Raw genomic sequence first — 461373 nt, 5'->3', positions numbered from 1 at the left:
AGGCGCAGAATCTCCACCCCCTGGTTCGCCAGGAACAACATGATGTCCAGCATCTCCGCAAAGACAGCCGGGTTGGCGTAGTTCAGGTCCCACTGGTAGCTGTTGAACGTGGTCCATACCCAGCGGTCGATCGCTTCTTCATAGGTGAAATTGCCGGGTTTGAAGTCAGGGAACACCTCTGGCAGCGTCCGTTCATACTGGTCAGGCAGCGTGCGATCAGGGAACATCAGGTAATAATCCTGATAGACAGGATCACCCGCCAACGCCTTTTGCGCCCATTCATGCTCCCGAGCAGTATGGTTGAGTACCAGGTCTGTACAGAGGCTGATGCTGTGCTGCCGCAGCTGCGCCGTCAACTGCCGCAAATCATCCATGCTGCCCAACTCGGGATTGACGGCGCGATAATCCATGACGGCGTAGCCGCCATCGTTGGGGCTGGGGCGGGGTTGCAGCAGGGGCATGAGGTGCAGATAGGTGATGCCCAGCTCTTTGAGGTAGGGGATGTGGTCGGCGACACGGGGGAGCGTGCCGGCAAAACGGTCCACGTACGCAATGTAACCAACCATCCCCGATTGCTGGAACCAGTCCGGCTCAGACACCCGGCGCAAATCCAGCAACCGCAGTTCTGGCGAACGGCTGACATACGCCTGCGCCGCAATCGTCAGGAACCGCGCCACCCAGGCGTCAAAATCCGCCCGTTGCCCATACAAACGGCGCAGCGGTTGCAGCGCATCGGGGAGATACTGGCGCAAGCGAAGCTGGAAAATCTCTTGCTCCAGCGGCTCCATCAAGCGCAGCGGGCCTGTTAAGAGTTTAGGCCAGTAGAATTCCATGACTCGTCAATCGTCGCCAGCTTTGCGGAAAACAGACATATCGCATATGACTCTACTGAAAAAAGGCCAAAAACCGGGTTTTTACACATGAATCACTCTGGTAATTTCCGCCGGACAATCGAAAAACCCGGTTTTTTCAGTGAGACGGCTACAATTTGAAACGCTTCTCCGGCCACGTCGCCAGAAGAAAAGGCCACTTGACCCCCGCCGCAGCCGCAATCCGTTCAAATACTTGAGCCGTCTGCACATCAACGGGCAAACAGTTTATAACCATCAATTCCGTTTCCGCTGTCGGCACCTCCGTCACCGTCATCACATATTTGAGCCGCCCATGCCTGGTGTTCACCGTGTGGCGCACGTGCACGGGCACAGCATAATCAGGGGTAAAAACCAGGACACGATACCAGAAATCCTTAAATTTCTTGTATTTGTTCAGATTCTTTAGCAAGTACACGTAATAATCAGTACCTCGATACGGCAAGGTGCTGTATCGAAAGAACAGGACAGCCTCAAGCAAAACATGTTCTACATTTGTTCCTATCAGGTCCAGAGCGCAGAACTCGGGATCAAACAGGGTGCGCATCCCGTTAAGCGCAATCGGATGTGTCGCCGCGTCTTCCAGGTCCACCGGAATGCCAAACACGTTGATCATAATGCTGTTGGCAGCAACAATATCATGATAGGCATCCACGATGTACGCTGGAAAGCGCACATCGGTCAACCTGGCAACAACGTCCTGCAATGTTTGCTGTGGTGAAACAGCAACCGTCCTCTTTTTGTCTATTTCCGCGGCAGCAGTGAAAAACTTATGTCGTTCCAACGTGGTCAACTGAAAGGTCTGCGCCAGCCTGTGCAAATCCTCTAACTGCAAATTCGCTTTACGACCTGTCTCGATATTGCGCACAACGGCCTCACTTAGTCCTGTGCTTTCGGCCAATTTCTGTTGCGTCAACTGGCGATCATTTTCATCCTTTTGCGATTCGCGCAGCACCTTAATTAACTTCCCGAATTCAGCTCGATTCATTCATGGCCCTCCGTTCGGACATCCAACGAGATCAGACTGCATTATAACAAACCGCTGATTATCCGCCTACGCGGTGGTATTTTTTCACCATTCAACACGCCAAATTTCATCAGTTGGCCTGCCCCTTCCAGGTGACCTGCATCTATTGGCGTCCAGGCGTCTGCACTATACTGCCAGAGAAAGACCTAAACGCGCCGCATTCATGCGTCGCATGAAACTGGTCCAAAATACTTTAGTTTAAGGAGTAAGCATATGTTTCGTAGGCAACGTAGTCATGTCTGGGTAATTGTGCTTCTGATCGCCATGCTGCTAATACCACTGGCAGCAGCGCGGGTAGCAGCCGATTCGTCTGTTCCAACGATGGAAAAGGATCCGATCGCTTTTGACGCCATGATCTATGCAGATCAATTCGGTATCAGCCAGGAGGAGGCTATGCGCCGCTTTGCCGTGCAAGAGTCCGCCGGGGTACTGGAGGAAACATTAAGCCGCAAGGCCACTGCAACATTCGCCGGACTCTGGCTTGAACATACGCCGGAGTTTCGCGTTGTGGTGCAATTCACCGACCCGACACAGCAGGATATTACAGTCTATACACGGGACGAAGCATTGGCTTCTCTGGTCGAAATCCGTACAGCCCAGGTGGCGCTCGTTGATCTTGAAAAGGCGCAGGCAGCGGCCATGGCCGCGGTTGCCCGCATCGGAATACCGGTTGAATCTGGCATTAATGTGCCGGCAAACCGGGTTGAACTGTACGTTATTGAGCGGGATCGCCTTGTGGAAGCGATTCAACAGGGAATCGTATCGCTGGCTCCAGAGGTAGACATCATCAGCGTGTCGGCGATGAGTACGCCTAACGCCGACATTTACGGCGGGCTATCCCTGTCTACGTGCACCAGTGGCTTCTCAGTCAAGAACTCCAGTGGAACCAAGGGGATCACCACCGCCGCTCACTGCTCAAATACACAGAGTTACAGCGGCACCAGTTTGACCTTCAAGAGTGAAAAATATACGGGTTCCTATGATATTCAGTGGCATACGGCCTCCGGCTACACCGTGGTGAATAAGATACGGTGGTGGAGCGATGGCAGTACCCGTACCATCACGGCGACCAAAAGCCGGAGCAGTCAGGTCATCGGTGGGTATGTCTGCAAATATGGCATGACCACGAACTACACCTGCGGCTACATCAGCGACAAGAATTATCAACCCAGCTACGTCCCCAGCGCCAGCGCCACGTTCATCAGGGTTGACAACACCGCCGGGTACGGCGATCTTTCTTCCGGCGGCGACAGCGGCGGGCCGTGGTTCCTGAACAATACGGCATATGGAACACACAGTGGCTCACCTGGCTCGGACCCGAACGACGCCATCTATATGGCTATCAACTACGTGTCAGGTATCAGCGTCAGCGTCATGACGGCCCCATAAAAGAGTCTACTCGTGAGGAAGATTGGTTCAATTATCTTGAAGATTGGTAACTGCTAAGGAACGAAATTTAAATAACTTGTAACTATTCACGTCTCCGAGAGATTGGACCAATTTTGTAGACATCAATAAGATTCAACCAGAGCAAATTGGTCCAATCTGGGCAGATGACCTGTATAGTCACAATAACTTATCCATTCAGATTGGTTCAATCTCCAAAGATTGAACCAATCTTGACCAACTTATTTAAGCGCCATTCCTAAGCCAGAAAATTGATCCAATCTCCAGAGTGCGTTAGTGTTACGATGATTGAACCAATCTTCGACTTTCATGAGGTCAAAAGAAAGATGATGAACGCTATTCGCTTCTCAACCAAAACAGTTTTCTGGTTTCTATTCCTGTTTCTGTTTTACACAATGACCACCACTTCCTGCCAGAGTAGCAAGACGGGCGACAGCCCAATCAACCCCTTTTTCCCGCAGCAGCAAGAGGCGCAGCCAGATTCCATGGATGCGCTCACAGTAGGGAAACTGGTGCTGGACGATAATTGTCTTCGCGTGCAGGATAGCGACAATAACAACTATCTGCTGGTCTGGCCGCAATCTTACTCTCTGAACGTCGCCGGAGAAAACGTTCAGGTGAAGGATGACACCGGAAAGATTGTGGTCCAGGTTGGTGACGTGGCTAACGTGAGTGGTGGGGAGGTCCCCGCCGACCAGATCGGGAACTACGTCGCTCAGGCGACAATGCCGGCAGATTGTCCTGGACCTTTCTGGCTCGTTGCTTCCGTAACTACGACCAGGTAATCAGGTCTCGAACAAGAGCCAATACCCTCGTTGTGGTCGCAGCTTGATGACAACGGGCAATTCCGTTACCAGCCATGTCTGCGTCGGGTTGAGCAAATCAACGCAGGTCCGTCCACTAAATTGCGGCAGATTCAAACTTATCGACTGCGCCTCTCTGCTGAGGTTGAACAGGCACAAAACTCGTTCATCGGGCGTGATACGCCAGTAGGCAAATACGGCGTTGTCGGGATGTTCGACCCATTTCAATGCGCCATTGCGCAAGGCGGGATGCGCCTGGCGCGTGTGTAACAGGTACCGCGTCGCCGCCAGGTAAGAAGCGTCGTCTTCTTCCTGTGCGGCTACGTTGACGTACCGGTAACCATATTCCGGATCGCCGTTTACGGGAAAATATGTCTGTTCGGCGGGGGAAAAGCCGCCGTTGGGGCTATCGTTCCACTGCATGGGCGTGCGGCAACCGTGACGATCTGGCAGCCAGACGTTATCCCCCATGCCGATTTCATCCCCATAATAAACGATGGGCGCGCCGGGCAGGGAAAGGAAAAGGGCGTGCAGCAGCAGCCACTGCTGTTTGTTGTTGTCCAGCAGGGGGGCCAGCCGCCGCCGGATGCCCATATTCAGGCGCATGCGCGGTTCCGGCGCGTACTGCTCCCACATCCATTGCCGTTCCTCCGGCGTGACCATTTCCAGCGTGAGTTCGTCGTGGTTGCGTAAAAACGTCATCCACTGCGCCCCTGGCGGAATGGGTGGCGTGCGGGCGAGGATGTCCAGGATAGGCTGCTTATTTTGCTGTTTCAGGGCCATGTAGAGGCGGGGCATGATGGGGAAGTGGAAGCAGACCTGAAACTCGTCGCCATCGCCGAAGTAGGGCAGCAAGTCTTCGGGCCATTGGTTGGCCTCGGCAATGAGGACGCACCCCGGATATTCTTCGTCAATGAGGCGACGCACTTTTTTCAGGAACTGATGCGTTTCCGGCAGATTTTCGCAGTTGGTTCCTTCCCGCTCATAGAGGTAGGGCACGGCGTCGGCGCGAAAGCCGTCTACGCCCATGTCCAGCCAGAAGCGAATCACGTTGAACATTTCCGCGTGGACGGCGGGGTTGTCGTAGTTGAGGTCGGGTTGGGTGCGGAAGAAACGATGCCAGAAGTATTTGCCGGCATTCTCGTCATACGTCCAGTTCGATGGCTCATAATCAATGAAAATAATGCGCGCATCGGCATACTCCGCGCCCGTTTTGCTCCAGACATAATAGTCGTGATACGGAGAGTCAGGGTCCTGGCGCGCCGCCTGGAACCAGGGATGCTGGTCGGAAGTGTGGTTCATCACCAGGTCAATGACCACCTTCAGCCCACGCTCGTGCGCCGCGTCCAGGAAAGCCCGAAAATCCGCCAGCGTGCCATAGTCGGGATGAATGTCGTAATAATCGGCCACGTCATAGCCATCATCCTTCAGCGGCGACGGGAACATGGGCAAGAGCCAGATGCAGTTTACGCCCAGCGATTGTAGATGGTCCAGCTTGGTGATGGCTCCGCGAAAATCTCCGTGACCATCGCCATTTCCGTCGCAAAAGGCGCGAATGTACAGTTCGTAGAATACGGCTTCTTGATACCAGTGGGTGTCTTGCGTCATGGTAGTAAAATTTGTGGGTGGTGATAGGTAGCCATCAGTTGCCGGGTCAGTCCATGAAGTTGGTCAAGATTGGTTCAATCTTCGGAGATTGAACCAATCTGAATGGATAGAGCGTTCAGAATTTAGTTCTCCCCAAGATTGGTTCATCCTTGGAGAATGAGCCAAGCTGAGGTATTGCCGGCATAAACACAGTCCACCGATTCCATTACTCCTCCATTTCCAGGCCATTGGCGGCGATGACATCACGATACCAGAAGGCGCTGTCTTTGGGGGTGCGCTGCTGCGTTTCATAATCGACATGGACGATGCCGAAGCGCTGGGTGTAGCCGCGCGCCCACTCGAAGTTGTCCATGAGGGACCATTGCAGGTAGCCGGCCAGGGGAACGCCGTTGCTGATGGCGCGATGGGCGGCGGCAATGTGGCCGCGCAGGTAGCGGATGCGCCGCTCGTCGGCGACGCGCCCGTCGGCGGCGGGGGCATCCAGGTAGCTGCATCCGTTTTCGGTGATGATGATTTGGGGGATGCGGTAGCCGAAGTGGAGCCAGTTCAGAAGGTGATAGAGGCCGGAGGGATAGACTTCCCAATCCATTTCCGTGCGCGCTTCCGGGGGGTCGGGGAAAATTTCCTGGGGCCGGTTGTCTGGCGCGTCGGCGGCGCGGGCAACGTGGCGGGTGTAGTAGTTGACGCCGAGGAAGTCGGTGGGGGCGGCGATCAGGTCGAGGTCGCCGGGGTGGAGGAAGTCGAGGCCGTGGGGGAGGTAGCCGATGGCGTGGTAGTGGGCGACCATGTCGGCGGGATAGTGGCGTCCGTAGAGGGGATCGAGGAACCAGCGGCTGAAGTAGCCGTCCCAGATGCGGGCGGCGTGATAGTCGGCGGGGCTGGAAGATGCCGGCACGGCCGGCTCAAAATTCAACGCAATCCCCACGTGCGCCCCTGGCACGTTTGCCCGCAACCGCCGCACCGCCAACCCATGCGAGAGCAGAACGTGGTGCGCCACTTGCAACGCCGCGCGGCCATCCTGCCAACCCGGCGCATGTTCCCCCAACTCGTGGCTCAACAAACTGGTACACCACGGCTCATTATGCGTAATCCAATGTTGCACACGGTCGCCCAGGCGCTGACTGACAACGTGCGCCAACTCCGCGAAAGCATCCGCCGTTTCCCGGTTGGTCCAGCCGCCCCTGTCTTGCAGCGTCATCGGCAGTTCCCAATGATACAGCGTGACAAACGGCAGGATATGCGCCGCCAGCAAACCATCCACCAGCCTATCGTAGAAATCCAGTCCCGCCTGATTCAGGCGACCACGCCCTGCCGGCAAAATGCGCGGCCAGGAGACGGAAAAGCGATACGCCTGAATGCCCAACTGCCGCATCAGGGCCACATCTTCGCGCCAGCGATGATAATGGTCGCAGGCCACGTCTCCGGTGGCGCCATCCTGCACGCGCCCGGGGGTGTGGACAAAGCGGTCCCAAATGGACTCGCCTCGCCCATCTTCGTCCCATGCACCTTCAATTTGGTAAGCGGAAGTCGCCACACCCCAAAGAAAGTCGGGGGGAAAAGTCAATTTTGTCATGTTCGATCAGATTAAAGATTGGACCAATCTCGGAGATTGGTCCAATCTTGCCAAACCTTACCCTTTAACAGAGCCGGCCAGCAGTCCACGCACGAAATAGCGCTGCAAGGAGATGAAGACGACCAGGGGCAGGATCATGGTGACGAATGCGCCGGCGGTGAGGAGATGCCAGTCGCTGCCGCGCGAGCCGACGATGTCGGCCAGGCGCTGGGTGACGACTTCGAATTCGGGGTTGCCGCCGAGGAAGACGAGGGCCACGAGGTAGTCGTTCCACACCCAGAGGAATTGGAAGATGGCGAATGAGGCTAATGCCGGCACGGACAACGGCAAAATCAGTCGCGTAAACACCGTAAAGTGGGAAGCGCCATCAATGAAAGCGGACTCCAACGTCTCCCGCGGCAGCGTGCTGATGTAGTTGTAAAGCAAGTACGTCGCCAACGCCAAACCAAAGCCCGTATGCGCCAGCCAGATAGCCAGGAACGTCCCATTCAGTCCCAGACTCTTGTAGTCCTTCAAGATAGGAACGAGCGCAATTTGCAGCGGCACCACCAGCATCGCCACCACCAGCACAAACATCAAACGCCGCCCCGGAAACCGCATCCAGGCAAAGGCATACGCGGCAAAAGCGGCGATCAAGATGGGAATCACCGTCGAGGGCACGGATACGGCCAGGCTGTTCAAGAAAGAAGCAGACATATCGTCGCCGGGAATGGTCTCAATCGTGCCATCCGCCCGCTGGAACTGGTAATCCTTCCCCGTTAACACCTGCTGATAGTTGGACAACGTGAAATCCCAGTTCACCGTCCAGTTCTTCTCTTGCACTTCAATCATACCCAGGCGGCGGTTGCCAATCCACAACAGGCGCGTCCCATCGGGTACGGTCACGCCGGCCCGCAATTCCTCGAACGTCGCCGTCACCCCTTGGACCTCCATGGGGCCATCCGCGTTGAACCCCTCCGCGCGCGGGTCGATCACTTGTGTCGTTTCCCAGGCGCGATGGGGCAAAACGGACCACCAACCAGAAGATTGAATGTCATTACGGGAACGGAAGGATGACACGAAAATACCCAGCGTGGGAACCGTCCAGATGAGACACAGGAGCAGCAGCCCACCGTTGACAAAAATGCTGCCGATTAGTTTTTGTCTGCGCGCACTACCCATTAGAATGCCTCCTGTTCTCTAAACTGCCGCAAGTTGTAGATCATGACGGGAATGACCGCAATCAGGAGGATAATGGCAATGGCGGAGCCAATACCCGTGTTGTTCGCTACGAAAGATTGGCGGATAAACTGGGTGGCGATCACCTCCGTGCCAAACTGCCCCCCCGTCATCACCCAAACCACGTCGAAAATCTTCAAGGTGAAAATGACGATCGTGGTCCAGACGGTAATGATTGTGCCCATGATATACGGAATCATGATGCGGAAAAAGATTTGAATTTCCGTGGCGCCATCCACACGCCCTGCTTCGAGAAGCTCATCGGGAATCCCTTTCAATGCCGCCGAAAACAAGACCATGGCAAAACCCGCTTGCAGCCAGATAACGATGACAATGAGGAACAGGTTGTTCCAGGGAGCAATGGCCGTCCAGGCGGTCCACGCTTTGGCCGTGCCGCCGAGGGACGTAATGATGGCGTTGAGCAAGCCGATTTGCACAGAGTCGCCGGGGCGAATGGAGTACATGAAATTCCAGATGACGCCCGCGCCGACGAAGGAGATGGCCATGGGGAGGAAGATGAGCGTTTTGGCGAAACGCTCGAAGCGGCTGCGATCCGCGAGGACGGCGACCAACAGGCCAAACGCGACCGTGAAGGTGCTGCCAAAGACGATCCACAGGACGTTGTTGCGAATGGCTTCCGTCAGTAACCGCTGCGAAAAGAGGCTGACGTAGTTGCTGAGACCAACGAAATTCGTTCCTGTACGGTCAAACAGGCTCAACCAACCGGTGCGCACAGCGGGGAGCGCCAGATACCAGATGAGAATAACCATGCCCGGTCCGACAAATACAAATGGCTGTAGCAGGGCTGTCCATTTTGCCGGCATTCGTTCCACCAACCCATTAAACACCGTATACAAAAGCGCTACCCCGCCCACGCCCCACACAATGGCTACCACAGCAACAATCCACTTGGGCGCGTCACTATCGCGCAAGAAGATGAAGCCGCCATATATCACCAAAAAAGCAACGGCGGGAATCACCAGCGCCACGAACAAACGCCCCAAGAACGAGAGTATCCTCGTCATCAAGGTTGCGCCGCCCCTCTCTGTCGCGCTTAAATTCGCCATAATCTCCTCCTTATATGGTAAGGCGTGGCGCACGTTGTAGACGCACCGCGCCGGCAATGGTGGCACGAAAATCCGCGAATAGAAGACTGCCAGTTCCGGGGAACTGGCAGTCTCAACGACGAACGAAGGATAGGATTACCGAGGCCAGGAGGCGTCGATGTCTTTGAGGACGGTGTCCAGATCAGCGGAACCGCTGACGTAGTCCACCATACCTGTCCAGAACGTGCCGGCGCCAACTTCGCCGGGCATCAAGTCGGAACCATCAAAGCGGAAGCTGGAGGCATTGGCGACCAGTTCAGCCAGTTTGGCTTCCAGTTCACGTCCGTACATGTCGGGCGTGGCCGTCTGCTGCGCGGCCAATGCGCCACCGTCAGAGAGCCAACCACCGGCGGATTGCGGCGTGGTGAAGTATTCCATCAGCGCGCGCACTTCGGGGCGGTCATTGAACATGCTCATCAGGTCGCCGGCAACGAGGAACGGCTTGCCGTACTGCTCGTCAACGGGCGGCAGATAGAAGACATCATAGTCTACGAACGGCTGCGTCCCTTCGGGGAAGAAAGCGGTGATGAAGTTGCCTTGCTTGTGCATCCAGCACTTCGGCGGATTCTCAAACATGGGCAGCGGCGCATCGCTAAACTCCGTGGTGACGATGGAGGCGCGACCACCATAGACATATTGGTCATTGAACCAGATGTTGCTCCAGGTTTCAATAGCCTTCTTCACTTCGGGGGAGTCGAAGGGAAGCGTACCGGCAACCCAGGCGTCGTAGTTGTCCAGAGAGGTGGTGCGCAGCATCATCTCTTCCGTCCAGTCGGTGGCCGGCCAGCCGGTGGCGGCGCCGGAGCCGATGCCGATGCACCAGGGGGTGTCGCCATCAGCAACGATCTGGTCCATCAGGGCCTGCATTTCGTCCCAGGTGGTGGGGATAGGATAGCCGGCGGCGTCCCAGTCATCTTTGGGATACCAGACAAGGCTCTTACCGTTGAAGCGGTGCCAGACGCCGGCGGTTTTGCCATCGATCTGGCCCATGTCCAGCCAGGACTGGTTGTACTGTTGTGCCAGCCAATCTTGGGGGATGAAGGTGCTCACGTCCACGAGTTTGTCGATGAAGTTGGCGGCTTTGCCGGGTTGGGGGAAGTCGGCGATGTCGGGGGCGTCGCCCGCTTCGACGCGCACGCTGATGGTGGCTTCAAAGTCCTTGCCGCCAATGTACTGCACGTCGATGCCGGTGGCATCTTCAAACGCCTTCATGGATTGGTCAAAACGAACGACGTCGTCGTCGGCGAAGGGGCCGTCAACAGTGACGGTTGTGCCCGTGAACTCGCCGTTGATGGCGCGTTCCAGGAACCCACCGGAGCGGTAGGCGAAATCAACGGCGGGCATTTCCTCCATGGGCGCTTCGGTCGGCGCTTCCATGGGTCCTTCGGTGGCGGCGGGGGCTTCGGTGGGGCTTTCGGTTCCGCCAGAGGAACAAGCCGCGACACCGAGAGCCAGGATCACGGTCAGAGCCACGATGATCCAGAAGTTCTTTTTCAACATATCTCTCAATCTCCTTACTTTTTTATCATGGTTTGAAAGTAACTTCTCCATATTTCGGGGAAACCACGGCGGGAGCTTGTCGAAGGTCGTTGGTTTCGACAGGCTCAACCAACTTTGCCCCACTTTATTGAGAAGATACTGGTTTGAAAACAATCAAGATTGGTCCAGTCTCCAAACGGCGTTAGTAGTTACCGATTGACAAGCTATTTGCGAACACATCACCTCCTTTAGAGCCGTTGTCAGTTGATTGTTGAGAGTAGCGCGCGTTTCGTTGCTCAGGCACGGTGGCGTGGAGCAGCCGTTGTCGCGCGGACGATGAGTTCGGTAGAGAGTTGCAGGTGGGTGGGTTTTGCCGGCATTTGCGCGATCACCGACAGGAGTAATTCGACGCTTTCAATCCCGGTCATGAATAGCGGTTGGCGAATGGTCGTCAGGCTGAGGTACTCGGCTATCTCAATATCATCATAGCCAATGATGGAAAGGTCTTGGGGAACGCGCAACCCCATGCTCTCCGCCGCCTGCATGACGCCAATGGCCTGGGTGTCGCTGGCGGCAAATATGGCGGTCGGGGGAATGGGCAGGGCCAGGAGTTGTTCGGCCATCTGTTGCGCTTGCCGACGACCATGCGCACCTTGCTGGTGATATTCGGGGCGGTGGGAAATGCCGGCATCCGCCAAAGCGCGACGATACCCCTCATAACGACGTCGGCTGGCCGTGAAGACAAACGGATTGTCCATCGTATCACTGATGTAGCCAATACGCTCGTGCCCCAGCTCAATCAGATGCCGGGTCGCCGCATAACCACCATTCACATCATCAATCGTCACTGAATGCAGGCGCTCGTGGTAGGCATCCACCAGTACCGTTGTCACGCCCGAAGCAATAAACCGCTCCACATCCTCGTCTTGTGGCGACAAAGCCATGATCAGCAAGCCATCCACACGCTCCCGGCGGGGCATCTCGCGGAAATAGGCGTCTCGCCTCTCCACGGTTTCCACGTTGTAAAGAACCAGATCATATTCGCTGTTCACCAGCGCATACTCAATGCCGCGCAGGCGTTCTACAAAGGCTGGTCGGGTAAAAAAAGGAACTATGACACCAATGGTCATTGTTTTGCCCAGGGAGAGGCGGCGGGCAAAGGGGTTCGGGGCGAAGTTTAGCTCTTCGATGGCGACGAGTACTTTGCGGCGGGTGATCTCGCTCACGGAAGGGCTGTCATTCAAGACTCTGGAGACTGTTCCAACCCCGACACCGGCCTGTTTTGCAACGTCACGAATGGTAGTGGCGGCCATATTGATTTCTCAAGGGGTCCGCAAGAGACCGGAGCTGTTTGCAAAACCGCTCCGGTCTGGGAAGACTTTCCGCGCGATTGCCGCTCCGGGTTTGGGGAGGCGCGCAATCTTCTGGTAAATGCCGGCATCTCACCACAGTGAACTGGCAAAAGGATGTGTAGTTGCCGGCATTAGGACAAAGCAACCGGATGGAACCGGTTCCAATTATGCATACTATACAAGAAGGTATGTCCATCTGTCAAGAGGCACGTCATCATCTTCCCGTTCATGCGTGAAAATGCCGGCAGCGCCTCCGTTCCCGGCAGTCCGCCTGCCCCCGCAAAAAAAAGCCCCCCTTCTCTCGCGGAGGAGGGGGGCATAGGCATTTCCCATGCGTGGAATGCGCCAGCATGGAAGACAGAGTCACCAATCCTGGCCGGAAAAAAGATTACAAAAGTCTTCAAACCAGCTTTGACATCAATACGCCCGGCCAAGACGTTTGCAGTCTTTCATCGCCCTTGTTGCCCTCGATAGGCTCAGGCAACGGGCTAAATACGACCAACCTTTCTAAGTAGCCGCCCAAAAACAACTTCACGTTTTCATCAGATGGCTACTGACAAGCTGTCCGCACAATTCCGCTAACTTAATTGCGGACAGCCACTAAGGAGCGGAAATTAAATGAGACAACGACGTTGTTTCCTTACCACTCCTTCAAACTGGCGATGCCGTTTCGTATCTTATTTCGTCGCCAGTCCTCAGTGACCGTCTAAAAACAGCTTTCCCGCTTCAGAATGGTTCCTTCTTGAAGAATGAACCACTCTTGGGGAGAACTAAATTCTGGACACTCACTAAATCCAGGTTGGCTCATGGTACACGCCAAAGACCTGGCGCAGCACGTTGGTGATCTCGCCCAAGGTGGCATAGGCGCGCACAGCGTCCAGGAGATAGGGCATCGTGTTTTCCGTGCCGCCGGCGGCCTGGCGCAGCGCGGAAAGGGTAGCCGCGACCTTTTCGTTGTCCCGCTCCAGGCGCAGTTGTTGCAGCCGGGAGACCTGTCGCTCGTAGCCCTCCGGGTCCATTTGCAATAGCGGAATCCGCGGCGTTTCGTCCGGGTCTGCAAAGCCATTCACGCCAACAATGGTACGCTGATTGTCGTCAATCTCGCGCTGATATTGGTAAGCGGCATTGGCAATTTCCGTCTGGTAGAACCCTTTGTCAATTGCCGGCAACACGCCCCCCAACGCCGCCACCCGATCCCAATACGCATACACCTGCCGCTCAATTTTATTCGTCTCATGCTCCACAAAGAACGAACCCGCCAGCGGGTCAATCGTATTCGAGACACCGCTCTCCTCGGCAATAATCTGCTGCGTGCGCATGGCCACCGTCACCGCGTGTTCGCTGGGCAGCGCCAGCGCCTCATCCATGCTGTTCGTGTGCAGGCTCTGCGTGCCGCCAATCACCGCCGCCAGCGCCTGAATCGCCACGCGCACGATGTTGTTTTCCGGCTGCTGCGCCGTCAGCGAAACGCCCGCCGTTTGCGTGTGGAAGCGGCACAGCCAGGAGCGCGGATTTTTGGCCCCAAACGTCTCCCGCATCTCCCGCGCCCAAATACGACGGGCGGCGCGGAACTTGGCGATCTCCTCGAAAAAGTCATTGTGGCAGTTGAAAAACAGGCTCAGACGCGGGGCAAAATCATCAATATCCATCCCCCGCGCCAGACACCAGCGCACATATTCCAGACCATTCCCCAGCGTGAAGGCCAGCTCCTGCGCGGCGGTCGATCCCGCTTCGCGGATGTGATAACCGCTGATGGAAACGGTGTTCCACTGCGGCAGCCGCCGGGAGCCAAACTCAATGGTGTCCACCACCAATCGCATGGACGGCTCAGGCGGGAAGATGTACTCTTTCTGGGCGATATACTCCTTCAGGATGTCGTTTTGCAGCGTGCCGCGCAGGTTTTCCATGGGCACGCCCTGTTTTTCCGCCGTGGCGATGTACATGGCCCAGATGATGGCCGCGGGGCTGTTGATGGTCATGCTGGTGCTCACTTTGTCCAGAGGAATGCCATCCAGCAACACTTCCATATCTTTCAAGCTGCTCACGGCCACGCCGCAGGTGCCAAATTCGCCCAGCGCTTCCGCATCATCCGTGTCGTAGCCCATCAGGGTGGGCAGGTCGAAGGCGATGGAGAGGCCCATATTGCCATGTTCCAGCAGGTATTTGAAGCGGGCGTTGGTTTCCTCCGCCGTGCCGAATCCGGCGAACATACGCATCGTCCATAGTCTGCCCCGGTGCATGGTGGCGTGTACGCCGCGTGTAAACGGGTATTCACCGGGGAGGTTAAGGTCGCGTTGATAGTCGAGGTCGGGCACGTCCAGTGGGGTATAGAGCCGCCGGATGGGTTCGCTGGAGGTGGTGCTGAAGGCCTCTTTGCGTTCGGGCAGGCGCGCCAGGGTGCGCTGCAAAGAGGTTTCTTCCCACTTGTCCATCTCTTGGGCCAGTTCGGCGAGTTTTTGCTTGTCGTACATCAGGAAGGTTTCCTCCAAGGGCAGTTCTCGGTTGGTGGTTGGTAGTTGCCGGCATTTGCGACGACACGCCACGGGCAAAGCGGACCAGGGCGTGGTGACAGCGCGGTCGCAGGTTGGGATATGGGCGGATTATACAGCAGGTTGGGGAAATGGTAAGGGGGCGTAGGGGGTTCGTAGTTGCGGGGGTCTCTGGCTGACGTTAGAATGCGCTTCTGGCAATGGCGACGCGGGTTTCTTGCGTCATGCTGCCGGCATTTGACGCACCAGGAACGTGACGATTGTTTGAACCAACGGAAGCAAACCAGGCCATAGAAACAGGCGAGACGCTGATTCCAGAAATGGAAGCCGCGCCCTCCTCAATCAGTCGCAATCGGGGCGTTATCCGCGCTGCCGGCATTTTAGCCATCGGCAACGTCGCCAGCCGCGTCCTGGGACTGGCGCGGGAAATGGTCAAAGCCAACCTGTTCGGCGCGTCCGGCCTCCTCAGCGCCTACGAAACCGCTGCCCTCGTCCCCAACAGCCTCTTTGAATTGATGATCGGCGGCATGGTCAACTCCGCCCTCGTGCCCGTCTTCAGCGACTACGCTACCGGCAGCAAAGAGCGCCAGGCGGAGTTGTGGGGTCTGGTCAGCAGCGTTCTCAGCGTCGCCAGCGTCGTCATGCTGCTGATCATCGGCCTCGTGGAGTTGTTCACGCCGCAGGTCGCCTGGGTCATCGGAGCCGTCAACTTCACGGACATCACCCTCACGGACGTGAGCATCCACTTGATGCGCCTGGCTACGCCTGCCGTCTTTTTCCTCAGCCTCTCCAGCGTTTTCACGGGGGTCTTGTTTGCCCTGAAGCGGTTTACGCTGCCGGCATTTGCCGGAGCCATCTTCAACGGAACCATCGTGGTCGTCGCCCTGCTGCGCCCGCAAGAAATCTCCAGCCTCGTCTGGGGGATGCTGTTGGGCGCGGTGTTGCAAGCGGCGCTGCAACTGCCCGCGCTGCGCGACGCGCGTCTGCGCTGGCAGTTTAACTGGCAGCACCCGGCCATCCGTCGCATTCTCTGGCTGTACGCGCCGATTGTTGCCGGCATCGCCATCAACCAGCTCGTCGTCGCCCTCAGCTACAACCTGGCCACGCGCACCGGCGACGAAAGCCTCACCTACATGCGCTACGCCACCACCCTCTACCAGTTCCCCCTTGGCCTCGTCGTCACCGCGCTCTCCATCGCCACGCTGCCCACGCTGTCACAGCAAGCCGGCCAGCAGTTGGACCAGTTCAAACGCACGCTGGCGGATGGGATTCGACTGGTGATTGCTTTGATAATGCCGGCAGCCGCCGGACTCTTCGCCCTCGCCACCCCCATCATCACCCTCCTCTTCCAACACGGCCAATTCCAACCCGCCGACACCACCCGCACCGCCCTCGTGCTACAAGTCTACCTCTTTGGCCTCCCCTTCGCCGCCGTGGACCAGATGCTCGTCTTCGCCTCCTACGCCCGCAAAGACACCTGGCGGCCCGCCATCGTCGGCGTCATCAGCATCATCATCTACTCCCTCATCGCCCTGGCGCTGCTCCCCTTCCTCGGCCTCCTCAGCCTCATGGTCGCCGACGCCGTCAAACACATGGTCCACACCGCCCTCATGCTCTTCTGGTTGCAGCGGCGCATCGGCAGCCTGCGCCGCCTGGGCATCACCAACGCCCTCTGGCGCGCCGCCGCTGCCGCGCTCCTCACAGGCGCGCTGGCCTACGCCGCCGCCCATCTCCTCATGGACCACACCCCGGCCACCACCGCCGGCAAACTAATGGTCGTCATCATCGCCGGCGGCGTAGGTGTCGCCAGCTACGTCGCCCTCGCCCGCCTCTTCCGCCTGAGCGAAATCCAGGCACTCGCCCGCCTCTGGCCCGGCAAAAAGTAATACACCTTCCTGGACGCGGGGAGCTTCCAGGAAGGTTCAACACAGTAGTGGTCATCCGCCCTAAATTGGGTAAAATGCCGTAACCACTCATCCCCAGAGATGCGACACACCCCCAAACGGCATTCGCGTCGCACGATATACCGGAAACGCACGTCGCACCGGAGAGGAAAGCCACTATGAGCGATAAAACGTACGAACTCGTCGTCCAGACTGGCCCACAAGTCGGCGAGATTTACACCATCACGCAGGACACCGTCACGTTGGGCCGCGATCCCGTCTCCGACATTGTCGTCAATGACCCGGAGGTTTCCCGCCTGCACGCGCGCATCACCCGCGGCGAAACAGGCTGCGAAATACAGGACCTGGGCAGCACGAACGGCACGTTTCTGGACGGCAAGCGGCTGTCCGGGGATCCCGTGCCCTTGTCCGCCGGGCAAACTGTGTCGGTCGGCAGCAACGTCACCATGATGTTCATGGCCGCCGCCGAACCAGAAGCGGCGGACGAAGAGTTAGGGACCGTTTTGGATGTACTCATGGCAGACGACGAACCCGCGCTGCCTCCGCTCCCCTTCCCCGAGGAACCAATCCCCGATCCCCTGGGCACGGTCGCCTTACCGGAAACGGACAAGGAGATGGAAGCCGGCAAAGACGCGGGCGCAACTAAAGACGCGGGCGCGACTAAAGACGCGGGCGCGACTAAAGACGCGGGCGCGACTAAAGACGCGCTGGGCGATTCCACCATGAAGGATATGTTGGAAGCCCGCCCACTGCCCGATTTCCGCTTCGACGATGAGAAAGAGGAAACCTTGCCGCCGCCCCCACCTTTCCCATCGGTGAGTACCGCCACGCCGCCGGCCCCGGAGCCGGACGCTGAGGCCTTCCGCCCCGCGCCTCCACCACCACCGCGCCAGGCGGACCCATCCCCCACCGCGGACGACAAACGCCGCCGTAACATGACCATCGCCATCATCATCGTGGCCGTCATTTTGTGCTGCTGCTGCGGCTTTATCTTGATTATGTACTACTGGTTGGGGGACATCCTGCTGCAATGGGCAGGCTATACAGCGTTGCTCCCGCTCCCCACGCTGCTGCTTTAATCCGCTAAATCACAAACCCTAAAGGTCTTGGAGACCTTTAGGGTTTGACACTTACGCCCCGTATGCTTACGCCTCGTCGGAAAAATCCTCGGCGTCAATGATGATTGTCTTGCTAACGTCATCCTCCGCCATTTTCACGCCCTTCTCCCCCTGAAACTCCTGCCGCAGCCGTTCCCGATAGTGGGCCACAATGTGCTGCGGCGACAGATCCACAAACACCTTCGAAGCCACAAACAACGCCGTCAGGTCGTCCACCTGGCCCAACCCGACCATAAAGTCAGGCAAAAGGTCCAGGGGAACCAGCACGTAGGCGATGGCTGCCACGGGCAGCAGCTTCAAATAAATGGGAACCTGGGGGTCCTTCACCAGATAGCCAATCAAGCGAATCTGGTTCCACAACTCTTTCCAAAACCCCGGCTCCTTTGCCTGCTGAGCCAGTACATCGCGGCTGGGTAATTTCGTAGGTAAGTTCATGCGTTTGTCCTCTTCAGGTCGGTTGTCCCTCATGTCAAATGAAGGGCGCATCCGTTAAATAGAGGCTTCGCTCGGGAATTGACGGATGCGCTGAAAGGGTTCTTGCTTGTCGGATAGTCCAAAGTTAATTTTGCACGAACCTTAAAGCGCGAATTGGCGGGAAAAACCCGATACAGATGCACGTCATCCTTTACGTAAGCAAGGGAAATGGGTTGCGGGGGGTCAGCGCTGGCCGACGACGTAACTGGTGAGTTGGGGCAGGATGTCGTTGATGTCGTATTTCTGCCAGTGTCCAAAGCCACCGGCGGTGAAGACGGTGAAGCCGATCACATAGCCATCCTGGCGCACGCCGGCATCGTACCAGGCCAACTGGTTGATGAACGCCTGCGCCGCGTCGTCTCCCCATCCCTGCTGCGCCCAGTAGCCGCCAAAATCGCGCCAACCAAAGCCGGGAGGACCGGGGCGGTTGGAGATGATGCCGTCAATGCCCGCTTCGGTGATGGCCAGGGGGATGACCATGCCGGCAGGTTCCAGGATGTCACGGTAATACCAGCGGTAACGAAAGGTGAGCGCGCCGCGGTCCGGGTAGACATCCATGCCGGGCAGCGCGCCGCCGTAGAGGTAGGTCATGTCCGGCGCGCCGTATTCGTGCAGGGAGAGGATGCCTTGATGTTGGAGAGCCACGTCAATTGCCGGCAAAAACAACTGAAACTCGTCAAATTCCGGCACACCCGTGGCAAACCCGCCTATCGCCGCCTTCAAGCCATGTTCGGCCAGCAGCCGCACCCGCTCCTGCTCAAAGCGGGAGTACCAGATCATGTGGTCCATGTTCGGGTCTGGCTCATTCCACCCCTCCCAGTAATCCACGAATGGGTTCTGCAAATAGGTTGCCAATTGCGCGTTCACAAAATCCCGCGCGGCCTGTTCGGGCGTGCCGGCATAATCCTGGTGCGCCACATTCAAACGGCCAATCGTCAGCGTGCGCGGCGAAACCGCCTTCACCTCCTCCAGAAACCCCACATCGTCCACCGCCTTCATCACCGCCGGCTGCGCCGCGCGCACAAACGCCATAATGTTTGGGTCATTGTTGCGCACCACATGCAGCCCCAACTTGCTCGGCCCCAGTTCATCCGTCGGCGGCAAGCGCAAAAAACTAAACGCATACGGCGTGCCCGTGGGCGTGGCCGGCAGTGGGGTGGGCGTGCGCGTCGGCGTGGGCGGAATGGGCGTATTCGTGGGCAGCACCACCGTGGGGCGCGGCGTGCGCACGCTCACCGGCATGTTAGATGACGACGCCTGCCGCGCCACGCCAGGCGTAATCGTCGCCTCTGGATCAGGCGTCCAGGTTGGCGGCGGCAGGTAAAGCTGCCCATTGGCGGCGGCCACGGCCAGCGTGGGGACCAATGCGGCGGGTGTGGGCATCTCGGCAACGGCCACGCGGCAGCCAACCAACAGCGGCGTCAGGCCGGCGGCCAGCAGCCAGACAATGATTTTGGCGCAAAAATGGGGGCGAACGAGGCGCATGACGGCATCTTACCATCCGCGTCAGGGTGCGCCAACGCTTCCTTTACGCCCATTTGTACTAGTGTTACAATCCGCGCATGACCATTTTCTTGCTGATCCTCCGATTCGTCATCGTCGTTTTCTTCTTTATCATGTTTTTGCGCCGCCCCAATGTCGCCTGGGGCGTGGGGTTGCTGACCGTGACCACGGCCATTTTGCTGGACGCCTTCGTCACCATTTTTGGCGGCGCGGAAGCCATCAGTTCACCTGGCTTTTTCCGCTCCGTGCTGCAAGGGGCCTTGTTTGGCGGGGCGGCGGTGTGGTTGTGGGGCGTGCTGCGGCCTTTGACGGGTCCCGCCGGCACGTCCGCCATGCCGGCAAAGACAATAACCGCAACCACGCCAGCAACGGATGGGCAACCGCCACACGCGGCGGCGGCACGGCTCCGTTCGCAGCCGGATACAGCTTTTGACCGACAGCAGATGTATGAGCAAATTCGCTACCGTTTTGGACGCGAAGATGTGCTGGACCTGATTTTTGACCTGGGGCTGAATGAAAACGATCTGATTGGGCTGGAGGGGGACATGAATCAGACGATTGTGCGCCTGATTGACCGGGCGGAGGCGGATGGACTGACGGGGGCGCTGACGCTGGCGGTGGAGCGGATTTTGACGCCGCCGGCTCCGCAAAGCCTGCCGCGATTGGAGAAGCTGTCGGCGGATTCGCCTCCCACGATCTTGCGCCAGTATTTGTTGGCGCATTATGACCTGGCGCAGTTGGCGGAGATGGCGGGGGCGTTGGCGGTGGATTGGGAGATGTTAAATGCCGGCAGCAAACAAACCAAAGTCCGTACACTCCTGCTATACCTCTATCGCCGGAACCGCGTTAACGACCTGATCCAGCTTCTGCAAATGCCGGCAGCAGCTACCGCCACCACGGAAAGCTAGCCATCAGGCAGAGGGAGGAAAAACCATGTGGAAACGTCTGCTGTGGACCGCTTTATGCGTCACCGCCTGGGTGCTTGCGGGCGTACACACGGCTGCCGCCCAACAAGAAGAAGGATTGAAACTGCGCCTGAGCCGCGACTTTGGCTACGGCGGCTTCAACGGAGAGATTGAGGGCACATTTTCCTACCGCGTCACCGGACCGGACAACCTGGCACGGGTGGAATTTCTGCTAGACGGGGAAGTCATCGGGGAAGCCGGCGAATCGCCCTTTCGCTTTCAATTCCGCACGGGAACCTACACCCTGGGGCAGCACACCCTCAGCGCCGTCGGCTACACCAACGATGGACAAACGCTGCAAAGCGAAAGCATCACGCGCACCTTTGTGGAGCCGGGGGCGGCGGGCGACTTTCTGGCAAAATTCCTGACACCGCTGGTCATCATCGTGGTTCTCGCCGTGGTCATCCCCGTCGTCGTCAGCATCGTCAGCGAGCGCCGGCATCCCACGCCATTGGGCGCGCCGCGCAAATACGGCCTGGCGGGGGGCACAATTTGCCCGAACTGTGGCCGCCCCTACAGCCGCCATATCTGGGGGCTGAACGTAGGCGCGGGAAAATATGACCGCTGCCCTCACTGCGGTAAGTGGCGGCTGGTGCGCCGCCGCGGCCTGGAGGAACTGCGCGCCGCGGAAAAGGCGGAACTGGAGCAAGAGGAAGCCACCATCGCGCCGCTAAGTCCCGAGGAAAAACTGCGCCGCCAACTTGAAGATTCCCGCTTTGATGACGTGTGATCTAGAATAAGGATGAACAAACTAAAGCGACGGCAAACTCTAATTGCTCTTACAATTGCGTTTTTATTAATTGCAGTTCTAGCTGCAATCCTGTTTGTTATCACATTACAAGTACAAATATTTCCGGGGTTTACTCCTACCGCCAGAGCTATTCTTAGTATTCTTGGTGCTGCAATAATTGGTGCCGCTGGCTTCTTCTCTGGACTTAAAGATACTTTCGATTTTGTTCTTAATATTCTGGATGGAATCCTATCTAAAGATCCACGAAAAGAACCCCTCGAAGATCATAAGACCGTATCTGATTTCGAACACCTTTCAGAAGATGAAAATGTTCCATCTCAAGGAAATATCGTTGGCTCCAGGTACATACATGACTTGGAGAAGGAATGGTCAGGCATTTCTACCAACCTACATAGCCAATTACGCAATGCCCTATTAGATTGCGGTCCATTTGCCACAGATCGCGAACTGCAGGCTGTTTTTGTAGATAAACGGGTTAGCCCATGGCGAACTCGGCTACCTCAAGCCGATAATATGGTGGCACGAGTAGAAAATGTTATCGATTTTTTGCATAATCAGCATAACGATTTAGGAGAAAATGCCCTTGTATTGTTTCTTTATGTACTGAGCGAGAGACTTGACCCTAATGATGCTTGTCGTCAGCGGCTAGCAAATATAGCCAAAGAACTCGAGCGCGAGACTGCAAGTCCCAATGAAAGTAACTTAGGGGAGCGCAAACAAATATATCCCCCGAATCCCATTTCAAGCGTAGCCCATCCTACCTCTATAGGTGGAAACGTCAATATACAAGCCCATAATATTGCTGGTCGCGATATTAACATTTTCAATATTGCTCCTCCAATAGATTCCCAAACAACTTTCTCTGTCTTATCGAACCGGATTAACAAACTCGGCGAAAATTTATCAGCACAGGCTCAACACCAACTTGTTACATTGAGGAATGCCTGGCGTGAAGGGAGAAATCAAGAAACACTATATGCACTACAAAAACTAAGACAGGACAGTGATCATTGGGCTGCCTTATCAAATGAGGTAAAGGCAGAGTATTTATGCTTCGAGGGTAGCCTTGAATTACATTTGGGTAATGTCCGTGTCGCAAAAGAGTTTGCCGATGAAGCCAATACTTTAGCCTCCATTAGCAATGAAGCCAGATTACGTGCATTAATTGCGCTCAAGGAAGGTAACGTAGATGAGGCTATCAGAATATTGACGGGTTGGGACGATTTGGACAGTCTTCTCCTAAAGGCCACTCTTTACTTGGAGTTACAAAAACCTGTTCAGTGTCGGCAAATTTTAGAACCAGTTCTTGTCTCTTCCAATTCATCTGCTGAAACTTTCAGACTCCTTGCACTTTCGTATCTTGTAACAAAAGAAATAAATCAGGCACAACTTGAAATTCAAAAAGCGCTTGAGCTTAACCCTTTGTGGGAGAGCGTTAGATTCTCCGCAATGCTGATTGATTTTTACAGTGCATTATCACTTGCAGCATTTGACGATCCTATTGTTATTTCACCAGAGCCGATCAGTTGGACGTTAATTAAACGCGATGACGAAAGTTTGTCAAAACTCAGTCAGGCAGCAAGCCGTCTTCAAGAATTGATGAAGTCAAAAGAGCGAACACAGGAAGAAGTCAACTGGCATCATGTCTGGTATCTGGCCTGTCTTGCAAATCATCCCGAAAGACAAAGTGAAGCTGCCCAGCATTGTCAATCTTTATTGAAAAGAAACCCTGCTTTTACGCCTGCAATTAGATGGGCATTAGCGCGAACCTATGAATTCGATTTGGATGCCAGCGTGACTGCCTTGGAAGAATATGTGGTCAATAATGTAGCTTCAATTTACCACATATTGACTCTTATTGACTGTTATATCGCAGGCCAAAGGCTGGATGAAGCTATTGAATTACTCGAACAGAAAGAAAGTGAATTTCAAGAACAAGGTGCAATTGAGACCTGGCTTGATGCCTTTGCACAAGCACAAGTTTCAAATGGTTCTCCCGAAGTGGCATTGCTGAAAATAAATAGTTATGAGCAGAATCCTAAAGCATATCACGCTCGAATGCTAGTACTACATTCTTTTGCACAAGAAACAAATGATTGGCAAGCATTGTACGACTTTCTAAACGAAATCTATGCTGAAACGCACGATCCCAATGTGTTGTTACATCTGTGTGAAGTCAGAGCAACGCAACAGGATTGGTTATATATTGCAGAAAATTCAAGAACCCTGTTTGGCTATTTTGAGACGGCTGAAGTTCTCAGACTGGCAGCCATTGCTGCATTTAACACGGGAGATTTTCAACTATGCCTCCGCTTATTAAATGACAACCTCCATCTCTTTCCAAAATCAAAACTCCCTCCCCAATTGCGACGAATGCACATATCGTGCCAGCGTGAAATGGGGATTTTGTCTCAAGCAATTCTTGACGCAGAGGATTTAGCTTCTGAAATACCTGCTTTAGAAAACTTTATCCCCCTTATCAATCTATGTGTGATGAAAGGGGATTTCAAAAGATTAGTCCTTACTGCGCATCAGTTAGAAAGTCTTCCAAATCTACCCCCTGAGATTTTCTTGTGGGTGTCTAGACTTTTGATTTGGGAAGACAGAGAGCTTGCTCTTTCTTTATGGCGCAAAGCCACAAAAGAAGAACTACCAGATGAATTGGTCGGGGAAGCATTTTTTTTAGGCAACCAACTCGGCTTAAAGACAGAACTAAAACATCTCTCTCTTAAGCTTCAGCAGTTAGGGCAAGAAGGACGTGGTGGTATTCTTTCTGGCCCAGCTCATGAGTTGCTTGAAATAGTTGGGAAAAGCCGTGAGCATGGGACAAAGGTTGAGGAGGCTTATAGGGCTGGCAGGGTTCCTATTCATTTTGTGTCCCAAGAATTCAATGTACGGCTTGCAATGCTTTACCACTCTCGTTTAATAGAAAACGAGAATGCATCAGACCTTTCTAAGAAACCTCTGCTGTTGGCACGGCATGGAGGGCGAATACCTACAGAGGGATTCCCTACCCATGTTTCTAATTTGAACGTTTATTTGGATATTACTTCTGTATTGCTTGCAGAGCACTTGGGAATTCTTTCAGCGGTTGAACAAGCCTTTGCTCCTTTGCATATCTCAGCAGAATTGGTACCTGCCCTTATTCAACTACGCGAGCAAGTTACTCCTCATCAACCAACACGATTCGAGGAACACAAACAAATCGTCGAACTTGTAGATAATGGTGCAATTGTTATCTTAGATGAGGAATTATCATCGGAGTTCGATAATTCCCCCTTACTAGCTGAAATGGGTAGGGAGTGGGTAATACTTGTCGAAACTGCCAAAAAGACTAACGGATTTCTTGTTGACTTTCTTCCCCTCACAAAGAAAGATTTAAGCGGCCTCTCCCCATCATCGGTACCTGAGGATATTGACAAATTAGTTGTCAATTGTCGCGCCCTTGCTGAATCCTTGTTTCGAGAAGGGCCTTTGTCTAAGGAAGACTACCATAAAACATTGGAGAAGTTGGGTTTTCAGGGACAAGTCGAGCCAAGTAAAACGATTCCACCGGAAGGTTCAATTTTATATTGTGATGGTGCTATCCCTGAAACTCTTGCTGGAGCGGATCTATTAACCATCTTATGTCAGCGTTTTCGAGTACATATTAGCAATCAAATATATGAAAGGATTAAAGCCAACTATGAGGGCTATCTATACATGCCGTCCTTGGCAGATTGGGTTGACAATCTGATTTCCCGCTTAAATAGAGGATTAGAGAGACGACTATATAGAATTACTCCTATTTCACCTGACAAGACAAAACAGATTGACGCCATTCGTTCGGAGCATCCACTAGATGGTGTTCTTGCTTTTCTTTTAGGATTTGATCGACAAGACCGGGATGTCATTTGGACCGATGATCGCTGGCTAAATTCTCACCGTCACCGTGATGGAATTCCAATTGCAGATGTTTATGATATTTTGAAATTCTTGGTGAGTGCCAATCAGATGACTGAGTCGCAATATTATCAATTGCTGCACAGGCTCCGATCCGGGAATGTAATCTTTATACCGATTCAACGCGATGAAATTGTCTACCACTTACGCCAAGCACAGATCCACCCGACTATGGCTACCGTTATCGAAACGCTGCAGTTGAGGGTATTGCGACAATATGCTGCTTCATGCCTTCTACAAAAGACAATAATACAGACGCCTCCAATGCCCCCTGATTCTTCCAATGAGTACGGAGAAATCGCTTTCTTCATAAATTTTGCGCGTTCCGTAAGTTGGGCTTTATTGGACATTTGGCAAGACAGCAGTATTGACGAACAAAGCCGTGAGATTCTCTGCGAATGGGTCATCAACAATCTGTATCTTGATTATCTTATTCTATTTCGCGCAGCCTCATTACCCGTTGAAGAAGATGCTCAAATTCATCACGCTGCCTTAGGACTTTTCACATTATTGGTGGCCCCTTTTTCTAAGCCTATTGGCTTCTCAGATACTGAAATCGCATCCCGGAAGACTTATTTTTCATGGCTATATAATCGGCTCCTGCAGAGGAGATTGTCTGCCAACCCCCAATTGTTAACAAGTATCATAGAGATGCTAAAGGATACTTTTAATCGGGTAAGAGAAGATGCTCGGCAAAGCGAAATTGATTTGAACGCTATACATTCGATCCTGCGACATTACTTCGATCTTTTACCGAAACCAATCGAAGAGGAATTATACGATGACACCAAATTCATGTCAGCCCTTGGCTTAACGTTCATTCCTGTTGTTTCAATCAATAATTTTGATTTTGAACCAAGAGAATTTTTCAGCGCTGCACATAGGGCTATCAATGGACAAGAAGCCACGCTCCATCCAGTGCAGAGAAATATGGAAATCACGTTTGAACCTATCGAAAACGAGCTTGCTCTTAAAATTGTTGATCCAAACACTGGCGAGAAAACAAGAGTCTTGGACGAACGCTTTCTTTTGCTTCTAGAATCAACAATAGAGTGTGAAGAACGGCTGTATCAATGCAGAAGTTGGTTTGATTGTTCAAATATTCAAATGCAACAAGCAATTGCATCAATTCTAACGACTGAGAACATACTACGAAGAATCGAGATAGCAGAGCATTGGCGAGAAAACAGCACACAACTTTACTATAAACACCTATTCGAGGGGATACGAAAGCAAGGACAAATAAGGTTTCCCGATCTGATTCCGCCAAGTGTAGAAAGACTAATTAGCCATTATCGTTTGCCATTGACAATGGGTGAAGAAGCCTTTCTGGAAGAATTCCTGGTTGCGAGCAAGACACTACTAAACGAAGAAGGTTTAGGAACAACGATCCATCGTTTGGTTGGTTTTCCAATTGCTCTGCCCAAATCGGTATTGGATGAGATCAGTTCATTATCTGATCCCGATTTGTTTGCTTTGGTCAGGAATTTACTAAGATCTGCAGGATCCCCTGTATCAAAAATCCACTTGATCAAAATATTAGTTCAAGTCGCCGAAAGAAAGAAATCCTTATATCGTTTGGCTCGGTGGATCATAAAGAGTCTTTTTACCGAAAAGTCAATTAGTGAATTCATTGCTTTCTCAAGATTACTTAGATGGGTTTATCAAGGATTCGGCTATTGGAATGAAGCGAATGAGTGGCAGCCGCACATGCGTTTGGCTATGGTGTGGGCACATTCACATCAACTATTCAGCATTTTTATGGTTTCCGGTATTTCATCGGGATGGATCGCTGAGACTTTTGAGCAATTTAATAGACGTATACCGATTGAACTACTTGACCCGAATATTTCTGAATGGCTTGACGTCGCTCATCCACGTAAGCTCGATTTTTCGGTATTTGTTCTTATGGGGGTAGCTGATAGCATTGGACAAAGCAGGAATATGGTCATTGACCCAGTACTGCAAGCACATTTCATGCAAATGAGCTATCAGCAGATAGACGACTTCATCCTACCAACACGGCCATTCTGGACAGATAATAGGCATGCAACGAACAGTCTAGGAGCCTTTTTAGGGGGAGGTTATCATGAGAAATTTATCAATTTATTCGGAGAAAATATCCTAAATATTTTTGACGACGAAGATTATGAGTTAATTGCACATCAAGCTATCATCTCTCTTGCGGAAGATCCCAACGATATATCTTCTTGGGTTCCGTTACGGATGACAGTTGGGGATCTTCCACCTTATAGCTCTTCTCGTGAAGAACTGACACAGCTTCTCGCTCAGACTGATTTCGCGCGTCTTTTTGATAAAGACTTGGAAAGTGGATTAGATACTATGCTGTTTGCTACCTGGCAATTAAGACATCTAGCAAGTGTAAAACTGAAGGAACACTTGAAAATTCAATATAGCAAGGCTCTTAGCTGTTTAGCAAGTCAGATGAATTTGAATTCAAACCCTAATGGATTAAACATAGATATCGTAACACTGCGTCTAGTTGAAGTCAGCCTAAACATAGCCCATTGCCAAAACACAATGAGCGGAACAATACTAGAGATCAAAGGTCTACTACTGGAAACTGTAAGCTTGATGCCTGAGACAGTGCCTTTCATCAGAAACATGGTCCAAGCCATGTGTGAAGAACTGCCATTAGAACATGGTCAGCACTTCGGCGAACTACTATTGCTTCTACGTACAAAATGACAATCTCAACCCATACAAGGGAGACTTCATGAATCGTCGCGCACGCTACCTGGTTGTCCTGTCACTGGTTCTGGTTCTGTTGCTGCAATGGGTGGCTGCTGTGCCGGCATTTGCCGGCACCTTCCTCACCGAAAATTACAACGGACGCATCTACAAAGTCTATATCCCCGACAACTACGTTCCGGGCACTCCTGTGCCCCTCGTCGTCATGCTGCATGGCTGCTCGCAAAACGCGGACAGCTTCGCCAACGCCACCAAAATGAACATCTACGCCGACGCGCGCACCTTCATTGCCGTCTATCCGCAGCAAGCCAGCGCCGACAACACGCTCAAATGCTGGAACTGGTTCGCCCCGCAGCACCAGGCACGCGGCAGTGGCGAACCCGCGGAAATTGCCGGCATCGTGGACACCGTAAAGAGCCAGTACAGCATTGACAACACCCACGTCTACGTGATGGGCTTCTCGGCGGGCGCGGCCATGTCCGTGATTATGGGCGCGACGTATCCTGACGTTTTTGCCGGCATTGGCGTCCACTCCGGCCTCGAATACAAAGCCGCCACCAGCCAGATCGGCGGCTTCCTGGCCATGACCAGCGGCGGCCCCGACCCGGATAATCAGGGGATCGTCGCCTACAACGCCATGGGCGCGAACGCCACCCGCATTCCCGTCATCGTCTTCCATGGCAGCGCCGACTTCACCGTCAACGCCGTCAACGGGGAGCAGGTCATCTCCCAGTGGGCGCAAACAAACGACCTGGCCGACGACGGGATGGATGACAACAACGTGGACGACCTGCCGGAACAAACCATCCCTGGCGTAATTCCCGGCGGACGCAGCTACACACAGTTGGTGTACGAAGACGGCACGGGCCAGGTAGTGATGGAGAAATACGAAGTCAGCGGCATGGGGCACAACTGGTCCGGCGGGCTGGCGGGCGGCTCTTTCACCGATCCGCAAGGGCCAGACGCCAGCAGCATCATGCTGGATTTCCTCATGGGCGCGGGCGGCGAGGACACCACGCCGCCAACCACGACGGCGGACCCGCCCGGCGGCACGTACAACGGCCCCCTCACGGTGACGTTAACCCCCAATGAGCCGGCAACGACGTATTACAAGGTGGGCAGCCAGGGAAGCGTACTGCCCTACACGGCTCCCATCCCCATCATGGAGACAACGACGCTCTATTTCCGCAGTGTGGATGATGCCGGCAATATCGAACCCCTGCGCCAGCAATCCTACATCATCAACGACCTGCCGCCAGGAACCGCCATCTTCCCCTCCATCGCCACCGAAGACGGCTACGTCAGCCTCATCCTCACCGACGGCAAAAGCGAGACTATCCACAAACTGGGCGACAAAGGCTTGTTCAACAGCGACAGCTTCCGCGTCATTCTCTCGTTTGACACCGGCAGCCTGCCCCCAGGGGCCACAATCACCGGGGCCACGCTGCGATTCTACCGCCAGGCGCAAACGGGAACCGTGAACAGCGTCACCGTGGACGTGCGGCAGGGCGCGTTTGGCGACGCGGCCCTGGAGTTTGGCGATTATTACGCGGCGGCCACCGTCAGCAACATGGCAACTGTCAACCCACCATCACAGGACAATGGGTTTGTGGACGTAGCAATCCCCCCCACCGCGCTCTCCGCCATCAGTCCGGACGGTCGCACCCAGTTCCGCCTCAAAGCCGCCACCCCCCTCAATTTCGCCAGCGACGTTCTCTCACTGTACGGCGGTGAGTCCGCCACCTTCGCCCCCACCCTCACCGTCACCTACACCCCATAGGGGCCATATGATGGTCAGGGCAAAGGCTAACCCGCTCGTGGGCTGAGCTTGTCGAAGCCCATATTGTCTTTGACCGGCGCAGGCAACGGACTTGAGGAGGCAACGGGCCGGTAGTTATCGGTCAGGCAGGATAAGATGCAAAGCAGTTCCGGATCAAACATGACGCCTGAAGTACGGCAGCGGGTGCGCAAATGGATTATCCAGGCGGCTGTGGGTTGGATAGGGTACGCCGTCGTGGTATTTTTGCCGGCAGGTCGCCTCGACTGGGTTTGGGGATGGGCGCTGCTGCTCGTCCTCGCCGCTACCCTGGCGGCGCACCCCCTGCTCCTGCTGCGCATCAACCCTGAACTGCTCGCGGAACGGCAGAAAGGAATGTGGGATGCCGGCGTCAAAACCTGGGATAAATGGCTTACCACGCTCGCCGGCAGCCTCATGCTGGCCCCCTGGATCATTGCCGGGCTGGACCTACGTTGGGGCTGGTCCACGCCGCTGCCCCTGGCCATTCACCTCATCGGCCTGCTCGTTCACATCCTCGGCTACGCCCTGTTCATGTGGGCCATGACGACCAACGCCTTCTTCGCCGAAGGCGTGCGTATCCAAACGGAACGCGGTCACACCGTGGCCACCGGCGGCCCCTACCGCCTGGTGCGCCATCCCGGCTACCTGGGAGCCATCACCGCCCAACTCGCCACCCCCTTCTTGCTCGGCTCCCTCTGGGCCATCATCCCCGCAATGGGGATGGCTGTCATTTTCATCATTCGCACCTACCTGGAAGACAAAACCCTGCAAGCCGAACTCCCCGGCTACCTCGCCTTCACGCAACAGACTCGCTACCGCCTCCTCCCCTATATCTGGTAACCCGGAAGCCGCCAACTCTCTTCTCCCTTTTTGGCAAATAGCCGCCCCGATGCCATAATTGGCCCCTGTGCTGCCCCGGCAGCCTCTTTTCAGGTTGGTTCATTCTTGAAGAATGAATCAATCTTGGGAGAATTGCCGGGCAATTGTTTTGCCGTTTTCTGAATTTTAGACGAGGAGATGATAGAGATGAAAAGAAGATTTTTGCTCATTCTTGCCACGCTAACCTGGCTGCTGGTTCTGGCTGCGTGCACCGCCGAACAATCAGGAACCGAGGAAGTGGCGCAGCCCACCAGCGCGCCCGCCACCGGCAATGACAGCGACGCCACGGATGAGAGCATGGAAACCGGTCTGCCTGACCTCGGCGGGCGGGAAGTAACCATCGCCGTGGAAAACGCCTATTTGCCCTTCAATTACATTTCCCTATCCACGGGCGAGCCGGGCGGCTGGGACTATGACGCCTGGAACAACATCTGCCAGCGACTCAACTGCACGCCCGTCTACGTGGAAGCGGCGTGGGAAGGCATGATCCAGGCCGTCGCCAACGGGCAGTATGACGCCGCCGCCGACGGCATCACCATCACCCCCGACCGTCAGGAGATCGTGGACTTCTCTGATGGCTACATCGCCATCGAGCAACGCATCCTGGTGCGCATTGACGAGGAGCGCTTTAGCTCTGCCGCGGAACTGGCGGCGGACGCCAGCCTCTCCGTCGGCTCCCAACCGGGCACGACCAACTACGAAACCGCCGTAAAGCTGGTGGGCGAGGACCGCGTGCAGGCGTTTGAGCAGTTCCCCTTCGCCGTGCAGGCGCTCATTGCCGGCGACATCGACGCCGTGATCATGGACGAGACGGCGGGCCAGGGCTACGTCGGCGTGAATGCGGACAAGTTGAAACTGGTGGGTGAATCCCTCTCCAGCGACCAGCTTGGCTTCATCTTCCCCAAAGGCTCCGACCTGGTGGAGCCGGTGAATATGGCGCTGACCGCCATGGGCGAGGATGGCACGCTGGCGACGCTGGCGGACCAGTACTTCTCCGACAAGTTCACGCTCACCTATGATGACGTTGGTGAAGGCGTTTATGCCTCCGAAGGCGACACGGGCGCGGCGGACCTGCCCGACCTGGAAGGACGGGAAGTGACCGTTGCCGTGGAAAACGCCTACCTGCCTTTCAATTACATTTCCCTGGCCACGGGCGAGCCGGGCGGCTGGGACTATGACGCCTGGAACGCAATTTGCGATCTGCTGAACTGCACGCCCGTCTACGTGGAAGCCGCGTGGGAAGGCATGATCCAGGCCGTCGCCAACGGGCAGTATGACGCCGCCGCCGACGGCATCACCATCACGCCCGACCGCCAGGAGATCGTAGACTTCTCCGATGGCTACATCAGCATTGAGCAACGCATCCTGGTGCGCATCGACGAAGACCGCTTTAGCTCTGCCGCGGAGCTGGCCGCGGACACCAGCCTCACCGTCGGCTCCCAACCGGGCACGACCAACTACGAAACCGCCGTAAAGCTCGTGGGCGAGGACCGCGTGCAGGCGTTTGAGCAGTTCCCCTTCGCCGTGCAGGCGCTCATTGCCGGCGACATCGATGCCGTGATCATGGACGAGACGGCGGGTCTGGGCTATGTCGGCGTGAATGCGGACAAGTTGAAACTGGTGGGTGAATCCCTCTCCAGCGACCAACTTGGCTTCATCTTCCCCAAAGGCTCCGACCTGGTGGAGCCGGTGAATATGGCGCTGCAAGCGATGCGGGACAACGGCACGCTGGACGCGCTGGCGGACCAGTATTTCTCCGGCAAATTCACGCTCACGTATGACGATATTCAGTAATCGGCGCAAGTGCGCGTGGTTCCTCTAATAGAAATGCGTCGGGCGCCGGTGCGCCCGACGCATTTTTGTTTACTGGCGAACATCCAACCTCATGATATGATAGTGGTGCGTTTTTCCGTGCCTCCCCGATCTTGACGCCTATTGCCATTCACCGTGTTTTCGAGTTTTTTGGTAACGACTAACGCTCTCTGGAGATTGGACCCGTTTTCATGCGGGCTTAGGCAACTTTGGACTATCCATCAAGCAAGAACCCTTCCGGCGTATCCGTCAATTCCCGAGCGAAGCCTTTATTAGCGGATGCGCCCTTTGCAGTTACGTTTTTTGGATGCCGGCATTCATTCCCGACACACCCCATCCAACAAGCAAATATCTGGCAGCAGCCCCCTCAAGTGGGAGGACAAATATGGTAACGCTGCTGACACGACCCACTGCCAACCGTCAACTTTTTTCAGGCGAGTTGGGAACTCGCCCGACAAGGTGTCTTCGAAGGAGGTCACATGACAACCATTGAGCAGCAAGCCCGCGGTAAGAGTGGGCGCGATCTCGACTGGCGCGCGTTTCCCTGGTGGCTGACATTCATCATCGGGTTTCTCATCCTGATGGGCTACCTGCTGATCACCGGGGAGGAGTACAATCGCGCCTTTGAGTTTATCAAAGGGGGACTGGGTGGGTTTGAGATGCTGCGGCAGGGGGACCTGGTAAAGTTCATTGGCAGCGGTATCTCCGTGACCATTTACACCACGTTGACGGCATTCCTGGTAGCCATGGTATTAGGGCTGCTGGCCGGGCTGGGGCGCATCAGCCAAAACACGCTCGTGCGTAATCTGGCGATCACGTATGTGGAGTTTGTGCGCGGCGTGCCTACACTGGTGTTGATCTTCACGCTGGCGTTTGTGATTGTGCCTGAGGGCGCGGACCTGATTGGGTTGGAAGGGGGCACGATCTCCACCAATTCGCGGGCGATTGCGGCGCTGGCGATTATTTATGGCGCGTTTCTGGCGGAGGTGTTCCGGGCGGGGATTGAGTCGGTGGCGTATGGGCAAATGGAGGCGGCGCGCTCGCTGGGGATGACGGCGGGGCAGGCGATGCGGCATATTATTCTACCGCAAGCAATTCGGAATATTTTGCCGGCACTCGGCAACGACTTCATTGCCATGCTCAAGGACTCCTCCCTTGTCTCCGTCCTGGCGGTGCGCGATATTACGCAAATGGGCCGGTTGTATGCCGGCACTTCCTTTCGCTTTCGGGAGTCCTACCTCGTATTAACTTTTCTCTACCTCTCCATGACCCTGATCCTCAGCTTGCTACTGCGTTGGTACGAAAGGCGGTTACGACAAGATGGAAAATAAAAGCCTGGGCAGCAACATCATCGTCATCAACAACCTGCACAAATACTTCGGCAATGTGCAGGCCGTCAAATCCGTGAATCTGACCATACGGCGCGGCGAAGTCGTCGTCGTCGTCGGCCCCAGCGGGTCCGGCAAAAGCACCGTGCTGCGCTGCATCAACCACCTGGAAGTGCCCACGCTGGGCGAAGTGTGGATAGACGGCATACACCTGGAAGCCAAAGGCACGAATATCAACCACGTGCGCGCCGAAGTGGGTATGGTCTTCCAACAATTCAACCTGTTCGCCCACCTCACCGCCCTGGAAAACATCACCATCGCCCAGCGGCTGGTGCGCAAGCGGGACAAGGCGGAGGCGACGCGCATCGCCATGCAGCAATTGGAGCGCGTGGGCATTCCCGACAAGGCCAGCGCCTATCCGCGCCAGTTGTCCGGCGGGCAGCAGCAGCGCGTCGCCATTGCCCGCTCCCTGGCGATGAATCCCAAGATCATGCTGTTCGACGAGCCGACCAGCGCCCTGGATCCGGAAATGATCAAGGAGGTGCTGGACGTGATGCTCGATCTGGCGCGGGAAGGGATGACGATGGTCGTGGTCACGCATGAGATGGGCTTTGCCCGGGCCGCGGCGGACCGCGTGGTCTTTATGGATGACGGACAGGTGATTGAGGTGGCTTCGCCCGATAACCTGTATACGAATCCACAGCATGATCGTACCAGGCTGTTCTTGAGTAAAATTTTAACGCATTAAGACTGGCAAGGAAACGGGGCGTAAGAATGAAGGCGGAAGAGGCGCGGTTTTTGCCGCTGGTGTTTACGGAGTATGCGCCGGATGAGATGCGGGCGCGGGCGGCGGCGTTTTATGAGCTGATGCGCCGGCGGCGCACGGTGCGCGATTTTTCGGATCGGCCGGTGGCGCGGGAGATTATTGAGGATTGTGTGCGAAATGCCGGCACAGCCCCCAACGGCGCCAATATGCAACCCTGGCACTTCGTCATCGTCAGCGACCCGGCCATCAAGCGACAAATCCGCCTCGCCGCCGAAGCGGAAGAGCAGGAATTCTACCAGAACCGCGCCCCCGCCGAATGGCTCGCCGCCCTCGCCCCGCTGGGCACGGACGCCCACAAACCCTTCCTGGAAACCGCCCCCTACCTCATCACCATCTTTGCCCAATCCTACGGCCTCCTCCCCGATGGGCGCAAAGTCAAGCACTACTACGCGCAAGAGTCCGTGGGCATCGCCACCGGTTTCCTCATTGCCGCCCTGCATTATGCCGGCCTCGCCACCCTCACGCACACCCCCAGCCCCATGAACTTCCTCAACGACATCCTCGGCCGCCCGGCCAACGAACGCCCCTTCCTGCTCCTCGTCGTCGGCTACCCCGCCGCCAATGCCCAGGTCCCCGACATCCGCAAAAAGCCCCTCGCGGAAATCGCCACTTTTTTGTAATCTGCCGCCCAACGGCTTGCGTCTCCTGCGCTGGAGCGGGGACGGCGAAACCGTCCAGCCAGAAAATGACAAGACTAGAAAAATGCCTGAAAACGGCGCGGAATCCCCAGCGTCAGGCGCACGCTTTGTTAGCCTACTTTTGGATTTACAGCAATTCTTTTCTAAGTAGCCGTCGGAAAACAACTTCACACTTTATCGGACGGGCTGTTGTCTTATTTTATTTCCGTTCCTTGGGGTTCTTTGGGATGGATGCCGGCATCTAAACGACTGGCTCCCCTTAATTGGCTAACTATGTCCGTAAATTTAGCGGAAAGCAGAGGTCTTTTATAGTGCGGTTCAGTCTTGTTGCTCTTTTCCCATGTCCTGAAAACAGAACAAAGCCTTTATGTTTGGGCACACGGGCCAACAACCGTTTCACGTCCCTTGACAGAACGCGCAACTTCGATAGAATTCTAAATAGATTTCCGTCTAATTAGAATTTCTTTGAATTTGCGAGGTGGATGATGATGAGTCAAGACAGTTTCGAGACGCTGCTCAACTTTTTCAAGGTATTGGGCAACGAGACGCGGCTGAAGCTGCTGGGTTTATTAGCCAACGAAACGCGTAGCGTGGGGGAGTTGGCGGCCATGCTGGACCTGCGCGAGCCAACCATTTCCCACCATCTACACATGATGCGCGAGTTTGGTCTCGTGGACGTAGAGGCGGCGGGCAACGTGCGCATCTATCGTCTGAACACCAAATTTCTGGAAAGCATGAGCGCGGACCTGCTCAGCCAGGAGAGGCTGGCAAACCTGGCGCAGGATGTCGTTGGTGACGAGTGGGAGCGCAAGGTGCTGAAAACTTTCCTCGATGGTGAGCGCATCACGGCCATCCCGGCGCAGTACAAAAAGCAGCTTGTGGTCATTAAATGGCTGGTGGACAAGTTTGAGATGGACCGGCGGTATACGGAACGCGAGGTGAATGAGATCATCAAGCAGCACCACCAGGATTCCGCCTGGTTCCGCCGTTCGTTCATTGACCACGGCCTGATGCAGCGGGAAAACAGCGTCTATTGGCGCGTATCCGCCGCGCCAACGGCATCATAAGATGGGTTCAATCTGGCTACAGATTGAACCCATCTTTACGCCGATTGATGTGGTATAATTCGCGCCAGCGGGCCGTGAAAGCCGCTGGAGAATCGCCGTATGACCATTCCCTCCCTGGACACCATCATCGCCTATGCCACGCTCATCGCCGCCGTTTTGGGGGCGCTCCTGGCCGCTGTCTGGCTCAGCCTGGTCATCTGGACCTTCCGCGACATGCGCTTGCGCTCCCGCGATCCCTTCGCCCAGATTTTCGCCGCGCTCGTGGTTGCCGCGCTGCCTGTGGTGGGCATTGTCATCTACCTGATTTTGCGCCCACCGGAAACGTTGGCCGCTGTTTATGAGCGGGCACTGGAAGAAGAAGCGCTGCTGCAAGAAATCGAGGAGCGTCCCCACTGCCCCGGCTGCTCACGCACGGTGGAGCCGCGCTGGCTGCTCTGCCCGCACTGCCATACACGGGTACGCAAACGCTGTCCGGACTGTGAGGAGTTGATGGAGTTGCAATGGAATTTGTGCCCGTACTGTGGCAGTCAGCACATTGACCCCTATGTGGCGGGTCAAGCCCCTGGCTTTGACTATTCGCAGGAGCCTGTCGTGGCCGGCGCGTTCAGCAATAGCGAAGGGAATGGCACGGCCACCACGGAAGAATCGGAATTTAACTGACGTATCAGCACAAGACAGATCGACTGCCAACTCAGCAAAACAGAACGAGATCAGGTCCTGTAATTACTGGTTTTCTGGTAACTGCCAAGCCAGGTAGCACCACAGTAAATCGTGGTTGAACGCTAAAAACGGTGGTGAGTAGTCATCATTTTTCTTTCCTTTTTCTTGTTCCGCGTATCAGATTCCCCTATAATAACGTGGTCTAGCAAGCGAAGTACACAAATCCATAAATTCTTGTGACTATACAGGTCATCTGCCCAGATTGGACCAATTTGCTCTGGTTGAATCTTATTGATGTCTACAAAATTGGTCCAATCTCTCGGAGACGTGAATAGTTACAATTTCTTTATCTATATTGGCGCGACGCTGCACGCACCATCTCAGGGTACTCCGCCGCCAAAACGGCACTCACAAGAGTCGGACCTGTTCTTAATGCAAACTGTTATATCGTCCCTGTAGGTCGCTGCCAGCCGCTACTTCGCGCATCCATTTCGACACGAGGAAACTACTTATGGACGAGACTCTTCAGACCCTCATCACGTTGACAGGCCTATCGGATGATGATTATAGATTCCTGAAGGAAAGCGCCGACATTACCCAAGAATGGGTTGATGACGTTATAACAGAATTCTACGACACGTTATTTGGCTATGAACCAACAACCAGAGTCTTCAAACCAGGCGAGCGACCAGACCGAGAAGAAACCTTGCGCCATTGGTACATGGAAGTAACGAGTGGTCAAATCACACCTGAATTCTGGCAACGTCAATGGCATGTTGGGCTGGTGCACATCCAGCGTCGGGTGAGCAATGCCTTTATGTTGGGAATAATGGGTCGTATCCAACGGTTATTCCTACAAAAGTGCATGGCAACCTTCGATCCTGAGCAAGCGGAGGCGATATTCTGTGCTTTCCAGCGCGTCACAGACGTCGTCGCCGGATTGATCGCCGAAGGGCATTATAAAAACTACGTTGAAACGATGGAGCTGGTTTGCGGTATACGAATCTCGCTTTTCCAGCGCATGATTGATATGGAGATTAGCAAAAAACTCAATGGCCTGCGCAACCATTAGGTCGCGCGGTGAGACAACGGGGACGTTTTCTATTCCAGGTCATCATCCACTTTCCAACGGCCGATATTACGTCACGACGACGCCTGCCAGATCATCCGCCGGCGCGGGAAACCGCGGGTTCATCCCTCGCAGTGTCCCCACAATCACGCGAGCAATCGCCAGATTACGATACCACTTCTGGTCCGCCGGAATGACATGCCAGGGCGCGGCAACCGTCGTACAGCGCGTGAGCATCTCGCCATACGCCGCCATGTAATCCTCCCAGAATCGCCGCTTTTCCACATCCTCCAGAGAAAACTTCCACTGCTTCTGTGGATCATCCAGCCGCTCCTGAAAGCGTTGCCGCTGCTCCTCTTTGGAGATGTGCAAATAGAACTTGAGAACCGTCGTGCCCGTGTCCACCAGCAATCGCTCAAACTGGTTGATCTGCTCGTAGCGGGGACGCCAGTCGCTTTCGGGCACAATGTTGTGCACGCGCACGACCAGCACATCCTCATAATGGGAGCGGTTGAAGACGCCGATCATGCCGCTGCCCGGAACCCGCTGATGCACGCGCCAGAGAAAATCATGCGCCAGTTCCGCCGCCGTGGGAACCTTGAAGGACGTGACCTGCACACCCTGCGGATTCACGCCCTGGAAAACGCGCCGAATGGTGCCGTCCTTGCCCCCGGCATCCATCGCTTGCAGCACAATCAACAGCTTTTGCCGCCCTTCCGCATAGAGCCGCACCTGCCAGGCGACCAACTCATCCCGCAGCGCCTTAAACTCCGCCTCCGCCGCCGCGCGATCCTGGTGAAACGGCTTTGCTTTCGTGGGACACCGCGCCAGGTCTACTTCTACTCCCGGTGGCATCTGGTGACTATCACTTACCTGCAAATCAGACATCTGAACCTCCATTCTGGCACGTTTTCAGGCCCACGGAAACGATGACTGCCGCAGCCGTTTCCGTCAGGGTCCGGCAACGACGACGCGACACAAGAGCGTATTGTTCGTTTCCAAATCGGGTCCCCAGATCAGGTTTGCCGCCTGATTCCACCGTATTTGCTCGTATCCATCCTTGGGACCAACCTGCGCCGCCGTGTAGACAGTGGCCCCGGCCCAGGCGGAGGCGTCAAAGTCGGCGCGCTTCCAGTTAGCCGGTTCATCCATTGCCATAAAGTCACAGGGAGCCTGGCCGGCAACGGGGTTTGCCTCCCGCTCACAAGATTTATCCAGCGGCGCTTCTTGAATGACAAGGCAGGACCAGGCGGCATCCGTGGCGGCGATCAGTTCTCCCGTAATCGCATCGGTAAACTGGGCAATAAAGCCGCCATCTCCCATTTGCTGCCGGTTTGTGCCAATGTACTCCAGGCCGGTGTCGTTTTCCTTATAATCTTTGACGATAAAGTTGAGGACAAGTGGATAAGAAGCGTCAAAGGTGAAGGTTTCCGCGTTAAAGGAGCGCTCCGTGGTGATGGGGACCGAATCCTCCTGGATCAGTTGCTCTCCCGCATAAAAAGCAAACCAGTTGTCCGCCCAAACTTCCCCTTTGATGGTTGTTGTGCCCCCGGTGGCGTTGGATGGTTGCGCCGGCGCGGCATTCTGAACAGGCGCATCCGCTTCTTTGTTGGGAGATGCCGGCATTTCATCACCCCCACACCCCGCCAGCAGCAGCACACTTATCCATAATAATACAAGCAGCATGGTATTTCTTGTCATAATGTTCCTCCTTCAAAAACAGTGAACAGTTGGCAGTGGTCAGTAGTCAGTTGACGGTTGACAGTTGGTAGAAGCGCGGGTCGCCAGGCATGATCAATCGGTTTAGGGGCCGGTGAGGACTTCGGGGGAGAAGACGCCGATGCGCCCGCCGGTGTCCAGTGCCGCGAGGGAGACGGCGTAGGTGACGGAGGGATTGAGGTCGGGGATGAGGAGATTGCCGGCATTTTCCACCCCCACATAATGAAACATCGCCTCGTCATACGTCATCGTATTCAGCGGGCGGAACACCACCGCATACCCCGCCGCGTTCGCGTCCACATCCCACACCACGCGGTAACTGCCCGGCGCATCCCCCGGCGAGACGGCGGGCGCGTCCGGTTGCCCCGGCGCGGCGGCCATGTTCGCCAGCGAGGCCAGATTAAGCTGCGCCATCTTGCGCAAATAGTCAAAATCAACCAGCGTCCAGGTGTCCGCCGTCGAATTCTGGATGGAAAGATCTTCCGCGGACTCAATGAGGCGCACGCCGGCCACGCCCGCGCGCACAAATTCGCGGTGGTCGCCCCAGCGGCCATCCCGATCCAGGGCATCCATCATAACCACGGGAAATTCGGGCAAATAAACGGAGTCAATCAGGTGGATGTATCGCCCCAGTTGGCGCGAAATGGAGGTATCCGGGCCAGGAGAGTAAAGGCGGAGGGATTGGGGAATGCCGGCACGTCCCCCCACCATATCATTGTTAATTGCCGCATCAATCCGCACCCCATTCGCCAGCGCCGTCTGCACAAAATTGCGCGCCCCATACGTCCCCTGCTCCTCCGCCGTCGTCGCCACGAAAATCACCGTCTGCGACCACTCCCGCGCACTCATCACCCGCGCCACTTCCAGCAGCGCCGCCACCCCGCTGGCATTATCATCGGCGCCCGGAGCCAGACTCTCCCCATCCAGCCAATCCTCCGCCCGCGTATCATAATTCGCCACCATCACCACAACGCCCGCGTGCCACCCCGTCCCCGGCAACACCCCCACCACATTCCGCTGCGTATTGGACACCCCCTCAAACGCCATCGGGTAATCCTGGAAACTCACTTGCAGCCGCCCGCCCCCCACGCGCGTCATCTCAGACAAAATCCAATCCCGCGCCGCGCCAATACCAAAATCGGGCTGATCAATCGCACTAAACGTGTTGCGCGTGCCAAAACTCTCCAACTGACGCACATAGGCAATCAAATTCTGGCGCGACACCTCTTCCAGCATCGCCACAATCTCCGGGTTCAGCGCCAGACCGACCGGCGCGTCCCCCCCGAAATTAACCGGCCTTGCTGCCTGTGCCCGCAAATCATCCAGCGTCAACACGCGCACCGCCGAGGGCACAATCGTAGGCAGCGCCTGGCTTGATGACGCCCCCATTGTGGCGCAGCCCACCGTCAAGAACAACACTATTAAGGCTAATAACAGCCATCTACCAGACGAAATCTTTTTCACGCCAGAAAACCCACTTCCTCAAAATCACGCGCCAACGCGCTGATACCGCGCCACAACCGCGCCCGAATCTCCGCAATCCGCCACGGGTCAGGCGCAACAATCGGCGTATCTCCATCCTGCGCGCCCACGTACAGCGCGCGGCTAATTTCCATCATGATCCACGGCTGCCACCGCCCACCGTGCAGACGCAGGTCCGCGCCACCATAAAACGGATGGTTCAACGCCACCACCGCGCCACTCTCCACCAGCAGCGGAAAATCCGTGAACAGAGGTTCCATCGTTTCCGCCCACTGCCGCATCAAGGACGCGGGCGCGGTGGGCGAGGCAAACCCGGGGCGCTGTTCGCCGTTCGCGTCTCCCCAATTGCCCAACATGAGCCGCGGGCGCGCCTGCGCGGGGTCATCGTATTGAGAAGGCCCCATGGCCGCCATCGTGTGCGCGTCAATGACCAGCCGCACCTGCTCATCGGCGGCCACCGCCGCCAGTTGTTGATGCCACGGCTGCCAATAGCGGGCTACCAAAGCCTGCTCCAACGCCGCATCCGGTTCTTGTCCGGGAAGATAGACCGGCGCGCCATACGATGTGCGCCGCTTGACGATGCCGTCTCCCTGGCGATTGGCGGCCACATCCGGCAGGCGATTCACGTCAATCACCGCTCGCGCATAGGGGAAACAGAGCCAATGCCGCACCCGGTCGCGGAAATCAAACAACTGGTCCGCGTAGGCGTCCGCTTCGTTGAAAACCTGCGCTTCCGTGAGCGCCACGCGCCCCGATAATTCGGGCGGAATCCGGTAACCCGCGTGCGGGAGGATAATAGCAATAGGGAGTGGGTCCGTCATGTTTTCCTGCGATAACCCAGGTCAACCTTTACCCGGCGCTCATGAAAAATAATCGTGGCAACTATTCAGGCATGCCGTTTTCGCCCTCACTCCAACCCTCTTCCTCAAGGGAGCGGGGTGGGGAGGGGGTAGGATGACCTGTATGGTTGCAGATACTTTTGACCGGCGACTGAGCTTCCGGGAAGGTTTGCGGATTGCTCAGCCCGTTTTCTCCAAAACGAGCAGATGAGAAATGCCTAACGCTTGCAGCGGCGTCTTTTCCGCCGTGTATAGGGCAGATTTCAGCCAGCGTCCCAGGCGAGGATGCCGCCGCTCAATGTTATCGTAGCCGCCAAAAATGCGGCTATGGTGCAGGACGCGCACGGGCAGCGGACGGACGAGGCGGCGCAGCGCGCGCGCGGTGTAGGCGCGGACGTGCGGGGCGAGGCGGTTACGCAGCGGGTCGGGCAGGTAGTTGACGAGCGGGATGTTGCCAAAGTGGTATTCGCCGCGCCAGTAGATGCCGTGCTGCTCCACCGGATACCAGCGATTCGGGCAAAAAAGGAGGATGCGCCCACCCGGACGGCAAACGCGCACCATTTCCGCCAGGTAACGGGCGTCGTCCTGGACGTGTTCGATCACCTCATTGCTGAGGATGAAATCGAACGTCTCGTCAGGGAAGGGCAGCCATTCTCCGACGCCCTGCACGACGCCGTTGGCGTGCGCCGCCGCTATCGTCGCCCGCTCATGTTCGACTTCCAGGCCAAAACGGTGCCGGCAATACGGAGCAAATGCGCGCAAATATGTCCCCATGCCACAGCCATTGTCCAGCACACGCCCGCGCAAATCCGTCCATTGGCGGATCATGGCGAGGCGGCGATCCTGCCCGGAGCGCCAGACGTATCCCGGTTCGCCGCGCAGGGCGGCTTTGTCAGAGTGGCGGTCAGTCATGGGAACATCAACAGTGACTCTACTGAAAAAAGGCCAAAAACCGGGTTTTTACACAGAACAATCGAAAAACCCGGTTTTTTCAGTGATGGCTCGGCCACGGATCATGCTTGGCCCATAAGCTCGTCGTATTTGCGGCGCGCTTCTTGCAGGTCGCCCCAGGTGAGGGCTTTCGGTTGTCCCGGTTGGCGCGAGGGGTTGCGTAGCAGGTAGGCGGGATGAAAAATGGGCATGGTCCAGCGGTTGTCCCAGGGAAACCACTGCCCACGTAATCGGGTAATGCCCGTTATGCCCAGCAGCGATTCAGTCGCCACGTTTCCCGTGAGCAGCATGAGCACGGGGTCTACCAGGCGGATTATTTCCAGCAAGAAAGGCTTGTAGAACTGGATTTCGTCGGAGGTGGGTTTGCGCAGGGGCTTGCCACCGTCTCCGGGGGGGAGGCGAAAGACGGCGTTGGTGATGAATACGTCCTGTTCCGGGTCGAGGTGGATGGCGTGCAGCATCTGGTCGAGAAGCTGCCCGGAGCGTCCGACAAAGGGTTTGCCCTGGCGGTCTTCTTCCGTGCCCGGCGCTTCGCCGATGATCATGAAGCGGGCCTGGGGATTGCCGCGATAGATGACCATGTTTGTGCCGGCAGGAAACAAAGGGTCATCCTCCATTTTCATCATCCGCTCCACCAGCGCCGCCAACGTCCCGTAACTGGGTTCCTCCGGCGGCGGCGCATCAAACAAACTGTACTGAACAGGCATACACGTCTCCTTGCAAGAAGTGGTCGGTTGGCGGCAGTCGCGGCTTTGCTGATGGATGCCGGCACTACGCCACATCATCCACCGTTTATATCCTAGACCACGCGCCGCCGCCACGCCCGGCCCCAAAATGCCGTGTCTGGAACCAGTCGCTCATTCGCCGCCGCGCACTTCCAGGCCACTGAGCAAATAATGGTCATCCACGGGCACGCCCCCGGCATCCAGCACCGGCAGCCGCTGCAACGTCGCCAGCAAATAGAACCCCACCTGAAGGCGATACGGCCCCGGTCGCAGGTCCGGCGCCAGCGAGACCACATAAGGGTCCGCAACCGTCTGACCGGGCTGCCATTGGCCGGTCGGAAACGTTCCTTGCAGCGGCCAGGCATCCACCTGCCCCACAATGCGGTCCTCCGCATCCAAAACCTGCACAAAAACGGTGTAATTCTCGCTCATGGGAGCCAGTGCCTGCCACGTCAGGTCCACGCCTAGTTGGCCGCCGGGCGTGAGCGTCATGCTGGAGACGTCAGCCTGGAGCAAAGCGATCTTGTCCCCAAAATTGGTGGCCCCCGGAGGCAACGGCGCGCCGCTGATGGTCACTTCCCCCACGACGCAGCCGGCGCGGGATGGGCGCAGCCAGCCACAGCGCGCGCCACTGTCCGGCGCGCGCGCCACGATCTGGTAGGTTCCGGGCGGCAGGTCCGTATCCAGCGTCGCGGACCAGGCAAAGGGGCGCGGCGCAAACGCGGGCGGCGGCGCAAACGCCCGCGGCGAGAATTCGGGCGCGGCAGACAGTGACCATTCCAACCGCGCCAGACTGGCCGGATCGGGCGCGAATCCCGTGAGGGTGAGGGGCAGCGGCGTTTGTGGGCGTATTTGCGCGGGCGCATCCAATCCGGTGAGGGCGACGGGGCCAATCAGCGCCCGCCGTGGTTGCGTGGTCAGTTGTTGCGGGTCCGTTGCCGGCATCGTCACCGTCGTGACCACCTGCCAGGAGAGCGCATCAGGATGGGTGAAGGGCGGGGCCAGGGCGACCTGTAGCTGAAAGGGGGCGTCCTGGGGCAAGATGGGGCGGGGCAAGTCGTGGAAATCGGCCACGATTTCGCCCGGCTCCCAGGCGGCGGTGGGGTAGTCGTTGTTGGCCGGATGCCGGCCCGTGGGCGGGAGGGGGGCGGTGGTGATGCTGCCGTTGGTCCAACGAATGTAGACGTATTGGTTCTCGTTGACGGGGGCATCGGCGCGCCAGTAGAGCGTAAGGGCGGCGTGGGCGGGGTCATAGGGGGATTGGGGCTGCAACTGGTATCCGGACAGGTGGATGTTTTGCGGGAAGGAGAGTGCGGTGGGGGTGGTAGATGCCGGCATTTCCCGCACCCCCTTCTCCCGCACCGCCAACAACGGCCCCAGCGAACCCAGATGATAAACTCCCTCCAGCCCCGGCAAAAAACGCGCCAGATAAACCGCCTGCCCTTGCGCCAGCCGCGCATCCAGTTCCGCGCGATACGTCGCCTCATCCGGCAGCACCAAAATATCCAGGTCGGGGCGCACGCCCTCCGCCTGCTGCAGGTAGTAAAGCGGGGCGATTTTCTCGCTGTCCGCCAGAATCGCCGCACCCGTCTCCAGCGGCAGCGCCAGCACCGCCCGCCCCCAGGTCGTCAGGCCATCGTCCCCGGAACGGTCCAGCGCCGACCATTGCGCCGCCGCCAGCAGGATCGGCGCGATCAACGCGGCCAGAGCGATGGCCGGGACAACGGCGGGGCGGCGGCCCAGCCAGAGCGCCACCGCTCCCCAACCGATGGCGATGACCAGTTGTGCCGGCAATAAGAAAACGGAAAGGTCCGGCACATAATAATTGAGCGCGTAAAACGTGTAGCCCAACCACGCCAGCAGCAACACCGTTACCGCGCGCGGCTGACGGCGCAGCAGCAGCAACCACCCCGCCGCTGCCCACGCCAGACCAAACCAGCCCCATTCCGCCAGAAACAGCCGCCCCACAACGGCATAGCGCGCCGGGTCACGCCACCAGGCCAGCCATTGCAACGCCCCCTGGAAACGCCCGCCAACGACCCAATCCCAAAAGCGGGACCATCCCATCGGCTCCCCATTGACGGCGGCCCAGCGCAGCGGCAGGTAGGCGTAAAGCAGCAGTGGCAGCAAAAAGGCGAGCAGCATTCCCGCCCAAAAAGAAAGGCGACGGGGCCAGGCGCGGCGCAGGTAGAACAGGGTGAGGAGCGCGGGCGGCAGGAGGAAAACGGTAGTCAGATGATTGGTCAGGCCGAGGCCTAACAGGAACGGCAGCAGCAGCCAGCCGCGCGCGCCGGACGGCGGCCCCTGGCGCAGCCAGCGCACGAGCAAGAACAGGATGGCGGCCACGAAAAGCAGGTGCAGCGTATAGACCTCGGCCTCGATGGCCTGGCTCCAGAAGGTGGGCGTGAGGGCCAGGGCGGCGGCCCCGGCCAGGGCGGGCGCGTCGCGGCCATGCAGCGCCCGCCCCAGTAAGTAGACGAAGACGAGGGCGGCAAGGCCATAAACGGCGGATGCCAGATTGAGCCGCCAGGCAGGGCTGCCCACGGGGATGATCAGGGTAAAGAGTTTGCCCAGGAGGAGGTAGAGCGGGTAGCCGGTGGGGTGGACAATGCCCAGGCGCGGGGCGACGACCTGAAACTCGAACGTGTCGGCGCGGCCTACGGTGTGGGGCATGGTGGGCAGGTAGAGCGCGGCTGCGCCGATGAGCAGGGCGACGAGGAGTGTCCAGGGACGACGCGCGTCGGCGATGGCGGCGGCGCAGGACAGCCAGAGGGCGGCGGCGAAAAGGAAGCGGGCGCGCGCCAGGTCGGGCGCGGGATCAAGCAGGGTGAGGAGATTGAGATAGAAGGGGAGGAAGGGGAGCGTGGCCGCGAGCCAGTTGTGGCGGCGGCGGAAAAGGGATTGCCAGACAAGCGCGCCCGCCACGGCGAAGAGGAGGGCGACACTGGCGACAGGCAAGGGTTGCCCCAGCCAGGGCAGGGGAAAAAGCAGGTCGTAGAGGAGGCGGGTGAGCGCCAGCCCCAGGACCAGCGCGGGCACAGCGCCCAGGAGCGCCAGGGGGTTAGGCCATCGGGATTGCATCAGGCGGCGAATGTAGCACGAGCAGGCGAAAAGGCAAACAGATGAGTGACTATTCAGCCTCACAAGCAAGACCGGTCAGGTTTTGCTCGTTTACGGGCGTAGCCCGATTTTCCAAATCGGGCGGGCGATTTGGAAAATCGCCCACCATTTACGAAGGAGACCCGGCAGGTCTACGTGAATAGAGTCGCGCAGTTTCCAAAACTGCTCCACTCTTTCCACTCTTTCAGGGCGTTACGGTGAGCGCATCCTGGTAATAGGGGGGGATGATCTGGAACCAGGTGTTGCCGATTTGCAGCGGCAGGGGCGCGCCGGAAGCGTCGTAGAAGGTGAGCATGTCGGGGCGGTTTTCGCGCTTCCAGGTGGCCGCGTATTGCCGGCCATCGCGGAAGATGATGGCCGGACCGTCGCCCCAAATCTGGATTTCGGTGGAGTAGACCTGGCAGGAGTTGCCGACCTGGTATTCGCAAATGGTCACGTCTTGCTGATGCAGGGCGTAGATGACGACGACGTTGGCGGCGGACAGTTGCGCGCCGGTGTTGGCGTCGGTGTGGACTTCGCCATCAGCCCAACGAAGGTAACGGTTGATGCCGGCATCATACACCCACTCCACCAGCTCCCAATCATCATAATTGATGGTCATGTCCGTTGCCGGCTGCCCCCCGTCGGGGGGCGTGCTGCTGAAAGCCATATTCGTGCTGAATTCCGGGGGACGGTTTTGGTCCATCTCCGTCAGCGAATCCCAAAAGACGGCGGGATGACCATAAAGGGTGTGTTCCCACGGCTTGTCCTCACCCGTGCGAAAGTAGCCGGGATCATTGGAATGGAGCACGCGGCGGGCGAAATCGCTGTGATTGATTTTGCTGGCGACGCCGATGCTGGAGCCAGAATAGGCCAGGGCGGCATCGTACATGGCGGGCAGTTCGATGTCAATGAGGCGGGCGCTGCGAATCGGCCCGACCTGTGGCGGCGTCTGGCCGTAGAAGATGGCCGTAAAACGGGTGATGGGGCCTTCCGTTACGTGTTCAAAGACCAGGTCGGCCTGGCTGAGGCCAGCCTGCGGGCGGGTGTAGGAAGCAGGCGAGTTGCTGATCTTGACGGCCAGGGGGCGACGCTGCAAATTGGCGGGATCGGCAACGATTTCCCCGGTGAGCGGGTCGCGGTCCGCGCCGAAGTCGGCCAGGGTGATGAGGGTGACGGGGGCAGCGGTGGGCGTGGCGGTGGGGTCTGGCGCGGTTGTGGGGCCGGCGATGGCGGTGGGCTGGAGAATGGCGGTGACGGTGGGAGGCGCTTGGGGGAATGTGGGCGTGGGCAGGGGGGCGGCGGTGGGGATGGGGGTGGGTGGCAGGGACGTGGGGGAGATGGGGGGTGGTGGTGTGGCGGGAGAATGCCGGCATCCCCCCACCCCCAACAGCAATATCATCATGAAGCAAAACTTCTTGAACATCTTCGCGCAATCCTTTCAAACAGGTATGATACAATCCAATTTATGGCCGAAAAACAAACCATCACCATGGCCATCCAGGCCGGCGGACGCTCCAGCCGCATGGGGCAGGACAAAGGACTCGTCCCCCTGGCGGGTCGACCCATGATCGAACACGTGCTGGCGCGCGTGGCCGGATTGGGGGACGAAATCCTGATTACCACCAACAACCCGGCAGGCTATGCCTACCTCGGCGTGCGATTGGTCAGCGACGCCGCGCCAGGAGCGGGGGCGCTGCCCGGATTGCACACCGCGCTCACGGCGGCGCGTGGCGACGTGGTGGTGGTGCTGGCGTGTGACATGCCCTTTGCCAACCGGGGTTTGCTCGCCTATATGCTCACGCTGGCCCCCGCCGCGGACGTCATTGTGCCTATTTGGCAGGATAATTACCAGCCGATGCAGGCCGTTTATGCCCGCGAACGCGCGCTGGCGGCCGTGGCGGTGGCGCTGGCACGGGGGCAGAAGCGGATGATCAGCTTCTACGACCAGGTGCGCGTCCGCGCGGTGATGGCGGCGGAGATTATGCCGTTTGACGCAGATGGCCTGACCTTTTTTAATGTGAACACGCCGGCGGAATTGGCGCAGGCGGAGGCCAGCCTGGCGGCGATAAAATCCGCGCCGCATTCGTCTAATAAGTAACCGTCCCCAAATAACTTCACACTTTTTACGGACGGTTGCTGCCAAGCTATCCATGATAGCCGCTGTCCATGATAGCCGCTGTCCATGATAGCCGCTGTCCATGATAGCCGCTGTCCATGATAGCCGCTGTCCGCGCATTTCCGCTTTAACTGCGGACAGCCACGAAGGGATGGAAATTAAACAAGGCACCGAAGCTGTTTCCTTACCGTTCCTTCAAACTGACGATGCCATTCCGACCGTTGTTTCATCGTCAGTCCTAAATAGCGAATCGTATCCGATTCGCCACCCGTGGGGAATGGTCCCGCGCCGCCGTTCCGCATACTAAACCGCTACGATTGGCGGTGCCATTGGTTTGGACATCATCCTATGAAACGACTTCTTCTGGTTCTTATGCTGCTGTTGCTATTTGGGGCGGGCTGCACGACGCAACCCACGCCGGATAATTTGCCGCTGGAGGTGCTGGCGACGCCTGTGCCGCAGAGTGATTTGCCGACGATTGCCCAGATTTTGCAGGATGATAGTGAGTTTTTGTTTCTGATTGGGGTTTTGAAGAATGCCGGCATATTCACCCAATTCGACACCCCCGGTTCCTACACCTTCTTCGCCGCCACCAACACCGCCTTCTCCAAATTGGGCATCCCGCCGACAGAAATTGACTCCGTCGCCATGAGCGCCATCCTGCGCCACCACACCCTGGACGGCGTCTATGCCAGCGCCGACCTGGAAGCCAGAGGCACGGTTACCTCTGAAGCCGACGCCCCCATCATCATCACCCGCGAAGGGGACCACCTGTTCGCCGACTTTGTTCCCATTATCACGGCGAACCTGAAGGCATCCAACGGAATCGTCCACGTCGTTGATGGCTTCATTTTGCCCCCGGAAACCGGGCCGGACGTCAGTTTATGGCAGTTGGTGCGCACGGACGAGCGGCTGACCCGCTTCCGCACCCTGGTGGAGTCGGTGGACCTGGTTTATGCGCTGCGCTTCCAATATGTGGATGCGGTGCTGGCTCCCGATGACCAGGCTTTTAGCCGCGCCAGTAGTGAAGCGCAAATGGTTTTGAATGACCCGGAGCAGGCGGAGAATCTGGTAAATTATTGGCTGCTGAACCAGAATGGCTGGCCGCAGGGCACGCCCATTCTGCTGGCGGACCTGGAGACGCTGCCGACAGTGGGCAGCCGGCTTAATTTCCGTTTTGGCACTCGGAATGTGGAAAGTATCAGAATTGCCGGCACAGGATCCAACCTCACCCTCGATGGCGCGCACGTTGTGGCGGGCGACCTCCTCGCCACCAACGGGGTACTGCACATCATCGACGCCGCCATCCTCCCCCGCCCCGTTTCGAACACGCCATAATACAAGAATGAACCAATCTGATTTAGACAGTCCCTCAATTGCGGCGGAAGCGGGCAAACCAGTTGCTAATGCTCTTGCGTAGCAGCAGCGGACGCAACACCTTCCACTCCTGGCGCGGATTGAAATCGGGGTCTCCCTCACGGCTCGGGCTGAACGTCTTCGTCACAAATTGCTGCGTTAGGTTGCGAATGGGGGCGCGCCCTTCGGGAACCTGCGCTGTCAGCAGGTTCGCCCGCTCGTAGGGCGTGTGCGCAGGGCGAATTTGCACGCCCAGGAATCGCCCCCAGTCCCCCAGCCGACCATAACTCTTGTTGACGTCGGACTCCACGCGCGCATTCATCTGGCCGGCCAAAAAGACCAGCCCCCCCGCAACCATCAACAACGCCGCCCCAATAGCCAGACGGAGCAATGCGCTACGGCTGAGTCCCAGCACCCCGGTGGGCGGCGGTGGCGGCGCATCCAACGGCGAATTGGTGCGCTCCGGGTTACTCGCATCCTCATCCGGGAGCAGACTCTCGCGGTCCAGGCTGGTATCCGCAAGAGAGGGAGAGGCAAAATTATCCCCGCCTTCCCCCGCCGGCGTCTCCGGGCGCTCCACCACGGGAATGGAGGCAGTCGGCTCAAACTGTATCCAGCCATAACCGGGGAAGTACACTTCGACCCATGTGTGCGCGTTACTGGCGCGCACGCGGTAGGAAGAAGTGGCATCGTCCCATTCCCCCTGCGCGTATCCGGCGGCCACGCGCGCGGGAATGCCCTCCAACCGCAGCATGACGGCCATTGCCGTGGCGTAATAGGTGCAGTACCCCTCCTTGCTCACAAAAAGCGTGTGGTGGATGGGATCCACGCCGTCCGGCGGCGCGGGAATCTGGTCGTTGTAGGTGATGTTGGCGCGCAGATAGTCACGCACGGCGATGGCTTTGTCAAACGGGTTGTCACGGGGCGCGGTGAGGCTGTCCGCCAGGGCGCGCGTCTCCGGCGTGATGCTGTCAGGGTAGGAGAGGTAATTATCGGTGATGGAGGCGGGGTAATTGGTGGTCGCCTGGCGCAGGCTGGTGGCGTCGGCCAGGCTGTATTGGGAATCGATGTGGTAGGTGTCGCCCTGGCGCAAAACGTAGCGAGATTTGATGCCGTTGATGACCTCGTGGCCTGTTTCGTCGAACTGGCGCGTGACCACCATCTGTTTGTCGGATGCGATGATGTCCGGCGCGCCGTATAGCACGCCGGAACTGGCGCGATAATTGATGACGGTCTGGGTAATGACCTTGCGTTCCAAGACAACGGGCAGGTCGAGGTATCCATCTTCGGGGTAGTGGATGACCTGCTCGCCCTGGGCCATTTCCCAGCCGCGCGGTCCGTAAACGTCGTAGACGGTGGACTGCCAGTAGACATAGGGGAGCTTTTTGGACACGTAGATGTCCATGACGAGGTTGTTGCCGACGGTGCGCGGGCCGCCGAGGACAAGGGAGTCGGTGTAGGGGTCGTTGGTGGGGCTGCCGTAGGAGCGGAGGGAGGAGAAGAGGCGGGTCCAGTTGTCCTGGAAGCTGCGCCACGGTTGGTTGACGTTGCTGATGGCATCACTGACGGAGGTACTGGCGCCAAGTGCCGGCAAATACCACGCCACCAACAAGGTAAACATCCCCACAATCAGGCTGGCACGCAAGAACGAGAGATTAATTCCTCGTTCAAAACGAACCGCCGCCATGCGCCACTCCTTCACATGGGAGACCAAATGCGTCTGCGACACATACAACAGGGCCAGGAGCAAATAAAAACCCAGGTAAAGGGCCAGCGGTTTGGGGCCGAGATAGAAGTAAACCACGCTGAGCAGCACGACCCCCGTGGGCAACACCACGCGCCACACACGTGGGTAGCGAAACGTAAACCAGGACGCCGTGTAGCCCAACAGCCAGAAAACGGCGGAAGTGTGCATAACAAAGATAATGCCATCACGGCTGCTGCCCTCGCCAAACGCCTTCCGCAACCAGATGATCTGGCGGCTGCCCATCTCCAGCACGCGGTCGCGCCACGGCAAGGAACCGGGCAAAACCAACCCAATGAAGTACGCCACAACGAAGAGGCCATAAATGAGGGAAAAAAGGTGCGCCGTACGGTCGCTGAAGCGGCTTTTAGCCAACAGCAGGCCCGCCATTAGCGCGACGGAACCGACCACGGGGATGATCTCTAACCCGTTGATCAGCTCGGTCTGCACCACGGCCAAACCCGCCGTGAAAATCATGGCCCAGACGAGAAAAAGCGTGAACCAACCTTCTTCAATTCTTATGCGACGGAGCATGTGTACCACCTTTGCCGGGGATGAGGGCGCGCTGCGTGCTCAATAAATGGTTACTCGTGACTATACAGGTCATCTGCCCAGATTGGACCAATTTGCTCTGGTTGAATCTTATTGATGTCTACAAAATTGGTCCAATCTCTCGGAGACGTGAATAGTTACGGTTACTCTTTGATTAGACGCGGAACCGGGCGATTTCTGGATAGTTATTGTGGTGGACGGTGATATGAAGATTATAACGTCACCGAATTGTCAGGGAAAGCACCCCATGAGGCCCCACGTCGCTTTCTGAGGAAACGTTCAGGGAAATAGTCAGGATTTTGCGAATGGCGCAGACGCCTGTTTTATCCACGCGCCGGCAGCGCTTCCAACACGGCCAACTCCATCTTCCTGGAAGCTGTTCTTGAGACGACTCTGGCCTGAGAGCGAGCTTCCCGGAAGGTTTGTCATCGCCTTAATCTTCCTGGGAGCTATTCTTGAGATGACTCTGGAACGATGCATCGAAGACCAGTTGTAGGACCGCGTCGGGGTTTTGGTCGAGAAGCTGATAGGCCAGGGGCGCGTCGCACCAGGAAAAGCGGTGCGTGATGAGGCTGGCGGCGGGGCGCAGTTCAGACAAGAATTCCCAGGCCACGGCCAGGCGGCGTTCCTTGCTCCAACGCGCCAGCCAGCGCGGGGCGAGGTGGCTCACCTGGCTGCTGATCAGGCGCAGGTGACGGCGGTGAAACGCGCCACCCAACGCCAGCGAGACGGGTTTTTGCCCATACCAGGAGCCGACCACGAGCCGCGCGCCAAAGCCGACGGCGGTGATGGCCTGGTTGAGGGCGGCAGGGCTACCGGATAGTTCGTAGCCGAGGTCGGCCCCGTCGGGGCCAAGCGCCGCGGCTAGATCAACGGCGGCATCGGGGGAGAAGGCGGCGTGCGCGCCCAGGGCCAGCGCGCGCGCCCGCCGCAAGGGGAGTGGGTCAATGGCGACGAGGGCTGCCAGGGGGAAGCGTGACAATATGGCGGTGGTGAGCAAGCCGATGACGCCCTGTCCCCAGACGGCAACCCGCTCGCCGATGACGGGCTGACCGTCCATGACGAGGCTGACGGCGGTCTCCACAAAAGGCAGGAAGGCGGCATCATGCGGGGAAAGGTCGGCGGGGACGGCTACGAGTTCGCGCGGCGCGGCGACGAAGTGGCTCTGATGGGGCACGAAGGCAAAGACCCGCCGCCCTGACCAATCGGCGTCCACCCCCGCGCCGACGGCGATCACTTCCCCGACCGCCGCGTAGCCATAGGGGGTGGGATAGTGGAAGGGTTGGGACATGCCGGCAATTGTCTCATCCAACGGCACATTAACCGGCATTTCCCCACGGTAGGCGAGCATTTCCGTGCCGGCACTGACAGCGGAAACCAACGTGCGCACCAACACTTGCCCCGCGCCCGGCGGCGGCAACGGCTCCGTGCGCACAACCACCTCACGCGGAGCCGTGAAATACACCACCTGGCGCGAGGTCGTCATGGGGCGGCAAAGGGCGCAAAGATCGGATTGCCGTCTTGCGTCAGGGGCTTATCGCCGCCATCGGGATAATTGAACTCCCCCGCCGGATCATCGTCCCGAATCAAAGCGGCATACAGCGTGGGCGTGACGGCGGCGGCATCCACGGAAACGGCCACATCCCAGGCCATGCCCGCAGGCAGGCGCACACGCCCAATCACCGCGCCGGGCCGACCGTCGACGTCCGCCTGGATCACCAGCCACGTATCCACATTGGCGGCCACCAGCGGCACAATCGCCGTATCCGTGACCACCTGGTCGCGGGTGAGGAGAAAATTGCCCTGATCGATGCGGAACGAAAAGAGCGGCAACCGTCCGTCGGCGTCCGTCAGCGGCGGGTCGGCGGCGGGGAAATCGAACGCGCCCACTTCGCCCGTGTCCGCGTGCAGGCGCACATGCAGAATCGCCGTCACCGCGCCGGCGGCGACGGGCACGACCACACGCTCATTGACGCCATCGGCCAGCGACGCGTAGCCAATGATGTTACCCGGCTGCCCGTCGTCGTTGAAATAGACGACGACCCACCCCGGCCCCTCGCTGACCACGCGCTCAATCACAATCTGGTCGTTTATCACGGGCTGATCAAAGACGTACACGTCCAGCGGCAGAACGGTGTGGAAAGAGGCGGCGACGGGCCGACCATCGACCAGCACGGGCGGATCGTCCGCTTCAAAGCGGGTGGCCGTTCCCTGGTCCTGGTACAACGTCACCAGCAGGTCGGGGGTGGCCTGCCGCCAGTTGATGCGCACGGGCACATCGGTGTGCGTGCCGCGGCCGACGGGAAAGAATCCCAGAAGTTGCCCGGCGGCATTGGAGACGGCCACAAAGCCCGGTGCGGCGGCAATGACCTGGTCAATGTGCAACAGGCCATCGGCGGCCACCGTCTGGTTGCTGACGATGATGCCGGGCAAGGCCACGGTCACGGTTACGGGAAAGAGATTGGCGACGATTTCGCCCTGGTAGGTGAGGGGCAGATCGGTTTGCGAATCGAAGGAGCCGAGGGGAGCGGCGTCGGCGTGGAGGACGGCGGAGATCTGGTTGCTGACGGCCAGGGGGTCAATGGTGAGGGTGATGGCGTTGCTGCTGCCGGCATTTACCAACGTGCGCGCCAAAACAGGACCATCCGTATCGCCATCGTGCAAAACCAGCCACCCCCCATCTGGCGCGAAGACGGAAGCGATGACCACAAGGCCATCGTCTCCCACCTCCTGCGCGCCGGCGCGGATGAGGGGCTGCGGCACGAGGGTGGCCGTGGGCGTGGGGGAAGGCAGCGGCGTGGGAGGCGTCGTCGGCGCGGGCGTGGCGGCGGCGATGGCGGTGGTGGGCGTGGGTGTTGGCGTGGGCGGCGATTGCCGGCATCCCACGATCACCCATACAAGCAAAAGTAAACTGACGAAACGATAAATACGCAAGGGAAATCCTTTGGGAGTTGGTAGAGGGGAGTTGGCGGCGAGCAAACAGTACCTGTCAACTGTCAACTATCAACTATCAACTTCCGTCACTTCCAGGCCTGCCACCACATGGCCGCGCCGTCGCTGATGAGTTCGATGCTGCCCAGTTGATCGGTGCGCAGGATGGGGGCGCCAATGCCGGCAATCCGCGTCAACACATCCTGCTGCGGATCGCCAAAACGATTGTCGCCCGCCACGGAAATGACGGCAACCTGGGGATGCACGGCGCGCAAGAAGCCCGTGGACGTGGCATTTTTGCCCCCCTGCCGCCCGATGAGCTGCACCAGTGATTGCATGGGACGGTCGGCTTCTACCATCGCCTGCTCGGCAATCGTCCCCGCCGCGCCCGCCAGCATCACAGTCAGGTTGTCATAAACCAGCCGCAGCGACACCGTTTCATCCCCGTCCGTGTTGGGGGACGGCCCCAACACTTCCAGGCGCACCCCATCCCCCACGGAGATCATTTCACCGGCGGCGGCCAGATGCAGCGGCACTTCCTGCCCCTGCGCCACGTCCAGCAGCGTGGCGTAGGCGGCCAGCGTGGACGGCAACTCGCTGCCGTCGGCGGCGCTGCCCGTAACCAACTGATCCACCTGGTACCGTTCCAGCACACCGGGCAGCCCCGTGGCGTAGCTGCCGGCCATGTTCGTGCTGATGACCATGTCCAGTTGGCGATCCCAGAAGGGCATCATGCGCCCCAGGGCGGTGTTCAACAGCGTGGGCGAGGGACCGCCATCAACGAGGATTTGCCGCCCGCTGGGGGTCTGGATGAAGGTGGCGCTGCCCTGCCCCACGTCGAAGAAGACGACGTGCAGGTGGCCATCGGGCTGGGTGCGGCCCCAGGCAAACACGAGAATGGCGACGAGCAAGGCAAAGCCAATGACGATCTGCTGGTTGACGTAGGGGCGTGCTTTGTTCAACATATTTTCGCGGCGGGGGCGCGGCTGGAAGGCGATCCAGGTGACGCCGCCGATGAGGAGGTAGAGGAGAACGACGACGGTGAGGCTGATTTGCACGGGCAGGGCGGCAAAGGGGATGCGCGCCAGCAGCCGCACGAGGAAGATGGCGTAGGAGAGGAAGAGCCAGGCGAGCCAGGCGATGGGTTGGGCGAGGAGGGGGGAAAGGAGACCGACGATCACGGCCAATCCACCGGAGAGCATGAGGCCGGGGAGTGCCGGCAAAATCAAAGGATTGGCGACCAGGTTGACAATGGCGATCTGGTTAAAATAGAACATCGCCAGGGGCAGCGTTGCCACCTGCGCCGCCACCGTGACCATCACCAGGTCCGTCACCGGTCCCACGTACCCGTTGACGACGCGCGCGGACAGGCGTCGCAGCAGCAGCCGCCGCGCCCAACGGCTAAACCGGTCCGCGTAGAGCATCAGGCCCAGCGTGGCGGAGAAGCTGAACTGGAAGGCCACGTCCCACAAAATGGCGGGTCGCCACAGTGTCATGATGACGCCGGCGGCAAACAGGGAGCCAAACGCGAAACGAGGCCGCCCCAAAACCTTTGTGCCGATGAGGTACATGCTGCTCATGATGGCCGCGCGCACGACGGACGCGCCCGCGCCGACCATGATGGTGTAGAAGATGATGCCCAGGAGGACGAACCAGGGGGAGCGTTTTTCGCCGACGAGGGGCGTGAAGAGGCCGACTAACATGCCGGCAAGAATGGAAAGGTGGAAGCCGGATATGGCGATGACGTGGGCCATGCCGGTGCGGCGGAAGTCGGCGCGCACGGCGTCGTCGAGGCCGGCGCGGTTGCCGAGGAGGATGCTGTTCAGGAGGGCGGCTTGCGGGTCGGTGATGAGGCGGTTGACGATGGATTGGGCACGGGTTTTGAAGGCGAGAATGCCGGCATACACCGGATTGCCCACATTCTCCTCCACCACCTCAATTTCCGGCAGGAGCATGACGCTGTGGAACCCCTGCCGCGCCAGATACTCGCGGTAATCGAACGTATCAAAGACGGGCGGCTCGTCCAGACGGCCAATGACGAGGATGCGTGCCCCATAGGGGATGAGGGGAAAGCGTGCGGCATTGACGAGGACGCGCCCGGAGACGGGGCGCGTGGCGCCGCCGGCGATGGTCAGCGATTCGACGCGCAGGTCGAGGCGCAGGGTGGTGTCGCGCAGTTCTGGCTCGTCGTTGACCACGCCGGTGAGGACGACGTCCGTGCCATTGTAAAAGGCGACGTGACCGGTATCAATGGCGGGAATGGAGAGGATGTAGCGCGCGCCGCCCAACCCCATCGCGGCCAGGACGAGGAAGGGCAGGCGGATAGATGGGCGGCGGAGGGAAAGGAGAATGCCGGCAACAGCCAACCCCACCGCGCCCAACCAGACAGGCAAGGGAAAGGGAAAGAGACTGGCCATGACCAGCCCAACAAACCAGGCAAGAGCGGCGTAGACAACGATCATTTTGTCTATCGGTCAAAGAAATGGTTGATCGGTGAATTCGTGAACATTGGTGACTGCTAACCCAGATTGGACCGATTTTCTCTGATGAAATGGGGCATTGCCGGCATCACGGATAACCATCCAACCATGCAACAGTTCAACCATCAATTATTCCCTACGGATACATCCACTTCAGCGTGCGCGGGTAGGGGCTGGTTTCGCGCACGTGATGAATGCCGCAAATCCAGGCCACAGTGCGCTCCAGGCCGAGACCAAAACCACTGTGCGGCACACTACCAAAGCGGCGCAATTCCACATACCACTGATACGGCTCCATCGGCAGTTGATGCCGCTCAATTGCCGCCGTCAGCAGGTCGGGATCGCTCATGCGCTCGCTACCGCCGACGATTTCGCCGTACCCTTCGGGAGCCAACAAGTCCACGCTCTTGCACACTTCGGGCCGCCCCGGCCACGGCTCCATGTAAAACGCCTTCACCGCGGAGGGATAGCCGTAGACAAACACGGGGCGGTCAAACTGCTTCGTCAGTTCCGTTTCGTGCGGCGAGCCAAAATCATCCCCCCATTCCAGCGCCAACTGCGCCTTCAATTCCTCATCTTCCGTGGCCGCGCGGATAGCCTGGATGCGCGCCACGGCCTCATCGTAGCTGATGCGCGGGAAGGGCGCCTGCACGCGGCGCAGCGCGTCCAGGTCGCGTTCCAGCAGCGTCAACTCCGGTTCGCACTTTTGCAGCACCGTCTGCACGATGGCGCTGACAAATTGCTCCTCCAGGTCCATCAGGCCATCCAGATCGCAGAAGGCGATTTCCGGCTCCACCATCCAGAACTCCGCCAGATGGCGGCGCGTCTTCGACTTTTCCGCGCGGAAGGTGGGGCCAAAGCAGTAGACGCGGCTGAAGGCCATGATGTTGGCCTCGTTGTAGAGCTGGCCCGTTTGCGCCAGGTAAGCGTCTTCTTCAAAATAATCCACCGTGAAGAGGGTGCTGGTTCCTTCGGCGGCGGAGGGGGTGATGATGGGGGTGTCGATGTTGAGGAAGCCGTGGCTGTCGAGGAAGTCGATGATGGCGCGTTTGACGACGGCGCGCACGCGCAGGATGGCCCACTGCTGGCTGGAGCGAATCCACAGGTGGCGGTTTTGCATCAGGAATTCAACACCGTGGTCTTTGGGGGTGATGGGGTAGCCGCTAACGTTTTGCAGCACTTCCACGTCGCTGATGCTCAGCTCATAGCCGCCGGGAACGCCGGGGGCGCGCTCGTCCTGGCGCACTTTTCCGGTGACGATGAGGGAGGATTCCTGCCCCAGTTCCTTGATGAGGTTGAATTTTTCTTCCCCCAGTTCAGGGCGAAAGGCGACGGCCTGGACGATGCCGCTACCGTCGCGCAGGCGCAAGAATTGCAGTTTGCCTTTGCCGGTTTTGGCGTAGAGCCATCCTTTGAGGCGCACGGTCTGGTCTACATAGTGAGCGATGTCTTGAATGTTGATGTCTATGGGCATGAGGTTCCTGAATGGTAGCTGCTGGGCCAGATTGGACCAGTTTTCTCTGGTGAAATTGGTCCAATCTCCAGAGAGCGTTATAGTTACCCTGAATGAAAGGGGTCGGTGGTTGGCGGTTAGGAGTGACGATGAGATAAAGCAAGGAATTGCATCGTCAGTTTGAAGGAACGGTAAGAAAACAACTTCGTCGTCTTGTTTTGTTTCCGTTCCTTGATTGTTCGACCGTTATTCTAGCCGTTGCTGGCGGTAGGGCAAATGCCGGCAAACTCCTTCAAGTGGGACGGCGCAGACCAAAGAGCTGCCAGCGCAGGTCGGGGCGGCGCAGGTAGGCGATGTTGTGGCGCAGGGCGTGGGGATGGAAGCCGAAATGAAAGCGCACGGCATCGAGGTCGGTGATGTCGGGGGTGGTGAAGCGGTCCATCCAGAAGCGGCTGACGGGTGGGTGTCGCCACCAGCTAAAGAGGAGGCTGACCAGGGGGCGCACGAGGAGAGGATGGGGGCGGAAGGGGATGCCGGCAATGCCGGCACTTTCCAAAGCCACCCGCACAATTTCCGCGTAACGAAGCTGCTCTCCCCCGCCCACGGAAATCGTCTCCCCCACCAGATTGTCGCGGGACAGCGTCAGCAGCAGACAGCGCACCAGGTCCTCCACCCACAGCGGCTGCATCGCCACCTGGCCGCCGCCGGGCAGCCAGATCAGGGGCCAACTCCACTGCGCCAGCCCCACGATGTTGTTGAGAAAGCGGTCGTGGCGGCCAAAAAGGGTGGCGGAGCGAATGATGGTGTAGGGCAGGTTGCCGCGACGAACGATTTCCTCCTGCTCTCCTTTGGCGCGCAGCAACGGGTGCATGGCGTGGGCGTCGGCGTGCAGGCGGCTGAGGATGAGGAGGCGGCGGATGGGGACGTGCCGGCATTCTTCCAACAACCGCGCCGTCCCCTCCACATCAACATGCTGCAAGGCGCGCGCGCGACCACGGCTCTCCGCGCCGGCCAGGTGAATGACGGTGTCCACGTTGCTGAGTTCGACGCGCAAGGCATAGGGATCGTTGATGCGGCCGGTGTACGGTTTTGCCGGCATTTCTCGCTCCGCCAGCGCCCGCATCACCGACCTGCCCACAAATCCACCAGCCCCCGTCACCAAAATCATTCAACCGTCCTTCTACCTTCTGCCTTCTGCCTTCTGCCTTCTACCTTCATTATACTGTCAAACCAGATTATAATCCCCCCATGCGTTTGGCAATTATCGGTCCCACTTACCCTTATCGCGGCGGGATTGCCCATTACACGACGCTGCTGGCGCGAGAATGCCGGCAGCGGCACACCGTCCGCCTCATCTCCTTCTCCCGCCAGTATCCCCGCTGGCTCTTCCCCGGCCAGAGCGACCGCGATCCCAGCCAGCACCCCCTGCAAACGGACGCCGAATACTGGCTAGACGGCCTCAACCCGCTCACCTGGCGGCAAACCGCGCGGCGGCTGCGCGCCTGGCAGCCAGAGGCCGTCATCATCTCCTGGTGGGTTCCCTACTGGGCGCCCGCCTGGGCCGCGCTGACCTGGCTACTGCGGCGCGCCCCCCATCCCCCCCGCCTCCTCTTCATCTGCCACAACGTCCTGCCGCATGAATCCGGTCCCCTAGACCGGGCCGCCGCGCGCCTGGCCCTGGGGCGCGCCGATGGCTTCCTGGCGCATTCGCAGGCGGACGCCGCCCTGCTGCGGCAGATGTTCCCCCATGCCCGCGTCATCGCCACCGCGCTGCCCACCTACGCCGACCTGGGGCAGACCGCCGCGCCCGCCACCCTCCCCATCGAATTGCCATCGGATCGCCCCCTGCTCCTCTTCTTTGGCTTCGTCCGCCCCTACAAAGGGCTGGACGTGCTGCTGCGGGCGCTGCCCGCCGTGCTGGCGCAACAGCCCGTTCACCTGCTGGTGGTGGGCGAGTTCTGGCAGGGCGAGGCGGCGTATCAGGCATTGATTGAGCGGATGGGTGTGGCGGAAGCAGTGACGCTGTGGAACCAGTACGTGCCCGATGAGCAGCTTGTGGCCTGCGTGCGGCGGGCGGATGCCGCCGTGCTGCCGTATCGCAGCGCCACGCAGAGCGCGGTGGCGCAGGTCGCCTTTGGGCAGGGCACGCCCGTGATCACCACCAATGTGGGCGGGCTGGCGGAAGCGGTGCAGGATGGGCGCACGGGGCTGGTTGTGCCCCCGGACGATCCGGCGGCGCTGGCGGCGGCCATCAATCGCTTCCTGGGCGAAAAACTGGGGCCAACCATGCGCGCCCACATCGCCGCCGACCAGGATCGCTTCTCCTGGGGCAATTTGGTGCGCGCGCTAGAAGATTTGTGCGCCTGAGAGACGGAACACTCCGCAGGGTGAGTCGCTAAGAGTTGATGGTTGGCAGTTAGTGGTGTTTGCGGCTCCGCCAGTACGTGGATACACACAATAATCTGCGTAATCTGCGTAATCTGCGTAATCTGTGATTGCCCTTATCCCATGAAAAACCCTTCACCGCGGATTCTAGCGTTACTGAATTTGCGTCACATAAATTTGCAATGCCGCCGGCCAGGGGCGCAGCCAACCGGTGGTGTGATGGCTGGCGGCAGCCTCCATATCCGGGCGCGGGGCCAGGTGAGGGAAATGCGCGGAGGACACGGGCAGCAAATCAGTGGACACATCCGCCAGGCGCAGAATCTCGGCGGCGAGGTGGAAACGACTCACGGGCGGGCCGCTGTTGACCAGATGCCGCACGCCGTCGTCCCCGCGCAGCAGCAGCCGCTCCAGTCCCACCGCCAGGTCGTCGGTGAACGTAGGCGAGCCAATCTTGTCGTCTACGACCGTCAGACGTTGTCGCTGTCGCGCCAGCTCGATGATCTTGCCCACGAATTTTTTATCCGCCGCGCCGCCGCCAAACAGCCAGCCGCTGCGCACGATGAGGTGGCGCGGCAAGGTGGCGACGAGGCGTTCCGCTCGCCATTTGCTGTCTCCGTAGACGTTGACGGGCGCGGGCGGGTCGTCTTCCAGGTAGGGGGTGGGCTTGTGCCCATCGAAGACGGCGATGCTGCTCATGAACAGCAGCGGCAGGTTGAGGTCCCGGCAGATGGCGACGAGGTTGGCGGTGGCGGCGGTGTTGACCTGGTAGGCGAGGTCGGGCTGCCGCTGGCAAAGGTCTACGTCGGTGAGGGCGGCCAGGTGTAGCACCCGGTCGGGTTGGGCCTGAGCGATCTGGCGGCGCACGGCGTGGTGGTCGCGGATGTCGAGCGCGGCGCGGGCAGGGGTGATCAGTTGGTGGGCGGCGGGAAAATGCCGGCATACACTCCGCCCCAACATCCCCTCGCCACCGGTCACAAAAATCTTCATCCGCCAATCTCACCTGTTACCAAACATCCAGGACACCGCCCCACCCCGGTTGTTTGCTATAATACCGACAGAATGCCACCTTAAAAGAGGCCGTTCATGATTATAATGCCCCCCAGAATTACTTACTACACACGAATTCTGTTCACATTTTCAGGAGGACTTAAATGGGAGAAGGAAAAGCAAACCCTAAACTATGGGCTATAGTGACATTGGGAGCTGCAGTGGTGCTTTGTTTAGGTACTATTCTTGGGGCAATTATGAATGGCCCAATAGCCGAACGTTTACTCAATGATTTTGAGCCGACGAAAACGAATACGCCTATGATTCTTGTAGTTACTGCAACAGTAATACCAAAAACAGACACCAATAATAGGCCAGGGGATCCGGTAGAAACTGTTCCCTATGTGAGTACTCAATCTCCTTTGCCTATTCCGGGAAATACCCTTGTAGGCACATATTACTTCTTGGGCTACGATCAAAATGATCTTGCATATAAGGCAACTGTAGCCGATTGCTCTGATTGTAACGTGGTATTTTTAACAAATGCGTATGATTTACCGGATGATTGGAGGCAATATACGGCTAATGTCGCATCGGCAAGCGCAAATCTATCAGACGGGTGTAGAACTAAAGAAGAGTTAATCAATCTAAGCGTTCTTTACATGACAGCAAATAACTGGACGCCTTGCCCCTGACGACGGTCAACGGGAGCAGAAATTCACAAGTAGGTCACTAAGACTGTCGCCGTTTGGGAAACTGCGCCAGTCTGGAAACAGTCATGATAACCATTATCATCCCCAGCCTCAACTCCCCCCTGATTGACCGCGTGCTGGCGGCTATCTGGCAGCAGCCAGAAGCCGACCGGGAAGTGGCGGAAGTGTTGGTGGTGGGCAAGGATGAGGCGGGCTTGCTGCCCGCGCACCCACGCGCGCGGCTGCTGGATACGGGGCGACCCGTGCCGCCGGGGACGGCGCGCAACCTGGGCATTGCCGCCGCGCAATCTGATTGGCTCCTGTTTTTGGACAGTGACTGCCTGCCGCAACCGGGTTGGCTGGCGGGGCATCTGGCGGCGCACGCGGCGGGGCACGCCGTGGTGGGGGGTGGGGTGCTGCCCACGGGCAACGGCTACTGGCATCTGACCTACAATCTCACTCTGTTCCACGAGTTCTTCAGCACCAGCCCGCCTGGGCCGCGCCCCTACCTGCCAACGCTTAATTTGTCGGTGGCGCGGGAGGTCATAGAATATGCCGGCATGTTGGACGACAATCTGCGGCGCGGGCAAGACGTAGAATGGACCACGCGCATGAGGCAGGCGGGATTTTCGCCGTACTTTTGGCCGGCTGCCGCCGTGCGCCACGAGCATAACCGCCAAACGTTCGCCGCGGTGTGGCGGGATTGCGCCCGTTCTGGCTTTTTTATGCGCCAGGTGCGGTTGCAGCACCCGGATTGGCTGGCCGCGCCGGGGCTGTTGCGCCATCGCCGGCTGGTGCTGCTGCTGTCGCCGGCGATTGCCTTGTGGGCATCGCTGGGCATCTGGCGACGACAGCCGTTGACGTGGCGGAAATATGGGCGGACAATGCCGGCACTCTACCTCACAAAAATCGCCTGGTGCTATGGCGCCAGCCGGGCTACCGAACCATGACGACCGTCCTGGCCATCGTCGTCAACTGGCGGCAACCAGACCTGACCATCGCCTGCGTCCAGGCGTTGCGCCAGATGGACCACCCCGACCTGCACATCCTGGTTATTGACAACGGGTCAGGGGACGGGTCGGCGCGGCGATTGGCGGATGCCTTGCCGGAAGAGCGGCATCTGGCTTTGCCTCATAATCTGGGGTTTGCGGGGGGGTATAATGCCGGCATCCGCCACGCCCTGAGCGAACAATTCGACTACGCCCTCATGCTCAACAACGACGCCTTCGCCGCCCCCGACATGCTGCGCCACCTCCTGGCCGAAACTGCACCCGACATCGGCCTCCTCTCCCCCAAAATCCTCTACGATAGCCAGCAGGACCGCCTCTGGTTTGGCGGCGCACGCCGGCACAAGCACCTGCTGGAAATCCGCGACCGGCATCAGGGCGCACCCGATGGTCCCGCGTGGGCGCGCTCCCGCGACGTCGATTACTTGCTGGGAACCTGCTTGCTCGTTAATATGGACGCCGCGCGCCGGGTCGGCCTGCTGGATGAAGCCTTCTTCATGTACTACGAAGACCTGGACTGGTCCATCCGTATGCGCCAGGCGGGGTATCGGCTGCGTTTTGTCGCACCCGCCCGCCTTTACCACCGCGTGGCCGTCAGCAGCGGCGGCAGCGACGCGCCACAGTATCGCTACTACCTGGCGCGCGGCAGCGTCATTTTCTTCCGCCGCTATGCCCACCTGGGGCAGCCGGGGGCCATTTTCCTCTACCGCCTGGGCAGCGCCATCAAACTATTAACCCACCTCGCCCTCACCCGCCAGTGGTCCGCCGCCCGCGCTTACCTGCGCGGCCTGCGGGATGGGTGGATGGAGAAGGCAAAAAAAGAGTATGGATAGACGAGAGCAGTTGGCGGCCATGCCGTCGTGGTTGCGCAAACGAATCGAGGTCAATCGGTATGAGTCGCTGCGGTTGCTGGAGCAGGCACAGGCGCAAATTCCCGCGGGCGCGCGCGTCCTGGACGCCGGTTCAGGCGAAGGTCGCTACAAGGATTACTTCACGCACACATGCTACACGGGGTTGGACCTGGCCGTGGGGGACACCGCCTGGGATTATACCGGGCTGGACGTGGTGGGGGATTTGCGCCGGCTGCCGTTTGCCGACCACACCTTCGACGCCGCCGTTTGCATCCAGACCATGGAACACGTCAATGAGCCAATGCGCGTGATCAACGAGATTGGCCGCGTCCTCAAACCGGGCGGGCGCTTCTACCTCTCCGCACCCATGTCCTGGCATCAGCACCAGAAACCGCACGATTATTTCCGCTACACCTCCTTCGGCTTCACCTATTTGTTGGCACAAAGCGGCATGCGCGTAGTGGAAATGCGCCCCATGGGGGGGTATTTCTGGTTCCTCTCCTTCAATTTACAGATGCTCCATTACTGGCTCTTCCCCCGCCCACGGTCTCGCTGGCTGCGCTGGCTGCAAGCGCCCTTCAAACTGGCGACGCAGTTTGTATTCTTCTTGCTGCTGCCCCTCCTTCTTTATTATCTCGACCGGCTAGACAAAGTGAAGGACCACACGCTGGGGTGGGTGTGCATTGGCGAAAAGATAGACAACGCGCCTCCGATGTAGCGTCCCTCGTATGAACAATCTGCAACGATTGGCAAGCAATACCACGCTGGCCTTCATCAGCAACATCGTCGTCAAGGCCAGCAGCGCGCTGCTTTTTATCCTGGTGGGGCGCACGTTGGGGGCGGCGGAGGCGGGCATCTTCAATCTGGGCGTGACCTACTTCACGATTGTGTTGGCGTTGTCCGCCTGGGGGCTACATGAGTTGATTGTGCGGGAGGTGGCCCCGCGCCGGGGAGAGAGTCGGCAGTATCTGCTGCATTACCTGGGGCTGCGGCTACTGCTGGCGCTGGGGGCATATGGGCTGCTCCTGCTGTTGCTGCGCCTGAATCTACCCTACACGCCGCACGCGAAGCAAGTGATTCAGGTCTTCGCCCTGGCGATGTTTCCCGAGGCGATTTTTGTGCTGCTGCAAGGGGTTTTCGCCGCCCACGAACGGCTGCTGGTTCCTACGATTGCCGCCGCCGTCAATGGGGGGTTGAAACTGGGCATTGGTTTGTGGGTATTGGGGCACAATGGGGATGCCGTGGGGTTGGCGTGGGCGATGGTTGTGGGTAGTGGGGTGAGTTTGGTGGTTTTTATGCCGGCACTTCTCCACCTCTTCCGCCACATTCCCCAACAGCCCGCCCGCCTCAGCAGCCGATTCGCCCTCAGTCAACTCCGCCTCACGCCCGGCTTCATCGTCATCGGCTTCTTCACCACCATTGATTACCAACTGGATGCCTTTCTCATTTCGCTTTTCCTCAGCGAAGCGGAATTGGGCTGGTACGGCGCGGCGCAAACAGTGATGTTGGCCTTTTGGATGATGCCCACGGCGCTGCGCACGGCGCTCTACCCGCTGATGGCGCGATATTATCACGAGTCGCCGGAGCGGCTGCCCGCGCTTTATCGTCGTGCCAATCGGTATATTTTGGTGGGGGCGCTGCCGATTTGTGCCGGCATTTCCCTCATCGCCCCCAGCATCATCCCCCTCATCTTCGACAGCGGCTTTCAACCCGCCATCCCCGCCTTACAAATCATCATCTGGGCCGTCCTCCCCTCCTTCCTCATGGTCCCCAGCGCCCGCCTCCTCCTCGTCTACAACCGCCAGAGCGAAGCCGGCTGGTTCACCGCCCTCAGCATGGCCGCCAACCTCCTCCTCAACCTCTGGCTCATCCCCCGCTGGGGCATCACCGGCGCGGCCATTGCCCGCGTCCTGGCAACCAGCTTCTTTTTTGTTGCCCTCTACCTGTACGTGCAGCGCCGTCTGCTGCGCGACAGCCTGCTGCCCTTGCTGCTCCGCCCCATCCTGGCCACGCTGCTCATGTGCGCCGCCGTCTGGCCGTTGCGTCATTTATTTATCGTCTGGCCGATAAGTGCCGGCATCCTCGTCTACCCCCTCGCCCTCCTCCTCCTCCGCGCCATCCCCCCCGAAGACCAACGCCTCCTCTACCAATTCCTCAAACGCTCCCCCAACTGACAAAACGTGCGGCAAAATTCCTTGTCCGACAAAGGCAAGCCGGTACTGTCCAAGACAAACACAAACCGGGCAATTGCGCTACAATACACGGCAGTATGAATGAAGAATCCAACACCAAACCACGCAAATTGCTCGTCATTGGCCTGGACGGCGCGCCGTATCCGTTGATAAAGGCGTGGGCCGCCGATGGCACGTTGCCCAACCTGGCGCGCCTGATCGCCAACGGCAGCTTTGGCGTCCTGCGCTCCACCATCCCCGTCCACTCCCCCACCGCCTGGGCCTCCTTCATCACCGGGCTTAATCCGGGCAAGCATGGCGTATTCGATTTTGTGCGACGCGACACGGACAGTTACCAGCTTCGCTACCAACGCGCCGACCAGATCGCCGGGGCCTCCGTGTGGCATCTCCTCGGCCAACATGGTCGCCAGGTAGGCGTCATGAACGTGCCCATGACCTACCCCCCCGAACAAGTTAACGGCTTCCTCATCACCGGCCTGGGCACGCCCAGCTACGTCACCTACACTTATCCCCCCGAACTGACGGAGACGCTCAACCAGCAAGGGTATCGCGTCAATAAGGACGCCTTCTATCAGCCCGGCCAGGAAGATGCGTGGCTGGCGGACATCTACGACACCAGCGAACGCCGCGCGCGCATGACCATCCAACTTATGCGCGAAGAAGCGTGGGACTTCTTCATGATGGTGTTTCGCAACACGGACGAAATCTGCCATTTCTTCTGGCGCTTCATGGACGAAACCCACCCGGAGCATGACCCCGACGCCCCCGGACGTTTCCAGACCGCCATCCGCGACTACTATCAACGTATTGACGGCTGGGTTGGCGACATCCTGGCACAGGCGGGTGCGGATACCAACGTGATCGTCATGTCCGACCACGGCGCCGGTCCGCTGTACAAAGACGTTTTCCTCAACGAATGGCTGTGGCAACAAGGATGGCTGCACTTCCGGGAGACCGGCAAGACCGAACAAGCCCGGCACAGCCTGGCACGCCGCCTCGGCCTGACGCGCAAAAACATTTCCGATACACTGACACGGCTGCATTTGCACCGCCTGGAAGTGCTGATCAAGCAAGCCCTGGGGGATCGCATTCAGGTGCTGCCGCGAGACGAACGCCCGGAGTTCACGACGGCCATTGACTGGCAGCGCACCCAGGCGTACAGCTTCGGCTACTACGGCCAGATTTTCATCAACTTGCAGGGGCGGGAGCCGGAGGGCATCGTTTCGCCCGGCCCGGCCTATGAAACGTTGCGCCAGGAAATCGCGCGGCGACTGCGGGAACTGGTCGATCCCGCCGATGGGCTGCCCGTTGTGGACGACATCTTCTTCAAGGAAGATTTGTACCACGGACCACACCTGGCGGAAGCGCCGGACATCCTCTGCCTGATGCGCGGTCTAACCTATATCACCCGTAAGGGTTATGAATTCGCCGCCGAGCGAGGCGTCCTCTTCCGCGCGCCATATACGCATGAATCGGGCAGCCATCGCCTGGAGGGCATCCTCATTGCCGCCGGCCCGGACATCGCGCCCCGGCAAGATTTGCCCGAACACCCCATCCACGACCTGACGCCGACGATATTGCACCTGATGGACTGCCCCGTACCCACGATCATGGATGGGCAGGTGGTCACGGAGATGCTCACCCCCGCTTTCCAGACGGCGCATCCGGTTCGCTTTAGCGAGGAAATGGGACAGCGGCAAGCGGCGGAGGCCGCGGCCTGGGACGAGGCGGCGGAAGCGGAGATCACGGAGCGGTTGAAGAGCCTCGGTTATCTCAATTGACGACGGGCCATTGCATAATCCGAGCGAGATGAAAAGCCCTATTCACCACCACTTTCCCAGCATACGAGATGCTTTTGGCCTGAAGTTGAGCTTCCGCTAAGCCCCTTTTTCGCCGGACGGTTCGGGAGCAACGCTTCTAACCACTATTTTCGGGATAATAACCCTGGAAATACTCCAAAAGGATTATTGACGCTATCATTGGCGGACGATATGCTTGAGCAAAATTCGACACTATCTTTGTCTTGGAGGTTACTACTATGCGTAAGTTTTCAGCTTTTATGATTCTCATCCTGTTGTTCGTGGGGGCCACGATGGTCGCCGCGGACACAAACGCGCTGCCTGGCAGCGGCTGGACGTCGGGGCAACAGGTGCAGAATATCGGTGACAGTGATGCCACCGTTGTCTTGACTGCCTACAACCAAAACGGCGATTCCTATGACTGTGGTTCGCAATCACTGGCTCCGGGCGGTTCTTACACGTATCTACCGGACAATGACTGCCTGACAATGCCGGCAGGCTTCCTCGGGTCAGCAGTCGTGAGCGCGGATGGTCCCATTGCCGCCGTCGTCAACGTCAACAACAAACCCGCCAACGGCGCGGCCTCCGGCCAATACACAGGCACGAGCGGCAATGACGTGACCACCACCCTCAACTTCCCCCTGGCCAAGAGCGACCACTCCGGCCGTACCACCACGTTCTACATCCAGAACGCCAGCAACAACAGCAACGACATCACTGCCGAGTTCGTCATCAACGGCACCACCTACATCAAAGAGTTCGACAGCGTGCCGCCGAACGCCATGGTCGTCTTGACCCCCTCTGACGCGGGCGTCCCCACGGGCACGGGCAACTTCGGTGGCCTCACCGTCACCGGCACGCAGCCGCTGGCCGGCAGCTCCCTGGAATATCCCACCAGCGACGCCCTGCCGCCAAACCTGCAAGCCTCCCGCGGCTTCACCCCCGGCGACTATGACACTGATCTCTACTGCCCACTTGTGCGTAACGCCTACGGCGGCAAGAAAGTGACCTCCGGTCTGCAAGTACAAAACGTGGGCAGCACCACGGAAACGATCCAGGTCACCTACGCCGTCGTCTCCGGCCCCAGTGGCGCCGGCACGGTCATCGGCCCCATTTCCGTTAGCAACGTTGCTCCCGGCGCTTCCGCCAACTTCCTGCAATCAAACGACCTGCAAGCGGGCGACCTCGCTTCCGCTACCGTCACGACCGCCAGCGGCAATGGTCTCCTGGCCGCCGTGGTCAATGAAAAAGCAACCGCTTCCGATCCGCAGCGTCTGACCACCTACGCCTGCTTCTCTGGCTCGCTGGCCACTTCCACCATCAGCCTGCCGCTGGTGAAAGAAGACTTCGGCGGCTCGGTCGTGAATACGACCGGCGTCCAGGTACAGAACGTGGGCACCACGGCCACCACCGTGACCCTCACTTACTCCTGGTCTGATGCCACGGGCAGCAATAGCGGCGTCGTCTCCTTCACGCACACCGACACCATCGCCCCGGGCGCCAGCAAGACCTTCTACCGCGTCGCCAACGGCGGTACATCCAGTCTGCAGGTTATCACAGGCAGCCTGTCCACCCTGAACAAAACCAACAGCGGCGTGGTCGTCACCAGCAACAATGGACAGCCCGTTGTCGCCATTGGTAACGAATCCTCGCTCACGGGCAACTTGCAAGACACCAAGAATTACGAAGGATTTAACCTCGCCGGCAACTAATCTTTTCGCCTGATTCTACAAGGTTTGAGAGAAGCCACCTCTTTGGGGTGGCTTCTCTTTGTATCCGGTACAAGTACCGACACATCGCCCATCTCGCCCGCGGAGCCACGAGCAACAGCCTTATCCGCATAACCATTGTGAGCAACCACCATGAATTTCCATGATCTGATAAACAATTGGCGACCGCATCTCCTCCGCCTGGTTTCTTTCCTGGTGTTCGTTGGGGCGCTGGCCGCCTGCGGTCCCACCGACCAGACACCAACGCCCGCGCCAACCAATGATTCCCGCCCGGCGGTTTCCACGCTCCCCTCCGACGGCAGTGATGCGTATCCGGCGCCACTTGCCAGCCCTACCACAGGCCCCTATCCACCACCGGCAACCGCCGCGCCCCCTACGGCAAATCCCTATCCGGGACCGGAGAGCACGCCTGTTGCGCTGGATGCGCCACGCTTTGCCTTCGATTCGGCGCTTTATGCGGGAGACACCGTTGTAACCGGGCAAGCGCCGCCAAATCTGTCGCTGGCCATCTCTGACGTGACATTTGGCAGCGTGCCACTAGGTGTGGGACGAAGTGACGCACAAGGGCGCTTCTCCATACCAGTTTCACCGCTACCGGAGGGACACCGCATTGGACTCACTTTTGCCGACCTGGAACCGGGCAAGAGTTTTGAAGATATGGTGCAAGAACTGGACAAATATCGTGGGGAAGCGTTCATGAGCGTGCCAAACATCGGCGTCTTCTTTACGACAACGTTAGTACAACCCGCAAAGTAAGCGGCCACCTTCCCGGAAGCGGTTTGGGCTTCCGGGGAGGTTTCTTGGTGCAAGAGGATTCGGCGCCGTTCCATCCCTATGCCGAATCATTCCAAATCAAGCATGGCGGAATCCCGCTCCATTCAGTTGCCGGGAATGTGAAATAAAGTACAATGAAGGCCAGCATTGCTCCTCGCAATGCTCTTTTTGTGTGACCGCGTCGGCGGGCCTGACACACCTTCACAGCGTACCATCGCTCTAGCGTCGCAGTTATACGAATGTACGGTATCCGCGGGTGGGCTGAGCGCCGGCCTGAGGAAACAGATGGCAAGTAGGTAGGAAGGCAACTATCAGCCCCTTGAGCAAGACATGTCAGATTTCATCTACGCCCATGACTGGCTCCTGAATAATCGTGACAGGTTGGTCTGAAAGATTGCGAAAGAAGTAGTAAGGAAGAAATGATGATTCAAACAAAAAACAAGCTCATAACACCTTATGGCGGCGAACTCGTCAATCTGCTTGTGCCCGCCGCGGAGGCGGCGAAACTGGCGGATTATGCCAAGCGGCTGCCGTCCGTGCGTTTGTCGGAGAGAGCCGCCTGCGATCTGGAACTGTTGGCGGTAGGGGCTTTTTCTCCCCTGGATCGCTTTATGGGGCAGGCCGACCACCAGCGCGTACTGGACGAGATGCGTCTCGCTGATGGCACGCTCTTCCCCATGCCCATTACGCTCCCCGTTGGTCCCGAACTCAACTTCAAGGTGGGCGACGATGTGGCTTTGCGAGACATTCGTAATGAATTGCTGGCAGTGATGACGGTGGAAGAAATTTATAAGTGGGATCGCGAGGAAGTGTCCCTGAAGGCGTTTGGTTCGCTCGATCTGCGCCACCCCATTGTCGCGGAGATGCACAACTGGGGGCCGTACAACATCTCGGGACCCATGAAGGTACTGCAACTGCCGGCAAATTATGATTTCAAATCGCTGCGTCTGACACCGGCGCAAACCCGGGCCAAACTGGAAACATTTGGTCACGAGAATGTGGTCGCCTTCCAGACACGCAACCCCCTGCATCGCGTTCATGAAGAATTGACCAAACGCGCCACGCAAGAGGTGGATGGCGTACTGCTGTTGCACCCCGTCGTGGGCATGACCAAGCCTGGCGACGTGGATCATTACACCCGCGTTCGTACGTACAAGGCGCTGGCCAGCCGTTACTACGATCCGGACCGCATCTTGTTGTCACTGCTGCCTCTGGCTATGCGCATGGGCGGCCCACGCGAGGCATTGTGGCACGCGATCATTCGCCGTAACTATGGGGCCAACCATTTGATTGTGGGACGCGATCATGCGGGACCGGGCAAGGATTCCGACGGTCAACCGTTTTATGGCCCGTATGACGCGCAGACGCTGGTGGAGCAATACGGTGACGAGATTGGCGTGAAGGTGATTCCTTTCCGCATGTTGGTTTACCTGCCAGATGAAGAGCGTTATGAGGAAGTGACGAAAGTGCCGGCATCTAGCCGCACCGCCTCCATCTCTGGCACACAAGTCCGCGAAGATTACCTGCAAAATGGCCGCCAGCTCCCCGACTGGTTCACCCGCCCCGAAGTCGCCGAAATCCTGGCCGAAGCGTATCCCCCTCGTCACCGCCAGGGCGCCTGCATCTGGCTTACCGGATTGGCCGGCTCCGGCAAATCCACCAACGCTTACGTTCTCACCTCCCGCCTGCAAGAGTATGGCCGCCAGGTGACCCTGCTGGACGGTGACGTCGTCCGCACCCACTTCTCGCAAGAACTGGGCTTCTCCAAAGAAGACCGCGACATGAACGTGCGCCGCATGGGATTCGTGGCGGCGGAAATTGTGCGCCACGGCGGCATCGCCGTTTGCGCCGCCGTCAGCCCTTACCGCGCCACGCGCAACTTCATCCGCAGCATGGTTGGCGACAACTACGTGGAAGTCTTCGTGGACACACCCATCAAGGTGTGCGAGCAACGGGATGCCAAAGGGCTTTATGCGCGCGCCCGTCGTGGTGAAATCACCGGGTTCACGGGCGTGGACGCGCCCTATGAAGCGCCGCAGCACCCAGAACTCGTATTGGACACCGTCGACCACACCGCTGAGGAAAATGCCCACCGCATTATTGATTTTCTGTTCGAGCGCGGCTTCTTGCGCGATGAACAGCCGTATGACGTTGAAAACTAGTAGTGAGGATTATTGATCTATGACGCAACAAGGTTTCGTCCTGTGGATGACAGGACTGTCCGGCGCGGGTAAAACCACTATCGCCCTGATTTTGGAAAAAGAACTGCGCCAGCGCGGTGTGAAGATTGAACGGCTGGATGGGGACGTCGTCCGCGAAAGCCTGACCCGCGACCTCGGTTTCACGGCGGAGGACCGCAAGAAAAACATCGAACGAGTGACGTTTGTCGCCAAGCTGCTCTCGCGTAATGGTGTCGGCTGCGTTTGCTCTTTCATCTCCCCTTATCAGTCCGTGCGCGACCATGTGCGCGAGCAGACAACGAACTTCCTGGAAGTGTTCATTGACGCGCCGCTGGAGGTAGTGATTCAGCGAGACGTCAAGGGGTTGTATGAAAAGGCCATTGCGGGAGAAATTCCGAACTTCACGGGGATCTCCGATCCGTTTGAAGCGCCGGCCGCCCCAGACATCCACATTCGCACAGACCAGGAAACGCCGGAAGAAAGTGCCGGCAAAATCATCTCCTACCTGGAAAACGCCAGTCTCATTTAACCTGACGCCTGCCGCGGGTGGTGGGCGGCGTCCGTCCACCACCCCTTATCCCCCCTTCCCATGATAGACATCCAATCCACGTTGGCTGACGCCCAGGTCGCCCTCTCGCACTCCGCGACCCCGGTCATTGACGCCCGCCTGCTCCTCAGCCACGTGTTGGGCGTCCCACACAGCTACCTCCTCGCCCACGGCGAACAACCCCTCACACCGGCGCAACAAGCTCACTTCCAGGACTTGCTGGCGCGGGCCTCTCGGCAGATACCCATCCCGTACCTCCTGGAGCAGGCTCCGTTTTTCGATCTGACTTTCTATGTGACCCCCGCCGTCCTCATCCCTCGCCCGGAGACCGAGGAATTGGTGCAGTTCGCCCTCACCTGGTTACAAAGGCGCGAAAGCGTGCGAATCGTGGACGTGGGCACGGGCAGCGGCTGCATCGCCGTCACCCTGGCGCGCCATCTCCCGGCCGGCCATGCTATCGCCGCCGTGGACATTTCCGCGGATGCCCTGGAAGTGGCCCGCGAAAATGCACGAAGACACGGCGTATCCGAGCGCATTCAATTTCTGCAAGGAAATCTGCTTGCGCCTCTCCCCTGGTCCCCCGACTTGATCATCGCCAATCTGCCCTACGTCACGGATACCGAGTGGACGATGCTTTCCGATGGGGTAAAATTATACGAGCCGCCGCTGGCGTTAATAGGCGGGGTAGATGGGCTGGACATTGTCCGTAATCTGCTGCGACAAGCCAGCAGCAGAATCGCTGATGGCGGCGCGATTTTGCTGGAGATTGGGTGGCGGCAAGGCGAGGCTGCACGTCAGGCTGCGCTGTCCACATTTCCGCGAGGGGACGTGAGCCTGCGGTCCGACCTGGCCGGACATGATCGGTTCCTCTTCATCCAGTAATCCGCCGCCAGATACTTTTCATCTTGTGGAGAACACCATTTTGACCAGCCTTTTGGCGCAGGAAGAAATCATCACCCGATGCCTGCCGGCGGACGATGCCGGGGCGGTTGCGCTGGCGGCCGCGGCGTTGAATGCCGGCAATCTGGTTGTTTTCCCCACGGATACGGTCTACGGCGTGGGGGCCGATCCTTTCTCGGAAGCGGCTATTGCCCGTCTCTACATGGCAAAACAGCGCCCGGCGGATAAAGGGATTCCCGTTTTGATTGCTGATCTGGCTGATTTGGCGCGGGTGGTGGCGGAAATGCCGGCATTCATCCCCCCCCTCATCGCCCAATTCTGGCCCGGACCGCTCACCCTCGTGCTGCCCAAAAAACCAGGACTCCCCCCTAACCTCTCCCCCACCGACACCATCGCCGTGCGTATGCCCGACCACCCCGCTGCTCGCGCCTTTATCCGCGCCGCCGGCGGAGCCATCGCCGCCAGCAGCGCCAATCGCTCTACGCATCCCCCGGCGCGCTCCGCCGCCGCCGCCCTGGCCGCCTTCAACCACCTCGCCGCCATCATCCTGGATGGCGGCCCCTCCCCGCAAGAAATCGCCTCCACCATCATTGACTGCACCACCGTTCCGCCGCGATTGTTGCGTCAGGGACCCATCTCCACGGAAACAATCATGCCCTTCCTCTCCGATGCGCCCGCCTCATGACCGACCTGATCCTGCCCCTCCTCCTCACCTTTATCGGTCTGATTGTGGCCCTGAGCGCCTTTAGCGGCATTCGCCGCGGCGGCGCGCGCTTCTACACCCTGGAACGGGAGGCGTTGCTGCGACGGGCAGGCTTTACGCTGCTCGCCAGTGTTTTCTTCTTTCTCGGCGCCATTGGCCTGCTGATCTACAACCGGCAACAGCTTATCGTAGAACAGGCCATTCAAGCGGGCGAAGTGCGCGAAAACGCGCCCACTATCACGCCCACCGTGGCGATTTTCCCCCCGACGGCGCAACCAACCGCAACCATCGATCTTTCTATCCCGACCATCACGCCAACACCTATTTTACGCCGGGGCGTGATTGAGGGAACAGGCGGCAGCGGTGCCTATTTGCGCGAAACGCCCGGAGGTGTGGAACTGGAGATTTTGCCCGATGGCGACATCGTCACCCTGCTGGACGAACCGCCACAGCAAGCCAATGGGTTCACCTGGCTGAAGGTGCGGACGGTCGTGGGCACGGAAGGATGGGTGGCCGAAGATTTCTTGATCGCCCGCGACCGCTGATGGCGGCGGTATGGGGCCATACGTGTTGTGATGATCATTGGCATTGACGCCAGCCGCGCTACTCCGACACAACGCACCGGCACGGAAGCGTACGCCCGCTTTCTGCTCCAGGCCGTCATTCCCCTGGCGCTGACCGCCGGACACGAAATCCGGTTGTATTTCAATCAGTCTCCTCCACCCGGATTATTCCCGGCACAAACCGGTGTGGTTCCGGTTCATATTCCGCTGCGCCGCCTGTGGACGCATCTGCGCCTGGGGCGCGAATTACGCCATCATCCCCCAGACGTGTTCTTCACGCCCGCGCACGTTATTCCGCTGGCGTACCGAGGCCCCAGCGTGGCGACGGTCCACGATCTGGGCTATCACTATTTTCCGCGGGCGCATCCGCGGTGGCAGCTTGCCTATTTGCGCTGGAGTACGCGGCACAATGCCCACCGCGGCCGGTTGGTCATCGCCGATTCGGAAGCAACAAAGACCGACCTCGTGCGTTTTTATGGCGTCGATGCCAGTAAAGTGCGCGTCGTCTATCCGGGGCGCGATCCGGGATTGGCACGGGTGACTGACACGACGACGCTGGCGACGGTGCAGGCGCGCTACGGGATTACGCCCCCTTATTTGCTTTATCTGGGCACGCTGCAACCGCGCAAGAATCTGGCGCGGCTGGTGCAGGCGTTCGCGCAGTTGCCGGCACAAACGCACCAACTCGTTCTCGCCGGAAAGCCGGGGTGGTTGACGCAGCCGATTTTGACACAGATCGCGGCGATGCCGGCAGAAATAACCGGGCGTATTCTATTGACAGGCTACATCCCTGACGCGGACAAGGCCGCCTTGATTTCCGGAGCCACCGCCCTCCTCTACCCATCACTATACGAAGGGTTCGGCTTCCCCGTGCTGGAAGGGCAGGTATGCGGCGTGCCCGTGCTCACCGCCGCCAACAGCTCCATGCCGGAAGTGGCCGGAGCGGGCGCGTTGCAGGTTCGCGCCGAGCGAGCAGGCGAAATCGCCGACGGTATCATGCGCCTGATCATAGACGAGGATTTGCGCCGACGGTTGATCGCCGCCGGAGAGGCCAATGCCGCCCACTTCACCTGGGAACGAGCCGCCACCCAGGTTTTGGAAACGCTGCAACAGGCGGCGATAGGGAGTAAGGCAGCGTGATGGGGGAACAATGCCGGCATTAACCACCACACGCATTCTGGACATCCCCATTCACCACCTGACCGTGGCGGAAACCCTGGCGCGCGTGGAAGCCTTCATGGCCGAGCCGCGACTGCACCAACTGGCAACGGCCAATCCTGAATTTGTGATGACGGCGCAGCGGGATGACGCTTTTCGCGCCGTTTTGCAACAAGCAGATCTGTGCGTGGCGGATGGGATTGGCCTGGTGTGGGCTTCTCGCTGGTACGGCCGGCCGCTACCACAGCGGGTGGCCGGGTCGGAATTGGTGTATCATCTGGCGGCTGCGTGCGCGACGCATGGTTGGCGACTATTCCTATTGGGGGCGGCTCCGGGCGTGGCGGCGGAGGCGGGCGAGATTCTGCGGAAACGGTATGCGGGATTGGAAATTGCCGGCACTTTCCCCGGCAGCCCCCATCTCCACGAAAACGAAGCCATCGTCCGCCGCATCAACGATAGCCAGGCCGACGTCCTCTTCGTCGCCTACGGCGCGCCTAACCAGGACAAATGGATCGCCCGCAACCGGGATACATTGGCAACCGTACGCCTGGCGCTAGGCGTGGGCGGGGCGCTGGATTTCATCACCGGGCGAGCCGTACGCGCTCCCCATTGGATACAACAACTGGGGCTAGAGTGGCTGCACCGCCTGCTGCGCGAGCCGTGGCGCTGGCGACGCATGTTGGCCCTGCCGCGCTTCGCCTGGGCCGCCTGGCGCGAAAGCCGACGCTTGCAGCCAAATGGACGCCCTCGTCAACCGTAGATTCCACGCCGTGCGCCAGGGGAATTCGCGCTGTTTCACCCGTGTATCATATTGATTCCAAATTGAGAATTGCCGCGGAAAATTCTTGTATTTTGTCCGGTTTCATTTATACTGCCATTTGTCACGTTCTAGCATATAGTCCTACTATGTGGCATTGTGCCTTCTATTTCGAGTAGTCGCGGTTTTTGGGTATCTCGCGGGGTTAAAACCCTTTCATGCGGAACAAAGTGGAGCGTCCTGCTGGTATCAGGAATCTTCGCGCCGTTGAGAATAACAGCACTTCGCCAGAAGCCGAAGATCGTGGACAGTACCAGATTGGACCAATTTCACCAGAGAAAACGGGGCCAATCTGGCTTAGCCGTTACTGTGGACAATCCATTCTCATCTTTTCGGGGGTTCGGTCAGGGGGAACTTCCTCCTCAATCGAACAAGATCGCTGATTATTCAACAAGCGTATTTGCTTCGGACCGCGGCCTTTTCCGGCTCTATGGTATCTCAAGGGGTTCACGATTTGTCCTACTGAACGACGTGACGCATCCGGGAAATAGGGATTCTTCGCGCCGCTGAGAGTGACAACGCCCCACCACATCCTAAAGCCTTCATTTTCTTGACGAAATTGGCCGGTTGCGGTTTCCAAGCAGCCGTAGATTTTTTATTATGCCGCGTGCGAGGAGTATCACATGGCTTCGTTTTCGCTTCTCTCCTGGCGCTGGCGTCTGGCGACGCTGGCGTGTCTCACCTTTTTTGGTTTGTTAATCGGGCTTTCTCGTTCCGCGACGTTTGCCCAACAACCGGTTTCCGTCAGCATCGCGCCGGCCCGCGGCGGTGATGTGGCTATCGAAACGGACGTGTTGGTGGTTACCAATTTGACCGGTTTTGATGGCAACGTGGCCAATTATACGTATCAATGGTATCGCAGCGCCGACCAGGCGGCGGGGAATTATCAACCATCGCAGGACAACGATGCCGGCACGGGGCCTGACCGCTACAACCTCAACCTCAACGGCGCCAACGACGTCGGCCACCGCTTCTACCTGCAAGTCACCGATGGCAGCGGCAACACGGCCGGCTCCAACGTCTTTGCCGTCGGTCCTAGCCGTTTGCCCCAACTGCTGCATCCCCGGGCTAATGAAGAGATCCGCGTCAACCAGGTCTACTTCAATGTCCAGAATGTACAACACGATGGGCACACCCCCCCCAACCCGGACGGCAGCTACACCTACGAAATACAGGTCGCCACGGACAACACTTTCAACAACATCGTGGCAACCAACAACAACGTGGCCGAGCGCACGGGCAACAACAACGTCACTTACTGGCAATCCGCGGCCATCAATGGAACCCTGTTCTGGCGCGCGCGGGCCAAAATGGCAGACGCCCCAGGCAACTGGAGCAATCCCGTCCCATTCACGATTGCCAACGTCTGGTCCGCCGACGGCAACGCCTGGCACTGGCCGCTCGACAACGCGGCCGTGCGCGTTTCCGGCACGTTCGCCGAAGGCTATTACCACAGCGGCTATTTGGGAACGCGCCTGCACGGCGGCATTGACCTCAGCGGCGCAGATGGCTGTGGCGATGACGTACGCGCAACCCGCAGCGGTGTCATTTCCGCGCCCGTAGGCAGCGGCAGCGCCATCACCCTGGACCACCAAGACTTAAAAAGCAGCTATTTGCACATGAACAACCGTACGACACTGCCGCGCGGCACGTACGTTAACCAGGGTTCGGTCATTGGCAGCATGGACACAGTCGGTACGTCGCAGTGCCATTTGCATTTCGACGTTCTCGCCCGTGACAACGCCACCTATTACAATCCCCTGGCTTATGTGTCCTGGAATGACGCGGCCACCCCCGTCGTGCCCCACTCTTACCTGCGCTCCGATCGTTTGTTGAGCGCAAATGCCACGGGCATTGCCGGCACAACCTACATCATTGCCGAAACCCGTGACCAGGAAGGCGGCAACCGCCTCGCCCCCTACCGCGTGCAGTTCTCCGTCAACGGCACCGAAATCCGCAACATCCAGTTCAACTCCTTTACAAACGCCGACAACGAGACGGATTTCTACGGCTACCAGACAGCCGCGCGCGGGGCAAATCCACCCTACTTGCTGTTTGCCGAATGGAATACGGGCGCGCTGGCCGATAATGCCGGCCCGCAAACCATCCGCATGGTCTCCCACGACTACAACGGCCACAACGACAATCGGGAAATGGTCATCGGCCCGGATATGACCGCCTCCCCCACCTCCGTGACCATTGACCGCTGCCGCCCACAGCAAAAGACCGTCACCCTGACGATCAACAACCGCAATAACAACATCGAAGGGCAAAACAACGACACTTATCAGCTTACATTGCAGCCCGGCGGCGTCTCCGCCAGCCTCAGCCAGAACAGCATCACCGTCAACAACGGGGCCAGCGGCACGGTCACGCTGCGCATTTCCGGCACGACTGGCGGAACCGTCAAAGTGATCGCCGCGTCCGGCATCGTCACGGACGTGAAAGATTCCGTCAGCGTCAGCGTAAACGTCATTGACGGCCCTGGCTGCGACCATTCCGACGACAACCTTTCCGCCGCCAGCCCGCAAAACCTGGCCCCCGTGCCCCTGGACGAAGAGCCAACCCGCGTGGCCGTCCTCTTCAATGGGTTTGCCCCCGATGCGTCCGGTTTCATCAACGCCCTGCGGGAGCCGAATACGCTGGTGGACACCGATTTCTCCCCGGACATCGTCGCCGATTACCCCGTGCTGGTAATCCCCTCCGGTGGCCTCTATGGTCTGGAGAATTCCGCGTTTTTCCGCGCCCGGTTGGAAGAATACGCCAACCGTGGCGGCACGATCATCGTGTTTGACCAGCAGCGGGGCGACGAGTACTCGGTGCTGCCCGGCGGCGGCCTGAATGGGTATGGCTGGTCGCAGGACAACTCCTGTAATCTTTCCTCGCTGTACATTCGCAACTACGATCAGGTGCTTTCCGGCTTCAGCGACGCCATTCTGGATTCAAATGTAGACGGGTACTTCACCGATTTGCCGGCAGACACGGACATCCTCCTCTGGCGCGCCAAAAACGGGCAGCCGGCCATGGTGCGCTACGACTATGGCGCGGGCAAAGTGATTGCCACCACCGCCTACGATGACTGGGGCCTGACCAACTGGCAAACCACCTCCGACGCCTACATCCTCAACCGCGACCTGCTGGCGTGGGCCGTTGATCCCGCCCTGTTGCCGGAGTACGATCCCAACGATCCCATTTCCCTACCTGTCGTGGTCAGCAACGCCGGCACGGTGGATGCGGCGGCGGTGCGCCTGACGCTGCTGGCGCCGGGCAAGGACGTGATCGGCGAAACCACGCAGGCGGTCAGCATTGCCGCAAACACCAGCGCCACGCTCACCTACACGGGCACGGCGACCACACCACTGGGCATCTGGCGCGTGGATTATACGCTGCTGGATGACCAGGGGGCGGTGATTCAGGCACGGCAACCGGGAGAGCGGTTTGTGGTGAAGAATCCCAGCCCGCTGTCGCAACCGTTGAAAGAGGTAGCTTTTAGTGTCAATGCGCCGACGGAACGGTTTATTGCCGGCACAAACGGCGAGTTCACCTTCACGCTCTACAACAACAGCGACATCACCCGCACCCTACAAGTGCGCTACGGCCTGCCCCACCACACCTGGGAAACAGGCGACCGCGCCACTTACGGCAACTTCAGCGACCTCTCGCGCACCGTGGACGTGGGGCCAAATAGCCAGAGCCAGTTTGTACACGTCTTCCCCATGCGCACCAACGACCGTCTTTTCGCCTACCTGTATGAGAACGGCGCGCAGAAGGACCAGACCTGGTTCCAGACGCGCAAAGCGACGGCCGTCGCCAGCGCCACCGTGACCACGGATCAGGCACAGTATGCCCGCGGCCAAAACGTGACCATCACCGGCAGCGTCACCAATCTGGCCGATCTGGCCGTCAACTTTGAGCTGCGCCTGCGCGTGACCGCCCCGGACAACAGCTTGCTCTACAGCGCGGAAACGCCGCTTTCCCTGGCCGCGGGCATCACCCAGGATGAGGTTCTCAGCTTCACGGTCCCGCTCTCCGCCACCAACGGCACGTACCGCGTGCAGGCGGATGTGTACCAGGAGGATTTGCTTGTCAGCGGCGCGGTGGGCGCATTGACGCTGCCACAGAGTCCGGCCGTGTTTGGCGTGACGCTGCCCGCGGCGCTCCCGCCCACCGCCGCCGATCCCCTGCGTGTCACGGTTGCCAATCCCCATGCCTACCTGCCGTTGGCCGGTGTGCTGAATGGAGTGGTGACGGATCCTGCCGGCATTACCACCACCCTCCCCGCGCAAACCTACAACCTGGCTGCCGGCGACAACGTGACCATTGACTACGACTTGACCGGCCTGCCCGCACAATACGGCAGCTACCGCTTCGACTTCACCGCCGCCGACCAATACAGCGAACGCGCCTGGACCGAAACGCGCCAGGTTGCCATCGCCACCAATCTCGCCTTTGACCAGGCCAGCTACAAAGTACGCCAGACCCTCGGACTTACCGTCACCCTGGGCAACAGCGACTTCGACCTCACGCCATTGCTCACCCTCTCCATTCCCGATTTGGGTTACACCCATGTCCAGACACTCCCCCTCGCCACCGGACAGACGGCAGCACTGACCTTCGCCCTGCCGCTGACGCCCACGCTCGGCCCCGGCTATCATGCCGCGGACCTCTCCGTGGCCCTCGCGGACGTCGTCACGGATACCAACCGCTTCCTCGTGCCACCTTCGCGGGTGACCGCTTTCGTGCCACAAACAGATTTCCCGGCGGGCGCGGCCATCCCCATCGAATTCCGCAACCTGGGCGGCGTAGACGCGCCGGTGACGGCAACGATGAACCTCGTGGACCAGTACGACATCTCCGTTGTTACGGACACGGTCACGGTCACGGTACTCGCCGGTCAGATCAGTACCGTCACCCTGCCCATTCCGGCGGGTGCGGCCTCGGGCACCTATTACCTGAACGTTAACGGGCAGAACGGGGCCACGGGCGCAGCGGTGCAGCAGCAAGCCGGCATTCATGTGGATGGCGTCTCCGCTTCCCTCTTTGTGCAAACAGAGCAGCCCGCCTACTTCAGCACCGATGCCATCACCACCATGGCCCAGATTCTCATGAATTCGGGCGCGCTCACGGGCGAAGACCTCAGCCTGCGCATTTGCTCCGACAACAGCAGCAACGGCACGGCAGACACCTCGCTACCGGAGCCTTCCTACGAGAGCCAGGTCGTGCCCATTGACTGGATTGACATTGCCGCCGGCGGCGCAGTCGTGGCCCCGTCCAACGACACCTACACGCTGGTGGACATTGGCTTCCCGTTCACATTCTATGACAACACCTACACGCAAATGTACGTCAGCTCCAACGGCTTCATCAGCTTTGGCGCGGGCTACACCAACTACGCCAACGGCCCCATCCCCAGCCTGGCAACGCCAAACAACGCCATTTACGCCCTTTGGGATGACCTCTACCCCATTGGCGGCGATTACGGCAGCGTGTTTGTGCAGCAAATCGACGCCACGCGCACGGTGGTGCAGTGGCAAGAGGTGAGCCACTGCTGCAACACCAGTTCCCCGGAAACCTTCCAGATCATCCTGGACGGCAGCGATAACAGCATCACCTTGCAGTATCTGGACGTGACCCTCACGAACAGCGCCACGGTAGGCGTAGAAGACATCACCGGCTCCCTCGGCGTGCAGATCGCTTACAACGAAGCGGGCGTGATTGACGACAATGTGGCCTTTAAGCTGAATCCGGGGCAGACAGTTGTCGATCAAATCATGTACGACGCCACGAATGTGCCCCTCAACTGGGTGGACATAGCCGGGGACGGCATGGTCGTCTCCGTCTCCAACAACACATCCACGCTGGTAAACATCGGTTTCCCCTTCACGTTCTATGGCAACACCTATTCGCAGATGTACGTGAACTCCGATGGGTACATCATGTTTGGCTCCTCCTATAACACAGGCAGCAACGGGCCAATCCCCAGCGTGAGCAATCCGAACAATGCCATTTATGCCCTCTGGGATGACCTCTACCCCATCGGCGGCGACTACGGCAACGTATACGTGCAGCAGATCAGCCCCACGCTCACCGTCGTGCAGTGGGAACGAGTGATGCACTGCTGCAACACCGGCTCGCCGGAAACGTTCCAGGTGCTGCTGGACGGCTCGGACAACAGCATCACGCTGCAATATCTGGATGTATCCTACACGGGCAGCGCCACCGTCGGCGTGGAAAATGCCAACGGCTACTACGGCATCCAGGTTGTTTATAACCAGGACGGCGTGATCACCGATGGCACGGCCATTCACTTCGCGCCACAGCAAGAGTCCATCCCCGACGTCAACTACAACAACACCGCGGTCCCCCTGAACTGGGTGGACATCGCCGCGGAAGGCACGGTTGTGTCCGTCGCTAATGACACATCCACGTTGGTGGACATCGGCTTCCCCTTTGAATTCTACGGCAATAGCTACACACAGATGTACGTCAATTCCAACGGGTACATCACGTTTGGCTCTTCCTACAATTACAGTAGCAATGGTCCCATCCCCAGCGTGAGTTATCCGAATAACGCCATCTATGCCCTCTGGGATGATCTCTACCCCATTGGCGGCGATTATGGCGTCGTCTACGTGCAACAGATCAGCCCCACGCTGACGATTGTGCAATGGGAGCGGGTCGCGCACTGTTGCGACCCCAGTTTCCCGGAGACGTTCCAGGTGCTGCTGGATGGCAGTGACCACAGCATCACGCTGCAATACCTGGATGTGTCCTACACGAGCAGTGCCACCGTGGGTGTGGAGAATGCCACCGGTTACTATGGCATTCAGGTGGCATACAACCAGGATGGGATCATCACGGATGGCACGGCCATTCACTTCGCGCCACAGGAGCAGGTGATTGAAGACGCCGTCTACGACAGCACGCCGGTAGCCATGGATTGGGTGGATATTGCCGCGGGCGGTACGGTGGTGGCCGCGGACAATGATACGTATAGCCTGGTGGACATCGGCTTCCCGTTCGAGTTTTTTGGCAACACGTACACGGAGATGTACGTGGACAGCAATGGGTACATTACGTTTGACCCGCCGTACTACTCGAATCCGTACAATGAGCCGCTGCCAAACCCGAATTTCCCCAACAACGCGATTTATGCGTTGTGGGATGACTTGTATCCGGTGGGCGGAGATGCCGGCACAATCTTCACGCAACAAATCAGCCCCACCCGCATGATCGTCCAATGGGAAGGCGTCACACACTGCTGTAATGCCGGCACGCCCGAAACCTTCCAGATCATCCTCGACGGCAGCGACAACACCGTCACCCTGCAATACCTGGAAGTCACCGCCCCTGATTTCGCCGTCGTAGGCGTGGAAAACAACACCGGCAGCCTGGCCATCCAACACAACATCACGCAAACGGGCGTCATCACCAACGGCCTCGCCCTACAGTTCCAGCCCGTGCCCCAGCTTGTGGAGCAGTTCAACTACGACAGCGCCGACGTTACCATGAACTGGCAGGACATCTCCGCCACCGGGGCCATCGTCGCCGAAGGAGACGACACCTACACCCTGTTCAACATCGGTTTCCCCTTCGAGTTTTACGGCAACACCTACACCGACCTCTACGTCGGCTCCAATGGCTACGTCAGCTTCGGCAACGGCTACTACGAGTATTACAACGAACCCATCCCCTCCCCCTACGAGCCGAACAATGCCATCTACGGTCTGTGGACCGACCTCTACCCCGTCGGCGGCGACTACGGCAACGTCTACGCGGAGCAAGTAGACGCCACGCACACCATCATCCAATGGCAGGAGTCGGCGCACTGCTGTGGCCTGGGAGAGCCGGAGACCTTCCAGATCATCCTCGATGGCTCCGACAACTCCATCACCCTGCAATATCTCCAGCTTACCCTGCCCCAGTACGCCACCGTCGGCGTGGAAAACGCCAGCGGAACCGTCGCCACGCAATTGGCGGACGGCGGCTTTGGCGGCGGCGGCGGCGCAGCGGCCCCGCTGATGCTCACCGCCGTGATCACGGATGGCGCGGCCTACAAACTGATGCCCGTCACCCAAACCGTCACCGTCACCTCTTACCTGCTCTCCAGCGTACCCATCAGTTGGACAGACGTCGCCCCGCCCGATGGCACACACGTAGTGGCCATGGGGTACAACAACACCACACCGGTGGACCTGGGCTTCCCCTTCAAATTCTATGGCAACACCTACGACCAGATGTACGTGGCCTCTAACGGCTTCGTCAGCTTTGGCGCGGGCTACACCAACAGCGGCAACGGCACTATCCCCTACACGGGCACGCCAAACAATGCGATTTACGGCCTCTGGGATTATCTCTATCCCATTGGGGGAACCTATGGCGCGATCTACACGCGCCAGATCAGTCCCACGGTCTACGTGGTGCAGTACGATGGCGTCGTCCACTGCTGCAACGACAGCCAACCGGAGACGTTCCAGATCGTCCTCGACGGCTCCGATGACTCCATCACACTGCAATACCAGGATGTGACCTATGTCAACAGCGCCACCGTCGGCGTGGAGAATGACACGGGTACGAAAGCAACGCAGTTGTCCTACAACCAGAGCGGCATCATCGTTGATGGCGCGGCGTTCAAACTGGCTCCCGTCACCCAATACATCACCATTCCCTCCTACATCCAGAGCAGCCCGCCTCTGGCCTGGACGGAAATCGCCCCGCCCGACGACACCAACGTGGTGTCCGTAGGCACAAACACCTACACGCAGGTAGACCTGGGCTTCCCGTTTGACTTCTATGGCAACAGCTACGACCAGATGTACGTGGCCTCCAACGGCTTCGTCAGCTTTGGCGCGGGCTACACCAACAGCGGCAACGGCGCTATCCCCTCTACGGGCACGCCAAACAACGCCATCTACGGCCTCTGGGACTACCTCTACCCCATCGGCGGCGCTTACGGCGTCATTTACACACGCCAGATCAGTCCCACGATGTACGTGGTGCAGTACGATGGCGTCACCCACTGTTGCAGCAGCACCCAGCCGGAAACGTTCCAGATTGTGTTGGACGGCACGGACAACTCCATCTTGCTGCAATACCAGGACGTGACCTACGTCAACAGCGCCACCGTCGGCGTGGAAAACAACACGGGCACAAAAGCAACGCAGTTGTCCTACAACCAGAGCGGCATCATCGTCGATGGTGCGGCGTTCAAACTGGCCCCCGTCACCCAGTACATCACCATTCCTTCCTACATCCAAAGCAGCATGCCTATCACCTGGCAGGAGATCGCCCCCTCGGACGATACACAGGTGGTGGCCGTGAGCAATGACACCTATTCGCAGGTGAATCTGGGCTTCCCGTTTGACTTCTATGGCAACACCTACAACCAGATGTACGTCGGCTCAAACGGGTTCGTCAGCTTTGGCACGGGCTACACCAACTATGCCAATGGAGTTATCCCCAACCTGAGTACGCCCAACAACGCCATTTACGGCCTCTGGGACGATCTCTACCCCATTGGCGGACTGTACGGGGCAGTGTATACGCGCCAAATCAGCCCCACGCTGTACGTGGTGCAGTGGGAGAAGGTAACGCACTGCTGTAGCACCTCGTCGCCAGAAACGTTCCAGATACTCCTGGATGGCGCGGACAACTCCATTACGCTGCAATATGAGGACGTGACGGCCACCAGCAGCGCCACGGTGGGGGTGGAGAATGAAATTGGCAACTACGGCACGCAGCTTGTCTACAACCAGGCAGGCGTGATCGTGGATGGGCTGGCGTACAGGCTAACGCCGTTTACGCAGGCGATTACCGTACCCACGTACCTGACGGCAACCGTTCCGATTACGTGGCAGGATGTGGCCCCGCCTGCCGGCACAAACGTGGTCGCCCTGGCCGATAACACCTTCACGCAGGTAGACCTGGGCTTCCCCTTCGAGCTGTATGGCACGCCTTACACACAGATGTACGTCGGCTCCAACGGCTTCGTCAGCTTCGGCAACGGCTTCACGCACAACGCCAACGGCGCGCTGCCCAACCCGAACACCCCGAACAACGCCATCTACGGCCTGTGGGACGACCTGTATCCGATTGGCGGCAACTATGGCCAGATTTACACGCGCCAGATTAGCCCCACGCTGTACGTCGTGCAGTGGGAGAAGGTGACGCACTGCTGCAGCACCGCCTCGCCGGAAACGTTCCAGATTCTCCTGGATGGCGCGGATAACACCTTCACCTTGCAATACGAGGATGTGACAGCCACCAACAGCGCCACCGTCGGCGTGGAAAACATCAACGGCACGAAAGCGACACAGACCGTGTACAACCAGGCAGGCGTGATTGTGGATGGCCTGGCCCTGCACTACACGCCCATCATCGAAGAGCCGCCGCCACCGCAAATCTGCGACCCACAGCAGGTACAGCCGCTGAATGTGATGCTGGTGATTGACCGGTCCGGTTCCATGGGCGGCCAACCGATCATTGACGCCAAAGCCGCAGCCATCACCTTTGTCGACCTGATGAACCTGGATATTGACCAGGTGGGACTGGCTTCCTTTGCCACCACTGCCTCGCTCAACTATCCACTCACCCAGGATGGCGATGCCGTGAAAGCGGCGATTAACGCTCTGGTTGCCAGTGGCTCCACGGCCATCGGTGATGGCCTGGCCGTGGGACAGGCAGAGTTGGCAGCCAACGCAGACCCGTCCGTCGCTCCCGTGATGATCTTGCTCTCCGACGGTTATAACAACGCGGGGCAGGATCCGATCAACGCCGCCAACAACGCCAAGGCCGCGGGCACGCACATCGTCACCATCGGCCTGGGATCGGGGGTGGACACCGCCTTGATGCAGGCGATTGCTTCTTCGCCGCAAGACTTCTACTACGCGCCCAGTTCCGCGGACTTGCCGGAAATCTTCGCCTCCATTGCGGGCGGATTCTGCCGGCAACCGCTGCCCTACGCGGATGGTTGTGGTTTCGTCCTCTGGGAAGAGACCGTCCCCGTCACCACCACCAACACTCTGGACGTCACTCGCCTGGCGGGACCGCTGAACGTCAGTGGTCGCCTGAAGCTGGATGGGCGCGTCTTCGCGGAAACGGGGCAGCTTCTGGACCAGGACCAGTACCCGTTCTATCTCTACGATGCCACCACCGCCCTCACCCTGGACACGGACCAGGACATCTACCGTCCGGGCGACACGATCCAGATGAGCGGCAACGTCACCAACACCAGCGCCCTGGTAGAAGACATGGTGCTGCGCCTGTACCATGATAGCGACTTGCTGTTGTCGCAGGCGCTTTCTCTCTCGCCGGGCCAGGGGTATGCGTATCAAGTGGTCCTGACGGCGACAGCGCCGCTTAGTTCCACCAACTTCAATCTGGCGGCCACGGCCAATGGACGGGCAGTGTTCAAGACGGTGACAGTGGCGGAGCCGCAGGTGGTGGCGCAGTTGGCCGCGCCCGCGGTGGCCGGACGCGCGCCGTTCTCGGCGACGCTGACGCTGACGAATACGGGCGTCGTGCCGGCATACGTCACAGCCGCCATCGCCAACGTCACCAACAGCAGCACCTTCGCCCTCACCCCCGGGCAGGTCGCCCGCCTGGAAGGCAGCCTCAGCATCACCCAGGACACCCTCATCAGCGCCCCGCTCACCGGCGACCGCAACGACACCCTGACGACAACCGTCCTCTTCGGCGAAGCGGCCACGATTGCCGTCACGCCGCAATCCGTCTACCCCGTGGGCCAGGTGAACGTTCCCTACCAACTCACCAACACAGGCATCCTGCCCACCGCTTTCGACGCCACGTTCACGCTGCAAAACAGCGACGGCGCGGACGTCGCCATCCTCGTCATTCCCACGGACCTGCCCGTGGGCGAGAGCCAGGCAGGGCTGTTGCCCTTCGGCTACCTGCCCGCGGACACCTACACCATCCAGTTTGCGATGCCCTTTGACAACGGCGTGGTGGATTTCCTCGTCGTCACGCAGCGGGAAGCGCACCTGGATGCCGTGGCCGGGCTTGCCGCCGCGGCCACCGTGCCCGTCACGGCCACCGTGAGCAACACGGGTCTGGAAACGTTCGACGGCCAGGTGACCTTGCAGACGGACTTCTTCGCCGCCAGCGCCCCGGTGGTCGGCCTGGCTTCTGGCGGCAGCGTGGACCTGCCGCTGCCCGTGGACGTCAGCGCCGCCCAGGCGGGCGATTACCCGGCGCACCTGCGCCTGCTGGATCAGGCGGGGAACGAGGTGGACCAGGCGGACGTCACCCTCACGGTGACGGGGCCTGACCTCGTACTCACCAGCCTGCCTACTAATCTGACGCTGCCCGTCAGCACGACGGTGACGATGACGTTTGGCGTCGCCAACCAGGGAGCCGCCGCCGGCCAGGGGACCATGAGTTTCGTCTTCAGCGATTATGTGGACGAAGTCCAGCAGTTCTGGCTGGCCGGCGACCAGGAGGGCACGGTCAACTTCACCTTCTTCGTGCCCCCAGACATCGAAGCCAAGGTGTATCCCGCCCCGTACACATTCAACGACGAGCCGGGTGTCCTTCTGTTGACGGTGGAGGGGATTGACATTGGTGTGACGCCTTCGCTGGATAAAGTAGGCTACTATGAGGGAGAGACGGCGCAGTTGACGCTGCACGTGAGCGAACTGGCGGACCGGGCTACGATACCGCTGTACGCGCTGGTGCGGTTCAATGATTACAGTGAGCGGCAGTCGTTTGCGTTGCCGGCATTGGGCAGCACCAATCTCACCTTCAGCGTCCCGGTCTCTTTCCTCGGCGACGAGAAAGTGTTCTACGGCATCTACGCCGAAGCCTCCGACGCCAGCATCCATCTGAACACCATCTACCTGCCCCAGTTGTACCCTGACGTGTCCATCTTCACGGATAAGCAGGTGTATGAACCGGGCGAGACCGTGATGGCGACGGTGGTGACCACGGCCACGGGGCAATTGGATGTGACGGCTCCTGGATTTGCCGGCATCATCCCCCTCCCCGGCCACGACACCACGTTCACCTTCACCCTGCCGCTGGAGATCGTACGCGGCACGTACAGCATTGACAGCATCCCACAAGACTGCAACTGCCTGCATGAGAACGAAACGCTGCGCACCCCGTTCGACGTAGCCGCCGCCGAAGTGCGTGTGGTCGATGCCAGCCTGGACACGCCCACCTGCGAGGATGGCGCGGCCAACCGGCTCCACCTGACCATTGCCTCCGACGAAGCAGTCACGGGGCTGCTGCGCGTCTGGTTGGAGCAGCCGGACGGCACAAAATCGCAACTGGCGGAAGAGACGATCAGCCTGGAGGCCCAGCCCGCCAATATGATCACAGTTCCCTTCACGCCCGTCAGCGACCAGAGCGGCGTTCATCGCATCAGCTACGAGCTGCTACACCTGGCGGCGGATGACCTGTACTACGCGGTGGGCGCGGAAGCGTGCGACGCGGGGCAGGCCATTCTCGTGGGCGTCGTTACCGATAAGGCCGTCTACGACGCAGGCGAATCGGTGCTGGCAACGGTGACGTTGTACGCCTTGCAGCCAGGCGCGGGCGAGTTAACCCTGTCTGTTGACGGGGCGTTTGCGGCAGCGCAAACGGTTGACCTCGCCGGCGGCTTCCAGACAGTCACGTTCGACCTGGGCAGTGGCTTTGCCGCGGGCGACCATGACGTGCAGGCGTTGCTGGCACAGGCCGGGCTGCGCAGCGCGGCGACGACCGACTTCGTCTATGGTGTCAACCTGCCTGACCTGGTCATGTCGCCGCCGTTTGTGTTGAGCAGCGGCACGCTGGAGCGTACGGCGGAGTTGTTTGTGGTGAATGCCGGCATTTCCGCCGCCCCCGCCACCACCATTGACCTCTACCTGGGCGACCCGGACAACGGCGGGCAGTTGGTGGGAACGGCGACTGTGCCAACCCTGGCCGCGGGCCAGAGCCATACCGCCCGCCTCACCTACTCCGTCGCCGGCGTCACCGATCCCACTTACACCCTCTACGACCGCGTCGATCCCACCAACGCCATCCCCGAACGGCGCGAGGACAACAACCAGGCACAAACGGAAAGCCGGATGCCACCGACGGTGGAAGCCGGTCCGGATCAGACCATCCATGAAAGCGAGACCGTCAGCCTCAGCGGCGCGTTCTACACGGGTCCCGACCCACTGGACAGCTACAGCGCCACCCTCTTCTGGGAGTACCAGGATGAGGTGATCACGCCCACCATGCCCACGGTGGTCATCAGCGGCACACAAGCCCTGATGTACGGCTCATACACCTACGCCAGCGACAACCCGTACCCCGTGGTGGTCGCGGTCTGTGATCCGACAGGGGTGTGCGCGCAGGATAGCTTCCTGGTGACGGTGCTGAATCTGCCGCCTGTGGTAGAGGCTGGCCCGAACCAGACGGCGGACGCGGGCGACAATGTGGGATTGGCTCCGGCGACGTTCACGGATGCCGGCATCTACGACGTCCACGCCGCAACAATTGATTGGGGTGATGGCACCGTTGAGGCCGGTGAGGTCAACGATCTCGACGGCGTGGGCAGCGGCAGCGTTGGCGGCACGCACATCTACATCAGCGGGGCCACCTACACCGTCACCGTGAGCGTCTGCGACGAAAGCGGCGACTGCGGCAGCGACTTCTTCCTCGTGGCCATCACGGGCAACATCGGCAACAGCGACCCCGTAGCCGTGGATGACACAGCCACAACCACGGAAAGCGTCCCCGTCAATGTAGCTGTGCTGGACAACGACAGCGACGAAGACGGCGATGAGCTGATGGTCATTGACGTGACCACCCCCGCCCACGGCATCGCCACCATCAACCCGGATAAGACTATCCGGTACACGCCGGACGCGGACTTTGTCGGCAGCGATAGCTTTGACTACACCATCAGCGACGGTCAGGGTGGTTTCGCCACGGCCACGGTGACGGTAACGGTCACCAACGTGCCGCCGACGGTGGACGTGGGACCGGATGTGATAATCTTTGAAGGGCAATGGCTGCAAGTGACCGGCTCCTTCACCGATCCGGGGCAGAATCAGTGGACGGCCACGGTTGATTATGGCCTGGGCGATGGGGAGGAACCGCTGCCACTTGATGAGGACAAGCACTTCGATCTGGCACGCCAATACTTAAGCCTGGGCACGTACACGGTGACGGTGACGGTGGCCGATAATCACGGCGGCGTAGGCAGCGATTCGTTGCAGGTGACGGTGCTACATGGGTTCGCGCAGTTCTGCGTGTATGCCGGCATCGAACACGGCGTTCACGTCTACGAAGACACAGTGATTGACTGCAACGTGGGCAGCGCGGAGAAGGTGGAAATCAAACAGCGCGCCGTCATCAACGGCTACATCTTCAGCTTCAACGACAAAGTGGACCTGGCCCAGGACACGGAAGTGAATGGAGACATCACCGCCGCTGGCAAGGTCACTCTGCACGACCGCGGCGTGGTCAACGGCAGTGTACGCTCCGGCGACGACATTGATCTGAAGAAGGATAGTCTGATTACCGGCGACGCGACGGCCAGCGAGGAAGTGAAGCTGGCCAACGGGGCCGCGGTCCATGGCGTCATCACGGAAGATGCGCCGCCGCCCGTTATGCCGCCGTTAACGCTGGTGCAAGTGGTGGTAAATGCCGGCACAACCGACATCACCATCCCCAAGAACGCCACCCAAACCCTGCCCCCCGGCGCATACCACAAACTCAAGGTAGAAGAAGGGGCCACCCTCATCTTCCTCGATGGCCAATACGCCTTCGAAACCATCGAAGTCGCCAAGCACGTCACTCTGCACTTCGACCTCTCTGGCGGCAGCCACACAATCGTCGTGGACGTAGAGAAGGACATTGACCTGCAAGAGTACACCGAGATGACGACCAGCGGGCAGGCCAGCGACATTCTCTTCCGCATCCCAGAAGGGCATGTACACCTGCACCAAAACAGCGTCTATCTAGGCACGTTCCTGGCTCTCGACGGACATATCGAACTGCACGAAGACTCGCTGCTCACAGGGGCACTGTTTGGTGACGAAGTAGACATCAAGCAGCGCACCCATGTCATTGGCGCGCCGGCTCTGGATCTGCTGATCGAGTGGTTCCTGCCATAACATCACATTCGCGGGTGGAAAGGGGCGATGCACGCCGTAGACCGTGCCTCGCCCCATATCGCCCGCCGGATCAAAGCCGCTTGATAAACGGCTTGTCGAAATGCCATTGAGTTATTACTCTGTTGAGTGGTAGAATTCATCGGGCTGTTCACAAACCCTGTGTTTCAATCATTAGGCGGTTTGTACCAGTTACAAGCCGCCTTTTGTGTTGCGATTTTTCGGTATCTTGTGCGGTTCAAAACCCGTTTTCTGAGCGAAGGGTGCTACCGCAAAACAAAGGATGGATCATGCGCATATTGATTACCGGCTCCAGCGGCCAGATCGGCACAAACCTGGGTCTGCATTTGCAGCGACAGGGACACACTGTTTTCGGCGTGGACAAGCGCCCCAATACCTGGACCAACGAGATTGAAACGCTGCTGCAAGACCTGAGCGTGCCCTATCGCCATTTTGAGCAGGGAATCGGGGCGGCGGAGTACCCCCCAGGCCTGGACGCCGTGGTCCATCTGGCGGCGCACGCCAAAGTCCACCAACTGGTGCGGCAACCGGACCGGGCGCTGGAGAATATCACGATGGTGTATAATGTGCTGGAGTTTTGCCGGCACAACAACCTCCCCCTCATCTTCAGCAGCTCCCGCGAAGTCTACGGCGACATCTACCGCTACATCACCGACGAAACCCACGCCGACTTCGCCTTCACCGAAAGCCCCTACTCCGCCAGCAAAATCGCCGGCGAGGCCCTCGTCTACTCCTACGCCCAATGCTACGGGCTGCGCTACCTCGTCTTCCGCTTCAGCAACGTCTATGGCCGCTATGACAACGACCTGGAGCGCATGGAGCGGGTGATCCCCCTCTTCATTCGCAAGATCAAAAACGGCGAGCCTATCGTGGTCTACGGCGAGGACAAGGTGCTGGATTTTACGTATGTGGATGATTGCGTTGCCGGCATTTCCAGCGGTCTGGAACGCCTCGTCTCCGCGCAAATCAGCAACCACACCATCAACCTCGCCTACGGGCAGGGCAACTCCCTCGTCAACATGGCCCGCTACATCGCCGCCGAACTCGGCGTCACCCCCAACATGACCGTCGCCCCCGCCCGCGTCGGCGAAGTCACCCACTACGTCGCCGACATCACCAAAGCCGGCCAACTCCTCGACTACCATCCCACCACCCCCCTGCGCGAAGGCATCCACAAAGCCGTCGCCTGGTCGCTGGACTGGTGGGCCAGCCATTCATGATCTACATTGACATCTCCGCCGCCGTCCACAGCCGCGCCGGGCTAGGGCGCTACAGCCAAAAACTCGCCCGCGCCCTGCTGTCCCACGACCCGGATCGCTACGCCCTCTTCTACAACCAGGGCAAAGAGGGGCGCGTCCCCCCCGAATTCCGCCACACCCCCCGGCGGCGCGTCCCATGGGGCTACAAACCGTGGCGCATGGCCGTGCTGTTGGGCCAAATAGGGCGCGTCCCCTTTAACCGCCTCGTGCCCGGCGCGGACCTCTTCCACAGCACCGAACACCTCCTCCTCCCCCTGCGCGGCGTCCCCACCGTCCTCACCGTCCACGACCTCATCTACAAGCTCTTCCCCGCCTACCACAAAAAACTCAACTACTGGTATCTCAACCTGGCCATGCCCCTCTACTGCCGCCGCGCCACGGCCATCATCGCCGTTTCAGAGGCCAGCAAGCGGGATGTCGTCGCCGCCTACGGCCTCGATCCGGCTAAAATTCATGTCGTCTATGAGGCCGCCGCCGACCATTTTCGCCCCCCATCCGCCGCCAAACTGGACCAGGTGCAGCGCGATTACGGTCTGCCCGACCATTTCCTATTGCACCTGTCCACCATTGAGCCGCGCAAGAACCTGAACCGGCTGCTGGACGCATTCAAACTGCTGCGGCGCGACTTTCCCCACTTACATTTGCTCCTGGCCGGCAGCAAAGGCTGGCTCTACGACGCCTTCTTCGCCCAAATCGCCGCCGATGGCCTGGGCGACGTGGTCAAACCCCTGGGCTGGGTTCCCGACGAAGACCTGCCCGCGATCATCGCCGCCGCCAGCCTGGCCGTGCAGCCCAGCCTCTACGAAGGCTTTGGCCTGCCCATTTTGGAGCATATGGCCTGCGGGCAGGTGGTGGCCGCCAGCCGGAGCAGCAGCCACCCGGAAGTGGGGGGCGAGGCCGCCGCCTACTTTGACCCCGTCAACGTGGCCGAGATGGCCGACGTCATCCATCGCCTCCTCACCGACCGCGGCGAATACGAGCATCGCCGCCAGGCAGGGTTGCTCCAGGCCCGGCAGTTCAGTTGGCGCCAGGCAGCAAAAGAAACGTCCGCCATCTACGAGCAACTCCTATCGCATAACACGAGCAAAGGAAATTCGTGAAAAGTCGCGCCATTCGTGTCAAGGAATCTTTATCCCTGGTTTCCCCCCTGCTGCTCCTCCTCCTGCTCCTGCCGCTGCTCTATCTGCTCACGCTGGCGCGCGGGCTGGTGCTGGGCGACCCCACTGAGTATACTTTCGTCGCCAATCTGCTGGGCATCGCCCATCCCCCCGGTTATGCCTTTATCACCCTTGCCGGCAAATTGTTCCAAAGCCTGATCCCACTGGGCGACATCCCCTGGCGCATGCACCTGCTCTCGGCCACAGCAGCCACGGTCGCCGCCGCCGGCGTCTACGGAACGGTCACGGCTATTGCCGGCAAATACCTCCCCCAACCCACGCACATTTCCCGCTACTGGCCGCCCGCCGCCGCGCTCCTGGCCGCCCTCAGCGTGGGCGTAGGCGCGGACTTCTGGCAGCACGCCATTCACGCCAATCCCCACATCATCACCGCCGCCTTCCTGGCCGTCAATCTACTCTTGCTCACGCGCTGGTGGGCGGGCGGCGGGGATCGTTACCTGGTGGCGTTTGCGTTAAATGCCGGCATGGGCGTCACCCACCACCCCTTAACCGTCTTCGCCTTCCCCGCCTACGCCCTCTTCATCCTCTACACCCACCCGCGCATCTGGCGCGAATGGCGCACCCTACTGGCAATGGTCGGCGCGGCACTGCTGGGCCTGAGCATCTGGCTCTACTTCCCCATCCGTAGCCCCATGCAACCCATTTTCGGACCCCACGACCTGAACACGCTTGACGGCTTCCTCAACGTCGTCCTGGCGCGTGGCCTGCGCGTCAACCTGTTTCACTTCGGCCTGGCGGACCAACCCGATCGGGCGCTGGTGTTCTGGAGCCTGCTGCGGCTGCAATACGGGCTGCCCATGATCACCCTGGTCGCGTTGGGCGTGGCCTGGCTGGCGCGGCGGCGGGCGCGTTGGCCGCTGCTGCTGCTCTACGGTCTGGCCTTCGTCGCCGATTACCTGTTCGTCATCAACACCGTGCAGGACGTGATGGCCTACCTGTTGGGGCCATTCCTCATCGTGGGGCTGTGCGGCGGCATTGGCCTGCTGGCCTTACTGCGCCTCATTCAGGCCCGCGTCCACTTCCCGCAGGCCCGCCCGCTGCTGCTACTGGCCGGCGCACTGCTGCTGCTGGGACCGGCGCTACAAATCGCGCGCAATTTCTCCCGTATTTCGCTGGCGAATTACAACGACGGGGACGCCTACGTACAGGCGGTGTTTGACCAGTTCGCGGGCACGGGGGCGCGCGCCGTCCTGCTCAACGATTGGGAACACATGACGCCGCTGTGGTACAGCCAGTTTGTGGCCCATAGATGGCCCGATCCCGCCGACGTGCGCCCGGAATTCGTCTCCACGGCGCGCCCCTGGTTGGAAAGCGTGTTTGACTATTTGTCGGGAGGTCCCGTGTACCTCAGCGGCTACCGCCGCGAGATCGTGGACGCGGGCTTTCGGCTACGCCCCGTGGGACCGTTCTATCAGGTGGTGGAGCCGGGGGCGCGGGATGTCCCCGCGAACTTGACGCCGCTGCCGGACAATGAGGACGTGGCGGCGGTCGTGGGCTACGATCTGCCACAGCGAAACGTGACGGCGGGCGATTACGTGCCGCTGACGCTGGCGCTGCGCGCGCCCATCACCCCCACGGATTATTTCGTGCCCGTGCTGCGCGTGGGCCACCTGACGTACACCTTCACCACGGACAGCCACCTGATTTCGCCGCTGTGGCAGGCGGGAGAAGTGGTTGTGGAGCGGTTCGATTTCGCGCTGCCCCATGATCTGGCGGCGGGCGACTATGCGGTGTCCGTGGCGCTGCGCAACCTGAGCGCCAACCGCAGCGGACCGGCGGCGGCGTTGGGGCAGCTCTCGGTGGCGGCCCAATCGCCCCCCGTAAGCACGGCGGGGTTGTTGGCGAATTTCCGGCAGCGGGTGGGGCTGGTTTCGGCCAGGGCGCGGCGTGGGCTGGCGGGACGGGGGGCGGTGTGGACGGAGCCGCTGACGGCGCGGCCCGGCGACGTGGTGCATCTGACGTTAGAGTGGGCGTGCCTGGCCCCGGCGGAGGAGAGTTACACGGTTTTTGTGCATCTGATTGATGGGGCGGATCGTCCGCTGGCGACGTTAGATTATACGCCGCTGGGGGGGGCGGCTCCGACTTATTTGTGGATTCCCAAATGGCTGCCGGGGCAGCGGCTGCTTGACCCTTATCGGCTGCGAATTCCGGCGGAAATGCCGGCAGGCACTTACTACATCGAAGTGGGTCTGTACGAGATGACCAGTGGACGACGACTGCATATGGCGGATAATGCCGGCAACCTCATCGGCGACCGCCTCATCCTCGGCAGCATCCTCGTCCAACCCTGAAACAAGAGCTGTACGGGCCTTGCAGGTCTACCAGAAGTTCCCCCAAAGTGCGGCAAACAAAAAGTAGTCCGAACATCTTGTTCGGACAATCGAACAGGATGCTCGCCCCACCTTTTTTCACAAGCTTTCCCCACCATGAATGAAAATGATAGGCCGTCGTAGCCCGATTTTCCAAATCGGGCGGGCGATTTAGAAAATCGCCCTACATTTTCACAGGCGTTCCCCATGAGCGAGGCGCACTACGATGGATGAAAATAATCGTCTGGACTCTGGCGTTTATGGAATGGCGGCTTCAATCGGTCCACATATGGGGGTTGACCCGGCTGAAGCCTCGACTCCGATCACCATATGTGTAATTCCCCCAACTCCAGTCATCATGATGTCATGGATGACGCAGATCCATCTTGATGATAGTTGAAATGTGCTTCTGACCACTGCCCACTATCCACTGACCACTATTCTCAAAGAAGTTTTGCACGTCATCTGGCTCGTTGAAGTTCCTACGACAACGCACCCCGCCGCAGCGCATAAATTTGTTCCACGGATCGCCGCCCCTTCACCTGCACCGGCGGCAGCGCCTCCACCGCCGCCCACGCACGCACCAGCGCATACACCTGGCTAGAAATCAGCACCTGCCCCGGCTGCGCCAGCTCTTGCAGCCGCTTTGCCAGGTTCACCGCGTCCCCAATCGCCGTGTAATCCTGGCGGAAATCGCCCCCTACATTCCCCACCACCGCCTCGCCGGTGTGAATGCCAATACCAAAATGCAGCCGATGCGCCTCAGGAATACGCGCATGATAGGCCGTCAGCGCCTCCTGCATAGCCAGCGCCGCCCGGACCGCCCTTTCCGCGTGGTTGGCCTGCGGATTCAGCGGTGTGTTAAATAAAACCATCACGGCATCGCCCAAAAACTTGTCAATCACGCCCTCGTATGCGTGCAGCGCACGCGCCGCCACCGTAAAATAGCCGTTGATGATCTCCACCAACTGCTCCGGCGGCAGCCACTCGCCAAACGCGCTGAACCCGCGCACGTCGGCAAACATAATACTCAACGTTTGCCGTTGTGGGCGCTGCGCCGCCGTCAGGTCATGTACGCGATCCACCAGACCGGGGGGCAGATAGCGGCGCACACCCTCCAGTCGCTTCTTCTCCGTGACGTCGTCCAGCACAATCACCACCCCCAATGTCTCCTGCCGCGCATCCCGCAGGGGTGAGCAGTTCAGCACCAGCGAAGTTTTGCCCCCGCCATGAGAGGATGCCTTCTCTATTTCCGCGTAGCGCGTGCCGCCGTGCCGCTTGACCTGGTCCACCATCACCGCCACGACATGCCCGATGCTCGCCAGGGCCTCGTGGTAGGGGTGGTTCAGGACTTGATGCGGGGAGATGCCCAGCATTCGTTCGGCGGCATGGTTGAAAAGCGAGATCCGGTCCGCCATGTCAATAGTGATCACCCCGCTGGCAATGGAGGCAAATACGTCATCCATGAGAAACTTCATCGCCGTGATGTCGGCGAGTTGATCACTTATCTGGCGAAAAAGGCGCGCGTTTTCAATCACACTGGCAGCCTGGTTGGCGAAAGCAGCCAGCAGATTGCGGTCCGCCTCCACGAAAACATTGGTGATGGCGCGACTGTCGGCGTAGATCACACCAAACGTCACCTCTTTGATGCGCAGGGGCACGCAAAGGATGGAGCGCAAACTAAAGTTGATGATGCTCTCTTGCAGCGAAAAGCGGGGGTCGGAACTGGCATTGGTCGTGACGACGGACACGCCGGTGTCAAAAACGGCGTTGACAATGCTGCGGCTGATGTCGAAAGTGGCCTGTTCTATCGTTTCCCGATTGATGTTGCGGGCTACCTGCACTTCCAGCCGGCCGGTCTCATCGTCACGGAGCATGAGCAAGGCGCGTTCGGCGTTGAGCAGGCTGACAATGCTGTCCATCACCAGGTTGAGGACTTCGGCAATGTCCAGCGATGAGTTGATGACGCTGCTGATCTCTTGCAGGCGACGAAGCTGGTTCACCTCCTCCTGGCGCAGTTGCCGCTCCTCATCCAGCGCCACGACAACCTGGCGCAGACGCGCATAAAGACGAATGAGAGCGGTGTTGCCGGGTATCCAGGCCAGCGCGCGGTGCGTTTTGAGCAACTGGCGCTGCTGCTCCAGGGCCGCGCCCAGCTCATCCAGCAGGCCGGGCCATGTTTCCGCGGCGGGCGTGGACGATTCGGGGGAGAGATCAGGCAAATTGGCCTCCATGCGCCACAACAAAGTCCCGTTCTTCTGGGGTTTCCGCGTTCATGGGTAGACGACCGGGGCGAAATAGACGCACGCATCCGCCGTGACTACGGCTACTTGAGCAAGACCTGCCAGGTTTTGTTGACAGGGCTGCCTCTTAAGCAAATCTGACAGGTGTAGGTAAACGTTATCTGCCGCTTTTTAATGCTTGCGCGGTCCCGCGGCGGATTCTTTGTTAACAAAGTAGATGTAGCCGAAGCCCAGCATGAGGGAAAAGGTGAACCATTGCAGGGCATAGCTGAGGTGAGGACCATCCGAGAGATCAATCTCCGGGGCAATGCGATATGGAAGGTCCTCGATGACCAGATTATTGTTGGTTTCGGGGGCTTGTAGGATGTAGAAGGGGAGCAAGGCGTAGGGAACCTGGGCCTGGATGGCCTCAACATCCACGCGGAACCACTCTTTTTGCGGATTATCGGGGGAAGGTAAAGAAGCGTCTCGTTGTCCAGAAAGGGTTTCGGTTGGCTGGATGAATCCTTTGATGACAACTTCGCCAGAAACGGGGAAATCAGGCCATTCGGGACTGTTGTCGTCGCCGCCGGGAATCCAACCGCGATCAATGAGGACGGCCTGGTTTGTGCCGGCAATTTGCAGAGGCGCGATCAAATGTTGACCGAGACGTTCGTTATAACGCTGCTGCACCAGAAACACCTGCCGCGAAATGTCCAACGTCCCCGTCACAACCACTTCGCGGTAGCGCGCGCCATGTTCCGCTTCCGTGGGTGGCGTGGTGTTCAGGTCCAACGGCGGCGCGCTCAGTTGCGCCTCAATCAGCACGTTGTCGGCGCGGCGTTGCTCCAGGCGGTCAAGCTGCCAGAAACCCAACCACGCCAGCAGGATTATGCCGGCAATGACCAATAATGTCGTCCACCACCAGCGACGACTCAACAGAGGCGATAGCGAAAAAAGAGCACGTTTCATGACCTCACCGAGTCATGCGTAGCCGGTCAGCTATGTCCCGCCTGACCAGGACGCCGGGGCGCGGAACGGGTTCGACCGCCCGCACGGGCGCGGCTTTGCGCCAGCCAGGCAGCCAGCGCCAAAACCACGGCAACTGCCGCGAAAACAGGCCAGCCGACATTCGCGGCGGGCAGCACGTCCGCGGCAAAGGTAGCCATGCCACTACCTGCCGGGCCTTCCACCTCAAAACGAAACTGCCAGACACCTGCCGCGGGCAGATCAAAATCCGTTTCATAGTACAGTTTGTTCAGCGAGACGCCTGTTGTCGCTTCACTTGCGATGGCCGGTCCACCAGATGCCGGCATTGCCACCACCCGCACCGACGCATCCAACACCGGCTCCCCAGCCTGCGTGGGGTCGTCAGCGGCGGGCTGGGAAACCGCCACCGTCACGTGCAAACGCCCAACGCGCAGCACATCCGTCTGCGTCCAGACAGAGACGAGGTAGGGACCGGCGGGGGCGTTGGAAAGTTGCAGCGCGCCACCGCCATGCGCGTGGGCTATTTTGCTGCCCAACAGGATGAGCAGCAAAGCCAGGAAGCGGGTCGGGCGTTTCATGATTTTCCCTTGAGGCCCGGCGCAGCGAGCGCGGAAGGCGGCTGCCACCGCGGGGGATGGGAGCTGCGCTCTTCTTGTTGCAGCAAGCGGAAGACAAGGACGAGCGCGGCGATGACGTACATCATGCTGCCGGGAACCCACATGAGCTGGCCGCCAAGCTGTTGGTCGTAGAGGGGAGAGAGGCCAAACAAGCGGGGGACGGAAAGGTAATGGGTGTAGATGATGGATTCGGAAAAGGCGATGAAAATGCCGGCAATCATGTTCGGCGGCACGGCGGCAATAGCAAGAATGACGCGGGCCAGGGTGGAGAGGCGACGGCCCAAGATGGGAGCCGCGCCGGTCAATCGCCACCAATAGAGCATGGACGCGCCAAAGAAGCTGAGATGTTCCAGGTCATGGACCCAGTTTAGCCGCAGTGCGGCGTCGTAGGCGTGGGGATCATGCCAGCCCCAGAGGACGGCGACGTACAGTATCCAGACGATCCCCGGAGAGGCGAGTTGTTGCAGGAGGGCGCGGAAGCGGGAATTTTTGTTGAATGCGCGGATGATGAGGGGGCGGGTGAATGCCGGCATTCCCCAAACCCCCACCGGAAACGGCTCCCCCAACCACAACAGCGGCGGCGCGACCATCATCAACAGCAAATGCTGCAGCATGTGGAACAAAAACAACTGCTCGCCCAGCACATCGATTGGCGACATCAAGGCCACGCCAACCACAACCAGGCCCAGCAGATAGGACGCCAGCCGCCATCCATTTGCCAGAAAATGTCGCTTTTGCCTTAGCTGCCACCACCCCCGTGTATAAAACAATCCGGCCAGCAAAAGGACCAGAAGGACGTCAGCACGCCACCCCCAGGAGCGGAGCAGCGCGCTGCCAATAGGACTCATATTACTCAACATTGGCAACAACCCAATGGGCTTGCCGCAAACAGAACAGCTCTAAAAGTGAATGGCGCGGCCTATCAGGTAGAGCGCCGGGTAGAAAAACACCCAGACAACATCAACGTAGTGCCAGTACACGGCGCAGGCTTCCACACCCCAATGCTGTTCCGCATTGAAATGCCCACGACGACCATTATTCCAAACGATCAGGATCAGAATGATACCACTGAGGACGTGAATCGCGTGTATGCCCGTCATACCATAGAAAATCGCCCCAAACGCCCCGTCCGTGACCTTCAAATGCCCAAACAACTCCAGGCCGAACAGATTCGCTTCCAGGCCAAACACGTTCCATTCCATCACGACAACGCCAACGAAAAAGATCAGCCCCAGAACCACCGTCATCATCAGACTACGCAAAAAAGTGGGGCGATCATCGTGGCTGATGGCGGTTTCGGCGCGCGCCATAAAGAAACTGCTGAGCAGCAGCACCGACGTGGTGATAAAGCCTAACCCTTGCGACAGCGCGGGGCGTGTATTGCCCCAGAGAGCAAACCGCGCCGCCAGCAGCGCGCCAAACAGGAACAGTTCCGAAAAACAGAAGAGCCACAGCCCCAGGCGATTGGCCCGCAGCGCCACGGCATAAGGGACCTCGTGATGGTCGTGGGCGGCATGTTCGTGTGAGACGGCAACGTTCATTAGTGACTCTCCTCACGCCACAGGCGATATATGTGCATGAAATAGTTCACGATCAGGCCCGTCTTGAGCAGGGCAATAATGAACAGCAAGGAAGCAGAACCATCCGTGGCACTGCTAACGACAAATTCCAGAATCGTCAAGGCAGCCAACGCAATGAGTACGTATATTCCCTGGCGATATGCGACCTTTTTTAGTTCCACAATCATGTCCTCAAGAAAAAGTAGGTTGGTAGCTGGCGAACGATCTGCGGAGATGGCGCGCCAGCCACGCGATTCGGCGAATACGCTCAGCGGATCGGACCTAATCTCCGGCGGCGGGAACCGTACTGGTTTTGACGTAAACGGAACCGGGCAAGCCGTAGTCATAGGGTTCGCCGACGACCTCAATGGGGGTGTCGTAGTTCAGTTCGGGAATGGGCGTGGGCGTCTGCCACTCGGGGGAGCGGGAACCCCACGGATTTGGCGCGGCGACTTCCTGGCGGCGGGCGCTGACGACGAGGTTATACACCATGATCAAGACTGACCAGGCGATAATCAGAGCGGAAAAGGTGACGAGCGTTTGCGTGAATGTAATGCCCAATGCGGGATCGTAATCAGCGATACGGCGGCGCATACCCATCAAGCCCATGCGCATCTGGCCCAGACTCATCAACCAGAACCCTGGCGTCATCAAATAGAAGTGTAGTTTGCCCAATTTCTCATTGTACATGCGCCCCGTTATCTTTGGATACCAATAGTAGAGGGCGGCGAAGAAGGGGAAAACGAACCCGCCAAACATGGTGGCGTGGAAGTGCCCCACGACCCAGTAGCTGTCGTGCAGGTGCATGTCGGTGGGGACGGTCGCCAAAATAGGGCCGGTGAGGCCGCCGATGAGGAAGACGGAGATCGCGCCGAGGACGAAGAGCATGGGGGTGGGGAAGATCATTTTCCCTCCCCAGACCGTTCCGATCCAACTGAAGAACTTGACGCCGGTGGGGACGGCGACGAACATGGTGGAGACCATGAAGACGCGCTGCAAGGAGTCGCTCATGCCGGAGACGAACATGTGGTGCGCCCACACGAGGAAGCCGACGAAGGCGATGCCCAGGCTGGCGAGGGCGATGGCTTTGTAGCCAAAGAGCGGCTTGCGCGTGAAGACGGGCAGTAGTTCGCTGATGACGCCGAGGCCGGGCAGGACGAACAGGTAGACGACGGGGTGGGAGTAGAACCAGAAAAGGTGCTGGTAGAGGAGGGGGTTGCCGCCGGGAATGCCGGCAGGCGCCGCCGGATCGAAGAAGCCTAACCCCATGAGGCGCTGGGTGATTACCATGAGGAGGGCCAGGCCAACGGTTTGGGTCACGGAGAATTGAATGAGCGCGGCGGAAATGGCCCCCCAGACAAAGATGGGCATTTTGAACAGACTCATCCCCGGCGCGCGCATGGTGGCGACGGTGACGAGGACGTTGATGGCTCCGGCGATGGAAGAGAAGCCGTTGATCCAGAAGCCAAGCAAGAAGAGGGAGACGCCGATGTTGGGGGTGGTGGTGCTGTGCGGGGGGTAGGCGACCCAACCTGTGTCCCAGCCGCCAATGAAAATGCCGGCAATCAGCAACAAAGCTGCCGGCACGCCCACCCAGTAGCTAAAGGCATTCAGACGCGGGAAAGCCATGTCCGACGCGCCGATCATCAAGGGAACCAGGTAGTTGACCATCGCCCCGACGCCCAGCAAAATACTGGCGATCATGATGATGCCGTGCGCACTGAACAGGGTGTTGTAGGTATCCAATTGCAAGAACTGCATCCCCGGATAGGAAAGCTCCAGGCGGAAGATAATCGCCAACAAGCCGCCCACAAGCAACACAATAACGCCCGTGACCCCATATTGAATGCCAATGACTTTGTGATTGTAATCAACGCTAAAATAGCGGGTCCAGACGGGCGCGTGTTCGGGGGGACCATGACGCATGGGGGTTTTGCGCCCCATGATCCAACGGATCCAGTCGTTGAGAACGCCACAGGCCAGCAAAAAGGTGAGGACGCCAATGATGGCTCCAATGACGAGCGCGGCCTCAAAATCTGCCGGCATCCCCGCGGCGCTGCGAATGCCGGCAACCAGAGCCATGCCTAGCAGCGTACCTACAACCTGCCCCGCGATTCCGCGAATCAGTCCCAATCTAAGCACATTTCTCATACCCTACTCTCCTTCACGACGAGTCATGGACGCAGTGCGCCACGCGGGAGAACAACCTGCGCGCGGCCATTAACTGCTGAACGCTTTATGGCGGCGTCAATGTCTTAATAAACTCGATGATGTTGGCAACGTCCTGATCAGACAGGGTGCTCTGATAATTCTGCGGCATCAGGTTGGGTTGGAACCCGGCCACAATCTGTGAATTTGGATCGTAAATCGATTGTTTAATGTAGGCATCATCCACCGTCACCGTCGTACCATCGGCAAGTTCAACCGGTTCGCCATAGATGCCTTGCCAGGTCGGACCGACCACGGTGCTACCATCCACGCTGTGGCACGAGGCGCAGTTGTTTTCCCACAAGCGCTGTCCTTGCTCCGCCGGTGGCAGGCTGGCAACCGCCAATATATCGCTCCGCCAACTGGCATAATCCTCCGCCGAGAGGACGCGCACATCCGCCAGCATATAGGCGTGGCGCTGACCACAAATCTCGGCGCAGCGCACCTTGTAGGTTCCGGCCACGGTGGGCGTGATGCGCAGGACGGTTTTGCGCCCCGGCATCAAGTCCTTCTTTACGCGAAATTCAGGAACCCAGAAGGAATGCAACACATCGCGCGACTCCATTTCCAGGCGGATGGGTGTATTGACGGGAACCACCAGGTCGGGAGTATTGGCGTATTCGCCCAGTTCGGGATAGTGGAACTGCCACTGCCACTTCTGCCCATATACCTCCACGACGATTTCGTTCGGGTGTTGGGCTGTCACTTCGTCAAGCACATTCCAACCCCAGACGCCAAATCCGACCACCAGGAAGAGGGGGATAACCGTCCAGGCTACTTCCAGGGAGTTGCTGCCGTGGATGTATTCGCCATCCGTGTCGTCGCCGGGACGGCGGCGGAACACCACCAGGCTGTATCCCATAAAGACTACGACGAGCGCAAAGAGGAAGGAAATAAGGATGAAATGGCCGCGGAATAACTGGTCAATGACAACCGCCTGGGCGCTGTCCTCCGGGGGGAGTTGGTAAATAGCACTCAAAACAAAGTAGGTGAGCACACTAACGACAGGGACTAGAAAAGAGGCTATAGCAAGATGTTTCTTGTGGTTCATAGATTTGTCCTGGCTGTTTACCGACTTTCACAACAAACAGCGGGCATTATACCCGATGTGGTTGCTGTTTGAGAAATGGTTGGGGACATTGGGTGGCACTGACATAAGACATATGTCAGTTGCCGATGTGCAGTTTTTTGCCTATCAGGCACCACGGTCGGAAGGCAATGCGACGGTAACGCAATGTGCATTTTATCACAAGCGCAGTGCGCGGCAAATGGGCAAACAAAAACGTGAACCGGCGCGGATGGGTGTCTCCGCCCTGGTTCACGCCAACTAATGGGGTGTTGCCGGCATCTTCCAGAGTCGATGCCGGCATTTTTCAGCTACGCCGCGCTATAAAGAAGAAGGGACCGGGGCGGTGCGACGGGCCAGCAAGCGCCACAGCAACACCACGCCGGTGAGAGAGAGCAGTGAACCAACGGCAGCGCCCACCATGACCAAGCGGTTCGTGGTCGGCGCGGCAGCAGGATCGGCAGGAGGGTATTGCAGCAGTTCCTGCTTGAGCTGCTGTATGAATAGGGTGCGCGGCTCCACGGGAACAAGCGTCTTCTTCAAAAGACGGCTGAGTTGCAGCAATGCCGGCAAATCAGGAAATGACGCCGCATATCGCAAAACCAGATGCTCCGTCGTGTCCACGCCCCGGTTCAAATCATCCACATGTGCAGCCAGGAGTTCTTCCAATTCCCGCACCATCTTACCCCCTGTCGCCGCGCGACTCTATGGTTGCATGTCACCGCCAACGCGCCATCCGTCCGACGCGCGCCAAAAACACCTATTCAGGAATAGCCACCAATCCCAACGTGCCCGGTCCCAGGTTAATCGCCACCGCCACGCACAGGTCCACCGTCAACTCTTCCGTAGAATTGAAAGCGGGACCGGCCAGCGCCTGCAACGCCGCCGCGCCCTCCGCCGTGTTCGCATGAATGTAGGCGAGTTTCACGGGCTGGTCGCCAACCTGGCTCTTCACGAAGTCAATCATGAACTGCATCGCCTTCTTGTGCGTGCGCACTTTCCCCGCCTCCACAATCTCGCCCTGCTTCAACTGCATCACGGGCTTGATGTTCAGCAGCGAGGCCATGGTGGAGCGCAGCGCGCTGACGCGGCCCCCCTTCACGGCAAATTCCAGGCTGTGAATAAGAAAAGCAATCGCCTGCTTTTCGCGCATGTATTCCAGCCGTTTGAGGATGTCCGCGTAGCTGGCCCCCGCCTCGCTCATGCGCGCCGCTTCCAGCGCCATGAAGCCCTGCCCAATGGAGCCGGACATGGAGTCGAAGACGTGAACGGTGGCCTCGTCGCCGAGTTCATTGGCGGCGGCGATGGCCGAAGCGTAGGTTTTGCTTAGTTTCTCGCTGACGGTGATGACGAGGATTTCGTTGTCACCTTCGGCCAGGATCGCGCGGTACGCTTCGCTAAATTGATACGGGTTGGGTTGGGAGGTTTTGGGGAAGTTGGCGCTGCTGACGGTTTCCACTTTGCGGTAGAATGCCGGCAAATCCATCTCCACCCCCGACAAAAATTCCTCCGTGCCAAAATGAATATTCACGGGAACTACAACAATCTTGTGCTTTGCGACCAGTTCCGCCGGAATGTCGCCAGCGTCATCCATTACGATTCTCATGTGCCTTCCTCTCACTAGCTATACACAACCATCATCTTCAGATCAAAGGATTCACACACAGTGAACTTTCGATTTTTCCACCGCATCCGTCATCACCAAACACATCGTAACCACTAACGCTCTGTGGAGATTGGACCATCTTCGCCAGAAAAAACAGGCGTCTTTTCTTTACGCCACAGACGATCAGCCAGGGAATACCACTTCGTGCTCGCCTCAGCGCCTTGCGGCTGCTGCTGTAGATCATCTCGTAGGGCCAGCAGCGTGCGATGATAGAGGGACTTGATGGCCCCCTCGCTGCGCCCCATGATCTCGCCAATTTCCGCGTTAGGAAGCTGTTCCAGAAATTTCAACAACAGTAATTCCTGTCGTTCTGCCGGCAAACGGCGCACCGCCGCCAACAGCACTTCCCGCTCCGCCACCCGTTCCGCCTTGAATTCCGGCCCGTCCTCATTCGCCTGCCACTGCGCAAAATCCTCCAGCGAGAAAATCTGGCGACGACTGCGGTCACGGTGCCAGTTCGCAACCATGTTGTGGGCAATTCGATAAAGCCAGGCGGAAAAGGGCACACCCTTATCCTGGTAATTACCAATATGCTGCATCGCTCGCTCAAAAACGCGCGCCGTCAGGTCTTCGGCGTCGGCCACGCTCCCCGTGCGATAGTAGACATAATTGTAGATGCGGTCTACGTAGATTTCGTAGAGTTGACCGAATGCCTCTCTGTCAACTTTCGCACGGGCTATCAAGGCTGATTCATCCATGCCAATATCCATTGCAGTTGGTGTGAAGAGATCAGAGACAACGAGGCCGGCAAGAAGCCGCTGGCTATCTCCACTGCCTTCAGACCAGATGTGGCGTGGACGTGTTACAGTAAAAAACACGTCACGCTGTCATTCGTTGCGAATTAAGGCCGCTTTCCCACAGCCACCCACAAACCAGCGCGGTTTTGTCACCGCGGGCGATTGGGCAACAATGATGACTGGCGCGCGCCAACCGGGTATAGGGTTCCTGTTCAGATTTCGGGAATCGCCCGCCTTCATGAAAATGCGCCACAAGAAAGCCCAACCCGTACGGACGGGTTGGTCGCGGCAGCAGTGAGGGAGTATGCAGCACCGGCGAGCGTGTGATTGATTGCTATCCAAAATTAATCCGGCGCGGCAAAGACAACCTGTCTTTATTGCGCCAGACGACAATTGAGTATATCAGAGGTAGATAAGGATGCCACTAGCAAACTTGACCACGTTCATGGCCTCAGTTATTCTCCATCAAAAGCACCGCGATAGGGCGCGTTTCTCACGCGCCCGAAAGAAGTTGGCGGTTGGTAGTAAACAGTTGATAGTCAGCGGTTGGCGGAAGCACCGCAATCCGCGTCTTCCGCGCACTCTGTGACTGTCTTCATCCCTCGCAGTTTCGGCGCGAGCTCCGCCGAACGGCGCGTCTCGCGCACCCGGCGCAAGCTCTGGATTTACGTTTATGACACGGACGCGCTCCTCCCGTTTACCGCAACAATCAAGCCCGGATGCCATCGGCTGCGTGGGCACCATTCTTTTGCTTGGCTGCGTCATTATCTTGCTCACGGCCATGTTTGGCAAAGACAAGGGCCACCTTGTTTCCGTGGAGGCGCAAGATACGAGTGGGCCAACAACGGCTTCCCTGGCAGTTGTCTCCGACACGCCGCGCCCCACGCGCACGCTGCCGCCGCTGCCCACGGCCACCAGCACGGGAACGGCGACGCCCACAGCTACCTGGACGCCCACGGCAACCTGGCTCCCCACGAACACGTGGACGCCTACCGCCGCGCCGCCGACGGAAGAGCCACCGACAGTAGACCTGACGGCCCTGCTACCCACGGCCACGTACACGCCCAGGCCACTGCCCACGCCCGTGGGCACGATAAGTTGGACGCTGCGCGCGCCTATCCTCATGTACCATTACATTAGCTCGCCACCGGAAGACGCGGATGAGTATCGCCTGGATCTGTCGGTGGAGCCGGAGGCGTTCCGGGCACAAATGGCTTACCTGGCGGAAAACGGCTATACGACGGTCGATCTATACGACCTGTCGCTGGCAATTGTGGACAAGAAGCCGCTGCCGGAGAAGGCGGTGATCATCACGGTGGATGATGGTTACGTGGATATTTACGAGAATGCGTTTCCGGTGCTGCAAGCGTATGGACTGAAGGCGACGTTTTTCATTATTACAGATTATGTGGACCGGGGGGCGGCTCCGTATGCGACGTGGGCGATGTTGGAAGAGATGGCAAATGCCGGCATGCGCCTCGAACCCCACACCAAAACCCACCCCGACCTGCGCGACCGCGACCAGAACTTCCTCGTTTGGGAAATCCTCGGCTCGCAAGAAACCCTTGCCGCCCACATCGGCTACACCCCCCGTTACTTCGCCTACCCTGCTGGTCGCTACGATGACCTCGTCCTGCAAATCGTGGAACAACTTGACTTTTGGGGCGCGGTGACGACGGCCGGCGGATGGTGGCAAGGGTTCGATAACCGATACGAGTGGAAGCGGCTGCGTGTGCGTCACACCACCACCATGCCGGAATTCATTGACCTGTTGGAAGGTGGACAGTAGCGGTAGCGACCAGATGGACAAGATTCTCGTCTCCGACCTGTGCGTGCGCGGCCTGATTGGCATTGAGCCAGCAGAACGCGAGCAGCCACAGAACATCATCATCAACATCACCGCCTATGCCAGCACGCGCCCCGCCGCGCTCTCCGACGACATCACCGCGGCGGTGAACTACGCGGAAATGGCGGAGCAGGTGCGTCGCCATGTAGAAGCAGGCCACCCGCGGTTGGTTGAGCGTCTGGCGGAAGAGATTGCCGGCATTCTCCTCACCCAATTTCCCGTGAACAAAGTGCGCGTGCGCGTCGAAAAACCGGACGCCCTGCCACATGCGCGCGCCGTCGGCGTGGAGATCGTCCGTCGCCGCAAAAAGGGGGGATCATTCTTGACATCGTCGCCGCAAATGTGATATAGTTGACAAGTCAACAATTGCTTGCGCAACAAAATTCTTCGTGTGTATCTTTCCCTTTTTCACACCACAACCAACCGCACTTTTCCACCTAGAAGGTCAGCGCGCACAACAGCGATTACTTGTCACCACGGAGGGGGGGCGCAGACTTCACCAATTTGAAGAGTCATCACGATTTACTTGTTAATCGCTGCCGGCAATTGCATAATAGTCACCAACATTGTCGTCTGCCAACCCCGGCCTCTACGCGCCCATTAGGAGACGACAAATGTCTGACCGAATAGGGGCGAGATCTCCGAATGAACGAGACCCCAAAGTAGCACCCGTCCCCTGCACCCATCGCCCACCTGCCCCTCGTGGCATCCTGGCACTGGTTAGCTGGAGACCGCACCGCCCCTGGCCGTTTTAACCGCCTTGCTTGAGGCATGGCAGGTCGTCAGGCAGAATGCCACGCCGGGCAAACGACGTGCAATTCTGTTGACGAGGAGGTAGCGTATTAGCGAGAAAATCTCACACGCGACACCTTTTTGGGCAGTTAATGCCGGCATCTCAATGTTGTTGTATCTCATTACCCAAACCAACGGTAACTACTCAACCAGTTGCCCGAACCTGTCGATAGCAAGACAGGCTTCAATAGGCAGCCCTGAGAGGAACAGTAGTTACAACCAAATTTCAAATTGAGGAGAAATGATGAACAAGAAGTTACTCACCCTATTGGCCGCGCTGCTGCTGGTTGGCATCCTTGCGCTGACCGCCTGCGGTGGCGGCACAGCCGAACCCACCGAAGCGCCCCAACCCACCGAAGCCGTGGTCGAACCCACCGAAGCGCCGATGGAAGAGCCGACCGAAGCGCCGATGGAAGAGCCGACCGAAGCGCCAATGGAAGAACCGACCGAAGCGCCGATGGAAGAACCCACCGAAGCGCCGGCAGTGGAACCGGAAGTCTCCATCCGCGTTTGGGCGGACGACACCCGCGCTCCCATCCTGGTTGAATTGGGCGACGCCTTCGCCGCCGAGTATGGCGTTGGCCTGATTGTGGAACAGGTCGCCGACATCCGTGATCAGTTCGTGATCGCCGCCCCTGCCGGCGAAGGCCCGGACATCATCATCGGCGCGCACGACTGGATCGGCCAGCTCGTCGCCAGCGGTTTGCTCGCTCCCATGGACCTGGGAACCAAGAACGACCAGTTCTTGCCCGCGTCCCTGAGCGCCTTCACCTACGACGGCGTTCTCTACGGGATGCCCTACGCCATTGAAAACCTGGCCTTCTTCCGCAACAGTGACCTGGTCCCCGATGCACCGGCGACCTGGGACGACGTCGTCACCATTGGCACGCAACTGCAAGCGGATGGTAAGACCACCTACGGCTTCGCACTGACAGGCACCACCTACGATGCTTTCCCGCTGCAAACCGCTTTTGGCGGCTACATCTTTGGCCGCGACGACAACGGCAACTATAACCCCAACGATCTCGGTGTTGACAGCCCCGGTATGGTGGCCGCCGCGGACTGGATCGCCCAGAACGTGGCCGATGGTTTCATGCCGGATAGCACCGATTGGGACACCGCGCATGTGCTGTTCGAGACCGGCGAAGTGCCGTTCTTGATGGCTGGCCCCTGGGCTTTGGACCGCATCCGCGAATCTGGCATTCCTTATGCTATCAGCGACTTCCCGGACAACGGGCAACCCTTCCTGGGCGTCCAGGGCTTCATGGTGAACGCCCTCAGCGACAATGTGCTGCTGGCGCAGGCGTTCCTCACGGAATTTGTGGCGACCCCCGAGGTCATGCAAGCATTGGAAGATGCCGGCAATCGTCCCTCCGCTTACCTCCCCGTATTTGATGCCATTACCGATCCTGACCTGCTCGCGTTTGGTGAAGCGGGAACAAATGCCATCCCGATGCCGGCAATCCCCGAAATGGGCACCGTTTGGGGTTCCTGGGGCGACGCCTTCACCCTGATCATCAACGGCGACGACACCCCCGATAACGCCCTGGCCACCGCCGCCGCCCAGATTCGCAGCCTCATCGGCGGCGCCATGGCCGGCATGGTCAACGTCCCCGGTTCCTGGCAGGCCGCCGCCGGCTGCCCCGGTGACTGGCAGCCCGACTGCGAACTCACCGCCCTCACCGACAACGGTGACGGAACTTACTCCGGCACCTTCACCGTCCCCGCCGGCGACTACGAAGCCAAAGTGGCGCTCGATGGCAGTTGGGCGCTCAACTACGGCGTCGACGGCAAGCAAGACGGCGACAACTACACCTTCTCCGTCAGCGCCGACGGCCCCGTGACCTTCACGTACGACTCCAGCACCAACATCCTCACCATCGAAGCTCCGTAATTCCACGGTCAGCAAAAGAGGACAGGGGCGTGCCCCTGTCCTCTTTTTTTACAAGATTCCCCGCACGGGGCACACCCCATCACCCCGAAGCCACGAGGAATGAAGAGAGTCAGGATTTCGCACATGACGCAGATTTTGTTTATCCGCGTTGGCCGCGTCCATCCGTATGCCCAGATTGGACCAATTTGCACTGGTTAAACCCTATCAATGTCTACAAAATTGGTCTAATCTCTCGGAGACGTAAATAGTTACACCTGTTTCTCAAGAGAGGCGAGTCGAAAACGCGCGCTACAAAGTGTTTTCGCGGAGGAATGACAACCAATCCGCCTCCATTGTGTTATAAAAACCAGCAAGCGTTTCTTGCGCCATCAGGGGGATGGGGTCCACAATCAAAATTGCCTCCCAGGCAATATCAGGCAAATGTAGGCATCCCGACTTCCGCGGCGACGCCTACATCCGCATTGGAACGAGGAGGGATTATGAGTGTCTTTGATGTCGCCAAGACCAAAAATCGAGCATCCTCTGAGCGCCCATCTACCACCAGCACTCTCATTCGCATTCTGATTACGCTGGCCGTAGACGTAGGGGCCGGCTGGCTGGCTCTCAATTTCTGGTCCAATGGCGTTCCCTACCTGGCCGCCGTCATAGCTGCCATCGCCGTCCTCTGGACATGGGTATTACTGCGAAAAGAAGCATACCCTATCCGCTGGATGGTGATCGGCCTGACGATGATGATCCTATTCGCCATCTACCCCATTTTCTTCACCATTTACGTAGCCTTCACGAACTTCGGCGATGGTCATTTGCTCGCCAAAGACCAGGCAATCGTCCAAATAGAAAAGGAAACCTACCTTCCCGAAGGGAAAGCGGCCTTCACCTGGACCGCCTTCCGCGCCGCCGATGGCAGCTTTGCGCTCTGGCTACAACAAGACAGCAACCCAGGAATGTTGGCAAAGCCAGACGAACCCATCACGACCCCCAATCCAGGTGACCAGGGAGTGGGAGAATTCGACGAAAACGGCATTCCGGTCAGCATCGAGGGGTATGATCGTCTGAATAAGCTCACCGTGTTGCGGTACATGAACGATCTGGGCAATTTACGCTTTGGCGTAGATGAACAGATTGTACAGATCACGTCCACGGAAGCCGCCAGTGAACGGGAGCCGCTGTACCGGTACGACGCGGAGCAGGATCGGCTGGTGAATCAGGAAACGGGTGAGATTTTTGTGCCCATTGAAGGCACGTTCACCGGGCAAACCAGCGGCAAAGAACTGATTCCGGGCTTCCAGACTACGGTCGGCTTTGGCAACTTCCAGCGATTCTTCACCAGCCCCGCGTTGCGTGGTCCTTTGCTGCGCATCATTCTGTGGAACTTTGCTTTCGCTTTTCTCAGCGTGGTGATGACGTTTGCATTGGGGCTGGCTATTGCCTACCTGTTCAACGATCCGGAATTTCCGGGCAAGAAGATCATCCAGTCCTTGTTGCTCATTCCCTACACAATTCCCAGTCTAATCACGATCCTGATCTGGCGCGGCTTGATGAACCCGGACGTAGGTATAATCAACCGTACGCTGAGCGGTTTGATCGGCTTCTCCCCGCCCTGGTTCACGGATCAGTGGTGGGCCAAGATGGCTATCCTCATTGTAAACTTGTGGCTGGGCTATCCCTACTTCATGCTCATTTGCAGCGGCGCGCTGCAGGCCATTCCGCAGGATATTTATGCCGCGGCGGAAGTAGATGGGGCAAATGGCTGGCAACGGTTCCGCCTGATCACGCTGCCGCTGCTGTTGGTCGCGGTTGGCCCGTTGATGGTAGCTTCCTTCACGTTCAACTTTAACAACTTCAATCTGATTTATCTCTTTATCAGTGGGGGTCCGCCAATTGCCGGCACTATCAGCCGCGCCGGCCACACAGACATCCTCATCAGCTACGTCTACAACCTGGCCTTTGCCGGCGGGCGAGGCGCGGACTACGGCCTTGCCTCCGCCATCACCATCGTCATCTTCGTCATTGTTGCCGCCATCACCCTGGCGCAGTTCCGTTGGACCCGCATGTGGGAGGAGGTAAGTGAAAATGTCTAGCACCGTCGTTCGTGGCTCCAACATGACCATGAAGCAGCGCAAGCAAACAGGCATCATCATCCGCTGGATAGTGGCCCTGATCCTCATCTTCTTCGCCGTCTTCCCCGTCATCTTCACCCTGTCCGCCTCCTTCAACCCTTCCGACTCCCTGGCAACGCAAACGCTCCTCCCGCGCAACGCCTCCCTGGACAACTACCGCGAGTTGTTGACCAACCCCGTCTTCCCCTACTGGCGCTGGTACTTCAACTCCTTGAAGATTGCCCTCATCTCCACCATCCTCTCCGTCTCCATCACCACCCTGGCCGCCTACGCCTTCTCGCGCCTTCGCTTCACGGGGCGCGTCAACCTGCTGAAGATGATCCTCCTCATCCAGGTCTTTCCGGGCATCCTGGCCATCGTCGCCATCTTCCTCCTCGTCTCCCAAATTGGTGATGTCATTTCCACGCTGGGATTGAACACCCACGCCGGCCTGATCCTCGTCTACATGGGTGGGGCCATGGGCGTAAACATCTGGCTCATGAAAGGGTTTTTCGACTCTATCCCCCGCGACATTGACGAATCCGCCATGGTGGACGGAGCCACGCACTGGCAGACGTTCACCATGCTGCTGCTGCCTCTGCTGCGCCCCATCCTCATCGTCGTCGCCATCCTCACCTTCATCGGCACGTATGGAGACTTCCTCCTCGCCCGCGTCCTCTTGAAAAGCACCGAGCAGTACACGATCATGGTCGGTCTGCAAATCTTCACCTCCGGCCAGTTCTCGCAAAAGTGGGGCCAGTTCACGGCAGGCGCCCTGCTAGCCGCCCTGCCCATCATGCTCATCTACCTCGTCCTGCAAGACCGCATCGTCGGTGGCCTGACACAGGGCGCGGTTAAGGGCTAAACGCTCGATCTTTGTTTCCCGTCTACGCCAACGCCTGATGCAGCCGCAACCGGTGCATCAGGCGTTGTTATTACCGGTTTCCAATATGCGACGATTTGCTCTCCTCTTCCTGGCTGTGCTGTTTCTCGTGGCGTGCAACAATGCCCCGCCGCCTTCCCCCACCGTGACCAGCGCCCCCATCGGCCCACCCGCGACGTTCACATCCCCGCCACCAACACCCCCGCCCCCACCTCTGCCTACGGCCATCCCCAGCCTCCTCGTCCAGGGAACCGACGGACTCCCCTGGTGGAACGATACCGTCTTCTACGAAGTTTTCGTCCGCAGTTTCTACGATTCCAATGGCGACGGCATCGGCGACCTCAACGGCCTGATAGAAAAACTCGACTACCTCAACGATGGCGATCCCACCACCACCACCGACCTGGGCATCACGGGCATCTGGCTCATGCCCATCATGAAGGCCACCAGTTACCACGGCTACGACGTCGAAGACTACTACCAGGTGTCGCCAGAATACGGCAGTAACGACGATTTCCGCCGCCTTATGGAAGAAGCGCACGCTCGCGGTATTCGCGTCATCGTCGATCTCGTCCTCAATCACACGTCCGTGGAAAATCCCTGGTTCATTGCCGCCAAAGACCCCAACTCAGACAAACGCGACTGGTACATCTGGTCGGACACCGATCCCGGCTATCGCGGCCCGGATGGGCAGATTGTCTGGCACAGGTCGGCCTCCGGTTACTATTACGGCGTTTTCTGGTCGGGCATGCCTGACCTGAACTATGAAAATCTGGACGTGACGGCGCAAATGGAGGACGCAACCCGCTTCTGGCTGGAAGATATGCGGGTGGATGGCTTCCGCCTGGATGCGATCAAGCATATGGTGGAACAGGGGAAAGCGCAAGAAAACACGCCCGCCACCCATGATTGGTTACAGGCATACCACAGCTTCTACAAAAGCATCCGCGCCGATGCCTTCACCGTGGGCGAGGCGTGGACATCCACGCAGCAGGTGCTGAAGTACACCGGGGATGAAGTGGACATCGCCTTTCAGTTCGATCTGGCGCTGGCGGCGCTGAACAGCGCGGACAGTGGGTTTGGCATCCAGGTGGGCAAAGAACAGCAGGCGGTTGTTTCCTCATTCCCGCCCGGCCAATACGCCATTTTCCTGGCGAACCACGACCAGAATCGCCTTCTCACGCAATTGGATGGGGACGAGAACAAGGGGCGCGTGGCCGCGTCGTGGCTGCTCACGTCGCCTGGTGTGCCTTTTCTCTATTATGGCGAGGAGATTGGGATGCAGGGGAAGAAGCCGGACGAGGATATTCGCCGCCCTATGCAGTGGGATGGGAGCAGCTACCGGGCAGGATTCACGACGGGGAGGCCCTGGCGCGTGCCGGCAAATGACTACCCCGAACGCAATGTCGCCCAACAAAACGACAACCCCGGCTCCCTGCTCAACCACTACCGCCGCCTGATCCAGCTTCGCCACGAACACCCCGCGCTGCGTGTCGGCGACTGGCAGCCCGTGGACACCAACTCCCCGCGCGTCTATGCCTTTGTACGCCAGTCGGCGGCGGAAGCGGTACTCGTGATCATCAACTTCGGCGACGACGCGGACGAGAAGTACCGCCTCACACTGGAATCAGGGACACTCCCGCCCACCGCCAGCCTCACCCTCCTCATGGGCGAACCGGACCCCGCCCCTCTGACCATCCATGCGCAGGGAGGATTCGACGAATACCAGCCCTACGCCAGTTTGCCATCCTTCAGCACCACCATCATCCAGCTCACACCCTGAGGCCATCATGCAAGAATTCATCTTTGGCCCCCTCTCCAATGACATTCAGCGCCAGGCACACGAGCGCACCCAACGACTGGGCGTGCGCCACGATCAGCCCACGCCACCGCCGCCTGACGTAACCTTGCCCATCACCGTCACCGTTGCTTTGCCGCGGGCTGTGGAAAAGGTTCTCTGCCATCTGGCGCAGCCCGACGAGGCCATCATCCCCTTGCAATGGACGCGCACCGAATGGGACCTGGCAAACTGGCAGTATCGGCAGGTGTGGGAAGGGGTGATGCCGGCATTCCCCCACAACACCATCGTCCGCTACACCATTCACGCCTACCCCGCCGACGGCAGCGCCCCCATTCCCGCCAACGAGGGTGAACGCTACTCCTACCAGGTGGGTCAACCGCAGCCGCCAGAATGGAGCCGCGCCGCCATTATCTACCAGGTCTTTCCCGACCGCTTTTCCCCCGGAGAGGGGCGCGATTGGAACCCCACGCAAAACCTCGGCGACATCTACGGCGGCACACTGCGCGGCATCATCGAAAAGCTGGACTACATCGCCGATCTCGGCTGCAATTGCATCTGGCTCAACCCCTTCTTCCCGGACACAACCCACCACGGCTACCACGCCACCGACTACTTTCAAGTCAACCCGCGCCTGGGCACCATGGCCGACATTCGGGAACTGGTGGATGGGGCACACCAACGCGGCATGCGCGTGCTGCTCGATTTTGTCGCCAACCACTGGGGCAGCGGGCACGACACATTCCAACAAGCGCAAACAGACCCCGACAGCCCCTACATCAACTGGTACCACTGGCACGAATGGCCCCACGACTACAAAACCTTTTTCGGCGTGAAGGATTTGCCCCAGGTCAACGTAAACGATCCGGGCGCGCGCGACTATTTGTTGGATGCCGCCCGCTTCTGGCTGACAGACGTTCATTTTGATGGGTATCGCCTGGACTACGCCTGCGGCCCCTCGCACGATTTCTGGGTTGACTTTCGCGCCACGGTGAAGGCCGCCAATCCCGACGCCTGGATATTTGGAGAGGTCATCGAATCCCCCATGCTGCTGCTCTCCTATGGCGGTCGGCTGGACGGCTGCCTCGATTTCCTACTGTTGCAGGCGCTGCGGGACACCTTTGCCTTCCAATCCATGAGTCTGGCGCAGTTTGATGGCTTTTTACGGCAGCATGAGGCGTTCTTCCCCGATTCCTACAGCCGCCCCAGCTTCCTGGACAACCACGACATGAACCGGTTCCTCTGGCTGGCGCGGGGCGACACGCGCAAGTTGAAGCTGGCCGCGCTGTGCCAGTTCACGCTCTCCGGTGCGCCAATTGTCTATTACGGCACGGAAACCGGGCTATCGCAAAACGAGGACCTGCTAAAACCAGATGGGCGGGTCATTATGGAAGAATGTCGCCTGCCCATGGTCTGGGGAGAGGCGCAAGATGCCGACCTGCTCGCTTATTATCGCTGGCTGATTCATTTCCGCCGCCGCCATCCCGCCTTGTGGCAGGGGGTGCGGCAAACGGTCTACCTGGATGAGGGCGTGTATGCCTACACGCGCAGCGATGAGCAGGAGACAATCCTGGTTACGCTTAATCGGAGTGAGGCGGCGCGTGAGGTGACAATTGCCGGCATTTCTCTCACCCTGGAGCCATGGACAGGCGATGTCCGCGTCATGCGCTGATCGAATCCCAAATATGCGCGAATATATTGCCATATTTGGGTAGTCGGCTTATGATCAGGGACTAATTTTGTGCCAAATGTCGGTCCTTATCAGCTTCAGGCCGTAGTTCGAGTTGTTGTACAACAAACATACACAAATTGTTCATGCACAGAGTGCGACACGTAAAAGGCAAACGATCACGGATGGCGTGATTAAGGTCGCTTGTTCGCGTCCGTTTGCTCTCGTTTGCGTCCTGTCCGCGGAACAAATCGTAGCGCGTGCCCTGCACCATAGCGTATCCCCTTCGCCTGGGGCTTATGTTCCTGCGCGAACCCGGCAGCGTTTTTCCCATCAGCCACATCATCCCAGATGGGGGACGCCCCCTGGCGCACGGCGCGGACCAACAACCACCTACGCCCGGCAAGCATATTGACGGACCGCATTGGCACGTCTTTGACTTTTGTTGTCATTGGTTTCAAAAAAAATAGGAGGCATTTTGTGAAAGCTAAGCATTTACGTCTGTTCCTGCTGCTCGGGCTTCTCTTTGGACTCGCGCGCACCACTTCCGCCGCTTCCCCGGCAAACGCCATCATCTCCGCTCCTCCCTATACCGAAGTCCACACCCCCACCGGCACAAACGTCTGCGGAACCATCATCCATCACACCTTTTGGACTATTGATCAAAGTCCTTACATCATCACCTGCGACGTCGTCGTCATCAACGACGTGATCCTCACCATCGATCCCGGCGTCGTCGTCAAGGCAGACAGCGCCGACGACGACCTGCACATCTACGGCTCCCTCGTTGCCGATGGCGCGCCCGGTCAGCCTGTGGTTTTCACCTCCTACAAAGACGACAGCTTTGGCGGCGACAGCAATGGCGACGGCAATGCAACCTCCCCCGCGCCGGGCGACTGGGGCGGCATTTACATGCACTCGGGCACATACGGCAACACCATCGACAACGGCATCTTCCGTTTCGGCGGCAGCAATGCAGCCCAGGGCGCGGCTGCGCTGTTCCGCGTGGACAATGACGACCTGGTTATCAGCAGCAGCACGTTCCAGTTCTCCGCGGCCTACGGGGTATACGCCCTGGCAACCACGGCGCCGATCAACGTGAGTCTGAATGGCAATACGTTCAACAACAACAACGGCAACGGCTACTATGGCCTCACGTCCGCCATGAGCAGCAGCACGACGTTGACGAACAATAACTTCCAGAACAATGCCGGCAGCGGCGCGAAACTCTTCCTCAACGACGCCAACGGCAGCCTCACCCTTGCCGGCAACAGCGGCACAGGCAACACCCTCAACGGCGTCGAACTGAACGGCGGCATCAACGGCCCCTTCACCCTCAACGGCTCCGCGCAAACCAGCTTTGTGGCCGCGCTCGCCAGCGACTTCACCATCAAAGCGGGCGCAACCCTCACCGTCGCCGCCAACACCGCCATCAAATCCAGCGGTGGGGCCACGGACCTGCACGTCTACGGCACACTGGTCTCCGAGGGCACACCCGGCTCCCCCGTCACCTTCACGTCCATCAATGACAACGCCGTCGCCGGCATCACCGGCGACGCCAACATCAACGCCGCGCCTGGCGACTGGGGCGGTATCTACTTCCATGTCGGCAGCAGTGGCAACGTCCTCAGCAACCTGGACGTGGCCTACGGCGGCAGCAACGCAGCGCAAGGCGCCAACGCCAACCTGCGCAGCGACAACGTGGACCTGGCTATCAGCGCCAGCACCTTCCGCAACAGCGCCCTGGACGGCATCTACTTCGTCAGCAACAGCGGCAGCCGCACGCTGGATATTTCCGGCAGCACGTTTGCCAACAATGCCGGCAAAGGCCTCAACATGCTGGACACCAACGCCAGCCTCACCGCCAATCTCACCGGCAACACGTTCGACAGCAACAACACGGCGGCGAAACTGCTCCTCAGCAGCGGCAACGGCACGCTCACGCTGGACAGCAACGTCGTCAGCAACAACGGCCTGAACGGCACGGATTTGTCCGGTAATCTTGCCGGCACGCTCACCCTGGACAACACCAACCAGACCGATTTCCCCTTCGTCCTCAGCAGCGACATCAGCGTGCCCCTGGGCAGCACCCTCGCCCTCTCCGCCAACACCATCATCAAAGCCGGCAGCGCCAGCTCCGACCTGCAAGTGTTTGGAACCCTCACCGCCGCCGGACAACCCGGTCAGATAATCGCCTTCACGTCACTCAAAGACGACTCCGTGGGTGGCGACACGAACAACGACGGCGCGGCCACCACGCCCGCCCCCGGCGACTGGGGCGGCATTTACTTCCACGATGGCAGTACGGGCAGCGCCCTCAGCCGCTGCGTCATCGCCTATGGGGGCAGCAACGCCGCGCAAGGAACCAACGCCAACCTGCGCAGCGACAACGCCAGCCTCACCGTCTCCGTCTGCTCCTCCCGCGCCTCCGCCACGGACGGCGCATACCTGATCAGCAACGGCGGCGGACGCACCTTCACGCTGAACAACAACACGTTCCAGAGCAACGGCGACAGTGGCCTGGAAATGCTCTCCTCCGACGCCGACCTCACCGCCGCGCTCACCGGCAACGCCTTCCTGGCAAACCAAAGCGCGGGCGCGCGTCTGGTCCTGAACAATGGTCGGGGCACAGTTACGCTAAATGGAAACACGGCGGCGGGCAATGCGGTCAATGGTCTCTCCCTCTCCGGTTCGGTGGTGGGGACGTTGACGCTGGATAATAGCGCGCAAACGAATTTCGCCACGGTTTTATCGAGCGATGTCGTGGTAAATGCCGGCAGCACCCTGGCACTCTCTCCCGGAACCGTCGTCAAAGGAAAGGACGCCACCACTGACTTGCATTTGTACGGTACGCTTTCCGCCAATGGCTCGCAGACATCCCCCATCACCTTCACCTCTTTCCGCGACGACACCAGTGGCGGGGACAGCAACAATGATGGCGGCGCCACAACCCCGGCGGCTGGCGACTGGGGCGGACTCTACTTCCACCAGGGCAGTGCCGGCAACACCCTCAACCGCTGCTTCATTGCCTACGGCGGCAGCAGCGCCGCGCAAGGGGCCAACGCTAACCTGCGCAGCGACAACGCCACGCTCACCGTGAACAATTGCGTCCTCCGGGCCTCCGCCTCGGATGGTATGTACGCCGTCTTCGCCGCTGCTAACGGTGGCCTCACCCTGCAAAACAGCGCCTTCCGCAACAATGTGGGCGCCGGCGTGAACAGCCTCGTCTCCAGCCGTACGGCCAACGTCTACCTGAAAACCAACGCTTTCGAGAACAACACAGGCCCAGCCGCAAAACTACGCCTGATCAACGGCAGCGGTCAGCTCATTCTCGATGGCAACACGACCACCAACAACAGCCTCAACGGTGTTGACATCTCCGGCGGCGTCTCCGGCAACTTCACCGTTTCCAGCGCCAACCAGAGCAACTTCCCCCTGGTGATGACGGATGATCTCGTCGTCGTCAGTGGTGGAACGCTGACGCTCTCGCCCAATACCATTGTCAAGGCACAATCTCCGGCGATCGACCTGCACGTCTTCGGCGAACTGATCGCCGACGGCACGCCCACCCAGCCCATCATCTTCACGGCGCTGGAAGACGATGGTCCCGGCGGCGACACGAACAACGATGGCGGCGCCACCACCGGCACGCCCGGCGATTGGGGCGGCATCTACCTGCACGACAACGCCCCAGGCGGAACGTTGGATAACTGCGTCATCCGCTACGGCGGCAGCGTCTCGCAAGATGGCGCCAACGCCAACCTGCGCAGCAAGGCGGACACCCTCTCCGTCACCCGCTGCAGCATCACCAACAGCCTCCAGGATGGCATTTACCTGAATCATGCCGATTCCGGACCGGTTATCTTCCTCAATAACATCAGCGGCAACGGCATCTATGGCCTCTTCAACGGCGGCGCGGTAGCTATCTCCGCCCGCAACAACTGGTGGGGCGATGCAACCGGCCCATACCATCCCACGTTCAACCCCACGGGGCTGGGTGACGAAGTCAGCAACAACGTGGGCTACCAGCCGTGGCTGCCTTCCTACCTGATCTCCTCCGTCATTGACTACAACTATCAGTGGAACACCGGAACGACCGGCTCCAGCACCTGGGTGCTGTTCACGTCTGGCAGCTTCGTTGACGCGGCAGGCAATGGCGGCTCCTGGGTCTACCAGCAGGGCAACAACCAGATCTTCTTCAGCTACTCCGGCGCGCCCTGTAACGCCCTGTTCGTCGGCAGTTACACGGGTCCGGGCATCCTCGCGGGGCAGATGTTCTGCCGCGGCGGGGCCAGCAACTACGGGGTCTGGTCTGGCGTGGTCGCTACGTTCCTGACTTCGCCCGGCGCGGGTGGCAGCATCAAGTATTAGTTCTGTGGGCGATTGGGGCAGTCGTCAAGATTGACCAATCTTGCCAGTCCGTTCTCAAGCCCTTCCCCGTTGGGGAAGGGCTTTTTTGTAATTTGTGTCTCTCGTGGGCCGGCGGAAACCTCCAGCCAAAATACCCCGTCATTTGTGAGCAAGAACGGGATGGGGCGATGATTGCCGGCAAAACACATCTCCTTTTGGGGGCATTGACCATTGCGCCCTCATCTTTGTCGTAACAAAAAAGCCGGACTTCGGCTGAAGTCCGGCTTTTTGCTGCGCTGCCGCCGGGGACGGCGCGTTTACAGAAAGGTGAGGTTACTTGATTTGCACGTTGAGGTCGGCAAAAATGCCGGCAGCAATCGTAGACGTCCACACCCCTTTCACACCGGAACCATCACGGCAAGCGCGGTAACCATTCACAATGTTGCCACCGGGGAACATGCCAATGGAAAGCGCGTTGCACTGTGAATTCTGGTGCAGCATGTACAGGCGGTGCGGGTTGGGCTGTTCAACCCAAACGCCGCCGCCGCCCGCGCTGTCGGTAAACGTACCACCCTGATAGAGGTAATACGTACCGCTGCCCGTCTGGCCGTTGTTCATGGAGTACTGATAGTTGAGGATCAAGTATGCCTGGCTATCCGTCACGTTCATGGATACGGCCACGTCGCCAAAGGGACGCGCGGGGTCGTTGCTCTGGATGCGCACAGTGCCGGTGTACAGCCCGTTCTGGGAGATAGGCGGCTGGGCGCTGAAGGTGAGGGTGACGTCGGTATGACCACCACCGGGGATGGTGCCGCTGGTCACGTTCGCGGAGAGCCAGGGGATTTCCGGCGGAGCCAGGTAGTCGAGGATGGCTTCCAGGGATTGCTGACCGTTGCCGGCATTTGCATTCTGAATACCCTCCCACATAAACGGGAAGAAGACGGCGGTGTCGGAGTAAATGCCGGCATTGTTCCCATTATTCCCCAGGAAACTCACCTGCGCATTCGCGTTCGGCGTCACCGGGTCGGAATAATCCGTCCCCGGATAGCTCAACGTATACGGCCCCAAACCCGCAAAATCATTCTGGCCCGTCACACTCGTGTAATTACCGTTGTCATTCGACATACTGCCGACGCCCAGGTAATTCTGCATGAACGACGTCAGACCACGATCATAGTAATAATCCTGGCTGCTCAAGAACAGACGCCCACCCCCATTCAGGTAAGTCGCCAATTCCACTTCATCCGTTGCCGTGGGGCCAGCTTCCGCGGGCGTACCAAACTGGTCGCCGGAGAACCATACGACCACATCGTACGCGCTCATCGCCGCCGCCGTCGGACCGTTGCCGGACCCGCCGCCCACGTCAAACACATTATAGCTGATGCCCAGCGCCGTCAACGCCGCCTCATAGTAAGGACGAACGTTCGGGGAGTTATCATCATCGTCCACCAACAGCACCGACACGATCTGCGTAGCCGGTGGCTCATAGCCACCGTTGATCTCCTTCAACTGCCACGTCAACGGCAGATTGCCCAGGTTATCAATGCGAAGCGTCTGCTGCGACGTTTCCCCCAAAGCTAATTGGGCAGTAACCGCGGGGGGTAATCCCAACCCCGACGTAGGGTCGAGTTGGATGTCCAGCGGCGTCACATTGCCATCCGTTACGGTCACATCAGTCACCGTCGCGTCCAGATGGTAATCCGCGCTAGCCTGGATGATCCAGGTTCCCTGCGGCAATGAGAGCGAATAGAAACCCGTGACCGGGTCACTGGTCGTGGAGATACCCAGGTTGGGTTCCATCACCGTTCCGGCCAAAGGCTCTCCCGTGAGCGAATCGGTGAGATAGCCGTCCACGGAACCTTCGTTGCCACCCAACACGTGCAGGAAGACAGCGCTCATCGGTCCCCAATTGTTGGCCGCGTCGCGCCCACGCACGTAGATAAGGTGCTGCCCACCGGCGAGACCAGACGTATCCACGCTGGCGATAATGCCCTCGTTGGGGCTGTTGAAGTTGCCATCGGATGGCTGCATAGCGATGGGCGTACCGCCATTCCACGGCGGCGTGTCCACATAATACTCCGCCGCGGCGATGTTCTGCGTCGGTTCCGTGCCATTGGCGCTGCTGAAGCGCGTGTCGTTTGCCACGCCCGTGAGCGTGACGGGGTCGCCCGGATTGATCAAACCGTCGGACACGGCCACGTTCAATGTTTCCGGACCGGCGGGGGTCATATAGGGCGTACGCGGAACCTTCATGGCATAAAGGAGCGCGCTCATATTTGCCGGCAAAATCTGGTTCTCAAACGTCGAGCAGCTCTGGAAGAAAGAGGTGCCGATCTCAAACGTGTAAGCAGACACGCCCAGATCGCCATAGAAGAAGTCATCCGTCGTGCCATCTGTCGGATAGAGACCGATGGACTGCTCAGGATAGTGACCGTTGTAATAGGCGAACTTGCGCCCCAACGTTTGCAGCGCGGTTCCATTGCCCGTCGGCGTGGCCGTAAAGCCCCAGGGCCAGAGAACCAATTCGCCATAGCTGTGTACGTCAATGTAGAGGCCGGTCGCGTCCGTAGGCGCGGGTTCGGGCAGGGGGTCGCCACGCTGATCGGGGAAGATGCTGCGAGCGTAGGTTTGCACGGCCTGTACTTCCGGCTCGGAGGCAGGCGACGCGCCGCGGTAGGTTTCGCTGCACTGGCTGCCACTGGAACCGCCGCAGCAGCCCCACTGGAACTCGAAGTTACGGTTGAGGTCCGCGCCGCGCGAATTGGTGTTGGCGCAGTAGTTATTGTTCGTGTTCTTGCGCCAGGAGAGGCCCGTCTCCGCCATCTTGCGCCCATCCGGGTTGGTTTGCAGCATGAGGTGAACCTCATGGTTGTCCAATACCCAGGTCACATCGGGATCAACGTTGTAGTTAGCAATGAGGTACTCGGCAAAGCGGGTCATCAATTCGGCGGTGGCGTATTCACGGGCATGAATGGCAGACGTGATAAACATGACGGGCTTGGGACCGGGAATGGCATTGTTCGTCAGTTTCAAGACCATCATATCGTAGCCGGCATTACCGCCGGGCGTCACCTTTTCCCAACTATCGCCTACATCAATCCAGGTTGCCAGGTTAGGATAATTGGCCGCCAGTTGGGCTGCCGTTGCATAGGTTTCTTCCACCGTGCGGTAGCATGGATAACCGGGAATGGTGTTAATGTCCTGTCCGGGAAGCGGGACATTGGGACGGCTGAATTGCGCCGTGAGGTCCGCGTCCAGTTCCACGTCAAAACCGGTGACAATCAGGTACTCATACTGGCTGCGCGTCACGCCCAGGACAACGTAACCACGGTCGTAGTTTACTTCCCATGGTTCGGTCCAGGTGGAGAGATCGGCAACCATTTGCGGGTCGCTGAAATAAGCGCGTACCACGAGCAGACGGGATTCCGTCGCTTCGCGGAAGTCGCCCGCCGGCGCTGAGCGGGTGGTGCTGGCCAGCAGCGCACCCAATCCCAGCATAAAGATCAACAAAAGCAAGGGGGTTTTTCTCATTGGTTTTCTCCTACTACTACAATGTGGGAACATGAAAGTATGCCGCAAGAATAGTACCTCATTTGTGTTGAGTGACAAACGTTTGCGCCGGACGCCAGCTCTCATGTTATGGCGCGATCTGGATGGGAACCTGGTAGGGATTGTGGAAATTGCCATCCCATCCCACCAGAACCAGGCGGATGACGTAGTCGCCTGCCGGCATTTCTCCCGCGTACAACACCTCCAACACCCCATCACTAACCGGCTGTGTATGCGTAGACCCAAACGTCACCCAGGCTGTCGGGTTCGCGCCCCGGCCGATCTCCAACTTGTAATACTGCACCTGCGCCGAATTGAACATGGCGCTGCCCCAGATCGAAACCGGCCCACGCACCTGCTGGCCCGGCAGCGGCGACGTAATCACATAGCTGGCGCTGTCGGACGTGCCGCCGCCGTGGTCAACACGGCTGCTATCGCTTCCACCACTGCCACCGGAGACATTGGCGCGGGCCACACCCACAGGGCAGGCCGTGGCCGGCGCCATCTGGTAGCCGCTGCCCCGCGCCCACAACCGTGCCCGCACTTCGTCAGGATAAAATGGCGGCACCGGCAGCAGCAACCGGGCCGCCGCGCTCCCCGCGCTCCGGCTGCCCGTGACCACGCAAGTGGACGGCAGCGGCGGGCGCGCACCATCAGTCAACGCCGGCTGCGACTGCCAGACGGACTGCGCCCCCGCCGCGTCCATTCCCGCCGTCACCAACGTCCACGCCCCCGGATTACTGGTCACGTCCGGGGCGTACCCCAGGCGAGCCACGGCATGGACGGCCTCGCCGATCAGGAAAAGGTCGGGGCGCGAGGCAGCGCAAACGCTGCCCCCCGTGCCCGCGGGCAGGCAAACGGCGCGCTCTTCGATGCCGTTGGGACGGGGGAACTCGGTGGGCGGCATTTGCCCGTTCACCGCGAGTTGCCGCCGCATTTGTTCATCGGCGTAAACACCCTGCATGATGCGGTTCCAGATGGGGGCCGCGCCAGACAGCCCGGACGTATCGCGCATGGGGTGGTTGTCGGTGTTGCCGGACCAGACGCCCACGACCAGGCCGGGGGTGTAGCCCATCGTCCAGTTGTCGCGGTAGTCGTTGGTGGTTCCCGTTTTCACGGCGGCGGGGAAGGGGAGGCGCAGCGGGCTGTTCGCGCCCATGGCGGGCGTGCGGGCGCGGTTGTCGCTGAGGATGTCGGTGAGGATGTAGGCAATGCGGGGGTCCAGGGCGTTAGATGCCGGCACACGATCCCGCTGCTGATCGTAAATCACATTGCCAAAACTATCCACAATACGCAACACACTCACCAGTCGCGGGCGTCGGCCCTGGTTCGCCAGCGTCGCATACGCCTGCGTCAACTCCAACAGCGGCACCTCCCCACCCCCCAACGTCAGCGCCAGCCCATAGTAGCCCGGCGGCTGCCGCAGCGATGCCACGCCCAACGTCTGCGCCATGCCGATAACGGCGGGGAGACCTACATCGCGGGCCAACTGAATCGGCGGAATGTTGTAGCTATTCGCCAGCGCATCCCGCAGCAGCAGCGGACCATGATACCGCCCATCATAGTTGCGCGGTTGCATTGTCTGGCCACCGCCGAGGTCCAACACAATAGGCACATCCCACAGCACATCCCCCGTGGTCCACCCCCGCTGCATGGCCGCCGCATACGTAATCGGCTTAAAACTGCTCCCCGGCTGGCGCGCTTGCAGCGTCATATTAAACTGCCCGTCAATCGCCTCGTCAAAATAATCCAGGCTGCCCACCATGCTCAGGATTTCTCCGGTAGCCGGTTTGAGAACGACCACCGCCGCATTACGGACGTCATGCGCCGCCGCCCGCGCCGCCACGACTTCCCGCGCCGCCGTTTCCGCCAGGCGCTGTATGTTCAAGTCGAGGCTGGTGGTCACCTGCCAGCCGTTGCGCGTGAAAGCGTCGGGACCATAGCGCCGCTCCAATTCCTGCTGCACATACAGCACAAAATGGGGCGTATCCAGATGCGTGGCGGCGGCGCGCTGCGCCACGGGAATGAGCGGGGCCAGAGATAAGGAACGCGCTTTTTCCGCCTCCGCCGTCGGCGCATCAATGAACCTCTCCTCCACCATCAGGTCGAGAATGTTCTCCTGACGCGCCTTGGCCCCGTCGAAATTGGTGTATGGGTCCCAATCGAGGGGAGCCTGCGGCAGTCCGGCCAGGAAAGTCGCCTCCGCCAGCGTCAGGTCGGCGGCAGACTTGCCGAAGTAGGTCTGCGCCGCCGCCGCCGCGCCATACGCCAGGTTGCCGTAGTAAATCTCGTTCAGGTACATCGTGAGGATGTCCTGCTTGCTGCGCTGCTGCGTGAGAATAAAGGCGTAGAAGATTTCCAGCGCCTTGCGCTGGTAGCTGGGCGTGACCCGTTCCTCGTAGGAAAAGGCGATGTGGCGCACCAACTGCTGCGTGATGGTGCTGGCTCCCACGGGGCGGCCTTCCTGATGGCGCAGATTGCTGATGATGGCGGCGACGATGGCCGGCGGATCAAAGCCCGGATTGCGCCAGAACGTATCGTCTTCGACGGCAATGGTGGCGTTTTTCAGGGCATCCGGTAACTGTTCATAGGTCAGCCAACTCCGTTTTTCCACGGGGGGCTGTTCATAGAGCAGTGTGCCGTTACGGTCGAAGATGCGCGGCGTGCCACCGACGCCGCTGCCCTGGTAGTTGACGATTTGCTGGATCGTCCCCGCCAACTGGCGGCTGAAGTAGATGTAGCTGCCAAAAAACAACAGCCCGGCCAAAATGATGCCCACTAATCCCCACTGGAACAGGAAAAGCAGCAGGCGCAGGCAGCCGGGAAGCCGGCGCGCGGGTTTTTCAGGAGGGGGTGGCGGCTGGTACGGCCGCAAATACTTGAATTCGTAATTGCCCATGCCGCAATGGTAGCATAGAGTCCGCGGGGACCGAAGACGCACCCATGAGAAAAAAGGCGGAGGGCGCGTATTTTCTTCTCGTCTACGCGATTGCCACCGCTGGCAATGACGAGAATGCCTGGCCTGACTGTTTGCCGCGGAAAACGAGGGATTTGGCGATCTGGGCTACGGTGCAGCCAATGGCATTGACCGCTTCCTGGGTGGTGCGGGTGGAGTCGGGCAGTTCGATGACCTGGCAGGCGAAGCCATGTTCAGCGAGGATGTCTTGGACTTTTTGGGCGCTGTGGCGAAGGGGCATGGGGTTTGAGATAGTTGGCGCTTGATAGTTGGCAGTGGATAGTTGGTTGATGGCTGTCAATGGGTGATTTTTCGGTTATTATACGCAGGATGGCGTGACGCACATACGCGGAGATTGCACGCTTTGTGATTGTTCAGAGACAGGTTGGCGATTTGCCCATGAGTTTTTTCGCGGATAACGCCCACATTTTCACCCGACTGGTTGAGATCATCCTCTTTTTCTTCCTGGCCTGGGTGCTGCATCGTCTCTCCGGGCGATTGGCGCGGCGCGTGGTGCGGTTGGGTCGGCTGGCAGGGCCGGAATCGGGGATGCGGCGGCAGCGGCAGCATACGTTGCAAAGCCTGATTGCCAGCGGGATCACGTTGTTGGGGTTTATCAGTGCCGGCATTCTCTCTCTCGGGCTATTCATACAGGCGGACACCCTCATCTGGATCATCGGCCTGTTCAGCGCCGCCTTTGGCCTCGGCGCGCGCCCGTTGATCAGCGACTTCCTCACCGGCCTCAGCTTTATCTTTGAAGACACCTTCGACGTGGGGGAAAAAGTGGAGATATTAGGCGTGGAAGGCGTCGTAGAAGAAGTTAACCTGCGCACGACGAAGCTGCGCGCTCCGGGTGGCGAAGTATTCATTATGCCCAATGGCGAAGTGCGCGTGGTGCGCAATTTTAGCCGCGGGCGCTTCTCTTTGGTGAAAGTGCAATTGAAGTTGGATGCGGCGGAGTTGGGGGTGGCTTTGCCGGCATTAGAAGCCATGCGTGAAGAGGCCATGACCGCCCTGCCCAACCTATTAGAACCATGGCGCATCATCAGCGAAACCGGCACACTGGGAGAACACGCCGAACTCACCCTCGTCGCCAAAGCTCGCTTTGGTAAAGCCGCCGATATGCGCCCCCGCCTGCTCGCCTTCCTACAAGAACAACTGGCCGACATAGACATCTCCCCGGTTGACTAAGTCCTATCCGCAAAGGGTCTCCCATCTTTAGATTAGTTCATTCTTGGAGAATGCACCAATCTTCAAACGTTGCCCACCTGAGTTTGTGCCCAAACCGGCAAACTCGCTATAATCCCACCAATGAGTTTTCCGAACTGGACTTTATGGGGCATGGGCCTGTCCGCCGTGGGCGCGCTCATCGCCATCACCCTCTCCTTGGTGGCGCAATCCCCGCGCCTGGCCCGCCGTTTTAATCTGTACGACGCGCGCCTGGGTGAGCGCGTACGCGCGCTCACGGGATACGCTCTGGCGCTCCTTTTGCTGACGTTTGGTTTTTTCCTGGCGGGCGTTCCTTTGGATTCGCGAAATGCCGGCAATGCCGGCACACCCATCGTCATCGTCGTCACCGCCACCCCCGCCCAAAGCGTGGCAAACGCCACCTTCACCCTCACCGTCCCCTTGCCCACGAATACGCCGGGCACACCCGTGAGCGGCGCGTTTGACGCCCCCCTGCCACGCCCGGCCACCGTCACCCCCACGTTTGACGCCACCCAGTCGGCCAGCGCCACCAACCGCCCCCCCTCTGTCACCCCCACGCCGCTGCCGTCCGCCACTGCCAATGCGTTGGGTACGCCCGCACCCTCGGCCACAAGCACCCCCACACCCACAGCCACGCACACGGCCACCGCCACCGCATCCCCTACGCCTACAACCAGCCCCACGCCCACCATCACCCCCACCCCCTCGCTAACGCCCACGCCCATAAGCGGGCAAACGGCGACCGTGGAGACGCGCGGCAGCACGCTGTGGCTGCGCCGCACGCCGGGCGGTACGCCGCTGGTCATTTTGCAGGATCAAGACACGGTGCTGGTGCTGCCCGGCCACGCGAACCAGACGGGCGCCCTCTGGCAGGAGATCAGCACGTTGGACGGAACCACCGGTTGGGTGCGGTTGGCGTATCTGGTTATCACACCGTGAGGCGTTTCTATTTTTCCATGAGGTAGGCTTCGAGGGCATCGGTATTTGCCGGCATCGCCCGCGGTAACGAAGCTTGAGCCAACGCCGTGTCCGGGTCCTTCAACCCATGCCCCGTGAGCACGCACACCGCCGTCTTGCCCGTCGGATCAATCTCTCCCCTGGCAATTTGCTGCTTCAATGCCGCCACCCCCGTGGCCGAAGCAGGCTCCACGAACACCCCTTCCAGACGCGCCAACAACCGCCAGCTTTCCAGTATGTCCGCGTCGCTGACAGCCGTGATCTGACCATCGGATTCGTCCAGCGCCGCCAATGCCTGCTGCCAGCGTGCGGGATTGCCAATGCGAATGGCCGTCGCAATCGTCTCCGGATTAGCGACGACGTGCCCGCGCACAATGGGCGCAGCCCCTTCTGCCTGTCCCCCCAGAAGGCGTGGCCAGCCCCGGTCATACTGTTTGTAACCCATCCAGTAGGCGGAGATGTTGCCGGCATTCCCCACCGGCAAACAGTGCCAATCCGGCGCCCGCCCCCCCAACTGATCGCAAATCTCAAACGCGCCCGTCTTCTGCCCCTCCAACCGCCACGGATTGATGGAATTCACCAACGCAATCGGCTGCCGCTCCGCAATCTCCCGCACCATCGTCAAGCCATCATCAAAAGACCCGGCGATGCTGACTACCTCCGCCCCATAAGCCAGACACGCCGCCAGCTTCCCCAGGGCAATCTTCCCCTCAGGAACCAACACCACACAGCGCAAACCGGCACGCGCCGCATACGCCGCGGCGCTGGCCGCCGTGTTCCCCGTGCTGGCGCAAATAACCGCCCGCGCGCCCTCATGCACAGCCTGCGTAATCGCCGCCGTCATCCCTCGATCCTTGAAGGATCCCGTAGGATTGACCCCCTCATACTTCAAAAACAGCCGCATCCCCGCCCCTGGAGCCAGCGTCCGCGCCAGGTTCCGCGCCTCAATAAGTGGCGTGTTCCCCTCATGCAGCGTCACGATACGCACATCGTCGGCAAACGGCAGCAATGGTCGGTACGCTTCTAATACACCTTGCCAGACCATACACACCTCTGAGTAATGGCTTTCCGCGTCGGAAAGCCATTACCGGACAGTTTCAAACCTTCCCGGAAGCGTGCAGCTTCCGGGAAGATAAATGACATTAGTTCCCACCTGGAATCACCAGTTCCTGCCCTGGATAAATCACGTAAGGAGCCGTAATGTTGTTCTTCTCCGCAATCGTCGTCCACACGACGCCATAACGCAGTGAGATCAAAAACAGCGTTTCGCCCGGCTCCACTTTGTGCACAAACTCAGGGGCAATGCCGGGAGCGTTGGCGGGGATTTTCAGAACCTGCCCCACCACGATCTGGTTCGGATTCACAATTCCGTTGGCTTCGGCAATCTGCACCCAGCTAATGCCGTATGCCAGCCCTATGCGGAAAAGGTTGTCACCCGCCTGAACCGTGTACGTGGTCTCTTCCAGAGTCGGCGCGGCCGGCTCATTAAGCGGCGGGATGCGCAGCACCTGACCCGCTTCAATACGATTGGCATTAGGCAAGTTGTTGTACTGCGCCAAAACCACCCAGGACAATCCATATTTCAGCCCGATCTGGTAAAGACTCTCACCCTGAGCCACGGTATGCGTCTCGGGGCGGGCAGTTGGAGCGGCAACGGCTTCACCCTCGGCGGGCGCGGCTTCACCCTCGGCGGGCGCGGCTTCACCCTCGGCGGGCGCGGCTTCGCCTTCGGCGGGCGCGGCTTCACCCTCGGCGGGCGCGGCTTCACCCTCGGCGGGCGCGGCTTCGCCTTCGGCGGGCGCGGCTTCGCCCTCGGCGGGCGCGGCTTCGCCCTCGGCGGGCGCGGCTTCACCCTCGGCGGGCGCGGCTTCGCCTTCGGCGGGCGCGGCTTCGTCGCCAGGACGCGGAGATTCACCGGCAGCTTCCCCTTCGGCGGGCGCGGCCTCACCCTCGGCGGGCGCGACTTCCCCTTCAGCCGGAGCAACTTCGCCTGCCGCTTCTTCTCCGGCGGCAGGCGCGGCTACTTCTTCGCCTGCCTGCTCACCGGTCGTTTCGCTCGTGGGCGCAACATCCGTCGGGGTGCTGGGCTGCTGCAACGGACGCTCACACGCCACCAGCACCAACATGAGGATAACAAACAGTGCAAACAGCTTCTTCAAAAAAGGATGTGACATCTCTACCTCGCCTCCTACGTTCAAGGATAACTCGACGGTTCAGGAACATAGTTCCTTCATGGCAATCCACACGTCTGCTGTGTCATCACGGTTGGTCCAATTTACCGGAAAATAACCGGGTATTCCGTAAATGGCTGCTTCATCTTCAACACCCGATCAGATTCTAAAAATGCCCATCTGTTATTGGATCAACGACATAAAATTGCTCACCCTGCTCAAGAGTTGACCATAATATAGCACGGATTGATTTTTACGTAAAGCAGGACATTTTGGCAGGGTGCACGGCATTCTTGTTAAGGACTGACGAAAAATAAAGCAGGGAATTGCGTCGTCAGTTAGAAGGAACGGTAAGGAAACAACTTCGCCGTCTTCTTTCGTTTCCGTTCCTAACGGCGTGCCATGCTGTATTTCCGCGCCTGGCAAGGAATTCCAACCATGTGTACAGAAAATCGTCGTCGGGCTTCCTCCAATGGGTCACTTTCACGACCACCTTCCCGGAAGTTGTTTTGATGCTAGATGATTGGGAGATTGGACCAATTTCACGCGCTCAATGTCTCAAAGAAGAATTTTTCCGATATTGTCCGCGGCGCGGGCTACAGCCAGAAGCGTCAGGCCAACCTTCGCATCCTTGTTTAGGAGGGCGGACAACGCGGCGGTGCCGTTGATCGGGTAAACCACGATGGCGCCTAGCTCGCCTTCAACCAGGAGCCGCTCAACGGCTCCGCGTCCCAGCCGCGCCAGCGTTGTCTCCCCCAGGGCAATGAGCGTGGCCGCCAGGGCGGCAATCTGTGGCATATTGGTGGCACCGCTCTCGTCGCCAAGTTCATAGGGATAAGCCGCCACGACGAACCCTTCGGAGCTGACAATGACGGCTCCCTGCAAACCAGGGACGTTTTCGATCAGCTCTTGCAGTCGTTCTTCAAGGATATTGACCCGATAGTAGGTACTCATAATTGGGCGAACGTGGTCAATTGCTGGTAGTTAATGGTCAATTGGTGGTTAGTCGTGGCTGGTTGGGATTGATTTAAGGTACGACCTCGCGTCTGGCGAAATCCATATAGGGTGAGCGGAATCGAGGCTTTAGCCGGGTCAAACCCCATATATGGGCCGGCTGAAGCCTCCACTCCAAGAACGCCAGAGTCCAGTACGACGTACGGGGAAAGTGCGTCACACCTGCTAATGGAGCATGGGAATTTTGACGCCGCGTTCGCGGGCGACTTCGATGGCTCTTTCGTAGCCGGCATCAACGTGGCGGGCGACCCCCATGCCGGGATCAACGGTGAGAACGCGCTGGAGGCGGGCGGCAGCGGCGGGTGTGCCATCCGCAACGATGACCTGGCCGGCGTGCAGGCTGTAGCCAATGCCGACGCCGCCGCCGTGGTGGAAGCTAACCCAGGTAGCCCCGCTGACGGCATTGACCAGGGCGTTGAGGATGGGCCAGTCGGCAATGGCGTCGGAGCCGTCGCGCATGCGTTCCGTTTCGCGGTTGGGGCTGGCGACGGAACCGGCGTCGAGGTGGTCGCGGCCAATGACGATGGGGGCTTTGACGACGCCGCTGGCAACCAGTTCGTTGAACTTCAGTCCGGCACGCGCGCGTTCACCGTATCCCAGCCAGCAAATTCGTGCCGGCAATCCCTGAAAATGCACCTGCTCTTGCGCCATCTTGATCCAGCGATGCAGCGGTTCATCGTCCGGGAAGAGTTCCAGAATAGCGCGGTCCGTGGCATAAATATCCTCCGGGTCGCCGCTGAGGGCTACCCAACGGAATGGCCCCTTGCCTTCGCAAAAGAGCGGACGAATGTAAGCGGGAATAAAGCCGGGGTAGCTAAATGCGTCGGCGACGCCATGATCAAACGCCCGCTGGCGCAGGTTATTGCCATAGTCAAACACAATCGCTCCGCGCCGCTGCATTTCCACCATTGCCGCGCACTGCTGCGCCATCGATTCCATGGAAAGCGCCTGAAAAGCGGCGGGATCGCGGTCACGCAATTCGCGCCCATCGGCAAAGGAAAGGTGGTGCGGGAAATAAGCGAGCGGATCGTGCGCCGAGGTCTGGTCGGTGACGATATCGGGAATGAGGTTGCGCCGCGCTAATTCGGGAAAGATCGTGGCGGCGTTGCCAATGAGGCCAATGGAGCGGGGCTGCCGGCATTCCACGTAATACTGCACCCGTTTCAGCGCCTCATCCAGGTCTTCGGCCACTTCGTCGATGTAGCGATGTTCCAGGCGGCGGTTGGCACGCCAATCGTCTACTTCCACAATCAGCCCCACGCCTTCGTTCATGGTCACGGCCAGGGGCTGCGCGCCGCCCATTTCCCCCAGTCCGGCAGTAAGAACCCATTTGCCGCGCAAGGAGGGCCAGCCCGCTTGCCGCGCCGCGGCGGCAAATGTTTCATATGTGCCTTGCAAAATACCCTGCGTGCCAATGTAAATCCAGCTTCCCGCCGTCATTTGCCCATACATGATCAGCCCTTCAGCTTCCCATTTATCGAAATTTTCCTGGGTAGCCCAGTGAGGCACAATGTTGGAGTTGGCAATGAGGACGCGAGGGGCATCGGCATGGGTGCGGAAAACGGCAACAGGCTTGCCGCTTTGCACGAGCAGCGTTTCATCATTCTCAAGTTGGCGCAGCGATTCAAGAATGGCGTCAAATGCATCCCAATTGCGGGCGGCGCGCCCCCGTCCGCCGTAGACGATGAGGTGTTCGGGGTCGCCGGCGACTTCGGGGTCGAGGTTGTTTTGCAACATGCGGTAGGCGGCCTCCTGCAACCATCCTTTGCAGTGCAGTTCGGTGCCAACCGGAGCGCGGACAATGCGTTTCATGTGATATTACTCCTTCGAAAATGTAGGGCGATTTTCCAAATCGCCCGCCCGATTTGGAAAATCGGGCTACGATGGCGCACCATTTTCATTCATGGTGGTCGGCGGCAGCCGGTGAAGTCTCCTGGAAGATTAGAAAGGCCGAATGACGAGGGACGAAAAACATCTTCATAATTCGTAACTCATGCTACATGTCAAGTATAGTATGGGCAGGGGACGTGTCAAGAAGGGGCGGTATGCTATAATTCGGCCGGCAGGGCACATTCGCGGCCCGTGATCTTTTATTTTTGCACGCCCCAGTAGACGGATGAGCAATGAGTTGATTTTGGTGATAGACGACAGCCGTGAGATCGTCAAACACCTGACGGAGCATTTGTTGCCGGCATTTGGCTACCGCTCCCTGGCTGCATTTGATGGACGCGCCGGGGTGGCGATGATCCAGCGCCATCAGCCTGATCTGGTGCTGCTCGACCTCAATCTGCCGGAAATGACCGGGCTGGACGTGTTGCAACGGCTGGCGCAGCTCTCCATTCGCGTGCCCGTGGTCTTGATGACAGGGTACGGGTCGGAAAAAAGCGCCATTACCGCATTCCGCCTGGGCGCGCGCGACTACCTGATCAAGCCATTTACGACAGACGAGGTGCGGGAAACGTTGCAACGGGTGTTGAGCCAGGCGCAGCCCGGCGCAGGCGAGGCGCAATTGACGCAACTGCGGCAGGCAAACGCGGAGATGAGCCAACGGCTGCAAGAGATGAAGCAGCTTCTGCGCATTGGGCAGGCGCTGGCGGGGCCGTTAGAGATGCAAGAGGTGATTCGGCGAGGATTGGCGGCGGCGGTGCATCTGACACAGGCGGAAGAGGGGGTGATGTGGCTGGTGGTGGGGAATGAAATGCCGGCATTCACCTACACAAACAGCCAGTTCACGGAAATGCCGGCACTCATCCAACCCACGCACGCCCCAAACCTGGCCGACGTGCTACAAGGAAAAACGTGGCGACAATCCGCCTTCTCCGGGACAGGCATCCTGCTCACCGAAGCTTACGCCGCGCGCGCCATCCTGGCCGTCCCCCTGGGAGAGACACCCGTCCTGGGCATTCTCGCCGTCGTCAACCGCACCACCCCACGCAGCTTCAGCGAACAACAACAATCCCTGCTGAAAATGCTGTCCGGATTCATCGTTGGCGCAATGCAGCAGACGCGCGCCAGAGCAGACCAGTCCACCCAACCGAGTACGGACCAGACGGAAGCCCGCACCCTGGCGGAATTAACCCGCGGCATCACCTCCTCGCTCGACCTGAAACAAGTGCTCCGGCAGGCCATCCACCGCGTCCATGCCTTGTGGGACATCGAAGCCTCCTCCATCTGGCTGCTAAACGAATCGCGCCGCTCGCTGCGGGTACTGGCCAGCGTCGGTGTGACCACGGGCCTCATGAGCAAGATCGAAGTCCCCCTCAACAAAGGACTCGTGGGCTACACGGTGCGCACGGGAAAGTGGATTTATACAAACGATGCCCGTAACCATCCGCTGCACCACCCCGCTATTGATGACATCACGGGGTTTTCTACCCGCTCCCTGCTCTGCGTTCCCCTGGTATTTCGGCAGCGGATCATTGGCGCTTTGGAACTCGTGAATAAGCGCTCTGCGCCTTTCCATACCCAAGATGTCGAACGGGCCATCTTCATCGCCACGGCGTTGGCCGTGGCCGTAGCCAATGCCCTGCTCTATAAACAGGCGCACTCGCGGCAGCGCCAATTAGCGGCTACCCTGGAATACAGCACCAGCCCGATCATGATCATTGACACCCGGCAGCGTGTTCTGCTGCTCAATCGAGAAGCGCGGGCGCGTCTGGACCTGACTTCCCAGGTAGTGGGGCAGCCGGTAGAACAAGTGGTGCATTTTGCGGAACTGGCCCAATTTATCGTACAGCCACTAACAGATGCCGGCAGTTGCCAGCTACAAATCGAAATGCCCGATGAAACCGTCTGGCTGTGCATGTTAGGCCCCATTCCCGGTTACGGGCGGGTACTCATCATGCAAGACATCACCACCCTGCACCACATTGCCACCATCAAATCAGACCTCTTCACCACCATTTCCCACGACATGCGCGCTCCCCTGGCATCGATCATTGAGTTTGCCAGCCTGTTGCGCGATTCCGGCCACCTTCCCGACGTTCAGCGACGATACGCGACCTACATTGGCAACGCATCCACCCACATGTTGACTATGCTCAATGACCTGCTCGACCTGGCGCGGATCAACGCACGCATCAACCAGGCGCGACAGTTGTGCCAGGTACACGACACATTGCGCGATGTGCTGGCGGATTTGCAAGGAAATGCTATCCTCAAGAACATCACGCTGCGCCTGAAGGCAGCGGAGATTATTCCACCCATTTCTGCCGATCCCATGCAATTGCGCCAGGCCATTGGCAACCTGGTGGACAACGCCATCAAATACTCTCCCGCCAATTCCGAAGTCATCATCCACGCCTATTCGGCCAATGGTGCGGTGTTGGTACAGGTGCAGGACAAGGGGATCGGCATTCCTCACTCTGATATGCCTTTCATTTTCGACCGCTTCTATCGCGTCCAAACGTCACATTCCGTAGAAGGCAACGGCCTGGGGCTGGCCATCGTGCGTTCGATTGCCGAAGCGCATGGGGGCCAGGTGTGGGTGGAAAGCGAGTTGGGCGCAGGATCGACTTTTACGTTGCAATTGCCGGCATCAACCCTCCCCCCCGCTCCCGACACGCAAACCGCTGTCCCAAGATGACGTCCACAACAAGGAACCCCCATTTGGAAGACATCACCACCCAAGCTCATGACCTGTTCGACCAACTAGACGACGACACACGCGCCATCGCCTTGTCCGTACTGCGCACGCTCAGCCAACCGCGCCAGGTCGTTACCGGCTCCTTTACCCAGGTCCTCGGCCTCGCCTACACCGCTATTGGCGACGGTCGTTGCAGTGCCACGCTGGAAGTCCAGCCCCATCTGCTCAACCCCCTGGGCATCGCGCACGGCGGCGTGGCTTTCGCGCTGGCGGACTCCACCTGCGGCGGTGCGGCGCTCTCCGCATTGGGCGAACGCCGCCTGGTTACGCAGGACATGCAAATAAGGTATCACGCTCCCGCCCGTGCCGGCACGCTCGTCGCCCACGCCGAAACCGTCCACAAAGGCAGCCGCACCATCACCACCCAATGCCGCATCACCCAAAACGACGTCCTCATCGCCAGCGTCACGGGAACCTTCGCCATCCTCTCCCCTGACGAAATAACCTCCATCAAGGAATCCCTCGCCAACTCATGAAAATCGAACAAGTTGACCTCTACCACATCAGCCAGGAACTCGTCTCCCCCTTTGTCACCAGCTTTGGCCGACAGCAGCAGCGCGACTGCCTCATCCTGCGCCTGCGCACCGGTGGCCTCACCGCCTGGGGCGAATGCGTCGCCACCAACGATCCCGGCTACTCCTACGAAACCGTCGTCACCGCCTGGCACGTCCTCAGCGATTTCCTCATCCCCGCTTTCCTACAAATGGACATCAATGAACCGGAGGAAGTCGCCCCCCGTCTCGAATTCGTGCGCGGCCATCCGCTGGCGAAGGCCGCCCTGGACCAGGCCGCATGGGACTTGCTGGCGCAACGGGATGGCCTCTCGCTGGCGCAAAAGCTGGCCCAACCGACCGGCGCACCACCCCGCTCCCGCGTCCGTGTCGGCGTGAGCGTCGGCATTCAGGCGGATGTACCCCACACCCTGGAAACTATCGCCGCTTATCTGGAGCAGGGCTATCGTCGGATTAAGCTCAAAATCAAGCCAGGGCACGACATCGCGCTTGCCGTCGCCGCCCGCCGCGCTTTCCCGGACCTGGCAATTATGTTGGATGCGAACTCGGCTTATCGGTTGGAAGATGCCGGCATCTTCCAGGCAATGGACGACCTGCATCTACTCATGCTAGAACAACCCCTCGACCACGACGACATCTACAACCACAGCCGCCTCCGCCCCCAAATCAAAACCCCCCTCTGCCTCGACGAAAGCATCACCACACCCGACCATGCCCGCGCCGCCCTCGCCCTCGGCGCGTGCGACATCATCAACATCAAACCCTCCCGCGTCGCCGGCTGGACCCGCGCCCGCGAAATCCACGACATCTGCCGCGCCGCCAATGTCCCCGTCTGGGTCGGCGGCATGCTGGAAACAGGCGTCGGGCGCGCCGCCCAGCTCGCACTCGCCTCCCTGCCCGGCTTCACCCTCCCCGGCGACATCTCCGCCACCAGCCGCTACTACGCCGCCGACATCGCCACCTCTTTCTTCCTCAACCAGGAAGACAGCACCATCACCGTCCCGGATGGACCCGGGCTGGGCATCGAAGTAGACGAAGGCCGCCTGCAAGCCGTCACCCGGCGGCAGGCCACCTTCACGCCCGCCTAAACGGAGCACCCCCTATGTTCAAAGACAAAACGATAGCCTTTATCGGCAGCGGCACGATGGCCGAAGCCATGATCCGCGGCCTGCTCAACCAAAACGTCGTCACGCCCGATCAGATCATCGCCTCCGGTCCCCGCCCGGAACGGGGCGAACAACTGCGCCAAAAACACGGCATCCGCATCACCACCAGCAACATGAACGCCGCGGAAGAAGGTCAGGTAGTCGTCCTCTCCATCAAGCCACAAATGATGGACCGCGTCATGCTCGAAGTCCGCGGCCATCTGCGTCGCCAGGACCTGCTCCTCTCCATCATCGCCGGCGCACCCATCAAAAAGCTGGCGGATGGCCTGGCGCACGCCTCCGTGGTGCGCGCCATGCCCAATACACCGGCGCAGATCGGGCAGGGCATCACCGTCTGGACGGCTACGGCGGAAGTAACGGAGGTGCAAAAGCAGCAGGCGCAAGCGGTGCTGGCCTCGTTTGGGCAGGAGATTTTCGTGGACGACGAAGAGTACCTGGACATGGCCACCGCCCTGAGCGGCTCTGGCCCCGGCTACGTCTTCATGGTCATGGAAGCCATGATTGACGCCGGCGTCCACCTGGGGTTCTCCCGCCGCGTGGCCACACAACTGGTCTTCCAGACCATGCGCGGCTCCGTTGAATACGCCGCCCGCTCCGACAAGCACGTAGCCGAACTACGCAACCAGGTCACCTCCCCTGGCGGCACAACGGCGGAGGCACTCTATCACATGGAAAAAGGAGGCCTGCGCACAGTCATCTCGCGGGGTATCTGGGCTGCCTATCAGCGATCCATTGCCCTGGGCCAGGGGCGCAAGCGCAGCGACGATCTGAAGCCATAAACGTACGCCACATCCCAGGCAAGGTAAGAACCAACTGATCGTCGCCGCCCAAACGCGGTCCGCGGCTGGAAGTTTCCCTAAAAACCACTATACTTTGCTACTCAGACCTGGCCGACACGTCACCCATTATCAACCGACGTGAAATTCATCACCACCTGGTTTTCCATGTTCATCCGCGTCCTATTTTTGACGGAGGTGAGTTAGAAACTCGCCCTACAAAGTGTTTTCAAAGGAGTATGAGTTGAAAGAGAATCGCATCATGTACAAACTGCTTTTGCTGTTGCTGCTGGCGGCAGGCCTGATGGTTGTGGCTTGTGGTCCGGCTCCTGAACCCGAATCCGGCACGACAGCCCAGACTGGCGAAAGCATCACGACCGATACCACGGATATGGCCGCGGGCGAAGCGACCCGCGCCCCCGTGGGCGAAATGATCACCACGGCCAGCGGCCTGCAATACGAGATCACCCAGGCGGGTGACGGGCCGGCGCTGCAAAAAGGGCAGCTCGCAGCTATTCACTACGTGGGCACGCTTGATGATGGAACCGTTTTTGACAGTTCCCGCGAGCGCAACGAGCCATTTTTGTTCCCCGTAGGCACAGGGCAGACAATCCCTGGCTGGGAAGAAGGCATCAGCCTGCTGCACGTTGGCGATCAAGCTCGCCTGATCATCCCGCCGGAACTGGCGTATGGCGAGACAGGCGCGGGCGGCGTGATCCCCCCGAATGCCACGCTCACGTTTGACGTAGAGGTGCTTTCCGTGCGCGATGGCGCGCCCGCGGCCCCCACCAAAGTCAATGACGCCGATTACACGACGACGGACAGCGGCTTGAAGTACTACGACTTTGTTGTCGGGGATGGGGCGCAGCCGGAGGTAGGCCAGACCGTGGTGGTGCATTACACGGGCTGGCTGGAAAATGGAACCATGTTTGACAGTTCGCTCAACCGTGGGCAAGCATTCCAGTTCGTTCTGGGTCAGGGGCAGGTCATCAGCGGTTGGGATGAAGGGTTGGCAAGCATGCACGTCGGCGGCAAGCGACAGTTGGTGCTGCCGCCGGAGTTGGGTTATGGCGAAACGGGCACGGGCCAGATTCCGCCCAACGCCACGCTGATTTTTGAGGTTGAGCTATTAGATGTGAAGTAGGCGGCTGTCGCCTGATCGGATGCGCCGCACCCTGCGTGCGGCGCATCTTTCTTCCTTGCCGCGAGTCTCCTTGATTCGTTACAACCCCGTTATGTCATCTTATCTTATTCCCGCCACGGAAACGCGCGTCGAGATACGGGTGTTGAATTCGCGTTTTATTGCCACGATTGTGCCGGCATTTTCGGTGGAAGAGGCCAGGCAGTTTGTGGCGCGGGTGCGGGAGGAGATGGGGGATGCGTCGCATCATGTGCCGGCATTTCTCATCGGACACGGCGCCACCGTCACAGCCCATTGCAGCGATGATGGCGAGCCATCGGGCACGGCGGGTCGCCCGGCCCTGGCCGTGCTGCAAGGCAGCGGGCTGGGGGATGTAGCCGTCGTCGTCACGCGCTACTTTGGCGGCACAAAACTGGGAACCGGCGGGCTGGTGCGCGCCTATGGGGATGCCGTGCGCGCCGTGTTGGACGCCGTGCCCCGCGCCGCCCGCGTGCCCACGCACACCGTCATGCTGGCCGTGCCCTACGCCTTCCTGGAGCGGGCGCGGCTGTTGATCGCCGCCCACAACGGGCGGACCGACGACGAAGATTTCGCCGCCGACGTCACCATCACCGCCCGCTTCGCCGTCCCCGATTTCCCCCCCTTCCAGGAAGCCCTCCAGGAAGCCTCCCACGGCTCCCTCGCCGCCGAAATTATCGAAACCGCCGACGTGATTATGGCGCAAAACGCCCCTTAAATGCCGTAACCTTACTATGGCTAAATAACGACGCCAATCTTAAACAGAACTCAAGCAGGCGTTGGCCACAGCCCCTGTTCCAAAGGCAACTGGTCCCAGGTGCGCCCCTCCAGTAATCGTCCCGTTTTTTTCTTGTTGTAACCACCCCATTGCTTGAAGAAAAACGGCGTTTGCGCACGGAGGCATTGATCACGGATGTCCGTCACCCAGTCAGACGCAATCGGGCGCGCGCCCGGTCCGGACTCGCCCCCCACAATCACCCAATCAATGTCCCGCAAATCGAGTTCGGGCAAGGGGCCTAATAAGGGTTCGAGGGATAAGAACTTGATGCCGGCATTCGTCCCCACAAGATAATCAATACGATATTGATACTTCTGGCTTTCAATACTCACGCCCATCCAAACATTGGGAGGCCAGGTAAGCTGGGGACTCAATTCGGCCAGGCGTTCCGCGCGTTTGGTGAGAATCTGGAATTTGTGCCAATGCGCGCGTTCCATCACCGCAAAAACACGCTGGATAAACGTCAGCGGGACCGCTTCATGAAAAAGGTCGCTCATGGAATTCACAAAGACAAGTTGCGGCTTGTGCCATGAAAGCGGGCGTTCCAGCATATGTTCGTGCAGCGTTACCTGAAATCCATGGGCATAATTTCGATTCCCCATGGCCTGTAGTCTCCTGGACATCCTCTCCGCATAACAATGCTTGCAACCCGGACTAATCTTGTCGCATCCGGTAACGGGATTCCAGGTCGCTTGTGTCCACTCAATACGTGACTGAGCCATCATCCACCTCCCAGGTTTGGGACAACACGAATTGAACAAGCGTACCACATAGAGAACGAATGTGCTAACGGTCCTATTTTTGCGGGCTGATGAGGGCGTCGCGCAGGATTTCGGCGGGATGGTAGGCGCGGCGGCCGGTGGCATGGGCGATTTGATGCCGGCAACTCGTCCCCGCCGCCGCCACAATCACATCCTCGCCCGCCTCGCGTACTGCCGGCATCAACCGCCTCTCCCCCATCGCCAACGACCAATCCAAATGCTCCGCCTCGTAGCCAAACGAACCCGCCATCCCGCAGCAGCCGGAATCCACCTCGCGCACTTCGTAATATGCCGGCAGACCCAACGCCAGACGACTCGGTTCCGTGCCCACCAGCGCCTTCTGGTGACAATGCCCATGCAGCAGCACCCGGCGCGCCGCCGTCGTAAACGTCAGATTGAGCGCGCCGGCCTCCGCCAGTCTCGCCACAAACTCCTCCAACAGCAGCGCCCGGTCCGCCACCTGCCGCGCCCGCGGGTCATCCGGCAGCAGCGTCAAGTACTCATCCCGCAGCGTCAGCAGACAACTTGGCTCCAACCCCACGATGGGAATGCCCTGGGCGGCAAAGGGCGCCAACCGCGCCACCGTCTCCCGCGCGGCGGCGCGCGCCGCATCCACCAGACCATGCGAAATCAGGGGGCGGCCACAGCATTTGTGACCGGGCAGCACCACGTTGTAGCCCGCCGCTTCCAACAGTTCCACGGCGGCGATAGCCACGTGCGGGTCGTTGTACGTGTTGAAGGTGTCGTTGAAAAGGACAACCTGGGGGCGAGAAGCGGGGCCGGGTTGACGATGTCGCCGGAACCAGTCCGTAAATGGATGGCGGGCAAACGGGGGCATCTCCCGCGCCTGGCTGATGCCCAATGAGTGCGCCAACGCGCGCCGCAGCGGCCCAAAACGGAGCGCACCATTGGCCAGAGGCGCGCGCCAACCGCTGCTGAGACGGCTAATGGCGGCGATGTGGGCGAAAAGGCGGCTGCGCAGGGGCGTGCCGTGGGCGTCGTGATATTGCGCCAAAAATTCAACCTTGATTTTCGCCATGTCCACGGAGGAGGGGCATTCCGCCCGGCACGCCTTGCAGCCGACGCACAATTCCATCACCTCGACCATGCGCTCGCCGGTGAATTCTGATGCCGGCAAACGGCCCGACAACGCCGCCCGCAAAGCATTCGCCCGCCCGCGCGTGCTGTGTTCCTCCTCCCGCGTCACCTGGAAGCTGGGGCACATCGTGTCCGCCGTGCGCTTGCGACAAACACCGGCCCCGTTGCACATTTCCACAGCGCGGTGGAAGCCGCCATCGCCGCTAAAGTCCATGTGCGCCCGCACGGGGATGACGTTGTAAGCAGGACCGTAGCGCAGGTTCTCTGTCATGGCGGGTGCGTCCACGATGTTACCCGGATTGAAGATGCCCTGGGGGTCGAAGGCGTGCTTTACCTGGCGGAAAAGGGCGTAGAGGTCTTTGCCATAAAATGCCTCGTTGAGCCAACTGCGGGCGCGACCATCCCCGTGTTCGCTGGAGAATGCGCCGCCATATTCGCCCAGCAACGCCACGGAAAAGCGCGTGATTCGCGGTAGTTTGTCCACTTCGCCGGCGACTTTGGCGTTAATCAGGGGGCGCACGTGCAGGCAACCGGCGCTGGCGTGGGCGTAGTAGGCGACGTTGGTTCCCAGGTCGTTGCAAAAGCGTTCGATGCGGGTGATGTAGTCGGCGAGGTGTTCGACGGGCACGGCGGCGTCTTCAATGAAGGGGATCGGTTTGTGGTCGCCTTTGATGCTCATGAGGAGGCCGAGGCCGACTTTGCGTACTTTCCAGACGTTGGCCTGGAGTTGGGGGGTGAATGCCGGCATTATCTCCCCACACGCCACCCCCTGACCCCGCAAATGCCGGCCCAATCCCGCCACCTTGCTCTGCAACGCCGCCTCACTCTCCCCATAAAACTCCGTAATCAAAACGCAGTTCGGCTCGCCCCGCAAAAACGTCGCCAACAAACGCGCATATGCCGGCACCTCGCGGCACAGCGTCAACCCCAAATTGTCGATCAACTCCACCGCCGACGGCTCCACTTCCAATATCACCGGAACCGCCTCCAACGCCTGCCGCAGGTTATCAAACGGCACAATCGCCAGCGCCGTCAGCGTGGGGCGGGGCACCAGATTCAACTTGATCTCCGTCATCACCGCCAGCGTCCCCTCCGCGCCGCACACCAGTTTCGCCAGATTAAAGCGCGAATCCCGCGGCCAGAGGAAGTTGGCCCCTGCTACGAAGCGGTCCAGATTATAGCCGCCGCAGCGCCGCCAATGGTGCGGCGTCCCCGCCAGAATTACGTCCGCCTGCTCCCGCCGCAGCGCCCCCACCTGGCGATAAACCGCCCCTTCCCGTCCGGGCCGAAGTTGGTAGTCCGCCAGCGATTCCTCCGCCACCGGACCAAACGTGGTCATCGAACCGTCGCTCAAAATAACGTTCGTCTCCAGCACATGGTCCGCCGTCATGCCATAGCGGATGGAGTGGCTACCCGTGGAGTTGTTGCTGACGATGCCGCCGAGGCAGGCGCGGTTGCTGCTGGCGGGGTCAGGACCAAACTGCAAGCCATACGGCTGCAAGTCCAGGTTCAGTTGATCCAGCACGATCCCCGGCTGCACGCGCACCCACTGCTCTTCCCGGTTCACTTCCAACACCTGGTCCAGGTAGCGGCTCATGTCAATCACCAGGGCTTCGTTGACGGCCTGCCCCGCCAGGCTGCTGCCGCCCGTGCGCGGCAAAATGGGCACGCCATACGCCGCGGCCAGTTCCACTGCCGCGTGGACGTCCGCCACGGTGCGCGGGATGAGGACGCCATAGGGCAGCACCTGGTAGATGCTGGCGTCGGTGCTGTAAAGGGTGCGGCTGTAGATGTCCGTGCGTAGGTCGCCGCTGACGCGCTTTTGCAGGGCGGCCATGAAGTCGGGAACGGCGGAATGGGAAAGGGGGGTGGATGGGGTCATGATGGCCTCACGGGGGTCTCAAGGAGTTGGTCCAGGTGAAAATCGCGGAAGTCGGGGATGACGCGGGTGGCGCCGGCGGCGAGCAGCGCCTGGGGATGTTGCCGGCCGACGCCGATGGGGAGAATGCCGGCATTCACCGCCGCCCGCACCCCCGCCACAGAATCCTCAAACACCAGGCAGCACCCCGGCGCAACGCCCAGATCACCCACCACCCGCAAATAAATGTCCGGCGCCGGCTTGCCCGCCGCCACCATATCCGCCGACACCACCGTGCGAAACAGCGGCAGCAAACCCAACCCCGCCAGCCCCTGCCGCACCTCCGCCGCAATCGCGCTCGTGCCCACCCCCAGCGGCACGCCCGCCGCCGCCAGCCGTCGCACAAACGCTCCCGCGCCCGGAATCTCCGCCATTTGCCCACCGGACAGATATTCAAAGAACCAGCGCTGCTTCAGCGCCACCCAGGCCGGCGCATCCGCCGCCCGCCCTTGCCGCGCCGCCAGCGCGCCAATAATCGCCTCGTCCGTCTGCCCCAGGAACTCGGCCGTATACTGCGCCGCCGTCAGCGTGAAGCCAAATCGAGCCGCCAACTGTTGATAGAGGCGCAGGTGCGTCGCCTCGCTGTCCACGAGCGTGCCATCGAAATCAAAAATCACGGCGGCAAAAGGTATGGCCATCACCTGATCTCCCATAAAAAACAGGAATGGCGTTCCTTTTAGGAACGCCATTCCTATTACAGCACGCGCGCCAGGGCGCTGAGCAGCAGCGTCACGTTTTCGGCGCGGCTGTTGAAGCCCATCAAGCCAATGCGCCACACCTGGCCCGCCAGTTCGCCCAGGCCGGCGGCGATTTCGATGTTGTACTCATCCAGCAGCCGCCGCGCCACCGCTTTGCCATCCACGCCATCGGGGATGCACACGGTGGTCAGGCTGGGCAGGCGGATGTCGTGCGCCACGTGGCAGGACAGGCCCATCGCTTCCAGCCCATCCCAGAGCAGTTCCGCGTTTGCCTGATGCCGCGCCCACCGCGCTGCCAACCCTTCTTCGGCCACCAGCCGCAGCGCCTCCCGCAACCCGTAGTTCATGTTGATGGGTGCGGTATGGTGGTAGGTGCGGGTGGGCCCCCAGTAGCGACTCACCAGGGACATATCCAGATACCAGTTGGCGACCTGGGAGTGGCGGGCGTTCAGCTTCGCCACCGCGCGCGGCCCCAACGTCAGCGGAGCGATGCCAGGGGGGCAACTCAGGCATTTCTGGCTGCCGCTGTAGGCCACGTCTACGCCCCAGTCGTCGAGAAACAAGGGGACGCCGCCCAGGCTGGTGACGGTATCCAGGAGGAGGAGGCAGTTAAACTCACGGCACAAATCCCCCACCCCCTCTAACGGTTGGCGCGCGCCCGTGGACGTTTCCGCATGTACCAGCGCCAACACGGCGGGACGATGCGTTTCCAGCCCCGCGCGCAGGTCGTCCAGGCTGAACGCCTCGCCCCACGGCCGGCGCAACTGGCGCACATCGCCGCCATACCGCCCGGCCATGTCCACGAGGCGGTGGCCGAAGTAGCCGTTGACGCCGACGAGGACCACGTCGCCCGGCTCAACGACATTCGCCAGCGACGCTTCCATGGCCGCGCTGCCCGTGCCGCTGACGGGAATGGTGAGGGCGTTGTCGGTCTGCCAGGCGTAGCGCAGCAGTTCTTGCACTTCGTTCATCAACTCGACGAAGCGGGGGTCAAGATGGCCGACCTGACGCATACCGAGGGCTTGTAGCACGCGCGGGTGGGCGTTCGACGGGCCTGGTCCGAGGAGCAGGCGCGGGGGCATATCCAGTTGGGGTGCATGGATACGGTGGGTGTCGTTGATGATGAATGTGGTCATGGAAGGAACTCCTTATATCGCAAAAGAGGGAAGCAACAGTTAATTGCTGAATTGTTGCACGGGGAATGGTTAATGGGGGGCGGGTGGTTCGGGAAACGATCTTGTGAACCGTTCACGAATTCACTTATTTGCCAATTAACTATTCTTCTGCTCTGATGATACGTCCGCCGCCGGGAAAACACAACCCGCCCGCGGCAGCGGATCAGCCAACGAAAATCTGCACGTGGGTTCCTGATTCGTCGTGGCTGTCCAGGAGGAGCGGCGCCTGGTTGGTGGATTGGCGCATGTCGGTGAGGAGAGTGCCGGCATTTTCCCACCGTACGCGCGCTGGCGGTACCACCAAAGACCCAAAGATTACACGTTGCCAGGTAAATACCATAAAGCAGGCAGTGACCAACATAGGCCATTCCGTTATACTAATTGGAGAAGTATGTGCGGAAACAATATGAAGCAAAAAATGAAAGGAGAACCTGTCAATGACATCCACGGCGATTATTACTTTAACTAAAATGATGGAAACTCTCCCTGAATTTGCACAGGAGCAAGCAGTAGAACATCTACGGGATTATATTGCGGAAATGCAAGATGAAATCCAATGGGATGCTTTGTTCAAGCAAACGCAAAAGCAATTAGTCGCTGCTGCCCGTACAGCTAGAGAGGAGATTGCGGCAGGGCGGGCAAAACCAATGGACTATGATCAGCTATGAAATCCGCCACCCTACCGTCCTTTTGGAGGGCATATGCGTCTCTTGACAAAACCATCAGGCCTAGAGCCAGAAACGCCTACCGCCTATGGGCGCAGAATCCCTTTCACCCATCTCTTCACTTCAAGTGTATCAATAGCGAAGAAAACATCTGGTCAGTGAGAGTTACGTTGGGGTATCGTGCCGTTGGCATTCTTGATGAAGATACGGTTACATGGTTCTGGATTGGGAATCATGATGAATATGAGCGTTTTTTCTCGTGAAACTTAAACGGGGTGCAGTGGCCTGCTGTTCCTAGACAGCGTGCTAAAAGCGCTAGACGTCAGGCAAAGTCAAGATTTGGGACTCAGGCAGAACGTAACTTGTATGTTTATCATGATGATAATCATAGCGGTTTCCCCAAGTCAACCGCAGAAGCATTCGTAATCTGTGTTGCCCGGTGCATGAAATCAGCCGACGTATATCTGCACGTGGACGCCGCTCTCATCATGGCTGTCCAGGAGGAGCGGCGCCTGGTTGGTGGATTGGCGCATGTCGGTGAGGAGAGTGCCGGCATTTTCCCACCGTACGCGCGCTGGCGGCACCACCAATCGCACCAACGTCACCACGCGCCCCACCATCCCTACGGGCACAGGCAGGCTCACCCGCAGCCGTCTGCCGTCTGGTTGCTCCACCCGCAGTTGCAGCCACTGCGCATGCCGGCTCCACACCGCCAGCAGCGCCAGCACGCCCGCGCCCACAAAGGCGGGCCAGGTAAACACCAGCGCCAGCGTCACCTGTCCCGCCGCATCCCGCGTCATGGTCACCAGCAGCGCGCCCAACACGACCACTCCCATGAGGCCAATGGCAAAAGGTATCCGCCACCACCGCCGGAACCGGTCGAAATCGGGAGGCTGCACGGTCAGGGGGTTGGGCAATTCCCGCAGACGAATGGCCGCCTCCAGGTCTTCCGCGGACGCCGCCTGCGCAGGCTGATCGGTCACGCCAGGGGAGGTGCTGCCGCCGTTTGTCACTGTCTGCAGCAGTTCCTGCGCCTGGCTGACGGTGATCTCGCCCGCGTGCAGCCGATCGAGAATTCGCATCCGCTCAGATTCCATCGTTACCTGTGAGAATCGTTGGTGGTTGACGGTTGTTAGTTGACGGCATCTGGCATTTGCCAGGCGCGCAGAGGCCGATGTTCTGCCCCTTGAAGTTGAGGCGAAACGGGTAGACGGTGTGGCCCTGGCTGACCGCATACGCTGCCAGGCTTTCCAGCCAGTGCGTGCCCGCGGGGGGGTAAAACGGCTCGTCAATGACGCAGCAAGGCAGCAGCACAAAACCGCTGCCATACGCTGCTGCCGCGTCAATGACGGCCACGTTGCAGCCATGGGCGTGCATGCCCACCAGCAGGTCATAATGCTGCGCCATCGGTCCGGCAAAACCGGCGTTGATGCGCGGCACGGTGGCATCCGGGGAAAGGCGGACGCGGCTGCCGCTGCCGATGTCTTTGTATTTGGGAGGCAGTGCCTGCGACACGGGATCGATGACGACCGCCTGCCAGCCGCTCTGCTGGAGCAGATAGGCGAGCAGACCCTTCCCGCCGGCGATGTCCGCGACGCGGCAGGGCGAAAAATGCGCCGTCAGCCAGCGGTGCAGAAGTTGGAAGCGAAACTGCTTCATCTTGCGCAATTCCCCCGCGGGCGCGACGGCGCTGACCGCAAATGTCGCCTGGTCAGGCGGGGGTGTGGTTATCTGGCACACGCGCTGGAAGAGCGCCTGGCTGAATTCTCGATCCTTGTGTTTCGCCATTTTCTTTCCCGTGGCCGCGAGAACATCCTTTCGCGCCCTATCAAGGAGTATTATACCCGGACGGACAGCCCGCTGTGTAGGTGTCACTGCCTCTGGGGGCGCAGGGTGCGCTGTTTGACTTTCAATTGCCCCATCAGGTAGAATCCGCTTGAGGTCGTGCGCCTTTTTTTACGCCTGATCAGGAAAAGTGAGTGTTCTATGCGAATCGTTGTTGATGCGATGGGAAGTGATGACTACCCACAGCCAGACGTGGCCGGGGCCGTTTTGGCCGCGCGCGAGTTTGGCGACGAGATAATTTTGGTCGGAGATGAGAGCCGCGTGCGGGCAGAGTTGGCGCGGCATGACGTGGCCGGGCTGCGTATTGCGGTGCATCATGCCGGCGAAGTAATTGAGATGACGGATAAGCCGTCGGCGGCTTCGCGGAGCAAGAAGGATTCCTCCATGCATGTGGGGCTGAATCTGGTGAAGGAGGGGTCGGCGGATGCGTTTGTGAGTGCCGGCAATACCGGGGCGATTCTGGCGGTGGCGATGCTGCAAACATTAAGGCGAATTGCCGGCATCAAACGCCCGGCCCTCGGCGTCACCTTCCCCACTCCCACCCGCCCCCTGCTCATCGACAACGGGGCCAACGCCGACTGCCAGCCCGACTACCTGCTGCAATTCGCCCTCATGGGCAGCCTGTTCGTGGAGCGCGTGCAAGGCATCCCCCGCCCGCGCGTCGCCCTCATCTCCAACGGCGAAGAGGAGGGCAAAGGCAACACCCTGATCAAAGAGACGCTGCCCTTGCTGGAAGCCAGCGGCCTCAACTTCATCGGCAACATCGAACCGAAAGAGTTCATGCAAGGCGCCACCGACGTAGCCGTCACCGATGGCTTCACCGGCAACATCATGATCAAAACTGCCGAAGCCGTGGCCGCGCATCTGCTGGGATTGGTGCGCACGGAGTTGATGTCCAGCACCCGGACGAAAATTGGCGGCCTGCTGGCAAAACCCGCCTTTCGCCGCGTGGGGCAGGCGCTCGACCCGGACGAAGTGGGCGGCGCACCGCTGCTGGGCGTCAACGGCGTGGTCATCGTGGCCCATGGGCGGTCCAATGCCTATGCCATCAAGCAGGCGGTTGGGCAGGCGCGTTTGTCCGTGCAGAATGACGTAGTGGGCGCTATCCGCGCCGGACTACAGGCAAAAGAGTGAGAACATGGAACCTATGTTGGACAGCCAGGGGCGGCAGCGCATTGTCATTACGGGCATGGGAGCGATGACCCCGCTGGGGCATTCCGTGCGGGAAAGCTGGCACAGCGCGCTAGAAGGGCGGTCGGGGATTGGTCCTATCACGCAGTTCGACGCCAGCGCGCTCCCCTGCCGAATTGCCGGGGAGGTGAAGAATTTCGAAGCCAGGGAGTTCATGAACATCAAAGAAGCGCGGCGCATGGCGCGCGGCTCGCAGTTGGCGATAGCGGCGGCGGTGATGGCCCTGGAAGATGCGCATATCTCCCTACCGTTGGCGCAGCCGGAGCGGGCGGGTGTGGTCGTGGGCACGGGCATGGGAGGATTTGAGCGGGCGGATGAGAATTTGCAGGTTTATCGGGAGAAGGGCCTGAGCAGAACCAGCCCCTTTGCCCTGATCAGTTCGCTGCCGAATATGCCCAGCCATCATGTCAGCTTTTTGGCGGGGACGCAAGGTCCCATTAACACGGTGGTGGCGGCGTGCGCCACGGGGACGCAGGCTATTGGCGAGGCGGCGGATATGATCCGGCGCGGGCGGGCGGATCTGATGCTGGCAGGGGGCGTGGAGGGGCTGGTGCATCAGGCGGCGATGGCCGGTTTTGCGGCGATGCGCGCTTTGTCTACTAATTTCAATGGGGAACCGGAGCGCGCCTGCCGTCCGTTTGATCGAGACCGGGATGGGTTCATTCTCAGCGAGGGGGCGGCGGTGGTGGTGCTGGAGCGTCTGGAAGATGCGTTGGCCCGCGGCGCGCACATTTACGCGGAGTATCTGGGGTATGCGTCTTCTTCGGATGCGTATCATGTGGCCGCGCCGGATCCGTCGGGGGCGGGGGCGATTCGGGCGATGCGGTGGGCTTTGGAAAATGCCGGCATTCCTCCCCACGCCATCGAATACATCAACGCCCATGGCTCCTCCACCCCCGTCAACGACCTCATCGAAACCCAGGCCATCAAAAACGTCTTCGGCGACCAGGCCTACAGCATCCCCGTCAGCAGCACCAAATCCGTCAGCGGCCACCTCATGGGTGGCGCGGGCGCCATCGAAGCCGTCTTCTGCGCGATGGCCTTGCACGAAGGCATCCTCCCCCCCACCTGGAACTACGACAACCCTGACCCAGAGTGCGACCTGGACTACGTGCCCAACGCCCCCCGGCAGACCAATCCCTATTACGCCATGAGCAACTCCTTCGGCCTGGGCGGGCAAAACGCCTGCATTGTGCTGGGCAAATACACGGCCAATGGGCAAGACAACCTAAACCTATCGTAACTGTTCAGCCTCCAGGGTATATGCTCCAAGAGATCTTCCCGCAAGCTCAATTTCAAGCCCAATACGCCTCATCATTCAATTCATTTGGCGTCAAAACAGCTTCCAGGAAGGTGGTCGTGAATAGTTACAACCTGTCGGATAAGGCGAGAAACAACCATTGAGCAAAACCACGGTCTCCAAAACACGTTTGACCATCTTCCGCGATGAGCGGCGCATCCAACGACTACGCCGCATCGGCCTCTACGTCGGCTTCGGCGGCATGTTAATCCTGATTGCCGGCTTCCTGGTGGGCATCTTCTACCAGGCGCAGCAAATCCTCCTTTACCAGGGGCTGGCGATGCTGCTAGGCTTGCCTATGTCCCAGGGCGGGCTATATCTCATTAACCGGTATGCGCGCGATCCACGCCCGGACCAACTGTTGGACCAGGGGCTGGGCAAAACGATTCCCAACGGGCGCATCTACCACTACCTGCTGCCCGCGCCACACGTTTTGCTAACGGAGAATGGCCCCGTGGTGTTTGTACTCAAATACCAGGGGGGCAAAATCAGCGCCAGCGGCGATACGTGGCATCAAAAGATTTTCTTCATGCGCAAGTTGTTTGGGACGGAAAGCCTGGGAAATCCAACGCGGGACGCGGAGCGGGCTGTCGGCAGTCTGAACGCTTATTTGCGGAAGCATGTGCCGGCATTGACAGCAAAGGAACTACCCATTCATGCAGTGATTGTGTTTACGACCAACATCAATGACCTGGACGTGAAGGATTCCCGTATCCCCGCTTTGCACTACACGAAGCTGCGCGGCTTCATGAAGCAGTTCATGGGCACACATGCGCTGATAGCCAAAGAGGATTACGCGGCGGTGCAGGTAGCTTTGGATATGGCGGCGGCAAAATTGCCGGCATCCTCCGCGGAAAACAACGCCGATTGACAGGCGCAAACAAAAAATAAATGTAACTGCCAGGCCAGATTGGACCAAATTTCTCTGATGAAATTGGTCCAATCTCCCGAAAGTGTTCGCAGTTTCAAATAGACCTTCAGTCGCCGCATCAATCTCTTGGAGTCAATATCATGGAAGTATTTCCCAATGTTCATTGGCTGGACCTGGGAGCCAGCAACGTCTATCTGCTTACCGGCCCGGATGGATTGACCCTGGTAGACACGGGCATGCCACGCCAGACCGGTAAAATTTTGGCCTACGCGGAGCAATTGGGGCACGCGCCCACCGATTTGCGCCGCATCCTGATCACCCACGCGGACATCGATCATGCCGGCAGCATGGCGGCGCTGGTGCAGGCGACGGGAGCCGAGGTGTACGCCAGCCGCGCCACTGCCGATCTGCTGCGCCAGGGTCGCAGCCCGGAGCATATGCCGCGCCTGATGCAGTTCCTCACCAACCATTTCTTCCGCTACAAGCCGGTGGCGCGGGTAACTGTGCTGGAAGATGGCGACGAACTCTCCTGCCTGGGCGGCACGCGCATCATCTACACGCCTGGGCACACGCTAGAGCATCACTCCTTCTACAGCCCTTCTACCGGCGTTCTCCTCGTAGGCGACGCCCTCAGCACGCGCGACGACCAGTTGAATCTCTCCCCCACCCGCGTGACGGCGGACATCGCACTGGCGCAGCAAACGGCACAGCATCTCCTCAGCCTGGCACCAAACCTCTTTGCCTGCGGGCATGGCAAACCGATGCGCGCGCCCTCGTCGGCGGAATTGGCGCGTTTCCAGCGCACATTGTCTTCGTAGCATCCTATATCTGAATACACACCGGGCGCGGGAGGCTGCCCATGAATTGGCGCTGCCGGCATTTCCCCGCCCCACCCGGAGGTAATATGCCCATTCACAACCGTTCGATCCTGGATTCCGAATTCAAGGAACTGCACGAGAACTTGTTACGCCTGAGCAACATGGTTGATGAAGCCATTAACCTCGGCGTTATCGCCTTCATGACGTGTGACACGGCATTGGCGCAGCGTGTCATTGACCACGATCGCCAGATCAATCTGCTGCGCTACGAGATCGAACAAAAGTGTTTGCAAATCCTGGCGACACAACAGCCGATGGCGAGTGATCTGCGACATGTTCTTGCCGGCATTTACATCACGATTGAACTGGAGCGGGTGGGGGACCATGCTGCCGGCATTGCCACACTGACCCAACGCCTGCAAAGCCGCGAAGAACTGCTCTCCGTCCACCAACTACCCAAGATGGCCGCCCGCGCCCGCAAAATGCTCAACGACAGCATCGACGCCTTCATGCACCGCGACGCGGCGGCGGCGGCGGCGATCATCAAATACGACGACAAACTCGACAAGAACTACACCAAGTTATTTCGCCACGCCATCCAGGACATGCAAAACGACGCCTACATCCGCTCCGCCACCTATCTCCTCTGGGCGGGACACGCCCTGGAGCGCATAGGCGACCGGGCCACCAACATCGCCGAGCGCGTCATCTTCATGGTCACCGGCAAATACGCCGAACTGGAAGCGTTCTATGCCTATGACCTGGAAGATACGACGGACGACGAGACGGATAACCAGGACATACCGTAGCTCCCCCCCCAAACGTTGAACCACCGGGCAGGCAAAGCCAGATCGCCTGCCCGGAGCCACCCCCCCACCGCCAGCCCCCACCTGTTACCCAGACAAGGTCAAATGTCCTACAAAAACCATGACATCCGTCATGGTCATCTTGCCGCATGGACAGTATAGTTACGCGCGAATTTTGGTAATTTTGTAGATATTTGCTAACTTTTAGGCAGATTTTTGCAACCTATCCACCGCCGACCCGCGGCACAGGAGCGGATGGACGGATGGACCTCAAGAGGAGACGCCATGCTACCAACAAGTTATCCGCCGCCCCGCCTCATTTTCTGGGAGACCACGGCGGGCTGCAATCTGGCCTGCATTCACTGCCGCCGTATCACCGTCGCCGACAAACTGCTGCCCCAAGACCTGACGACGGAAGAGGCGCGCGCCATGATTGACGAGATTGCCAGCTTCAGCCGACCCATTTTTGTGCTATCTGGCGGCGAACCGCTGTTCCGGCCCGATATTTTTGAGATTGCGCGTTATGCCAGCGACCGGGGGCTGATTGTCGCCCTGGCGACGAACGGCACGCTCATTGACGCGGATGTGGCCCACCACATCCGGCAGGCGGGCATTCGCCGCGTCAGCATCAGTTTTGACGGCGCGGACGCGGCCACGCACGACATTTTCCGCGGCGCGGGCGCGTTTGACCGCGCGCTGGCCGGCATGGCGCATTTGCAGGCGGTGGGCGTTCCCTACCAGATCAACACAACGGTAGCGCGGCACAATGTCGGACAAATGCCGGCAACCCTCGCCCTCGCCCGCCAGTTGAAAGCAGCCGCCCTGCACCTCTTTCTGCTGGTTCCGGTCGGCTGCGGCGTGGAGATCGCCGACGACCAACAAATCACGCCAACGGAGTACGAAGAGGTCCTTCACTGGATGTACGACGCGGAAATGGAGGGCGGCATCGAACTGAAAGCAACATGCGCCCCCCATTACTTCCGTATCGTACGCCAGCGGCAAGCGGAGGAAAGACGGCGCGGCATCTTCCGTGAGCGCCCACAAAGCCTGCACCGCCAGCGGCACGCAGGTCAGAATGGTCACGCGCAAGGGCATCCACCGGCAATGAATGCCATGACGAAGGGCTGCCTGGCGGGGACGGGTGTCTCTTTCATCAGCCACCGGGGTGAGGTGTTTCCGTGCGGGTATTTGCCGTTGAATGCCGGCAACATCCGCCAACAACCGTTCCGCGCCATCTGGGAAGACGCCCCCCTCTTTGCCAACCTGCGCCAACCCGACCTCCTGGGCGGCAAATGCGGCCTTTGCGAATTCAAGAAAGTGTGCAGCGGCTGCCGCGCCCGCGCCTACGGCATGACCCAGGATTACCTGGCAGAAGAACCCTTCTGCACCTACGAGCCACAGGCGCACATCCGCGAGCAGGAGGTCACCATCCAATGAGGCAACCCACGCACGTTGATGTCGCCATTATCGGCGGGGGGATCGCCGGGTTGAGTCTGGCCTGGTATTTGCAGCAACAAGCCCGGCCCATCAGCTATGCCCTACTGGAACAGACCGGTCGCTGGGGCGGCAAAATCCGCACCGAGACCGTCCACGGCTACGGCAACGCGCCCTTTGTCATCGAAGCCGGCCCCGATTCCTTCATCACGCAAAAACCATGGGGGCTACAACTCGCCCGCGCCCTGGGCTTGCATGATTCCCTGCTGCCGACCAATGACGACCAACGGCAAACCTTCGTTCTCCGCAAAGGTCGCCCCATCCCCCTCCCCGATGGCGTGATGCTGCTTGTCCCCACCAAATTCAAGCCCTTTGCCCTCTCCCCCCTTATCTCCCCTTGGGGCAAGCTGCGCATGGGGTTGGATTGGCTTATTCCCGCCAAACGGGATGATGAAGATGAAACACTGGCCGATTTTGTGCGCCGCCGCCTGGGGAACGAAGCCCTGGATAAGCTGGCCGAACCACTCCTTGCCGGCATCTACAACGCCGAAGCGGAAAAACAAAGCCTGATGGCTACTTTTCCCCGCTTTCGTCAGGTCGAACAGAAACACGGGAGCCTGATCAAGGGAATGATAGCCGCGCGTAACGCGGCGCATCGGCCATCCCCCTCACCCAACGGACACAAACCGCCATCCGTGTTCACCTCCTTGCGGCCAGGAATGCAACTTCTGGTGCAAACGCTATCCGACCAACTGACGGGGGATTGTCGCCTCGGCGCAGGGGTGACCTCCCTGCAAGCCCACAGCGACGGACGCTATCATCTGGCTTTGTCTGATGGGGGGCACATCATCGCTGCCACCGTCGTTTTCGCCGTACCCGCTTACGTCGCCGCGCAACTGCTGCGCCCGCTGGCCCCCGCGGCGGCCAATGACCTGGAAAGCATTCGCTACGTCAGCACCGGCACCATCTCCCTGGCCTACCGCCGCGCGGACATTCAACATCCGCTAAATGGCTTTGGGCTGGTCATCCCTCGCAGCGAAGACCGGGACATCAACGCCATCACCTGGACCTCGACGAAATTCTCCCGGCGCGCCCCGCAAGGGCACGCCCTGCTGCGCGTTTTCTTTGGCGGGTCACGCACCCCGCACATGATGGAACGGGTCGATGCGGAGCTGGTTGCCACGGTACGTCAGGAACTGCAAGCCCTGATGGGTATCACGGCGGAACCCATCTTCCACCGTACTTACCGCTGGTTCCGCGCGAACCCCCAATACGATGTCGGCCATCCGCAACGCGTCGCGCAGATTGAGGCAGCGCTGCCGCCGGGCCTGTTTGTTACCGGCAGCCCCTATCGTGGCGTGGGCATTCCTGATTGTGTACACCAGTCGCAGCAAACCGCCGCGGCGCTGACCAGCTACCTGGCGGGCATTACGCAGGTCTCCAATGCGCCGTGGCGCTAACCTCAAAGTCACCCATTACTTTTGCCGGATTGACGACGACTTTTCCGGTAAGTAGAATCTCACGAATGAGTATATTTGTGCAGATTTAGGCATTTTTATACATTTTACTGGCCAAGATTGGTCCAATCTTGAAGATTGGACCAATCTCAGCTCGTCAGGGCCGGCAAATCTGGTGGGTTTGCCGGCATCACGCTGTCGCAGAGGTTTTCATGACAATTGCCCCCGTGTTTTGCCTGGGTCTCAACCATCGTACGGCATCCGTTGCCTTGCGCGAAAAGCTGGCCTGTACACTGGATGAGATCTCCGCCAACCTCTCCCCATTTGCCACGATTGTCGAACTGGCGCTTGTGTCCACCTGCAATCGCCTGGAGCTGTACGCAACCGTGGATGATGACGCGGCGTCCGCGCGGCAGACGTTGGTAGCATTGCTGGCAACCATGCGTGGGATCGACGTGGCCGCGCTGAGGCCTCACCTCTATGTGCATGAAGGGATGGCGGTGGCAAATCACCTGTGCCGCGTGGCTGCCGGATTGGATTCATTGGTTCTGGGCGAACCGCAGATTTTAGGGCAGGTCACGGATGCTTATCAGGCGGCAGTGGACCGGGGCGCGCTGGGGCCGGTGTTGGACCAGATGTTTCGCGCGGCGATTTATGCCGGCAAGCGCAGCCGCAACGAAACCGCCATCAGTAACAACCCCGCCAGCATCAGCTCCATCGCCATCGCCCTGGCCCAGGAAAAACTCCCCGACATGGCCCGGCGCAGCTTCCTCATCATCGGCCTCGGCGAAATGGGCAAACTCACGCTAAAAGCCTTGCAAGCGCGCGGCATCCAACGGATCAGCCTGCTCAACCGCAACCACCAGCGCGCGCGGAGCATCGCCCAGGCCACCGGCTGCACCGCTTTCGCCTTGCACGAACTGCCGCGGGCGCTGGCACAAGCAGACATCGTCATCAGCGCCACGGCCGCCCCCCACTTCATTATCCACCGCGACCACCTCGCGGCCATCGCGCGGCAACTGCCCTCCCGCCCGCGCGTCCTGATTGACCTGGCCATCCCCCGCGACATTGACCCCGCCACGGCGGATCTCCCCGGCATCCACCTGTACGACCTGGACGCGCTGCGCGCCAACCTGGACACCGCCCTGGCCGCCCGCGGCCGCGAAATCCCCCTGGTGGAAGCAATTATCGACCAGGAACTGGCGATCCTGGAAGCAGCGTGGCACCAACTGGCGATTCGCCCCGTGATTAGCGACCTGCGACAAAAAGCGGAAGCCATTCGCCAGCAGGAACTCTCGCGCACCCTGCGCCACTTGCGAGAGGTAGACCCGCATACATTGTCCCAGATTCAGCATCTTTCCCGCGCGCTGGTCAACAAAATCCTGCACGAGCCGACCATTCGGCTGAAGCAGTGCGCGGCCAATGGGCAGGCCGACGATTATGCCGCCACAGTGCGCGAGCTTTTCGGGCTGGCCGTGCCACACATCGAATGAACATGACGCTTACCATGACGCTTACCATCGGAACCCGCACGTCGCAGTTGGCGCTATGGCAAACCAACTACGTGGCGGAACGATTACAGACAACCTGGCCTGACTTGAAATGCCGGCATCAACCCTTCATCACGCGCGGCGACAAAACGTTACACACGCCCCTGCCCCAGATTGGCGGCAAAGGTCTGTTCACGGCGGAGCTGGAGCAAGCCCTGCTCGACGGCCAGATTGACCTGGCGGTTCATTCCTTGAAAGATCTGCCCGTAGACAATCCCCCCGGCCTGATCATCGGCGCCATCCCCCAACGCGCCGCCGTCCAGGATGCCCTCGTCTCCGCCGCCGGTTGGACCCTGGAAACACTGCCACAAGGCGCAGTCGTCGGCACAAGCAGCATCCGCCGTCAGGCGCAGCTACTGGCCGTCCGCCCCGATCTGGAGATTCGCTCTATTCGCGGCAACGTGGACACGCGCATACGCAAAGCGCATACCGGCGAGTACGACGCCGTTGTCCTCGCCGCCGCCGGGCTGGCCCGATTAGGATTGGAGCAGGCCATCAGCCAACTGCTGCCTCTGAACGTGATGCTGCCGGCCCCCGGCCAGGGGGCGCTGGCCGTGCAATGCCGCGCCGATGATCAAGCCACGCGATGGCGACTGGCGGCCATCCACGAACCGGACGCTTTCGCGGCGGTGACGGCGGAGCGCGCCTTCCTGGCGGCATTGGGCGGCGGTTGCGCGGCTCCGGTGGCCGCCTACGCCACAATCATGAATGGTCGAATCCATTTGCGGGGCATGGTGGGCGCGGTGGATGGCGGACGTATCATCCGGGTGGCGGCGCAGGGGGAAGAGGCCGCGGTGCTGGGGCAGGTTTTGGCGCGGCAAGCCCTGGCGGCGGGGGCGAAGGAGATTCTGGCGAATGTCGGCTAGAGCGTTGCAAGGGCGACGCATTGTGGTGACGCGCAGCGTGGCGCAAGCTGCCTCGCTGTGCCGGCATTTATCAGCGTTGGGCGCGGAACCGATAGCGATTCCCACGATTGATTTTGTGCCCATGCCGACGGAACCACTCATAGCGACGCTGCGGCAAATCGACACGTATCGCTGGCTCATCTTCACCAGCGTCAACGCGGTAGAGTTCTTCTTCGCGGTCGTCGCCGCCCAACCGGAGTCGGTGGCGCTGCCCCCCGTGGCGGCAATTGGCTCCGCCACGACGCGCAGGCTGGCGGAGCAGGGCGTCACGCCTGATTTTGTGCCGGAGGTGTTTACGGGAGAGGCGTTGGCGACGGGTCTAGGCGACTTGCGCGGGCAGCGGGTGCTGCTGCCGCGCGCCCGTATTGGTCGCCCCCAAATCGTGACACAACTGGCAGCGCGGGGGGCGGTGGTGGACGATATTCCGCTTTATGACACAGTGCCGGCGGCGGTGGATGCCGGCATTCTCGCCCACCTCCAACACCCTATTGACGCCATCACCTTCACCAGCCCCTCCAGCGTGCGCAACTTCCTCAAAATCCTGGACGACGCCCACCTTGACGATGTCCGGCAACGCCTCCACCAGACACGTATCGCCTGCATTGGCCCCACCACCGCCGCCGAAGCAGACCGTTTCGGGCTGCCCGTTCACGCCATCCCCGAAGAATACACCATCGACGGACTGGCAGCCGCCCTGGTACACCTTTTCCAACCCCCGCCATCCTCCCCACAACAAACAACGAAGGAAAACGAGCAAGTATGACGATGAAAGAACCGTATGCGGCCCGGCCAACCTGGCAGCGCGCCGAACTGCCCTCCGCCCGCCCACGACGCCTGCGCATCTCTCCGCAAATGCGGGCGATGGTGCGAGAGACACACCTGCGCCCGGAAGATTTCGTTTACCCCCTGTTCGTCACGCATGGCCGTAGCGTGCGCCAGCCGGTCCATTCCATGCCGGGCGTTTATCAGTTGTCGGTAGACCAACTGGCGCAGGCGGCGGAAACCGTTGCCCAATTGGGTATTCCGGGCGTGATTTTGTTTGGATTGCCGGCATCCAAAGACCCCATCGGCCAGGAAAACTTCAACGCGGACGGCATCGTGCAACAAGCGGCGCGCGCCATCAAGCAAGCCGCGCCGGAACTGCTCATCATCACGGACGTCTGTCTCTGCGAATACACCGACCACGGCCACTGCGGCCTCCTCAACACGCCCCAGGCGCAGCACCACAACCCACGGCTCCCCGCGGGCTACGTCCTCAACGACCCCACGCTGGAGGTCCTGGCGCGCACCGCCATCTCCCACGCCGAGGCCGGCGCGGACATCGTCGCCCCCAGCGGGATGATAGACGGCATGGTCGCCGCCATTCGCCGCGGACTGGACACCGCCGACTTCCAGCACGTGCCCATCATGTCCTACGCGGTGAAATATGCCTCCGCCTTCTATGGCCCTTTCCGTGACGCCGCCAATGGTGCGCCCAAATCCGGCGACCGCAAGACACACCAAATGGATCCGGCCAACGTCCGCGAGGCGCTGCGCGAAGCCGCACAGGATGTATCCGAAGGCGCGGATTTCCTCATGGTCAAACCCGCCCTGCCCTATCTCGACGTGATCCGCCGCGTGCGCGACGCTTTCCCCGAACGGCCACTGGCGGCCTACAACGTGAGCGGCGAATACGCCATGCTCAAGGCCGCCGCCGCCAATGGCTGGCTCAACGAAAAGCAGGCGGTGCTGGAAACCCTGCTGGGGATCAAACGCGCGGGCGCGGACATCATCATCACCTATCATGCCCTCGACGCCGCCCGCTGGCTGGCAGCGTAACGAGGCTCTCCTTGAAAACGGATGGTTTTATGACTGACAACAATTCGCAACTCGTGGACATTAGCGAAAAAGGACGCCGGGCCAATGGACAGACCATCTCCAGCGACCGCCGCCTGTTCATGCAGTTCCTGGCCTTTGGCGACTGCACGCGGGTCGAGCCGCTGACCACGGCGCTGGAGAGCGAGAACATCCCCGGTGTCCTGTACGCGGACATCAACGATCCGCGCGGCATTGCGCTGCTCACCTTCAGCGAAAACCCCGACTATTTCCTGACAACGGTGCGCGCGTTCCTCAACCGCCCCCCTTTCAACGATTTGACGCCGAAACCGGAACATACCATGCTGGGACGCACCTATGCGCTGGGGTATGAGCCGGACCTGGAGGAGTCGTTGATTCGCCGCCCGCGCCAGCGCGTCACTTCTCCCATATGGCCCTGGGCAATCTGGTATCCGCTACGCCGCGCCGGTTCCTTCGAGCGGCTTTCCACCGAGGAGCAGCGCATCATTCTCATGGAACACGGCGGCGTGGGACGCGCTTATGGGCGCGCGGGCCTGGGCACGGATATTCGCCTGGCCTGCCACGGTCTGGATAAAAATGACAATGATTTTGTGGTCGGCTTGATTGGCCCCGAACTGTACCCCTTGTCTTCCATTGTGCAGCGAATGCGGAAGACGAAGCAGACTTCCCTGTATCTGGAACGGTTGGGGCCGTTTTTTGCCGGCAAAGCCATCTGGCAAAAAGACTGCCCCTCCACATAGACGGCATTACCAACCGCCATTTCGCGAAGGAACCCTCCATGACGATCACTGCTCCCGTAACCGCCGACATCCCGGAAACCCCTGCCCCGGAACCCACCGCCCCTTTCCTGCGCGCCTGCCACCGCCTGTCCACTGTCCATACGCCCGTCTGGCTGATGCGGCAGGCAGGCCGCTACATGGCCGAGTATCGCGCCATTCGCGCCCAACACAGTATGCTGGACGTTATCCAGACGCCAGAACTGGCCGCCGCCGTCACCATGCAGCCCATTGATGCGTTCAACCTGGACGCGGCCATCATCTTCGCCGACATCCTGCCCCCGTTGATAGGCATGGGATTGCAGCTTGAGTTCGTCAAAGGAGAAGGTCCCGTCATCCACAATCCCATCACCCGCGCCTACGACATTGACCGACTGGCAACGCCGCCCGCCGCGGAAACCATGCCCGCCACCCTGGAAGCAATCAGACTCGTCGCCGCCGAACTCGGGCCGCGCGACATCCCGCTCATTGGCTTCGCCGGCGCGCCATTCACGCTGGCGAGCTATGCCATTGAAGGGGGCAGTTCCAAAACGTACACGAAAGTCAAGTCCTTGATGTACAACGAGCCTGCTGCCTGGAAACGGCTGATGACCCGGCTGGTGACCGTGCAGGCGGACTACTTGAGGCAGCAGGCACAGGCCGGGGCGGCCGCGCTGCAACTGTTTGACTCCTGGGCCGGCCTGGCGCTGGGGATGCAAGATTATGTGCGCTACGTGCAGCCCTATAACACCACCCTCTTCCAGATGCTGCGACAAACAGGCGTGCCGCTGATCAATTTCAGCACCGGAACCGCCCCCTATCTGGCTCAGGTCGCTGCCTGCGGCGGCGACGTCATCGGTGTCGATTGGCGCATGCCGTTGGATTGGGCCTGGGCGCAAATTGGCGCGGAGCAGGCGATTCAAGGCAACCTCGATCCGGTGGCCTTGTTGTCTCCCTGGCGGGAACTGCGGGCGCGCATTGACGACGTACTGGACCGGGCGGCGAACCGTCCGGGGCATATTTTTAACCTGGGGCACGGCATCTTCCCCAATACACCGGTGGAGAACGTGCGGCGGCTGGTTGATTACGTCCACGAACGAACGGCAAGGAGGCCACATGAGTAACATCCATTATCCTCTGGGCGTGCTGGTTATGGCCTACGGCGGCCCTGACTCACTCGACGAAATCCCCGGCTATCTGGCCGATATTCGCGGCGGGCGTCCGACCACCTCCGCCGTCCTGGCGGAAATCAGCCACAATTACCAGCTAATAGGGGGCAAATCGCCGCTGCCGGGCATCTCCCGCCAACAGGTGGCGGCTCTGGCGGCGCGGCTTGACCCCGCTTTGTTCCGCTGCTACCTGGGGATGCGCCATTGGTCTCCCTGGATTGAGGACGTGGTGGGGCAGATGGTCGACGACGGCATCACTCATGCCGTCAGCCTGGTGCTGGCCCCGCACTACAGTCAATTGAGCGTGGCGAAGTACCAGGCCAAGATTGCCGATGGTCTGGAGATGTATCGCGGGCAGATAACGTTTGCCCACGTGACCAGTTACCATGACGCGCCGCTGCTGATAGAGGCGCTGGCGAATCGCGTGCAGGCGGGTCTGCGGCGCTGGCCGGAAGAGGAGCGGGAATCGGTTCACGTCATCTTCAGCGCGCATAGTTTGCCGGCACGTATCATGAAAATGGGCGATCCTTACGACAGCCAACTACGAGAAACGGCCCGATTGACGGCAGCGCGCGCGGGTGTGCCGGCATCTCGCTGGTCCTGGAGCTATCAATCAGCCGGGCGCAGTCCCGAACCGTGGCTGGGGCCGCAACTGCCGGACCATCTGGCGGCGCTGGCCGGGCAAGGCATCCAGAACGTGGTCGCCATTCCCGTGGGCTTCGTGGCGGACCACGTCGAAATCCTGTATGACATTGACATCCAGGCGCGGGAAGTGGCCCGCCGCCACGGCATCCGGCTGGAACGTCCACCAGCCTTGAACACCGATCCCCTGTTTATCGCCGCCCTGCTGGACCAGGTGCGGCAACGCGCCGCGCCCTGGCTGCCGGCAGCCGCCGTCGCGTGAGCGCCCACCCTACCGGAATCCGAGAAACATCTGATGCTACCTATTACCAAATCCATCGCCCTGTTCGCCGCCGCCCAGGAATGCCTGCCGGGTGGCGTCAACTCGCCTGTGCGCGCCTTTCGCGCCGTGGGTGGACAGCCTTTGTTCATCGACCACGGCGCGGGGGCCTATCTATTCGACGTGGATGGCAATCGCTACATTGATTACGTACTGTCCTGGGGGCCGCTCATTGCCGGTCACGCGCACCCGACCGTGGTGGCGGCGCTGCAAGCAGCCGTAACCCGCGGCACCAGCTACGGCGCGCCCAATGCCCAGGAGGTGACGCTGGCGCGCCTGGTGACGACGATGATGCCGCACATTGAAATGGTGCGCTTTGTAAATTCAGGAACGGAGGCAACGATGAGCGCGTTGCGGTTGGCGCGCGCGTTCACGGGGCGGCACAAGATTCTCAAGTTTGCCGGCAATTACCACGGCCACGCGGATTTGTTGTTGGTGCAGGCGGGGTCCGGCGTGGCAACATTGGGCCTGCCGGACAGCCCCGGCGTGCCACCGGCGACAACGGCGGACACGTTGGTCGCGCCCTACAACGACCTGGCGACAACGGAGCGGCTGGTTGAGCAGTTTGGCGACCAGCTTGCGGCCATCATTGTGGAGCCGGTGAGCGGTAACATGGGGCTGGTTCCGCCGCTGCCCGGTTTTTTGGGGGGTCTGCGGCAGTTGGCAACACAGGCGGGTGCGCTGCTCATTTTTGACGAGGTGATGACGGGCTTTCGCGTTCATCCCGGCGGCGCGCAAACGTTATATGGCGTGCGGCCAGACCTGACGGCGCTGGGAAAGGTGATCGGCGGTGGGCTGCCGGTAGGCGCGTATGGGGGACGGCGGGAGATCATGGAGATGGTGGCACCGGTGGGGCCGATGTATCAGGCGGGGACGTTATCCGGCAATCCCCTGGCGATGACGGCGGGATTGGCGACGTTGGGGATTTTGCGGCAGCCGGGGGTGTGGGCTGTCTTGGAGGAGATGGGGGAGATGCTGGTGGATGGATTGCGGGAGAGGGCGGAAGATGCCGGCATTCCCGTACGGATCAGCCGCGTAGGAACAATGTTTGGCCTGTTCTTCCACGACCAACCCGTCGTGGACTGGGAAACAGCGCGTCGCGCCAACACGGATCGCTTCAAAGCCTATTTCCAGGCCATGCTGGCGCAGGGCATCTACCTGGCTCCATCCCAATTTGAAGCCGGCTTCATCTCCACCGCACACGGCCCCGCCGAGATCGGCGCGACCCTGGACGCCGCCGCACACGCCTTTGCCCAACTGCCATAGCCAGGGAATGGCGTTCCTCGAAGGCGCGTCAATCCCCCATTGAGGATGTTTCAGTCTCAAAAAAGCGTGGCGCGATGCTCCCTGCCCGCGCTAAAATAGGAGGTGTCAATCGTCATCACCATACGGGCAAGGATCAAGCAGGATGGACACCCCCTTATCGCCAGCGAACATTACCCAGGCTCTAACAACCCGGTGGTTGGGGCATACGTGCTATTACTTCCCCCAGATTGATTCCACAAACCTGTGGCTGCGACAAGAAGCGAGCCTGCGCGAGGATATGTCACATGGCGCGCTGGCAATTACGGATTTTCAGACACGGGGGCGGGGGCGACTGGAGCGGCGCTGGGAAGCGCCGGCCAACAGCAATCTGCTCTTTTCCCTGTTTTTCCGCCCCAACTGGTCGCCGGCGCGGGCAAACTGGCTGACGATGTTGGCCGGGCTGGCCGCCGTGGAAGGGATCGCCCACGTCACGGGGCTACAAGTGTGTCTGAAGTGGCCGAATGATGTGGTTGTGCCCACGCCGGATGGGGGGTGGCGCAAACTGGGCGGCATTTTGCTGGAGGGGGTGTGGCGCGATGGGCGGCTGGCGCAGGCGGTGTTGGGGATCGGGTTGAACGTGAACGCGCCGCGGGCTGATCTGCCGGCATTTGCCATCCCCGCAACGAGCATTCTGGTGGAAACGGGACAGCCGGGCGACCGCTTGCGGCTACTGGCGCAGTTATTGGCGCGTCTGGAGGCGCGTTATGAGGCAGCGGATGCCGGGCAATCTCCACAACCGGCCTGGGAAGCCCGCCTTATTTTGCGCCGGCAGGAGGTGCGGATTCAGGATGGCGGGGAGACGGTGCTGCGGGGGATTTTTGCCGGCACGGATGATTGGGGGAACTTGCTACTGCGGGACAATGCCGGCAAACTGCACACCATTTCCGCCGGAGATGTCAGCCTGCACCGGCCTTGAGCGCAACTACCATGTGCCGCAAGTACGGTTGACAACCTGCCCCATTCCGAGTAGCCTTTACCCCATGCCGCGCCCGGTGTGCGCACACCCAGGCAGGCAAACCAGGAATAAATTTACCCAGATGGAGAGGCGCCCCATGGCAGACGAATTTGATTTCCTCAAGGATGAAAATGCCGGCAACGAACCGCTGCCCGATTGGCTGGAAGAGGCCAGCGAGAGCGAAGACGGGGAGATGGAAGATGAGTTTGATCGCCTGCGGGAGCGCACGGCGCTGGCCAGCGAAATGTATGAGGAGATGGAGGAACCCGCCACTCCCCGTTCCGGCGGCTTCTTCAGCAACCTCACGCCCGGCCAACGCCTGATCATCTCCCTCCTCATCCTCCTCAACGTCATCATCATTATTGTCGGCTTCCTCGTCGTCACCGGTCGCCTCGTTTTTTGAAATCTCTCGCGCGAACAAGAAAGGCCATCGTGTCTTTCATCATGCAGTTTGTTGCACGCCAGACGACCCAATCTGGACATTGGTCGTAACCATTCACGACCACCTCCCCGGAAGCTATACAGACTGGACACTGGCGTTTTTGGCGTGGCGGCTTCAGCCGGCCCACGTAGGGCGTTTGATCCGGCTAAAGCCGCCACTCCGGTCACCATTTTTACGGACGGTTACTGACAAGCTGTCCGCACATTTCCGCTAATTTAATTGCGGACAGCCACTAAGGACCTGGTTGCAGGACCAGGTGGTCTTGCACGGCTTGCTGCACGGCTTCCTCGCTAAACCGCATCGGGTGGTACTGCCCGTTGAGCCACAACGCAATTTCGTCGTCATAATGCTTATTGTACGGGTGGCCGCTCTGCCCGGTGGGGATCACGGAGAGGCTGTCGTCCAGGTTGCTCAGGTCCACAATCATGCGCATGGAGGGGTGCCAGGTGACGTGCGCGGGGTCGCCGTAACTCCAGCCGGTGGCGTTGACCAGGCTGCTGCCGCCATCCGCGGGGAAAGGGCCGCGGTTGACCATGCTCTCCAGCAGACTGATGCCGCTTTGCCCCAGGGGATCGCTGACAAACGTGGCGTCGTGGATGCGCCCCCAGGTCCAGTCGTTCATGCTGCCGCCCAGATTGTCCTGGAACCAGTCGATGGTCTCGCCCATTGCCTGCAAAATCACGTCGTCGCGGCTTTCCTGGCTGCCGGTGTTCACGTTGTCCCACCAGGGAGAGTCTGGCTCCTGCGCCAGTTTGTGGAAGAAGACGAAGCTGATGGCCGCGTCCGTGCGCCCATCGGTGATGTCGCCGCCAATGTCGTCCGCGATGGTGTCCCGCGCCAGGTTCATGAAGAAAATTTCAAACAGGGCTGCCGGCACGCTGTCCCGTCGTTCCTGTAAATCCCAGCCGCGCAGCCGCTCCAAAGCTGCCTGCACATCCGCGTCGCTGCTGCTCAAGCCTGTCAGCAGAGGCACGTAGGATTCGGCCAGGAGGGATTTGCTGTCCATGTGAATGCGGCCAAAGTCCTCGGCATTGATGGGGCGCGTGGCGATGACTTCCGCGATCATGTCCGTGATGCGCTGGGCGCGGTCGCCGTTGGCCCACGTTTTTTCAATCAGGTAGGGGTAGTCGGGACCGACGACGGCGTTGTTGGCGGTGACGATGAAGCCGGAATCGGGGTTGTAAAGGGCGGGGAGCGCCTCGTAGGGAATCCAGCCATCCCATTCGTATTCGCCGGTCCAACCGGGGACGGGGACCGTGCCGTCGCCTGCTTTACGCAAAGGGACGCGCCCAGGCATCTGGTAGGCGATGTTGCCTTCCACGTCGGCGTAGACGGTGTTCTGCGCCGCCGTGTCCCAATACTGCATGGCGTCGCGGAATTCCTCGTAATCCTGCGCCTGGTTCAGCCCGAGGATAGCCAATAGCAGGCGGGAGGGTTCGGCGGTGGCCCATTGCAAGGCAAGGGGGTTGCTCAGTTCATCCACAACGTCGTTCATGAGGGGACCGTGGCGGGTGAGACGCACGTTTACGGTGACGTCGTCGCCGCCGTTGACGCGGATGACTTCGGGGATGATGGTCATGTCTTGCCATTCGCCCTCGAATTCGTACTGATCCGGGTTGTCCGGGTTGAGTTTTTCTATGAAGAGGTCTTGCACGTCGGGGCCGACGTTGGTGACGCCCCAGGCGATTTTGTTGTTATGGCCGATGATGACGCCGGGCGTGCCGGCAAAAGAGAAGCCCACCACATCCCAACCAGGCGCATGAAGCCCGACTTCGTACCAAATAGATGGCATCTGGATGCTCAGGTGCGGATCATCCGCCAGCAGGGGCATCCCCGTGGCTGTGTGTTCGCCACTGACGACCCAGTTGTTGCTGCCCACGAAAGGACCATTACCCAGGGCAAGGCCGTTTGCCGGCATTCCTGCCAAAACGCCCATATTCACCCGCGACCAATCGACCTGCTCCACCACTGCCGGCACGGGCAACCCGGCATTCCCTTTCGCATCCGGCGCAATTACGGGCCGATTTTCCGGGTAGAACGGGCGCAGTTCCGCCGTCTTCTCCGGTCCCAACTTCTGCAACAAATCGGCCCGCGCCAGTTCGCCCTGCCAGTTCCCGGACAAGTCCCAGGACATCACCGTGGCCCAACCAATCGTATCCAGCGGCGTCCACGGCTCAATCTCCCACGGCTCGCTTTGTAGCCCCAGCAGCGTCTGCGTCAGAGAAAAATCATCTTTGTGCTGCGCCAGGTACGCATTCACCCCCGCACTGTACGCTTCCAGGATGTGCAGCGCCTCGGGTTGATCCTGCTCATACATCGCCAGCGTGGCTTCGGAAATACGATTGAAGCCCACCGTGCGGATGAAGGTGTCCGTATCCAGCGTCGCGTCCCCCACCATTTCGGAGAGGCGGCCAAAGGCAATGTGCCGCCAGAACTCCATCTGCCAGAAGCGATCCTGCGCGTGTACGTACCCTTCGGCAAAGAAAAGGTCATCCGCATTTTGGGCGTAGATGTGTGGGATGCCGTACTCGTCGCGGTAGATGTTGACTTCCGCCTGCAACCCGGTTACAGTGATGTTACCATTAGTTTTGGGGAAGGGGCGGCGCACGGTATAGATGAGAATGCCGGCAACCACGACCACAACGGCCAGGAGCAGCGAAACCAAAATGAGTAAAACCCGTGCCAGACGATTCATACTTTCCTCCTGATGTAGGTGATGAGAAGCGAGGGGGTCACGAGTGCAAGCACTCGCCCTTGGGCGCTCATTTTAGCACGGGTTCATAGAATAATGGTAACTGCTAAGCCAGATAGGACCAATTTTCTCTGGTGAAAATGACCATTGCGTGCGTGAAATTGGTCCAATCTCCAGAGAGCGTTAGTAGTTACCATGGAGAAACTTCCGATGAAAAAGTCACTTCCCTTCTTCTTGTTTCTTTTCCTCCTCAGCGGTTACGCGGCGCTGGCGTCGGCGGACAACGCCGCCACGCACGCGCCCGCCGAACCACGCCCCTTGCAAGTCAGCGACGACGTTTCCGCCTGCACGGGCGAGAATCTCGGCCCCAATTTGCTGCAAAACCCTTCGTTTGAAGGGCCATACAGCGCCTATATTCCTCCCGACGGGCATCCTGACTGTCCTGCCGGCATTTGCACCACCGCACAAATGGCCGCCAACTGGACTCCCTGGTGGAAATCGGGCACGCCCCAAGACTACGACCGCAACCCGGAGTACAAACCAGCACAATTGTGGGACCAGGGCGCTACCGGACCGGGGGATCGGGTGCATTCTGGCGCGCAGGCGCAGCAGTATTTCTCCTTCTTCGGCACGCACATTGCCGGCATCTACCAACAAGTTCCCGTCATCCCCGGCTACACCTACCGCTTCTGCGTCTGGGGGCACTCCTGGTCCGCCGGTGAATGGGTAGACTACGAAAGCAATCCCCCCACCATCCCCGACACCGACTACGTCTCCGGTCCCCAATTCGGCGAAATGATGCAGCGCGTAGGCATCGACCCCTTCGGCGGGGACGAATGGCCCGTGGACGGCGTAGGGACCAACATCATCTGGGGACCCGCCCGCGAGCAGTACGACTACTGGGGCGAGTTCATCGTCGAAGCCGTGGCCCAAGCCGACACCCTCACCGTCTACACCTTCTCCGACCCCATGTGGGCCGTGCGCAACAACGACGTCTACTGGGACGACGCCCAACTCGTCCTGGTCACGGCGGAAATGAGTATCACCCCGCCTGGCGGCATAACCTTGCTCGCCAATTCAGGCAGTGCCGCCGCCACGCCGCGCAGCGTGCAAATCACTATCGTCCCCGACAATTACACCTGGTCCGCCGCCATCGCGCCGGGCGCAACCTTCACCCCCACGCTTTCAATGGCGCAAGGCAGCGCCGGAGATTTCCTCACCATCAATGCGGATACCGCCCTGCTTGCGCCAGGAACCTACACCGCCACACTCACAATCACCTCCGCCAACCCCGTCACCGACGGCAGCCCCGCCGACATCCCCCTCACGCTGCGCGTCCTGCCCGACATGCACCAGATTTTCCTCCCCTGGCTTGGTCGCAACGAATGACCCCCACTCAAATGGGTGAATGGTCAACATAGCGCCCCGTTTGTTATCCATTCACCCATTCAACAATTGTAACGACTAACACTCTTTGGAGATTGGACCAATTTCACGCGCGCAATGACCCTTTTCACCAGAGGAAATCGGTCCAATCTGGCTTGGCCGTTACTAATAATTAATTATTCCCCTCCCCCTGTCCTGGCGGCGTGTACAGATTCCGCAGCCGGTAGCTACGATACGCACTATACTCCCCTTGCAGCGTGTAGTCGATGCTCCCGTCCGGCAGCGCCTCGTCCGCAAAGCTGAAAAACAACGGCAATTGCGGTCGCAGCACAATGCCTGAACCAAAATGATAATTGCCGTTTAGCAGAACTTGCGCACTGCCCAGAGCCATCGAATACCGCCCCAGGTCAGCATTCGTCTCCAACGTGGCCGTCATCCCGTTTTCATCAAACGACCACACCTGGCCACGGCTGTTGCACGGCGACTGCGCCTCATGGCAGCGCGTGTTACCGTTGTCATACAACACAATTTGATTCTGCGCCGCGCCGATCAGATCGGCGTCATGTTGGTGCGAAAACCAGGGGGACGGATCGTCCGCCACCGGCACAAAATCCCCCTCCGCGCCCATGCGCCAGATGATGTCGCCGCTGCCGCCGCCATCAGCGTAGTCAATTTTCACCAACCAGTCCTGATGCCGCACGGAAAGCAGCAGATTCCCATCCACCGCCGAATAGCTGATAGCATTGGTGTGCATCCAATCGTTGGCAATGGGGGCCAATAGCACGGGGGGGCAGCCCGGCGCCTCGTTCAGGCAACGTTCGCCGAGCACCGCCATACGCGCCGTATCCATTTTCTCAAACGGGTCCCACACCCACTTCAACTGCCATTGCGGGTCCAACACGAGCACATAGTCGCCTAATACATCAACGGGTCCTTCTCCCTGCATATCCACCAGGATACGCTCCGTGCTGCCCAAAACCGCCGTGTCTCCGTTGGGCAGGCGAATCGCGTCGTGATGAAAACTGGTGGCGGGGAAGTACCCCAGGGCCACAAGCTGCTCACTGACGCGCCGCACCGTCGTTTCATGCACAATGCGACCCGCCAGGTCGCTCTCGCGCAGCACAAAGCCGCGCCGTTCGCCGTAGACGTCGTAGAGGCGATTGCCGCCGGGCAGCAGGCGCGTCAGGTTGGGTTGCAATTCGTAATCGGTGCTGTCGTACCAAATAACATCGCCCACGAGGTTGGTGGCGTACTGCAAACGCGGCACGGGCGCTTGCCCAAAGCTCGGCCCCGGTCCCACCAGCAACACGCCTTCCACCAGGCTGGTCTGGGCATCGGGCGGATTCTTGATCTGATGATTAGGAAAGGCGTAGGGCAGGCTGCCTGTCTGGAAAAAGCGCCACGGCCCGTACACGGTGTCCTGGTTGGGGCTGGTGATCTCGTGCATGATGACGTAGTTGGTGTTGGCCTTCATGCCGGCAACATAAAAATTCATCGAGTGCGTCCCCGTACACGGCTTTGCATTCGTGGCCATCACGGCCGCCCCACCCAAAGGCTTGAAGAACACACGCATCTCCCCGCCCACCACGCAGGCAGGCGCACTGTACAGAGCGATCAGTGGATGATCAATAGCCGTCACCACCGGCGTACTCGTCGCCCGCGGCAGCAGATCAAACGTCTGCGTCACCACCGTCACCTCGCCCGTGGCTAAATTGCGTACCGAGGCCTCCACCACATAAACCCCATCCTCCAGCGGCGCCCAGGGAAACACGTTCTTGTCGCTGTAATCCACCATCAACTGCATGGCCTCCCCTAATCGGCCAAAACGAAAGCAGTAATCCACCGGGTCGGCGATGTCATCCGTGACCGTCCAGGTGACCACCGTCCCCACCGGTTGCCCCGAAGGCAGATCCGCCGTCAAGGTGACAGTCTGGGGGGCGTTGACCTCCTGGCTTTGCGCATACGTCGCCGACGCAGCAAAAAACAACCCCAGCACGAGCAAAACAATCATCCACTTCTTCATGGTGATTCTCCTCAATTGTATGAGATTGGGCTGATGATTGGCCTACCCAACCCGCTCACTTGCCTGCGTCACAGTCGTCATGATACGGGCCGGCGCACCATTGCAGGGGAACAATGCCGCGCCGAGTTTGTTTATCCCCACCCAGTTGCCTACATCATAATATGTTCCGAGGCTAAATTCAACCACTTTTGCACGGCAGGGTGCGCGGGGTTTTTGTTGACACCGTCATTTTTGTGGGGCGAATACTGTTTCGCGCCCCGCGCGGAGAATTTTACGGGGCTTTTCCCTGGCGTCGCCAGGCGCGCAGCGCCGAGGTGACGCCCTCGACTCGGGCGGAAACAACTTGTGTACCCTCGTACTTCTGTGAGAGGCTACGGGCTTACGGGTTATCAACGAATGTTCCGCGCACCCTGCACGGCAGTAGAGGTGGATTTATGATGTTGGTTTGCCGGCATTCGCGCCAAGAGCCAGGTTGCCAACAAGAACGCCTGCGTTACAATCGGGCGCGAATCAGATGAACCCATTCACCAACCCGCCAAAACGCTTATGAAAGTCTTGCTCCACAGCATCGGCTGCCGCCTCAACCAGAGCGAAATCGAAACAATGGCCCGTCAACTGCTGGCGGCGGGGCATGAGATCGTCACCGACGCCACCGCGGCGGACAAAGTCGTCATCAACACCTGCGCCGTCACCGCCGAGGCCGCCCGCGACGCCCGCGGCCTCACGCGCCGCTTCCACCGCCAAAACGAAGCGGCGGAGATCATCCTCACCGGCTGCTACGCCACCCTTGCCCCGCGCGAACTGGCCCGCCTGCCCGGAACCGCCGCCATCGTCCCCAACCAGGACAAAAGCGACCTCGTGCCAATGTTGGCTCCCACAGCACGCATCGATTTACCCCTGTTTGAGCAGGAACCGGTGCTGCGCGAATTCCTGGCCGGAAGCAGCGGCAACACGCGCGCCTTCGTAAAAGTGCAGGATGGCTGCGACAACCACTGCACCTTCTGCGTCACCACCGTCGCCCGTGGCGTGGGGCAGAGCCGCCACCTGGGGGATGTGGTAGCCGAAATCCAGGCGTTGCGCGCGGCAGGCTACCAGGAAGCGGTGTTGACGGGCGTGCATCTGGGCAGCTATGGGCACGACCTGGGCGGTCCGGTTGGGCTGCGCGATCTGGTACAGGCCATTCTCACGCATACGGATATTCCTCGCCTGCGGCTTTCCTCGCTAGAGCCATGGGATATTGCGCCCGACTTCTTCGCATTGTGGCAAAATCCGCGCCTGATGCCCCACCTACATCTGCCCTTGCAGTCGGGCAGCGATGGCGTGCTGCGGCGCATGGCGCGGCGCACGCGGCGGGCCGGTTTCCGCGCGCTCACCGCCGCTGCACAGGCCGGCATTCCCCACCTCAATCTGACGACGGACATCATCGTGGGCTTCCCCGGCGAAACGGAAGCGGATTTTGCGCAAAGCCTGGATTTGGTGCGCGAAGTGGGCTTCTCCCGCCTGCATGTGTTCAGTTATAGCCGGCGTCCGGGGACGGCTGCTGCCGGCATGTCACACCAAATTCCCGCCGCCATCAAAAAAGAACGCAGCCGGCGCATGATCGCCCTCGGCCACGAACTAGGCCAGGCATTTCACCGCCAGTATGAGGGGGATGTGCGTCCCGTGTTGTGGGAAACGGTCGCGGGAGCGGATGACGATGGCCTGCGCTGGGTCGGCTACACAGACAATTACATTCGCGTGGTCGCCTATGGACCGGAAGACCTGGGCAATCGCGTCACGCCCACGCGCCTGCACAGCGCCCAGGCGGACGGGATGCAAGGCGCTACCAGCCTGGCAACGCAACCCGCGAAATGATTCAACGGCAATGAAGACAGGGCACAGAACGATGCAACATCGTCTGACTTGCCAGGCATGACCTACGGATTATGAGATTTTGCCGATCCGTGTTGACAGCATCCCGCACCTATGCCATAATCCCCGCTATCGTTAACATTGATTTGCAGGAAAACCTGTCCGCTATCCTAAAAAAAGAGGAGGTGGTGTGCATGTGTAGTCATTTAGCTAAACATGCCGTGGCACTATCTCCTCTGATGAGCAAATAGTGCCACGGCAAAAAGCAAAAACCGCCTGTGCGTCTTCTACGGAAGATTTCCACAGGCGGTTTTTGTTTTGGGGAGCAGCGCGGCTCATCAGGGTGTGAAATAGAGACGCGCGGCGCGGGTGTTGGAGAAGGAGAAGGGTGCGATTTTGCCGGCATTCTCCGTCCGTTGCATAATACCCCCCCGTGTGAGACCGTCACTCACCAGATTCAGATACGGAAGCATACACGTCTCCCCGTCTGTTCGCTTCCATTCGCACACAAGGACAAACAAAACGAATGAATGCTAAAGGTCTCAAAGTGGGGCTTATTGCCCTGATGGTCATCCTCCTCGCCATTCTCGGCCTCAGCGGCTGGATCCTGCTGCAAGACAACCGTGCCGGCAGCGAACCCACCGCCGCCCCAAACGACACCGCGCAACCCACCGCCATCGCCGCGCAGCCCACCACCGCCGCCACCCTGCCACCGCCCATCCTGGAGGTCCTGCCCACCAACACCCCCACGGAAACCCCCATCCCCACCGACACGCCGGAACCAACGGAAACGCCCCTCCCCACCGACACGCCGGAACCCACCCCCGCCCCCACCAACACCCCCGTCCCCGTCGTCGTTGTCCCGCCGCCCACCGCCGTGCCACCCACCGCCGTACCGCCCACCGCCGTACCGCCCACGCCCAAACCCGTGGACACCTTCGGCCTCACCGCCACCTACTTCGGCCTGCAAGATCGCTCCCAATTCTTCCCCGGCGGCGACGTCTGGTTTGAATTCCAAATAGCCAACACATTGGGCGCGCCCGTTTCCTTTGGCGCGCTGGGCGTCATGCCCAAAAAAGACGGCGTTGACCGTCCTGAATGGTATCAGCACAGTTGGGGCGGCAATAACGACGCCATCCCCGTCAACGGATTGGCGGCGGACGACCGCATCATCCTGAACGAGCGCGGCAATTACACCCTGCGGCTGGTCATCTGCTTCTCCGATTACAATAGCTGCCGCGCCGGCGGTCCCTGGATTTCGCTGTCCCCAGAAATTCCGATCACCATCAATTAACCTTACAGCGTAACGATGGACCCTCTCGCGGGCTGAGCTTGTCGAAGCCCTTGTTGCTTTCGACAGGCCCCGTCAACGGATTAAGTCGTTACCTTGCGGGAGTCAGATTGGAGCAGTCTTGTCACGCTTTTGGCGCGCGATGGCGACGAACGAACTGGAAGTTCGTTCTACAAACGAGGCAAACATGAAGGAAATTCCCGTTATTCTCTTTGGCGCGGGGGGCGTGGGGCAGGCGTTGCTGCGGCAAATTGTGGAGAGCCGCGCGCGTGTGGCGGCGCGCAACGGCTGCCGCTTCGACGTGGTAGCTGTTGTTGACAGCCGTGGTTGGCTCTGGCAGCCCGCCGGCCTCACCGAGGCGGAAATCGCCGCCGCGGTGGACGCGAAACGCGCCGCCAGCCGCCGTCCGGCCCCGGAAAAGGCCGGCGACACGCAAACGGCCCGGGAACATGCGCGCGCGCGCAAAGCCGTGGCAGGCGGCGAAATCGCGCCGCTGGGCGCGGAACGCCCCGACAACCTGGAGGTGCTGGCGGCAGCCGCGGCAGCGGGATTGGCAGGAGGGATTGTGGTGGATGTGACGGCGGCCGGGGGCATGGAACCCACCCTCACCGCCGCTCTGGAAATGGGATACGGCGTGGCCCTCGCCAACAAAAAGCCTCTCGCCGGTCCCTGGGAAACGGCGCGCCCTTTTTTCCATCACCCCCGCCTGCGCCATGAATCCACCGTCGGCGGCGGCCAGCCGGTGATCGCCACGCTGCGCTACTTACTGGACACGAATGACCCTATTCTGCGCATCGAAGGCCAGTTGAGCGGAACTTTGGGGTTCATTTGTCAGCGGATGGATGCCGGCATTTCCTTCTCCGCCGCCCTCGCCGCCGCCAAGGGGAAAGGGTACACCGAACCCGACCCCCGCGACGACCTCGGCGGGCGGGACGTGATGCGCAAGATCATGATCCTGGGGCGCATGGCCGGCTGGCCGCTGGAAGAGAAAGACATCGACGTGGAATCCCTCTACCCCTCCGCGCTGGCCCACCTGCCCGTCACCGAGTTCATGGCCGCCGCCGTAGCTATGGACGGCTCCATGCAGGATCGCGTCCACGCGGCGGCGGCGGCGGGCGAGGTGCTGCGCTACGTGGCCGAACTGGAAGACGGACGTGGCAGCGTGGGACTGAAGCCTGTGCCCGTGGAAAGCCCGCTGGCAAACCTGAAGTACATCAGCTTCCGCACGGGGCGTTATGATGATGAGCCGCTGTTGATTGCCGGCAAAGGCGCAGGACTGGAGATGACGGCGGCGGGCGTGTTAGGAGACATGATCGACCTGGCGCGGGAAATGGGCTGACCGGGTGCCGCATGTTCAAACTCCCGCCCATCCCCCGCGCCGATGGCGTCACGAATCGCCAGGTTTTTTTGGGGTTGGGCGCGCGCTTCTTCGACGAGCTGCTCAGTGGGCTGCCCGACGTCCTCATGCCTACGATGCGCGTCCTGCTCGGCCTCTCCTTCACCCAGATCAGCCTCCTGTCGCTGGTCCTCAACTACGTTGCCGCCATCGTTGAACCCATCAACGGCCTGCTGATTGACATGTGGCCGCGGCGCCGGCTGCTGGCCTGGGGAGCCTTTTTCATCGGCGTTTCCACCATGCTCGTGGGACTGGCCCCGACGTTCGCTCTCCTCGTCGTCGCTTATGGCGTCTATGGGTTGGGGTCGGGGCCGCTGGCGCACACGGGGGATGTGGTTCTGGTGGAAGCGCACCCCGCTGCGCCGGACCGCATTTTTGCCCGTGCCACGCTGCTGGACACGATGGGGGCGTTGTTGGGGCCGGCGCTGGTGACGTTCACCTTCTGGCTCCATTTTCCGTGGCGGTGGCTGCTGCTCAGTTTGGGCGCGTCCAGCCTCGTCTACGCTTTTTTTCTGCTGCGTACCCGGTTTCCCGTGGCTGCCGGCATTTCCCAGGAGACGGAGGATGGCCACGGCCACATGCTGGCGGGCATGCGCGCCAACCTGCGCACCGTACTCACCCATCCCGCCGCCCGCTACTGGCTACTCTTCTCCCTGGCCTTTGATTTGCTAGAAACCCCCTTCCACTTCCAGACCGTCTGGCTGGCGGAGGAAGTCGGCCTGTCGCAGGCGCTCGTAGGCGTGTTTCGCGTCCTGGAAATGGTTGTGGGCATGGTCAGCCTGCTGGCGCTGGACCGCTGGCGACAGCGGGCATCCGCGCGGCAAGTGCTGCGGCTGGCGGCGGCGGGCGTGGCGCTCCTGTTTCCCGCCTGGCTGTTCATCCCCGGCATCTGGCCCCGCTTCCTGCTGATGGTCCCCTTGATGTTCCTGCTCTCCATGTTCTGGCCCATTGTGCGCGCGCAGTCGCTGGCCTGCCTGCCCGGACGGGCGGGGGCCATGACGGCGGCGCTGTCGCTACTGGGGCTGCTCCCCTTGACGCTGCTGTTAGGGTTGCTGGCCGACCGCGCCAACTTGCCCACGGCCATGTTCACCGGCTTTGCCGTGGGCATGGCCAGTATTGTTCTGTTGCTGAGCCAGGGGGCAGGGAATCAGGCGGTATGGGCGGGGCAGGATGACGATAACGACGCGGGTTGATGGTGGCGGCGGGGCGGCAAATGCCGGCAAATGCCGGCACAACATCTCCCCCTCTTCCCTCATTCTTCACCAGAGCGCGCAAATCGCGCCCCTATTTTTGCGCCTCGAAGCGGTCCACCGACGGATTCGTGTACGCCCACTGGCACTGGCAGCCAATCAAGTTACACTCAATCGCCGCCGTACACTTGTGCGCCACCACCTGATACCCCAACGTATCCGGGACCATCTCCGCCGGAAAGCGGCGCAGTTCCTGAATCTCCGCCTCCCGCTGAATAATCTCGCAAAATTGCGAATCAATTGTTACCCATTTTTCAGCAGCCATTTTCATCTCCGCAATTGAAAACAAGACAGCACAAGGTTTATGACGACTGTAGTTTAGGCGTGGCGGATGTTTTCACCAAGTGCGCATTGTCACGCCATCGCCCGCGAAATGTCATCGGTGTGATGGAACATCCCATTAGGACTGGCGCTGAAATAAGGCTCGAATTGCCGCGCCAGTTTGAAGGAGCGGTAAGGAAACAACGCAGCCGCCGCTTTCCGCTAGAGGCGCAGTTCCAGGTGCTGCTGGTACAACTCGTCACGCATGGCCTGAATGTCGGGGTCGTTGACGTAATCTTCAAAGCGCATGGCGCGGTCGATTATGCCGGCAGGCGTGATTTCCACAATTCGGTTAGCGATAGTATCCACAAACTGGTAATCGTGGGAAGTGAAGAGAACCACGTCGGGGAACTTGATCAGGCCATCGTTGAGGGCCGTGATCGCCTCCAGGTCCAGATGATTGGTGGGTTCGTCCAGAATGAGGACGTTGGCCCCGCTGAGCATCATGCGCGACAACATGCAGCGCACCCGCTCGCCGCCGGAGAGGACGTTGGTTTTCTTCAAGGCTTCTTCGCCGGAGAAGAGCATTCGCCCCAGGAAGCCGCGCAGGAAGGATTCGCTGTCGTCGCTGGAGTATTGGCGCAGCCATTCGACAAGGGTGAGGCTGGTATCGAAGAAGCGTCCGTTTTCTTTGGGAAAGTAGGCGTAGGTGATGGTCACGCCCCAGTTGATTGTGCCGGCATCTGGTTCATCCTCCCCCGCCAGCAAATCAAACAACGTCGTCTTCACCAGGTCATTGGGACCAATGAAGGCGATCTTGTCCCCCGGATTCACCGTCAGGTTAAAATTGAACAACAGCGGCTCCCCATCAACCGTCTTGTACAGGTCCTCCACCTGCAAAACAGTGCGCCCGCAGGCGCGTTCCGGGCGGAAATCAACATAAGGGAAACGGCGCGAAGATGCCGGCAAATCATCCACCGTCAGCTTCTCAATCAACTTCTTGCGCGAGGTAGCCTGCCGCGACTTAGACGCATTCGCGCTAAAGCGGCGCACAAACTCCTGCAACTCCTTGATCTTATCCGTCCGTTTCCGCTGCAAATTCTTCTGCTGCTGCATCACCAACTGACTCGCGTGATACCAGAAATCATAGTTCCCCACGTACATCTGGATTTTGCCAAAATCAATATCCGCGATGTGCGTGCAAACGTTGTTCAGAAAATGGCGATCATGCGAAACCACAATGACCGTACTCTTGTAATCAATCAAGAAATCCTCCAGCCAGCGGATCGACTTCAAATCAAGCTGATTCGTCGGCTCGTCCAGCAGCAGAATGTCCGGGTTGCCAAACAACGCCTGCGCCAACAGCACGCGCACCTTCTGCGTCGCCTCCAACTCGTCCATTTGCCGGTCATGCAAATCCTCCGTGATGCCCAGACCACTGAGCAGCGCCGCCGCGTCCGCCTCCGCCTCGTAGCCGTTCATCTCCGCCACCTGCGCCTCCAGGTCCGCCGCGTGCAGGCCGTCTTCCTCCGAAAAATCCGGCTTCATGTAGATAGCGTCCCGCGCTTGCAAGACCTGGTGCAGCCGTCTGTGCCCCATGATCACCGTCTCCAGGACGGAATAGTCGTCAAAAGCGAACTGATCCTGCTGTAACATCGCCAGCCGTTCATTCGGGGCAATGATAATCTCGCCCGTGGATGGCTCAATTTCGCCGGCGATGATGCGCAGCAGCGTCGATTTGCCGGCCCCGTTGGCCCCAATCAAGCCATAACAGTTTCCGGGCAGAAACTTCAAATTGACGTCCTTAAACAAGGTCCGTTCGCCAAAAGAAAGAGAAATGTTGCTTAAAGTTAACACGTTTTATCCTGTTCCGCGCGCGGCGCGTTATGCCGGCACGCTACAATCTGTCCGCCGACTTCCTACTCGTTTGTCTCATTCGCGCCGTTGGTGAAAAATTGAAGCGATCTTCCCTGATTGTATGCGCTTGCAAGGATGACAGCAAGCACGCCCGTAAGTTTGCCCGACCGCGTGGCGTCAAAGTAAATGGAATTGTGCTATGATACTATCGTTGTCAGGCCCGGCGCCTGCTCATTCCCTGGAGGCACAACATGGCATCAGCCGACATAGGACTCATTGGACTGGCCGTCATGGGGCAAAACCTTGTCCTGAACATGAACGACCACGGCTTTACGGTCGCCGTCTACAACCGCACCACATCCGTCGTGGATGATTTTCTGGCGCAAGAAGCGCATGGCACAAACGTCATCGGCGCGCACAGCATCGAAGAACTCATCGGCCACCTCAAGCGCCCCCGCCGCGTCATGCTCATGATCAAAGCGGGCGCGCCCGTAGATGGCGTGATTGAGCAGCTTCTCCCTCACCTGGATGCGGGCGACATCGTCATCGACGGCGGCAACTCCAACTACCAGGACACCATGCGCCGCACCGCCTACCTGGAGGCGCGCGGCCTTTTGTTTATTGGCACGGGCATTTCCGGCGGCGAAGAGGGGGCGCGACATGGCCCCTCCATCATGCCCGGCGGGTCGCCCGCCGCCTGGCCGCACGTGCAGGCCATCTTGCAAAGCATTGCCGCCAAAGTAGCCGATGGGACACCTTGCTGCGACTGGGTGGGCGAAAATGGGGCCGGCCACTTCGTAAAAATGGTCCACAACGGCATCGAATACGGAGATATGCAGTTGATCAGCGAGGCGTATCACCTGCTCTCCACGGTTCTCAACCTCAGCCCGGAGGAGATGAGCCGGGTTTTTGCCCGCTGGAACGAGGGAAACCTGGACTCCTATCTGATTGAGATCACCGGCCACATTCTGGCCTTCACGGATGAAGACGGCGCGCCGTTGGTGAACAAAATCCTGGATACGGCAGGGCAAAAAGGGACGGGGAAATGGACGGCAAGCAATGCCCTGGAGTCCGGCATTCCCCTGACGCTGATCGCCGAGGCGGTGTTTGCCCGCTTTCTCTCCGCCCTCAAGGAGGAGCGCGTGGCCGCCGCAAAGCTGCTCGCGGGACCGCAAACGTCGTTCAGCGGGCAGCGGCAAGCGTTCATAGATGATCTGGGCGCGGCGCTGTATGCGGCGAAGATTGTCTCCTACACGCAAGGGTACATGCTCATGCGCGCGGCGGCGAAGGAGTACGGTTGGAATTTGAATTACGGGGGCGTGGCGCTGATGTGGCGCGAGGGGTGCATTATTCGTTCCGCCTTCCTGGGGAAGATTAAGGAGGCGTATGACCGGGACGCGGAATTGGTGAATTTGCTGCTAGACCCGTATTTTCGGGCGCAGGTGCAAGAGGCGCAGGCGGCCTGGCGGCGGGTGGTGGCGCAGGCGGTGGAAATGGGCGTGCCTGTGCCGGCATTATCCAGCGCCCTCGCCTTCTATGATGGGTATCGCCACGAACGATTGCCCGCCAATCTGCTACAAGCCCAACGCGACTACTTCGGCGCGCACACCTACGAGCGCGTAGACCGGCCCCGCGGCCAGTTCTTCCACACCGACTGGACCGGCCACGGCGGCGACGTCACCGCCGGCTCCTACACCGCCTGATTCCACCGGAAAAACATCATGAGCGAAAACAACCAACCCATCACCCTGATCATTTTTGGGGCCAGCGGCGACCTGACGCAACGGAAGTTGATCCCTTCCCTCTTCAGCCTCTATCGGCGTCAGCACCTCCCCCCCAACACGCGCATCGTTGGTTATGCCCGCCGCCCTTACGATGACGACAGCTTTCGCCAATTGTTGCGGGAGGGGGTGGCCGAATATGCCGGCAAACACTTCGACCCCGCCGCCTGGGAAACCTTCGCCCAAAGCATCTACTACAGCCGCGGCAACCTCAACGAAGACGAAGGCTACGATGCCCTCCAGACACGCCTCGCCGACCTGGAAAATGGTCCCGCCCACCGCATCTACTACCTGGCAACCGCCCCCGAATTCTTCCCCGTCGTCGTCACCTTCCTCGGCGAACGCAGCATGGGCGACGAAAGCGACGGATGGCGGCGGCTGATCGTGGAAAAACCATTCGGCGTCAATCTGGCATCCGCTCACGAGCTAAACCACGTACTCCAGGACGTATTCGCCGAGCGCCAAATCTACCGCATTGACCATTACCTGGGCAAAGAGACGGTGCAAAACATCCTCACCTTCCGCTTTGCCAACGCCATCTTCGAGCCGCTGTGGAATCGCACCTACGTGGACAACGTGCAAATCACCGCCTCGGAAACCGTCGGCGTGGAGCGGCGCGCCGGGTACTACGACCAGGCCGGCGTCGTGCGCGACATGTTCCAGAATCACTTACTGCAACTCGTCACCCTCACGGCGATGGAGCCGCCCGCCATATTCAACGCCAAAAGCCTGCGCGACGAAAAAGTCAAGGTGCTGCAATCCGTCTCCCCCATCCGCGTCAGTGATACGCTGCTGGGCCAATATCGGCGCTACCGGGATGAGCCGGGCGTGAAAGAGCGCTCTCGTACACCCACCTACCTGGCCATTAAACTCTTCGTGGATAACTGGCGTTGGCAGGGGGTCCCTTTCTACGTGCGCTCCGGCAAAGGGCTGGCCGCCAAGACCACGGAAATCACCCTCAGCTTCAAGAAGGTCCCACACCTGATGTTCCCCGGAAACGACGGACTCGTCTCCAACCGCCTCTCGCTTTGCATTCAACCGGACGAGGGGATTCATCTGCGCTTCGCCAGCAAAATCCCCGGCGGCGGCATGGCCAGTGAACCGGTGGATATGGCCTTCCATTTCAGCGACCGGTATGGTGACCTGGGTATTCCCGACGCCTACGAGCGGCTGCTGCTGGATGCCATCCAGGGAGATGCGTCCCTCTTTGCCCGTGGCGATGAAATTGAGCGCGCCTGGGAACTGGTGGACCCGGTGTTGCGGACGTGGGAGAATGCCGATGGCCCGGCCCTAGTTTTCTATGAAGAAGATACGTGGGGACCGGTGGAGGCGGATGATTTTCTGGCGCGGGATAGCCGCGTCTGGCAGTTGGGCTGCGGTCCACATTAGTAAGAAGATACGGGATGCGGGGGTGGCGAGCTAACAACGGGCAATCGTCAACAAAAGTAACTGCTAAGCCAGATTGGACCAATTTTCTCTGGTGAAAATGGCCATTAAACGTGTGAAATTGGTCCAATCTCCGGCGCGTGTTAGTAGTTACCAACAGAAAACTTTTACAGGAGCAAAACGATGAAGATAGGCATTTTAGGCGCAGGCAATGTGGGCGGCAGTTTGGGAAAAGCGTGGGCGCAGTGCGGACACGAGATCGTTTTCGGCGCGCGCGACCCACACGGTGAGCGGGCGCAGCAGGCAGTGGCCGGGGCAGGAAGCAACGCACGGGCGGATACGCTCGGCGCGGCGGTGGCAGCAACGGATGTGGTGGTGCTGGCGGTCCCCTGGGCGGCCGTGCCGGACGCATTGCGGGCGGCGGGCGACCTGAGCGGCAAGATTGTAATTGATACGACCAATGCGCTGCGTTGGGAGAATGGCCCTGTGAAGGGGGTGGATACGTCGGCGGCGGAGACGATCGCCGCCTGGCTGCCCGGTAGCCACGTGGTAAAGGCGTTTAATACGATTGGCGGGGAGCATATGGCTGATCCGCAATTTGGGGACGAGGCCGCCGACATGTTTATCTGCGGTGACGATGCGGCGGCGCGGGCGGTGGTGGCGGGGCTGGCAAACGAGATTGGTTTTGTGGCGCGAGATGCCGGCACGCTCCGCAACGCCCCTCTCCTGGAATCCCTGGCCATCCTCTGGATTCACATGGTCACCGTCGGCGGCCTGGGGCGCGACGTAGCTTTCAAGCTGTTGACCAAGAATTAGACCACTGCCGGTGGCCGGTCACAACAAAACAACACGCCCGCGTTGCGCGGGCGTGTTGTTGGTGATCAACTATTGAAATAATAGTGGAAGCCCCTAGTAGTGTGCTTCATTTTACCAAAAGTCGTGATCCTCTTGCGACAGCGTTACTATTTTAACGCCGCGCACAAGATTCGCGCTCAAAACAGTGCGACTGACCTGCATGAGATTCGCTGGCTGGTACTTCAGCCCTCGAAAATACCGACCAGTCCACCTGAATGTCAGGCGAACCGACTGTTCTGTGTTCCGCAAATTGGTTATCCAGATAAACCCTTATCTGCCCCTGATAACCAATAGTCTCGCGGGTTTCGTTTGGTAAAATAGCCGCTCATCTGCTTGGAGCTTCCAACCTCTTGAAAATAGTCCTTCATGGAAAGCTACTTTCTTGAGGTACGGTTATCGTACCAGAGAAGTCGGGCACTGTCATCTGACAAAAATCATGTCGAATGGTGACTTTTGTCAATTGTGCAACCGTCAGCCACCGACCATCCCCAATCTATCATGACCACGGATATGGACACGGATATGACCATTGTTGGAGCGGGAGCCGCCGGACTGATGGCCGCTATCTGGGCCGGACGCAGCGCGCCGGGGCGGCGCGTGGTGGTGTTGGACGGGGCACGCAAGCCAGGCGCGAAGATTTTGGTGGCGGGGGGCGGGCGCTGCAATGTCACGCATGAACGGGTTTCGGAACGGGATTATGCCGGCACTTCCCTCCCCACCATCCGCAATATCCTGCGCCGCTTCGACGTAGCCGCCACCATCGCCTTCTTCCACGAAATCGGCGTCGAGCTAAAACGCGAAGAAACCGGCAAACTCTTCCCCACCAGCGACAGCGCCCGCACCGTCCTCACCGCCCTGCTGCAAGCCACCCACGACGCCGGCGCGCGCATCCAGCACCCCCGCCGCGTGCAAACCATCACGCGCCAGCCCGACGGATTCCGCCTCGGCGGGGAATGGGGCCACCTGGATACCCACGCCCTGATCCTGGCCACCGGCGGACGCAGCCTGCCCAAAAGCGGCTCCGACGGCCACGGCTACACCCTGGCCCAATCGCTGGGGCACACCCTCACGCCGCGCATCTTTCCCGCACTGGTCCCGCTCACCCTGCCGCGCGACCATTTCCTGTGCGCCCTCAGCGGCATCAGCGCCCCCGCCACCCTGGAATTGTGGTCGGGCACGAACCGGCGACTGCACGCCATCACCGGGGACGTCCTCTGCGCCCATTTTGGCCTGTCCGGGCCGGCCGTGCTGGACATGAGCCGCCATTACATTGCCGCCACGCTGGACGATCCGCAAACCAGCCTGACCATCAACTGGCTGCCGCACACCACACCGGAAGCCTTCGCGCAAACGCTGCTGGCAGCGGGATCGACGAGTGCGCTGGCCTGTTTGCGCCCCTGGTTGCCAGAGCGGCTGGCGCGCGGCCTGTGCGCGGCGGCAGCGGTGGAGCCGACCACGCCCGCCGCGCAGCTCACGCGCGCCCAACGCAAAGGGCTAACGGCGCGAGTAACACGCCTGCGCCTGCCCATCACGGGCAATCGGGGATACAATTATGCGGAAGTGACGGCAGGCGGGGTTCCCTTGACGGAGTTGGACCCACGCCGAATGGCTTCGCGTGTGTGCCCCGACCTGTATTTGTGCGGCGAGATTTGCGACGTGGATGGGCGGATTGGCGGCTTCAACTTCCAGTGGGCGTGGTCGAGTGGGTACGTTGCCGGCATTTCCGCCGCCCAATCCCGACCTGCCACAACCCGGAAATCCCATGTCTCCAATACTGACTGAAATCCTCATCCTCTTTATCCTCATTCTGGCAAACGGGCTTTTCGCCATGTCCGAGATCGCCCTGATCTCCGCGCGCAAAGTGCGCCTACAACACGCCGCCTCCCTGGGCGACAAAGGGGCGCGAACAGCGCTGGAATTAGCCGAAGAGCCGGGGCGGTTTCTTTCCACCGTGCAAATTGGCATCACCCTGGTAGGCATCTTCACAGGAGCCTACAGCGGGGCCGTGCTGGCGGCGGAACTGGCCCAGGTGCTGCGCCGCATCCCCTGGCTGCAAGCCTACGGTGACAGCCTCAGCGTGGCGCTAACCGTCATCGCCGTCACCTATTTTTCCCTTGTGCTGGGCGAACTAGCGCCAAAGCGGTTGGGGTTAAGTCACGCAGAGCGAATTGCCGGCATCATGGCCCGCCCCATGAGTCTGCTGGCCCGTTTCGCCAACCCCATCGTACAATTCGTCAACCTGTCCACGGAGTTGGTGCTGCGACTGGTGGGCATCACGGCAGATGGCGAGCAATCCGTCACTGAAGAAGACGTGAAAATCTTGATCGGGCAAGGAACGCAGGTGGGCGTTTTTGAACCGATCGAGGAGCAGATGGTCGAGAAAGTTTTCCGCCTCAGTGACCGCACCGTCAGCGCCTTGATCACGCCACGACGCGAGGTGGTCTGGCTGGACGTGGAGGCTTCGCCGGAGGCGATCCGCGAAGCAGTTCTGGAAACGGCGTATTCGCGCTATCCTGTGGCCCACGGCAGCCTGGACGACGTCGTTGGCATTGTGTTGACGAAGGATTTGCTGGCGCAGAGCTTGCGCGGCGAAGCGTTGGATGTGCCGTCGGTGCTGCAACCGGTGATGTTTGTGCCGGAGGGATTGCCGGCATTTGACATGCTAGAACGATTTCGCGCCATGCGCGCGCAGATGGCGCTGGTAATTGACGAGTACGGCGTCCTGCAAGGGATTGTCACCATCAGCGACATCGTAGAAGCCATCGTTGGTGAACTGCCCGAAGCGGATGAGGCGTATGAACCGGAAGTAATGCAGCGGGAAGATGGCTCCTGGTTGGTGGACGGCATGTTGTCCGTGGAGGAGTTTCAGGAACTCTTCGACGTTAGGGAGATGCCCTCGGACACTGAAGGCTACTACCAAACCGTCGGCGGATTCGTCATGACCATGCTCGGGCGCGTCCCCAAAGAAGGCGACACCTTTTTCTGGCAACACCTGCGCCTGGAAGTCCTGGACATGGACGAACGGCGCGTCGATAAAATTCTCGTCCAGCGGGAAGCGCCGCCTGCCGCCGCCACATCAGATTAACCGACTGACCTCATGCTCTCAATCCTCCACATTCTTGCATTTCTCACCGGCCTGGCCCTCGTCCTGCTCACGCTGCTCTCCGCCGTGCGCACCTTTGTGTTGCCGCGCAGCGCCTCCGACAAGCTCACGGGGATTCTCTTCCTCACGATGGGCTTCTTCTTCAACCAGATTGCCCGCCGGCTGCCCACTTACGCGCAACAAGATCGGCTGCTGGCCTTTTACGCGCCCATCAGCCTTCTTTCGCTGCTCCCTTTCTGGCTGCTTCTCGTCGCCATCGGCTTCATGTTTATGTTTTGGGGCGCGGGCATATCCTCTCTCGCCGAAGCGTATGTGATGAGCGGCTCCTCTCTACTCACGCTCGGCTTCTCCCGCGGCAATAGCCTGGGGCATGCCACATTGGCCTTCGTTGAGGCCACTATCGGTCTGATTCTGGTCGCTCTCCTCATTGCTTACCTGCCCACCATGTACAGCGCCTTTTCCGAACGGGAGCGTTCCGTCTTGCTGCTGGAATCATATGCCGGCACGCCCCCTTCCGCCGTTGAGTTGGTGCTACGGATGCACCGCAACCGTCTACTGCAAGAACTGGGAGATTTCTGGACCAACTGGAGCAACTGGTTCGCGGCCATCTCCGAAAGCCATACCTCCCTGGCCGCACTGGTCTTCTTTCGCTCACCGCAACCAGACCATTCGTGGGTCAATGCCGCCGGCACGGTTCTGGACGCGGGCGCGCTTTATATGAGCGTATTGGACTTGCCCTGGGACGCGCGCGTCGCCCTCTGCCTGCGTTCCGGTTACCTGGCGCTGCGCGCCATCGCCAACTTCTTTCGCCTGCGATACAACCCCGATCCCCACTTTCCGGATGATGGCATTAGCATCTCGCGGGAGGAGTTTGACCAGGTATACGAGTTATTCGTCAGCGCGGGCGTGCCCGTAAAGGGGGACCGGGAACTGGCGTGGCTGGATTTTGCCGGCTGGCGCGTGAATTATGACACAGTGCTGCTTTCGTTGGCGGCGTTAACGCACGCTCCCCCTGCTCGTTGGTCCGGGAACCGCCCTCACCTCACGCGCACCGGCCGCCAACAAAATCGCATATCTCAAAACTAAGAATGGTTCATTCTTGGTTCACTGAAAAAACCGGGTTTTTTGATTGAGAGGGTTCATGTGTAAAAACTCGGTTTTTCTAAAAAAGTGGGCAACTGCCTACAGCGGCTTGCCATACAGCCACCAATACGTCGACTGTGGATAAGCGGATTGCCACGCATCGGGCCAGACAAACGGGCCTGGCTGGAAACGAGCGCGCAATTGTTTGTCCATCAGCGCGGTTTCGTCGGCGGCGTGCCGGTCGGGGCGGTACGGCGGCGTATCCAGGCGGGCCAGCAGCGCGGCGATCATGGCGCGAGTTTCCACGGCATTGCCATAATACGCAGCGGTTTTGGCCGACTCATCGCTACGGATGTCGCGCAGATATTCCGCCCATTGGCGCAGCCGCGCCTCCAGTTCCCGACCGATGCGCTGTTCCACGCGCACGGTCCATTCATTGGTAGCCGCCTCAAACGCATCCTCGGCTGCGTGTAATTTTTGTCGGTCTTCATCACTGAGCAAATGATGTAAGGCCAGCAGGCGGTGCTGTCGCATCAGGTATCCGCCCAGCGTCAGGCGGGGCAAGTCGCTGCGCCCCATGGGCCAAAACAGAACGTCGCTGCGAATGTAGCTGCTCATGTCGGCGGCCATCTCCTGCAAAACGTCCAGGTCGGTTAACAGTTTTTCATGATCTTCAGCCATCGTTGATCCTTTGGGGACTGTGTGTAGTGTATGTAAGACAATGGGTGTAGCAGACGCGCTGCGTGCGCGCAAGGATTAACGGTATAATAAGGGGGCTGATCTTTTCTGGCAAATAGCGCGCCACGAGAGACAAAAGCCGCGTTACAAATGGCCACCATAACGATTCACCACCATCTTCCCGGAAGTTACTCCCCAGGGCCATCATCTGTGACCAGGTGGCTGTCCGCCATTAAATTAGCGAAAATGTGCGGACAGCGGCTATCCAAGATAGCGGCTATCCAAGATAGCGGCTATCCACGATAGCGGCTATCCACGATAGCGGCTATCATGGATAACTTGGCAGTAACCATCCGTAAGCGTGTGCCGTTATTTTCGGACGGTTACTGAGTTTGCGGGAAGGTTTTTTTCAGAGGAGCATCACATGGATCCGATCAGACGCGCAATGATCCTGAAGCTGGGATCAACCGCATATGAAATGGGCCTGGACTCGTTCACCGGTGAACTACACCAGGATGAGGCGGGACGCTGGCATGTGGGGGGGCGAAGCCTGGAGGCGTGGCTGGAGGCGCACACGGGGCAGGAGGTGATGCTGGTGCTGGGGAGGCTGGCGGATGATCGCCCGGTGCAGACGCGCACCTGTCGCACCTGCGGGCGGGATTACACCGGCCTGGAGTGCCCGACGTGCCGCGCTAATCGGATTCGCCTGCGCGGGCGTCCGTGATGGAAAACGCAAGACGGGCGCGGTTTTGGGAATTGCGCCGGTCCCACTTGTAAAAGGAAGTTGACGTGAAACGATTGGGAATGATTCTTTTGCTATTTTGGCTGGCGGGGCTGGCAATGCCGGCACAAGCGCAGCAAGAGGCGACGACGATTGAGCAGTTGACGGTGGATTTGTGGCCGGACTTCGACCAACCTTCGGTATTGGTGCTGCTGACGGGAAAAATGCCGGCATCCACGCCCCTCCCCGCCACCGTCACCCTGCCCATACCCGCCGGGGCCACCCTGCACGCCGTGGCCCGCGTGTCCGGCGACGGAACCATGATCGACGACGTGCAGTACACGCTGGACACCACCACGCAAATGCTGCACATTACGCTACCCGACCTCGGTTTTCGCGTGGAGTATTACCAGCCCTACGAGCGAAACGACCTGGAACGGCATTTTACGTTTGCCTGGCAGATGCCGGCATCCGTACAACAACTACTGGTGAGCGTGCAACAGCCGGCGGCGGCCACCTCGTTGACAGTATCGCCGTCGCCCGTTTCCGTCACGCCGGGGAATAATGGGTTGCAGTATCACAATATGCCGGCAGCGACACTCTCCGCCGACCAACCCTACACCCTGGACGTGAACTACACCATGTCCAGCACCGCCCTCACCACCAGCCTGATCGACACATCCAACCCCATTGACGCGCCCGCCACCCTGCTGCCCACGTCCGGCGGCAATAGCAGCAGTGGCAGCGCCAACACCACGCTGCTGATCGGGGCCGGTTTCCTCGGTATACTGGTAATTGCCGGCATTATCTGGCTAATCACCAACCGAGACGCCCTCGCCGCGCCCGCGCCATCGCGTCGCCGCCGCGCGGCTCGTCCGGCAGCGCCCAGGCAACGCGCCACGCCCCCCCCGCGGACCACGGACGCCGGCCCCGCCGCGCCTCCTCCCGCGCGCGCCACCCGTTTTTGCCATGACTGCGGGCAACCCAGCACCCCGGACGACCGCTTCTGCCGCTATTGCGGCACAGAGCTTAAGCGCTAAGTGGCTGTCCGCAATTAAATTAGCGGAAATGTGCGGACAGCTTGTCAGTAACCGTCCGCAAAAAGTGCGAAGTTATTTTTGGGCGGTTACTAAGTGGCTGTCCGCAATTGAATTAGCGGAAATGTGCGGACAGCGGCCATCATGGATAGCTTGGCAGTAACCGTTCGTAAAAAGTGTGAAGTTGTATTCGGACGGTTTCTTGGGTAATCGCATCTGGAGACTCGTTCGCAGGCCAACTACCAAAAAGCCCAACCAGGTTCCTGGTTGGGCTTTTTGGTTATCCGTGACCGCCTCATGCGGCAGCGGGATCGTACGGGCTAGTTCCCCGTATGCTGCATAAGGTACGTAAGGAGGTCCGCCATATCTTGCGGCACTTCGCTCATGCGGTCGGCGAAGTTGTTGGGCATGGCGTTGGGGCAGTCGCCAGCCGGGCAGCCGGAGGCAATGAACGCGCCCGGGTTAAGGATGGACTCGTAGAGGTAGTCTTCCGCCGTGAAGTCAGGCTTGCGCGTGCCGGCATCCACGCCAATGCTACCCAGGTACGGCCCGACACTGTTGGAACCCGGTTGCCCCATCTGCCCGTGGCAGGCGGTGCAGCCGTAGGTCACTTCAAACAGCTCCTGGCCGCGTTCAGCATCGCCCGGATACGTCAACGGCAGGTTGATTACCAGGTCTTCTGGCACCGGGGTTTCCAGGTCTGCCGGCATTTCCGTCAACGCCAGCAATGCCTCCCAATTCTCCGGCCAGGGGAACACGAACGGCGGCACCGAGCACAACTCTTCCGATTCCCAATTAAGGACAAAATGGGCCACATCCTCTACCTCATTCGGTTGCAGTGGCCCACCAAAATCCTGGCTCCAGGTAGGCATACCCGCCCAGGGACGCCCCGCGGCAATCGTGCCTTGAATAAACGCCGTTTTTGAGCCTTGCCATTGCAAATCACTCATACGTTTGGATGGATCACCGCAAACCAGATTACGATTGTTCAATGGGCGACCCTGGCAACCAACTTGCTCACCGGTAGCCGCATCGTAACAAACTTCGGCCTTTCCATCGACGCCGTGACAGGTGGCGCAGTTGCCATCAAAGATGCGCGCTCCCGCTTCAATAGATCGTCCCAGCCCTGCATTTGTATAAGCCTGCATTCGCGCCGGTTCACGCAGAGCGGCAAAGCCGAGGAAGATCATGGTAAGCATAAAGGCGATGGTGCCAATAATGACTTTCACTTGCAACATCAGCAAATTTTCCTTTTGATATGCTGGTCAATGACCACGAGCGAAACGGTGGAAGTGCGTGCGCTAAGTGACCGTCTAAAACAACTTGCCATTTTGCAGGCTCAAAGGTCACTTCAAGCGCATCCAACAATTCCGCAATTCATCTTTGGATGCGCCCTAACAATCCTTATTCGCAAAGCGGCATTCTTCCTCATAGTTAGAATCCGCCTGGCGATATCCCGTATAATCGCTGCCGGAACCAATCAGCAGCACACCAGGATTTTCCGGATCGGTAACTTCGTAATGCAAGGTGACACGAATCAAGGATTCCTGAACCTGCTCAATCCGCATTTCCGCGTAAGGATCAGGCATGGCATTCTTGGCCAGCGACGTCGAATAGCGCACGCCCACCAATTCGCCCGTGTCAGGATTGACATTCCTCTCCACCCGGCATTCCCGTTCCCAGCGTCCGCTGTCGTTGATGTAGCAGCTATGCCACTGCATAGATGCCTCGAACTCTTCTAGCGCCGCCGTCAGGTACGGGTTGCCCTCAATCGTCTGTCCAGGCAAATACGTTCCCGGCGTCAGGTACTCATAGGGAACCGCCAACAACGTGCTGGCCCCTTCCACAGGCAAAACCTCCGAACTGACTTCCTGTTCGGGCGAGCTTTCCACGCGGTATTCGGGCGTGCCCATCCAGTTAGAAACGAGCATGATAGCGATGAACAGGCTGGCGACCGTCAACCCTACACGGCGGTCAGCATAGCGACGACTCTTCCCCACCTCAAAGTAAGGCATGACGATAAAGGCTACCAGCAACAGCGGAATAAAGCCGACGACGATAGTCTTATCGGCCAGCTTCAACCAACCCTGCGACCACGACAGATACCACGGCGCGACCACGTGCAGTGGCGTGACCAGGGGATTGGCGTGGTGCTCCAGCGGGGCATCCCAGAACCAAAGGGATCCCGCGGTGAGCAGCAAAACAACCAGTGCGCTCCACATCAACTCACTGGTGAGAATATCCGGCATAAAGTAGGTGCGTTCGTCTTTCGGCACCCGCTTGGCCGTGTCTTCCCCAATCTCCTCGCGGCCAGGGGGCAGCGACAGACCGTGCAGCACAACTTTGTAGTAGTGGACAAAGAAGAAAATGGCCGTGAGCAAGGGCAGCACCAGCACATGGAGCAAATACCAACGCAGCAAACCACCCGCGCCGAGGGAGGGCGCCCCCTGTAAAATGAGCATGATGTTTTCGTTGACAACGGCGGGGGCGGGAGCCGCCGCGCCGCCGCTGATAAACACCGTCAAAGCCCAGTAGGCCAACTGGTCCCAAGGGAGCAAATAGCCGCTAAAACTCAAGAAAAGGGTGAAAAGGAGAAGGATTATGCCCGTAGCCCAGGTAAACTGGCGCGGCTTTTTGTAACTGCCGGTGATAAACGTGCGCAGCATGTGCAGCGCCACAACAAGAACCATCACTTCCGCGCCGAGGCGGTGCATGTTGCGTACCAACTGCCCCAATGGAACATTGCCAAGAATATTCCACATGTCCCCATAGGCAATTCTAGGGGCGGGCGTGTAGAAGATCATCAAGAAGATACCCGTGAGCGTTTCCCACACAAACATAAAGGTGGACAACCAACCAAGACGGAAGGTGGGATAGATGTGGGTAACTTCTGTGTGATAGAAGCTGGGACGAATGTGGAACCAGAAGCCATCGGCATGAGGGCGCAAACGCGGATTGGGGCGACGCGGTTCGTCGCCACGAAGCATACCGCGAATGTCGTTGATGTTCATGCCCGCCGTCATGCGTTCCACGGCTTCGTCGGCCTTGGCGACAATGGTTTGCTTCAGTCCCATTTCGCGCATTTGGTCAAATATGGTTGCCATGTTTTCTACCTTCTCCTTAAAACAACCTCGTGGCCTGATGGGCTACCTGTGTGCATGGCGGCAAGCCGAATCAGGGGAGCAGCCAGACTGACGGCGGGAGATCCGTCAGCAAGGGTGAGTGCAAATTATGGGCAATTGCCGCGGAAACTGCACAGTAGCGGTTGAGAGGGACCTTGTTTACGCGCGCCTGTATCCACGCTGAGGGAAGCGGTGTTTGCCGGCAAAACCAGCGGGGTATAGAAGTTGTCTCCGCCAACATCCGCCGTTGCCAGGATATTGCCCGACTCATCAAGCGCGCTCAACTCAAACCGATCCAGCGAGCGAGGCGCGGGTGATTCAACGCGACGCCCATCCAGGCGATATTTGGAACCGTGGCAAGGACACTCAAAGCGGTCATTCGCCGTATTCCAGGCATAAATACAGCCCAAATGCGTACAAACCTTGTAAATGGCGGCTACACCGACGATAGGCTCGGTTTCATCCGGAGCCAGATACATTCGGCTGCTTCCTTCCGGATTGTTGGTATCCAGGTTGACAAGCCAAAAACGTCCGTCAGGAAAGTTGGCTGGCGGATCATTGGGTTTGGGCAAACTGTCAACCTTCACGGTGAATTTGCCGCCAAACTCGCCTTCGCGGAAGCGGGGAATGAGAAACCAGACCAGGAGACCCCCAAATTCCACGGTAAAAAGAGCCATGGAAGCGCCCCAGATGTAGAAAAGAAACTCACGCCTCGTCATGCCGCCAGCGTTCATCGTTGCTGTTGCCATAAAATCATTCTCCTGAATGGAAAATTGCGACTGTTCACCTAGACCTATCAGGTTTCTTCGAGAAACGATCTCTCATGAACAGGTGAAACCTGGCAGGTCTTGCGCAAAAACCGAACAGTCACGGAAAAATATTGTTGAAGTTTAATTTGCTGGGCCAACATTGCACGTTATGTTGGCATCTGGCCGCGTCTGTACTTTTTATCACAATCGCATTATAACAGAGTGAAAAAAGTCGGGCAAAAGCTGCGTCGATTTACAAACACGACCAGTTAGGGTCAGATCAAAGGCAAGAAATGGGGTGACTATACAGGTCATCTGCCCAGATTGGACCAATTTGCTCTGGTTGAATCTTATTGATGTCTACAAAATTGGTCCAATCTCTCGGAGACGTGAATAGTTACGAAATGGGTGTGTATGTGCGTCCTGCCCACGAATCAGACCAAGATTTGCGCAACAGGCACAAAAATTGACCAGCACACCAAGAAAATGTGCCGCGGGGGAGCCATCGTGAGCATCTATTTTCAGGAACCGACTTCATCGTGGCAACGGCGGCAATCTTGCGCCGTTGCCAGAAATGGATTGGAGATAGCCTGGCACGTACAGGTCAATTCTGTGGGCGCTGAGGGACTCGAACCCCCGACCCCTTCGGTGTAAACGAAGTGCTCTGACCAACTGAGCTAAGCGCCCGAGAGAACCGTGTCATTATATCTGCCACGCGGAAAAGTGCCAACGTGATATGATGGTCCTATTAGGCCTCTCCCCCTCGTAACTAACCACGTCGGTTCCGTGTTTTAGGGGTAGGCAGGTCACTTTTGCCATATCAACTGAGTTCTCTGGGCACGGCTGCCGGGGATCCCGGCTTCTGCCCGTCCATTTTTCCGTTGCCGGCACAGTCGGCGTCACTCACTTCGAGCATGCACTATGTCTGTATCCGTCATTTTGACTGTCAAAAACGAAGCCGCCACCCTTCCGCACCTGTTGGATTCCCTCATGCACCAGAGCCTGTGGCCGGATGAGATTGTGGTTTGTGATGGGGGATCCAGCGACGAGACGCTGGATATTCTCACCCTGTATCAGCAATGGCTGCCCATTAAGATTATTTCGGCTCCGGGAGCCAACATCAGCGAAGGGCGTAATCGGGCGATTGCGGCGGCGACTGGAGAGGTGATTGCCGGCACGGATGGCGGCGTCGTTCTTTCTCCAGATTGGCTGCGCGAATTGGTGCGCCCCATAGAGGAACGGAACGTTTCCGTCGTCAGCGGCTGGTTTGAAGCCGATCCCTACACGGATTTTGAAGTCGTCTTGGGCGCGACTGTGCTACCCGACCGCGACGACATCAACCCCACCGATTTTCTCCCGTCCAGCCGCTCCATTGCCTTCCAGAAAGCCGCCTGGGCCGCCGCGGGCGGCTACCCGGAATGGCTCGACTATTGCGAAGACCTGATTTTTGACCTGAATCTGCGCCAACTCTTTGGCAGTTTTGCCTTTGCCCCCAACGCTGTCGCCTATTACCGTCCTCGCCGCAGCCTGCGTGCATTTGCCCGGCAGTATTACCTGTACGCACGCGGCGATGGCAAGGCCAACCTGTGGGCCAAACGCCACCTGGTCCGCTACATGACTTATCTGCTGGCGCTGCCCTTCATTGGGCGGCTGCTCTGGCAGGGGCGGAAATGGGGTTGGCTGCTGCTCTGCGGCGGGGGAGCCGCCTACTGCCGCCGTCCCGCGGAGCGGCTGTGGCCGCTCACGGAAGGGTGGTCACCCGCGGCGCGCACACGCGCGTTCGCCCTCATCCCCATCGTGCGATTGGTAGGGGATGTCGCCAAAATGTTGGGCTATCCGGTGGGGCTGATCTGGCGTTGGCGGCAGCGCCAGGCTGCCCGCCACGACGCCAACCAGGATTCGTAGCCACGCGGGGCTGCTAGCGCAGCACAACGTACACCAGGGGACGGCGACCCGTCTCCGCGTACAGGTAGCGACCCAGTGCGTCTTCAATACGGGATGAGAGCCTGTCCTGACTGCTGCCGAACTGGCTGATAACGCGGGCTACCGTATCGACGGCCCCTTGCAGCAACTCCGGCGTTTCGTCCAGATTGGCGAATCCGCGTGAAATGAACTCCGGCTGGCCGATGAGCTTGTTTTCACGCCCCAGCGTGGCAACGGCCAGGAAGAAACCATTTTGCGCCAGTTGTTCCCGATCGCGCATCACGGAGCTTCCAATTTCGCCCACGCTGGCCCCGTCAACGAACACATAGCCGCCAGGGATGCGCGGTCCAACGGCGAGGGAGCGGTCGTCCAGTTCCAATACGGTTCCATTTTCTACCACGGCGATGTTTTCCGCGGGAATGCCCAGTTCCTGCGCCATTCTGGCGTGCTGGCGCAGGTGGCGCAGCTCGCCATGAATGGGCACGAAGAAGCGAGGGCGCACCAGGTTAATCATCAGCTTCATTTCTTCGCTGGCGGCATGCCCGGAGACATGCACCAGGGCGATGGCATCGTAGAGAACGTCCGCGCCGCGCTGCATCAGGCGATTGATGATCCGGTGGATCATCTCTTCGTTGCCCGGAATGGGATGGGCGGAAAGGACGACGGTATCCCCCTGCTGGACACGCAAAGTGCGATGGTCGCCCATGGCCAGCCGCCCCAGCACGGCGGTGGGTTCGCCCTGGGAGCCGGTAGCCATGATGGCGACCTGGTGCGCCGGGAGGCGGGCGGCGTCATTGATGTCGATAAGCAGGTCTTCGGGGATTTCCAGGTAGCCGAGACGGCGGGCCATTTTCGTGTTTTCGCGCATGGAGCGCCCCGTGATCGCCAGTTTGCGGCCATATTTTTGGGCCATGTCGGCGACGAGTTGGATACGTGAGATGAGGGAGGCAAAGGTGGCGATGATGATGCGCCCGCGAGCTTGTTGGAAGAGGCGGTCGAATGCCTCGGTGATCACGGTCTCGGAGGGAGTCCAGCCGGGACGTTCGGCGTTGGTGCTGTCGGCGAGGAGGCAGAGGACGCCGCGCATGGAGAACTCGGCCAGTTTGGCGAAGTCGGGCGGCCAGCCGTCGGAGGGGGTGTGGTCGAATTTGTAGTCGCCGGTGTGCACGACGATGCCCACGGGGGTGGTGATGCCAAAGCCCACGCAGTCGGGGATGCTGTGGGCAACATGGAAGGGTTCGATGAGGAAGGCGCCGATGGCGAAGGCGTCACCGGCTTGCATGGTGCGCAGGGTGACGTGGTGCAGCAGGTTGGCGCGGCGGAGTTTGACTTCGATGAGGCCGACGGTGAGGGGGGTGGCGTAGATGGGGGCGTCGATGTCGGCCATGAGGTGGCCAATGGCTCCGATGTGGTCTTCGTGCCCGTGGGTGATGAGGATGGCTTTGATTTTGTCGGCTTTGTCGAGGAGGTAGTTGTAGTCGGGGATGATGGCGTCAATGCCGAGCATGTCGTTTTCGGGAAACATGATGCCGGCATCTACCACCAAAATCTCGTCCTCATACTCCAAGACTGTCATGTTTTTGCCGATTTCGCCGCATCCTCCTAATGGGATTATGCGTAATTTTGAACTCATAAGGTGTACTCCTACATGGTTATAGGGGGCTGCCAACTATCAACAGTCAACTACAAACTGTCAACTGTCAAATGCCGGCACAAACCACAACAGACACAACCCAAATTCCCAAAAGCATGCGCTTTTCGGCTGGGTGTGCCACAAATTCAGGCGCAAAGCCTGATGTCAATTTTGCAGAAGAAGCCAGACAAGAAAGATGAGGACACTTTGCGCGAGGCACAGAAACGCGGTATACAACCAGAGAAAAGTCCGATTCGCGCCAGACTGCCCTTCATCCGCCGCCGGGTGCGTCTCGTCGGCGGGCGGCGCAACCAAAGGTTGCCGACGCATGGACTCCGGGCGAAACCGAATCACGGCGACGCTGATGTTATCTTCGCCGCCACGGTCATACGCCATGCGCAGCAGTTGCCGCGCGGCAGCGGCGGCATCTTGCGTCAGCGCCAACGTCGCCGCCATTTCCTCGTCCGCCACATGACGAATCAACCCATCGGAACAGAGCAGTAAAATATCTCCGTCTGCCAGAGGCACGGGAAACAGATCAATTCGCGGTTGGCGCTCGGAACCAAGGCTAAACAGAATAATGTTCTTGTGACGGTGGTTTTGCGCCTGTTCCGCCGTAATGGCCCCTTCTTCCACCAGACGAGCCACCAGGCTCTGATCTTTGGTAATCTGGCGGATCTCTCCCTGCCGCCAGAGGTAACCACGGCTGTCGCCCACGTTAGCGATGACGGCGTCGTGCTCGTGAATGAGCACGGCAACCATTGTTGTCGCCATGCCGCGGGCATTGCTGTTTTGGCTGGCCGCCATCGCCCGCAAATCCGTATTGGCGGCCTGCATCGCCTGGTAAAGTCGCTGTCCCCAGTCATTCTCATCTGCATGAGCCAGGAAATGGTGCAGGGTACGCTGCGAAGCATATTCGCTGGCGACTTCGCCCGCATCCGCGCCGCCGACGCCGTCGGCAACGATGTAGAGCCAACCGTTTGCTATTTCTTCCGTCGGGGTCGCGGGTTCTTGCGCGATGAAATAATCTTCGTTCAAGTCGCGCACCTGCCCTTTATCCGTCACCAGGAAGGCGTCAATCTGGCCCAGGTTGGTCATAATGGGGAGTGTAGTGTGTCCAGAGGTAAACGTCAAGAGAGTGGCACGGGGCGCGACCAACTACCGGGCACAGCCATCAACCATTCATTATCCCCAGAAATGTCTCGCAGGTGGCGGGGGAGAAGCCGGCGTAGTCGTTGTTGGCGAAAACGTAGACGGCGCGCATGTGTGGCAGGTGGGGCAGCATCTCCTGCCACCACCATTGCAGCCTGGGGGTGGTGTCTATCTGTTCGGCCACTTTGCGCGCATAGCTGCCATGCCGCCCCAGCAGGCGCAGGTAGACGAAATCCGCCGTGGCGTGGACCTGTCGCGGCATGTAGATGTAGTCGGTGGAGGTCCAGGCGACGCCGTACGTTTGCAGGAGTTCCGAGGTGCTGCGCTTGTACCAGGAGCGGTGACGAAATTCGACGGTGAAGCGCAGATCGGGGGGCAGGTAGGGCAAGAATCGGGCCAGGGCGTCCCCGTCTTCATGGGTAAAATCGGGAGGAAACTGCAGCAAAATGGGGCCGAGTTTTGCGCCAAAGAGGCGTACGGTTTGCAGGAAGATGTCCATCTGGGCGCGGGCCGCCTCATTCAGGCGCAGGTCGTGGGTGATGGTGCGCGGGGTTTTGGGGCAGAAGATGAAGTTGTCCGGGGTGAAGCTGGCCCAACGTTGGACGGAGGTGGCGCGGGGGATGCCGTAAAAGGTGTTGTCCATTTCCACGGCGTTGAAGCGTTGGCTGTAGTAGGCGAGGTAGTTTTGGCGGGGAATGCCGGCAGGATAGAACACCCCGTCGCGCCAATCTGGATAAGCGTACCCCATCGTGCCCACATAGTACACCGGGGTATTCATGCGCTCAATCTCCGCTCACGGTGCGCGCCACGCCGGCAGCCACAACAGGTTGGGGCGCGTCCGCGGCCAGCAGGGAGGCCGACGTGAGGACCAGCAGAATCCAGAGGGCGTCGGCCAGTAGCAGGTGCAGCATTTGCATCCAGACGGGAGCCAACAGGAGGACGTTAACGAACCCGGCGATGAGTTGGACGATAAAGGTGATCTGGACGGCACGAGTGAGCGCGCGCAGTTTGTTGCCCTGGAATTCGGCACGGAAAATGCCGGCAATCACCGCCAGATACAGCCCCACCACAATCGCCACCACCGGATGCCAGACACGCAGCCGCACCAGGAAATGCGCCGTTGCCGCAAAATCCTGTTGCAACCCTTCCGCCAGCGATCCGGCGGGGAAGAGCGTGTCCCCCAGCGCCGTAATCGCCCCGGACACCCCCAGGGCAAACATGCCCACCACGCCAATCACCAGTGTCCACAGCATCCCGCCGCGCCCACGCAGGCGCAACGGCTGACCGCCGGAAGCCCACCACGCCGTCAGGGCGAGGAAGGCGATTAAGATGAAGGTGTTGATCAGGTGAAGACTGACGGCATAGACGCGCGCCAGCGATTGATTGTGCGCCACCAGTTCAAAGAGAACCAGTCCCGCGCCCACCAATCCTTCGGTGAGGATGAAGATGGTGGAGAAGACGGCTCCACGGCGGACGACATGCCCCTTCTCATAGGCGCGGAAAGCCCAAACCAGCAGGATGAGAACAAAAACACCCGCCAGTGCGCTGCTCAAGCGATGGCTGTATTCCACCAGTGTCTCAATGCGCGCCGCGCGCGGCACGACGACGCCGTTGCACAGCGGCCAATGCTGCCCGCAGCCGGCACCCGATCCCGTGGCCCGCACGTACGCGCCCCACAAAACTACGGCCACGTTGAAGGCCAGAACAAACCAGGCGTATTTGGAGAAACGTGATTGTGTCATACGGATATTATAGGTTGTTCATTGACTCTTGCCAGTTTTTTGGAGGGCGGCGATTGGGCGCGGAAAAACAGACGCCCCGCGTCGTGAATGTCCGGTTCATCACTGTCGGCGAAAACCTGGACATCCGCAAACCCTTTCGCCGTCAAGGTCGCGGCTAAGTAGCCGTCCGAAAACAACTGCACACTTTTTACGGACGGTTAGTGCCAAGCTATCATAGATAGCCGCTGTCCGTACATTTCCGCTAACTTGATTTATGTGCCGGCATTTTCACGCTCCCCCCAATGCCAGAAAATCCTTCCCGTGCAATCGATCCTGAATACGGCCCCAGATAAGCTCCAGGTCCTGATCCCGCTGCACATAGTCCAGGTTATCCGTCTCCACCGTCAGCACCGGAGACAGCGTAAAACCCGTCACCCACTCCTCATACAACCGATTGAGTTGCGACAAATAAGCATCAGAAATGGATTGCTCATAACTGCGCCCGCGCTGCTGAATACGGCGGCGCAGCGTGGGTACGGACGCGCGCAGATAAACGACGAGATGGGGCGGCTGGAGCATCTGCGACAACGTCTGGTACAGTTCCAGGTAGTTTTGCCAGTCACGCCGGCTCATGTGCCCCTGCTCAAACAAGTTACGCGCGAATATCTCCGCATCTTCATAGACGCTGCGGTCTTGCAGCACGGAACCGCCCCGCTGCAACAGATGGTGGTGCTGCTGCAATCGGCGCGCCAGAAAGAAAATCTGCGAGTGGAAGCTCCAGCGGCTCATGTCTTCATAGAAATCCGCCAGGTAGGGATTTTCGGCAACGGCCTCAAACACGGGGTCCCAACCGAGCCGATCCGCCAGTCGTTGCGTGAGTGTGGATTTGCCGACGCCGACGTTGCCGGCAATCGTAATAAAGTATTTTCTCATCGTCCTAAATCGTGACTCTACTGAAAAAAGGCCAAAAACCGGGTTTTTACACATGAACCACTCTGGTTATTTCGGCCGGACACTCGAAAAACCCGGTTTTTTCAGTGAACTCAATCGTAATCGCAATAATCGCAGTCGGATGGCGCTCAAAACACCTTGCGCGGCTGCCATTCGCCGTCCGCGGCAGCCGCCAATCCCAAAAACGTCCCCACTTCGTCATAGACCCGCGCCAGCGGCGCTTCCGGCTGGCGCGGCAGGCGCGGCCAGCGACGGCCCTGGCGCAGGTGCGCCGCTTCCTCGGCGGAAAGCGTCATCTGGGGCAGGTGGCGCACGGCCACGTCGCCGGGCAGCAGGTAGTGGGGCAAGGTTTCCGGGTTGAGTGCGGCCAGGGGCGTGGCCTCGCCCACGGTGAACGGGCCAATGGCGGTGCGTCGCAGGGCAGTCACGTGCCCACCACAGCCCAGCGTTTGCCCCAGATCGTGCGCCAGACTACGAATGTATGTGCCGGCACTACACACCACCCGCAAGCGCACCTGAGGCAGTTCACAGGAGAGCAAATCCAATTCATAAATCGTCACCGGACGCGCGGGGCGGGCTACTTCGATGCCCCGGCGCGCCAGTTTGTACAGCGGCTGCCCATCCTTCTTCAAGGCGGAATACATCGGCGGAACCTGGGCTATGTCACCGCGAAAGGCGTGCAAAGCCGCGCTCACGTCCGCCGCGCTCACGGCAACAGGCCGTGTCGCCACGACAGTTCCGTCGGCGTCGTAGGTATCGGTTTCCAGACCCAGGTGAATGGTGGTTTCGTACGTTTTGCGCTGCTCCGCCACATATTCGATGAGGCGGGTGGCCCGACCCAGAAAAATGAGTAAAACACCGGTCGCCAGGGGGTCGAGCGTGCCGGCATGGCCCACCCGCCGCATATGGCCCACCCGCCGCACCTGGCTAACCACATCATGCGACGTCAGCCGTAACGGCTTGTCGATATTCAAGACACCCTCAAACGGGAGAGATGCGTCCGTCATGATTTCCACCGGGGCGTCGGCGGCCGCCGCGCCCACGTCATCCCGCGGCAGCCGCCCGCGCCACCTGCCGTTTAATCTCCGCCAGGCCGCGGGACACAATCAACTGCTCCGCCGCCGCCAACGGCCCCGAAATGGTACAGCCAGAGGCCAACGCATGACCGCCGCCGCCCAGGCTGGTCGCCAACTCTGACACGCTCCACGGCGGGCGACAGCGAAAACCCACGCTCACCCGCCCATCCGCCATCTCCATCAGCACCACGCCAAACGCCGCCTCGCTCGTGTTGCCCAACATGCTCACCAACCCAGCGCTGCTGGCCTGGTCATACCCCACCTCCTGCTGCTCCGCATAACTGACACACGTCCACAACAAGCCGTCGCGGAGCTGCATATTTGCCAGCCCTTTCTGATACATACGCAAAGTGGAAAGCGGTTTCAGGTTCAATGCCTGCATGGTGATCATCGTCAGGTCCGCGCCTGCTTCCATCAGGACGCTGGCGGCGCTGATGGTTTGCGCCGTCACGCCGGCAATGCGGAAGCCCAGCGTGTCCGTGACGATGCCCGTAAGCAGACTGCGGGCAATGTCCGGCGTGAGCGACACGCCCAAAACGGGGAGCAGATTGAAGAGGATTTCCGCCGTGGACGTGGTTGTGCCATCCACCAGGTTGGTGACGCCAAAGCAGGTGTTGGTGATGTGGTGGTCGATGTTCAGAATGGGCGGGCGTGGATTACCCAGCAGCGTCAGCGACTGCCCCATGCGCTCCTCATCACCACAATCCACCGCCACAATCAGGTCAAACGCCCCTTCGATTTGGGGCTGGCGCACGGCGTCCACGTCCGGCAAAAAACGCAGATGGTCGGGCACGGGATCGTCGCAAGCCAGTGTGACGTTTTTGCCCATCTGGCGCAGGATCAGGCCCATGCCCGTGAGGGAACCAATGGCGTCGCCATCAGGGGCGATGTGGGTAATGATCAGGATATTTTGGGCGGGGCGCAAAGTATCCAGAACGGCCGTGGTCGTTTCCGGGGGCACGCTTACTCCTCTTCGTCAGCGTCCAAGTCGCCGAGTTGGTCCAGTAGTTGGTGAATGTGTTCTGCCTGGAAAAGGGTGGGATCCCAGTGGAAATGCAGCATGGGCACGGTGCGCAAACGCAAGCTGTGGCCCAATTCGCGGCGCATGAAGCCGCTGGCGCTGTGCAGCCCGGCCATCACATCCTCTTCCCGCGCATCATCCCCCAGGGCGCCGACGTAGATGTCGGCGGACTGGAGTTCGCGGTCGATCTTCACTTCCGTGATGGTCACACCCTGGACGCGCGGGTCGCGCAGTTCGCGCAGGATCAGTTCGCTCAAGAGGGTGCGAATTTGCTCGGCGGTGCGCTGCTGTCGTATTTTACTCATAGCCGTATCCAAAGATGAACAGGACGGTCAGGCCGCGCGTTACACGATTTCTTTGCGTTGCGAGACGAAGAACTCAATGATGTCGCCCGGTTTGATGTCATTCCAGTTTGCCAGGGAAACGCCGAACTCAAAGCCGGCCCGCACTTCGCGCACGTTTTCTTGCAAATGTTTCAGACTGGAAACATTGCCGGCATGAAGCAGCGTGTTATTGCGAATGACGCGGGCGCTGGCGTTGCGGCGTGCCTCGCCGGTGCGCATGAAGCAGCCGGCCACCGTGCTGACGTTGCGAATGTGGAAGATCTGGCGCACCTCGGCGCGGCCAATGATGACCTCTTCGTATTGGGGCGCCAACATGCCGCGCATGGCTCGCTCAATATCTTCCAGCAAGTGATAGATGATACTATACAGCTTGATTTCCACCTCTTCGGTGCTGGCGGTAACGCGGGCTGCCGGGTCCACGGAAACGTTGAAGCCAAGAACAACGGCATCGGAGGCGGAAGCCAGCATGATGTCGTTTTCGGTGATGTCGCCGGTGGCAGCGCGCAAGATTTCCAGATTGACTTCATCCTGATTCAGTTTGTTCAGGGAAGTGACAATCGGTTCCAGGGAGCCTTGCACGTCGGCCTTGATGATCAGGTTCAGGGTTTTTGCTTCGCCCTCGAGCAGCCGGGCGAAGAAATCATCCAGGGTGGCGGCGCGTTTCTCCTTCACTTCCCGTCCGCGCTCCAGGGTCATTTCCGCCACGACCTTGCGCGCCGTTTTCTCGTTTTCCACGATGACGAACTGGTCGCCGGCCTGGGGAATACCGTTCAAGCCGGAGACAGACACGGGGGTGGAGGGGCCGGCTTTCTGCGTACGCTTGCCACGATAATCAAACATGGAGCGAATGCGGCCATAATGTTCGCCGATGAGCAGGGTGTCGCCAACTTTAAGCGTACCGTTTTGCACGAGCAAGGTCGTCATCGCGCCGCGCCCTTTTTCAATACGGGCTTCGAGGACGGTTCCGGTGGGGGAGGCGTTGGGGTTGGCCCGCGGACGCAAATCTTCGGCAATGAGCAAGATGGCTTCGATCAGGTCTTCGATGCCCCATTGTTCCCTGGCGGAGACTTCAATGACCATGGTGTCGCCGTCCCAATCATCGGGGACGAGGCCAATTTCGGCCAGTTGTTGTTTGACGCGGCTGGGGTTGGCAGCAGGGAGATCGATCTTGTTGAGGGCTACGATGATGGCGACGTGGGCGGCGCGGGCGTGGTCGGCAGCTTCGCGCGTCTGGGGCATGACGCCGTCGTCGGCGGCGACGACGAGGATGGCGATGTCGGTGGCCTGCGCGCCGCGGGCACGCATGGCGGTGAAGGCCTCGTGGCCGGGTGTGTCGAGGAAGGTGATAGTTTTGCCTTCGTGTTCGATCTGGTAAGCGCCAATGTGTTGGGTGATGCCGCCAACTTCACCGGCCTGGACGTTGGTGGAGCGAATAACGTCGAGGAGGGAGGTTTTGCCGTGGTCTACGTGCCCGAGCATGGTGATGACGGGGGGGCGCGGCACGAGGTTTTTCTCTTCCTCGTGCGCCAGGATTTGTCGCCATGCGGGACGGTCGGCTTCTTCCTCTTCTGCCGGCATTTCCTCCGCAAACGGCACCGCTTCAAACCCGAGTTCACCCGCGACGATAGCCGCCGTATCAAAATCAATCTGCTGATTGATATTTACCATGATACCGCTCGTCATCAACTCCTTGATGACGACAATTGGGCTAATATCCATCATCGTCGCCAGATCACGAACGGTTATGAAATCGGGCAGTTCAATTAATTTCTTTATTGGAGTCGTCATAGATTCTCCCTGCGCTGTAATACGGTCTACGCAAACCGGTTCTGTAAATGTTTTACTGTCAGCTTCGCGGTGTTTGACGGATTTGTGGCAACCGGGCCGTGTTGGACCGGGCGCGCAGGCGCGCAAAAAAAGATAGCCGACACCTTGTGAGGAAGGGTCAGGAACCTGTCCTCGCCAAAGCGCCGGCCACCTGGGTTGCTGCCGTGTTGAGCCAGTCGCACGCAGGGAAACTCAACGTGTCATTACATGATGTTCATCATTCCCTGTCTGTGACTGCTCACGGTCAACGGTGACCGGCTTATGTGCCGCGATTGACTGTTTTTCCGCGGTTGTCAACTCGCCGCCCAGTGCCCGATTCAGAATCGCGCTGCTGAGGGCTTTCTCCCAACAGGCGGGACGGTCGCACAAGTAGGCGCCGCGCCCGTTGCGTTTGCCGGTGGGGTCAACGACAACGCCCTCATCGGGCACGCGCACCAACCGGGTAAGGCGGCGCTTGTCGCTCTTTTGCCCACAGGCTATGCACGTACGTTGTGGTACGTGTTTGCGGCGTGGTTGCGTTTTTGCCGGCATTCTCGTCACGCTCATTCCGACACCAACGCAACAACGCCCGCGTCTTGGTCAGGTGCTGCTGGCCAGAACATGCTCAGGCTACCTGATGTCCATGATTAAAAATCTTCGAACTCGTCATAATCTTCCCAGCTTTCGCGGCGGCGACTGCCCTTCCGCTTCCGCTTCGTTACCACTTCGCCCGTCGATTCATTGTAGACCAGTTGCTTGCCCTTGTGTGGCTTTTTGGTGCCCGCGCGCGCGCCCGTCGTATCCGCAACCTGCTCCGTTTCTCCCGGCGCGGGTTCCGTAACCACGACAATCGTGGGCTTAGGCTTGGCCGGCTTCTTCGGCGCCACGGGTTCCACCAACGGTGCGGCCAGGTCGTCCAGCGGGGCCACGGGGGGCGCGACAACTTCCGCCTCCACCACCGGTTCCGGTTCCGCTTCCGCCTCGGCCACTTCTTCTTCTTCTTCTTCCTCTACTTCCGCCTCTTCCACGCTCACGGCGGCAGCCGCGACAACTTCCGGCGCGGCCTCTTCCTCTTCGGCTTCTTCCACCACCATGGTCGGGGCGGCTTCTATTTCCACTTCTTCGATGATAGCGGCGACCGGTTCTGCCGGCATTACCACACCGGCATAATACGCTTCAATCGCTTCCTGGAGTGTCTCCAGCGACTTTTCGCCAAACCCTTTCAAATCAAGCAGGGCTTCATCACCCAGTTCAATCTGGAAAAGCACATCGCCAACGCTGGCGAGTTCATTTTCCTTCAGGAGGTTCATGACACGTGCCGGCAAATCCAACACATCAATCGACACCTCCCACGCTTCCTTCGGCACCTGCTTCCGTGCCTCCAACCGCTTCTTACGGCTCTCCTCCAACCGGTTTGCACGCTCACGCAGCACCCGCCCCAACGTACTGGCGACAAAACGATTCAAGAGATTGTAATCTTCCGCCGTAATCGGGCGCGACGCCTCTTTCTTCGCCAGCACCAACTGCACCTGCTCCAAAAGCTCCTTGTTGCGCGCCACATTCCGTTCCACCGCCGGGCTATCCAGCAGTTGCAGCGACTCCGCCGCCGCTTCCGTCAAACTCTTGATGTCGATACGCCAGCTCGTCAGCTTCGCCGCCAGGCGCGCGTTCTGTCCCTCGCGCCCAATCGCCAGCGAAAGCTGGTCATCCGGCACAATCACCACGGCCGTCTTCCCTTCCTCCGGGTGGTCTTCCAGGAAAACTTGCGAGACGCGCGCCGGACTCAACGCTTTGGCAATAAAAGCAGGTTGGTCCGCATCCCACTCGATGACGTCGATTTTCTCGTCGTTCAACTCGCGCACAATGCTCTGAATACGCACACCGCGCATCCCCACGCACGCCCCTACCGGGTCAACCCCCGGCTGCAAGGCCATCACGGCCACTTTGGAGCGCGCTCCCGCTTCCCGGGCAATGCTCTTAATTTCCACCTGCCCGTTGTAGATCTCCGGCACTTCCAATTCCAGGAGGCGGCGCAGCAAATTGCGGTGGTTGCGGCTGACGATAATCTGCGGACCGCGGCTGGTACGGCGCACTTCCAACACATAGACACGAATCTTGTCATGGGGGCGATACCGTTCGCCGCCCACCTGTTGGCTGCGCGGCAGCAGCGCCTCCGTGCGTCCCAGGCCTATCGTGATGTTTTGCCCGCTGATGCTTTGCACGGTTCCGTTGACAATTTCGCCTTCGCGGGCAGAGAAATCCTCATACAACTGTTCTCGCTCCGCTTCGCGCACGCGCTGCAAGATCACCTGCTTCGCCGTCTGCGCGGCAATGCGGCCAAAATGGGGTGGCGTGCTGTCCATCAGCACCATGTCACCCATTTGCACGTCCGCGTAGCCCGCCGCCCGCGCGTCCACAATACGCACTTCAGTGCGATCATCAATGATCGAATCCACCACTTCTTTTTCGGCATAAATCGTCGGTTCGCCAGTGTGTCGGTCAATTTCGACCGTAACCTGTTGGTTGCTGCTGGCATTCACGTTGCGCCGATAAGCCGAAACCAGCGCCGTCTTTAGCGCTTCGATGACGACTTCTTGTGGCAGGCCACGCGCCTGGCATATTTCATTAAATGCGAGAAGAAATTCACTTTTCACGGAGCCAACCCTACAGAGAATTGAGTGTGCCGCTTCCCAAAATCCGTTTTCCGTTTCGGGAAGCGATGTTCTTACCCTATAATAAAGCAAAAAAGTGGGGGCTGCCCACTTTAGGTGATGACAATCTACGCCTAAGTACAAAGATTATAGCATAGTTGGTTTTTAGCGGCAATGCGCGCCGAACGGCAAATTCCCGTTGCTGCGCAAGAATGGTCCAGGACAACCACAACGCGCTATAATCATGAAGGATTGCGCTCATGCCAGCGGTCCATTTTGTTTCTGAAGGACTGTGAACATGGAAAGCCCCCTCCTAAAACCGCGACGTGGGCTGCGCTATCAACCGACAACGACCAACTGACGACTCCCCACTCAACCACTATGTTTGCCGAACAGAAGCTGTCTGACATCCCCCTTGTTGTGCTGGATACCGAAACCACTGGATTGCGCCCAGAATTGGGGCATCGCGTCGTGGAAGTGGCCGCGGTGCGGCTGGAAAACTGGCAGAAAGTAGAAGAAGTAAGTCAACTCATCAACCCGGAACGGCCCATGGATCCGGAGGCCAGCAAGGTGAATGGCATTCGTGACGAGGATTTGCTTGGGCAACCGGTGTTTGGCCTGCTACAGCCACGGCTGATGGAGATAATGGACGGGGCGCTGCTGGTCGCGCACAATGCGGCTTTTGATGCGGGTTTCCTGGGCATGGAGTTTTATATTGCCGGCATTCACGCCTCCCCCGCCACACTGCCCAACCCCTGGCTCTGCACCCTGCAACTTGCCCGCCGCCACTTCTTCTTCGGCCGCAATAACCTCGGACACATCGCCAGCAAACTGGGCGTGCGCGTCGGGCGCGCCCATCGTGCCCTCAGCGATGTCTACACCACCGCTGCCGTCCTCAAAGAGATGGCGCGACTGCTGGCGCAGCGCCGTCTGGACACCGTGGGCGACTTGCTACACGCGCAGGGCGGCCCCATCTTTGCGCCCCCTCCGCCGCGATTCTCTCTCCCTGCTTCAATCGAAACGGCAATGGTAGAATGCCGGCAACTCAACATCATCTACCTCGACCAATACCAACGCACCGAACGCACCATCACCCCCCTCTACCCCACCCAATATGAAGGCGTCACCTATCTCGTCGCCTTCTGCCATCTACGGCAGGCGCAACGCACCTTCCGCCTTGACCGCATCCAATCCGCCGAAATAAGGAACGGAAATTAAATTAGATGACGAAGTCATTTCCTAACCGCTCCTGCAAACGGACGATGCAATTCCATCTCTAATTTCATCATCAGTCCTGAACCAATCCGCGCCATCGCCTGTGCGGCCCGCCCATCTCCAAACACAATTCAACGCATCACGCTCTTTCGTCACCCGGAATCCACCATGCTCGCAGCCACCACCTCCATTACTGATCGTCGTTCAGGTCGTTTAAGCTTGTTCGGCCTGCTCTATTTTGTACAAGGCGCGCTCTTCGCCTACGTCCTCGTCTTCAACAACCTCTACCTGCGCGCCTTCAACGCCTCCGCGCAGCAGTTAGCCTGGCTCAACGGCCTGCTCGTTATTCCCTTCATCCTCAAGATCGGCATTGGCCTCCTCAGCGACAAAGTGAGTCTGTTTGGGCGCGGGCATCGCCTTCCCTACATGATCAGCGGATTATGCATCACGGCCGGCAGCCTCTGCCTCGCCGCCTTCATCCCTCCCGTCACCTACTTCCCCCTATTCCTCGCCGTCTCCTTGCTCATCGCCCTCGGCGTCGCCCTCTACGATACCGTCACCGACGGCCTCGCCGTCGATGTCACCCCTCCCGAAGAAATGGGCCTGGTCCAGGGCAGCATGGTCATCGGGCGGTCACTGGGGCTGGTGATGCTGGCCGCCGCCTATGGCCGCGTCATCACGGAATTCGGATGGGGCGTCGTTTTCGTCGCCGCCACCTTCTTCTCCCTCACGCCTTTGCTTCTATTATGGCGCGTGCGCGAACCAGAAGAACGTCCCCCCACACGCACGTTTGATTGGAATGCCTTGCGCGCCCTCTGGCAGCCGCGCGTCCGCCTCCTGATGGTCTTCGGCATTCTCTACTCCTTCGTGGCCTACGGAGCCAATGCCATTGTCGCCCTCTTCGCCAACGAAGGTCTGGGGGCCAGCCTGGTACAGGTCGGCGACGCGGCGGCGTTGGGCGGCCTGGGCATGCTCATTGGCGGCGGCATCGTCATGGCCCTGGATCGCAAATTCACCATCTGGACGCGGGGCGTGGGCGTCACCGTCCTGATCTCGCTCACGCTGTTGGGCATCGCTCTCTTCACATCGCTGGAAAACGTGCTGACCATGACGCTCGTCTGGGGCATGTGCCTGGCGGCCGTGGAGCTGATCTTCGTCACCCTGGCGATGCTCAATGCGGACCCGCGGCTAGGCGCGGCCACCTTCGCCATCTTCATGGCTATCGGCAACGTGGGGACGGGGTTGGGGCAGGCCACGACTACGGGCTTGATTGACACAATCGACTTTCGCTGGCTCTTCGCCCTGCTCGGCGTAATGAACCTGACGCTGCTCCCCCTGCTCTACCGCTTGCGCCGGCTGGAATCCGCCCCCACGCCCTCATGAGGATGGGCCACGCCCTGAATGACAAGACCCCATCAAATCCCAAAGAGCCTACTGCGGGGCTTTGTCCAGCGGTGGGGCCACCGCCAGAAAATCCCGCGCGAAGCGGTCACCGTATTCCTGCAACAGATACTCAATGCGCCCCGCATCGTGCGAAGCCACAATCAACCCCGCGTGTTGCTTCTTGTGCAGGCGATAGACAATCTCCGCATCCTGATAAGCGGATAAATCGGGGTGTTCCTGTCGCGCCAGGCAGATGAGAATGCCGGCATAATCGGCGCGCACGGGTGGGAGTTCATACCGCTGCCCACGTAACTGGCACATGGTCATCCGCGCCCATTCACGCCACAAGTTCAGCCCCGTAGCATATTCCACGGTTTCCGCAATGTTCGCGCCGCCGACGCGCGCCGCCGTCTCCAGAAAATAAAAGCGACCATCGGCGTGGGCGCGAATGAACTCCGTGTGTGACACGCCATTCCGCATCCCCAAGGCACGCATAAGCTGCGCGTTTAGAGCGCGCAGCGTCGTCGCTTCTTCCCCTTCGCGGGGCAAGGTGCGCGTGATAAAGACGCCTCCCTGGTGCGCCACCTGCATCGGTGGGCGACCATATTTGTGCGCCACGGCAAAAATGACCTCCCCATCTCGAATGAGAGAATCCACGTGGTAAACATCACCCGGAATGAACTGCTCCAACAGGAAAAAGGATTGCTCATCCCCCAACTTCTCCAACAAAGGCCACAATTCCGCCTGGGCGTTGATCTTCTTGATGCCCATAGCCCCCGCTTCCGTGCGGGGCTTCAACACCCATGGCCCAGGAACGTGGTCCATGTATTGCTGCAACTGTCCGTGATTGAAGACACCCGAGAATGGCGGGACCAGCAGCCCCCCAGCCTGCGCCCCCATGCGCATTGCCAGCTTATCGCGGAAATAGCGCGTGACCGTGGCTCCCATGCCCGGCAAACGCAAATGCTCACGCAGATCGGCGGCAGTGGGCACGTCGTAATCATCAAGCGGCATCACCTGGTCAACGATACGGTGTCGCGCCAGATAACTGACGGCGTAGGTAATGTCCGGTTGCCTGGATAGGTTAGGCATGAAAAAGGCTTCGTCAATGGCATCCCAGGGCCATGCTTCGTCTTTCAAATTCTCTTTCGTGATGAGGATCACACGCGCGCCTTCCTCCTTGCACAGGCGCATGAAAGCTTCCCCCTTGAAAAAACTGGCTAGACAAATGATCGTTTTGGGTTCGGACATGAGCGGTCTCCTAAAAGAGAAGCAGTCGTTGGTGAATGGCCGCCAGCAGGCCGCCACCAACCGGGACAGCGGTCGGGAAACAACATCTGGCGCCGATTGTATACGTCCAGACTGGGTGCGGCGATTTCCGCGCGTGGCAATTGATTGTAGCAATTACGCGCCAAAAGGGTAGATAAAATGCAACTACTAACGCTCTCTGGAGATTGGACCAATTTCACACGCCCAATGTCCATTTTCACCAGAGAAAATGGGGCCAATCTGGCTTAGCAGTTACGATAAAATGAGGAATGGGCGCGCCGGGCAGGCGAGGGTTATAGGGAAAGAAAGAGGAGGAGCATGACGACAAACAAGGTCAAGGCCAGCATGACGATGACGAAGAGCAGAAGTCGCTCGCGGCTGTTGTTGGCCTGAACGATTTCCGGCTGTAGTTCGGTGACAACGCTGCGCCGTGGCGCGGTTTGCGGCGGTGGCAGTTCTTCGGGGGATACGGGTGATGGGGGAAGAGAGGCGGCAGAGGCTTCGTGATCCGGCGGCGGTGTCTCCGCGGCGGGGGGCGGCGCGGCGGACTCCGGTTCTGGGGCAGGAGCCGGCTCGTCGGGGGCGAGCCTGGTCAGGATGTCCGCCGTCAGCTCTATGTCTTCCTTGCTATCCATTGCTTTGGAGAGAAAAGTGAGCATCTCCTGATCAATGCGCGGGGGAAGGGCTTCTGCGTTACTGAATGAAAGGGTGGGGATTGCGTGGGCGTACTCGTCAGATTCAACTTGAGACATACCCATCTCGGCGCGCACTTCCGGGGGAGCCATTTGCTTGACCCAATAGGGAAGCTCGGAAACGGTTAGCCGGGTTGCGTCCGCGCGTTTCTTGACGTCGGCGAGAATGGAACTCAATTCTGAACGCGCCGCCGGACGGGGAGATGCCGGCATATTTTCTACATCCCGCGCAATCAAAAAATAACTTGCCGTCGTCGGATCAAACATCAAATGCCCACCCGCCCGCGCCCGCGTGTTTTCCATCAACGCGATATTCGTCGTCGTCCGCGGCGAGAGGCGGCAGCGCAGACGATACCCCTTCTCTACCAGATCAAACGTTACAACGCCATCATCCCCATCCGCCTGCCGCAAATGCTCCACGCGGCCAACAACAAACACCAGGCCCAGGGGAAGCTCCATGGGAACCTGCACGGCCATGCGACTATTCAAGTGACGAACTGAAATATCCATGTTTCTCGTCGAAGAAGGCAACGGAGGCTGAAGAGTTACCGAAACGAATGATACCGCCCGCGATAATATACGGCCACATTCCGACCGACACGGCACGTTGTCCCCATGCGCGCGACAAAAATCCCGTTTGTAAGTGCGTCGCCCCTCTGGGGTTGAGTAGCTACTTCCTCTTTATTATACGCCATGCGGCAAATTCGGAAATGCGACAAAAGGGGGAGAGTACCCCACCATCGTCGCCGGATTCCCCTTGACGTTAGGAAGAGACGCCTACCTCGCCCTATGCCCGCCCCGCGATGAGTAGGGTAAAATTCGCGCACGAAAGGCACGCACAGCATATGAATCCATTTCCGCCCGGCCACTCCTCACAGTCACGCGCCTCCCTCCGTTGGTGGAGCCAGGCGCTGCTGGTGCTTCTGTGGCTGGCGTTTGTCATTGCCGGTTTCTTTTGGGCGCACAAGCCCTTCAACACCCGGATGCTGCTCGCGTCTGGGCGAACAGGCGCGGCAATTCTGGTGACGGGGGGCATGGTCGCGCTGGGCGCGGGGTTGGGGCGGCGGCTGACCGGGCGACTGCTGGACGCGGAAACAGGGGCGTTACGCCTGGCGCTGCAAAGCAGTCTGGGGCTGGGCGTATTGGCGTTGTTGGTGCTGGGGTTGGGGGCGCTGCGACTCTTTCACCCGCTGGGGGCCTGGCTGTTGGTGCTGATTGTTGCCGGCATTTGCCTCCCCCACGCCAAAAGTATTCTCACAGACGCGCGCCATCTCCGCCGGCCGCCGGCGCAAACACCCTGGGAACGCGGGCTGCGCCTCTTCTCGCTCAGCATGTTGCTGCTGGCGCTTGGTCTGGCACTGGCACCCGACATCAGTTGGGACGCACACGTTTACCACCTCACCGAACCGCGCCTCTACCTCACCTGGGGCGGCATAGCACACCGGATCGATCTCCCCTACCTCGGCTTCCCCCAAAACGCAGAAATGTTGTACACGCTCGGCTTGTTGCTGGGCAACGCCCAGGTTCCACCCTTGCTGCACTTCTCATTTGGCCTTATGGGGCTGGCCATCACGGCTGACCTGGCACGGCGGTATTTCAATCGCCAGGTGGCCTGGGCAGCCGTGGCTTTGCTGCTCTCCGGGGCGACCTGCGTGCTGCTGATGACGCGCGCGTATGCGGAAATGGCCTTGTTCTGCTATTTCACGGCGACCATGTATGCGCTGTTGCGCTGGCGCGATGGCTGTCATGCCGGGCAGGAACGGCGCGGGTGGCTCTGGTTGGCGAGCGCGAGTGTTGGGCTGGCGGGTGGCGTCAAGTACACGGCGGTGGTGATGCCGCTGGCAATGGCCGCGATAGTGGTATGGACGACGCGGCGCGCGGGGTGGCGCGCCTGGGTGGGGAGATTGGCGGGCATGGGCGGCATTGCCGGCATTTTCGTCCTCCCCTGGCTGCTGAAAAACTGGCTCCTCACCGGCAATCCCATCTACCCCTTCTTCCTGAACCACGCCCTCTATTGGGATGCCTGGCGCGGCGCCTTCTATGATCGTGCCGGCAGCGGACTCTGGCCCAACCAACCCATGCGCCTCCTGCTGGCCCCGTTGGAAGCCACCATCCTGGGGAGCGAAGGCAGCAGCAGCTACGACGCTACCATCGGCCCATTTTTGTTGACGCTGCCGCTGCTGCTGCCCCTCGTCTGGCGAGCATTGCGGCGAGAAGAGCGGCGCGTGGTCCTTCTCTTGCTCATCTTCCTGGTCGTCAACGCCGCTTTTTGGCTGTTCGGATTGGCCCGCTCTGCTTTGCTGCTGCAAACGCGGCTGCTGCTGCCCATCTTTGCGCCGTCGGCCATCATGGGGGGGCTGGTTTTGGATCGCCTGGACACGCTGGCGCGCCCGTGGTTGCGGCTCGATTGGCTGGCGCGCGCCCTGGTCAACTTCGCCCTGGCGCTGCTGCTGCTCACCGCCGCGCGCGACTTCCTGTCGATCAATCCGCTGCCCGTCGTCGTGGGGTTGGAATCCGTGGACGGCTATTATGCGCGCCGCCTGGGACCATACGCAGCCGCAATGCAGGCGGTGAACGCGCTGCCGGGGGAGTCGCGGGTGCAGTTTCTCTGGGAACCGCGCAGCTATCTCTGCCGCCCAGACTGCCGCCCGGATGGGATTCTGGATACGTTTTTGCATTTGGCTCGGGGAGAGGGGTTGGATGCTGCCGGCATTGCCGCCCAATGGCGCGGTCAGGGCATCACACACGTCCTCTTCCATCAAGCGGGCTACGCCTTCATCCTGGCGGAGCAGTTCGACCCCGTGGGTCCGCGCGAACAGGCGGTGCTGGCGGATTTACAGGCGCGCTATTTGCAGCCTATAGTCACGATTGGCGACCAGGATTATGTGCTGTACCAATGGCTAGATGACGATTAGGCAACTGCCCTCTCCGCGTCGTTTGTGGCCGGCAATTCCGCTGCTGGCGGCCGTGCTGCGCGTGGTGAACCTGGGCGGCAGGGCGTTGTGGTATGATGAGGCGTTCAGCGTGTTGTTTGCGCAGCGGTCGGTGGGGGAGATGATTGCCGGCACGCTTGGCCCCCAGGCCGCCGCCGCCGAAGAACACCCCCTCCTCTACTACTTTACCCTGCACGGCTGGATGCGCCTCTTCGGCGAGACGCCCGCCGCCGTGCGCCTGCTGTCCGTCCTCGCCGGCGTCGCCACCGTCGCCGTCCTCTATCTGTTGGGCAAGCACCTGTTCGACCGGCGCGTGGCCGCCACAGCCGCCCTCTTCGCCGCCGTGGCCCCCTTCCCGCTCTACTATGCCCAGGAAACGCGCATGTACGCGCTGCTGGCCCTCTGCACAACTGCCGCGCTCGCCTTTTTTGCGCGCGCCTGGCAGGATAACAAGGGGTTCGACTGGGCGGCATACGCGCTCTGCGGCGCGGCGGCCCTCTACACGCACAATCTCGCCGCGCTTTTCCTGCTGGCGCTGGGCGGCTGGATTCTCTGGCGTTGGCTGCGCGGACGGCGGGTGGTCCATTGGCGCGGCGTCGTTGGCGCGCATCTGGGCATGTTGGCGTTATTCGCACCCTGGCTGTGGGTGCTGCCGCGCCAGCTTCAGGCGATTGCCACCAATTACTGGACGCAGCGTCCGGGCGCGCTGGCGTTGGTCCAGACGCTGTATGTGTTTCATTTTGCCGCTGACAATGAGGGGCTGCCGCCCTGGCTGCTTCCGTTTGCGCTTTTGTTCAGTCTGCTCATTCTGGTTTTGGTGGTGATGGAATGCCGGCATCCACGCCACGCCCCCGCCGCCGATCCCTTCCCCGACGCCATCAGCCTGCTTACCTGGTTAGCCTTTGGTCCCATCCTCCTCGCCTTCCTCATCTCCCAGGTCCGCCCCATCTACGTCCTGCGCGCCCTCCTGCCCTCCGCCTTCGTCTACCTGCTCCTCGCCGCCCGCCTGCTCCCCTGGGGACACGCCCCCCGCGCCATCAAAGGGGGCGTCCTGGGCGGGGCGCTGCTCGTCGTCATCGCCTCGCTGCTGTACCACTACCAGTACGCCACCTTCCCCCGCCCGCCGTTTCCACAAGCCGTCGCCTATCTGCGGCAAGAAGTTGCGCCCGGCGACCTGATCATTCACAGCAACAAGCTCACCTTCCTACCCACCTATTATTACGACCCTGACCTGCCGCAAACGTTCATCGCCGACCCACCCGGCAGTCCATCGGACACGCTCGACCCGGCCACGCAAGCCGCCCTCGGCGTGCGGGAGAGCGGCGACCTGCCCACGGCGGCCCAGGGACACCCGCGCATCTGGCTGGTGATTTTCCGCGAAGCGGCGCAAGAGGGCGCAGCGTTGCACCCGCATCTGGCCTGGCTGCAAGCGCATTACACATTGGCCGGGACGCAGGCGTTCCATGACTTGCTCATTTATGAGTTTCGGTGAATGCCCAGCCGCCATCATCCGGCGTGCTGCCAGGGAAAGGACGAATGCAGTACAATAGGCGCACGCAACCATGAAATTTGGCAACCTCATCAACAGGCATTAGCGCAGGCAAACGTATGCGAACTCCAGGCGTTGAGGAGTGGGGAGTGTCGTTGTGGGTTTGAAGATGCCGGCATTATCCCCGCGCGAGTGGGGAACAGCGGCAGGCGTGGCCGTAGCGGGCGCGGCGCTGCTCCTGTTGCCCTATCTGCTCGGCCACTGGCTGTCGCCGGCGGGCAGCATCTACACCGGCCTGCTGCAAAACGTCGAGGACGGAACCTATCTCTCCGCCATCGCCCAGGGACACGCGGGCGCATGGGTCTACCGCGATCTATTCACCCTGGAGCCACACACCCCCGTTTTTATTGAAGGCTTCTACCTCTTCCTGGGGCACGTCGGGCGCTGGTTGGGGTTGTCCGTGGTGGGAGCCTGGCATCTGGGGTTATTCGTGGGGGACGTGGCCGTCTTCCTGGCGACCTTCCTCTTCGCGGCCACGTTTTTGCGGCAGCGGGGGGCGCGCTGGATGGCGTATTTGTTGGCGTTGGGGGGCAGCGGGTGGGATGTGGTCCGTTTGCCCCAGGCGTGGGAATGGACCCGCGCCGCCGAAGCCGTCCCCCTGGACCTGAAGATGCCGGAGTCGCACCTGTTTTTTAGCGCGCTCACGTATCCGCATTTTGTTGCCGGCATCACCTTCATCCTCCTCTTTTTCCTCCTTCTGCTGTACGCCTGGGGCCAACCGCCTGGCCGCCGCCGCCGGCTGTTTCTGCTGGGCGCGGGCGCGGCCAACCTGGCCCTGGCCGTCATCTACCCCTTCCTCATCCTGCTCCTGGCCGCCGTGATGGGCGGCACGCTCCTCCTGCTCATGTTCCGGGCGCGGCGCATCCTCTGGCGCCAGGGAATAGAACTGACCGCCACCCTGCTCATTCCTCTGCCGCTGTACCTGTATTACTTCCGCGCCATCCAAACCAGCAGCGTCTACCGCGCCTGGAACGCGCAGGCGGTGACGCTTTCCCCGCATCCGCTGCACTACCTGCTCACCTATGCGCCGCTGCTGTTGTTGGCGCTGGCGGGCTGGCGCGCCTGGCGACGCATGGAGCCACCAGCGCAACTGGCCTTTGCCTTCCTGTGGGTCTGGGTGGGAGCGGCAGCGCTGCTGCTCTACCTACCCGTGCCGCCGCAGCGCCGCTTTGTGGAGGGGCTGCAAATCCCCCTGGCAACATTGGCCGCCTACGGGCTAACGACCGCCGTGCTGCCCTGGCTGCTGCGCGCCCGCCCGATAAAGGCGCTGCTGCGCCGCCCCCGCTACCGCCCCGCTGGCGTGCGCCGCCTGTTCCTGCTGCTGATCCTGCTCGGCAACAGCGTCATGAGCCTTTATTTGTATACGGGGGCGCTGGCAACGCTGGCGCTGATCCAACCATATCCCCTGTTCCGCCCCCAGGAGGAGATAGCGGCCATGACCTGGCTGCGTGATGCCAGCGGTCCCGGCGACCGTGTGCTGGCCTCCTACTGGACCGGAAGCTATTTACCGGCGTCCACGGGGGACGCCGTGTTTGTGGGACATCTATACGAAACCCTGGATTTTGCTACGCGCAAAGCCGAAGCCGAACAATTCTTCGCCGCCACAACCAGCGACGCCTGGCGGCGACGATTATTGGCGGAAAACGGGATTGACTACATCTTCTACGGTCCCGCCGAACGAAACCTGGGCAACTTCGACCCCGCCCGCGCCCCCTACTTGCACCCCATCTGGCAAAACGAACTCGTCACGCTCTATGTCCCATCCGCCCCGTAGGACAATTTGCCAAAATTGTCCCCTACCACAAGCGGACAATTCGGCGAATTGTCCTACAGTGAGGCGGATGGCGACGACAATTACTGGTGCAAAGCGGGTAGGACAATTTGCCAAAATTGTCCCGCGCCGCAAGCGGACAATTCGGCGAATTGTCCTACAGTGAGGCGGATGGCGACGACAATTACTGGTGCAAAGCGGGTAAGACAATTTGCCAAAATTGTCCCCTACCACAAGCGGACAATTCGGCGAATTGTCCTACAGTGAGGCGGATGGCGACGGTAATTGCTGGCGCAAAACGGGATAGACTACGTCTTTTACGGCCCCGCCGAACGGGACCTGGGTGATTTCGACCCTGCCCAAGCTGCCTTTTTGCAGCCTGTGTGGCAAAATGGGGTGGTTGCGGTTTACGCGCCGCGATAAGCTGTGGAACGCGGACGCGGGCGGGTTAGCAACCCGCCCTACAAGATAGGAGGTTTCGTATGAGACGAGCATGGTTATTGACGCTTGGTTTGTGTGGTTTGTTGTGGCTGGGGGGCGCGGGGGGTGCGAGCAAGGTCGCCGCCGAACGTGGGCGCACAGATGGCCCGTTTACCCATTTGCAGGTGGGCGAAAGCGCGACGGTGGATGTGCGCGCGGAAACAGAGTGGAACTGGAGTGGCCTGCTGCTGCTGCAAGGGGAGAGTTACGCGCTATCGGTCGATCCACAGGATTGGTGGCTGGACTGGTTTGTGGTTACCAACGCCGATGGGTTCACGCGCGAGAATATGGTGCCGTTTGAACCGTTTCGGCGCATGCCGGATGAGCAATGGTTTGCCCTCATTGGCGCCATCGGGCAGTCGTTGGATGATGCCTTTCTCATTGGCACGGAGGCGACGTACACGGTGACGACATCAGGACTCTTTTACAGTTTTGCCAATGATATGCCGGCATTCTACTTCAACAACCACGGGCACGTGCAGCTAACAATCACGCGCCTGGACTGACCCGTGGAAAGAGTTAATGGGTGAATTCGTGAATGGGTGAATGGTTAATGGGAGCGGCGCTGTGGGGATAACTTGTAGGACAATTTGCCCAAATTGTCCCCTCGTGACGGGGGGACAATTCAACCAATTATCCTACGGCGGCGGCCAACAAAAATGAAACGCCCCCAAATCATTCGCGGGCGTTTTCCGCCAGGCTGGCGAAATACTCCAGCAGCGAGCGATGCACAAAAACCCACCCGCCGCAGCAAGATGCGCTCGTGCATGGCGTCCAGGAAGGCGACCAGGCGGCTGTCGCGGAAGGGATACGGCAGCACCCGCGCCAGCAGCCACCGCAGCACATAATGCTGGATAACTGCCTCACCCCCGTACTCAATCAGCCCGACAAACAGCCCGACAAACAGCCCGCCAATCAGCCCGACAAACAGCCCGCCAATCAGCCCGAAAATCAGCCCGCCAATCAGCCCGCTCAATAGCGGGTAATAGTGATGCAGGCGACTGTTTTGCAGCCAGGTGGGTTGCAGGCGTTCAATGTAAAAAACGGATTGTTCGTGCCGCGCCATCCCTTGCGCCAGGTTAACCAGCCAGCGGGTGGCTTGGGCCTGGGTGTAAGGACTGTTTGCTGGCAACGAGCGCCTGGCAAACATGCGATGGGCGTAGTGGTCAAAGAGGTGGCGACGGCGGGCGGCATGGTTCCCCAGCGGTTGCAGGTCGGCAAGGGTTAGTCCGCGGTAAGCGAGGGCCATCAGGTTGAGCATGAGGGGGGCGCGGGCCAGGTCGCGCAGATCGGGGTCGTGCGCCAGGGTGGCCCGCGCCGCCTGTAGTTCCAGTCCTTCCTGCGCCAGGTAGGCGTCAACCTGGGCATCGCTCAATGGCTGAATCTGAATCGCCGTCCCCATGTGCAGCCGCTCTTGTAAGGCTTCGTACTCGGCGACGCGGCTGCAGACGACCATCTCCGCGGGGTGCTTTTCTTTGAAGGCATTGATCGCTGTCAGGCAGTCCGCGCGGGCATTGGCGGCCACTTCGTCCAGCCCGTCCAGCAAGTAAAGAAACTGATTTTGGACAATGGCGGCGTGGGTCAGGTTGCGAGCCAGGCCAAATTGCACAAATAGCTCCTCTGCCATCCACTCCGGCAACGGTTTTTGCGCCTGCGCCCAGGAGGAAAGGTTAAGGATGATGGGGACGGGCGCGGCGTCGTCCTCGCGGGCTGCTACAATCAACACCTCCGCCAGTTGCAGCATGGTGATCGTCTTGCCGCTGCCCGGCTCGCCCAGGATGAGCAGATTGCGTCCGCTGGCGGTGAACAAGTCCAGCAAAGAGTGGTCGGGGGATACAGGCGCGTCTGGCTGCCCTGGCTGCTGCAGCACTAACTGCCACGGACGTGGTCCGACAGCGTCCGGGCGGTGGTGGAGGGCGAGTTTGAGGACTTCGTAGTGCAGCGACTGCTTCAGGAAACCGTCAATCCAGGCTGTCTGCATCTGGTTTAGCAGGTTTTCGCGGCTGCGCGGCGACAGCGAGAGGGCTGTCGCCGGCGGAGCAACCAGTTCCCCTTCTCGCCTGAGCCAGCGGCACGCGGTCCACAACGCAGCCAGAAGTACGCCGACTGCCACGTAAATCGCTTCAAAGCCGCCGCCCTTCCGGTACCACTGCCACAGGCTGGCAGCGGCCATGACCACGGTAACTACGACCAGTAATTCGACTATTCGCGTCAGGCGGCGGCGCCATTCAGGTGTCAGTTTCAGGTTCATGCTTCATCCCCTGGAGTAATAAGTATTGGCTCAAGAGGCGTTTCATTTTGCGCGTACAGCAAGAATACGTCCTTCTAAAACAAGTCTTTTGGGATCTGGTAGTCCGCTGCCGCCAACTGTCCCATCCGGACGGTAGTATTGATGCACAACGGCTACCAGGCTGTTCTCTTGCGAGTAATAGTAAACAATTTGACTGTGGGTACAGACCGGTTCCCCAGGCGGCGGTTGATCAGGGTGAGAGTTTCTTTTCAAGTAAGAGATAAGAGATCCTGACTTTGCTTTCTCATAGTATTGACCGGTGTTAAAGTAATGTCTTATAATGTCTGCCGTCACCCATTCTACTGTGAGTTGACTGTCTGGAGGGTTTTCCCGCATGTTATCGTCCAAATTGAGAAGAAAAATCGTTCAATTTATCGAGAATGCTATTACCATTGAAGAACTCGAAGATTGGTACGTTGCCAGATTGCCTTTGCTGCTCATTGATCCCCATTCGACTGATTCTGATCTGGTTTCAGCGATTGAGCTTGGTTTGGCGGAGTTGAATGCCGGCATTCGCGACGAAAATAACTTGCGCCATTTTTTAGAAGAGGCTTTACGCCAGGCAGCCGTATCGGAAGCGATTTCTTTTTCCGAAACGGAGAAATCTGAAAAGCGTGTGGCTTACTGACGGGAATTCTTGAAATTGTAAACCTGCCAGATTTTCTCTGCAAAAAACCTGGCAGGCTGATCTGTAGGGGGGTGCCAACCCGCTCTACCCGTTTATGCCAGGCGCCATCCCGTTAACCATTCACCCATTCACGAATTCACCCAATTAATTATTCCTCACTTGCCCTGCCATTCCGCCTTGCGCTTGTTAATAAAGGCGTCCATGCCTTCTTTCTGGTCGGCGGTGGCGAAGAGCATGTAGAAGAGGCGGCGTTCGTAGGCCAGGCCGGTTTGCAGGGTGGTCTCGAAAGCGGCGTTGACGGCTTCTTTGCCCAGGCGCAGGGCGACGGGGGCGCGGGCGGCGATTTGGGCGGCGAAGCGGATGGCTTCTTCCAGGTAGGATTCGGCGGGCACGACTTTGTTCGCCAGGCCAAAGCGCACCGCTTCTTCCGCGCTGAGGAAGCGGCCATTGAGGACGATTTCCATAGCCAGGGCCTTGCCCACGGCGCGCGCCATGCGTTGCGTGCCCCCCGCGCCGGGGATGACGCCCAGGTTGATTTCCGGCTGGCCGAATTGGGCTGTCTCGCTGGCGATGATCATGTCGCAGGCCATGGCCAGCTCGCAGCCGCCACCGAGGGCGAACCCGGAGACGGCGGCGACGACCGGCTTGCTGATGCGGCGCAGGCGGTCCCAGTAGTCAATAAAGGGGTTGTCCAGCATGGTCACGGGGGTGGCTACGGCCATTTCCTTGATGTCCGCGCCGGCGGCGAAGGCGCGCTGGTTGCCCGTGATGACAATGCAGCCAATGGCCGCGTCCGCGTCAAACGCTTCCGCCGCGTCCATCACTTCGGCCATCATCTCCCGATTGAGGGCATTCAATGCTTTGGGGCGGTTAAACTGGATCACGCCCACGCGGTCGTGAGTTTGGGTGAGAATGAGTTCGTAGGTCATGCGAGTCTCCATCAATCATTATGTGGTGAATGGGCGAATTGTTGCATGGTTAATGAGGGCCGTCAGCAGCGGCACGTTGGTGGGGGCGGCCAGGTGGGATTGGAGTTGGGCGACGAGTTGGGGGAGTTGGGGCAGGTTGAACTGGCGTTTGCTGCTGACGATGTACGCCTGGCTGTCGCCGGGGCCGGATGCCTGCGCGAGAAAGGCGGCGACAACGGCGTGCAGCAGGGCGGCTTGCTCCGCCGAGGCGAGGTCGGCCAGGGCGGGTTGGAGGAAGTGGGCGCAAAGATGGTAACACGTTTCCGCCAGCACCCAGTCCGCGCCCTCGCGGTAGGGCCAGGGGGCGGATTCGCCGACGGCTTTGGGCGGGGGGAGGATGAAGGTGAGGGCGGCGGGGGTTGGGGTGAGGATGGCTTGCAGCGCGGGGTAGGCGAGGTTGGGGGTGAGGTGAATGCCGGCATCAAGCGGATGTCCCACAAGTCGCGCAAGGAAGGCAGGCAGTGGGCTGTCGTGGTGGATGGCGCGCAAATCCCGTAATGCTTCTTCCCAGGGGGCGGCATGGTCGGCCCAGAAAAAGGCGGCGATGGCCGTGTCCACGTAGAAATCGGCCAGCGCCTCCGTCCATTCCGCGGCGGCGAAGGTTGCGGGCAAGGGACCAGTGGGGGTAAACGTGGGCCAGGCGGCGTTCAGGGCGGCGGCGAACAGGTCGGCCACGGGAACACGCGCATCCAGGGCGGCGTTGGCAAGTTGAATAGCGGGATGCCGCGCATGGGCGGCGACAAACTGGCGTGTCCGTTTCGCCTGCGGATGAACGGCGTGGACGGTTTGCGCCTGTTCCATTTGCGGCCAGTGGCTGCCGGCCAGCACCGCGCCCACGAGGCGAACGCGATTGTCCAGGGTAACGACAAGTTCAGACACGATAATCCTCCTTCCGTTTGGGCCACAGCCGCCAGATAAGGATGGCCAAGAGGAAGCTGCTAACCAGGTAGAACTGGCTGTAGTATTTGGGATCGGCGGGGAGGCGGGGGACGAGAATATGCCAGGTGGTGAAGCTTTGCAGGGCCTGGATGACGACGGTGCCCAGGAGGCTGCCGGTGCGCAGGCGGATGAGGCCATAAAGGAAGCCCCAAACGAGGAAGAAGAGGAGGGGGAGCGCGCCGGTGAGGACGGATTCACCAAAGAGGAGACTGCCACTGAGGCCGAAGACGACGCCGGCGGCAAGTGTGCCGGTGAGGGGGCCGCGCCAGTCGGCGACGCCGCAGAAGAGGATGCCGAAGGTCCAGAGTTGGGTGCAGAGGCTTTCGAAGACGAGGAGGTAGAAGAAGGTGCGGCCGGCGTCGGCGTTGGTGAGTTGGGCGCTGGGGATGAGGAGGAAGCGGGCGGCGAGGAGGATTAACCAGCCGAGGGTGGCGAAGCCGATGCCGGCATACAACGGCCTCCTCCCACGCAATCCAACCCCCGCCAGACCATACCAGAACAGCGCCAACAGCCAACTCGTCAGGCCGATGCCACCGAGAACAAGCACGCCACGCGCGCGCGGGTCCGCGCCCGTGCGCGGCAGGCCAGACAGACCCGCGAGGAACGCGGCGACCAACAGGGGCAGCAGCAACGAGAGCAAAGCGCGCACAGGGGCGGATAAGGGAGGCGGTTTTCGAGTATTCATGGGCAAATTTTAACACTGAACCAGGGCAAGCGTAAGGCTTTTTCCGATTGGTTCTTTCCTGGTTTCCTGGAGTCACTCATCTGGTATTCATGGATTTATCCGAGGATTTGACAGGGGGGGGATTCTTTTTATAATCAGCCGCTGTTTTGCCCATGACGCATGGGCGTCGTGGCTTGATGCGAAAAATGAGGCTGGCAGGGGCTGTTGGTGTTTGTAAATGCCGGCATCTATTCAACGACAATCACAATGATTACCTCAAGGAGGTTACCATGCTGCAAAAACGATTCTTCAAGACCAAGGACGAATGCGAAGTCACCTTCCAATTTACGCCGGAAGACGCGGACCAGGTCGTCCTCGTCTGCGAACAAAACGGCTGGAATCCCATCCCCATGACCCAGAACAAGGCCGGGGCGTTCCGCGCCAAAGTCCGTCTGCCCAAGGGCGGCGAATACCAGTTCCGCTACCTGGTTGATGGCGTTTCCTGGTACAACGACGAAGCCGCCGATGCCTACCGTCCTAACGAGCATGGCGGCGACAACGGCGTCGTCTTCACCTATAGTAACTAACGCGTAACTATTCACGTCTCCGAGAGATTGGACCAATTTTGTAGACATCAATAAGATTCAACCAGAGCAAATTGGTCCAATCTGGGCAGATGACCTGTATAGTCACACTAACGCATTCATTGCGTGAAACCTTCCCCTACGTGAAGAGCGGTTCAGGTCATACCTGAGCCGCTCTTTTTTGTTTGCACGCCGCCGAAGTCTGTTTTTGCCGGCATATGTTATAATAAGCTCATGCGTTCTGCCGGCATATGCCGGCAACAACAAGATGGAGACCGTACCACATGGCCGGGTCCAAACCCTCCGCCAACAAACCATCCACCACGCCCCCCACTTCCACCTGGGACGAGCGATTGATCACCATGCTGTTGCCGTGGCGCATTGAACTGGTCGGGCTGCTCTGCGCCCTGGCCGGGCTGCTCATTCTGCTCAGCCTGCTGCACCTCACCCGCTCCGCGCCACTAAACTGGATCAGCGGCCAGCTTCGCCTGCTGGCCGGATGGGGAGCCTACCCATTGGCCTTAACCCTCATAGCCCTGGGCGTGCATATTGCCCTGCGCCAGGTCTCCCGCCCCTATCGCGTACGGCCAACGCAGGTCATTGGCACGGAACTGGTGCTGCTTTCCGCGCTGGCCCTGACGCACCAACTCAGCGGCGCGGGATTGGCGGGCGCGTTTGGGGGCAAAGGGGGCGGATTGATTGGTTGGGCGCTTTCGGAGCCACTGCTGGCGTTTCTCGGCCCCATTCTCACCGATGGGTTACAGGTGACGCTGCTGCTGGTAGGCGTCGCCCTGGTCGCCAGAGTGACCTGGAACGATGGCGTGCGCTGGCTGACGCTGGCCTCCACGCGGCTGCATGAGTGGGCGCGACAGTTAGAAGCACAGGCAGCGGCGATGCGCGCGGCAAAACAGGTGACGACGCCACCATCGGCGCAACCCGCGGAAGCGCCGCCGCCGGTGGTCGTTCCGCCACCACCGCCGCCGCGCCCGGCCATGCTGCCGCCACTGTCGCTGCTGCAAGTGGGTAAGGAAACGGCCGTCAGTCCACAGGAGATTACGCAGAAATCGCGCACTATTGAACAGACGCTGATGGATTTTGGTTTGCCGGCCAAAGTGACAACCGTGCGGCAAGGTCCGGCGGTGACGCAGTTTGGGGTCACGCCGGGCTATATCGAGCGCAACGGCCCGGATGGGGAGCCGCATCAGCAAAAGGTGCGCGTGGGACAGATTGCGGCGCTGAACAAGGACCTGGCGTTGGCGCTGAAAGTGCCACGGCTGCGCATTGAAGCGCCCGTGCCCGGGCGCAGCGTGGTCGGCATCGAAGTGCCGAACATGGACATCAGCGCGGTACGGCTGCGGGCGGTGCTGGAGTCGGATGCGTTTCGTCGGCTGAAGAGTCCGCTGGCGGTGGCGTTGGGGCGAGATGTGTCGGGGACGGCGGTAGCCACGGACCTGGGACGACTGCCACATTTGTTGATTGCCGGCACAACCGGCTCCGGCAAATCCGTCTGTCTGGGCAGCTTGATCAGCACCCTGGTCTTCAACAACCCGCCCGACCGCTTGAAGATCGTCCTCATCGACCCTAAAAAAGTCGAACTCTCCCGCTACAACGGCCTCCCCCACCTGTTGGGCAACGTCGAAACGGACCACGAGCGCGTCATCGGCGTCTTGCGCTGGCTGACGGCGGAAATGGATCAACGTTACCAGATGTTCGCGGAACTGGGCGCGCGCAACATCACCGTCTACAACGAGCGGGTCAGCCGCCGCCCGGACGTGCAGCCGCTGCCATACATGGCCGTTTTTATTGACGAATTGGCCGACCTGATGGCCATGTATCCCAGCGACGTGGAGCGCACCCTCTGTCGCCTGGCGCAAATGGCCCGCGCCACGGGCATCCATCTCGTCGTCGCCACGCAGCGCCCCTCCACGGACGTGATCACAGGCCTGATCAAGGCCAACTTCCCCGCCCGCATCGCCTTTTCCGTGGCCTCCACCACGGACTCGCGCGTGGTCTTAGACAGTGTAGGAGCAGAGCATCTGCTGGGGCGCGGTGACATGCTGTTCCTTTCCCCTGATGCCAGCGCGCCTCAGCGCATTCAGGGATGCTACGTAGCCGACGATGAGATTGATGCCATCGTGGCGCATTGGCGGCGGGTTCTGCCAGATTATGATGCGGGGACCGCGCCGTGGGAGGCTGTGCTGGCGCGGATGCAGGTGATTGGACAGACGGATGACTTGCTAGAACAGGCCGTGGCTTTCGCCCAGGAACACGATACGGTTTCCGCCTCGCTGTTGCAGCGCAAGTTGCGCGTGGGCTACCCGCGCGCGGCGCGTCTCATGGAAGCGTTGTATGAGATGGGAATGGTGGAAGACCCGAAACAGGGGGGACGCACGCGGCGAAGTCTCGTCAACGAAGACGACGGAGACGCCCTGGAGCGTTATCTGGAGGAGCAGTCGGATTAAGGCCAACCCAGAAAAATATCGATCCGGAAAAGGCGCGATTCTCTGGATTGGCCTGCGGCTTTTGCGGTATGGAATAGGACCATTCAAATTCCGAAAAAGCCTAAGTAAGGAGCGGAGACGGGCAATTGATTTCCGTTTCTCTCCCCCCTACTCTTTCCACCGCTATAGGAGTATAATAATTCCATGTACTTCGGAAAGGGTCGATGGGCAGGGTGTTTTCGGAAAGCACCCCGGTAGCAGGAATTAATCCTTTCTGCTACCGCTACGGCGTTTGAAGAAGTGTTCTGTGGCGCAAGCACATTTAGGTTTTTTTGAAGAATTCGGCACACAGCCATTTTTCACGGGGAGTTTGTTGCGCCAAAGTATGCAGTATATCCGCCCCAGGCACATTCCTGGTTTGTGCGGGGCAAACACGCCGCCTGCGCCTCAAACGTTGCCGTTTGAGGTCTGAGGCAACCTTCCTGACGACAGAACCTTAACGCGAAAACTAAGTCTTTGTGGATAGACTTTTCGATTAGAGAGTCTATGTCTGTCAGGCAGCGTTCCTTATTTATTCAGGCGAAATACCTTCGCGGCTCCTTCCACCTGATTATCCCCCAAATTCTGGGTGATCCGTGGCGGCAATCGAGCAACCGCAATTTCCCACAGACATTTGTTGCCGGCTCGTTCGCCCCCAATCCCCCGGTGGGTGTATCAACGGCACAAATGTCTAGTGGTCCCTTTCATTTTGACAAGTATTTTAGATATAAGGTGATACGTCTGGCTGACGATGGCTTCGACGAGCGAGTGTCTCCACGCCGCCAAAACGTCAGCAATCAAGCGCAGCGTCATGGCAAGAGCTTGTGCGGCGGCTGTTTGAGTGTGGGCAGAAATGCCGGCATTCTGCCGTGCCTCAAGTCATGTTGTGGAGACTGGTAAATCGGCAAGGATCGCATTGCCGGTCTCAAGGAGTGAGGGCAATGATTTCAGGAAAAGGATTGTATGTCTGGCGGGCGCACGAAGTGCTGCGGCGGATGAATATGAATGCTACGGAAGCGGCACGGACGGCGAAAAATGCCGGCATCGAACACATCATCATCAAAATAGCGGACGGGGGCGACCCCTTCCCCATCCCCGATCAGGACCCCGGCGGCCACCGCGAACGCGCCACCCAAGACCTGATCAACGCCCTAAAAGCCGAAAACATCACCGTCTGGGGCTTCTCCTTTGTCTACGGACAACGTACCATGCCCGAAGACCAGGCCCGCGTTTTCGCCGACCGCGCCAAACAGTTCGGACTCAAAGGCCTTGTCCTCAACGCGGAAAACATCGGCAACAACAAATGGTCCACGACCGAAGGCGGAAAACGCGCCAGCGCCCTCACCCGCAGCCTGCGCCAGGAAATGGGTGACGACGTCCTGCTCGCGCTCAGCACCTACCGCTTCCCCAAATTCCAACCCGGCTTCCCCTTTGACGCCTTCATGGAAGAGTGCGATATCGCCATGCCCCAAATCTACTGGGCAATGCTCGGCGGCAAAGAAGGAGACGCCATCACCAACCTCACCGAATCCTACGAAGACTACAAAGACCGCTTCCCCCGTAAGCTCTTCATCCCCACAGGCGCAGCCTATGGCGAAACTCAGGCGGATAACACCTACTGGAGCGCCACCCCACGCCAGATCGAACGCTTCCTGACGCAAGCCAAGACCCTGGCCCTGCCCGCCGTCAACTTCTGGAGCTGGGAACATGCCTTCAACGATCCGGGCAACACCCGCGTCGGAGGGACGGCTCTGTGGGACGCCATCGCCAACTTCCGTTACGATCCCACCAATCCAAGCGACAGCGGCCTCCCCTTTATCGAACAGGAAGAAGAGCTAGTTATCAACGTTGGCGAACCTGGCTACTTCGACGGCCTGCACACCCAATTCCCCAAAGCCGGATTCACACCCTTCACGCGCCTGGGCCAGAGCATGAAATTCGCCCGGAGCGTCGGCAGCACGCCCAGCAGCGTTTGGGCCATCTGGATGCCCGACATTACCACGTCTGGCAAATACAACGTCAGCGCCTGGATCCCTGGCCTGCACGCCACCACTCGCCGCGCCCGCTACTACGTCCACGGCGTCGTCGGTGAGAACCAGCCGGTCCCTGTGGACGTCAACCAACAGCGTTTCTCCGATGTCTGGGTGTCGCTGGGTATTTTTGAGCTGGACGCCAACAACCCATCCAGTGGCCAGGTGAATCTCACCAATTTTACGGGTGAAGAAGGGCGCGAGGTGGGTTTTGCCGGCATTCGCTGGCACAAAGTCGTGGAAGGCACACCCGGCGTCCTCCTCGCAGACGGATTCGACGCGCCCATCGGCACGGATGCCGAACGCCACGGTGCCCAGGTATGGCCAGGCATGTGGGTGGACGTCAATCCTTACGGTTCGCTCTACACACTGCGCGGCAAATCCGTGCTGCACACAGGCGCGGACCTCAATCTGAATCTCCCCGGCCACTTCGACGCCGACGCCCACGCGCCCGTTTTCGCCGTTGCCAGCGGGGAAGTCACATTTGCCGGATTCCGCGAGGCCTGGGGCAACCTCGTCGTCATCCGTCACGATCCCTTAACACCGGGTGGCCCGCGCGTCTATTCCCGCTCCGCCCACCTGGAGCGGATGGACGTGCAGACGGGTGATCGGGTGCGCCGCGGCCACGTCATTGGCCGCATTGGGCAAGGCGATCCACAAAATCCGGTCCCCTTCCATTTGCACTTCGACATCAGTCCCACCGAAGCTCTGTTTGTCAACCCAGGTGATTGGCCCGGCCTGGATCAGGGCCGAATTGACCGCGACTATGTCGATCCGCGGGCGTTTATTCGCCAAAATCGACCGCAATAACTGGTAATCTGGTCCGGCGACGGCTGCGCTCATGATCGGCCGCCGCCGACCATCGTTCTCTTGAGGATTTAGAAACATCATGCAACTAGAAATACCCCAATACCCGTTACCACAGTTAGCCGTCTTTATTGACTTCGAAAACCTGGCTATTTGGGCAAACGACGAATCGTTATCTTTCTATGTCAGTGATCTGCTCCGCTATTTGTCTCGCCGTGGTCAAATCGCCATCAAGCAGGCGTATGCCAACTGGAAGAACTTTGATGAGTATCGGTACGACATGACGCTGAACGCCATTGACCTGGTTCAGGTCTATAGCGTGGGGCAGGGTAAAAATCGCGCCGACATTCGCCTGGCTCTCGATGCGTTGGAAGTGGCGCTGCTGCACCCGCATATCACGACTTTCGTGATTGTGTCGGGGGATAGTGACTTTGGTCCCCTGGCCAGCAAGCTACACAAGTACGGCAAAAGAGTGCTGGGCATCGGCCCGCACGGCGACCGCTCGCACCGCCTGTTTGTGCGCGCCTGTGATGAGTTTGTGTATCTGAATCAGGTGCTGAACCTGCGCCCGCGCCGTGCGGAAAGCTATCGCCCCTATTCCCCGCCCGGAAATGGCGCACATACGCGCGATGACCGTGAAGAAGACGTCGAAGAGGCGCGCACGTATCTATCGTCTTCCGATTACGATGATGAAGGCGGAGACGGGGAAATCATTACGGAGTTGGTGACGCTGCCTTTGAACGACGCGGAGGCGTTGCGACCCATTTGGGAAGACATCGTCAGGCAAGAACTCCCCCCGAATGTGCCCATTTCCCCTATGGGTGCGCAGAAACTGGCAACGGAAGCGATGGAAGCGCGCAAGATTCAGCGGTTCGGTCGCTCGGTACGAAAGTTCTTGCAGGCGACGCGCGTGATGTGGGAAGCGATCCACGAAGAACACACGGAATCGGAGTTGACGGAACTGCGCTGGCTGATGGCTTCCTATGCTTCGGTGAAGGCCGGGCAGATGCTGAACCGGAAGGATTTTGAAGGCGCGCGTGACTATTATCTGGCGTTCTTTGCCTTGTTGAAGGCGACGGGGAATGTGCAGAATCGCGTGGAAGGGCTGATCAATCCGATGCTGACGTATTACTGGGGCAGCGCGTTTCGGGAAATGGGTATGCGGATGCCAACAGGGTATCAGGGACGGATGTTGATGCCGGCAGAAATTGGCATCAAAGCCCTCGATCACGAAGACCAGGAACTGCGCCAGAAGTGGCAGCAACTATCGGACCACCTGGGCGAAGTCAATCCCGAGCTACTGGCGGACGTGACCAACGAAATAGAGGAGCTGCGCCCCGAACCGACCGATTAGGCGCGCATCGCGTATCATTCATCCACATAAGCACGGCGTACACACCGGCCGCCCGGCCTGGTCTGTACGCCGTGCTTTTTGCTTCCCACCCGTCATGCGCGCGTAGGCAGTGCGTAGGGAAGGCGACAGGAAACTCAGGGAACGGCAGCCCCCATAGCGGCGTTATACGCCTAGACCGGAGCAGTTTTGGGAATTGCCCCAGCCAACGGTTAACAGTCAACCATCGTAACCACTAACGCTCTCTAGAGTGGACCAATTTCACCAAAGAAAATTGGTCCACTCTGGCTTAGTAACCGTCCGAAAACAACTTCACACTTTTCACGGACGGTTACTGACAAGCTATCCCGTTATCCAAACCGCGAACGGCCAACGACCAACCGCCAACTTTCCCCAAAGGAGTTTCCATGTACTACGATGATCCGACCCAGCCTGTGCAATATGTACGCGAAACGCGGCAGCCGCGGCGGCGTGGCTGCCTGGGAGGGTGTTTTAGCCGGCTGCTGCTGGTGGGGTTATTGGGTGTGGGGCTGTTGGTTTTTGCCGGCATCCTCATCGGCGGAACCCTCGTCTACAACCAACTCAACCAGGACATCGAACAAGGCATCGCCGCCCTCGACGCCGCCCGCACCCGCGACACCTTCGAAACCACCCGCATCTTTGACCGCAACGGCCAACTCCTGTGGGAATTCTTTGGCGAAGGCAACCGCACCCAAATCCCCCTCAGCCAGATACCCCAAAACCTCATTGACGCCACCATCGCCATCGAAGATGACTCCTTCTACGAAAACAACGGCCTCGACGCCCCCTCCCTCGTCGCCGCCATCATCGCCAACCTGCGCCACCCCGAAGGTCGCCCCATCGGCGGCAGCACCATCACGCAGCAGCTTGTGCGCCACGTCGCCTTCGACTACGACGAACGCACCGCCGTCAGCTACAACCGCAAAACAAAAGAGATCATTCTCGCCTGGATCATGAACCGCAAATACAGCAAGGATGAAATTCTGGAACTGTATTTGAACGAAATATATTACGGCAACCTGGCCTACGGCATTGAAGCCGCCGCGCAAACCTACTTCGAGATACCCGCCCGCGACCTCGACCTGGCACAGGCCGCCCTCCTCGCCGGACTACCGCAAAGCCCCATCGAACTCGACCCCCTCACCAACCCGGACGCGGCCAAAGAACGGCAGTGGCTCGTCCTCAGCCAGATGGTGCGCGACGACAAAATCAGCCAGGAAGAGGCCAACGCCGCCTACCTGGAACCCCTCACCTTTGCGCCACAAGAGGTCAGCCTGGTCGCGCCCCATTTTGCCGTCTACGTGCGGCAGCAGTTGGAGGCGCAGTTCGGCGCGGACGTGGTGGCCAACGGCGGCCTACAAGTGACCACCACCCTTGACCTGGATTACCAGCGGCTGGCGGAACTGCTGGCGCGGCAGCATGTGGCCGCACTAGCAGCGGACCACCATCTCACCAACGCGGCCCTGGTCGCCCTCAAACCGGGCACGGGGGAAATTCTGGCGATGTTAGGCAGCGTGGATTACAAGGACGAAACGATTGACGGCAACGTCAACGTGGCCCTTTCGCCACAACAGCCCGGCAGCGCCATCAAGCCCATTACCTACGCCGCCGCCCTGTCTCCCGACCCGAACACGGGCACGCCCACCTGGACAGCCGCAGACCTGCTGTGGGATGTGCCCGTCTCCTATCCACAGTTCGACGGCAGCACCTATAGTCCCGTCAACTACGATGGCCGCTTCCACGGCCCGGTGCGGCTGCGGGAGGCGCTGGCGAACAGCTACAATGTGCCCGCTGTGCTGCTGCTGCAAGATATTGGCATTTCCCGCTTTCTGGAGCTGGCGCGGCAAATGGGCGTCAGCAGTTTCGACGCCGACCCTAGTCGGTATGGCCTGGCGCTCACGCTGGGTGGCGGGGAAGTGACGCCGCTGGAACTGACCGCCGCTTACGCTGTCTTTGCCAACGGTGGGTTCCGCATTCCCCCGGTGAGCATTTTGCGCGTGAGCAAGACGGATGGCACGGTGCTGTATGAGGTCCAATCTCCCGAACCGGAACAGGTGCTGGATCCGCGCGTGGCTTACTTGATCAGTAATATCCTGGACGATGACGCGGCGCGCGTGCCGGCAATGGGGCGTAACAATCCCCTCGCTCTCCCCTTCCCCGCCGCCGCCAAAACAGGCACCACCAACGATTTCCGCGACAACTGGACCGTCGGCTACACGCCGGGGCTGGCAGTTGGCGTGTGGACGGGGAACACGGACAACAGCGAAATGATCAACGTGAGCGGCCTCACGGGAGCCGCGCCGCTGTGGTCGGCGTATATGCAAGCGGTGTACGCGGACTTCGATCTGGTGGCGCGGCTGGCGGGCGGCGGGGCGCAGCCGCCGACGGCGTTTGTGCAGCCGGCGGGGTTGGCGCAGAAACCATTGTGCGCGCTGTCGTCGGTGACGCCGGGGGCAGGGGATTGTGTTTATGCCGGCAACGAATGGTTCTTGCAACCAGACGTCGATGCCCCCACGCCCACGCCGACCGCGACGCAAGATCCCGCGGACGAGCGGGTGGTATGGGAAATGTTAGAGCCGGGGGTGTGGCGAATGCCGGCAATCCCCCTCCCCCCCAACATCATCACCACGGCAACCACAGACGACCAGGACGCATTGCCACCGCAGCCATTTTGCCAGTTCGCGCCGGGCGTAGAAGTAGCCCTGCTGCCCCCCAACGCACTGCCGCAGGTATTCCTCACCGCCCCGCGCAACCCGGAAAGTCTGAAAGGCGCGTATGCGTGGGCAGAAGCAAATGGGGTGGTTGTTATGCCGGCAGCCCCCTGCACCGACGAATTACTCGCCCAGGCCCGCGATCCCAACGCCCCCGCCGTCTGGCGCATCACCAGCCCCAGGGCCGGCGATGAAGTCAGCGGCATCCTGCCCATCATGGGCACGGCGGACTTCGATCCGGGCGTGGTGCAGTTTTACAAAGTGGAGGTGCGCCTGGGCGACAACTGGATTACGCTGGGTGACACGCACAACACGCCGGTCGTCAACGGGGTTCTGGAGAGTTTGCACGCGGATGGATTGCCGGCAGGCCCAACCGAAATCCGCCTGATCGTCATCCTCTGGGACGGCAACTACGTCGGCGAACCCTACACCGTCCCCATCACCATCGTCCGCCCTTGATTCGAAGCCACGGGAATTGTCGATGTAAAACACGGATAACGGAAAGTCGAACAAATGAACTGGCCTATGGTATAATCCGCTTCGTAAAAATGCTGTCTGTGAACATATCGCACCTGGAAGAAAAAGCAGAGAACAGACTTCTAGCAAGGAGATAATGGCTTATGGCATTTCATTACGAGCAGCAGCCCCTCCCTTTACTGGAATGGTCGCCTGAAATAGGCAAACTCGTTAACGCTGACGCTATTACTAATCATGATAATGTACTACAAACAATTGATAAACCATTTCATGATTGGTATCGTTTTGTTCTCTCCTTCCCGCCACATCTTGTTCGGGATTATCTTCGTGATTTTGACCTACAAGCGGGAAGTATTGTCCTGGACCCGTTCTGTGGGACCGGGACAACCCTTGTAGAAGCGAAATTAAACCAGATTCCTTCAATTGGCATTGAGGCAAACCCCTTTGCCCATTTTGCGTCCTGCGTCAAGACCAACTGGAACATCAATCCCCAATATCTTGAATCATTTGTAGAGGAAATCGCAGCAGAGACCTATACCACGCTTTTGCAGGAAGGAATAGATGACAGGGAATTGACGTGTGATCCAGCCGCGACCCTCTCCACATTGAAACCTCAGGCGATGCGGGCCATTATCAAGAATTCGATAAGTCCCCTTCCGTTACATAAAACCTTGACGCTGCTAGACAAATTGAATACACATCGTCAATCACCCGCTTATCAATATGGATTACTGGCATTAGGCAATGCACTAACAACGACCATTGGCAATCTCAGGTTTGGTCCAGAAGTAGGCGTGGGCAAAATCAAGTCCGATATACCCGTGGTCGCTGTCTGGCAACATGAAATGCAAAAAATGCTGCGCGACTTGCGCCATATAGAGGGTGCGGATTTCCCTACAGCCCAAGTTCATCTTGGGGACGCTCGCCAGGTAAGCGATCTTATCCCTCCAAATTCCATTGACGCCGTTATTACGTCGCCACCTTATCCCAATGAAAAGGATTATACTCGTACCACACGCCTTGAATCCGTCTTGCTTGGGTTTTTCACGGACATGGCACAACTACGAACTCACAAGAAACGACTTCTCAGGTCAAATACGCGCGGTGTGTACAAGTATGATAATGATGATGAGTGGATAAAGAAGAATCGTAGGATTCAGGCTATTGCGGAAGAAATCGAAAATCGAAGAATTGAACTTGGTAAGACATCGGGTTTTGAGAGACTCTATGCGCGCGTTGCCAGATTGTACTTTGGTGGTATGGCAAAACATCTTTCGAAACTAACCAAAGTGCTTAAGCCCAATGCCAGATTAGCTTATGTCGTAGGAGACCAGGCATCTTATCTGAGAGTCATGATCAGAACCGGTGAACTCCTTGCAGAGATTGCGTGCGAAATTGGCTATGAAGTAGAACGAATAGATCTTTTCAGAACAAGATTTGCCACTGCTACGCAAACTGAATTGCGCGAGGAGGTTGTCGTTTTACATTGGACGGGAGAATCAAAACATAGTTGATCGGAATTTCATTATGAGCAAATACGAGCAAATCATTGAGTGGATTTTCTCAAGAAACTACACACCGCATCGTGTCCTCGTGCCCTTTAATCGAGACGAATTAGCCCGCGCTTCAACGGCATTGGGATTTGCCCGCATTAAAAACCTTGGTGATATTCCGTACGCATTCCGGTTTCGCCGCGACTTGCCAGAAACAATTCAATCCACAGCACCGGCTGGCGCGGAGTGGATAATCGTGGGGATGGGCGTGGGTGAATACGCTTTTCGCCTGGCAAGCCCAGGGAAAATTGAGCCTGGTGCGCACTACTATCCGATCAAGCTGCCTGACGCAACACCAGAAATCGTACGACAATATGCTCCGGGGACCGATGAACAAGCGTTGTTGACACGTGCCCGATACAACCGCCTGGTTGACCTTTTTACCGGATTAACGTGCTACTCTATTCAAAATCATCTACGCACAACGGTCTCCTACATCGGGCAGGTGGAAGTGGATGAAATCTATGTGGGTATGAACAAACGAGGAACCCATTTTGTGCTACCTTGTCAGGCAAAGTCGCCTGGCGACAGATTTGGTATTGCCCAAGTTATGCAAGACATGGCGCTGTGTAAGGAACGGTATCCCGCGGCAATTTGCCGACCCATTGCCCTGCAATTTATGGACGAGAATAATGTTGCTCTATTGGAGTTGACAATCCGTGAAGAAAACGACGTCCTGATGCCAAATACGGTTGATGAAAAGCATTATCAACTTGTAAACCGTTCCCGGATAGCTGACGAGGAACTGATGGGGCTTAAAGAACAAGAAGGCCGCTACCTTGTGGATGGATCAGTCTAACAAGGCAGACTACCCTTGAGCGTGGGCAATGTTGCGAACACCGAACAACCCGGTTACGGGGCTTTGCGTGTGCTTTCGTCCGGGAAGAAGAAACCGGGGTTACGGTTTGAGGAAATCGAAACAAAGCTGGCGCAAGAAAACACAGGGGAATTTGACCTGGTTGAGTATTCATTTCAAGTGGTTTTAGCCACCTGAGGGCACATCCGTCAACAAGATTTGAATTGACGGATGCGCTGAAAGGGTTTTTACTTACCGGATAACCCAAAGTTCATTTTGCGCGAACCCTGAGAAAATGCCTGAAAGATGAGGCCACGGGGCATGTTGCGGCAACGCATCCGGTCATTCCCCGACGCGCCGGAGCTTCCAGTCGTCGAGGAACCAGCCGTTGTTGGGCACGGCCCAGCGCCCGCGAATGGCCGCGCCGACGGTGACGGGGTGCGCTTCGGTGATGCTGAAACGGTAGGTGAAGGTGTTTTTCTGGCCGAAGAGGGGCAGCCGCCAGCCATCGGTCCGGCCATCCGCCAGGAGTTGTACTTCACCTGACAGGGGATCGGGTGCCCAGATTTTGCCGCCCGCGGGGGTGTAATCCACGATCAGGTCGGGGAAAACGTTGATCTCTAGTTCGTATTGGCCGGGAGCCAGGTCAACGGTGGTGAGCAGGCGAAAGCTGATGGCGCCGTGTTCCTTGAAGATTTTGACGGTTTGGTTGCCGTCCCAGATGAAGAGGGGGTGTTCAAATGCCGGCAAAAACGCGCGCGACAACACCCTTGATTCTGGACGCACATACGCATTCCACGGGTCCGGGTCCAGTGGATTGGCCCCCGCCTCCCATTCCAGTCGCCACTGGTCCGGTACTTGCAGCTCAGGAATGCCATTGTGATTGTACCAGCCTGCCTCAAAAGAGCCGTTCGGTAGCAAATTGGGCGCGGCGGCGATCACGGGCGGCGTCGGCGAGGGGGGCGCGGACGTCGGCGGCGGGGGAACCGGTGTTGGTTGCGACGGATTGGTGGCCGTGGGCGGTGGCGTCGGTGATGGCGTGATGGTACGCGTGGGCCACGGCGTGGCTGTCGCGCGTGGCGTGCGGCTGGGGAGCGGCCCTCCCGTAGGCGCGATTTCCAGATGCAGCGGGTCGGGCGTCCACGTCGCGGGAACCGTCTCCGTCGCCAACGGCACGGACGTTGCCGTGACCACGTCCACCAGAGCGGCGGGGGTGGGTAAATTGGTAGCAGGCGCGCGGCAGGCAGCCAACAACAACCAGAGTAGCATCCCGCCCCCGCCGCGCAACCATGCACGCCAACGCATACCCGTTTTCATCGTGCCAATCAGTGTGGGGAAATGCCGGCAACTACAACCACGATAATTCAGCAACAGTGCGTTCGTTCTGGATGCTGCCCGTGTTCAACGTCGTTTTCGGTTCCAGCAACAAGACGTGTACCTCCTCCTCCGCCACGGGCAAATGCTCCACGCCACGAGGCACAATGCAAAACTCTCCCGGCTCCAACCAGACTTCACTGTCGCGGAAGCGCAGCAGCAGTCGCCCTTTCAACACCAGGAACAACTCATCTTCCTGCTCATGCTGATGCCAGACAAACGGTCCCCACAATCGGGCGATTTTGACATAACTCTCGTTTAACTCTCCTACGATTCTGGGATGCCAATAATCATCAAAGAGCGTGAATTTTTGCGCCAGGTTGACTTTGTTCATGGCAATGGCCTTTGGATAGAGTAACAACTACCTGTATGGGCAGTTTAGGAACGAAGTTCCTCAGAGGAACTTCGTTCCTGGCATGACTTCAAAACGGTTCAGGCGACGACCAGGGGCGTAAAGGCGAATTGGGTTACATCCACCAGCCCCAGGTCTGAGATGCGCAGTTCGGGGATGACGACCAGCGCCAACAGGCTCAACTGCATGTAGGCGTTATGGACATCGCAGCCACAGTCCTGCATGGCGCGCACCATTCCCGCCGCCTTGTCCGCGACGATTTCCGCTCGTTCATCCGACATCAGCCCGGCAATGGGCAGCTCGACCAGGGCGATTTCCGCTCCCTCCCGGTAAACCACCACCCCGCCCCCCACCTCACCAAGGCGATTGGCGGCGCGGGCCATGTCCGCCTTATCCGTGCCCACGACGATCATATGGTGGCTGTCGTGGGCCACAGTGGTGGCGACGGCGCAGGGCACGTTGAAACGAAAACCGTGGACAAAGCCATTGGTGACGCCACCCGTGGCGCGGTGGCGCTCCACCAGGGCAATCTGGCACACATCCTGCGCGGCGTCCATCTGGATCAGGCCTGATGAAACGGGCAAGGTATGCTGCAAGGCGCGTGTGGGGGCCTGATTTTCGACCACGCCAATGGTGCGCACCATCACTGTCGCGGCATCCGCGGGCGCGGGCACGTCAAAATCGGCGGCGGTCAATGTCTTGCCCAACTTCACCGTCCCTTTGGCAAAGGCGGGATAGTTGTAGGGAGGCAGCTCGGCGGTCAGGCGGCCATTTTCGGCGATGACGACGCCGTTGCTGATGACGATTTCGATGGGCAGGGTGGCCAGGTCGCTGCTGATGACGATGTCCGCGTAGCGCCCCGGCGTGATACTGCCGATGTCCTTCTCCACGCCAAAATGGAGCGCAGTGTTGAGCGTCGCCATCTGGATGGCGGTGATGGGGCGCAATCCCTGGGCAATGGCGTGACGCACGACGCGGTTCATGTGCCCTTCGTGGACGAGTGTGCCCGAATGGCTGTCGTCGGTGCAGAGGATGAAGTTGCGACTGTCTAGCCCCATTTCGGTGATGGCTTTGACCTGGCTGGCGACGTCGTACCAGGCGGAGCCGAGCCGGAGCATGGCTTTCATGCCCTGGCGCACGCGGGCGATGCCATCTTCCAGGCGCGTACCTTCGTGGTCGTCGGCGGGGCCACCGGCGACGTAGCCATGGAAGGGAAGGCCGAGGTCGAGTGATGCATAGTGGCCGCCAATGACTTTGCCGGCATTCATCGTCGCCGCCATCTCCGCATGCATCTTCTCATCACTCAGAAAAACGCCGGGGAAATTCATCATCTCCCCCAGGCCAATAATCCCCGGCCAGGACATCGCTTCCGCCACCTCCGCCGGGCCAATGCTTGCCCCTGGTGTCTCCAGGCCAGGCGCACTGGGCACGCAACTGGGCATCTGCACATAAACGTTGATGGGCAAAGAGGCCGCTTCATCGTGCATCAGGCGTACGCCGGGAAGGCCAAGAACATTGGCGATCTCGTGCGGGTCAATAAACATGCTGGTCGTGCCGTGGGGGATAACGGCGCGGGCAAACTCCGTTACCGTCACCATGCCACTTTCCACGTGCATGTGCGCGTCGCACAGGCCGGGGACGAGATACCGCCCATGCGCGGCAATGACGCGCGTGTGCGGGCCGATGGCGTGATCGGCGGCAGGTCCGACGTAGGCGATACGCCCGCCGGAAATGGCGACATCCGTACCGGGGATAATTTCACCGCTGTGGACGTTCACCCAACGACCATTGCAGATGACCATGTCAGCAGGCTTGCGCCCCATAGCCACATCCACCAGATCGCGGGCGATATCTTGCCATTTTTTTCGATTCATGAAGCCTCCTAGATAGTGGTCAGTTGGTGGTTAATAGCCGGTAGTTAGTGGCTGTCCGCAATTAAGTTAGCGGAAATGCGCGGACAGCGGCTATCATGGGTAGCTTGTCAGTGACCATCCGTAAAACGGGCCTCGACAAGCTCAGCCCCCGAGAGGGTTAGCCGTTACTTCGGTTGACCGTTGACTGTTGGCTGTTGCTTGTTCTGCTGCCGCGCGGTGGTGGGCAACCAAACGGTAAACGTGGAGCCGGTGTCAACGTGGCTGTCTACCTCAATGTTGCCCTGGTGACGATCAACAATCTCTTTGGCAATAGCCAGCCCCAGGCCAGAACCGCGAATGTGGGATTGGCTGGCGCGCCGCCCACGGTAGAAGCGTTGAAACAGGTGGGGCATATCTTCGGGAGGGATGCCCATACCTGTGTCGGCGACCCGGATGAAGGCTTGCTGCCTGCCGGCATCATATCCGGCGTGGACATGTATTTCACCCTGGGGCGTGTAGGCGATGGCATTGTTGATCAGGTGGCCGAGCATTTCCGCCAGCAAATTGGCGCTACCCCAAACGTTGATCGGGGTGGCGTCGATTTTCACCCGCAATGGCGCGTCAACGACATTCTTCTCCTCGAATTGTCGCGCAACTCTATCAGCCATTTCGGGCAAATTGACCCAGTCGAACGCCATCTCTCTATCCCGATCCAGGCGGGAAATCTGCAACACATCTTCCACCAGTTGGCTGAGGCGGAGCACCTGTTTTTGCAGCACAGACACATAATGCGCCCGTTTTTCCGGCGCGCCTTCCGCCAACAAATGCAGGTACAGCCCCAGATTGGAAATGGGCGTACGCAGTTCGTGGGAGACATCGTGGATGAACCGGGATTTCATGTGGTCTAATTCTTGCAGCCGTTCGTTGGCCTGGGCCAGTTCCTGTGTACGCGCGCGTACCCGCTCTTCCAACGTATCCAAAACGGCAGCGCGATGAAGGGCGCTGCCGGCAATTTCGGCCATTGCCATCAGCGATCTTTCATCATCCACGGAGAAAGGTTGATCACTATACCGCGCAATTAACATCACGCCAACAATGTTTTGTTCAATACGCAGCGGCGCGCAGATCATAGCCCGCTCGTCATTACCCAACAACGCCACCGCATCCGCCTGAGCCAATGGGTCTTGCAATAAGAAACCGGTGCGATAGGGTTGACCGGTCCGAAAAACCAGACCACAAATGGAACGCTCCAGGTAGATGGGCATATCCTTGAGCAACTCGAATACCCCCTGCGCGGCGACAATAGACATTGTCTGGGTCCCTTCTTGGGGATAGAAGATGGCCGCATCCTGCGCCTGGAAGAAAGCAACTGATTCATTCAGCACAATACGGCGGGTTTCGGCCAAAGAATGGGTCAGGCGCAAGGCGCGAGAAAAGGCTTCCAGGGCAACCATCTGCCCGGCGCGGCCCATTGCATCTTCATATAAGCGCATTTTTGAGACCGCCAGAGCCATGATCTCCGCCACCTGGCGCAGCAGTGGTAGTTGCTCATCTCGCCAGCCGTAAAGCCTGTCCCAGCCAATGTTCAATGATCCCAATACGTGGTTCTCTACGGTGAGGGGCAGGTTGATGCGTGAGCGAATGCCGACGGCGAAAAGCCCTTCTTCCACGACAAAATCCGTTTCGCGCGCGAGATCGGGCGTGAGATGAATCCGACCATTGAGAATGTCATTCCCGGCCGCCGAATCCCGCGCCAGAATTCGCGCGCCAAGTGTTTGTGCGTGGCTCTGAGCGTGGGTGATGAAGGTGACGCCCTGTTCATCATCGATAAGGGCGAGCGAGCCTACGGTGCAGCCCAGAATGGCGCTCAAATGGTCAAATATCTGGGGGAAGACAGCTTGTACGTGGGAGGCGGCGTTGAGCAGGCGCAATATCCGGCTAAGAAGGTGCTGTTCCGCGGCGCTTTGTTCGTCTGCCTGGCTCTGTGTTGCGTTTTCAATCGTTGTCATACATTGCCTCGAACCGGGTAAAGGGAATGAGGGGCTATTCACGAGGATGGGGTCTTTGGCGAACGGCAAACTTTCGTTCAAAAATCGACTTTGGACCCGCTAATGAATGCGCCCTTATGCCGGCATTTTCCGCGTCTGCTGAAATGCCGGCAACACAACCTGAAACAGCGCCCCTCGCCCGGGTTCACTCTGTACCTCAACGTATCCCCCGTGTTGTTGTACCACTTCTCGCACGATCGTCAACCCCAGCCCGGAACCAGGCGTATTCGACTGGCTCGCCTGCTCCCCGCGATAAAACCCCTCGAACAAGTGTGGGCGATCATGCGGCGAAATGCCGACACCCTCATCCTGCACTTGCAGGCATACGTGGGACTCCCCCATGCAAAACGTCTTCACCTGAATTTGGCCCCGAGACGAGTAATTCACGGCATTTGCCACCAGATTCGTCACCACGCTAACCAACCGCTCCACATTCCCATTCACGCGCGGCAAATTGTCATCCGCCTCAAATCGCAACGTCAGGCCCTTGTTCCGCGATGCCGGCAAATAACGATCCACAACCTGCCACACAATAGGATTCAGATCGAGCGGAGCCAGGTCCAGGCTGTCACCATCCAGGTTCAGTTGCGAAAAATTGAGAATCGGATCGATAATCTTCGTCAATCGCCGCGCCTCTTCCTGCAAAACAGAAAGGTAGCGATCCCGTTTTTCCACTGCGCCACGCTCCAACAAATCAAGATAAAGCAGCAAATTGGCAATCGGCGTCCGCAGTTCGTGCGACACATCCGCCACGAATTTCGACTTCAAACGGTCCATTTCCTGCAGACGCTCATTCGCCTGCGCCAACTCCTGCGTGCGCAAAGCCACGTAATACTCCAGCGTCTCCATGACCACGGCACGATAGATCGCGCTGCCCGCAATTTCCGCAATGGCCGTAAGGATGCGCAGTTCTTCCTTCGTAAACGTGTGCTCCATCTCCAACCCCAGGTGCATTACGCCGATAATTTCCGCCTCGGCGCGCAATGGCAGGCTGATCATCGTTACCAGACTACTCAGCGCCTGCACCTCTCCCGCGGACACGCGCAACAAAGGATCGCGGTGCAAGTCTTGCGTAATATGCACCTTGCCCGTGCGGGCTACGTATCCCGTAATTCCCTGGTTAATAGATTGGCGCAGCGCCATCGGGGGGAGGGTTTGCGGATGGCGCGCCCGCAGCACCAATTGATGGGTCTCTGGCTCAATGAGATAAATAGAACTCTGCGAGCCATTGATCAGGCTAATGGAGCGCGACACAATCACGGGCAAAATTTCATCCACGGTGCGCGCGGCGCGCAAGGCGGTGGAGATTTGCGTCAGGGCTTCTAGTTCGTTGGCGCGTCGCTGGGTTTCTCTGAGCAGACGCGCTTTCTCGATAACAACGGCCAACTGATCGGCGACGGCCGTAAGCAGGGCCAGGTCGCTCTCGTCAAAAGAATTGGACTGTAAATCGTCAATTTGCAGCACGCCAATGACCTGGTCGCCCGACTTCAATGGCAGGATGATTTGCGCGCCGCCACCGTCCGGCGTAGGCGCGGGTTGATTGATGCGAACGGGATTGCCACTGTGAAAAACGCGGCTGAGATTGTCCGACAGGTCATCAAGTGGGGCAATGGGGTAGTGCAAGGAAAGGGGTTGCAGGTGGGGCGCGTGAATGCCGGCAATCCCGCGCAAACACAAATCCCCCCGTTCTTCATCGACCAGATAAACCGCCGCCATCAAATACCCAAACGCATACACCAGGCGACCCGTCACCAATGTCGCGATCTCATCAACCCCCATCAGGCTGCTCGTCTCATGTGCCAAACCGTTCAGAATCGCCAGTTGGCGCGCACGATGATTCGTCTCCTCAAACAACCGCGCATTTTGCAGCGCCATTGACACCTGGTTCGCCATCGACTCCACAAACCGCTGATCCGCCAGCGTAAAAGCGTTAGGGCGAAATGATTGCAACGAAAAAGCCCCTATCACCCAATCACGCACAACCAGCGGGACGCCCAGCCAGGAGCGCACGGGGCGCCGAATGCGGCGCGGTTCGCGTGGTAGCAATGCCGTTTCCATATCCGCAACCAGCAGCGGTCGCTTCTGCTGCATCATCCAACCCGTCAATCCCCCCGCCGCCAGCGGCAACCGCCAACCCTGCCACTCATCAATAGGCGTCCCCTCCTCAACAGCGACGATGATCTCCAACTCCTCGCTGTTTTCCAGGTAAACGACGGCCAGAAAAATATCCGGGCTGAGCAGATCTCTGGCCTGTTCATATAGCCGCAAAAACAGCGCCTCCTGGCTGAGGACACCCCCGGTCGCCAGCGCCGTCTCATACAGTCCCGTCAGTTCCCGCATTTGCCGCTGTGTTTCCCCATAAAGCCGGGCATTGCGCATGGCAGCGCCCACCTGGTCCGCCAAAATCTCCAGCAAGGACGCATCCCCAGGCGTGAGGCCGTAAGCCTGATTGCTACTGACCGTGAGCAGGCCAATGCTCTGCCCTTGTACACGCAGGGGCACGCCCAAAACGGCGCGAATGTGGGGCAGGCGATAATAAGGCTCAAAATCTGGCAGCGTGTCCACATCCTGAATCAGCAGCGTCTTCCCCTCTTGCAGCGCTTCATTGTAAATGCTCTGCGCAATCAATGGGTTATTGTCAGAAATGAAGCCACCATCATCCGTATAACCACCATAACCGGCGCGAAAACAGAGCGTGTCTCCCTCAACTAAAGCAATGGCGGCGTTGTAGTAGTTCATCCTTTCCGCAAGCAGGCGCGCAACTTCGTTCATCAATTCGCCTTGATCCAGAATTGCGCTGACCTGTTTGCCCACTTCGTAAATAATGGCTAACTGCTGCGTCTGGTACCTTTCGCTGCTTTCGCGGCGCAGCCGTTCGATGGCGATGGCGAACTGGCTGGCCAGGGTAGCCAGAAGACGTTCGTCAGCAGCGGTGAAAGCGCCCAGAGCGGCGCTTTCGGCATTGATCACGCCCAGCACCCGCTGCCCGATTTTCAACGGCACGCACACTTCCGAGCGCGTGCGTCTATCGCCGCAAAGGTAGCTGGGAAATTGCGCCACGTCATCCAGGCGCAGGGATTCTCCCGTGAGGGCCACGGTTCCCGTAACGCCCTGCCCGATGGCGACCGTTTTCAGTTCATATTCCTCGCTCAGGCGATAGGAGGAATGCGTCCGCAGCAAACTGGCGTTTTCGTCCAGAAGCATAAACCCGAAATTGTCGGGGTAGAAGTTGTCGCCTATGATTTGCGTTACCTGTTCAATCAGGACGTTTTCGTCGTTAGCCTGGGCGCAAACGGTGGCGATAGTGTGCAGCACCGTCAGTTCTTCCGACTGTCGCTGCCGCGTGATTTCCAGCAGGCTTTCAATTTGGGTCTGCGCCTGGCGCAGGGCGTGCGTCAAGGTTTCCTGCCGTGTCAGCAAATGCCAGCAGGCCACGAGGTGGGTAAGCAGTGGAGGCAGCGCGGCACGATACAGGCCGCCGGAATCAGGCGGCAGGGAGGCGATCAGGGGGGTTTGTGCCGTGAGAACGTATCTTTCGATAGGGGGCGGTTCCGCCTGGGGGACGCCCAGGAGGATGAGGGGTTTGCGTGGTTGTTCGGCGGGCACGGGCCAGGCAGTGACCTCGGGCGACCAAAGGGCGGCGGCGGCGAGGACGGCGGCATATTCCTGCGCGTTTTGCCAGGCGGCAAGCGCGTTTGGTTCGGCGGCCACGGTTACGGTCCAACGAGATGCCGGCAGCGCCGCCACCACACCCGCCGCGACATCCTCCGCCGCAATCACAAGAACAGGGAATTTATCTGTGTCCATATCAGAACAAGAGAATAGTCTCGCGGCGTCCGGGAACACCAACTAAGTAACCGTCCGAAAATAACTTCACGCTTTTTGCGGACGGTTACTGCCAAACTATCATGATAGCCGCTATCATGGATAGCCGCTATCATGGATAGCCGCTGTCCGCACATTTCCGCTAATTTAATTACGGACAGCCACCAGGGAGCATCCGTATTTAAGATTGGAAATGACGGATGCGCGAGAGGGGGTCTTGCTTGTCGGATAGTCCGAAGTTAATTTTGCACGAACCTTAAGACTATTCAAGCGCGCCGCGCGAGGAACATGCGCCGTGCGAGGAAAGTGCGCCGAATGAGGAACGTGCGCCGAATCCATACAATGATACAGAGTTTATGCGCCAAACATCATTACGCTAATAGGAAAGCTGTCTCAGCTAAGGCTGTCGCCCACGGTTTGACGCACCAGGCGGGTCACAAGCGCCCGCACCTGTTCCACGTCCGCAGACGGGGGCAGGTTCGAGGTAAGCGACGAAGCGATGGTCTGGCTGCGCATGGTGGGGGCATGGTCCGTGCCGGCATGACAGACCCCACACACCGCGCAGAAAGCATCTGCCTCGCCGGGATGACTCAAACCCATCTGTCGCCGCTGCGCGAGCAGTTTCTCCACTTCGGCGGGGGGCAGAGGGTTGCGCACGCCCAATTGGGCCAGCATGAAGCCAATGCGCGCGTTTTGTTCTACGGTCTCCAGACGCATAAAAGCCTGCAAAGGCGTGTCGCCCACAGTGAGGGAACCGTGTCGCTGCAGAATAATAGCGTCGTGGTGGGCGATCAGGCGACGGATGGCACGGGCATTTTCCACGCTGGAAGGAGTAGCGTAGGCGGTGGTGGGGATGAGACCGAGGAAGACGATCACTTCGGGCAAAAGACAGTCGGTCATGGAAATGCCGGCAATCGACAAAGCTACGGAAATGGGCGGATGCGCATGAACCACCGCGCCAATCTCCGGGCGCTGGCGGTACGCCTCCAGGTGCATTGGCAATTCACTGGTCGGACGCAACCCGCGCGCCGCGCCATAGCGCGGTCCAACCACCGCGCCACTGTCGTCCACTAACAAAAGTTGGTCCGGTGATAGCAACCCCTTGTGCAGGCCGGAGGGCGTAATCAGCAGGCGATTGGGGGCCACGCGCGCGGAGATGTTGCCATCGCCGGCGACAATTAATCCTTTGCTGTACATCAACTGACCGACGCGCACAATCTCCTGGCGCAGTTCACCCTCATCCACGCGCATTTGCTTCCCCTTCCTCCTGCTGGCGGAACCGCTGCACCGCGCGCAACAGCGCCTTAGGGCTACCGCTGAACGCTTCCCGCTCCAGCTCGCCCCGCGCCAACCGCAGCAGCACGCTCGTCAGCGCCGCGTTGACGGGCGTGGGAATGCCCAGGGTTTTGCCCACCTGCGCCACAGCCCCATTGTGATAGAGGACTTCGTTGACGGTTTTGCCGGCATTCAAATCAATCTGAAAAGAAGGCAATTTATTCCCCCGCCCGGAACCAACCGCCCGCGCCAGCAGCGGTTGTAGCAGTTCACGGGGCAGATAACGTACGGCCCAGGCCAACTTCCGCGTAGGCGAGCCAGGCAGATCAATCGACCTGATCCCCTGCTTCTTCATCACGGCCAATGCCTCCTTTAGCATCGCCACTTCCAGCTCGAAAGTAGGCCGATAATCATAAACAATACGCGGATGCCTGTTGAGGATGGCCGCCGTAGCATTGCCTACCATGTTCAACAGCGCCTTGGACCACTTCAGTGTGCGATGATCCGGGGTGAGCACGCAGTTGATGCCCGCCGTTTGTAGCAGGTCGCGCCATTGACGCACGTCCTGCCCCTGCCGTACGGGAGCCACGGCCACGCCGCGGTCACTCCGCTCCGGCTTGATCACGTTGGCGGCCTGCAAATTCAGCGGGATTGTCACCGAACCCGCCACGACCCGCTGCGCGCCAAACTGGCCCATGAACTTTTCTTCAAGGCCAATGCCATTTTGCACGGTCAGCAGCCACGGGACCTGTGGATAAAAGGCAGCCAGTTCGTTGATCGCCGTATCCACGTCATATGACTTCATGGCCGGAATGACCAGATCGTATTGCGGTTCGGGCATCATTGCCTGCCGCAGCGAGGTGACTACGCGAGGATGGACCGCCACGGGCCGCTCCGCGTCCTTTGTGGGCATGATGGTCAGGCCATGATGGGTGATGGCTTCCGCCGCAAGGGGACGGCAAACCAGGGTGACGGCGTGGCCGGCTTCCATCAGTTTTGCGCCGAGGTAGCTTCCCACGGCGCCCGCGCCAAAAACGAGAATCTTCATCGCTTCATTCCAGGATACTGCCGGCAAAATCGGGATGACCGCGCAAAAAATCAGCCATGTCGGCGGGGCGTTTGCCGGCAAGCTGCACCTGATGCAGCGCCAATCCATCCACGCCCGTGCCCACAACGATGGTTCCGTCAATCAAACGCGCTTGCCCGGGAATGCCGGCAGGCACATCGGCGGCATTGACCATGCCGGCGCGCAGCACCTTCAGCAATTTGCCGCGCCAGGTGGTGAACGCCCCCGGCCACGGCGTCATGGCACGCACGCGCCGCTCCAGCATGATTGCCGGCTGCGCCCAATCCAGGCGACCATCTTCTTTCTTGATCATGGGCGCGTAGGCAATGCCGGCATCCGGCTGCGGCGTGGCCGCCAGCCGCCCGGCGAGGATGTCGCCCAGGTTGTCGGCCAGCATTTGCCCGCCCAACGCCGCCAACCGGTCGTGCAGGGTGGCCGCCGTCTCGTCCGGGGCAATGGGGATGGCCTTCTGCACGTATACCGGTCCCGTGTCCAGGCCCACGTCCATGCGCATGAGGCTGACGCCCGTCTGCGCGTCGCCGGCGAGGAGGGCGTGCTGAATGGGCGATGCGCCGCGCCAGCGGGGGAGGAGGGAGGCATGGACGTTGATGCAGCCCAACGGCGGCAAATCGAGAACGTGGGGGCGCAATAGCTGCCCAAAGGCGGCTACGACGATGGCGTCCGGCTGCCAGTCGCGTAGAGGGTGAGCCGCCGCTTCGGGGCGCAGCGATTTGGGCTGGTAGATGGGCACATCGGCGGCAAGGGCGGCCTGTTTGACGGGAGAGGGTTGCATGTGCTGGCCGCGTCCGGCAGGGCGGTCAGGCTGCGTGACGACGCCGACGACTTGCTGGGTAGCAAGAAGGGCTTGCAAGGCGGGCACGGCGAAGGCGGGCGTACCCATGAAGAGGATGCGGTAGGTGGTCATGCCGGCATTCTAACGCAGAACAACAGCCCCAGGCAAACGGAAAAACCATAGCCGCCCTATTTTAACAAATCCAGCAGCCTGTCCGGGTTGTCTGTGTTGATCCCGTCCACCGCCAAAGCCAGAATGCGTCGCATATCCTCCACCTCGTTGATCGTCCACGGCTGCACCGTCAGCCCGCGCCGCTGCGCCGCGGCCACAAACGCGGGCGTGAGGATGTGAATGTTGCCGCTGCGCTCCGGGACCTGGAACGAATAATAAGGAGGCGTTATCGTGTCGCTCAATCCCAGGCGAAACAACACGTAGAATAAGCGCACCTCACCCTCCGTCGCGGAGGTCGCCACCTCCGGGCACGTCGCGCGGAATGCGTCCATATTCTCCTGGCGGAAGCTGCTCACCAACACCTGGTCTTCCATCTCATATTGGCGAATGAGCGCGCAAAACCGCTGGGCCGTCGGCGTGGGATCCGTCTGTTTGATCTCAATGCCAAAGCGCATGTGCGGGTACGCCTGAAACAGCGCCTCCAGCGTAGGGACCGTCAGCCCTTGTCCGCGATAGGGAAAGGTCTGGCCGCCGTCCGTGCTAAAATTGTAGCCTGCGTCTAACTGTTCGATCTCCGCCAGCGTCATGTCGCGGATGGCCCCCGTGCCATTGGTGGTGCGGTCTACCGTCTCGTCGTGCATCAGCACCAGCACGCCATCCCGCGTCATGTGCATGTCGCTGTCCAGCACATCCACGCCCAGGGCGGCGGCTTGGTCAAAGGCGAACATGGTGTTGCTGGGCCAGAGGTTTTCGCCCCCCTGGTGGGCAAAGACGAGCGGATGGTGTTCGCCCGCGCGCGGGGTGAACCAGGGGTGGGCAGGCGCGGACCGCGCCAGAACGCGGGCGACCAGGTAGGCGAGGGAGAGTAGGACAATGAGTATGAGGAGAATGCGACCAAAGCGTTGTATGGCGGTTAGATTACGCATGGGGGGCCTCGTGGGTGGGAGGTGGGTGGTTGTCAGGGCCATTTTAGCGGAAAGGGTGGCCGGGGGACAATGCGCCTCATTGACGAATCGGATGGCCGCTTTTACAATTCGCACGCATGTGGTTTTGTTTTCATGACCATTTAGGACATGGTCCAACAAACCTTCCCGGAAACTCACTTTCAGGCGCAAATCGTCTCATTGTTCGAGTCATTGAGCATCAAAACAGCTTCCGGGAAGATGGTGGTGAATAGTTACTTGCTTTCATTGATGGGAAACGCGCAGGATGCCGGCATTGAATCGCCATTTGGTGGATTTTCGCGGCAAACTGCCGGCACAATCGGGAGGAAACATGGATATTGGCAACGCTTTTACCTATTTTACAGAAGATCCGCAGTGGACGACAAAGATGATCATTGGGGGGTTGATTGTGCTGCTCTCTCCCTTTTTGTTGTTCTTGCCCATGCTGCTGCTCCTGGGGTATGAGGTGGCGATTACGCGCAATGTATTGCGCGGCGCGGAAAGACCGCTGCCTGATTGGGAAGATTGGGGGCAGTTTTTACGCGATGGGCTGAATGTAGCCGTGGCGAAACTGGTGTATTCGGCGCCGCTCTGGCTGTTGTTTTGCGTGGGTATGGGCGTATCGGTATTGCCGGCACTAAGCGCCAACAACCAGGATGTCGCCGCGGCACTGGGGGGCATTGCCGGCCTAACCTGGATACTGCTCTCCTGCGTTCTCATCCTTCTCGGCCTGGCTTACGCGCTGTTCAGCCCCGTCATCAACCTGCAATACGTCCGCACCGGAGAACTCGCCGCCTGTTTTCGCTTTGCCGAAGTCTGGGCGCTGCTGCGGGAGAATCTCAACGACGTGTTTATGGCCGGCGTGGGCGTCATCCTTGCCAACATGATCAGCAGCCTGGTTATTTCCATCTCCGTGGTGACCATCTGCGGCCCCTTCATCCTCAGCCTGGCGGGTCCGGTGTGGATTCGCATTGTCTCCGGGCAGCTTGTGGGGCAAATCGCCTACAAGCTCAACGGCAAGGCTGCCCCCATGCCAGTCATGTAGACTCGACCCGACCATGGGCCTGAAATACAAAAAAGGGACACCCGTGGGTGTCCCTTTCGTTTTACGCCAGATCAGCTCGTTCTTAGCTAGGCGGCAGCGTCGTCAGCACGTCGTCAATCTTGTTATTGTCAACAATGATGGTTTCCGCCGGATAGGGCTGGCGGCCAAATAGCGTCAACGTGACTGCGCCCAGGCCGATGCTGAAGACGACGAAGCTGGTAACGCCGGCCAGAATGGGCACGACAAGGAAGATGGGCAGCAGTTGCAAGACACCGAGGCCGAATGTGAGCAGGGCTGTGCCGGCAACGGTCGTATTCACCAGCCTGTCTCCCTTCATCGGCCGGTTGCGCAGCAGACGTTCACCGAGAATGCTGCCCATCACGATCCAGCCAATCGCCCCCGCCAGGGCGAAGACGCCGGCCATGATGAACAGAATGGGGAAGCCGAGCAAGCCAATGCAGACCAGCGTCAGCAGCGCGGAGATGATGGCGATGATGGCTCCCAAGGAGGCTACCGCCGCGGTGGTGAGCAACCCGACGACGCCGCTGACCGCCATGCGCTCCTGGGCGACCCGTTTCATGTTTTGCAGGTGGGAGACCAAGGCAGTAGCGATAACCCAGGCAAGGCCACTCATCAACAGGGTGCGCCCGAGGAGGCCGGCGATACGTCCGGCGGTGTGGGATGGGTTCACGCGCACGTGAGTTCCATCACCCGCTCCCGAAGCGGCGGAGCCGGCCGTGCCGTTGAGGAAGGGCAGGTGAAAGTCGGCTGTGCCGGCACAACTGATGGTCGCGCCTTCTTCCGTGGTGATGTTGCCGCCCAAAGAAACGCAGTCGCCTTCGAGGCTGGCATTCGCGCCAATGGTCAGATTACCGCCAAAAACAGCCAGGTCGCCGCTAACGGGACCATCCAGACGCAGGTTGCCACCCATGATGGTCACGTCGCCGTTGACGATGCCGGCAATCTCCGCATTGCCACCCAAAACAGTCACATTCCCGTTCACCCTGGCCCCGGCCTCTACCGTCAGGTTGTCGCTAAACACCTGCAAGTCCTTGTTCACCGTCTCATCAGACGGGATCACCGTTTCCGTGAAGGTGGGGGCCGCCAGCGCCAGTCCTGGCAAGGCCAACAGGAGCAAAAGTACCAATACAATGCTTAGTCGTTTCATCATCGTTATCTCCGTGGAGCAAGATGTTTGCTCACTCGAGTCGGGCGGAATCCACATAGGGTGATCGGAATCGCCGCTTTTGGTCGGGTCAAAGCCCATCTGTGAACCAACAGCAGCCTTCACGCCAAAAACGCCAGTGTCCTGTTGCTAATGAACGGAATTAAATAAGACAACGAAGTTGCTTCCTTCCCGTTCCTTCAAACTGACGATGCCATTCCGTACTTTATTTCATCGTCACCCCTAAGGGCGCATCCGTTAATAAAGGCTTCGCTCGGGAATTGACGGATACGCTCGAAGGGTTCGTCGCCAGTCCTAATCAACCCAATCAGTCTGTGGCTGCTGCATGACCTGTTGATACACGCCGCGCCACAAAACTATCATGCCGACCATCACAAACAGCCAGCCCCACATTCCGGGTTGTTCGCCGGCTCGCTGGCCTAGTGCCAGGAACACTTGCCACATGCCGGCAAGCGCCGTCTGCCCTACCCGCAAAACCACCGCCAACATTTGCGCCACGCCGCGCCAGAGACTCGGCCTGACCAATGCCTCACCAAACATCGCCACAAACCAGATGATGGCTCCTAAAGGCAGCAGACCGGCCACCAACAAGATCAGGTAAGCCGTGGTCAGCGCCCAAACGCGTTGGCGGCTGTGGGGGAGACGAGCCAGCGTTCGTTCCGCGAAACCGGCTGCCGGGCTGAGTGGCGGCGTTTGCCGCAGCAGCGCATCGACACTTTGCAGCAGACGCCACTCCCGTGCCAGATCAGGACGCGCGCGCAGGTGAGCCTCCAGTTCTAGCCTGTCGTTGTCTGCAAGCTGACCATCGAGCGCATCCATCATCATTTCATAAATCCGCTCTTCCATATTCATCATAAGAGTCTTCCCATGAAGCGATTTATTCAAATACACCTTTCCGCTACTACCATTGTGATGACCGTTGTTTTGTGCCGGCATCAGGCATACTCCACTTCCGGCGACATACCCATAGCCATGCCAACTTCCGCCAATTGACGACGGGCGCGAAACAGGCGGGATTTGATGGCGCTGACCGTTGTTTGCATCGTTTCCGCAATCTCTTCGTAAGACATCTCATACCAGTAGCGGAGAACGACCGCTTGCCGGTAATCCTCCGGCAGTTCCGCTAACAATGACTGCACCAACTGCTGTTGCTCATCAACCACCACTTGCCTTTCCGGGGCCTTCGCCTTATCGGATTGCAGCGCCGGATGAGCAGGCAGTGGTTCGTCAATGGAAAGGAGAACAGCGCGCCGCTTGCGGATCAAGTCAATGCAATAGTTCGACGTGATGGACAACATCCACGTACTGAACTTGTGCGCCGGATTGTAGCTGTCCAGCCGCGTATAGGCGCGGATAAACGCTTCTTGCGCCGCCTCCTCTGCCTCGCCAGCATTATTTAACATGCGGTAGGCCAGGTTATAGACGGGTGTCTGGTACGCTTCAACCAGCTTGCCAAACGCAACCTTATCACCCAAACGGGCTTGTTCCAGCCAGAGTTGTTCCTCGTTCACGTATTCTCTCCTGACGTTCTACCATGTATACGCAGGAATTCAGCAAAAGTTCTACCAGATTTTCTTCACTTCAGGCAACGGATTAAAGGCTCAGGCAACGGGCCGAGTAGCCAAGAGCGCATCCGTACGCCGATTTTCCTAATCGGATGCAATTCGCATCTCAGGCTTTGTCGGAATTTGAATGATCCTATTCCATACCGAAAAATCCTCAAGTCAATCCAGAAAATCGCGCCTTTTCCGGATCGATATTTTTCTGGATTGGCCTTATTCAAGTCTGGCGCAATCCCTATTTGGGGATCGCAGTCCATGCCTTAACCGGATCCATCCCCAAATGTGTGCCGGCTGAAGCCTCCGCGCCCCAGACGCCAGGTTCCGGCCTCTCATTTCATCGCCAGTCCGAAAGAGCCAGACTTCTTTGACGCTCATTCTCTGCTGTTCTATAATGCCGCCAATGACGACACAAGACGATCAGCAACTGAAATCCCTCCCATCCACACTCTACACGGAAGAGTATTTCCTCACCGCCTGCGAGGGATACGATGTTTTTCTGGAATCGGAGGGGAAGCATCTTTCACGCCGCCTGGACGAGGCATTTGCCGTAGCGGAAGTGACTCCAGGGATGAAGCTGCTGGATGTGGGGTGCGGGCGCGGCGAGATTGTCCGCCATTGTATGCGCATGGGGGTAGAAGCGCACGGAATGGATTACGCAGAAGTGGCGGCGCGCATGACGCTGCAAGCGATCCTGGATGAGAAAACGTCGTTGATGCGCGCGGGCAAGCCTCATTTGCGCAGCAGCGTCTGCCGCGCCGATGCCAAGAAACTCCCCTTTCCCGATGCTTATTTCGACCGCGTGTTGATGTTCGACGTCGTGGAGCATCTCTATCCGTGGGAACTTCACGCGGCCATGTTGGAAGTGCGGCGCGTGCTGAAACCAGAAGGTCGCTTCATCATCCACACCGCGCCTAACCGGTGGTATGACCAATATGCTTATCCCGTGGTGCGCGCCGTACGCACCTTAATGGGGCAGGGACACAATTACCCCAAAGATCCGCGAGCGATCACGCCCGTGAATCAGGATGTGCACGTTAACGAACAAGATATACGCAGTATGCGACAGGCACTGACGGCGGCGGGGTTTCGCGCGCGTGTCTGGCTGGACTCGCCGCCGCAAAATCGGCAGGAGAATTTTTTGATGGCGGGGCTGCGTCGGCTTGCTTTTGACGTGCCGCCTTTCCGCTGGTTTTTTGAAAGGGAAGTGTTCGCCGTCGGCACACCGGATCCATCGTATCAGAACACCCCCAAGATTGGTTCATTCTCGGGGAATGAGCCAATCTGAAATAGCTTTCCAGGGTAACTACGAACGTTCTCTGGAGATTGGACCAATTTCACGCGCTCGATGGCCATTTTCACCGGAGAAAATTGGTCCAATCCGGCTTAGAAGTTACGTTCCAGGAGTATGAGCGTTCATGGGTGACCGGCGCAAGGTCGATGAGTTGAGTCTATCCGAACTGGAAGAGGCGCTCTATCGCAAGAAATATACACAACGGCGGCAGCGGCTGCGGCGGTTGAAGAATGCCGGCAGAATCGTAGAAATCGCCGGTCATCCTCCCCCCAATCCCGATCCGCCTCCTCTGCTCCCCCCTCTCCCCAACGCCACCGGCGCGCTGCGTCGCTACACCCTCAATCACGACGCCCCCCTCCCCGCCTCCCCCCCTGCCAACGCCGCACGCCGCCTCAACTTGCGCTGGGTCTTCGACAAAACGTTGGTACTGGTGGAAATTGGCGCGTTTTTCGCCTTCCTCTTCCTCGTGTTCAACTTCCTGGACACACGCCAGGAGCTAAACCAGGAACTGGCGCAACTGCAAAACCAACAAAGCCAGGAACTCGCCCTCCCCACTGCCACGCCTACCCCTATCATTGGCGTCGCTATTCTACCCGGCGGTCACAAGCCCCCCATCGAAGGCCGACCTCCCGAACAGGGAGAGGCCGGCACGATTCCCGACCATCTACTGCCCATCATCAATGCTTACGTCCCACCGCCGATTCCCACCCCTGGGCCAGAACAAGCCCGCCGTATCCAGATTCCCACCTTAAACATCGACAAGCCCATTGTCCAGGGGGACGACTGGGAGCAATTGAAGAAAGGGGTCGGGCAACACATTGGTTCGACACAACCCGGGCAAACAGGCAATCTGGTGCTATCGGCGCACAATGACATCTATGGCGAAATTTTCCGCCATCTGGACAAGCTCAAACGAGGAGACGAAATCATCATCTCCACCGAACGGCAGTCTTATCGCTACATCGTGCGCCAGATTGACGTTGTCCTTCCCACAGACGTGTCGGTCATGGCCGCGACGACATACCCCAGTGTCACGCTCATTTCCTGTTATCCCTACTTGGTCAACGACAAGCGCATTGTCGTTTACGCCGACCTGGCTGGGCCGGTCGGCGACACTGGTTGAATTTGCTCGTAAGCAGTATACTGCGTTCTTGTACTTTTGTTGCCTGATAGGCATCATCCCAGACGCAAAAGAGGTCAATATCATTATGAGTAACAAGAAAGTGCGCCGCGTGCGCAGCGCCACGCCGCCTGTGGCAACAGAAACCCAATCCCCCCTCTCGACGGCGGCGTCTACGCCCCCACGTTCGACCGCGGCTCCGGCAACGGCGGTCAATCGCCGCGCCAGTGTGCGGCGCAACACAGTCGTGCGTCAGACGATGACGGTGGAAGAGCTAAGACAAGAATACGCCTACGTGATTCATGACCTGCGCTGGATTTTCTTCCTGGCGCTGGCCATGTTCGCCCTGCTGATCGCGCTAAATCTGGTACTCAGTTAAGGTACTACGCTAATTGCTAAGCTCCGAGGTGAGAATCTCGGCCAGGAAAAAACTCATGGTATGAGCCAGAATCTTGGTCGTGACGCGGTTAATCGACCCCGATAACGAGCGTAATTGGGGACGCCCCAAACAGAATACAGTTGTCAGCACACTGAAAACTGTCTCCACGCGATGGCGTAGATAGCCCAGTATCTTCTGGATGCCTGGAGGCCATTGCTCCTTTTGATTATCGCGTTTGAGCACTAATAGCAGGTACTCAGCGTCTTCCCATAATAATCGGTCAGCCACGTCTTGGGAAACATAGCCCTTGTCGCCGATCACGCCTAGACCTTGACGACCTTCCAACAGGGCGGCCATGGGTTTACGGTCATCGAAAGACCCTGGCGCGAGTAACCAACTATCAATCATCTGGTCCAGTGTGGTCGTCACATGGCAACGCGGGCCAAAGAACTTGCTTTTCTTGCTCGCGCAGACACCAAACCATGCATCACGCTCATCAAGCGGAATAGAGCGACAACGACTGCCACACATGCAGGCACAAATGGAGATGGGAGCACTGTCAACCAGGCGCAAATGGGCTTCCGCCTACGACTACGCCCCCGGCGCGCAGGTGTTGACCATCACGCAAACCGCCTATCCCGACCCATCCGACCCGACGCAAAACCAGGCGACCAGGTGGGTTCTGCAACCTGGAAACTGGGCACCGTGGGGGCCATTGCTTTCGTAGCCCACAGACAAACGATGTACATCTCACTGTTGCCACTGCTCACACGTATTTTGTCGGTGAACAACAGTTCTTGGTACATAACTCATGTAATCAGATGCGCCAGTAAGTAAACCGCGGACAAGCTCCCAGGGGAATCGAACGGGCTGCTCCTGGATTAGGGCCATAAGAACAAGATCATGTCCACATTAACGGCGGAGCGCTCAACTCGGATGGTACATGGAAGCACATGCCTCAAACTCCTCTAACGAATTCACAAAAGAACTGGTTAAGACAATGGGGATGGAAACTGACCGCTGAATAAATGGAATAGGCGACGCCTACACCTGGCACATCCGCACCTGCGCCGACCCCGCCTGCTAAGGTGACCGATGGCTTTGGCAGTTGGGCGAAAGCGGTGTTGTGTGTACAATTTCTGTCGTGTTCATGCTACTTTGGACGGAACGCCAGCCATGGCGGCTGGTTTGACGGAGGAGGTTTGGTCGGTGCGCGAACTGCTTTTTTGCTTTGCTGTCAGACACGAATCACTCCACGCTAATTTGTGGTGTTACCCTTCCCTCTTCGCCACCTATTATCTCATCGACAATTTCCCCGCGCACCCAATTATCGCAAAACGCTTGCCAGTTCAGCGGCGGCGTGCTATCATTTGTCCTCAATAGTCCTGCCTCTGGGTGGACTATTTTTTTGCACAGTCAACCTGACCTGAAAGGCTAAGCTCATGTCTGATTTACAACTACGCGCTTTTGACATTGATGATAATGAACGCATTCCGCAGATTCGTCCCGGCGACAACGTCACCGTCCATCTGCGTATTGTTGAAGGGAAACGGGAACGTATCCAGCTTGTGCGCGGCACAATCATTCGCCTGCGCAATACCGGCAACAACGCCAATTTCACCGTGCGCCGTATAGCCAGCAATGGCATTGGCGTTGATCGTTCTTTCTTGTTGCGCTCCCCACTGATTGAGAAAATTGAGGTTCATCGCAGCGCCCATGTACGGCGCGCCCAGCTTTATTTCTTGCGTGAGCGAACAGGCAAGTCGGCCCGTCTGCGCGAAAAACGGCTGCGTTGATCAGGTCCCAGGCGGTGCCTGGAAACAGATAAATCCTTCAGGGTGAAAGTGAATGCTTTCACCCTTTTTGCTTTTTGGGCATAATCGTGGATAGTCAGACAACATGACCGGGACCACATGTCATGGCTCCTTTGAAAACAGGACGCTGATGAACGCGCAAAAACACGGATGAAATGAGAGTCTGCGTCATGCGCGAAATCCATGGCTTTTTCCGTCCATGCTGTGGGCCGCGGCGTAAGCTCAGTCGGACGGCGTGCCGCGGTATATGTCGTCTACTTCTTGTCACTATGCCGGCATTTTGCCGGCATTCACCACATCCCACACCATCATCTTCGCGGAGGAAAACAGTATGAGCATCAAACCGTTAATTGGCTGCACCACTTATCGCAAAACATCGGAGCAGTCGCCGCCAATTGACCTCTTCGGCCTCATGCCCTCGTACATTGACGCCATTACGGCTGTTGGCGGACTGCCCGTCATGATTCCATTGGGCCTCACGGAACGCGACCTGTCCGCCATCCTGAACCGCATAGACGGCCTGCTGTTGCCCGGAGGCGGCGATATTGAACCCCAATATTATGGCGGCCATATGCTGGAAACAATGTATGGATTTGATGAGGATCGTGATCGGGTTGAACTATACATGGCTCGCCAGGCCGTCACGCAGCGCAAGCCTCTGCTGACCATTTGCCGTGGCACGCAGGTCCTGAACGTCGCTCTAGGCGGGACTCTGTGGGAAGACGTGAAGATGATGATGCCCCAGGCCATCACCCACGACTACAATCGCATCCAGCCGCGCAACTTCCTGGCGCACAGCGTCGATTTGCACCCTGATTCCCTTCTCCACCGCCAGATCGGTCGCGCCCAAACGCGCGTCAACAGCCTGCACCATCAGGGCATCAACCGTCTGGCCGCGGAGCTACACGCGGTAGCCCTGGCCCCGGATGGCCTGATCGAAGGCGTCGAAGTGCCCGGTCATCCTTATGCCGTGGGCGTCCAGTGGCACCCCGAAAACCTGATCGCGGACGATCCGGCCATGCTGACCCTGTTTGCCGGGCTGGTGAACGCGGCAGCAGGTAGCGCGTCTGCCCTCACCAATGGGAATGGCGCAGGGCGGGCACACACCCCCGTCATGAGTAGCGGGTAATGAATCCTATCGGCATTCTTGATTCAGGCGTGGGAGGGCTGTCAGTGCTGCGGCATGTGCGGGCACTGCTGCCACAAGAGAATCTTGTCTATGTGGCGGACCAGGCTCACGTTCCCTATGGTCGGCGGGACGCGGCGGAGATTCAGGCATTTAGTGCCGGCATTTCCCAATTCCTCCTCGACCTGAACGCCAAACTCATCATCGTCGCCTGCAACACCGCCTCCGCCGCCGCCCTCACCACCCTGCGCCAGACATTCCCTCGCGTCCCCTTCGTCGGCATGGAACCCGCCGTCAAACCCGGCGCCGCCATGACAAAAAGCGGCAAAGTAGGGGTACTGGCTACTGCCGGCACGTTCGAAAGCCAGCGCTACGCCAGCCTCATGCATCGCTACGCCCAGGGCGTACAACTCTATGAAAATCCCTGCCACGGATTGGTCGAACTGATCGAAGCAGGACAGGGAGAAACCCAGGCAGCAGCAACCCTGCTGCAAACCATTCTCTCCCCCATGCTCGCCGCCGGCGTCGATACCCTCATCCTCGGCTGCACCCATTACCCCTTCGTCTCCCCGCTACTGCAAACACTGGCCGGCCCCAACGTCACCCTCATTGACCCCGCCCCCGCGGTTGTGCGCCAGGTCATGCGCGTCCTGCAAAGCCAGCGCACGCCACAAAACAGCTCCATGCCCGGGCGCATCCAGGCATACACCACCGGAGACGCTCCCACCTTTGCCGCACTGTCGCAAAAACTACTGGGGACGGCGCTGCCCACCGCCCCACTCTTTTGGACAAAAAGCGGTCGCCTCAACACAAGTTAATCCAACAAGGCCATTCGTACCGCCAGGCGAGCCAATCCGTATTTTATTTGTTCGACACTCCTGAGTATAATCTCCATCAACAAGACCTTTTTGGGCTGGACCCCGCTCATTTGCCGCACAAACAGGAAACAGAGCAACCGGTCTAGAATGCATCAATTCACGAAGCCGCCGCGAGAAACCGTCTCATGCCATCACCTCCCACCCGACGCAACCTCGACCGCTGGCGCGCCATTGAAGCGCGCCTCGGGCGTGAAGCCACCATCTGGCTGGCAACGGTGCGCCGCGATGGCCGCCCCCATCTGGCCCCCGTATGGTTCGTTTGGTACGACGAAAAAATCTACCTGGCCACCAGCAGCTTCAGCCAGAAATATACCAACCTGCGCTATAACCAGAACGTCACCCTCTCTCTCGCCGACCCCTACAACGTAGTCCTCATCGAAGGCGAAGCCCACGCCGCCAACCGTCACACCACGGAAAAAGTATCAGAGCATTTTCTGCATAAATACGAATGGGATTTCCGGTCCGATGACAGCGACGATTGGCGATTAGTAGAAATCACCCCCCACAAAGTACTCGCCTGGGGAGATGGCTATGACGACGAAGGCATCCACATCCTGTAAACACCCCCCCAACCGTGCGGTGCAGCCCGCCCGCGGCCCGCATGAGTGGATCGTGAAGCCAACATGCCATTATCACCCTTTCTTACGCGATTCCAATTCTCCTGAGATAGCATACAACTATTGCCTACCAAGTGGCTTCCTCATCCGTTGCCGTCTGGCGGCAAATCGTGACGCGGCAGCGCCCCCGGTCCCCAATCGGCCACCGAGGGAACAGTATCATCATAACGAGGTCTTACGTAATGCGATATGACAGATTTACCGAACGTGCCCAGGATGCGGCAGCCCATTCCGTGGAAATAGTACAGCGGTATCGCCAGACACAGGTGGACACAGAACATTTCCTCATGGCGCTGTTGGAACAAGAAGGCGGCACGGTTCCACAAATGCTGGAGCTAATGAGCGTTGAGATCAACGCCATGCGTACGCGCATCGACGAAGAACTGCGCACCACCCCGCGCGCCGCCGTTTACAGTGGCGCAGTGGGGCAAATCTTTTACACACCCCGTCTGCGCACGGTATTGGAACTGGCGCAGGGTGAAGCCACTCGTCTGAAAGACGAATTCATTTCCACCGAACACATTTTCCTGGCGATTCTCAGCGAACGAAACACGCCCGCCGCCCGCATCTTGCAAGAGTTCAACGTGACGCGCGAGCGCGTAATGACGGCTTTGCAGGACCTACGCGGCGGCAAACGGGTCACCGACCGCCAGGCGGAAGGGCGCTACAAAACGCTGGAAAAGTTTAGCCGTAATCTGACGAAGTTCGCCCGTGAAGGGAAACTCGATCCCGTTATTGGCCGCAACGACGAAATTTTGCGCGTCATCCAGGTCCTCAGCCGACGCACAAAGAACAATCCTGTGCTGATTGGCGAGGCAGGCGTGGGCAAGACGGCCATTGTCGAAGGCCTGGCACAGAAGATTAACGACAGCGATGTGCCGGAGAATCTTCTCAACAAACAGGTAGTATCGTTAGACCTGGGGGCAATGATTGCCGGCAGCCGCTTCCGCGGTGAATTCGAGGAACGCTTGAAGGCCGCCATGGAAGAGATTCAGCAAGCCCAGGGCGAGATCATCCTGTTCATTGACGAACTGCACACCGTTGTCGGCGCGGGCGCGGCCAGCGGGGCCATGGACGCCAGCAATATGATGAAGCCCGCCTTGTCACGTGGCGAACTGCAATGCGTTGGGGCTACCACGTTGGACGAATACCGCCAATACATTGAGCGAGACAGCGCCCTGGAACGCCGTTTTGCCCCCATCTTCGTGGAAGAACCTTCCGTGGAAGACACCATAGAGATGCTGCGTGGACTGCGCGACCGGTATGAAGCACACCATCAAGTGCGCTACTCCGATGACGCGCTGGTGGCCGCTGCCCGCCTGTCGGATCGGTACGTCACGGACCGCAAGCTCCCCGACAAAGCGATTGACCTGATGGACGAGTCGGCGGCGAAGCTGCGCGTCGCTTTGCATACGCTGCCCATACCTCTGAAAGATCTGAAGAGGCAGTTGGACACGTTGATTATGGAAGAGGAAGAGGCGCACACGACGCGGGATTATGAACGCGCGGCCTTGAAGCGGGCGGAGCGCTTGCAACTTGAGGCGGAATTCGATCAGGAGCGCACCGGCTGGCAGGCGGAAAACAAGCTGGATGAGTATGTAGAAGCGGAAGACATTGCCGAGGTAGTCGCCTCCTGGACGGGCATCCCCGTTAACCAGGTTATCGAAACGGAAGCGGAAAAACTGCTGCATATGGAGGAACGGCTGCACGAGCGCATTATCGGTCAGAATCGCGCCGTGGAAGTCCTCTCGGATGCCATCCGTCGCAGCCGATCTGGCCTCAGCGACCCGCGCCGCCCCATTGGGTCTTTTATCTTTCTGGGTAGTTCGGGCGTGGGCAAAACGGAATTGGCGAAGGCGCTGGCAGAGTTCCTTTTTGGTGACGAAGAGGCCCTCATCCGCGTGGATATGAGTGAGTTCCGCGAGCAGCACACGGTAAGCCGTCTGTTTGGCGCGCCCCCCGGCTACGTAGGTTATGAACAGGGGGGGCAGTTGACGGAGCAGGTGCGGCGGCGTCCATACAGTGTGGTGCTGTTTGACGAGATTGAGAAGGCGCACCCGGATGTGTGGAATGCGCTGCTGCAATTGCTGGATGATGGTCGTCTGACGGATGGTCAGGGCCGGGTGGTGAATTTCCGCAACTGTGTGGTGGTGATGACGAGCAATGTAGGCACATCTTTTGTGAAGCGGTCGGGGGCTTTGGGTTTTGCCGGCATGCGCGACCCCGAAGAACGCGCCAATCAAGAACGCATCGAAGACGCCCTGCGCCGCACCTTCCGCCCCGAATTCATCAACCGCATCGACGAAATCATCATCTTCGAACCCCTCTCCGAAGCGGATGTCGTCCGCATCGTAGACCTGCAACTGAAAGAGATTCGCCAGCGCCTGAGCGAATACGGCCTGCAAGTTCAACTCAGCGACGCCGCCCGCGTCTGGCTTGGTCACGAAGGATACGACAAAGATTTCGGCGCCCGTCCGCTGAAGCGCGCCTTGCAGCGATACGTCGAAAGCCCCCTCTCCGTACGCATGCTCAAAGGGGAATTCAAGCAGGGCGACACCGTTTTAATCGACGTGGAAGCGGATCAACTGGTGTTTAAGCTGATTGACTCCCAGGTCGTCACGCCCATCACGGCTCCGCTGGACGAAATGGCCGTAGGTTAGATTCGCTTCGGTCACCCATTAAGAACCAACCTCATAAGAAGCCCGCCGGAAATGGCGGGCTTTTTTGTGATGACGTTTTTTGTCGCGGCTGCTTGACTTCTGCCGGGGGAAGCAGATACACTCGCAACCCACATGCGCATTGTATCTGCTTTACCCACGTCGCGTCGGCGTCGCTTCATCAGGTTGCTGCTTGTGTTGGTCGGATTGGGGGTGGCGGTTGTGCCGGCATTTTCCCCCTTCCTCGCCACCGCCACCATCCCCCGCACCAACGACCTTGCCCCCCATCTCTACCGCATCCTCGCCCTCCTGCGCGTCTGGGAATGGCCCCACCTCTGGCCCCGCTGGTCCCCCGACCTCGTCCACGGCTACGGCTACCCCGTCTTCAACTTCTTCCCCGCCCTCTCCCACATGAGCGTCGCCCTCATCGCCAAAACAGGGCTGCCCCTCACCGCCGCCTACCGCGTCGTCGTCTTCTTACACTACTGGCTGGCCGCCATCGGCGCCTACTGGTTTGGCCGCACCCTCTTCAACCACATCGGCGGCTGGTTGGGTGCACTCACCTACGTCTACAGCCCCTACTTCCTCTACGACGTTGGCGTACGCGGCAGCCTGCCGGAAACACAGGCGCTCGTCTTCCTCCCCTTCCTTACCCTCGCCCTCTGGCACGCCGCCCACGGCAGCCGCCGCTGGACCGCCGCCCTCCCCTTCCTCTTCGCCGCCATCTTCCTCAGCCACTACCCCGCCACCTACCAGAGCCTCCTCATCCTGGGGTTGTGGCTCCTCTGGCTGGCGTGGCGGGACGGCTGGCGCGCCCTCATCGGTCCGGCGCTGGGGCTGGCCCTCGGCGTCGGCCTCACCGCCTTCTTCTGGCTGCCCACGCTGGCGGAGATCGGCGCGACGAAAGCGGACCTGAGCATCAGCCAGGGATACGGCATCGCGCAAAACTTTCTCTCTCTGCGCGAGTTGTTCGCCGCGCCCATGCTGCCCGTCGATCCCGCGCTGCTCAATCCCCCCGTGGTGCGCCCGCTGCCGCTGTTGGCGCTGCTCCTGGCCGCCATGGGCCTCTGCTGGCGTTGGCGCTGGCTCAATCAAACGCAACAATGGCTGGCGACAGGCTGGGCCATCCTCCTACTCGTCGCCGTCTGGCTGATCACGCCCGCCTCCGCCTTTGTCTGGAACACCGTGCCGCTGCTGGGGCAGACGCTGTACCCGTGGCGACTGTTGGGCGTCGTTTCCTGGCTGGCGTTGGGGTTGGTCAATGCCGGCACAGCCCATCTGTCCACCGCGCGTCAGGGAACCACCATCGCCGCCGCCCTCACCGCCCTCATCATCCTCGCCGCCACCCCCTGGCTCTTCTTGCCCCAGGAACCCTTCCCCCAAAACCCCACCCTCGCCGACCTGGCCGCCTTTGAAGCCCCCCCCTCCTTCATCGGCACAACCACCCTGGGCGAATTCCTGCCGCGCACCGTCGCCGAAATGCCCGACACCACCGCATCGCGGGGCGCCCTCGCGCGCGGGGACTATCTGGATCGACTGGTCGAATGCGCCCAGACAGCCCAACAGTGCGCCCCCCAAAACCCCCTGGACGCCACCTACACGATCATGCCGGCGCAACCCGCCACCTTCACCTATCGCCAGTTCTACTTCCCCGGCTGGCAGGCAACGCTGGACGGTCAGCCCTGGCCCCTGCGCGCCGGCCAGCCGCACGGCCTCATCCAGGTAGACGCTCCTGCCGGCACACACACACTGCGCCTCTACTGGGATACAACCCCCACACGCCAGGCGGGCAGCCTCATCTCCTGGCTAACGCTGTTGATCATCTTCCCCGCGCTCTTTTTCCTCGCCCTTCCCCGCCTGCCCCGGCCATCGGCCACAGCCACACCAGCCACGCCCCCATCATCCGCACTATCGGCACCGGCGCTTGGTGTCGTCGCCCTGGCTGCCTGGCTGCTCGTCGGCCACGTGGACACACCGCTGCGCATGTCCCGCCTGACGCCCACGGGCATGTGGGGCGTGCCCGACATGCTCCCGTTGGATTTTGCCGGCGAGGTACGCCTGCTGGGCGTAACTCTCTCCCCCTCGCTGCCGGATGCCGCGCAGACGATCCACCTGGAAACCTACTGGCAGGCGCAGCGACCCATCGGCCTCCCCTACGATTTCGGCGTCCACATCGTTGACGAAAACGGCATCCCCTGGGAAACGCCCGATACCGGCCGCCCGCGCGACTGGCGCTTTATCGGTCCCGATCCCTGGCCGCTGAATGGCTACCGCCTGGAGCCATTCGAGCTGCACCTGCTCGACGGCGCGCCGCCCGGCCTCTACCAGGTGCAAATGGGGTTGGTGCGGCGCGACACGGGGCAAACGGTGGCCGCGCACACGATGGCCACGGTGCGCGTGCTGCGCCCGGCCAATGGCAGCCGCCCCCCGGAACCGGGCCTACAACCCTTGACGCCGCCGCCCGCGGCAGCGGGTCTGACCTTGTTGGGCAGCCGCCTGGATCGCACCGCCGCCCGCCCCGGCGACCCCGCGCGCGTGGCGCTCCTGTGGCAGGTAGCCCGCGCGGCGGACAACGCCTTCACCCTCAGCCTCGTGGCCGCCGACGGAGCCACCGCCTGGACCTTAACCCGCCCCGTCGTGCCGCTGTACGAACCGTCGCAGTGGCGCGATGGCGACCGCCTGCGTAGTGAGACGGTGCTGCGTTTTCCGGCAACCCTTGTCGGCGGCGACTACGCCTGGCAGGCGCAATGGGGTGGACAGCCGCCCGTCAGCGTGGGCACGGTGACGATCACCGCGCCGGAGCGGTCGTACACGCTGCCGCCGCTGTCCATCCAGACCAACGCCCCGCTGGGAGAGGTAGCCGAACTGCTAGGCGCGGATGTGGTCCAGGCAGCGGATGGGCTGCGCGTGCGGCTGGCATGGCGTAGCCTGGCGGAGACGTCCGTCAGTTACCGCGTTTTTGTGCATTTGCGGGACGCGGCGGGGGGGATTGTGGCGCAATCGGATGGGGAGCCGGCGAGTTGGGGCCGCCCCACGACCGGCTGGCTGCCGGGCGAAGTGGTCCTGGACGACCACCTGCTGCCGCTGCCGCCCGACCTGCCCCCCGGCTCCTACACGCTCATCACCGGCCTCTACGACCCGGACAGCGGCGCGCGCCTACAACTACCCGACGGGAACGATACCGTGCTGCTGCAAATGGTGTCGCTACCTTGATTCCAGTCTAGCGACGTAACGGCTAAGCCAGATTGGACCAATTTTCTACGGAAGGGTCTCAACCTGACTATCCGGTTTTTCGCCACCACCGCTCGCCGCCCACCTGCCGGGCGTAGCCGCCTACTTTTTCTTCCAGCTCGGCCCGGTCCTGAAAGAACGTGCTGATCTGGGACGTGTAGGCCCAGATGGATTCGTATTTGGCGTCCAGGTCGGCGGGCGTGAGGGGGATGACGGTGGGTTGCCAGCCCGGCGCCTCGCCAATGACGGCGGCCAGCGCGCCGGGCGCGGCCACGTAGGGGTAATCTTCGTAGTAGCGCAGGCGGGAGCCGGCCCACATTTCGGCGGCGGCGCGGGTGATCTGGTGGTCGGCGTGCCTACCAACGGCCAACGGGGCGTAGATGAGCGCCGCGGCAGGCAATTGCGACATCCGGGCGGCAAGGGTGGCGACGAGGGGGTGGTCGGCGGCGGCAAATTGCGGCGCGATCACGTCATTCCAGGTGGGATAGAGGGGCTGGCCGTCCTCGGCGCGGCGATAGATGCAGTCATAAAATTCCCAATGGGCGTAATCCGCGCCCAGGGCAGCGGCGGCGACCACGTCCTCGGCGCGGCGGATGGCGACGGCATTGGCGGCGGTTTCCCAACGCTGGTGCAGCAGTTGGGCAAAGTCGGAGAGGGGGCCAGGCGGGGGATCGGCGGCGGTGATGGTGACGATGAGGACGGATTTGCCGGCACGAGTCTGCGCCGCGATTTGTCCACCACAAGAGAGCGCGGCGTCGTCCAGATGGGGGGAAAGGTAGATAGCGTCGTATTTCTTCATTTCTAAAAACCCGGCTGTTCATCGAAGACCCGATTTCTTCTCAGAAACCGGGTTTTTGGCCCACGGGGATGAGCAGGGCGTCATCGGGCCAGGGTTGGCCGGCGGGGGTGTGGGCAGGCCAACGCGCACCGCCGACGGGATTGTAGAGGCCGACGCGGATGGCGGCGGGGGGATCGACAAGGGGGATGTAGCGCACGTCGGTGATGATGGTTTCGGGCGGCCAGAGTGTGGGGGGATAAATGCCGGCAATCGCCCAACCATCCCCCTGTCCCACCAACTGCCCGCTCGCGTCCACCGCATGGACAAAAATCGACGCTGCCGCCGTCACCGCGCCGGCCGCGCGCCAGGACAACGTCACCGTCACCGCCGCGCCATCCCAGACCGCCGTCCCCGCAAGATGGACGGTCCCCCCTGCCGGACCGGTAAAAACAGCCGCGGGCGCGTCATCGGGCGCGTCATCGGGCGCGTCATCGGGCGCGTCATCGGGCGCGTCATCGGGCGCGTCATCGGGCGCGTCATCGGGCGCGGCGGCGGCCCCGATGACGCCCACTTCCCGCACCGTCATCGCCGTGGGCGCGAACGTGGTGAGAAAGAACGCGCCCCCTTCCGCATTCAGGCGCGGCCAATCCAACCCACCACCCGCCGCCTCGTAGTAATACGGCATTTCCGGCTTCAGGTCGGCATAGGTGAGCAGTTCCACTTGCAGCGGCTCGTCCACCTGCGCCCGCAGCAGATCCGCCGACGGGATGTAATCGGGGAGAAAGGTGATGCCCTCGTGCCCCAGGGGATAAACGGTGCGGCGGGCGGCCATCCAACTGGGCATATTCAGCACGTAGGCGGAGTGGCCGGCGGCGTTGGCGGCTTGCACCTGCCGCACCGCCTGGCGCACGGCGCTGCCCAGCAAGTCGTGCTGGCGCACGCGCTGGCGCACAAAGAGGGCGTTTTGCCCCAAAAGCAGCAGGCAGAGGACGGCTGTCGCGCTCCAACGCAGTCGGGAGGTGGTCCAGGTTCCGGCAAGGCGGACGAAAACGTCGGCCCAGAGCCAGCAAATGCCGGCACTCGCCAACATCAACAAGCGCGGACCACTGATCACATAATTGAAGCTGAGGAAGGGAAGTGCCGGCATCACCGCCACCGCCGCCCATCCCCACGACCAGAGAACCGCCCGCCCCCCGCGGCGCTGCGCCGCCGCCGCCAGCGCCAACGCCAGCGCCGTCAGCACCAGCGCCAGCAGCAAATCGTTGAGGCCAAACCGATCCCGCAACCAGCCGCCCACGGCCGTCAGCGGATAACCAACGCCCTGGGCGAAGTAAGCGGCATTTTGGAACAACGTCTCCGCATTATTCAGGCGCAGGAGGGCAGGGCCGGCGCTGACGAAGAACAGGCGAACCAGGAGCCAGACCACGGCGGGCGCGCTCCAGAGCAAGCCATCGCGCACGACCCGCCGCGCCGGTTGGCGCTGCGTCCAGACCACAAGCCCCACCAGGAGGGGAATGAGCAGGCCATTCTCATGCGTGAAAGGGGCCAGCAGCGCGCACGCCAACCCCACGAGGGTCCAGGCGCGCCGCCCGGTAAGGCGCGCCAGGCAATAGCAGAGGAGGCTGGCGAGGACGAGCGTCGTCACCAGTAGATGAAACAACGCGCCAATCCAGGGCACGGCCTGATAGCTGAATGGATAGAGCCAGAAAAGGAGGGCGGCCAGCGCGCCGCGCCAGCTGAGCCGCGGACGCGGCCGGCCCGTGGCCAGCATCTCCCCTAACCAGGCCAGCAGCAAGCCATTGATCCCGTGCAGCAGTCCGTTGAGGGCGTGCAGCCAGGCGGCGCTGCCCGCGCCCCACCAGCGGTAGGCGATGTGCCAGATGGCGCTGCCCAGGGGGCGATAGTAGGCGGAGCCGGCGTCGGCGGTCCAGATTTGCGCGAGGGTGTGCGTGCCGGCATAAGGAACCTGGTTCAAGTCGTCAAAATAAAACGGCAGCCGGATCACGTCGCCATAAAGCCACGCCAGCAGGAGGAAGGTAGGAAGTATGAGGTATGAGGTATGAAAAAAACGACGCACACCCCGCCTCTCACCTCTCACACCTAACCCCTCATACCTCATACCTCATACCTCATACCTCGCTATTTTGCGCTATAATACCACGATATGAGCAACAAATTGTCACACATTGACGAACAGGGACAGGCGCGCATGGTGGATGTGGGCGCGAAGCCGGACACGGAGCGCGTGGCGGTGGCGCGTGGCGCGGTGACGATGGCGGCGGAGACGCTGCGATTGATCATGGCCGGGCAAATGAAGAAGGGTGAGGTGCTGGCGGTGGCGCAAATTGCCGGCATTATGGCCGCCAAACGCACCAGCGAACTCATCCCCCTCTGCCATCCCCTCCCGCTCACCCACGTCGAAGTCATCTGCACGCCCAACCCCGCCGCCAACCGCGTGGAGATCGAAGCCATCGCCCGCGTGCGTGGCAAAACAGGCGTGGAAATGGAAGCCCTCACCGCCGTCTCCGTTGCCGCCCTCACCATCTACGACATGGCCAAAGCCGTAGACCGCGGCATGACCATCACCGATGTTCACCTGGCTTACAAAGCAGGTGGGAAGAGTGGTGAGTGGCGGGAGGCGAGGGGCGAGTAAACCACCCACGCCAACTCTCGACTGCCAACTATCCACTACCCACTCACCACGACCCACTATGATCATCACTGTGCGTTTATTTGCGACGTTGAAAGATAATGCCGGCAGCGGACAAGTATCCGTCGAATTGACGCAGCCGGCGACCGTGGCTGATCTGCTGTCCGGCATGGCACGGCAACATCCGGCGCTGGCCCCTTCGCTTCCCATCAGCCTGGTTGCCGTGAATCGGGTTTATGCCGGCCCCGACACCCCTATCCAACCCGGAGACGAGGTTGCCCTCTTCCCCCCCGTCAGCGGCGGTGATGACTTCCCCCATCCCACCTACTTTGCCCTCACCACCGACCTGCCCGACCTGAATGCCATCCACGCCCAACTGGCGCAGCCGGATGTGGGCGCGGTTGTCACCTTCACCGGCTCTGTACGTGGCCAGACGCAACGCTCCGGAATGCCGGCATCCACCCGCTACCTGGAGTACGAAGCCTACGCAGAAATGGCGACCGTGAAAATGGCCCAGATCGCCCGCGAAATCTGGTCCCGCTGGCCCACCGTAAAAGGCATTGCCATCGTGCAGCGCATTGGCCGCCTGGACGTGGGCGACATGACCACGCTGGTGGCCTGCGCCGCCGCCCACCGCGACCAGGGCGTGTTCGACGCCGCCCGCTACGGCATCGACCGCCTCAAGGAGATCGTGCCCGTGTGGAAGAAGGAAGTTGGCCCGGACGGCAGCGCCTGGGTCGAGGGGCATTATCGCCCCCAGGCGGAGGCGTAAGAAGCAGGACGCAAAACGATGTTGACTGTTTCCCGCTCAGGGCGCATCCGTTAATAAAGGCTTCGCGCGGGCATGGCCGGATGCGCTTGAAGGGTTCTTCTGTATGGGAAAGTCTCAAGTTGATTCCGAGCGAACCCTCAGGGGCGCATCCGTTAAAAAAGGCTTCGCGCGGGCATGGACGGATGTGCTTGAAGGGTTCTTCTGCATGGGAAAGTCCCAAGTTGATTCCGAGCGAACCCTCAGTAACCGCCCGAAAACAACTTCACCCTTTTTACGGACGGTTACTGCCAAGCTATCCATAATAGCCGCTATCATGGATAGCCAATGTCCGCTCATTTCCGCTGATTTAATTGCGGACAGCGACTAACTATTGGTTATGAATTGGCAAGAACGTTCCACTGAATTTGCCCAGAAACACAACTTAAGCCATACCGCCGGTGTTTACTTATTAGATTTGGTATGCGAGATAGGCGAGGTCGCCAAAGAGCTACTACTGCAAAGTGATTATGGCGCGCGAGCGCCTGGCGGGCGAATGGGGGATGTCGTCTATAGTATGTGCATGTTAGCCGATGCTGCCGGCATTAACCTCGACACCGCCCTTCGCCACACCCGGGAAAATACGAGACCCGCTGGTGCGACAAGGGACATTTCGGCAGCGCATCCACGGAAAAAGGCAAAACAACCTTCCCGGAAGCTCATAACAGCTTCCAGAAAGGTGATGGAGAGAAAATATGAGTAAACCGACTCACCACCCCCACCGCGTCGTCATCACCGGCACGGGCATGGTCACACCCATCGGTCATAACGTCCCGGACACATGGGACGCCATCTTGCAAGGTAAGTCCGGCGTCGGCCCCTTTACGGTAGTGGAAAGAGGGCAGCACCCGACCGGCATATTATGTGAAGTGAAAGATTGGGACCCGGAGCCGTATCTGGGGCGGCGGGAGGCGCGTCACCGTGACCGCCAGCAGCAGTTTGCCAGCATCGCCGCGCAAGAAGCCATGAACCAGTCCGGCCTGCGCGTGACGGACGACAATCGGGAGCAAATAGGCATCATCCTGGGCACGGGCATCGGCGGCATCGGCACGTTCGTGGAAAATGATCACACCAATCTGGAAAAAGGGCCGCGTCGCGTCAGCCCCTTCTCCATTCCCATGATCATGCCCAATGGCGCTGCCGGCATGATCGCCATCGACTTCGGCATTCAAGGCCCCTCCACCACCATCACCACCGCCTGCGCCGCCAGTAACGACGCCATCGGCCACGCCTTCCAGGCCGTGCGTGCCGGCAACCTCGTCGCCGCCATCACGGGCGGGGCGGAATCCGTGATGGTGTCCACCTGCATCGCCGGCTTCGAACGCGCGGGCGCAACCACCTCCCGCACCACCGACGTGCCACAGCCCTTCGACCTGAATCGAGATGGGCTGGTGATCGGCGAAGGCGCGGGCATTCTCGTCATCGAAACGCTGGCCCATGCTCAGGCCCGCAACGCCACCGTTCTGGCGGAAATTGTGGGCTATGGCCAGACCACGGACGCGCATCACATCACCGCGCCGGCAGAGGGGGGCGATGGCGCGGCGCGGGCACTACGGAAAGCTTTGGCGGATGCCGGCATCTCCCCCACCACCATCAGCTACATCAGCGCCCACGGAACCGCCACCCAGCTCAACGACCGCTCCGAAACCAGCGCCATCAAAACGGCCCTCGGTGACCACGCCTACAACGTCCCCATCAGCTCCACCAAATCCATGACCGGCCACATCATGGGCGGCACGGGCGCCATAGAAAGCATCTTCTGCACCCTGGCGATTCGTGACCGCATTCTGCCGGCCACCATCAACTACCAAACGCCCGACCCAGAGTGTGATCTCGACTACGTGCCTAATACCCCGCGCCCGGCCGACGTCAACGTCTGCCTGAACAACGCCTTCGGCTTTGGCGGACACAATGCCGTCCTCGTCATCAAAAAATACACACCCTGACACGACCGACATACCACTGTGTTGCATCATGCCGGCCAATCTCTCACAGTAACATGCCACGCGGACCGGGCCAGTTTCTTCAAGGACAACCGCCGATATAAGGAAAACCTGACCGGTCATTTACCCAAAACCGAACAGTCACATCGCATGAAAGAAATCCAAGAACTTTCAGACCGGCTGGGTCTTCGTTTTCATGACCCCTCCCTCCTCCTGCGCGCCGTCACGCATAGCTCCTACTTAAACGAAAACCCACATCATGGCCTTGAAGACAACGAACGCCTGGAGTTTCTCGGGGACGCCGTTCTCGACTTCGTCGTAGGCGATTACCTCTATCATCATTTCCCCGAAATGAACGAGGGGAACCTGACAAAACTGCGGGCCGCTCTCGTCCGCACGGAAACGTTAGCCACATTCGCGAGCCAGTTTGAAATGGGTCGGGCTTTACGCCTGAGCCAGGGTGAAGCGGAAAATGGTGGGCGCGAACGTCCCGCAACCCTCTGCGGCGCGTTCGAGGCCCTGGCCGGCGCGCTCTATCTCGATCAGGGCCTGGATGCCGTGATCGCCTTCATGCAAACGCTTGTGCCCGCCATGCTCAACCAAATCCTGAAGCATTCGCTGCATAAAGACGCCAAGAGCGAATTCCAGATTTGGGCGCAAGCCCGCTTCAACATCACGCCCCATTACCAGGTCATCCGCGCCGAAGGCCCTGACCACAACAAGCGATTCACCGTCGAAGTTCTGTTGGAAGCGAGTGTCTGGGGCCAGGGGACGGGACGCAACAAACAGGGAGCCGAACAAGAGGCAGCCCGGGCCGCCCTCATCCGGGCAGATGATTACGACGACCTGGCGGAAGAAGGAAGAACGGGGGGACAAACATGAGTGCCGCGACACGGAGGCGGCTGTGGATCACGGGGGGGAGCGGTTTTGTGGGTCGGCGTCTCGTTTCACTGGCTCGACAGCATTATGACGCGCGCTACACCTATTTTTCCGGCCATCCATCGCAGTCAGACGCAGGCGACCGACTGGATGTGCGCGACCGGGAAGCCGTTCTGGCGCTGGCGCGGGGCTGGTCGCCAGATGTCATTATCCATGCCGCCGGCTCCGACACCTCCGCCGACATGGACCGGGTCATCCTCCAGGGCACGGAGCATGTTTGCGCCGCCGCCCGTGCCTGCGCCGCCCGCCTCATTTTCCTCTCCACGGATGTCGTTTTCGATGGACAACACGCGCCCTATCGGGAAGCAGACCCGCCGCGCCCCCTGCACGCCTATGGACGAGCGAAAGCAGCGGCGGAAGAGATCGTCGCCGCGCTGGACGATTACGTGATTGTACGCACGTCGCTGGTGTATGATTTGCGCGAGGTGGGGCACAATTTCGACTGGCTGCTGCGGGCGCTGCGGCAGGGGGAACCGGTGACGCTGTTCACGAACCAGTGGCGCAATCCTATCTGGCGAGAAACGCTGTGCCAGGCGTTGTTGGAATTGGCGTGGCGAGCGTATGTGGGGGTGCTGCACGTTGCCGGCATTCAACCCCTCACCCGCGCCGAATTTGGCCTGAAAATGCTCGACTGGTGGGGCATCACCGACCGCGCCACCCTCACCCTGGGAGCAGGCGACGGCCACCGCTGGCCCGCCGACTGCCGCCTGGACCTCAGCCGCGCCACCGCCCTGCTACAAACGCCCCTCTTGGGCATTGACACCGTTTTGCGCCAGGCCGCCGCCCATACGCAGCGCGCCTGATCGCCCACGGAGCCACCGGATGTCCCCACGCCCCCCCCCTACTCGCCACCAATCACCCCGCTACTGGCTCTTCTCCGCCATCATCTGGATCGTAGCCCTGCCCTGGCTCCTGTTTCCCGACCAACTTCCGTGGCTCACGGCCGGCATGGCGCTGCTGCTGGTCGGGCTGCGGGTGGGGGCGCGCCTCTGGCAAGGACGCTTTTTCCCGCCGACGCCGCTGGACAGTTTTATTCTGCTCTACCTCGCTTTCGCCGCCATCTCGCAATGTTTCAGTCCTGTGCCAGATGCCGGCATGCCCAAACTATTCGTCCTCATCCAGGGCGTCACCGGCTACTACCTCATCCGCGAAGGCGTAGGAACACCGCGCCGCCAAACCTGGCTGGTGACCGGACTCGCCGGGGCGCTGGCCGTCGCCGCCGCCCTCGCCCTCTTCACCCTGGAATGGCCCGCCCGCCAGATCATCAACCTCCGCTTCCTCACCGACCGCCTCCCCCATCTCGGCGGCTCCTTCACGGTCCACTTCAACGAAATGGCCGGACTGCTGGTGTTGCTACTGCCCTTCCTCCTGGCAACTGCCTGGCGGACACGCCAACGTCCCTGGCCGCAAAAAGCCCTCGCTTGCGCTGCGCTCGTCCTCGTAGGCGGCGTCCTTCTCCTCACCCAATCCCGCGCCGCCCTCATCAGTCTCATCCTGGCCGCCAGCGCCGCCTTCATCTGGTCCCGCCGGTCGTCGCGTCTCCTCCCGCCCCTGCTGGGCGGCGCGGCACTACTCGTGATCGTGCTGCTGTTAGCCTCAGGGCAGGGGCAGGCGTGGCTGGCCACCCTGGATGCGCTCAGCAAAGTCGGCACCGTAACCCCCACCAGTTGGCTGGTGCGCCTGGAAATCTGGCGCAATGCCGCGCAAATGCTGCGCGACTATCCCCTGTTTGGGGCCGGCTTCTACGCTTTCGATGCCACCAGCCGCGCCAACTACCCCTTTGCCCTTATCGGCCCCGGCTTTGACCTGACGCACGCGCATAACTTGTGGCTACAAACAGGCGCAACCCTCGGCTGGCCGGCCCTGGTGACGATGATAGCTCTCTGGCTCACGCTGGCGCACGGTCTTTGGCGACAGGGAAGCTCGCAACCCCTCGCCCGCCTCTATGGAGCCAGCATCGTCGGGTATCTGGCGTTTAATTGTTTCGATCTGGTAGGCCTGGAGCAAAAACCGGGCATATTTGTCTGGCTGGCGATGGCTGGCGGCGCGGCGCTGCTTCCGCCGTTAACCGCGGCAACCCACCCGCGCCGGACAGCCTTGTGGCGCTGGATGCCCGTGGTCACGACGCTGCTGCTCCTGCCGCTGCTGCCTCGTAATCTGGCGAACAACACCCTGGACCAGGTACGGCTGGCGGACATGCCCCTGTCGCCCGCGCTCACGGCGGCGTCATTCACGGGTGATGCACGGCGGCAAGGATTACTGGCTTATCTGCGAAGAGACCTGCAGACAGCGCAGCAGTTTTGGCGACTCGATCCCCAGGCCCCCCTTTTCCTGCAAAACCAGGGTCAGCAGGCCGCCTACGCCGGCGACTACAAAGCGGCGGTAAACTGGTACGACATGGCCCTGGGCGTGGACCCCACGGCGGCGCTTTCCTATCTCTGGCGCGGCGTGGCCCACGAAACGCTCGGCGAAAAAGAACAGGCCGCCCTTGACTATGAATTTGCCGCCCGCTACGTAGCGCAAGAGCATCTAATCCCCCCGTGGCAGCCACTCATCTACTTCAAATGGGCCTATGCGTCGGCGCAAAACGGCAACAACGCCGTGGCGCTGACCGCCATACAGCAAGCCATGGAACTGGAGCCGGATAACCCGGCGTATTATCAACTTCTGGGAGACATTTTACAGGCACTGGGTGACACAGCAGGCGCGGTACAAGCGTACGAAAAGGCGAAAACCCTGCAACGGTAGGTCAAAGGAGGTCAACAGAGTTGTACGCCGCGGGCTAACCTTGCGCCCCCGTTCCCCTCGTCAGCTCTGAGCCAAATATGAGAAAAACGTCCTATTTTCGCTTTTCTCACGGGAATAGGGAGCAAACTGGTATATAATAGGATGGTTTTGAGAACCTGTAAATCTCTCAGGCGCAATACCTGCGCAAGGAGGACGGATGAGCCATACTCCTCGGTTTTACCTGCTGTATCCTCAGTAACCGTCCGAAAACAACTTCACACTTTTTACGGACGATTACTGCCAAACTATCATGGATAGCCGCTATCTAGGATAGTCGCTATCCATGATAGTCGCTATCTATGATAGTCGCTATCTAGGCAAGTCGCTGTCCGCACATTTCCGCTAACTCAATTGCGGACAGCCACTTGCCTTGCAAGGACATCCAGACCACACGCGGGACGCTTCCAGAAGGGTTGTCTCGCCTCGATTCGTTACTTTTTTGCATCTTGACTTTTCTCCTTTGAATATGCTAGACTGCACGCTCAGTATCCTAAACGACACTGAATGTGTATAGTCCCCTACACATTTAATCAATTCCAGAGAGGTCGAAATCAGGTATGAGCAATATGGTGAATCCATTCGAAGAAATGGAAATTGTAAGCGCGCTTTTGGCGGAAGCAACCGAGCGTCATTACATCACGTATGATCGCATTTTGGAACTACTGCCAGACGTAGAGAACAATCTCCCTTTGCTAGAGACAATCATGGAAGAGTTGCAGGCTGCTGGCGTGCATCTGCACGACACGGACGATCCTCTGAATGATGCTCTGGAAGATGACGATTCGCTGGAAGACGAAGATGACGAGGGTCTGCCAGGGTATCCAAAGCGACTTCATGCCGCTCCCTTGTTTGACCTGAGCAGTGTGCCGATTGATGACTCCGTGGGGCTGTATTTCCGCGAAATGGGACAGCAGCAACTCCTGTCGGCCGACGAAGAGGTCCAGTTAGCGAAGGAAATTGAGGCGGGTCGCGCCGCGGAATCGGCGCTGGCCGAAGATCAGCACGATTTTGCTGAAGATGTGTTGGACGAGTTGGTGCGCATGCGTGAAGTCGGTGAAGCGGCGCGCGCGCATCTGATTCGCGCGAACACACGGCTGGTCGTTAGCATCGCCAAGAAATATCGGGGCCGGGGTCTACAATTTTTGGATCTGATCCAGGAAGGCAACGTGGGCCTGATGAAGGCCGTGGAGAAGTATGATTATCGTCGCGGCAACCGTTTCAGCACCTACGCGACCTGGTGGATCCGCCAGGCAGTGACGCGCGCGCTGGCGAATCACGGACGCACGATTCGTATTCCCGCGCACTTGGGTGGACGTATCAGCAAGCTGTATCAAGTGGCGCAGGAGTTGGAACAGGAGTATGGGCGTCAGCCAACGGCGGAAGAGATTGCTGAGTATATGGAATTGCCGGCAGATCGCGTGCGTTGGATGCTGCGGACAAGTCGCCAGCCCGTCCACCTGGAACGCCCCGTCGGGGATGAATCCGATGCCGAGTTGGGTGACTTCATCGAAGACGTGGAAGCCCCACCGCCGGCGGAAACCGTCGCGCAAAACATGCTCACGGAGGAAATTGGCGAGATATTGGACCAGTTGACGCCACGAGAGGCGCGTATTCTGCGTTTGCGTTACGGTTTGCAGGATGGCGAGTCCCGCACCCTGAAAGAAGTCGGCGAGATGTTTGGTCTTTCCCGCGAGCGCATTCGCCAGTTGGAGAAGGAAGCGCTGCGCAAGTTGCGCCACCCCAACTTCGCGGGACACTTGCGCCAGTATTTGAACTGAGGCGCGGCGGAGCAAAAGGCTCCGCGCAACGTGCAACCAAGAAGCTCATTTAGGCCCGACGGGTATGCCACTCGTCGGGCTTTTTATTGCTCGCCCGGACTCAGGTATAATCATGTTTTATGGCGATTCTTAGCGCAACTAACTTGTCTCAATCATTCGGCGCGGTGGACGTTTTTGCCGGCATTTCCGCCAGCATCCCCAACGACGGCAAAATCGGACTCGTCGGCCCCAACGGCATCGGCAAAACCACCCTCCTCCTCATCCTCGCCGGCCTCGCCTCCCCCAGCAGCGGCAGCGTCCACCGCGCCCGCAACTGTCGCATCGGCTACCTCCCCCAGGAGTCCGCCGGCGCCTTCAACGGTCAGGAACACACCGTCTACCAGGAAATGCTCACCCTGTTCGCCCCCCTGCGCGAACAGGAAATCCGCCTGCGCCAAATGGAACAACGCATGGCCGTAGACGGCAACGCCCCAACCCTCCTCGCCGACTACGGCGTCGCCCTGGAGCGTTTTGAACTGGCCGGCGGCTATGACTACGAGCGCCACATCAAACACACCCTCACCGGCCTCGGCTTCGACGAATCAAGCCGCCACCTCCCCCTGACCCACCTCAGCGGCGGGCAAAAAACGCGCGCCCTGCTCGCCCGCCTCCTCCTGGAACGCCCCGACCTCCTCATCCTCGACGAACCCACCAACCACCTGGACATCCAGGCCGTCGAATGGCTGGAAAGCGCCCTCAAGGCGTGGCCAGGCGCGCTCCTCGTCGTCAGCCACGACCGTTACTTCCTCGACAAAGTCGTCGACCGCATCTGGGAAATGAGCCGCGGCGGCATCGAACTATACCGCGGCAGCTACAGCCACTACGTACAACAGCGACAAGAACGATGGGAGCGCCGCCAAAAAGAGTTTGCCGCCTTCAAGGAGCGCATGGAACGCGAACTGGACTACATCCGCCGCAACATTGCCGGGCAAAACACACTGCAAGCCCAGGGCAAACTAAAACGCATCACCCGCGAACTGAAGGCCGTTCACGCCGGCGGATTGGGCGCTATCCAGGGACAAAACTGGTCCCAGGCGTTGCGGCAGCTAGATATTTCATCCGGGGAATGGGACGTGGCCGCCGCCACGGAAGCCATCCGCACCCTGCCACAGCCGCAAAACCGCCCCCCGCGGCTCAACCTGCGCCTGGCGACGACACAACGCAGCGGAGACCTCGTGCTGCGCAGCGAAGACCTGTCCATCGGCTATCCGGGCAATCCCCTCTTTCGCGCCGAGGACATCGAACTGCGACGGCAGGAAATAGCGGCACTGATTGGTCCCAACGGCACGGGCAAAACCACATTCCTACGCACTATTCTGGGGGAACTCCCCCCACTTTCCGGGCGCGTTCGCCTGGGAGCCAGCCTGCGCGTAGGGTATTTTGCCCAGGCACATGAGCGGCTCAATCCGCAAAGCACGGTCATCGACGAACTCACGCGCTACCACCCCATGCCCCTGAGCGAGGCGCGCACGCACCTCGCCCGCTACCTGCTGCGCGGCGACGACGTGTACAAACAAGTGGGCATGCTCAGCGGCGGCGAACGCGGGCGGCTGGCCCTGGCTGTGTTGGCGTTAGAAGGGGCCAACTTCCTCCTGCTGGACGAGCCGACCAATCACCTGGACATCCCCGCGCAGGAAGTGTTGCAAGAGGTCCTCGAGCAGTTTGATGGCACGATCCTCATGGTATCCCACGACCGCTACCTGGTTGACAGACTGGCAACGCAAATATGGGACCTGGCGGATGGTTGTTTGCGAATTTTTCAGGGGCCATATCAAGACTTTATCGCCGAACGAGATGCCGCCCGCGAAGCGGCTCGTCTGGCAGCGCAGGCACAGGTGCAGGAAGAGCGGGAGGAGCGCGCTAACCAATCTTTGAGCAAAAATGCGCGTCAGCAGCGAGAAAAGGCGCTGGCGGATCTGGAACAGCAGATAACGAACCTGGAAGAACAGGCGGCGCGGCAGGTGGAAGCGCTGCAAACGGCAACCTTGACCCAGGACTTTGGCAAGATTCAAAACCTGAGCATAGAATACGCGGAAACGCAGCAACATTTGGAGCGCCTGATGCAGGAGTGGGAGGATTTTCTCCATGAGGAGCAGTAAGAATCAGGGACGTCCGCCCCGCTGGCCGGACAAAATCGTGGTAGGGCTGACCGGCAACATCGCCACGGGCAAATCATCCGTGATGCGCATGGCGGCGGAGCAGGGCGCCTTAACGCTGGATGCCGACAAAATTGTGCATGAGATTATGGACGGCGACCCCAGTGTGCAGGCGGCCATTGCCGTAGCGTTTGGGGCGGAGGTGCGCAAGGCGGATGGGCGAATTGACCGCCCGGCGCTGGCGGCCATCGTTTTTTCGGATCCCACTGCGCTACGGGACCTGGAGATGATGCTGCACCCCGCCGTGCGCACGGAAATCATCCAGCGGGTGAACGAAAGTCAGGCGCAGGTCGTTTTCATTGAGGCGATCAAGCTGCTGGAAGGTCCGCTGGTGGACGATTGCAACGTTGTCTGGGTGACGGCGTGCGCGCCGGTGCGCCAGCTAGAACGACTGATGATTTGCCGCGGCATGGATGAGGAGACGGCGGCGCTGCGGGTGAATGCACAGCCGCCGCAGGCGGAGAAGGTAGCCCGCGCGGATGTGGTGATTCGTACGGATGGCACGATGGCGGAGACACGATTGCAGTTTGAGGCGGCCTGGGAAAGCCTGGGCAAGCCCCGCCCCGCGCCCACGCCCGCCCCCAGCGCGAAAGCAACCCAACCCAGGCCGGAGGCGACGGCCAAACCGATTTTCCCCACGGAAACGCCTACCAACGTCACGGTACGCCGTGCTCGTCCTTCCGACGTCCCTGCTGTTCTCCTTCTCATCCACAAGGCTACCGGTGGCCATGTCAAACCCCGCCGCGCGGAATTGCTCATGTCCATGTCCGAGCGAAGTTACCTGATCGGTCAGGAAGAAGCAGAGATTACGACGATTATTGGTTGGGTCGCAGATGCCGGCATTGCCCGCATTGAGCAAATCTACGTCCACCCCCTCTCCGCCGTCACCATCACCGCCCCCGCCGTCCTCGCCGAAATCGAACGCACCGCGCAAGAACTCATTTGCGAAGCCATCCTGGCCTTCCTGCCCCAGGACGCCCCCGATCCCGTGCGGCAATTGTTCTCCGTCGCCGGTTTTCAGCCGCGCCAAAGCAGCGAACTGCCACGAGTCTGGCGCGCCGCCGCCGCGGAATCGCAGCCACAAGATACGCACCTGCTGGTGAAGACGCTGCGCGACGTGCGCATTGCCTGAACAACCCGACAGCTTGCACCAATGAGGACACCATGACGCAATTGAAGCAATGGATCAGCAGCCACCCCAGCCTCACCGCCTGGTTCGCATTGGGCCTGGGGATGGTGATCATCCTGATTTTTGAAGCCCGCGAAATTGGGCTACAGGCCAGTCAGTGGTTCTGGCTGATCGTCATCACCTTTCTCGTGGCCGGCGCGTGTATCTGGATCGTTAGCTGGGGCGACGACGAAAACGAGGAGTCTTCATGATTGGGAACCAGACTGGAATGGCCTTTGAGGCTGCGCCAGTCTCTATTCACGCAACAGGACATCACCCTCATGTTCGGTCCGATACAAAACAACATTACCCTGGAACAGGTCGCCGGGCTGCGACAATCTATCGCGGATCTGTACGTCATTGAAGACATGACCATCGGCTCACCCCACCCCGGCTACGTCCGTTTTCGCGGCCAATTTATGCGCGACGCGGGCGAAAGCTTCATCGAAGTGCGCCGCCGCTTTCAACCCCAGGGCTTTACGCCACTGCTGCGGCAACAAGATGGCGAACCCGTCCTCATCGCCATGTCCATCGTCTTTGATCCCCCCCCTTCGAATCCGCGGATCAACCTGCTGCTGCTCATCGTCACCATCATCTCCACCCTTTACGTAGGCGCGGCCAGCGACCCGGCCTTTACCGGGCAAAACCTGCTGCGGGAAATCTGGCTAGGGCTGCCGTTCAGCCTCAGCATCATGCTCATCCTGGGGGCGCACGAACTGGGGCACTATTTCGCCGCCCGCCACCACGGCGTGGCCGTCACGCTGCCCTACTTCATCCCCATGCCCTTCTCGCTGATCGGCACGCTGGGCGCATTCATTCAACTGAAGGCGCCCGTCACGAACCGGCGGGCGCTGCTGGACATCGGCGCGGCGGGGCCGTTGGCGGGCATGGTTTTTGCCCTCCCGCTACTGATCATCGGATTGAAAATGTCCTCCGTTGGCCCGATCGATGCCGGCGGCGGTTACGTCCTGGAAGGCAACTCGCTGCTGTACGCTTTCCTGAAAATCGTGCTGTTTGGGCGGATGCTGCCCGATGGCGCGGTCGATGTGAGCTTGAACCAGGTCGCCTGGGCCGGTTGGGTGGGGCTACTGGTGACGGGGCTGAACCTGCTGCCCGTGGCGCAGTTGGATGGCGGCCACATTGCCTACGTGCTTTCCGGCAAATGGGCCAAACGGCTGTATTGGCCGGTGCTGATTAGCTTGTTGGGGCTGGGGGCGCTGGTCACGCAAAACGTCTTGCAGTGGGGTTTCTGGGTGCTGTTGCTGCTGCTGTTGGGCAACCGACACGCCGAGCCACTGGATGACGTGACGCCACTGGACCCACGACGACGGGCGATTGCCATTTTTTCGCTGCTCTTGTTTGTGCTGGTGTTTGTGCCTGTGCCCATCACGTTTGTGCCGCCAGGATGATGCCCCAGGCTTTTTCAGCATTCAAACGATCCCATTCCGGTAACTTCTCAATATTTCGGGGGAACCGCGGCCTGAGCTTGTCGAAGGCCGTTGGTTTCGACAGGCTCAACCAACTTCGCCCCACCTAATTGAGAAGATACCCATTGCGTACCGAAAAAGCCTCAAGCCAATCAGGACTGACAGTCCTCATTATCGCAGGAGACTTCACCGGCTGCCGCCGACCACCATGAATGAAAATGGTGTGCCGTCGTAGCCCGATTTTCCAAATCGGGCGGGCGATTTGGAAAATCGCCCTACATTTTTGAAGGAGATTACCATGAGCGATTTACAAGAGAAGTTTACAGCGGCGACGGCGGCGGCGCAGAAGCTGCCCACGCGCCCGGACAATGAGACGCTGCTCCAGCTTTATGCGCTGTATAAGCAGGCCACGGCGGGCGACGCCAGCGGCAAACGACCGGGCTTTACCGATCTCGTCGGGCGCGCCAAGTACGATGCCTGGGCCAAACTGAAAGGGATGGGCAACGACGCGGCCATGCAGTCTTATGTTGACCTGGTGGCGAAATTGAAAGGCGTATAAGGCCAATCCAGAAAAATATCGATCCGGAAAAGGCGCGGTTTTCTGGATCTGGCAAAGGCCACCACTTCGCGCCAAACCTTAAGGGTCTCCAAGACCTTTAAGGTTTGTAACTGCTAAGCCAGATTGGACCAATTTTCTTTGGTGAAAATGGTCCAATCTCCAGAGAGCGTTCGTATTTATTGAGGGCGCATCCGTATTTAAGATTGGAAACAACAGATGCGCTGGAAGGGTTCTTGCTTGTCGGATAGTCCAAAGTTAATTTTGTACGAACCCTAAGGTTATGGTTTTGCCGCTTGTCCGCTTGTCGGCTGTGGGAAATTGGTTATAATTTTGTCTGCTGCGGCGCTGTAGCTCAGTGGCAGAGCGGGGGACTCATAAGCCCTAGGTCACTGGTTCAAATCCAGTCAGCGCCACCAGAATGATGAGGCCGCCCGATTTTGCAATCGGGCGGCTTTTTTTTGACCAGGAATGGTGATGGATGCAGGATAATGGTCGGGGGCGGCACGGATGGAAGCACGGGACGGTCTGGCTGCTGGGCGGGTTGCTGGCGCTGGCGGCAGCTGTGCTGCTGAGGTGGCCGCCGGCCATCCTGGCAGTAGATTTGAACCAGACGCGCCTGGATAGGGCAATGCCGGCATTCTCCCCCACCCACACCCTGCAACAAACCTTCGTCCCCCGGCAAGATGGCCTGCGAGAAGTCGAAATCCTCCTGGCAAAACCGGATAGAGACGACGAAACAGGAACCTTCACCCTATCGCTATGGGACGACACACAAACAGTTGTGGCGCGGGAATCCTGGTCCGCTGCCAACCTGAGCCATAACCAGAGCCTCGTGCTGCGCCTGCCGCGCCAGCCCCATTCCGCCAACCACACCTACACATTGACGCTGCAAGGAGACGAGACCAATACCGTCAGCGCCTGGGCATACAGCCTGAACGTAATTGAGAGAGGCCAGTTGCAATGGACCGACGGCAGCAGACCAGACGCCGCCGCGCTACGCCTGGTCACACGCTATCAGTTAGGATGGGGGCAGGCGCTCGCCTGGTTGGGGCAGACCCTGTGGCAAGAAGGGGGGCTGTTGGTGCTGACCGTGGCATTTCTCGGCCTGCCGGGGGGCTTACTGCTGCCGCTGTTCCCGCCCGCGCGCCGCTGGGACCGCGCCGCCTGGTGGGGCATCTCGCTGGCGTTGGGCGCGGCCACCTGGCCCCTCCTCTGGTTCTGGCTTAGCCTGGTGGGCGGGCGGTGGCGTGGCTGGTCCCTGTGGCTGGTTTTGCTCGCCGGTTGGGGCGTGATCCTGCTCCGCGCCCGGCATGTGGCACGCAAATCAGGCGTCCAAAACAAGCGCGATGCGGCGGCGCACGGAACGTTGATTTTGCTGCTTCTGCTCGCGCTGTCGCTGCGCTTGCTGGCGGTGCGCGACCTGGCCTTCCCCCCCTGGGTGGATGCCAGCCGCCACGCGCTGATCACGGAGGTGATGGTCGCCGGCGGGCGCTTCCCCACGAACTACGGCGCGTTGCTGCCGGTAGCCCGCGCCCCCTACCATTACGGGTTTCATGCGATTGCCGCCAGTCTTGATTTGATGGGCGGATGGACGCTGCCGGCATTTCTCCTCTACCTCGGTCAATGGCTCAACAGCATCATCCCCCTGGTCATCTACGCGGCCACATGGCTGGTCACGCGCCACCGCGGCGGCAGTCTGGCGGCGGCGTTCCTGGTGGCCGTGCCCTTTTTCTTTCCCGCCTACTACGCCACCTGGGGCCGTTTTACGCAGTTGACGGCACTGCTGATCTTGCCCGCGCTGCTGGCGCTAACGTGGCAGATACTGCGTGGCGGCCGGCATTGGCGCGGAGGTTGGTGGCCGGTGGGGATGTTAAGTGCCGGCATTTTCCTCATTCACATCCGCGTTTTCCTCCTCTACCTCCCCTTCGCCGCCCTCGCCTGGCTGGCCAGCCACGCCCGGCGCACCCGCTCCCTGGCTGCCGCCGCCCTCCTGGCCCTCACCCTCACCCTGCCCCGCTGGATACAGCTTTGGCAGTTCAACCAGGGCAAGCAACTCACCTCCGCCATTGCCGGCTACAACGCCTTCCCCATTGGCTACGTCCAGGCCGGATGGGAGCGTTGGTTCCTCGTTTTTGCCGGCATTGGCCTCCTCTACACCTTCTACGCCGCCTGGCGCCGGCGCCCCTGGGCCGCGCTGCCCATCACCCTCGGCCTCTGGGTCACCACCACCCTCCTCCTCATCTCCGGGCGGCTGCCGGGCATTCCCAGCTCCTGGCTCGTCAACCTGAACAGCGCCTACATCACCCTCTTCATCCCCCTCGCCTGGCTCTTTGGCCTGCTCCTCTGGCGCGCCGCCCGCTGGCTGCGGCGACAGCGCCCGGCGGCGCAAAACGCGGCGCGGCTGCTGGCCGGCGGCCTGCTCGTCGTCCTCCTCCTCTTCGGGGGCCATCAGCAAATCACCATCCTCAACGAACAAACCCTCCTCGCCAATCCCGCCGACGCCGCCGCGCTGCAATGGCTGGACGCCAACATCCCCGCCACGGCCAAAGTCGCCGTCAACAGTTGGCGCTGGTTGGGCAGCACCTGGGCCGCCAGCGACGGCGGAGCCTGGATTCTCCCCCTCACCGGACGCCAAACCACCACCCCTCCCGTGGATTACATTTATGATCCGACCCTGGCGCGGCAAGTCAGCGCCTTCAACGAATCCGCCGCGCAAATGGCGGACTGGTCCACGCCGGCGGCGGCAGACTGGCTGCGGCAACAAGGCGTGACGCACATCTTCGTCGGCGTCAAGGGCGGTTTTTTCAACCCCGCCACGCTCCGCCGCAACCCGCGGCTCACGCTGCTTTACAGCCAGGGAGGCGCGTTCATCTTTGCGGTGGACCCAAACCCGGTTTCTCCGCCCTTGAAATCAGGTGCAACGCCCAGAAACCGGGTTTTTTAACCGGTGAACTACCTGTTCGCAAGAAAGACATGAACCATTCAACAATTCACCCATTCACCAATCAATAAAGAACATCCTGTTTATAACGCACAGCGTCATTTTCCTTGCTCCCCTCTCTGGATACCGTTATAATCTCCGCGCAGTTGGCATCCGGGCTGTGGCAAATGCACCTGGACACCGCCGCGTAGAAGCATACCCTACCTCCTATCAAGAGTCGTCGCGATGCTCGATTTCTCCCTCACCGCTGAACAGTTGGCCGCCGCCGAGATGGTGCGCCATTTCGCCGAAAAAGAAGTGTATCCGACCATCAAACAGTATGATCGGGAACAGTCGATGAACCCGGACGTGCTGCCGCGCATGGCGGCGTTGGGCATTTTGGGCATCAACATCCCCGTGCGCTACGGCGGTCAGGGGTATGATTATGTCACGCTGGGATTGGTGTGTGAGGAACTGGAGCGGGTGGACTCGCCGCTGCGCGTGATCATGTCCGTGCATATGGGTTTGAACAGCATGGGGCTGTTGCAATGGGGCACGGAGGCGCAAAAGCAAGCGTTCCTCACGCCGCAGGCGAAGGGGGAGAAAGTGGCCGCCTTTTGCCTGACGGAGCCGGGCGCGGGGTCCGACGTGGCCGGGATGCGCGCCACGGCCCGCCGCGATGGGGATGATTATGTCCTCAACGGGGAGAAGATGTGGATTAGCCTGGCGACGAAGGCGGACCATTTTCTCTGGGTGGCAAAGACGGACCCGGATGCACGCCCGGCGCACAAGGGGTTGAGCGCGTTTCTGGTGCAGCGGGATATGCGCGGGGTGACGACGGGCGATATTCATGGCAAGTTGGGGGTGCGGGCCGGTTCGACGGGTTGGGTGCATTGTGATGAGGTGCGCGTGCCGGCATTTCACCGCATCGGCGAAGAAGGTGAAGGCTTCAAAATCGCCATGAGCTGCCTGGACAACGGGCGCTACACCGTCGCCGCCGGGGCCACCGGCCTCATCCGCGCCTCCCTGGAAGCCTCCCTCAAATACGCCCAGGAACGCCACACCTTTGGCCGCCCCATCGCCCACTACCAGCTCGTCCAGCAAAAACTCGCCTGGATGCAGCAATGGTACGACTGCGCCCGCCTGCTCTACCTGCGCGTGGGCTGGATGAAAAACCAGGGCCAGCGCAACACCCGCGAAGTATCCCTGGCAAAATGGTATGCCACCGACCAATCCTTCCAGGCCGCCCACGAAGCCATCCAGATTCACGGGGCATATGGGTATTCGGATGAGTACGACGTGGAGCGATACTTACGCAACAGCCGCGGGGCCATGATTTACGAAGGCACCAGCGAGATTCACCAGTTGATGCAGGCGGATTATTTGCTGGGCAATCGGGAGGACAAGCCCCTACGTTGCGAGTTGCCCCCATACGATGCCGAAGAATGGCAGATGCCCCCTGCCTGAAGCGGAAAAACTGTCACGAACTGCGCCGATTATTCCGAAAACCATTCACCACCAACCGTCAACTATTAACCACCATCTCCCATGAGTACGCAAGTCAAAATCAAGGTGCGCGTCGGGCAAACGGTCCGCTTTCCGGGGCAATGCGTTCACGACATGACTCCGGCCACGGCATTGATGACGGTGCGCCAGCGCATGGGGCGGCGCACGCGCCTGATTGATGCGCCCGTTTGCGCGGCGTGCCAGGCGGAGTTGGGGCGGCTTTCCGGCGCGGAGGAGCGGCAGCAGCGGTTGGGTATGCTGGTGACGGTGGTGGGGGGATTGGCGGCGGCGGCGGTGGTGTGGTGGTTGATGCCGGCATTTCTCCTCTGGCTCAAACTTCTGGTGGCGATTGGTGGGGGAGGGGCAGTGAGTGCCGGCATCCTCAGTTGGTTCCGTGGCCGCCTGCCCCAGGCCGCCCGCCCCGAAAAAAAAGCCATCCGCGACGCCCTCAAAATCACCCGATTCTCCTGGCGCGCCACCACTTTCGAATTCACCAACGACGCCTACGCCGCCCAGTTCGCATCCTTGAACAAAACCCACTTAATGGAAACCTGAGACAAATGGCCCCATCTACTCGTCAATTCGCAACGGGTCAACCTCAGTCCTGACAAAGGAACTAACCATGAGGCATGATCACGCTTCATACCTCATACCTCATACATCATCATTTCATAGGAGGTAACGACTACATGAAAGCAGTTGTTTGCATCAAACAAACACCGAGTACAACGGCCGTCTTTTCCGTTGACAACGGTGTCGCCCGCTGGGAAGACCCGGGCGGCAAGCCGGTTGTACTCAATCCCTGGGACGAATACGCCGTTGAAGAAGCCATCCGCCTCAAAGAAAACCACGGCGCCGCCGAGGCCATCGCCATCACCATGGGGGACGATTCCAGCAGCGAACAGCTCAAAACCTGCCTGGCCATGGGTTGTGGCGAAGCCATCCTCGTCAATGACGGCGCCTTTGCCGGCTCCGACACCCTGGGCACGGCCCGCGTCCTCGCCGCCGCCATCCGCAAAGTGGATGACGCCCAAATCGCCGTCTTCGGCAAGCAGGCCATCGATGGCGACACCGGGCAAACGCCGGTGCAAGTGGCCGTAAAGTTGGGTTGGACCCCCCTGACCTTCGTCTCCGCCATCAAGGAAGTGACCGGAGACGCCATCACCGTGGAACGCCTCATTGACGATGGCAAAGAAACGGTCACCGCCCCCCTGCCCGTAGTCATCAGCGTCGTCAAAGAGATCAACGAGCCGCGCTACCCCTCCTTCATGGGCATCCGCAAGGCCAACCGGGCCACCATCCCCGTCTGGTCAGCGGCGGACCTGGACGTGGACGGCGGCGTGGGCGCGGCGGCCAGCCAGGCCGACTGGTCCCACGTCTACCCGCTGCCCGAACGCAACACCGTTGTGCAGCTAATCGAAGCGGACACCGCCGAAGAACAGGCCCGCATTCTGGCGGACAAGTTGTTTGAGGAGAAGGTAATATGAGCGGCGTATGGGTTTTCATCGAACATCAGGATGGTCAACTGAAGGCCATCAGCAAGGAACTGCTGGGCGCGGGCCGCACCGTCAGTGATGGCCTGGGCGCGCCCCTCACGGCGCTGGTCTTCGGCCAGAATGTGGGCGACGTTGCCGCCAGCGCCTTTGACCACGGCGCGGATGCCGTGGTCGGCTGTGATGATGCTTCGCTGGCACGTTTCCGCGTGGAAGCCGCCGGTTCGCTGCTGGCCGATCTGGCGCGCAGTCGCGGTCCGCAAGCGCTGTTGGTAGGCGGCTCCACGACCGGGCGCGATCTGGCGGCCTGGGTGGCGGCAGCGTTGGATGCCGGCATGGTCAGCGATGGCATTGCGTTGGCGGTAGAAGGAGATCGGGTGAAGGTGACTCGTCCGGTGTATGCCGGCAAACTCCTGGCCACCGTTTACGTCAAGAGCAGCCTCCAGATCGTCACCTTGCGTAGCCGCGCTTTCCCCGCCGCCGCGGGCACGGGCAAAACGGGCGCGGCGGAATGGGTCTCCCCGGCCAAAGCAGAAGCCGACATCCCCACGAAGATTATTGGCATGGAAGCAAAAGATGCCGGCATCAGCCTCACCGACGCCAACATCATCGTCAGCGGTGGGCGCGGCGTGGGCGGTCCTGAAGGATTCGCTCCCGTGCGAGAACTCGCCAACGTCCTCGGCGGCGCATTGGGCGCATCCCGCGCCGCCGTAGACGCCGGCTGGATTCCCTACGACCACCAGGTCGGGCAAACGGGCAAAACCGTCAGCCCCGACCTCTACGTCGCCTGCGGCATCAGCGGGGCCATCCAGCACCAGGCCGGCATGCGCACCTCCAAAGTCATCGTCGCCATCAACAAAGACGCCGAAGCGCCCATCTTCAAACTGGCGCAATACGGCATCGTCGGCGACCTCTTCAAAGTCGTCCCCGCCCTCTCCGCCGAATTCCGCAAACGCCTCGGCAAATAATCTCACCGACCAGACCTGCCAGGTCTTGCAAGACCTGGCAGGTCTTTTGCCTTTACCGCGCCGCTCCCCCCTCCCCCGAAAACTCGCCCGCCTCCATATGAAACCGTGTAAGATGAGAATTGCCGGCACACGTACACCGAAATTTGTCAAAACCCCCTAGCTTTGATACCATCAACGATTGCTATCATAAAACCTGAATCTGGAGTAAATGGCTGTGAAAGTTCTCTTGAAAGAAGATGTGGAAAATCTGGGATATGCCGGCGAAGTTTACGCCGTGGCTGACGGCTACGGGCGCAACTACCTGATCCCCCGCGGCCTGGCCGTGAAAGCCAGCCCTAAAGTAATGAAACAGGCTGAGTCATGGCGGCAGCGCGCCGCTGCCCGCCGTGAGCAACAGCGAGCCGAGTTTGCCGCTCTGGCCGCGCGCATTTCCGCCACGGAACTGGCTTTCGAGGCCAAAGCCGGCGAAACGGGCAAACTGTACGGCTCCGTAACCACCGCCGACGTAGTGGAAGCGTTGAATGCGGCCCTGGGCATTGACCTGGATCGCCGCCTGGTCGTCAGCGAGCCGCTGCGCCAGTTGGGCAAGCATCACGTGCCCGTGCGCCTCTCCGCCGAGTTTCACCCGACAGTAACCGTCGTGATCCGTGAAGAAGGCGCGGTGGAAGCGGACGAGGAAGCAGCGGAAGAGACGGACGCCGAAGCGGAAGTGGCGTAAGTAACCATCGCTTGCTATGTGGCGCGTCACCACCTGTCCGACGCTCCTGGTCATTGAAACATCTCCATCCTCAGTCCAGCAAAGCCACTGCCTTGATTCAGTGGCTTTTCATTTCCAGGACGGCCAATCAGCAGTGATTCAGAAGAGCCGCGCGCAGGCTACTCTTGGCGAGTAGGGCACGGAAAGCGCGCACAAGACATGAATGGGCGGTAGTTACGTTTTCGTGACTATACAGGTCATCTGCCCAGATTGGACCAATTTGCTCTGGTTGAATCTTATTGATGTCTACAAAATTGGTCCAATCTCTCGGAGACGTGAATAGTTACACGTTTTCTTCAAAATGACGATGCTTGGTAGCGAAAAAGTCAGGGCGGCCTGATTGACGCCGCCGTTCTCCCATACACTCCCAAACGGTGACAAACGTGGATGAACTTGGCAGTATTCTGCGTGAGGCGCGCGAGGCGCAGGGGCTGACATTGGCCCAGGCGCAGGCAGCAACGCGGATCAGTATGAAATTTCTGGAAGCGCTGGAGCGCGGCGATTATGCGGCGCTGCCCACACCGGTGCATGTGCGCGGTTTCTTGCGCAATTATGCGCGCTTTCTGGAACTGGACCCGCAGCCGCTGCTGGAACGGTACGAGGTGAGCAAGAATTATCTGGCCCCACCCGTACCAACGAATCGCGGCGATATTTCACCAGAAAACCCGCTGGCTCCTCGAGAAGATCGCGTTTTTTTCAATCCCGTGAACGTGGACATGGGGGAAAAGGGACGCGATCCGCAGTCGTTTGTGCGTCTGGCGATTATCGTGGCTTTGATCGTGGTTATTGCCTTGACCGTGAACCGTTTCTTTTTGAACAATGACACCAGTGACGCGGACGTTTCCGCGGCAGTGAACGCCATTCTCAATGGGAGCGAGGAAACGAGTACGCCGCAGGCGACTGTGCTACCCGATGTAACGCCTGCTGCCGGCATTGATGAAGCCATGATCTCTACCAGCCGCAATGTGATCGACCTGCCCACACCGACGGCCACGATACCGAAACTGCCGGCAACGATGGAACAGATCAACCTGCGCCTGGAAATTACGGAACGCACCTGGCTGCGCGTGACCATTGACGGCGACGTTGTTTATGAAGGATTGGGGCGGCAGGGAGAGACGATGGAATGGACCGCGCAACAGCAAGCCCAGTTGCTCACGGGGAATGCGATTGGCGTTTTTGTGACGATCAACGACATTCAGTTAGGTAAACTGGGTGGGCGCGGCCAGGTTGTGGACGAAACCTGGAACACGACGGGGAACTAGCCGGCCGGATAGCGATGAAAATCAGATATGAGTAAGCAGAAGCGAAAGCGGCAGTATCATTTAATCACGCTGGGTTGCAGCAAGAACAGTGTGGATTCGGACAGCATGGCGGCCTTGCTGGATGATGGCGGGTTTGCGGCGGTGGGGGCCGCGGCGGATGCCGGCATTCTCATCGTCAACACATGCGGCTTCATCGAACCGGCGCGCCAGGAATCCATCACCATCTTGCGCGACCTCGTGGCGCAAAAAGGACGGGATCAACTCGTCATTGCCGCCGGCTGCATGGCCCAACAGTTCAGCGAACGACTGATCGGCGAAGTGCCCGGCATCGACGGCGTCATTGGCACGCGCCGCTGGATGGACATTATCCCCTTCATCAACCAACTGCGCCGCCACAAGCGCCCCGGCCCCCTCTACCACCTGCCCGAATCCGCCCAAACCGTAGGCACGGACGAAAAAGGGGTGCTACGCGCCGCCGTCCAGGGTGCGACCGCTTACGTGAAAATCTCCGATGGCTGCCGGCGTCCCTGCGCCTTCTGCACGATTCCGCAAATCAAGGGAACGCACACCAGCCGCCCGCCGCGGGCAATTGTGGAAGAGGCGCGGGCTTTGCGAGATGCCGGCATTCAAGAACTCATCATCATCGCCCAGGACACCACCGACTACGGCCACGACCTCGGCCTGAAAAACGGCCTCGCCACCCTCCTCGACCAAATCGCCACCGCCGTCCCCGACCTGCCCTGGATTCGCCTCATGTACGCCTACCCCGGCTACGTCACCGACGAACTCATCGACGTCATGGCCCGCCACCCGCAAATCCTCCCCTACCTGGATATCCCCTTGCAGCACGGCCACCGCGAAACCCTCAAACGGATGCGCCGCCCCGCCAACATTGAATGGGTCTACCGCACCCTGGAAAAACTACGCGCCGCCATGCCCGACATCGCCATCCGCACCACCTTCATCGTCGGCTATCCGGGCGAGACGGACGAGGAATTTGCCGGCCTGCGGCAATTCGTGCAAGAACTGCGCTTTGATCGCGTCGGCGTCTTCACCTACTCCTACGAAGCCACCACCCCCTCCGCCACCGTCTCCTGGCAAGTTCCCGATGAGGTCAAGGAAGCCCGCCGCGAAGAATTGATGCTGCTGCAACAAAGCATCTCCCTGCAAAAGAATCAAACATTCGTCGGCCACACCCTGCCCGTCCTCATCGACGGCCACGGCGATGGCGTCAGCGTAGGACGCAGCTACCGCGATGCTCCCGAAGTGGACGGCCTCATTTTCGTGCCGGGCGAACTGCCGCCGGGTGAAATCATCCCCATTCGCATTGACGGCGCGATGGCGCACGACCTCACCGGCTATCCCGAAAATATGGAATCGTTCCGGTCAGACAGTCTCCTGCTGCCGCTCACACAAGTTGCCCCCTAGACTGCCTCCCATGACGCGCTTCCGGTGGACTATCCTCATTTTGCTGGTCGCCTTCCTCGGGGGCGCCTGGATCGTCTTCTCCCGCGAGCCAATTGTCGCCTTCACGGGTATCCCCAATCTCACCGAAGCGCCGCTGGCGGGTTACATGGCCCCCGATTTTACGCTGCCCACCAGCTATGGCGAGTCGCTCACGCTCAGCGACTTGCGCGGCCAGCCGGTCGTCCTCAATTTCTGGGCGACGTGGTGCCCGCCCTGCCGCGCGGAGATGCCTGATTTGCAGGCGACGAGCCGCAAGTTTAACGGGCGGGTGGCTTTTTTGGGGGTGGATCAGGGGGAAAATGCCGGCACAATCATCAAATTCCGCGACGAAAACGGCATCACCTATCCCCTGCTGGTCGATGAAGACAACACCGTCAACGACACCTATGGCATCCGCGCCCTGCCCACCACCATATTTATCAACGCAGATGGCGTCGTCACCGAGGTGTACAGCGGCATCCTCAATCGGGCCATCCTGGAAAGCCGCGTGCAGCGATTATTGGAGGATTAGGCGATGTTGCCCACGGTAAGCATTGGCCCCGCCGTCATTCCCACGGCCCCCCTGTCCGTCATTCTGGGGCTGTGGGTGTCCTTGTCACTGGTGGAGCGCGGGGCGCGGGCGCTAAAACTCAACGTAGCCCTGATTTATGGTGTAGCTTCGACGGGGTTAATTGCCGGCATTCTCGCCGCCCGACTCACCTTTGTCGCCCTCCACTGGTCCGCCTACCAGGAAAACCTCCTGGGCATCATCTGGCCCATCAACAGCGGCTTCACCCCCTGGGGCGGACTGCTCATCGGAGCCGCCGCCGCCCTCTTCTACGCCCGTTTGCGCCAGGCCCCCCCCGCCGCCACCCTGGACGCCCTCATCCCAGGCATCATTGCCGGCCTCATCTTCATCAGCCTCGCCGACTTCCTCGGCGGTCCCGGCTACGGAACCACCACCAACCTCCCTTGGGGCATCAGCCAATACGGCGTGCGCCGCCATCCCGTGCAGTTATACGAAATCGTCGTTGGCCTCACCGCGCTCGCCGTCTGGTGGGGTTCCATCCCGCCGCGCCACCCCGCCGGCTCCCTCTTCCTGCTCACCACCAGCATCTACAGCGCCGGGCGGCTCTTCGTAGACGCCTTCCGCGCCAACGCCTGGCTCACCAGCAGCGGCTTCCACGTCCTCCAAATAGCCGCCCTCATCCTCACCCTTGTTTGCCTGATCCTGCTGGCTCGCGGCAACCCGCGCCAGACCGCCAACAGCTCGTGAACAGTGTTCGTCCCTACCCGCCCGTTGCTTGAGCCTACCACCGGCACGGTTGCCCCGCTTCGCACCCTGGGGAACGCCATCCAAAAACCATCAGTCACGCCAATCTATCCGCAAAATACTTGCCAGACAGCGACGAAAGCGGTACTATGCCGCGCAGTTTTTTGACAGTCGCCCGTATCACTTGCTGGCCGGTTGCGCGTCTCAATACAGATTTCGCCAATCACGTGAATTCCGGGGCTATCCGTGTTCATCCGTGTCCTATTTTGCGAGATCTCCCCATGCACGCAGCGCACCGTGAGGAATGAAAACTATCAGGATTTCGCGGACTCTGGTTTTACCCGCGTTCATTCCCAACCTGTTCTCGCAAGCGTTCCCCGTGGGCAATGCGCCTCAACTGGAATCAGCACGCAGCCCACGAAAAACCGACAACGACCCACTGGCAACTTCTCTGCCCACTGACTACCTTCCTCGCAGGAGTACGACATGTTTCAAGCAGGAGAGAAATACGCTAATCGCATAGGCTCTTACACCGTCCTGGAATTGAACCCACCCAAAATGAAGGTGGCATACGATGATGGCACAATCGCCCAACTCAACATCCAGATTCAGGAACGCATCTGGCAAAACATCTTGGATGAGACGGAAGCGGAGCGGCGCAAAATTGCCCGCCGCCGCGAACGCCCCACAACCGACGCCCACCTGTTTGTTCGCTCTATCAGTCTCGTTGACGTTGAGGACCGCTCCATCGCCGCGCTGCGCGAGCGCATGACGATCATGGAAGCAGGCGCGCCGGACGTCAAACCGGGCGACCGCTTCATATATTACGCCATTGAACCGCGCGTATTCTTCGCCGTCGCCACTGTAACCGGACCGCCTATCGAAACGAAGCGCAAAATGTCCGCCAAAGGCAGCGAAGGGGAAACCATTTACATTCTGCCGCTGGATTGGGACGTGCAGGCGCGCAATCTGGAAAATGCCATCGCACTCGACTCCGTGGAATTGGAAAGCGAACCCAATTTCCGCAAACTGCTGCAAAAGCCGGAGAGTTACCTCTCGGTGAACGAAGATGATTTTGAGCTGCTGGCCGAACTGCTCACGGAGTTGACGGAAGAGGAATTCGAAGAAGAGGAAGAGGAAGAAGAAGAAATCGAGGAAGAAGCGTGAGTACACTCAACCAACCTGAACACATTCTCGTCTGTGTAGCGTGGCCCTACGCCAACGCAGACATTCATCAAGGAAACGTAACGGGGTCGTATTTGCCGGCAGACATCTATGCCCGTTATCATCGTCTGCGTGGCAACCTTGTCCTCATGGTCTCCGGTTCCGATAGCCACGGCACGCCCGTCACCGTCAAAGCGGAAGAGCAAGGCAAAACCGCGCAGGAGGTGTTCCAATACTACCATCAACGCTTCCTGCAACTATTCATGCAGCTTGGCCTCCACTACGACCTATTCACACATACCGACACAGACAACCACTACCAGGTCTCCCAAGACATCTTCCTCGCCCTGCTGCACAACGGCTATCTCTACCGCCAGATAACGGCGCAGATGTACTCGCCCACCAGCAACAAATTCCTCCCCGACCGCTACGTGGAAGGAACCTGCCCCAACTGCGGCTACACCCGCGCCCGCGGCGACCAGTGCGACAACTGCAACACCCTCTTCCAGAGTGCCAGCGAACTGGTCAACCCACGCAGTAAACAGGACGACACGGCCCTGGAATTGCGCGATACGGAGCATTATTTCCTTGACCTGGAGAAACTGGCCCAGGATGGACTGGCAGATTGGATCCAAGACGACAAGGAGCATTGGCGTCCCCAGGTAATCAACTTCGCCCGCAATCTCATCCTCAACGAAGGGCTGCACGGGCGTGCCATCACCCGCGACATGGATTGGGGCATCGAAGTACCCATGCCTGGCTGGGAAGGCAAAGTCCTCTACGTCTGGTTTGAAGCCGTGATCGGCTACCTCTCCGCCAGCATTGAGTGGGCCAAAAACAACGGGCAGCCAGAAGCATGGAAAAACTGGTGGTACAATCCCGCCGCGCGTACCGTCTACTTCGTGGGCAAGGACAACATCCCGTTCCATGCCATTATCTGGCCGGCGCAACTGCTGGGCGCAAAACGCCTTTACGAAACAGACGAAAGCAAACGGCTGAATCTGCCTTACGATGTGCCCGCCAACGAGTTCATGAACATGGAGGGGCGCAAAATAAGCGGCAGCCACAATTGGGGCGTGTGGATGCTGGACGCCCTCACGCGCCACGACCCCGATCCGCTGCGCTACTACCTCACCGTGGTCATGCCGGAAACCCGCGACTCCGACTGGAGTTGGGAAGGGTACGTGGAACGCAACAACGCCGAACTGGTCGCCAACTGGGGCAACCTGGTCAACCGCGTCCTCAGCATGACGCGCCGCTACTTCAAGGGCATCGTGCCCGATCCCGGTCCCGTGACGGCGCGGGAAACGGACCTGCTGGCGGAAATAGACGCGGGATTCGCCGCCATTGGCGACTTGTACGATGGCTGCAAGTTCCGCGCGGCCATGAAGGAAGCCATGGCCCTGGCAACCCGCGTCAATCAGTATCTGGAGGAAACCAGCCCCTGGACCACGGCCAAAACGGACCGTCCATCCACGGCGCGCTCCCTGTACACGGCCTTGCAAGCCATCAACGGTCTAAAGGTACTGTTTGCCCCCGTGACGCCGTTTACGAGTGAACGCCTGCACGCCTATCTGGGTGAGCCGGGTCAACTGTTTGGCGTAGGGAAAGTTGCGACGTACCACGAAGGGCGCGGCGACCATACCGCCCTCACCTACGACGACCAGGGCGCGGTAGGACGCTGGCAGCGTGCGGAAATTCCCGCCGGACGTCAACTCCCCCCGCCCGCCCCGCTCTTCAAGAAGTTGGAGGCGGATGTTGTCGCCGACGAATTGGCCCGCCTGGGACGATAAGGCACTTCCATGCGACAAAAGCTGTGGCTGCCGCTGATTTTGGCTGCCTACTTGGGCATTGGCGTCCTCTACGCTATCTATACGCCGCCCTGGCAGTCGCCGGATGAACCCGCCCACTACAACTATGTGCGCCAGTTGGCGGCGGGGCATCTACCCGTTATCGCCCCCGGCGATTACGATCAGGCCTATCAAAGCCAGGTTATTGACGCCCTTTTCGCGCCGGAATATAGCGTTACCTCCTTCACGTACGAAGATCATCAGCCGCCGCTGTATTACCTGCTGCAACTGCCCGTCTACCTGCTAAGCGGCGGCTCGCTGCTGGCGATGCGGCTGGTGTCGGTACTGCTGGGCGCGGGGGTGGTGGCACTGGCGTTCGTCATTGCCACGCGGCTTTTTCCGGGGCACGGTTGGTTGCCGCCGGCGGTGGCGGCGTTTGTGGCTTTTTTGCCGCAGCATGTGGCCATGATGGCTGCCGTGAACAATGACAACCTGGCGGAACTGCTGGTGGCGGCGATGCTGCTTGTGCTGCTGCGGGTTGTGGCCTCTCAGGACGAGGTGGGGTGGCGCACCTGGACGCTGCTGGGGCTGTTGTTGGGGTCAGGGTTTGTGACGAAGGCGACGACGTATATGATGGCTCCTATCGCCGGGCTGACGTTGTTGTGGCGTTGTTGGGGGGATTGGCGTGGTTTGTGGCGCGCGGGGGTGGGGGTGTTTGTGCCGGCATTTCTCCTCGGCGCGCTCTGGTGGGGACGAAACCTGGTCATCTATGGCGGATTCGACCTGCTGGGAGCCGCCGCCCATAACCGCGTCGTCGTCGGGCAGCCACGCACCGACGAGTGGGTGCGGCAGTATGGCTGGCGCTATACCCTCACCACCCTCCTGCGCACCACCTTTCAGAGTTTCTGGGGGCAATTTGGGTGGATGGGCGTGCCAATGCCGGCATGGGTCTACCGCATCCTCCTCCTGGGCGGCGGCCTGACCGTTGGTGGCTGGCTCTTTTCCTGGCGCAGCCCGCACCGCCCCCGCCTCCCCCGCGCCGCCGCCCTCCTCCTTTGGGGCATATTCCTCCTCAGCGCCGCCCTCTTCCTCGGCTACAACGTCACTTTCGTCCAACCCCAGGGGCGCTACCTCTTCTCCGCCCTCATCCCCATCGCCATCGCCGTGACCATCGGCGCCGCCGCCTGGCTCACTCCCCTGCGCCGCCGCTGGCCCCCTACCGCCTTCCTCCTGCCCGCCCTCCTCGCCCTGGGCCTCTGCGGCCTCGACCTCCTCGCCCTTTTCCGCTTCATCCTCCCCCAACTTGCCTTGCAATAGCGCGATGAAAAGCGTTTTCGGCAAGACTTTTGTCCCTATCTGATGACATCAGATGTACATTGTGCTACTATTCGCTCATGAAATACTACAATTGGCATCCCGACAAGAATGAGATTCTAAAAAGCCAACGCGGTATCTCATTCGAGGAAATAGTATTTCACATTGCAAATGGCGACGAAGTAGACGTTTTTGACCACCCGAACCAGGACCGGTATCCGGGTCAGAAGATTTCCGTCATTATCGTTGACGGTTACGCCTATTTGGTTCCGTATGTTGAATTAGAAACGGAGATTTTTCTCAAGACGATTATTCCCAGTCGAAAGGCAACAAAAAAATACGTGGGAAGGCAAACATGATTCAGTTAGACGAAGAAGAGCGAGAGATTCTGGAAGCATTTGAGCATGGCGCGCTCAAATCTGTTGTCGATCTTGACAGGGAATTGGAAGAGCATCGCCAATATGCCGCCGCAACGTTCAAGAAGGATAAGCGAATCAACATTCGCATTTCCAGTCGTGACCTTGTAGCTTTGCAAAAACGGGCGCTGGCGGAAGGGCTACCCTATCAGACCCTCATCGCCAGCATATTGCACAAGTATGTTGATGGGCAACTCAAAGAGACGCCTTGACCAAGTAAAAGGGCCTGTTCCGTGAAAGCGATTAGTGTTGAATGCAAGTTTATGTCCAATGGGGCCGTGCAGGTGCGACGGGTCTTACTAGAGGACACATGGCTGCCCGTGGGTCAGGGGCGGCAATGGACGGATGAGGCGGGGCGGCATGTGCTGGTGATGCTGCCCAACCAGCAGGTGCGCGAGCTGCTGCTGCGGGTACAAACGCTGGACTGGGTGGTTCTCCCCGCCCCCAATCAGCCGCATATGGTGGCCTGAATCCCGTTATCCGTCACGCGCTGGCCGTTATCCGTCGTAATTGGCGGTATTTCAGCCATTCGTAGTAGGCCAGGTACAGGCTGAGGCGCAAACCGTGCAGGCCGTCGCGGTAGCCGTGAAGGGTGACGAAGCGCCACCAGAACTGGCGCAGGGGTTGGGTGATGGGGGTGTAGATGTGGGGGACGATGCCTTGTTGCTGTAAGATGCCGGCATCAAAAACAACATACTTCCGCTGCTTCTCATGAAAATGGGCCGGATCGCGGTAATTGTAATGCAGCAGCGGCTGCGCCAGATAGCCAATAGCCCCATCCACCACGGCCACCTCATGCACCGGACGCTCGTAGCGCACACGCCCGTGCCGAAACAGGCGCAATTGATAATCCGGGAACCAGCCCGCCCCCTTTGTGAGTTTGCCAAAAATATAATTGTGTCGCGGAACATACCAGCCCGCCTCCGCCCGTTCCCGCGTCACGCGGCCAATTTCCGCGGCAAGCGCGGGCGTGCCCCGCTCATCCGCATCCACGAAGAAGACCCAATCCGTTTGCACGGCATCCAGAGCGGCGTTCCGCTGCGCGGCATAGTTGGCGAAGGCGTGCTGCCGCACATCCGCGCCCGCCGCCCGCGCCAGCGCGGGTGTGTCATCCTGGCTGTAGGAATCGAACACGAGGATGCGATCCGCCCAACGGAGGCTGTCGATGCAGGCGACAATATGCTCGGCTTCATTGAGCGTGAGAATGACGGCGGTCAGCGCCACGTCTGGCTCCTTATTTTTTCTCGGCGATTTTGCGGCGGGCGTCGCGCCAGATGGCGGCGGATTCGTTGTATGCCTGGCGCAGACGCGGGTCGCCGGCGCGGCGCGCCTTGCGGCTCAGGCCACGCTGGGCCAACTGGCTGGAGAGCCATAAGGTGGGTTTGCTGTGATGCTTCTGGTACAGTTGGGCACGGCTGCGCCAGAGATTGAGGATGGAATTTGCCGGCACTTGCTTCGTACTCTCCCCACCAAAATGCACAATCTGCGCCTGGGGAACCGTATCAATTGACCACCCCGCCTCCCGAATACGCCAGCACCAATCAATCTCCTCACAATACATGTAAAACGACTCGTCAAATCCCCCCGTTGATTCCGCCACATCGCGGCGCACCATCATCGCCGCCCCCAGCACAAAATCGACCGCAAACGGCGTGCGTCGCCCATGAAAATAGCGGCGCGGATAGCGCCCGTTCAGGCGGCTTTCATACCAACGCCCCGGAACCGGCCACAGATCGAACGTCAACTGCGCCAGTCCGGGAAAAGCGAACGCGCTGTGCTGAAACCGGCCATCCCCGTAGACCAGATGCGGACCGGCCAGCCCCGTTTCCGGGCGCGCATCCAGGCAAGCCGCCAGGTGCTTCAACGCATACGGGCGCACCAACGTATCCGGGTTGAGGAGCAGAAAGTAACGAATTCCTTCCGTTTGCGCCAGCGCCGCTTGCATCCCCTGGTTATTTGCCACCCCAAAACCAACGTTTTTCTGATTTTGCAGCAGGTGCGCCTGGGGATATAGGTCGGTCAACAACGCCTGCGTGCCATCCGTGGAGCCATTATCCACCACCCACACTTCGCCCACCAGGTTGCTACGCCCCAGGTCGGCGTACAAGGAGGTGAGGCAGCCCGCGAGATAGTCGCGCACGTTCCAACTGACGATGATGACGGCAATATCAAGCATAAATACCAGCTACATCTTCCCGGAAGCTCTCAGCTTCCGGGAAGATGACGTTTACCACTCCACATCCGCGGCGTACACGGCAGCGGCGTCTAGTTGCTGCGTTTGCAGCAGGTCGCGCACAGGAGCGTAGGCGGCGTTGTCGGCGGGAGCGATACCCGACCAGTTGTAGAAGTCCGGGGAGCAAATGGATTGGGCGCAGGCGTCCGACGCGCCAAAATCCAAAACGGCCTGCATCATTTGCACGGCCAAACCATAGGGCAGGTCGCCGCCGAATACAAGCGCGCCGTTGGGGATGGGCGGCGTGAGAGCGAGGATGCGCGTCACGTCGAAAATCTCTGGGCGAATGTCAAAGAGGGCGGCGCGGGCATCTCGAACGCGATAGCCACCGTTTTCCGGGCCGCCATAGATAACTTCGATGTAGCCAATGGGGTGGCGGCTGGGAGGAATCCCCAACTGCCGCCATACTTCGGGCCGATCCACGCCGTACTGCCACAAGCGCTCTTCGTAGGGCATGAGGGGCGGATTGTAAGAGGCGGTGACGAAGTCTACTTCGCCATTTAGCAGGCCCAACAGGGCGTTGCTGTCACCCTGGTAGGTGATAATTTCGCCGGGCGTGATACCCATCTCTTGCAGTTGGGCGGCGGCTATCTGGTAGTTGGCGACGGCCTGATCGCCGGGAATGCCCCAGCGTTTGCCTTCGAGGTCGGCGAGGGTGGTGATGGATTGGCCGGCGGGGATGACGAACATGCCGGCATGCCACGAAAAATCAAATCGTTCGCCCACCAGACCCGGCTGCGCGCCGCACTGCTGCTGCGCCCATACGGTAGGAAGTGCCGGCAAAAACGCCACCGCCCGATCCCCTTCCGCGCACAACAAATCGACCGTCGCCGCCATACTTTCCGGAATCCGCGCCTCAAACTGCATCCCCGTCGTCGCCACCAGCGCTTGCACCAATGCCTGGCTGCGCCCGTTAATGATGCCCTCCGCGTAAGTCGGCGGGAAGAGCAGCAAAACGGGACGTTCCGCGCTCCCTGGCGGCGGCGGCGTCACTTCCATCACCTCCATCACCGTCTCCGTTACCACCCGCGTCACAGCCACCTGCTCCGTGACGATGCGCGGCGGAACCAGGGTCGCCGTCGGCCCCGCCGTAGGCGTTTCCATCACCTCGCGGGTGACTTCCACCAATTCGACGCGCGGGGCACAGGCAGCGAGCAGCAACCCAGACAACAGCAATATGAGGATATGTCGATGTTTCATGAGCGGTTTGATATTTGACCTACTGTGCGGAAAAGAAATGTTTAGCGAGGACCACCACCCCGCACCCAACAGCGAAATTCAGGTCATTATATCAGGGGGGCGAAAGTGCCGGCAGAAATCCACCGATCTACTCAACAATGACTAAGGTATCCGCCTCAAGGGATCGTGGCCGCCGGTTCCACCTTATGCGGGACATCGCGGGGCGCGCACGGCTCCCGATGCTCCGGATCGGGCAGATCGATCAAGATCGCCTGCGTATCCACGCGATTGTTGAACTCCGAAATCTCCACATCCTCATGAATCAGACCCGCCCACATCGGCTGCGGATTGCGCTGCCCCAGCGGGCCGGTCATGCGAATACCTCCCGTGACCACGGCCCGCTGGCCGGGCATCAGGTACGGGTAGCCATCAATGGTCTCCAGGGCATCAGTCCCGCCAACAGCCCAGCGATAGGGATAATCGGACAACTGGTTTTCGTAGCCAATGGCTACGCGCCACGCGCCCGATTCCGTGAACCAGCCCAGCGTGTTGTAATTCCACTCGGAGTCGTAGACGGTTCCTGAATCGGGACCGGTGGTGCGGATGGGCGTTGTGCCGTAATTTTCCACGGTCAGGGTGAAATAGAGGGTGTCGCACAAGGCCACGGCGGTGGCGTTGAACTGGAGCTGATGCCCCACCGGCGGGGCCACGATGTCCGCGCGCGGCACGCCGCCGTAGCGGATGGTCAGGGGCTGTTCCACGCGCATTTGCTGCCCCTCGGCATCCTGGGCCAGCCCTACGATCAAGTAGGTTCCATCGGGCGGCGGCGTTTCGCCGTTGTCCACGCCCCCTTCGTAGTCATACACGTGTCGTCCGGGCATTCCTGCCGGCACATTTCGCTCCAACTCGCCAATCGGTATCTCGCCCCCTTCCGCCGTCTGCAAGAAAACGCGCACATCCGCCTGCTTTTGCAGCACAAACTGAATTTGCACGCGGTCGTCGATACCATCCTGATTCGGCGTAAACAGAGCGCGGTCCAGTTCAAAAGCGCGCATCTCCGGCAGCGCCGTATCCGCGTCGGCAATCTCCAGCGAACCCGTTTGCGTCTCAACCTGCCCGCGCATGTCCGTAGCCGCAATCCGCCACGTGTACACCCCATCACGCAGCAGTCGCGTCAAAATCTGGCCCTGCGCCACCTCATCCGGCAGCGTATACCCCGCCACCACGCCGCTGAAGTAGACGCTGTACTCCCCCGCGCCGCGTACTCGTTCGTCGCGGAAAAGATACATTTGCCCGTCCGCGTCCTGGAAGGTGATGGAAACCACCGCATTGCGCGACAGTTCATATTGAATGAGAACGGCGTCTGTGTCGCCGTCGGCGTTGGGCGTGATGCGTGGGGCGCTGAGGCTAACGTTGCGCAGCAGGCTGTTGTCGCCGCGCACCAACCGCCAGCCCAGGGCCACCGCCGCCGCCACAACCAGCAAGGCCACCAATGTCGTCAGGATAGGAGCAGATTTTCGCTGTTTCATGGCGCAAGTTTACCAGAGGCGAGATAGGCCGGCGAGACGTTTGCCCCACGCCAAAACGACGCCATTTCAGGTCGCCAGTTCGCGCTGCCAGAACCAGCGGGCCACCCACAGCCCCCACACGGGCAGCAGTAGCAAGGACAATCCGGCCAGACCCGTCTCTCCCCAGGTATTGCGCCAGGGCAGGGGTAGCAGCGTCTCCAGCAGGGCCAACAGCAGCAACGCCGCGCCCATGATCTGGCTAAACCGACCCAGCCGCCGGTTCGCGCCCAACCAAAGTCCCGCCATCCACAAGGCCCATGCTCCCAGCAGCCAGAAGCTGACCGTTTTTAGCCCGCCGTCGCGCCACGGCTCCATGAATTCCCAGACGATGCGCGCCGTCTGGCTGCCGCCGGCGCTGTAGCGCGCCAGCACGGGTGTGCCCAGGTGGTCGATGAGGCTGGCGAGCAGCCCCGCCGCCGCCCCCACGACGCCGGCGGCGGTGAACAGGGGCTGGCGCACGTCGTCGCGGCGCAGCGCGCCCAGGGCGGGAATGAGCAGGATCAGCCCAACCAACCCGGTTGTGGCGCCAATGTGGAAGACACGCCAGGTGATGGCGTTGTCGTAGACAAATTGCAGATAACGTTGGCTATCTTCGTAAAAGGCGGGATCAATCCCCCACGACTGTGGTAGCCAGAAGAAAATGTTGATGGCAACGGCGATGAGCCAGCCGCCGCCGAACAGGGCGGCGCTCAGGGTTCCCAGGCGATTGTGCGTCATTTCCCCTCCTGGATGAATCAACAATCAACGGAAAACGGAAAGGTGGTTACAATGGAAAACGAATGAGGGCGGGTAGTCGGCCACTATCCCTTGTTCACTATCTTCTACTTGCCCAGGAGATAGGTGTCGAAAAAGGTGACGAAGTGGTCTTCAAAGTCCACGGTGTCCTGTTCCAGCACGCCGATGTGGTTTACGTCGGGGAGGAGGTACAGTTCCTTTGGTTCGTTGGCGGCGGCGAAGAGGCGGCGGCTGTTGTCGGGCAGGATGAGGCGGTCGGCTTCGCCGTGGATGAAGAGGATGGGGCGCGGGGCGATCAGGGGGACATCTTCAATGGGGCGCACGAGGGTGATGTCCAGTCCGGCTTCTTTTTGGCCGAAGTAGATGATCATGGGGGCAAAGGGGAATGCCGGCAAATGCGCAATATACCGCACCCCTTCCACCACATTATCCTCCAGGCTGGTATAACTGCTCTCCGCCACCACCGCGTCAATCTCCGGCAGCCGCGCCGCCGCTCGCAGCACCGTCGCCCCGCCCATCGAATGCCCCACCAGCCCAATCCGGTCCGGGTTCGCCTCCGGCTGCGCCAGCACGTACTCCAGCGCCGCCGCCACATCCTTTTCCTCCAACAACCCCAGCGTCGTGATCGTTCCCTCACTATCGCCATGATTACGGAAGTCGAACAGCAATGCCCCGTAACCACGCTGGACCAACATAGACGCCTGCAACAGCAAATTCGCTCGATTGCCGCCAAAACCATGCGCAAAAATCACCGCCGCGCCATCCGTCTCCGGGCGCGGCGGGATGTACCAGGCGGCCAGACGCAGTCCGTCTTCCGTAGTCAACGTAATACTTTGCCAGTTCTCAATGCCAAACTCGTCGGGCGTGCGCTGTGGGTAGGAGCGTTCCGGGTGAACCAACTTGTGGGCGCGGCTGCGTCCCACGCCCAGCGTGAAAATGGTACCCGCCAGGAGCAGGGCAATGAGCGATAACAGGGTCAGGTAGCGATTTTTCATAAGGAAATGGTGGTTGTGCGGACGGTTGACCGTGGGGCCAGAGATGGCGAACGTTATGGTTCGATGCGCGTGACGAGGGCGACGCGGCGGCAGCGCAGATCGCTAACGCACACATCCAACTCGCCCTGATAGTTGCCCACTGTTTGCGCCTGCGCCGTCAGGTTGATGTCCATGCTCTGGCCGGGCGCAAGGGAAATGGCGTAGCCATATATTTCCCAATTACGTGAAGATGCCTCGGTCAGGAAAGGTGGGTCGCTGCTCAGGACGGTCATGGCGCGAAAATAGGCGCGGCTGATCTCAATGTGGTCGATATTGAGCGCGTCTTCGCCTTCGTTGGCGATGGTGATTTGCAGTGGAACCTGAGCGCCCACGGTGGTCTGCTGCGGCGCGGCTACAACCAGGCTCAGGTCGCGGGGGGCGAAGAGAATGAAGTTGAACAGGCGACTGGCCAGCAACAGGCCACCAATGACCAGGATCAAGAATAGGGCAAACCCTATCAAGGCTGTGCGGATGTAACGTGTGATCATGTGATATTCCCCCATGATGAATGGTTAGGGCGCGGTCCGCGCCAGTTGGTCGGCGAGGGCGTCTGGTGATGTGACGGGGCGTTGACAGGTAAAATGCCGGCACACATAAGCCGTCGCCCGCCCCTCTAATTGCCCTCGCTGCTGGAGCAGCGGAACCCGCGACGCTTCTTCCGGAGCCGCCACGGCTACAACTTGAAAAGGGCGATAGGGATGGCGAACGCGCGCCAGCAATGCCCGCGTATCCTCCGCCTGTGGGCGGCCCACGATGGCGATCTCTTGCGGCTGCGCCAGCACAAAAGCAGCCGCCGACAACCAGTGCGCGAAACCCGTGGGATACTGGGACATCGCCCCTTGTAGCGCGGAAACCGTCGCCTCGGCGGCGGCCGTGTACCGGTCCTCCCCCGTGTACAACCCCAACGTCAGCAGCACGTGCGCGGCCATGCTGTTGCCGCTGGGCACGGCGTTGTCCTGCAAATCCTTGGGCCGCTGGATCAGCGCCTCATGGTCATCGGAGGTGTCGAAGAAGCCACCATGCGCTTCGTCGGCAAAATGGGTGAGCATGATGTCCGCCAGTTCGGTCGCCCAGGCAAACCAACGCTCGTCAAATACGGTCTGGTACAAGGCCAGCAGCCCATCCGCGAGGTAGGCGTAATCCTCCAGATAGCCGTTGTATCGCGCCGTCGCACCCGCTTTCCAGGTCCGCCACAGGCGGCCATTGGGTTGGCGCATTGTCCGCCACAAGAATTCGGCGTTGTCCACGGCGGCCTGCACGTAGTCAGGTCGTTGTAATGCGCGTCCGGCTTCGGCAAATGCCGGCATCATCAAACCATTCCACGCCGTCAGCACCTTATCATCCAATCCCGGCCACACACGCCGCGCCCGCGCCTCATAAAGCCGCCGTCGCGCCGCCGCCAGCCGCGTCCATTCCGTTTCCGAAATGGGGCGTGGCAGGTGAAGAATGTTCTCGCCTTCCCAATTGCCTTGCCGCATGACGCCGTAAGCACGCACGAACAGGTCCGCATCCTCGCCCAACACCGCCTCAATCTCATCCAACTGCCAGACATAAAACTTGCCTTCCACGCCCTCGCTGTCCGCGTCCTGGCTGCTGTAAAAACCGCCCTCAGGATGGCGCATCTCACGCAGGACGTAATCCAGCACCTCCTCCACCACGCGCCGATAAAACGGATTGCCCGTCACCTGCCAGGCATGCAAGTAGACCCGACTCAACTGCGCGTTGTCGTAGAGCATCTTCTCAAAATGGGGCACGAGCCAATGGTCATCGGTCGCGTAGCGGGCAAATCCCCCCCCAATCTGATCGTACATGCCACCGCGGGCCATCATTTGCAGCGTATGCTCGGCCATCGCCAGCGCATCCTGGTCGCCAAAACGCGCATGGTGACGTAGCAGGAATTCAATCGTCATCGGCTGCGGGAATTTGGGCGCGCCGCCAAAGCCGCCCCACGTCCGGTCATAGCCGCGCTGAATCTGGACGATGGCACGGGGCAGCAAATCGGCATCCAATGCCGGCCCACGCGCCATCAGATTCATGTCCTGCTGGATGTGGCGCGCCAGCTCGCTCGCGCCCTGGCGCACTTCCGCGCGTCGGTCACGCCACGCCTGGCTGACGCTGGCCAGAATCTGGTGGAAGCTGGGCATCCCGTAGCGCGGCGCGGGCGGGAAATATGTGCCGCCGTAGAAAGGCTCCCCTTCTGGCGTGAGGAAAACCGTCATGGGCCAACCGCCGCTGCGCGTGAGGGCGATCACCGCCTGCATGTAGATGCTGTCCAGATCGGGGCGCTCCTCGCGGTCCACTTTGACGTTGACGAAATGGCGGTTCATGTAGGCCGCCGTCTCCTCATCCTCGAAGGATTCATGGGCCATGACGTGGCACCAGTGGCAGGCGGCATAACCAATGCTGAGGAGGATGGGCTTGTCCTGGCTGCGGGCCAGGGCCAGGGCTTCCTCACCCCAGGGATACCAGTCCACGGGGTTGTGGGCGTGTTGCAGCAGATAAGGGCTGGTTTCGTTGATCAGGTGGTTGGGCATGGTTTTCAGTTTTCAGTTGGCGGCTGTTGGTGGGTGGTGGGTTTGGAGAGACCGGCAGCCAGGGTCTGCACGAATTGGACGGCAGCGGCGGGTTTGTCGGCGGCGACGTCCACGGCGTTGATCAGGGCGCTGCCGACGATGACGCCATCGGCGAACTGCCCGATCTGCCCGGCTTGCGCGGGCGTACTCACGCCAAAGCCTACGGCAAGGGGGATGTCCGTCTGGGCGCGCACCTGGCGCACAAACTGTTCCAGATTGGCGGACACCTGCGCCCGCGCCCCCGTCACGCCCGTGACGCTGACCATGTAGATGAAGCCCTGCGCCTGCCGCAAAACGGTTCGCACCCGATCCGGGCTGCTGGTGGGCGCGAGGAAGTGGATGAGGACGAGACCTTCGGCGGTCAGCGCCGTCACCAGCGAATCCGCCTCCTCCGGCGGCAGGTCGGGCACAATCAGGCCGTCTACGCCTGCCGCCGCCGCGTCGCGGGCGTAGGCGGCTTCCCCATAAGCGAGAATGGGATTGTAATAGCCGAGCAGTAAAATGGGCGGCGTGACGCCGCGCCGGCGCAGTTCGCGCACCATATCCAGGCAGGCGCGGCTGGTGACGCCCTGCTCCAGGGCGACCTGCGTGCTGTGCTGGATGGTGGGACCATCCGCCAGGGGGTCGCTGAAGGGGACGCCTAACTCCAACAGGTCGCTGTAGGGAGCAATGGCTTCGACGACGGCTAGAGAGGTGGCGCGGTCGGGGTAGCCCAGCGTGAAATAGGGCATGAGGGCGGCGCGGCGGGAGGATTTGGGGGCAAATGCGGCGGAAATACGAGAGACAGGAGTCATGGGAATGATTTTAGATTGGTTTATTCTTGAAGTATGAACCAATCTCTAAACTAATGGCAGGCTGGGGGTGACGTCGAGGTCGAGCGTGTGCTGTTCGCCGTTGATGAAGTGCCAGTGGGCGGCGGCGGCGATCATGGCCGCATTATCGGTACACAAAATGGGCGGCGGGTAACGCACCGGCAGATCGAGTCGGGCGGACATTTGCTGACGTAGCAGTCGATTGGCGGAGACGCCGCCGGCCAAATGCACGGCGGTGACGTTGTAGGCGTGGGCAGCCTGGGCCGTTTTCTGCACCAGCACGTCCACCACTGCCGCCTGAAAACTGGCGGCCAGGTCGCTGACCGGCATACGGTCAGACTCATACCGCCTGGTGGCGCGCAGGACGGCTGTCTTCAGGCCGCTGAAGCTGAAATTGAAGGAGTCATCCAATACAGCGCGCGGGAATTTGAAGGCGGTGGGATTGCCGGAGCGAGAAGCGGCATCAATGCTAGGGCCGCCGGGATAGGGGAGATTGAGCAGGCGGCCAACTTTGTCGAACGCTTCGCCGGCAGCGTCATCGAGCGTGCCGCCCAGGTGCTGGTACTGCCCGTGATCCGTCATCAGGTAGAGTTCGGTGTGGCCGCCGCTGACGACGAGGGTGAGAACGGGAAAGCGGATTTCCGGGGCGTGTTCGGTGAGCCAGAGGGAGTAGACGTGCCCCTCGATGTGGTTGACGCCGAGGAGGGGTTTGCCGCGCCCCAGGGCCAGCCCTTTGGCGACGTTCATGCCGACGAGGAGGGAGCCAACCAGCCCGGGGCCACGGGTGACGGCGATGCAGTCCAGGTCATCATAGCCGACGTGGGCTTCGTTCATGGCGCGATTGACGACGGCGTAGACGACTTCGATATGTTTGCGCGAGGCGACTTCGGGAAAGACGCCGCCATATTGGGCGTGGAGGTCGGTCTGGCTGGCGATGATGTTGCTGAGGATGAGGCCGCCGTTTTCGACGACGGCGGCGGAGGTTTCGTCGCAGGAGGTTTCCAGGGCCAGGATGCGGGTGAAGGGGGTGTTTTCATTCATGGGTGTTATCTCTTCCACGGCAGGCGGAAATGCCGGCACGCACCATCGCCAACAACGCCCCCTCCTGCCCCGGCAGCACCGTGCGTGGGTCCAGCAGCAAGTGGTCCTCGGCCACCCGCGCAATCACGGGCGGGTCGCCACGGCGCAAATGCAAGGCCAGGCAGTGCGGAGAGATGTCGCCAATCGCCAGCAGTTTGCTGGGAAGCTGCGTTCCGGGCAAACTGCCGCCGCCGACGGTGGAAAAACCATCTATGGTTTGTACTTGGGCTTCCACGTCCGCCAGCGCCGTCGCCCACGCTGTGGCCTGGGCGGTGAGGGATTCCGGGGAGCGGGACAACATGCGCCAGACGGGAATCTCGCGTGGCGCGCGTCCGGTGAGGTAGGGGATGAGGGTGGCGGCGAGGCCGGCCAGGCAGAGTTTGTCTGCTCGGATGGCGCGCGCGAGGGGATGATGCCGGCATTCCGCCACCAGATCAGCCCGTCCGCACAAAATACCCGCCTGCGGTCCGCCCAGCAGCTTATCCCCGCTAAAAGCGATCAGGTCAACCCCGGCGGCCAGGCTGGCGGGAACCAGCGGCTCCGCCTCCAGGCCATACGGCGTTGTATCCAGCAGCGCGCCGCTACCCTGGTCATAGAGCAGGGGCAGGCCATGCGCGTGGGCCAGTTCCGCCAGTTCCGCCAGGGAGGGTTCGCTGCTAAAGCCCACGATTTTGTAGTTAGAGTGATGCGCCACGAGAATGGCCGCCGTCTGGTCATTGATGGCCGTCGCGTAGTCGCGCGGGTGGGTGCGGTTGGTGGTTCCCACTTCCACCAGGCGGCAGCCGGATTGGGCCATCACCTCCGGCACGCGGAAGCCACCCCCGATTTCCACCAATTGACCGCGGCTGATGATCACTTCGCGCCCACGGCAAAGGGCAGACAGCATGAGGAGGACGGCGGCGGCGTTGTTGTTGACGACGAAGGCGGCTTCGCTGCCGGTGAGTCGTTGGAGGAGTTGAGCGGCGTGGACGCTCCGGGAGCCGCGGCTGCCCTCATGCAGGTCGTATTCGAGGGTGCTGTAGGCGGCGGCGGATTGGATGGCGTCCTGGGCGGCCTGGCTAAGGGGGGCGCGCCCCAGGTTGGTGTGCAGGATAACGCCGGTGGCGTTGATGACGGAGCGCAGGGTGGGGGCGACGAGGTCGGTCAGCCAGGCGGCGGCGGCGGTGATAAGGGCGTCCGGTTCGATTTGGGCGGGCTGCGCGGCGCGGATGCGGGCGCGCTGGTGGTCGAGGATGGCGCGCAGGGCTTCGGCGGTCAGTTCGCGGCCGTATTGGTGGATGAGGGGTGTGGATGCCGGCATTTGCAACAGCCGATCCACGCCGGGAATTTGCCGCCACAACGCCTGGCTCACTTCGCCTCCTTCAGCACATGCTGCTCCGCCGCCGCCCGCGCCCGCACCTGCAACAGCAGTTCCACCAGCAACAAAACTGCCCCGACCAGCAGCACCGCGGCCACCGTCATCGTGCGATTCATACGCAGCCAGACGGAAAACGCCGCCCAAACGCCCAACCACATCGCCTGCCGCAGTGCTACCAGATAATGCGTGTGTCCCAGGTCAAACCGTTGATTGAGAAAATAGGCCAGGGGCAACACCAGGCCGGTCACGGAGACCAGCACGAGAGACAGAAAGGCAATGATCATCTCCGGCAGCGCCGCTTCCAGCAGCATGGCGGAATCCGCCCTGTCCTGAGCCAGGGCGCGCAGCAAATCAATGCGCTGGGCAGCATCAAAGGGCCAGAGCGTCGTCAGGTGATTCAGCGCCAGCAGGCCAACGGCCAGCAAAATCAGCCCTACCGCCAGGTAAGGTATTACGCCTAGCTGCTCAATTCGTCTTTGCATGGGGCAATTATACCAGTTGGCGGACCCGCGACTATAGAAGTTATGGGCGGTCTTCGTGGCTGGCGCGGTATTCCAATTCGGACAATCCTTGCTCGCTTCGCCAAATCGGATACGGTCAAGCCACGGTCCGATTTAGAAAATTGGACTACCCGTCTGTAGTCCGATTTTCCAAATCGGACACCCCTCTCAGGAAACACCCAGCAGGTCCTCCAGCATGTCTACCATACGCCCCAGCACCTTGAAGGTTTGCTCTACCGGCTCCGGCGAAAGCATGTCTACGCCCGCCAGGCGCAGCGAGTCCAGCGGATAGCGGGAGCCGCCGGACTTGAGGAAGGCAAGGTAGTTATCCACCGCGTTTGGCTCGTGACGCAGGATGCGCTCCGCCAGGGCGTGGGCGGCGGAAATGCCCGTGGTGTATTGGTAGACGTAGAAATTGCTGTACAGGTGGGTAGCAAACATGGCCCAGGTGATGCCCGTGCGCTCGCGATCCATCTGTAATTCGTCGCCATATCCTTCGGCAAACAGATCGGCCATGAGGTTGATCAGATCGTCGGCGGTGAAGGGTTCGCCCCGTTCGGCGCGCTCGTGAATCTCCAACTCGAAGCGGGCGAGGGTGGGCATGATGAAGAAGTAGCGATGGAAGTTGGACATGGCTTCTTCGATGACGGCGATGCGGAAGGCGGGATCGGTGGAGTTTTCCATCAGGTAGCCGCGGGTCATGGCCTGGTTGAAGTTGGAGGCGACTTCGGCTTCAAAGAGGGTGTAGCGGGCGTAGACGAGCGGTTGGTTCTCGCGGGAGAAGTAGGAGTGCATAGAGTGGCCCAATTCGTGCGCCAGGGTACTCATGCTGAACAGGTCGTCTACATAGCTCATGAAGATGAATGGATGGGTTCCGGGCGCGCCGGTGGAGTATGCGCCCATGCGTTTGCCCTGGTTGGGGTAGACGTCTACCCAGCGATCTTGCAGCGCGCCGCGTCGCAAAATCCGCACGTATTCGTCTCCCAATGGCTGCATGCCGGCACTGATCCAGTCGATGGCCTGGGAGAAAGGGACGTGGGGCTTTTGCTGTGTCAGGGGGGCCTTGATGTCCCATTCGTGCAGGGTGTCGTAGCCGAGGGCCTGGCGACGCACGCGCCAGTAGCGATGCCAGGTGGGCAGGTTGGCTTTGAAGGTGTTGATGGTGTTGTGGAAGACTTCGGTGGGGACGTTGTAGGCGGACATGGAGGCGGCGAGGGAGGAAGGGTAGTGGCGGGCACGGGCGTAGAAAACGTCTCGTTTGATGCCGGCACTGAGGCAGTTGGCCATGGTGTTTTTGTAGGCCAGGTGCGCGTCGGCATAGTTGATCCAGGCGTTGCGGCGCTTGTCCCGGTCGGGGTCGGTGATGAGGCCGCCGATGGTGCTTTGGGCAACGGGATGGGTTTCGCCTTCGCTGTCGGTGGCGGGGGCGTAGGCGAGGTCGGTGTTGACGAGAATGCCGTGGGTGGCGGCGGCTGTGCCGGCAAAATCGCTCACCTGACCCAGCAATGCCTCCACCTCGGCGGACCGGACGTGCGGGGCGCGCCGGGCCAGTTTGTCGAAGTAATGGCCGTAGATGGAAAGCCGTTGTTCCGCGGCCACCCAATCCCGGAGGGTATCAAACCCGATTTGCAGCATTTCTGGTTCGGCAAAGGCGGTGATGGTGGCGACCTGGCCGACGAGTTCGCGGGCGCGGGCGGATTGGGCGGAGGCGGTCTGGTCGGCGGCGTTTACACTGGTGTTCATGCCGGCATATACAAACACACGATATGCCTGCGCCACCACATCCTCATAAGCCGCCATCCAATCAGCCATCACCGCCGCACTTTCCGCCAGGCGGCCCTGAAAGGCCGCCAGGTTTGGGAGAGCAGCCTTCACCTCCTCAACCGCCGCGGCCCAGTCAGCGGGCGTGGGAAAAATACTTTCGACATCCCAGGTGTATGCAACGGGCACTTCGTTTCGTTCTGGCAGCTTGGTGGACATGGGGAACTCCTAGTAGTGGACAGTGGATTATTGTCGGTTGACTGTTGCTCGTGCCCAGATTGTACCGTGAAACGGGGAAATGCGTTAGACAAGCGTCTACTAGACCGGGCGTATCTATTTGGCCTCAGGGATATGGTACCAATCGACCTTCCCGGAAGCGCGTTATCAGGACAAAAGCGCCTCATGATTCGAGCCATTTCGCATCAAAAAGCTTCCGGGCAGGGGGTCGTGCATCGTTTCATCAGGAAGATGAAGTGACACATTAACGATGGATGGGGACGGGGGCAGATACACAAGAAATCTATTAGAAATGCGCCTTGACGCTTGACTTGCCTCCTGGAAAATGACAAAATCAACCGTGTGAAAGCGTCCACCCTCCTGTTATTCAGGTGGCGCGCCAAGAAGGAGTTTCGGGCATGTTTTATTTTGATCCTTTGTACCTTGTTTTTGTTTTGCCGGCACTACTGCTCGGCCTCTACGCCCAATCCCGCGTGCAAAGCAACTTCCAAAAGTACAGTCGCGTGGGCACGATGCGCGGCGTCACCGGCGCGCAGGTCGCGCGTGCGCTGCTGGACTCTTTTGGGTTGCAAAATGTGAAGATCGAAGCGGCGCGCGGTTTCCTCACCGACCATTACGACCCGCGCTCGAAAACCTTGCGCCTGAGCGAAGCCACCTACGCCAGCCCCAGCATTGCCGCCGTCGGGGTAGCCGCGCACGAAATGGGCCACGCCCTGCAAGATGCGCAGCATTATGGCCCCCTGGCCCTGCGCAGCGCCATTGTACCCGCCACGCAGATCGGCAGTGGTTTAGGGCCACTGTTGTTCTTTGGCGGTCTGTTCCTGAACCTGACGGCCCTGGCCTGGGTTGGCGTCATCCTCTACGCGGCAGCCACGGCCTTCACCCTGATCACACTGCCCGTGGAACTGGATGCCAGCAAGCGGGCCAAAGCCCTACTGGTGCGTCAGGGGTTCCTCAGCCAACAGGAAATGGCGGGAGTGAACAAGGTGTTGGATGCGGCGGCATTGACCTACGTGGCCGCGGCGGTGCAATCCCTTATGACACTGCTCTACTTCATCTTCCGTCTGAATGGCAGCAGCCAACGCAGCTAATAACATCATCAGGTGTGGCGGGCTTTGCGGCCCCCAAAAATGCTCTCCCCAACGACAGGCGGCCTTCCCCAAGAAGGCCGCCTTTTTTGTCTGTATTGACATGATCACGCCTGGGATAGTCGTATGTCCATGCTGATTTTGCTACAATGACGTTATGAGTAATTCCACCCCGCTGATCGTTGGCTTTGTGGCCGACCTGATGTTTACCGTGAAAATCGAAAACGTGGCACGACGGTTGGGGTATGAGGTGGCCTGGATTGGGGACGAGCAGATGTTTGGCGCGGAAGGTGAAGCCGAGGCAATGTCTGTACCTGGAGAGCGGTTGTTCGGTCGTGCCGGCAAAATGGTAGACCAAGTCGTGCGCTGGCAGCCCGCCCTCATGATCTTCGACCTGGCAAACCCCCACATCCCCTGGCAACAGTGGATCGCCAACCTCAAATCCTCCCCGGCTACCCGCCGCCTGCCCATTCTTTGTTATGGACCCCACGTAGACGCGGAAGCAGCACGAACGGCGCAGGCAGTAGGCGCGGACATCGTGGTCGCCCGCTCCCGTTTCGCCGCGTCGCTGCCTGCGCTGCTCCAGAAACACGCACGTATCGTTGACGCCGATGCCGTGGTGGCCGCCTGCCGGGAGCCGTTAGCCGCGGCGGCCCAACAGGGAATTGCCCACTTCAACGACGGGGCGTATTTCGCGGCACACGAGGAACTGGAACACGCCTGGATGGCCGACGATGGTCCGGGGCGCGACCTGTACCGCGTGCTGCTGCAAGTGGCCGTTTGTTATTTACAAATTGAGCGGGGCAACTATCGCGGCGCGATGAAAATGCTTCTGCGTGTGCGGCAATGGCTGAACCCATTGCCAGACCACTGCCGCGGCGTCGATGTGATCCGTCTGCGCCAGGATATTGACGCCGTACACGCAGCCCTGCAATTGTCAGGGCCGGAAAACATAGCCGCGTTTGATTGGTCCCTCGCCCGCCCTATCCGGGTCGATGAAGAAATGACGTAAGTGGCTGTCCGCAATTAGATCAGTGGAATTGTGCGGACAGCCACTTTGTCGGAACCGTTCCGGCTGAAGCCTCCACTCCCCCCTGTTCCGGCTGAAGCCTCCACTCCCCCCTGATATCCTAAAAAGCCGGAATCTTCACGTTCTCGCAAACAGTCGCCGGCTTTTGCTGAAGCGCGGGGTTGTCCCATACAGCACAATTCGCCGAAACTGGCTCAGGAAAATAGCGAAAATTGCCTGTTTGTGCCTTAAATCAAGGAATTTGCGTTGTTTATTTACGGGAATTGCACTGCGTTTGTTACCTAAGTCCATTGACAAAAATTAACGTCAAAGCTAATCTGTTGATTGTAAGATAATTGTGTAACAGCGTGCGGTCGGTTCATCTAAACAGATCGATGTTGCAAGTATTCATTTAGATGGTCCCACGAAATGGACCTCACTCTTTTTCATTCCTCATTTCTTTCGATGCAAATGGCATTTTTGCAGTGAAATAGCGTGGTAGCAGTATCACCTCCGGCAGTATGAGATTTTCCTTTCGTCCTGAACTCGCGCGCTCCGCACCTCACCTGCGTAAGCGCGAACAGGGAGCTTGCTAAACTAATTCCTGGTTGGCAACTTCGTGAGGCATTTGCCGGCACAACGCTTTCAGCCTCTGTCTTTCTACTTGCATCGGCTCAGAGACGCCAGGCGGTTGCTATGTCCCTAAAGAAAACCCACTTGTTACTCGTCTTGCTGATTGTAAGTCTTTATGGCTTCAGCCAAGCGTTTTCCGCGGACGGTCAAGCTGTTTACGTTGATCCCGATAGCGATTTTCAAAGCGTGATGGTGCGCCAATTTGACGGAAATTTGCTGCTCATATTTGAGAAGTTCAACCTGGAAAGCTTTACAGGAGACTTATGGGCCACCATGTCCAGCGACAATGGACTTACCTGGAGCGTCCCCTATCCGATTATCACTTCTTCGGACAATGAACGCCACCCGGCGCTGCTTGAGTTAGAGCCAGGAAACCTGGTGCTTTTCTATCACAAGGGAGCACCGTACACCTTTACCGACTTCCGTATTTATCGCGCCACGTCTGAAGATGGAATAACCTGGACCGAACAAGGGCCAATCAATCTGGGTTGGAGTTCCATGGGTGAAATGAATCCCAGCGTCATCCAGGACGGAAATTACATAACGATGACCTATAACCGTGCCGGCGGCCCCAGTTACATTGCCCGCTCGCAAAATCAAGGCGTGAGTTGGGATACCAACCGCACGCAGGTCAGCGACGGGGCGTCCGCCCTGCCTCGTGTCACGAAACGGGAGAGTGATGGGCTGTATCTGGTATCCTATGAAGTTGGCATTGGTAACATGGAGCTGTATGGCAAGACGAGCAACGACATTCATGATTGGAGCGCCCCAGAGGTTCTGATAACCACCGGCGGCACGAATCAGGATTCCCGCCCCCTGGCGCTGGAGGGCGGAGCGTTCATGGTCGCCTATGCGCACCAAAATAATAGTGACTTCAACATCTTCTACCAGATCAGCGTGGATGGTACGGAATGGTCGCCGCGGATACCGCTAACGAGTGGATCGGACCTGTATAAGTTGGAGCCATTCTTGATGCACCAGGGCACGCCGGGGCATTTGATGGTGATTTGGTCGCAGCAAAAGGGACCGGTTCCTTACCTTGATCAGGACATCTGGATACACCCGGATTTCATCCCACATGACTACCTGGAAGGGTCAGGGTTGATGGCATCGGCCGCTTTTGTGAAGCCGGGGAACAGCGTAACGCATACGGTTACGTTGAGCAACAGCGGGTATTATCCGTTGTCCGTGGTGTTGGTGAACGAAATGCCGGCATTCTCCACCTACACCGCCAACAGCCTCACCGCCACCGCCGGCCAATACAGCTACAACCCCGCGACAACAGCCATCAACTGGAACATGAATTTGAACGATGGCGAGAGCGAGTCCCTTAGCTTCGCCATTACCATAGAGCCGGATACGGAAGACGGCACGGTGATCACCAACATCGCCCGCTTCACCGACAACCTGGGCGTAGAACGGACAGAGAGCGCCACCGTCATGGTTGACGCTGCTCCGCCCACCACCAGCATCCTCACGCCCGCGAACGGCCAGCTCGTTACCAGTTCACAAGTTCTGGTCTCAGGGACAGCCAGCGACAGCGGCTCCGGTATCGCTGCCGTGCAGATTCAAGTGGATGATGGACCGTGGCAAACAGTCAGTGGGATCGGCAACTGGTCGCTGCTGATCACCGGACTATCCGAAGGCCGGCACGACATCAATGCGCAAGCGACCGACGCCGCGGGCAATGTACAATTGTTGCCGGAATTCATTCACTTCCAGGTGGACACCATTCCCCCGTTTGGCAATGTCGAAATCTATTTGCCGGCAATCACCCGCCCCTAAATGACCGTCCAAGAAACGTAACTACCAACGCCGTCTGGAGATTGGACCAATTTCACGCGCTCAATGGACATTTTCACCAGAGGAAATTGGTCCAATCTAGCATAGCCGTTACCTAAAAAAACCTCCTCTTTCAGACTGATTCATTCCTGGAGAATATCAATCAAGAACGCCCTATTGCGCCATCTGCAGCCAGAAATCTCGCTCAATTGACGACCTGATCCGTACTCCTCGTCTCATACCTCATACTTCCTCACGCCCGTTGCCGACGCATCCACCACTTCTCAATCTCCACTGCCCAAAATACAACCGTACTCAACACCAACGCCAGCAGCAGGTCGCGCAGCGACAGCGGCACCGTGCGGAAAATGCGTTGGAAGAACCCCACGTAGATCACCATCATTTGCAGCGCAAAGGTGAGCACGACAGAGGCAATTGCCGCCTTGTTGGAGCGCAAACCAATCGTAAAAATCGAGTCGATATTAGACCGAATCGCCAGGGCATTGCCCATCTGCGACAGCGTGAGCGTGGTAAACACCATTGTCTGCCATACACCTTCCGCGGGCTTGTCCGGCCACCAGTAAAAATACCCCACTGCCAACGAAACCAGCCCCATCAACACACCCACCCAGATAATCTGTCGCCCCATGCCGCGACTGAAAATGCTCTCTTGCGGATGAAACGGCGACCGTCTCATAATGCCCCGCTCAGCCGGCTCCACGGCCAGCGCCAGGCCAGGCAGCCCATCCGTCACCAGGTTGATCCAGAGGATTTGCAGCGGCAGCAACGGCAGCGGCATGCCCAGGAACGGAGCCAGCAGCATCACGAGCAGTTCCCCGGTGTTGCTGGACAGCGTGTATTTGATGAATTTGCGGATGTTGTCGAAGATGACGCGCCCTTCCTCAATGGCGGCCACAATAGTGGCGAAATTATCATCCAGCAGGATCATATCGGCGGCTTCCTTGGAAACATCCGTGCCCGTAATGCCCATGGCCACGCCAATGTCCGCCTTCTTCAAGGCCGGTGCGTCGTTGACGCCATCCCCCGTCATGGCTACGATGTGCCCCTTGTCTTGCAATGCCTGCACGATGCCGAGTTTGTGCTCCGGGGAAACACGGGCATAGACGTTCACGTCTCCAACGCGCTCTTCCAGTTCGGACAGGGACATGTGGGTCAGATCCGGTCCGGTGAGGAAGTGGGCATTGTCGGTAATACCCAGTTCATGGGCGATGTGATGGGCGGTAAGGGGGTGGTCGCCGGTGATCATGACAGGACGAATGCCGGCATTCTTCGCCTTCCGCACCGCCTCCTTCACCTCCGGACGCGGCGGATCCAGCATCCCAATCACCCCCAGAAAAATCTGCCCCGTCTCCAACGCCAGCACCCCCTCAGCCCCATCCGGCAACTCCTCCACCGGACGATAGGAGACGCCCAGCACCCGTTGCCCCTGCTGCGCCTTGCGCGCATTCGCCTCCACAATACGCGCCCGCATGTGCTCCTCGCTCAGCGAAACCACCCGGTCCCCCACCCAAATCGCATCACAAATCTCCAGCAAGCTATCCACCGCCCCTTTGCTGAAAGCCACGTAAGGCACGTCCCCCCAGGGCGCCGCCCCCCCTTCCGTCAGCGGAACCGTGCGATGTACCGTTGTCATCCGCTTGCGCTCCGACGTAAATGGCGCTTCCGCCACCCGCTGCCATTTGGCCTCCAATTCCCCCTTCTGCACGCCAAGCTGCGCCGCGGCAATCACCAGCGCGCCTTCCGTGGGATCGCCAATGATCCGTTGCACACTATTTTCCGGATCCGCGGCCAACACCGCATCATTGCACAACGTCATCGCCTTCACCATCAGACCCAACGTGCGCCGCGGCGGCGGTAGCCGCGGGTCCAATTCCGCGTGCAAAATGGGGCGACCGTCCTCCAGCAAGGTATCTACCTGCAATTCCTCATTCGCTACGTCCAGCACAGTCACCGTCATGCGGTTCTCCGTGAGCGTGCCTGTTTTGTCCGAGCAAATCACTGTCACAGAGCCGAGGGTCTCCACTGCCGGCAATTTTCGCACCAACGACTGTCGCCGTAACATCCGCTGCGACCCCAACGCCAGCGTAATCGTCACCACCGCGGGCAGCCCCTCCGGCACCGCGGCCACAGCCATGCTGATGCCCGTGAGAAATAGAACGCGCAAATCCTCTCCCCGCAGTAACCCCAACAGCACCACGACGGCAATAATGCCTACCGATATCCAGGCCAACGTCTTGCCCAATCGGTCCAGGCGGCGCTGGAGCGGCGTAGGTTCCCGCTCCACTGTCTGAATCAACTCCGCCACATTCCCCAATTCCGTCGCCATGCCCGTCTCTGTAACCACCGCCTGCGCGCGCCCAAAGGTGATCACCGTTCCCATGAAGACCATGTTAGCGCGGTCACCGAGGGAAATATGCTCCCGCCGGATCACGCCCGTTTTCTTGTCCACGGGATGTGATTCCCCCGTGAGCGCCGCCTCCTCCGCGCGCAAATTGGCGCTTTGCAGAACGCGGCCATCCGCCGGAACCAGATTGCCCGCTTCCAGCACCACGATGTCGCCGGGAACCAAATCGCGCGCGGAGATTTCCTGCGCCCTGCCTTCGCGCAGGACGCGCACGTTGGGCACGGCCAGTTTTTTCAGGGCCGCAATAGCCTGTTCGGCACGGTATTCCTGCGAAAAACCCAGCAGCGTGTTCAAGATAACAATGAGAAGGATTACCAGGGCATCGGTGTACTCGCCCAGGAAGGCGGAAACGATGGCGGAGATAATCAGAATGACAACCATGAGGTCACGCACCTGATCAAGCAGGATGTGCCAGGGGCTTTTCACGCCGCGGTCAATGAGTTCATTGGGACCAACTTCCACCAGACGCCGTTGGGCTTCCGCCTGGGTGAGACCTGTTGTGGCGTTTGTGCGGAGTTGCTCAACAACGGCCTCCGCCTCCAGGTTGTACCAGTTGCTCATAAGTAAGTTTCCTTGGGATGATCGTGTCAGATTATTGTGAGGATGAGGCGGTTGATCTTTCAGAAAAACCGGGAAGGATTACAATATACGCCCGAGGCATTTCCCGAAGGCGACGGAGCAGTCGTAACTCCGGTAATGTCGCATCGCTGTGCTGTCACCGCCCAACCCGTTTGCCGCATTCTGGCCTATGCAACGGAATGGACCACGCTCTCGCGGCGGCGAAATGAGGTAGAACATTGCTGCCAAACCAACGCCGGCAAGGTGTTGTCGCGGGTTGGATCAGTGCGTCGCCGCAAAGCGTAGCCTACGATGATTTTAACAGACAAGGCAGAAGTTGTCAGTTCGGCGCCCTGCGCCCGTTGAGACGAATGCCATCCACTACTCGCGTCTGGCGAAATCCCTATTATGGTGACCGGCGTCGCGGCTTGAGGCTTTTTCGGAATTTGAATGATCCTATTCCATACCGAAAAAGCCTCAAGCCAATCCAGAAAATCGCGCCTTTTCCGGATCGGTATTTTTCTGGATTGGCCTTAGCCGGGTCCCCCCCATACGTGGGCCGACGGAAGCCTCCACGCCCACAATGCCGGTTCCCTGCCAACCGTCTACTGTCCACTTTTTTCAGGCGAGTGTCACTATTCACGACCACCTTCTCGGAAGCTGTTTTGATGCCAGATGATCTGAATGATGAGGCATCTGGGGCTTGAAATCGCGCTTCCGGGAAGATCTCTTGAAACTCGCCCCACCAGGTATTTTCAAAGGAGTTTCTCTTATGACCAAGCAGTACATCCCTAAACGAGCCATGTTTATTTATGCCCACCCGGATGATATTGAGTTCGGTGTGGCGGGGACGGCGGCCCGATGGGCGCGGCATGGCGCAGAGATTGTTTATGTGCTGCTCACGGATGGTAACGTGGGCAGCCATGAGAATGAGATGACGCGGGAGGCGCTGGCACAAGTGCGTCGTCAGGAACAGGAGGCGGCCGGGCGGGTTGCCGGCATTTCCCAATGCGTCTTCCTCGGCTATCATGATGGCCTGCTGGAGCCGACACTGGCGCTGCGCAAGGAACTGGTACGCCTGATTCGCCAGCATCGCCCCAACGTCGTCGTCTGCGGCGACCCCACCAGCTTCTTCCCCACCAACTCGCGCGTCAATCACCCCGACCACCGCGCCGCGGCCACAGCCGCCATTGACGCCGTTTTCCCCGCCAGCGAGATGAACCTGCTCTATCCCGACCTATACGAAGTTGGCCTGATGGGGCACAAGGTCAACTACGTCTACGTATCCAACCCGGCATCAGAGGCCAATTATTACGAAGACATCAGCGAAACATTGGGGAAGAAAATTGAGGCGCTGCGGCAGCACGTGAGCCAGTTGGGGGATTGGGACCCGGAGCCACGGTTGACGGATTGGAGTCGGCAGGTGGGGCAGCGCGTAGGCTTCGCGCACGCGGAGGCATTCCGGCGGATTACGTTAAAGGAACCAACGGCGGAAGATTGGGCCGGTTGAGCCGCCCAGCGAGAAAAGCGAGGCCTGGCTCCCTTCTCCGGGCACGACGACCCTTCGGGTCTGTTTTTCAAACAGACCCGAAAGGTTTGCTGGCTGTCTTATTGGGGAATAGGGCGGAGCTATGGACGCAGGTTGACGGGCAGGAAGATGAAGTTGGCGTCGGGGTTGACTTCGCCGACCGTGGTCGTCGTGAAGGGGTTGTCGGTGCGGGTGACATAATCGGGGCCGACGTTGCCCTGCGGTCCGGTGAGGATGTAGAAGCGCTGGTTGATCTGGATCAGGCCGATTTCGGTGTTGGCGTTGCTGCGTTCGATGCCAATGCCGGCATTCCCGAAACTCTTCCTATCCCCCGTATCCGCATCATCAATCGTGCTGTTGTCGATGTAGTAGTTGCGAATATGCCCCTGTCCGCGATCCACCTCCATCACATCCACAATCGTACCCACCTGGCCGCTAACAACAGAGTAGTTATGCCACGGCGACACCGGCACACTGTCCGCCGCGCCGTCGATAGCCACCCCGGCGGGCACGTTCGGGTCGTAATAAGTCGCCGGAGCCATGCCCGTCTGCGTGGGATTTAGCAGGTCCAACGACGTAAACGCCGATTGGAATTGCAGCGGCAGTTGCACATTGTTGGTGACGATAACGGTATCACTCAATGGAAAAGTCAAGTCCAGATCAATGCGCGATCCGTAGAACGCGAAACCAATACCGACGGCCAGGTTGCCCGTGGCCGCCCGAATCGGCCCCAACGCGGCTACCGTGAGCGTGGACGGCAAGCCAAGCTGGGAAAGGAACATAGCCAGGTCGTCTTCCGTGATCATACCCAGCGGCGTCACATCCACACGCACTTTTTGTCGATCCAGTATATCGCCAGAGCCATTGATGGACAGGGTGGATAGACCAATGAAGTTCGTCTGGTCAAAGCTGGCCGAGTAATTTGTGGCGGCAATCGTTTCCGTATCCGCATCCCAACTGATGTAGCTGACGGTCGATTTCGCCAACGTACTGGAGCGATAGAGGTATACCCAACCTTCTTCTCCCACGTAGAGCGGATCGGTGGCTTGAATGCTGACGCGCGGGTAAAGCAGGGAACCCAAATCCCCTACCCACTGGTCGTTGGATGCTTCCGCACCCGTGTCGTCCGCGAGGAAGACGAGTTCGTCATTCTCATCCAGCAGGCCATCTTCCTCAATAACGTATGTGCCTGTGATGTTTACCTCGTCAACCTGAAATGGAATCGGGACCCAGATACCGCTCTGGAGGGCATAAAGGCCTAGTTCGTCAATGGGGGAACCCGTCAGTTGAGGCAGGTCCGCGCCGGTGACCACTATTGGCTCGTCGGCGCGGGTGAAGGCGGTTGCGGCCTGGGGGGCAGCCGTGGCCTGCGCGGTGCTGCGCAATCCTTGCCAGCCGAGCATTACGACCAGCAAACCGCACGTGAGGGGCAGAAGCAGTCGGAAGACATTTCTGGAAACCATTGAAAATTAACTCCTTGAAAAAGTGGTGATTGGATCGTTTTTTGTGGTCGGAAAAGTCGGCAATGGTGTCTGATCAGGCACGACGCACTTGTGCAGGGTGCTGCATCATGAAAACCGCGTTCGCAAAGGCGACGCACCTCTGGATGGTGAATAAGTACAATTTTGGGTAACGACTTAGCCAGCCTACCGAAGGCCATATCGGCTTCGGCAAGTTCCGCCCACGAGCGGGTTAGCCGTTATGATTTTTGCTTAATTTTCCGAATTTTCGTGCAACAAAAAGAATATAGCCTAAGTGCGACAGGTCCGCAATACTCTGACAGCGTGCAAGAAACGACGCCGTTGCGCACGGCCATGAAGGGTTAACGTTGATCGTTATTCGGAATGCAATTGGTTTCTGCCTGGTCACCGGGGATGTCTAGCGGAGCGGGGCAAAGGCCGTTCCTACTGGTGGGCAAAGACGGGCAGGTAGGTGTGGAAGTCCAGCGCCGGGGGAACGTAGCCTTGAATGTAGGCGGTCGCTTCCAGGGGATTTTGCCAGCGTTCGAGGTAGGCCGAACCTTGGTTGGCCGCCTGAGCGGGCAGGATGTAGAAAGATTGGTTGAGGCGGATCAGGCCGATGCTGGTATCGCTATTGGCGGCGACGACGCTGATGCCGGCATCGCCAAACAACTGCCCGTCCCCCGTATCGCTGCTGTGATACGCCTGATCATCTCGATAATAGGCCTCGGCAATACCCGCGCCCGGGTCAAGATCGTAGACCGTGAGCAGTCCCCCCACCGCGCCGCTCACCTGGAACCAATCCCCTACCGGCGTAACAGGAACCGTATCCAGATTTCCATCAATAAGGACACCCGCGGGCGTATTCGCATCGTAGTAGAACGCGGGCGACATGCCCGTTGTCGCCGGATCGCGCCAGTCAAACGACGTGCGTACCGACTCGAAATGGATGCGAGAGCCAAGAAAATCATCAATGTCTTGCAGCGGCAAAGCCACGTTAAGGGCAAATTGCGCATTGTAGAAAACGTAGCTCCACCCCAGGTCCTGGTTGGCGCTGGCAGCGCGCACCGGGCCGTGAACGGCCAGGGGAATGTCCACGGGAATCTCCAGCGATTGCAGGAGATTAGCCAGCGTTTCTTCGGTGATGGTGGGCAGCAGCGGATAGTCCGTGTCCACGCGCACTTTCTGCCGATCCAGCACGTCCACGGAGCCAAATAAACGCAATCTGGACATGCCCACCATCGTGTCCGAGAAGACGGCGGTGTAATCCAGGGCGTGCGCGGTTTGCGTGTCCGGGTCCCAGGTGACGTAGGATTCGGTGGCGTGGGACAGGGTGGTGGAGCGGAAGAGGTAGACCCAAACTTCTTCGTTGGGGTTGAGGGGGTCGGTGACTTTGATGGCGTAGCGAATGTGCTGGCGCGCTTTGACGTCCAGGGGCCATTGGGAGAGGTTGGCGGAAATGCCGGCATCAAACGCCATCAAAACCAGCTCATCATTATCATCCAGCAGCCCATCCTCAAAAGAAACCAACTTACCTGACGCATCAAACTCATCAATCTGGAACGGGATCGCCTCCCAACTATTGCCGTCAAAAGTGTACAGCGCCAGGTCCGCGATAGGCGCGCCGGCAAATCCCGGCAGTTGGCTGCCCGCCATAATCACCGGTTCCTGCGCCGACGAAAGCACGGGCACAATCGTGGGCGTTGGGGTCGGCGAAGGCGTATGCGTTGCCGTAGGCGAAGGCGTCAACGTGGCCGTGGGCGTGCGCGTCGGCGTCTGGGTCGGCGTAGCGGATGGCGTACTGGTTGCTGTCGGCGTAAAGGTCGCCGTGGCCGTAGGCGTGTCGCTCGGCGTCGGCGTAAAGGTCGCCGTGGCCGTAGGCGTGTCGCTTGGCGTTGGCGTGAAGGTCGGTGTGGGCGTGGGCGTATCGCTTGGCGTTGGCGTGAAGGTCGCCGTGGCCGTAGGCGTGTCGCTCGGCGTTGGCGTGAAGGTGGCCGTGGCCGTTGGCGTGTCGCTCGGCGTTGGCGTGAAGGTCGGTGTGGGCGTGGGCGTATCGCTTGGCGTTGGCGTGAAGGTCGCCGTGGCCGTAGGCGTGTCGCTCGGCGTTGGCGTGAAGGTGGCCGTGGCCGTGGGCGTGTCGCTCGGCGTTGGCGTGAAGGTCGGTGTGGGCGTGGGCGTGTCGCTCGGCGTTGGCGTGAAGGTGGCCGTGGCCGTGGGCGTGTCGCTGGGCGTCGGCGTGAAGGTCGGTGTGGGCGTGTCGCTCGGCGTCGGCGTGAAGGTGGCCGTGGCCGTGGGCGTGTCGCTGGGCGTCGGCGTGAAGGTCGGTGTGGGCGTGTCGCTCGGCGTCGGCGTGAAGGTTGCCGTGGTCGTGGGCGTATCGCTTGGCGTCGGCGTGAAGGTCGCCGTGGTCGTGGGTGTGTCGCTTGGCGTCGGCGTGAAGGTCGCCGTGGTCGTGGGCGTATCGCTTGGCGTCGGCGTGAAGGTGGGCGTGGCCGTGGGTGTGTCGCTCGGCGTGGGCGTGAAAGTCGGTGTAGCCGTATCCGTAGGTGGAATAGGCGTATCTGTGGGCGTAGCCGTATCCGTCGGCGTAGCCGTATCCGTCGGCGTAGCGGTGTCCGTTGGTGGAACAGGCGTGGCCGTGGGCGTGTTGCTTGGCGTCGGCGTATCCGTGGGTGGAACGGGCGTATCTGTCGGTGTAGGTGTGTCTGTAGGCGGAATGGGCGTGTCCGTGGGCGTCGCCGTGTCCGTGGGTGGAACGGGTGTGTCCGTGGGCGTCGGCGTGGCGGTGGCAGCGGGAAAGAACTGCGCCAGGGTAATCAGTTGCAGGGGGTTTTGGGCGCGATCATAGTAGTCGCTGCCGGCATTTCCCGCGTCGGGAGGCAGGATAAAAGTGGTTTCGGTGATCGTGACGAGGCCAATCGTATCAGTGGTGATAGTGTTGACGCGAATGCCGGCATTTCCATAAGACATCCCATCCCCCGTATCCTCCGGGTCAAACGTCGCATCGTCGAGATACGCAGTGCGCCACACGCCCGTGCCCGGATTCACCTCCGGCACAACCACAATCCCCCCCGCGCCGCCAATCACTTCGTACCAGGCGGATGCCGGCAATTCCGGCACAACATCCGGCACGCCATCCACCAACACCGCCAGCGGAATGTGCGGATTGAGGTAAGCCGTCGGGGAAATACCGGCCACCAACGGATCGCGCCAATCCAACGTCAACTGCACCGCCACGTAATGCGTGGTGATCGTATCCGCCAGGTCAATCTGGAACAAGCTGTCTATCTGCGCGGGATAGGCCGCATAGACAAACGGCCCCGCCATGCCGCTGGCCCGCACCGGTCCCACAACGGGGAAGGCCGCCGTCCACGGTGGTGGCGTCAGCGGATTATCTTCCTCCGTGTACACGACCGAGACGGTATCGCTGATCGCCAGCACGCGCAGCTTTTGCCGATCCAGCACGTCAGCGGAGCCGTTCAGTTGCAGGTCCGACCACCCGAGAAAATGGTCGGGCTGGAAGGCCAACGTGTAGGAAAGGGTGGTCAGCGTCTGCGCCGCGTCATTCCAGGCCAGGTAGCTATCACCAGAGTGAGGGAGCGTGTCGGACTGGTAGAAATACACCCAGGCCTGCTCCACCGGATTGAGTGGGTTGGTGATGGTGACCGCGTAGCGGGGATGGAGCCGGGCGGCGGCATCATCCGGCCAGTTATCCGTGGCCGCCGCGTCACCGCCATCCAACGCCATGAAAACGAGTTCGTCGTTGGCGTCCAGCAGCCCATCTTCAAATGGGGTGAGCGCACCGCCGGCGTCTCGCTCGTCAATCTGGAAGGGAATGGGCATCCACACGCCGCCACGATAGGTATAGAGGGCCAGTTCCGTCAGGGAAATGGCCGTAAAATCCGCAAACCGCGCTCCGACGGCGATCAATGGTTCGCTCCCGCGAGACAGCGTGGAGGCAGTGGAACCGGCCGGGGGGACGGGTGAAGACGCGCCGGCGGCGTCCATCATGCCGACCAGGAGCAGCCAGATAAACAGGAACCCTGTTCCCGCGGCCAGACCGATTCGCCATACTTTCCTGAGCATCAGGTATCCGTCTCCATTGTGCGCCTGGTACTGCCGGGCAAAAAGGGCGCGGGGTATCATACGCCGCGCGGTTTGTTGGGAGCGATTATAGTCAGTACCTGCCGGGAGGGGCAATGCCGGCATCCGGCAAGGGCCACATTTTACGGTTCTTTCATGCGGGAATGGGAAAATCCCCAGGTGGAACGCTCTGGGCCAATCCGCGAGGCGTTTAGTTGGTCCACAATGCCGGCAAATACAATTTCCATTCCGTGGGTCGCGGTGTGATCGTTGGCGATGGCGAAGGGGGCGGCGTCTGGGTGGGCGTGGGCGTGGGCGTCTTCGTGGGCGTGGATGTCACGGTTGGGGTGGGGGATGGGGCGGGGGTGGCCGTCGTGGAAGGCGTGGCGCCAGGCGTCGGAGTGGAGACGTCGGAGCCGTAGTTCTCGGCGGCGGCGGCCGCCGTCAGCGGGTTGTGGGCGCGGTCGGTGTAAGTCTGGCCGACGTTGCCCTGCGCCGCGGGCAGGATGTAGGTGGTCTGTGCGGCAGTGACGTAGCCGATGGATATATCTGGACTCGGCGCGCTGATGAGGATGCCGGCATCTCCATAAGAACGCTGGTCCCCTGTATCATCCGGGTCAATACTGCTATTGTCCAGATAATAATTCGTGCGGATACCATTACCCGGGTTCACATCAAAAATGTGTACCAGCGACCCCACCGCCCCACTCACCTCATACCAATGATTGGGGGGCGTGGGAGGAACGTTATCCGCCATGCCATCAATGGGCACGCCGGTGGCCAAGTTGCTGTCGTAATACGTAGCCGGGGCCATCTCAGACGTGGCCGGATTGAGCATATCCAGCGACAATCGGGCGCTATCAAAGTGAATCGGGCCAATATCCTGCATATTCACGCCTAATCGGATTTTCATACGTGCGCCGTAAAACGCAAAAGCAAAGTTCAGAAGTGCCCCACCGCCGCCACCCAAAGCGCGCACCGGGCCGATATTCGTCAGGTCTACCGGAGCCTGGATAGCCTCCTCCGTGATGACACCAAACGTATTGACGACCCGTATTTTCTGGCGGTCCAGCACATCGCCGGAACCATTGAGTTCCAGATTGGCGAAACCAACAAAATTGCTGTCGAAGGAAAGCGTATACGAGGAGGCGGTGAGCGTTTGCTGGCCGTAATCCCAACTGATGTAGCTCTGGTTGCTGTGCGGAAGCGTGGGGGAGCGGTAAAGATAAACCCATCCCTGGTCCGCGGGATTGAGGGGGTCGGTGGCGGTGATAACGTAGCGGGAGTGAAGTTTGGAGGCGGCGTCGTCGGGCCAATTGTTGTTGAGTACGCTGCTGCCGGCATCTCCGCCCATGAACACCAGTTCGTCATTGGCATCCATCAAGCCATCTTCGAAGGTGACGTAAGCGCCGGAGGCATCCACCTCGTCCACCTGAAAGGGGATGGGGGACCAGGCACCGGCGTCATATTTGTAGAGGGCCAGTTCATCAATGGGGAAGCCCCAAAATGCCGGCATGATTTCTCCCTCAACCTGCAGTGGATCGATGTCCCGCTGCAGCGAAGCGGGAACCACGGGCGCGGGTTGGCCCGTGTTGGCGCTCGCGGAGTGGTCCTGGCCTGTGCCGGCAAAAATCAATCCCAGGAATAACCCGCCAGCGAATAAAGAAACTAGCAGTTGCCACACTCTTTCCAGCATAATCCGTCTATCCTTTCCGTTAGCTCACGATTATTGAGTTCACTGAAAAAACCGGGTTTTTCGAGTGTCCGGCCAAAATTACCAGAGTGGTTCATGTGTAAAAACCCGGTTTTTGGCCTTTTTTCAGTAGAGTCATTATTGGGCAAATTGGGGGAACGTGTCCGACCAGCATCTGGCGGCGAAATGCGCTTCAGGCATGATCTATCCATTGTCACGCGCCGCGCATGGGCGCATGTCGCCCAAATTCGATATGGAGCGGACAACATAGGGCGACTCTTTCCCGACGCGCGAAGGCATCATTTCCCTGGATGTAGCTCACCTGAACGCGACGAAACGTCACCGAGGTTTTTGGAGTGGCGTCTTCAGCCGGCCCACATATTGGGCTTGATCCGGCCAAAGCCTCAACGCCGATAAAACCCTATGTGGACTTCGCCAGACTCGAGCAAATGACTCTCAGGCTGCCAGCATACATTGTAACCTCATTCCTGTCGGCAGGCTTTCCGACATAAGAAGAGCGTGCCGAATCTGAGGTTATTTCTCATGCAGCAAGCGCGCAGGCTGCCACGCCAACACGCAGTGCTTTCTATTGTACCTCGTTTTGGGGATTGGGGTGACAGTAATGCCAGAAAAGGCAAGCGCCGCCGAGGCGGGGAAGCAGGCCGGTTCAGCCTGTGGCCGCGGGAACCTGACACGCTTCCGCGCCACGATTACTCAAAACGGAAACGCCAACTGGCAATGAGGAAAAACAGTGCGGCAAATCCCAGGAGCATGGCCAACTGCGGCAGCACGGTGGTCACGGTTCCGCCCTCCGCCATCACGCGCATGTATGCCTCCAGCGCGTTCCCCTGCGGCGTCAGGCGCGCCAGTGTACCCAGGAAGCTGGGGGAGCGAAAGACAAACATTTCGGGAATGCCGGCAATACAGCCACCCAACCCGCCCAAAACGAAGACCAGGATCATGCCCAACGAATCGGCCTGTTTTTCCGTGCGCGTCAGGGCGGTAAGCATCATGCCCAACGCCGTCACCGTCAGCGCCAGCAACAGCGTGATCAGGAACAACGCCAGCGGCGAACGCCCCACGGGCATTTGAAACAGGACGGAAGCCAGGCCGATCATGATGGTCAGTTGCAGGATAACGATGACCATATGGGCCAGCATTTTGCCGGCAATGAGCGACCAGCGGGAAATGGGCGCGGCCAGCAGACGGCGGAACGATCCCTGGTTTTTTTCCGCGTAGAAGGATTCTATTTCCGCTGTGGTGACGAAGAAGGAGAACAAAACGGCAATGCCCGGAATCATCGACACGATGACCATATCCAGCAGGTTGGCGGCTGACTGACCGGTGGCATCTTCGACGGTGACGGCAATGGCCGGCTCACGACGCATTTCGTTCAGTTGGGTCATGATCACGCCCAGGGTTTGCGCTTCCACGGCCTGTTGCATGGCCGGGCTGGCGTCCACGAGGACGCCGGCTTCCTCCATCACGGTGTGAATGCCATAGCGGATTTCGCCCACCAGGTTAATTTCCGCGAGAACGCTATCCAGGATGCCGGTGAAAATGCCGGCAATCTGCGTCTGCCCCGGATCAATAATCAACTGCACCGTCGTGGGCGTGTAGGCGTCTATCTGCTGGCTAAAATCAGACGGAATAACCACGCCCGCGTCCACGTCCCGATTGGTCACGCGCTCGTCAACGGCAGCCGTCTGCTCGGCCAGTTCCACTTGCAGCACGTCTACCCCTTGCAACGCGGAGACGACTTCCGCGCCGTAGGGGCCTGCGTCGTCGTTGTACAGGGCCAGTCGCAATGAAATAGCCGGCTGTTCTCCCGAATTTGAGCGCCAGTTGATGATCTGGGGGGCGCCGACCAGCCCGGTGATCAGCAGGGGAAGGAGAAACAGGAGGGCCAGTGCACCCCGGTCGTGGGCGAGTACCTGCAATTCCTTCCCGGCAATGGCCAATGTGTTGTTGAGCCAGTTCATTTTTCTCTCTCCCTCAGTTGAAGTCGAAGCGCCACATGCCCAGGCCAAAGAACAGGATAGAGAAGCCGAGGAGCGCGAGAAATGCCGGCATCACCTCCGCTCCCCCCTGCCCCAACACCAATAGCCGGTAAAACCCATCGATTGCCCAGTATTGCGGCACGGCCTTCGCCACCGTATTCAAGAAATCGCCCAGGAAAAAGGCGGGGACCATCGCCCCCCCCAGAATACCCGTCCCCCAGATCATCACCGTACTCAGGCCACCAATCTGATTCTCCGTGCGCGCCAGCGCCGCAATCAACACCCCCATGCTCGTCGAACACAAAGCCACCAGCGCGCACAATAGCAGCAACGCCAGCGGATCATGCCCCAACGTCAGCCGATCCAGTCCCACCAGTGGCAGCAAAAAGATTCCCACAGCAAAACAGACGCCAAACTGAATCAAGACGATCAGGAAATTCGTCGCCATCTTCCCCAACAACAGGCGCATCTTGCCCAACGGCGCGGCCAGTAGGCGGCGAAAACTGCCATACTTTTTCTCATCATAAATCGAGCGCGCCACCGCCTGCGCCGTCAAAAACACAAACAGCACGGCAAAACCGGGCACTTTCAACTGCACAGAGCCAAAATCCGGCAGTTCCACGCTGGCGACCATGCTGCCCGGCTCCACCGCCGTCAGTGACACCAATGGTCGCGTTTGAGCGCGGGCAAACTGGCCGCGCGCCTGCGCCACAATCCGCTCCGTCGCAAATGTCTGACTTGTCGGCTCCGCCGCTGCCTGCATTGCGCCCATCTGCTCCAGACTGGCAACGAGCTGCTGCTCCAACGCCAGACGTTGCGCCACGCCATCCACAGCCAGGCGCAGCGCCTCCGTCTCATTGATGTCCGCGGCAGGATAGTTGATCAAGCGCAGTTGCGTGGGCACGCCCGCGGCAAAGTCAGCCGAAAAACCCGCTGGAATAAGCAGGACATGGGCAATGCGTCGCGTATCTAACTGCGCCCGCGCTTCCTCCAGGGTGATCGGCTGGACACTGACGCTCCCCGCATCGGCCAGTTTTTGCAGAAACGTTTGCGCCAGTGCGCCATCGCCGTCTTCATTTACCACCGGCAGGGGAATCCTCTCCGCCGCTCCCCCCTCCTCTCCGCCATCACCGGCCAAAACGTTCAAACCCCCCGCGAAAAGAAAGATGAAGATCAAAGGCAGCAAAAACAGGTAGACAATGGCTCCCGAATCTTTGAGCGCCAGTTGTATGTCTTTCAGCGTAATGCTTAGAACTTTCATCACGTTGCCTCCCGGATTTCTGATGGTGGATGCCGACTGTGCAGCGGCTATTCCCGCAGTTTCTTACCGGTGAGTTGCAGGAAAACGGTTTCCAGGTTTGGCTCGTGGATGTCCAGAGAGATAATGGGAATATCCCGCTGGTTGAGAAACTCAAATACGTTGACCAGGGCCGTCTGGCTGTTCTCCGTCTCGATCCGCACCATTGGCGTCATGCCCGTCGCGGATGCACCGTCAGCGCCCCCGCTTTCCAGGCGCGCCTGACGGACGGCGGGCAGCGCCGTCAACTGGCGCAGCAAGTCATCGTCCGCCTGCGACAACCCGATTTGTAAAATACCTCCGCCCAGGGAGTCAATCAGGTTGCGGATGCTATCCAGGGCAATGATCCGCCCCTGGTCAATGATCGCCACCCGCTTGCAGAGCAACTCCACCTCCTCCATGTAATGGCTGGTGTAGATGATGCTCATCCCCCGCTCCCGATTAAGGCGCAGGACGCTCTCAAATATCTGGTTGCGGCTTTGCGGGTCCACGCCCACGGTTGGCTCATCCAGGAAAAGGAGCCGGGGCTGGTGTACCAGGCCGGCGGCAATGTTCACGCGCCGTTTCATGCCGCCGGAGTAGTTCTCCACCGGCTCGTCGGCGCGCTCAGTCAGGGAAACCACGTGCAGCACGTCTTCCACGCGCTCTTTCAGGGGCTGCCCGCGCAGCCCGTAGATACGCCCGAAGAAGTTGAGGTTGGCGCGCGCGCTGAGGGCGGGGTACAGGGCCAAATCCTGGGGTACAAGACCGCTAATTTGCTTCGCGGCGGCGGCATCGGTGAGTATGTCGTGTCCGTCAATGCGGGCTGTGCCGGCAGTAGGCGGGATGACGCCCGTGATCATGGAAATGGTTTGCGTTTTGCCGGCGCCATTCGGTCCCAACAGGCCGAATATCTCACCCTGCTCAACCTGAAAGTTGATACCTTTGACGACGGTGGCCTCGCCGTACTTTTTTACAAGATTGTTGACTTCGAGAATGGGTGGCATCCGTCACCTCCTGGATAGTATTCGGTTAATTGTCACATGATCATCGTTGGAATTACACCGCGGCAATGGCAACGAATCATACAAAAGCTAGAGGAACCGTGATGGGCAAGTCTTCCCGGTGTAATTACTAACGCTCTCTGGAGATTAGACCAATTTCACGCGCTCAATGGTCATTTTCGCCAGAGAAAATGGGGCTAATCTGGCTTAGGGTTCGCTCGAAATTAACTATGGACTTTCCAAAGCATAGGAGGAACCCTTCAAGCGCATCCGTCCCGAGCGAAGCCTTTATGAACGGATGCCCCCTTAGCCGTTACTTCCCGGTGATGTTTACGCAGAGAGGGATGTGGCAAACTGAGAATACCCCGCGAAAAAAACAGGTGGTGACAGCGTATTGCCAACCGCGTCGATACACCAGTCACAAAAAGCACGGACTGTCAATGACATTTGTCACTATACCGCGAATTTGGGTGAGGTTAATCGATGTCGCCCCGCTTTGCGGCGTCGTTTCCCACTCGTCATGCCAGCCTGGAACCGTGTCCGCCATAACCGGCCGCCCGTTTCCCCCATTGTCAAGCAGCCGCCGCCCGCCTATAATTCCAGGTGATGAGTACGCAAACAGTCAGTCCCGACATCCTGGAAGAAGTACAAGAAGAAACTATCCAGGAAGCAATCCACGAGCCTCCTTTCCGCATTGTCATCCACCACAACAACACAACAAAATAGCTACAAACGGGTGGTGTTTTCTGCTTTACTCCCTGTTGATGGGCAGGAGATGCCGGCACAATCGAAGAGCGGCGCTTATGCTTATGTCAGGGCGCTTTAGGGAGATGCCGGCATGGGCACGCTACGATTATTCATTCCTTTTCGCCCGACCTCAAACCCGATTTGATAGACACGTATGCGCCAGCTACTCAACAGGCGGCGCTGGTTATCAATAATGTTCTCATCCAGGATATTCACGCCGCCATCGACCCAAATGCGTATTTGTTTGCATTATCGAGAAATGCCTGTCTTGATAATCTAACCGCTTCCGCAATGGCCTCATGAGAAATGCTGCCGCGCCACTCCTCAATGATCGTTTCCCAGGCCAGCCCATCAGCAACTTGTTCCAAAACATCAGCAACCAAAATTCGAGTTCCGCGAAAGATTGGTTTACCGTGACATATTTCCGGATCAGTGACTACATAACGTCCCATAATTCTTGTTTTCATCTTGATCGCCTCTCCTATTACTTGATGCTCTTCATTATATCATGTTGGATGACTTGTTAGAATTGGTCGATCCTTTTTGACCTCCGCACATACGGGTTTAATGTCGGCGGGTCGTGGCAGATGTGGAATCAACAGTGTCCGATTGCCCGTGGGTGAATCTGTTGTCTTCCGTTATCAATTGCTTGCGTCCAGGCAGGTTGGCGCTTTGGTGCAAGTTAATGTGCTGTCCTCGCAGGCGTAGTTGACGGCCATTATACTATCCGTAAATGAGGGACGGAAGTCAGGCACATTCTGCGAAATCCCACTTTTGAAATGAAGCACGCTATTATGCACATGCTTGATGTTAAGGTAGAATTGATCTATGAAAATGGTGTACGATGCTTGAGATGCTACTGCAAACTGACGTTGAAGAAGCAATCGAACAAGACCTGGGTCTCAGCGACACAGACGCTGCCAATGGTAGCTGGAAAGTTGTCATCCACAACGACGATGTGACCCCCTATGATTTTGTGATTATGATCCTGCAAACTATCTTCCAACTGTCGCCCGTGGCCGCCGAACTCGTCACCTACATCGCGCACTCAATGGGGCTTGCACTCGTGGCTGTTTTGCCGCAAAAAGAAGCGCAGCGACGGGTGGGCAAAGCGCATTTCGCCGCTCAGCTTGAAGGCTACCCGCTCACTTTTTCATTGGAATCTGATGACAACTGACGGGCGTGCAGCCATAATCCCGCGCCGCCGCTGCCAGACGGTCCTTTCCTAACCTCGGCCTTTTGTCACACGCTCTACCGACAACAGAACACGCCGGAACAGACCACGGCAGCTTTGTGCGCTGGCTGCCTATCCACGCCTTGCACGCAGCAGCGTGGCCGGGGAGCAGTGCCGCGTACCTGGGCTTTTGTCCGCTCACGTGTGAAATGATGGATTTGTTGCCCAGCAAACCTTCCTGGAAGCTCGCGCTCAAGCCAGAGTCGTCTCATCACAGCTTCCAGGAAGATATGGAAATCCAACAAACCTTCCTGGAAGCTCGCGCTCAGGCCAGAATCGTCTTATCACAACTTCCAGGAAGGTGGCTGTGAATAGTCAACTATCAACTTTTGTAACTATTCACGTCTCCGAGAGATTGGACCAATTTTGTAGACATCAATAAGATTCAACCAGAGCAAATTGGTCCAATCTGGGCAGATGACCTGTATAGTCACCAACTTTTTTAGAGGAGGCTTCCATGGAACCCAATATCAATGGCGTCGGTCCAATCGCACAGGCGGTGATTGCCCGTGACCATGACGCCCTGGCAACATCTTATCACCGCGAATATCCGCTGGTCGTCGATCATGCCCTCGGCTCCGAGGTGTGGGATGTTGACGGGCGGCGTTATATCGACTTCATGGCCGGCGTAGCCGTGCTGAACGTTGGGCATCGTCATCCGAAGGTCGTGGAAGCCGTGCGGCAGCAGGTCGATAAGTTCTGGCACATTTGCCTGCATGACTTTTACTATCCAAATGCGGTGGACCTGGCGGAGCAGTTGCAGCGGATCGCCCCCATGTCCGACCACACGCGCATCTATTTTGGCAATTCGGGCACGGAAGCGGTGGAAGCGGCGATCAAGCTGGCGCGTTACAAAACAAAGCGCAGCCGTTTCATTGGCTTCACGGGAGCTTTCCATGGGCGTACGCTTGGCTCGCTTTCGTTTACGTCTAGCAAGACGGTACAGCGGGCGAACTATCAGTTGATGGTTCCCGTACACCATCTGCCTTACCCGAACGAGTATCGCCCGGTGCTGGTCTCGCACAACGGGGAGCATTATGGGGACACGATTCTGGATTATCTGGAAAATGAGTTGTTCCGTATGGTCGTGTCGCCGCAGGATATTGCCGGCATTCTCATCGAACCCATTCAGGGCGAAGGCGGCTACGTCATCCCTACCCCCGGCTTCTTCCCCCGTCTGCGCCAGCTTTGCGACCGCCACGGCATTCTCCTCATGGTAGACGAAGTCCAGAGCGGGGCCGGACGCACGGGCCGCTGGTGGGCCATTGAACATGAGGACGTGGAACCGGACATCGTCTGTTTCGCCAAAGGCGTCGCCAGCGGCATGCCATTGGGCGGCATCATCGCCCGCGACGAGGTCATGGCCTGGAAATCGGGCGCGCACGGCAGCACCTTCGGCGGCAATCCCGTGGCCGTGGCGGCTTCCGCGGCCACGCTGCAAGTCATTGAGGAAGAAGGGCTATTGGAACGTGCCACGGAATCGGGAAACTACATCCTGGATGCGCTGGCGGAAATGGAGACGAAACACCCCAGCATCGGCCAGGTGCGCGGGCGTGGTTTGATGGTAGGGATTGAATTCGTCACCGACCGCGAGACAAAAAAGCGGGGTGCGCAACTGCGTAACCATGTCGTGCAGCGTGGTTTTGCCGAAGGGTTGCTGCTGCTGCCCTGCGGCGAAAACACCATTCGCCTGACGCCGCCGCTGAATATCCCGCGGCATCTGCTGGACGAGGGTCTGCAGATTTTCGAGCACGTTGTTGGCGAAGCGGAAGCAATGTACTTGTAGGGCAGCGGGTGGCAAGTGGCGAGTTGCGAGGGGCAAGTGGCAAGTGGCGAGTGCCACCACCAACTACCAACTGTCAACTATCCACTGCCCACCACCCACTATTCACTATTCCCGGAGGCTCTATGTCGGCGCAGGTGAATGCTTTGAATGGGCGCTTGTTTTTGGGGGTGACGCCAGCTATGGCGACGCCGCTGCGTGGGGACGGGCGCGTTGACACGGCGGAGGTGGCGCGGCTGGTAACGTGGCTGATTGATCTGGGCGTTGCCGGCATTTTCGCCGGCGGCACAACGGGTGAAGGACTCCTGCTCCCCCTGGCGGAACGGCGGATGCTGCACGAGGCAGCCGTCGCGGCGGCAGCGGGGCGGGTTCCGGTACTGGTTCATGCCGGCACAAACAACACCACCGACACCCTCACCCTGGCCCAGCACGCTGCCGGCATCGGTGCGGACGGCGTCGTCGTGATCACGCCCACCTTCTACCCCCTCCCCGACGACGCCCTCGCCGCCTACTTCCAGGCCATCGCCGACGCCATCCCCGACATCCCCCTGCTCCTCTACGACATCCCACACATGGCCGTCAACGGCGTCACGCCACGCTTGCTGGGCATGCTGGCGGATACCGTCCCCAACCTGGCCGGCGTGAAGAGCAGCCGCGCCGACGCCCAGGTCGTACGCCAACTGATTGATGCCGCGCCGCATGTGGCCGTTTATGCCGGCAACGAACGCATCGCCCTCGGATTACTGGCCCTGGGCGCGCGCGGCCTGATCAGCGGTCTGGCCACGGCCATGCCGGAACCCTTCGTAGCGCTCGCCGCCGCCGCGCGCAGCGGGGATTGGGCCACGGCACGACAAATACAACAAATAATCAACCGGTTGCTGGATGTTATGCCGGCAGGTCAACGTATCGGGGCCATCAAGACCATCCTCGCCAGCCGCGGCCTCGCCGTCGGCCAACCGCTGCCCCCACGCCCCGCCTGCCCCGATTCCACACTCTGGTCACGCCTACAGGCCATCTGGCCACCCGCTTCCTGATATGCGCCTGCTCCTTTTCGACATTGACGGAACCCTTATCTATGCCAACCGCACCGGGCGGACAGCGATCCTGTCCGCCCTGGAGCAGATCTTTGGCACAACAGGGCCGGCGGAGCAGTACCACATGGCCGGCAAAACGGACCCGCAAATCATCACCGATCTACTCACGGCTGCCGGCATTCCCCCCGCCCAAATCGCCGAAAAACTCCCCCTCGTCTACCGGCACATGGTCGTCAAAGGGCATCAGGTCTTCAAGCCAGAAAATGGGCTGGCCCCCTGCCCCGGTGTCCTCGCGCTGCTCGCCGCGCTCCAGCAGCGCCCCGACGCGGTGCTGGGCCTGCTCACCGGCAACATCGCCGCCACGGCCCCCCTGAAACTGACCGGCGCGGGCATCGATCCCGCTCAATTCCGCCTGGGCGCCTATGGCTCCGACGCAGCCGACCGTAATCTGCTGCCGGCTATTGCCATGCAGCGAGCCACCCAGGTCACGGGTCACTTGTTTCATGCCGGCAACACCACCATCATCGGCGACACCCCCGCCGACATCCTCTGCGCCCGCGGCGCCACCGCCACCGCCGTCGCCGTCGCCACGGGTCGCTACACCCCGGCCACCCTCGCCCAATACAAGCCCGACCACTTGCTGGAGAATCTGCTGGATACGGAAGCCGTCCTGGATCTGCTGCTGCCGAAAGAAGCCCTCCCGTCCACATAAGCGCCCCTTTTCCGTTTTGCCAGAAAAGGATAGCGGACTATAATGCGCAGGTATGCCATGCGGCTTTGCCGGCCGCTCACTTCCAACGAGACCAGGAATGAACAAAGAGTACAAAACGGTAGAAGGGCTTTCCCTCCGGGCACGGGGCCCAACGCAGCTTTCTTTTGCCCAGCTATTCGCCTGGGTTATCTGGCAGTTCCCCCGCGCCAAACAAAACGGCATGTGCGGAGCCGTGCGCCCGCCCAACCCCGATTACGGCTGGTTCCCGGCCCTCATTCAGAGCGATGAGGAAATAGCCGCCGTTTACGCCCACCTGGAGCAGACGTTTAGCACCCCCGAAGCCGCCGCCGACTGGTTGGCAACCCTGGATTGATAGTTACTGGCGTCTGGCGAAATCCACATACGGTGGCCGGAGTCGCGGCTTTAGCCGGGTCAAACCGCCATACGTAGGTCGGCTGAAGCCTCCACTCCGCTTCAGATCGATTCATTCTTGGAGAATGAACCAATCTTGGGGAGAACTGACTTCTGGACACTCACTAAGGGACGGAATTAAATACCGTTCCGGCAAACTGACGATGCAATTCCGTACTTTATTTCATCGTCAGCCCTAAGTGGCTGTCCGCAATTGAGTGGAAATGTGTGGACAGCGGATAGCCTGTCAGTGGCCGTGCGACGAAAACGTGAAGTTGTTTTCGGACGGCTACCAAGTAGTTGCCTTGAAGACCGGCGAAGTTCACTGACGAAGACCGGTCAGATTTACACCATGCCCGACCGTTAAATCACCATGCCATCGGGCAAGATGGCGTTTTTGGGGATAATCACCAGGCCATCACGCGCCACCCAGTTCTCTGATTCCGAATCCGGGCGGGTGGTGTCTATGCGAATACGCACCCCCTTGCCAATGCGCGCATTTTTATCAATAATCGCGCCTTCAATCACCGTATCATCCCCAATGCCAATATCCGGCCGACCCAGGCGACGATTCTCCGCCCGGTCCGCGTCAGATTCGTAGTAATCCGCTCCCATGAGGACGGACTCGCGGATGACGACGTTGTCGCCAATAACGCTGCGCAAACCGATGACGGAGTTATGCAGCGAGGCATGGGCAATCAAGGAGCCATCCCCCAGCAGCACGTTTTCCATTTCTCGTCCTTGCATGGTCGTTCCTGGTAGAAAACGGGGGCGTGTATAGATGGGACGGTCGGCGTCGTAAAAGTTGAAAGCGGCGTTGGGCTGGGTCAATTGCAGATTGACCTCGTAGAAGCGACGAATCGTGCCAATATCGGCCCAATAGCCGTCAAACTGGAACCCCATGACGCGATGCGTACTCAACGCGCCGGGAATGATGTCGTGGCCGAAGTCGTCAGCCCCTTCGTTTTCCAGCAACGCCAGCAGTACATCCAGGTTGAAGACATAGATGCCCATGGAAGCCATGTACGGCTTGTCTGGGTTGCTGCCGCTTTCCATGCCCGCCAACTCGGCGGCGGTTTTCGGTTTTTCGCGGAAGGTGCTGATCTGGCCGTCGGGGTTGAGCTTGAGAATGCCTAACTGGGAGGCATCCTTGTGAGGCACGGGTTGCACGGCTACGGAGATGTCGGCGCCCTTGTCTACGTGGTATTGGAGGAATTCGGCGTAGTCCATGCGGTACAGGTGGTCGCCGGCCAGGACGAGGATGTATTTGACGTCGGCGGAGCGGATTTCGATAATTTGTTTGCGCACGGCGTCGGCAGTGCCCTGATACCAATCCGCGCTGGTGGGTGTTTGCTCGGCGGCCCAGATTTGCACCCAGCCTTTGGAGAATACGTCGCGGACGTAGGTGTTGTAGATGTGGCGGTGTAGGGAGACGGAGTTGAATTGGGTGAGGATGGCGATTTTGTCAATGCCGGCATTAAAGCAGTTGCTCATCGGAATATCAATCAAACGATACCGCCCCGCCAGCGGCACGGCAGGTTTTGATCGTTCCCGGGTCAACGGAGACAGGCGTGTGCCCCGTCCACCACCCAAAATAAGTCCCAAAACTTCATTACTTATGCGCATGAGAGTGCCCCTTGTTTCGCATACATACGGAAAAACTGAACTATACGCATTATACCTTTGTCGCCGCCATCCTGACCAACACAATCGCCTTCCTTTTGCACTTGGCGGTTGGCAGTTGCCTGTTGGGTTCGTGGCAAATACCGTTTTACGCTCTGGAACGTGTGTGCTATCATTCCGCGCTGACGACGTCAAAACAAACAACATATGGTAACTACTAACGCTCTCTGGAGATTGGACCAATCTGGCCCGGCAGTTACCAACCATGGACAAGCAGCGGAAAATGGTGGTCGGGCAGGTATCCTGGCAAACATCGATTAAGGACTGGCGATGAAATAGAGTACGGAATTGCATCGTCAGTTTGCAGGAACGGTAAGGAAACAACTTCGTTGTTATCTGATTTCCGTTCTTAAGTGGTTCAACCGCCAACAAACCATACCCAACCACCCATCGCGCCACCGTCTATTCTCGAAGGAAACAGCATGAGCCGTGTTATCAATACCAACAATCCCACCAAAGTGCGCAATCAGAACCGCCGCACGATTGCCGAAATCCTGCGCCACCTGATGCAGAAGCCGAAAATGGACGCGGAAGCAAAGGACATGGCCGCGCACATCGTCTTCTGCCTGCGCGAAATCAATGAAGGCGTGGAGCAGACCACGCAGGCGTGGGAAAAACGGGGCTATTGGATGAAGTCAGAGCGTTTTTTGCGGGAGTGGGAGTGGAGCAAAGAAATGGCCCATAATCTGGAGGACGTTATCCGCAACGAGGCCTGGGACCTGCTGCCCGGGTTGCTGGCGGAAATGCTCCCCTACTTCTCCGACATTGAACTGAAAACTATGACGCGCAAGCCCATCACCTGGCAGGCCGCTTTCAAGCAACTACAGAAGGAACCCCCCAGTCCTTCCCCCTGGTAGGCGGCTTGAAAAAAAATAACTCTTGAAATCAACCGGCTTATTTTCATCCTCTTTGTGGCTGCTGTGCCTCATCAGCGTTGTGGGCGCTGTGGCCTGCCTGCCCGTGAACGCGGGGATGCCCACGCTGGCGGCGTTGGCGGCTACGCCCCCTCTCCAGGCCGCCACGCGCACGCCCGACGCCACGCCTGCCCAACCGACCACGCTGCCGCCCACGCCCACGCGCACGCCGCGCCCCACCTGGACCGTTACGCCGTCCCCCACCGCGACGCCCCTCTGCGCCGGCGCGGGTCGCGTGGCGTCGGGTATCTATACGAGCCTGGTGGATGGTCCACAGCGTCGTTTTCGCGTGTATCTGCCGCCATGTTACGGGGAAGATGGCCGGGTGTATCCGGTATTGTATTTGCTGCATGGTAATGGGCAGGACGAGGGGACGTGGGATCAGGTGGGGGTGGATGAGGCGGCGGATGCCGGCATTCTCGCGCGCACCCTCCCCCCCATGATCATCATCATGCCCGCCGGCGGCTGGGCCATGTACTACACTTCCGGCGGGCCAGGCTCATTTGAATCCGTGATCATGGATGACCTGATTCCGGCCATCGAAGCCGACTACTGCGCCTGGGCTACGCCCGCGGGCCGGGCCATCGGCGGCATCTCTCGCGGCGGCTACTGGGCGCTGGAGATCGCTTTCCGCCATCCCGCCGATTTTGCCGGCGTGGGCGGCCACAGCGCCGCACTACTGGACACCTACGCCGGGCCAAACCTGAACCCACAGTACACGGGTGTGAACAATGCGCTGGGCGATTTGCGTGTCTACCTGGACGCGGGAGAGGGTGACCTGGGGGTTTTGCCTAATTTGGAACGGCTGCATGAGGATTTGGAGAATGCCGGCATTCCCCACGAGTGGCATCTCAACCCAGGCGACCACAGCGAAACCTACTGGAGCGACCAGGTCAGCAACTACCTCGCCTGGTACGCCGCCCCCTGGTCCCCGGACCGCCAACAGTACCCCCCCTGCGCACAAAAAAGCCAGGCTCCATGAGCCTGGCCCTGATTCTCAACACTGCCCCCCGAAAAACATCAATAAGACTGAATCACTTCCATCTTCTGTTGCCAGAACGCATCCGTCTCCAACGAATGCGCCGCCTTCATCCGTCGCAACAACTTACGCAGACTGGGGCGATGCCAATGCGCCAGCACGCGCAGCGACAAAAGCTGGTCCTCATCCTCCAGGAAAATCAACCGCCACGCCAGCAGCTCCCGAATGCGCCCCTTGCTCTTGAAGAAAGACAACATGCTGCTTACTTTTGCGTTCATCACTCTCTCACCTGGTCCTGCATCGTCATCAATCAGGCACAAGCCCTATTTACTTCACCGCCAACAATTGCGTCAAGGCTCAGTATAGGCAACCACTTATCATCTTAGTGAAAACTAGATTACAGCGCAATTAGCCGATAGTACTACTCCCACATGCCTGCTCAGCTTCAGGAGTATATGATCCTAGAAACCTTCCCGGAAGCGCAATTTCAGGCCCAAAGCGTCTCATCATTCCAGTCATTGCGCAGCAAAACAGCTACCGCGGAAAGGTGGTCGTGAATCGTTATACCCTCCCTGGCATCTATCCCCTTTTGGAATATCTCGTAATGGGATATTACAATATGAAGAGAGGTACATTGAATGACATCTTTGGCTCATGATCCCAGATACAAGAAGTTTCGTCAGTTGCTCGCTGCCTATCGCCTGCGTCAGGAAATAACGCAAATGCAACTGGCCGAGAAACTTGGTCGCCCCCAATCTTTCGTCTCCAAATATGAAAACGGCGACAGGCGAATAGACTTCATTGAGTTGTCGGAAATTATCGAAGCACTGGGGATAAAACTTCTGGATTTCATGCACGATTTTCATGAAGAGGCTTCCCCATCGAGCATTCTGGACGAGTGGGAAATCACACCAACACAATTGACCGAGATGCTGGCGGAAAATCCCAGCCTACGCGGCATGTTGTTGCGGTATGTCGCTGAATTAAAACTCAAGGCACTGGTTGTTTCCATCCCCAACGTCACCTATATCACAAAATTAGATGACCACCAAAGAAAGAAAAGAGGCGACCTTTTCCTTATCTATCGGAAAAGAGCCTTTCACCTGGAGTCAAAATCATTGCAATCAAACAGCGTGCAATGGGATGAAACGCATAAGCGTTGGTCAGGAAAGGCACAGGTGGATGGCAGCGACAAGCGAAGCATAAACCTGCCAGACGGATCAACGCTAAACACGACTCTCCTCTTGCGAGGAGAGTTTGATATTCTGGCAGTCAATTGTCATGCCTTTGAAGGTAAATGGCATTTCATTTTTGCCCGCAACGCCGACTTGCCAACTTCCAACTATCGCGGTTACCCTGAAGAGCAAAACAAATCCCTGATAGCCAATCTTGTCCCCGTGTCATGGCCGCCAGAGCCTCCTTTTTACGTCAATCTCAGGGACTTGCTGGATGAAATGGTGGATAGTGGGGAAGGAATGAATCCGACTACGTAACGGCTAAGTAACCGTCTAAAAGACGGATGCGCCCTAAGTGGCTGTCCGCAATCAAGTAGCGGAATTGTGCGGACAGCTTGTCAGTAGCCGTCCGATGAAAACGTGAACTTGTTTTCGGAGGGCTACTAAGCTTGTAGAGGCCCATGCTGCCTTCGACAGACCCAGACAACGGGCTGAGTAGTTTTCCTACGACGCTGAATGTCATGTCGGATTCACTTGATAAACACGAGGAAATAGGAATGATTCTTCCTGGCATGAACCTGCTTTTTCAAGCGACTTACGGCGGGTCGGTTGTTTCGCACGACAACGAAAAGGTCTTTCGTGTAAAAGCCTAGCCTCTCATATTCGTTGATAATCTCAACATGCGTTAACCATTGCTTTCCCGCGCTTACCTCATCCTGGCATTTAGCGATAAGAACGCCTTTTTTCTTCAATACACGAAATGCTTCGCAGCCCGACCGAAAATACATGTCGGTAACGGCTCCATGCCATTTTGCTGTTCCTTGCCTTTTATCTCTATTGACTTCATCCCCGTTGGAATAAGCCTCGCGAAACGCGGTATGGGAGCCAGAACCCGCCTTTTGTGAATTCGCCCGCCGATAGAAGCCCTCCATGTAGGGAGGATCGAGGACGACACAGTCTATTGAGGTATCAGGATATGGCAGGTGACGACAATCCACGCCCATAGCAATGTCTGTTGCCTTGATCGTATAGAGGCCCTGCGGAACGTTTCGCCAGAAAACACCCTTCCCATAGGTTACATCGGCAATGACGGCTCCTGGCGGAATGTGCAGTGCCAAAATTCGAGGGAAGACCTCAGCATTCCCGCCCACATAGGCGGAAACGACAAGATCGCTCGTCGGCTCTCCTCCTTGTGTCCGTTTATGGGTATCCGTTTCCTCGGTAAACAGCTTGGGTTGAACGATTTTCATGGCAACAGAGTATCCCAAATCGGGATATTTGTCAGCCTGTGCCTCTGCGAGACGCTCACATCACTACGCCGCCGTTGACGTTGATCACCTGGCCGGTGATGAAGCTGGCGGCGTCGGAGGCCAGGAATACGGCCAGGTCGGCCACGTCTTGCGGGCGACCCCAACGATGCAGAGGGGTTTCCGCCAGCACGCGCTGCTGCCAGGCCGCGGTAGCCGTCTGCCCCCAGGCGGTCTGGACAAAGCCGGGCGCGATGCAGTTGACGCGCACACTGGGGGCAAGGCCACGGGCCAGGCTCTTGGTGAACCCCATGATGGCGGCTTTGGAGATGGCGAATAACTCCGCCGTGGTGCCGGCCATGCCATCCAGGAAGGCTTTGTCCCAGCCCATGTTGAGGATGACGCCGCCGCCGGTGGCCTTCATGCGCGCGCCTACGGCCCAACTACAGAGGGCTGTGCCGCGCACGTCAACGGACAGGACCATGTCCAGTTTTTGCGCGGGGGGCAGGTGGCGATGGGGGGGGGTGATGATGTCGCTGCCGGCATTATTCACCCACACATCCACCCCACCCAACCAGGACCACGCCTCTTCCACCAGTTGCGTCACCGCCCCCTCCCGCGACACATCCGCGCCCAACGCCAGCCCCCGCCGCCCCATATCCGCAATCTCCGCCACAACCTCCGCCGCCCCACTTGCCGAACGATGATAGTTGACGACCACATCCGCCCCCGCCCGCGCCAGCGCCAGGGCAATAGCCCGCCCAATGCCCCGACTGCCGCCGGTGACGACGGCCCGCCTGCCAGCCAGGGTATTCATGCGCGCACCCGCCGGCTGAGCCAGAAGAAGAAAAGGAGAACCACGACGGTGAGGGCGGCGAGGAGGACGAGCTTGATTTTGGCCGTGCCCAGAATGGCGACGAGGCCAAAGGCGGCGCTGACGGCATAGTAACCGAGGACGATGTGGGGGGTGGAAATGCCGGCATCCGCCAGCCGATAATGCAAATGTCCTCGATCCCCCTGAAACGGGCTGCGCCCCTGCCGCAGCCGGTTGAACACCTGCCAACCCACGTCCAAAATCGGAACTGCCATCACCAGCAGCGCCGTGGCGATCTTCGCCGGCGCCAAAATCGACAACGTCGCCAACTGGTAGCCCAAGAAATACGCGCCCGCCGATCCCAAAAAGATGCGCGCTGGCGTGAAATTAAAGGGCAGGAAACCCAACAGCGCCCCGGCCAGCGCCAGCGGGAACAAAGCCACCGTCGTCTGCGCCAGATTGTAGCTGTGCCAGGCAAACAGCAGCGCCGCAATCGTGCCCACGCCGGCGGCCAACCCATCCAGGCCATCGAGGAAATTGATCGTATTGATCATGCCCACCATCCAAAAGAGCGTGAAAGCCAGGGCCAAAACGCGCGGCCTGATCCACACCCATTCCCCGTTCAGCGGATTGGTGAACAGTTCGATAAAGATGATGTGGGACATGGCAATGCCGGCACCCACAAACTGAATCAAGAAGTTGACCCGTGGTGATAGTTCCAGGCGATCATCCAGCAAACCGCCACCAAACATCACCACGCCGCCCAACAGCACCCCGCGCAGCCGCGTAGCGTCATCGCCCACCGGCGGCGCCAACGCCCACGCCAGCGCCGCCGCCACCAGGAAGGCCGCCGCCAGTGGCAGCCCGCCAAACTGGGGCATCACCTGCCCATGCCGCCGCCGCCCGCCCGGAACCGCCACCAACCCCCAGCGGAACGACAACCAGCGCGCCGCCGGCGTCAACAACAGCGATACCACCAACGCCGTCACAAAAACAAGTAAATACGGAGACACCTTCCGCCTTCTACCTTCTCTTTCACCCCGTACCAAACTGGCGGTCGCCCGCGTCACCCAGCCCGGGCACAATGTAGCCAATCCCGTTGAGATGAGAATCAATTTGCGCTACGTGAATGTCCACGTCCGGGTGGGCCGTTTGCAGCGCCTCGACCCCTTCGGGAGCCGCCAGGATACCCAGAAACTTAATGCGTTGCGCGCCCCACTCCTTCAAAATATCCACCGTGGCAATCGCCGAGCCGCCGGTCGCCAGCATCGGGTCCAACACCAGGCAAACGCGCACGGTGGGGGCAGTGGGCAGTTTGTTGTAGTAGGAAACGGGCTGCAAGGTCTTTTCATCCCGATACAGGCCAATGTGCCACACTTCGGCGGAGGGCATCATCTCCCAAATACCGTTGACCATGCCCAGTCCGGCGCGCAAAATGGGAATCAGGCCGATTTTTTCCTTGAGCATGACGCCTTGCGCCTCGCCCATGGGCGTGGCAACGGTGCGCGGCGCGGTCGCCAGGTCTTGCGTCGCCTCGTAGCAAAGCATCATGGCGATCTCCCGCACCAATTCGCGGAATTTCTTTGGCTCCGTGTTCACGTCACGCAGCAGGGTCAGTTTGTGCTTGATCAAGGGGTGTTTTGATTCAAAGACCATCGTTTCTCCTCAAACGGTGATAGATCGCGGTTGTCAGATGCCGGCACGCCCCCATCTCCATAGGTCCGGCGCGCATTCCGGCGAATTGTACAACAGTTTGCCCCCTCCTACCTCCTACCTCCTACCTCCTACCTCACACCTCCTACCTCACATTGTGGCTACGCAATCATGCCGGCATCACGTATAATCCCCCCTATGAGCGAAAAACGCCCCCCCGACCGCGCCATCAGCGGCCAAAAGCGGGAAGAAGACCAAACCCTCGACGGCATGATTCGCCCGCAGCAGCTAAGCCAATTCACCGGCCAGGAAAAGCTCAAAGCCAACCTGACCATTTTGCTGCAAGCGGCCCAATCACGCCAGGAACCCGTAGACCACGTCCTCTTCCACGGCCCCCCCGGTCTGGGCAAAACCACCCTGGCGCACATCATCGCCCAGGAAATGAACGTGAACATCCGCACCACCGCCGGCCCTGCCATTGAACGCGCCGGCGACCTGGCTGCCATCCTCACCAACCTGCGCGCCGGCGACATCCTCTTCATCGACGAAATCCACCGCCTCAGCCGCGCCGTCGAAGAGATCCTCTATCCGGCGATGGAAGACTTCGTGCTGGACATCATCGTGGGCAAGGGACCCGGGGCCAAAAACGTACGCCTGAAACTGCCGCGCTTCACCGTCATTGGCGCGACCACCCGCCTCGCATTGATCACGGCCCCCCTGCGCGCCCGCTTCGGAGCCGTCTACCGCATGGACTTCTATGAGCAGGAGGCGCTGGAAACAATCGTCATGCGCGGCGCGCGCGTCCTGGATGTGCCCATTGAGCCGGATGGCGCCACGGAAATCGCCCGCCGCGCCCGCGGCACACCGCGCGTTGCCCTGCGTCTGCTGCGCCGCGTGCGGGACTACGCACAGGTGCGCGGCGACGGGCGCATCACGAAAGCCGCCTCCGATGAGGCGCTGGCGCTGCTGGAGATCGACGCGCTGGGGTTGGATGACCTGGACCGGCGCGTGCTGCGCGCCATTGTGCAGAAATTTGGCGGTGGCCCCGTGGGGTTGGAAACCATCGCCGCCTCCATCAGCGAGGAACCGGACACGATCATGGATGTGGTGGAACCGTACCTGCTCCAACTCGGCTTCCTGGAGCGCACCCCGCGCGGACGCGCCGCTACACCCCACGCCTACGCGCATCTGGGCATCCCGCTGGCCCCCGACGGCAAAAAGGGAAATGACGACGTCATTCAACCCCGTCTCCTCTGATTCTGGCCCCAAAACCCGGTTTCTTCTCCCGCTCAGAGACCGGTCTTTCGCTGTTCTGGTAACGACGAACCCACTCGTGGGTTGAGCTTGTCGAAGCCCCGATTCCCTTCGACAGGCTCAGGCGACGGACTGGAATCTCAGGCGGCGGGCTAAATAGTTATGTACTCTGACTCATGGCTGATTTTGGCAAACTCCTAATCATCATTGGACTCGTCATCACTCTTTCCGGGGTGTTGGTCTTGCTGGCGACGCGCTACCTGCCCTGGTTGGGCAATCTGCCGGGAGATTTTCGCCTGGAGGGTGAGAATTTCCGCATCTATTTTCCCCTGGCGACGATGCTGCTGATCAGTCTGCTGGGGTCAATTCTGCTGAATATCATTATTCGCATTTTCCGCCGCTGACGCGGCACGCAAGCGTATGAGAACTGAGGATTTTGCTTACGAATTGCCGGCATCCCGCATCGCCCAAACCCCGCTCACCCAACGAGACGCCAGCCGCCTGCTCGTGCTGGACCGTCGCAGCGGCGCCGTAACCCACCGCGCCTTCACCGACCTGCTCGACCTGCTGCAACCCGGCGACATCCTCGTCGCCAACAACAGCCGCGTCATGCCGGCACGCCTGCACGGGCGCAAAACCAGCGGCGGTAGAGTCGAACTGCTGCTGCTGGAACAGACCGCCCCCCATACCTGGAAAGTCCTCGCCGGTGGCAAGAAACTACACCCTGGCGTGCAAATACGCCTGCTGGACGCGCAGGAACGGGAAACCGACCTCATGGCCACGATCACGGCCACCCTGGACGGCCCCCAACGGGAAGTAACCTTCAACGGCCCCATTAACGACCGGTTGGACCTGTTGGGGCACACCCCCCTGCCCCCGTACATCCACCAACAAATAGCGGACGCCGAACGCTACCAGACCATCTACGCCCGCCCGCCTGGTTCGGCGGCCGCCCCCACCGCCGGCCTGCACTTCACCCCCGACTTGCTGCTGGCGCTGCGCGAGAAAGGCGTGCTGTTCGAGACGGTCACGCTGCACGTCGGGCTGGACACCTTCAAACCCGTTGAGGTGGACCAGGTCATGGCGCATACCATTCATAGCGAATGGGTGCGATTGACGCCGGAAGCAGCCCGGCGCATCAATGAGGCCAAGTTGGCGGGCGGGCGCGTGGTGGCCGTGGGGACAACCAGTGTGCGTGTGCTGGAAACGGCGGCCTGGCGCAGCGCCGGCGTCTTCACGTCTCTCCAGCATGTCAGTCGGCAGCCTCCCCCCAATGCCTGCCCCTGGAAACCGGTGGCGGCCACGGAGGGGCACACCGATCTGTTCATTTATCCCGGCTACTATTTTCGCGTGGTGGATGCCCTGATTACAAATTTCCACCTGCCACAGTCAACGTTGATGATGCTGGTGAGCGCATTTGCCGGCATCGATCACATCCGCGCCGCCTACCAATCCGCCCTGGCGCTCGATTACCGCTTCCTCTCCTTCGGCGACGCCATGTTCATCGCCTGAAAAGGGAAGATCACCCCCCTATAAAAAAAGAGCGCCGTGAAGCCGGGAGTTCACGACGCCCAAAGCGGAGGAGGTAAGAGAAGGAACTACTGCCTATGCCGCCGGGTACATTCATGAGTATACTTGCCGCTTGTTAAGCCGCTTTGAACACCATGTTAACATCTCGCCCCATTTTGTTAAACCTTCATTAAGAACAGACGGGCGCGACCCGGCTCATCCAGTTGCCGCCGCCACGTACCAGGAATGCGCGCATGATCCTTCCCTCCCTGCTCGCCGCCATCATCCCCACCGGCTTCTACGTCACCCTCATCTACTGGGTTGACCGCTACGAAAAAGAACCATTGCGGCTGGTTCTGGCCGCCTTTCTCTGGGGCGCCATCCCCAGCATCATCGCCGCCTTCCTTTTTAACACCGCCCTGAGCATTCCTTTCTACCTGCTCAGCGAAGGCTTTGGCGACTTCGTGGGAGCCGTCGTCATCGCCCCCCCCGTCGAAGAATCACTCAAGGGACTGGCCCTGCTGGGCATTTTCGTCTTCTGGCAGCACGAACTGGACAGCCCGCTAGACGGCATCATCTACGGAGCCATGGTGGGCATGGGGTTTGCCATGGTAGAGAACGTCTTCTACTTTACCCGGGTCTATAAAGAACTGGGACTGGCTGCCTGGGAAGTGAACATCTTCATGCGCGCCTTCCTCTTTGGCCTCAACCATGCCCTCTTCAGCAGCATGACCGGGCTGGGGCTGGTTGCCGCCCGCTTTGCCCGCGGCAAAATCACGCGCCTGGCCGCCCCCATTGCCGGTTGGAGCGTGGCCGTCCTTCTCCACGCCACGCACAACGCCTCCGCCTCCATCGGCGGGCTGTTCTGCGTGCTGCTGTTCCTCAGCGATTATGGCGGCCTGCTGCTCACATTTGGCATTATCGCTTGGGCGTTGTGGCAAGAGAGCCGCTGGATCCAAAACTACCTGGCGGAAGAGGTGGAACATGGCTTGTTGACGGCGCAGCAGTGGCAGACGGCCTCCTCCACCTGGAAACGAGCGAAGCAAAGCCTGCGGCAGCTTTCAACGGGCGGCTTCGCCGGGTATCGCGCCAGCATACGCTTCTACGAACACTGCGCGGAGCTGGCCTACAAGAAGCACCAATTTTCTTTGTTTCAACGAGGGCGGGATCAGGAGCGGGCGGAGCGACTGCGAACGGAGATTGCCGCGCTGCAACAACGCATGACGTAAGACGCCATTGTCAGTGGGCTTGCGCCAGCAGCGCCGTGATTTGCTCCCAGTGCGCGGCGTCGTGGCGCACGACCAGGGTGAGGAGTTCGTGCATGGTGGTGGGGCCAAAGAAGGCATGACGCCCCCGTCGCCGCCACATGGCGTCGTCTAATGCACGCAGCATGGCTACGGTTTGTGTGCGCGCCGCGTAGAAGTCCGCCAGCGCGGTGGGACCATTTTGCGCCTGGTAGTTGCGGGGGACGGCCCACTCGTCGGGGGTGACGCCGGAAATGAAGGCGTTTTCGTGAGCGATGAGGGCGTCGAAGCGAGGACGATGCACTTCGCGTTCGACATCGCGCAGGTGGCAAATAACCTGGGTGAGCGACCATTCGCCTGAATCGGGCTGCCACATCCAATGCACATCGGCGCCGGTGAGGGCACGATGCACGTTTTCGGCAAACTGCCGCATCTGGTCGAGGAGAGCAGGGACAGGCGGCGTTTCGGGCATGGCTATGGCTCGTTTGGAGGGGAAAAGGGGGCAGGGCGCAGGCTGTGGTCGCCGGGCAGCCAGCCGCGGCGCAGCGCGTCGTACAGTTGCGCGAGTGCGCCCCAGCCGACAATGAGGTCCGGGTCTGGGGGGGACGTGGCGTCCGACGTGATCCAGTAGGCGTGCAGGTTGAGGACAGATGCCGGCACAACATCATTCTCCCAATCGTCCCCCACCATCAACGCCTCCTCCGGCCTACATCCCACCGCCGCCAAAATCTCTCGGTAATACGCCGGCTGCGGCTTCGTGGCGTGCATATTGTCAAACGTCGTCACCAGGTCAAACCGCATCTCGGCCACCGGCAGGCCAGCCCAGGCCAACCGCTGCTCAATCGCCGTCGTCGGAAAGAGCGGATTCGTCGCCACCACCACGCGCCAGCCGCGCGCCTGGCACCAACGCACCAGGTCGGCAGCCCCGGGTACGGGGCTTGTGACCGACCGCAGCAGGGGAAACTGCTCCGCGTAGAAGCGGTCGAAGAGCGCCTCCGTCCGTGACCGCGGCGCCCCTGTGCGCTGCTGGAAAGCGGCCCAAAACACTTCCCGATTCGTCACTTGAGGGTCGGTGTTGGCGATTACTTCGCGCGTACAGTAGAGCAGCTCCCGCACCATGTCGTACTCGCCATAGCCGGCGGCCTGGGCAAATTGCGCCAGCAATCCAAAATAGCGCGGCAAAAATGCGCGCATATCGTTGAAAAGCAGCGTGTCATCCAGGTCCAGCAATATCGCTTTGATCATACTTGTCTAGTAACTGCTAAGCCGGATAGATTGGACCAATTTTCTCTGGTGAGATTGGTCCAATCTCCAGAGAGCGTTAGTCGTTATCTTGTCTAAATCTTGCTGGAAGCGCCACAGCTTCCAGCAAGAAGAAGGCGACAAGGCGGCTTACTGATCGCCAAACAAGGCGTTCAACCCGGGCCGCTCCCGCGCACACTCCGGGCAGCCAACTTGCGGAGAGGGAACGTCAATCAAATGTTTGCTGCAAAAAGCGGTCACTTCTACGCGCCGATTCAGTCCTAACATGCCCTTTTTTACCGTTCCCTCCAGAACGAGGTGCGGGCTGTTGTTGGCCATTAAAATGTCGGGAACGGGGCAGGACTGGCAGTCGCGGGGCTGCCAGTCCGGTGAGCGGGGATTGCTTTGTACCAGGCGGCATTCCTGGTCTGAGCGACCGCGATGGAAATTTTGATAGTAGAATCGGCATTCTTTGCCGGCAGGTGTGCGCATAATTCGTTGACGTCAAGCATAATTCCGGGTGGGCCAAAGCATTGACCACGCCGCCTTTATAACTCTAACTTTATCGCCGTCGCCCGGCAACAAAAAAGCGACGCCATTTGGTGTCGCTTTCTGTCAGGTACGCCCTGAGAGACTCGAACTCCCGACCTTCTGGTTCGTAGCCAGACGCTCTAATCCACTGAGCTAAGGGCGCATATACTGGTGCCAGCGTCCATAGAATAATTATACCCTAAAGACACAAAAACGGGGAGGCAGGGATTCGAACCCTGGAACGGGTTTTACGCCGTTAACCGCTTAGCAGGCGGCCCCAATCGACCACTCTGGCACCTCCCCATGAGGCTGTCATTTGTTAACGGAGGGAGAGGGATTCGAACCCCCGGTGAGCAAAGCCCACTACGGTTTTCAAGACCGTTGCCATCGTCCACTCGGCCATCCCTCCTTCCCTCTCTGTTGTTAATTTTGCAGAGGTACAGGGTATAAAGTATAGCAAAGCGCAAAAGGGATGTCAAAAAAGACGCGCGTTTTTCATCGGATGGTCAGGTCGGACACTTCCAGCCACTGGCGTTGGCGGATGGGCAGTACGCCTGCCTGGATGCGCCCCTGCGTGGTCGCCACGAGGTATTGGTTGTCCAACCAACAGACGAAGCCCAAGGGACCGCGCGGGCTGTGGGAGGTTGCCAGGATGGGTTGTCCGTCCACGGTAAAAACGCAGCCTTCCGCCTGCCAGGAGAGGTGATATTCATGCCACTGGCACATATCGGAGGAGATGCCGGCATATTCCACGCCCAACGCCTCCCGCACCCACGGCCACACCCGTCGCCGCATCGTCGCGAACTGGTTCAGCAGCAGCAAGACCGGCGACAAGGGGGCCAGGCGCAGCGCCCGCCAGGAACCGGCATCCAAAGTGGCGGCGAACCAGCCACGACCGGGCGGCGTGGGGGATAGGGGCAAATCAGTGGGCGGCGAAGCGTAGAAAAACCAGGCGGCCTGGGGCAAGGCGGGCCGGCGGATGTCGGGCGCGCCAAAGGGGGCGTTCCAGAAGCCGAAGCCGGCTGTGCCGGCAAGTTCCTCCCGCTCGTGTGAGAAGCGGGCACGCAAGGCAAGGGTGAGGCCAGGTTTCCAGGGGTAGGTGCGGCGAGGTTTGCCGGCATAATCATCCAACTGCGCGTCCATGTAGGTTGGGGCGGAAGATGCCGGCAAAATCAACCGCCAATGTCCCGCCCCCCCCTCTACCTGCCCGTCCCGCAGCGCCACTTCTCGCAAATCCATCATCACCCCATCTCCGCCAGACGACCCGGCAGCCACCTCCCCCGTTTTACCTTTTGTCGCTTACGCCATATAATAACAGCAATTATACAGGTGAAACGCACCAAAAAGAGCGTTGCACCTTCAGGAGCATCACTACATGGAATTAACCTGGTACGGCTTAAGTTGTTTTCGCCTCGCTGAACGCGGGCGCGCCTCCATCGTCACCGACCCCTACGATGGCAACCTGGGGCTGCCGCCGCTCAAACTGAGGGCGGACGTGGTCACCATCAGCCACGACGCCCCCGGCCACAACTACGCGGACGCGGTGACGGGCTATCGCTACGCCCTCAACGGTCCGGGCGAGTACGAAATCGGCAGCGTCTTCATCACAGGCATTGCCACCAGCCACATCGATCAATCCGAGCGCAACGTCCTCTACGTCTTCAACTATGATGGCCTCAGCATAGCGCACCTGGGCGATCTGGCGAAAGTGCCCTCGCAGACGCAAATTGAGGCCCTGGAACAAGTGAACATTCTGCTGCTGCCTGTGGGCGGCGGCAACAGCCTGAACGCAGCCCAGGCGGCGGAACTGGTCTCCATGCTGGAACCGGACATTGTCGTGCCCATGCATTACCAATTGCCGGGTTTGCGGCTCGATCTTGATGGCGCGGAACGTTTCTTGAAGGAAATGGGGGTGACAGATGCCAAAGAGGTGAGTAGTTTGAAGGTTTCCGCCGGCAATCTCGCCGAAGAAACCGAAGTCATCCTCCTTACGCCCAAATTGTAAGAAACGAACCCAGGTCGCGTAAGCGTACATGGCCGCCGCGGTTACGCCGCACCACGGCGACGGACAGGTCAACCAAAACAATGAACAAACCTGCCAAACTCATCCTCCGCTGGAATATTCGCTCCGAATTGGAATCGGAGTATTTCGAGTTTATGGTGAGCGAATTTATCCCAGGCACAAATCGTCTGGGCTTGACCGACATTCAAGCATGGTACACGCTCTACGGAGCGTGTGAACAAATCCTGTTTTCGGCGGTCACGAACACCGAAGAAGAGATGGAGCGCATCCTAAAAAGCGAGTCGTGGGAAAATCTGCAAATTCGGCTCACCGACCTGGTGACGGATTTCAGCAAAAAGGTGATTGCCAACGCCACGGGCGGCTTCCAGATTTAACCGACTACGGCGGATGCGTTCACGCCACGGTTCTTGATCAAAAAAGCCTGTGTCATGCGGCACAGGCTTTTGGCTGCTTTCGTGAGTCCGAGGCCGTCTGGGCGCGTCAGGCTGGCGCACTTTCTGACGAAGGGGATTTAGCGGGAGTGGTGGTTTCCGGTTTACTGGATGAGGTGGTGTCGGAGGTGGCGGATTCGCTTTTGCCGGCATTTGCCTCACCAGCTCCGGACGTACTTGGAAGCGTCGTACTGCGACGATTATCAGTCACATAGAAGCCCTGCCCCTTAAAAACCACCCCCACGCTGTTGATCACGCGGCGCACGCTGCCCATACAGATCGGGCATTCATCCAGGGGATCATCTGACATGCGCTGGCTGGCCTCAAAAACGTGCCCACAATTTGCGCATTTGTACGTATAGATTGGCATAGTGATTACCTCATCCAATGTGCGCCGGACGACGATTGGCGCTTGAGTCCGTGGTCGTATGTGCCGCGGTTGTTAGGATCATATGCAGCCATGTGGCGAAAAGTGATTGTAGCCGCCGCCCGGCTTTCCGGCAAACAGGCAGACTCTTGTTTTATCCACGTTCTTCCGCGTTCAACCCGGCTCCCTTTGCGGCGGCGAGTGCGGAACGCACCCTGCAAGCCATTTTCGCGGGAATGTTCCCTACGCGAAGCGCACCCGATGGATGAACATGATCAGGGCCTCGCGGATGTGCCTCGTATCCGCGAACCTGTCATGCTGCTAACACGACTAACCACCCACTTCTTTCAGGCGAATTAAAAACTCGCCCTACCGAGCGTTTTCGAAGGAGAAACTGATGATGGTGAAAGATATGCAATCTCGCATCAAGGCAAAGGTCTGGCAGGCTATCGCCAAAGGAGACGTGTCCGTGGAGGGTATCCCCCAATCCACACTGGAGCCATTAGTGGACCTGGTCACGGATACGGCGCTGATGGAATTGGACGATTACCTGGAGCAAACGTATCAAAGCAATCAGCCGGAGAAACCGGCGGCGGAAACGTTGGACGAATCGGACCATGCGGACGAAGAGGTGTTATGGCGCGGGCGTCCTTTTCTCTCCATCGGCGTGGAATACATCATCACCAACGAGCGTATCCGCGTTGTTGAAGGGGTGTTGGGCAAGAGCCGCGAGGATATTGAGCTGGTGCGGGTGCAGGACATCGACCAGAGCCAGCGGTTCACGGAGCGGATGTTCAATCTGGGCGATATTATCATCCGCAGCCACGATACCAGCAATCCTTCACTGGTGCTGAACAACATCAAGGATCCGCAGCGCGTACATGAGATTTTGCGCCGCGCGGTGTTGAAAGCGCGCGAGAAGTACCGCCTCTATTACCGCGAGGAGATGTAGCGGTCCATCTGTTCCACATAGAGCCGCGCGCTTGTCGTTGCCTCAAACGGCGGCAAGCGCGCGACTTCGCTCGATGAATTGGTGGAACCGCCGGCTTGCCGGCATTTCCGAGACCCACCCCTCCGGACTAAACATAGGCCTGGCCGCCGCTGCCAGTTCCCACAAGACCAGATTGGCAACGCGCCGCCCCCTTTCCGCCTCATAGACACGCAAAAAGACATCCGCCGCCGCGTCCAGGCCCAGGAGGAACATTTCCATGCGCGCGTAGGCCACGTCAATGCCGGCATCTCCCCAGGCCGCCTCCTCCCAATCCACCACCGCCGCAATCTCCCCCCCATCCCACAACACATTACCCGACCAGTAATCCACATGCACCAACCCCGGGGACTCCCGCCGCGCGCGCGACCACAACGCCCACGCCGTCCCCCACACCGCTTCCCCATCTGGGTGCGCCCGCATAAACGCGGGTGGCGCCTCTGGCCGCAAAAACCAACTCGCCTCCGCGTCCGCATCCAGCAAGAATGACCGCGCCGCGCCGCCAACGGGAACCGCGTGGATTCTCGCCAACATCCGGGCCAACTTCTCCGCCCAGTCGATAGGGTCCGCCGGAGACAGAACCAGTTCGCCAGGCACATATCGGGTGACAATGCCCGGCGTGCCCAGGACCACGCCGGCATCATCCAAAAAAAACGGGGTGGGAACGGGGATGCCTTGCCCGTGTAAAAGCTCCAGCGTCTTAAACTCGCGCCGCGCCTTTTCCCCCCGGTCGTAATCGCCAAACACCGCGTACCGGCGCACCGCCAGGCGCAGCGCGTCTCCGGCGGGCGCGCGAGCCGTGAGCAGGTGCGTTTCGTTCGAATAACTGCCGGGCAGGGGCGCAATGGACAGCAATTCGCAGTCAGGAGCCATTTGCCGCAGCAGTTCCCGCCCTATTTCGGTCAAATGCTTGTCATTAGCGTCGTTCATATAGCATCCTTCGATCTTCCCGGAAGCTCGATATTCCAGTCATGTGGCATCAAGACAGCTTCCGGGAAGGTTTATGAACACACTCTGGAGATTGGACCAATTTCACCAGAGAAAAATGGTCCAATCTGCCTTAGGCCTGACGATGAAATCAAGCACGGAATGGCATCGTCAATTTGAAGGAACGGTCAGGAAACAACTTCGTTGTCTTATTTAATTTCCGTTACGTCAGCAGTTACCACATATTTACCTTGATGGTTTCTCTTGATGGGCGGGAAGGAGTGGCGATTGTGGTGGCGGGATTATGCCGGCAATTCAAACCCCACCAACGCCCCCCCTTCCGCCCGATTCTCCGCCCAAATGCGCCCATCGTGCGCCTCCACAATGCGGCACGCCAGCGCCAACCCCAGGCCCGCCCCCCCCGTCGCCCGCGAACGCGCCTGCTCCCCCCGATAAAACTTCTCAAACACACGCGGCAAATCCGCGGCCAAAAATCCGGGACCACTATCCGCCACCGTCACCCGCACCCACGCCCCCACCCGCGCCGCGCTCACCTCCACGCGCCCGCCCGCCGGCGTATACTTCACCGCATTGCCCAGCAAATTGGAGAGGACGCGCCCCAATTTCGGCGCGTTCAACAGCACCGGGTCCACGTCCGCCCCCACCGAACCCACAATTTCCACGTTTTTCACCATGCTCAGGCCGCGAAAACTCTCCAACGCATCCGAAATGAGGTCGCCCAGCGAGTAAGGCGACTTCTCCAACACCAGGCCCGCGTCAAACTGCGCCAATTCAAACAAATCGTTGATCAACGTATTCAGCGACAGCACATCGGCGCGAATGGTGCGGTAATACCGCTGCACCGTCTCCGGGTCCGTAACCACGCCATCGCTGAGGGCTTCCACCAGAGCGCGAATGCTCGTCAGCGGCGTGCGCAAATCATGCGACACCCAGGCCACCAGGTCACGGCGCATCGCTTCCAGCTCTTCCCGCTGCCGCGCCGTCTCCTCCAACTGCGCCGCCATCACGTTAAAACTTTGCGCCACCTGCGCCACCTCATCCCGCCCAGACACCGCCGCACGGGCGCTGAGGTTGCCCTGCGCCAGGCGCCGGGCCACTTGCGCCAGTTGGCGCAACCCGTCCGTAACGCTGGCGGCCACAAAAATGCCAAAGGTAGTGGCAATAATGCCTGAAAAGAGCAGCAGCACCATCGCCAATGTCAGATCGTGGGCACTGGCGAACATCAGGCGAGCCATTACCCACACGTTGACCCAGGTGAGCAGGGCGGCGATGACGTAGGCGGCGATCAGCGTCAGGCTGAGCGAGGGGGAGCGCGTCCAGCCACGGCGGTAAAGGATGAAGCCGACGCCCAGTGAGGCAAAGGATGTGGCGGCCAGCGTCTGCACCAGGGTAACGACCTCGCCCAGCGGCGGGTTCATGGCCCAGCGCACGACGGCAACCGTGACGAGCAGCGCCAGCAGCACGCCGGCGATCAGCACTTGTCCCGGCGACGCGCTAAGCCAGCTCAACAAGTTAAAATTCGACGATTGGGCCGTCCGCCCTGTCGTGCTTTCCATCTCTCAATCTCCCTGATTATCCATTCGCATAGACCCGCCAGCCATCCTCAAGCCCCCCCCCGCAGTCAGCGCCTCAAGCGGGATTCCCCCCCCCCCTATCCCATCGAAACAAAACACCCCTCACACCTCACACCTCACACCTCATACCTCATACCTCATACCTCATACCTCATACCTCAAATCCCCACACGCTACTGCCCCGGATCAAACCGGTATCCGACGCCCCACACAGTCAGCAGCCATTGCGGGCGGCTGGCGTCCTCCTCGATTTTCTCGCGCAGGCGGCGAATATGCACCGTGACCGTGCTGGGATCGACGTATTCGGCGAATCCCCACACGTTTTCCAGCAGTTGGTCGCGGCTGAACACCTGGCGCGGGTGCTGCGCCATAAAATGCAGCAGGTTGAACTCCGTAGCGGTCAGTTCGATGTTATCGCCACGCACCGTCACCTGGCGCGTGAGCGGGTTGATCACCAGGTTGTGGAACTGGATGGTTTCGCGGTCGGCCTGCGCGTTTTGGTTGCCACGCGCGCGGCGCAACACGGCGCGCACGCGGGCGACGAGTTCGGCGGGGGAAAAGGGCTTGGTGACGTAATCGTCCGCGCCCATCTCCAGGCCGTAGATGCGGTCGGTTTCCTGGCCGCGCGCGGTGAGGAGGATGACGGGGGGCGATTCCTGGTTTTGTTGCCGCAATCGGCGCATGATTTCCAGACCGTCCAGTTCGGGGAGCATCACATCGAGGATGACGAGTGCCGGCATTTTCTCCTGAATCGCCGCCAATGCCGCCCGCCCGCTGCGCGCCTGCCGCACACGAAAACCATCCCGCTTCAGATACAGACTAACCACCTCTACCACCGAAGCCTCATCATCCACCACCAAAATGTCTTCTGATTCTTTTAACATCATGCCTCGCATCCTCCATCAAACACCGGTAGCGCGCCGCTCTCCTCCCATCGCGCCACCGCCCATTGTACGCAAATACCTTACACACAGCTTACGGCTGAATCTTGCCGCCTCCTTTTAAGTTTCCTGTAAGAATTGGACAAGCGCAAGGTAATAACCACGACGCAATATCATAGCAACTGGTTTATACTATGGGCGCTGCTTGCGCGCCCCATCCGCCGCGCGTCAAAACCCGGAGAACCACAAATGCCTCAGCGTCATCCGCTCCCATCGCTCGTCGCGGCTCCCGGCTGGAGCCGCCGCCACTTTCTGCGTCTGGCGGGCGGGGCCGCCGTGTCCTTGCTCATTGGCTGTCGCCCGCAAAGCACGCCCATCCCGCTCCCCACAAGTTCGCCTGCCGTCGCGCCGACCCCCACGCCGCCGGCCACGGCCACGTCGCCGCGCGCCATCCGGATCACGCCCACGGCTGATTTCTATGAGCAGCAGTATCAGGGGGTGGCGGAAGTGGATGTGGATAGCTGGCGATTGACGATTGATGGCCTGGTGCGCCGCCCGCTGACGCTGGATGACGCAGCGGTGCGGGCACTGCCGCGCGCGGAAATGATGCGCACGCTGGAATGTATTGGCAATCCGGTAGGGGGCAACCAGATTGGCAACGCTAACTGGGCCGGTTTCTGGCTGGCGGATGTGCTGGCGCAGGCGGGGGTGCGAGCGGAGGCGCGGCGGGCGCGGTTGCTGGCGGCGGACGGATACGAAACGTCCGTAGACGCGGCCCGCCTGATGGAGCCGGGCGTGCTGATGGCGTATGAGATGAATGGGGAGCCGTTGACCCCCGCGCATGGCTTCCCGCTGCGCATTTTCCTGCCCGGCCGCTATGGACAGAAGATGCCGAAGTGGATCACGCGGCTGGCGTTGATTGCCGACGCGGATCATCGGGGGTATTGGGAGCAGCGCGGCTGGTCGGATGAAGCGGTGGTGAAGACGAATTCGCAGATTGTGTCGCCGGCGCATATCAGCCGGCTGCCGTTGGGGGATGTGGCGATTGATGGGGTGGCTTATGCCGGCATTCGCCCCATCACCCGCGTCGAAATTGGCATCGAATCCGGCGGTAATCCCCCCGCCTGGCAAGACGCCACGCTGCTGCCCGGCCCCTCCGCGGAAGTCTGGACCCAATTCTACCACACCTGGCGCCCCACCGCGGCCACCAGCTACACCCTGTATGTGCGCGCCACGGACAGCGACGGCTTCAGGCAAAACGAAATCGGGCGCGGCATTCTCGAAGGCGCTTTCCCCGATGGCACAGACAAAATACAGAACATCGTTGTACAAATTGGATGAGGTTGGCTATGCGCCTGCTTAAAATCTTCGCTATGGGTCTGGGGAGTCTGCTGCTGCTTGGTCTGGTCGGGTTGGTGACGGCCAGCAGGCTGGAGGAACACGACACCTTCTGCACCGCCTGCCATCGCGCGCCGGAGGTGACGTATTTCGACCGCGCCCATGCGGCTCCCGCGTCCACGGACGTGGCCGACGTGACGGATCTCGCCAGTTACCATTACTGGCAAAATCCTGACTTCCAGTGTATCGACTGCCATCGCGGTGATGATAGCGTGGAGCAGCGGCTGCGGGTGCTGGCGCTGGCGGCGGGGGATACGGCGACGTTTGCCCTGGGCAACCCAGATAATACGGTGGAGCGGGCGGCGCAGGGAGGGGGGCAGGCGGACGATGGCGACTGGCGGGGGCCGGAGCGGTACAGTCGCACACCGGATGTCTTGAACGCGGGTTGCTTAAAGTGCCACGAGGAGACGGTGACGCTGGTGGGGTTCGAGAATCATTTTCATAATAAGATGCCGGCATTCACCCCCACCTACGCCGCCACCGGACAACTCAACTACCCGCCCGACTGGAGCGGTCCACGCGACGGCACGGAACTGCCGCACCCCGTAGACACCGTTGTCACTTGTCTTGACTGTCACCAGGCACACGTGGCCGGATTTGCCACCCAGTTCTTCCTCAACGTGAACAGCGTGGTTTTCCCGGCCTGCGTGCAGTGCCACGCGGAGGCGGGGCAGGGTCCGCTTGATTTGCTGCGACAACGTAACTACCGCTCTCTGGAGATTGAGAGAAAATTGGTTCAATCTGGCTTAGCAGTTACGCGACAACCATGAACGGAAAACAGTGAACGAAAAACGGTAAACGGCGGCTCCCAACTCCCAACGCCCTTCCCTACTCTCCCAGCAGTTTCTCCACGGGCAGGGACAATCCCGGCAGAACATCTTCCATCGTCAACACATCCCCTGCCCGCAATTCCTGTACATTCGTCGGTGAACGATAAAGCTCAATCACCGCTTCCTTCACGTCCACCACCAGGACAATGCGCACCCCAATCCCAAAGTATTCGCGCAGCTTTTGGCGCACGTGGCTCCAGCGATCATCAGGCGGCAAAATCTCCACCACCAACTCCGGGGCCACGGTGAAAAAATCACCCGCCGCCGACCGCTCATACTGCGCATGGGAAATGAAAACGACATCCGCGCCCCGTACCGTGTCCGGGTTCCGCTGTGTATAAACGCCAACTTCGCCGACAAAAACGTCGCCCAAATCATGCGTTTCTACAAAATCACCTATGAGTTTGCTCACGCGATATTCAACATTGCCATGTTTTGGTTTCGTTGGACTCATCAATACCAGTTCTCCCTCGACTAGCTCACACGGCCCAATATCGCCCATCTCTAACAACATCTGGCCCGTAAGACCGGCTTTGGGGAGTTTCGTCAGTGGGACCCTCTCTGGCGTAAGCGTCATCATCATGGTCGCCCTCAACTTTGAAAACAAACCTGCTCCATTGGATTTCAGTTTATCATGAAGTCCAACGTATGACCAACCTATGGCGATACGCCGCCGGGCGCGGCGTCATTAACTTTCTTCCGCGTCGTGCAAATTGGGGGCCAGCCATCGTTCTACTTCCGCTACAGTCATGCCTTTGCGCCGCGCGTAGTCGGCGACCTGGTCTTTGCCGATGCGCCCCAAACCAAAGTAGGCGGCGGCGGGTTGGGCGAAGTAATAACCGCTGACGGCAGCGGCGGGGGACATGGCGTAGTTTTCGGTGAGGGTGAGTCCGGCGTTCCGCGGGGCGTCCAGCAGAGCGAAAAGCTGCTCTTTTTCCGTGTGATCGGGGCAGGCGGGGTAGCCGGGCGCGGGACGGATGCCGCGATATTGCTCTTTGATCAGGGCTTCGTTGGACAACGCCTCGTCGGGGGCGTATCCCCAGAATTCGCGCCGCACGCGTTCGTGCATGCGCTCGGCCAGTGCTTCCGCCAGCCGATCCGCCAGCGCCTGCGCCAGGATGCGGTTGTAGTCGTCGTGGACGGCGTGGAAGCGTTGGGAGAGTTGGTGGAGGTGAATGCCGGCATTCACCGCAAACATCCCCACATAATCCCCCACCCCCGACCCCGCCGGCGCCACAAAATCCGCCAGGCACAAATTGGGCCGCCCCGGCGGCTTCTCCATCTGCTGCCGCAGCATGTGCAGCGTCGCCACGCGCTCCCCCCGCGCCTCATCCGCATACACGGCAATGTCATCATCCTCCACGCTGTTCGCCGGGAACAGGCCAATCACCGCCCGCGCCGCCAGCCCCTTCTCGCTGATGAGGCAGTCCAGCATCGCCTGCGCGTCGCGGAACAGGTGGCTGGCCGTTTCGCCCACAACCGGGTCTTCCAGAATGCGTGGATATGGCCCTACCAGTTCCCACGTGCGGAAGAAGGGGGTCCAGTCAATGTAGGGGCGCAATTCCGCCAGGTCGTAATCGGCAAAAACGGTGAGACCGAGGCGGCGCGGGCGCGGCGGTTGGTACTGGCTCCAGTCAATGCGGAATTTGTTCTGGCGGGCGGTATCCAGGGAAATGAGGCGCGTGCGGGCGCGTTTGCCGGCATGTTGCCGCCGCACCGCCTCATATTCCCCCCCCACCTCCGCCAGCAAAGCCGGGCGCAAATCGTCGCTCAACAGCCGCGCCACCACCCCCACCGCCCGCGACGCATCCGTCACGTGAATCACCGAGCCACGGCTATAGCCCGGCGCAATCTTCACCGCCGTATGAATTTTGGAAGTCGTCGCCCCGCCAATCAGCAGCGGCGTCTCCATCCCTTCCCGCTCCATCTCCCGCGCCACGTGCCGCATCTCCTCCAGCGACGGCGTGATCAACCCGCTCAGGCCGATGATGTCCACCTGCTCCCGCCGCGCCGTCTCCAGAATTTTCGCCGCCGGGACCATCACCCCCAGGTCAATCACCTCGTAGCCGTTGCAGCCCAGCACCACCCCTACGATATTCTTGCCGATGTCGTGGACGTCCCCCTTCACCGTCGCCAGCAGGATTTTGCCCTGAGAACGACTAGCGCCCGCCGCCTTTTCCGCTTCAATAAATGGGACCAGGTGGGCAACCGCCTGTTTCATGACGCGCGCGCTTTTTACGACCTGCGGCAAGAACATTTTCCCCGCGCCGAAAAGGTCTCCCACCACGTTCATGCCGTCCATCAGCGGCCCTTCAATCACCTCAATCGGGCGCGCAAACTGCTGCCGCGCCTCTTCCGTATCCGCCACGATGTAATCCCCGATGCCCTGCACCAGGGCGTGCGTCAGCCGTGCGGCCACGGGCAACTGCCGCCACGCCAGATCCGCCTGCGCCGCCTGCCGTTCGCCACGCACGGTCTCCGCAAAGGCCACCAGCCGCTCGGTGGCGTCGGCGCGGCGGTTAAAGAGGACGTCTTCCACGCGCCGCAGCAGTTCTTTGTCCAGTTCTTCGTAGATGGCGAGTTGTCCCGCGTTGACGATGCCCATGTCCATGCCGGCATCTATCGCGTGATACAAAAAAGCAGCGTGAATCGCCTCGCGCACCGCGTCGTTGCCGCGAAAGGCAAAGGACACATTGCTGACGCCGCCGCTGACCAGCGCGTACGGCAACTGCCGCTTAATCAGGCGCACCGCCTCGAAGTAGGCCAGGGCGTACTCGTTATGTTCCTCAATGCCCGTACCCACGGCGAAAATATTGGGGTCGAAAATGATGTCCTGCGGCGGAAACCCCACCTGCTCCGTGAGCAGGCGATAGGCGCGCCGGCAGATGCTGAATTTGCGCGCCACGCTGTCCGCCTGCCCTTCCTCGTCAAAGGCCATCACAATCACCGCCGCGCCATAGCGCCGCGCCAGCCTCGCCTGGCGCATAAATTCCGCTTCCCCTTCCTTCAGGCTGATGGAGTTGACCACGCACTTACCCTGGGCGCACTTCAGTCCCGCTTCGATCACCGACCATTTGGACGAGTCAATGACAATGGGCACGCGGGCGATGTCTGGCTCGCTGGCGATCAGGTAGAGGAACGTGGTCATCGCTTTTTCGGCGTCCAGCATCCCCTCGTCCATGTTCACGTCAATCATTTGCGCCCCGCTCTCCACCTGCTGCCGCGCCACGCTCAGCGCCTCCTCGTACCGCTCCTCGCGGATGAGGCGGGCAAATTTGCGCGAGCCGGTGACGTTGGTGCGTTCGCCGATGTTCACGAAGTTCAACTGGCGAGAGATATTTAGCGGCTCCAACCCGCTAAGGCGGCACATAGGCGGAATGTGGGGAACCGGGCGCGGCGGCAGGTCGCGCACGGCGGCGGCCACGGCGCGGATGTGCGCGGGCGTCGTGCCGCAGCAGCCGCCAACGACATTCACGAAGCCGCTTTCGGCGAATTCGCGCAAAATATGCGCCGTTATCCGCGGCGTTTCGTCATATTCGCCAAATTCGTTGGGCAGCCCCGCATTTGGGTAGACGCTGACGTAAGTGTTAGCGATGCGGCTGATTTCCTCCAGGTGAGGACGCATCTCCCGCGCGCCCAGGGCGCAGTTCAGCCCCACGACCAGCGGCTGCGCGTGCGCCACCGAATTCCAGAACGCTTCCGTGGTCTGCCCGGAGAGGGTGCGCCCGCTGGCGTCCGTGATTGTGCCCGAAATCATGATCGGCAGCCGCCGACCGCTTTCGTCGAAGTATTTGAGGATAGCAAAAATGGCGGCTTTGGCGTTGAGGGTGTCGAAAATCGTCTCTACCAACAGCAAATCCGCGCCCCCCTCGACCAGCCCACGCGCGGCGGTGTAGTAGGCGTCTGCCAGTTCGTGGAAGGTGACGTTGCGATACCCCAGGTTGCTGAGGTCGGGGGAGATGGAGGCGGTTTTGTTCGTGGGACCGAGCGCGCCGGCCACGAAGCGGGGGCGACCATCCGCCGCCGCCCGTTCATATTCGTCACGGGCGGCACAGGCGATCTCCGCCGCCGCGCGGTTGATCTCGTAGCACAAGGCTTCCATGCCATAATCCGCCTGCGAAATGGCGGTAGCGTTGAAGGTGTTGGTCTCGATGATGTCCGCGCCCGCTTCCAGATAGGCGCGGTGAATGGCGTGGATGATGTCCGGCTGTGTGAGAACGAGCAGGTCGTTGTTGCCTTTCACGTCGCGGTGGTAATTGGCGAAGCGCGCCCCACGATAGCCGGCCTCGTCCAGTTGGTAGCTTTGGATCATTGTGCCCATGGCCCCATCCAGAATCAAAATCCGCCGCGCCAGTTCTTCTTGTAAGCGTGTTGTTCGGTGCATGTGGTCGTCCTGTACCAGATTACAAAAGTCTGGCAGACTTTTGTAATCTCTGTTCCGTTGTCGCTGAAAGGCGCTCGTCAGTTCTTTATTGAGAAACAGGTATGCGCCTTTTTGCGGTTATCATGCCGTGCATCTGGTAAACAGGTCTAGCTACAAAGGGGTGGCTTTTCTGTTATGTACACTGCATAAAAAAAAACCTCTCATAAGATGAGAGGCCGTTTGTCGTGGCTCTCATCTGCCAGACATGTCCTCTCGCGGACTGCCTGTCGGAATTAGCACCTGCCGCGTCATACGCGGGGGTTGCCGAGGCTTCACTGGGCCGATCCCTCCACCTCTCTGGATGAGAATGTATGTGGTTGGATGGTGACTACTAACGCTCTTTGGAGATTGGACCAATTTCACGCGCTCGATGGCTATTTTCACCAGAGAAAATTGGTCCAATCTAGCTTAGCAGTTACGTTGGATGAAGTCTAATCGCAAACCGCGGAACGGTCAAATCTTGTAAACACCAGCGGCATCAGCTATCCGCATTCAGGCATTTGCCAGGTCTTCTTCTAATTCGTCCGGGTCAATGCCAACGGGAGAGAGGCCAAAACGATCCAGCGCAAACATGAAGGCTACCCAGTCCATGCCAGCCGGCAAGTCTGGCAGCCATGCCCGTCGAAATCCGCCCCATTTCATATACTCATAGAGGCAAATAGATGACCAGCCCGGACCACTCTGATTGCTCGCTGCAATCTTCAATCAAAATGTGTTCCTGGATTACCTGTCGTAGAGAAGTGCGATCATTTATTACGAAGACGCCTGGCATTGATTGCCCGATCATAATCCGAATTATAAGCAAAGTCTGGCATCGTAGCTCGATCATGCGTCAACATGATCCGATCGTTCGCGGCTGCCCAGGCCAAAACTGTGGGATCGTCGGACCCCCTCAATCCAACATCCTGAACGCGCACTAAATCCAGATAGGGGCGACGGAGTAGAAGCCCACGTAAAATGTCCGCGTTGAGATTTTCGTCACTCAACCAACGCATGGTTTAAATCTTGTCTTGCAGGCGGGCTAATAAACGGTTGCGCATTTCCGTGGCGCTTCCTTGCTGATTTTCAATGCGCCGTTGCACGCTCTTGGCCAGACCTTCGCGTTCCGCCAGGTAAACCTCAATGTCTTCCCGATGACGCAAGTAGTAAGCAATGACCGCGTAGGCATCAGCCAATGTCACTGTCGGATAACGCTGCACGATGGCTTCGGGGGTTGCCCCATCTTCAAAGGCGTTAATAACGATCTCCAGCAACACGCGGGAATCCCCCACACGGAGCGCGCCTGACACATCTTGATAAAGAGGCGGGATCTCGGTTTGTAGTTGTATGGCCATTGGACATTTCCGGTGAGAAAGTTGATAGGTGGTGGTTGGCAGTTGATAGTTGGTAGTCGCCAGCGACCATCCAGATGAATCTGCGTCATCTGCGAAATCTGTGACTGTTTTCATTCATTGTGGTGAACCCTGCCTATGGGAAACTCCTCCGAAAATGATCTTCCCGGAAGCTTCGTCAGAGATGATGGCCCTGGGTAACAGCTTCGGGAAAGATGTTCTCATTGATGGTGATGCGCTGCGGCGCATGAAGTCTCCTGCGAAAACAGGCGGGGCTTGCATCCTGCTTGACTGTCCGAACAAGATGTTCGGACTACTTTTCATGAACAGCGTTTGCAAAGAAGTCAGAGAAGTTCGTTCATACCAAAGTCTAGTGAGATGTAAAGAGGTTGTCAAACGTTTGTCGTGTGAGGGCGTGCGGGAGGGATAGGGGGCGTTGCTTGTGGCCTGCCGGCATTTGCGCTATGCTCTCTGGAGATTGGACCAATTTCACGAGAGAAAATTGGTCCAATCTGGCTTAGCCGTTACAACAAAAATCAGTGTAACACGGGATAGCGTGGAGGTGGAAGATGCGGCGTTGGATTCTGGTGATGTGCTGGTTGGGCGTGGGGGTGTGGGCGCTGGCGCGCGCGCCGGAGGTAAAGCTGTCCGCCACGGAGGCGCGCAAGGAAGCGGGGCAGGCGGCGGTGGTCGCAGCGGCGGCGGAAGCGGCGACGCGGCAGCCGGATGGGTTTGACCTGGAGCGGCGGTGGAGCGGACATGACGATTGGGAGCCGGCGACGGCGGTGGACCCGAACGGGGGCGCGGTGTACCAGATGACGACGCGCTACAACGGTCCACCACCCTGTCCCACGTGCCCATTGCCGGCATTAATCTTTCGTCGTTCGCTGGATGGCGGCGCCACCTGGGAGCCGGACCAGTTCCTGGCGCAGACGCAGCGCAGCCAAAATGACCCGCAAATTGCCGTGGACGCCAACGGCACGGTGCATGTTGCCTGGCTGCACGATTACGTCCCCGGCGTCACCTACCAGCAGTCGCACGATGGGGGGCAGAGCTGGTCCGCGCCCATCCTGGTGGCCCCGCAAGATGGGGAGCCGCCACAGTGGTCGGACAGGCCGGTGCTACTGATTTCGCCGGATGGGATGGACGTGTACGTGGCCTTTAATGCGCGCGCGAGTTATGTGGCCGCGTCGCACGATGGCGGGCTGAGTTTTGCCCCGCCGGTGCGCACGAGCAGCGTTTTGCGCTACTGGTTCCACAGTGGCGGCGCGGTGGCGGCGGATGGCACGGCGTATGTGGCGGCGGCTTCGTACCGTTCGGATTATACGGGCAACAGCCGCCTTTATGTGCTACGTTCGACGGATGGGGGCGCGAGTTGGGATACAAAGTTGGTGGATGTGTCGGCGGAAATGCCGGCATGTGACTGGTCCCCCGGCTGTTATCTCGGTTTCCTGGGGCCGTCGATGGGGCTGGCCGTAGATAGGGTGGGGACGGTGTTGGTGGCGTATCATGCCGGCATTTCCCCCCAATCCCCGCAGCAACTCTACATCCGCGCCTCCGAAGATGGTGGTCTCACCTGGAGCGGACGGCGGCAAATCTCCAGCCAGGACCCCGCCGTCAACAACGCCTTCCCCGCCGTGGCCGCCGGCCCCGCGCCCGACGACTTCCGCGTCATCTGGCAGGACGACCGCATCCGCGAGCAGACCGGCTGGAACACCTGGTATCGCCGCACCACGGACGGCGGGCAGACGTGGAGCCTGCCTGTTCGCCTCTCCAACCAACCCTTTGGCGCATCCTACAAAGATTGGGCCGGCTATGCCTTCCCCTATGGCGATTATCTGGAACTGGAAGTTGGCGACGACGGAACGAACTACGCCATCTGGGGCGAAGGCGGCAGTTATGACGGGCCGGGCGGTACGTGGTATACGCGCGGCCAGGAGAATCGTTAATACAACCCGGCGCTTGCCGCCTGGGATGTTTTCCAGTTGCAGCGTTCGACCGTTCCACAGTATTGCAGCGCCTCAGCCATGCACCCTTTACAGAAAACCAGATTAGAGCAGGTTCCACACTGTTGCGGCGACGGAGAAAGCATAAGGGCAAATCGTTTGCCATTTCTTTGCGTTATCTCCGTCAGCGAATGGTCTTGAAGGCTCCCAATCGGCCAGTTCATCAAAGGGCAAGGGTGAACGTTGCCATCCGGCGAGATCTTCAGTATTCGATAACCGGCCCCACAGTTCTCTTGTTGCCGCGCATGGGGGTCCCCAATGAGATCGTCTTCAAACCCTGAAACGTGAAAACGGGGCGAATCGTACCTGGCTTTGAGCGCCCGTCTCTTTTCGGCCACCATCCGGCGCAAACTTGCGGGAGATCCCAGTCCATTGTCTATCGCCCTGCCGCGCTCTGAGATAACGCCTATGCGGTAGGTACGAACACCCCACGCCTTCAACTGTTGACATAACGGCTCAAGTTCATCAAATGAGGCTTGTGTGACAGTGGTGGCAACGTCAACGTCAATTCCCAGCGCAATCATTTTCTGGATAAAGGCAACCGCGCTTGAATAGCCATGGCGATTACCGCGCATTTGATTATGCGTATCTTCCAATCCGTCCAGACTAACCTGCACCCAACCCCCGGTGCCCTTCATGCGAGCAATGGCCTGGTTCGTTTTGGGCGAGTTCACAATACCACTGGTTGTGATACTCAAACGAATATCTCGTTGGATGAAAAACTCAATGATGGCGTCAACCCCAGGATAAATGAGAGGCTCGCCTCCCGTCAACTGCACCATATCAACGCCCATCGTGACCATTTCTTCACAGAGGGGCATTAACATTTCTTTGCTCATACTGGTCCCATGCCCGGCGTCGAGAAAACAATGCCGGCACGACAACGGACAATTATGCGTCAGTTCCAGCACAACAGCATCAGGGGTCCAGTAAGTCGTATTTCCCTGTACAGTTATTTCCGCCAACTCGCGGCTCGCGGATGGGGTGACAGTACCCAACCGTAACGAATAATCCAAAAACTCACGAACAAAATCCGTAACGATCTCCGGTTTTTCATCATACTTAATGATCAGTTGTTCAATTATATCGTCCGGGGTGTTCGTCCCGTTACATAGGCGGAGAATAGAGGCCGCCGATTCATTAACGTAAATCCTTCCTGTATTCACATAAATAGTCGAGTAGTCAGGTTGCAATTTGATTTTTCGCGGTGCTGAAATAATAGGGTACATGGGTTCTCATCATCCTCCAGCGAATCAGTGACAGGCCATGTCAGGCAAGAAACACGCCCGTGTCGGCGGATACGTGGTAGCGATGCACACGAGCGTGCTTCTTCGCTGACACACCATGACTAAATCACGGCGTGCTGTATAAAGTCCTGGTCAGGCAACCTTGTTATCACTATGCGCTACTACATAGCAGCATTCAAGACAACACCACAACCAATCCAGATACCAGTCGTCCACATGGCAAAAGCAACCGCCGGATCGATTAAACAAGCAGCTACATTGGATACATACTCTGGTTTTTGCATCGGTATCTCCTTTTAATTTTGATGAGTAAAAGAACCTGACCGGGAACCTCAACAGTAGGATTGAGGGAAAACCAAGCTAACGGTTCAATCCGTTAGCTAGATTTGCGTAAATAGAGGGATTCGCTTGATAGTTGTTGCGGCGAACCATGTTAACAACCCACAGAAAAGAATCACGCCTATGCTGAGCAGGAACATGTTGAGTACTGACCAAACCATGTGGTTATAAAGATATCCTAGGAAGACAAGAGGAATTAACACCAGAAGCATGGCTACCGTTGGTGAGATCCGCTCATCAGGGATTAGAATCGTCGTCATAATAACCACACAGCTTGCCAGATAAGCTGCTGTAAGTGGATTGATGATCAAAAACCAGTTTGTCGCCAGCGTCGTGGGGAGTCCATCAAGCAGAGAAAATGCGTTCAATCCAAGAAGGCCTAGCTGTGAAAGCGTGTAACCGATGACGATGGCCGGGATCATTTTGCCAATAATGATGGCCACCGGAGAAATACCGGTAGAAAGCAGCACCTCCAATGTTTTCGCTTTTTTCTCTCCCAGGATCGTGTCCAGTACGATTTGACCGCTCGTCATCAGCGCAAGTAGAGAAGGAAGAAACAGATACAAAGAAGATATCGGTACCAGGCTCCGACTTGTGTTTCCGTACACCAGAAAAACCGGCATCAGGAGCCAGACGAGCAACCAGTATAAATGGCGCATTGAATGCCTCAACTCCCATACCTCTTTGCGCGTGACTGTTATGATGTCCGTGATTACCTGTTGCATATTCATTTCGGTTTGGTATCTATTCATTCTCAGGGGACCCTGCCAACAAACCTTCCCGGAAGCCCCGTTTCAGGCCAAAAGCATCTCATCATGCAAGTCGTTTCGCGTCAAGACGGCTTCCGTGAAGGTGCTACTCAAGGAGTGAAGCGCCGCGGAGAGACTCCGCTCCGAAAGACACATCCGATCATAAGATTGGAATCGAGGGATGTGCCGGAAGAATGCTTGTACCACGCAAACACATCAATTGATCATGGCGCTTCCCGCCTCCACGTCGCATGAAAGAGTGCACGTGAAGGGTCCTATGTATTGGAAAGTCCCAAGTTAATTCCGAGCGAACCCCTAGTTACCTTGTCGTTGTCAATTCCAGATACTTCTCGCGCAGCAATTCAGGAGTAGCGTCCTCTATGGAACTCATGTGTAGGAGTCTGCCGTACTGAATAATGATCATCTGGTTACACACTTGCTGAACGGCATTCAGGTCATGGCTGCAAATGAGGAGCGTTGTTTCCTGAGCATTGGTCTCTTGCAGCACCTTCATGACGATAGAAAGACTCTCCGGATCAAGCCCATTAGTGGGTTCATCCAGGAGCAGGAGCCGTGGGTTGCAAATCAAGGCACAGGCCAGCGAGAGCCGTTGCTTCAGTCCCTTTGACCAGTAACCCACCTTTTCATCGCCTCTTTGCAGAAGTCCCAGCTTTTCCAGCCAGAATGTGGATCTGGCATGAATGTCAGTTGGATCAACATTCGCGGCGCGTGCCCGAAATACCAGGTTTTGAAACCCGGTCAATCTATCATATATCCCGCCTGTCTCCGGCATATAGGCTATCATGCCGCGTGGTATCAACGGGGAATCGGGAGCAAGACCATTGACCAGGATACGGCCTTGTTGCGGATGCAACAGCCCCAGAATCAACCGCAAAGTCGTCGTTTTTCCAGCGCCATTGTGACCCAGAATTGCCAGCGATTGTCCACGGTGGATACACATCGTTAAGTCGTCAACCGCGTTTTCTTTTTCGTTGTACGAAAACATGACGTTTTCGAAATTAATCACGCACTCGCTCATCAAATTGCTGTTCATTTGATTATGAAGTCCAAGGCAGGTACGCACACCGAACCAACCCATTCGGGCGTGGAGGTAGGTTTCATGCCGGCAAAAATAGCATCAACGTCTAGCCCCAGTCGAAACATCATGGGGATCTTCTTGGATGCAGTGACGCTGTAACCCGTTGCCACACCACTTAATATCCCTGTTCCCATGTCGATCAGACTTTGCCCCCCCAGGTATTCCACATAATGCGCATAATCCTCCTCTGCATCCTGACCAGAAGGCTCTATCATCAGATTGCTGGGCGTGATTCTCGTTTCAAAGTTGGGGGGAACCAGGTGCGCATTGCCAGGGCTACCAAAACCAATAACCGCCCAGGTACTCGTATCACACAGGGCATTCACGAAAACACCCTTCTTGATCAAGTATTTCCGTTTAGCGAGAACACCTTCAGCATCAAACGGAATTTGGGCGGCGCTTCCCGGCGCGACAGGGTCGTCCACGATGGAAAGAGCAGGATTTCCTACCTGTTTATTGAACTGCTCCTGGCGCAAGAAAGAACGCCGATGCAGAATGTTTTGCCCATTGAATGCTTGCGCCATCAGCGATAACAGTTGTGCGGCAGCGATGGGGGAAAAGCGAACGCGCCCCTTTAAGTTTTCAACGGACCTGGCTGTACTACACCATAGGCGGGCGGTAAAATGGTCTTCCGCCAGGATATTCACCAGATTTGTGCCCGGCATGACGCCATGACACATCAGAAAAGTGGGTTGCCTTGAATAACGAGGGTCCGGTTGGGTCAAACCCGTAACCATTGACCGGTCTGCCTGATACCGCCCGATTATTCCCTTGGAATTGAAGAAAGTTACGCCCCAGGCTTCATATCCAAACAACAAGGAATGAAGTTGGCAATCAAAGGTCTGCCCAATCAGTAAAGCTTCGTTTTCGATCCAGTCAATCCAGGTATCGAGAGGCAATGCTTCCTTTGTGATCGAGTTGCCTTTTTCCGGCAGCGCATTGTCGGTGCATATTTGCGGGGGATAATGGAGAACGGGGTTCGACAGGGCCGAGCGAACAGCCATTTCAGACAGCACCTCTGCTGACGTACTGTTGAGTGCGGAACCACTCGCTGACCCCAGTTTCCCATCCCGCAGGACACGCACGCTCAAATGCGTATGAGAAACCTGCTCTTTAATGCGAATTGTCTGTTCTGGACCAACTCTTGCCGAAACCCCGGTTCTAACCGACGCCTCTGCTTCGGAACAACCCATCCGCAGACAATTGCTCACAATGTCTTCCAGGAACCTGTCCTCCATTAGATATTCCTTGTGGCTATAAGATCATGTACTCTGATAGTAGGAGAACCGGCGCAAACCGGAAGGATCTGACCTGCTTTCGCGCATTGCAAGGGTATCATCTTAAAATCGCTACCAATCGTGTCAATTGTTCTCATCGCGGTAAGCGCATTGCCGTATAGTGTGACGCCACGTACCGGGGTTGTTATTTGTCCATCAACGATGACGTATCCATTACCACATATGAGCATGAAATCGCCCGTCATGGGGTTGACGTTGCCCGCTATGAGTTGTGACACCAGGAAACCGCTTTCCGTGTCCGCGATTATCTGGTTGAGATCATTCCCTGTTCCGGTCGGCGACACAAAGGTGGAACGCATTCTGGGAACAGCCTTATGCTTATAAGATTGTCGCCTTGCGCATCCGGCGCCAACACCATCTCCCAACAAAGCCGCGGTTTCCCGGTCGCAAATGTATCCGCTCAAGGTTCCCGCGGACACAAGCGGAATACGGTTCAACGGTTCGCCTTCATCATCCACGGCGGCAAGTCCGATATGTTCTGAAAATCCGGCCGGATCATCAGCCACATTCAGGAAATCAGGACCAATTCGGTCGCCCAGATGGATATGCTTGCCAAAAACGGAAACGCCCTGGCTAACCAGATCGCCTTCCAACATATGCCCAAATACTTCATGGATAAAATAGCCACCCGTTCCCGGAGGAAATATCACGGTTCCAGGTATAGTGAGGGATGGAGAGGTCGTGATGTTTACATCGCCGAGTTCCGCCAGCATGGCGTCAGTGTTGGAAGCAAACTCAGCGAGTACATCTTCGGACGAGTCAATCCACACATCGCGGTAAAATGTTTGCCCATTGGGCGATGTTAGGACGCTACGGCCCATGCTCCATATGCGTGTGTCATCCACTTGCCGCTCCGCTGTTGTGATCCGAACATATTCGGATTGCTGCATAATGAATGATGTTAACGCCAGATTCCTGTTGCGAACACGCTTCCCCAATGCCAACAATTCCATCCCCATACGCTCAATGTCCGATGAGCACGAGAAAATGTTACGTTCCCAGAGGGCCTGGACAATAGCTGAATTGGGAGCAAGGTCGCGTGATCGCAAAGAACCCGTTTCATCCAGGGCAATGCCGGCCTTGACGGATAAATCCACGCTGGCGTCCGTGTCCACGATACGCAAATATCCCTTGCATACCGTTTGCGAGAATTCCACGCTTTTCACAAGATTTTCCTTAGGGTTCGTGGTAACGGCTAAACCAGATTGGACCAATCTCCGTCTCCAGAGAGCGTTAGTCGTTACGGTTCATGCAAAATTAACTTTGGACTATCCGCCATGTAAGAACCCTCCCAGCGCATCCGTTATTTGCCATCTTAAATACGGATGCGCCGACGGTATCATTGCCGCGGAGAGTTCTTCCCCGTGAAACCAGGATGCAGATGAACCCATCAGCCAGGAAAACACGCTTGAAGAGAGACTGGTATTAGCAATTCTCATTGATCGTGATGATTGGACATAGCTACTTCCACCCCTGGCTACTATTTTCCCCGATAAGGAACGGACATTGATCGCTCCTTCAATCTGACAACGTAATTTTATAGTGACTATACAGGTCATCTGCCCAGATTGGACCAATTTGCTCTGGTTGAATCTTATTGATGTCTACAAATCTCTCGGAGACGTGAATAGTTGACTCTACTGAAAAAAGGCCCAAAACCGGGTTTTTACACATGAACCACTCTGGTAATTTCAGCCGGACCATCGAAAAACCCGGTTTTTTCAGTGAACTCAATAGTCACATTTTATATTTCTCTCTAGCAGACTGCTAAACCAGATTGGACCAATTTTCTCTGCTGAAAATGGAATTGAGCGCGGGAAATTGGTCCCGTCTCCAGAGAGCGTTAGTAGTTACCTCTCCAGCTAACCTAAGTAACTGTCCGCGCAAAATATGATGTCGTTTTGAGCCAACTACAAGTAGCGATCAAAAATACGCTACATCGTATAAAGCTGACGAAATTTAGCACGAACGATGCATTATGACATTCTATCCGCTAGTACTTTGGTCTATTTTGTGAAAGGCTCTCTGCCTGATACCCGAAAATAGGGCGCCAAACCGGGCCGGATTGCAACTGCTCACGCTCTCGTGGAATGAGACGCCTGGGGTCTGAGATTGAGCTTCTGGAAAGGTCTCTTGGACCATACGTCTCTGCCGGCGGTTTCTTTTCCAACAATCTGCTAGAGCGGTTTTTTTGCCGGCATTCCCACCCGACGTGGATACATAACTGGCGTAGGCCGCTCCTTCGGAACCACCACCAGATAATGCGGCAGGTACTGCCGCGGCAACACCCGTTGCGGTAGCTGCACCGGCGTCAACTGCACCGCACCACCACCCAACACCGCCAACGCGCCCGCCGCGCTGGCCGCTTCCGCCGCCGCGCTCTCCCCCTTTTGCGCCAGCATCGCTCCCCCCACGCGGCACAGTGGCAGCAAATATTCCGCCAGCACGCGCAACTCCGCCACGCTACGCGCCGCCGCCCAATCATACCGTTCCCGGTGCGCCGAATGCTGGCCCAGCGTCTCCGCCCGCTCCGCCAGAATCGTCACATCCGTCAATCCCAGCGCCTCCACGACAGCAGCCAGAAAGCGCGTCTTCTTCGCCACGCTGTCCACCAACGTCAACCGCATCGTAGGGAAAAGGATTTTCAGCGGCAATCCAGGGAAACCCGCCCCCGTGCCCACGTCAATCAATCGCCGCTCCTCCAGGTTGCCCATGACCAGGGCGCAGGTGAGGCTGTCCAGAAAATGGCGTATCTGAATTTCCGGGGGCGTCTTGATCGCCGTCAGATTGATGCGCTCGTTCCAGTCCAGCAGCAGCGTCTGGTACAGCGCAAACTGGGTTAACTGCGCTTCCGTCAGAGACAGCCCCAGCCCTTCCGCCTCCACGGCCAGCAATGTCATTTCCGTCATACGGTTACTGAGTCCGTTCCAACTGTTTACTAGCCCAATCAACGAGATAGGTGTCGTACTGTTCGCCGCCGAAATAGGCCGGCGCATATTGCAGCCAGGATTGTTGCATCACCAGTCGCGCCCGTGCATACAGCGGCGTCAACGGTTCGATGCCATCCTGCGCGAATAATGCACGCTCGATGTCGCGGTAGAGACCCCAACGATCATCTTGCGAGGCACTCTGCTCGGCAGCCATAATCAGGTCGTCCACTTCGCCGCAAGACCGCCGCTGCCGATTCTCGCTCTCGGTGCAGTGCAGCACGTCGCCAAACCAGTTTTGCGCGTCGGGATAGTAGGATGCCCAACCCAGGCTCCACACATCGGGGCGTTCCGTGCCGGCATCGGGGCGCGTTTGCGCCAGCAGCGTGCCAAACTGCACTTGTTCAATCTGGATCAGCTCTTGGGGACATTTCAACTCGTCCGCCCACATCTGGCGGATCAACTCCGCCTGCTGCAAATCAATGTCGGAGGCGCTGACCATATAGCGGATGGGCGGCATCAGGCGGCAGTCGCGAAAGGGGCTGGCAGCCAACTGCTGGCGGGCGTAGTCGCCATTGTAGCCCGTGCCTACTTCGTCGCGGCGCAGGGAACCAACGATGCCTTCCGGCGCGAAGTGGCGCATGGGCGCGCCTTCGCCGCCGTAGACTTCCTCAACGAGGCGGACGCGGTCAATAGCTGCCCCAAAGGCGCGTCGCATTTCCGGCAAACCAAAGACGGGACTGTCGAAGTTATAGGCAAGGTAAAAAACCTGCTGCTCGGAGATGACATCGAAGCGGGGGGGGATTTCCGCCATGACGTTTGCGCGCGCGGATGCCGGCACAGGGGCCAAATCCAACGCCTTCTCTCGCCATAATTCATAAGCCGCTTTCGTGTCTACGTGGTAGATGTTCACCACGTCCACGTTGCCGCGAAAAAGCAACGGCCAGAATGGGTTACGCAGCAGGATGGTCTGTATCCCTTTGGTGGAGGTGGGGCTGATGAGAAAGGGGCCATTGGTGAGGATGTTTGCCGGCAAATCCCAATCCTCGCCATATTCCTCAATGATTTCCGCCGGCAGCGGGCGCAATACCCACAAACTGGTCAAGGCCAGAAAATGATTAGCCGGGCGCGTCAGATGCACAACGACCGTCCGCCTGTCCGGCGCGGCGACGGCCAGCAACGAAAAGTCAACGGCGGACGGGTTGGGGGCACGGTTGACAGCCTCGCAGCCTTCCATGATGTACAGAATGAAAACATAAGGCGTGTCTGTGCGGCTGTCGCAGGCGCGGCGGAAGGCATACACCACATCCGCCGCCGTCACCGGGCGTACGCGCGCCACCTGCCCCCCGGTCACGGGCCGCACCCAGTAGAGATCATCGCGCAGATGGAAGGTCCAGGTGCGCCCATCGGCGCTCACCTCCCAGTTGGTTGCCAACGCGGGTTCAATACGCGCATTCTCTTGATTCTGGCGCGTCAGGCCAATGAACAGGTTCTCCACCAGGTCCAGCGCTTCGGCGTCAATGGTGCGCTGTGGGTCCAGTCGGGGGAGTTCGCCGCTCTGGAAGCTGATGTCCAGGGCCACCGGCTCTGATTCGGCGCTCACCGGCAGGGGGACGGTCGTAATGGGGACCTCGACGGTGCGCTCGACCAGGCGAGTAACGACGCGCGTGCCCCCTTCTACCTGCAACACTTCGGTAACCACGATGTTGTTGTCGTTGGACTGACGACAGGAGGCAAGCAGGACGATGCCCAACGCGGCCAGGGCAATACGGCGGCAGCGAGCGATGAATCGGCGGGAAAGTCGCCGTCGCCAGGTGGAGCGGGGCGCATCGGGCGGAAGGGTGAGATGGGGAGTAGGGGGAGGGAAGAATGCCGGCATTTCCAAATCCGTACACATCATGAGTAAAATCCGGTCAAAATGACCAACGCCATGCTACCCTATCCCACAGAACATGACAAATTTTGAGCGTTCCGCCCCACCCTGAACATCAATGCACGAACCTGTCGGGAGCAACATGCGCTTCGACAAGCTCAGCCCACAAGAGGATTCGTCGTTACATCCTTAGGATTGACGCTGAAATCAAGTACGGAATGGCATCGTCAGTTTGAGGGAACGGTAAGGAAACAACTTCGTCCTCTGATTTAATTTCCGTTCCTTAGAAAGCAATGCCGGCATCACCAGGCAGAGGTAAAATACAAAATCGGTCAATCCTGGTAACGGCTAAGCCAGATTGGACCAATTTTCTCTGGCGAAATTGGTCCAATCTCCACAGAGCGTTAGTAGTCACCAATCCTGTATTCTTTCGCGGCTATCCATGATACCGACTATCACGCATAGCGACTAACGTGGATAGCCGCTATCCATGATACCGACTATCACGCATAGCGACTAACGTGGATAGCCGCTATCCATGATACCGACTATCACGCATAGCGACTAACGTGGATAGCCGCTATCCAAACAGCCTATTAGTAACCGTTCACGAAAAGAGTGACTCGTATGCGGACGGTTAACAAGGAATTCGAGGAGCGAAAATGCCGCTTGTAAGAGCGTCGCACTTCTGGAAGGCAAGCAATGACGTGCTTCCTTTCCCGGCGTGGCCACAATGGAAGACCAACCGGCCATGAAGTTCGCCAGGAACATTCCCCCACGATGGCGCGTAGGGGGCTGGTTGCTGCTCATCCTGCTGGTCGCGGCGACGCTACGCCTGGTCGCCCTCAGCCACGTCCCCCCCGGCTTCACGCACGACGAGGCGGACCACGGCCTGGATGCCTGGGGCGTGGTCAACGGCATTCGCCCCATCTACTTCACGGTCGGCTACGGGCGCGAGCCGCTGTTCGACTACAGCACGGCCATTTTGATGGCCTTCTTGGGGCCTACCTACCTGGCGGGGCGGCTGACGGCGGTTTTTTACAGCCTGCTGATGGTGGCGGGCAGTTATGCCTGGGTGCGGCGGGCGTTTGAGCGGCGGCTGGCGCTGCTGACAGCGGCGGGGTTGGCGGTGAGTTTCTGGGGGGTGATGACGGGGCGGCAGGCGTTGCGGTCGGTGACGATGCCGGCATTTTTCCTCCTCGCCGCCACCTGTTACTGGAACGGCCTGCGCCCACCTCACCAGAAACGTTGGTTCATTTATGCCGGCATCTTCCTCGGCATCACCTTCTACACCTACCTCCCCGCCCGCCTCACCTGGGCGCTCTTCCCCGGCCTCCTCCTGTTCACCGCCCTCCTGCGCCGCGACGCCCTCCCCCACCGCTGGCGCGGCACAGCCATCACCCTCCTCCTTGCCGGCATCATCGGCTCCCCCCTCTTTTACCACCTGCAAACCACCGCCGCCGAAGCCCGCCTCACCCAGCTAAGCGGCCCCCTGAACGCCGCCGCCGCCGGGGACTTCGCCCCCCTCTGGCACAACTTCCGCGCCAGCCTGCGCCTCTTTACCCTCACCGGGGACACCCTCTGGCGCTACAACATTCCCGGCAAACCGTGGCTAGGGTGGGGCATGGGCATCCTCTTTTACCTCGGCCTGCTGCTGGCACTGATTCAGATTGGGCGCTGGCTGGCGCAACGCAACCCCGCCGCGGCGGATCGGGCGGAATCGCTGATTTTCGCCCTTGCCTGGCTGGTTGCCGGCATGGTTCCCGCCTTCATCACCGGACCGGAAGCCAGCACCACCCGCGCCATCGCCATGCAGCCCATCCTCTACCTCTTCCCCGCGCTGCCCCTCATCGCCGCCTACGATTGGCTGGCAGCATCCGCCAGGGGAAGGCGCGAGACTGTCTGGCGGCGGGTCGGTCCGCTCCTGGCCCTGCTCCTGTTCGCCGCCGTGGGCGCGCAAACCGCGCGCGACTACTTCCATACCTGGGCCAACAACCCCGAAGTGCGCGTGCAGTATGAGAGTACGCTCGTTGCCGGCATAAACTACCTCAACGAACATGGCAGCGGTGCGGCAGCCATCTCCACCGCCACCCCCGACCGCTTCCACAGCCCCTCCACCGCGCTCATGACCCTGCGCAACCCCGCCGTCGATCTGCGCTGGTTCAACGGAGCCGGCAGCCTCCTGCTGCCCCAGGCGGAGCAGGCCACCCTCCTCTTCCCCGGTTTCGCTCCGCTCCATCCCGACCTGGCGCGCTATTTTACCGCCGTCGCGCCGCCGGTCGTGCTGCCGCTGCGCCCCACCGACGAGGACCGCCCCCTGACGATTTACACCGTTGTCCCGCTCGATTTGCAGGCGCAGTGGGGCGACCAGTTTCAACCATTCCGCGCCGACCTGGATAACGCCGCGTCCCTCCTCGGCTACGAGGTGCAGACCCCCGCCCTGGCCGCCGGCGAAACGGCGCGACTGGCAACCTGGTGGCAGGCGCGTCAATCACGCGATGGCCTCGTTTTCTTCACCCATCTGACCCTGGACGGACCGCCCCTGGCGCAGGCCGACCGCCTGGATGTCCCCAGCTACTACTGGCACGCGGGCGATCAGTTCATCCAATTGCACACCTTCACCGTTCCGCCCGATCTGCCTCCCGGCGCCTACGCGCTCATCATCGGCGCGTATGTTTGTCCCGCGCCGCCGTGCGCGCAGCCGCCGCGCCTGACCATCTTCACCGATGACGCCGCCCCCGCCGACCACCTGCGGCTGCCCACGCCCATCGTCGTCACCGCACCCTAGCCCACCGCCGCCGCCATGTTCCCCCATTCCTCTCGCCGACTCCGCCCCAACTGGCCCCTGCTGCTGATTACGCTGGCGGCCTTCGCCCTGCGCGTGTGGCGGCTGGACGCCGTTCCCCCAGGCTGGCGAGACGATGAGTTGATTAACGTCTTCGTCATCTCCCAAAAAGTCCTCAATGGACAGTGGGCGCTCTTCTACCCGGACGCCTCCGGCCACGAATTCCTCTATCACGCCCTGAACGCGCTTCTTTTCGCCCTGTTTGGGGCCAATGCCCTCGGCTTTCGTCTGCTGTCCGCGCTGTTTGGTACGCTGGCCGTGCCTCTCACCTACCAATTGGGGCGTCGCCTTTTTAGCCACCGCCTGGGCCTGATCGCCGCTGCCGCGCTGGCCGCCAGTTTCTGGTCGCTGGTCTACTCCCGCATTGGCCTGCGCCACATTAGTGTGACGGTGTGGGCGCTGCTGGCGTTCATTTTCTTCTGGCAAGGGCTGCAAATGCCGGCACAAATTCCCGCCCCAGGATCATGGCCCCGCCGATGGCTCAGCCGTTATGGCGCGTTCACGGGCGCGGCCTTTTTTGCCGGCCTGGGTTTCTACACCTATTTTGCCGGGCGGGGCTTGCCGTTGATTTTGCTGGCCTTTTGCGGCTACCTGGCGCTGTGGCAGCATCCGCTGCTGCGCGCCCACTGGCGCGGCCTGGCGCTTGCCTTTGGCCTGATGCTGCTGCTGGCGCTGCCCCTGGCGGTCACGCTGCGTCAGCAACCGGAGGCGCAGGGGCGGGTGGCGGAGCTGGCTGCGCCACTGGCGGCGGCGCGCGCGGGGGATTTCGCGCCGCTGTGGCGGCAGACGGCAACCACGCTGCGCATGTTCGACGCGGATGGCGACCCGGAGTGGTTATATAACATTCCCCATCGCCCGGTGTTTGGCCCGGGGGGCGCGGCGCTGCTCTGGTTGGGAGTGGGGTTGGCGTTGTGGCAGGGGGGGCGACTGAGTTTCGCGGCAAAGGGGGCGCGGGCGGGGGCGCTGCCATATGTGTTTTTGTTGGGGTGGTGGATTGCCGGCATTTCCCCCGCCTTCATCAGCATCCCCCCCGCCAGCTTTGGTCACACCATCATCGCCCAGCCCGCCACCTTTCTCGTCGCCGCCCTGCCCCTGGATTGGCTCGCCCGACGGCGCGGGCGCGGCGCGGGCGTGCTGGCCGCCTTGTTGGGCATCGCCTTCGTCCTCTCCGTGGGCACGCGCGACCTGCCCGCCTACTTCGAGGACTGGGCCAGCCGCGGCAACACCCGCTTTCTCTACCACGCCAATATGCGCGACGTGGCCGATTACGCCGCCACGCATCCCGATCTGACCGATTTTGGCGTCACCGATCTGCTGGCCGGTCCCTGGAGCCGCCTGGCGCTGCAAATGGACCTGGCGAACGCCGCCCGCACCGATGCCCGCCCACGCCTGTATGACCCCCGGCGCGCCATTTTCCTGGCGCTGGGGGACGATCCCGCCGTCAATTTCCACGGCTACCCGGAAGTGCCCGACGCCTTCGTGCCGCTGTATGGGCCGCCGCTGGCGCAAGTGGGCGGCTTTACGTTGGCGCGGGTGATGTCGTCGCCGCTGCCGGCATCCGCGCCGCTGGCTTGCTTTGAGAATGGATTGTGCGCCCTGGCCACCAATTATGACACGGCGGCGGGCGTGCTGGAGATCACCTGGCGAGTTGCCCGTACCTTAGATTTGCCGCCGCTGCCGCTGATCAGCAATCCGCCGCCGCCGGGCGTGTACGCGGGGCCGCGGTTGTGGGTGTTCGCGCAGTTGGTGGATGGCGCCGGACATTTTCTCAGCGGGGATGACGGGTTCTGGGTGGACCCGCAAACGCTGGAGGTGGGGGATGTTTTTCGCCAGCGGCATGTGTTGCGTCCGCCGGAGGGGACGACGGCGGCGGCAGTGCTGTTTGGACTTTATGATCCTTTAACGGGTGTCAGGGTGCGGGGAAATGCCGGCACAGACCACATCCAACTCCCTCTGCCCTAAGTAACCGTCCGAAAACAACTTCACACTTTTCACGGACGGTTAATGCCCAGCTATTGTAGATAGCCGCTATTGTAGATAGCCGCTATTGTAGATAGCCGCTGTCCGCACATTTCCGCTAACTTAATTGCGGACAGCCACGAACGCCCGCAAAACCGATTCAGCCGACCGGGAGCGACACCCTTTTCGGCAGTGTCGTGCCGGCACAATTCCTCATGCCAAACGCGCCACAATAACCACAAATGAACTTTCGTTATAACCCCGCCAGCGGCTGCGCAAGTCGATCAGCCGCTTGAGCAGACCATACTTTTTGATAAATGCCGCACTCACCCAGGCATTTTCCGCTGCCGGCAGCAATTCCGCCGTCGCCGCCACCCATTCCCCTTTGGGCGCGCCCTGGGCGTCACTGGGCACAATGCGCACCGCGGACTGGCGGCGAATGCGTTTTACCTTCCACGACGTCGCCAGCGTGCGCATGTACAGCGCGTCATCTTGCCGCACAAACCACAACGGCGTCTTCACGCCGCTGCCATCTTTGCGAAAAGTTTCCAGATTAAGATACTGCTGCTTGTGAAACTGCTCAATATCGGCCGTCATAACGATAGTGTATCCTGATTTTTCCAAACGTGTTCTGGCCGGGCATCATCCAGGCACAGGGGATCCCCATGCGCGGGGCAACCCGTCCAACCAGACTCAAACCAAAGTCACAATAGGCGATGCCCTGACCGCCACCAGCCGCTCACTTGCGCGCTTCAAGAACGGGGATTTTCGTGTCTCGGGGGGGGGCGCATGTCATGCTGAACCCTGCGGTTTTGCTCAGGGCAGCCAGATTGTCTTCTCAGCATCCAGAAGCGGGCACGACGAACTGACCGCTATCCATTCACCCCAATTTTCGAAGAAGAAGACTTGCTTTGCATTTGCCGATGCGATTTTCCGATTTCCATGTCAATTTTGAGCACATGGTTCATGATCCATTCGGCAAGTTGCCCGTGCGCCTTGCGCGCGACCGCTTCGCTGCCATCGCTTTGCCTGTATTCGTCATAGAGATGACCGAATATCTCCACAAAACGTTCGTGCGCCCGTTTGTTGGTTTGCGCGAAAGGGCACCGGCAGGCATCGGCGCATCGTTCTTCGCGCTCAAAGTGCCATTCGGCATAATACTTGAGGTAGGAAAGCAATTTCTTGATGGCACTGCTTCCCGTACCTAATTCAATGGCGTCCGCCAGGTCGTTGAAGGTCTGGATCAGCTCCTTGTGCTGAACGTCGATGAGGGGGACCCCTGTCTTCAGCGCGTCACTCCACGTGAATCTCAATAACGTACTCATTGCATTTAATTCCTGGAGAACTACAACTCTTCTGGGGGTAGTAGCAAACGAGTTGTCAAACACGGGTCAGTGCCGGCACAATCACAACCCAATGCGAACAACTTCCTACCCACAGCTGCGGGGGGTATTCTGCCTGACCGCCGGCGAGGAACCGGCGTCAAGCGCCCGCGTATGTCGTGGCCTGTTGTTCCGTGTAGGCTTCTTCCACACGCGCCGCCAGATGATCCCAGCGGAAATGGGCCTCAATGTGTGCCTGGGCCATCCGCCCGAGGAGACGACGGCGCTCCTGATTCCGCAACAATTCCACTAAATCGGCGGCAATGCCATCGCTGTCGCCGCTGGGGCGCAGCAACCCTGTCTGTCCGTGGACCACGTATTCCGGCACCTGGCCCACGGCTTCGCCCACAACGGGAACGCCACAAGCCAGCATGTCAGCCAGTTTGACGGGACATTTGGTGCGATTGAGCAGCGTGTCTTCCATAAGATAGATGCCCACATCCGCTACCGCCAGCGCGGCGGCCACATCTTGCTCTTCCAGCCAGCCCACGTCCACGATGTGTGGCAGCAGCCCGGCGTCCGCCAGCCCAGCTCGCAGCGCCGCCGCGTCCGCCGCGTACAGTCCCGCGCCGACCATCAAAAGGGCAAATGTGGGTACGGACTCCCGCACTCGCCGCAATATCTGGACCAGCCGCTCTCCGTCAAACTCAAACAGACGGCTGTATAGCAACAGGGTCGGGCGCTGCCCCAAACCCAATGCCGCGCGGCGGGCCGCGGCATCTCCCGTGGGCGCGGTTATCCCCGGTCCATTGGGGACATAGACCACCCGCGTTGGCGGCGCGCCTTGCGCCCAGGCCAGGCTTTGCAGCGTGCGGCTGGCCACCGTCAGCGCATGGCAATGCGTCATGCCCCACCGCTCCTGCCGGGCAAAAAACCATTTTTGCCCACGGGAATAGGGCGCGATCTCATTCCATCCCCCCGCGCCTTCCCAATCATCCGTATCCACCACCAACCGTACCTGCTGCCGCCGCCACAACCACCAGGCCGCCAATCCGCTGTACGCCTTGGGCTTGAAGCAGTGCACCACGTCCGGCTTCCAGGCCAGGCATTCGCGCACCAGGCGGTGCGTGATCCCTACCACGCCACCGCGCAACGGTACGTAACGAATCGCCACGCCATCCTCCGTCCAGACACGATCCGCCTCCCGCGGCGTATGCCACGGCGGCATAAAGATGCTTACCTGCTGATTGCGCCGCACCAAGGCCCGCGCCAGATTCAGCGCGCGGGCACGCATGGTTTTATTTGGATGAAACCCAAACGGGCCGATCATGGCAATACGCATTGTGTTTCCTGCTGTAAGGACTGACGATGAAATAAAGTACGAAATCGCATCGTCAGTTTGCAGGAACGGTCAAGAAACAACTTCGTTGTCTTCTTTGATCCGTTCCGAAGCAGGTCTGACGCCCATCGCGCCAGCCATGAGCGTTATGCCCTAACATCGCGCGCTTGTCAAAGTTTGCTGGCAACAGAGAATTCACCACGTGTTTCTTGCGTAATCATTGTATGACCATTGCATTATTGTTGCAAACGACAGCCGTTGATATAATGACGTACTCACCCCAGTAGGTGATTTCTAAATAACAACACGCTTTTCGTAACACGCCAGGCTGTTTCGAGCGTCTTGGTTTGTATGACAACCCCTTTCTGCTGCCGGCATAGCCGTCTCTTTTCTTCGTCGTAATCCTACATCTCAGCATATGAAAACAATCTGCCTTTGGGCTTAGTCATCTGGAATGAGCAGGCTTCTGCTGCTGTTTCAGTTTGCCCTGGCGTGACCCGTGCGAATGTCGCACACGTTTTGCAGAAAATCCGTTCTGTGTCGGAAGGGCGGAGCATTCCCGCTGACCGACAAAATCGACGGCCCCCTCCCGAATAGTGTTGCGCCTTTACCTTAACCGCCAGGCCGCCGGCCTTCCTCGCTACATCCTGGAACAAAGCGTTATGGCGCTGGCCGGGTGGATTCCGACCCTGGCGGGAATTGGCCTTCGGGGACTTTTGTACCGCCTCATCTTGCGCATGGATGGGTGGGCGGCCATTGAGCGCGGCGTGCGCCTGCGCTATGCCAGCCTCATCCGCCTGGGGCATGGCGTCTACCTGGATGAGGGGACTTATCTGCACGCTTGCCCAAATGGGATTGAGATTGGCGCGGGAACGTTGGTGATGCACGGCGCGGTGCTGCACGTCTATAATTTTCGCCAGATGCCCCACTCCGGCATCAAAATTGGCCGCAATTGCCTGCTGGGGGAGTACAGCGTCATTCGCGGCCAGGGGGGCGTTTCGCTCGGCGACCGCGTTTACACCTCTCCTTTTACGCAGATCATTGCCGTGAATCACGTGTTTGACGACCCGAATCGCTCATTTGTGGAGCAGGGTATCACCGCGCAGGGGATCGTCATTGAGGATGATGTCTGGTTGGGAGCCAGCGCCATCATTACGGACGGGGTGCGCGTGGGGCGCGGGGCGGTGGTGGCGGCGGGCGCGGTGGTGACGGCGGATGTGCCGCCGCATACGGTGGTGGCGGGCGTGCCGGCACGGGTCATTCGTCACATTGATGGTCGCGCCGCATCAGACAAACAGATTTGGTAGCTGCCGGCGCAAAGATTCGTCTTAGGAACGGATATTAAACAAGACAACGAAGTTGTTTCCAGACCGTTCCGGCAAACTGACAATGCAATTCCGTACTGTATTTCATCGTCAGTCCTTATCAGTTGGGTGAAAGGTGGCGTGCATGACGACGTTGTCGGTGGTGATTCCCGCTTACAATGAAGAGGATGGTCTGGCGGCCATTGTGCGGCGGGTGCTGTCGATGCAAGCAGACCTGGCGCGGGTGGGTGTGGATGGCATGGAGCTGCTGGTGGTGGATGATGGGTCGGGGGATAGGACGCGGGAGATTGCCGGCATTTTCGCCAACACCCTCGACAACTTCCACCTCATCCCCCATCCCCACAACAAAGGATACGGCGCCGCCCTCAAAACCGGCTTTGGCCTGGCCCGCGGCGAACTCATCGCCTTCCTCGACGCCGACGGAACCTATCCACCCGAATACCTGCCGCAGTTGTGCCAGAAAGCCCTTAACGGGGCCGACCTCGTCATTGGCTCACGCATGGCCGGAGCCGCCAGCCAAATGCCCTTCACCCGCCGCCTCGGCAACCTCTTCTTTGCCAACCTGCTCACCCTCGTGGGGCGGCAGCGCGTCACGGACAGCGCCAGCGGCATGCGTGTCTTCAGGCGGGAAGTGCTGGAGCGCGTCTCCCCCTTACCCGACGGCCTCAACCTCACCCCCGTCATGAGCACGCGCGCCATCCACGAGGGCGTGCCCATGGCCGAAGTGCCCATTCCCTACAGCGAGCGCGTGGGACGTTCCAAGCTGAGCGTGGTCCGTGACGGGTCGCTGTTTTTGCGCTCCATCATCTGGACGGTGCTGACTTACAATCCGGTGCGTATATTGGGCTTGATCGGCCTGTTGGGGATGGGATTGGGGCTGCTGGCGGCGCTGGGGTTGGTCGCGGCGCGCGTGCGCGGCGTCACCAGCCTGGCTTATCTGGAGGTGGCGGCCTTGTTTGCGGGGGGCGTTGCCGGCATCACCGGACTCAGCATCTTCTCCCTCGGCATCACCTTCAACTACCTCGTCTCCCTCTTCCACCGCCGCCCCGTGCGCCAGGGACTCTTTGGCAAACCCCTCTTCCGCACCCCCCTGGAAAACCATTTTAGCTGGCTGGGCCTGCTCACCCTCGGGCTTGGCCTCCTCCTCGGCCTCGCCAGCCTCGCCCTCAGCCTGCGCGGCTGGGAAATAACCCGCCTCTGGCTCTACCTCCTCGCCAGCGCCATGCTCATCCTCGTCGGCGTGCAGCTCATCATCAGTTGGGTCCTCCAGCGCGTCCTGCAAGAACTGCGCGACAATCACTCCTGAAAACCTGAAGAAACCCGGTTTCTCCCCAACCAACCAAGAAACCGGGTTTCTCCTCCCTCAGCGAAATCCGAATGCCAAGAAACCCGGTTTCTCCCCGAGCGAACCTCGGCACGCGGCGCCTGCCCCCGCTGCGCCCGGCCAACTTCCCCGACGCCGACCCCATCGTACGCCAGGGTCTGCTACAACGCCCTCGTGCGGAAAAAGCTGTGGACATCCTGTTAGTAAACCCCCCCACGCCAGATGGTGGCCTGTGGATAAGGACGCAGCACCGCGTGGGACGGCGCACGCGGGAAAATATGGTCTGGCCGCAAGTATCGCTGGCGCAAATGGCCGCCCTGCTCGATCCCCCCTACCGTGTGGCCGTCATTGACGCCAACGCCGAACGCATGGGCTGGCCCGAGTTCACGCGCCTGCTGGACGAATACCAGCCCCGCTACTATGTCACGCAAGTCACCGCGCCCACCCTGGAAAACGACATGTACGGCTGTTTCCTGGCACGGGCGCGTGGGGCCAAAACCATCGCCTTCGGCACACACGTCACCCCCATCCCGCGGGAAACGATGCGCCCCTACCCGACGCTGGATTTTATCCTCCTGGGCGAGCCGGACCTGACGATTCGGGACCTGGTGGACCACCTGGAAGGGAAGACCGACGAACGCGAGCCACCCATCCAGAAGATATTCGCCGACCACGATCCACTCTACCGACCGGCCATTGACGCGGACGGGCGCGTGGACCTGCACGGCATTAAGGGATTGGTGTGGCGGGATGGCGCGGAAATCGTGGTCAACTTCACCCGCCCCTTCATCCGCGACCTGGACGATCTGCCCCACCCCCGACACGAACTGCTCCCCTTGCAGCGGTATCGAATGCCCCTGATCAAGGGACCATTCACCTTCATTGTCACCAGCCGCGGCTGCACGGCGGGCTGCACCTACTGCATCAAGCACGTCAGCTACCAGTACAGCGTGCGCCTGCGGTCGCCGGAAAAGATCGTGGAGGAAATGTGGATATTGCAGCAGCACGGCATCCACAATATCCACATGTACGCCGACCTGTTTACGGTCAGCCGTGAACAGGTGATGCGCCTGTGCCGGTTGATGATCGCACAGGAGATGAATATCCGCTGGACGTGCAACAGTCGCGTCGATTATGTGGATGAGGAGATGCTGCGCCTGATGGCCGAGGCGGGCTGCTGGCTGATTTCCTGGGGCATTGAGAGCGGCAATGAACAGATTTTGCGCCATGCGCGCAAGGGAGCGTATCCTGACAAGGCGGAGCGGGCGCTGCGTTGGGCGCGCCAGGCGGGGATTAAGAACTGGGGGTATTTTATTATTGGTCTGCCGGGCGAGACCGAGGAGACGATCCGCCAGACGATTGATTTTGCAAAGAAGCTGCCGCTAGATATTGCCCTTTTTCACGTGGCCGCGCCGTATCCGGGAACACCGTTCTTTTTTGAGGTGGTGGAGAATAATTGGTTCCGTCCGGGGACGCGCTGGGAACAGGTGGACATGGATCGAGGGACGGTGTTGGATTATCCGCAAATGCCGGCAGAACGCCTCCTCTACTGGCAGAAACGCGCATTTCGGGAATGGGCCTTCCGCCCCGGCCCCCTCTTCACCTACCTAAAAATGCTCCTCTCCGACCGCTCCACCCTGCGCACCGCCCTCAGCGTCGGTTTGCAGCACCTGAGTTGGTCCGCCACCGAGAGCGGCCTTCCCATCTCCTCCTCATGATCCGCCGGCAATTCTCACTCCTCTGGAAATGTAGGGCGATTTTCCAAATCGGGCTACGACGACACCTCAGTTTCATTCATGGGTGGTACCGCGCCGCGGCGTGGTGTCTCCTCTGGCTGCTGGGGGCGCTGCTGCTCCTGGGCGCGCCCGCCCGCGCGGCGCAGGCGCAAGCCGCCCCGGAGCATGACTGGTCGCCGCCGCAAAATCTCTCCCAATCCGGGGCCGCCACCGATCCGCTGCTCTTTTGGGATGCGCGCGGCGTGCCCTATGTCCTCTGGCGGGACACGCTCGCCGGCCCCATGTTCACACGGGGAAATGCCGGCACAAATGGCGCATATACCTGGTCCCCACCGGTGGCCGTTGACTTTCCCTTTGCCACGGCCCGCCCCATCTTGTTATCCACACCGGACAACGTTATCCACGCCTTCTGGCTGACGGCGGAAGGGGCATTGCAAGTCAACCAGGTGGCCGCCGGCGCTTTTGCCGATAGCGCGGCCTGGTCCGCGCCGCAGACGCTGGCGCAGCGTGTCCTGTCGCTGGCGGCTACCATTGGCGCGGATGACCGGCTCCATCTCGCCTACGCCGCGCGTCAGGCCGCCCCCGCCGCCCCTGCGTCCATTTTCTACCGCCAATCCGCTGACGATGGGGCGACCTGGAGCGAGCCAACGGTCCGCTATCAATCCCCCTATTTGCGCGCCACTGCCCCGGCCTTGCAGATCGTTGCCGCTGACGACCTCGTTATGCTGGCCTGGGATGTGCCGCCGCTGGAGCGGGTCTATCTCAGCCGCTCCGCCGATGGGGGCGCGTCGTGGGATGCGCCCACGCTGGTTGACCGGCGCGCGCCGGAGGACCTCAGCGACGCGGTCGGTCCGGCTCGTCCTGTTTTGGCAAATGCCGGCACAACCACACACCTCCTCTGGCCCGCCGAACACGGACAGGACGCCTGCCGTCTGCGTCACCAATGGACCGATGACGATGGCCGCACCTGGCAAACCGGCTCTGTTCCCCTGACCGGCTGCCCGCAAACGGCGCAATTTCTGGGAGGAGAGGAGGGGCTGCTGTTGTGGGCGCAAATGCCGGCACAACTCGTACTCCTCGCCTGGAATGGGCAACAGTGGAGCGATCCCCAGGCGCAAACCGGGCTTGCCGACCTGATCAACCCCGCTACCTATCGTCGCCTGGCGCTGGCCTGCATCCAAATGGGGCTGGATGGCGCGGAACGGCTGCTACTCGTGGGATGCGACAGCGGCAGCCAGGACACCTGGGCGACCACGCGCGCCCCCGGCGACATAGCGGATTGGTTCCCGCCGCCTCCGGTGTGGCAGCCACTCACCGCCGCCCCTTCCGCGGGCAACACCCCCTCCGCGCTGGCCGTTGACGCCGACGGCTTTATCCATCGCGTCTGGTCGCAGGCAGGCAGCATCTATTATGCCCGCTGGGATGGCGCAAACTGGTCCCAACCCGTTTCCGTTCTCACGCTGCCCGGCAGCGACACGGGACCGCCGGCAATCACGATGGACGCGCGCGGGCGGCTGCTGCTCACGGCAGCCGGCGGGGGTTCGCTCACCTTTAGCCAGGCCGGCGCCGCCGCCGCCGCCATGCGCAGCAACTGGTCCGAACCGCTGACCCTGCCCCAACCGCACGCGGGCGGCGGCGACCCGACGATTGCCGCACAAGGGGATACCCTATTCGTGGCCTATGCCATTCCTTATAACGAGGCGCGGGGCATCTATTTGCTGCGTTCGATGGATGGGGGGCAGTCCTGGTCGGCGCCGCGCACCGTTTTTGCGGCGGCGGCGGCGGCGTGGGAAGGCGTCGCGCAGCCGCGCCTGGCGCTGACGCGGGATGGCGGGTTGCATCTACTCTGGACGCGGGTGAGCTTGCCGGCATTGTCGTCCGCCACGCCCACGGCACTCTACTATGCGCGCTCCGATGACGGGGGCGACACCTTTTCCCCGCCGGAACAGGTGTCGGACGCACCGCCAATCTGGTACGCACTGCCGGTCGGTGGAGAGGAGCAAGTGCATCGCCTCTGGCAGACGCGGGATGGCGAGCGCGAGGCGATCTATCACCAGGTTTCCCTGGACGGCTTTTCCTGGGGTGAGGCGCATCGCGTTTCCTCGCGGAGCGGACTGACTGCCGCCGCTGCCGCGCCGGGAGCGGTGGAACTGCTGCAATGGACGGACGCCGGTTTGCTACACTGGCAGTGGCGTGGGGGGCAGTGGCTGAGCGCGGAGTCGTTATTACTCCCGCAGATGTCCGCCGCCGCGTTTTTGGGCGCGGCGCTGTCGCCGAATGGGACGCTGCTGGCGCTGTTGGATGGGGGCGAGATGGGCGTGTCTTTTGTGACCAGCCGCCGCGTGTCGCTGCCCGTAGTTCTGCCGCCGCCGCGTGTGCCGGCAACGGCGACGCCGCCCGCGCCGGTGGCCCCTGTGCCGACCGTGCCATTGCCGACGCCGACGATTCCGTTTCCGAAAGAGGAAAATGCCGGCATCAACCTCCTCCCCACCGCCAATAACAACCTGATTTGGCGCGTCATCATCAGCGTCATCCCCGCCGGCCTCTTCGTCTTGTTCGTCCTCTTCCGTGGCCTGCGCCGACGGAGAGAGCCGTGACCACGCCGCCGCCGCGGAATGCGGCCCCATCTCCCCGCCTCGCCTGGGCCAGCCTCGTCGCCGCCGTTGCCGCCGCCGCCCTCTGGTATCACTGGCCGCAAGTGGGCGCGTGGCCGCTGCTCCTGGGTCTGGCCCCCTGGCCGGTCGCCCGCCGCCTGCCGCCGCGCAGCCCGGCCCACATCCCCCTGTTCGCCTTCACCCTCACCGCCGCCGTCAGCCTTGGGGCTGCCTACGATCCCGCCACCGCTTGGGCCAAATTCTGGCTGATTATCGGCGGCTGGCTCCTGTTTACCGCCCTGGTCGCCCTGCATCAGGCGGGGTTGGTGCGCCAGGCTGCCTGGCTGCTGGCCGCATTGGGCGCGGTTGTCAGCCTCTATTTCCTTTGCACCAACGACTGGGATTCTTACCCGACGAAGATAGCGATGTTGGTTGATGTCGGGCGCGTTTTGCGGAGATGGATGCCGGCATTTCCCGGTCATCCCCTGCACCCTAACGTCGTCGGCGGCCTGCTGGGGATGAGCCTGCCCTTCGCCGCCACCACAGTGTGGAGCAACCAGGGATGGCGGCGCGCGGGCGGCGCGGGACTGCTGTTTTTCTCCCTGGTCGGTTTGCTTTTCACCGCCTCACGGGGCGCATGGGCGGCTTTAGCCGGAGCCGCGCTCCTGATCGGTGGCTGGCAGTTGGCCGGTTGGGTCAGCCGCCGCCGGTCACTCCCCCGTCGCTGGCTCATGTTGGGCGGCCTTTGCCTCAGCGCCAGCCTGGCCCTGGCGTTTCTCCTGTTCGGCGCGCCCGCCTGGGGTCGCCTGCTGGCCGCGCTCCCCGGCCCGAACAGCACCCTCAGCCGCCTCGACCTTTACCGGGGCAGCCTCTCTCTGGCGGCGGATTATCCGCTGGTGGGCGCGGGATTGGGCAGTTTCCCTTTGCTCTACGCCAGCTACAGCCTGCTCGTCCACGTCGGCCACAGCATACACGCGCACAATTTGTGGCTGGATGTGGCGATTGAGCAAGGCGGGTTCGGCGTGTTGGCGTTGGGATGGCTGGTAGCCCTGGCCGGCATCTCCGTCTGGCGGATGGCGGCGGACGAACAACTGCCCGCGACGCTGGCGGCGGGCGCGCTCTCCCTGACCACCATCCTGGCGCATGGGATGGTGGATGACGCTTTTTATGGCAGCCGGGCATTGCTGCTGCTCTTTGCGCCCCTGGCCTTCGTCCTGGCGGACCCGCGACCACGCCAGAGGCGACAAAGCCGCCGCCGGTTGGCGGCGGCGCTGTTGCTGGCTTTGCTCGCCCTGCTCCCCTGGCAGCGCCAACCGCGGGCGCTGGCCTGGCGCAATTTCGCCGCCGCGCGCCAGAGCCGGATAGAGCTAACCGTCTACCAGTGGCCGGACTGGCCGCTGCAAGATGCCGTGCGCCGCGCCGTGGACCTGAGCCAGCCGATTGCCGCCTATGAACGCGCGTTGGCGCTCGATCCCGCTAACGCCAGCGCCAACCGCCGCCTCGGTCAAATCGAACTCTCTTTGGGCGACTATGATCGCGCCCTGGCGCACCTGCAAGCGGCCTACGCCGCCGCCCCCAGCAACAACGCCACGCGCCAGTTATTGGGCGAAGCAATCATTGTCACGGGGGGGGTGGATGCCGGCACAACCCTATGGGCAGGCATCAATCAAGCGCAGGGGCAACTGGCCTTACGCGCTTTCTGGTATGAACACCTGGGTGATGAACAGCGATTGGCCTGGGTGCATGAGGCAATGCGGTAAGGGCGCACTTCAGATTGGTTCATTCTTGGAGAATGAACCAATCTTATGGTTAACGTTTTCCATGTCCCAAACATCCTTCGCCGACGCCCAACCGTCCACCCCGCCGTCCACCCCGCCCCCCATGCTGGTGATAGAACCTTCCACCGGCTGGGTATCTTTGCAGCTTGATCGCGTGTGGCAGTATCGTGAACTCCTGTACTTCCTCGTTTGGCGGGACGTTAAAGTGCGGTACAAGCAGACGTTGCTGGGCATCCTGTGGATTGTGCTACAACCGCTGGCGAGCATGCTCGTTTTCACGCTGCTGTTTGGCACGCTGCTGGGCGTCCCTTCCGGGGATGTGCCGTATCCTCTGTTTGCCTTCGCGGCGCTGCTGCCGTGGAACTACTTCGCCGGCTCGCTCAATCGGGCGGCAACCAGCCTGGTGGGCAACACCAATCTGATCACCAAAGTGTATTTCCCACGCCTGATTATTCCGTTGGCGGGCGTTTTTTCCGGGCTGGCGGATTTTGCCATTGCCTTTGTCGTTTTTCTGGGATTGATGGCTTTTTATGGGGTAAGACCCACGGCGGCGGTATGGTGGCTGCCGGCATTTCTCCTTCTCGCCCTCTTCACCGCCCTGGGATTTGGCCTCTGGCTGGCCGCGCTCAACGTCCGCTACCGCGACGTCAATCACCTCATCCCCTTCCTCCTGCAACTGTGGATGTACGCCACCCCCGTCGTCTACGGCAGCACCCTCATTCCCGCCCGCTTCCGTTTCCTCCTTGCCCTCAACCCCATGACGGGCGTCGTCGAAGGCTTTCGCTGGGCGCTCCTGGGACAAAATCCACCGGGAACCCGCTTCTTCGTCTCCATCATCATCACCCTGCTCATTTTTAGCACCGGCCTCATCTTCTTCCGCCGCACCGAACGTACCTTTGCCGACATTGTCTGATCACCCATGAGCGACGTGGCTATTCACCTGCGCGGCCTCTCCAAACAGTACCTGATTCCCCAGGGCGCACCACGCGCGGACACCCTGCGGGAAGCGGCAGCCGGCCTGTTTCGCCGCTCACGACAGGGCAAAACCCCATTTTGGGCATTGCAGGACGTCTCCTTCGAGGTGCGGCGCGGCGAGGTCGTCGGCGTGATCGGGCGGAATGGGGCGGGCAAGTCCACCCTCCTCAAAATTCTCTCCCAGATCACCGAACCCACACGCGGGCGCGCCGAGATTTTTGGCCGCGTTGGCTCCCTCCTGGAAGTCGGCACGGGCTTTCACCCCGAACTGAGCGGGCGGGAGAACATCTACCTCAACGGGGCCATCCTGGGGATGCGGCGCGCGGAGATTACCCGCCATTTTGAGGCCATCGTCGCCTTTGCCGAAATCGCCCCCTTTCTGGACACGCCCGTGAAGCATTACTCCAGCGGCATGTATGTGCGGCTGGCCTTTGCCGTGGCCGCCCATTTGCAGCCGGAGATTTTGCTGGTGGATGAGGTGCTGGCCGTGGGGGACGCCGTTTTTCAGCGCAAATGCCTGGGCAAAATGGGCGACGTAGCCCGCGAGGGGCGCACGGTGCTGTTTGTGAGCCACAACATGGGCGCGGTCAGTTCGCTGTGCGGGCGAGTGGTACATCTGGCCGAGGGGCAAGTGCGCCAAATTGGCCCCACGCGGGCGGTCGTGAGCCAATACCTGGCGCAAGCGGCGCCTGTCGCCGCCAACGACCTGAGCCAGCTTCGTTCCCCCGGCTTTGGCGGCGTGATGCGCTTCCGCAGCGTGCAACTGCTGGCGGCGGATGGGGCGACGCTCCCCGTGGGGGAGCCGCTGCGCTATCGCCTCGTCGTCTGGTCCGGCGCGGACGTGGCGGACCTGACGATTGGGGCCAGCCTCTTCCACGCCAGCGGGCGCTGCATCGGCTCGCTGCTGCCGCAACATCCGTTCGCCATTCGTGCCGGGCAAACGGTAACACTGCGCCTGACGATTGATAATCTGAATCTGGCCCCCGGATTTTATTACGCGGGCTTCAGCGTGGGGCAGGGCGGGGCGCATGATGAGCGATTTGATTATGACATTGTTGCCGGCACAATGCTGGGCTTTCAGATCATTCCCACACAACCCGCCGCCGGACCGCCGCTGGCCTGGAACGGGGGCTGGGGCGACATCATGTTTCGTCAAACCCACCTGGACATCGAAGCCATCGCCCAAAAACCATAACCAGATCTCCCTCTCCCATGCCGCGTGTTAGCGTCATTATCCCCGCCTATAATCACGCCCCCTACGTGCGCGCCTGCGTGGACAGCGCCCTGGCGCAGACCTACACCGACCGCGAGGTGATCGTGGTGGACGATGGCTCCACGGATGGCACGCGGGAGATTCTGCGCGACTATGGCGAGGCAATTCACCTGATCTTGCAGCCGAACCGGGGCACGCAGGCGGCGCGCAACACCGCCGTGCGCGCCGCGTCCGGGGAGTTTATCGCGCTGTTGGACTCGGATGACGTCTGGCTGCCGGCAAAACTGGAGAAACAGGTGGCGGCTCTGGAGCGGCAGCCGGCGGCGGGGCTGGTTTATTCGCTGGCCTATACCATTGACGCTACCGGACGACGGCTCAATGGCGGCAACCCGACCGGCGTGGTTTTACCAGAGGGGGCCGATGCGTTTCAGGAACTGCTGCGGGGCGATTTTATGCCGGCACTCACCGTCATGATCCGCCGCGCCTGTCTGCAAGAAATTGGCCTCTTCGACGAAACCCTCATCGGCTCCGGCGACTGGGACCTCTGGCTGCGCATCGCCGCCCGCTACCCCGTCATCTGCGTGCCCGAACCCCTCGCCCTCTACCGCCTGCACGGGACCAACACCACCCACCACCTCTACCGTAGTCAACTCGTCTACGCCGAACACGCCCGCGTCCTGGAAAAGGGTATGCAACTGGCTCCCCATCCGCTGCCCCCGACCATTCGCGAGCAAGCCCTGGCCCGCACGCACCTCTGGGGCGCGGAAATGGCAGCGGCGGCGGGTCGGCCCGCGGATGCCGGCACGGAACTGGTCCACGCCTGCCAACTCGACGCCCACCTCCTGGCCGACAAAGACAACATGATCGGTCGCCTCGTCCGCTGCGTCCACCTCTGCGGCGGACGCCAACCGCGCGGCGCAGACTACCGCCGCATCGTCGCCGCCCTCTTCGCCCCCCTGCTCGCGGCCCTGCCCCAGGTCGCGGCCTGGCGACGCCCCGTCCTGGCAACCGCCGCCATGAGCACCTTTTTCGACAGCTTCCACGCCGGTGACATGGCCACCGTGCGCTCCCTCGGCCCCACCGGGATCGCCGCCGACCCCCGCTGGCTACGCAATCGCGGCGTCTGGTCTATCATGGTCCGGGCCATCCTCGCGCGCCGCGCCTCCCCCGTTCCAGATGCGCCATGAGCAACGTAGCCATCCGCGTTGAAGGGCTGAGTAAGCAGTATCGGATCGGCGGCGCGCCCCCGGCGGCCACGCTGCGCGAGGCGCTTGATGGCGTGCTGCGCCGCTCCTGGTCACGCCCCCACGAGCAAGCGCGCCCGTTCTGGGCGCTGCGCGACGTTTCCTTCACCGTGCGCCGCGGCGAAGTCGTAGGCGTGATTGGCCCCAATGGCGCGGGCAAATCCACCCTATTGAAGATTCTCTCCCGCATCACGGAACCCACACGCGGGCGCGTCGAACTGCATGGCCGCGTCGGGTCCCTCCTGGAAGTGGGCACGGGCTTTCACCCGGAACTGAGCGGGCGGGAGAACATCTATCTCAACGGGGCCATCCTGGGCATGCGCCGCCGCGAGATTGCCGCCCGCTTTGAGGAGATCGTGGCCTTTGCCGAACTGGACGAGTTCATCGACACGCCCGTGAAGCGGTACTCCAGCGGCATGTACGTGCGCCTGGCTTTTGCCGTAGCCGCCCACCTGGAGCCGGAGATTTTGCTGGTGGACGAGGTTTTGGCGGTGGGGGATGCCCGGTTTCAACGCAAATGCCTGGGCAAAATGGGCGATGTGGCCCGCGCCGGGCGCGCCGTGCTGCTCGTCAGCCACAATATGGCGGCCATCGCCAACCTGTGCCACGAGGCGTTGGTGCTGGAGCAGGGGCGCGCCGTCCACCAGGGCGCGGCGCAGGCGGCCGTGCTGCGCTATTTGCAGGCGGGCACGCGCGATGACGCCCCCGGCACGCTCAATTTGGGCCATCGCAGCGGCCGGGGACCGGTGCGCTTCACCTCCTTCGCTTGCCTAGACGACGCGGGCGCGCCCATCACCCGCCTCGTTTGCGGCCAGACGGCGCATTTCCGTATTGGCTACACGTCTGACCGGCCTCGCCGTCCGCGCCAGGCGGAAATCTCCCTGGTGATCAGTCTGCCCGACGGTACGCGCCTGATGAATCTGTCTACGCATTTTTTCCCCGATGCCCTGGCCGAGGGCTTTGCCGTCAAGGGGGCATTTACCTGCCATGTGCCCCACTTCCCGCTCCGCTTTGGCCGCTACTTCGTGGACCTCTACTGCGCCATTGACCACGAGATGTCCGATCATGTGCGGGCAGCAGCCTCGTTTGACGTTCACGACGGGGATTTTTATGGCACGGGGCGGCTCACGCGCGCGGAGGCGGGCGCGGTGTTGCTGCCGCATAGCTGGGATGTGAGCGGAGGGGCGTGATGGTGGGGCGAGAAAAGGGGTGGCGGGCGGCGGCGGTGCTGCTGCTGGCTGCCGGGCTGTGGTGGTGGCGGGGGAGTGGGCAGGCGGCGGCGCGGCAAGATGCCGGCATTTGGTCCCCACCCCAATTCCTCTTTGAAACCACCGGGCGCGCTTCCGAACCGGAGATCATCGTAGACAATGCCGGCACAGTCCATGTCTTCTGGGCATACGGCAATCCAGAAAACGAAGCAGACGGAACCGGGCAATCGCTCTACTACGCCCAACAGCAGAACGGCGTCTGGTCCGACCCCACCGACATCCTCGTTTCCCCTGGCGGGCGCGTGGCCCGTATGCCCGCCGTAGCCCTGGACGAGCGCGGCTACTTGCACCTGGCCTGGTCCGGCGGAAACGCCATCTACTACAGCCGCGCCTACGCCACGGAAGCGGGCGCGCCCCAAGGATGGGCCGAACCCGCCGCCTTTACGCTCTACGTGGCCGCCTACGAGCCAGATGTGGTTGCCGTGGGCGACGACGTGTACCTGCTGTGGACGGAAGCGAGCAATGGCCTGGTGTTTGCCCGTTCCGCTGACGGCGGACGCCACTGGACACCGCCGCGCACCATCTTCGCCGCCCCTGGCGCGCAGGAACTGGCCCGGTGGGGCCGCCTGGCCGTGGATGGGGCCGGGCGGCTGCACGTGGCGCTGTCCCTGGTGCGCGACAACGATCTGGCCGCGCCCCGCGCCGATCCCATTTACATGGTCTATTTGCGGTCGGAAAATGCCGGCAGCACCTGGACGGACCCCTGGCTGATCGCGCCGGAACCGGACTATGGCGAGGTGACCGTGATCACGCACGGCGCGAACGACGTGCATCTTTTTTGGAATGGGCGGGCGGGCACGCACGGACGGTATCATCGCCAGTCGCCGGATGGCGGTCAGACCTGGAGCGACGTGGAGACGGTCGTGGCCGCCGGCAGTCCGCTGGGATTGGGCGGCCTCACCGGTTTCCCCGCCGTGGTGGTGGACGCGCGCGGCGACCTACATCTGGTGTCCACGTCCAATCCGCAAAATTTCTACACGCGCTGGCACAATGGGACCTGGTCGGACCCGGTGGTGATCTCCGATGGCGTGCGCGGCGCGGGCGTGACTGGCGCATCGGTAAATATGGAAATGCCATCGCTCGCGCTGGGGCAGGGCAATCAGCTTTACGCCGTTTTCCACGACGGGCAGGAGCGCATTTGGACCACCGGCTACACGTTGGATCTGCCCGCCGTGCCTCCGCATCCGCTGGCAACTGTCACGCCCATGCCGGCAGCAACGATAACGACTGCTCCCCCACCTGCGCCCACGAACACGCCCATGCCCACCTTCCCCCGCGCCGCACCCGCCCCGCTTGCCTCTCCATACGCCTCTTTGCTGTGGGGATTGGCTTCTGCCGGCATTTTCCTCACCCTCGCCCTCCTCATCGCCCGCGCCCGCCACATCCCATGAACACCCCCCTCGTCAGCATCGTCACCCCCACCCACAACCGCTGGGCCTACCTCCAGCAGGCCATCGCCAGCGTGCAGGCGCAAACCTACCCCTATTGGGAACTGATCATCGTGGACGACGGCTCCACCGACGAGACGGAAACCCACCTGCGCCGCCTGCCCGACCCGCGTCTGCGCCCCGTGCGGCAGGCGCAAGCCGGACGCGCCGCCGCCCGCAACCGGGGGTTGTCCCTGGCCACCGGGGCATTTGTCGCCCTTCTGGATGACGACGACTGGTATTTGCCACACAAGCTGGCGCAGCAAGTCGCCTTCTTGCAGACGCACGCGGATGTGGACCTGGTGGCCGCGGGAACCTACATAGTCCAGGACGGAGAAGCTCCCGTTCCCTGGGAGACCTGGCGCGATCAGCCGGAACTGACGCTGGACCGCTGCCTGTATGGTTGCCCCGTGCCCACGTGTACGGTGCTGTGGCGGCGGGAACTGTTGGCGCGGCTGGACCATTGGTTTGATCCCCGGCTGGAGGTCCTGGAGGACACGGATTTCTGGCTGCGCCTGCTCCTGGCGGGGGCGCATTTTGCCTGGTTGCCCCAGTTGGTGAGTGTCTATCGTCGCCATGCCGGCAATTCGCAGCAGGATGGCGACCGTTACGCACGCGCCTATGGGCAACTGCCACGCAAATGGCTGGCGCAGGCGGACCTGCCGCCCGCCGTGCGCGCACGGGAGGGGGCGTTGCGGGCGCATTACTGGTTGGCGGGGGCGTGCCGCGCTTATGCCGGCAACAACATCCCCCTCGCCCAATCCCTGCTGCAACAAGCCGTCGCCTGGCAGCCCACCCTGGCCCACCCACAAGACCAAACCATAATGGAGATGGTCGTCGGGTTTGCCCACAGCCATCACGTCAGCGATCCGCCCGCTTTCGTGCGCGATGTCTGGCGCAATTTGCCCCCGTCGCTGCTTGATTTATGCCGGCAAGAACGGCGTGCCCTCGGTTTACTCTACATGGGGCGCGTCCTCAAAGCCCGCGACGCCGCCGCCCGCCCCGCCCTGCGCGACTGGGCGCGGGCACTCTACTACGACGCCCCCCGCTGGCTGCCCCGGCGCGGCACCTGGGCGGCCCTCTGGGGACGGTTCGCTCATGCCAGATAAACCGCTGCGCGTTGCCTGGTTCCCGCGCACGGCGGACCTGGCAGGCAATCCATACTGGTCGCTGCTGCAACAAAACCTGGAAGCATCCGGCATCACCTTCGCCGACTCCCACCACAGCGCCTTCACGCAGCGGCGCTGGTTATGGGGGCAGCGGGGGCGCGTGCAGGTGCTCCATTTCCACTTCATCCAACCCCACTACGCCGCAGACGAACGCGCCTCCTGGCGGCGGCTGCGAAAATTCACCCTCGATTTGCTGCTGGCGCGGCTGCTAGGGTATCGCCTCGTCTGGACCATGCACGATTTCCTGCCCACGTGGCCGCTGTCGCCCGCCTGGGTGGAGCGGCTGGCGCGCCGCATCATGGCCGCCCTGGCGCACGACGTGATCGTCCACTGCGAGGAAGGGCGGCGTCTGCTGGCCCGCCATTTTGGGCGGCGGCGGCGGGTATGGACGCTGCCCCATCCCGTGTTCCCCACGCCGCCATCGGCCGCCATCTCCCGCCCGGCGGCGCGGGCGGCATTGGGGCTGCCTCCCGCGGCGTTTATCGTCGGCTTCGTCGGCGGCATTCGCCCGAATAAGGGCATTGAGCAGCTTTTGGCCGCTTTTGCCGCATGGGGGCAAGCAGATGCCTGGCTGCTGGTGGCCGGACGACCCTGGCCGCCGCCGGCATACGTGGCGGCGCTGCACACGCAGGTGGCGACACTGCCGCGTGTCCTGTTCCGCCCGGAGGAAATCCCCGACGAGGAGATGCTGCTCTACGTGGCCGCGGCGGACGTGATGGCGTTCCCGTTTCAGCGGGTGCTCACGTCCAGCACGGTGATTATGGCGTTGGCGGCGGGGCGCGCGGTGATTGGGCCGCGCCTCGGTTGTCTGGCGGAGGTGGTGGGGGAAGATGCCGGCATTCTCTACCCCCCCGACGATCCCCACGGCCTGCGCCACGCCCTGCAACAAGCCCGCGCCACCGACCTCGACCGCCTGGGCACGGTCGGCCAGCAGCGCGTCCATGCCGGCAGTTGGCGCGAACTCGCCCAGGCCACCGCCCGCATCTACGCCGGCTCAGGCCGCCCACCACGGGAATGAAACGGCATTCTCGCCGTTCAAACAGTCCCCCACGCCTGTTCGTCCTTCTTCCTCATGCCCACTCCCCTGCGCATCGCCCTCTACCACAACCTCCCTTCCGGCGGCGCGCGGCGGGCCGTCTACGAAATGGTCAAAGGGCTGGCGCAGCGCGGACACGTCATTGACGAATTCTGCCCCACCACCGCCGACCGCCGATTTTTCCCCCTCGCCCCCTTCGTGCGCCACACCGTGCTGCTGCCGTTCCAACCACGCGGCGTTTGGGCGCGGCGCGTGCCGTTTGTCACCCCCTATGTCACCGCCGCCCGCCTGCTTACCGACCTGACGACGCTGGCGCATGTCAATCGCCAGGCCGCCGCCACCATTGACGCGGGGGAATACGACGTTATTTTCGCCCACGACTGCCAGCTATCCATGAACCCCGCGCTGCTGCGCCAGGCGCAAACGCCCACCCTCTTCTACTGCCATCACGGCGTTGTGCGCAAGCATGATCGCCCGCGCCGCGGGACCCCCCCACGGACGATCCCACATACGTTAAAGCGCGCCTACTACGCGCTGCCCGTCCACCTTTATCCCTGGTGGCGGGACCGCGCCGCCCGCCGCGCCGCCCGCCGCGCCGGGCAAGTGCTGGTCAACTCCCGGTTCGCCGCCGACCAGGCCCGCGCCGTTTATGGCATCGCCGGCGCCGTCTGCTACCTGGGGGTGGACCTGGACACGTTTCGCCCGTTGGGTCTGCCGCCCGGCGATTACGTCCTCAGTGTGGGCGCGATCCATTACTTCAAGGGGTATCGCTTTTTGCTGCGGGCGCTGGCCTGCCTGCCGCCCGCCACACGCCCGCGTCTGCTCATTGCCGCCAACAGCGCCGACCCGGAGGAACAGGCGGCGGTGATGGCGTTGGCGGCGCGGTTGGGCGTGAACCTGACCATTCAGCGCGTGATGGACGACCGCGAACTGGCGCGGTTGTATAACCGGGCGCTGGCCTTCGTCTACACGCCGTACCTGGAGCCGTGGGGGTTGGCGGCAGTGGAAGCGATGGCCTGCGGCGCGCCGGTGGTGGCCGTGGGCGAGGGCGGCGTGCGCGAATCGGTGCGGCACGAGGAAACGGGGCTGCTCACACCGCGGCACGAAGAAGCGTTTGCCACGGCGCTGGCGCGCGTGTTGGCGCAGCCGGACCTGCGCGGCGAATTGGGCGCGCGCGCGGCCCCCTATGTGCGCCAGACCTACCCCTGGTCGGCGACGATTGATTGCCTGGAGCCGTTTATGGCGCGCGGAAACAGTGGGGCGTGAGGGGGCGTGCCTGATGTCGTCGCCACTGGTCTACGTCGTTCTCGTTAACTGGAATGGGCTGACCCACTTGCAGGCGTGTTTGCCCACGCTGGCGCGCACCGCCTACCGTCCATTTCAGGTGCTGGTGGTGGACAATGGCTCCACGGATGGCAGCGAGGCGTGGGCGCGCGCCCATTTCCCGGCGGTGCGGTGGTTGTCCCTGGGGCGAAACGAGGGTTTTGCGCGGGGGAATAATCGGGGCATTGAGCAGGCGCTGGCGGCAGGCGCGGCCTACGTGGTGTTGCTGAACAATGATACGCGGGTGGAGGCGGATTGGCTGCCGGCGTTGGTCGAATCGGCGGAAACACATCCCCAGGCGGCGATTTGTCAGGCGCGGCAGCGGACGTGGGATGGAGAGCAGGAGATAAGGTTTCGGTTTATGCCGGCATGGGCCGAAGCCGACGCCCATTACACCCCCATCACGCCCCCCGGACCGCCGCGCCCCACCCCTTTTGCCTCCGGCTGCGCCATGCTGCTGCGCGCCGCCGCCCTGCCCGCGCTGGGCCTCTTCGACGAACGATACTTCATGTACGTCGAAGACGTAGACCTCACCTTGCGCGCCTGGATTTTGGGGTACGACGTCCTCGACGTGCCCGCCGCCGTCGTCTACCATCGTTTTGGCGGCTCCGCCGGCGACGCCCCCCGGCGCATGGTCTGGGGGTATCGCAACCAGTTGACCACCCTTCTCAAGCTGTACCAGCCCGCCACGCTGCGCCAGTTCTGGCCGCCAATTCGCGCCCGCTGGTTCTTTACCCGCAACCGATACGCCCTGCGCGGCACGCTGGCCGCCCTCGCCTGGCTGCCGGGCACGCTGGCCCGCCGCCGCGCCGTGCAGTGCAAACGAGCCGCGCCGGACAGTCGTTTTTTGCAGTATGTGGTTCGTTGAATGGGAGGACTTTTATCTTTCCGGGTAACGGCTGAACCCGATTGGACCCATTTCGCCAGAGAAAAGTGGTCCAATCTCCGAAGGTGAACAGGCCCACGCGCATGAGAATCCTGCACCTGAACGACACCGTCAATCCGCAAGGGGGCGTGGAGCAGTATCTCCTCAGCGTTTGCGACCTGCTGGCGGCGGCGGGGCACGAAAACGTGGTCGCCGCCTGCGCGGATGGGCGCGAATCCGCCGCGCCCTGGCCAACCTACGCCACGCCCACGCCGGACGCCGCGCGCCGTCTGGCGGACCGGCTACGGCCAGACGTGGCCTATGTGCATCACGTCCGCGATGGGGATGTGATTGCGGCGGTTGCGGAGCGGATGCCGGCATTAGGCTACATCCATGGTTTTGCGCCGGTGTGCGCCGGCCTGGGTAAGTATTTTCGCCGCACGGAAACGATTTGCACCCGCCCTTTTGGTTGGGCGTGCGCGCCGCTGCAATATACCCACCGCTGTTCGACCGCGCGCCATCCGCTGACGGTGCGGCGGCTGATGCAGGAGACGGCGCGGCGGCGGTGGGCGTTTGCCCGGCTCGACCATTTGCTGGTGGCCTCCGGCTACATGCGCGATCTGCTGCGGCAAAATCGGTTTGACCCGCGTCGGATCACAATTTTGCCGCCCCATTTTCTCGCCGCGCCGCCGCCGCCGTGGCAGCCGCCCGCAGACCCGTCCTTGCTGGTTTATGCCGGCAGATTGGAAGTGGAAAAAGGTGTCTCACATCTCCTGCAAGCCCTCCGCCTGCTGCCCGCGCCCGCGCACCTGGTCGTTGCCGGTGACGGAACCCAACGCGCTCAGTACGAACGAATGGCGGCGGAAATGGGATTGGCGGCGCGGGTGCGGTTCGTGGGCTGGCTGGCCGCCGACGCCCTCACCGCCCTCTACCGGCGCTGCGCTTTGGTGCTGATCCCCTCCCATTACGCCGAGCCGTTTGGCAAGGTAGGCATCGAAGCCCTGGCGCAGGGGCGTGCCGTGGTCGCTTACGCCACGGGCGGCATTCCTGAGTGGCTCCAGGATGGGCGAAATGGCCGCCTGGTTCCGCCGGGGAATGTGCCGGCATTCGCTCAGGCCATAGACGACTTGCTCACCCAACCCGTCGTGCTGCGCGAGATGGGTCGGGCCGGACAACGACAGGCGTGGGCGCGCTACGGCGCAGATGCACACGCGCAAACGCTGCTGGCGTTGATGGGGCAAATGATGCGCGGGTGGGCCGGGAAAATGCCGGCATAAAGCCCCTGTTAAAATTGGTTCATTCTTGGAGAATAAACCAATCTTGAAAAGAACGAAATTCTGGACGATCCCATAGTCCGAGACGCGGCATGAACGAAACCAAAGCCACCACGGCAGCCGCCTGGGCGCATTACTGGGCGCATGTCGAGACAGTCGATTACATCAACATCACGCCGCGCCTGCTGCACACCCTGCGTCAGCACGTCCCCCTGCGCGGCAGCCGCATCCTGGAAATTGGCGTGGGCACGGGCGGCAACAGCGCCACCCTCGCCCAGGACGGGGCCACCGCGGTCGCCCTGGACCTCTCCCCGGAGGCGCTGCGGCGCAGCCAGGCCACGGCGCGGACGATGCAGGCCGCCTTGCTCCCCATCAACGCGGACGCATGGCGACTGCCTTTTGCCGCCGCCAGCTTCGACCTGATTTTTCACCAGGGCGTGCTGGAGCATTTCACCGATCCCGCGCCCAGCCTGCGCGAACAGGCGCGCGTGCTGCGGCCCGGTGGCTGGCTGCTGGTGGACGTGCCGCAGCGGTACAACCTGTACACCCTGCACAAGAACCGCCTCATCCGCCAGGGGCGCTGGCCCTACGGCGGCTGGGAATGCTCCTTTAGCCTGGGCGAACTGCGGGCGCTGCTGCGCTCCGTGGGCTTCACCCCCGTGGCCGCCTATGGGCGCGACTATTACCCGCGCCCCTGGGCCATGCTGCGCCGCCTCGCCCGCGTGGAGACAAAGCTGCTGCGGCGGCGCATCCTCCCCGCCGCCGCCTGGCGCGCCTATGGCGCCCTCTGGGACCGCTTCGAGGCGTCGCCTCTGGGCTGCTACACCCTGCAGTCCATCGGCGTGCTCGCGCGGAAGACGTGAGGGGCAAGCGTCTACCGTTTTCTGTTTCCGTCATGAACGTCCTCTTCCTTTCCACCTGGTTTCCCACGCCGCCGGACAATGGGGCCAGGATACGGGTTTGCCATCTGCTGCGGGCACTGAGTGCGCGGCATCGGGTGACGGTGCTGGCGTTTAATCCGCGTGGGACGGCGGCGGCGGCGCGGCTGTGCAGCCATGCGGCAGACGCGGCGGTGACGCTGGAGGGGGTTCCCGTGGACCCGTTTCGGTACACGGACGCCGCCTGGTGGCTCAAATTTGCTTCGCCGACGCCGCTGGCGTGCTGGCCCAGCCGCGAGATGTGGCGGCGCGTGGCGCAGGCGGCGCGGGCGCGGCGGTGGGATGTGGTGGTGGCATCGCAGCTTCCCGTCGTTCCGTATCTGCGTTTGGTGGGGAAAGTGCCGGCAATTCTCGACCTCGACGCCATCTGGACCCTGGAAACACACGCCCGCTTCCAGGCCGCCCCGTCCGCCTGGCAACGGCTGCGCCACCGCCTGAGCTGGCACAAAAGCCGCCTCTACGAGCAGTACTGGCTCACCCGCCTCGCCGCCTGCACCGTCGTCTCCCCTCAGGAGCAAGCCTACCTGCGCCGGCTGGCTCCCCGCCGCGCCGCCGACATTCACCTCTGCCCGAACGGCGTCGATTGCGCCCACAACCGGCCCGATCTGGCCCCGCGCCAACCCCACGCCCTCGTCTACGCCGGCGCGCTCACCTACCGCGCCAACTACGACGCCATGCAATCCTTTCTCCGCGACACCTACCCCCTCATCCAGGCGCAAGAGCCAGCCGTCAGCCTGACCATCACCGGCGATACGGCAGGCGTGGACCTGGGCGGGCTACAACTGGACGAGAGCGTCCACCTCAGCGGCTACGTCGCCGATGTGCGCCGGCCGGTGGCGGCGGCGGCGGTGGCCGTGGTGCCCCTGCGCCAGGGCGGCGGCACACGCCTGAAGGTGCTGGAGGCGATGGCCCTGGGCACGCCCGTGGTAGCCACGAGCAAGGGCGTTGAAGGCTTGTCGCTGACGGCGGACGAACATTTCTTGTTGGCGGATACGCCGGCGGCATTTGCCGGGGCCGTGGCGCGGCTACTGCGCGATCCCGTGCGGGCGCGGCGGTTGGCCTGCGCCGCGCGCACCTGGGTGGCGGCGCGGTACGATTGGACGGAGACGGGCGCGCGTTTCGTGCGCGTGGTGGAAACCGCCGCCGCAGGGCAGCCGGCATGAGCGAATGGGTGGCGCGTTGGCGGCGGGGCGTCACGCCGGCGGCGGGCGTGACGCTGGTACGTGGCGGCGTGGCGCTGCTGCTGTTGGTGGCGGCGGCCGGGTTGGGCGCGCGGGCATCGCTGCGCGATCTGGCACTGCTGCTGATGGGGGTGCTGGGTGTGGTTTTTTTGTGGCGGCCCCCGTTGGGCGTGCTGGCGATGATTCCGGCGGCGCTGCTGCTGTCGCTGGAATTGGGCACAGGCACGGCGGTGAACTTGAATCCTGTGACGCTGCTGGTGATGGCGCTGCTGGGTATTCTGGGTCTGACGTGGCTGCGCCAGGGGCATCCAAGCCTGGCGGCGACGCCCGCTAACAGGCCGCTGGCCCTGTTCTTGCTGGCCGGGCTGCTGTCGCTGCTGGTGGGGAACGCGCTGTGGGACCCTGTCGTGCCGCGCAGCTCCAATTTCGTGCTGGTGCAGTTGGGTCAATGGGCTATTTTCGCGCTCTCGGCGGGTGCTTTCTGGTTGGGCGGCAATCTGATTCCATCGGAAGTGTGGCTGCGCCGCCTGACGGCGTTGTTCCTGGCGGTGGGCGGGGCGCTGGCGGTGCTGTGGAATGTGCCGGGTGTGGCCGCACCGCTGAGTGAGTGGATCACGATTGCCATTATTCGCGCGCCGTTTTGGGTGCTGCTGACGGGGCTGGCGGCGGGGCAGTTACTGTTCAATCGGGGGTTGAAAATGCCGGCACGCGCCGCCCTCATCCTCATCCTCACCACCGTCGCCGCCTATGCACTCGTGTTTCAACAAGACGCCGCCTCCAACTGGATCGGCATCACCGCCACCCTGCTCATCCTCGTCTGGCTGCGCTGGCCACGCTGGCGCGGACCCTTGCTGCTGGCGCTGCTGCTGTTGGCCGGCAGCGGGCTGTTGTTTCGTGGCCTGTGGACGTTTGCCGGCGGTGACGTGGAATGGCGGCTAAGCGGCGGTTCCCGCCTCAGCCTCATTGAGCGGGTGGTGGAAGTGACGCTGCGCAACCCGATTACGGGTCTGGGGCCGGCAGCCTACCGCGCCTACAGCAGCATGAAACCGCTGGTGTACCTGCACATCGTTTGGGTGCAGCCGTTGGTTTCCGCGCACAACAACTACGTGGACCTGTTTTCCCACGTGGGGCTGCTGGGGCTGGCGTTGTTCGGCTGGTTCGTGGCGGCGCTGGGGCGGGACGCGGCGCGGCTACGGCGGCGGTTCGCGGACGACTTCGCCGCCGGTTATGTAAACGGGATGCTGGCGGTGGGCGCGGGGGCGTTGGTGTTGATGCTGCTGGCGGACTGGATTTTGCCGTTCGTGTACAACATTGGCTTCCCCGGCTTCCAGGCCAGTGTGCTGGTGTGGCTATTTGGGGGCGGTCTGGTGGCGTTGGCCCGGGAGGAGGCCGACGGCTGATGCGCATCCTCTGCGTTACGCGCTTCCCCGTGGCCGCCGGAGACCGCTGGTTGTGGAACGACCTGCCCGCCGCCGCCGACGATGTCCATTTCATCCAGGCCACCCGCGCCTGCGGCCATTGGCTGCGCCAGGTGGATCGGCGGGCGCGACAAGAGCCGTTCGACCTGATTGTGACGTGGGAGAATGGAGCGGGGCTGCCGCTGGCCCTCTGGCGCTGGCTACGGGCGGAAACGCGCCCGCCGCTGGTGTTCCTCACCCTGGCGGCCAAGCCGTATCTGCGGCGGCTGCGATTTCTGGCGCGGCGTTGGCTACGTGGCGTGACCCACATAACGGCTCCCAGCAATTGGGAAGCGACGCGCTATGGCTCCCTTTTCCACCTGCCGGCATCGCATATTTCCGCGTGTCCCTTGGGCAGCTACGACGTGCGCCGGCACATGGCGGCCAGGGGGCGGCACTCCCCCGATGATGGCCATCGCCTGGCGGTGTTTGCCGGCGGGCGCACGGATCGGGATTATGCCACCTTGCTGACGGCGCTGGCGGATGTGCCGGCATCAACCATGATCAGCGCCCCATCCACACAATTACGCCGCCTGCGCCAACCCGCGCATGTGACCTTCGCGCCGCTGCTGCCCGTGGACGATTATTTTGCCGCCCTGATGCGCTGCCGCATCGTCGCCGCGCCGCTGCGGCCCGTTCCGCACGCCGCCGGCCTGACGCTGCTGCTGGATGCCATGTCGGCGGGTCGCCCCGTGGTTTGCGCCGACCTGCCCGTGACGCGGGAGTACGTGACGCCAGGCGTGACAGGGCTGCTGCTGCCGCCGGGCGAGGCAACCGCCTGGCGTGATGGGCTGCTGACCCTGCTTGGCGACGCGGAGCGGTGTCGCTGGATGGGCGAACAGGCGCGGGCGCGTTGGGAGCGGGAGTTTGCTTTTCCCCGGTTTGCCCGCCGCGCGTATGCCGTGCTGCGGCGGGCGGCGGCCGTGGAACCGGAGGGACACGCGGAGGCGATGGACATTTGAGATGATAATGGAAACGGTCTTGCGCGAAAAACGTACCGCCCGGCTGCGCCGCGTAGTCGGCTCCTTGTGGTTTTGGATCGGGGTGTCGCTGGCGCTGCGGCTGGGGATGGCGTTTTATCTGGGCAACAGCCTGGACGAGCTGCGGGGCGGCATTTTCGACCAGATTTCTTACGATGCGCTGGCGCGGCGGGTGCTGGCGGGGTATGGCTTCAGTTTTGGCCGCGATTGGTGGCCGATGACGGCGGCGAATGCGCCGACGGCGCACTGGTCGTTTCTGTACACGCTGTATCTGGCGGCGGTGTATGGGGTGTTTGGACCTTTTCCGTTGGCGGCGCGGCTGATTCAGGCGGTGACTGCCGGCATTGCCATGCCCTGGCTCACTTATCGCATCGGCCGGCGCTGTTTTGGCGAGAAAGTGGGGGTGACGGCTGCCGGCATTTCCGCCATCTACATCTACCTCTTCTACTACGCCGCCGCCCTCATGACCGAAACCTTCTTCATCATCGCCCTCCTCTGGCTACTAGACGTGACCATGCGCCTCTTGCCGCCATCGGGCGCAGCCGATGCGCAACCCGGGCGCGGCGATTGGCTCCGCCTCGGCCTGGCGTGGGGCACGGCCATGGCCGCCGCCGTGCTGCTACGCCAGGTGATTTTGCCTTTCCTGCTGCTGCTGCTCCTGTATGCGCTGTGGTGGGCGCGGCGTCAGTGGCAAATACGCCGTCTGATGGCCGCTCTGGCCGTGGCCGGTTTTGTCCTCCTCCTGGCGGTGGCTCCCTGGACGCTACGCAATGAGCGCGTTTTTGCCGCTTTCGTGCCCCTGAACACAAACGCGGGGTATGCTTTTTTCTGGAGCAATCATCCGATTCATGGCACGCACTACATTTCGCTGCTGACGGATGCCGGCATTTCCTACCAATCCCTCATCCCCCCCGAACTACGCAACCTGAACGAAGCGGCGCTGGATCAGGCGCTGCTGCGGCGGGGCCTCCAGTTCGTCTGGGACGACCCCGGCCGCATATTCCTGCTCTCCCTCAGCCGCATTCCCGTCTACTTCCTGTTTTGGCCCACGGCAGACTCATCGCTCCTCAGCAACCTCTCCCGCGTCTTCAGCTTCGGCCTGTTCCTGCCCTTCATGGCGTGGGGCGTGGCGCGCGCCGTGGGCGACCTGGCGCGGCGGCAGGCGCGTGACGCCGCCGCGGTGGGGCTGCTGCTCCTGTTCATCACCTCCTACACACTGCTGCACCTCGCCTCCTGGTCCAGCGTCCGCTACCGCCTGCCTGTGGACGCCTGCCTCATCCCGTTTGCCGCCTACGCGCTCGCGCGCGCGGCCCATCTGGCGCGCCGCGTCCTGCCCGCGCGCTCCTGGTGACGCCCCGTGTCTTCGTCCGCCACCCCCGAACTGAGCCTGATCATCGTCAACTGGAACACGCGAACGCTGCTGGCGCGCTGCCTGGAGACCGTCTGGGCAGAGGGGGCGCGATTTGGTCGGCGGCGGCTGGAGACCATCGTCGTGGACAACGGCTCCACCGATGGCAGCGCCGACCTGGTCGCGGCGGCGTTTCCCTGGGTGCGGTTGCTGCAAAACGCGGAAAACGTGGGGTTCGCCCGCGCCAATAACCAGGGGATTGCGGTGAGTCGGGGGGCGTGGGTGCTGCTGCTGAACAGCGACACGGAGCTTCACGCCGGCTGTTTCGCCGCGCTGGTGGCCTTCATGCAGGCGCATCCACGCGCGGGGGCGGCGGGGGCGCGGCTGCTGAACAGCGATGGCAGTTTGCAGCCCTCCTGCCAGCCGATGCTCACGCCAGGGCGCGAGTTTTGGCGACTGTCGTTCCTGGACCGCCTGTGGCCGCGCGCCACTTATCGCATGTCTCGCTGGGATCAGCGCCGCCCGCGCCGCGTTGAGGTGATCAAGGGGGCGTGCCTGCTGCTGCGGCGGGCGGCTTTGGACGAGGTGGGGCTGCTGGATGATCGGTATTTTATGTACACGGAGGAAGTAGACATCTGTTATCGCCTGGCGCGGGCGGGTTGGACGTTGTGGTACGTGCCGGCGGCGATGGCGACCCATCATGGGGAGGCCAGCAGCCGCCAGGTGGCGCGCGCCATGTACGTGCAGCTTTATCGCAGCAAGGTGCAGTTTTACCGCAAGGTGGGGGGAGAGCGAGAGGCGCGCCGTTTCAAACGTTTGCTGCGCCTGGCGTACGAACCGCGCCGGGTGGTGATGACGATGGCGGCTTACTTCCACCCTTCCTGGCGTTTGCGCGCGCAGTTATGCCGGCATCTTCTCGCCGAACTGCCGCGAATGTGAGTTAGCAGTATGGAATCACGCTTATGATACGCCTGGTTTACGTCTTACTTTCACCAACCTTCGGTATGCACCAATACACCGCCGACCTGGCCAACCGCATGGCCCTCAGCGGCGGCGGCGAAGTCCACCTTGTCACCACCCAGCAGTTCCCCCGTGACCGCTACGCGCCCCCCGTGCGCATTCACAAAGTCGCCTACAGCACGGGCACGGGCCTCTCCTGGCAATCGCTGCGCCTGGGCGAACTGCGCCAGATTGCCGCGGCCATCGTCGCCTTGCAGCCCGACCTGGTCCACTTCACCGGCCCGCATTTGTGGAACGTGCCGCTGGTGCGCTACCTGAAGCGGCGGGGCATTCCCGTGATCCACACCATCCACGACCTGGACCCACATCGTGGCACGCACTTCGGCATGCTGCTGCATCTGTGGAACCGCCTGATCATCCATTATGCGGACCAAATTTTGCTGCATGGGGATCAGTATCGCGGGCGGCTGCTAGATCGCGGCATTCCCCCCACAAAAGTGACGTTTACGCCCCTTATGCACCTGTTCCTCAGCCACGAGCAGGCGCTCATGTTGAATGAACTGGAACGCGGGCTGGGTCCGGCGGACGTGCGCATCACGTATGAGCCGTTTGTCTTGTTTTTTGGCCGCCTGGAACGGTACAAGGGGGTGGCGTATTTGCTGACGGCGTTCGCGCAGGCCAGGGATGCCGCGTCATTTGAGTTGGTGTTGGCGGGACCGGGGAAATTGCCGGCATTTTGGGCCGGCGCGCCACCTGCCGGCGTAGAAGTCCGCAATCGCCTCATTGGCGATGATGAAGCCCTTGACCTCTTCCGTCGTTGCAGCCTCGTCGTCCTCCCCTACGTAGACGCCACACAGTCCGCCCTGATCGCCGCCGCCTATTTCTTCCACAAACCCGTCCTCGTCACCCGCGCCGGCGCGCTGGCCGAATACGTCCGCGAAGAAGAGACAGGCTTCGTCGCCGAACCGGACCATCCCCCCTCCATGGCCCGCATCCTGGTGCGCGCCCTCACCGATCCCGCCCAACTGCAAGTCATGGGGCAGGCCGGGCGCGCCTGGTACGACAAAAACCGCGCCCAGGAAACCATCGCCCTGGTTGCCCTCTACGAACGGCACGCGACCAGGCAGAGCGCTCCCGCCGCCGCCGGTCGCCAGCTTTTCGTGCAGCCGTGAAGTGCCGTCTGCCCCCCCCACCCGCCACAACCCTATGAGCGAATCCCCAAACGAACGCCCCGTGGACTTAGCGACATTGGCCCTGTCCCCGCGCGTGCAGCTGCCCCTGTCCGGCCTGCGCATGTCTGAACGCAAGCTGTTGCTGGCCGTAGGGGACATCTTCCTGCTCAACGCTGCCCTGATCCTGTCCCTGTGGCTGCGCACCGACCTGCTGCCAGAATGGCGGGCGGTGTTTGCCGTCTACAAGTGGTTTGTGACCCTGATCGTCGTGTGGGGCGTGATGGCCGCCGTTTTTGACGTGTACAATCTGGTCCGCGCCGCCAGCACCAGTTGCAGTGTACGTGCGACGTTGGGGGCTGCCGCCGGCAGTGCCGGCATTTACCTCCTCATCCCCTGGCTCACCCCCCCGCTGCAAAATCGCTCCCAGGGATTCCTCTTCGTCTCCTTCGCCGTGCTGTTTGTCGTCGGCTGGCGCGCTTTCTACGCGCAGGTTTTTGTGCAACCCGCCTTTCAGCGGCGCACCCTGGTCGTAGGCGCGGGCAGCAGCGGGCGCAAACTGGCGCAGGCGTTGCAAAGCGACTTCGCCCGCCGCGACGCCAATCCCCTTCGCGGCACGGGGCACATTCTCGTGGGCTTCGTGGATGATGACGCCGCCTACTGGGGGGAGAACATAGCCGGCGCGTCTGTCCTCGGCGGCAGCCAGCAACTGGTACGGCTGGCGCGCACGTTGGCCGTGGACGAAATCGTCGTGGCCGTGACGCGCACCGACCGCATTCGTCCGGAACTGTTCGAGGCCATCCTGGATTGCCGCGAGTTGGGCATCCCCATCGTGAACATGACCACCGTCTATGAACGGCTGACGGGACGGGTAGCGGTCGCATTTGCCAGCAGCAACATGGAAATAGCGACGCAGAAAGGGGACGGGGCCTTCTTTCGCCTGTATGCAATCATTAAACGCGGCATCGACGTTTGCGGGGCGGCGGTGGGGTTCATCGCGCTGCTGCTGTTCATTCCCCTGGTGGCCCTGGCAAATGCCCTGCTGTCGCCTGGTCCCCTGTTTTTTCGGCAGCAGCGCGTGGGGCGCGGAGGCCAGCCATTTATAGTGGTCAAGTTCCGCTCCATGATTCCGGAAGCGGAAAAAAGGAGCGGCCCCGTGTGGGCGCGGCGGCACGATGACCGGGTGACGCCCGTGGGACGCTGGCTGCGGCGCACCCACCTGGATGAGCTGCCGCAGGTGATTAACGTCTGGCGTGGGGAGATGAGCCTGGTGGGTCCGCGCCCGGAGCGTCCGGAGTTCGTGGGGCAGTTATCCCGCCTGTTTCCCTTTTACCGCGCGCGCCACTGCGTGCGTCCGGGCATCACCGGATGGGCACAGATTCACCGGGAGTATGGTGACTCGGCGGAAAGCGCGCAGGAAAAACTGGAATTCGACCTGTATTACGTCAAGCACGCTACGCCACTTTTGGATATACTCATTATTCTACGCACCTTCTCGCGCGTCTTGGGGCTGCGCGGGAGATGAGGGTTTCATGGAACTTCCGGGAAGATTTGGTAGAGGCTAAAACGTTATATTGGACATTCTATTTCTGACGCAGGTACTGCCATACCCATTGGTAGGGGGCGCGAAGATTCGCGCCTACTACGTGCTGCGTTACCTGGCCCGGCGACATCGGGTGACGTTGGTTTCCTTTGTGCGGCCTGATGATCGACCGGAAGATGTGGCCCATTTGCGCACCTTTTGCGCGGCAGTGCATACGGTCCCTTTGCGGCGGTCGCGCTGGAAAGATGGGCAGGCGCTGCTGGAAGGGTTGGCAACAGGGCGTCCGGCGGTGATTGCGCGGGACCGCGTTGTCGCCTTTTCCGGGCTGCTGCGCTGGCTGGTCGGACAAAAACATTTCCATGCCATTCATGCCGACCAGACGGCCATGGCGCAGTACGCGCTGATGGCTCGTGACTGGATCGCGGCGCGCGACGAGGGCACACGGCCGCAAACTGTGTTGGATCAGCACAACGCGCTTTTCCTGGTGGTGCGGCGGCAGGCGGCGTATGAGGGCAATTTGCCGCGGCGCTTGCTGTGGCACTGGGAGGCACGACAGTTGGCGCGGTATGAGGGGAAGTTGTGCCGGCATTTTGATCACATCCTCACCGTCACCGAAGCCGATAAAGCCGCCCTACTCTCCCTCCTCACCCCCGCGGAGGCCGCCGCGCGGCACGCCAACTTCACCGTGCTACCCATTTGCGTGGACCCGGCGGCGCAGCCCCTCCTGCCGCGCCACGACCAGACGCCGCAAATCATGCACTTGGGCACAATGTTCTGGCCGCCCAACGTGGAAGGCGTTCTCTGGTTTACGCGGGAGATCATGCCCTTGATTGTGGCCCAGGTTCCTGACGCGCGATTTATTATTGCCGGCAAAAACCCACCCCCCAACATTCACGACCTGAGCGCGCCCGGTTCCCCCCACAGCGACTACGTGCGCGTCACCGGCTTTGTCTCCAACCCCACGGGGCTGCTGGCGCAAAGCCGCGTTTTCGTCGTTCCCCTGCGTGCCGGCGGCGGCATGCGCGTGAAGATTCTGGATGCCTGGCAGTGGGGGCTGCCGGTCGTCTCCACTACACTGGGCGCGGAAGGCATAGAAGCGCGACCGGGCGAGAATATCTTGCTGGCGGATGATCCCGCTACCTTCGCCGCCGCCGTGGTGCGTGTTCTGCGCGACCCTCACCTGGCGCGGCGGCTGCGGGAAAACGGGCGAAGCTGGGTGGAACGACACTACGATTGGCGCGCGGTTTACCCCCGGTTGGCCGCTATCTACCCCGAAACGGATGGCGCGCCCGCCGTTTGATCGGCTACAATGGCGTTTCAACAACGAGGCGCGACGCGCCTCGGAAAAAGACGCCGCGTATTTGGCGCATTATCTTTGCAAAGGGAGAAATTGCCTTGAATATCTTAGTTACCGGGGGAGCCGGTTATATTGGATCGCTGGTTACGGAGCAGTTGATTTTGTCAGGGGCGGGCGTCGTGGTTTACGACAATCTCTCGCAAGGCCACCGGGCCGCCGTTCACCCCCAGGCCACGTTTGTACAGGGCGACCTGGCGGACAGGGATTTGCTGGAGGCGACTTTTGCCAGACATGAGATTGATGCGGTGATGCATTTTGCCGGCAACACCCTCGTCGGCGAGTCCGTGCAGCAACCATTCCTGTACCTGGGCGACAACGTGCGTAATGGTCTCAACCTCTTCGAGGCCGCCGTCAACCACGGCGTACGCCGCTTCATCCTCTCCTCCACCGCCAACCTTTTTGAAAAACCGCGCCGCTTCCCCATCAGCGAAGACGAGCAGATCATCCCCGGCAGCCCTTATGGGGAGAGCAAATACATCCTGGAAAGGGTTCTCTACTGGCTAGAGCAAACCAAGGGCGTGCGCTACGCCGCCTTCCGCTACTTCAACGCCGCCGGCGCGTCTGAAACCTACGGCGAAGACCACCACCCGGAAACCCACCTCATTCCCCTGGTGCTGCAAGTTGCCCTGGGGCAGCGCCCACACATCAAAATATTCGGCGACGATTACCCCACCCCGGACGGAACCTGCATCCGCGACTATATCCACGTTATCGACCTGGCGCAGGCGCACATCCTGGCCCTGCGCGCCCTGGACGAGGGCAGCCGCGTCTACAACCTGGGCAGCGGCAGCGGCTTCAGCGTGCGCCAGGTGATCGAAACCGCCCGCGCCGTCACCGGGCATCCCATCCCCGCCGTGGTCGGGCCGCGCCGCGTCGGCGACCCCGCCCGCCTGATCGCCAGCGCCGACAAGGCGCGCCGCGAATTGGGCTGGCAGCCCCGCTACGCTGATCTGCATTCGATCATCGAGAGCGCCTGGCGCTGGCACGTTCGCCATCCGCGCGGCTATGAAGATACGTAGATATTAGAGATTGGTTCATTCTTGACTCTACTGAAAAAAGGCCAAAAACCGGGTTTTTACACATGAACCACTCTGGTAATTTTTGCCGGACAATCGAAAAACCCGGTTTTTTCTGAACCGATCTGAACTTCTTCCCCTAATGACATGAACATAAACGATTACCTTCGGCCTCCGCGGAAATGGTGGTGGCTGCTGCTGGCGGCTACCCTGGTGGCGATGCTTTCCAGTTTTTTGGCCGTGCGGCGACAGCCGGCCATCTACCAGTCGCGCACCACGCTCATGATTGGTCGGACGATCGACGATCCCAATCCGACCGGCGCCGAGTTTTATTTGAGCCAACAATTGGCGCAAACCTACGCGGACATTGCGCAGCGGGAACCGGTGCGCACGGGCGCGATGGCCGCGCTGGGGATGTCATGGCTGCCGGAGTATGCGGCCCGCGCCGTGCCCAACACGCAGCTCATCGAGATTGCCGTAACGGACACGAACCCGGAGCGGGCGCGGGCGGTGGCCAATGAGTTGGGCAACCAGTTGATCCGGATCAGTCCCACGGGAACACGGCTGGAAGACCAGGAGCGGCAGACGTTTATCAGCGAACAGTTGGATAATCTGGAATCGCAGATTGAGGGGACGCAGGCGGAGATTCAGGCAAAGCAGGATGAGTTGGGTGAGTTGTTCAGTGCGCGCCAGATTGCGGATACGCAGAGCCAGATTGCCGCGCTGCAAGCGAAGCTGGCGACGTTGCAGGTGAATTATGCCAGCTTGCTGGCGAATACACGCCAGGGAGCGATTAACACGCTGGCGGTAATTGAACCGGCGACACTGCCGGCATTGCCCGTGGGTCCCAACCGTCTGCTCACCATCGCCACGGCGGCGGCCATTGGGTTTGTGCTGGCGGCGGGCGCGGCATATTTGCTGGAGTATCTGGACGACACGGTGAAGACGCCGGAGGACATCAAGCAGTTGGTGGATTTACCTACCCTGGCGGGCATTGCGCAGATCAAGGCGGACGACCCTGATCGCGGCTTGATTACGGTAACGCAGCCGCGCTCGCCGGTTTCCGAGGCGTTCCGCGTGTTGCGCACCGGTATTCAGTTTGCCACGGTGGACGCGCCCAGCCATTGCCTGTTGGTGACGAGCGCCAATCCGACGGAAGGAAAGAGCTTGACGGCGGCGAATCTGGCGGTGGTGATGGCCCAGGCGGGGTATCGGGTGCTGCTGGCGGACGCCGATTTGCGGCGGCCTGCGCAGCATACGATATTTTCGTTGCCGCAGGAAAATGGCCTGACGAATTTGCTGTTGCTACCAGAGGTAGGGGAAGATACGCCAGAGGCCCGGGCGATGTTTGACGCGGTGTTGCAGCCGGGTGGGGAGTCGGGGTTGTGGCTGCTGCCCAGCGGCCCCACGCCGCCAAATCCGTCGGAGTTGTTGGGGTCGGGCAAGATGAGGGGGGTGTTGGCCCGGCTTCTGACGCGGTTCGATGTGATCATTTTTGATAGTCCGCCGTCGCTGGCGGTGACGGACGCGCTGGTGTTGAGTCGGTTGGTGGATGCGACGTTGTTGGTGGTAGATGCCGGCACAACCCGTCGCGGTCACCTGAAACAAGCCGTGGAAAAGCTGCGTGCCGCCAATGTGCGCCTGGTTGGTGTCACGCTGAATCGCCTCACGCCGCGCAGCGATGCGTACAACGTTTACTATGCGCGGCAATCGTATTATCACGAAGATGCCGGCAAAAACGGCTCCCCCCCCTCCCTCAACGGCCACACCCACACCACAACCCCCAACAAGAAGCGCGTTCCCTGAGCTGACCAGATTCGACGCAGTTGAGACAACCCCCAGACCGGCCTGGTGTCATGTCAAGGGTGTTTTGATAGTAAACCGTAGGTCAATTCGCTGAATTGACCGGACAAGACAGCGTCTTGTCCTACGGCGCGTTTCCATCGTTTTATGCTTGACGGCACACCAGCTTGAGAAACCGCGCCCGCCTGGAAAAAGCGCAAATCCCATCACACTTCCTCGTCTCTCGTCATTCGCCCCTCGCAATTCCTCCTCCATTTACCCTTCCCCCCAGGAGATACATGATGAAAAAAGCCATACGGGTCCTCTTTTTGCTCCTGGCCTTCGGCGTACGCACCTATGCCGAACAGGCAACACTGGAAGCCACTCCCAATGATACAGTCGGGGTTGAACCCTTCAGCCAGATTGAGGCCATTGATGCCCTCGTATTTGACCAGGGACCAACGACAGGCTCCAATGCCGGTTGTTGGTCCAATTACACCGCCAGCCAGAACTTCGCCGAACACGCCACCCTGGCCGCGACCACCAACATCACGTCCATTCGCATCTTCACCTGCATTGGTCCGCAAAGCGGCACGGTGACGATCAAGATTCTGGACGACGCGGGCGGGGTGCCGGGCAACTACCTGATTTACGAATCTGTTTTCCCCACCGAATGGGTGAGTGAGCCGACCGGGGGCTATCGCGTCACGGCTGACCTCTCCTCCCCTTTCACGGCCCAGGCGGGGCAAACCTACTGGTATGGATTGTCCGGCGACGGCTTTGAAATGGGCCAATACTCCGTGCAAACACCCGATAATGGGCAAATGGCCCAGTTTTCCGGCTCATCCTATGGCAGCATGACCAGCGTCGGCGACCAGATGTTCCAATTATTTGGGGATGAGGGCGGGGGCGGTGGCGGATTATGCGGCGGACCGGATGGTTTCGGCTATACGTGCGTCACGTCCGCTTATCCCAGCGGCCCATCTTACAACTTTGAAACCCTGCCGTCGCCGACCACCGTCTCACTTGGCGACGACCAGGTGAGCGGGGCCATCAGCTTCGGTTTCAATTTCAACTACTACGGCACGGACTACTCTTCGTTTTACATCAGCTCCAATGGTTTCTTGACCCTCCTCTCCGGCCAATCCAATGGCTGCTGCTCCGGGCAGCCTCTGCCCTCAACAGGCAGCCCGAATGGCACGATTGCCGGTTGGTGGGAGGACCTCAACCCCAATTATGGCGGCACAATTCGCTACCAGCTTTTGGGAACCTATCCGTATCGCCGTATGCTCGTGGAGTTCAACGATATACAGCATTACGGCACCGGTAATGCTGTTACGATGCAGTATAAGCTCTACGAGACGACGAACAACATCGAAGTCCACTACGCCGCCGCGCCATCTGACGGCGGGAATCACTCGGCGGGCATTGAGAACGCCTCCGGCACTATCGGGCTGCAATATCAGTATGGCACATCCAACATTTCCGCCCCCGTGGCCGTGCGTTACGTCTACCCCAAAGGCCCTTACATTTTTTATGACACGTTTGAAGATGGTCTTTCTAAATGGACGCCCGGCGGCCTTTGGAATCTGGAAACACAGAGTGAAACTTGTGGGGCCAGCAAAGCGCCTTTCCCCACGCCCAACCAGGCCGCCTACTACGGGCAAAACAACATCTGCAACTTTGACGTGGGAACAACTTCCGGTTCGCTGACGCTAAACAATGACGTGCCTATTCCTCCGTGGGCGACTAATGTGACCCTGCTCTTTGACAGCTATGAGCAAAGCGAATGCGGCGGCGACTGTTTTTATGACAACAGATACGTGGAAATCTCCACCAATGGCGGGGGAAGCTACACGCTGTTGGGCGAAGGGAACCAGGAAGGGGTCTGGTATACGCGCAGTTTCAATTTGAACAGCTACATTGGTCAAAGCATCCGCCTGCAGTTCCGTTTTGACTCGTTGGATAGCATTGCCAACAACTATTTTGGCTGGCTGGTGGATAATGTACGTATCACGTACACCAGCAACGGCTGTACCAATGTGGGCTATTACGACATGGGCGTGGGGAGCGGTAACGCAAACCAGGTGGCGCCGATTAACACGGCGCGAATGACGGCTATTCAACTGAATGATCTGACGAGCGCCGATCTGCAGAACATTGACATTTTGTTTGTGCAAAATCCTGATAATGGCGCTTATGGAGCGGAGTATGTGAGTCGTTTGGATAGTGTGGCGGATGCGGTTTATGCCGGCATGTCCCTCATCATCCACGACCGCTACGTAGACGGCGCCGAATCCATCCTCCCCGGCGGCAGCGGCTTCAACATCCTGCGCGACTTCGCCGACGGCTCCAACATAGACATCCGCGACTACACCACCTACGTCACCGACGGCCCCGGCGGCGTCCTCGACAACGGCTCTCTCGACGGCGGCAGCTCCTCCTCACACGGCTTCACCGCCGCCGCCTCCCTTCCCCAATCCGCCCGCCTCATCCTCACCCGTGGCAACCCGGACGAAATCGTCACCTTCTCCTACCAATATGGCCTGGGCAAAGTCATCTACTCCTCCATCCCACTCGACTACTACCTCAATGGGTCACCCCCTATCGCCTTCAGCACGATTTACGCCCCCAACGTCCTTGCCCACGCCTGCGAACTGGGCGTCGTGCCTGTCACCGTTTCCGCCTTCGCCGGCGAGCGCGTGGGCGACCAGGTGCGATTCACCTGGCAAACGGCCACAGAAACAGGCAACGCCGGCTTCAACCTGTACGTCGTGACGGACAACGGCCTCCAACGCCTCAACGAGCAGATCATCCCCTCGGCAACGATTGATTCCACTCGCCCGCAAGCGTACAGCTACGCGGCATCCGGCGTCTCCGGGGATACCTTCTATGTGGAAGATGTGGACGTGCGCGGCGATACGCGCCTCCACGGTCCCTTCAAACTGGGCCAACCCGCGGGTCGTGAGCTAAAACCGGAAGCCATTGACTGGGACGCCATCCGCGCCGAACACGACGCGCAGGCCGCCGCACGCCGACAAGACATCCTGCCACAAACACAGGCGGAATTCACCGACGCCCGCCACAATACGCCCGGCCTGGCGCTCAACCCCGGTGGCGGCATCCAGGTGCAAGTCCACGCGGACGGTCTCTACCGCATCACCTATCAGGATTTGCTCAACCTGGGTATTGACCTGGCCGGGCTGCCGGTGCGCCGCCTCAGCCTCTTTGACCAGGGCCAACCCGTGCCCATCTACGCGCAGCCGCGCGGCGTCGTTGGTCCAAACACCGTCATCGAATTCTACGGGCGGGCGCTGGATACGCTATACACCCACACCAACGTGTACACCCTAAACGCGGCGATGGCGAACACCTGGGTCAGCTTTGACAACAACCCCATACCCAATGGCACGCCGCCGGCATTCTACATGGACACGGTGACCACAGGCGCGGAAAATGCCTACAGTTTCCTGGCGCAAAATGGAGACCCCTGGTACGACACGGCGCTGCTGGCCTATGGCGCACCTTTTAGTCAGGATTACACGCTGCCCGTTGACCATCTCGTAGACGGGGCGGCTGCCGCCACGCTCACGGTAGATGTGTGGGGGCTGAACGAGTGGGATGAATCGCCCGACCATCACATCCAGGTGGCCGTCAATGGCGTACCGGTGGCGGACGAGTTCTTCGATGGCGTGGTCGGCCATCCTATCACGGTTGTGTTGCCGCCCGGCTTGCTGCAAGAAGGGGATAACGTGGTGACGTTGACGTTGCCGGGCGACCTGGGCACGATGTTTGACATGGTTATTCTCGATCACATCAGCCTCACTTATCCACGCGCGTTTGTTGTCCGCGATGGGGCGCTGACGTTCGAGGCGGCGGGCGAGGTGTTGCAGGTGACGGGGCTGCCCGCCGGCGCGGGAGCCGCCATCTACCGCCTTTCTGGTGGGAATGTTACCCGCATCACGCAGGCGCAAATTGCCGGCAACGGCGACGGAACCTACCGCCTCACCTTCCGCGGCCTGCCGTGGCGCGCCACCTACGTCATCAGCAGCCATCCGGCTGTGGCCACGCCCACCCTGGCCCTGGGGCAGCCTTACCACGACATCACCGGCGGCAGCGCCGACTACCTCATGATTGCTCATCCTCACTTCATCGCCGGACTGGCGCCCCTGGTGCAGTACCACGAGTCGCAGGGCATGGCCGTTAAAGTTGTGGATGTGAACGACGTGTACGCCCAGTTTGGCGACAACGAGTTCGATCCATATGCCATCCAGCGATACATTCGCTACGCGGCGGAGAACATGGGCATCCAGTATGTGCTGCTCGTGGGCGGCGACACCTACGACTACCTGGATTACCTGGGCATTGGTTCGATGAGCTTCATTCCTTCCCTCTACGCGGCCACGGGACCGTACGCGACGTTCGCGCCGGTGGATGCGCTGTATGTGGACGTGGATGGCGACCGGCTGCCGGACCTGCCTCTTGGTCGCCTGCCGGTGCGCACGGGAGCGGAACTGGACAACATTGTGTCCAAGACGCTGGCGTATGTGAATAAGGATTACGGCTTTACAGGGGTGTTCGCGGCGGATGAGGTGGATGCCGGCATTTCCTTCACCGACAGCAGTGACTACCTCATCTCCCAACTCGCCCCCGGCTGGAACATCACCACCGCCTACATGGACACCCTCGGCCTCTCCGACGCCCGCGCCCTCCTCCTCGACAGCATCAACAACGGCGTCGCCCTCACCAGCTACTTCGGCCACTCCGGTCCCGATAGCTGGACCTTCGCCGGTCTCTTCAACGCCAGCGACGCCGCCAACCTCACCAACGCCGACCGCCCGACCATCGTCACCCAATACGGCTGCTGGAACACCTACTTCGTCGAACCGGCCGCCGACACCCTCTCCCACGCCTTCATGCTGCACAATGGCGGCGGCGCGGCGGCCGTCCTCGGCGCATCCACCATCACCGAAAGCACCTCCGACCAGGCCCTCGGCGAACGGCTCATCCCCCGCCTCAGCCAACCCGGCATGACCATCGGCCAGGCCATCCAGGAAGCCAAATCCGACCTGGCCCAAACCAACCCCGATCTCACCGATGTTCTCCTCGGCTGGACCCTCCTCGGCGATCCCGCGTTGATGGTTGCGCCGTAGGCCGTTCAATACGGTGCGGCGCACTGCAAAAGTGCGCCGCGCCTTCTCTCCCATTTACATGAGCGCCATCCTCGCTCTCCTAAATCGCCGTGGCGAACCCGTAGACCCGACCCTTGTTTCCACGATGCTGGCCGCCAGCCCACACCGTGCCCCAGAGGGCGAAGCCATCTGGCAGCAAGGCCCGATTGCCCTGGCGCATCAGCACTTTGGGTATGCGCCCCATGTCACCGCTCCCTGCCCGCACGCCAATGATGCCGGCACAATCTTCATCACCGCCGACGCCCGCCTCGACAACCGCGCCGACCTGGTCGCCGTACTCCATCCCCGGCGCGGATTCGCTGCCCCGAACAGCGAACTCATTCTCCTCGCTTATGAGAAATGGGGCATAGCCGCGCCCACGCATCTGCTGGGTGACTTCGCCTTTGCCCTCTGGGACACCCGCTGCCAACACCTCTTCGCCGCCCGCGACGCCCTGGGCGTGCGCGATCTTTGCTACTACGTTGATGCCGGCCACGCCCTCGTTGCTTCCGAAATCCAGCAAATCCTGGCGCATCCGACCCTCGTTCCCCGGCTGAACGAGGGTAAGGTAGCCGCTTACCTGGCGTTTCTCTGGCATGAACACGCGGAAACGTTTTACGAGGACATCTACTACTGCCCGCCCGCTCACAGCCTGCTGATTACGGCGACGGAAGTGCGCTGCTGGCGTCATTGGGATGCCGATCCCCAACGACGGCTGCGCTATGCGCGCCCAGAGGCCTATGCGGACCATTTCCACGAACTGCTTGCAGAGGCAGTGAGATGCCGCCTGCCGGCACAAGGATTAGTCGGCGTTTCGCTCAGCGGCGGCATTGATTCGGCGGCGGTGACGGCGTTGGCCGCCCCCCGCCTGCCGCGGCGGCTGCACGCTTTCTCCTACGTCTTTGACGCGCTGCCAGAGTGCGACGAACGGGCTATGATTGAATCCGTAGCGGCGCGGTATGATTTGCCTACGACCTTCATCAACGGGGACGACAAATGGCCGCTGGCGGACCTGCCCACCTGGCCGTTGCAGCGGGACTTCGTCATGGCGGACCCTTTTGTGCGCCTGCCGCTGGCGGTGATGCAGGCGGCGGAACAGGCAGGGTGTCGCATTCTGCTGACGGGGCACTATGGCGATCTGCTTTTTGCCGGCAGCCGCTACTGGCTACTAGATATGCTACGGGATGGTCGTTGGGGGCAAATTGCCGGCATTTTCCGCCACCACCGCGCCACCATCAACCCCCGCCAGGACGTATGGGAATACGGTCTGCGCCCCTTCCTCCCCTGGCGCGTCCGCTACGCCTACCGCCGCTGGCGACCGCGCCCCCTGCTGCCACTCAATCCCGCCCTCCACCCCGACCTGATCCGTCGCGCCGGACTAGCCGCTCGCCGTGATCAGATTCTGGGCGAAGCCGCCTTCCCCGCGCCGGGTCAATGGCCACGCTATCGTCACCTGACGTTGAGCGTCATTCCCCAGGGCATAGCGGCGGCACGGCAGCTTTACAACCGGCACAACCTGGAAGCCATAGACCCCTTCCTGGACCGGCGGTTGGTGGAATTCGCCCTCGCCATTCCCGCCGACCAGTTGGGCCGCCCCCATCGCTCCAAGTGGGTGCTGCGCCAGGCCATGCAGTCCGACCTGCCCGCCCTTGTGCGCGAACGCACGGACAAAACCAGCCTGGCCCCCCTGCTAGACAAAGGGCTGTTGCACCGGGAACAGAGCGCCGTGCGCGCCATCCTGTCCCAACCCCAGATCGTGCGGCGGCAGTTTGTGCGCGCCGATTGGTTGCGCCGGGCGCTTGCATTTGGCCCCGATTGGCCGCAAAATCGCGCTTTCCTCTGGCTCTGCCTCAGCCTGGAACTGTGGTTGCGGCGCTTCTGGCCCGCGCCGGGCGCAAACGATAACCGATCCCCCATAACGCTTGAGGAACATTGATGACTGATCACTCAGAACCGCATGTCCCCCTCCAGAAACAGGCCGATACGCCCTCGCCCACTCCGGTGAAAAAGCCCTACGCGAAACCGGGACTCACCCATTATGGCGACGTCCGCGACCTCACGCTCAGCCCATCCCCCGCCCCTGAATTTGAGAGTGGGCAAGGGTTCGGGTTCCGCAGCAGTTGACGCTGGCCTGGAAACAGGACGCGGACGAACGCGGATAGACACGGGTAAAAGTTGGCGTTATCCGGGATCGTTTTCGTCCAACATGGCACGCCCTACGCATGAATAACTTTCACGGGAACGAACGCTCTGGCCTGTGATTACACTCTGGCTGCCACCCACGGATACGGCTCCCGCCCCCCGCGCCTATCAGGTTGCCGGACAGACGCTTGTTAGCAGCCAGCCGGTCGCCGATCTCGCCCCTTTTGCGCTGCCACACGCACCGGAGTTGTTGCCGCCGCACCCCGTTCCCGCATGGCCGCGTCCTCGCCGGTCAAACGAAAGCGGCGCTGTTTTCGCGGACGTGGGTCTCCTGGGAGGCGCGCTACGGCGGGTCACCTGCCAGACGACGGCGGACGCTATCTGGCTTTCCGGCGAGGATGGGGGCGTCGTTGTGGTGGGGAATAGGGGGCGATTGATAGAGGAAATTCCGGCATCCTCCTCCCCCTCTCCCACGCCACCACACCCCCTGCTTAGTTCCGCCCTCGTGCTGGCGCTGGCATTACAAGGCACCTTTTGCCTGCATGCCAGCGCCGTCATCGTGGAACAGCAAGCCATTGCCTTCCTGGGCGAGTCAGGACGAGGCAAATCAACCCTCGCCGCTTATCTGTCACCAACCTGGCCGCGACTGGTAGACGACGTGCTGCCCGTCACCGCATCCGCGTGGTGCTGGCCGCATTTTCCGCAGCCGCTACCGGTTACAACCACCGCCACGTCTCTCCCCCTGCGCGCTGTTTATGTGCTGGCAGAGGGAGAACTCACACTGTCCCCCCTCACTCCCGTGGACACCGCGCTCCTGCTGGCGCGCCACACCATTGCCGCGAAACTGTTCCCGCCCCCCTTGCTGGCGCGCCATTTCGATTTTTGCACACAACTGGGCGCAAAACTGTGCGCCAATCGTCTCCAATACCCCCGCCAACGCAACGCACTCCCCCACGTCCAGCATCTACTAACCACCCACCCCCCCGCCCCCAAACCCCCCCTTCATCCTTCTACCTTCTGCCTTCCAATCAATGTCCTCCCTCCTAATCATTCCATCTCCCCACGTTTTGTTCCGCGAACTGGACGGGGAATCCGTGTTGCTCGACCTGGAAACGGGGCAATACTATGGGCTGAACAGCGTGGGCACGCGGTTCTGGCAACTGCTGCCCCCGCAAAATCACCTGAGCGCCATTGTCCTGGCGTTGCTGGCCGAGTACGAGGTAGACGAGGCGACCCTGGCGCGTGACCTGCGGGAACTGGCAGAGACGTTGGCGGCGGCGGACCTGGTGACGCTGCTCCTGGAGGAGGCGTCATAATGGAGCGCGTTATCCCCGTCGGTGATGAGGTTTCCTGGAGGATGCTGCCGGCATTAATCATCGCGTGGCTGGGATTGATTTGGGTGGCGGGCTGGCTGCGCTGGCGTGGATTGGCGCGCACCTGGGACCGACTGGCGCGAATGCCGGCATTCCCCGCCACTCCGGTCGAACCACATCATCTGGCGCGCCTGGTGCATATCGCCGCACACTATTTGCCTTTCCGCAGCACTTGCCTGGAGCGCTCTTTGCTGCTGTGGACGTGGCTGCGACGGCGGGGGTATGCGGCAGAATTGCGGTTGGGTGTATGCCGGCATTCCTCCCATCTGCAAGCACACGCCTGGGTGGAATATGCCGGCAACATCCTCAACACCGATCCCGCCCACGCCGCCCAATATGCGTCTTTTGACCTGACGGACCCCGCCGCGTTGCCGGGACGCCTCTGGTCATGACACAGATGCCCCCGCGCGTCTCGCCCGCGCTGCGGCTGGCGCTGGCCAGCCGGTACGCGCCGCAAGCCGCCGCGACGTGGGCGGCGATTCGTCCCCAGGTTCATTGGCCGGCGCTGGCGGCGGAGGCCACGGCGCTGGGGTTGGCCTCGCTGCTGTATGACGTGGCGCGCGATTTGCCGGCGGGGGAAGCGTCGGCGGACGTGCTGACGGCTTTGCGACAAGAATACGCGCAGGCGGGCTTGCTGAATGCTTATTTGCTGCCTCAGTTTGCCACGGCTTTGCGCGCTTTGGAAAATGCCGGCATCGAACCCATCCTCCTCAAAGGCACAGCCCTGCTCGCCGTCGTCTACGACAATCCGGCGCTGCGCCCCATGAGCGACCTCGATCTGCTCATCCCCTTCTCCGCCCTGCCCGCCGCCGAGGATTGCCTGGCGCGGGTCGGGTTTTTGCCCCTCCAACCGCTCCCCTTCGCCAACGAATCCGGCTTCTTCTGGAACGAGCGGCTGTTGCAGCGGCGCGGCTGGCAACCGGTCTCCGTCGAACTGCATTGGGCGCTGCTGGACATCCCCTACTATGCGCGCCGCTGGCCCGAAGCGGATTTGCGCCGACGCAGCCAACTGGCGGCGCTGGATGGCCTGCCCGTGCGCGTCCTTTGCCCGGAAGACCAACTGCTACACCTGTGCGCCCACCATTTCTACCATCATCAAGGGCAGTTGGTGCGCGTGGGGCCAGACGTGGGGCATCTGCTGCGCCGCTGCGCAGTGGATTGGGATGCGTTTTTGGCGCGGGCGACGGCGTGTGGGTTAGGGCTGGCGGCGCGGGAAACGCTGCGCTGGTGCATGGAGGCCTGGCACGCGCCTATTCCGCCCCCGCATCGCGCCGCCATCGAGGGGCTAAGAGCGGGACCGCTGCAGGGCTGGTTTCAGCGCGCACAGCGGCGTGAGTGGCTAAAAGTGGCGCGCACAGGGCTGACGCTCCCCAACTGGCGGCTGCGGCTGTGTTATACCTGGCGGCAGCTCTTCCCCAACCGCGCTTATTTGCTCTGGCGGTATGGGCTGCCGGCAAATACACCCGCTTTCCGCGCTTACCTGGCTCGTTTTCGCCTGAGGGTAGGTGGCAGTTAGAAATCAAAAAGGTGCGCCGCACTTGAGAAGTGCGGCGCACCTTTTTTATTGGGGGCGCAGCCAGATGACGTAAGCGGCCACGAGGACAACCTGAAGCAAAACGGCGAGCCAGAATTTGAGTTGGAAGCTGCGTTTGGCGGTTTTGTGTCGGAAGAGGAACATGCCGGCAACAGCCCCCACCGTGCCGCCAATAAACGTTAAAAAGAGCAGGATAATTTCCGGGATGCGCGTGCGCGGCGTTTCGGCGATGGCCTTATCGTAGCCAAATGTAAAGAACGTCACCAGGGTGATGCCTGCGAGCCATGCCGGCAGCGGCGGCAGCCACTGCTGCCGCCAGACGAGTGCCATGAAGAGAAGGGCGAATCCAGATGTGAGGAGGCCAAAACGACGGCCCGGGTTTTTCCACCAGTTTTTCATTTAACCTAAACCTTCCCGGAAGCTCCATTCATTCCCCACCAAAACAGCTTCCGGGAAGGTGGTCATGAATCGTCTAAACCTTCCCGGAAGCTCGATCCATTCCCCATCAAAACAGCTTCCGGGAAGGTGGTCATGAATCGTCTAAACCTTCCCGGAAGCTCCATTCATTCCCCATCAAAACAGCTTCCGGGAAGGTGGTCATGAATCGTCTAAACCTTCCCGGAAGCTCGATCCATTCCCCATCAAAATAGCTTCCGGGAAGGTGTGTGTAATTATGCACCATCCACGGGTGCGGCGCACATTAGGAAAAGTATATTGGCCGGCATCCCATCCTATGTTATGATATGGGTTATCAACAGAACAAATGTCTTATCCACGAAAATCGGCTCTTTATCCACAGAACGTAGCGCGTACTACGCCTGATTGAGACCCGTCGCACCTGTCCTACCGTCCAGTTGTAATCGCCATGCGAACAGGATACCCTTGTGCAGCACTCTTGCTCCGCAAGAACCTTCTGTCTGTCCCGGCAAGGATTAAGCATGACCGCATCGGCATCTTCATTCGACCACAAACAAATCGTTACACCTAACCGGTTACGCGGTATGTGGCGGCTGTTGACCAGCTTTCGCTGGCTCTACTTCGGCGCGACCCTTGCAGTGGGTCTGGCCGCCGTTGCCCGCACCGCGTTCTACTACCTCATTCGCTACTTCACGGACAATGTCCTGGGCCAGCCCGAGATGCGCGGACAACTGCCGCTGGTGGCCGCGGGTTTTCTCGCTCTGGCCTTTTTCCAGGGCGTCTTCACCTACTTCAGCGGGCGCTGGTCCGCCGCCGCCGCCGAGGGCATCACCCGCCGCCTGCGCGACTATCTCTATGACCACATCCAACGCCTGCCCTTCACTTACCACGACCACACCGCCGCCGGCGAGTTGATTCAACGGGCGACTTCCGACGTTGATCAGGTGCGCCGCTTCTACCAGGACCAGGCAATCGGCGTGGGCCGCATTACGCTCCTCTTTTTTGTGAACTTCATCGCCTTGCTCACGCTCAACAGGCGGTTGGCCCTCGTTTCCGTCGTTCTCATTCCCATCGTCTTGGGCACGTCCGTGCTGTTTTTCCGCCGTCTTTCCGCCCTGTACGAGGCGTTTCAGGAGCAGGAAGCAAAGCTCTCCACGACGCTGCAAGAGAATCTGAGCGGTATTCGCGTGGTGCGGGCGTTTGCGCGGCAGGCGTATGAGCAAGATAAGTTTGAGCAGGATAATTGGGAGCGTTTCCAGCGCGGACGGCGCTTGTTGATCATGCACGCGGCTTTCTGGCCTTCGTCTGACTTGCTGGTGGGGGCGCAGTTGTTGATTGGCTATTACTTTGGCGCGCGGCTGGCAATTGCCGGCACAATCTCCATCGGCACCTTCCTCGCGTATCTGGGCATTCTCGGCTGGATCATCTGGCCCATGCGCCACCTGGGGCGTCTCATCGTTGACCTGTCTACCGGCGTCGTCTCCTTTGGGCGCGTCGTGGACATCATCCGCGCCGACCGGGAACCGATTTACGATGGCGTCCACCAACCCGATGGCCCCATTCAGGGCGACATCATTTTCAACAACGTAGGCTTTGCCTATGGCGACGAGACACCCGTCCTGCAAGACATTACCTTCCACGCCTCCCCAGGTCAGGCGATCGCCCTTATTGGCTCCACCGGCTCCGGCAAGACCACGCTGGTGAACCTGCTGCCCCGCTTCTACGACTACACGGCAGGCAGCATCACCCTGGATGGCGTGGAACTGCGCGACTATCCGCCACACTATCTGCGGCAGCAAATAGGCATTGTGCAGCAAGAGCCATTCCTTTTCTCCCGTTCCATCCGTGAGAACATCACCTACGGCGTAGACCGGTCCGTAAGCGAAGAAGAGGTGATTGCCGCCGCCACCGCCGCCGCCGTCCATGACGTCATCCTCACCTTTCCCGACGGCTACAACACGCTCGTAGGCGAACGGGGCGTTACCCTTTCTGGCGGGCAAAAGCAGCGCGTCACCCTGGCGCGCACACTGCTCAAAGACCCGCGCATTCTCATTCTGGACGACGCCACTTCCTCCGTGGACACGGAGACGGAAGCGGCCATTCGAGATGCGCTCAATCTGCTCCTGCCCGGACGCACCACTTTCATTATCGCCCACCGTATTCAGACGGTGATGAACGCGGACCTGATCCTGGTGTTGGACAAGGGGCAGATCGTGCAATTTGGTCGCCACGCGGAACTGCTGGCCGAAGATGGTCCCTACCGCGAGATATTCGAACTGCAGTCACGCATTGAGGAAGAATTGGAAGCGGATCTGGCGCACTCGTTTGAGAAAAGCGGATAGGGCGCATCCAAGAATAGATGCCGGCATTGTTGGATACGCTTGAAGTGACCTTCTAACCCGCAAAAGGATAAGTGGACCCGGCTAAAGCCTCAACTCCGGAGTGACCCGGCTAAAGCCTCAACTCCGGAGTGGACGCTTCAGCGGATTCTTGAACACAGACCAGGTTTGCGCAACGCCATACCTGAAGATTGTCAGTTGATGGTTGCCGCTTGGTGGCGCGCAAACAGCGAGTGATTTATGAGCGACGCTTACTTTGAAGAAGAAGAATTCGAGACCCAGTTTAACGGCCAGACGGTGCTGCGTATTCTGGCGCAGGCGCGTCCCCATTGGCCCCGTCTGGTTGGTTTTCTCGTCGCCATCTCCCTGGCTTCGTTGGTAGACTCATACTTCACGTACTTGAGCAAGCTGATTATTGACGAAGGCATTGTCGCGGAGAACCAGGCGCGCTTGGTTCAGCTTCTTGTCCGCTACGGGGGCATCATGGTCGTCCAGGCGGGGTTGGTCTTCACCTTCATCTACCTGGCCGGCGTTCTCGGCGAGCGCATCCGCTACGACCTGCGGCGGCAGATGTTCAACCATTTGCAAACGCTTTCCTTCTCCTATTTCGACCGCACGCCCGTTGGCTGGATCATGTCCCGCGTCACGTCCGATACGGAGCGCATCGCCGAGCTGGTCACCTGGGGATTGCTGGACGTCACCTGGGGCGTGATGAGCATTACCACGGCGGCGATCTTCATGCTGGCCATCAACTGGCGCATGGCCCTGGTCGCCTTGCTTTGCGTGCCCATACTGGTGATCGTTGCCGCGGAATTCAAGCGCAAGATTCTGCGAGAATACCGCCTGGTACGCAAGGTCAACTCCAAGATTACGGGCGCGTTCAACGAAAACATCACGGGGGTGCGCGTAACGAAGTCGCTGGCGCGCGAAGAAGGCGACTTGCTTGAGTTCCAGACGCTCACGGATGATATGTACCAGGCCTCGTTCCGCGCCGCCTGGCTGTCCGCGCTGTTTTTGCCCGTGGTCCAGTTGATCACGGCGGCGGGCGTGGGGGCCGTCGTCTGGTACGGCGGGCGGCTGGCGCTCGTCGGGTCGATGACGGTGGGTGATATTCAAGCCTTTATCAGCTACATCACCTTCATGCTGTGGCCGGTGCAGGAAATGGCGCGGGTCTATGCGCAAATGCAGCAATCCATCGCCTCCGCGGAACGGGCCTTCTCGCTGCTGGACGCCTTGCCGGATGTCCAGGACAAGCCCACGGCCATCGATCCCGGGTCTGTGGCCGGCGATATTCTCTTTGAGAAAGTGGGCTTTCAGTATGAGGCGGGCAAGCCGGTGTTGGCGGACTTTGACCTGCGCATTCGCCAGGGGGAGACGATTGCCCTGGTGGGGCCGACGGGGGGCGGCAAGTCAACGATTGTCAATCTACTGGCGCGCTTCTACGAACCGACGGCGGGGCGTATTCTGATTGGGGAGCACGATTACACGGATTTGACGCAGCAGGCGATCCAGTCTCGTATTGGCATGGTATTGCAGACGCCGCATTTATTTGCCGGCACAATCCGCGAGAACATACGCTACGGACGCCTGAACGCCACGGACGAAGAGATCATGGCCGCCGCCCGCCTGGCCGGCGCGCACGACTTCATCACCACCCTGGAAAAAGGGTACGACGAAAACGTAGGGGAAGGCGGCAACCTGCTTTCCGTGGGACAGAAGCAGTTGATCAGCCTGGCGCGCGCCATCCTCGCCGAACCGCAAATCTTCATCATGGACGAGGCCACCAGCTCCGTGGACACCCTCACCGAAGCCCTGATCCAGCGGGGCATGGACGTGATGATGCAGGGGCGCACCAGCCTGATCATCGCCCACCGCCTCAGCACCATCCGCCGCGCCGACCGCATCCTCGTCATTGAGGCGGGCCGCATCAAAGAAATGGGCACGCACGCGGAACTGATCCGCGCCCGCGGGCATTACTACCGCCTCTACACGCGCCAGTTCCGCGAGGAGCGCGCCACCGTTTATCAGCGGCTAGGCGTGGCGCCCACGGGGTAGACCGCGGGCGGCAGCCCGTCATCGGAATCGTGCCCGACGGACGCGAAGAACGGCGGGAAATCGTCCACAAGACGAGCAGACAGGCGGAGCCCATTTCTGCTATACTGCCCATATGGGCGCATCCGTTAATAGATTTGGAAATGACGGATGCGCTGGAAGGGTTCTTGCTTGTGGGAAAATCCAACGTAACTCTCGAACGAACCCTATGAAGAGACTGCGTCGTGGGCTGCTGCTGGCGTTCGTTTTGATCGTGGGTGGAGGCGCACTGGCGTACAACGTCCTCTTTGGCGGCCTGCCCCACCCGCGCGATCTGGCGGCGCACCGCTGGCAGCCCAGCGTGCGCATCACGGACCGGAATGGCCGCCTGCTTTACGATGTCATTGACGCCAACAGCGGGCGCAACATCGTCCTCCCGTTGGCGCAGATTCCGCGACAACTGCGGCAGGCGACCATCGACACCGAAGATGGCAGCTTCTACACCAATCCGGGCGTTGACGTGGTGGGCATTGTGCGTGCTTTTTGGATCAACCTGCGCGGCGGGGAGGTGCTGGCGGGCGGTAGCACCATCACGCAGCAGGTGAGCCGCAACCTGCTGATGGGGGCGGAGGAGCGGGGGCAGCGCACCCTCACGCGCAAACTACGCGAAAGCTGGCTCGCCTGGCGCGTGGCCCGCGCTTTCAGCAAAGACGACATCCTGGCGCTCTACCTGAACCAGATGTATTACGGCGGCATGGCGTATGGCGTGGAAGCGGCGGCGCAGACGTACTTTGGCAAGTCCGCCGCCGACCTCTCGCTGGCGGAATGCGCCCTCATCGTGGGCCTGACGCAATCCCCCGCTACCTACAACCCATTCGTCAACCCGGAAGCGGCGAAGACGCGGCAGCTTGTGGTACTGGGTCTGATGTTGAATGCCGGCAGCATCACCCAAGAGCAGCACGATCTGGCGGCGCGGGAACCCCTCTTCTACGCGACCACGCCCTACCCGGTCAATGCGCCCCATTTTGTGGCCCTGGTACAGGCGCGGTTAGATGGCCTGTTTGCGCCGCAAGCGGTTTACGAGAGCGGCGGCCTGATTGTACGCACGACGCTGGACCTGGATTGGCAAACGCGCGCGGAGCAGATTATCCGCGAGCAGCTTACGCGCCTGAACCAGCCCGCCGACGGCGGCCCCGGCCACAACGCGCATAATGCGGCGCTGGTGGCTCTTGACCCAAACAATGGGCAGGTGTTGGCGCTGGTGGGCAGCCCAGACTACTTTGACGAGACCATTAGCGGGGCGATTGACATGGCCGTCGTGCCGCGACAACCCGGCTCCGCGCTGAAGCCCGTTATTTATGCGGCGGCGCTGTCGCCGGACAAGCCCACGCCGTGGACGCCGGCCACGCTGCTGTTGGACGTGCGCACGGCGTTCCGCACGCACGAGGACGAGTCTTACGTGCCCGTCAATTATGACCGGGAGGAGCATGGCCCGGTGCTGTTGCGCACGGCGCTGGGGTCTTCGTTGAATATTCCCGCCGTGTTGACGTTGGAGGCGGTGGGCGTGCAGGGGGCGATGGATTATGCCGGCAATCTCGGACTCACATTCCCCGCTCCTGCTGAAGATTACGACCTTTCCCTGGCTTTGGGGGGCGGCGCCGTCAGCCTGCTCGACCTGACCACGGCCTACGCCGCCTTCGCCAACGGCGGCTTCCGCATCCAGCCCGCCCTGATCCTGGACGTGCGCGACAGCAGCGGCGCGCTGCGCTACACGGCTGCGCCGGCCAATCCCATCCAGGTGATGGACGCGCGCGTGGCCTGGCTGATCAGCGACATCCTCAGCGACAACGATGCCCGTCGTCTCTCCTTTGGCGGCGAGAGCGTGCTGAACATCGGGCGCATCGCGGCGGCGAAGACGGGCACGACCAACGATTTTCATGACAACTGGACGGTGGGGTATACGCCAGACCTGGCGGTGGGCGTGTGGGTGGGGAATGCGAACAACGAGCCGATGGAGAATGTCAGCGGCATCAGCGGCGCGGGACCGATCTGGCACACGTTTATGCGCGCAGCGCTGGTGGGCCGGCCGGACAAGGCGTTCCCGCAGCCCTCCGGCCTCACGGCGGTGGAGATCTGCGCGTTGTCGGGGCTGCTGCCGACGGAGGCGTGTCCTTTTCGGCGGATGGAGTGGTTTATTGCCGGCACGGAACCGACCACGCCCGACACATTTTATCGCCAGGTGACGTTGAATAGGGCAACCGGGTTGCTGGCGGATGCGGACACGCCTGCCGCGCTGCGTCAGACGCAGATTGTGTTGGACCTGCCGCCGGCGCTACATCCGTGGGCGCGCGCGCAGGGGCTGGTGCTGCTGGATGATTTGCTGGTGGCGGGCGCGGGGGTGGGAGATGGGGAAAATGCCGGCACAACCACCCTCCGCCTCATCTATCCCGACCCCAACACCCTCTTTCGCATCTCGCCCGCCCTCCCGCTGGAAACGCAGCAACTGCGCCTGGCGGCCGTGGCGGACCCGACCATTCGTCAGGTCACATTCTGGTTGGACGAAACCCCGCTGGCCACCATGACCACGCCCCCCTTCGAGACCTGGTGGCCGCTCACGCCGGGGGTGCATCGCCTCTGGGCGGAAGGGCGCGAGGCGGATGGTCGCACCGTGCGCACGGCGGATGTTTCCTTTACGGTGCGGCTGCCCGATGAAGGGGACGAGAACGGGCCGTAACCGTCCGGTCTGGGGCGCGTCCTAGGCAATAACCAGCGCTTCCCATTGGCGCGGGTAGTACGTGAGGATTTCCAGGCCATTCTCCGTTATGACCACGGTGTCTGAATGGCGAAAGCCGCCGAGATCGGGCACGTACAATCCCGGCTCCACGGTGAAGACCATGCCCGGCTGCAAGAGGGTGTCGTCGCCGGTGTCCAGGAAGGGGCCTTCATGGTAGCGCAAGCCAATGGCATGTCCGGAGTGGTGTTTCCAGTAGGGTCGCAAGTTGTGCGCGTCGTAGTAGGCACGCACGGCCTGGTCTACTTCGCTGCAGGGGACGTTTGGTTTCATGCCGGCAAAAGCAATCTCCTGAACCGTCATCATATGCGCAAACATCTCCCGCTGCCGCGCATCAGGCTCCCCCACAAACATCGTGCGCTCCAGTTCCGAATGGTAGCCCCATAGGGGGCAGCCGGCCCCCGTCACCAACACATCCCCCGGTTGAAACGTGATGTTGTTCGCCAGGGCATGGGGAATGGCGGCATGGCGTCCGATCTGGCCGCGATAGCCGGCGCCAGGACCATTGCTCCACATGCTCTGCGAGCGGTAGAGCGGACCAATCGTGTCCATCATCGCCAGCGTGGCCTCCGTGCTGGCGCGCAGGCTGGCGGCCGTTTCCGTGACGCCAACGGCGGTGTACCGTTGCAGCAGCACATGGGCCAGATGTGCCCATTTGCAGCTTTCACGAATGAGGGCGAGTTCGGCGGGACTTTTGCGGGCCTGCATCCGATTGAGCTGCCCCTGAACGTTTCGCACCGTCATGCCGCTGAGTTCGCTCAATGGGGGACCTTCGTAACCGAAAATCCAGGGATAGCCGTCATGATCGGCGCCCAGCGTGCCGCCGGCGGCGATGATGCCCATCTCCACCAGCGCCTGATAGAAGTGGCGCATGGGGTGCGGGCTGCCCGGATACTCCTGGTAGTGGTAAACGCGGTCCACAGCCGTCATGCTGCGCACGTGTTCCACCTCCAGGCGGGGCACAAACATCGCCTGCTGTCCATCGGTGCCGAGGGCATAGATGATGGGGCGCTCCGTGGGGATAAAGGCAAAGCCGGTGAAGTAAAGGATGTTGGTGCTATCAAAGAGGAGAATGGCGCGATGCCCTTGCGCCGCGGCATAGGCGAGCAGCGCCGCGGTGCGCGCCGCGAACTCAGAAGGTTGGATTGCCAGGGTGTGTCGGTTCATTGTGGTGTTCATGTGGTGATGCGCCGGCGGCATGAGGCGTCAGCGGTGCGGGCTTGAGGTTCGTTGTTTCGGCGATGACGGTTGTGACTTGATCTGCCGGCATTTTATGGAATGCACAGCACTTGTGCCAGATCGATGCGGTAATCAGCGCCGAGGCGGTTGAGGTCGCGTATGACATCGGGAGTCGTGCCGAAGCGATGACTGATGTTGTAGACGGTGTCACTTTCGCGCACCACGTAGGGGCGGTAGCCCGGGCAGTAGGCGGGATTGGCGACGGGCAGTTGGATGACATTGCCCGGCGTGAGGTCATCGGCGGCGATGCCATACACAGCCATGAGGGCGACGCCGCTGATCTGGCTTTCGGCAACGGTGTAAAGCGTATCCCCTGGCTGTACGGTGTAGGCGCGGATGATGACCGGGTCCACAGGCGCGGGGACGACGGGGGGGAGGGTGGCCGTGGGTTCAACGAAGACGGGCACGGCGGTGGGGGCCAGTGTTGGTTCTGGCGGCGGTTCGGTGATTTGTTCGAGTTCATTGGCGGGGAGTTCCGGGAGGGTTTGTGCCGGCATTTCCTCCTGCACAAAACCCTCACTTGCCAGAATAACTGCCGCCTCCGGGTTTATTTTCACCGTCACCTGCGTGCCATCTACATTCAGAACCATCGCGCCATCCTCGACAGACTGGGCCACGGTCTGCTCCGTGGTCGGCGGCGTGGGCGTCGGCGGCGTAGATGGACGCCGCGAAAGCGCCAGCATCACGCCAAAAGTCGCCATAGCCAGCACAACCGTACTCAAAAACAAGAAGATAATCAATTTTCTTGACATAAATCACCCGGATAACACAAGTATGGGGGTAGCGGTCTGAATAGACGCGCCGCTTTTGCGGATGGTTATGCGGCAATCCACCAATGGTCCACCAGCAAGTGACCGCTCAGGCCAGGTTCCCGCCGCCACGTTTGCCGCTCCTTAGCCTGACCGTTTTGATTATGTTACACTTGTCATAAAGGGATGGCAAGCGGGTAACTGTGAAAATCCTCCCAGAATAAACGCTGGGACTGCTGTTGAGGAACAAGACGATGGTATTTAATCGAGAACAACTAGAAGAGCATGAACGCCTGATTTTGGCTCCCTATGGCTTGAAGAGCGCCGATTCGCGGGGGCGACTCTACCCGGAACACGAATCCGCCACCCGCACCGCCTTCCAGCGGGATCGGGATCGTATCATTCACACAACCGCTTTTCGCCGCCTGGAGTACAAAACGCAAGTCTTTGTCTTCTACGAAGGAGACCATTTCCGCACGCGCCTGACGCACACGTTGGAAGTCGCCCAACTGGGGCGGTCTTTGGCGCGCGGGTTGGGCGGCAACGAAGACCTGACGGAGGCGATTTGCCTGGCGCACGACCTGGGGCATCCTCCTTTTGGGCATGCCGGTGAGCATATTCTGAACCAGTTGATGCAAGGTCACGGGGGCTTCAACCACAATACGCAAAGCTACCGCGTGGTGACGGAGTTGGAGCGACGGTATCCTGGGTTTCCCGGCTTGAACCTGACGTATGAGACACGGGAAGGGATGATCAAGCATGAGACGGCATATGACAAGAGCGATGCTACGGGCTATGCGCCGGAGCGGCGACCCTCGCTGGAGGCGCAAATTGCGAACCTGGCGGACGAGATCGCTTACAATGCGCACGATCTGGAGGATGGTTTGCGCGCCGGGTTGTTTGGTCCAGACGATCTACGCCATCTGACGATCTGGCAATGGTTGAAGGACAAGGTGGGATGGGAAGATCACCATTTCACGGATATCGCGCGGCATCAGGTGATTCGGGAGCTAATTGGCCGCCTGGTGATAGATGTGTTGCACACGACGGCCGCTAACCTGGAAGCGCACCAGCTAGACACGGTGGATAAGCTGCAATTGCACGACAACAATGTGGTGGGGTATTCTGATGAGTTGCAGGGGCAGGTGCAGGAGTTAAAAAGCTTTCTCTATCAGAACATGTATCGCCATTATCGCTTGATGCGGATGCAGGCGAAGGCGGAGCATTTTGTTTCCCAGTTGTTTCTGGCATATGTGAACGAGCCGGGAATGCTGCCGGCAAAAACGCAGCAGCGGCTCAAGGAACAGACAGTTGAGCGCGTGGTGACGAATTATATTGCCGGCATGACCGACCGCTACGCCCTCGACGAATGGGAAAGACTCTTCGACCCCTACAAGCACGCCTGAACCCCAACACGCCCAAACAACAAAAAAGCCGAAGACAACGCCGGTCTTCGGCCTTTTTGTTACACGGCGCGCCCCGAACAGCGGCGGCCATTAGAAATTCAACAACTCATCCACCTTCCCCTCAATGTCCGGGCCACCAAAATCCCCTTCCTTGGCCCAGGCGGACAACTCCATTGTCAGCCGCTCGAAGTAGCTTTGCTCCGGCAACCCTTCATCCAGGCCATAGGCCATGTCCACAACAACGGCATTGATGATCAAAGAAGCCGTCTCCAGCACGACCGTGTCTCCCTGGCGCACCAGCACCGGTTCACCCTTGGGAGCCAGTTTGGCTTTCACGGCCTCATCGAAGAAAGCGTGGTCGCTCATCAGCACTTTGGTGACGGTGCGAATATCGTTCTTGTCAAACAGCCACACCTCCACCGCCGTCACATTCTTGGGCGCATCCACGCCAATGGACTCCGAAATGCCCACGCCGCACTCCCCTAAGAACTCCCCATTGACATTTTCAATGCTGAATGAGTCGTCGTAGGTGTCGTGTCCTCGGTTGTACGTGGTGCGGAAACGGGCCACGGGTGTTGTTTCCACGTCACCGGTATCCGTTTCAACCTGCGGTCCCATTGAGGGAACTTCGCCCGTGGCGCCAAAGCCACTGCCGCTGGACACATCTTCGGCGGCACTCTGCCGCTGCATGAGCAGCACGATGGCTCCGACGAGGATAGCCAGGACAAGCCCAAGGCCACAAATCATCAAGAGGGAACGGGTTCCGCTCCCCGTCGCGGCCTCCGCGGGTGGAGCAACCTGCTCGCAGCCGGCGCCGTTGAGGACGACGGCCAGCGCCTGCAGGCGGGCTGCGTCCGCGGGATCGCCGGATGCGGCAGCCATCTGGCAAGCGGCGGCGTCCGCTTCCGGCCAGATTTGCAGGGCGGAACGGACACGTTCCTGGTTGTTGTCAAAGGCGAAGAGGTCGGCGAGTGCGCGGATGTAGGATTGTTGATATGCCGGCAGCATATCCTGCGGACCCGCGCCACTATACTGCACCGGTGTCAGCCACCAACCAAAGAGAAACAAACCAATGCAAAAACCAAGAATAAGGGCCAATATCGTTGTCAATAACGGCTGTTTTTGGAGGAAACTCATCACGGCACCTACCTTATTTTGTGCTTGCAGTACCCACAAAAACCCCGGAGAGGAAAGCATGGGCTAGTGGATCCTAACTGGCATTTTCATACCCCCAACATATGGGAGTTATCTTACCATAACTCAAAACCGTAAACAAGCATATATGTTATGTATGGTTCTTTCCCGATGATCTTGCCTGTGGTATATTAGTCAGATATGCGACCTGCCTGGTAGCCAAGCCACGGAATGTCCGTACTACCCGTTGCGCGACGGCTGGGGGCGTTGAAAAATCGTAACGACTAACACTCTCTGGAGATTGGACCCATTGCACGCGCTCAATGACCCTTTTCACCAGAGAAAATTGATCCAATCTGGCTTTGCCGTTACGAAGAATCCCTCCATTCCAGGACAGGCCTTCCCCAAGCAACAACGGACTGACGCTTCTCACCAACACCATGTCCCATCACCAGTTCGTCCGTGTTGGGCCACCCCCAGAAGTGGCCCGCATCGTCAGCTTAAAGGAGCGATAGGGTTGCTTTTCCGCTCCGGTAAAAACGTCATGGTTATTCCCTGGCAAACCATATGGAGGCTTTTGCGTTGAAACACTTCCTGAGCATTGCTGATTTGTCCCCTGCTGAGTTGCACGCCCTGTTGGATTTAGCCCGTGACTTAAAGGCGGAATGGCGCGACGGCGGTAACAAGCCGCGGCTGCGCGGCAAAAACCTGGCGTTGGTGTTCCAGAAACCATCCCTGCGCACGCGCGTCTCTTTTGAAATGGGCATGGTACATTTGGGGGGGTATGCCTTCTATCTGTCTCCAAATGAGATTAAAATGGGGGGGCGGGAGAGTATTCCCGACGTGGCCCGCGTTTTGTCCAGCTACGTGGACGGCATTATGGCTCGCGTCTTCGCGCACGACCACATTCTGCAATTGGCCGCGCACAGCCGCGTGCCCGTGATCAACGGTCTTTCCGACTACAATCACCCGGCGCAGGCGTTATCCGACCTGTTCACGATTCTGGAGGCGAAGGGGCATCTGGATGGGCTGCGGCTGGCGTATGTGGGCGACAGCAATAATGTGGCCCGTTCTCTCTTGTTTGGCGCGGCGAAAGTGGGCATGCACTTTGTGGCGGCCTCGCCGCCCGGCTACCAATTGACGACGGAAGATTTGGCGTTGGGTCGGCAGTTCCGCGTGGCGGATACGGACGTGTCCATGATCACCGATCCGGTGGCGGCGGTGCGGGATGCGGACATCATTTACACGGATGTGTGGACGAGTATGGGGCAGGAGGCGGAAACGCAGCAGCGGCTGCAAGTGTTCCCGCCCTATCAGATAAACCAGGCATTGGTGAATCATGCCCGCCCGGACTGTTTGGTGATGCATTGTTTGCCGGCACATCGTGGCGAAGAGATCACCGACGAAGTGGCCGACGGCCCCCATTCCGTCCTCTTCCCCCAGGCGGAAAACCGGATGCACGCGCAAAAGGCGATCCTGGTGAGCTTGATGGGATAGTGGGCAGTTGGCGGTTGACAGTTGGTGGTTGGTTGTCGTATTCGTGGAAGATAGCGTCCCTCACAAATTTGGAGGATTCCCGTGGCAAATAACCGATCTCGATATGAAGAAGCGCTGAATCGGGGTCACGCTTTCAGCTGGGATCAACGTTGGGACGATGCGGTGCGCGAATTTGAGGCGGCCATCGCGGAGTTTCCCGCGGAACCGGCTCCTTACGCGGGTCTGGGCATGGCCTTCGTGGAATTGGGCCAGCTTGATCGCGCCCTGGAAGGGTATAAGTTGGCCGCGCGGTATTCGCAGGGTGACATCATCTATTTGCGCCAGGTAGCCGAGGTACAGGAGCGGCTGCATCTGGCCGCCGACGCGGGCCAGACGTACATGGCGATAGGCGAGATTTTGCTGCGCCAGCGCCTGCTGGAAGAGGCGATGGAGAACTGGCACCGCGCGGTGCGTCTGGACCCCCATCTGCTGGGGGGGCATCAACGGCTGGCAACGGTTTATCAACGGCAGGGAAACGTGCGCGCCGCGATCCGGGAGTATCTGGCTATCGCGCGTGTTCTGCAAGACCAGGGAGATGCCGGCAGAGCGTTGCAAACATGCCAGGCAGCGCTGAAACTCGACCCACGCAACGCGGACGTCCTCACGGCCATCGAACTCATCCAGCATGGCGAGGAAATCTTCGTCGCCGCCGAGGAGCAATCCGCGGCGACGGATGGGGGAATGAGCGATGCCGGCAGCAAGTCGGCAATGAGCGATGACGAAATCGTCAGCCCGGTACAGGAAGCCCGCCGCATGGCTCTGGAGCAGTTGGCGGAAGAGCTGTTCGACGAAGAAGAGGAGATAGCCCCATTTGGGGACGATCTGCACGTCTTGAGTAAACTGGAGCGGGATGCGTTGCTCAGTCAGGCGCTGGATTACCAGACGCGGGGCATGTCCAATGAAGCCATCAGCGCCTACGAGCAAGCCATCGAAGCAGGGCTGCGCAGCGCCGCCGTTCACTTCAACCTGGGGCTGTTGTACCAGGACAAGCTACGTTTTGAAGACGCTATTCACCAATTCGAGGTGTCGGTGCGGGACAACGAGTACCGCATCGCCAGCCTCTTCTCCCTGGGGGAGTGCCATCGCGCGCGTGGGCGTATCGACATGGCACTGGAGCACTTCATCACCGTGTTAAAAATCGTGGACCTGGGCACGGTGCAACATGACCAGGCGGATCGCCTGATTGAACTGTACGAGAATCTATCCGACAGCCTGTTGACGAAGGGAGAACCGGAACAGGCAACGGCGTTCGCCAATGCGCTGGTGGAATTCCTCAGCCAGAAGGGGTGGGAGGATAAAGTGAAGGAAGCGCGGGCGCGGCTGGACGCGCTTTCCTACGGCGACCGCACGATGATTCTGGGGGATATTCTCACGGCGGGTTCGGAACAGGTGCTGGAATCGTTGTATTTGAGCCAGGAGTATGCGCGGCGGGGCATGTACACGACGGCCATTGAGGAAAGTTATCGCGCTATTCAGTTGTCGCCTTATTATTTGCCGGCACATTGGCAGCTTGGCGAAATGTTGGCGCGGCAAGACCGACGCGAAGCCGCCTCCGTCAAATTCATGACCATCGGCGATGCCTTCCGCGTGCGCGGCGACGTCAATGGGGCGATCAACGCCTACGAGCGCGTAGTGGAAATCAATCCGCTGGACGTCCCCATCCGCGCCCGCCTGATCGAAATGCTCAAGCGACACGGCCAGATTGACCGCTCCCTGGAGCATTACATGGCCATGGGCAACTCCTACTACCAGTTGGCTCAGGTGGACAAAGCCCGCGAGACCTACCAGGAAGCATTGAAACTGGCCCCTCGCGGCTCCGCGCGACACAACTGGCGCGCGCGCCTGCTGCGCGCCGTCGCCGAGATCGACATGGAACGGCTGGATTGGCGGCGGGCGCTGCTGTCTTATCGGGAACTACGCGCCGCCGCACCGGAAGACGAACGCACGGCAATGGCCTTGATCGACCTCTACTACAAGGTCGGGCAACCGGAAAACGGACTGCGCGAGCTGGACCGCTACCTGATCCAACTGGTTAAGAATCAGCGCGGTGGCAAGTTGCTGGGCATTTTGCAGGACATGGTTAACCAACGTCCACGCGACCCCGGTCTGGTGGATCGGCTGGCGCGCCTCTACTTGCAGCAGAAACGCACCCAGGACGCCATTAACGTGTTAGACAAACTGGGGGAGGCGCAACTAGAGGCGGGTGAAACGGAGAAGGCCGTCGCCACGATTCAGAAGATTATCAAGTTGAAGCCCGCCAACGTTTCCATGTACATTCAGCTTTTGCGGCAGTTGATTCAGCCGAAGCCCTGACTGTGACCGCATCGTGCAGGCGGCAAACGGTGAGGCCGCGCCTGCCTGGAGAGCCAATTGTGATCTCTGCCCTGGCAGACGGTTTGTCCTGCCTCGGCGGGCTTCAAACCTTTCTGGAAGCTGTATAGAACATCCGGGAAGGTGAGGAAGGTGGCGTGGCGTTGACAAGCAATCGGCGAATCGTGGTTGGCTTTTTGCGCCAGACCGACCGATAATGTCTTTCACTGTTCTGCCGGCAGCAAGCGGCGTGGCAGTGAGCGCGAAGCGAGTTGACACCCAGACGGGGTTTGTCGTGCAAAATTTGGACTATTTCATCAGACGATTTGGCTGGTTGGATTTCCTGGATATTGCGCTGGTGACAGCCGTTATCTTTGGCATCCTCATGCTTATCCGCGGCACGCGCGCGGTGCAAATTCTGCGCGGGGTGATCGTGGTCGGCCTGGTAATTGCCGTGGGGCTGACGTTGGTGGATTTGCCGGCATTACGCTGGCTCATCAGCAACACCCTACCCGCCCTCGTCTTTGCCATCCCCGTCATCTTCCATCCCGAAATCCGCCGCGCTCTGGAACAACTCGGGCGCACCGGGCAATACGTCCGTCTCTTTCGTCGCCAACAAGAAAACCCCGTCATCACCGCCGTTTCCAGCGCCTGCCTGCGCCTGTCGCAGCGCCGCCACGGCGCTCTGATCATCTTTGAGCGAGACACGGGGCTGCAAGAGTACATCGATACAGGCATCTTGCTGGCGGCCAGGCCATCGCCCGAACTCCTGCTCACCATCTTCAACAAGCACACCGAACTGCACGACGGGGCCGTGATCATTCGCGGCGATCTGATCACCGCCGCCGCCTGCGTGATGCCGTTGAGCACCAGCAGCCTCAGCGACCGCTCCATGGGGCTGCGCCACCGCGCCGCCCTGGGCATCAGTGAAGTCAGCGACGCCGTCGCCTTGATCGTCTCCGAGGAGACGGGTCATATCTCCATTGCGCACAATGGCCGCATCATCCGCCAGGACGCCGGCCGGCTGGAAATGATGCTACAAGCCTTCTTGCAGAACCGCACCAACAAAGACGACGAGTAACGACTAACGCTCTCTGGAGATTGGACCAATTTCACCGGAGAAAATTGGTCCAATCTAGCCTGGCAACTACGACGACGAAGCGAAACCGACATGATGCGCATCCTCCGCAGCCTGATAGCCAATATCGTCACCCTGCTCCTCTCGGTTATTGTGGCCGTGGTCATCTGGGCTGTTGCCGTACGCCAGGCGGATCCGGTGGACCAACAGTTGTTGCAGATTCCCGTGCAGGTATTAGGGTTGCCCGCCGACGGTCGGCTGTTGAGCATCTCCACGCAGTCCGTGCAGTTGGTCGCCCAGGGGCCAACGTCCGCGTTGGCCGACCTCGCCACCGATGATT

The 461373-nt window shown here is 60.0% G+C and carries 352 protein-coding genes, 5 tRNA genes, 1 pseudogene and 1 riboswitch (2 of these 359 only partly in view); of the genes and pseudogenes, 207 read left to right on the top strand and 151 right to left on the bottom strand.

The window, feature by feature from the left end:
- On the bottom strand, positions 1–788 hold the 5' end (the start) of the coding sequence (locus H6650_04130) for an alpha-amylase (protein MCB8951184.1). The gene continues 1120 nt to the left of window position 1, outside the view; the window shows 788 of its 1908 coding nt (coding positions 1–788); the start codon lies at positions 786–788; its stop codon lies off the left edge, out of view.
- 193 nt (positions 789–981) lie between these two features.
- Positions 982–1857: a helix-turn-helix domain-containing protein gene (locus H6650_04125; GenBank protein ID MCB8951183.1), complete on the bottom strand. Its 876-nt coding sequence runs from the start codon at positions 1855–1857 to the stop codon at positions 982–984.
- 252 nt (positions 1858–2109) lie between these two features.
- Between H6650_04125 and H6650_04120 the strand changes: the two genes are divergently transcribed.
- Positions 2110–3285, top strand: coding sequence for a hypothetical protein (locus tag H6650_04120; GenBank protein ID MCB8951182.1), 1176 nt, complete (start codon positions 2110–2112; stop codon positions 3283–3285).
- A 302-nt stretch (positions 3286–3587) separates the two neighbouring features.
- A complete protein-coding gene (locus H6650_04115) occupies positions 3588–4088 on the top strand; it encodes a hypothetical protein (GenBank protein MCB8951181.1) in 501 nt (166 codons plus the stop codon).
- Here the strand turns inward: H6650_04115 and treS are convergent, their stop codons facing one another.
- From treS to H6650_04080, 7 genes are all read right to left on the bottom strand, one after another.
- Complete coding sequence (treS, locus tag H6650_04110; protein ID MCB8951180.1) at positions 4089–5714, bottom strand: maltose alpha-D-glucosyltransferase; 1626 nt, start codon at positions 5712–5714, stop codon at positions 4089–4091.
- Positions 5715–5919: 205 nt separating this feature from the next.
- Positions 5920–7287 carry a beta-glucosidase gene (locus tag H6650_04105; GenBank protein MCB8951179.1) on the bottom strand — a complete coding sequence of 456 codons (1368 nt, stop codon included), beginning with the start codon at positions 7285–7287 and terminating at the stop codon, positions 5920–5922.
- A 57-nt stretch (positions 7288–7344) separates the two neighbouring features.
- Positions 7345–8448, bottom strand: coding sequence for a carbohydrate ABC transporter permease (locus tag H6650_04100; protein MCB8951178.1), 1104 nt, complete (start codon positions 8446–8448; stop codon positions 7345–7347).
- Positions 8448–9530 carry a sugar ABC transporter permease gene (locus tag H6650_04095; GenBank protein ID MCB8951177.1) on the bottom strand — a complete coding sequence of 361 codons (1083 nt, stop codon included), beginning with the start codon at positions 9528–9530 and terminating at the stop codon, positions 8448–8450. The genes H6650_04100 and H6650_04095 overlap by 1 nt, the downstream gene beginning before the upstream one ends.
- A 177-nt stretch (positions 9531–9707) precedes the next feature.
- The gene (locus H6650_04090; GenBank protein MCB8951176.1) at positions 9708–11111 is read right to left on the bottom strand and encodes a carbohydrate ABC transporter substrate-binding protein; all 1404 of its coding nucleotides are present in this window, start codon (positions 11109–11111) and stop codon (positions 9708–9710) included.
- Positions 11112–11386: 275 nt separating this feature from the next.
- Positions 11387–12403 (bottom strand): LacI family DNA-binding transcriptional regulator, encoded by a 1017-nt coding sequence (locus tag H6650_04085; GenBank protein MCB8951175.1) that lies wholly within the window; start codon positions 12401–12403, stop codon positions 11387–11389.
- Between the two features lie 827 nt (positions 12404–13230).
- Positions 13231–14913, bottom strand: coding sequence for a methylmalonyl-CoA mutase family protein (locus H6650_04080; GenBank protein MCB8951174.1), 1683 nt, complete (start codon positions 14911–14913; stop codon positions 13231–13233).
- A gap of 278 nt (positions 14914–15191) precedes the next feature.
- Here H6650_04080 and murJ point away from each other — a divergent pair, with 278 nt between their 5' ends.
- On the top strand, positions 15192–16817 hold the full coding sequence (gene murJ, locus H6650_04075) for a murein biosynthesis integral membrane protein MurJ (GenBank protein ID MCB8951173.1): 1626 nt from the start codon (positions 15192–15194) through the stop codon (positions 16815–16817).
- A 176-nt stretch (positions 16818–16993) separates the two neighbouring features.
- The gene (locus H6650_04070) at positions 16994–17914 is read left to right on the top strand and encodes an FHA domain-containing protein (GenBank protein MCB8951172.1); all 921 of its coding nucleotides are present in this window, start codon (positions 16994–16996) and stop codon (positions 17912–17914) included.
- 66 nt (positions 17915–17980) lie between these two features.
- On the opposite strand, the gene H6650_04065 is transcribed toward H6650_04070, so the two are convergent.
- Positions 17981–18388 carry a DUF1232 domain-containing protein gene (locus H6650_04065; protein MCB8951171.1) on the bottom strand — a complete coding sequence of 136 codons (408 nt, stop codon included), beginning with the start codon at positions 18386–18388 and terminating at the stop codon, positions 17981–17983.
- A gap of 222 nt (positions 18389–18610) precedes the next feature.
- Entirely contained in the window at positions 18611–19912 is a 1302-nt protein-coding gene (locus H6650_04060; protein MCB8951170.1) for a hypothetical protein, read from the bottom strand.
- A gap of 77 nt (positions 19913–19989) precedes the next feature.
- Here H6650_04060 and H6650_04055 point away from each other — a divergent pair, with 77 nt between their 5' ends.
- From H6650_04055 to H6650_04000, 12 genes are all read left to right on the top strand, one after another.
- Positions 19990–20838, top strand: a complete 849-nt coding sequence (locus H6650_04055) for a hypothetical protein (protein ID MCB8951169.1) — start codon at positions 19990–19992, stop codon at positions 20836–20838.
- A 25-nt stretch (positions 20839–20863) separates the two neighbouring features.
- Positions 20864–21625, top strand: a complete 762-nt coding sequence (locus H6650_04050; GenBank protein MCB8951168.1) for an Ig-like domain-containing protein — start codon at positions 20864–20866, stop codon at positions 21623–21625.
- Between the two features lie 12 nt (positions 21626–21637).
- Entirely contained in the window at positions 21638–28297 is a 6660-nt protein-coding gene (locus H6650_04045; GenBank protein ID MCB8951167.1) for a hypothetical protein, read from the top strand.
- A 28-nt stretch (positions 28298–28325) separates the two neighbouring features.
- The gene (locus H6650_04040; protein ID MCB8951166.1) at positions 28326–30080 is read left to right on the top strand and encodes a PHB depolymerase family esterase; all 1755 of its coding nucleotides are present in this window, start codon (positions 28326–28328) and stop codon (positions 30078–30080) included.
- A 159-nt stretch (positions 30081–30239) separates the two neighbouring features.
- A complete protein-coding gene (locus tag H6650_04035) occupies positions 30240–30938 on the top strand; it encodes an isoprenylcysteine carboxylmethyltransferase family protein (protein MCB8951165.1) in 699 nt (232 codons plus the stop codon).
- Between the two features lie 987 nt (positions 30939–31925).
- On the top strand, positions 31926–32771 hold the full coding sequence (locus tag H6650_04030; protein ID MCB8951164.1) for a transporter substrate-binding domain-containing protein: 846 nt from the start codon (positions 31926–31928) through the stop codon (positions 32769–32771).
- A gap of 599 nt (positions 32772–33370) precedes the next feature.
- Entirely contained in the window at positions 33371–34120 is a 750-nt protein-coding gene (locus tag H6650_04025; GenBank protein ID MCB8951163.1) for an amino acid ABC transporter permease, read from the top strand.
- Positions 34121–34136: 16 nt separating this feature from the next.
- The gene (locus H6650_04020; GenBank protein ID MCB8951162.1) at positions 34137–34865 is read left to right on the top strand and encodes an amino acid ABC transporter ATP-binding protein; all 729 of its coding nucleotides are present in this window, start codon (positions 34137–34139) and stop codon (positions 34863–34865) included.
- 26 nt (positions 34866–34891) lie between these two features.
- Positions 34892–35563, top strand: a complete 672-nt coding sequence (locus H6650_04015) for a nitroreductase family protein (GenBank protein ID MCB8951161.1) — start codon at positions 34892–34894, stop codon at positions 35561–35563.
- Positions 35564–36069: 506 nt separating this feature from the next.
- Positions 36070–36648 carry a metalloregulator ArsR/SmtB family transcription factor gene (locus H6650_04010; protein MCB8951160.1) on the top strand — a complete coding sequence of 193 codons (579 nt, stop codon included), beginning with the start codon at positions 36070–36072 and terminating at the stop codon, positions 36646–36648.
- 99 nt (positions 36649–36747) lie between these two features.
- Positions 36748–37308 carry a zinc ribbon domain-containing protein gene (locus H6650_04005; GenBank protein MCB8951159.1) on the top strand — a complete coding sequence of 187 codons (561 nt, stop codon included), beginning with the start codon at positions 36748–36750 and terminating at the stop codon, positions 37306–37308.
- Positions 37309–37819: 511 nt separating this feature from the next.
- Positions 37820–38380, top strand: a complete 561-nt coding sequence (locus tag H6650_04000; GenBank protein ID MCB8951158.1) for a hypothetical protein — start codon at positions 37820–37822, stop codon at positions 38378–38380.
- A 66-nt stretch (positions 38381–38446) separates the two neighbouring features.
- Here the strand turns inward: H6650_04000 and H6650_03995 are convergent, their stop codons facing one another.
- The 8 genes from H6650_03995 to H6650_03960 all read right to left on the bottom strand — a co-directional run bounded on the left by H6650_03995 (position 38447) and on the right by H6650_03960 (position 48618).
- On the bottom strand, positions 38447–39277 hold the full coding sequence (locus H6650_03995; GenBank protein ID MCB8951157.1) for a polyphosphate kinase 2 family protein: 831 nt from the start codon (positions 39275–39277) through the stop codon (positions 38447–38449).
- Between the two features lie 51 nt (positions 39278–39328).
- A complete protein-coding gene (locus H6650_03990; protein ID MCB8951156.1) occupies positions 39329–40078 on the bottom strand; it encodes a PEBP family protein in 750 nt (249 codons plus the stop codon).
- A gap of 102 nt (positions 40079–40180) precedes the next feature.
- The gene (locus H6650_03985; protein MCB8951155.1) at positions 40181–41485 is read right to left on the bottom strand and encodes a M20/M25/M40 family metallo-hydrolase; all 1305 of its coding nucleotides are present in this window, start codon (positions 41483–41485) and stop codon (positions 40181–40183) included.
- Positions 41486–41556: 71 nt separating this feature from the next.
- Positions 41557–42399 (bottom strand): N-formylglutamate amidohydrolase, encoded by an 843-nt coding sequence (locus tag H6650_03980; protein ID MCB8951154.1) that lies wholly within the window; start codon positions 42397–42399, stop codon positions 41557–41559.
- A 198-nt stretch (positions 42400–42597) separates the two neighbouring features.
- The gene (locus H6650_03975; protein MCB8951153.1) at positions 42598–43329 is read right to left on the bottom strand and encodes a class I SAM-dependent methyltransferase; all 732 of its coding nucleotides are present in this window, start codon (positions 43327–43329) and stop codon (positions 42598–42600) included.
- A 101-nt stretch (positions 43330–43430) separates the two neighbouring features.
- Positions 43431–44075 carry a uracil-DNA glycosylase gene (locus H6650_03970; protein ID MCB8951152.1) on the bottom strand — a complete coding sequence of 215 codons (645 nt, stop codon included), beginning with the start codon at positions 44073–44075 and terminating at the stop codon, positions 43431–43433.
- Positions 44076–44225: 150 nt separating this feature from the next.
- Positions 44226–47174, bottom strand: a complete 2949-nt coding sequence (locus H6650_03965) for a DUF2723 domain-containing protein (protein ID MCB8951151.1) — start codon at positions 47172–47174, stop codon at positions 44226–44228.
- A 223-nt stretch (positions 47175–47397) separates the two neighbouring features.
- Entirely contained in the window at positions 47398–48618 is a 1221-nt protein-coding gene (locus H6650_03960; protein MCB8951150.1) for a DUF3048 domain-containing protein, read from the bottom strand.
- 42 nt (positions 48619–48660) lie between these two features.
- On the opposite strand from H6650_03960, the gene H6650_03955 reads away from it, so the two are divergent.
- Together H6650_03955 and H6650_03950 are read left to right on the top strand one after the other, a co-directional pair.
- On the top strand, positions 48661–49293 hold the full coding sequence (locus H6650_03955) for a molybdenum cofactor guanylyltransferase (protein MCB8951149.1): 633 nt from the start codon (positions 48661–48663) through the stop codon (positions 49291–49293).
- Positions 49294–49659: 366 nt separating this feature from the next.
- Complete coding sequence (locus H6650_03950) at positions 49660–50649, top strand: fasciclin domain-containing protein (protein MCB8951148.1); 990 nt, start codon at positions 49660–49662, stop codon at positions 50647–50649.
- Between the two features lie 34 nt (positions 50650–50683).
- Here the strand turns inward: H6650_03950 and H6650_03945 are convergent, their stop codons facing one another.
- The 6 genes from H6650_03945 to H6650_03920 form a co-directional block, all read right to left on the bottom strand.
- The gene (locus H6650_03945; GenBank protein ID MCB8951147.1) at positions 50684–52945 is read right to left on the bottom strand and encodes a transglutaminase domain-containing protein; all 2262 of its coding nucleotides are present in this window, start codon (positions 52943–52945) and stop codon (positions 50684–50686) included.
- A 451-nt stretch (positions 52946–53396) separates the two neighbouring features.
- A complete protein-coding gene (locus H6650_03940; protein ID MCB8951146.1) occupies positions 53397–54449 on the bottom strand; it encodes a zinc-binding alcohol dehydrogenase in 1053 nt (350 codons plus the stop codon).
- Positions 54446–55897, bottom strand: coding sequence for a hypothetical protein (locus H6650_03935; protein ID MCB8951145.1), 1452 nt, complete (start codon positions 55895–55897; stop codon positions 54446–54448). The genes H6650_03940 and H6650_03935 overlap by 4 nt, the downstream gene beginning before the upstream one ends.
- 86 nt (positions 55898–55983) lie before the next feature.
- Positions 55984–58356 (bottom strand): ComEC/Rec2 family competence protein, encoded by a 2373-nt coding sequence (locus tag H6650_03930; GenBank protein MCB8951144.1) that lies wholly within the window; start codon positions 58354–58356, stop codon positions 55984–55986.
- Between the two features lie 154 nt (positions 58357–58510).
- Positions 58511–59848: an asparagine--tRNA ligase gene (gene asnS / locus H6650_03925; protein MCB8951143.1), complete on the bottom strand. Its 1338-nt coding sequence runs from the start codon at positions 59846–59848 to the stop codon at positions 58511–58513.
- A 271-nt stretch (positions 59849–60119) separates the two neighbouring features.
- On the bottom strand, positions 60120–60995 hold the full coding sequence (locus H6650_03920) for an NAD-dependent epimerase/dehydratase family protein (GenBank protein ID MCB8951142.1): 876 nt from the start codon (positions 60993–60995) through the stop codon (positions 60120–60122).
- Positions 60996–61075: 80 nt separating this feature from the next.
- Here H6650_03920 and H6650_03915 point away from each other — a divergent pair, with 80 nt between their 5' ends.
- Positions 61076–62194 (top strand): glycosyltransferase, encoded by a 1119-nt coding sequence (locus H6650_03915; protein ID MCB8951141.1) that lies wholly within the window; start codon positions 61076–61078, stop codon positions 62192–62194.
- 171 nt (positions 62195–62365) lie between these two features.
- Here the strand turns inward: H6650_03915 and H6650_03910 are convergent, their stop codons facing one another.
- A complete protein-coding gene (locus H6650_03910) occupies positions 62366–63199 on the bottom strand; it encodes an NAD(P)-dependent oxidoreductase (GenBank protein ID MCB8951140.1) in 834 nt (277 codons plus the stop codon).
- Positions 63200–63363: 164 nt separating this feature from the next.
- Between H6650_03910 and H6650_03905 the strand changes: the two genes are divergently transcribed.
- From H6650_03905 to H6650_03815, 19 genes are all read left to right on the top strand, one after another.
- The gene (locus H6650_03905) at positions 63364–63894 is read left to right on the top strand and encodes a hypothetical protein (protein MCB8951139.1); all 531 of its coding nucleotides are present in this window, start codon (positions 63364–63366) and stop codon (positions 63892–63894) included.
- Positions 63895–63977: 83 nt separating this feature from the next.
- Positions 63978–64841 (top strand): glycosyltransferase, encoded by an 864-nt coding sequence (locus tag H6650_03900; protein ID MCB8951138.1) that lies wholly within the window; start codon positions 63978–63980, stop codon positions 64839–64841.
- Positions 64838–65731, top strand: a complete 894-nt coding sequence (locus tag H6650_03895) for a glycosyltransferase family 2 protein (protein MCB8951137.1) — start codon at positions 64838–64840, stop codon at positions 65729–65731. The genes H6650_03900 and H6650_03895 overlap by 4 nt, the downstream gene beginning before the upstream one ends.
- On the top strand, positions 65724–66467 hold the full coding sequence (locus H6650_03890; protein ID MCB8951136.1) for a class I SAM-dependent methyltransferase: 744 nt from the start codon (positions 65724–65726) through the stop codon (positions 66465–66467). The genes H6650_03895 and H6650_03890 overlap by 8 nt, the downstream gene beginning before the upstream one ends.
- Before the next feature lie 10 nt (positions 66468–66477).
- Positions 66478–67923 (top strand): flippase, encoded by a 1446-nt coding sequence (locus H6650_03885; protein ID MCB8951135.1) that lies wholly within the window; start codon positions 66478–66480, stop codon positions 67921–67923.
- A 95-nt stretch (positions 67924–68018) separates the two neighbouring features.
- The gene (locus H6650_03880; protein MCB8951134.1) at positions 68019–69722 is read left to right on the top strand and encodes an alkaline phosphatase family protein; all 1704 of its coding nucleotides are present in this window, start codon (positions 68019–68021) and stop codon (positions 69720–69722) included.
- Between the two features lie 257 nt (positions 69723–69979).
- A complete protein-coding gene (locus H6650_03875; protein MCB8951133.1) occupies positions 69980–71452 on the top strand; it encodes a hypothetical protein in 1473 nt (490 codons plus the stop codon).
- 150 nt (positions 71453–71602) lie between these two features.
- Entirely contained in the window at positions 71603–72226 is a 624-nt protein-coding gene (locus H6650_03870; GenBank protein ID MCB8951132.1) for a hypothetical protein, read from the top strand.
- Positions 72227–72666: 440 nt separating this feature from the next.
- Positions 72667–74406 carry a bifunctional sulfate adenylyltransferase/adenylylsulfate kinase gene (locus H6650_03865; GenBank protein ID MCB8951131.1) on the top strand — a complete coding sequence of 580 codons (1740 nt, stop codon included), beginning with the start codon at positions 72667–72669 and terminating at the stop codon, positions 74404–74406.
- A gap of 19 nt (positions 74407–74425) precedes the next feature.
- Positions 74426–74953, top strand: coding sequence for an adenylyl-sulfate kinase (gene cysC, locus H6650_03860; GenBank protein MCB8951130.1), 528 nt, complete (start codon positions 74426–74428; stop codon positions 74951–74953).
- A gap of 60 nt (positions 74954–75013) precedes the next feature.
- Positions 75014–75853 carry a peptide chain release factor N(5)-glutamine methyltransferase gene (prmC, locus tag H6650_03855; protein ID MCB8951129.1) on the top strand — a complete coding sequence of 280 codons (840 nt, stop codon included), beginning with the start codon at positions 75014–75016 and terminating at the stop codon, positions 75851–75853.
- 40 nt (positions 75854–75893) lie between these two features.
- The gene (locus H6650_03850; GenBank protein ID MCB8951128.1) at positions 75894–76556 is read left to right on the top strand and encodes a threonylcarbamoyl-AMP synthase; all 663 of its coding nucleotides are present in this window, start codon (positions 75894–75896) and stop codon (positions 76554–76556) included.
- Positions 76553–77119: an SH3 domain-containing protein gene (locus H6650_03845; protein ID MCB8951127.1), complete on the top strand. Its 567-nt coding sequence runs from the start codon at positions 76553–76555 to the stop codon at positions 77117–77119. The genes H6650_03850 and H6650_03845 overlap by 4 nt, the downstream gene beginning before the upstream one ends.
- A gap of 30 nt (positions 77120–77149) precedes the next feature.
- Positions 77150–78277: a glycosyltransferase family 4 protein gene (locus H6650_03840; protein MCB8951126.1), complete on the top strand. Its 1128-nt coding sequence runs from the start codon at positions 77150–77152 to the stop codon at positions 78275–78277.
- Between the two features lie 10 nt (positions 78278–78287).
- Complete coding sequence (locus H6650_03835; protein ID MCB8951125.1) at positions 78288–79055, top strand: WecB/TagA/CpsF family glycosyltransferase; 768 nt, start codon at positions 78288–78290, stop codon at positions 79053–79055.
- A gap of 680 nt (positions 79056–79735) precedes the next feature.
- Positions 79736–95221, top strand: coding sequence for a VWA domain-containing protein (locus H6650_03830; GenBank protein ID MCB8951124.1), 15486 nt, complete (start codon positions 79736–79738; stop codon positions 95219–95221).
- A gap of 287 nt (positions 95222–95508) precedes the next feature.
- A complete protein-coding gene (locus H6650_03825; protein MCB8951123.1) occupies positions 95509–96459 on the top strand; it encodes an NAD(P)-dependent oxidoreductase in 951 nt (316 codons plus the stop codon).
- The gene (locus H6650_03820) at positions 96456–97598 is read left to right on the top strand and encodes a glycosyltransferase family 4 protein (GenBank protein MCB8951122.1); all 1143 of its coding nucleotides are present in this window, start codon (positions 96456–96458) and stop codon (positions 97596–97598) included. Before H6650_03825 ends, H6650_03820 begins: the two co-directional genes overlap by 4 nt.
- Positions 97595–99967 carry a DUF2723 domain-containing protein gene (locus H6650_03815; protein ID MCB8951121.1) on the top strand — a complete coding sequence of 791 codons (2373 nt, stop codon included), beginning with the start codon at positions 97595–97597 and terminating at the stop codon, positions 99965–99967. The genes H6650_03820 and H6650_03815 overlap by 4 nt, the downstream gene beginning before the upstream one ends.
- A 500-nt stretch (positions 99968–100467) precedes the next feature.
- Here H6650_03815 and H6650_03810 read toward each other — a convergent pair whose 3' ends face one another.
- The 8 genes from H6650_03810 to coxB all read right to left on the bottom strand — a co-directional run bounded on the left by H6650_03810 (position 100468) and on the right by coxB (position 108632).
- Positions 100468–102207 carry a GAF domain-containing protein gene (locus tag H6650_03810; GenBank protein MCB8951120.1) on the bottom strand — a complete coding sequence of 580 codons (1740 nt, stop codon included), beginning with the start codon at positions 102205–102207 and terminating at the stop codon, positions 100468–100470.
- A 192-nt stretch (positions 102208–102399) separates the two neighbouring features.
- A complete protein-coding gene (locus H6650_03805) occupies positions 102400–103179 on the bottom strand; it encodes an SURF1 family protein (GenBank protein ID MCB8951119.1) in 780 nt (259 codons plus the stop codon).
- Between the two features lie 26 nt (positions 103180–103205).
- On the bottom strand, positions 103206–103775 hold the full coding sequence (locus H6650_03800) for a hypothetical protein (GenBank protein ID MCB8951118.1): 570 nt from the start codon (positions 103773–103775) through the stop codon (positions 103206–103208).
- Positions 103772–104662, bottom strand: coding sequence for a cytochrome c oxidase assembly protein (locus tag H6650_03795; GenBank protein MCB8951117.1), 891 nt, complete (start codon positions 104660–104662; stop codon positions 103772–103774). Before H6650_03795 ends, H6650_03800 begins: the two co-directional genes overlap by 4 nt.
- Positions 104663–104713: 51 nt before the next feature.
- Positions 104714–105355: a heme-copper oxidase subunit III gene (locus H6650_03790; GenBank protein ID MCB8951116.1), complete on the bottom strand. Its 642-nt coding sequence runs from the start codon at positions 105353–105355 to the stop codon at positions 104714–104716.
- Positions 105355–105555, bottom strand: a complete 201-nt coding sequence (locus tag H6650_03785; protein ID MCB8951115.1) for a cytochrome C oxidase subunit IV family protein — start codon at positions 105553–105555, stop codon at positions 105355–105357. The genes H6650_03790 and H6650_03785 overlap by 1 nt, the downstream gene beginning before the upstream one ends.
- Positions 105556–105655: 100 nt before the next feature.
- Positions 105656–107500, bottom strand: coding sequence for a cbb3-type cytochrome c oxidase subunit I (locus H6650_03780; GenBank protein ID MCB8951114.1), 1845 nt, complete (start codon positions 107498–107500; stop codon positions 105656–105658).
- Between the two features lie 109 nt (positions 107501–107609).
- A complete protein-coding gene (coxB, locus tag H6650_03775; GenBank protein ID MCB8951113.1) occupies positions 107610–108632 on the bottom strand; it encodes a cytochrome c oxidase subunit II in 1023 nt (340 codons plus the stop codon).
- On the opposite strand from coxB, the gene H6650_03770 reads away from it, so the two are divergent.
- The gene (locus H6650_03770; protein ID MCB8951112.1) at positions 108622–108912 is read left to right on the top strand and encodes a hypothetical protein; all 291 of its coding nucleotides are present in this window, start codon (positions 108622–108624) and stop codon (positions 108910–108912) included. The genes coxB and H6650_03770 overlap by 11 nt on opposite strands.
- Positions 108913–108968: 56 nt before the next feature.
- On the opposite strand, the gene H6650_03765 is transcribed toward H6650_03770, so the two are convergent.
- The 3 genes from H6650_03765 to H6650_03755 form a co-directional block, all read right to left on the bottom strand.
- Positions 108969–109328, bottom strand: a complete 360-nt coding sequence (locus H6650_03765) for a hypothetical protein (GenBank protein MCB8951111.1) — start codon at positions 109326–109328, stop codon at positions 108969–108971.
- A 79-nt stretch (positions 109329–109407) separates the two neighbouring features.
- Positions 109408–110253, bottom strand: coding sequence for a DegV family protein (locus H6650_03760; protein MCB8951110.1), 846 nt, complete (start codon positions 110251–110253; stop codon positions 109408–109410).
- A gap of 113 nt (positions 110254–110366) precedes the next feature.
- Complete coding sequence (locus H6650_03755; protein ID MCB8951109.1) at positions 110367–111011, bottom strand: sigma-70 family RNA polymerase sigma factor; 645 nt, start codon at positions 111009–111011, stop codon at positions 110367–110369.
- Between the two features lie 712 nt (positions 111012–111723).
- Between H6650_03755 and H6650_03750 the strand changes: the two genes are divergently transcribed.
- The 8 genes from H6650_03750 to H6650_03715 all read left to right on the top strand — a co-directional run bounded on the left by H6650_03750 (position 111724) and on the right by H6650_03715 (position 126402).
- Positions 111724–112839, top strand: coding sequence for a polysaccharide deacetylase family protein (locus tag H6650_03750; protein MCB8951108.1), 1116 nt, complete (start codon positions 111724–111726; stop codon positions 112837–112839).
- Positions 112840–112852: 13 nt separating this feature from the next.
- Positions 112853–113242, top strand: coding sequence for a dihydroneopterin aldolase (folB, locus tag H6650_03745; protein ID MCB8951107.1), 390 nt, complete (start codon positions 112853–112855; stop codon positions 113240–113242).
- A gap of 687 nt (positions 113243–113929) precedes the next feature.
- Positions 113930–115582: an extracellular solute-binding protein gene (locus tag H6650_03740; protein MCB8951106.1), complete on the top strand. Its 1653-nt coding sequence runs from the start codon at positions 113930–113932 to the stop codon at positions 115580–115582.
- 479 nt (positions 115583–116061) lie between these two features.
- Positions 116062–117663: a maltose ABC transporter permease MalF gene (gene malF / locus H6650_03735; GenBank protein MCB8951105.1), complete on the top strand. Its 1602-nt coding sequence runs from the start codon at positions 116062–116064 to the stop codon at positions 117661–117663.
- Positions 117656–118546, top strand: a complete 891-nt coding sequence (locus H6650_03730) for a sugar ABC transporter permease (protein MCB8951104.1) — start codon at positions 117656–117658, stop codon at positions 118544–118546. The genes malF and H6650_03730 overlap by 8 nt, the downstream gene beginning before the upstream one ends.
- An 85-nt stretch (positions 118547–118631) precedes the next feature.
- Entirely contained in the window at positions 118632–120347 is a 1716-nt protein-coding gene (locus H6650_03725) for a DUF3459 domain-containing protein (protein MCB8951103.1), read from the top strand.
- Positions 120348–120354: 7 nt separating this feature from the next.
- Positions 120355–122034: a glycoside hydrolase family 13 protein gene (locus H6650_03720; GenBank protein MCB8951102.1), complete on the top strand. Its 1680-nt coding sequence runs from the start codon at positions 120355–120357 to the stop codon at positions 122032–122034.
- A gap of 477 nt (positions 122035–122511) precedes the next feature.
- Positions 122512–126402, top strand: coding sequence for a right-handed parallel beta-helix repeat-containing protein (locus tag H6650_03715; protein MCB8951101.1), 3891 nt, complete (start codon positions 122512–122514; stop codon positions 126400–126402).
- Positions 126403–126714: 312 nt separating this feature from the next.
- On the opposite strand, the gene H6650_03710 is transcribed toward H6650_03715, so the two are convergent.
- The 3 genes from H6650_03710 to H6650_03700 form a co-directional block, all read right to left on the bottom strand.
- Complete coding sequence (locus tag H6650_03710; GenBank protein MCB8951100.1) at positions 126715–129912, bottom strand: hypothetical protein; 3198 nt, start codon at positions 129910–129912, stop codon at positions 126715–126717.
- Between the two features lie 106 nt (positions 129913–130018).
- Positions 130019–132829 (bottom strand): penicillin-binding protein, encoded by a 2811-nt coding sequence (locus H6650_03705; GenBank protein MCB8951099.1) that lies wholly within the window; start codon positions 132827–132829, stop codon positions 130019–130021.
- An 82-nt stretch (positions 132830–132911) separates the two neighbouring features.
- Positions 132912–133127, bottom strand: coding sequence for a hypothetical protein (locus H6650_03700; protein MCB8951098.1), 216 nt, complete (start codon positions 133125–133127; stop codon positions 132912–132914).
- 158 nt (positions 133128–133285) lie between these two features.
- Between H6650_03700 and H6650_03695 the strand changes: the two genes are divergently transcribed.
- A complete protein-coding gene (locus tag H6650_03695; protein MCB8951097.1) occupies positions 133286–134077 on the top strand; it encodes a mechanosensitive ion channel in 792 nt (263 codons plus the stop codon).
- Positions 134078–134197: 120 nt separating this feature from the next.
- Positions 134198–135034, top strand: coding sequence for a hypothetical protein (locus tag H6650_03690; GenBank protein MCB8951096.1), 837 nt, complete (start codon positions 134198–134200; stop codon positions 135032–135034).
- Between the two features lie 7 nt (positions 135035–135041).
- On the opposite strand, the gene H6650_03685 is transcribed toward H6650_03690, so the two are convergent.
- The 4 genes from H6650_03685 to hutU form a co-directional block, all read right to left on the bottom strand.
- Entirely contained in the window at positions 135042–136097 is a 1056-nt protein-coding gene (locus tag H6650_03685) for a threonine synthase (GenBank protein MCB8951095.1), read from the bottom strand.
- 97 nt (positions 136098–136194) lie between these two features.
- Positions 136195–137226 (bottom strand): LysM peptidoglycan-binding domain-containing protein, encoded by a 1032-nt coding sequence (locus H6650_03680; GenBank protein MCB8951094.1) that lies wholly within the window; start codon positions 137224–137226, stop codon positions 136195–136197.
- A gap of 555 nt (positions 137227–137781) precedes the next feature.
- The gene (locus tag H6650_03675) at positions 137782–138177 is read right to left on the bottom strand and encodes a roadblock/LC7 domain-containing protein (protein ID MCB8951093.1); all 396 of its coding nucleotides are present in this window, start codon (positions 138175–138177) and stop codon (positions 137782–137784) included.
- Positions 138178–138402: 225 nt separating this feature from the next.
- The gene (gene hutU, locus H6650_03670; GenBank protein MCB8951092.1) at positions 138403–140049 is read right to left on the bottom strand and encodes a urocanate hydratase; all 1647 of its coding nucleotides are present in this window, start codon (positions 140047–140049) and stop codon (positions 138403–138405) included.
- A 304-nt stretch (positions 140050–140353) separates the two neighbouring features.
- Here hutU and H6650_03665 point away from each other — a divergent pair, with 304 nt between their 5' ends.
- The 6 genes from H6650_03665 to H6650_03640 all read left to right on the top strand — a co-directional run bounded on the left by H6650_03665 (position 140354) and on the right by H6650_03640 (position 147213).
- Positions 140354–142822, top strand: coding sequence for a GAF domain-containing protein (locus H6650_03665; GenBank protein ID MCB8951091.1), 2469 nt, complete (start codon positions 140354–140356; stop codon positions 142820–142822).
- 23 nt (positions 142823–142845) lie between these two features.
- Positions 142846–143358 carry a PaaI family thioesterase gene (locus H6650_03660; protein ID MCB8951090.1) on the top strand — a complete coding sequence of 171 codons (513 nt, stop codon included), beginning with the start codon at positions 142846–142848 and terminating at the stop codon, positions 143356–143358.
- On the top strand, positions 143355–144482 hold the full coding sequence (gene menC, locus H6650_03655; protein ID MCB8951089.1) for an o-succinylbenzoate synthase: 1128 nt from the start codon (positions 143355–143357) through the stop codon (positions 144480–144482). Before H6650_03660 ends, menC begins: the two co-directional genes overlap by 4 nt.
- A 14-nt stretch (positions 144483–144496) precedes the next feature.
- Positions 144497–145339: a pyrroline-5-carboxylate reductase gene (locus H6650_03650; protein ID MCB8951088.1), complete on the top strand. Its 843-nt coding sequence runs from the start codon at positions 144497–144499 to the stop codon at positions 145337–145339.
- Positions 145340–145640: 301 nt separating this feature from the next.
- A complete protein-coding gene (locus tag H6650_03645; protein MCB8951087.1) occupies positions 145641–146480 on the top strand; it encodes an FKBP-type peptidyl-prolyl cis-trans isomerase in 840 nt (279 codons plus the stop codon).
- Between the two features lie 91 nt (positions 146481–146571).
- A complete protein-coding gene (locus tag H6650_03640; GenBank protein MCB8951086.1) occupies positions 146572–147213 on the top strand; it encodes a YigZ family protein in 642 nt (213 codons plus the stop codon).
- 50 nt (positions 147214–147263) lie between these two features.
- Here H6650_03640 and H6650_03635 read toward each other — a convergent pair whose 3' ends face one another.
- The 5 genes from H6650_03635 to H6650_03615 form a co-directional block, all read right to left on the bottom strand.
- Positions 147264–147998 (bottom strand): phage Gp37/Gp68 family protein, encoded by a 735-nt coding sequence (locus tag H6650_03635; GenBank protein ID MCB8951085.1) that lies wholly within the window; start codon positions 147996–147998, stop codon positions 147264–147266.
- 70 nt (positions 147999–148068) lie between these two features.
- Positions 148069–151014, bottom strand: a complete 2946-nt coding sequence (locus H6650_03630) for an FAD-binding protein (GenBank protein ID MCB8951084.1) — start codon at positions 151012–151014, stop codon at positions 148069–148071.
- Positions 151011–151688 carry an HAD family phosphatase gene (locus H6650_03625; protein ID MCB8951083.1) on the bottom strand — a complete coding sequence of 226 codons (678 nt, stop codon included), beginning with the start codon at positions 151686–151688 and terminating at the stop codon, positions 151011–151013. Before H6650_03625 ends, H6650_03630 begins: the two co-directional genes overlap by 4 nt.
- Before the next feature lie 56 nt (positions 151689–151744).
- Positions 151745–152884, bottom strand: a complete 1140-nt coding sequence (locus tag H6650_03620) for an alanine--glyoxylate aminotransferase family protein (protein MCB8951082.1) — start codon at positions 152882–152884, stop codon at positions 151745–151747.
- Between the two features lie 202 nt (positions 152885–153086).
- Positions 153087–153224, bottom strand: coding sequence for a hypothetical protein (locus H6650_03615; GenBank protein ID MCB8951081.1), 138 nt, complete (start codon positions 153222–153224; stop codon positions 153087–153089).
- Between the two features lie 136 nt (positions 153225–153360).
- On the opposite strand from H6650_03615, the gene H6650_03610 reads away from it, so the two are divergent.
- Positions 153361–153591, top strand: a complete 231-nt coding sequence (locus H6650_03610; GenBank protein ID MCB8951080.1) for a hypothetical protein — start codon at positions 153361–153363, stop codon at positions 153589–153591.
- 446 nt (positions 153592–154037) lie between these two features.
- On the opposite strand, the gene H6650_03605 is transcribed toward H6650_03610, so the two are convergent.
- The gene (locus H6650_03605; protein ID MCB8951079.1) at positions 154038–154670 is read right to left on the bottom strand and encodes a hypothetical protein; all 633 of its coding nucleotides are present in this window, start codon (positions 154668–154670) and stop codon (positions 154038–154040) included.
- Between the two features lie 4 nt (positions 154671–154674).
- Positions 154675–155376, bottom strand: coding sequence for a hypothetical protein (locus H6650_03600; GenBank protein MCB8951078.1), 702 nt, complete (start codon positions 155374–155376; stop codon positions 154675–154677).
- A gap of 198 nt (positions 155377–155574) precedes the next feature.
- Between H6650_03600 and plsX the strand changes: the two genes are divergently transcribed.
- The 17 genes from plsX to H6650_03515 all read left to right on the top strand — a co-directional run bounded on the left by plsX (position 155575) and on the right by H6650_03515 (position 173149).
- The gene (gene plsX / locus H6650_03595) at positions 155575–156567 is read left to right on the top strand and encodes a phosphate acyltransferase PlsX (GenBank protein MCB8951077.1); all 993 of its coding nucleotides are present in this window, start codon (positions 155575–155577) and stop codon (positions 156565–156567) included.
- A gap of 13 nt (positions 156568–156580) precedes the next feature.
- Positions 156581–157867: a beta-ketoacyl-ACP synthase II gene (gene fabF, locus H6650_03590; GenBank protein MCB8951076.1), complete on the top strand. Its 1287-nt coding sequence runs from the start codon at positions 156581–156583 to the stop codon at positions 157865–157867.
- Positions 157868–158024: 157 nt separating this feature from the next.
- Positions 158025–158795 carry an NERD domain-containing protein gene (locus tag H6650_03585; GenBank protein MCB8951075.1) on the top strand — a complete coding sequence of 257 codons (771 nt, stop codon included), beginning with the start codon at positions 158025–158027 and terminating at the stop codon, positions 158793–158795.
- 140 nt (positions 158796–158935) lie between these two features.
- Positions 158936–159613 carry an MBL fold metallo-hydrolase gene (locus H6650_03580; GenBank protein MCB8951074.1) on the top strand — a complete coding sequence of 226 codons (678 nt, stop codon included), beginning with the start codon at positions 158936–158938 and terminating at the stop codon, positions 159611–159613.
- An 86-nt stretch (positions 159614–159699) separates the two neighbouring features.
- Positions 159700–160422: a phosphate signaling complex protein PhoU gene (gene phoU / locus H6650_03575; GenBank protein ID MCB8951073.1), complete on the top strand. Its 723-nt coding sequence runs from the start codon at positions 159700–159702 to the stop codon at positions 160420–160422.
- A 282-nt stretch (positions 160423–160704) separates the two neighbouring features.
- The gene (locus H6650_03570; GenBank protein MCB8951072.1) at positions 160705–161856 is read left to right on the top strand and encodes a radical SAM protein; all 1152 of its coding nucleotides are present in this window, start codon (positions 160705–160707) and stop codon (positions 161854–161856) included.
- Positions 161853–163313: a protoporphyrinogen oxidase gene (gene hemG / locus H6650_03565; GenBank protein ID MCB8951071.1), complete on the top strand. Its 1461-nt coding sequence runs from the start codon at positions 161853–161855 to the stop codon at positions 163311–163313. Before H6650_03570 ends, hemG begins: the two co-directional genes overlap by 4 nt.
- 209 nt (positions 163314–163522) lie before the next feature.
- On the top strand, positions 163523–164803 hold the full coding sequence (locus tag H6650_03560; GenBank protein ID MCB8951070.1) for a glutamyl-tRNA reductase: 1281 nt from the start codon (positions 163523–163525) through the stop codon (positions 164801–164803).
- Positions 164800–165726 carry a hydroxymethylbilane synthase gene (gene hemC, locus H6650_03555; protein MCB8951069.1) on the top strand — a complete coding sequence of 309 codons (927 nt, stop codon included), beginning with the start codon at positions 164800–164802 and terminating at the stop codon, positions 165724–165726. The genes H6650_03560 and hemC overlap by 4 nt, the downstream gene beginning before the upstream one ends.
- Entirely contained in the window at positions 165716–166528 is an 813-nt protein-coding gene (locus tag H6650_03550; protein MCB8951068.1) for a uroporphyrinogen-III synthase, read from the top strand. Before hemC ends, H6650_03550 begins: the two co-directional genes overlap by 11 nt.
- 2 nt (positions 166529–166530) lie before the next feature.
- Positions 166531–167583 (top strand): porphobilinogen synthase, encoded by a 1053-nt coding sequence (gene hemB, locus H6650_03545; protein ID MCB8951067.1) that lies wholly within the window; start codon positions 166531–166533, stop codon positions 167581–167583.
- A 29-nt stretch (positions 167584–167612) separates the two neighbouring features.
- Positions 167613–168341 (top strand): chlorite dismutase family protein, encoded by a 729-nt coding sequence (locus tag H6650_03540; GenBank protein MCB8951066.1) that lies wholly within the window; start codon positions 167613–167615, stop codon positions 168339–168341.
- A 38-nt stretch (positions 168342–168379) separates the two neighbouring features.
- The gene (gene hemE, locus H6650_03535; GenBank protein ID MCB8951065.1) at positions 168380–169480 is read left to right on the top strand and encodes a uroporphyrinogen decarboxylase; all 1101 of its coding nucleotides are present in this window, start codon (positions 168380–168382) and stop codon (positions 169478–169480) included.
- Positions 169473–170429, top strand: a complete 957-nt coding sequence (locus tag H6650_03530) for a ferrochelatase (protein MCB8951064.1) — start codon at positions 169473–169475, stop codon at positions 170427–170429. The genes hemE and H6650_03530 overlap by 8 nt, the downstream gene beginning before the upstream one ends.
- Before the next feature lie 30 nt (positions 170430–170459).
- A complete protein-coding gene (gene hemL / locus H6650_03525) occupies positions 170460–171752 on the top strand; it encodes a glutamate-1-semialdehyde 2,1-aminomutase (GenBank protein ID MCB8951063.1) in 1293 nt (430 codons plus the stop codon).
- Between the two features lie 142 nt (positions 171753–171894).
- Complete coding sequence (locus tag H6650_03520; GenBank protein ID MCB8951062.1) at positions 171895–172707, top strand: biotin--[acetyl-CoA-carboxylase] ligase; 813 nt, start codon at positions 171895–171897, stop codon at positions 172705–172707.
- Between the two features lie 136 nt (positions 172708–172843).
- Positions 172844–173149: a hypothetical protein gene (locus H6650_03515; GenBank protein MCB8951061.1), complete on the top strand. Its 306-nt coding sequence runs from the start codon at positions 172844–172846 to the stop codon at positions 173147–173149.
- Between the two features lie 271 nt (positions 173150–173420).
- Here H6650_03515 and H6650_03510 read toward each other — a convergent pair whose 3' ends face one another.
- Entirely contained in the window at positions 173421–175883 is a 2463-nt protein-coding gene (locus tag H6650_03510) for a penicillin acylase family protein (protein ID MCB8951060.1), read from the bottom strand.
- Between the two features lie 207 nt (positions 175884–176090).
- On the opposite strand from H6650_03510, the gene H6650_03505 reads away from it, so the two are divergent.
- Entirely contained in the window at positions 176091–177269 is a 1179-nt protein-coding gene (locus tag H6650_03505) for a hypothetical protein (GenBank protein MCB8951059.1), read from the top strand.
- Positions 177270–177438: 169 nt separating this feature from the next.
- On the opposite strand, the gene H6650_03500 is transcribed toward H6650_03505, so the two are convergent.
- A complete protein-coding gene (locus H6650_03500) occupies positions 177439–179289 on the bottom strand; it encodes an aryl-sulfate sulfotransferase (protein ID MCB8951058.1) in 1851 nt (616 codons plus the stop codon).
- 546 nt (positions 179290–179835) lie between these two features.
- On the opposite strand from H6650_03500, the gene mtaB reads away from it, so the two are divergent.
- The 4 genes from mtaB (at position 179836) to H6650_03480 (ending at position 185020) form a co-directional block, all read left to right on the top strand.
- Complete coding sequence (gene mtaB / locus H6650_03495) at positions 179836–181143, top strand: tRNA (N(6)-L-threonylcarbamoyladenosine(37)-C(2))-methylthiotransferase MtaB (protein MCB8951057.1); 1308 nt, start codon at positions 179836–179838, stop codon at positions 181141–181143.
- A 523-nt stretch (positions 181144–181666) separates the two neighbouring features.
- The gene (locus H6650_03490; GenBank protein ID MCB8951056.1) at positions 181667–182434 is read left to right on the top strand and encodes a hypothetical protein; all 768 of its coding nucleotides are present in this window, start codon (positions 181667–181669) and stop codon (positions 182432–182434) included.
- Between the two features lie 184 nt (positions 182435–182618).
- Positions 182619–183770 (top strand): homoserine dehydrogenase, encoded by a 1152-nt coding sequence (locus H6650_03485; GenBank protein MCB8951055.1) that lies wholly within the window; start codon positions 182619–182621, stop codon positions 183768–183770.
- An 11-nt stretch (positions 183771–183781) separates the two neighbouring features.
- Positions 183782–185020: an MFS transporter gene (locus H6650_03480; GenBank protein ID MCB8951054.1), complete on the top strand. Its 1239-nt coding sequence runs from the start codon at positions 183782–183784 to the stop codon at positions 185018–185020.
- Between the two features lie 91 nt (positions 185021–185111).
- On the opposite strand, the gene H6650_03475 is transcribed toward H6650_03480, so the two are convergent.
- Both H6650_03475 and H6650_03470 read right to left on the bottom strand, forming a co-directional pair.
- A complete protein-coding gene (locus H6650_03475) occupies positions 185112–185342 on the bottom strand; it encodes a hypothetical protein (GenBank protein ID MCB8951053.1) in 231 nt (76 codons plus the stop codon).
- Between the two features lie 218 nt (positions 185343–185560).
- Positions 185561–187195, bottom strand: a complete 1635-nt coding sequence (locus tag H6650_03470) for an ATP-binding cassette domain-containing protein (protein MCB8951052.1) — start codon at positions 187193–187195, stop codon at positions 185561–185563.
- Between the two features lie 251 nt (positions 187196–187446).
- Here H6650_03470 and gnd point away from each other — a divergent pair, with 251 nt between their 5' ends.
- From gnd to H6650_03440, 6 genes are all read left to right on the top strand, one after another.
- The gene (gnd, locus tag H6650_03465; protein ID MCB8951051.1) at positions 187447–188898 is read left to right on the top strand and encodes a decarboxylating NADP(+)-dependent phosphogluconate dehydrogenase; all 1452 of its coding nucleotides are present in this window, start codon (positions 187447–187449) and stop codon (positions 188896–188898) included.
- Positions 188899–188916: 18 nt separating this feature from the next.
- Positions 188917–190365, top strand: a complete 1449-nt coding sequence (zwf, locus tag H6650_03460; GenBank protein MCB8951050.1) for a glucose-6-phosphate dehydrogenase — start codon at positions 188917–188919, stop codon at positions 190363–190365.
- A gap of 180 nt (positions 190366–190545) precedes the next feature.
- On the top strand, positions 190546–191178 hold the full coding sequence (locus H6650_03455) for an NAD(P)-binding domain-containing protein (GenBank protein MCB8951049.1): 633 nt from the start codon (positions 190546–190548) through the stop codon (positions 191176–191178).
- 549 nt (positions 191179–191727) lie between these two features.
- The gene (locus H6650_03450) at positions 191728–192999 is read left to right on the top strand and encodes an NAD(P)/FAD-dependent oxidoreductase (GenBank protein ID MCB8951048.1); all 1272 of its coding nucleotides are present in this window, start codon (positions 191728–191730) and stop codon (positions 192997–192999) included.
- On the top strand, positions 192980–194302 hold the full coding sequence (locus H6650_03445; GenBank protein MCB8951047.1) for an HlyC/CorC family transporter: 1323 nt from the start codon (positions 192980–192982) through the stop codon (positions 194300–194302). Before H6650_03450 ends, H6650_03445 begins: the two co-directional genes overlap by 20 nt.
- 12 nt (positions 194303–194314) lie before the next feature.
- Positions 194315–195406: a hypothetical protein gene (locus H6650_03440; protein ID MCB8951046.1), complete on the top strand. Its 1092-nt coding sequence runs from the start codon at positions 194315–194317 to the stop codon at positions 195404–195406.
- Between the two features lie 96 nt (positions 195407–195502).
- Here the strand turns inward: H6650_03440 and H6650_03435 are convergent, their stop codons facing one another.
- Positions 195503–196084 (bottom strand): hypothetical protein, encoded by a 582-nt coding sequence (locus H6650_03435; protein MCB8951045.1) that lies wholly within the window; start codon positions 196082–196084, stop codon positions 195503–195505.
- A 421-nt stretch (positions 196085–196505) separates the two neighbouring features.
- Between H6650_03435 and H6650_03430 the strand changes: the two genes are divergently transcribed.
- Positions 196506–196805: a hypothetical protein gene (locus H6650_03430; protein MCB8951044.1), complete on the top strand. Its 300-nt coding sequence runs from the start codon at positions 196506–196508 to the stop codon at positions 196803–196805.
- 65 nt (positions 196806–196870) lie between these two features.
- Positions 196871–197842, top strand: a complete 972-nt coding sequence (locus tag H6650_03425; GenBank protein ID MCB8951043.1) for a zinc ribbon domain-containing protein — start codon at positions 196871–196873, stop codon at positions 197840–197842.
- Positions 197843–198159: 317 nt separating this feature from the next.
- On the opposite strand, the gene H6650_03420 is transcribed toward H6650_03425, so the two are convergent.
- The 4 genes from H6650_03420 to H6650_03405 form a co-directional block, all read right to left on the bottom strand.
- Positions 198160–199077, bottom strand: a complete 918-nt coding sequence (locus H6650_03420) for a c-type cytochrome (protein MCB8951042.1) — start codon at positions 199075–199077, stop codon at positions 198160–198162.
- Positions 199078–199233: 156 nt separating this feature from the next.
- Positions 199234–200943 carry a cytochrome bc complex cytochrome b subunit gene (locus tag H6650_03415; GenBank protein MCB8951041.1) on the bottom strand — a complete coding sequence of 570 codons (1710 nt, stop codon included), beginning with the start codon at positions 200941–200943 and terminating at the stop codon, positions 199234–199236.
- A gap of 125 nt (positions 200944–201068) precedes the next feature.
- A complete protein-coding gene (locus H6650_03410) occupies positions 201069–201710 on the bottom strand; it encodes a Rieske 2Fe-2S domain-containing protein (GenBank protein ID MCB8951040.1) in 642 nt (213 codons plus the stop codon).
- A gap of 613 nt (positions 201711–202323) precedes the next feature.
- A tRNA-Val gene (locus tag H6650_03405) sits at positions 202324–202397 on the bottom strand.
- Between the two features lie 234 nt (positions 202398–202631).
- Between H6650_03405 and H6650_03400 the strand changes: the two genes are divergently transcribed.
- A complete protein-coding gene (locus H6650_03400) occupies positions 202632–203615 on the top strand; it encodes a glycosyltransferase (GenBank protein MCB8951039.1) in 984 nt (327 codons plus the stop codon).
- Positions 203616–203628: 13 nt separating this feature from the next.
- On the opposite strand, the gene H6650_03395 is transcribed toward H6650_03400, so the two are convergent.
- From H6650_03395 to nusA, 11 genes are all read right to left on the bottom strand, one after another.
- Positions 203629–205266: a ribonuclease J gene (locus tag H6650_03395; protein ID MCB8951038.1), complete on the bottom strand. Its 1638-nt coding sequence runs from the start codon at positions 205264–205266 to the stop codon at positions 203629–203631.
- A gap of 165 nt (positions 205267–205431) precedes the next feature.
- On the bottom strand, positions 205432–206364 hold the full coding sequence (locus H6650_03390) for a Stp1/IreP family PP2C-type Ser/Thr phosphatase (protein MCB8951037.1): 933 nt from the start codon (positions 206362–206364) through the stop codon (positions 205432–205434).
- A gap of 76 nt (positions 206365–206440) precedes the next feature.
- Entirely contained in the window at positions 206441–207196 is a 756-nt protein-coding gene (locus H6650_03385; protein MCB8951036.1) for a DUF72 domain-containing protein, read from the bottom strand.
- A 4-nt stretch (positions 207197–207200) separates the two neighbouring features.
- On the bottom strand, positions 207201–208160 hold the full coding sequence (locus H6650_03380; GenBank protein MCB8951035.1) for a COX15/CtaA family protein: 960 nt from the start codon (positions 208158–208160) through the stop codon (positions 207201–207203).
- A 267-nt stretch (positions 208161–208427) separates the two neighbouring features.
- On the bottom strand, positions 208428–209072 hold the full coding sequence (locus tag H6650_03375) for a deoxynucleoside kinase (GenBank protein ID MCB8951034.1): 645 nt from the start codon (positions 209070–209072) through the stop codon (positions 208428–208430).
- 146 nt (positions 209073–209218) lie between these two features.
- On the bottom strand, positions 209219–210097 hold the full coding sequence (gene truB, locus H6650_03370) for a tRNA pseudouridine(55) synthase TruB (GenBank protein ID MCB8951033.1): 879 nt from the start codon (positions 210095–210097) through the stop codon (positions 209219–209221).
- Positions 210098–210134: 37 nt separating this feature from the next.
- Entirely contained in the window at positions 210135–211127 is a 993-nt protein-coding gene (locus H6650_03365; protein ID MCB8951032.1) for a bifunctional oligoribonuclease/PAP phosphatase NrnA, read from the bottom strand.
- Positions 211128–211129: 2 nt separating this feature from the next.
- Entirely contained in the window at positions 211130–211492 is a 363-nt protein-coding gene (gene rbfA / locus H6650_03360) for a 30S ribosome-binding factor RbfA (GenBank protein ID MCB8951031.1), read from the bottom strand.
- A 39-nt stretch (positions 211493–211531) separates the two neighbouring features.
- Positions 211532–213319: a translation initiation factor IF-2 gene (infB, locus tag H6650_03355; GenBank protein MCB8951030.1), complete on the bottom strand. Its 1788-nt coding sequence runs from the start codon at positions 213317–213319 to the stop codon at positions 211532–211534.
- A 231-nt stretch (positions 213320–213550) separates the two neighbouring features.
- Positions 213551–213889 (bottom strand): YlxR family protein, encoded by a 339-nt coding sequence (locus H6650_03350; GenBank protein ID MCB8951029.1) that lies wholly within the window; start codon positions 213887–213889, stop codon positions 213551–213553.
- Between the two features lie 95 nt (positions 213890–213984).
- Complete coding sequence (gene nusA / locus H6650_03345) at positions 213985–215991, bottom strand: transcription termination/antitermination protein NusA (GenBank protein MCB8951028.1); 2007 nt, start codon at positions 215989–215991, stop codon at positions 213985–213987.
- Between the two features lie 378 nt (positions 215992–216369).
- On the opposite strand from nusA, the gene H6650_03340 reads away from it, so the two are divergent.
- Both H6650_03340 and H6650_03335 read left to right on the top strand, forming a co-directional pair.
- Complete coding sequence (locus H6650_03340; GenBank protein ID MCB8951027.1) at positions 216370–217206, top strand: WYL domain-containing protein; 837 nt, start codon at positions 216370–216372, stop codon at positions 217204–217206.
- Between the two features lie 165 nt (positions 217207–217371).
- Positions 217372–218586, top strand: a complete 1215-nt coding sequence (locus H6650_03335; protein ID MCB8951026.1) for an MFS transporter — start codon at positions 217372–217374, stop codon at positions 218584–218586.
- A gap of 48 nt (positions 218587–218634) precedes the next feature.
- On the opposite strand, the gene H6650_03330 is transcribed toward H6650_03335, so the two are convergent.
- Together H6650_03330 and H6650_03325 are read right to left on the bottom strand one after the other, a co-directional pair.
- Positions 218635–219837: an ATP-grasp domain-containing protein gene (locus tag H6650_03330; GenBank protein MCB8951025.1), complete on the bottom strand. Its 1203-nt coding sequence runs from the start codon at positions 219835–219837 to the stop codon at positions 218635–218637.
- A gap of 311 nt (positions 219838–220148) precedes the next feature.
- On the bottom strand, positions 220149–221057 hold the full coding sequence (locus H6650_03325) for a hypothetical protein (GenBank protein MCB8951024.1): 909 nt from the start codon (positions 221055–221057) through the stop codon (positions 220149–220151).
- Between the two features lie 335 nt (positions 221058–221392).
- Between H6650_03325 and H6650_03320 the strand changes: the two genes are divergently transcribed.
- The 5 genes from H6650_03320 (at position 221393) to H6650_03300 (ending at position 227786) form a co-directional block, all read left to right on the top strand.
- A complete protein-coding gene (locus H6650_03320) occupies positions 221393–223462 on the top strand; it encodes a glycosyltransferase family 39 protein (GenBank protein ID MCB8951023.1) in 2070 nt (689 codons plus the stop codon).
- Positions 223452–224972 (top strand): glycosyltransferase family 39 protein, encoded by a 1521-nt coding sequence (locus tag H6650_03315; protein ID MCB8951022.1) that lies wholly within the window; start codon positions 223452–223454, stop codon positions 224970–224972. The genes H6650_03320 and H6650_03315 overlap by 11 nt, the downstream gene beginning before the upstream one ends.
- A gap of 139 nt (positions 224973–225111) precedes the next feature.
- Positions 225112–226803, top strand: a complete 1692-nt coding sequence (locus H6650_03310; GenBank protein MCB8951021.1) for a hypothetical protein — start codon at positions 225112–225114, stop codon at positions 226801–226803.
- Between the two features lie 282 nt (positions 226804–227085).
- Positions 227086–227223: a hypothetical protein gene (locus H6650_03305; protein ID MCB8951020.1), complete on the top strand. Its 138-nt coding sequence runs from the start codon at positions 227086–227088 to the stop codon at positions 227221–227223.
- A gap of 59 nt (positions 227224–227282) precedes the next feature.
- Entirely contained in the window at positions 227283–227786 is a 504-nt protein-coding gene (locus H6650_03300; protein ID MCB8951019.1) for a hypothetical protein, read from the top strand.
- Between the two features lie 119 nt (positions 227787–227905).
- Here H6650_03300 and H6650_03295 read toward each other — a convergent pair whose 3' ends face one another.
- Positions 227906–229531 (bottom strand): NACHT domain-containing protein, encoded by a 1626-nt coding sequence (locus H6650_03295; protein MCB8951018.1) that lies wholly within the window; start codon positions 229529–229531, stop codon positions 227906–227908.
- Positions 229532–229904: 373 nt separating this feature from the next.
- On the opposite strand from H6650_03295, the gene H6650_03290 reads away from it, so the two are divergent.
- Entirely contained in the window at positions 229905–230198 is a 294-nt protein-coding gene (locus tag H6650_03290; protein ID MCB8951017.1) for a hypothetical protein, read from the top strand.
- 155 nt (positions 230199–230353) lie between these two features.
- Here H6650_03290 and H6650_03285 read toward each other — a convergent pair whose 3' ends face one another.
- From H6650_03285 to H6650_03275, 3 genes are read right to left on the bottom strand one after another with little or no spacing between them, the layout of a single operon-like run.
- Positions 230354–231127, bottom strand: a complete 774-nt coding sequence (locus tag H6650_03285; protein ID MCB8951016.1) for an enoyl-CoA hydratase/isomerase family protein — start codon at positions 231125–231127, stop codon at positions 230354–230356.
- Between the two features lie 18 nt (positions 231128–231145).
- Entirely contained in the window at positions 231146–232045 is a 900-nt protein-coding gene (locus H6650_03280; protein ID MCB8951015.1) for a hypothetical protein, read from the bottom strand.
- A complete protein-coding gene (locus tag H6650_03275; protein ID MCB8951014.1) occupies positions 232038–232790 on the bottom strand; it encodes a hypothetical protein in 753 nt (250 codons plus the stop codon). The genes H6650_03280 and H6650_03275 overlap by 8 nt, the downstream gene beginning before the upstream one ends.
- Before the next feature lie 269 nt (positions 232791–233059).
- Here H6650_03275 and H6650_03270 point away from each other — a divergent pair, with 269 nt between their 5' ends.
- From H6650_03270 to H6650_03230, 9 genes are all read left to right on the top strand, one after another.
- Positions 233060–233356 carry an isoamylase early set domain-containing protein gene (locus tag H6650_03270; GenBank protein ID MCB8951013.1) on the top strand — a complete coding sequence of 99 codons (297 nt, stop codon included), beginning with the start codon at positions 233060–233062 and terminating at the stop codon, positions 233354–233356.
- Positions 233357–233637: 281 nt separating this feature from the next.
- Entirely contained in the window at positions 233638–235815 is a 2178-nt protein-coding gene (locus tag H6650_03265) for a DNA translocase FtsK (protein ID MCB8951012.1), read from the top strand.
- A 525-nt stretch (positions 235816–236340) separates the two neighbouring features.
- Entirely contained in the window at positions 236341–236733 is a 393-nt protein-coding gene (locus H6650_03260; GenBank protein MCB8951011.1) for a hypothetical protein, read from the top strand.
- A gap of 41 nt (positions 236734–236774) precedes the next feature.
- Positions 236775–238673: a peptidoglycan DD-metalloendopeptidase family protein gene (locus H6650_03255; GenBank protein ID MCB8951010.1), complete on the top strand. Its 1899-nt coding sequence runs from the start codon at positions 236775–236777 to the stop codon at positions 238671–238673.
- A gap of 79 nt (positions 238674–238752) precedes the next feature.
- Positions 238753–240024: an NYN domain-containing protein gene (locus H6650_03250; protein MCB8951009.1), complete on the top strand. Its 1272-nt coding sequence runs from the start codon at positions 238753–238755 to the stop codon at positions 240022–240024.
- 404 nt (positions 240025–240428) lie between these two features.
- A complete protein-coding gene (locus tag H6650_03245; GenBank protein ID MCB8951008.1) occupies positions 240429–243212 on the top strand; it encodes a transglycosylase domain-containing protein in 2784 nt (927 codons plus the stop codon).
- 161 nt (positions 243213–243373) lie between these two features.
- A complete protein-coding gene (locus H6650_03240) occupies positions 243374–244744 on the top strand; it encodes a DNA methyltransferase (protein MCB8951007.1) in 1371 nt (456 codons plus the stop codon).
- Between the two features lie 13 nt (positions 244745–244757).
- Positions 244758–245582 (top strand): endonuclease, encoded by an 825-nt coding sequence (locus tag H6650_03235; protein MCB8951006.1) that lies wholly within the window; start codon positions 244758–244760, stop codon positions 245580–245582.
- 15 nt (positions 245583–245597) lie between these two features.
- Positions 245598–245777: a hypothetical protein gene (locus H6650_03230; GenBank protein ID MCB8951005.1), complete on the top strand. Its 180-nt coding sequence runs from the start codon at positions 245598–245600 to the stop codon at positions 245775–245777.
- Positions 245778–245921: 144 nt separating this feature from the next.
- Here H6650_03230 and H6650_03225 read toward each other — a convergent pair whose 3' ends face one another.
- From H6650_03225 to H6650_03185, 9 genes are all read right to left on the bottom strand, one after another.
- Entirely contained in the window at positions 245922–246884 is a 963-nt protein-coding gene (locus H6650_03225; GenBank protein ID MCB8951004.1) for a hypothetical protein, read from the bottom strand.
- Between the two features lie 43 nt (positions 246885–246927).
- Positions 246928–247287, bottom strand: a complete 360-nt coding sequence (locus tag H6650_03220; protein ID MCB8951003.1) for a cupin domain-containing protein — start codon at positions 247285–247287, stop codon at positions 246928–246930.
- Between the two features lie 98 nt (positions 247288–247385).
- The gene (ade, locus tag H6650_03215; protein ID MCB8951002.1) at positions 247386–249179 is read right to left on the bottom strand and encodes an adenine deaminase; all 1794 of its coding nucleotides are present in this window, start codon (positions 249177–249179) and stop codon (positions 247386–247388) included.
- A gap of 164 nt (positions 249180–249343) precedes the next feature.
- On the bottom strand, positions 249344–251167 hold the full coding sequence (locus H6650_03210) for a GAF domain-containing protein (GenBank protein ID MCB8951001.1): 1824 nt from the start codon (positions 251165–251167) through the stop codon (positions 249344–249346).
- A gap of 114 nt (positions 251168–251281) precedes the next feature.
- Complete coding sequence (locus H6650_03205) at positions 251282–255013, bottom strand: GAF domain-containing protein (GenBank protein MCB8951000.1); 3732 nt, start codon at positions 255011–255013, stop codon at positions 251282–251284.
- A gap of 411 nt (positions 255014–255424) precedes the next feature.
- The gene (locus H6650_03200; protein MCB8950999.1) at positions 255425–256282 is read right to left on the bottom strand and encodes a class II aldolase/adducin family protein; all 858 of its coding nucleotides are present in this window, start codon (positions 256280–256282) and stop codon (positions 255425–255427) included.
- On the bottom strand, positions 256269–257354 hold the full coding sequence (locus H6650_03195) for a ketopantoate reductase family protein (protein MCB8950998.1): 1086 nt from the start codon (positions 257352–257354) through the stop codon (positions 256269–256271). Before H6650_03195 ends, H6650_03200 begins: the two co-directional genes overlap by 14 nt.
- 4 nt (positions 257355–257358) lie before the next feature.
- A complete protein-coding gene (locus tag H6650_03190; GenBank protein MCB8950997.1) occupies positions 257359–258297 on the bottom strand; it encodes a methionyl-tRNA formyltransferase in 939 nt (312 codons plus the stop codon).
- A gap of 56 nt (positions 258298–258353) precedes the next feature.
- Complete coding sequence (locus tag H6650_03185; GenBank protein MCB8950996.1) at positions 258354–259262, bottom strand: glycerophosphodiester phosphodiesterase; 909 nt, start codon at positions 259260–259262, stop codon at positions 258354–258356.
- A gap of 283 nt (positions 259263–259545) precedes the next feature.
- On the opposite strand from H6650_03185, the gene H6650_03180 reads away from it, so the two are divergent.
- The gene (locus H6650_03180; GenBank protein MCB8950995.1) at positions 259546–260325 is read left to right on the top strand and encodes a DUF4013 domain-containing protein; all 780 of its coding nucleotides are present in this window, start codon (positions 259546–259548) and stop codon (positions 260323–260325) included.
- A gap of 82 nt (positions 260326–260407) precedes the next feature.
- Here H6650_03180 and H6650_03175 read toward each other — a convergent pair whose 3' ends face one another.
- The 3 genes from H6650_03175 to H6650_03165 all read right to left on the bottom strand — a co-directional run bounded on the left by H6650_03175 (position 260408) and on the right by H6650_03165 (position 263022).
- Positions 260408–261496 carry a polymer-forming cytoskeletal protein gene (locus H6650_03175; protein ID MCB8950994.1) on the bottom strand — a complete coding sequence of 363 codons (1089 nt, stop codon included), beginning with the start codon at positions 261494–261496 and terminating at the stop codon, positions 260408–260410.
- A gap of 309 nt (positions 261497–261805) precedes the next feature.
- Entirely contained in the window at positions 261806–262366 is a 561-nt protein-coding gene (locus H6650_03170; GenBank protein MCB8950993.1) for a hypothetical protein, read from the bottom strand.
- A gap of 80 nt (positions 262367–262446) precedes the next feature.
- Positions 262447–263022 carry a sigma-70 family RNA polymerase sigma factor gene (locus H6650_03165; protein ID MCB8950992.1) on the bottom strand — a complete coding sequence of 192 codons (576 nt, stop codon included), beginning with the start codon at positions 263020–263022 and terminating at the stop codon, positions 262447–262449.
- Positions 263023–263473: 451 nt separating this feature from the next.
- Between H6650_03165 and H6650_03160 the strand changes: the two genes are divergently transcribed.
- The 3 genes from H6650_03160 to H6650_03150 all read left to right on the top strand — a co-directional run bounded on the left by H6650_03160 (position 263474) and on the right by H6650_03150 (position 265863).
- Entirely contained in the window at positions 263474–264358 is an 885-nt protein-coding gene (locus tag H6650_03160) for a methyltransferase domain-containing protein (protein MCB8950991.1), read from the top strand.
- 130 nt (positions 264359–264488) lie between these two features.
- The gene (locus H6650_03155; protein ID MCB8950990.1) at positions 264489–265487 is read left to right on the top strand and encodes a class D sortase; all 999 of its coding nucleotides are present in this window, start codon (positions 264489–264491) and stop codon (positions 265485–265487) included.
- A gap of 85 nt (positions 265488–265572) precedes the next feature.
- Entirely contained in the window at positions 265573–265863 is a 291-nt protein-coding gene (locus H6650_03150) for a hypothetical protein (GenBank protein ID MCB8950989.1), read from the top strand.
- 9 nt (positions 265864–265872) lie between these two features.
- Here the strand turns inward: H6650_03150 and H6650_03145 are convergent, their stop codons facing one another.
- Positions 265873–266436, bottom strand: a complete 564-nt coding sequence (locus H6650_03145) for a transposase (GenBank protein ID MCB8950988.1) — start codon at positions 266434–266436, stop codon at positions 265873–265875.
- Between the two features lie 869 nt (positions 266437–267305).
- On the opposite strand from H6650_03145, the gene rplS reads away from it, so the two are divergent.
- The 6 genes from rplS (at position 267306) to H6650_03115 (ending at position 276168) form a co-directional block, all read left to right on the top strand.
- On the top strand, positions 267306–267659 hold the full coding sequence (rplS, locus tag H6650_03140) for a 50S ribosomal protein L19 (protein MCB8950987.1): 354 nt from the start codon (positions 267306–267308) through the stop codon (positions 267657–267659).
- A gap of 265 nt (positions 267660–267924) precedes the next feature.
- Positions 267925–268806, top strand: a complete 882-nt coding sequence (locus H6650_03135; GenBank protein MCB8950986.1) for a gamma-glutamyl-gamma-aminobutyrate hydrolase family protein — start codon at positions 267925–267927, stop codon at positions 268804–268806.
- Complete coding sequence (murI, locus tag H6650_03130; protein ID MCB8950985.1) at positions 268806–269621, top strand: glutamate racemase; 816 nt, start codon at positions 268806–268808, stop codon at positions 269619–269621. The genes H6650_03135 and murI overlap by 1 nt, the downstream gene beginning before the upstream one ends.
- A gap of 185 nt (positions 269622–269806) precedes the next feature.
- Positions 269807–270241 (top strand): pyridoxamine 5'-phosphate oxidase family protein, encoded by a 435-nt coding sequence (locus H6650_03125; protein MCB8950984.1) that lies wholly within the window; start codon positions 269807–269809, stop codon positions 270239–270241.
- A 239-nt stretch (positions 270242–270480) separates the two neighbouring features.
- Positions 270481–272958 carry an AAA family ATPase gene (locus tag H6650_03120; protein MCB8950983.1) on the top strand — a complete coding sequence of 826 codons (2478 nt, stop codon included), beginning with the start codon at positions 270481–270483 and terminating at the stop codon, positions 272956–272958.
- 132 nt (positions 272959–273090) lie between these two features.
- Positions 273091–276168 (top strand): hypothetical protein, encoded by a 3078-nt coding sequence (locus H6650_03115; protein MCB8950982.1) that lies wholly within the window; start codon positions 273091–273093, stop codon positions 276166–276168.
- 67 nt (positions 276169–276235) lie between these two features.
- Here the strand turns inward: H6650_03115 and H6650_03110 are convergent, their stop codons facing one another.
- Positions 276236–276985 carry a PIG-L family deacetylase gene (locus H6650_03110; protein MCB8950981.1) on the bottom strand — a complete coding sequence of 250 codons (750 nt, stop codon included), beginning with the start codon at positions 276983–276985 and terminating at the stop codon, positions 276236–276238.
- Positions 276986–277025: 40 nt separating this feature from the next.
- The gene (locus H6650_03105; protein MCB8950980.1) at positions 277026–279041 is read right to left on the bottom strand and encodes a hypothetical protein; all 2016 of its coding nucleotides are present in this window, start codon (positions 279039–279041) and stop codon (positions 277026–277028) included.
- A gap of 87 nt (positions 279042–279128) precedes the next feature.
- Between H6650_03105 and moaC the strand changes: the two genes are divergently transcribed.
- The 29 genes from moaC to H6650_02960 all read left to right on the top strand — a co-directional run bounded on the left by moaC (position 279129) and on the right by H6650_02960 (position 310000).
- Complete coding sequence (moaC, locus tag H6650_03100; protein MCB8950979.1) at positions 279129–279617, top strand: cyclic pyranopterin monophosphate synthase MoaC; 489 nt, start codon at positions 279129–279131, stop codon at positions 279615–279617.
- A 58-nt stretch (positions 279618–279675) separates the two neighbouring features.
- Entirely contained in the window at positions 279676–280386 is a 711-nt protein-coding gene (locus H6650_03095) for a molybdenum cofactor biosynthesis protein MoaE (GenBank protein ID MCB8950978.1), read from the top strand.
- Between the two features lie 731 nt (positions 280387–281117).
- Entirely contained in the window at positions 281118–282368 is a 1251-nt protein-coding gene (fabF, locus tag H6650_03090) for a beta-ketoacyl-ACP synthase II (protein ID MCB8950977.1), read from the top strand.
- Between the two features lie 147 nt (positions 282369–282515).
- Entirely contained in the window at positions 282516–283247 is a 732-nt protein-coding gene (rnc, locus tag H6650_03085) for a ribonuclease III (protein ID MCB8950976.1), read from the top strand.
- Positions 283244–284107: a sugar nucleotide-binding protein gene (locus H6650_03080; GenBank protein ID MCB8950975.1), complete on the top strand. Its 864-nt coding sequence runs from the start codon at positions 283244–283246 to the stop codon at positions 284105–284107. The genes rnc and H6650_03080 overlap by 4 nt, the downstream gene beginning before the upstream one ends.
- 19 nt (positions 284108–284126) lie before the next feature.
- Complete coding sequence (locus H6650_03075; GenBank protein MCB8950974.1) at positions 284127–286052, top strand: O-antigen ligase family protein; 1926 nt, start codon at positions 284127–284129, stop codon at positions 286050–286052.
- A gap of 596 nt (positions 286053–286648) precedes the next feature.
- Complete coding sequence (locus tag H6650_03070) at positions 286649–287869, top strand: sigma-70 family RNA polymerase sigma factor (protein MCB8950973.1); 1221 nt, start codon at positions 286649–286651, stop codon at positions 287867–287869.
- A gap of 143 nt (positions 287870–288012) precedes the next feature.
- Entirely contained in the window at positions 288013–290007 is a 1995-nt protein-coding gene (locus tag H6650_03065; protein ID MCB8950972.1) for an ABC-F family ATP-binding cassette domain-containing protein, read from the top strand.
- Positions 289994–291196 (top strand): dephospho-CoA kinase, encoded by a 1203-nt coding sequence (locus H6650_03060; GenBank protein MCB8950971.1) that lies wholly within the window; start codon positions 289994–289996, stop codon positions 291194–291196. The genes H6650_03065 and H6650_03060 overlap by 14 nt, the downstream gene beginning before the upstream one ends.
- A gap of 32 nt (positions 291197–291228) precedes the next feature.
- Positions 291229–291444: a hypothetical protein gene (locus H6650_03055; GenBank protein MCB8950970.1), complete on the top strand. Its 216-nt coding sequence runs from the start codon at positions 291229–291231 to the stop codon at positions 291442–291444.
- 24 nt (positions 291445–291468) lie between these two features.
- Positions 291469–292641, top strand: a complete 1173-nt coding sequence (locus H6650_03050) for a site-2 protease family protein (GenBank protein ID MCB8950969.1) — start codon at positions 291469–291471, stop codon at positions 292639–292641.
- Positions 292642–292957: 316 nt separating this feature from the next.
- The gene (locus H6650_03045; GenBank protein MCB8950968.1) at positions 292958–293218 is read left to right on the top strand and encodes an acyl-CoA-binding protein; all 261 of its coding nucleotides are present in this window, start codon (positions 292958–292960) and stop codon (positions 293216–293218) included.
- Between the two features lie 341 nt (positions 293219–293559).
- Positions 293560–293634: transfer RNA gene (locus H6650_03040), tRNA-Met, on the top strand.
- A 62-nt stretch (positions 293635–293696) separates the two neighbouring features.
- On the top strand, positions 293697–296162 hold the full coding sequence (locus H6650_03035) for a hypothetical protein (GenBank protein ID MCB8950967.1): 2466 nt from the start codon (positions 293697–293699) through the stop codon (positions 296160–296162).
- 222 nt (positions 296163–296384) lie between these two features.
- Positions 296385–297605 carry an acyl-CoA dehydrogenase family protein gene (locus H6650_03030; protein MCB8950966.1) on the top strand — a complete coding sequence of 407 codons (1221 nt, stop codon included), beginning with the start codon at positions 296385–296387 and terminating at the stop codon, positions 297603–297605.
- Positions 297606–297686: 81 nt separating this feature from the next.
- Positions 297687–298199, top strand: a complete 513-nt coding sequence (locus tag H6650_03025) for a hypothetical protein (protein MCB8950965.1) — start codon at positions 297687–297689, stop codon at positions 298197–298199.
- Positions 298200–298333: 134 nt separating this feature from the next.
- Entirely contained in the window at positions 298334–299131 is a 798-nt protein-coding gene (locus tag H6650_03020; GenBank protein ID MCB8950964.1) for an electron transfer flavoprotein subunit beta/FixA family protein, read from the top strand.
- The gene (locus tag H6650_03015) at positions 299128–300105 is read left to right on the top strand and encodes an electron transfer flavoprotein subunit alpha/FixB family protein (protein MCB8950963.1); all 978 of its coding nucleotides are present in this window, start codon (positions 299128–299130) and stop codon (positions 300103–300105) included. Before H6650_03020 ends, H6650_03015 begins: the two co-directional genes overlap by 4 nt.
- A gap of 214 nt (positions 300106–300319) precedes the next feature.
- On the top strand, positions 300320–300823 hold the full coding sequence (locus H6650_03010; protein ID MCB8950962.1) for a 50S ribosomal protein L9: 504 nt from the start codon (positions 300320–300322) through the stop codon (positions 300821–300823).
- A gap of 422 nt (positions 300824–301245) precedes the next feature.
- A complete protein-coding gene (locus tag H6650_03005; protein MCB8950961.1) occupies positions 301246–302127 on the top strand; it encodes a helix-turn-helix domain-containing protein in 882 nt (293 codons plus the stop codon).
- 27 nt (positions 302128–302154) lie between these two features.
- Positions 302155–303555 carry a 30S ribosomal protein S12 methylthiotransferase RimO gene (gene rimO / locus H6650_03000; GenBank protein ID MCB8950960.1) on the top strand — a complete coding sequence of 467 codons (1401 nt, stop codon included), beginning with the start codon at positions 302155–302157 and terminating at the stop codon, positions 303553–303555.
- Positions 303556–303565: 10 nt separating this feature from the next.
- Entirely contained in the window at positions 303566–304105 is a 540-nt protein-coding gene (locus tag H6650_02995; protein MCB8950959.1) for a TlpA family protein disulfide reductase, read from the top strand.
- A gap of 3 nt (positions 304106–304108) precedes the next feature.
- Positions 304109–304849, top strand: coding sequence for a prolipoprotein diacylglyceryl transferase (locus H6650_02990; GenBank protein MCB8950958.1), 741 nt, complete (start codon positions 304109–304111; stop codon positions 304847–304849).
- Between the two features lie 483 nt (positions 304850–305332).
- On the top strand, positions 305333–306013 hold the full coding sequence (locus H6650_02985; GenBank protein ID MCB8950957.1) for a hypothetical protein: 681 nt from the start codon (positions 305333–305335) through the stop codon (positions 306011–306013).
- A complete protein-coding gene (gene metG, locus H6650_02980) occupies positions 306010–307803 on the top strand; it encodes a methionine--tRNA ligase (GenBank protein MCB8950956.1) in 1794 nt (597 codons plus the stop codon). The genes H6650_02985 and metG overlap by 4 nt, the downstream gene beginning before the upstream one ends.
- Before the next feature lie 9 nt (positions 307804–307812).
- Entirely contained in the window at positions 307813–309117 is a 1305-nt protein-coding gene (locus H6650_02975) for a DUF2142 domain-containing protein (GenBank protein MCB8950955.1), read from the top strand.
- Between the two features lie 77 nt (positions 309118–309194).
- Complete coding sequence (locus H6650_02970; GenBank protein MCB8950954.1) at positions 309195–309473, top strand: BrnT family toxin; 279 nt, start codon at positions 309195–309197, stop codon at positions 309471–309473.
- Positions 309470–309742, top strand: a complete 273-nt coding sequence (locus H6650_02965; protein MCB8950953.1) for an antitoxin — start codon at positions 309470–309472, stop codon at positions 309740–309742. The genes H6650_02970 and H6650_02965 overlap by 4 nt, the downstream gene beginning before the upstream one ends.
- Before the next feature lie 51 nt (positions 309743–309793).
- Positions 309794–310000 (top strand): hypothetical protein, encoded by a 207-nt coding sequence (locus tag H6650_02960; protein ID MCB8950952.1) that lies wholly within the window; start codon positions 309794–309796, stop codon positions 309998–310000.
- A gap of 13 nt (positions 310001–310013) precedes the next feature.
- Here the strand turns inward: H6650_02960 and H6650_02955 are convergent, their stop codons facing one another.
- The 13 genes from H6650_02955 to pepF all read right to left on the bottom strand — a co-directional run bounded on the left by H6650_02955 (position 310014) and on the right by pepF (position 324581).
- Complete coding sequence (locus H6650_02955; GenBank protein ID MCB8950951.1) at positions 310014–310754, bottom strand: glycosyltransferase family 2 protein; 741 nt, start codon at positions 310752–310754, stop codon at positions 310014–310016.
- A 10-nt stretch (positions 310755–310764) separates the two neighbouring features.
- Positions 310765–311706, bottom strand: a complete 942-nt coding sequence (locus tag H6650_02950; GenBank protein MCB8950950.1) for a glycosyltransferase family 2 protein — start codon at positions 311704–311706, stop codon at positions 310765–310767.
- A 51-nt stretch (positions 311707–311757) separates the two neighbouring features.
- Complete coding sequence (locus H6650_02945) at positions 311758–312963, bottom strand: PhnD/SsuA/transferrin family substrate-binding protein (GenBank protein MCB8950949.1); 1206 nt, start codon at positions 312961–312963, stop codon at positions 311758–311760.
- A 155-nt stretch (positions 312964–313118) separates the two neighbouring features.
- The gene (locus tag H6650_02940; GenBank protein MCB8950948.1) at positions 313119–314471 is read right to left on the bottom strand and encodes a hypothetical protein; all 1353 of its coding nucleotides are present in this window, start codon (positions 314469–314471) and stop codon (positions 313119–313121) included.
- A 66-nt stretch (positions 314472–314537) separates the two neighbouring features.
- Positions 314538–315227, bottom strand: coding sequence for a hypothetical protein (locus H6650_02935; protein MCB8950947.1), 690 nt, complete (start codon positions 315225–315227; stop codon positions 314538–314540).
- 104 nt (positions 315228–315331) lie between these two features.
- Positions 315332–316240: an alpha/beta hydrolase gene (locus H6650_02930; GenBank protein MCB8950946.1), complete on the bottom strand. Its 909-nt coding sequence runs from the start codon at positions 316238–316240 to the stop codon at positions 315332–315334.
- A 53-nt stretch (positions 316241–316293) separates the two neighbouring features.
- Positions 316294–316767: a hypothetical protein gene (locus H6650_02925; GenBank protein MCB8950945.1), complete on the bottom strand. Its 474-nt coding sequence runs from the start codon at positions 316765–316767 to the stop codon at positions 316294–316296.
- 24 nt (positions 316768–316791) lie between these two features.
- Complete coding sequence (locus H6650_02920) at positions 316792–318813, bottom strand: thioredoxin domain-containing protein (protein ID MCB8950944.1); 2022 nt, start codon at positions 318811–318813, stop codon at positions 316792–316794.
- 5 nt (positions 318814–318818) lie between these two features.
- The gene (locus H6650_02915) at positions 318819–319646 is read right to left on the bottom strand and encodes a tryptophan synthase subunit alpha (protein MCB8950943.1); all 828 of its coding nucleotides are present in this window, start codon (positions 319644–319646) and stop codon (positions 318819–318821) included.
- Positions 319647–319691: 45 nt separating this feature from the next.
- Entirely contained in the window at positions 319692–320705 is a 1014-nt protein-coding gene (tsaD, locus tag H6650_02910) for a tRNA (adenosine(37)-N6)-threonylcarbamoyltransferase complex transferase subunit TsaD (protein MCB8950942.1), read from the bottom strand.
- Positions 320698–322044 (bottom strand): L-seryl-tRNA(Sec) selenium transferase, encoded by a 1347-nt coding sequence (locus tag H6650_02905; GenBank protein ID MCB8950941.1) that lies wholly within the window; start codon positions 322042–322044, stop codon positions 320698–320700. The genes tsaD and H6650_02905 overlap by 8 nt, the downstream gene beginning before the upstream one ends.
- A 47-nt stretch (positions 322045–322091) precedes the next feature.
- Positions 322092–322583, bottom strand: coding sequence for a hypothetical protein (locus H6650_02900; protein ID MCB8950940.1), 492 nt, complete (start codon positions 322581–322583; stop codon positions 322092–322094).
- A gap of 186 nt (positions 322584–322769) precedes the next feature.
- Entirely contained in the window at positions 322770–324581 is a 1812-nt protein-coding gene (gene pepF, locus H6650_02895; GenBank protein ID MCB8950939.1) for an oligoendopeptidase F, read from the bottom strand.
- A 416-nt stretch (positions 324582–324997) separates the two neighbouring features.
- Between pepF and H6650_02890 the strand changes: the two genes are divergently transcribed.
- The 3 genes from H6650_02890 to H6650_02880 all read left to right on the top strand — a co-directional run bounded on the left by H6650_02890 (position 324998) and on the right by H6650_02880 (position 329114).
- Positions 324998–325690 (top strand): zinc metallopeptidase, encoded by a 693-nt coding sequence (locus H6650_02890; protein ID MCB8950938.1) that lies wholly within the window; start codon positions 324998–325000, stop codon positions 325688–325690.
- A 154-nt stretch (positions 325691–325844) separates the two neighbouring features.
- Complete coding sequence (locus H6650_02885; protein ID MCB8950937.1) at positions 325845–326699, top strand: DUF309 domain-containing protein; 855 nt, start codon at positions 325845–325847, stop codon at positions 326697–326699.
- Between the two features lie 693 nt (positions 326700–327392).
- A complete protein-coding gene (locus H6650_02880; GenBank protein MCB8950936.1) occupies positions 327393–329114 on the top strand; it encodes an exo-alpha-sialidase in 1722 nt (573 codons plus the stop codon).
- A 250-nt stretch (positions 329115–329364) separates the two neighbouring features.
- Here H6650_02880 and H6650_02875 read toward each other — a convergent pair whose 3' ends face one another.
- Complete coding sequence (locus H6650_02875; protein ID MCB8950935.1) at positions 329365–332097, bottom strand: cation-translocating P-type ATPase; 2733 nt, start codon at positions 332095–332097, stop codon at positions 329365–329367.
- Positions 332098–332896: 799 nt separating this feature from the next.
- On the opposite strand from H6650_02875, the gene H6650_02870 reads away from it, so the two are divergent.
- Entirely contained in the window at positions 332897–333604 is a 708-nt protein-coding gene (locus H6650_02870; protein ID MCB8950934.1) for a PIG-L family deacetylase, read from the top strand.
- 119 nt (positions 333605–333723) lie between these two features.
- Here the strand turns inward: H6650_02870 and H6650_02865 are convergent, their stop codons facing one another.
- From H6650_02865 to H6650_02830, 8 genes are all read right to left on the bottom strand, one after another.
- The gene (locus tag H6650_02865) at positions 333724–335085 is read right to left on the bottom strand and encodes a hypothetical protein (GenBank protein MCB8950933.1); all 1362 of its coding nucleotides are present in this window, start codon (positions 335083–335085) and stop codon (positions 333724–333726) included.
- Positions 335086–335526: 441 nt separating this feature from the next.
- On the bottom strand, positions 335527–339291 hold the full coding sequence (locus tag H6650_02860) for a hypothetical protein (GenBank protein MCB8950932.1): 3765 nt from the start codon (positions 339289–339291) through the stop codon (positions 335527–335529).
- Positions 339292–339376: 85 nt separating this feature from the next.
- Positions 339377–340861, bottom strand: a complete 1485-nt coding sequence (locus tag H6650_02855; protein MCB8950931.1) for a hypothetical protein — start codon at positions 340859–340861, stop codon at positions 339377–339379.
- Positions 340862–341568: 707 nt separating this feature from the next.
- The gene (locus H6650_02850; protein MCB8950930.1) at positions 341569–342840 is read right to left on the bottom strand and encodes an ABC transporter permease; all 1272 of its coding nucleotides are present in this window, start codon (positions 342838–342840) and stop codon (positions 341569–341571) included.
- A 13-nt stretch (positions 342841–342853) separates the two neighbouring features.
- A complete protein-coding gene (locus H6650_02845; protein MCB8950929.1) occupies positions 342854–344119 on the bottom strand; it encodes an ABC transporter permease in 1266 nt (421 codons plus the stop codon).
- Between the two features lie 47 nt (positions 344120–344166).
- Positions 344167–345141, bottom strand: coding sequence for an ATP-binding cassette domain-containing protein (locus tag H6650_02840; GenBank protein MCB8950928.1), 975 nt, complete (start codon positions 345139–345141; stop codon positions 344167–344169).
- An 819-nt stretch (positions 345142–345960) separates the two neighbouring features.
- Positions 345961–346101 carry a hypothetical protein gene (locus tag H6650_02835; protein MCB8950927.1) on the bottom strand — a complete coding sequence of 47 codons (141 nt, stop codon included), beginning with the start codon at positions 346099–346101 and terminating at the stop codon, positions 345961–345963.
- Entirely contained in the window at positions 346098–346352 is a 255-nt protein-coding gene (locus tag H6650_02830) for a DUF433 domain-containing protein (protein MCB8950926.1), read from the bottom strand. The genes H6650_02835 and H6650_02830 overlap by 4 nt, the downstream gene beginning before the upstream one ends.
- Before the next feature lie 377 nt (positions 346353–346729).
- Here H6650_02830 and H6650_02825 point away from each other — a divergent pair, with 377 nt between their 5' ends.
- The 5 genes from H6650_02825 (at position 346730) to H6650_02805 (ending at position 351021) form a co-directional block, all read left to right on the top strand.
- Complete coding sequence (locus H6650_02825; GenBank protein ID MCB8950925.1) at positions 346730–347062, top strand: ATP-dependent Clp protease adaptor ClpS; 333 nt, start codon at positions 346730–346732, stop codon at positions 347060–347062.
- A gap of 514 nt (positions 347063–347576) precedes the next feature.
- Positions 347577–348905: an acetyl ornithine aminotransferase family protein gene (locus tag H6650_02820; GenBank protein MCB8950924.1), complete on the top strand. Its 1329-nt coding sequence runs from the start codon at positions 347577–347579 to the stop codon at positions 348903–348905.
- Between the two features lie 122 nt (positions 348906–349027).
- Positions 349028–349936 (top strand): dihydrodipicolinate synthase family protein, encoded by a 909-nt coding sequence (locus tag H6650_02815; protein ID MCB8950923.1) that lies wholly within the window; start codon positions 349028–349030, stop codon positions 349934–349936.
- A gap of 1 nt (position 349937) precedes the next feature.
- Entirely contained in the window at positions 349938–350648 is a 711-nt protein-coding gene (locus H6650_02810; GenBank protein ID MCB8950922.1) for an HAD family hydrolase, read from the top strand.
- A gap of 97 nt (positions 350649–350745) precedes the next feature.
- On the top strand, positions 350746–351021 hold the full coding sequence (locus H6650_02805) for a hypothetical protein (GenBank protein MCB8950921.1): 276 nt from the start codon (positions 350746–350748) through the stop codon (positions 351019–351021).
- 401 nt (positions 351022–351422) lie between these two features.
- Here H6650_02805 and H6650_02800 read toward each other — a convergent pair whose 3' ends face one another.
- Positions 351423–352685 carry a glucose-1-phosphate adenylyltransferase gene (locus H6650_02800; protein MCB8950920.1) on the bottom strand — a complete coding sequence of 421 codons (1263 nt, stop codon included), beginning with the start codon at positions 352683–352685 and terminating at the stop codon, positions 351423–351425.
- Positions 352686–353164: 479 nt separating this feature from the next.
- On the opposite strand from H6650_02800, the gene H6650_02795 reads away from it, so the two are divergent.
- Positions 353165–353599: a hypothetical protein gene (locus H6650_02795; protein MCB8950919.1), complete on the top strand. Its 435-nt coding sequence runs from the start codon at positions 353165–353167 to the stop codon at positions 353597–353599.
- 22 nt (positions 353600–353621) lie between these two features.
- The gene (locus H6650_02790) at positions 353622–354638 is read left to right on the top strand and encodes a hypothetical protein (GenBank protein MCB8950918.1); all 1017 of its coding nucleotides are present in this window, start codon (positions 353622–353624) and stop codon (positions 354636–354638) included.
- Between the two features lie 38 nt (positions 354639–354676).
- Here H6650_02790 and H6650_02785 read toward each other — a convergent pair whose 3' ends face one another.
- On the bottom strand, positions 354677–354913 hold the full coding sequence (locus H6650_02785; protein ID MCB8950917.1) for a hypothetical protein: 237 nt from the start codon (positions 354911–354913) through the stop codon (positions 354677–354679).
- Between the two features lie 360 nt (positions 354914–355273).
- On the opposite strand from H6650_02785, the gene H6650_02780 reads away from it, so the two are divergent.
- Complete coding sequence (locus H6650_02780; GenBank protein MCB8950916.1) at positions 355274–356128, top strand: helix-turn-helix transcriptional regulator; 855 nt, start codon at positions 355274–355276, stop codon at positions 356126–356128.
- Positions 356129–356340: 212 nt separating this feature from the next.
- Here the strand turns inward: H6650_02780 and H6650_02775 are convergent, their stop codons facing one another.
- The 4 genes from H6650_02775 to upp form a co-directional block, all read right to left on the bottom strand.
- Positions 356341–357039, bottom strand: coding sequence for a site-specific DNA-methyltransferase (locus H6650_02775; GenBank protein MCB8950915.1), 699 nt, complete (start codon positions 357037–357039; stop codon positions 356341–356343).
- Between the two features lie 76 nt (positions 357040–357115).
- Positions 357116–357874 carry an SDR family oxidoreductase gene (locus H6650_02770; GenBank protein MCB8950914.1) on the bottom strand — a complete coding sequence of 253 codons (759 nt, stop codon included), beginning with the start codon at positions 357872–357874 and terminating at the stop codon, positions 357116–357118.
- Entirely contained in the window at positions 357871–358884 is a 1014-nt protein-coding gene (locus H6650_02765) for an undecaprenyl/decaprenyl-phosphate alpha-N-acetylglucosaminyl 1-phosphate transferase (GenBank protein ID MCB8950913.1), read from the bottom strand. The genes H6650_02770 and H6650_02765 overlap by 4 nt, the downstream gene beginning before the upstream one ends.
- A gap of 22 nt (positions 358885–358906) precedes the next feature.
- Positions 358907–359527 carry a uracil phosphoribosyltransferase gene (upp, locus tag H6650_02760; protein ID MCB8950912.1) on the bottom strand — a complete coding sequence of 207 codons (621 nt, stop codon included), beginning with the start codon at positions 359525–359527 and terminating at the stop codon, positions 358907–358909.
- A 195-nt stretch (positions 359528–359722) separates the two neighbouring features.
- On the opposite strand from upp, the gene ruvB reads away from it, so the two are divergent.
- The 4 genes from ruvB (at position 359723) to H6650_02740 (ending at position 363516) form a co-directional block, all read left to right on the top strand.
- Positions 359723–360781, top strand: coding sequence for a Holliday junction branch migration DNA helicase RuvB (gene ruvB / locus H6650_02755; GenBank protein MCB8950911.1), 1059 nt, complete (start codon positions 359723–359725; stop codon positions 360779–360781).
- A gap of 173 nt (positions 360782–360954) precedes the next feature.
- Entirely contained in the window at positions 360955–361182 is a 228-nt protein-coding gene (locus H6650_02750) for a DUF2905 domain-containing protein (GenBank protein ID MCB8950910.1), read from the top strand.
- A 16-nt stretch (positions 361183–361198) separates the two neighbouring features.
- Positions 361199–362290 carry a tRNA preQ1(34) S-adenosylmethionine ribosyltransferase-isomerase QueA gene (queA, locus tag H6650_02745; GenBank protein ID MCB8950909.1) on the top strand — a complete coding sequence of 364 codons (1092 nt, stop codon included), beginning with the start codon at positions 361199–361201 and terminating at the stop codon, positions 362288–362290.
- Between the two features lie 251 nt (positions 362291–362541).
- Positions 362542–363516 carry a PrsW family intramembrane metalloprotease gene (locus H6650_02740; protein MCB8950908.1) on the top strand — a complete coding sequence of 325 codons (975 nt, stop codon included), beginning with the start codon at positions 362542–362544 and terminating at the stop codon, positions 363514–363516.
- Between the two features lie 10 nt (positions 363517–363526).
- Here the strand turns inward: H6650_02740 and H6650_02735 are convergent, their stop codons facing one another.
- From H6650_02735 to H6650_02705, 7 genes are all read right to left on the bottom strand, one after another.
- Positions 363527–364003, bottom strand: coding sequence for a DinB family protein (locus tag H6650_02735; GenBank protein MCB8950907.1), 477 nt, complete (start codon positions 364001–364003; stop codon positions 363527–363529).
- 2 nt (positions 364004–364005) lie between these two features.
- Positions 364006–364776 (bottom strand): HAD family hydrolase, encoded by a 771-nt coding sequence (locus H6650_02730; protein MCB8950906.1) that lies wholly within the window; start codon positions 364774–364776, stop codon positions 364006–364008.
- A gap of 147 nt (positions 364777–364923) precedes the next feature.
- The gene (locus H6650_02725; protein ID MCB8950905.1) at positions 364924–365265 is read right to left on the bottom strand and encodes a hypothetical protein; all 342 of its coding nucleotides are present in this window, start codon (positions 365263–365265) and stop codon (positions 364924–364926) included.
- 128 nt (positions 365266–365393) lie between these two features.
- Positions 365394–365467 (bottom strand) — tRNA-Arg (locus H6650_02720).
- Between the two features lie 51 nt (positions 365468–365518).
- Positions 365519–365607 (bottom strand) — tRNA-Ser (locus tag H6650_02715).
- Between the two features lie 20 nt (positions 365608–365627).
- A tRNA-Ser gene (locus tag H6650_02710) sits at positions 365628–365713 on the bottom strand.
- Positions 365714–365799: 86 nt separating this feature from the next.
- Positions 365800–366546, bottom strand: a complete 747-nt coding sequence (locus H6650_02705) for a hypothetical protein (GenBank protein ID MCB8950904.1) — start codon at positions 366544–366546, stop codon at positions 365800–365802.
- A gap of 133 nt (positions 366547–366679) precedes the next feature.
- Here H6650_02705 and H6650_02700 point away from each other — a divergent pair, with 133 nt between their 5' ends.
- Together H6650_02700 and H6650_02695 are read left to right on the top strand one after the other, a co-directional pair.
- Positions 366680–367309, top strand: a complete 630-nt coding sequence (locus H6650_02700) for an MBL fold metallo-hydrolase (protein MCB8950903.1) — start codon at positions 366680–366682, stop codon at positions 367307–367309.
- Positions 367310–367389: 80 nt separating this feature from the next.
- The gene (locus H6650_02695) at positions 367390–367701 is read left to right on the top strand and encodes a hypothetical protein (protein MCB8950902.1); all 312 of its coding nucleotides are present in this window, start codon (positions 367390–367392) and stop codon (positions 367699–367701) included.
- 106 nt (positions 367702–367807) lie between these two features.
- On the opposite strand, the gene H6650_02690 is transcribed toward H6650_02695, so the two are convergent.
- Positions 367808–368128 carry an FmdB family transcriptional regulator gene (locus tag H6650_02690; GenBank protein MCB8950901.1) on the bottom strand — a complete coding sequence of 107 codons (321 nt, stop codon included), beginning with the start codon at positions 368126–368128 and terminating at the stop codon, positions 367808–367810.
- A gap of 394 nt (positions 368129–368522) precedes the next feature.
- On the opposite strand from H6650_02690, the gene H6650_02685 reads away from it, so the two are divergent.
- On the top strand, positions 368523–369077 hold the full coding sequence (locus H6650_02685) for a PH domain-containing protein (protein MCB8950900.1): 555 nt from the start codon (positions 368523–368525) through the stop codon (positions 369075–369077).
- A gap of 42 nt (positions 369078–369119) precedes the next feature.
- Here H6650_02685 and H6650_02680 read toward each other — a convergent pair whose 3' ends face one another.
- The 3 genes from H6650_02680 to H6650_02670 all read right to left on the bottom strand — a co-directional run bounded on the left by H6650_02680 (position 369120) and on the right by H6650_02670 (position 372519).
- Positions 369120–370043, bottom strand: coding sequence for a phosphotransferase (locus H6650_02680; GenBank protein ID MCB8950899.1), 924 nt, complete (start codon positions 370041–370043; stop codon positions 369120–369122).
- A 299-nt stretch (positions 370044–370342) separates the two neighbouring features.
- Positions 370343–371617 carry a HAMP domain-containing protein gene (locus tag H6650_02675; GenBank protein ID MCB8950898.1) on the bottom strand — a complete coding sequence of 425 codons (1275 nt, stop codon included), beginning with the start codon at positions 371615–371617 and terminating at the stop codon, positions 370343–370345.
- Positions 371618–371808: 191 nt separating this feature from the next.
- A complete protein-coding gene (locus H6650_02670) occupies positions 371809–372519 on the bottom strand; it encodes a response regulator transcription factor (GenBank protein MCB8950897.1) in 711 nt (236 codons plus the stop codon).
- Between the two features lie 246 nt (positions 372520–372765).
- On the opposite strand from H6650_02670, the gene H6650_02665 reads away from it, so the two are divergent.
- Together H6650_02665 and H6650_02660 are read left to right on the top strand one after the other, a co-directional pair.
- The gene (locus H6650_02665) at positions 372766–373857 is read left to right on the top strand and encodes a molybdopterin-dependent oxidoreductase (protein MCB8950896.1); all 1092 of its coding nucleotides are present in this window, start codon (positions 372766–372768) and stop codon (positions 373855–373857) included.
- A gap of 8 nt (positions 373858–373865) precedes the next feature.
- Positions 373866–374684: a hypothetical protein gene (locus tag H6650_02660; GenBank protein MCB8950895.1), complete on the top strand. Its 819-nt coding sequence runs from the start codon at positions 373866–373868 to the stop codon at positions 374682–374684.
- 58 nt (positions 374685–374742) lie between these two features.
- On the opposite strand, the gene H6650_02655 is transcribed toward H6650_02660, so the two are convergent.
- The 5 genes and pseudogenes from H6650_02655 to H6650_02635 all read right to left on the bottom strand — a co-directional run bounded on the left by H6650_02655 (position 374743) and on the right by H6650_02635 (position 380501).
- Complete coding sequence (locus tag H6650_02655) at positions 374743–375198, bottom strand: Uma2 family endonuclease (GenBank protein MCB8950894.1); 456 nt, start codon at positions 375196–375198, stop codon at positions 374743–374745.
- Positions 375199–375432: 234 nt separating this feature from the next.
- A complete protein-coding gene (metH, locus tag H6650_02650; protein MCB8950893.1) occupies positions 375433–379128 on the bottom strand; it encodes a methionine synthase in 3696 nt (1231 codons plus the stop codon).
- Between the two features lie 228 nt (positions 379129–379356).
- A riboswitch (SAM riboswitch) is annotated at positions 379357–379475 on the bottom strand.
- Between the two features lie 184 nt (positions 379476–379659).
- Positions 379660–379872: a hypothetical protein gene (locus tag H6650_02645; protein ID MCB8950892.1), complete on the bottom strand. Its 213-nt coding sequence runs from the start codon at positions 379870–379872 to the stop codon at positions 379660–379662.
- Positions 379814–380162: pseudogene (locus tag H6650_02640) on the bottom strand (DUF5615 family PIN-like protein). Before H6650_02640 ends, H6650_02645 begins: the two are co-directional and overlap by 59 nt.
- Positions 380163–380165: 3 nt before the next feature.
- Positions 380166–380501 (bottom strand): DUF433 domain-containing protein, encoded by a 336-nt coding sequence (locus H6650_02635; GenBank protein ID MCB8950891.1) that lies wholly within the window; start codon positions 380499–380501, stop codon positions 380166–380168.
- 566 nt (positions 380502–381067) lie between these two features.
- Here H6650_02635 and H6650_02630 point away from each other — a divergent pair.
- Positions 381068–382447 (top strand): exo-alpha-sialidase, encoded by a 1380-nt coding sequence (locus H6650_02630; GenBank protein MCB8950890.1) that lies wholly within the window; start codon positions 381068–381070, stop codon positions 382445–382447.
- Here the strand turns inward: H6650_02630 and H6650_02625 are convergent.
- The 7 genes from H6650_02625 to H6650_02595 all read right to left on the bottom strand — a co-directional run bounded on the left by H6650_02625 (position 382444) and on the right by H6650_02595 (position 392063).
- Positions 382444–383733, bottom strand: a complete 1290-nt coding sequence (locus H6650_02625) for a radical SAM protein (GenBank protein MCB8950889.1) — start codon at positions 383731–383733, stop codon at positions 382444–382446. The genes H6650_02630 and H6650_02625 overlap by 4 nt on opposite strands.
- 398 nt (positions 383734–384131) lie before the next feature.
- Positions 384132–384821, bottom strand: a complete 690-nt coding sequence (locus H6650_02620; GenBank protein MCB8950888.1) for a hypothetical protein — start codon at positions 384819–384821, stop codon at positions 384132–384134.
- A gap of 337 nt (positions 384822–385158) precedes the next feature.
- A complete protein-coding gene (locus H6650_02615) occupies positions 385159–385893 on the bottom strand; it encodes an ABC transporter ATP-binding protein (protein ID MCB8950887.1) in 735 nt (244 codons plus the stop codon).
- The gene (locus H6650_02610; GenBank protein ID MCB8950886.1) at positions 385890–387176 is read right to left on the bottom strand and encodes a hypothetical protein; all 1287 of its coding nucleotides are present in this window, start codon (positions 387174–387176) and stop codon (positions 385890–385892) included. The genes H6650_02615 and H6650_02610 overlap by 4 nt, the downstream gene beginning before the upstream one ends.
- The gene (locus H6650_02605) at positions 387176–388402 is read right to left on the bottom strand and encodes a TldD/PmbA family protein (GenBank protein ID MCB8950885.1); all 1227 of its coding nucleotides are present in this window, start codon (positions 388400–388402) and stop codon (positions 387176–387178) included. Before H6650_02605 ends, H6650_02610 begins: the two co-directional genes overlap by 1 nt.
- Positions 388403–389413: 1011 nt before the next feature.
- Positions 389414–390136 (bottom strand): 16S rRNA (guanine(527)-N(7))-methyltransferase RsmG, encoded by a 723-nt coding sequence (rsmG, locus tag H6650_02600; protein ID MCB8950884.1) that lies wholly within the window; start codon positions 390134–390136, stop codon positions 389414–389416.
- Between the two features lie 13 nt (positions 390137–390149).
- Entirely contained in the window at positions 390150–392063 is a 1914-nt protein-coding gene (locus H6650_02595) for a peptide ABC transporter substrate-binding protein (GenBank protein MCB8950883.1), read from the bottom strand.
- 706 nt (positions 392064–392769) lie between these two features.
- Here H6650_02595 and H6650_02590 point away from each other — a divergent pair.
- Complete coding sequence (locus H6650_02590; GenBank protein ID MCB8950882.1) at positions 392770–394824, top strand: glycosyltransferase family 39 protein; 2055 nt, start codon at positions 392770–392772, stop codon at positions 394822–394824.
- 15 nt (positions 394825–394839) lie between these two features.
- Complete coding sequence (locus H6650_02585; protein MCB8950881.1) at positions 394840–396843, top strand: glycosyltransferase family 39 protein; 2004 nt, start codon at positions 394840–394842, stop codon at positions 396841–396843.
- 210 nt (positions 396844–397053) lie between these two features.
- On the opposite strand, the gene H6650_02580 is transcribed toward H6650_02585, so the two are convergent.
- From H6650_02580 to H6650_02570, 3 genes are all read right to left on the bottom strand, one after another.
- A complete protein-coding gene (locus tag H6650_02580) occupies positions 397054–397437 on the bottom strand; it encodes a PPOX class F420-dependent oxidoreductase (GenBank protein MCB8950880.1) in 384 nt (127 codons plus the stop codon).
- Between the two features lie 275 nt (positions 397438–397712).
- The gene (locus H6650_02575; GenBank protein ID MCB8950879.1) at positions 397713–398165 is read right to left on the bottom strand and encodes a hemerythrin family protein; all 453 of its coding nucleotides are present in this window, start codon (positions 398163–398165) and stop codon (positions 397713–397715) included.
- A 157-nt stretch (positions 398166–398322) separates the two neighbouring features.
- Positions 398323–399504, bottom strand: coding sequence for a glycosyltransferase family 4 protein (locus H6650_02570; protein MCB8950878.1), 1182 nt, complete (start codon positions 399502–399504; stop codon positions 398323–398325).
- A 659-nt stretch (positions 399505–400163) separates the two neighbouring features.
- Here H6650_02570 and H6650_02565 point away from each other — a divergent pair.
- The 29 genes from H6650_02565 (at position 400164) to H6650_02425 (ending at position 441078) form a co-directional block, all read left to right on the top strand.
- Positions 400164–400808, top strand: a complete 645-nt coding sequence (locus tag H6650_02565) for an acyltransferase (protein ID MCB8950877.1) — start codon at positions 400164–400166, stop codon at positions 400806–400808.
- A 142-nt stretch (positions 400809–400950) separates the two neighbouring features.
- Complete coding sequence (locus H6650_02560) at positions 400951–402132, top strand: glycosyltransferase family 2 protein (protein MCB8950876.1); 1182 nt, start codon at positions 400951–400953, stop codon at positions 402130–402132.
- A 71-nt stretch (positions 402133–402203) separates the two neighbouring features.
- Positions 402204–403868 (top strand): radical SAM protein, encoded by a 1665-nt coding sequence (locus H6650_02555; protein ID MCB8950875.1) that lies wholly within the window; start codon positions 402204–402206, stop codon positions 403866–403868.
- On the top strand, positions 403826–406483 hold the full coding sequence (locus tag H6650_02550; GenBank protein ID MCB8950874.1) for an exo-alpha-sialidase: 2658 nt from the start codon (positions 403826–403828) through the stop codon (positions 406481–406483). Before H6650_02555 ends, H6650_02550 begins: the two co-directional genes overlap by 43 nt.
- Positions 406480–408240 (top strand): O-antigen ligase family protein, encoded by a 1761-nt coding sequence (locus H6650_02545; GenBank protein MCB8950873.1) that lies wholly within the window; start codon positions 406480–406482, stop codon positions 408238–408240. Before H6650_02550 ends, H6650_02545 begins: the two co-directional genes overlap by 4 nt.
- 61 nt (positions 408241–408301) lie before the next feature.
- Entirely contained in the window at positions 408302–409171 is an 870-nt protein-coding gene (locus H6650_02540; protein MCB8950872.1) for an ABC transporter permease, read from the top strand.
- Positions 409172–409177: 6 nt separating this feature from the next.
- Complete coding sequence (locus H6650_02535) at positions 409178–410428, top strand: ABC transporter ATP-binding protein (protein ID MCB8950871.1); 1251 nt, start codon at positions 409178–409180, stop codon at positions 410426–410428.
- Positions 410429–410445: 17 nt separating this feature from the next.
- Positions 410446–411633 carry a glycosyltransferase family 2 protein gene (locus tag H6650_02530; GenBank protein MCB8950870.1) on the top strand — a complete coding sequence of 396 codons (1188 nt, stop codon included), beginning with the start codon at positions 410446–410448 and terminating at the stop codon, positions 411631–411633.
- The gene (locus tag H6650_02525; GenBank protein MCB8950869.1) at positions 411630–412880 is read left to right on the top strand and encodes an ABC transporter ATP-binding protein; all 1251 of its coding nucleotides are present in this window, start codon (positions 411630–411632) and stop codon (positions 412878–412880) included. The genes H6650_02530 and H6650_02525 overlap by 4 nt, the downstream gene beginning before the upstream one ends.
- A complete protein-coding gene (locus H6650_02520; GenBank protein ID MCB8950868.1) occupies positions 412880–414349 on the top strand; it encodes an exo-alpha-sialidase in 1470 nt (489 codons plus the stop codon). The genes H6650_02525 and H6650_02520 overlap by 1 nt, the downstream gene beginning before the upstream one ends.
- Positions 414346–415494, top strand: a complete 1149-nt coding sequence (locus H6650_02515; GenBank protein MCB8950867.1) for a glycosyltransferase — start codon at positions 414346–414348, stop codon at positions 415492–415494. Before H6650_02520 ends, H6650_02515 begins: the two co-directional genes overlap by 4 nt.
- Complete coding sequence (locus tag H6650_02510) at positions 415484–416572, top strand: glycosyltransferase (GenBank protein ID MCB8950866.1); 1089 nt, start codon at positions 415484–415486, stop codon at positions 416570–416572. The genes H6650_02515 and H6650_02510 overlap by 11 nt, the downstream gene beginning before the upstream one ends.
- 54 nt (positions 416573–416626) lie before the next feature.
- Entirely contained in the window at positions 416627–417856 is a 1230-nt protein-coding gene (locus H6650_02505; protein MCB8950865.1) for a glycosyltransferase family 4 protein, read from the top strand.
- Positions 417857–417869: 13 nt separating this feature from the next.
- Positions 417870–418781 (top strand): glycosyltransferase family 2 protein, encoded by a 912-nt coding sequence (locus H6650_02500; protein MCB8950864.1) that lies wholly within the window; start codon positions 417870–417872, stop codon positions 418779–418781.
- A 101-nt stretch (positions 418782–418882) separates the two neighbouring features.
- Positions 418883–420055, top strand: coding sequence for a glycosyltransferase family 4 protein (locus H6650_02495; GenBank protein MCB8950863.1), 1173 nt, complete (start codon positions 418883–418885; stop codon positions 420053–420055).
- Between the two features lie 89 nt (positions 420056–420144).
- Positions 420145–420915, top strand: a complete 771-nt coding sequence (locus H6650_02490) for a class I SAM-dependent methyltransferase (GenBank protein ID MCB8950862.1) — start codon at positions 420145–420147, stop codon at positions 420913–420915.
- A gap of 32 nt (positions 420916–420947) precedes the next feature.
- Positions 420948–422153 carry a glycosyltransferase gene (locus tag H6650_02485; GenBank protein ID MCB8950861.1) on the top strand — a complete coding sequence of 402 codons (1206 nt, stop codon included), beginning with the start codon at positions 420948–420950 and terminating at the stop codon, positions 422151–422153.
- Positions 422150–423571, top strand: a complete 1422-nt coding sequence (locus H6650_02480; GenBank protein ID MCB8950860.1) for a hypothetical protein — start codon at positions 422150–422152, stop codon at positions 423569–423571. The genes H6650_02485 and H6650_02480 overlap by 4 nt, the downstream gene beginning before the upstream one ends.
- Positions 423571–424590, top strand: coding sequence for a glycosyltransferase family 4 protein (locus H6650_02475; GenBank protein ID MCB8950859.1), 1020 nt, complete (start codon positions 423571–423573; stop codon positions 424588–424590). The genes H6650_02480 and H6650_02475 overlap by 1 nt, the downstream gene beginning before the upstream one ends.
- A gap of 19 nt (positions 424591–424609) precedes the next feature.
- On the top strand, positions 424610–425959 hold the full coding sequence (locus H6650_02470; GenBank protein MCB8950858.1) for a glycosyltransferase family 39 protein: 1350 nt from the start codon (positions 424610–424612) through the stop codon (positions 425957–425959).
- 6 nt (positions 425960–425965) lie between these two features.
- A complete protein-coding gene (locus H6650_02465; protein ID MCB8950857.1) occupies positions 425966–426895 on the top strand; it encodes a glycosyltransferase family 2 protein in 930 nt (309 codons plus the stop codon).
- 23 nt (positions 426896–426918) lie between these two features.
- Positions 426919–428088 carry a glycosyltransferase family 4 protein gene (locus tag H6650_02460; GenBank protein ID MCB8950856.1) on the top strand — a complete coding sequence of 390 codons (1170 nt, stop codon included), beginning with the start codon at positions 426919–426921 and terminating at the stop codon, positions 428086–428088.
- A 34-nt stretch (positions 428089–428122) separates the two neighbouring features.
- Positions 428123–429610, top strand: a complete 1488-nt coding sequence (locus H6650_02455) for a sugar transferase (GenBank protein MCB8950855.1) — start codon at positions 428123–428125, stop codon at positions 429608–429610.
- A gap of 49 nt (positions 429611–429659) precedes the next feature.
- Positions 429660–430928 (top strand): glycosyltransferase, encoded by a 1269-nt coding sequence (locus H6650_02450; GenBank protein ID MCB8950854.1) that lies wholly within the window; start codon positions 429660–429662, stop codon positions 430926–430928.
- Between the two features lie 95 nt (positions 430929–431023).
- Positions 431024–432004: a UDP-glucose 4-epimerase GalE gene (gene galE / locus H6650_02445; GenBank protein ID MCB8950853.1), complete on the top strand. Its 981-nt coding sequence runs from the start codon at positions 431024–431026 to the stop codon at positions 432002–432004.
- A gap of 144 nt (positions 432005–432148) precedes the next feature.
- Positions 432149–433807, top strand: coding sequence for a polysaccharide biosynthesis tyrosine autokinase (locus H6650_02440; protein ID MCB8950852.1), 1659 nt, complete (start codon positions 432149–432151; stop codon positions 433805–433807).
- A gap of 275 nt (positions 433808–434082) precedes the next feature.
- Positions 434083–438936, top strand: a complete 4854-nt coding sequence (locus H6650_02435) for a hypothetical protein (GenBank protein ID MCB8950851.1) — start codon at positions 434083–434085, stop codon at positions 438934–438936.
- 13 nt (positions 438937–438949) lie between these two features.
- On the top strand, positions 438950–440890 hold the full coding sequence (locus tag H6650_02430; GenBank protein ID MCB8950850.1) for a hypothetical protein: 1941 nt from the start codon (positions 438950–438952) through the stop codon (positions 440888–440890).
- Positions 440890–441078, top strand: coding sequence for a hypothetical protein (locus H6650_02425; GenBank protein MCB8950849.1), 189 nt, complete (start codon positions 440890–440892; stop codon positions 441076–441078). Before H6650_02430 ends, H6650_02425 begins: the two co-directional genes overlap by 1 nt.
- Before the next feature lie 727 nt (positions 441079–441805).
- Here H6650_02425 and H6650_02420 read toward each other — a convergent pair.
- Positions 441806–442060 (bottom strand): hypothetical protein, encoded by a 255-nt coding sequence (locus H6650_02420; GenBank protein ID MCB8950848.1) that lies wholly within the window; start codon positions 442058–442060, stop codon positions 441806–441808.
- Positions 442061–442127: 67 nt separating this feature from the next.
- On the opposite strand from H6650_02420, the gene H6650_02415 reads away from it, so the two are divergent.
- Genes H6650_02415 through H6650_02405 form a run of 3 tightly spaced genes read left to right on the top strand, consistent with a single transcriptional unit; the run spans position 442128 to position 443985 of the window.
- Positions 442128–442412, top strand: a complete 285-nt coding sequence (locus H6650_02415; GenBank protein ID MCB8950847.1) for a PqqD family protein — start codon at positions 442128–442130, stop codon at positions 442410–442412.
- Positions 442412–442861 (top strand): lasso peptide biosynthesis B2 protein, encoded by a 450-nt coding sequence (locus tag H6650_02410; protein ID MCB8950846.1) that lies wholly within the window; start codon positions 442412–442414, stop codon positions 442859–442861. The genes H6650_02415 and H6650_02410 overlap by 1 nt, the downstream gene beginning before the upstream one ends.
- The gene (locus H6650_02405) at positions 442858–443985 is read left to right on the top strand and encodes a nucleotidyltransferase family protein (GenBank protein ID MCB8950845.1); all 1128 of its coding nucleotides are present in this window, start codon (positions 442858–442860) and stop codon (positions 443983–443985) included. The genes H6650_02410 and H6650_02405 overlap by 4 nt, the downstream gene beginning before the upstream one ends.
- A gap of 45 nt (positions 443986–444030) precedes the next feature.
- Here the strand turns inward: H6650_02405 and H6650_02400 are convergent, their stop codons facing one another.
- A complete protein-coding gene (locus tag H6650_02400; protein ID MCB8950844.1) occupies positions 444031–444333 on the bottom strand; it encodes a DUF1294 domain-containing protein in 303 nt (100 codons plus the stop codon).
- Between the two features lie 608 nt (positions 444334–444941).
- Between H6650_02400 and H6650_02395 the strand changes: the two genes are divergently transcribed.
- The 3 genes from H6650_02395 to H6650_02385 all read left to right on the top strand — a co-directional run bounded on the left by H6650_02395 (position 444942) and on the right by H6650_02385 (position 451524).
- On the top strand, positions 444942–446762 hold the full coding sequence (locus H6650_02395; GenBank protein ID MCB8950843.1) for an ABC transporter ATP-binding protein: 1821 nt from the start codon (positions 444942–444944) through the stop codon (positions 446760–446762).
- A 237-nt stretch (positions 446763–446999) separates the two neighbouring features.
- Positions 447000–448814 (top strand): ABC transporter ATP-binding protein, encoded by a 1815-nt coding sequence (locus H6650_02390; protein MCB8950842.1) that lies wholly within the window; start codon positions 447000–447002, stop codon positions 448812–448814.
- A 205-nt stretch (positions 448815–449019) separates the two neighbouring features.
- Positions 449020–451524 carry a transglycosylase domain-containing protein gene (locus H6650_02385; protein MCB8950841.1) on the top strand — a complete coding sequence of 835 codons (2505 nt, stop codon included), beginning with the start codon at positions 449020–449022 and terminating at the stop codon, positions 451522–451524.
- 21 nt (positions 451525–451545) lie between these two features.
- Here the strand turns inward: H6650_02385 and H6650_02380 are convergent, their stop codons facing one another.
- Positions 451546–452748: an aminopeptidase P family protein gene (locus tag H6650_02380; GenBank protein ID MCB8950840.1), complete on the bottom strand. Its 1203-nt coding sequence runs from the start codon at positions 452746–452748 to the stop codon at positions 451546–451548.
- 104 nt (positions 452749–452852) lie between these two features.
- On the bottom strand, positions 452853–453572 hold the full coding sequence (locus H6650_02375) for a LysM peptidoglycan-binding domain-containing protein (protein ID MCB8950839.1): 720 nt from the start codon (positions 453570–453572) through the stop codon (positions 452853–452855).
- A gap of 251 nt (positions 453573–453823) precedes the next feature.
- Here H6650_02375 and H6650_02370 point away from each other — a divergent pair, with 251 nt between their 5' ends.
- The gene (locus H6650_02370; protein MCB8950838.1) at positions 453824–454975 is read left to right on the top strand and encodes a deoxyguanosinetriphosphate triphosphohydrolase; all 1152 of its coding nucleotides are present in this window, start codon (positions 453824–453826) and stop codon (positions 454973–454975) included.
- Positions 454976–455065: 90 nt separating this feature from the next.
- Here H6650_02370 and H6650_02365 read toward each other — a convergent pair whose 3' ends face one another.
- Positions 455066–456115 carry a hypothetical protein gene (locus H6650_02365; GenBank protein ID MCB8950837.1) on the bottom strand — a complete coding sequence of 350 codons (1050 nt, stop codon included), beginning with the start codon at positions 456113–456115 and terminating at the stop codon, positions 455066–455068.
- A 561-nt stretch (positions 456116–456676) separates the two neighbouring features.
- On the opposite strand from H6650_02365, the gene argF reads away from it, so the two are divergent.
- From argF to H6650_02345, 4 genes are all read left to right on the top strand, one after another.
- Positions 456677–457606, top strand: coding sequence for an ornithine carbamoyltransferase (gene argF / locus H6650_02360; protein MCB8950836.1), 930 nt, complete (start codon positions 456677–456679; stop codon positions 457604–457606).
- A gap of 81 nt (positions 457607–457687) precedes the next feature.
- Positions 457688–459958, top strand: a complete 2271-nt coding sequence (locus H6650_02355) for a tetratricopeptide repeat protein (protein ID MCB8950835.1) — start codon at positions 457688–457690, stop codon at positions 459956–459958.
- A 214-nt stretch (positions 459959–460172) separates the two neighbouring features.
- Entirely contained in the window at positions 460173–461036 is an 864-nt protein-coding gene (locus H6650_02350; GenBank protein MCB8950834.1) for a TIGR00159 family protein, read from the top strand.
- Positions 461037–461126: 90 nt separating this feature from the next.
- On the top strand, positions 461127–461373 hold the beginning of the coding sequence (locus tag H6650_02345) for a hypothetical protein (GenBank protein MCB8950833.1). It continues 1127 nt past the right edge of the window; 247 of the gene's 1374 nt are visible here — the first part of the coding sequence; its start codon is at positions 461127–461129; its stop codon lies off the right edge, out of view.

The sequence above is a fragment of the Ardenticatenales bacterium genome (assembly GCA_020634515.1).
GTDB lineage: Bacteria > Chloroflexota > Anaerolineae > Promineifilales > Promineifilaceae > JAGVTM01.
This window is presented reverse-complemented; position numbering and strand designations above follow the sequence as displayed.

Excerpts from the sequence above, each read along its gene's own strand:
- H6650_02975 (MCB8950955.1), top strand. The coding sequence starts at position 307,813 with ATGCGACAAAAGCTGTGGCTGCCGCTGATTTTGGCTGCCTACTTGGGC.
- H6650_03395 (MCB8951038.1), bottom strand. The coding sequence starts at position 205,266 with ATGAGTTCAAAATTACGCATAATCCCATTAGGAGGATGCGGCGAAATC.
- H6650_04070 (MCB8951172.1), top strand. The coding sequence starts at position 16,994 with ATGAGCGATAAAACGTACGAACTCGTCGTCCAGACTGGCCCACAAGTC.
- H6650_02880 (MCB8950936.1), top strand. The coding sequence starts at position 327,393 with ATGTCCCTAAAGAAAACCCACTTGTTACTCGTCTTGCTGATTGTAAGT.
- H6650_04095 (MCB8951177.1), bottom strand. The coding sequence starts at position 9,530 with ATGACGAGGATACTCTCGTTCTTGGGGCGTTTGTTCGTGGCGCTGGTG.
- H6650_03515 (MCB8951061.1), top strand. The coding sequence starts at position 172,844 with ATGGCAGACGAATTTGATTTCCTCAAGGATGAAAATGCCGGCAACGAA.
- H6650_04035 (MCB8951165.1), top strand. The coding sequence starts at position 30,240 with ATGACGCCTGAAGTACGGCAGCGGGTGCGCAAATGGATTATCCAGGCG.
- hemB (MCB8951067.1), top strand. The coding sequence starts at position 166,531 with ATGAAAGAACCGTATGCGGCCCGGCCAACCTGGCAGCGCGCCGAACTG.
- H6650_02495 (MCB8950863.1), top strand. The coding sequence starts at position 418,883 with ATGAGAATCCTGCACCTGAACGACACCGTCAATCCGCAAGGGGGCGTG.
- menC (MCB8951089.1), top strand. The coding sequence starts at position 143,355 with ATGAAAATCGAACAAGTTGACCTCTACCACATCAGCCAGGAACTCGTC.
- H6650_02940 (MCB8950948.1), bottom strand. The coding sequence starts at position 314,471 with ATGAAACAGCGAAAATCTGCTCCTATCCTGACGACATTGGTGGCCTTG.
- H6650_04040 (MCB8951166.1), top strand. The coding sequence starts at position 28,326 with ATGAATCGTCGCGCACGCTACCTGGTTGTCCTGTCACTGGTTCTGGTT.
- H6650_02410 (MCB8950846.1), top strand. The coding sequence starts at position 442,412 with ATGGAGCGCGTTATCCCCGTCGGTGATGAGGTTTCCTGGAGGATGCTG.
- H6650_03200 (MCB8950999.1), bottom strand. The coding sequence starts at position 256,282 with ATGCGCGTGGATGAGGGTGAACTGCGCCAGGAGATTGTGCGCGTCGGT.
- prmC (MCB8951129.1), top strand. The coding sequence starts at position 75,014 with ATGATAGACATCCAATCCACGTTGGCTGACGCCCAGGTCGCCCTCTCG.
- H6650_03320 (MCB8951023.1), top strand. The coding sequence starts at position 221,393 with ATGAATCCATTTCCGCCCGGCCACTCCTCACAGTCACGCGCCTCCCTC.
- H6650_03665 (MCB8951091.1), top strand. The coding sequence starts at position 140,354 with ATGAGCAATGAGTTGATTTTGGTGATAGACGACAGCCGTGAGATCGTC.
- H6650_03480 (MCB8951054.1), top strand. The coding sequence starts at position 183,782 with ATGTTCAAACTCCCGCCCATCCCCCGCGCCGATGGCGTCACGAATCGC.
- H6650_02380 (MCB8950840.1), bottom strand. The coding sequence starts at position 452,748 with ATGAACCGACACACCCTGGCAATCCAACCTTCTGAGTTCGCGGCGCGC.
- H6650_03430 (MCB8951044.1), top strand. The coding sequence starts at position 196,506 with ATGGATCCGATCAGACGCGCAATGATCCTGAAGCTGGGATCAACCGCA.
- H6650_02400 (MCB8950844.1), bottom strand. The coding sequence starts at position 444,333 with ATGGCACTCGTCTGGCGGCAGCAGTGGCTGCCGCCGCTGCCGGCATGG.
- H6650_03380 (MCB8951035.1), bottom strand. The coding sequence starts at position 208,160 with ATGACACAATCACGTTTCTCCAAATACGCCTGGTTTGTTCTGGCCTTC.
- H6650_03675 (MCB8951093.1), bottom strand. The coding sequence starts at position 138,177 with ATGAGTACCTACTATCGGGTCAATATCCTTGAAGAACGACTGCAAGAG.
- H6650_02525 (MCB8950869.1), top strand. The coding sequence starts at position 411,630 with ATGAGCAACGTAGCCATCCGCGTTGAAGGGCTGAGTAAGCAGTATCGG.
- H6650_03485 (MCB8951055.1), top strand. The coding sequence starts at position 182,619 with ATGAAGGAAATTCCCGTTATTCTCTTTGGCGCGGGGGGCGTGGGGCAG.
- H6650_02840 (MCB8950928.1), bottom strand. The coding sequence starts at position 345,141 with ATGCCACCCATTCTCGAAGTCAACAATCTTGTAAAAAAGTACGGCGAG.
- H6650_02375 (MCB8950839.1), bottom strand. The coding sequence starts at position 453,572 with ATGTCAAGAAAATTGATTATCTTCTTGTTTTTGAGTACGGTTGTGCTG.
- H6650_03625 (MCB8951083.1), bottom strand. The coding sequence starts at position 151,688 with ATGGCCATACCTTTTGCCGCCGTGATTTTTGATTTCGATGGCACGCTC.
- H6650_02695 (MCB8950902.1), top strand. The coding sequence starts at position 367,390 with ATGAACAAACCTGCCAAACTCATCCTCCGCTGGAATATTCGCTCCGAA.
- H6650_03635 (MCB8951085.1), bottom strand. The coding sequence starts at position 147,998 with ATGATGGCTCAGTCACGTATTGAGTGGACACAAGCGACCTGGAATCCC.
- H6650_03790 (MCB8951116.1), bottom strand. The coding sequence starts at position 105,355 with ATGAACGTTGCCGTCTCACACGAACATGCCGCCCACGACCATCACGAG.
- H6650_02500 (MCB8950864.1), top strand. The coding sequence starts at position 417,870 with ATGTCGTCGCCACTGGTCTACGTCGTTCTCGTTAACTGGAATGGGCTG.
- H6650_03580 (MCB8951074.1), top strand. The coding sequence starts at position 158,936 with ATGGAAGTATTTCCCAATGTTCATTGGCTGGACCTGGGAGCCAGCAAC.
- H6650_03830 (MCB8951124.1), top strand. The coding sequence starts at position 79,736 with ATGGCTTCGTTTTCGCTTCTCTCCTGGCGCTGGCGTCTGGCGACGCTG.
- H6650_04120 (MCB8951182.1), top strand. The coding sequence starts at position 2,110 with ATGTTTCGTAGGCAACGTAGTCATGTCTGGGTAATTGTGCTTCTGATC.
- H6650_03160 (MCB8950991.1), top strand. The coding sequence starts at position 263,474 with ATGACGACACAAGACGATCAGCAACTGAAATCCCTCCCATCCACACTC.
- moaC (MCB8950979.1), top strand. The coding sequence starts at position 279,129 with ATGAGCAACAAATTGTCACACATTGACGAACAGGGACAGGCGCGCATG.
- fabF (MCB8951076.1), top strand. The coding sequence starts at position 156,581 with ATGTTGGACAGCCAGGGGCGGCAGCGCATTGTCATTACGGGCATGGGA.
- H6650_03760 (MCB8951110.1), bottom strand. The coding sequence starts at position 110,253 with ATGAGAATCGTAATGGATGACGCTGGCGACATTCCGGCGGAACTGGTC.
- H6650_02815 (MCB8950923.1), top strand. The coding sequence starts at position 349,028 with ATGTCGGCGCAGGTGAATGCTTTGAATGGGCGCTTGTTTTTGGGGGTG.
- H6650_02780 (MCB8950916.1), top strand. The coding sequence starts at position 355,274 with ATGACATCTTTGGCTCATGATCCCAGATACAAGAAGTTTCGTCAGTTG.
- H6650_02920 (MCB8950944.1), bottom strand. The coding sequence starts at position 318,813 with ATGCCCAACCACCTGATCAACGAAACCAGCCCTTATCTGCTGCAACAC.
- H6650_03725 (MCB8951103.1), top strand. The coding sequence starts at position 118,632 with ATGCGACGATTTGCTCTCCTCTTCCTGGCTGTGCTGTTTCTCGTGGCG.
- H6650_02665 (MCB8950896.1), top strand. The coding sequence starts at position 372,766 with ATGCCTCAGCGTCATCCGCTCCCATCGCTCGTCGCGGCTCCCGGCTGG.
- H6650_02845 (MCB8950929.1), bottom strand. The coding sequence starts at position 344,119 with ATGAAAGTTCTAAGCATTACGCTGAAAGACATACAACTGGCGCTCAAA.
- H6650_02675 (MCB8950898.1), bottom strand. The coding sequence starts at position 371,617 with ATGGAAAGCACGACAGGGCGGACGGCCCAATCGTCGAATTTTAACTTG.
- H6650_04060 (MCB8951170.1), bottom strand. The coding sequence starts at position 19,912 with ATGCGCCTCGTTCGCCCCCATTTTTGCGCCAAAATCATTGTCTGGCTG.
- H6650_02480 (MCB8950860.1), top strand. The coding sequence starts at position 422,150 with ATGAGCGAATGGGTGGCGCGTTGGCGGCGGGGCGTCACGCCGGCGGCG.
- upp (MCB8950912.1), bottom strand. The coding sequence starts at position 359,527 with ATGGTCTTTGAATCAAAACACCCCTTGATCAAGCACAAACTGACCCTG.
- H6650_03275 (MCB8951014.1), bottom strand. The coding sequence starts at position 232,790 with ATGAATACTCGAAAACCGCCTCCCTTATCCGCCCCTGTGCGCGCTTTG.
- rsmG (MCB8950884.1), bottom strand. The coding sequence starts at position 390,136 with ATGACATTGCTGGCCGTGGAGGCGGAAGGGCTGGGGCTGTCTCTGACG.
- H6650_04000 (MCB8951158.1), top strand. The coding sequence starts at position 37,820 with ATGGACGAGACTCTTCAGACCCTCATCACGTTGACAGGCCTATCGGAT.
- hemG (MCB8951071.1), top strand. The coding sequence starts at position 161,853 with ATGAGGCAACCCACGCACGTTGATGTCGCCATTATCGGCGGGGGGATC.
- H6650_03195 (MCB8950998.1), bottom strand. The coding sequence starts at position 257,354 with ATGAAGATTCTCGTTTTTGGCGCGGGCGCCGTGGGAAGCTACCTCGGC.
- H6650_03075 (MCB8950974.1), top strand. The coding sequence starts at position 284,127 with ATGTCCCCACGCCCCCCCCCTACTCGCCACCAATCACCCCGCTACTGG.
- H6650_03060 (MCB8950971.1), top strand. The coding sequence starts at position 289,994 with ATGAGGAGCAGTAAGAATCAGGGACGTCCGCCCCGCTGGCCGGACAAA.
- H6650_03795 (MCB8951117.1), bottom strand. The coding sequence starts at position 104,662 with ATGAGTCCTATTGGCAGCGCGCTGCTCCGCTCCTGGGGGTGGCGTGCT.
- zwf (MCB8951050.1), top strand. The coding sequence starts at position 188,917 with ATGAGCGAAAACAACCAACCCATCACCCTGATCATTTTTGGGGCCAGC.
- H6650_02970 (MCB8950954.1), top strand. The coding sequence starts at position 309,195 with ATGAAATACTACAATTGGCATCCCGACAAGAATGAGATTCTAAAAAGC.
- H6650_02505 (MCB8950865.1), top strand. The coding sequence starts at position 416,627 with ATGCCCACTCCCCTGCGCATCGCCCTCTACCACAACCTCCCTTCCGGC.
- H6650_03825 (MCB8951123.1), top strand. The coding sequence starts at position 95,509 with ATGCGCATATTGATTACCGGCTCCAGCGGCCAGATCGGCACAAACCTG.
- H6650_03720 (MCB8951102.1), top strand. The coding sequence starts at position 120,355 with ATGCAAGAATTCATCTTTGGCCCCCTCTCCAATGACATTCAGCGCCAG.
- H6650_02475 (MCB8950859.1), top strand. The coding sequence starts at position 423,571 with ATGCGCATCCTCTGCGTTACGCGCTTCCCCGTGGCCGCCGGAGACCGC.
- H6650_03805 (MCB8951119.1), bottom strand. The coding sequence starts at position 103,179 with ATGAAACGTGCTCTTTTTTCGCTATCGCCTCTGTTGAGTCGTCGCTGG.
- plsX (MCB8951077.1), top strand. The coding sequence starts at position 155,575 with ATGCGAATCGTTGTTGATGCGATGGGAAGTGATGACTACCCACAGCCA.
- H6650_02620 (MCB8950888.1), bottom strand. The coding sequence starts at position 384,821 with ATGAATATGCAACAGGTAATCACGGACATCATAACAGTCACGCGCAAA.
- H6650_03155 (MCB8950990.1), top strand. The coding sequence starts at position 264,489 with ATGGGTGACCGGCGCAAGGTCGATGAGTTGAGTCTATCCGAACTGGAA.
- H6650_04050 (MCB8951168.1), top strand. The coding sequence starts at position 20,864 with ATGTGGAAACGTCTGCTGTGGACCGCTTTATGCGTCACCGCCTGGGTG.
- ade (MCB8951002.1), bottom strand. The coding sequence starts at position 249,179 with ATGAATCGAAAAAAATGGCAAGATATCGCCCGCGATCTGGTGGATGTG.
- H6650_02705 (MCB8950904.1), bottom strand. The coding sequence starts at position 366,546 with ATGATGGATTTGCGAGAAGTGGCGCTGCGGGACGGGCAGGTAGAGGGG.
- H6650_02750 (MCB8950910.1), top strand. The coding sequence starts at position 360,955 with ATGGCTGATTTTGGCAAACTCCTAATCATCATTGGACTCGTCATCACT.
- hemE (MCB8951065.1), top strand. The coding sequence starts at position 168,380 with ATGACGATCACTGCTCCCGTAACCGCCGACATCCCGGAAACCCCTGCC.
- H6650_02690 (MCB8950901.1), bottom strand. The coding sequence starts at position 368,128 with ATGCCAATCTATACGTACAAATGCGCAAATTGTGGGCACGTTTTTGAG.
- H6650_03605 (MCB8951079.1), bottom strand. The coding sequence starts at position 154,670 with ATGCGAATTCTCGATCGGCTGCACGCGGGCGAGATCACCGTCAGCCAG.
- H6650_02405 (MCB8950845.1), top strand. The coding sequence starts at position 442,858 with ATGACACAGATGCCCCCGCGCGTCTCGCCCGCGCTGCGGCTGGCGCTG.
- H6650_03920 (MCB8951142.1), bottom strand. The coding sequence starts at position 60,995 with ATGATTTTGGTGACGGGGGCTGGTGGATTTGTGGGCAGGTCGGTGATG.
- infB (MCB8951030.1), bottom strand. The coding sequence starts at position 213,319 with ATGACGACTCCAATAAAGAAATTAATTGAACTGCCCGATTTCATAACC.
- H6650_02460 (MCB8950856.1), top strand. The coding sequence starts at position 426,919 with ATGATACGCCTGGTTTACGTCTTACTTTCACCAACCTTCGGTATGCAC.
- H6650_04030 (MCB8951164.1), top strand. The coding sequence starts at position 31,926 with ATGGGCGAGGATGGCACGCTGGCGACGCTGGCGGACCAGTACTTCTCC.
- H6650_02800 (MCB8950920.1), bottom strand. The coding sequence starts at position 352,685 with ATGCGCATAAGTAATGAAGTTTTGGGACTTATTTTGGGTGGTGGACGG.
- H6650_02540 (MCB8950872.1), top strand. The coding sequence starts at position 408,302 with ATGTCCCAAACATCCTTCGCCGACGCCCAACCGTCCACCCCGCCGTCC.
- H6650_03530 (MCB8951064.1), top strand. The coding sequence starts at position 169,473 with ATGAGTAACATCCATTATCCTCTGGGCGTGCTGGTTATGGCCTACGGC.
- H6650_03335 (MCB8951026.1), top strand. The coding sequence starts at position 217,372 with ATGCTCGCAGCCACCACCTCCATTACTGATCGTCGTTCAGGTCGTTTA.
- H6650_02935 (MCB8950947.1), bottom strand. The coding sequence starts at position 315,227 with ATGACGCACAATCGCCTGGGAACCCTGAGCGCCGCCCTGTTCGGCGGC.
- H6650_03325 (MCB8951024.1), bottom strand. The coding sequence starts at position 221,057 with ATGGATATTTCAGTTCGTCACTTGAATAGTCGCATGGCCGTGCAGGTT.
- H6650_03180 (MCB8950995.1), top strand. The coding sequence starts at position 259,546 with ATGCCGGCATTGAATCGCCATTTGGTGGATTTTCGCGGCAAACTGCCG.
- H6650_03755 (MCB8951109.1), bottom strand. The coding sequence starts at position 111,011 with ATGGATGAATCAGCCTTGATAGCCCGTGCGAAAGTTGACAGAGAGGCA.
- H6650_02415 (MCB8950847.1), top strand. The coding sequence starts at position 442,128 with ATGTCCTCCCTCCTAATCATTCCATCTCCCCACGTTTTGTTCCGCGAA.
- tsaD (MCB8950942.1), bottom strand. The coding sequence starts at position 320,705 with ATGAATGAAAACACCCCCTTCACCCGCATCCTGGCCCTGGAAACCTCC.
- phoU (MCB8951073.1), top strand. The coding sequence starts at position 159,700 with ATGCCCATTCACAACCGTTCGATCCTGGATTCCGAATTCAAGGAACTG.
- H6650_03415 (MCB8951041.1), bottom strand. The coding sequence starts at position 200,943 with ATGGCAACCATATTTGACCAAATGCGCGAAATGGGACTGAAGCAAACC.
- H6650_02700 (MCB8950903.1), top strand. The coding sequence starts at position 366,680 with ATGGAATTAACCTGGTACGGCTTAAGTTGTTTTCGCCTCGCTGAACGC.
- H6650_02825 (MCB8950925.1), top strand. The coding sequence starts at position 346,730 with ATGCTTGAGATGCTACTGCAAACTGACGTTGAAGAAGCAATCGAACAA.
- H6650_04080 (MCB8951174.1), bottom strand. The coding sequence starts at position 14,913 with ATGTACGACAAGCAAAAACTCGCCGAACTGGCCCAAGAGATGGACAAG.
- H6650_03120 (MCB8950983.1), top strand. The coding sequence starts at position 270,481 with ATGCGATATGACAGATTTACCGAACGTGCCCAGGATGCGGCAGCCCAT.
- asnS (MCB8951143.1), bottom strand. The coding sequence starts at position 59,848 with ATGCCCATAGACATCAACATTCAAGACATCGCTCACTATGTAGACCAG.
- H6650_02520 (MCB8950868.1), top strand. The coding sequence starts at position 412,880 with ATGGTGGGGCGAGAAAAGGGGTGGCGGGCGGCGGCGGTGCTGCTGCTG.
- H6650_02965 (MCB8950953.1), top strand. The coding sequence starts at position 309,470 with ATGATTCAGTTAGACGAAGAAGAGCGAGAGATTCTGGAAGCATTTGAG.
- H6650_02635 (MCB8950891.1), bottom strand. The coding sequence starts at position 380,501 with ATGGCCATACAACTACAAACCGAGATCCCGCCTCTTTATCAAGATGTG.
- H6650_03990 (MCB8951156.1), bottom strand. The coding sequence starts at position 40,078 with ATGACAAGAAATACCATGCTGCTTGTATTATTATGGATAAGTGTGCTG.
- H6650_02680 (MCB8950899.1), bottom strand. The coding sequence starts at position 370,043 with ATGAACGACGCTAATGACAAGCATTTGACCGAAATAGGGCGGGAACTG.
- H6650_02440 (MCB8950852.1), top strand. The coding sequence starts at position 432,149 with ATGAACATAAACGATTACCTTCGGCCTCCGCGGAAATGGTGGTGGCTG.
- H6650_03210 (MCB8951001.1), bottom strand. The coding sequence starts at position 251,167 with ATGACAACGATTGAAAACGCAACACAGAGCCAGGCAGACGAACAAAGC.
- H6650_03025 (MCB8950965.1), top strand. The coding sequence starts at position 297,687 with ATGAGTACGCAAGTCAAAATCAAGGTGCGCGTCGGGCAAACGGTCCGC.
- H6650_03070 (MCB8950973.1), top strand. The coding sequence starts at position 286,649 with ATGAGCAATATGGTGAATCCATTCGAAGAAATGGAAATTGTAAGCGCG.
- H6650_03510 (MCB8951060.1), bottom strand. The coding sequence starts at position 175,883 with ATGAATCGTCTGGCACGGGTTTTACTCATTTTGGTTTCGCTGCTCCTG.
- H6650_02655 (MCB8950894.1), bottom strand. The coding sequence starts at position 375,198 with ATGAGTCCAACGAAACCAAAACATGGCAATGTTGAATATCGCGTGAGC.
- H6650_02590 (MCB8950882.1), top strand. The coding sequence starts at position 392,770 with ATGGAAGACCAACCGGCCATGAAGTTCGCCAGGAACATTCCCCCACGA.
- H6650_02850 (MCB8950930.1), bottom strand. The coding sequence starts at position 342,840 with ATGAACTGGCTCAACAACACATTGGCCATTGCCGGGAAGGAATTGCAG.
- H6650_03890 (MCB8951136.1), top strand. The coding sequence starts at position 65,724 with ATGGATAGACGAGAGCAGTTGGCGGCCATGCCGTCGTGGTTGCGCAAA.
- H6650_02915 (MCB8950943.1), bottom strand. The coding sequence starts at position 319,646 with ATGACTCCTGTCTCTCGTATTTCCGCCGCATTTGCCCCCAAATCCTCC.
- H6650_03290 (MCB8951017.1), top strand. The coding sequence starts at position 229,905 with ATGTTATCGTCCAAATTGAGAAGAAAAATCGTTCAATTTATCGAGAAT.
- H6650_03705 (MCB8951099.1), bottom strand. The coding sequence starts at position 132,829 with ATGGGCAATTACGAATTCAAGTATTTGCGGCCGTACCAGCCGCCACCC.
- H6650_03205 (MCB8951000.1), bottom strand. The coding sequence starts at position 255,013 with ATGGACACAGATAAATTCCCTGTTCTTGTGATTGCGGCGGAGGATGTC.
- H6650_02685 (MCB8950900.1), top strand. The coding sequence starts at position 368,523 with ATGATGGTGAAAGATATGCAATCTCGCATCAAGGCAAAGGTCTGGCAG.
- H6650_02585 (MCB8950881.1), top strand. The coding sequence starts at position 394,840 with ATGTTCCCCCATTCCTCTCGCCGACTCCGCCCCAACTGGCCCCTGCTG.
- H6650_03885 (MCB8951135.1), top strand. The coding sequence starts at position 66,478 with ATGAACAATCTGCAACGATTGGCAAGCAATACCACGCTGGCCTTCATC.
- H6650_03940 (MCB8951146.1), bottom strand. The coding sequence starts at position 54,449 with ATGACGACCTCGCGCCAGGTGGTGTATTTCACGGCTCCGCGTGAGGTG.
- H6650_03700 (MCB8951098.1), bottom strand. The coding sequence starts at position 133,127 with ATGCCCCTTCGCCACAGCGCCCAAAAAGTCCAAGACATCCTCGCTGAA.
- H6650_03340 (MCB8951027.1), top strand. The coding sequence starts at position 216,370 with ATGTTTGCCGAACAGAAGCTGTCTGACATCCCCCTTGTTGTGCTGGAT.
- H6650_02930 (MCB8950946.1), bottom strand. The coding sequence starts at position 316,240 with ATGAAAAATCGCTACCTGACCCTGTTATCGCTCATTGCCCTGCTCCTG.
- H6650_03800 (MCB8951118.1), bottom strand. The coding sequence starts at position 103,775 with ATGAAACGCCCGACCCGCTTCCTGGCTTTGCTGCTCATCCTGTTGGGC.
- H6650_03445 (MCB8951047.1), top strand. The coding sequence starts at position 192,980 with ATGTCTCCAATACTGACTGAAATCCTCATCCTCTTTATCCTCATTCTG.
- H6650_02610 (MCB8950886.1), bottom strand. The coding sequence starts at position 387,176 with ATGGAGGACAGGTTCCTGGAAGACATTGTGAGCAATTGTCTGCGGATG.
- treS (MCB8951180.1), bottom strand. The coding sequence starts at position 5,714 with ATGACGCAAGACACCCACTGGTATCAAGAAGCCGTATTCTACGAACTG.
- H6650_02515 (MCB8950867.1), top strand. The coding sequence starts at position 414,346 with ATGAACACCCCCCTCGTCAGCATCGTCACCCCCACCCACAACCGCTGG.
- H6650_02805 (MCB8950921.1), top strand. The coding sequence starts at position 350,746 with ATGAACAAAGAGTACAAAACGGTAGAAGGGCTTTCCCTCCGGGCACGG.
- H6650_03225 (MCB8951004.1), bottom strand. The coding sequence starts at position 246,884 with ATGCGTTGGCGTGCATGGTTGCGCGGCGGGGGCGGGATGCTACTCTGG.
- H6650_02740 (MCB8950908.1), top strand. The coding sequence starts at position 362,542 with ATGATCCTTCCCTCCCTGCTCGCCGCCATCATCCCCACCGGCTTCTAC.
- H6650_03265 (MCB8951012.1), top strand. The coding sequence starts at position 233,638 with ATGGCCGGGTCCAAACCCTCCGCCAACAAACCATCCACCACGCCCCCC.
- H6650_02630 (MCB8950890.1), top strand. The coding sequence starts at position 381,068 with ATGCGGCGTTGGATTCTGGTGATGTGCTGGTTGGGCGTGGGGGTGTGG.
- H6650_02660 (MCB8950895.1), top strand. The coding sequence starts at position 373,866 with ATGCGCCTGCTTAAAATCTTCGCTATGGGTCTGGGGAGTCTGCTGCTG.
- H6650_03905 (MCB8951139.1), top strand. The coding sequence starts at position 63,364 with ATGGGAGAAGGAAAAGCAAACCCTAAACTATGGGCTATAGTGACATTG.
- H6650_02395 (MCB8950843.1), top strand. The coding sequence starts at position 444,942 with ATGACCGCATCGGCATCTTCATTCGACCACAAACAAATCGTTACACCT.
- H6650_02565 (MCB8950877.1), top strand. The coding sequence starts at position 400,164 with ATGGCGCTGGCCGGGTGGATTCCGACCCTGGCGGGAATTGGCCTTCGG.
- fabF (MCB8950977.1), top strand. The coding sequence starts at position 281,118 with ATGAGTAAACCGACTCACCACCCCCACCGCGTCGTCATCACCGGCACG.
- mtaB (MCB8951057.1), top strand. The coding sequence starts at position 179,836 with ATGAAAGTCTTGCTCCACAGCATCGGCTGCCGCCTCAACCAGAGCGAA.
- H6650_02870 (MCB8950934.1), top strand. The coding sequence starts at position 332,897 with ATGTTTATTTATGCCCACCCGGATGATATTGAGTTCGGTGTGGCGGGG.
- H6650_03685 (MCB8951095.1), bottom strand. The coding sequence starts at position 136,097 with ATGGTCTGGCAAGGTGTATTAGAAGCGTACCGACCATTGCTGCCGTTT.
- H6650_03080 (MCB8950975.1), top strand. The coding sequence starts at position 283,244 with ATGAGTGCCGCGACACGGAGGCGGCTGTGGATCACGGGGGGGAGCGGT.
- rnc (MCB8950976.1), top strand. The coding sequence starts at position 282,516 with ATGAAAGAAATCCAAGAACTTTCAGACCGGCTGGGTCTTCGTTTTCAT.
- H6650_02595 (MCB8950883.1), bottom strand. The coding sequence starts at position 392,063 with ATGATGTGTACGGATTTGGAAATGCCGGCATTCTTCCCTCCCCCTACT.
- H6650_03255 (MCB8951010.1), top strand. The coding sequence starts at position 236,775 with ATGATTTCAGGAAAAGGATTGTATGTCTGGCGGGCGCACGAAGTGCTG.
- H6650_02820 (MCB8950924.1), top strand. The coding sequence starts at position 347,577 with ATGGAACCCAATATCAATGGCGTCGGTCCAATCGCACAGGCGGTGATT.
- H6650_03490 (MCB8951056.1), top strand. The coding sequence starts at position 181,667 with ATGAATGCTAAAGGTCTCAAAGTGGGGCTTATTGCCCTGATGGTCATC.
- H6650_03435 (MCB8951045.1), bottom strand. The coding sequence starts at position 196,084 with ATGGCTGAAGATCATGAAAAACTGTTAACCGACCTGGACGTTTTGCAG.
- H6650_02995 (MCB8950959.1), top strand. The coding sequence starts at position 303,566 with ATGACGCGCTTCCGGTGGACTATCCTCATTTTGCTGGTCGCCTTCCTC.
- H6650_03110 (MCB8950981.1), bottom strand. The coding sequence starts at position 276,985 with ATGAAGAAATACGACGCTATCTACCTTTCCCCCCATCTGGACGACGCC.
- metH (MCB8950893.1), bottom strand. The coding sequence starts at position 379,128 with ATGCACCGAACAACACGCTTACAAGAAGAACTGGCGCGGCGGATTTTG.
- H6650_02425 (MCB8950849.1), top strand. The coding sequence starts at position 440,890 with ATGACTGATCACTCAGAACCGCATGTCCCCCTCCAGAAACAGGCCGAT.
- H6650_02390 (MCB8950842.1), top strand. The coding sequence starts at position 447,000 with ATGAGCGACGCTTACTTTGAAGAAGAAGAATTCGAGACCCAGTTTAAC.
- H6650_02570 (MCB8950878.1), bottom strand. The coding sequence starts at position 399,504 with ATGCGTATTGCCATGATCGGCCCGTTTGGGTTTCATCCAAATAAAACC.
- pepF (MCB8950939.1), bottom strand. The coding sequence starts at position 324,581 with ATGTCCACCAAGCTGCCAGAACGAAACGAAGTGCCCGTTGCATACACC.
- H6650_02580 (MCB8950880.1), bottom strand. The coding sequence starts at position 397,437 with ATGACGGCCGATATTGAGCAGTTTCACAAGCAGCAGTATCTTAATCTG.
- H6650_03245 (MCB8951008.1), top strand. The coding sequence starts at position 240,429 with ATGTACTACGATGATCCGACCCAGCCTGTGCAATATGTACGCGAAACG.
- H6650_03220 (MCB8951003.1), bottom strand. The coding sequence starts at position 247,287 with ATGAACAAAGTCAACCTGGCGCAAAAATTCACGCTCTTTGATGATTAT.
- H6650_03240 (MCB8951007.1), top strand. The coding sequence starts at position 243,374 with ATGGCATTTCATTACGAGCAGCAGCCCCTCCCTTTACTGGAATGGTCG.
- folB (MCB8951107.1), top strand. The coding sequence starts at position 112,853 with ATGGACAAGATTCTCGTCTCCGACCTGTGCGTGCGCGGCCTGATTGGC.
- H6650_04100 (MCB8951178.1), bottom strand. The coding sequence starts at position 8,448 with ATGGGTAGTGCGCGCAGACAAAAACTAATCGGCAGCATTTTTGTCAAC.
- H6650_02830 (MCB8950926.1), bottom strand. The coding sequence starts at position 346,352 with ATGAAAACAAGAATTATGGGACGTTATGTAGTCACTGATCCGGAAATA.
- H6650_04045 (MCB8951167.1), top strand. The coding sequence starts at position 21,638 with ATGAACAAACTAAAGCGACGGCAAACTCTAATTGCTCTTACAATTGCG.
- H6650_02950 (MCB8950950.1), bottom strand. The coding sequence starts at position 311,706 with ATGCTTGATATTGCCGTCATCATCGTCAGTTGGAACGTGCGCGACTAT.
- H6650_03710 (MCB8951100.1), bottom strand. The coding sequence starts at position 129,912 with ATGAGAAAAACCCCCTTGCTTTTGTTGATCTTTATGCTGGGATTGGGT.
- H6650_03375 (MCB8951034.1), bottom strand. The coding sequence starts at position 209,072 with ATGAGAAAATACTTTATTACGATTGCCGGCAACGTCGGCGTCGGCAAA.
- H6650_03995 (MCB8951157.1), bottom strand. The coding sequence starts at position 39,277 with ATGGAGGTTCAGATGTCTGATTTGCAGGTAAGTGATAGTCACCAGATG.
- H6650_02945 (MCB8950949.1), bottom strand. The coding sequence starts at position 312,963 with ATGAAACATCGACATATCCTCATATTGCTGTTGTCTGGGTTGCTGCTC.
- H6650_02530 (MCB8950870.1), top strand. The coding sequence starts at position 410,446 with ATGCCGCGTGTTAGCGTCATTATCCCCGCCTATAATCACGCCCCCTAC.
- H6650_03875 (MCB8951133.1), top strand. The coding sequence starts at position 69,980 with ATGCGTAAGTTTTCAGCTTTTATGATTCTCATCCTGTTGTTCGTGGGG.
- H6650_04115 (MCB8951181.1), top strand. The coding sequence starts at position 3,588 with ATGATTGAACCAATCTTCGACTTTCATGAGGTCAAAAGAAAGATGATG.
- H6650_03965 (MCB8951151.1), bottom strand. The coding sequence starts at position 47,174 with ATGCAATCCCGATGGCCTAACCCCCTGGCGCTCCTGGGCGCTGTGCCC.
- H6650_02770 (MCB8950914.1), bottom strand. The coding sequence starts at position 357,874 with ATGAATACCCTGGCTGGCAGGCGGGCCGTCGTCACCGGCGGCAGTCGG.
- gnd (MCB8951051.1), top strand. The coding sequence starts at position 187,447 with ATGGCATCAGCCGACATAGGACTCATTGGACTGGCCGTCATGGGGCAA.
- malF (MCB8951105.1), top strand. The coding sequence starts at position 116,062 with ATGAGTGTCTTTGATGTCGCCAAGACCAAAAATCGAGCATCCTCTGAG.
- H6650_03410 (MCB8951040.1), bottom strand. The coding sequence starts at position 201,710 with ATGGCAACAGCAACGATGAACGCTGGCGGCATGACGAGGCGTGAGTTT.
- H6650_02890 (MCB8950938.1), top strand. The coding sequence starts at position 324,998 with ATGTTTTATTTTGATCCTTTGTACCTTGTTTTTGTTTTGCCGGCACTA.
- H6650_02855 (MCB8950931.1), bottom strand. The coding sequence starts at position 340,861 with ATGCTGGAAAGAGTGTGGCAACTGCTAGTTTCTTTATTCGCTGGCGGG.
- H6650_03185 (MCB8950996.1), bottom strand. The coding sequence starts at position 259,262 with ATGCGTAATCTAACCGCCATACAACGCTTTGGTCGCATTCTCCTCATA.
- H6650_03870 (MCB8951132.1), top strand. The coding sequence starts at position 71,603 with ATGAATTTCCATGATCTGATAAACAATTGGCGACCGCATCTCCTCCGC.
- H6650_03505 (MCB8951059.1), top strand. The coding sequence starts at position 176,091 with ATGAAAAAGTCACTTCCCTTCTTCTTGTTTCTTTTCCTCCTCAGCGGT.
- H6650_03250 (MCB8951009.1), top strand. The coding sequence starts at position 238,753 with ATGCAACTAGAAATACCCCAATACCCGTTACCACAGTTAGCCGTCTTT.
- H6650_03150 (MCB8950989.1), top strand. The coding sequence starts at position 265,573 with ATGAGTAACAAGAAAGTGCGCCGCGTGCGCAGCGCCACGCCGCCTGTG.
- H6650_03350 (MCB8951029.1), bottom strand. The coding sequence starts at position 213,889 with ATGCCGGCAAAAACGCAACCACGCCGCAAACACGTACCACAACGTACG.
- H6650_03170 (MCB8950993.1), bottom strand. The coding sequence starts at position 262,366 with ATGATGAATATGGAAGAGCGGATTTATGAAATGATGATGGATGCGCTC.
- H6650_03730 (MCB8951104.1), top strand. The coding sequence starts at position 117,656 with ATGTCTAGCACCGTCGTTCGTGGCTCCAACATGACCATGAAGCAGCGC.
- H6650_04065 (MCB8951171.1), bottom strand. The coding sequence starts at position 18,388 with ATGAACTTACCTACGAAATTACCCAGCCGCGATGTACTGGCTCAGCAG.
- H6650_03390 (MCB8951037.1), bottom strand. The coding sequence starts at position 206,364 with ATGACCAACCTGGGCCAGATTGACGCCTTCCTGGTGACGGATAAAGGG.
- H6650_02560 (MCB8950876.1), top strand. The coding sequence starts at position 400,951 with ATGACGACGTTGTCGGTGGTGATTCCCGCTTACAATGAAGAGGATGGT.
- H6650_03630 (MCB8951084.1), bottom strand. The coding sequence starts at position 151,014 with ATGACCCCATCCACCCCCCTTTCCCATTCCGCCGTTCCCGACTTCATG.
- H6650_02865 (MCB8950933.1), bottom strand. The coding sequence starts at position 335,085 with ATGGTTTCCAGAAATGTCTTCCGACTGCTTCTGCCCCTCACGTGCGGT.
- H6650_03695 (MCB8951097.1), top strand. The coding sequence starts at position 133,286 with ATGAGTTTTTTCGCGGATAACGCCCACATTTTCACCCGACTGGTTGAG.
- rplS (MCB8950987.1), top strand. The coding sequence starts at position 267,306 with ATGTCTGATTTACAACTACGCGCTTTTGACATTGATGATAATGAACGC.
- truB (MCB8951033.1), bottom strand. The coding sequence starts at position 210,097 with ATGACGGACGCATCTCTCCCGTTTGAGGGTGTCTTGAATATCGACAAG.
- ruvB (MCB8950911.1), top strand. The coding sequence starts at position 359,723 with ATGAGCGAAAAACGCCCCCCCGACCGCGCCATCAGCGGCCAAAAGCGG.
- H6650_04025 (MCB8951163.1), top strand. The coding sequence starts at position 33,371 with ATGGGCTACCTGCTGATCACCGGGGAGGAGTACAATCGCGCCTTTGAG.
- H6650_03500 (MCB8951058.1), bottom strand. The coding sequence starts at position 179,289 with ATGAAGAAGTGGATGATTGTTTTGCTCGTGCTGGGGTTGTTTTTTGCT.
- H6650_03945 (MCB8951147.1), bottom strand. The coding sequence starts at position 52,945 with ATGCTCCGTCGCATAAGAATTGAAGAAGGTTGGTTCACGCTTTTTCTC.
- H6650_03915 (MCB8951141.1), top strand. The coding sequence starts at position 61,076 with ATGCGTTTGGCAATTATCGGTCCCACTTACCCTTATCGCGGCGGGATT.
- argF (MCB8950836.1), top strand. The coding sequence starts at position 456,677 with ATGGAGGCTTTTGCGTTGAAACACTTCCTGAGCATTGCTGATTTGTCC.
- H6650_03190 (MCB8950997.1), bottom strand. The coding sequence starts at position 258,297 with ATGACCACCTACCGCATCCTCTTCATGGGTACGCCCGCCTTCGCCGTG.
- H6650_02925 (MCB8950945.1), bottom strand. The coding sequence starts at position 316,767 with ATGATCACACGTTACATCCGCACAGCCTTGATAGGGTTTGCCCTATTC.
- rbfA (MCB8951031.1), bottom strand. The coding sequence starts at position 211,492 with ATGAGTAAAATACGACAGCAGCGCACCGCCGAGCAAATTCGCACCCTC.
- H6650_03560 (MCB8951070.1), top strand. The coding sequence starts at position 163,523 with ATGACAATTGCCCCCGTGTTTTGCCTGGGTCTCAACCATCGTACGGCA.
- H6650_02350 (MCB8950834.1), top strand. The coding sequence starts at position 460,173 with ATGTCTTTCACTGTTCTGCCGGCAGCAAGCGGCGTGGCAGTGAGCGCG.
- rimO (MCB8950960.1), top strand. The coding sequence starts at position 302,155 with ATGAGTAAGCAGAAGCGAAAGCGGCAGTATCATTTAATCACGCTGGGT.
- H6650_03835 (MCB8951125.1), top strand. The coding sequence starts at position 78,288 with ATGCCGGCATTAACCACCACACGCATTCTGGACATCCCCATTCACCAC.
- H6650_04005 (MCB8951159.1), top strand. The coding sequence starts at position 36,748 with ATGACCATTCCCTCCCTGGACACCATCATCGCCTATGCCACGCTCATC.
- H6650_02455 (MCB8950855.1), top strand. The coding sequence starts at position 428,123 with ATGAGCGAATCCCCAAACGAACGCCCCGTGGACTTAGCGACATTGGCC.
- queA (MCB8950909.1), top strand. The coding sequence starts at position 361,199 with ATGAGAACTGAGGATTTTGCTTACGAATTGCCGGCATCCCGCATCGCC.
- H6650_02420 (MCB8950848.1), bottom strand. The coding sequence starts at position 442,060 with ATGCTGGACGTGGGGGAGTGCGTTGCGTTGGCGGGGGTATTGGAGACG.
- H6650_04010 (MCB8951160.1), top strand. The coding sequence starts at position 36,070 with ATGAGTCAAGACAGTTTCGAGACGCTGCTCAACTTTTTCAAGGTATTG.
- H6650_03930 (MCB8951144.1), bottom strand. The coding sequence starts at position 58,356 with ATGATCGTTGTCTACGCCGCTCTTGCCTGGTTTGTTGGGCTGGTCATG.
- H6650_03455 (MCB8951049.1), top strand. The coding sequence starts at position 190,546 with ATGAAGATAGGCATTTTAGGCGCAGGCAATGTGGGCGGCAGTTTGGGA.
- H6650_04085 (MCB8951175.1), bottom strand. The coding sequence starts at position 12,403 with ATGGCCGCCACTACCATTCGTGACGTTGCAAAACAGGCCGGTGTCGGG.
- H6650_03750 (MCB8951108.1), top strand. The coding sequence starts at position 111,724 with ATGACACGGACGCGCTCCTCCCGTTTACCGCAACAATCAAGCCCGGAT.
- H6650_03055 (MCB8950970.1), top strand. The coding sequence starts at position 291,229 with ATGACGCAATTGAAGCAATGGATCAGCAGCCACCCCAGCCTCACCGCC.
- H6650_03400 (MCB8951039.1), top strand. The coding sequence starts at position 202,632 with ATGTCTGTATCCGTCATTTTGACTGTCAAAAACGAAGCCGCCACCCTT.
- H6650_03030 (MCB8950966.1), top strand. The coding sequence starts at position 296,385 with ATGCTCGATTTCTCCCTCACCGCTGAACAGTTGGCCGCCGCCGAGATG.
- H6650_03270 (MCB8951013.1), top strand. The coding sequence starts at position 233,060 with ATGCTGCAAAAACGATTCTTCAAGACCAAGGACGAATGCGAAGTCACC.
- H6650_03900 (MCB8951138.1), top strand. The coding sequence starts at position 63,978 with ATGATAACCATTATCATCCCCAGCCTCAACTCCCCCCTGATTGACCGC.
- H6650_03550 (MCB8951068.1), top strand. The coding sequence starts at position 165,716 with ATGTCGGCTAGAGCGTTGCAAGGGCGACGCATTGTGGTGACGCGCAGC.
- H6650_04015 (MCB8951161.1), top strand. The coding sequence starts at position 34,892 with ATGAAGGCGGAAGAGGCGCGGTTTTTGCCGCTGGTGTTTACGGAGTAT.
- H6650_03955 (MCB8951149.1), top strand. The coding sequence starts at position 48,661 with ATGGCCGAAAAACAAACCATCACCATGGCCATCCAGGCCGGCGGACGC.
- hutU (MCB8951092.1), bottom strand. The coding sequence starts at position 140,049 with ATGAAACGCATTGTCCGCGCTCCGGTTGGCACCGAACTGCACTGCAAA.
- H6650_02370 (MCB8950838.1), top strand. The coding sequence starts at position 453,824 with ATGGTATTTAATCGAGAACAACTAGAAGAGCATGAACGCCTGATTTTG.
- H6650_03115 (MCB8950982.1), top strand. The coding sequence starts at position 273,091 with ATGCGCATTGTATCTGCTTTACCCACGTCGCGTCGGCGTCGCTTCATC.
- H6650_03610 (MCB8951080.1), top strand. The coding sequence starts at position 153,361 with ATGACATCCACGGCGATTATTACTTTAACTAAAATGATGGAAACTCTC.
- H6650_03235 (MCB8951006.1), top strand. The coding sequence starts at position 244,758 with ATGAGCAAATACGAGCAAATCATTGAGTGGATTTTCTCAAGAAACTAC.
- H6650_02725 (MCB8950905.1), bottom strand. The coding sequence starts at position 365,265 with ATGCGCACACCTGCCGGCAAAGAATGCCGATTCTACTATCAAAATTTC.
- H6650_03975 (MCB8951153.1), bottom strand. The coding sequence starts at position 43,329 with ATGACTGACCGCCACTCTGACAAAGCCGCCCTGCGCGGCGAACCGGGA.
- H6650_03570 (MCB8951072.1), top strand. The coding sequence starts at position 160,705 with ATGCTACCAACAAGTTATCCGCCGCCCCGCCTCATTTTCTGGGAGACC.
- H6650_03620 (MCB8951082.1), bottom strand. The coding sequence starts at position 152,884 with ATGACCACATTCATCATCAACGACACCCACCGTATCCATGCACCCCAA.
- H6650_04055 (MCB8951169.1), top strand. The coding sequence starts at position 19,990 with ATGACCATTTTCTTGCTGATCCTCCGATTCGTCATCGTCGTTTTCTTC.
- H6650_02885 (MCB8950937.1), top strand. The coding sequence starts at position 325,845 with ATGAGTAATTCCACCCCGCTGATCGTTGGCTTTGTGGCCGACCTGATG.
- H6650_03420 (MCB8951042.1), bottom strand. The coding sequence starts at position 199,077 with ATGTTGCAAGTGAAAGTCATTATTGGCACCATCGCCTTTATGCTTACC.
- H6650_03740 (MCB8951106.1), top strand. The coding sequence starts at position 113,930 with ATGATGAACAAGAAGTTACTCACCCTATTGGCCGCGCTGCTGCTGGTT.
- H6650_03980 (MCB8951154.1), bottom strand. The coding sequence starts at position 42,399 with ATGACGGACCCACTCCCTATTGCTATTATCCTCCCGCACGCGGGTTAC.
- H6650_03125 (MCB8950984.1), top strand. The coding sequence starts at position 269,807 with ATGCCATCACCTCCCACCCGACGCAACCTCGACCGCTGGCGCGCCATT.
- H6650_03950 (MCB8951148.1), top strand. The coding sequence starts at position 49,660 with ATGAAACGACTTCTTCTGGTTCTTATGCTGCTGTTGCTATTTGGGGCG.
- H6650_03680 (MCB8951094.1), bottom strand. The coding sequence starts at position 137,226 with ATGTCACATCCTTTTTTGAAGAAGCTGTTTGCACTGTTTGTTATCCTC.
- H6650_03880 (MCB8951134.1), top strand. The coding sequence starts at position 68,019 with ATGAATGAAGAATCCAACACCAAACCACGCAAATTGCTCGTCATTGGC.
- H6650_03315 (MCB8951022.1), top strand. The coding sequence starts at position 223,452 with ATGACGATTAGGCAACTGCCCTCTCCGCGTCGTTTGTGGCCGGCAATT.
- H6650_03970 (MCB8951152.1), bottom strand. The coding sequence starts at position 44,075 with ATGCCTGTTCAGTACAGTTTGTTTGATGCGCCGCCGCCGGAGGAACCC.
- H6650_02435 (MCB8950851.1), top strand. The coding sequence starts at position 434,083 with ATGATGAAAAAAGCCATACGGGTCCTCTTTTTGCTCCTGGCCTTCGGC.
- H6650_03840 (MCB8951126.1), top strand. The coding sequence starts at position 77,150 with ATGATCATTGGCATTGACGCCAGCCGCGCTACTCCGACACAACGCACC.
- H6650_03845 (MCB8951127.1), top strand. The coding sequence starts at position 76,553 with ATGACCGACCTGATCCTGCCCCTCCTCCTCACCTTTATCGGTCTGATT.
- H6650_03910 (MCB8951140.1), bottom strand. The coding sequence starts at position 63,199 with ATGAAGATTTTTGTGACCGGTGGCGAGGGGATGTTGGGGCGGAGTGTA.
- H6650_02860 (MCB8950932.1), bottom strand. The coding sequence starts at position 339,291 with ATGCCGGCATTGCCCCTCCCGGCAGGTACTGACTATAATCGCTCCCAA.
- H6650_03330 (MCB8951025.1), bottom strand. The coding sequence starts at position 219,837 with ATGTCCGAACCCAAAACGATCATTTGTCTAGCCAGTTTTTTCAAGGGG.
- H6650_02535 (MCB8950871.1), top strand. The coding sequence starts at position 409,178 with ATGAGCGACGTGGCTATTCACCTGCGCGGCCTCTCCAAACAGTACCTG.
- H6650_03690 (MCB8951096.1), top strand. The coding sequence starts at position 134,198 with ATGAGTTTTCCGAACTGGACTTTATGGGGCATGGGCCTGTCCGCCGTG.
- H6650_03285 (MCB8951016.1), bottom strand. The coding sequence starts at position 231,127 with ATGACCTACGAACTCATTCTCACCCAAACTCACGACCGCGTGGGCGTG.
- H6650_02735 (MCB8950907.1), bottom strand. The coding sequence starts at position 364,003 with ATGCCCGAAACGCCGCCTGTCCCTGCTCTCCTCGACCAGATGCGGCAG.
- H6650_03865 (MCB8951131.1), top strand. The coding sequence starts at position 72,667 with ATGATTCAAACAAAAAACAAGCTCATAACACCTTATGGCGGCGAACTC.
- H6650_03295 (MCB8951018.1), bottom strand. The coding sequence starts at position 229,531 with ATGAACCTGAAACTGACACCTGAATGGCGCCGCCGCCTGACGCGAATA.
- H6650_03640 (MCB8951086.1), top strand. The coding sequence starts at position 146,572 with ATGTCATCTTATCTTATTCCCGCCACGGAAACGCGCGTCGAGATACGG.
- hemC (MCB8951069.1), top strand. The coding sequence starts at position 164,800 with ATGAACATGACGCTTACCATGACGCTTACCATCGGAACCCGCACGTCG.
- H6650_03820 (MCB8951122.1), top strand. The coding sequence starts at position 96,456 with ATGATCTACATTGACATCTCCGCCGCCGTCCACAGCCGCGCCGGGCTA.
- H6650_03645 (MCB8951087.1), top strand. The coding sequence starts at position 145,641 with ATGGTTGTGGCTTGTGGTCCGGCTCCTGAACCCGAATCCGGCACGACA.
- H6650_03440 (MCB8951046.1), top strand. The coding sequence starts at position 194,315 with ATGCTCTCAATCCTCCACATTCTTGCATTTCTCACCGGCCTGGCCCTC.
- H6650_04125 (MCB8951183.1), bottom strand. The coding sequence starts at position 1,857 with ATGAATCGAGCTGAATTCGGGAAGTTAATTAAGGTGCTGCGCGAATCG.
- H6650_03765 (MCB8951111.1), bottom strand. The coding sequence starts at position 109,328 with ATGGTGCGGGAATTGGAAGAACTCCTGGCTGCACATGTGGATGATTTG.
- H6650_02490 (MCB8950862.1), top strand. The coding sequence starts at position 420,145 with ATGAACGAAACCAAAGCCACCACGGCAGCCGCCTGGGCGCATTACTGG.
- H6650_03650 (MCB8951088.1), top strand. The coding sequence starts at position 144,497 with ATGTTCAAAGACAAAACGATAGCCTTTATCGGCAGCGGCACGATGGCC.
- H6650_03540 (MCB8951066.1), top strand. The coding sequence starts at position 167,613 with ATGACTGACAACAATTCGCAACTCGTGGACATTAGCGAAAAAGGACGC.
- H6650_03175 (MCB8950994.1), bottom strand. The coding sequence starts at position 261,496 with ATGATGAAACGACTAAGCATTGTATTGGTACTTTTGCTCCTGTTGGCC.
- cysC (MCB8951130.1), top strand. The coding sequence starts at position 74,426 with ATGACGCAACAAGGTTTCGTCCTGTGGATGACAGGACTGTCCGGCGCG.
- H6650_04090 (MCB8951176.1), bottom strand. The coding sequence starts at position 11,111 with ATGTTGAAAAAGAACTTCTGGATCATCGTGGCTCTGACCGTGATCCTG.
- H6650_03600 (MCB8951078.1), bottom strand. The coding sequence starts at position 155,376 with ATGGCGAAACACAAGGATCGAGAATTCAGCCAGGCGCTCTTCCAGCGC.
- H6650_04105 (MCB8951179.1), bottom strand. The coding sequence starts at position 7,287 with ATGACAAAATTGACTTTTCCCCCCGACTTTCTTTGGGGTGTGGCGACT.
- H6650_02795 (MCB8950919.1), top strand. The coding sequence starts at position 353,165 with ATGAGCCGTGTTATCAATACCAACAATCCCACCAAAGTGCGCAATCAG.
- H6650_02730 (MCB8950906.1), bottom strand. The coding sequence starts at position 364,776 with ATGATCAAAGCGATATTGCTGGACCTGGATGACACGCTGCTTTTCAAC.
- H6650_03960 (MCB8951150.1), bottom strand. The coding sequence starts at position 48,618 with ATGTTCAAGAAGTTTTGCTTCATGATGATATTGCTGTTGGGGGTGGGG.
- H6650_03260 (MCB8951011.1), top strand. The coding sequence starts at position 236,341 with ATGTCTGTCAGGCAGCGTTCCTTATTTATTCAGGCGAAATACCTTCGC.
- H6650_03135 (MCB8950986.1), top strand. The coding sequence starts at position 267,925 with ATGTCGTCTACTTCTTGTCACTATGCCGGCATTTTGCCGGCATTCACC.
- H6650_02510 (MCB8950866.1), top strand. The coding sequence starts at position 415,484 with ATGCCAGATAAACCGCTGCGCGTTGCCTGGTTCCCGCGCACGGCGGAC.
- H6650_03020 (MCB8950964.1), top strand. The coding sequence starts at position 298,334 with ATGAAAGCAGTTGTTTGCATCAAACAAACACCGAGTACAACGGCCGTC.
- H6650_03300 (MCB8951019.1), top strand. The coding sequence starts at position 227,283 with ATGAGACGAGCATGGTTATTGACGCTTGGTTTGTGTGGTTTGTTGTGG.
- H6650_02670 (MCB8950897.1), bottom strand. The coding sequence starts at position 372,519 with ATGTTAAAAGAATCAGAAGACATTTTGGTGGTGGATGATGAGGCTTCG.
- H6650_03385 (MCB8951036.1), bottom strand. The coding sequence starts at position 207,196 with ATGAATACCCCGGTGTACTATGTGGGCACGATGGGGTACGCTTATCCA.
- H6650_03035 (MCB8950967.1), top strand. The coding sequence starts at position 293,697 with ATGCAGGATAATGGTCGGGGGCGGCACGGATGGAAGCACGGGACGGTC.
- H6650_03475 (MCB8951053.1), bottom strand. The coding sequence starts at position 185,342 with ATGGCTGCTGAAAAATGGGTAACAATTGATTCGCAATTTTGCGAGATT.
- H6650_02625 (MCB8950889.1), bottom strand. The coding sequence starts at position 383,733 with ATGTACCCTATTATTTCAGCACCGCGAAAAATCAAATTGCAACCTGAC.
- H6650_02385 (MCB8950841.1), top strand. The coding sequence starts at position 449,020 with ATGAAGAGACTGCGTCGTGGGCTGCTGCTGGCGTTCGTTTTGATCGTG.
- H6650_03015 (MCB8950963.1), top strand. The coding sequence starts at position 299,128 with ATGAGCGGCGTATGGGTTTTCATCGAACATCAGGATGGTCAACTGAAG.
- coxB (MCB8951113.1), bottom strand. The coding sequence starts at position 108,632 with ATGAACCACAAGAAACATCTTGCTATAGCCTCTTTTCTAGTCCCTGTC.
- H6650_02990 (MCB8950958.1), top strand. The coding sequence starts at position 304,109 with ATGTTGCCCACGGTAAGCATTGGCCCCGCCGTCATTCCCACGGCCCCC.
- H6650_03895 (MCB8951137.1), top strand. The coding sequence starts at position 64,838 with ATGACGACCGTCCTGGCCATCGTCGTCAACTGGCGGCAACCAGACCTG.
- H6650_02555 (MCB8950875.1), top strand. The coding sequence starts at position 402,204 with ATGCCAAGAAACCCGGTTTCTCCCCGAGCGAACCTCGGCACGCGGCGC.
- H6650_02985 (MCB8950957.1), top strand. The coding sequence starts at position 305,333 with ATGTTTCAAGCAGGAGAGAAATACGCTAATCGCATAGGCTCTTACACC.
- H6650_02875 (MCB8950935.1), bottom strand. The coding sequence starts at position 332,097 with ATGAGCAACTGGTACAACCTGGAGGCGGAGGCCGTTGTTGAGCAACTC.
- H6650_02485 (MCB8950861.1), top strand. The coding sequence starts at position 420,948 with ATGAACGTCCTCTTCCTTTCCACCTGGTTTCCCACGCCGCCGGACAAT.
- H6650_02905 (MCB8950941.1), bottom strand. The coding sequence starts at position 322,044 with ATGCCGGCATCCACACCCCTCATCCACCAATACGGCCGCGAACTGACC.
- murI (MCB8950985.1), top strand. The coding sequence starts at position 268,806 with ATGAATCCTATCGGCATTCTTGATTCAGGCGTGGGAGGGCTGTCAGTG.
- H6650_03095 (MCB8950978.1), top strand. The coding sequence starts at position 279,676 with ATGATCATCACTGTGCGTTTATTTGCGACGTTGAAAGATAATGCCGGC.
- H6650_03985 (MCB8951155.1), bottom strand. The coding sequence starts at position 41,485 with ATGGGGGCGTCATCAAGCCAGGCGCTGCCTACGATTGTGCCCTCGGCG.
- H6650_02615 (MCB8950887.1), bottom strand. The coding sequence starts at position 385,893 with ATGAACAGCAATTTGATGAGCGAGTGCGTGATTAATTTCGAAAACGTC.
- H6650_02785 (MCB8950917.1), bottom strand. The coding sequence starts at position 354,913 with ATGAACGCAAAAGTAAGCAGCATGTTGTCTTTCTTCAAGAGCAAGGGG.
- H6650_03450 (MCB8951048.1), top strand. The coding sequence starts at position 191,728 with ATGGACACGGATATGACCATTGTTGGAGCGGGAGCCGCCGGACTGATG.
- H6650_02575 (MCB8950879.1), bottom strand. The coding sequence starts at position 398,165 with ATGAGTACGTTATTGAGATTCACGTGGAGTGACGCGCTGAAGACAGGG.
- H6650_03045 (MCB8950968.1), top strand. The coding sequence starts at position 292,958 with ATGAGCGATTTACAAGAGAAGTTTACAGCGGCGACGGCGGCGGCGCAG.
- H6650_02960 (MCB8950952.1), top strand. The coding sequence starts at position 309,794 with ATGTCCAATGGGGCCGTGCAGGTGCGACGGGTCTTACTAGAGGACACA.
- H6650_02900 (MCB8950940.1), bottom strand. The coding sequence starts at position 322,583 with ATGCAAAGACGAATTGAGCAGCTAGGCGTAATACCTTACCTGGCGGTA.
- H6650_03520 (MCB8951062.1), top strand. The coding sequence starts at position 171,895 with ATGGACACCCCCTTATCGCCAGCGAACATTACCCAGGCTCTAACAACC.
- H6650_02810 (MCB8950922.1), top strand. The coding sequence starts at position 349,938 with ATGCGCCTGCTCCTTTTCGACATTGACGGAACCCTTATCTATGCCAAC.